This is a genomic window from Mesorhizobium sp. M0088 (assembly GCF_040322895.1).
In the GTDB taxonomy this organism is placed as follows: Bacteria; Pseudomonadota; Alphaproteobacteria; order Rhizobiales; family Rhizobiaceae; genus Mesorhizobium.
The window spans coordinates 1-355,909 of record NZ_JAMYUI010000002.1 but is presented as its reverse complement, the minus strand read 5'-3'; the positions used below and the strand labels follow the sequence as shown (position 1 = coordinate 355,909).

Annotated in this window: 318 protein-coding genes and 4 pseudogenes; 118 read left to right on the top strand and 204 right to left on the bottom strand. The window is 61.0% G+C overall.

Features of this window, described 5'->3' with window-relative positions; translation table 11 throughout:
- The 8 genes from NKJ67_RS04340 to NKJ67_RS04305 form a co-directional block, all read left to right on the top strand.
- Window positions 1-723: sugar ABC transporter substrate-binding protein (locus tag NKJ67_RS04340; RefSeq protein WP_352580629.1), on the top strand; the 723-nt coding region annotated here is incomplete at its 5' end.
- A 102-nt stretch (window positions 724-825) separates the two neighbouring features.
- On the top strand, window positions 826-1,824 hold the full coding sequence (locus NKJ67_RS04335; protein ID WP_352580628.1) for a sugar ABC transporter substrate-binding protein: 999 nt from the start codon (window positions 826-828) through the stop codon (window positions 1,822-1,824).
- A 56-nt stretch (window positions 1,825-1,880) separates the two neighbouring features.
- Window positions 1,881-2,633: an SDR family NAD(P)-dependent oxidoreductase gene (locus NKJ67_RS04330; protein ID WP_352580627.1), complete on the top strand. Its 753-nt coding sequence runs from the start codon at window positions 1,881-1,883 to the stop codon at window positions 2,631-2,633.
- A gap of 72 nt (window positions 2,634-2,705) precedes the next feature.
- Window positions 2,706-3,392, top strand: coding sequence for a GntR family transcriptional regulator (locus NKJ67_RS04325; RefSeq protein WP_352580626.1), 687 nt, complete (start codon window positions 2,706-2,708; stop codon window positions 3,390-3,392).
- A 14-nt stretch (window positions 3,393-3,406) separates the two neighbouring features.
- Window positions 3,407-4,264 carry an amidohydrolase family protein gene (locus tag NKJ67_RS04320; protein WP_352580625.1) on the top strand — a complete coding sequence of 286 codons (858 nt, stop codon included), beginning with the start codon at window positions 3,407-3,409 and terminating at the stop codon, window positions 4,262-4,264.
- A gap of 91 nt (window positions 4,265-4,355) precedes the next feature.
- Entirely contained in the window at window positions 4,356-5,306 is a 951-nt protein-coding gene (locus tag NKJ67_RS04315; RefSeq protein ID WP_352441640.1) for an ABC transporter permease, read from the top strand.
- Window positions 5,303-6,319 carry an ABC transporter permease gene (locus NKJ67_RS04310; RefSeq protein WP_352441639.1) on the top strand — a complete coding sequence of 339 codons (1,017 nt, stop codon included), beginning with the start codon at window positions 5,303-5,305 and terminating at the stop codon, window positions 6,317-6,319. Before NKJ67_RS04315 ends, NKJ67_RS04310 begins: the two co-directional genes overlap by 4 nt.
- An 11-nt stretch (window positions 6,320-6,330) precedes the next feature.
- Complete coding sequence (locus NKJ67_RS04305; RefSeq protein WP_352580624.1) at window positions 6,331-7,896, top strand: sugar ABC transporter ATP-binding protein; 1,566 nt, start codon at window positions 6,331-6,333, stop codon at window positions 7,894-7,896.
- 203 nt (window positions 7,897-8,099) lie between these two features.
- Here the strand turns inward: NKJ67_RS04305 and NKJ67_RS04300 are convergent, their stop codons facing one another.
- From NKJ67_RS04300 to NKJ67_RS04200, 22 genes are all read right to left on the bottom strand, one after another.
- On the bottom strand, window positions 8,100-9,854 hold the full coding sequence (locus NKJ67_RS04300) for a serine hydrolase domain-containing protein (RefSeq protein ID WP_352580623.1): 1,755 nt from the start codon (window positions 9,852-9,854) through the stop codon (window positions 8,100-8,102).
- A gap of 43 nt (window positions 9,855-9,897) precedes the next feature.
- Window positions 9,898-10,773: a beta-keto acid cleavage family enzyme gene (locus NKJ67_RS04295; protein WP_352441627.1), complete on the bottom strand. Its 876-nt coding sequence runs from the start codon at window positions 10,771-10,773 to the stop codon at window positions 9,898-9,900.
- Window positions 10,774-10,784: 11 nt separating this feature from the next.
- Entirely contained in the window at window positions 10,785-11,171 is a 387-nt protein-coding gene (locus tag NKJ67_RS04290; protein ID WP_352441626.1) for a RidA family protein, read from the bottom strand.
- Window positions 11,172-11,212: 41 nt separating this feature from the next.
- The gene (locus NKJ67_RS04285; RefSeq protein WP_352580622.1) at window positions 11,213-12,535 is read right to left on the bottom strand and encodes an aspartate aminotransferase family protein; all 1,323 of its coding nucleotides are present in this window, start codon (window positions 12,533-12,535) and stop codon (window positions 11,213-11,215) included.
- A gap of 9 nt (window positions 12,536-12,544) precedes the next feature.
- Complete coding sequence (locus tag NKJ67_RS04280) at window positions 12,545-14,590, bottom strand: oxidoreductase (RefSeq protein WP_352580621.1); 2,046 nt, start codon at window positions 14,588-14,590, stop codon at window positions 12,545-12,547.
- A 77-nt stretch (window positions 14,591-14,667) separates the two neighbouring features.
- The gene (locus tag NKJ67_RS04275; protein WP_352580620.1) at window positions 14,668-16,158 is read right to left on the bottom strand and encodes an aldehyde dehydrogenase; all 1,491 of its coding nucleotides are present in this window, start codon (window positions 16,156-16,158) and stop codon (window positions 14,668-14,670) included.
- A gap of 258 nt (window positions 16,159-16,416) precedes the next feature.
- Entirely contained in the window at window positions 16,417-17,223 is an 807-nt protein-coding gene (locus NKJ67_RS04270; RefSeq protein ID WP_352441622.1) for an IclR family transcriptional regulator, read from the bottom strand.
- A 12-nt stretch (window positions 17,224-17,235) separates the two neighbouring features.
- Window positions 17,236-18,594 carry an NAD(P)/FAD-dependent oxidoreductase gene (locus tag NKJ67_RS04265; RefSeq protein ID WP_352580619.1) on the bottom strand — a complete coding sequence of 453 codons (1,359 nt, stop codon included), beginning with the start codon at window positions 18,592-18,594 and terminating at the stop codon, window positions 17,236-17,238.
- Window positions 18,595-18,598: 4 nt separating this feature from the next.
- Window positions 18,599-19,399 (bottom strand): ABC transporter permease, encoded by an 801-nt coding sequence (locus tag NKJ67_RS04260; RefSeq protein ID WP_502905174.1) that lies wholly within the window; start codon window positions 19,397-19,399, stop codon window positions 18,599-18,601.
- A gap of 2 nt (window positions 19,400-19,401) precedes the next feature.
- Window positions 19,402-20,574 carry an ABC transporter permease gene (locus NKJ67_RS04255; RefSeq protein ID WP_352580617.1) on the bottom strand — a complete coding sequence of 391 codons (1,173 nt, stop codon included), beginning with the start codon at window positions 20,572-20,574 and terminating at the stop codon, window positions 19,402-19,404.
- 155 nt (window positions 20,575-20,729) lie between these two features.
- Window positions 20,730-21,779: an ABC transporter substrate-binding protein gene (locus tag NKJ67_RS04250; RefSeq protein WP_352441618.1), complete on the bottom strand. Its 1,050-nt coding sequence runs from the start codon at window positions 21,777-21,779 to the stop codon at window positions 20,730-20,732.
- A gap of 29 nt (window positions 21,780-21,808) precedes the next feature.
- Window positions 21,809-22,864 (bottom strand): ABC transporter ATP-binding protein, encoded by a 1,056-nt coding sequence (locus NKJ67_RS04245; RefSeq protein ID WP_352441617.1) that lies wholly within the window; start codon window positions 22,862-22,864, stop codon window positions 21,809-21,811.
- 605 nt (window positions 22,865-23,469) lie between these two features.
- The gene (locus NKJ67_RS35115; RefSeq protein WP_502905171.1) at window positions 23,470-23,589 is read right to left on the bottom strand and encodes a cupin domain-containing protein; all 120 of its coding nucleotides are present in this window, start codon (window positions 23,587-23,589) and stop codon (window positions 23,470-23,472) included.
- Between the two features lie 241 nt (window positions 23,590-23,830).
- The gene (locus NKJ67_RS04240) at window positions 23,831-25,339 is read right to left on the bottom strand and encodes an aldehyde dehydrogenase (RefSeq protein WP_352580615.1); all 1,509 of its coding nucleotides are present in this window, start codon (window positions 25,337-25,339) and stop codon (window positions 23,831-23,833) included.
- Window positions 25,340-25,359: 20 nt separating this feature from the next.
- The gene (locus tag NKJ67_RS04235) at window positions 25,360-26,148 is read right to left on the bottom strand and encodes an ABC transporter permease (RefSeq protein WP_352441614.1); all 789 of its coding nucleotides are present in this window, start codon (window positions 26,146-26,148) and stop codon (window positions 25,360-25,362) included.
- A 10-nt stretch (window positions 26,149-26,158) separates the two neighbouring features.
- Window positions 26,159-27,028 (bottom strand): ABC transporter permease, encoded by an 870-nt coding sequence (locus NKJ67_RS04230; RefSeq protein ID WP_352441613.1) that lies wholly within the window; start codon window positions 27,026-27,028, stop codon window positions 26,159-26,161.
- Entirely contained in the window at window positions 27,025-28,134 is a 1,110-nt protein-coding gene (locus tag NKJ67_RS04225) for an ABC transporter ATP-binding protein (protein WP_352580614.1), read from the bottom strand. Before NKJ67_RS04225 ends, NKJ67_RS04230 begins: the two co-directional genes overlap by 4 nt.
- Before the next feature lie 68 nt (window positions 28,135-28,202).
- Window positions 28,203-29,261 (bottom strand): ABC transporter substrate-binding protein, encoded by a 1,059-nt coding sequence (locus tag NKJ67_RS04220; RefSeq protein ID WP_352441611.1) that lies wholly within the window; start codon window positions 29,259-29,261, stop codon window positions 28,203-28,205.
- A gap of 27 nt (window positions 29,262-29,288) precedes the next feature.
- Window positions 29,289-30,683 (bottom strand): sigma 54-interacting transcriptional regulator, encoded by a 1,395-nt coding sequence (locus tag NKJ67_RS04215; RefSeq protein ID WP_352580612.1) that lies wholly within the window; start codon window positions 30,681-30,683, stop codon window positions 29,289-29,291.
- On the bottom strand, window positions 30,683-31,843 hold the full coding sequence (locus NKJ67_RS04210) for a PAS domain-containing protein (RefSeq protein WP_352580611.1): 1,161 nt from the start codon (window positions 31,841-31,843) through the stop codon (window positions 30,683-30,685). Before NKJ67_RS04210 ends, NKJ67_RS04215 begins: the two co-directional genes overlap by 1 nt.
- A gap of 606 nt (window positions 31,844-32,449) precedes the next feature.
- Window positions 32,450-33,376, bottom strand: a complete 927-nt coding sequence (locus NKJ67_RS04205; RefSeq protein ID WP_352580610.1) for a LysR family transcriptional regulator — start codon at window positions 33,374-33,376, stop codon at window positions 32,450-32,452.
- 602 nt (window positions 33,377-33,978) lie between these two features.
- Window positions 33,979-35,184 (bottom strand): aminotransferase class V-fold PLP-dependent enzyme, encoded by a 1,206-nt coding sequence (locus NKJ67_RS04200; protein ID WP_352441606.1) that lies wholly within the window; start codon window positions 35,182-35,184, stop codon window positions 33,979-33,981.
- A 425-nt stretch (window positions 35,185-35,609) separates the two neighbouring features.
- On the opposite strand from NKJ67_RS04200, the gene NKJ67_RS04195 reads away from it, so the two are divergent.
- The 3 genes from NKJ67_RS04195 to NKJ67_RS04185 are packed head-to-tail and all read left to right on the top strand — an operon-like array spanning window position 35,610 to window position 38,069.
- Window positions 35,610-35,993 carry a RidA family protein gene (locus tag NKJ67_RS04195; RefSeq protein ID WP_352441690.1) on the top strand — a complete coding sequence of 128 codons (384 nt, stop codon included), beginning with the start codon at window positions 35,610-35,612 and terminating at the stop codon, window positions 35,991-35,993.
- Between the two features lie 56 nt (window positions 35,994-36,049).
- Window positions 36,050-37,060, top strand: a complete 1,011-nt coding sequence (locus tag NKJ67_RS04190) for a carbon-nitrogen hydrolase family protein (RefSeq protein WP_352580609.1) — start codon at window positions 36,050-36,052, stop codon at window positions 37,058-37,060.
- 22 nt (window positions 37,061-37,082) lie between these two features.
- Window positions 37,083-38,069, top strand: coding sequence for a molybdopterin-dependent oxidoreductase (locus tag NKJ67_RS04185; RefSeq protein WP_352580608.1), 987 nt, complete (start codon window positions 37,083-37,085; stop codon window positions 38,067-38,069).
- 60 nt (window positions 38,070-38,129) lie between these two features.
- Here NKJ67_RS04185 and NKJ67_RS04180 read toward each other — a convergent pair whose 3' ends face one another.
- The 10 genes and pseudogenes from NKJ67_RS04180 to NKJ67_RS04135 form a co-directional block, all read right to left on the bottom strand.
- Window positions 38,130-39,146 carry a nucleotidyl transferase AbiEii/AbiGii toxin family protein gene (locus NKJ67_RS04180; protein WP_352580607.1) on the bottom strand — a complete coding sequence of 339 codons (1,017 nt, stop codon included), beginning with the start codon at window positions 39,144-39,146 and terminating at the stop codon, window positions 38,130-38,132.
- A complete protein-coding gene (locus NKJ67_RS04175; RefSeq protein ID WP_352441603.1) occupies window positions 39,139-39,729 on the bottom strand; it encodes a DUF6088 family protein in 591 nt (196 codons plus the stop codon). The genes NKJ67_RS04180 and NKJ67_RS04175 overlap by 8 nt, the downstream gene beginning before the upstream one ends.
- 254 nt (window positions 39,730-39,983) lie before the next feature.
- Window positions 39,984-40,292: a hypothetical protein gene (locus NKJ67_RS04170; RefSeq protein WP_352580606.1), complete on the bottom strand. Its 309-nt coding sequence runs from the start codon at window positions 40,290-40,292 to the stop codon at window positions 39,984-39,986.
- Window positions 40,293-40,418: 126 nt separating this feature from the next.
- On the bottom strand, window positions 40,419-40,745 hold the full coding sequence (locus NKJ67_RS04165; protein WP_352580605.1) for a MocE family 2Fe-2S type ferredoxin: 327 nt from the start codon (window positions 40,743-40,745) through the stop codon (window positions 40,419-40,421).
- Window positions 40,746-40,816: 71 nt separating this feature from the next.
- Entirely contained in the window at window positions 40,817-41,758 is a 942-nt protein-coding gene (locus NKJ67_RS04160; RefSeq protein WP_352580604.1) for a substrate-binding domain-containing protein, read from the bottom strand.
- 105 nt (window positions 41,759-41,863) lie between these two features.
- Complete coding sequence (locus NKJ67_RS04155; RefSeq protein ID WP_352580603.1) at window positions 41,864-42,868, bottom strand: sterol desaturase family protein; 1,005 nt, start codon at window positions 42,866-42,868, stop codon at window positions 41,864-41,866.
- Between the two features lie 7 nt (window positions 42,869-42,875).
- Complete coding sequence (locus tag NKJ67_RS04150) at window positions 42,876-43,667, bottom strand: 3-methyl-2-oxobutanoate hydroxymethyltransferase (protein ID WP_352580602.1); 792 nt, start codon at window positions 43,665-43,667, stop codon at window positions 42,876-42,878.
- Between the two features lie 260 nt (window positions 43,668-43,927).
- Entirely contained in the window at window positions 43,928-44,935 is a 1,008-nt protein-coding gene (locus NKJ67_RS04145) for a LacI family DNA-binding transcriptional regulator (RefSeq protein ID WP_352441689.1), read from the bottom strand.
- A 105-nt stretch (window positions 44,936-45,040) separates the two neighbouring features.
- Window positions 45,041-45,285, bottom strand: a pseudogene (locus tag NKJ67_RS04140) (IS110 family transposase); the annotation flags it as partial.
- Between the two features lie 439 nt (window positions 45,286-45,724).
- Window positions 45,725-46,114 carry an HNH endonuclease gene (locus NKJ67_RS04135; RefSeq protein ID WP_352580601.1) on the bottom strand — a complete coding sequence of 130 codons (390 nt, stop codon included), beginning with the start codon at window positions 46,112-46,114 and terminating at the stop codon, window positions 45,725-45,727.
- A 510-nt stretch (window positions 46,115-46,624) separates the two neighbouring features.
- Here NKJ67_RS04135 and NKJ67_RS04130 point away from each other — a divergent pair.
- The 3 genes from NKJ67_RS04130 to NKJ67_RS04120 all read left to right on the top strand — a co-directional run bounded on the left by NKJ67_RS04130 (window position 46,625) and on the right by NKJ67_RS04120 (window position 51,778).
- On the top strand, window positions 46,625-46,912 hold the full coding sequence (locus NKJ67_RS04130) for a hypothetical protein (RefSeq protein ID WP_352580600.1): 288 nt from the start codon (window positions 46,625-46,627) through the stop codon (window positions 46,910-46,912).
- Between the two features lie 82 nt (window positions 46,913-46,994).
- Complete coding sequence (locus tag NKJ67_RS04125) at window positions 46,995-51,458, top strand: RHS repeat-associated core domain-containing protein (RefSeq protein ID WP_352580599.1); 4,464 nt, start codon at window positions 46,995-46,997, stop codon at window positions 51,456-51,458.
- Window positions 51,455-51,778 carry a hypothetical protein gene (locus NKJ67_RS04120; RefSeq protein WP_352580598.1) on the top strand — a complete coding sequence of 108 codons (324 nt, stop codon included), beginning with the start codon at window positions 51,455-51,457 and terminating at the stop codon, window positions 51,776-51,778. Before NKJ67_RS04125 ends, NKJ67_RS04120 begins: the two co-directional genes overlap by 4 nt.
- Window positions 51,779-51,874: 96 nt before the next feature.
- Here NKJ67_RS04120 and NKJ67_RS04115 read toward each other — a convergent pair whose 3' ends face one another.
- Window positions 51,875-52,468, bottom strand: a complete 594-nt coding sequence (locus tag NKJ67_RS04115; RefSeq protein WP_352580597.1) for an RHS repeat-associated core domain-containing protein — start codon at window positions 52,466-52,468, stop codon at window positions 51,875-51,877.
- A gap of 727 nt (window positions 52,469-53,195) precedes the next feature.
- Here NKJ67_RS04115 and NKJ67_RS04105 point away from each other — a divergent pair.
- From NKJ67_RS04105 to gspG, 8 genes are all read left to right on the top strand, one after another.
- Window positions 53,196-55,970, top strand: coding sequence for an FG-GAP-like repeat-containing protein (locus tag NKJ67_RS04105; RefSeq protein ID WP_352580596.1), 2,775 nt, complete (start codon window positions 53,196-53,198; stop codon window positions 55,968-55,970).
- An 83-nt stretch (window positions 55,971-56,053) separates the two neighbouring features.
- Window positions 56,054-59,344, top strand: a complete 3,291-nt coding sequence (locus tag NKJ67_RS04100) for an RHS repeat domain-containing protein (RefSeq protein ID WP_352580595.1) — start codon at window positions 56,054-56,056, stop codon at window positions 59,342-59,344.
- On the top strand, window positions 59,325-59,615 hold the full coding sequence (locus NKJ67_RS04095; protein ID WP_352580594.1) for a hypothetical protein: 291 nt from the start codon (window positions 59,325-59,327) through the stop codon (window positions 59,613-59,615). The genes NKJ67_RS04100 and NKJ67_RS04095 overlap by 20 nt, the downstream gene beginning before the upstream one ends.
- A 123-nt stretch (window positions 59,616-59,738) precedes the next feature.
- Window positions 59,739-60,110: a hypothetical protein gene (locus NKJ67_RS04090; RefSeq protein ID WP_352580593.1), complete on the top strand. Its 372-nt coding sequence runs from the start codon at window positions 59,739-59,741 to the stop codon at window positions 60,108-60,110.
- Window positions 60,111-60,645: 535 nt separating this feature from the next.
- Window positions 60,646-60,993: a hypothetical protein gene (locus NKJ67_RS04085; protein ID WP_352580592.1), complete on the top strand. Its 348-nt coding sequence runs from the start codon at window positions 60,646-60,648 to the stop codon at window positions 60,991-60,993.
- Window positions 60,994-61,265: 272 nt separating this feature from the next.
- Window positions 61,266-63,389, top strand: a complete 2,124-nt coding sequence (gene gspD, locus NKJ67_RS04080) for a type II secretion system secretin GspD (protein ID WP_352580591.1) — start codon at window positions 61,266-61,268, stop codon at window positions 63,387-63,389.
- 2 nt (window positions 63,390-63,391) lie between these two features.
- The gene (locus NKJ67_RS04075; RefSeq protein WP_352580590.1) at window positions 63,392-63,886 is read left to right on the top strand and encodes a prepilin peptidase; all 495 of its coding nucleotides are present in this window, start codon (window positions 63,392-63,394) and stop codon (window positions 63,884-63,886) included.
- Entirely contained in the window at window positions 63,886-64,338 is a 453-nt protein-coding gene (gene gspG, locus NKJ67_RS04070) for a type II secretion system major pseudopilin GspG (protein WP_352580589.1), read from the top strand. Before NKJ67_RS04075 ends, gspG begins: the two co-directional genes overlap by 1 nt.
- Before the next feature lie 10 nt (window positions 64,339-64,348).
- Here gspG and NKJ67_RS04065 read toward each other — a convergent pair whose 3' ends face one another.
- From NKJ67_RS04065 to NKJ67_RS04025, 9 genes are all read right to left on the bottom strand, one after another.
- Complete coding sequence (locus NKJ67_RS04065) at window positions 64,349-65,005, bottom strand: type II secretion system protein GspJ (RefSeq protein WP_352580588.1); 657 nt, start codon at window positions 65,003-65,005, stop codon at window positions 64,349-64,351.
- A gap of 62 nt (window positions 65,006-65,067) precedes the next feature.
- On the bottom strand, window positions 65,068-65,427 hold the full coding sequence (locus NKJ67_RS04060) for a PulJ/GspJ family protein (protein WP_352580587.1): 360 nt from the start codon (window positions 65,425-65,427) through the stop codon (window positions 65,068-65,070).
- Complete coding sequence (locus NKJ67_RS04055) at window positions 65,424-65,897, bottom strand: GspH/FimT family pseudopilin (RefSeq protein WP_352580586.1); 474 nt, start codon at window positions 65,895-65,897, stop codon at window positions 65,424-65,426. Before NKJ67_RS04055 ends, NKJ67_RS04060 begins: the two co-directional genes overlap by 4 nt.
- Window positions 65,894-67,111 (bottom strand): type II secretion system F family protein, encoded by a 1,218-nt coding sequence (locus NKJ67_RS04050; RefSeq protein WP_352580585.1) that lies wholly within the window; start codon window positions 67,109-67,111, stop codon window positions 65,894-65,896. The genes NKJ67_RS04055 and NKJ67_RS04050 overlap by 4 nt, the downstream gene beginning before the upstream one ends.
- Window positions 67,111-68,754 carry a GspE/PulE family protein gene (locus NKJ67_RS04045; RefSeq protein ID WP_352580584.1) on the bottom strand — a complete coding sequence of 548 codons (1,644 nt, stop codon included), beginning with the start codon at window positions 68,752-68,754 and terminating at the stop codon, window positions 67,111-67,113. Before NKJ67_RS04045 ends, NKJ67_RS04050 begins: the two co-directional genes overlap by 1 nt.
- Window positions 68,751-69,662 (bottom strand): hypothetical protein, encoded by a 912-nt coding sequence (locus tag NKJ67_RS04040; RefSeq protein WP_352580583.1) that lies wholly within the window; start codon window positions 69,660-69,662, stop codon window positions 68,751-68,753. The genes NKJ67_RS04045 and NKJ67_RS04040 overlap by 4 nt, the downstream gene beginning before the upstream one ends.
- Window positions 69,659-70,225: a hypothetical protein gene (locus tag NKJ67_RS04035; RefSeq protein WP_352580582.1), complete on the bottom strand. Its 567-nt coding sequence runs from the start codon at window positions 70,223-70,225 to the stop codon at window positions 69,659-69,661. Before NKJ67_RS04035 ends, NKJ67_RS04040 begins: the two co-directional genes overlap by 4 nt.
- The gene (gene gspM / locus NKJ67_RS04030; protein WP_352580581.1) at window positions 70,222-70,809 is read right to left on the bottom strand and encodes a type II secretion system protein GspM; all 588 of its coding nucleotides are present in this window, start codon (window positions 70,807-70,809) and stop codon (window positions 70,222-70,224) included. Before gspM ends, NKJ67_RS04035 begins: the two co-directional genes overlap by 4 nt.
- A 2-nt stretch (window positions 70,810-70,811) precedes the next feature.
- Window positions 70,812-71,861, bottom strand: coding sequence for a PilN domain-containing protein (locus NKJ67_RS04025; protein WP_352580580.1), 1,050 nt, complete (start codon window positions 71,859-71,861; stop codon window positions 70,812-70,814).
- 246 nt (window positions 71,862-72,107) lie between these two features.
- On the opposite strand from NKJ67_RS04025, the pseudogene NKJ67_RS04020 reads away from it, so the two are divergent.
- Window positions 72,108-72,424 (top strand): annotated as a pseudogene (locus tag NKJ67_RS04020) (response regulator transcription factor); the annotation flags it as partial.
- Between the two features lie 102 nt (window positions 72,425-72,526).
- Here NKJ67_RS04020 and NKJ67_RS04015 read toward each other — a convergent pair.
- The 6 genes from NKJ67_RS04015 to NKJ67_RS03990 form a co-directional block, all read right to left on the bottom strand.
- Window positions 72,527-72,952 (bottom strand): hypothetical protein, encoded by a 426-nt coding sequence (locus NKJ67_RS04015; protein WP_352580579.1) that lies wholly within the window; start codon window positions 72,950-72,952, stop codon window positions 72,527-72,529.
- 6 nt (window positions 72,953-72,958) lie between these two features.
- Window positions 72,959-79,195, bottom strand: a complete 6,237-nt coding sequence (locus NKJ67_RS04010) for an RHS repeat-associated core domain-containing protein (protein ID WP_352580578.1) — start codon at window positions 79,193-79,195, stop codon at window positions 72,959-72,961.
- 152 nt (window positions 79,196-79,347) lie between these two features.
- Window positions 79,348-80,103 carry a type II secretion system protein D gene (locus tag NKJ67_RS04005; RefSeq protein ID WP_352580577.1) on the bottom strand — a complete coding sequence of 252 codons (756 nt, stop codon included), beginning with the start codon at window positions 80,101-80,103 and terminating at the stop codon, window positions 79,348-79,350.
- Between the two features lie 532 nt (window positions 80,104-80,635).
- A complete protein-coding gene (locus NKJ67_RS04000; RefSeq protein ID WP_352580576.1) occupies window positions 80,636-81,256 on the bottom strand; it encodes a hypothetical protein in 621 nt (206 codons plus the stop codon).
- Window positions 81,253-82,080: an RHS repeat-associated core domain-containing protein gene (locus NKJ67_RS03995; RefSeq protein WP_352580575.1), complete on the bottom strand. Its 828-nt coding sequence runs from the start codon at window positions 82,078-82,080 to the stop codon at window positions 81,253-81,255. Before NKJ67_RS03995 ends, NKJ67_RS04000 begins: the two co-directional genes overlap by 4 nt.
- Before the next feature lie 35 nt (window positions 82,081-82,115).
- The gene (locus NKJ67_RS03990; RefSeq protein ID WP_352580574.1) at window positions 82,116-82,538 is read right to left on the bottom strand and encodes a hypothetical protein; all 423 of its coding nucleotides are present in this window, start codon (window positions 82,536-82,538) and stop codon (window positions 82,116-82,118) included.
- 204 nt (window positions 82,539-82,742) lie between these two features.
- On the opposite strand from NKJ67_RS03990, the gene NKJ67_RS03985 reads away from it, so the two are divergent.
- The 4 genes from NKJ67_RS03985 to NKJ67_RS03970 all read left to right on the top strand — a co-directional run bounded on the left by NKJ67_RS03985 (window position 82,743) and on the right by NKJ67_RS03970 (window position 89,954).
- Window positions 82,743-86,897 (top strand): hypothetical protein, encoded by a 4,155-nt coding sequence (locus NKJ67_RS03985; RefSeq protein ID WP_352580573.1) that lies wholly within the window; start codon window positions 82,743-82,745, stop codon window positions 86,895-86,897.
- A 737-nt stretch (window positions 86,898-87,634) separates the two neighbouring features.
- Window positions 87,635-88,489 (top strand): hypothetical protein, encoded by an 855-nt coding sequence (locus tag NKJ67_RS03980; protein WP_352580572.1) that lies wholly within the window; start codon window positions 87,635-87,637, stop codon window positions 88,487-88,489.
- A gap of 557 nt (window positions 88,490-89,046) precedes the next feature.
- Entirely contained in the window at window positions 89,047-89,433 is a 387-nt protein-coding gene (locus NKJ67_RS03975; RefSeq protein ID WP_352580571.1) for a hypothetical protein, read from the top strand.
- Window positions 89,430-89,954 carry an RES family NAD+ phosphorylase gene (locus NKJ67_RS03970; protein WP_352580570.1) on the top strand — a complete coding sequence of 175 codons (525 nt, stop codon included), beginning with the start codon at window positions 89,430-89,432 and terminating at the stop codon, window positions 89,952-89,954. Before NKJ67_RS03975 ends, NKJ67_RS03970 begins: the two co-directional genes overlap by 4 nt.
- A gap of 38 nt (window positions 89,955-89,992) precedes the next feature.
- On the opposite strand, the gene scpB is transcribed toward NKJ67_RS03970, so the two are convergent.
- From scpB to NKJ67_RS03950, 4 genes are all read right to left on the bottom strand, one after another.
- The gene (gene scpB / locus NKJ67_RS03965; RefSeq protein ID WP_352580569.1) at window positions 89,993-90,724 is read right to left on the bottom strand and encodes an SMC-Scp complex subunit ScpB; all 732 of its coding nucleotides are present in this window, start codon (window positions 90,722-90,724) and stop codon (window positions 89,993-89,995) included.
- Window positions 90,725-90,726: 2 nt separating this feature from the next.
- Window positions 90,727-91,680 (bottom strand): DUF1403 family protein, encoded by a 954-nt coding sequence (locus tag NKJ67_RS03960; RefSeq protein ID WP_352580568.1) that lies wholly within the window; start codon window positions 91,678-91,680, stop codon window positions 90,727-90,729.
- 245 nt (window positions 91,681-91,925) lie between these two features.
- A complete protein-coding gene (locus NKJ67_RS03955) occupies window positions 91,926-92,519 on the bottom strand; it encodes a type II toxin-antitoxin system VapC family toxin (RefSeq protein WP_352580567.1) in 594 nt (197 codons plus the stop codon).
- Window positions 92,509-92,805 (bottom strand): hypothetical protein, encoded by a 297-nt coding sequence (locus tag NKJ67_RS03950; RefSeq protein WP_111543956.1) that lies wholly within the window; start codon window positions 92,803-92,805, stop codon window positions 92,509-92,511. Before NKJ67_RS03950 ends, NKJ67_RS03955 begins: the two co-directional genes overlap by 11 nt.
- Before the next feature lie 257 nt (window positions 92,806-93,062).
- On the opposite strand from NKJ67_RS03950, the gene NKJ67_RS03945 reads away from it, so the two are divergent.
- From NKJ67_RS03945 to NKJ67_RS03905, 9 genes are all read left to right on the top strand, one after another.
- A complete protein-coding gene (locus tag NKJ67_RS03945; RefSeq protein WP_352580566.1) occupies window positions 93,063-94,169 on the top strand; it encodes a site-specific integrase in 1,107 nt (368 codons plus the stop codon).
- 522 nt (window positions 94,170-94,691) lie between these two features.
- On the top strand, window positions 94,692-95,900 hold the full coding sequence (repA, locus tag NKJ67_RS03940) for a plasmid partitioning protein RepA (RefSeq protein ID WP_111543958.1): 1,209 nt from the start codon (window positions 94,692-94,694) through the stop codon (window positions 95,898-95,900).
- Window positions 95,901-95,968: 68 nt separating this feature from the next.
- The gene (gene repB, locus NKJ67_RS03935; protein WP_352580565.1) at window positions 95,969-96,955 is read left to right on the top strand and encodes a plasmid partitioning protein RepB; all 987 of its coding nucleotides are present in this window, start codon (window positions 95,969-95,971) and stop codon (window positions 96,953-96,955) included.
- A gap of 153 nt (window positions 96,956-97,108) precedes the next feature.
- Window positions 97,109-98,314, top strand: coding sequence for a plasmid replication protein RepC (repC, locus tag NKJ67_RS03930; protein ID WP_352580564.1), 1,206 nt, complete (start codon window positions 97,109-97,111; stop codon window positions 98,312-98,314).
- A gap of 350 nt (window positions 98,315-98,664) precedes the next feature.
- Window positions 98,665-98,877, top strand: coding sequence for a cold-shock protein (locus tag NKJ67_RS03925; RefSeq protein ID WP_352580563.1), 213 nt, complete (start codon window positions 98,665-98,667; stop codon window positions 98,875-98,877).
- Between the two features lie 819 nt (window positions 98,878-99,696).
- On the top strand, window positions 99,697-100,893 hold the full coding sequence (locus NKJ67_RS03920; protein WP_352580562.1) for a DUF932 domain-containing protein: 1,197 nt from the start codon (window positions 99,697-99,699) through the stop codon (window positions 100,891-100,893).
- A 325-nt stretch (window positions 100,894-101,218) separates the two neighbouring features.
- On the top strand, window positions 101,219-103,372 hold the full coding sequence (locus NKJ67_RS03915) for a ParB/RepB/Spo0J family partition protein (protein WP_352580561.1): 2,154 nt from the start codon (window positions 101,219-101,221) through the stop codon (window positions 103,370-103,372).
- A gap of 118 nt (window positions 103,373-103,490) precedes the next feature.
- Window positions 103,491-103,883 (top strand): hypothetical protein, encoded by a 393-nt coding sequence (locus NKJ67_RS03910; protein ID WP_352580560.1) that lies wholly within the window; start codon window positions 103,491-103,493, stop codon window positions 103,881-103,883.
- Window positions 103,884-103,909: 26 nt separating this feature from the next.
- Complete coding sequence (locus tag NKJ67_RS03905) at window positions 103,910-104,617, top strand: DUF1419 domain-containing protein (RefSeq protein ID WP_352580559.1); 708 nt, start codon at window positions 103,910-103,912, stop codon at window positions 104,615-104,617.
- A 186-nt stretch (window positions 104,618-104,803) separates the two neighbouring features.
- On the opposite strand, the gene NKJ67_RS03900 is transcribed toward NKJ67_RS03905, so the two are convergent.
- Window positions 104,804-105,262, bottom strand: a complete 459-nt coding sequence (locus NKJ67_RS03900) for a hypothetical protein (RefSeq protein WP_352580558.1) — start codon at window positions 105,260-105,262, stop codon at window positions 104,804-104,806.
- 231 nt (window positions 105,263-105,493) lie between these two features.
- On the opposite strand from NKJ67_RS03900, the gene NKJ67_RS03895 reads away from it, so the two are divergent.
- Window positions 105,494-106,177, top strand: coding sequence for a transposase (locus NKJ67_RS03895; RefSeq protein WP_352580557.1), 684 nt, complete (start codon window positions 105,494-105,496; stop codon window positions 106,175-106,177).
- Window positions 106,178-106,213: 36 nt separating this feature from the next.
- Here NKJ67_RS03895 and NKJ67_RS03890 read toward each other — a convergent pair whose 3' ends face one another.
- A complete protein-coding gene (locus NKJ67_RS03890; RefSeq protein WP_352580556.1) occupies window positions 106,214-107,407 on the bottom strand; it encodes a DUF1173 domain-containing protein in 1,194 nt (397 codons plus the stop codon).
- Between the two features lie 185 nt (window positions 107,408-107,592).
- On the opposite strand from NKJ67_RS03890, the gene NKJ67_RS03885 reads away from it, so the two are divergent.
- The 8 genes from NKJ67_RS03885 (at window position 107,593) to NKJ67_RS03850 (ending at window position 117,374) form a co-directional block, all read left to right on the top strand.
- Window positions 107,593-112,131, top strand: a complete 4,539-nt coding sequence (locus NKJ67_RS03885) for a strawberry notch-like NTP hydrolase domain-containing protein (RefSeq protein WP_352580555.1) — start codon at window positions 107,593-107,595, stop codon at window positions 112,129-112,131.
- 10 nt (window positions 112,132-112,141) lie between these two features.
- Entirely contained in the window at window positions 112,142-113,206 is a 1,065-nt protein-coding gene (locus NKJ67_RS03880) for a DUF7146 domain-containing protein (RefSeq protein ID WP_352580553.1), read from the top strand.
- A gap of 245 nt (window positions 113,207-113,451) precedes the next feature.
- Window positions 113,452-114,393 carry a DUF2493 domain-containing protein gene (locus tag NKJ67_RS03875; protein ID WP_352580552.1) on the top strand — a complete coding sequence of 314 codons (942 nt, stop codon included), beginning with the start codon at window positions 113,452-113,454 and terminating at the stop codon, window positions 114,391-114,393.
- A gap of 63 nt (window positions 114,394-114,456) precedes the next feature.
- On the top strand, window positions 114,457-114,717 hold the full coding sequence (locus tag NKJ67_RS03870; protein ID WP_352580551.1) for a type II toxin-antitoxin system prevent-host-death family antitoxin: 261 nt from the start codon (window positions 114,457-114,459) through the stop codon (window positions 114,715-114,717).
- The gene (locus tag NKJ67_RS03865) at window positions 114,707-115,126 is read left to right on the top strand and encodes a hypothetical protein (RefSeq protein WP_352580641.1); all 420 of its coding nucleotides are present in this window, start codon (window positions 114,707-114,709) and stop codon (window positions 115,124-115,126) included. The genes NKJ67_RS03870 and NKJ67_RS03865 overlap by 11 nt, the downstream gene beginning before the upstream one ends.
- Before the next feature lie 289 nt (window positions 115,127-115,415).
- Window positions 115,416-115,949 carry a hypothetical protein gene (locus NKJ67_RS03860; protein WP_352580550.1) on the top strand — a complete coding sequence of 178 codons (534 nt, stop codon included), beginning with the start codon at window positions 115,416-115,418 and terminating at the stop codon, window positions 115,947-115,949.
- 702 nt (window positions 115,950-116,651) lie between these two features.
- Complete coding sequence (locus NKJ67_RS03855; protein ID WP_006205585.1) at window positions 116,652-116,975, top strand: DUF736 domain-containing protein; 324 nt, start codon at window positions 116,652-116,654, stop codon at window positions 116,973-116,975.
- A 57-nt stretch (window positions 116,976-117,032) separates the two neighbouring features.
- Complete coding sequence (locus NKJ67_RS03850) at window positions 117,033-117,374, top strand: hypothetical protein (RefSeq protein WP_352580549.1); 342 nt, start codon at window positions 117,033-117,035, stop codon at window positions 117,372-117,374.
- Window positions 117,375-117,492: 118 nt separating this feature from the next.
- On the opposite strand, the gene NKJ67_RS03845 is transcribed toward NKJ67_RS03850, so the two are convergent.
- Both NKJ67_RS03845 and NKJ67_RS03840 read right to left on the bottom strand, forming a co-directional pair.
- Complete coding sequence (locus NKJ67_RS03845) at window positions 117,493-117,900, bottom strand: hypothetical protein (RefSeq protein ID WP_352580548.1); 408 nt, start codon at window positions 117,898-117,900, stop codon at window positions 117,493-117,495.
- On the bottom strand, window positions 117,897-118,577 hold the full coding sequence (locus tag NKJ67_RS03840) for a nucleotide-binding protein (RefSeq protein WP_352580640.1): 681 nt from the start codon (window positions 118,575-118,577) through the stop codon (window positions 117,897-117,899). The genes NKJ67_RS03845 and NKJ67_RS03840 overlap by 4 nt, the downstream gene beginning before the upstream one ends.
- Before the next feature lie 442 nt (window positions 118,578-119,019).
- On the opposite strand from NKJ67_RS03840, the gene NKJ67_RS03835 reads away from it, so the two are divergent.
- Window positions 119,020-119,427 carry a ribbon-helix-helix protein, CopG family gene (locus NKJ67_RS03835; protein WP_352580547.1) on the top strand — a complete coding sequence of 136 codons (408 nt, stop codon included), beginning with the start codon at window positions 119,020-119,022 and terminating at the stop codon, window positions 119,425-119,427.
- The gene (locus tag NKJ67_RS03830) at window positions 119,424-121,664 is read left to right on the top strand and encodes a relaxase/mobilization nuclease domain-containing protein (RefSeq protein ID WP_352580546.1); all 2,241 of its coding nucleotides are present in this window, start codon (window positions 119,424-119,426) and stop codon (window positions 121,662-121,664) included. Before NKJ67_RS03835 ends, NKJ67_RS03830 begins: the two co-directional genes overlap by 4 nt.
- A 240-nt stretch (window positions 121,665-121,904) precedes the next feature.
- On the opposite strand, the gene NKJ67_RS03825 is transcribed toward NKJ67_RS03830, so the two are convergent.
- The gene (locus tag NKJ67_RS03825) at window positions 121,905-122,546 is read right to left on the bottom strand and encodes an FMN-binding negative transcriptional regulator (RefSeq protein WP_023749589.1); all 642 of its coding nucleotides are present in this window, start codon (window positions 122,544-122,546) and stop codon (window positions 121,905-121,907) included.
- A gap of 35 nt (window positions 122,547-122,581) precedes the next feature.
- Window positions 122,582-123,241, bottom strand: a complete 660-nt coding sequence (locus tag NKJ67_RS03820; protein WP_352580545.1) for a helix-turn-helix domain-containing protein — start codon at window positions 123,239-123,241, stop codon at window positions 122,582-122,584.
- Between the two features lie 40 nt (window positions 123,242-123,281).
- On the opposite strand from NKJ67_RS03820, the gene NKJ67_RS03815 reads away from it, so the two are divergent.
- Window positions 123,282-124,460 carry a trans-sulfuration enzyme family protein gene (locus NKJ67_RS03815; RefSeq protein ID WP_352580544.1) on the top strand — a complete coding sequence of 393 codons (1,179 nt, stop codon included), beginning with the start codon at window positions 123,282-123,284 and terminating at the stop codon, window positions 124,458-124,460.
- Window positions 124,461-124,724: 264 nt separating this feature from the next.
- Here NKJ67_RS03815 and NKJ67_RS03810 read toward each other — a convergent pair whose 3' ends face one another.
- The 3 genes from NKJ67_RS03810 to NKJ67_RS03800 form a co-directional block, all read right to left on the bottom strand.
- A complete protein-coding gene (locus tag NKJ67_RS03810; protein WP_352580639.1) occupies window positions 124,725-126,386 on the bottom strand; it encodes a DNA polymerase/3'-5' exonuclease PolX in 1,662 nt (553 codons plus the stop codon).
- A 107-nt stretch (window positions 126,387-126,493) separates the two neighbouring features.
- Window positions 126,494-128,383, bottom strand: a complete 1,890-nt coding sequence (gene ligD, locus NKJ67_RS03805; protein WP_352580543.1) for a DNA ligase D — start codon at window positions 128,381-128,383, stop codon at window positions 126,494-126,496.
- A gap of 16 nt (window positions 128,384-128,399) precedes the next feature.
- Window positions 128,400-128,813 carry a hypothetical protein gene (locus tag NKJ67_RS03800; protein WP_352580542.1) on the bottom strand — a complete coding sequence of 138 codons (414 nt, stop codon included), beginning with the start codon at window positions 128,811-128,813 and terminating at the stop codon, window positions 128,400-128,402.
- Here NKJ67_RS03800 and NKJ67_RS03795 point away from each other — a divergent pair.
- Together NKJ67_RS03795 and NKJ67_RS03790 are read left to right on the top strand one after the other, a co-directional pair.
- Complete coding sequence (locus NKJ67_RS03795) at window positions 128,812-129,513, top strand: Crp/Fnr family transcriptional regulator (RefSeq protein ID WP_023785070.1); 702 nt, start codon at window positions 128,812-128,814, stop codon at window positions 129,511-129,513. The genes NKJ67_RS03800 and NKJ67_RS03795 overlap by 2 nt on opposite strands.
- 81 nt (window positions 129,514-129,594) lie before the next feature.
- Window positions 129,595-129,840 carry a hypothetical protein gene (locus NKJ67_RS03790; protein ID WP_352580541.1) on the top strand — a complete coding sequence of 82 codons (246 nt, stop codon included), beginning with the start codon at window positions 129,595-129,597 and terminating at the stop codon, window positions 129,838-129,840.
- A gap of 396 nt (window positions 129,841-130,236) precedes the next feature.
- Here the strand turns inward: NKJ67_RS03790 and NKJ67_RS03785 are convergent, their stop codons facing one another.
- From NKJ67_RS03785 to NKJ67_RS03730, 12 genes are all read right to left on the bottom strand, one after another.
- Complete coding sequence (locus NKJ67_RS03785) at window positions 130,237-132,387, bottom strand: type IV secretory system conjugative DNA transfer family protein (protein WP_352580540.1); 2,151 nt, start codon at window positions 132,385-132,387, stop codon at window positions 130,237-130,239.
- Between the two features lie 12 nt (window positions 132,388-132,399).
- The gene (gene virB11, locus NKJ67_RS03780) at window positions 132,400-133,425 is read right to left on the bottom strand and encodes a P-type DNA transfer ATPase VirB11 (protein WP_502905170.1); all 1,026 of its coding nucleotides are present in this window, start codon (window positions 133,423-133,425) and stop codon (window positions 132,400-132,402) included.
- The gene (gene virB10 / locus NKJ67_RS03775; protein ID WP_352580537.1) at window positions 133,422-134,885 is read right to left on the bottom strand and encodes a type IV secretion system protein VirB10; all 1,464 of its coding nucleotides are present in this window, start codon (window positions 134,883-134,885) and stop codon (window positions 133,422-133,424) included. Before virB10 ends, virB11 begins: the two co-directional genes overlap by 4 nt.
- The gene (locus tag NKJ67_RS03770) at window positions 134,885-135,682 is read right to left on the bottom strand and encodes a TrbG/VirB9 family P-type conjugative transfer protein (RefSeq protein WP_352580536.1); all 798 of its coding nucleotides are present in this window, start codon (window positions 135,680-135,682) and stop codon (window positions 134,885-134,887) included. The genes virB10 and NKJ67_RS03770 overlap by 1 nt, the downstream gene beginning before the upstream one ends.
- Window positions 135,679-136,386, bottom strand: a complete 708-nt coding sequence (locus NKJ67_RS03765) for a VirB8 family type IV secretion system protein (RefSeq protein WP_352580535.1) — start codon at window positions 136,384-136,386, stop codon at window positions 135,679-135,681. The genes NKJ67_RS03770 and NKJ67_RS03765 overlap by 4 nt, the downstream gene beginning before the upstream one ends.
- Before the next feature lie 77 nt (window positions 136,387-136,463).
- A complete protein-coding gene (locus NKJ67_RS03760) occupies window positions 136,464-137,507 on the bottom strand; it encodes a TrbL/VirB6 family protein (protein WP_352580534.1) in 1,044 nt (347 codons plus the stop codon).
- A gap of 183 nt (window positions 137,508-137,690) precedes the next feature.
- Window positions 137,691-138,425, bottom strand: a complete 735-nt coding sequence (locus NKJ67_RS03755; protein WP_352580533.1) for a type IV secretion system protein — start codon at window positions 138,423-138,425, stop codon at window positions 137,691-137,693.
- A 9-nt stretch (window positions 138,426-138,434) separates the two neighbouring features.
- A complete protein-coding gene (locus tag NKJ67_RS03750; RefSeq protein ID WP_352580532.1) occupies window positions 138,435-139,592 on the bottom strand; it encodes a transglycosylase SLT domain-containing protein in 1,158 nt (385 codons plus the stop codon).
- The gene (locus tag NKJ67_RS03745) at window positions 139,576-141,978 is read right to left on the bottom strand and encodes a VirB4 family type IV secretion/conjugal transfer ATPase (protein WP_352580531.1); all 2,403 of its coding nucleotides are present in this window, start codon (window positions 141,976-141,978) and stop codon (window positions 139,576-139,578) included. Before NKJ67_RS03745 ends, NKJ67_RS03750 begins: the two co-directional genes overlap by 17 nt.
- Window positions 141,975-142,268 (bottom strand): VirB3 family type IV secretion system protein, encoded by a 294-nt coding sequence (locus tag NKJ67_RS03740; RefSeq protein ID WP_352580530.1) that lies wholly within the window; start codon window positions 142,266-142,268, stop codon window positions 141,975-141,977. Before NKJ67_RS03740 ends, NKJ67_RS03745 begins: the two co-directional genes overlap by 4 nt.
- 3 nt (window positions 142,269-142,271) lie before the next feature.
- On the bottom strand, window positions 142,272-142,586 hold the full coding sequence (locus NKJ67_RS03735; protein ID WP_023720448.1) for a TrbC/VirB2 family type IV secretion system protein: 315 nt from the start codon (window positions 142,584-142,586) through the stop codon (window positions 142,272-142,274).
- Between the two features lie 13 nt (window positions 142,587-142,599).
- Window positions 142,600-143,274, bottom strand: a complete 675-nt coding sequence (locus NKJ67_RS03730; protein ID WP_352580529.1) for a lytic transglycosylase domain-containing protein — start codon at window positions 143,272-143,274, stop codon at window positions 142,600-142,602.
- Between the two features lie 66 nt (window positions 143,275-143,340).
- Here NKJ67_RS03730 and NKJ67_RS03725 point away from each other — a divergent pair, with 66 nt between their 5' ends.
- The 3 genes from NKJ67_RS03725 to NKJ67_RS03715 are packed head-to-tail and all read left to right on the top strand — an operon-like array spanning window position 143,341 to window position 144,649.
- Window positions 143,341-143,943 (top strand): hypothetical protein, encoded by a 603-nt coding sequence (locus NKJ67_RS03725; RefSeq protein WP_352580528.1) that lies wholly within the window; start codon window positions 143,341-143,343, stop codon window positions 143,941-143,943.
- Window positions 143,940-144,488 carry a thermonuclease family protein gene (locus NKJ67_RS03720; protein WP_352580527.1) on the top strand — a complete coding sequence of 183 codons (549 nt, stop codon included), beginning with the start codon at window positions 143,940-143,942 and terminating at the stop codon, window positions 144,486-144,488. Before NKJ67_RS03725 ends, NKJ67_RS03720 begins: the two co-directional genes overlap by 4 nt.
- Window positions 144,485-144,649, top strand: a complete 165-nt coding sequence (locus NKJ67_RS03715; protein WP_278055737.1) for a hypothetical protein — start codon at window positions 144,485-144,487, stop codon at window positions 144,647-144,649. The genes NKJ67_RS03720 and NKJ67_RS03715 overlap by 4 nt, the downstream gene beginning before the upstream one ends.
- Here the strand turns inward: NKJ67_RS03715 and NKJ67_RS03710 are convergent.
- The gene (locus NKJ67_RS03710) at window positions 144,646-144,990 is read right to left on the bottom strand and encodes a hypothetical protein (RefSeq protein WP_352580525.1); all 345 of its coding nucleotides are present in this window, start codon (window positions 144,988-144,990) and stop codon (window positions 144,646-144,648) included. The two genes, NKJ67_RS03715 and NKJ67_RS03710, sit on opposite strands and share 4 nt — an antisense overlap.
- 342 nt (window positions 144,991-145,332) lie before the next feature.
- On the opposite strand from NKJ67_RS03710, the gene NKJ67_RS03705 reads away from it, so the two are divergent.
- Window positions 145,333-146,946, top strand: a complete 1,614-nt coding sequence (locus NKJ67_RS03705; RefSeq protein ID WP_352580638.1) for an RcgA family putative transporter — start codon at window positions 145,333-145,335, stop codon at window positions 146,944-146,946.
- Window positions 146,936-147,961 (top strand): alpha/beta fold hydrolase, encoded by a 1,026-nt coding sequence (locus NKJ67_RS03700; protein ID WP_352580524.1) that lies wholly within the window; start codon window positions 146,936-146,938, stop codon window positions 147,959-147,961. Before NKJ67_RS03705 ends, NKJ67_RS03700 begins: the two co-directional genes overlap by 11 nt.
- A gap of 435 nt (window positions 147,962-148,396) precedes the next feature.
- Here NKJ67_RS03700 and NKJ67_RS03695 read toward each other — a convergent pair whose 3' ends face one another.
- Window positions 148,397-148,903 carry a helix-turn-helix domain-containing protein gene (locus NKJ67_RS03695; protein ID WP_352580523.1) on the bottom strand — a complete coding sequence of 169 codons (507 nt, stop codon included), beginning with the start codon at window positions 148,901-148,903 and terminating at the stop codon, window positions 148,397-148,399.
- Window positions 148,904-149,020: 117 nt separating this feature from the next.
- Here NKJ67_RS03695 and NKJ67_RS03690 point away from each other — a divergent pair, with 117 nt between their 5' ends.
- From NKJ67_RS03690 to NKJ67_RS03655, 8 genes are all read left to right on the top strand, one after another.
- On the top strand, window positions 149,021-149,623 hold the full coding sequence (locus tag NKJ67_RS03690) for a hypothetical protein (protein ID WP_352580522.1): 603 nt from the start codon (window positions 149,021-149,023) through the stop codon (window positions 149,621-149,623).
- 55 nt (window positions 149,624-149,678) lie between these two features.
- Entirely contained in the window at window positions 149,679-150,137 is a 459-nt protein-coding gene (locus NKJ67_RS03685; RefSeq protein ID WP_352580521.1) for a hypothetical protein, read from the top strand.
- 737 nt (window positions 150,138-150,874) lie between these two features.
- Window positions 150,875-151,882 carry a taurine ABC transporter substrate-binding protein gene (gene tauA, locus NKJ67_RS03680; RefSeq protein ID WP_352580520.1) on the top strand — a complete coding sequence of 336 codons (1,008 nt, stop codon included), beginning with the start codon at window positions 150,875-150,877 and terminating at the stop codon, window positions 151,880-151,882.
- A gap of 68 nt (window positions 151,883-151,950) precedes the next feature.
- The gene (locus tag NKJ67_RS03675; RefSeq protein ID WP_352580519.1) at window positions 151,951-152,745 is read left to right on the top strand and encodes a taurine ABC transporter ATP-binding protein; all 795 of its coding nucleotides are present in this window, start codon (window positions 151,951-151,953) and stop codon (window positions 152,743-152,745) included.
- Window positions 152,746-152,795: 50 nt separating this feature from the next.
- Window positions 152,796-153,590 carry an ABC transporter permease subunit gene (locus tag NKJ67_RS03670; RefSeq protein ID WP_352580517.1) on the top strand — a complete coding sequence of 265 codons (795 nt, stop codon included), beginning with the start codon at window positions 152,796-152,798 and terminating at the stop codon, window positions 153,588-153,590.
- 41 nt (window positions 153,591-153,631) lie between these two features.
- On the top strand, window positions 153,632-154,789 hold the full coding sequence (gene ssuD / locus NKJ67_RS03665) for an FMNH2-dependent alkanesulfonate monooxygenase (RefSeq protein WP_352580516.1): 1,158 nt from the start codon (window positions 153,632-153,634) through the stop codon (window positions 154,787-154,789).
- A gap of 192 nt (window positions 154,790-154,981) precedes the next feature.
- Window positions 154,982-155,740, top strand: coding sequence for a class I SAM-dependent methyltransferase (locus tag NKJ67_RS03660; protein ID WP_352580515.1), 759 nt, complete (start codon window positions 154,982-154,984; stop codon window positions 155,738-155,740).
- A 467-nt stretch (window positions 155,741-156,207) separates the two neighbouring features.
- Complete coding sequence (locus tag NKJ67_RS03655) at window positions 156,208-156,825, top strand: helix-turn-helix domain-containing protein (RefSeq protein WP_352580637.1); 618 nt, start codon at window positions 156,208-156,210, stop codon at window positions 156,823-156,825.
- A 53-nt stretch (window positions 156,826-156,878) separates the two neighbouring features.
- On the opposite strand, the gene NKJ67_RS03650 is transcribed toward NKJ67_RS03655, so the two are convergent.
- The 29 genes from NKJ67_RS03650 to NKJ67_RS03510 form a co-directional block, all read right to left on the bottom strand.
- Window positions 156,879-157,271: a hypothetical protein gene (locus NKJ67_RS03650; RefSeq protein ID WP_352580514.1), complete on the bottom strand. Its 393-nt coding sequence runs from the start codon at window positions 157,269-157,271 to the stop codon at window positions 156,879-156,881.
- 301 nt (window positions 157,272-157,572) lie between these two features.
- Window positions 157,573-158,592, bottom strand: coding sequence for an NADPH-dependent curcumin/dihydrocurcumin reductase (curA, locus tag NKJ67_RS03645; RefSeq protein ID WP_352580513.1), 1,020 nt, complete (start codon window positions 158,590-158,592; stop codon window positions 157,573-157,575).
- Window positions 158,593-158,641: 49 nt separating this feature from the next.
- On the bottom strand, window positions 158,642-159,724 hold the full coding sequence (locus NKJ67_RS03640; protein ID WP_352580512.1) for an amino acid ABC transporter permease: 1,083 nt from the start codon (window positions 159,722-159,724) through the stop codon (window positions 158,642-158,644).
- Window positions 159,721-160,914, bottom strand: a complete 1,194-nt coding sequence (locus NKJ67_RS03635) for an amino acid ABC transporter permease (RefSeq protein WP_502905169.1) — start codon at window positions 160,912-160,914, stop codon at window positions 159,721-159,723. Before NKJ67_RS03635 ends, NKJ67_RS03640 begins: the two co-directional genes overlap by 4 nt.
- 13 nt (window positions 160,915-160,927) lie before the next feature.
- Complete coding sequence (locus NKJ67_RS03630) at window positions 160,928-161,962, bottom strand: amino acid ABC transporter substrate-binding protein (protein WP_352580510.1); 1,035 nt, start codon at window positions 161,960-161,962, stop codon at window positions 160,928-160,930.
- Between the two features lie 436 nt (window positions 161,963-162,398).
- Window positions 162,399-163,418 (bottom strand): isopenicillin N synthase family dioxygenase, encoded by a 1,020-nt coding sequence (locus NKJ67_RS03625; RefSeq protein ID WP_352580509.1) that lies wholly within the window; start codon window positions 163,416-163,418, stop codon window positions 162,399-162,401.
- Window positions 163,419-163,429: 11 nt separating this feature from the next.
- Entirely contained in the window at window positions 163,430-163,753 is a 324-nt protein-coding gene (locus tag NKJ67_RS03620) for a hypothetical protein (protein WP_352580508.1), read from the bottom strand.
- Window positions 163,750-164,538: an ABC transporter ATP-binding protein gene (locus NKJ67_RS03615; protein WP_352580507.1), complete on the bottom strand. Its 789-nt coding sequence runs from the start codon at window positions 164,536-164,538 to the stop codon at window positions 163,750-163,752. The genes NKJ67_RS03620 and NKJ67_RS03615 overlap by 4 nt, the downstream gene beginning before the upstream one ends.
- On the bottom strand, window positions 164,532-165,533 hold the full coding sequence (locus tag NKJ67_RS03610; RefSeq protein WP_352580506.1) for an ABC transporter permease: 1,002 nt from the start codon (window positions 165,531-165,533) through the stop codon (window positions 164,532-164,534). The genes NKJ67_RS03615 and NKJ67_RS03610 overlap by 7 nt, the downstream gene beginning before the upstream one ends.
- Window positions 165,534-165,547: 14 nt before the next feature.
- Window positions 165,548-166,576 carry an ABC transporter substrate-binding protein gene (locus tag NKJ67_RS03605; RefSeq protein ID WP_352580505.1) on the bottom strand — a complete coding sequence of 343 codons (1,029 nt, stop codon included), beginning with the start codon at window positions 166,574-166,576 and terminating at the stop codon, window positions 165,548-165,550.
- Between the two features lie 57 nt (window positions 166,577-166,633).
- A complete protein-coding gene (locus tag NKJ67_RS03600) occupies window positions 166,634-167,959 on the bottom strand; it encodes an O-acetylhomoserine aminocarboxypropyltransferase/cysteine synthase family protein (RefSeq protein WP_352580504.1) in 1,326 nt (441 codons plus the stop codon).
- 30 nt (window positions 167,960-167,989) lie between these two features.
- Window positions 167,990-169,042 (bottom strand): isopenicillin N synthase family dioxygenase, encoded by a 1,053-nt coding sequence (locus NKJ67_RS03595; RefSeq protein WP_352580503.1) that lies wholly within the window; start codon window positions 169,040-169,042, stop codon window positions 167,990-167,992.
- 359 nt (window positions 169,043-169,401) lie between these two features.
- Complete coding sequence (locus NKJ67_RS03590; RefSeq protein WP_352580502.1) at window positions 169,402-170,691, bottom strand: NtaA/DmoA family FMN-dependent monooxygenase; 1,290 nt, start codon at window positions 170,689-170,691, stop codon at window positions 169,402-169,404.
- A 20-nt stretch (window positions 170,692-170,711) separates the two neighbouring features.
- Entirely contained in the window at window positions 170,712-171,635 is a 924-nt protein-coding gene (locus NKJ67_RS03585) for an LLM class oxidoreductase (protein WP_352580501.1), read from the bottom strand.
- Between the two features lie 10 nt (window positions 171,636-171,645).
- Window positions 171,646-173,025: an acyl-CoA dehydrogenase family protein gene (locus NKJ67_RS03580; RefSeq protein WP_352580500.1), complete on the bottom strand. Its 1,380-nt coding sequence runs from the start codon at window positions 173,023-173,025 to the stop codon at window positions 171,646-171,648.
- Window positions 173,003-173,995: an ABC transporter permease gene (locus NKJ67_RS03575; RefSeq protein WP_352580499.1), complete on the bottom strand. Its 993-nt coding sequence runs from the start codon at window positions 173,993-173,995 to the stop codon at window positions 173,003-173,005. Before NKJ67_RS03575 ends, NKJ67_RS03580 begins: the two co-directional genes overlap by 23 nt.
- A 4-nt stretch (window positions 173,996-173,999) precedes the next feature.
- On the bottom strand, window positions 174,000-174,965 hold the full coding sequence (locus NKJ67_RS03570) for an ABC transporter permease (protein ID WP_352580498.1): 966 nt from the start codon (window positions 174,963-174,965) through the stop codon (window positions 174,000-174,002).
- A complete protein-coding gene (locus NKJ67_RS03565; RefSeq protein WP_352580497.1) occupies window positions 174,958-176,592 on the bottom strand; it encodes a dipeptide ABC transporter ATP-binding protein in 1,635 nt (544 codons plus the stop codon). Before NKJ67_RS03565 ends, NKJ67_RS03570 begins: the two co-directional genes overlap by 8 nt.
- Window positions 176,593-176,621: 29 nt before the next feature.
- The gene (locus tag NKJ67_RS03560) at window positions 176,622-178,379 is read right to left on the bottom strand and encodes an ABC transporter substrate-binding protein (protein WP_352580496.1); all 1,758 of its coding nucleotides are present in this window, start codon (window positions 178,377-178,379) and stop codon (window positions 176,622-176,624) included.
- A 124-nt stretch (window positions 178,380-178,503) separates the two neighbouring features.
- Complete coding sequence (locus NKJ67_RS03555) at window positions 178,504-179,721, bottom strand: GNAT family N-acetyltransferase (protein WP_352580495.1); 1,218 nt, start codon at window positions 179,719-179,721, stop codon at window positions 178,504-178,506.
- A gap of 444 nt (window positions 179,722-180,165) precedes the next feature.
- On the bottom strand, window positions 180,166-180,885 hold the full coding sequence (locus tag NKJ67_RS03550) for an ABC transporter ATP-binding protein (protein WP_352580494.1): 720 nt from the start codon (window positions 180,883-180,885) through the stop codon (window positions 180,166-180,168).
- Entirely contained in the window at window positions 180,882-181,712 is an 831-nt protein-coding gene (locus NKJ67_RS03545) for an ATP-binding cassette domain-containing protein (protein ID WP_352580493.1), read from the bottom strand. Before NKJ67_RS03545 ends, NKJ67_RS03550 begins: the two co-directional genes overlap by 4 nt.
- Window positions 181,705-182,565, bottom strand: coding sequence for an ABC transporter permease (locus NKJ67_RS03540; RefSeq protein WP_352580492.1), 861 nt, complete (start codon window positions 182,563-182,565; stop codon window positions 181,705-181,707). Before NKJ67_RS03540 ends, NKJ67_RS03545 begins: the two co-directional genes overlap by 8 nt.
- On the bottom strand, window positions 182,562-183,572 hold the full coding sequence (locus NKJ67_RS03535) for an ABC transporter permease (protein ID WP_352580491.1): 1,011 nt from the start codon (window positions 183,570-183,572) through the stop codon (window positions 182,562-182,564). Before NKJ67_RS03535 ends, NKJ67_RS03540 begins: the two co-directional genes overlap by 4 nt.
- A gap of 66 nt (window positions 183,573-183,638) precedes the next feature.
- Entirely contained in the window at window positions 183,639-185,231 is a 1,593-nt protein-coding gene (locus NKJ67_RS03530; RefSeq protein WP_352580490.1) for an ABC transporter substrate-binding protein, read from the bottom strand.
- 339 nt (window positions 185,232-185,570) lie between these two features.
- Entirely contained in the window at window positions 185,571-185,996 is a 426-nt protein-coding gene (locus tag NKJ67_RS03525; protein ID WP_352580489.1) for an OsmC family protein, read from the bottom strand.
- A gap of 45 nt (window positions 185,997-186,041) precedes the next feature.
- Window positions 186,042-186,968, bottom strand: coding sequence for a homocysteine S-methyltransferase family protein (locus NKJ67_RS03520; protein ID WP_352580488.1), 927 nt, complete (start codon window positions 186,966-186,968; stop codon window positions 186,042-186,044).
- 34 nt (window positions 186,969-187,002) lie between these two features.
- Window positions 187,003-187,851, bottom strand: coding sequence for an amino acid ABC transporter permease (locus tag NKJ67_RS03515; protein ID WP_352580487.1), 849 nt, complete (start codon window positions 187,849-187,851; stop codon window positions 187,003-187,005).
- Window positions 187,841-188,668: a transporter substrate-binding domain-containing protein gene (locus tag NKJ67_RS03510; RefSeq protein WP_352580486.1), complete on the bottom strand. Its 828-nt coding sequence runs from the start codon at window positions 188,666-188,668 to the stop codon at window positions 187,841-187,843. Before NKJ67_RS03510 ends, NKJ67_RS03515 begins: the two co-directional genes overlap by 11 nt.
- A 339-nt stretch (window positions 188,669-189,007) precedes the next feature.
- On the opposite strand from NKJ67_RS03510, the gene NKJ67_RS03505 reads away from it, so the two are divergent.
- A complete protein-coding gene (locus tag NKJ67_RS03505; protein WP_352580485.1) occupies window positions 189,008-189,955 on the top strand; it encodes a PLP-dependent cysteine synthase family protein in 948 nt (315 codons plus the stop codon).
- Here the strand turns inward: NKJ67_RS03505 and NKJ67_RS03500 are convergent, their stop codons facing one another.
- The 15 genes from NKJ67_RS03500 to NKJ67_RS03430 form a co-directional block, all read right to left on the bottom strand.
- On the bottom strand, window positions 189,956-191,002 hold the full coding sequence (locus NKJ67_RS03500; protein WP_352580484.1) for an LLM class flavin-dependent oxidoreductase: 1,047 nt from the start codon (window positions 191,000-191,002) through the stop codon (window positions 189,956-189,958).
- 123 nt (window positions 191,003-191,125) lie between these two features.
- Window positions 191,126-192,070: an ABC transporter substrate-binding protein gene (locus tag NKJ67_RS03495; RefSeq protein WP_352580483.1), complete on the bottom strand. Its 945-nt coding sequence runs from the start codon at window positions 192,068-192,070 to the stop codon at window positions 191,126-191,128.
- Between the two features lie 97 nt (window positions 192,071-192,167).
- The gene (locus NKJ67_RS03490) at window positions 192,168-193,976 is read right to left on the bottom strand and encodes an amino acid ABC transporter permease/ATP-binding protein (protein WP_352580482.1); all 1,809 of its coding nucleotides are present in this window, start codon (window positions 193,974-193,976) and stop codon (window positions 192,168-192,170) included.
- A 216-nt stretch (window positions 193,977-194,192) separates the two neighbouring features.
- Window positions 194,193-194,723: a GNAT family N-acetyltransferase gene (locus tag NKJ67_RS03485; protein WP_352580481.1), complete on the bottom strand. Its 531-nt coding sequence runs from the start codon at window positions 194,721-194,723 to the stop codon at window positions 194,193-194,195.
- A gap of 31 nt (window positions 194,724-194,754) precedes the next feature.
- Entirely contained in the window at window positions 194,755-195,942 is a 1,188-nt protein-coding gene (locus NKJ67_RS03480; RefSeq protein WP_352580480.1) for a M20 aminoacylase family protein, read from the bottom strand.
- On the bottom strand, window positions 195,942-197,270 hold the full coding sequence (locus tag NKJ67_RS03475; protein WP_502905173.1) for an LLM class flavin-dependent oxidoreductase: 1,329 nt from the start codon (window positions 197,268-197,270) through the stop codon (window positions 195,942-195,944). The genes NKJ67_RS03480 and NKJ67_RS03475 overlap by 1 nt, the downstream gene beginning before the upstream one ends.
- Before the next feature lie 52 nt (window positions 197,271-197,322).
- Window positions 197,323-198,315: an MsnO8 family LLM class oxidoreductase gene (locus tag NKJ67_RS03470; RefSeq protein WP_352580478.1), complete on the bottom strand. Its 993-nt coding sequence runs from the start codon at window positions 198,313-198,315 to the stop codon at window positions 197,323-197,325.
- A gap of 208 nt (window positions 198,316-198,523) precedes the next feature.
- Window positions 198,524-198,880, bottom strand: a complete 357-nt coding sequence (locus tag NKJ67_RS03465; protein WP_352580477.1) for a DUF3088 domain-containing protein — start codon at window positions 198,878-198,880, stop codon at window positions 198,524-198,526.
- Window positions 198,881-199,046: 166 nt separating this feature from the next.
- On the bottom strand, window positions 199,047-199,865 hold the full coding sequence (locus NKJ67_RS03460; protein ID WP_352580476.1) for an alpha/beta fold hydrolase: 819 nt from the start codon (window positions 199,863-199,865) through the stop codon (window positions 199,047-199,049).
- Window positions 199,866-199,957: 92 nt separating this feature from the next.
- Window positions 199,958-201,592, bottom strand: a complete 1,635-nt coding sequence (groL, locus tag NKJ67_RS03455; RefSeq protein ID WP_352580475.1) for a chaperonin GroEL — start codon at window positions 201,590-201,592, stop codon at window positions 199,958-199,960.
- A 119-nt stretch (window positions 201,593-201,711) separates the two neighbouring features.
- On the bottom strand, window positions 201,712-201,999 hold the full coding sequence (gene groES / locus NKJ67_RS03450; RefSeq protein ID WP_352580474.1) for a co-chaperone GroES: 288 nt from the start codon (window positions 201,997-201,999) through the stop codon (window positions 201,712-201,714).
- Window positions 202,000-202,244: 245 nt separating this feature from the next.
- Window positions 202,245-203,249 carry a TRAP transporter substrate-binding protein gene (locus tag NKJ67_RS03445; RefSeq protein WP_352580473.1) on the bottom strand — a complete coding sequence of 335 codons (1,005 nt, stop codon included), beginning with the start codon at window positions 203,247-203,249 and terminating at the stop codon, window positions 202,245-202,247.
- Between the two features lie 17 nt (window positions 203,250-203,266).
- A complete protein-coding gene (locus tag NKJ67_RS03440; protein ID WP_352580472.1) occupies window positions 203,267-205,090 on the bottom strand; it encodes a TRAP transporter large permease in 1,824 nt (607 codons plus the stop codon).
- A 4-nt stretch (window positions 205,091-205,094) separates the two neighbouring features.
- Window positions 205,095-206,225 (bottom strand): LLM class flavin-dependent oxidoreductase, encoded by a 1,131-nt coding sequence (locus NKJ67_RS03435; protein ID WP_352580471.1) that lies wholly within the window; start codon window positions 206,223-206,225, stop codon window positions 205,095-205,097.
- Window positions 206,222-207,082 (bottom strand): ABC transporter substrate-binding protein, encoded by an 861-nt coding sequence (locus NKJ67_RS03430; protein ID WP_352580470.1) that lies wholly within the window; start codon window positions 207,080-207,082, stop codon window positions 206,222-206,224. The genes NKJ67_RS03435 and NKJ67_RS03430 overlap by 4 nt, the downstream gene beginning before the upstream one ends.
- A 218-nt stretch (window positions 207,083-207,300) precedes the next feature.
- On the opposite strand from NKJ67_RS03430, the gene NKJ67_RS03425 reads away from it, so the two are divergent.
- Both NKJ67_RS03425 and NKJ67_RS03420 read left to right on the top strand, forming a co-directional pair.
- The gene (locus NKJ67_RS03425) at window positions 207,301-207,675 is read left to right on the top strand and encodes an ArsR/SmtB family transcription factor (RefSeq protein WP_352580469.1); all 375 of its coding nucleotides are present in this window, start codon (window positions 207,301-207,303) and stop codon (window positions 207,673-207,675) included.
- A 5-nt stretch (window positions 207,676-207,680) separates the two neighbouring features.
- Window positions 207,681-208,313, top strand: a complete 633-nt coding sequence (locus NKJ67_RS03420; protein WP_352580468.1) for a glutathione S-transferase family protein — start codon at window positions 207,681-207,683, stop codon at window positions 208,311-208,313.
- A 51-nt stretch (window positions 208,314-208,364) separates the two neighbouring features.
- Here NKJ67_RS03420 and NKJ67_RS03415 read toward each other — a convergent pair whose 3' ends face one another.
- The 9 genes and pseudogenes from NKJ67_RS03415 to NKJ67_RS03375 all read right to left on the bottom strand — a co-directional run bounded on the left by NKJ67_RS03415 (window position 208,365) and on the right by NKJ67_RS03375 (window position 217,099).
- The gene (locus NKJ67_RS03415; protein ID WP_352580467.1) at window positions 208,365-209,675 is read right to left on the bottom strand and encodes an LLM class flavin-dependent oxidoreductase; all 1,311 of its coding nucleotides are present in this window, start codon (window positions 209,673-209,675) and stop codon (window positions 208,365-208,367) included.
- A 7-nt stretch (window positions 209,676-209,682) separates the two neighbouring features.
- Window positions 209,683-210,645, bottom strand: coding sequence for an ABC transporter substrate-binding protein (locus NKJ67_RS03410; protein ID WP_352580636.1), 963 nt, complete (start codon window positions 210,643-210,645; stop codon window positions 209,683-209,685).
- A gap of 75 nt (window positions 210,646-210,720) precedes the next feature.
- Window positions 210,721-211,488 carry an ABC transporter ATP-binding protein gene (locus NKJ67_RS03405; RefSeq protein WP_352580466.1) on the bottom strand — a complete coding sequence of 256 codons (768 nt, stop codon included), beginning with the start codon at window positions 211,486-211,488 and terminating at the stop codon, window positions 210,721-210,723.
- Window positions 211,485-212,201: an ABC transporter permease gene (locus tag NKJ67_RS03400; RefSeq protein WP_352580635.1), complete on the bottom strand. Its 717-nt coding sequence runs from the start codon at window positions 212,199-212,201 to the stop codon at window positions 211,485-211,487. The genes NKJ67_RS03405 and NKJ67_RS03400 overlap by 4 nt, the downstream gene beginning before the upstream one ends.
- 197 nt (window positions 212,202-212,398) lie before the next feature.
- Entirely contained in the window at window positions 212,399-213,052 is a 654-nt protein-coding gene (locus NKJ67_RS03395; protein ID WP_352580465.1) for a YkoF family thiamine/hydroxymethylpyrimidine-binding protein, read from the bottom strand.
- Window positions 213,049-213,996: an NtaA/DmoA family FMN-dependent monooxygenase gene (locus NKJ67_RS03390; protein WP_352580634.1), complete on the bottom strand. Its 948-nt coding sequence runs from the start codon at window positions 213,994-213,996 to the stop codon at window positions 213,049-213,051. Before NKJ67_RS03390 ends, NKJ67_RS03395 begins: the two co-directional genes overlap by 4 nt.
- A gap of 113 nt (window positions 213,997-214,109) precedes the next feature.
- Window positions 214,110-214,448: pseudogene (locus tag NKJ67_RS03385) on the bottom strand (hypothetical protein); the annotation flags it as partial.
- 5 nt (window positions 214,449-214,453) lie between these two features.
- Entirely contained in the window at window positions 214,454-215,272 is an 819-nt protein-coding gene (locus NKJ67_RS03380) for a sulfurtransferase (protein WP_352580464.1), read from the bottom strand.
- A gap of 441 nt (window positions 215,273-215,713) precedes the next feature.
- Entirely contained in the window at window positions 215,714-217,099 is a 1,386-nt protein-coding gene (locus NKJ67_RS03375) for an amidase (RefSeq protein WP_352580463.1), read from the bottom strand.
- A 290-nt stretch (window positions 217,100-217,389) separates the two neighbouring features.
- On the opposite strand from NKJ67_RS03375, the gene NKJ67_RS03370 reads away from it, so the two are divergent.
- From NKJ67_RS03370 to NKJ67_RS03355, 4 genes are all read left to right on the top strand, one after another.
- On the top strand, window positions 217,390-218,682 hold the full coding sequence (locus NKJ67_RS03370) for an ABC transporter substrate-binding protein (protein ID WP_352580462.1): 1,293 nt from the start codon (window positions 217,390-217,392) through the stop codon (window positions 218,680-218,682).
- Between the two features lie 61 nt (window positions 218,683-218,743).
- On the top strand, window positions 218,744-219,688 hold the full coding sequence (locus NKJ67_RS03365; protein WP_352580461.1) for a carbohydrate ABC transporter permease: 945 nt from the start codon (window positions 218,744-218,746) through the stop codon (window positions 219,686-219,688).
- Entirely contained in the window at window positions 219,689-220,519 is an 831-nt protein-coding gene (locus NKJ67_RS03360) for a carbohydrate ABC transporter permease (RefSeq protein WP_352580460.1), read from the top strand. It begins immediately after the preceding gene.
- Between the two features lie 49 nt (window positions 220,520-220,568).
- Window positions 220,569-221,618 carry an ABC transporter ATP-binding protein gene (locus NKJ67_RS03355; RefSeq protein WP_352580459.1) on the top strand — a complete coding sequence of 350 codons (1,050 nt, stop codon included), beginning with the start codon at window positions 220,569-220,571 and terminating at the stop codon, window positions 221,616-221,618.
- Window positions 221,619-221,653: 35 nt separating this feature from the next.
- Here NKJ67_RS03355 and NKJ67_RS03350 read toward each other — a convergent pair whose 3' ends face one another.
- The 3 genes from NKJ67_RS03350 to NKJ67_RS03340 all read right to left on the bottom strand — a co-directional run bounded on the left by NKJ67_RS03350 (window position 221,654) and on the right by NKJ67_RS03340 (window position 224,630).
- Window positions 221,654-222,472, bottom strand: coding sequence for a hypothetical protein (locus NKJ67_RS03350; protein ID WP_352580458.1), 819 nt, complete (start codon window positions 222,470-222,472; stop codon window positions 221,654-221,656).
- Window positions 222,469-223,371, bottom strand: a complete 903-nt coding sequence (locus NKJ67_RS03345) for a CoA transferase subunit A (RefSeq protein ID WP_352580457.1) — start codon at window positions 223,369-223,371, stop codon at window positions 222,469-222,471. The genes NKJ67_RS03350 and NKJ67_RS03345 overlap by 4 nt, the downstream gene beginning before the upstream one ends.
- Window positions 223,372-223,469: 98 nt before the next feature.
- The gene (locus NKJ67_RS03340; protein WP_352580456.1) at window positions 223,470-224,630 is read right to left on the bottom strand and encodes a CaiB/BaiF CoA transferase family protein; all 1,161 of its coding nucleotides are present in this window, start codon (window positions 224,628-224,630) and stop codon (window positions 223,470-223,472) included.
- Window positions 224,631-224,825: 195 nt separating this feature from the next.
- Between NKJ67_RS03340 and NKJ67_RS03335 the strand changes: the two genes are divergently transcribed.
- Window positions 224,826-226,328: an aldehyde dehydrogenase family protein gene (locus tag NKJ67_RS03335; protein WP_352580455.1), complete on the top strand. Its 1,503-nt coding sequence runs from the start codon at window positions 224,826-224,828 to the stop codon at window positions 226,326-226,328.
- 161 nt (window positions 226,329-226,489) lie between these two features.
- Here the strand turns inward: NKJ67_RS03335 and NKJ67_RS03330 are convergent, their stop codons facing one another.
- The 5 genes from NKJ67_RS03330 to NKJ67_RS03310 form a co-directional block, all read right to left on the bottom strand.
- Window positions 226,490-227,908: an amidase gene (locus NKJ67_RS03330; protein ID WP_352580454.1), complete on the bottom strand. Its 1,419-nt coding sequence runs from the start codon at window positions 227,906-227,908 to the stop codon at window positions 226,490-226,492.
- Between the two features lie 7 nt (window positions 227,909-227,915).
- The gene (locus tag NKJ67_RS03325; RefSeq protein WP_352580453.1) at window positions 227,916-228,119 is read right to left on the bottom strand and encodes a hypothetical protein; all 204 of its coding nucleotides are present in this window, start codon (window positions 228,117-228,119) and stop codon (window positions 227,916-227,918) included.
- Window positions 228,116-229,111 (bottom strand): ABC transporter permease, encoded by a 996-nt coding sequence (locus NKJ67_RS03320; RefSeq protein ID WP_502905172.1) that lies wholly within the window; start codon window positions 229,109-229,111, stop codon window positions 228,116-228,118. Before NKJ67_RS03320 ends, NKJ67_RS03325 begins: the two co-directional genes overlap by 4 nt.
- A gap of 83 nt (window positions 229,112-229,194) precedes the next feature.
- Window positions 229,195-230,694, bottom strand: coding sequence for a sugar ABC transporter ATP-binding protein (locus tag NKJ67_RS03315; protein WP_352580633.1), 1,500 nt, complete (start codon window positions 230,692-230,694; stop codon window positions 229,195-229,197).
- A gap of 246 nt (window positions 230,695-230,940) precedes the next feature.
- The gene (locus NKJ67_RS03310; RefSeq protein WP_352580451.1) at window positions 230,941-232,002 is read right to left on the bottom strand and encodes a LacI family DNA-binding transcriptional regulator; all 1,062 of its coding nucleotides are present in this window, start codon (window positions 232,000-232,002) and stop codon (window positions 230,941-230,943) included.
- A 187-nt stretch (window positions 232,003-232,189) separates the two neighbouring features.
- Between NKJ67_RS03310 and NKJ67_RS03305 the strand changes: the two genes are divergently transcribed.
- Together NKJ67_RS03305 and NKJ67_RS03300 are read left to right on the top strand one after the other, a co-directional pair.
- Complete coding sequence (locus NKJ67_RS03305) at window positions 232,190-233,092, top strand: CoA transferase subunit A (protein ID WP_352580450.1); 903 nt, start codon at window positions 232,190-232,192, stop codon at window positions 233,090-233,092.
- Window positions 233,089-233,892: a CoA-transferase subunit beta gene (locus NKJ67_RS03300; protein WP_352580449.1), complete on the top strand. Its 804-nt coding sequence runs from the start codon at window positions 233,089-233,091 to the stop codon at window positions 233,890-233,892. The genes NKJ67_RS03305 and NKJ67_RS03300 overlap by 4 nt, the downstream gene beginning before the upstream one ends.
- A 125-nt stretch (window positions 233,893-234,017) precedes the next feature.
- Here the strand turns inward: NKJ67_RS03300 and NKJ67_RS03295 are convergent, their stop codons facing one another.
- The 4 genes from NKJ67_RS03295 to NKJ67_RS03280 all read right to left on the bottom strand — a co-directional run bounded on the left by NKJ67_RS03295 (window position 234,018) and on the right by NKJ67_RS03280 (window position 238,213).
- The gene (locus NKJ67_RS03295; protein WP_352580448.1) at window positions 234,018-234,989 is read right to left on the bottom strand and encodes an ABC transporter permease; all 972 of its coding nucleotides are present in this window, start codon (window positions 234,987-234,989) and stop codon (window positions 234,018-234,020) included.
- A gap of 1 nt (window position 234,990) precedes the next feature.
- Entirely contained in the window at window positions 234,991-236,130 is a 1,140-nt protein-coding gene (locus NKJ67_RS03290) for an ABC transporter permease (protein WP_352580447.1), read from the bottom strand.
- Window positions 236,127-237,659: an ABC transporter ATP-binding protein gene (locus NKJ67_RS03285; RefSeq protein WP_352580446.1), complete on the bottom strand. Its 1,533-nt coding sequence runs from the start codon at window positions 237,657-237,659 to the stop codon at window positions 236,127-236,129. The genes NKJ67_RS03290 and NKJ67_RS03285 overlap by 4 nt, the downstream gene beginning before the upstream one ends.
- Before the next feature lie 155 nt (window positions 237,660-237,814).
- Window positions 237,815-238,213: a cupin domain-containing protein gene (locus NKJ67_RS03280; RefSeq protein ID WP_352580445.1), complete on the bottom strand. Its 399-nt coding sequence runs from the start codon at window positions 238,211-238,213 to the stop codon at window positions 237,815-237,817.
- Between the two features lie 254 nt (window positions 238,214-238,467).
- Between NKJ67_RS03280 and NKJ67_RS03275 the strand changes: the two genes are divergently transcribed.
- Entirely contained in the window at window positions 238,468-239,367 is a 900-nt protein-coding gene (locus tag NKJ67_RS03275; protein WP_352580444.1) for a MurR/RpiR family transcriptional regulator, read from the top strand.
- A 4-nt stretch (window positions 239,368-239,371) separates the two neighbouring features.
- Here NKJ67_RS03275 and NKJ67_RS03270 read toward each other — a convergent pair whose 3' ends face one another.
- From NKJ67_RS03270 to NKJ67_RS03250, 5 genes are all read right to left on the bottom strand, one after another.
- On the bottom strand, window positions 239,372-240,787 hold the full coding sequence (locus NKJ67_RS03270) for a xylulokinase (protein ID WP_352580443.1): 1,416 nt from the start codon (window positions 240,785-240,787) through the stop codon (window positions 239,372-239,374).
- On the bottom strand, window positions 240,788-241,987 hold the full coding sequence (locus NKJ67_RS03265; protein WP_352580442.1) for a CaiB/BaiF CoA transferase family protein: 1,200 nt from the start codon (window positions 241,985-241,987) through the stop codon (window positions 240,788-240,790).
- Window positions 241,988-241,998: 11 nt separating this feature from the next.
- Complete coding sequence (locus NKJ67_RS03260) at window positions 241,999-243,693, bottom strand: thiamine pyrophosphate-binding protein (protein ID WP_352580441.1); 1,695 nt, start codon at window positions 243,691-243,693, stop codon at window positions 241,999-242,001.
- Window positions 243,694-243,814: 121 nt separating this feature from the next.
- Window positions 243,815-244,783, bottom strand: a complete 969-nt coding sequence (locus NKJ67_RS03255) for an aldo/keto reductase (RefSeq protein ID WP_352580440.1) — start codon at window positions 244,781-244,783, stop codon at window positions 243,815-243,817.
- Between the two features lie 39 nt (window positions 244,784-244,822).
- Entirely contained in the window at window positions 244,823-245,215 is a 393-nt protein-coding gene (locus NKJ67_RS03250) for a nuclear transport factor 2 family protein (RefSeq protein ID WP_352580439.1), read from the bottom strand.
- A gap of 240 nt (window positions 245,216-245,455) precedes the next feature.
- Here NKJ67_RS03250 and NKJ67_RS03245 point away from each other — a divergent pair, with 240 nt between their 5' ends.
- The 3 genes from NKJ67_RS03245 to NKJ67_RS03235 are packed head-to-tail and all read left to right on the top strand — an operon-like array spanning window position 245,456 to window position 248,505.
- The gene (locus NKJ67_RS03245) at window positions 245,456-246,358 is read left to right on the top strand and encodes an NAD(P)-dependent oxidoreductase (RefSeq protein ID WP_352580437.1); all 903 of its coding nucleotides are present in this window, start codon (window positions 245,456-245,458) and stop codon (window positions 246,356-246,358) included.
- Window positions 246,359-246,409: 51 nt separating this feature from the next.
- A complete protein-coding gene (locus NKJ67_RS03240) occupies window positions 246,410-247,099 on the top strand; it encodes a cyclase family protein (protein WP_352580436.1) in 690 nt (229 codons plus the stop codon).
- A complete protein-coding gene (locus tag NKJ67_RS03235; protein ID WP_352580435.1) occupies window positions 247,096-248,505 on the top strand; it encodes an amidase in 1,410 nt (469 codons plus the stop codon). The genes NKJ67_RS03240 and NKJ67_RS03235 overlap by 4 nt, the downstream gene beginning before the upstream one ends.
- A gap of 103 nt (window positions 248,506-248,608) precedes the next feature.
- Here NKJ67_RS03235 and NKJ67_RS03230 read toward each other — a convergent pair whose 3' ends face one another.
- The 5 genes from NKJ67_RS03230 to NKJ67_RS03210 form a co-directional block, all read right to left on the bottom strand.
- Window positions 248,609-250,012: an amidase gene (locus NKJ67_RS03230; protein ID WP_352580434.1), complete on the bottom strand. Its 1,404-nt coding sequence runs from the start codon at window positions 250,010-250,012 to the stop codon at window positions 248,609-248,611.
- 6 nt (window positions 250,013-250,018) lie between these two features.
- Window positions 250,019-250,357, bottom strand: coding sequence for a carboxymuconolactone decarboxylase family protein (locus tag NKJ67_RS03225; RefSeq protein WP_352580433.1), 339 nt, complete (start codon window positions 250,355-250,357; stop codon window positions 250,019-250,021).
- 24 nt (window positions 250,358-250,381) lie between these two features.
- Window positions 250,382-251,332 (bottom strand): NAD-dependent epimerase/dehydratase family protein, encoded by a 951-nt coding sequence (locus NKJ67_RS03220; RefSeq protein WP_352580432.1) that lies wholly within the window; start codon window positions 251,330-251,332, stop codon window positions 250,382-250,384.
- A gap of 110 nt (window positions 251,333-251,442) precedes the next feature.
- Window positions 251,443-252,495 (bottom strand): ABC transporter permease, encoded by a 1,053-nt coding sequence (locus NKJ67_RS03215; protein ID WP_352580431.1) that lies wholly within the window; start codon window positions 252,493-252,495, stop codon window positions 251,443-251,445.
- 105 nt (window positions 252,496-252,600) lie between these two features.
- Window positions 252,601-253,644 carry a sugar ABC transporter substrate-binding protein gene (locus NKJ67_RS03210; protein WP_352580430.1) on the bottom strand — a complete coding sequence of 348 codons (1,044 nt, stop codon included), beginning with the start codon at window positions 253,642-253,644 and terminating at the stop codon, window positions 252,601-252,603.
- Between the two features lie 394 nt (window positions 253,645-254,038).
- Between NKJ67_RS03210 and NKJ67_RS03205 the strand changes: the two genes are divergently transcribed.
- The 7 genes from NKJ67_RS03205 (at window position 254,039) to NKJ67_RS03175 (ending at window position 261,582) form a co-directional block, all read left to right on the top strand.
- The gene (locus NKJ67_RS03205; protein ID WP_352580429.1) at window positions 254,039-255,007 is read left to right on the top strand and encodes an aliphatic sulfonate ABC transporter substrate-binding protein; all 969 of its coding nucleotides are present in this window, start codon (window positions 254,039-254,041) and stop codon (window positions 255,005-255,007) included.
- A gap of 107 nt (window positions 255,008-255,114) precedes the next feature.
- Window positions 255,115-255,843 (top strand): ABC transporter permease, encoded by a 729-nt coding sequence (locus NKJ67_RS03200; RefSeq protein ID WP_352580428.1) that lies wholly within the window; start codon window positions 255,115-255,117, stop codon window positions 255,841-255,843.
- On the top strand, window positions 255,843-256,574 hold the full coding sequence (locus NKJ67_RS03195) for an ABC transporter ATP-binding protein (RefSeq protein WP_352580427.1): 732 nt from the start codon (window positions 255,843-255,845) through the stop codon (window positions 256,572-256,574). Before NKJ67_RS03200 ends, NKJ67_RS03195 begins: the two co-directional genes overlap by 1 nt.
- 320 nt (window positions 256,575-256,894) lie before the next feature.
- Complete coding sequence (locus NKJ67_RS03190) at window positions 256,895-257,899, top strand: BMP family ABC transporter substrate-binding protein (RefSeq protein WP_352580426.1); 1,005 nt, start codon at window positions 256,895-256,897, stop codon at window positions 257,897-257,899.
- A 31-nt stretch (window positions 257,900-257,930) separates the two neighbouring features.
- A complete protein-coding gene (locus NKJ67_RS03185; protein WP_352580425.1) occupies window positions 257,931-259,472 on the top strand; it encodes an ABC transporter ATP-binding protein in 1,542 nt (513 codons plus the stop codon).
- Window positions 259,469-260,503: an ABC transporter permease gene (locus NKJ67_RS03180; RefSeq protein WP_352580423.1), complete on the top strand. Its 1,035-nt coding sequence runs from the start codon at window positions 259,469-259,471 to the stop codon at window positions 260,501-260,503. Before NKJ67_RS03185 ends, NKJ67_RS03180 begins: the two co-directional genes overlap by 4 nt.
- Window positions 260,504-260,511: 8 nt before the next feature.
- On the top strand, window positions 260,512-261,582 hold the full coding sequence (locus tag NKJ67_RS03175; protein WP_352580422.1) for an ABC transporter permease: 1,071 nt from the start codon (window positions 260,512-260,514) through the stop codon (window positions 261,580-261,582).
- Here the strand turns inward: NKJ67_RS03175 and NKJ67_RS03170 are convergent.
- Entirely contained in the window at window positions 261,492-262,406 is a 915-nt protein-coding gene (locus NKJ67_RS03170) for a LysR family transcriptional regulator (protein WP_352580421.1), read from the bottom strand. The genes NKJ67_RS03175 and NKJ67_RS03170 overlap by 91 nt on opposite strands.
- Here NKJ67_RS03170 and NKJ67_RS03165 point away from each other — a divergent pair.
- The gene (locus tag NKJ67_RS03165; protein WP_352580419.1) at window positions 262,332-263,495 is read left to right on the top strand and encodes an NADPH-dependent oxidoreductase; all 1,164 of its coding nucleotides are present in this window, start codon (window positions 262,332-262,334) and stop codon (window positions 263,493-263,495) included. The two genes, NKJ67_RS03170 and NKJ67_RS03165, sit on opposite strands and share 75 nt — an antisense overlap.
- 15 nt (window positions 263,496-263,510) lie before the next feature.
- The gene (locus NKJ67_RS03160) at window positions 263,511-265,586 is read left to right on the top strand and encodes an FAD/NAD(P)-binding protein (protein ID WP_352580417.1); all 2,076 of its coding nucleotides are present in this window, start codon (window positions 263,511-263,513) and stop codon (window positions 265,584-265,586) included.
- Here the strand turns inward: NKJ67_RS03160 and NKJ67_RS03155 are convergent.
- The 3 genes from NKJ67_RS03155 to NKJ67_RS03145 form a co-directional block, all read right to left on the bottom strand.
- Window positions 265,513-266,025 (bottom strand): cupin domain-containing protein, encoded by a 513-nt coding sequence (locus tag NKJ67_RS03155; RefSeq protein ID WP_352580416.1) that lies wholly within the window; start codon window positions 266,023-266,025, stop codon window positions 265,513-265,515. The genes NKJ67_RS03160 and NKJ67_RS03155 overlap by 74 nt on opposite strands.
- Before the next feature lie 86 nt (window positions 266,026-266,111).
- Window positions 266,112-268,244 (bottom strand): hydantoinase/oxoprolinase family protein, encoded by a 2,133-nt coding sequence (locus NKJ67_RS03150; protein WP_352580415.1) that lies wholly within the window; start codon window positions 268,242-268,244, stop codon window positions 266,112-266,114.
- Between the two features lie 4 nt (window positions 268,245-268,248).
- Entirely contained in the window at window positions 268,249-269,904 is a 1,656-nt protein-coding gene (locus NKJ67_RS03145) for a hydantoinase B/oxoprolinase family protein (RefSeq protein ID WP_352580414.1), read from the bottom strand.
- Between the two features lie 85 nt (window positions 269,905-269,989).
- Here NKJ67_RS03145 and NKJ67_RS03140 point away from each other — a divergent pair, with 85 nt between their 5' ends.
- Window positions 269,990-270,871, top strand: coding sequence for a LysR substrate-binding domain-containing protein (locus NKJ67_RS03140; RefSeq protein ID WP_352580413.1), 882 nt, complete (start codon window positions 269,990-269,992; stop codon window positions 270,869-270,871).
- A 37-nt stretch (window positions 270,872-270,908) separates the two neighbouring features.
- Here the strand turns inward: NKJ67_RS03140 and NKJ67_RS03135 are convergent, their stop codons facing one another.
- Genes NKJ67_RS03135 through ehuB (NKJ67_RS03110) form a run of 6 tightly spaced genes read right to left on the bottom strand, consistent with a single transcriptional unit; the run spans window position 270,909 to window position 275,585 of the window.
- Entirely contained in the window at window positions 270,909-272,309 is a 1,401-nt protein-coding gene (locus tag NKJ67_RS03135; RefSeq protein WP_352580412.1) for an amidase, read from the bottom strand.
- A complete protein-coding gene (locus NKJ67_RS03130) occupies window positions 272,296-272,511 on the bottom strand; it encodes a hypothetical protein (protein ID WP_352580411.1) in 216 nt (71 codons plus the stop codon). The genes NKJ67_RS03135 and NKJ67_RS03130 overlap by 14 nt, the downstream gene beginning before the upstream one ends.
- 29 nt (window positions 272,512-272,540) lie before the next feature.
- Window positions 272,541-273,311, bottom strand: coding sequence for an ectoine/hydroxyectoine ABC transporter ATP-binding protein EhuA (gene ehuA / locus NKJ67_RS03125; protein ID WP_352580410.1), 771 nt, complete (start codon window positions 273,309-273,311; stop codon window positions 272,541-272,543).
- Entirely contained in the window at window positions 273,308-273,958 is a 651-nt protein-coding gene (gene ehuD / locus NKJ67_RS03120) for an ectoine/hydroxyectoine ABC transporter permease subunit EhuD (protein WP_352580632.1), read from the bottom strand. Before ehuD ends, ehuA begins: the two co-directional genes overlap by 4 nt.
- Window positions 273,958-274,680 carry an ectoine/hydroxyectoine ABC transporter permease subunit EhuC gene (gene ehuC, locus NKJ67_RS03115; protein ID WP_352580409.1) on the bottom strand — a complete coding sequence of 241 codons (723 nt, stop codon included), beginning with the start codon at window positions 274,678-274,680 and terminating at the stop codon, window positions 273,958-273,960. The genes ehuD and ehuC overlap by 1 nt, the downstream gene beginning before the upstream one ends.
- A gap of 20 nt (window positions 274,681-274,700) precedes the next feature.
- Window positions 274,701-275,585, bottom strand: coding sequence for an ectoine/hydroxyectoine ABC transporter substrate-binding protein EhuB (gene ehuB / locus NKJ67_RS03110; RefSeq protein WP_352580408.1), 885 nt, complete (start codon window positions 275,583-275,585; stop codon window positions 274,701-274,703).
- Between the two features lie 287 nt (window positions 275,586-275,872).
- Between ehuB (NKJ67_RS03110) and NKJ67_RS03105 the strand changes: the two genes are divergently transcribed.
- The 15 genes from NKJ67_RS03105 (at window position 275,873) to NKJ67_RS03035 (ending at window position 290,409) form a co-directional block, all read left to right on the top strand.
- A complete protein-coding gene (locus NKJ67_RS03105; RefSeq protein ID WP_352580407.1) occupies window positions 275,873-277,024 on the top strand; it encodes a pyridoxal phosphate-dependent aminotransferase in 1,152 nt (383 codons plus the stop codon).
- Between the two features lie 7 nt (window positions 277,025-277,031).
- Entirely contained in the window at window positions 277,032-278,159 is a 1,128-nt protein-coding gene (locus NKJ67_RS03100; protein ID WP_352580406.1) for a 4-oxalomesaconate tautomerase, read from the top strand.
- Window positions 278,156-278,872 carry a PIG-L deacetylase family protein gene (locus tag NKJ67_RS03095; RefSeq protein ID WP_352580405.1) on the top strand — a complete coding sequence of 239 codons (717 nt, stop codon included), beginning with the start codon at window positions 278,156-278,158 and terminating at the stop codon, window positions 278,870-278,872. The genes NKJ67_RS03100 and NKJ67_RS03095 overlap by 4 nt, the downstream gene beginning before the upstream one ends.
- Complete coding sequence (locus tag NKJ67_RS03090; RefSeq protein WP_352580404.1) at window positions 278,869-279,576, top strand: 4-carboxy-4-hydroxy-2-oxoadipate aldolase/oxaloacetate decarboxylase; 708 nt, start codon at window positions 278,869-278,871, stop codon at window positions 279,574-279,576. Before NKJ67_RS03095 ends, NKJ67_RS03090 begins: the two co-directional genes overlap by 4 nt.
- On the top strand, window positions 279,573-281,708 hold the full coding sequence (locus NKJ67_RS03085) for a hydantoinase/oxoprolinase family protein (protein WP_352580403.1): 2,136 nt from the start codon (window positions 279,573-279,575) through the stop codon (window positions 281,706-281,708). Before NKJ67_RS03090 ends, NKJ67_RS03085 begins: the two co-directional genes overlap by 4 nt.
- Window positions 281,705-283,255: a hydantoinase B/oxoprolinase family protein gene (locus tag NKJ67_RS03080; protein WP_352580402.1), complete on the top strand. Its 1,551-nt coding sequence runs from the start codon at window positions 281,705-281,707 to the stop codon at window positions 283,253-283,255. Before NKJ67_RS03085 ends, NKJ67_RS03080 begins: the two co-directional genes overlap by 4 nt.
- A complete protein-coding gene (locus tag NKJ67_RS03075; RefSeq protein ID WP_352580401.1) occupies window positions 283,252-283,773 on the top strand; it encodes a decarboxylase in 522 nt (173 codons plus the stop codon). Before NKJ67_RS03080 ends, NKJ67_RS03075 begins: the two co-directional genes overlap by 4 nt.
- Window positions 283,770-284,381, top strand: coding sequence for a thiamine pyrophosphate-dependent enzyme (locus NKJ67_RS03070; RefSeq protein WP_352580400.1), 612 nt, complete (start codon window positions 283,770-283,772; stop codon window positions 284,379-284,381). Before NKJ67_RS03075 ends, NKJ67_RS03070 begins: the two co-directional genes overlap by 4 nt.
- A gap of 43 nt (window positions 284,382-284,424) precedes the next feature.
- A complete protein-coding gene (locus NKJ67_RS03065; protein WP_352580399.1) occupies window positions 284,425-285,852 on the top strand; it encodes an aldehyde dehydrogenase family protein in 1,428 nt (475 codons plus the stop codon).
- Between the two features lie 121 nt (window positions 285,853-285,973).
- Window positions 285,974-286,849 carry an ectoine/hydroxyectoine ABC transporter substrate-binding protein EhuB gene (gene ehuB / locus NKJ67_RS03060; RefSeq protein WP_352580398.1) on the top strand — a complete coding sequence of 292 codons (876 nt, stop codon included), beginning with the start codon at window positions 285,974-285,976 and terminating at the stop codon, window positions 286,847-286,849.
- Between the two features lie 54 nt (window positions 286,850-286,903).
- Entirely contained in the window at window positions 286,904-287,302 is a 399-nt protein-coding gene (locus NKJ67_RS03055) for a RidA family protein (RefSeq protein ID WP_352580397.1), read from the top strand.
- Between the two features lie 182 nt (window positions 287,303-287,484).
- Window positions 287,485-288,099 carry a DUF1989 domain-containing protein gene (locus NKJ67_RS03050; protein WP_352580396.1) on the top strand — a complete coding sequence of 205 codons (615 nt, stop codon included), beginning with the start codon at window positions 287,485-287,487 and terminating at the stop codon, window positions 288,097-288,099.
- Window positions 288,096-288,878, top strand: a complete 783-nt coding sequence (locus tag NKJ67_RS03045) for an amino acid ABC transporter ATP-binding protein (protein ID WP_352580395.1) — start codon at window positions 288,096-288,098, stop codon at window positions 288,876-288,878. Before NKJ67_RS03050 ends, NKJ67_RS03045 begins: the two co-directional genes overlap by 4 nt.
- Before the next feature lie 57 nt (window positions 288,879-288,935).
- Window positions 288,936-289,580 (top strand): amino acid ABC transporter permease, encoded by a 645-nt coding sequence (locus NKJ67_RS03040; protein ID WP_352580394.1) that lies wholly within the window; start codon window positions 288,936-288,938, stop codon window positions 289,578-289,580.
- Between the two features lie 28 nt (window positions 289,581-289,608).
- Entirely contained in the window at window positions 289,609-290,409 is an 801-nt protein-coding gene (locus tag NKJ67_RS03035; protein ID WP_352580393.1) for a transporter substrate-binding domain-containing protein, read from the top strand.
- A gap of 107 nt (window positions 290,410-290,516) precedes the next feature.
- Here the strand turns inward: NKJ67_RS03035 and NKJ67_RS03030 are convergent, their stop codons facing one another.
- On the bottom strand, window positions 290,517-291,131 hold the full coding sequence (locus NKJ67_RS03030) for a glutathione S-transferase family protein (protein ID WP_352580392.1): 615 nt from the start codon (window positions 291,129-291,131) through the stop codon (window positions 290,517-290,519).
- A gap of 68 nt (window positions 291,132-291,199) precedes the next feature.
- Window positions 291,200-292,375, bottom strand: coding sequence for a M24 family metallopeptidase (locus NKJ67_RS03025; protein ID WP_352580391.1), 1,176 nt, complete (start codon window positions 292,373-292,375; stop codon window positions 291,200-291,202).
- 153 nt (window positions 292,376-292,528) lie between these two features.
- Here NKJ67_RS03025 and NKJ67_RS03020 point away from each other — a divergent pair, with 153 nt between their 5' ends.
- Entirely contained in the window at window positions 292,529-293,434 is a 906-nt protein-coding gene (locus tag NKJ67_RS03020; protein WP_352580390.1) for an NAD(P)-dependent oxidoreductase, read from the top strand.
- A gap of 69 nt (window positions 293,435-293,503) precedes the next feature.
- Window positions 293,504-294,166 carry a GntR family transcriptional regulator gene (locus NKJ67_RS03015; RefSeq protein ID WP_352580389.1) on the top strand — a complete coding sequence of 221 codons (663 nt, stop codon included), beginning with the start codon at window positions 293,504-293,506 and terminating at the stop codon, window positions 294,164-294,166.
- Window positions 294,167-294,242: 76 nt separating this feature from the next.
- On the opposite strand, the gene NKJ67_RS03010 is transcribed toward NKJ67_RS03015, so the two are convergent.
- The 6 genes from NKJ67_RS03010 to tcuA all read right to left on the bottom strand — a co-directional run bounded on the left by NKJ67_RS03010 (window position 294,243) and on the right by tcuA (window position 300,230).
- Window positions 294,243-294,995, bottom strand: coding sequence for an ABC transporter ATP-binding protein (locus tag NKJ67_RS03010; RefSeq protein WP_352580388.1), 753 nt, complete (start codon window positions 294,993-294,995; stop codon window positions 294,243-294,245).
- Complete coding sequence (locus tag NKJ67_RS03005; protein ID WP_352580387.1) at window positions 294,983-295,831, bottom strand: ABC transporter ATP-binding protein; 849 nt, start codon at window positions 295,829-295,831, stop codon at window positions 294,983-294,985. Before NKJ67_RS03005 ends, NKJ67_RS03010 begins: the two co-directional genes overlap by 13 nt.
- 4 nt (window positions 295,832-295,835) lie before the next feature.
- A complete protein-coding gene (locus tag NKJ67_RS03000) occupies window positions 295,836-296,738 on the bottom strand; it encodes an ABC transporter permease (protein WP_352580386.1) in 903 nt (300 codons plus the stop codon).
- Window positions 296,735-297,817: an ABC transporter permease gene (locus NKJ67_RS02995; protein ID WP_352580385.1), complete on the bottom strand. Its 1,083-nt coding sequence runs from the start codon at window positions 297,815-297,817 to the stop codon at window positions 296,735-296,737. The genes NKJ67_RS03000 and NKJ67_RS02995 overlap by 4 nt, the downstream gene beginning before the upstream one ends.
- A 67-nt stretch (window positions 297,818-297,884) precedes the next feature.
- Window positions 297,885-298,445, bottom strand: a complete 561-nt coding sequence (gene msuE / locus NKJ67_RS02990; protein WP_352580384.1) for an FMN reductase — start codon at window positions 298,443-298,445, stop codon at window positions 297,885-297,887.
- 279 nt (window positions 298,446-298,724) lie between these two features.
- A complete protein-coding gene (tcuA, locus tag NKJ67_RS02985; RefSeq protein ID WP_352580383.1) occupies window positions 298,725-300,230 on the bottom strand; it encodes an FAD-dependent tricarballylate dehydrogenase TcuA in 1,506 nt (501 codons plus the stop codon).
- A gap of 138 nt (window positions 300,231-300,368) precedes the next feature.
- Between tcuA and NKJ67_RS02980 the strand changes: the two genes are divergently transcribed.
- Window positions 300,369-301,040 (top strand): GntR family transcriptional regulator, encoded by a 672-nt coding sequence (locus tag NKJ67_RS02980; RefSeq protein ID WP_352580382.1) that lies wholly within the window; start codon window positions 300,369-300,371, stop codon window positions 301,038-301,040.
- Window positions 301,041-301,115: 75 nt separating this feature from the next.
- Here the strand turns inward: NKJ67_RS02980 and NKJ67_RS02975 are convergent, their stop codons facing one another.
- Window positions 301,116-302,021 carry a PhzF family phenazine biosynthesis protein gene (locus NKJ67_RS02975; RefSeq protein ID WP_352580381.1) on the bottom strand — a complete coding sequence of 302 codons (906 nt, stop codon included), beginning with the start codon at window positions 302,019-302,021 and terminating at the stop codon, window positions 301,116-301,118.
- Window positions 302,022-302,611: 590 nt separating this feature from the next.
- Between NKJ67_RS02975 and NKJ67_RS02970 the strand changes: the two genes are divergently transcribed.
- Window positions 302,612-304,207, top strand: coding sequence for an ABC transporter substrate-binding protein (locus tag NKJ67_RS02970; protein ID WP_352580380.1), 1,596 nt, complete (start codon window positions 302,612-302,614; stop codon window positions 304,205-304,207).
- Window positions 304,208-304,283: 76 nt separating this feature from the next.
- Window positions 304,284-305,642 carry an LLM class flavin-dependent oxidoreductase gene (locus NKJ67_RS02965; protein ID WP_352580379.1) on the top strand — a complete coding sequence of 453 codons (1,359 nt, stop codon included), beginning with the start codon at window positions 304,284-304,286 and terminating at the stop codon, window positions 305,640-305,642.
- Window positions 305,643-305,721: 79 nt separating this feature from the next.
- On the opposite strand, the gene NKJ67_RS02960 is transcribed toward NKJ67_RS02965, so the two are convergent.
- The 12 genes from NKJ67_RS02960 to NKJ67_RS02905 all read right to left on the bottom strand — a co-directional run bounded on the left by NKJ67_RS02960 (window position 305,722) and on the right by NKJ67_RS02905 (window position 318,579).
- Window positions 305,722-306,141 (bottom strand): nuclear transport factor 2 family protein, encoded by a 420-nt coding sequence (locus NKJ67_RS02960; RefSeq protein ID WP_352580378.1) that lies wholly within the window; start codon window positions 306,139-306,141, stop codon window positions 305,722-305,724.
- Between the two features lie 291 nt (window positions 306,142-306,432).
- Window positions 306,433-306,585, bottom strand: coding sequence for a hypothetical protein (locus NKJ67_RS02955; RefSeq protein WP_352580377.1), 153 nt, complete (start codon window positions 306,583-306,585; stop codon window positions 306,433-306,435).
- Between the two features lie 129 nt (window positions 306,586-306,714).
- Window positions 306,715-307,905: a serine hydrolase domain-containing protein gene (locus NKJ67_RS02950; protein WP_352580376.1), complete on the bottom strand. Its 1,191-nt coding sequence runs from the start codon at window positions 307,903-307,905 to the stop codon at window positions 306,715-306,717.
- A 28-nt stretch (window positions 307,906-307,933) separates the two neighbouring features.
- Window positions 307,934-308,863, bottom strand: coding sequence for a MurR/RpiR family transcriptional regulator (locus NKJ67_RS02945; RefSeq protein WP_352580375.1), 930 nt, complete (start codon window positions 308,861-308,863; stop codon window positions 307,934-307,936).
- Window positions 308,864-308,875: 12 nt separating this feature from the next.
- Entirely contained in the window at window positions 308,876-310,327 is a 1,452-nt protein-coding gene (locus tag NKJ67_RS02940) for an amidase (protein ID WP_352580374.1), read from the bottom strand.
- Window positions 310,317-311,981 (bottom strand): dipeptide ABC transporter ATP-binding protein, encoded by a 1,665-nt coding sequence (locus NKJ67_RS02935; RefSeq protein ID WP_352580373.1) that lies wholly within the window; start codon window positions 311,979-311,981, stop codon window positions 310,317-310,319. Before NKJ67_RS02935 ends, NKJ67_RS02940 begins: the two co-directional genes overlap by 11 nt.
- Window positions 311,978-312,829: an ABC transporter permease gene (locus tag NKJ67_RS02930; protein ID WP_352580372.1), complete on the bottom strand. Its 852-nt coding sequence runs from the start codon at window positions 312,827-312,829 to the stop codon at window positions 311,978-311,980. Before NKJ67_RS02930 ends, NKJ67_RS02935 begins: the two co-directional genes overlap by 4 nt.
- Before the next feature lie 11 nt (window positions 312,830-312,840).
- The gene (locus NKJ67_RS02925; protein WP_352580371.1) at window positions 312,841-313,779 is read right to left on the bottom strand and encodes an ABC transporter permease; all 939 of its coding nucleotides are present in this window, start codon (window positions 313,777-313,779) and stop codon (window positions 312,841-312,843) included.
- Between the two features lie 59 nt (window positions 313,780-313,838).
- A complete protein-coding gene (locus tag NKJ67_RS02920; protein WP_352580370.1) occupies window positions 313,839-315,386 on the bottom strand; it encodes an ABC transporter substrate-binding protein in 1,548 nt (515 codons plus the stop codon).
- A gap of 169 nt (window positions 315,387-315,555) precedes the next feature.
- A complete protein-coding gene (locus NKJ67_RS02915; protein WP_352580369.1) occupies window positions 315,556-315,726 on the bottom strand; it encodes a hypothetical protein in 171 nt (56 codons plus the stop codon).
- Between the two features lie 85 nt (window positions 315,727-315,811).
- Window positions 315,812-317,296 carry an NAD-dependent succinate-semialdehyde dehydrogenase gene (locus tag NKJ67_RS02910; protein WP_352580368.1) on the bottom strand — a complete coding sequence of 495 codons (1,485 nt, stop codon included), beginning with the start codon at window positions 317,294-317,296 and terminating at the stop codon, window positions 315,812-315,814.
- Between the two features lie 2 nt (window positions 317,297-317,298).
- Window positions 317,299-318,579, bottom strand: coding sequence for a 4-aminobutyrate--2-oxoglutarate transaminase (locus NKJ67_RS02905; RefSeq protein WP_352580367.1), 1,281 nt, complete (start codon window positions 318,577-318,579; stop codon window positions 317,299-317,301).
- A gap of 141 nt (window positions 318,580-318,720) precedes the next feature.
- Between NKJ67_RS02905 and NKJ67_RS02900 the strand changes: the two genes are divergently transcribed.
- Window positions 318,721-319,530 (top strand): cupin domain-containing protein, encoded by an 810-nt coding sequence (locus NKJ67_RS02900; RefSeq protein ID WP_352580366.1) that lies wholly within the window; start codon window positions 318,721-318,723, stop codon window positions 319,528-319,530.
- Window positions 319,531-319,681: 151 nt separating this feature from the next.
- On the opposite strand, the pseudogene NKJ67_RS35110 reads toward NKJ67_RS02900, so the two are convergent.
- From NKJ67_RS35110 to NKJ67_RS02850, 9 genes and pseudogenes are all read right to left on the bottom strand, one after another.
- A pseudogene (locus tag NKJ67_RS35110) lies at window positions 319,682-320,113 on the bottom strand (aldehyde dehydrogenase family protein); the annotation flags it as partial.
- 212 nt (window positions 320,114-320,325) lie between these two features.
- The gene (locus NKJ67_RS02885) at window positions 320,326-321,402 is read right to left on the bottom strand and encodes an ABC transporter ATP-binding protein (RefSeq protein ID WP_352580365.1); all 1,077 of its coding nucleotides are present in this window, start codon (window positions 321,400-321,402) and stop codon (window positions 320,326-320,328) included.
- Window positions 321,399-322,199, bottom strand: a complete 801-nt coding sequence (locus NKJ67_RS02880) for an ABC transporter permease (RefSeq protein ID WP_352580364.1) — start codon at window positions 322,197-322,199, stop codon at window positions 321,399-321,401. The genes NKJ67_RS02885 and NKJ67_RS02880 overlap by 4 nt, the downstream gene beginning before the upstream one ends.
- 1 nt (window position 322,200) lies before the next feature.
- Entirely contained in the window at window positions 322,201-323,061 is an 861-nt protein-coding gene (locus NKJ67_RS02875; RefSeq protein ID WP_352443022.1) for an ABC transporter permease, read from the bottom strand.
- Between the two features lie 67 nt (window positions 323,062-323,128).
- A complete protein-coding gene (locus tag NKJ67_RS02870; RefSeq protein WP_352580363.1) occupies window positions 323,129-324,163 on the bottom strand; it encodes an ABC transporter substrate-binding protein in 1,035 nt (344 codons plus the stop codon).
- 82 nt (window positions 324,164-324,245) lie between these two features.
- Entirely contained in the window at window positions 324,246-325,721 is a 1,476-nt protein-coding gene (locus tag NKJ67_RS02865) for an aldehyde dehydrogenase (protein ID WP_352580631.1), read from the bottom strand.
- Window positions 325,721-326,770, bottom strand: coding sequence for an LLM class flavin-dependent oxidoreductase (locus tag NKJ67_RS02860; protein ID WP_352580362.1), 1,050 nt, complete (start codon window positions 326,768-326,770; stop codon window positions 325,721-325,723). The genes NKJ67_RS02865 and NKJ67_RS02860 overlap by 1 nt, the downstream gene beginning before the upstream one ends.
- Before the next feature lie 5 nt (window positions 326,771-326,775).
- Complete coding sequence (locus NKJ67_RS02855) at window positions 326,776-328,572, bottom strand: alpha/beta fold hydrolase (protein WP_352580361.1); 1,797 nt, start codon at window positions 328,570-328,572, stop codon at window positions 326,776-326,778.
- Complete coding sequence (locus NKJ67_RS02850; protein ID WP_031260025.1) at window positions 328,565-329,152, bottom strand: amino acid synthesis family protein; 588 nt, start codon at window positions 329,150-329,152, stop codon at window positions 328,565-328,567. The genes NKJ67_RS02855 and NKJ67_RS02850 overlap by 8 nt, the downstream gene beginning before the upstream one ends.
- A 130-nt stretch (window positions 329,153-329,282) precedes the next feature.
- On the opposite strand from NKJ67_RS02850, the gene NKJ67_RS02845 reads away from it, so the two are divergent.
- Entirely contained in the window at window positions 329,283-329,951 is a 669-nt protein-coding gene (locus NKJ67_RS02845; protein ID WP_352580360.1) for a GntR family transcriptional regulator, read from the top strand.
- Between the two features lie 76 nt (window positions 329,952-330,027).
- Here NKJ67_RS02845 and NKJ67_RS02840 read toward each other — a convergent pair whose 3' ends face one another.
- The 12 genes from NKJ67_RS02840 to NKJ67_RS02785 form a co-directional block, all read right to left on the bottom strand.
- On the bottom strand, window positions 330,028-331,146 hold the full coding sequence (locus NKJ67_RS02840; protein WP_352580359.1) for a Gfo/Idh/MocA family protein: 1,119 nt from the start codon (window positions 331,144-331,146) through the stop codon (window positions 330,028-330,030).
- A gap of 64 nt (window positions 331,147-331,210) precedes the next feature.
- The gene (locus NKJ67_RS02835) at window positions 331,211-332,401 is read right to left on the bottom strand and encodes a Gfo/Idh/MocA family protein (protein WP_352580358.1); all 1,191 of its coding nucleotides are present in this window, start codon (window positions 332,399-332,401) and stop codon (window positions 331,211-331,213) included.
- Between the two features lie 124 nt (window positions 332,402-332,525).
- On the bottom strand, window positions 332,526-333,617 hold the full coding sequence (locus NKJ67_RS02830; RefSeq protein WP_352580357.1) for a fatty acid desaturase family protein: 1,092 nt from the start codon (window positions 333,615-333,617) through the stop codon (window positions 332,526-332,528).
- A 157-nt stretch (window positions 333,618-333,774) separates the two neighbouring features.
- Entirely contained in the window at window positions 333,775-334,539 is a 765-nt protein-coding gene (locus NKJ67_RS02825; protein WP_352580356.1) for an ATP-binding cassette domain-containing protein, read from the bottom strand.
- 9 nt (window positions 334,540-334,548) lie between these two features.
- On the bottom strand, window positions 334,549-335,496 hold the full coding sequence (locus NKJ67_RS02820) for an ABC transporter permease (protein ID WP_352580355.1): 948 nt from the start codon (window positions 335,494-335,496) through the stop codon (window positions 334,549-334,551).
- Window positions 335,497-335,692: 196 nt separating this feature from the next.
- A complete protein-coding gene (locus NKJ67_RS02815; protein ID WP_352580354.1) occupies window positions 335,693-336,676 on the bottom strand; it encodes a substrate-binding domain-containing protein in 984 nt (327 codons plus the stop codon).
- A gap of 196 nt (window positions 336,677-336,872) precedes the next feature.
- The gene (locus NKJ67_RS02810) at window positions 336,873-337,892 is read right to left on the bottom strand and encodes a Gfo/Idh/MocA family oxidoreductase (RefSeq protein WP_352580353.1); all 1,020 of its coding nucleotides are present in this window, start codon (window positions 337,890-337,892) and stop codon (window positions 336,873-336,875) included.
- 34 nt (window positions 337,893-337,926) lie between these two features.
- Entirely contained in the window at window positions 337,927-338,811 is an 885-nt protein-coding gene (gene purU, locus NKJ67_RS02805) for a formyltetrahydrofolate deformylase (RefSeq protein WP_352580352.1), read from the bottom strand.
- Window positions 338,812-339,077: 266 nt separating this feature from the next.
- Entirely contained in the window at window positions 339,078-339,902 is an 825-nt protein-coding gene (locus tag NKJ67_RS02800; RefSeq protein ID WP_352580351.1) for a 3-methyl-2-oxobutanoate hydroxymethyltransferase, read from the bottom strand.
- Between the two features lie 192 nt (window positions 339,903-340,094).
- On the bottom strand, window positions 340,095-341,060 hold the full coding sequence (locus tag NKJ67_RS02795) for a hydroxyacid dehydrogenase (RefSeq protein WP_352580350.1): 966 nt from the start codon (window positions 341,058-341,060) through the stop codon (window positions 340,095-340,097).
- Window positions 341,060-341,875 carry an HpcH/HpaI aldolase family protein gene (locus NKJ67_RS02790; RefSeq protein ID WP_352580349.1) on the bottom strand — a complete coding sequence of 272 codons (816 nt, stop codon included), beginning with the start codon at window positions 341,873-341,875 and terminating at the stop codon, window positions 341,060-341,062. Before NKJ67_RS02790 ends, NKJ67_RS02795 begins: the two co-directional genes overlap by 1 nt.
- Before the next feature lie 11 nt (window positions 341,876-341,886).
- On the bottom strand, window positions 341,887-343,323 hold the full coding sequence (locus tag NKJ67_RS02785) for an NAD-dependent succinate-semialdehyde dehydrogenase (protein ID WP_352580348.1): 1,437 nt from the start codon (window positions 343,321-343,323) through the stop codon (window positions 341,887-341,889).
- Window positions 343,324-343,535: 212 nt separating this feature from the next.
- Between NKJ67_RS02785 and iolD the strand changes: the two genes are divergently transcribed.
- Both iolD and iolE read left to right on the top strand, forming a co-directional pair.
- Window positions 343,536-345,377, top strand: coding sequence for a 3D-(3,5/4)-trihydroxycyclohexane-1,2-dione acylhydrolase (decyclizing) (iolD, locus tag NKJ67_RS02780; RefSeq protein WP_352580347.1), 1,842 nt, complete (start codon window positions 343,536-343,538; stop codon window positions 345,375-345,377).
- A 100-nt stretch (window positions 345,378-345,477) separates the two neighbouring features.
- Window positions 345,478-346,377, top strand: a complete 900-nt coding sequence (gene iolE / locus NKJ67_RS02775; RefSeq protein ID WP_352580346.1) for a myo-inosose-2 dehydratase — start codon at window positions 345,478-345,480, stop codon at window positions 346,375-346,377.
- Between the two features lie 272 nt (window positions 346,378-346,649).
- Here iolE and NKJ67_RS02770 read toward each other — a convergent pair whose 3' ends face one another.
- Window positions 346,650-347,714 (bottom strand): MurR/RpiR family transcriptional regulator, encoded by a 1,065-nt coding sequence (locus NKJ67_RS02770; RefSeq protein ID WP_352580345.1) that lies wholly within the window; start codon window positions 347,712-347,714, stop codon window positions 346,650-346,652.
- A 561-nt stretch (window positions 347,715-348,275) separates the two neighbouring features.
- Here NKJ67_RS02770 and NKJ67_RS02765 point away from each other — a divergent pair.
- Together NKJ67_RS02765 and NKJ67_RS02760 are read left to right on the top strand one after the other, a co-directional pair.
- Window positions 348,276-349,034, top strand: coding sequence for an IclR family transcriptional regulator (locus tag NKJ67_RS02765; protein ID WP_352580344.1), 759 nt, complete (start codon window positions 348,276-348,278; stop codon window positions 349,032-349,034).
- Between the two features lie 85 nt (window positions 349,035-349,119).
- The gene (locus tag NKJ67_RS02760) at window positions 349,120-349,920 is read left to right on the top strand and encodes a shikimate dehydrogenase family protein (protein WP_352580343.1); all 801 of its coding nucleotides are present in this window, start codon (window positions 349,120-349,122) and stop codon (window positions 349,918-349,920) included.
- A 154-nt stretch (window positions 349,921-350,074) separates the two neighbouring features.
- Here NKJ67_RS02760 and NKJ67_RS02755 read toward each other — a convergent pair whose 3' ends face one another.
- Window positions 350,075-352,087, bottom strand: a complete 2,013-nt coding sequence (locus NKJ67_RS02755; protein ID WP_352580342.1) for an alpha-ketoacid dehydrogenase subunit alpha/beta — start codon at window positions 352,085-352,087, stop codon at window positions 350,075-350,077.
- A gap of 164 nt (window positions 352,088-352,251) precedes the next feature.
- Between NKJ67_RS02755 and NKJ67_RS02750 the strand changes: the two genes are divergently transcribed.
- From NKJ67_RS02750 to NKJ67_RS02730, 5 genes are all read left to right on the top strand, one after another.
- Complete coding sequence (locus tag NKJ67_RS02750; protein ID WP_352580341.1) at window positions 352,252-353,091, top strand: SDR family oxidoreductase; 840 nt, start codon at window positions 352,252-352,254, stop codon at window positions 353,089-353,091.
- Between the two features lie 27 nt (window positions 353,092-353,118).
- Window positions 353,119-354,144 (top strand): hypothetical protein, encoded by a 1,026-nt coding sequence (locus tag NKJ67_RS02745; RefSeq protein ID WP_352580340.1) that lies wholly within the window; start codon window positions 353,119-353,121, stop codon window positions 354,142-354,144.
- 31 nt (window positions 354,145-354,175) lie between these two features.
- Window positions 354,176-354,682, top strand: a complete 507-nt coding sequence (locus tag NKJ67_RS02740; RefSeq protein ID WP_352580339.1) for a VOC family protein — start codon at window positions 354,176-354,178, stop codon at window positions 354,680-354,682.
- A complete protein-coding gene (locus tag NKJ67_RS02735; RefSeq protein WP_352580338.1) occupies window positions 354,679-355,464 on the top strand; it encodes an SDR family NAD(P)-dependent oxidoreductase in 786 nt (261 codons plus the stop codon). The genes NKJ67_RS02740 and NKJ67_RS02735 overlap by 4 nt, the downstream gene beginning before the upstream one ends.
- 33 nt (window positions 355,465-355,497) lie before the next feature.
- A partial coding sequence (locus NKJ67_RS02730) for a substrate-binding domain-containing protein (protein ID WP_352580337.1) occupies window positions 355,498-355,909 on the top strand: 412 nt, incomplete at its 3' end.

Here is a 355,909-nt window from a genome sequence, read left to right as displayed (position 1 = left end):
CTCATCGCTCAGCAGGCGGACGTCATGATCGTCTGGCCGGTAAACGGCAAAGCCATCGTTCCGGCCCTGCGCAAGGCCAAGGAGGCTGGCATTCCCGTCGTCATCACGAACTCGCAGGCCGATGCCTCGGCGGCCGAATACTTCAACACCTTCTCCGGTCCCGATAACATCAAGCAGGCCAACTCCGCCGGCGAGATGATGGTCGAAGCGCTCGCAGGCAAGGGCAATGTCGTCGTCATCAATGGCCTCCCCGGCTACTCCGTCGCCCAAGAGCGCGAGAAAGGCTTCCTGGACGTCATCAAGCAGCATCCCGACATCAAGATCCTGGACATACAGCCCGGTGACTGGTCACGCGAGAAGGCCCAATCGGTGATGGAGGCCTACCTGGTAAAGTATGGCGACAAGATCGACGGGGTCTATTCTGCTGATTCCGACATGGGGGTCGGTGCGCTCGCTGCTGTCAAAGCCGCAATCGCTGAAGGCAAGATCAAGCCTGGAAAGATAAAGTTTACCGACTGCACGCTGTTTGCCACAGCCTATGACGAGATCAAGGCAGGCAACTACTACGGGTCCGTTCTGCAGTCGCCGGTCGTCGATGCGCAGGCGGCGGTCCAGGCCGCGATCCAGCTCGTGGAAGGCAAGGAACTGCCCAAGCAGCTGTTCTTCAAATCCCCCTCGATCACCCAGAAAAATATCTCTGAATATCCGCGACCCACGTTCTAACGGCATGCTCCTCCTCCCCCGGGAGCTCAGAACGCTTCCGGGGGCTTGTGGGGAAGAAGGCTTGAACAGCGTCGTCATGGTGACCGGCGCATGGAGGAAGACATGAACCTATTGAAAAAACTCGCAGCGGGGTTCGCCCTGTCGGCGTTGCTTGCCAGCGTCTCGGCGGCTCAGGAAAAGCAGGATTGGCTCCCCTCGCCCCTTCCAAAACCGCTCGGCGAAATCACCATCGGCTTCGCCAATTTAGGCTCCGGCGTGAACGGCTATGTCGCGACCTATCTCGACACGTTCAACGCCTATACCAAGCAACTCGGCGTCAAGACCATCGTGCTCGACGCGCAGATCGATCCCGTCAAGCAATCCGACCAGGTGCAGGACCTCATCGCTCAGCAGGCGGACGTCATGATCGTCTGGCCGGTAAACGGCAAAGCCATCGTTCCGGCCCTGCGCAAGGCCAAGGAGGCTGGCATTCCAGTCGTCATCACGAACTCGCAGGCCGATGCCTCGGCGGCCGAATATTTCAACACCTTCTCCGGTCCCGACGACATCAAGCAGGCCAACTCCGCAGGCGAGATGATGGTCGAAGCGCTCGCAGGCAAGGGCAACGTCGTCGTCATCAATGGCCTCCCCGGCTACTCCGTCACCCAGGAGCGCGAGAAGGGCTTCCTGGACGTCATCAAGCAGCATCCCGACATCAAGATCCTGGACATACAGCCCGGTGACTGGTCACGCGAGAAAGCCCAATCGGTGATGGAGGCATACCTGGTAAAGTATGGCGACAAGATCGACGGGGTCTATTCGGCGAATTCCGACATGGGGGTCGGTGCGCTCGCTGCTGTCAAAGCCGCGACCGCTGAAGGCAAGATCAAGCCTGGAAAGATAAAGTTCACCGACTGCACGCTGTTTGCCACAGCCTATGACGAGATCAAGGCAGGCAACTACTACGGATCCGTTCTGCAGTCGCCAACCGCCGACGCGCAGGCGGCGGTCCAGGCCGCGATCCAGATCGTGGAAGGCAAGAAATTGCCCAAGCAGGTGTTCTTCAAATCCCCCTCGATCACGCAAAAGAACATCGCCGATTATCCGCGCCCCACATTTTGACGAGGCCTTTCTCTCGGCTTCAAAAGCCTCGGGGGGACAGCGATTTGGAGAAAAACATGAACGACGTTGCGGTCATCACAGGAGCGGCATCGGGAATTGGTGGCGCAACCGTGCGCCGTCTTCTCGGCAAGGGCTACAAGGTGCTTGGTGTCGATACGGCAAGGATGGAAGAAACCGAGGACCTGGGATGGGTGACGGGTGACGTGTCCGCCGCCTCGACCTGGCAGGCCGTGGATGAGGCGTTGACCAGGCGAGACTGGCAACCCTCAGCGCTCGTCGTGGCAGCCGCGTATCTGGAGGTCGGAAACGTGCTGCAACTTTCGGACGACGCATGGGCGAAGACGATTGGGGTCAATCTGATGGGCCTGGTCTTCTCGGTCCGGTGCGTGCTTCCGGGGATGATTAAACGCGGGCGAGGCAGCGTTGTAACCATCGGCAGCATCGATTCCTATATGGCCGAACAAGGACTCGTTTCTTACTGTTCGAGCAAGGGAGCGATATTGCAGTTCACCAGGGCGCTGGCCATGGATCACGCTCGCCAAGGTGTTCGCGCCAATTGCGTGTCGCCGGGCGTTACCGACACCCCCTTCTTCCGCCGTCATCTTGCGACGGCCAAGGATCCCGAAACCTTTCTTCGCGGTCGCGAGCAGCGCAATCCAATTGGACGTCTGCTCGACCCCGACGAAGTCGCTTCCACGGTTGTTTATCTCCTGTCCGACGATGCGTCGGGCATGACCGGAGCCAACCTGGTGGTGGATGGCGGTTTGACGGTCGGCTTCGATTTCCGGACAGGTGCTGGCGGCGATTAAAGGCGTGGCGATGACCTGCGCTCGCGTGTTGTGATAACACCAACAGCGGGAAAGGGCAGCGAGAGGTAATACATGAGCGGACTTTCAGCGATCGTACCGATTGAAACTGAAACCCTTGGCGTGCGCGTCTACCTGCAACTGCGTGAGATGCTCATCGCGGGTCAGTTCGCTCCTGGAGAGAAACTGACCCTTCGCACGCTAGCGGCCGCTATCGGGACCAGTCCCATGCCTGTCAGAGACGCGCTGCGGCAACTGATGGTCGACCAGGCCATCGAGCTTCTGCCCAATCGCGTGTTCCGTGTACCGCTGATGAGTAAAAGCCGCTTCATCGAATTGCGCGAGATCCGCATTCGGATGGAAGGCATGGCGATCGAATACGCAACCGAGCGAATATCGGCGCGAGAACTTGCGGAGGCTGCAGCCTTGTCAGCGGCCTTCAATGCCGAATGTGACTTGCATCAACCAGACCCTGCAAAGCTGATTGTCCTAAACAAGAACCTGCACTTCACCCTCTACCGGGCGTCGCGCCTTCCAGCGCTTCTCCAGATTGTCGAAGGGCTGTGGACGCAGATCGGGCCAGTGCTGAATTTAGACGTTCGTTCCGGATCGGAGCGCATTACCAGCAAGACCCCAACGAAGCATCATGAGGCCATGATCGCCGCACTCAAGATCCGCGATGCCGACGCAGCCAAGGCAGCATTGGCGGACGACCTGCGCAGCGCCAGTGATTACATCCTTCGGCAAAACCGACTTACCTGAAGGCGAGGAACATCATGCCGTCGTTTCCCATTATCGACAGCCACCTGCATATCTGGCGTCCCGACCTGCTCGAAATGTCGTGGCTGGCATCGTCTGGAAAACTCAATCGAAGTTTCACCCTGCAGGATTTCGACAAGGCAAGGGAGACGGTCGAAGTCGAAGCGATGGTATTCGTGGAATGCGATGTGGACGAAAGTGCCACACTGGCCGAAGCCAAATGGGTAGAGGACGTGGCTCGGCAGGACGACCGCATCAAGGCGATTGTCGCCCATGCGCCGATACACAAGGGAGAACCCGTTAGAGAACACCTCGAGAAGCTTCAAGGGATCAAGCTGATGCGAGGCGTGAGAAGGCTCCTTCAACAGGAGACCGACGCGGATTTCGCGCTCAGGCCTGGTTTTCTCGAAGGCCTCGACGCGCTCTCGGGGTTCGGATGGTCATTCGACATCTGCATCACCTATCGGCAGATGGAAAGCACCATCAAACTGGTCCGCCGGTACCCCGAGATGCAATTTATCCTCGACCACATCGGCAAGCCCGGCATTCAGGAACATCGCTTCCAGCCATGGGCGGATCAGATGAAGGAACTCGCCCGATCAGAAAACGTCGTGTGCAAACTGTCTGGCGTTGCCACGGAGGCGGATCATGACAACTGGACTGCAAGCGACCTCGAGCCGTTCATGATGGCGGCGCTCGAGGCATTCGGCACAAAGCGTTTGATGTTCGCCGGCGACTGGCCCGTGGCGACCAACGCCGTGTCCTATGTTGGCTGGGTCAATACCGTCGACGAGGTTTTGTCGAAACTTAGCGACGGGGAACTCAAGGCCCTATATCGCGGCACCGCAATCGACACCTACCGTCTGACCATCTGACAAAGCCTCCGGTTCGCACCTTACCGACTCACATTGTGATAACGTGTAACAGTGAGAACCTCTCAAAGCACAGTCGCCTGGGAGAAAGCGCATGCAAATCATCGGTCGCCCTTCCGCACGTCACCTCTTGGTGGGAGCCGCGCTGGTAATCCTCGCTGCAGCTGGCGCGGGGGTGCCCGGTCTGTTCAGCTTTGACAACATCACCCAGATGCTGAGGCAGATATCCGTGACGGGAATCATTGCCCTTGGCGTGACGTTCGTCGTCATCGCGGGCCGCCTGGACCTTACCGTTGGTTCGCTTCTGTCGCTGTGCGCCGTGGTCGCAATCACGCTGCACGAGCAAATATCGCCTGTCGCCGCGATCACCGTGCCCATCCTTATCGGGTTGCTGGTAGGCTGCGTGAACGGGTTTCTCGTCGCGGTCCTGCGGCTGAACTCATTGATCGCCACGCTCGGCATGTTGTCAGTTCTCCAGGCGGTGGCCCTCGTTTGGACGAGCGGCCAAAACGCACTGATAGATAAACCGGAAGCGACCTGGTTCGCTGTAATCGGCCGCGGATATCTTCTCGACATACCAATCCCCGTGGTTGTCTTTCTCGTGCTCGCGGCATTGGCCGCCGTGCTTCTAGCAATGACCCGGTTCGGTAGGGAAGTTTTCGCCGTGGGCGGCAACGAGATTGCCAGCCGATTCTCTTCCATAGGGGCAAGGCAGGTTCTTTTTACTTGCTACATGATTTCCGGCACCTTGACCGGAATTGCAGCTGTCGTCTTCAGTTCTCGGGTGATGGCGGCACAGAACAACTCCGGTTCGGGCCTTGAATTGCAAGTGCTGTCCGCCGTCATTCTGGGAGGAACGAGCCTGGCGGGCGGCAGCGGCGGAATCGGTCGCACCATCATCGGTGTGGTCCTGCTTGGGTTCATCCAAAATGCACTCTTGCTCGTCGGTCTGCCCTACTACGTGCAGTGGCTGGTCTCGTGGGCGGTGATCATCGGAGTCGTCTGGGCGGATGTCGCCACCCAGCGCCGGAGGGTGTTCGCATGACCGTCGGCAACATCGAAATGGCAGCTAACCCAGAGAAAATCTCCCATGCCGGTGGAGCAGGCGCCCGGTTCATGGAGCCCATCCGATACCTTGCTCGAAATCCGGTCTGGTTGCTGGCCGTGGGACTCTTCATTTTCTTTTCCCTGACCAGTCCGCACTTCCTGACGGCCTATAACCTGTCGAATGTCCTGTTCCAGTGCGCTCTCGTCGGGCTCCTTGCCGTCGGTCTTACCCCGATCATCATCAGCGGAAATATCGATCTGAGCGTCGGGGCGATCGTCGGCCTCTCATCCTGTCTCGTGATTGGCTTACAGGAACAGGTCGGCCTGTTGGGTGCGATTGCCGCGACGCTGGGCAGCGGCCTTCTTCTAGGGTTCGTGAACGGGCTCGCCGTGGAACGTCTGGGTATCAGCTCGTTTATCATCACACTCGCTGGGATGATCGGGATAAGGGGGCTCGCTTTTCTCTATGCCGGCGACACCTCTTTATCGGCGATCGACGAACAGCTCTACGACCTTAGCGCAGTACACTTCGGCCCGATCGGGCTGATCCCCTTTGTCTTTTTGTTCGCCGTCTTGTTATTCCAATGGATGCTTCGGCGCACCGTACATGGGAGAAACGTCTACGCCATCGGTGGAAGCCGGTCCGCGTCGGTGAACGCTGGAATCCCCGTTTCCCGACATGTCGTGATCAACTTTGTGCTCTGCGGGTTGATGGCGGCCATATGCGGGGTCGCCATGGCTGCCAATTTGGGCGCGGCCACACCGAGCTATGGCAAGGACTATGAGTTGTGGGCCGTGATCGCCGTCGTTCTCGGCGGTACCCGCCTGCGCGGCGGCAAGGGCGATCTGATCGGCACCTTCGCGGCTGTGTTGGCCTTGGCGATCCTGCGAAACGGCCTCAACATGCTGCATGTCGCCCCTTTCTACATTCCCGGGATCATGGGCTTTGCGTTGATCGCAGCGTTGGTGTTCGACAGACAGCTCAATCGCGGCAACAAGGCAGCCGAGTGAAGGTGGCATCGATGACGAAAAACTCCGGCATGTCGAGCGCATCGACACCGCCGCACTCTGCATCCGATGCACGAAACGGCCCGATCATTGCACTCGAAGGCGTAGGCAAGACCTTTCCTGGAGTGATCGCGCTTGCGGACGTAACCTTCGATGTACTGCCGGGCGAAGTGCACGCGCTTTGCGGCGAAAACGGCGCTGGCAAAAGCACGCTCATGCGCGTCATGGCGGGAAGTTCTCCACCGAACTGTGGGACAATACGTCACCACGGCGAGATCGTGACCTTCGCCAATCCCATGGACGCCAAACGGCGAGGCATCCTTCTCATTCATCAGGAGATCTCGCTCGTTCCGGAATTGAGCGTGGCGGAAAACATCTTCCTCGGCAACTTACCGACATTGCGCGGTGGCCGCGTCGATACGAAGACGCTCTACAGAGATGCTGGGCGCGTGCTTCAGGATTGCGGCTACGATCTCGCTCCGCGCGCCATCGTGGGAAACCTGTCGCTTGCGCGCCAGCAGATGGTCGAAATCGCCAGGGCTACGGCATTCAATTGCTCCGTCGTCATTTTCGACGAACCAACAGGCGCGCTGACGAACCAAGAGGCCGAGGCGCTCTTCGCCACGATCGACCGCCTGAAGAAACGCGGCGTGGGCGTCGTCTACATTTCACACAAGATGAGAGAAGTGCTGACGGTCGCCGACCGGGTGACAGTGCTGCGCGATGGCAAGGTTACCGGTACTCTGTCGGGGGGGCAAATCACGGAGCGCGAAATCACGCGGCTCATGATCGGCCGTCCAGTCGACAGCTACTTCCATAGGGCGCAGCCCCGGTTTGGCGAGGAAGTCCTGCGCCTTGAGGGGTTCGGCGTCGGCGACGCCGCCAAGAACGTCAACTTCAGCATTCGTGCTGGCGAGGTCGTTGGGCTGTACGGGCTCGTAGGGGCAGGTCGCTCCGAACTCATGGAGGCGGTCTTCGGCTTGCGCAAGGTCACGTCGGGCCAATTGTCATGGTACGGCCGCGCACAACGAATTAGCTCCCCGAAAGATGCCGTCCGGATTGGCATCGGATTCGTACCGGAAGACCGCAAGGAACAGGGCCTTGTCCTGGGATTGGGCGCGCGTGACAATACCAGCATGGCCTTGTTGCGCCGACTGGCGCGTTTCGGCTTTCTGAATACGGGCGCGGAACAGTCGATCTTCCAAAAGTATAAGGAGCGTCTCGGGATCAAGGTGTCCACCCCAAAGACCCTTGTCGGCACATTGAGTGGCGGAAACCAGCAAAAGATCGTCCTCGCGAAATGGATGGCGACGGCGCCCAAGCTCCTGATCCTCGACGAACCCACCAGGGGCATCGACGTCAATGCCAAGGCAGAAGTTCACGCCCTGATTGGCGAACTCGCCGAAAGTGGTCTCGCTGTGATCCTCATTTCTTCCGAAATGCCAGAGATCATAGGCCTGAGCCATAGGATCGTCACCATCTACCGCGGCGAGGTGACCGGTGACTTTGCCGCGGAGGAAATTACCGAGGACATGCTGGTGGAGCGTGTCATGAACCCGCCCGAGCGGTTCGCAGCATAGGAGAGCATCATGGACAATGTGACTGCCAAAGTCGGCCTTGTTACTGGCGGCTCCCGTGGGATCGTCCGGGATTCGCTTTGGGCCTGGCCGCAGAAGGGTGTGATATCGCAGTCAAGGAGACGATCTAGTGGAAGCCAACAACATCACCGCTGCACGGAGCGCTCGTTCAAGGCAGGGCGCTGAGCGCCTGCCCGCCACACTTGTCAGTTGTTGCAGATTTTTTCGATAGCATTCGACGCCTGGACTAAGCCAGAAAAGTCACTCACGGTCTCGTCGTCTGTTGTTGCCGATGAAAGCCGGACAGCAATCAGGTTGTTGGGGAGCATAGCCACGATTTGCCCCCCATAACCCATGAAGCGCGCAAAATTTCCGTCGCATCCATCAAACGAGAAGTCGTCGATCCAAAAAGAACTAAAGTATCTCTCGCCCGAGCCTCTCGGCCGGCCGGTCGGCAATCCCCACTTCTTATGGTTGGTCAAGCCTTCTTGGGTCTTCTGAGGGCTAAGGAGTTGGTCGCCCGCGACCGCGCCACCGTCTTTAAACAGCTTGGCAATTTTAACAAGGTCGTCGATGGTTGCGTACAATCCCTCGAACGCAAGTGGCTGTTTTTTTGCACCGAATGTCGTCGCGACCGGTAAGTCATAGACCTTGATCTTTTGATAAACTTCGTGCCTCAACATCGAAGTGATGTCTTTGTCGGCGCCTTGCTTATCCTTAAGTAGACTGTCTAAAGCCGCGCCGAGGACGAAGTAATCCTCGTCCCTGTAGCGAACAAATTTGTCGACGCCCCACCCGTAGGATCGGGGGCGTGCGAGTGCTTTCTCAAGTTTCGATGCGAAATCGCCGTCGTTGTAAAATGCCATGTATGAATCATCGTAAGGCTCGTCACCGATATTCGCTTCTGGCTTCCCAGCGCCGTTTCCGACACCGGTCGCCATATTGAGGGCACTGCCTAAGGTGATGTGTTTCCACGCCGGAAAGCGTTTTGCTTCGGGTAGCAGATCGTCGATCTTCGTCGTGAAGATCTGATCGCCATATTTGGCGGCCATACGAAGCATGGCCATGCGCGTAACCGCGGATTTTGTCGCCGACCACACGCCGAAGCGTTGCCTGTCGCAGTAAGGCAGCGGACCCTCCGATGTTTGGCAACCTTTCATGTAGATGGTTCCATGCACAAAAACCGCGGTCGCAAGCTTCCAGTCATCTCGCATGCGGCCGCCGAACTCAGCGCTTTGAGCTATGCTAAGGCTGACCGGCAGGCTGTCCCAGGATTTTACCGGCAGGCGGCTGGCCTCTCGCAGGCTGAAGGCCTGTTCAATGGAATGGACGTCCTCTGCCGAGATCGGTTTCATCGTGGAAACAGACGTTGCTGCCGCCTTGAAAACCGAGCCCGCCTGGAAGGGCGTCGTTCCGGTGGTTATTTGAACATGCAAAGGCGTGACATCCGCATCCTTGTACATGAACAAAGCAACGCCATTATGGCTCTCGCCGCCTTCCACCGGATTCATAAGTGCAAGTGGGAACGACGCGCGCGTCCAGCCCGGTGGATCACTCGGCTCCGACCACACTTTTCCAGGCTGCACCAATATCTGCCAATAAGTCCCGCCTCCCATCGGTTTGAAGTCACCCAGGATGTCTTGGGACGAGGGTACCAGAGTGCTTCCGACTGTCGTGAAACTGACTTCGAAAGCAGGAAATGCATGCAGGTCCTTGCCATTCACCGGTGCAAGCTTATCGCCGCTCACCATCCTTGCCTCGGCAAAAGCCAGATGCCCGCTGAACGGCTTGGCTGCGCTCGATGAACTTGAGGAAACAAAGTCGTCGTTGGAGCGAAGCTGCAGCGTTGCAGTAGAAGTCACATCCTGGACCGAAATCGGTGACGCCTTTAGGTCACCAGCAGACATGGTGATGGCCGCCGTGGCGATCCCAAGCGCTACAAAAGCAAATCTCGACCTCATATTAGATCCTCCCTGTTCCCGTTATTGGCATCGTTTCAGAACGCTAAGCCTTCAATGCGAGCTGAGAGCGCGCTGACGCCGGGCTGGCAATGGTGGCGCCGAGCCTTTCCAGGAGCCATTTCGCTTTCTCGACGAGCTCGGCATTGCTCTTCACGAGTTCAGTCCGCGACATCCGGATCGTGTCCTCCATGCCTATCCGCACATGCCCGCCGAGCAGGTAGGATTGCATGAGCATTGGGTAAGCGGCGCGGCCGATGCCAAAGCCTGTCCAGATGGCGTCTCGGGGCAACATGTTGCGGGCGAACATCATGGTCTCCGGCGTCGTCGCGAAACCGTACTTCACACCAAGCACAAGGCTTACGAGCGGCGGGCCGCGAAACACGCCGCTTGCGAGAAAGTCGTTGAGGAGATTGATGTCTCCGCTGTCGAAAAGCTCGAACTCGGGCCGGACTCCACAGTCGTAGATGATCTCAGCCATCTTCTTGACGTTGGGCGGGGTGTTGATGACGACCTCGCTGCCGAACGTCATCGTGTTGAGGTCCAAGGTGCAGATGTCGGGCCGCAGATCGCGAATGTGCTCGACGCGACGTTCGGCCGTCACGAAATTCGTCCGGGGGCCGGCAATCTTTGGGTCCTCCTCACCGGGCTGGAACCGGCCACCAGGTCCGGTGGTGATATTCAGGATGACCTCCGTATTCTTTGTGCGGATCAAACGAACGAGTTCGCGGTAGTGATCAAGTTCCATCGACGGCCGACCGTCGGGATGGCGAACGTGAAGATGCAGAATCGCCGCGCCTGCCTCGGCGGCCTCCAGGGCCGAGATAGCGATTTGTTCCGGCGTCACCGGCAGAGTTGCGTTGTCTTGCGGCCTTGTCAGGCTACCGGTCACAGCGCAGGTGATGATGGTGTCCTTCGACATAGGCTTCTCTCTTAGCTTGCGAGGATGGCAGTGGCGGCGATCTCGACGAGAAGGCCATCGTCGATAAGGGCTCCCGCCTGCACCATCGTCGTTGCCGGCCGAATGTCGCCGAAGACGGAGCCGTGGGCTTTGCCGACCGCTTCCCAATCGCTCATGTTGCGCAAGAAAATGCGCGTCTCGACGACATCCTCGATCGAGGCGTTGAGTTCGCGCAGCGCGGCGCCGATGCGCTCCAGAACCACGATGGTTTGCCGTTCCGCGTCGCCGGGGTGAAGAGCCCCATCGGGTCCAGAGGCGGAAGTGCCCGATACAACAATGATGTTTCCGGCGCGGACGGCCCGGGAATAGCCGATCGCGGCCCCCCACTTGTTGGTCACGGTGACCTTTTGCCTTTTCACGTGCCGCTCCTTAATTGTCCCAGGTTTCCCTGCCGCCGTCATCATGCGACAGACGGCAATGCTCGGTCGAAGGCCCGCACTATTTCGTCGATATCCGCATCGTCCATGGCGGTGGAGAACGCCATCAACCCATTGCCTGCAATGATCACGCCTTCGTTGAACAACGCCTTGGCGAGAGCCGAAACCCGCGCGGCGCCATCTGCTGAGGCGAAAGTGGAACGGTAGTCGCTCAGCGGTGCGTCCGTCAGGTGGACACGGCGCAGTGAGCCCAGGCCGGTAACCTGTCCCTTGATTCCATGACGGGTGAAACACGCATGAATACCCTCGTCGAAGCGATCGCCGAGCGCCTCGAGCTTCTCGAATACAGGAGGCGTCAATTCTTCAAGAGCGGCTATCCCGGCAGACATCGACATGGGATTGGCACTGAAGGTGCCGCCATGCGGCACCGCGGGCTGGCCCTTGCTCGGATCAAACACCGACATCACTTCCGCACGGCCGCCGATGGCGCCGATCGCGAAGCCGCCACCGATAATCTTGCCGAGTGTGGTGAAATCCGGATCGATGTCGAACCGGCCCTGCGCACCATGATAGCCAAGGCGAAAGGTGATGACCTCGTCAAGGATCAGCAGCGCCCCAAGCTCGCGCGTAACCCGCCGCAGCATCGCCAGATATTCGGGCTTTGCCGGCATCAGGCCCGCGCGATTGGGCATGACATCGACGAGGACGGCCGCGAGGCTGTTGCCGCTGGCGCGAAGGATTGCCTCGGCTACAGGCGTGTTGTTGAAGGGAATGACGACGACATCATCAAGCACACCTTGGGGTGTCCCCTTGGCGGTCGGCACGGATCCTGGCCTGTCGATATCACCCCAGGTGGCGGGGCTGGCGTCCTGGCTTGTCTCGGCCGGATCGTAGGTCCCGTGGTAGGCGCCCTCGCATTTTGCGATCTTCGGTCGGCCGGTATAAGCGCGCGCGGCCTTGATTGCGTTCATCACCGCTTCAGTGCCGGAATTGGTGTAGCGAAGCTGCTCGACGGACGGCAGACGTTCGCACAGGATTTCCGACAGTCGGATCTCGCTCTCGGTGGGCATGCCGAAACACGTCCCGGCTTCAAGCTGCCGTGTGGCCGCCTCAAGGATTTGGCGATTGCCATAGCCATGGATCAGAGAGGTGAAGTTCCCCAAGGCGTCGATCCGGACATGGCAATCGACATCGGTGATCCGGCAGCCGTCGCCGCGCCAGGCATAGATCTGATGCGGTTTGCGATAGACGGTCGTGCGCGTGTTTCCGCCAGGCATGACCTCGCGGGCACGGGCATAGAGCTTTTCGGAATTTGGTGTCGCTGGTGCTGACATGAGGTCGCTCATCACTTGGTTCTAGGTGGCAAGGTTGATCCGCTCGCGACGCAACATCGGGTCGCCGTTCTCGAATTCTTGAGCAAAACGGTGGCCTGAGTAGACGGCGGCGTAAATGGCGGCCGGGGCTTCGCAATCCCCGATGCGTGAGACGCGGCGTAAGCGACCTGCCTTGCCCTCGACAAGACGCTCGGTCAGCGCGGCAAAGAGTTCGTTGCGCGGCAGCCTAGCCGTGACGAGAACAAGGGCGTCGGCCTCTCGATTCTCCGTGGCCCCGGTTCTCGCATCGACGAAGAGGGCCTGGCCTTCATGCGTGCCGATGAGAGCCATGTGCATAACCATCCTGACGCCTCGCTCATATAGCCGTTTGGCCGTCCGGATATTTTCCAGCGTGTTGATGGTGAAGGAGGAGACGTCGGCCGCCGGTGTGATCAAAGTGACGTTGCTGCCGGCAAGCGCCAGTTTTTCAGCGATCACGGCGCCCATGTAGTAGTGATCGTCGTCATAGACGATGATGCGGCCTGAAGGGATATTGCCGCCCATGATGTCGTCCGGTGTGAACACGGGCACGCTGGGCGACAATGCAAGCGGCTTGAACGCCGCGCGCCCCACGCCATCGGCGCGCCATTGCGATCCTGTCGCCAGCACAACCTCATCGGCATCAAATTCGAGAATTTCGGCCACTCCGAGGTCGCTTTCGAGGTAGACACCGACATTTGTGAGTTTGTCGAGCTGGGTGACGCGCCAGTCGCGAACCCTCAGCCATTCCCGCAGGCCCGGCAGCTCGCCCTCGAGGGTCACGCGGCCACCGAGACGGCTCCGCCGCTCGGCCAAGGTTACCTGGTAGCCGCGCTGACCCAGTGCCCGGGCGCATTCGAGTCCCGCCGGCCCACCGCCGACCACGAGCACGGTCGCATCGCTTGATCTGGTGGAAATTCGTTCGGGGTGCCAGCCGCGGCGCCATTCCTCGCCCATGGTCGGGTTCTGCGTGCAGCGCAGGTTCGTCATGGCAAAGTGGCTCGACACGCAGATGTTGCAACCGATGCATTCGCGGATATCCTCGTAACGTCCCTCCTCGATCTTCTTCGGCAGGAAGGGGTCCGCGATCGATGGGCGCGCCGCGCCAATCATGTCAAGCACGCCACGACGGATCAGACTTGCCATGGTGTCGGGTGAGGTGAAGCGCCCTACACCGACGACCGGCTTGGTGGTGACACCCTTGATCCCGGTCATGAACGGCTCGTGGTCGTTCTCCGATGCGAAGCGCGAGGTTGGCGAATCGTCTGCCCAGGTTCCCACCACGAGATCCCACAGGTCCGGCAGTTCTGCGAGCAAACTGATCGCCTCGATCCCTTCCTCCGCAGCGCGAAGGCCATCGGGACCAAACATCTCATCAATGATCAGGCGCACGCTGACCGCGCAGGCATCGCCGCCCCCCTCTCGCGTCGCCTCGATCAATTCCTTGAGCAGGCGAACCCGGTTTTTCAGCGAGCCGCCATATTCGTCGGTGCGCTGATTGCGGGGGGAGATGAACTGGAAGGCGATAGTGGAAAAATTGCCGTCGACATTGAGTATGTCGAAGCCGGCCTTGCGCGCACGCTGCGCGGCCGCCTTCCACCAGCCCAGCAGTGCCTTGATGTCGGACTTGTCCATGGCGCGAACCTGGACCGGATGGTGTCCGCTGACGGGTCGGTCCATCGGGCCGAGCGGCACGTCGCGGGTCATGCGATTGGCATTGTAGTAGGCGGGATAGGCGAGTTGCACGCCGGCGAGCGAGCCGTGCTCGTGGACCGCTTCGACCATCAATGCCAGCGGTGGAATGTCGCCGTCATCCCACAGCATCTGCAGAACCTCCGGCATAAGATCGCCAGAGGGATGAACCGAACAATGCTCGGTGTTGACCACCGCCCATCCGCCCTCGGCCTTGATACCGCGCATCGCGGCATGGGCTTGGGGTCGCAAATTGCCCATGCCGTTGCAATGCGGCGCCTGGTAGAATCGATTGCGAGCGACAACAGGTCCGATCCGCACTGGCTGGAACAGGATGTCGAAGCGTGGATCGCGCATGCATGGCTCTTTCTGTGCCCTCGTCTCAAAGGACGAGGAAGGGCGTGCTCGGTCAGGGGATGAAGCCAGGACGATCGCTAGGCGCGGATCTTGATCCAGGTTGCCTTTAGCTCGGTGTATTTGTCGATCGCATGCAGCGATTTGTCCCGTCCGAAGCCCGATTGCTTGTACCCGCCAAAGGGCATCGTAATGTTGCTCTCATCGAAGTTGTTGACCCAGACAGAGCCCGCTCTCAGCCGGCGAGCGGTGGACAGCGCGACGTCGATGTTGTCGGTCCATACTGCGGCGGCGAGGCCATAGATGGTGTCGTTGGCGAGCGCGACCGCCTCCTCCGCCCCGCTAAAGGAGATGGTGGCGAGGACGGGGCCGAAAATCTCCTCCTGTGCAATCCGCATCTTGTTGCTGACATTGTCGAAAACGGTCGGCTCGATGTAGTAGCCGCCGGTCTCGCTGAGGACACGCTTGCCGCCGGATCTGAGCTGCGCGCCTTCCTTGGAGCCGATATCGATGTAATCGAGGACGCGGTCCATCTGGACCTGACTGACCATCGCGCCAAGTTTGGTGGCGGGATCGAGAGGATCGCCAACCGTGAGGGTTTTCCCTACCGCGATCACCTTGTCGAGAAAAACGTCCTTGATCTTGGCGTCGACCAAAAGACGCGAGCCGGCGTTACAGACTTCGCCCTGATTGAAGAAGATGCCATAGGCCGCCGCCGTTGCGGCTTCATCCAGGTTACCACAATCGGCCATGACGATATGTGGGGTCTTGCCGCCGCATTCGAGCGCGACGCGCTTCATGTTCGACTGGGCAGAATAGCTCATGAAAAGCTTGCCGACTTCTGTGGAGCCGGTGAACGTCACCGCATCGACATCCATGTGCACGCCGAGCGCCTTGCCCGCAATCTCTCCAAGGCCGGTGACGACGTTGAACACGCCATCCGGGATGCCGGCCTCCGCCGCGAGTTCCGCAAGCCTGATCGCGGAGAGCGGTGACTGCTCGGCAGGCTTGAGAATGACTGAGTTGCCTGCTGCCAGCGCTGGCCCGAGTTTCCAGCACGCCATCAGCAAAGGAAAATTCCATGGGACGACGGCCGCCACGACGCCGACAGGCTCACGCGTAATCATACCCAGAGCACCGCTGCCGGTCGGAGCAATCTCGTCGTAGATCTTGTCGATCGCCTCGGCGTACCAGGCGATCGTATTGGCCGATGCCGGGACGTCGACAGAGCGTGCGTCAGAGATCGGCTTGCCCATGTTCAAGGTCTCGAGCAGGGCGAGCTCATCGCCGTGTTGATGCATCAGCTCCGCGAACCGCTGCAGCACTTTCTTGCGTTCGCTCGGCGAACGCCGCGACCAGGAACCAGAGTCGAAGGCGTTGCGTGCGGAGCGCACCGCCAGGTCGACATCCGCCGCATCGCATGATGCTATCTGGGCAAGCGTTGTTCCATTGGCGGGATTGATCGCGTCGAACACTCCACCCGATACCGCGTCGACAAATTTTCCGCCGATGAATGCCTGTTTGCGGAGATTGAGATTTGACGCGGCCTGCCGCCAGTCGATCGCACTCATAAGATTGCCTTTCTCGATAATCGATACCAATATTCAATTAACGAGAAAATAGACCTGGCGGACGCTTGCTGTCAACACAAGATCTCAATGCTCCACGTTGATTTCTCTGAAAACGAGCGCCCTTGATTACATTCGTCAGATATCTCTTGCGAAGACTTTCACAGACGTTGCGCGAAGGCGGTTTGTTTACAATAGAACACGCCACAAAAGCGTGTCGGTTACTACCGAACGCTGCCGCGTAAACAAGTATTTCTGGATTCAGGCTGTACTTTTTAACGTATGCCGAAATTGTTTCTCCAGGACCTTGGATAGTTTCTCCGCCAGGCGCTTGACCACTGCGACGTTGATTTCTCGGTTGGTGTCGATAATTCCCTGGATCGTGCCCGTCACGCACAGGCTATGCTGCGTTCGCTGCCCATCGATTCTGATCGGTGCGGCAATCGCTGCAAATCCGTCGACATCTTCTCCGATGCAGTAGGCCACGCCGGTTTTGCGCACGAGTTGCAGCTCTTCCACGAGGACGGCGAAGTCGACTTTGGTCGCAGCCGTGAACCGCTTAAGCGGCTTGTCGAGGACCGAAGCGATGAAGTTCGAATCCTGAAAGGCGAGGATCGCCTTGGCGGAGGCACCGGCGTGCGCTGGGATTTCGTGCCCCGGGACGATGTAGGCCCTGACCAGATTGCCGGGCGCAACCATGTCGAGGCTGCGAACGCTGTCGCCCGACAGTCGCGCGATGAAGCAGGCCTGGCCGGTTTCTTCTGAGAGCTCTTGCAACGTCGGGCGCGCAACGGCCTTGAACCAGTCGTCGCTCGCACCTGAAAAGAGCAGTCTTTCCAACCGCCGCCCGAGCTTGAAATTGGCCGCGCTCGGGCCGCTCTGCTCGATCAATTCAACATCAGCCAAGCTCTTCATCAGCCTATAGGCCGAGGCTTTCGGCAGATCGAGCATCTCGCCCACGGAGGTTCCTGAGATACCGCCGGGAAAGCCGGCGACGATCTCAAGAATACGCACGTAGCGCTCGAGAGGCTTTTCAGTGGCCGGTTTGCCCGTCGGAGTTTTTGCCATGATGTATGCGCTCTAGCCTTTTGCGATTCGATCATCATGCCAGTCGAAATAGCGCATAGCCAAGGGCACGAACCACGGCGAGCCGTTAAAGAATGGCGCCGTCGGAAATTTTTCGATATCGAAGGCCGAAGACATGTCTCCCCGTTGAAGAATGCGGGCAGCGAGCTTCTCCCCGAAATGTGTTCCAAGAGGAATGCCTGCAAAGTTGTACCCGAGGGCGAAGTTTACCCCGTCCTTGACGCCAATATGGGGCATGAAATCGAAAGTTCCCGCGCAGTGCCCAGTCCAGGCACGACTGAGGCGGACGCCCTCAAGGTCGGGCAGAATTCTCACAAGGCGATCGCGCAGCGTGCCTGCGAGCGGCGTCGCCGTCGGGCTCGCCGTGCCAGTCATGCCGCCAAACAGAATGCGGCTTGAATCAGGTGCCGGGCGAGTAAAATCGATATTCATCCTGGTGTCGAGATAGGTGCGGCGGCGCGGCATCACCTTGTCGATCGTTTTCACTGGCAACAGCTCGGTTGCAATAACAAAGCCGCGAAAAGGAATGACCCGCCTTGCAAGCCATTTCAGATTGCGGCTCGTATAACCATTGGTGGCGACAATGACATGACGGGCGGTAATGTCGCCCCTGGACGTTCGAACGGTCTTCCCACTCGTATCATGAGCGACGCCCAAGACATTCGTGAGGGGGTGCAGCCTGACGCCGGCATCGAGCGCCTTGCGGACAAGGCCTGCGTGATAAAGCCCGGGATGAATCGAACCGAGATCTGGAATGACCGCGCCGCCATGGTATCCGTCGGAGGCGATCTCCGTACGGACGTCCTGCTTCTCGACAACGGAATAGTCGAACCCGACGGCTTGCCGCGTCTGTTCGAGTTCGCCAATCAAAGCTTGAAAATGAGCCTTCGAATTGGCGGCAATGAATCGGCCACAGGTCTGGTAGTGGCAATCGATGCGCTCGCGCTCGACGAAGGCCTGGACGCCGCGGAGAGCGGTATCAAGCTCGCGATAGACCCGCACCGCGTGGTCGCGCCCGGATTTTGCCGCCAGCCATTCAACGGACCGCTTGAGCGTGCGGCCAATGAAACCGGCGTTGCGGCGTGCGGCGCCCTCGCCGATCCTCTGCGCATCGACCACGGCGACGTCACAACCCGCACGGGCCAGATGCAGAGCGGCGACCAGACCGGTAATGCCACTGCCAACGATGACGACATCAGCCCTGCCGCCAAGGCTGACTGGTTCCGTGTTCTCGTCGGCTGCCGGCAGCGGCGCCGCCGACCACCAATAAGGCTCTTCAAGATAATCGTCGGCGAACAATCCGGCTTGCCCCGCCCCGATCGTCCCGGTCTCTTGCGACATGATGTGCAGCATCAAGTTACCTGTTCTTGTTGACGTTGTAGACTGCAGCCATCAGGCAACTCGTCAGTATGATCATCACCGCGGCTGCGGCGAGGATCGTGGGATCGAGTTGCTCACGCAGTCCCGTGAACATTTGCTTGGGAAGCGTGCGCTGCTGAGGTCCGGCAATGAAAAGCACCATCACCACTTCGTCGAATGACGAGGCAAAGGCGAAGACCGCCCCCGCAGCCACGCCTGGCGCGATGATTGGAAGCATCACGGTTCGAAATGCCGTCACGCGGCCGGCGCCCAGACCTGCCGCGGCCCGCATCAGGTTAAAGTCGAAGCGCGTCAGTGTCGCCGTGACAGTGATGACAACGAAGGGCGATCCCAGAATGGTGTGGGCAACAACGACGCCAGCGTAGGAATAGTTGAGGCCGAGCGGCGAAAAGAAAATGAACAGGCCGAGACCCAGCACGACGACGGGAACGATCATCGGCGAGATGGCAAGCGCCATCACGGCTGTCCGGAAAGGGAACCGTGAATTGACAAGCCCGATGGCTGCGAGCGTACCCAAGGTCGTCGCCACGACGGTGGTCGAAGTCGCAATCACCAGACTGTTGACCATTGCCCCGGTCCATTGGGGCGAGGAAAAGAGCTGTGCGAACCAGCGAAGAGATAATCCACGGAACGGGTAGGTGAACCAGGGATCGGCATTGAACGAGATCGGAAGAGCGACCGCCAGCGGCAGCATCAGCAGCAGAAGAACGACCCCTACAAACACATAGAGCGGTATGCGAATGTAAGTCGGAAACTCGGAATAGACGCGGTGCCCCATGTTCATATCCGATCCGATGAGTGACGCGCGACGTGCCTCGCACGCGGGAGAGCAACGAGGCCTGCCCCGAAGATGAGGATGGTGCTGAGCGCCGAAGCGAGCCCCCAATTCAGATCCTCATTGGTAAACCTGGCAATGAAGAAGCTCACCATCTGATCGGACGGTCCACCCACCAATGCCGGCGTTAAATAGAAGCCAAGGCATAGCACGAACGTGAGAAGTCCGCCGGCGGCAATGCCCGGAACCGCTTGCGGCAGAAAAATCGTCGCATGTGCCAGCAGCGGGCCGGCGCCGAGGCTGCGGGCGGCCTTTACCTGGTTCGCCGGAATCGCCCGCATCACGCTGATCATGGGCAACACGGTGAACGGGAGTTGGATCTGGATCATGGCGATGATCGTCGCCATGCGCGTGTAAAGAAGGGGCAGTGGCTCGGATATTAGGCCCGTTCCCGCGAGTGCATTGTTGAGAACACCGTTGGTCTGAAGGAAAACGATCCACGACATTGTCCGCACGAGGAGCGAGGTCCAGAACGGCAGGAGAATGAAGAACAAGAGGACTGCCGCTGTCCGCCCGCTGGAATTGGCTATGACATACGCGACCGGGTATCCAATAACGATTGTGAGGCCCGTCACGACAAGGCTGATCAGGATCGTCCTGAGATAGATTGACCGGAAATCATAGCTCGTTTCCTGCGACGGTCGACCATCGGCTTCGATCTTTACGCAAAAGCCCGTCGCCCAGCGCAAATAAAAGGCGCTGTAGCGGCTATCATAGTGCTTGATGATGCTCCATACACCGTTCTGGCCCCACGCCGGGTCTGCCTTGATCAATTGGGCCTTCCAAGCCTGCGGGTCGGCACGATCGAAATCCTCCGAAAGCGTCCGCTGCGCGTTAAGGATGACGTTCATCCCGCGGGACAATTCGTAGCCCACCCGACGACCTAGCGGGCGCACCGACCCAGCATGTCCTGGGGCTTCGAGTTCCTGTCCAAGCATCATGTAGAGAGCAGGGGCCGGAAGGTTATCTTCGTCCCAGGCCTTCAGCGCCTGCGTTGTCAGCGGCAGCGCTCTGGCGATCTCTCCGTCCGATACCGCCGTATGAAGAATTGAGCCTATCGGGATCACCAGGAACAGAAGTAGGAAAATCAGGAGGGGCGCCGCTGGAAGAGCAGCCATGACTACCCTCCGATTGTTGTCCCTCCTGGTCGTCGAGCGAACGACGACATGAGCCGTCGGCGACGCAACCTTTGGCGCAGAGGTATCGGTCTGCGTCATTACCAAGCCAACGTCGCCGTACGGTAGTGTCATCAAACAACTCCCCGCTACTCGGTTTACTGGGAAATCCAGCTGGCGAAGCGGGCGTTCAGCGCGTCACCGTTCTTGGCCCAGAAAGATCCGTCTTGGGCCAAGGCGCCCTCACTGTTTTGCGGGGCAGACGGCAAGTTCGGCAGCACGTCCTTGGCGACCAGAGCGCTGGCTGCCTCTACGGTTGGCCCGTACGCGATGTAATTGCTCAGGGCAGCGTTGATGTCTGGCTTGACGCTGAAAGCGACGAAGTCCTTGGCAGTTGCCAGGTTCTTGGAGCCGGTTGGGATAACCCACATATCAAAGCCACGGATCTGATTGGTCCAGGCGATCCCCAGATCGGCGTTTTCCTTTGTATTGGCGTCGGCGATGCGGCCATTCCAGGCCAGGGTCAACTTGACTTCGCCTGATTTGAGAAGCTGCGGCGGTTGTGCGCCAGCCTCCCACCAGACGATGTCTTTTTTGATCGTGTCGAGCTTCTTGAACGCTTGATCGACACCGGCCGGAGTTGCAAGTGTCTTGTAGACGTCCGATGGCGCGACGCCATCCGCTATGAGCGCGACTTCGAGTGTGTCCACCGGGCTCTTGCGAAAGCCGCGTTTGCCTGGGAAGTGGGTGGTGTCAAAGATGTCCGCCAGTTTGGTGGGCGCCGTCGGGAATGCCTGCTTCTGGAACGCCAGGACCGTGGCGTAGACGCTGGTTCCCACGGCGCACTCAGTCAGAGCACCATCCACAAGGCCAGCGGCCTTGAAGGCCGCATCACCGCCAATTTTTTCAAGCAAGCCCTGGTCGCAAGCGGTCGCCCCTGTTTGCGGATCGACGTCGATGACGTCCCATGCGACATTGCCGCTATCGACCATGGCACGCAGCTTGGCCAGTTCACCGCTCCAGGTGTCCTGGGTGACGGTGAGGTTCTTCGCCTTCGCGTATGGTTCGAGGAAAGCCTTTGTCTGTGCCTCCTGTAGGGCACCACCCCAGGACACGACGGTCAGTCCGTCTGCCAGGGCTGGAAAACTCGCTGCGGTCAGGACAAGCCCAACAAGGCATGAATGCTGGAACGAATTCGCTCGTAACATGTAACTTCCTCTCTGGATGTTCGGTTGTGTTATCTGCCGTCAAGCGCCCAGGCATCGTGCGGCTCCCAGTCGAGAAGGACAGGGCTGCCCATCTCCATCTGGACGCCCAACGATGATGAACTCTTCGCAATCAACCGTTCCCCGCCCGGCAGTTCGACGTGGATCCGGAACTGGTCGCCGCAGTAAATGATGTCGCTGACTTGCCCACTAAGCGTCCCGGCGCGGCTTTGTCCGGTAATGCGGACGCTCTCCGGCCTGATGGCGATCGTCGCTCGTTGATCAACCTTCGTGTGAACGCTGCTGCGCGCCCAAATTTCCTGGCCGCCGGCGAGCCTTGCGCGCGCCAGGTCGCCTTCGATCGAGACGACTTTCGCGTCAAGGCAGTTGTTGTCGCCAACGAACTCCGCCACGAAGCGACTCGCGGGGTGGCCGTAGATATCTTGCGCCGAACCGATTTGCTGGATGCGCCCGTCGTTGAAAATGGCGATCCGGTCGGACATCGTCAGCGCTTCGTGCTGATCGTGCGTCACGTAGACGACTGTCAGGTCAAGCCGATCGGCGATGCGGCGGATTTCGAGCTGCAAGTCCTCGCGCAGCTTCTTGTCCAGGGCGCCGAGCGGCTCATCCATCAGCACCAGGCTGGGTTCGAAGACAAGCGCTCGGGCAAGCGCGACCCTTTGTTGCTGACCGCCCGACAAGGCCGTGGGCTTGCGCTGCGCCAGGTCCGAAAGTTGGACCATCGCCAGCGCTTCGCCGACGCGCGTGGCGATCTGCTGCCTGGAGGAGCCGCGCACCCGCAACGAATAGCCAACATTCTCGGCGACCGTCATATGCGGGAAGAGGGCATAGTTCTGAAACACCATGCCGATGTTCCGTTTTTCCGGCGGCTTGTCCTGAATCGGCCGCCCGTCCAGCGTGATTTCACCGCCTGAGGGATATTCGAAGCCGGCGAGCATCATCAAGGTCGTCGTCTTGCCCGAGCCCGAAGGCCCGAGAAGTGTGAGGAATTCGCCCTTCGCGATGTCAAGGTTGAGATCGCGGACCACGAAGTTATGGCCATCATAGGTTTTGGATATGCCGGTCATGCCGACATGCATCGGGTGGTGAACCATGGCTGAAGGCGCTTGTCCCATTCGCGTGTTCTCGATTATTGAGAATCATTATTGAATATTGAGAATATAAGCACTCGGATTGGCCTGCGTCAATCCCTATGCAAGATGCGGCTTGGACGAGCAGGCTGCCGCTTTGGCGGTGCTCTCCGCGCCAGGCTGGAAGTTGTCATCTCAATGCCGCGCGCCCGGCCCTGATTGAACGCGCGAGTGGCGGGCGACGGGGGCGGCACCGCGAAGGGCCGCCATGCCCTTGTGGGTGCGTTGCAGGCTGAACTTGGAGATCGTGTAACGTTCCAGGTCCCGAGAGGAGGCATGCCTCTCTGGCTGCGCCTGCCGGATCACATCTCGGATCTCTCGCCCGCCGCAGACATGGCCCCACAAGACGTCCGGCCATGTGTGGTTCAGGCCAAACGCCGAAAGGTTCCTTCCAGCGACTGACCATCGCAGGCTCGCCCGCCTCCCTTCGCGAGGGAAGCAGGCGGCTAAAGCAGGTTGTCAAGCAACGCTGCGAGTGGCGCCCAGGTCAAATTCCTCACCCACAGTGAGTTGACGACCCGATCGGTTAAGTTTGGAGGCTGCTAGGTCTCTCTTTCAGGTGTAATCACCACGAAGGCCTTGGCCTCCTTGCCGTCGATGGCGACGCCATTGTGCTCGAACGTCGATTCGAACTGGATACAGTCTCCGGGCCCCAGGATCATCTCGGTTCCGGCATAGTCGAAGCGGATGCCCCTCCAGCATCAGCAGGATCTCCTCGCCGGCATGGCGGAAGCGCGGCAAATGTGCGTCCTCGATGCAGGGCAAGGTCAGGAAGAATATCTCGGATCGCGGATTGGCCTTGTTGAAGGACGCTACCTCTCGCGCGATTGGAAGGACGCCACATCAACGCAAGGCGAGAAGAGAGCCGCCGGGGCCCGCAGGGCTCGACGGCCTTCCAAGGTATCAGCCGCCGAGATTCACCCACACCGACTTGGTCTGCGTGTACTGTGATAGCGCCTCAAGGCACTTGTCGCGCCCGTTGCCTGTCTGCTTGTAACCACCCCAGATCGAGGTCATATCGCCATGGTCGAAGCAGTTGACCCAAACAACGCCGGCCTCGATGTCACGAGCGAAAGTGTGGGCTTTCGAGAGGTCGCGTGTCCAAATGGATGCCGCCAGGCCATAGATGGAATCGTTGGCGATTGCGATTGCATCCTCGGCCCCGTCTACGGGAATGATGGTCGCTACGGGCCCGAATATTTCCTCGCGAGCGATCCGCATGTTGTTGTTGACGCCCGTGAACAGCGTCGGCTCGACATAGGCTCCCGACGGCGCGGACGGCAGCGTACCCCCGCCGAACCTCAGCGAAGCTCCTTCCTGCCGGCCGATGTCGATGTAGCTTAGCACGCGCTTCTGGTGCGAGGCGGTGACGAGCGGCCCAATGGTGGTCGATGGGTCGAGCGGATCACCAAGCAAGAAGCTCTGCCTGGTGCGGGCCGCAAAGCGCTCGACGAAATCGTCATGGATGCTCCTGTCGACCAGGATGCGCGATCCGGCGTTGCAGACCTCGCCCTGGTTGCCATAGATACCGTTGACGGCATAGGTAACGGCGGTGTCCAGATCGTCGAAGTCCCCGAGGATGATTTGCGGGGTCTTGCCGCCGCACTCGGTGGTGACCCGCTTCATGTTCGACTGTCCAGAGTAGATCATCAGCAGTTTGCCGACTTCCGTGGAGCCCGTGAAGCCGATCTTGTCGACGTCGTTGTGAAGTGCGAGCGCCCTTCCCGCTTCCTCGCCAAGACCGTGGACCACATTGAGAACGCCTGCAGGACCACCCGCTTCGATGAAAAGTTCCGCAAGCAGGTTCGCGGACAATGGGGACTGTTCGGCCGGCTTCAGAACGACGGAGTTACCGGTCGCCAGAGCCGGGCCGAGCTTCCAAGCCGCCATCATCAAGGGATAATTCCAGGGCACGATCAAGCCGACCACGCCCAGGGGCTGCCTGAGGATGTAGTGCAACGCGCTGGCCGTCGTCGCGGTCACCGCGCCTTCGATTTTGTCGATCGTTTCGGAGAAGAACTTCAGGGACATGACGGATCCGGGGATGTCGATGTTCATCATGTCCATCACGGGTTTGCCCATGTCGAGACTGTCAAGGATCGCGAACTCCTCGGCATTGGATCCGATGAGGACAGAGAATTTCTCGAGTACCGCCATCCGGCCGCGCGGGTCCATGCGCGACCACACACCGGACTTGAATGCCTTGCGAGCCGCGATCACCGCACGGTCGATCTCGGCCTCGCCGCCGCGGGCGACTTCCGCGATCGTGTCGCCCGTCGCCGGGTTGATAGTCGGGAAGGTTCGTCCATCGACGGAGCCAACATAGGCGCCATCGATGAAGTGCTGCGTGCGGAATTTAAGCGACCCGGCCTTGGTCCGCCAGAAGTCGTGGGTATAGGTCGAGGCATCCATGCTGATCTCCCTTCAATGGATTATGATTCACGGCGGTCGCGCAGCAGCGTGACCGAGAGGATGATGAGGACGAAGGACACAGCGACGATCACTGTTCCGACGGCGTTGATCTCGGGTGTGATGCCGCGCCGAAGCGTCGAATAGATGTAGATTGGCAGCGTAACCTCGCGCCCGGTCAGGAAATAGGTGACGGGTATCTCGTCGAAGGACAGCGTGAAGCACAGCAGCGCGGAGCCGAAGATCGAGCTGCCGATGGCCGGAAGCGTCACGCGTCGGAAGGTCTCGACCGAGGTGGCCCCGAGGTCGGCGGACGCCTCGAGCTGGCGGCGATTGAGCTTTGAGAGGCGCGCCATCACTTGTGAAACGACGACGCCGAGCAGTGCCGTGGCATGACCGATGACCACCGCCGTCAGGCTTTGTGGGATACCGATCTGCTTGTAGAAGTTCAGCATAGCGATGCCGGTAACGATGCCTGGAAGGCTGAGGGGCAGCAGGATCGCGTTCTGAAAAAGCCGCTTGCCGGGGAACTCGTAGCGGTCGAGCGCGAGCGCGGCGGTCACGCCGATGACGACGCTGAGCGCCGTCGCGAACGAGGCGACCACGAGGCTGTTTGACAGCGCGCGCAGCATCTGTTCGTTGGAGAGGAACGCCTCGTACCAGTGAAGCGTGAAGCCAGCCAGGGGAAAGGACGTGACCTTGCTGTCGTTGAAGGAAAAGACGACCAGGATCACGATCGGCAGGTAGAGAAAGGCGAGCACCGCGAGGCTGACGCCCACCATGCCCTTTTGCCACCATCTTAATGCATTCATGTCGGCCTCCTCATGCCAGATCGACGCGACCGGCACGGTCAAGCCGCATCGAAAGCTGCAGAAGGACCAAAACAAGGGCCAGGACCACGGTGGCCAGCGCGGATCCGAGCGGCCAGTTGAGGGCCGTCCCGAACTGCGTCTGCAGCAAGTTGGCAACCATCGTTCCATCGGGACCGCCCACGAGAACAGGGGCAACGAAGTCGCCGAAGGCCAGGCAAAACGTCATCGTGGCGCCAGCGATGACGCCGCCGAGAGAAAGCGGAAAGATCACCTTCCAGAAGGTCATGAAGGGACCGACGCCCAGATCCTCCGACGCCTCGATCAGACGTCTTGGAATGTTGTCCAGGACCGCAAACAGCGGCATCACCATGAAAGGCACGAAGATGTAGACCAGCGTGATCACCATGGCGGTCTGATTGTAGAGAAAGATGTCGAGTGGGGCATCGACGATGCCAGCCGAAACCAGCAGCGAGTTCAGCGCCCCGTCAGTGCCGAGGATAATCTTCCATGTGTAGGCGCGCAGCAGGTACGACACCCAAAGCGGCACGATTACCGACATGTAGAGAAGATTGCGAAGCGCTGCCGATCTCACGGTGAACACCAGGAAATAAGCAAGCGGATACCCCAGGATGACGGCGCCCAAGGTGACGAACGTCGCGATCTTCAGCGTCCTCACAATCACAGTCGTGTATTGCGGGTCGGAGAAGATCTGGACGTAGTTGCCGAACTGAAAATCCGGATGGAAGAGAGGAAATTGCCGGGTCCAGAAGCCGACAGAAACCATGATGGCATAGGGAACGACAAGAAGGAGCAGAACCCATGCCAGCGGCAGCGAGAACAGGGCAAGGAAGCTTGCAAGCGTGCGGCGCGTCAACATCATTCTTGGTCTTCCCCCTTGCTGAAGACCAAAACGTCGTCCGGGTCGACCAGCAGGGTAATGTGGCTGCCAGGTTCAACCCCCGATGGAGATGAAATCGCCGTCCGGGGCAGCTCGGCGAAGAGAGGCATGGCGGTTCCGCCCAGGGCCAGTTCGAGACGCAGGCGGTCCCCATGAAAGAGGCTTTCCCTGATCACGCATTCGAGCGAATTGGGAGCTCCCGACGTCGCGGTGAGAAAGCGCTCCGGTCGAACTCCGAGGGTGATCTTTCCGCCAGGCTCACGCACCGCGGCCGCCCGACGGGACCGCACCACGATGCCATTACCGATGCGAAACGCGGCCGTGTCGCCGTCGCGTCCGATCAGCTCGGCCGGGACGAGGTTGGCTCCGCCGATGAAATCCGCCACGTAGGGATTTGCCGGATTGTCATAGAGTTCGATCGGGGAGCCGATCTGGGAGATGCGCCCCTGGTTCATGACGACGATGCGATCGGAAAGCGCGAGCGCCTCGGTCTGGTCATGGGTTACCATAAGGAAGGTGATGCCAAGCTCGCGGTGAAGACGCTTGAGTTCGACTTGCATGCCCTCGCGCAGCTTGACGTCGAGAGCCGAAAGCGGCTCGTCCAGCAGCAGCACACGTGGCCGGCGCACGATTGCCCTCGCCATCGCGACGCGCTGACGTTGGCCACCCGACAGTTCACCGGGGCGGCGATGCGCCATCCCCTCCAAGCCTACCAAAGTCACGGCTTCGCCGACACGCTTTGCCCGCTCCGCCTTGGGGACATTGTTCGATTTGACGGAGAGCCCATAGCCGATGTTGTCGGACACGCTCATGTTCGGGAACAGCGCATAGTCCTGGAAAACCGTGTTGACGGGACGATGATAGGGCGCGCGCTCAGTGACATCCTGGCCGGCGATCAAGATGCGGCCGGCGCTCGCCTGTTCAAAGCCTCCGATCAGCCTCAGGGTCGTCGTCTTGCCGCAACCGGAAGGGCCGAGCAGCGTGACGAACTCGCCTTCCGCGATGGCGAGGTCGGTCGGATGCAGGGCGGTGAAGGCGCCATAGGTTTTCGCAACGCCTTCAAGCGCCACGATCGATTTGGAAGTCATTGGTTCCCCAGACTTTCTATTGTTTCAAGTGGCGAGCGTGGCCGCGGTGGGCCACGCCGTCGGCTCGATCAGGGGGCTGCCTTCACGGCGTTCCAGACTTCCAGATACTTGTCGAGACGTTTCGGCTGCTGCCACATTACGAGGCTCTTGACGAACTCGATATTGTTGACCTGGCGCTCCTTCTTGAGCTCGTCGCTCATGCAGCTTTCCACAGCCTTCGGATTGACCGGGAAGTAGCCTGTGGACTCGGCGATGCCGCATTGGCCGTCCGCAGACTGCATGAAGGACATGAACTTATAGGCGCAGTCCTGGTTGGGCGTGTCCTTGACCAGCATCATTGAGTCCATCCAGCCCTCGGCCTTTTCCTTCGGCGTGAACTCGACGACCTCGAAGCCCTTCTTGAGGTTGTTGACGTCCTTGCTCGTAAGCCCGGTCCAGGCGTTGGAGACGTACACCTCCTGGTTGGCCATCAACTCGGTCAATTCGCCGGCCGACGCCCAGTATTTGCGGATCAGTGGCTTTTGTTCGATCAGCTTCGCCTTGACGGCGTCCAATTGCTCGTCGGACAGGTCGAAGACGTTGTTGTAGCCGAGATAGCGTGCGGTCCAGTAGATCGCCGACTTGTCGTCCCACAACGAAATCTTGCCCTTGTACGCCGGGTCGAAGAGAACCGAGATCGAGTCCGGTTTGGAAGTGAACTTGTCAGGCCTGTAGATCAGTGACACCGACCCCCAGACGAGGGGCACGGCCCAGGTTGCACCGTCCGCCACGAAGTCACTGTTTTTTGAGAATTCCGGATAGATGCTGTCATGGCCTTGGACCTTGGCCGTGTCGATCCCCTGTACAAAGCCCGCAAGCCGCATCATCGGCACGGTGTCGAGGGATGGTGTGATGATGTCGTAAACACCGCCACCGGCCGCCAGCTTGGCCGCGAAGTCGTCATTCGAGCCGACATAGGAAGCCGTCACCTTGCATCCGGATTCGGTCTGGAACTTGGAGATGAACTTGTCGGCCGCGTAGCCCTCCCAGGTGAGGATATTGAGTTCCGCAGCTGTGGCGGCCAACGTCTGTGCAGTGATGGCAGCGGCAGCGAACGCGGCGATCATTGGTGTCTTGAGTGTTCTCATTCTCATTCCCCTTTCTTTTTTCAAAGCTCATTGTCTCTGTTTGGTTTTCCTAACGAGGGTCGCGATATCGATGCCGAGCGACTTGGCGGCGCTGCGCTTGCTTCGACTTCCGGCGATAGATTTTTCAATGACCCAAGCCTCGAACTCCCGAACCAAGTCCTTGAGGTTGGCAGAAGGTGCCGCGTTGACGGGGTCGGCGGGCACGGGAGTGGAGACGGCCGTCGGGGTCAGCGCAACGAAGTGCTCTGCAAGCGCCACTTGGTCGGCAGCCGCGGCGGCGCGCTCGAGAATGTTGACGAGTTCCCGTATGTTGCCGGGATATCCATGCGCCTTTAGTCTATCCATGAACTCGGGCGAGAGCCTGAGTTGCGGCTTACGCCCCAGATTAAGGCGGCGAAGATGATGATCGACCAACGCCTCCACCAAGCCTGTCTGGTTCCTCAGGGGTGGAAGCTCAAAAGCCATGACGGCGATGCGGTAATAGAGATCGCCCCTGAACTTGCCGCTCGCCACGTGATCCGACAGGTTCTCACTGGTTGCCGCGATGACCCGTACCCTCGCCTGCCGCCGCTGTGCGGAGCCGAGCCGGCTGAAGGTTTGCGTCTCGAGAACGGCGACGAGCTTCGACTGCGAGGACGCCGATAGATCGGTGACCTGGTCGAGGAAGAGAATGCCGCCGTCGGCGGCCTCCAAATAGCCGAGCTTTCCGCGCGTCGAAGTGTCCATCGGCGAGCCTGGCTCGATGCCGAACATTTCCCCGTCGAACTGGTCATCGGAAAGCATGCCGCATCTGACATGGATGAACGGAGGCGCCTCAGGGTCCCTTGCTCTTCCGACCGCCAGGGAGAGTTCGGTCTTTCCGGTTCCCGTCTCTCCCGTGAACAGCACGTTTGCCCCTCGCTCGAGGGCGGTCTTTGCCTGCTTCGCGATGGCCTCGATCGGAGATAGCCGGACGAGACGCGTCCTTGCGCTCCCTGACGCCTCCGCCTCGAAGCGGAAGTTATCCGACACGTCGGCGCTTCGGCCGTGCCGGCCGGCCTCCCTCATCGTCAGCAGCGCGCCATAGGCTCCGCCATCCGCGGTGCGCAGAATACTCAGCGAGGCGACGACGCTTCGCTGCGAGTTGAGGGAGCCGGCCACTTCGATGCGCTTGAGCTGCTGAAGGGCAGCGGAAAGTTTCTGTATGACGGGGCCTGCCGTCTTCGTGTGCTTTGCGAGCTCGGAGCCGACAAGGTCGCCGCCGGCGAGATTGAGCAGGAGCTCGAGCTTGCTGTTGACGAGTTTGATCCTGCCATCGACTTCAAGGAGCGCCGCTCCATCGGGAAGAGCTTCCAGAAAGGAACCAAATTGTGCATCGTCAATGAAAGACGGCCGCAGCCGACGGTTGGCAAGGTTTGTGACGTCGTTGGCGTAAAACTTCATCACAAGGCCTCCTCTGCGAGGAGGCGTGTGCGGCGTTTGGCTCTGCGCCGCGCTGTCAGAACGTAGCGTCGAACCTCGCCCTCCATGCGAGCGGAACGAAAGCGCCATGTGTCACGGCTGTCATCGGCCGAAATGACACCAAGGTCGCATTCGCCATCCTCGCCATCTGAAGCCGCTCGGCGCAGCTTTTCGACGGCATTGCGCGTTTCGATGAAGTGCTGGATCGAGCGTCCGAGAATTTGGTCGGCAGGGCGAGCCCAGGCGGCCTCAGCGGCCGGATTGGCTGCAAGAACCGCACCCTGCTCGGAAATGACCAGGATTGGATCGGGAGTTGCGCTCAATATGTCGAGCATCGTGTCGGCGCGATCGGACAGTTGTTGTTCGCGCCTCTTATGTGGACCAATATCTCGTGTCGTTCCCCAAAGACGGATCAGGCGTCCGTCCTTGATGGCGGCACGGAAGTCGTTCTCAACGAGCATCTCGGTGCCGTCATGCCTGCGATCAATGGCGGCGGCATGATCAAGGCGGTAGTCCGACCGCACAAGATCTCTTACCATCTGGCGGTTGACCTCGGTGTCAGGGAAATATCGCGCCACGGGTTGCAAATTGAAGTCGAGGCCTTCCGGCACCCGGTAAAGCCGTGCCATCGCCTCATTGCAGGCGCGCCAGCGGCTCTCATTGGAAAATACCCGTTCGACGATCTCCTCTTCGGCAAGTGAGGTATCGACTGGGTCAAGGAATTCGATACACCAGCATGCCTCGGTCGCCGCACCGATCATTTGAGAGAGTATTTCGACGCGCTCCACCAACTCGGGGCCAATGCCCAGGACGGCCGGTGAAAGCGCCTGCTTGACGATGGCAAGGCCACGCGGCGCGTCTGGAACGGCGATCGCAACCATTGGCACCTCGCTGTAGGAAGGCGCGTTCACCCAGATCGGAAACGTGGCGTCGGCGACGTGCTCTCCCCTGACCATCGCCCTGAGGAGTTGTGCCGAAGTGCTGCTGTAGACGCGTTCCAGGGCCAGATTGATCGCGTCCCGGCCGTCGATTCCCAGTTCCTGAGCTTCGAAAGCGTTGACCGCTGAAATGCGCCCCTCGTCATCGATCCAGTCGATCATGAGGAAGCCTAGGTCGGCGATTGACGGCGTGGACTTCTTCATCTTGTGATCCTGCTGAGGGAAAACTGCACTTTCCCACAGCGGCTGAGTTCGGAAACGCGATGATCCAGCCGCAGGGGAGAACGAATGCAATGGTAAATCCGCTTATACGACGAGTAATATGTCTTGAGATGGACATTGTGTGCATAACTGCATCGTAATGATGCATATTTGCATCGTTTCGTCAGGCATCGCATGCGGATATCGCTAGGCTACTGAAATTCGCCTCCTCATGACTGCAGCGGGATACGCATTCGATATGCATAAGCCTACCGATTTGTAGAATTAAATGAGCGAGGAGATTTCAAACAGACCCGGCAGGGGGATTGAGTTTGCGCGTTCGAGCCGTTCCTTGGATCAGCAGGTGCGGGTCCCACTGTCTTCAGCGCAGCCCGGGCTCACTTCGCCGCTCGACATCGCAATCGCCCGAGAAGAGCAAGGCGGAACAAGCGCCGCGTTGAGGCGGCTCCCGGAGCCTCGCAACGACCGTCAAGGGACGTGGGCCTGAAAGCTCGCCCGTCTTGCGTCGCCGGTTGTCATCGTCAGCGGCACGAGAAGCGACCAGCATTCACCGCCCGACTGCGCACGAGCGATACTGGCGACAACGACTTATTGGGCCTGCGTCCACATCTGGCGGCCGCCGAGCTTTGCCTCATCGCTAGTCATGAGTTCCTTCAAAAACCTGCTCACCACACGAATTCGGGAAAGATTCGCCATATCCTGATGGACGGAAAGCCAAACGTCCCTGTGGCCCCGCAGATCCGGCAGGACGTTGACCAGACCCGTGTTCACGCGCAGAGCGAATTCTGGAAGCGCGACGATCCCCGCGCCGCCCGAGGCCGCAAACATTTGGGCAATCATGCTGTTGGAGGCGAAGGCAAGATTTGGGCTGGGGATGAAATCTTCGAGCCAGCGGACCGCCTCGAGCTGAACCAGTTCCTCGATGTAGCCGACAAAATGATGTCTTCGGAGATCCTCCTTGCCTTCGGGAATTCCGTATTTATCAAGATAGGACGGAGAGGCGTAAAGCCGTGTGGCGAAGCGGCCGATGCACTCACCCACGAGGGCCTTTCCCTGAGGTTTGAAAAAACTCATGAAGAGGTCCGCTTCGCGGCGGGCAACGCGCACTGTTTGCGGTGACGTGATCAACTCCAGAAGCAGATCGGGGTATTTTGACGTAAGACGTGTCAACTGCGACGCGAGATAAAGCGAGGCAATCCCTTCCATTGTTGCCAGTCTCACGGTTCCGCTGACCTCGCTCTGGCTGCTCATGTCCGAACGCAGACTGTTTACACCGAGCTCGATTTCCTCTGCCCTTCGAAGGACCGTCATGCCCACGGTTGTCAGGACGAGACCGTCCCGTGTTCGTTCGAAAAGCCCTGCCCCGACCGCGTATTCCAACCTGCTGAGACGTCGTGAAACTGTTGAGTGACTGACGCCGAGGAGACGGGACGCGCCTGTGATGCTTTTGCTCCGTACCGCGCGGAGGAACAGCTTCAGGTCATCCCAGTCCAAATGATCAAGCGGTGTAGCCATGTGCCCGTCGTCTATTTTTGCACACCATAGGGCGACAAGTCGCATTAGCCGAGCAAAAATCTTCCGACTAGAGTTGCAGCTTCGCTCTGCCGGCATACGCGAGAGCTCGCGAGGCCCTCTGCCTCTCATGCAGGCCACTGCCGAGGCAGCGTTTCGTGAGGCACAAGACAGGGTCGCGTCTCACGATCCTGTAGTACCGAAGCGCAGGCATAGCCGGGACAACACTCACAGTGGCGAGTGTCGCAAGCACCGGCTGCAACCAGCTTGTCTCGCTGATCGGCTGCCTCACGGGAGCCGGAAATCGCGTGCCGTTCCGTGGCCGACTTCAGGACCACGATGGGCGTCATACGCTGGGCGGCATCGAAGACCGCAAGATAGATTGAGCTGTCAGGACGGATACTGATGGAGTTCAAGGCACGTCGCCAGTCCGATCAACAGCAGGCCGTGGCGCTGTCTGATCCAGTCGCAGTTGGACTACCGTCCTGCAGGGGGTTGCGGTCTCCTTGTTCCGTGCGAAGTCGACGGTTTGAATGTTGAGAGCCATGAGCAGCTTTGCCACACGCTCTGGCTCGGCAGGCATTCTTCAGTAGCGAACCGACCGACTAGGCAGAGATGTCAGCGATTGCCTCCAGGAAACTGTCGATTTCTGCCTCGGTGTTGTAGTAATGCGGAGACGCGCGCACCACGGGCGGGAGGCGTCGCGTAAAAGCATCAATAAGTGTGCTCGAAGGTGGCGATACCGACACGTTGATGCCCTTGTTTGTCAAATGGGTCATGACGTCCTGCGAGGGGCGGTCGGCGACCGTAAACGAGATTATAGAGGCAAATTGCGTCCCGAGATCATGTACGGACACTGCCTTTGTATCGTTCAGCCCTTCGCGCAGTCTCGACGAAAGGCGCCTGCAACGTTGCTCGATCTTGTCCAGTCCGATCTCAAGGGCGTAATCCACTGCTGCCCGCAGGCCAAGGCGAACGGAGTAGTTTTTCTCCCAGGTTTCAAAACGTCTAGCATCGGGTCGAAGCTCGTAGCGATCTGGTGCGATCCAATGAGCGCCATAAAGGTCGATCATTGCCGGCTCGATCGTCTCTAGCAATGACTGGCGGATATAGAGAAAACCGGTTCCACGCGGCGCGCGCAGGAACTTCCTTCCAGTAGCCGTCAACATATCGCAGCCCAGCGCAGCAACGTCGATCGGCATTTGGCCGGCAGCTTGGCATGCATCGAGCAGATAAAGGATGCGGTTCCGGCGCGCTATGCGACCGACCGCTGCTGCAGGATTGATCAGCCCACCATTGGTAGGGATCCAGGTGATCGCAATCAATCGGACGCGGTCGTCCAGCATAGCCTCCAACGCATGGGGGTCGAGAACGCCCGAGGCATCATTGGGAATGACTTCCACCGTGGCGCCAGTGCGTTTGGCAACTTGGAGAAAAGCTACGTAGTTGGCCGCAAACTCGGCACTTGCCGTCAGTATTCTGTCCCCAGGCTTAAACGAGAGCGAATAAAAAGCCCGCTGCCAAGCAATCGTGGCGTTCTCAGCTATCGCTATCTCGTCGCGGCTGCAGTTTACAAGGCTGGCCACGCTATCATATGTTGCCTCCAGCGCGGCGTTGGCCTCGGCGGCAGCCTCGTAGCCGCCAATCTCACCCTCCCGTCTCACGTAACGGGTGACAGCCTCAATGACCGGGCTCGGCATCAAGGATGCGCCTGCATTGTTGAGATGGTTTCTGTTTTGCGTTCCCGGTGTGTCAGCACGCAGGCGGTGAATGTCCAGAGTATCGGTAGCATCACGGCTGATGTGCGACATGGCTATCATGGCCCCTCTGTTGTGCCCTTCGTGATTATTGGCTGAAATCGCACTCGCGTGGAATTCACCGTTTTTGCAGACAGCGGTGCAAATTTCGCCGTCAAAGGATCTACGGCTGCGAGCAGCCTCGCAGAAGCCCGTGCATAGCCGCGCGCGGCCTGTCCGTGTCCTTCCAGATGCCGCAGCCCAACCGGCTCTTAACAGAGAATTGGGAGCAGCCCGTCCCCGACTGCACGACGACGGCTCGCTACAAACCCGTTCATTTTTGCACGGCACAGTGCACTCTGTTGGACTTGGCGCTCAAATTTGTTCTGCTATCGTCCGTCGATCAAATGCGCTGAGGGACCAAAGGCACCTTGGGCAAACCTGCTGCGGTGTTTCGCGTCGGCGCTTCATCGCGCAAAACCCATCAGGAGAAGCGTAGCATGTCTCGTCAGACCGTGAATGCCTCGAACGCTGCCGCAGTCGGACCGTACTCACACGCGACGTGGGCCGGCGACTTACTGTTCTGCTCCGGGCAGACGCCGCTCGACCCCAAATCCGGCAGGCTGGTCGAGGGAAATGTCGCCGACCAGACGCGTCAGTGTTTCGCCAATCTATTCCAGGTTCTCGAAGCGGCAGGGTTAGGCCCTGACGATGTGGTATCGGTCAATGTCTATCTCACCGATATGGGCGACTTTGGCCAAATGAACCAGATCTACGCCGAACAATTTTCGGCACCTTACCCTTCGCGCACCACCATCGGGTGCGCCAGCCTCCCGCTGGGAGCGCGCATTGAAATTGGGCTGACGGCAAAACGGCAATCGTAGGTGTTGCTGGCCAGGGGTTTCGCTGGCTGTCGCAGGTCTGAACATTGGAGGTTTCGATGGGTCACGTGAACTTCAAGGCGGCCGCGGCCCATGTCGCCCCCGTTTACCTCGATTCCTCGGCAAGCGCGGACAAAGCGTGCTCGGTCATTGCCGAGGCGGCCCGCAACGGCGCATCTTTGGTGGTTTTTTCGGAAAGCTTTCTTCCGGGCTTTCCTGTCTGGGCGGCATTATATCCACCCATTCAATCGCACGAGCATTTCAAACGCTTCTCAGCCGGTTCGGTCTTCGCCGATGGCCCCGAGATTGAAAAGGTGCGAAAGGCAGCTGCGGATAATGGCGTCTTTGTCTCGCTTGGTTTTTCCGAGCACAACCCGGCGAGTATCGCGGCGTTATGGAACAGCAACATCCTCATTTCAGACAGCGGCAAAATCCTGGTTCACCATCGGAAACTGGTAGCAACCTTCTTCGAAAAACTGGTCTGGGATCCCGGTGATGGCGCCGGTTTGACGGTGGCGGACACCAGGATCGGTCGTGTCGGGGCCCTCATTTGCGGTGAAAATACAAATCCACTGGCCCGTTACAGTCTGATGGCCCAGGGCGAGCAAGTTCATATCAGCAGCTATCCACCCATCTGGCCTACTCGCCTGCCCAGCGAGAGGGACAACTACGACAACCGTGCAGCCAACCGCATTCGGGCATCGGCCCATTGCTTCGAGGCGAAATGCTTCGGGATCATTGTCGCGGGACACCTTGATAACGACGCGTGCAAGTCGATCGCTGTTGATGATCCGACGATTCAGGCGATCCTGGATGCCAGTCCGCGAGCCAGCAGCTTTTTCCTCAGCCCTATCGGAACGCCGATTGGTGATGAAATGATCGATGAGGGCATCGGCTATGCGCAGATCGATCTTGCTGATTGTGTTGAACCGAAACGGTTCCATGATGTGGTCGCGGGCTACAATCGGTTCGACGTCTTCGATCTCGCCGTGAACCGGACGCGGCGAAAGCCCATTAATTTTACGGAAAGTCGGGCCGAGGGTGTTTTGAGTGCGCGTCTGTTGCATTGACGCTAACGGAGTAGAATCTCCCATGAGACGCCCGGGCATGTACATGGCCAGGAACGGTTTCTCGTTTCAAGGACCCGCCGAGGGCGTTCACGCGCTAGGCTCGTGGATTACGCCCTCAGATGATCTGTTCCTGGTCACCCATATGGGGTTTCTGCAGATCGACCCCGAGCATTGGTATTTGGACATAAACGGTCTTGTCGAGAACCCGATGACGTTGCGTCTGGCGGATCTCCAGGCAATGCCGCAGCGTGAGTACATGTCATTTCACGAATGCGCTGGCAGCCCTCTTGCGCCGACAGTGGCCAAGCGCAGGATTGGGAATGTGGTTTGGAAAGGGGTTCCGCTGTCGCTTGTTCTGGAACAGGCCAGGATGAACCACAAAGCCTCCTTCATCTGGACGTGTGGACTCGAGTGGGGCGAGTACTCCGGCGTTGAAGACGCCTATCAAAAAGATCTGCCGATCGACAAGGCGTTGGCCGACGAAGTTCTCCTGGCACTGGAACTCAACGGCCAGCCACTCACTTGCGAGCGCGGAGGTCCGGTTCGCCTGGTTGTGCCGGGGTGGTACGGCACAAACTCTGTGAAATGGGTTGGTTCGATCACGGCTGCGGAACGGCGCGCGAGCGGGCCCTATACGACGCGCTTCTACAATGATCCCACGCCTTCGGGCACGAAACCGGTTTGGAGTGTCGCCCCGGAGTCGGTCATCGTATCCCCCTCCCCTGTTGACCAGTTGCAAGCCGGCATACCGACAAGGATATGGGGCTGGGCTTGGGGCGATCATCGGATAACGCGTGTCGAGGTCAGTGTGGATGGTGGAGGCAACTGGCAGACTGCAACGGTAGGACCGCGACAGGGTAGAAGCTGGCAGCGGTTCGAATTGCCGTGGACCCCGATATCAGGCAAGCACATCTTGATGTGTCGGTGCGCTAACGAACTTGGGGAAGGACAGCCGCTGTCTGATGCGAGAAACGCTGTGCACTCGGTTGGAGTTGTTACCTCGAAGTGAGCTTTGGGCAAGTACGGTTCCCACCGGCTCCATTCCGACCCTCGAGCCAGCATCTTCCCCCTATGAGCCCACGCGATTGGCCCGCGCGGCTATGTCGGCGCATGGCGCCATAAGCGCTTCGAAGGGCTCGGCCTCCTCCAGCAGCAGCCCGTCCTCGACCATACGAAGATACTCGTCTTCCAGCGCGTTCAGCGCGTCGCCGTCGGGCACAAGACGCAGGCCGCCGTTGACCGCGACCGCGTAATCGATCGGTTCGCGGTCGGCCGCCTTCTCTGCGAAAAACATGCCTTTGTGGCGCGCGACCGCCTGGGCGAGCTCTCTATCTGCAAACGCAGTGGCCGCTAGGCCGGCCTCATCCAGCCTGGCGACGTCGTGCCAATGACGTGCGAACCTGTCACCACGCAGTCGTGCCTGCAGGCAGAAGACATGGATCGCCGTCGCCTTCTCCCAAAACGTCCGCTCGGCGTGCATAACGCGCGGCCGAGCGGCGGGAAATTCCACCGCTTCCACCAAGCCCGTCGCGTCGCAGACGACATCGCGCGGACTCGCCGGCTCACCGGTTGAGCGCGCCCCAAACTCGAGCATCACGCTCGGCGCGACATATCCCGAACCGGTCGCCGTCGCCTCGTAATCGATAAACAGCTTGTCGTCTTCGACGCGGATAGCCGCCGCCAATCCCTGGCAGGCGAGCGCATTCGCGATGGTCGGCTGCGCCGTTCCCGCCACCCACTCGGGCAGGCGCTTGCGGACCTCGCTCGACCAGCGCTTCTCCTCGCTCCGGGTCTTCGGCAAGGCCTCGCCATTGTCGCCCACCAGGTCGGGAGCAAGCGCGCGGATGTCATAGGTGAGATCGACGTCCTCGGAAAATCGACGGATGACCCTGTAGGCTTTCGACAGCGATGTGCCGCCCTTGAAGACCAGGTGTTCGCGCAGGGGCGAGCCATAGAGGGCAGCAAGCGCCCAGACCACCCAGGCATCCTTTTCGAGCAGGTGCACCGGGCGACCGGACCGGTCCGCCGCGACGGCCAAGACTTCGCGGCGATTCGCGGCCGAAAGGCTGAGGAATGCGTCAGCCATGCGCCGCCTTTCCCACGCTGCGCGCGAGCCAGGTCGGAAGCTGCGGCGCCGCCGCCACCAGCTCGTTGAAGGTGGTCTGCGGAAGTTTGCGCTTCAAAGCCAAGAGCGCCGCCTCGGCCTTCTCGGGACCAAGCCAAGCCAGCGCCCGGACTGCCTCACCAGCCGGCCGATTGGCCAAGGCGAGCTGCCAGCGCGGTGCGTGCCGCAGTTCGACCACCTGCCTGCCGAGGTTCATTTTCCGGGTGCGGCCCGAGGTCAAATAGACCGAGCGGACCGGGACCTGTGTCGTGAGGCCAAGCGTGTTGGCGGCCGCCGCACCGCTGGACACGATGACTTCGCCGCGCTGGCTGGCGAGCGCATTGACCGCCTGCTCCACCGAAGGCGACCGCGTGCCAAACCGGCTCGTCACGGGACGCAGATAGACGCCGCGGCCAGCGCGGATCAGTTGGCCACGCTCCGCCAGGCGCGACAACGCCTGATCCACCGCAGCCCGATTGCCAAGGTGAAGCAAGCTCTTCGCGGACACGGGCGTACCCTCGGGCAAGCCCTCCGTATGCCCCAAAATCTGTTCGCTCAACCGCATGCCGATCTCCTGTCCTGTCAGAAATATACGCAGTTTTCTGACAGTTTGCAATCGGCGGCTTGCTGTCGTCCAGCTAGATCACCGCTCCCCGCATCGAGCAGGTCATCCAGAATGTCCTCGCGCGACGGGACTGGCCCCGCCTGCGCGTCAAGATCAGCGCCTCGACCACCTGACGATCCATCGAACGGGCCATTCACTTGCTCCTGGGTCGAGATGTCCGTCATGGCGCGGCCATGCAGCAAGGCGCCCTGATGTCACATGTGGAAGAATGCCCCCTCACCGGGATTGCCATCCAATGCCAGCCTCTTCTCCCAACGGGAAAGGCGGATGCAAAGCGGCCGGATAAAGGGGGCGAACTTCATATGGTTCTTCCGCAGCAGCCGCGTTTGCCGGTCAGGCAGCTTGCGACGTTCTTGAGAAAGGAGTTTCAAAGCACGGTGGTCGAGCCGTTTGCCGATCGAGTCTCGCCTAAGCTGCGAGTGGTGGACGACGCCAGGAAACCAATGTCCCGAACATGACCGCTTTATATTCGTCACGCGGACTGGCGTGTCGATTTCAGCCATTCCGTGTCAAGCAACCACGCATCTGCAAGCTGCCACAACGACCGTCGTCAGAACGCCGACACGCCGCTTGCATAGTAGTTAACTGACCGAAGCGGTCCAGGACCAGGTCGCCTGTCCCAGCAAGCTTCAGACACCTGTTGCCGGCATCGCAACCAGGACGGAGCCCGCCTCCACCTTCGCAGGATAGGTGCGCAGATTTATGCAGGGCGGCAGCCGCTTTGCCGCGCCAGTGCGATAATCGAAGGCACCGGCATGCTTGGGGCATTCAACCTCGTAGTCCATGACAAGCCCGTCGGCGAGATGGACGGCCTCATGTGTGCACAGGCCATCCGTGCAAAAGACCTCGTCGTCGGGTGAGCGGAAGACTGCGTAGGTCCGGCCTTCATGGTCGAAACGGCGGGCACCTTCCTGTTCGATATCGTCGAGGCCGCAGACCGTGGTCCAGCTGGACATTTTTTCCTCTATGAGTTGCGGTCGGGCCTCCGGAACGGCAATGACAGCCGCCTAGAGGCCCCGTCCTGGGACTAGTTCTTGTTGAGGTAGTCGGCCGCGTTGACCGGCGTCACCAGCTCGAACGGCACGTAGACGACACGGTTGACCTTCTCGCCCTTGGCCAGCGCAAGGGCCGCGTCGACACCGCCGCCGCCCTGCCCCTTGGCGTTCTGGAAAACCGTCACAGAAAGATCGCCCGCCTTCATCGACTGCAACCCGTCCTGCGTGGCGTCGATGCCGCCGACGACGACGTTCTTCATGTCGATGCCGTTGGCCTTCAGCGCCAGGATGGCGCCGATAGCGGATTCGTCATTGTTGGCGATGACGGCGTCCGGCGCGCCGCCGGCGGTCAGCCAGTTGGTCATCAGATTCTGCGCATTGTCGCGCGACCATTCGGACGACTGCTTGTCGATGATCTTGATGAAGTTGCACATGTCGGTGCCGAAGATTTGCTCGACATCCTTGGTCCGCTGCAGGGCCGCCTGGTGGACGAGGCTGCCCATGACGATGTAGGCGTTGGCACCTGCCGACTTGCCTTTAGCGCGCAGCATCTTGCACACCTCGAACGCTTCCAGTGTGCCGGACTCCACCTCGTTGGAGCCGACATAGACCTGTTTCTCCGGCAGGTTCGCCATGTCTGACGGTTCGAGGTTGACGAAGACCAGCGGGATGCCGGCCTTGGCAGCTTCCTCGCTGAGCGTCCTTGACGCATTGGTGTCGACCAGCGTGACGATGATGGCGTCGACGCCGGTGGCGATGAAGTTCTTCACCTGGTCAAGCTGCTTGGCGACGTCGTTCTGCGCGTCCTCGATCTGGATGCCGGCGCCCTTCTGTTTGGCGCGGGCCTGCATGCCGTCCCTCAGCAACGTCTGAAAATTGTTGTCGAAGTTGACGATGCTGACGCCAATTTTTGCAGCCATCGCATTGGTCGACATCAAGGCCGCCAACGCGGTCGAAATGAAAAGCTTCTTCACGGTTTTCCTCCCTTGTGGATGGAGTGCCGGTTCACCCCTCCTTTGACTTCCGGCCCTTGCGGGATGGCTTGCGCGGACGCCTCGCGTGGCTGTCTGATCGGGCTGTCATCGCGCGGCGTTGGCGCGCGCCTTCTTCTTCTCGTAGCGGGCCTGCATGCGGGCCTCGCCTTCCTTGCTGCCGTCGTGGAAAGTGCCCAACCATCGGTCGAACGGGATGAGGCCATCGCCGTAGTTCACCTCGAAAAATTTGTGATGAAGGTAATGGATGTAGGCGTGGCTATCGATGCTGGTGTCCTCGCCGAGTTCGACCTTGTCGAAGCCGATATGACCGGGAATGGCGCCGAAGCCGGCATAGTGGAGCTGGTAGAGCGCAAGCAGCGGGTTCGACGGGATGACCAGGTGCCAGAGTGCAACGCCGAGATAGCCGAACTGCTCGACGGGGTGCATCGACAGCGACGACCACGGCGACGGGTTGACGGAGTTGTGGTGCACCGAATGCACCCATTTGTAGAGCGGCGGCCAGTGGATTGCCCGGTGCAGCAAGAAGAAATGCGTCTCGTGGATGATTGGCACCACCAGCGCCATGCAAAACAGGTAGACGGGATGCTCGGCGACTGTCAGCCACGGCACGTAGCCATTGGCATAGGCGTAGAGGATCCCGACCTCGATCGCCGTCCAGATCGGCATGCCGGTGCCGAAGGTACGCAGCATGTTGTCGAGGTTCTGGTTCTCGAAGAAGAATGCCTTGCTCTTCTGCTCGGAGGGCCAATTGCCGTTGTATTTGAAGCGATTGTCCTGGGCTCTCAAAATGTAGAGCCGGAGCTCGAAGACGCCGAAGAAGACAAGCAGCGCCGCGCAGTTGATGAGGAAGAGCCTGAGGATCCATCCGACACTCAGCGTCTTCATGACCTCGACGTCGGGCAGCACGTAGTGCCACCACGCGACCGCCGAGAGCGCAAACAGCAGATTGTAGGGCAGGAAATAGTGCGGCAGCCATTTCAGCAGCGCCAGCGGACGCGGCGGAAAGGCGAACAGCGGCGCGGTGCCTGCCGGCTCGCTCGGAGCCCAGTCGCCTCTTTTGTTGCGTATGCCGTATTTCAGGTCGTCCATGTCGATCTCACAGGGATTGGGAAAGGGTGAGGAAGCGGTCATAGGCGGCATCGTCCATGTCGACCTGGTGCTTCGCTTCGGGATAGGCGCCGGCTGTCACGTCGCGGCCGAAGGCGCGGAAGGCGGCGATGCGCTTTTCCTGCAGTTCGGCCTCCAGTGTAACGAAATCGGCATAGCGTTTGGCGTGGCGCGGATAGTGACCGGTGTGGGTGCCGAGCACGTCACTGGAAAACAGGTACTGCGTGTCGCAGGCGCTGCCGCAGCCCATGCCCATGGTGATCAGTGGGGTCGAGCGCGTGATGTGATCGGCAAGCCGCACCGGCACGACCTCGACCTCGATGCAGGCGGCACCGGCATTCTCAAGGTCCTTGGCCGCGCGCAGCACCTTCAAGGCTTCTTCGGCGGTCTTTCCAACGGCGCGAAAATTCGTCCAGGTGGCGCGGTTCGGCACCAGGCCGACATGGCCGGTAACCGGAATGCCCTCCGCCGCCATCGCCTCGATGAAGCGCGGTGAATGCGAGCAATAGACGGCGTCGGCGCCGCGCTTGATCATGTCAAAGCCGAGCCGTACCGCCTCGTCGGGCGAGGCGACCGCGCCATGCGGCATGCCGACCGACAAGAAGGCGAAAGGCGCCGCCTCACGGATCAATTCCAGATTGTGGTCGGGCTCGCTGGAGAGGACTACGATATCGCAGGCGACAGCCGCGGCGGCCTCAGCCGGCGTGTCGACGTGAAGCTGCAGCCATTTGCGGCTGCCCTTGGCGCTCCTCAGATCGTAGGCCGTCAGCCGTCTCGTCACGCTAGTCGTCCTCCCCTTCGCGGAGCGCCATTGCATGTGGAAGAATGCCCCCTCACCCGGATTGCCATCCGATTTGTGGCAATCCGACCTTTCCTCGAGGGGAAAGGGAGATCGTCTGCACTTGCAGCCTCTTCTCCCAACGGGGAAGGCGGAGCAAAGCGGCTGGATGAGGGGGCGAACTTCATATGCGATCGCCGTCCGTTCGCAGGAAGTTAGCACTGTGACGGAGGCGAAGCTCGCTCTACCTTGATCAAATCAGATCAAAGGTTCTCGGCAGTGAAGGTGACGAAGCGGATCGGCGGGTTTTCGACTTGCAGGTCGTGCAGGTTCAATGTCGCCAGCACGAGGTCCATTGCTCGCCTCGCCTGCGCCTCGGGTGCCTGGTCGAGCACGACATCCATCGTACCCTCGCGAAGTGCGACGGCGCTGCGCTCGGTGAGCTCGTGGCCGACGAAGAAGACCTGGCGTCCGAGCGGATGACGGCGCAAGACATCGTTGAGCGCCGAATTGGCGCCGCCGGCATTGTAGAGACCGGCAAGGTCAGGCCAGCGCTTCAAGGCTTCAAGAAGCTGCTCAGCGTTGCGATCTCCATCGTCATGGCCGAACAGCGCCCCGATCGGTTCGAAATGTTCGGTCGCCGTCTCCATCAGGTAGTCGAAGAAGCCGCGCACGCGGTCGCGGTGCACGCGGTAGATCTGGCTGTGGCAGACCGCCACCACCTTGCCTGGCCGCCTTTGCATGCGCGACAACAACAGCCCTGCCATGCGCCCGGCGGCATAATTGTCGATACCGACATAGGCCCCGCTGGTGCCGGAAATCTCGGTGACAATCTGCACGGTTGGGATGTTTTCGGTTTCGAGTTTCCTCAAGGCGGCGCCAACCAGCGGGTGGTCGGGAACTGCGAGGATGAGGCCGGCGCGGCGCATGTCCGGATCAAGGATGCGCCTGGCGATCGCCGCCGGGTCGCCCTCGTCGAGAAAGGTGCGGTGGACGGCGATGGAACGATCGAGCGTCGCGGCGATGCGCTCGAAAGCGCGAGACAGTCGGGCAAAGAAGGTGGCGTCCGGACGCACCAAGATGACCTCGATCCTGATCACCCCGTGATGAGCTTCCGGCAAGCGGCGAGCATAATTGAGCGAGCGCGCGGCGGCGACGACCTTCTCGACAGTGGCGGGCGTAACGCCACCCCTGCCGTTCAGCACGCGCTCAACCGTCGCCGTGCCAACCCTGGCGCGGCGGGCAATGTCAAGAAAGGTGGGCTTTGGAATCCGGTCACCTCCCAGCCACGAAGCCGCAGCCTAGCCAGCCGAGTCCGTTTTTCCAAGACCGATGAATTGCCGACTTGTCGTCGAATGCACCGGTCAGACTGTCGGATCATTCTTTCCGCGCTTCACATAGGGCCTCACGTAGGACGGCGGCATTAGGCGGACTTCAATGGCCGAGTACCGTGACGCGATGTACCGTACGCCTCCATGCCGATCAGGCAGGGCGGCAACTTGGTGGAGCATGGCAGAACTTGCGATCGACGCACTGCCTTGCGAACAACAACGTTTTCAGACGCGTCGACGGCGTGAACTTGAAAAATGCGATGGCTGCGGCACTCGAGTGCGGGGAGCACAAGAGGATGAAGCGGCTGTCCGCAATAATGAGCTACCGGCCGAACGATATTCACGCTTCCGGCTGGTGCCTAGCCTATGCTTTGATCGGACATTCGGTTTCAGCTGGAGACTATTCGCGGCCCGTCTGCGCGGCTTGTACTAGGAACTCGGACTCGATACGCGTTATTGAACAGCAGCCTGATCGGCCGCATTTTCCTCCAACGGCGGGCTTTGGCCGAGCGTCGAGATATTCGATGACTTGAAGTAAATGCGCGTAACGGCCGAAGTACACGACCTGTAACGCGGGAATGATTGTTTCTGGAACTGGGTCGGCCCGACCGGATTTTGACCAATCATAGAGGGGTTCCTCGCTGCCTTTTATGCGACTTTTTAGGCACAAATGGCGAACATAACAAGGGTCAGCGTTGGCATCGACTGAGTCTCATCGGCGTCCCCGGCTCATCCCAAAAATCTGCTTTCACGGTGCCACTGGAGGGCTGTCGGCGATGGAAGCGCTGCCGGACCTCTGGGATCACGGAGGACATTGCCCTGCAGATCGTAATAGTGCTTGCCGTTGTCGAAATCCGCCTTCAACCGACTGCTAACGACAAATCGGTGCTTCTCGTCGATCGTCACGTAACCGAGGTCAAACAGCTTGTGGATGTCGGTGCGCAGTAGCACACCATTAGAAGCCTCATGCATCCCTCCGTCTGCATAGGAGCGGATGTGCGCCGCGTCGAGAATTGGAAGTGTCCTTTCTCCGCTGACGGCGCAGCGCCGCTCATAGGCATCAGTGACGACGACGCGAAATGCGCTGCCCAGGCGCGGCTTCGGAAGACTCTGGGCCATCGGCTCTCCAAGCTGCGCGGGGCAGATCCAATGCCAACCGCAATCGCTCCATTTCCGGGCGACTGTGTTTCACGGGCCGCAAGAATCTAGGCTCTTGTCTGCTTGATTTGCTCAAGACCGAGAGTCAAGACGCCCTGCAGCCTACACAGCGCACTAGAGTAGAGTTCATGATCCGTTCGCCCTCGAGGAGGGTGCTTATGCTGCTCCATGCCTCTGCCTTTTGAGAGAACATTCAGACATTGTTAACCGGAATTTCACAAGTCGCGCAACGACATTTAGTCAAACACGACAAGGCATTGCATTGGTTGTGAGTTACATGCATTCATAGGAGGTGTATAATATTTTGTTCTATCTTATCTTGGCAACAGAATCCACAGATGTCGTCTTCCTCTAGCTGGGATACCTGCACTGGAATACACGCAACGGATAATATAGAATAAAATCTATTGCACTTACTGATAGAGGTCAGCAAGAGAGGCTTGGCTAAAGATGGTAATGGAGCTGGTGAACATGAATATTCTGCGTCGGGTTTTTGCCGTCATCGGCTTTGCTTCGCTTGTATTTTCTGTGGCGCATGCTGAAACGACCCTACCCAAGGTCACGGATCCCAAGCCGGCGACGGTTCAATACGGACGGGGAGCCAACACTGCGATACTGGCGCTACCAAACAAAGCGACCGGCGGCGAAAAGCGGAAGCCTAAGGCGGTGGGGCCTAACGATGGGTCGGCGGCGTCCGGCGTTGCGGGTCAGCGCCTTCCGATGATTCCGAAACCACAATCTTCTCCGACTCAGCAGTAGTAGAGGCCAGGTATCGAATTGGCGCGATTGCCCCGTCCAACCCGGGGCGATTGCTTGGATTTTTATCTAGGGAGGGGTAGTCATGCGTGCGGCATTGGATTTCATTTCAATCGGCTTCAGCAAATGGGCCAAGCGGCTACAGCGAGCCTTAGTTGGTCTTGTCTGCGCCCTCATGGGTCTGACCATCGCGAGTGCCAGCCTTGCTGCCGGATGGGGCGGTATCCAGCCTGGGGGTGCAATTACTGATTTGCAGTTCTACGCGACCCGGGCCGGAGCCTGTTCTTCTCTGCAAGGCGTCTATGTCCCTTATTTCGGCTATAATGTCTCGGATCTGATCGGCCTCGATCCCAATTGGGAGGTGCTTGATCCAAGCGACGGGCTACTGCACCCGTCGACGAAGTGCAATTTCAATAGCGCCCAGGGACCATCGACAATCTATATCGAGTTTGGGTGCGACGGAAGCGACAAGCCGGCCCAAGCGACCTGCGTCCCTTCCGACTATCCCACTACGGCCGAGCCGATCTGCCAGGGTAACGTCGGCACGGCGGGCTCGTGCCCTACCGTCGGCGATCCGGTCTCACTCTCCTCAGGCGCCAAGGTGGAGGTGGTCACAGACTACACCAGCGGCGGGGCCTATCCGATCAAGGTCAAGCGCTACTACCGCAGCATGATGATGCCTAGCACCAGCTCCAACGACGGCATGGGAGGGGTGTGGCAGATGGACATCCTCGGCCGGCATGTCGAGGTGGTCTACCCTCGCTACATGATGATCATCCGCCGTGAGGATGGCGCTCGGACCCGCTTCGGGAATATAATGTATCAATACGATCCGAATGCCTTGGGTGTGTGGAAAGCGTTCACCATCGAAGGTCGGTACGACAACACCAACACCTATTACTATTACGGACAGCAGGACGCGCGCGACGCGCTCGTTGAAACCACCCTAGGGACCTATAAGTACACGGATGAGAACGACCGGACCGATACTCTAGCGCTCGTCAACGGCGCCTACATGGTGACGCAGACGGCCTGGAAGGGCGGCTACTCCCGTTACTACACCTACGATACCAACAATCATCTTGCGAGCTTGACGGACAGTCTGGGTCGCACCGTCACTTTCACCTGGAGCGGCAACGTCGTCACGGAGGTGAACCTTCCCGACGGCGTCAAGCTGCAATACGCCTACCAGCTGCAGTCTGTTGTTGGCGTCTCGGTTCCGGGCACGGAATTGCTGACCCAAGTCACTCGGCGAAAAGCTGACAACACCCTGATCGATTCCACGACCTACGAGTACGATCGCACCACGACGTCAACGCCGTTGCTGACCGCGGCGAAGGACACCAACGGTGCGGTGATCGAATCGACCACCTATGATGTCCGCGGCCGCGCTCTGACGGCCCAACGCGCCGGTGGCGCTGACTACACCACCATTATCTACGACGACGTCAATGACAAACGCACGGTAACCAACGCGCTCGGCCAGGTAAGCATCTATACCATGGTGCGGCCCGACTTGAGCAGCCAGCCTATCCCGACGGTGTTCGAGACCGCCAGCATCGCTCGCCAGACCAGCGCTAACGTGCCGGCCGCGACCCTGACTCAGACCTACGACTATCACGGCTTCCTGTCGCAACGCGTCGACTTCTATGGCAAGATTTACAACTTCACCAACGACAGCGGCGGCAACGAAACCAACCGCGTGGAGGACGCCGGCACCGGCGGTCTAGCGCGCTCGGTAACCACCACTTGGTCGAGCGCTTTCAAGCTGCCCACCCAGATCGTTGCTCCCAACCTGACCGTCGATCTGACCTACGATGCCGCCGGCCGGCTCACTCAGCGCACAGAAACCGACACGACGGTCACCAGGAACCAACCCACCCGGACGTGGACCTACAGCTGGACAACAGCGGGTCTTCTTCAAAGCGTCACCGGCCCGCGCACCGACGTAACGCAGGCCACGAGCTACACTTACGATACGGCGGGCAACCTCGCGACCGTTACGAACCCGCTGAACCAGGTGACGACCATCCTCTCCACCAATTTGCTCGGGTTGCCAACTTCGATCAAGGACCCGAACAACGTCGTCACCAACCTGACCTATGATCCGTTGGGCAGGCTCCTGACCGCCACAGTGCAGGGTCCGACCCCGGCGACGACCACTCTCACTTACGACGTCAATGGTCTTCTGACGTCGCTGACCACGCCGTCCGGCGTGACTTTGGCCTACGGTTACAATGCGGCCCATCAACTGACCTCGATGACCGACCAGGCTGGTAACAAGATGGTCTTCATGCTTGACGCCCTAGGTAACCACCTGCAGACACAGGTGGTCAATGGTTCGTCGCAGGTGCTGATGACCAACAGCGCGACCTTCGACACTCTGGGTCGTCTACTGACCAACATTGGTGCCGCCAACCAGACAACCGCCTACCAGTATGACGCCAACTCCAACCGGACCAGGATCACCGATCCACGCAACGCCGTTACGCAGAACGCGTTCGATGGCCTCAACCGGGTTAAACAGGTCACCGATGCGCTAAACGCGGTGACCCAGATCGCCTATGACGGACAGGACAACATTACCTCGATCACCGACCCTAGGCTCCACCCGACGACCTATACCGTCAATGGATTTGGTTTCGTGACGCAGGTGGTCAGCCCGGACAACGGGACCACGGTTTATACTTACGACCTGGCCGGCAACATCCTGTCGCGAAAGGACGCGCGCAAGATCACTGTGAACTACACCTACGATGCGCTGAACCGTATCAAGACCCGGACCTCAGTCACGACCGCGCTCAACGTCAGCTACACCTATGACGCAACCGCTGGCGGCAATTATGGCGTCGGCCGGCTGACCACGCTGACCGACGCCCCCGGTTCGGCCAGCTTCATCTACGATGCTTACGGCAATGTGGTCAGCGAAAATCGCACAATTTCCTCGGTGCAGTATGCCACCGGTTATGGCTACGACCTCGATAAGAACCTGACCCAGATCACCTATCCCTCCGGGCTGGTCATCAGCTACCAACGCGATGCGCAAGGCCGCATCGTTGGCATCACGAGCAAGCTGAATGCCACGGCTTCCACGGTGACCCTGGCTTTGGGGGGCCAACACCTGCCGTTCGGCTCCCTGGGCGCCCTGACGTTGGGCAACGGCGTGCAGATGACCTACAGCTTCGATCAGGATTACCGGTTGACCCGGATCCAGGCCGGCGCGGCTCAGGATCTCACCGTCGGCTACGACGCGGCCAGCCATGTCACCAGCCTCACGGATGGGGTGACCCCCACCCTGACGCAAACCGTCCAATATGATCTGGGTGGGCGGGTCACGAACGGGGTGGGTAGCTATGGCAACGACAGCTATACCTATGATGCCGCCGGCAACCGGCTGACGCGTTCGCTGGTCAACGGCGGTGCCACCTCTACCACCTACACCTACACGAGCACCAACACCCAGCTCGCCCAGACGGTGACCGGATCGACGACACTCAAATACGCCTACGATGCTAATGGCGCGCTGCTCTCGCGCAAAAACGGCAACACCACACAGGCGGCATACACCTACAACGATGACGGCCGGCTGGCGACGGTGGCGGGTGTCACGCTGAAGTACAACGCCTTCGGCCAGCGCCAGACCTCGACCGTCACCGGCGGAGGCGGCATCTTCATCTTCGGCCAGGACGGCCTGCTGCTCGCCGAATACACCGCGGCCGGCGTGCTTATGAGGAACTATATCTACCTGGACGGCAGACCGTTCGCCATCGAGAACCTGGCCGGCAGCGTCTTTTACATCCTGAACGACCAGGTGTCCCAGCCGCAGAAGATGCTGTACGGGTCACCCGCGGCCGTTACCTGGCAGCGGGTTGCCGGCATCTTCGGCGACACCGTCTCCCAGCCCGTCGGCGTCACCAGCGCCAATCCGCAACGCTTCCCCGGCCAGCAGGAGGATCCAGCCAGCGGTCTCTACTACAACTATTTCCGCGATTACGACCCAGCCACCGGTCGCTACATCGAGCCAGACCCGATCGGACTCAACGGCGGTATCAATCTGTATGCCTATGTAGGGGGAAATCCACTGAGCCGGATCGATCCTCTCGGCCTAGCTGGTATGGCCGTCTACTACAGCGGCTATTCAGTCGACACCGGTGAGGGTTTCAGCTTGCCGCTCGGACATGCCGGCGTCGTCGCCATCGATAACCTTACAGGTGATGCGCAATATTTTGATTTCGGTCGGTACGGTGGTAAATATGGTGACGTGAGAGGTCCAATTCGTGTTGGTACGATGAGTTTTGACAAAGATGGCTTCCTCACTCAGGAGTCGTCAGATGCTATTAGGCAAACGCTATCGCAACAGTTTGGAAAAGGAAATTCTGTAAATTCGATTTACAATCGGGATGCAGACGCTGGAAAAATTATTGACTTTGCTCTGGATCGGCAGAGGAATCTGGACAAGTATCCATACTCTATCAACCCATTTGGAAAGAATAAATTAAATTTTTGCGATACTTTTGCCTGGGAAGCACTGCAAGCGGGCTCAAGATGAAAAAAATTACTTTTTGGATAATTTTAGTTATTCCTAGTGCGATTGCGCTGTTTTTGTTTGTTCGAAGCCTCGATCCGGCGTTAGAAATTGACAACCTAAAAGAACAAATTGGGTTGCAGCGAAGGGAAATGCGCTTCTTGAGTAAGATGGCAAACATGAGCTTCTCCTCTTGCCATTTAAGAGTCGCAGATTTTGAAAAATTCGCCAAAGAAAATGGTCATGAAGTTTCGTGGAGTGGAGATGTCGCGCTAGCTGGCGCATTTAAAGTGCAGAGAAAGGATTCCTGCATTGTGAGCGTTACAGTTCCTGATTGGCTCTGATCCATAGGACACGCCTAGAAGGCCGGCAGGCTGTTGGAAAGGCATAGGAAGAGCAACAAAGAGGTGGTGCCAAAAGCATGGATCTCGCGGCATAGCTCAACGAAGGGGCGGCGGCGCGGTCAAGGCTTTTGTAACGGCCTGCTGACATGAGCTACACTCACGGTAAGCTTCTGCCAACAAAAGGCCACCGGCGATTGTCCCCAGCACGATGTCGTCAGCGACGACAGCATGCCCATTGGGATCGCTTTTGTTGACGGGATCGTTCTGAGCATAGGCATAGCGATTGGTTCCGACACCTCCCTTCGTCGGATCCCAGTCATCCGGCGAGATAAACCGTCCCAGCACGGGGTCCATGTATCTGGCATTGAGATACATCAGCCCGGTCTCGGGATCGAAGCGTTCGCCGATGTAGCCCTTCTGCGTCTGGAAACCGGTGTTGAGACGTTCGCCATAGGTGGCGTAGTTAGTCTGCTCGGCGATGGCGCCCGAGGCATCGGTGACCACGCGCACCGAGGCCAGGTGATCGCGATGCAGGAAGGTCTTTGTCGTGTCCGTCACCTTGATGTCGGGATGCGGATAGCGCGTGTAGATCTCCGCGCCCGGTGTCGCCGGGTTGATCTCGATCGAGGTGTCGGGATAGAGCGTTGTCGCGAAGCTCGAGGACTTCTTGGCCCGCTCCGTCGGGTCCATAGGTGAGGTTGACGGTGTTGGAGGCAAGCGTGACCGTCGTCAGCCGATTGGCCTCGTCCCAGATCAGCGTACGGCCTCCGTCGGAGGTCAGATTGCCATTTGCATCATAGGCCATCGCATTGGCGCCGACCGAAATTGGCGCATGCGGACGCGCGGAGCTCGCCGGGGGAACGCCACAGCTTCCGCGGTGACCCTGGCTTTGGGTGGCCAATACCTGCCGTTCGGCTCAATGGGCGCTTTGACCCTGGGCAATGGCGTGCAGATGACCTACAGCTTCGACCCGGATTACCGGTTGACCCGGATCCAGGCCGGCGCCGCTCAGGATCTCACCGTACGATGTGTTCGCGGATGGCATACTCTTCCACCTGATTTTCGAAAAAGCTCGTCGCGAGGAGCGTGAAGCAGAGGAGCGCCGATCCGATTATGGGTTTGTGCCCGATGCGATCGATCTTGGTGCGGATCGGACCTGCCCGCAGCCGAGCGGCCGCAACCGAAAGTGGACGCCGGAGGCACGGCTTGCATGCGATGACGCGAGACGATTCAGCGAGGTAGCTCTGAATCCAGCACGGCAAGTGGTTTGAGCCAGGGGACCTCACGCGGCTCCTCGACAAGGTACCTTCTCCTCGTCTGCTCAAAATAACTCTGTGGATAAGGGCTGCATGACAGGTGGGCGTTGTATCCACAAAATGAAAGGTGAGTATCGATAAGCAACTTGGCTCGGGGGATCATGAAACGGTTGCTTGTTGGCGCGGCAGTGCTTGCTGTAAGTATCGTTGGCGCAGATTTTTCTGCCGCCTCTTATATTAGCGGGAGTGTAGGAATAATCGCGTTCGCGCAGGAGGCGCAAGGCTCCTCCGTGGATACAGGAACTTCTGCCGGCGGTTTCGGCAATGGCGGGGCGGCGCTGGGATCAGGCGGGCAGGCTGCAGGCGGCACATCAACGTCAGGCAACCAGCCGCCTGGAGCGGGTGCGGCAGGAGATGCGGCGGCAGGTGCGGCAGCGACACAAAGCCCGGACGCCGCAGCCAAGGTTGGTGTCAAACCGGCCGATGCCAAGTCGACTGACACCAAGACCACCAGCGCAAAGACGACGGATGCCAAGGACGGCACAGAGCCTGAGGCACAAGCTGCTGCCACGGCAACTGCCACGACGACCGAGAGCGGCGATCCCGAGGCGATCGGCACGCCAAAGGTGGATCTGCCGAAGGCGGGCGGCAACGGCAATCTTGGCTATGCTATCGGCATCGATGCGCCTGCGTTCCATGGCATCGAGCCGCAGATCGCGCTGAACTACAACTCTTCGCGCAAGACCAAGATCGGCGGTCTCTACCAGGGCTGGCTCGGCTATGCTTGGGGGCTCGATGGTTTTGATGTCGTCGAGCGGGCAAGCCCCGGCTATGGCATGCCGGCTTACGATGCGACCGACATCTATCTGCTCGACGGCCAGGCGATGGTCACTTGCGTTGCCGGCATGGTGTCGCCCTCCTGCTCGACCGGAGGCACGCATGCGACGGAGAATGAATCCTATCGCCGCATTGCGCTTAACAGCACCACCAATGAATGGAAGCTGACCGATCGCGACGCCACCGTCTCGACATTTCGCTCGGTGGCGGCGGTTGCGAACCTGACACCGACCGCCGGCACGCCGGCGTATTATCTAGCCCAAAACTACCGCTGGCTGCTGACCTCGGTTACCGACACCAACGGCAACACAGTTACCTACAGCTATACCTGTCCGGCGAGCCCGGTCTGCTACCCCGACAGCGTCAGCTACAACGGCACTGTGGTAAAATTCTATCTGGAAACCCGTCCGGACATGATCCTAATGGGCAATGGCCGCGACATCTCGGAGACCAGCCAGCGCATCAAGGCGATCTCGGTCACGGTCAGCGGAGCGCTGCGCAGCGGCTACAGACTGACCTATGACCAGGCGCCGTTCTCCAACACCTCGCGCCTCACCGCCGTTACCCGCTACGGCACCGATGCGACGGTCGCCACTGACGGCACCATCACCGGCGGCACCGCCAAAATCCTCGGCCAGATGACCTATCAGAACACCGATGGGGTCTATGGGACTGTAAGCGTTTCGTTCCCTTCCGGCAGCGGCGCGTTTTCATCGCGATCGGTGGGAGATCTGGATTTTGACGGGCGCGACGAAATCTACGGGGAATCCTCGGCCACGACCACTCAACACAGTGGCGGAAGCAGCGGCGACACAACCACTACAGAAACAACCACTGAAAGGGTTTACAAGTTCGCCTCCAATGGAGGGGTGGCAGGCACTACGTCAGCGACAGTGGAGTCGCACATTGTAGTCCTTCCTGACGATCACCGAACCGTCGTGGACACGGGTCGCTTCCTTGCAAATAAGAACACCACGGATTTTGCCGTCCAGACTACGCATTCAGAGCCATTCGGCCAAAACGGTGGCACCAGGACTGTCACCAATGGCTCGATAATTACGAGCGATCCGCAATTGGCGCTGACTAAGGAGCGTTGCACTTCGACCGGACCGGCGGGCTACGGAGCGGTTTGCAGCAATCTCACCGGCAGACACATCGTTGCCGACGTGGACGGGACCGGAGTCGATACCGTGTCCCCCAACAACTCCACCTACCAGGTGAAGGGCGTTGGCGATTTCCTAGGCAACGGCAAACAGCTGCCGCTTTTTTGGGGGCCTAGCGGCACATCGACGAAGGGTGTGCTCTCGAATGGCAAGTGGCAACCGGGTGCGAATTCGTTTCCTATCTCATGCTCCAATGGAGCCTATTCCGGGTCGGTTGGCAGCTGCGCTTTGGCCGATGTCAATGGCGATGGCGCAACGGACATAATTGTCTATAACGGCACGAACGGAAACACCCAGGTCTGGCTCTCAACTGGAACCGGCTTCAAGAACTACACGGTTTCGTCGATTCCAGGCACGACCGCAGTGCTGCGCGATTTCGACAATGATGGGCGAACAGATGTCGTCACGGTTGGCGGCACAGTAACGAGCCAACTGGACAGAACCGGCACACTGAGGATTTTTTCGCTACGTCCGTCATCGACAGCGATGGCGCCGGTGCAGTTCACGCTGCCTTCAGCGACAACGGCGGGCACTGTGATCGGCGACTTCAACGGCGACGGCCTTCCGGATTTCACAAACTACGCGAGCATGTTCATCTCGAACGCCGGCGCCGGCAACCCGAACCTGCTTCGCCAGATCACCACGGAGCTCGGCGGGACGGTTGCGGTGGAGTACGCGCCATCGTCAACCTGGGTGAACAACTACCTGCCGCAGCTGGTGCATGCGGTGTCGAAGCTTTCAGTTGGTGACGGTCGCGGCCAGACGGCGGTGAGTTCTTACACCTATGCCGGCGGCAAATACGATCCTGCAGCCCGCAGTTCCTGGGCTTCGCCTCGATCGTCGAGACCAGACCGCTGGCCAATGGCGAGACGGCGGCGTCGAAGATCGAGACGACCTATCGCCAGGATCTGGCAAGCTACGGGCTGCCGTCACTGACGGTATGGAAGGATGGCGCCGGCACCGTCCACAAGCAGGTCGCCGAGACCTATGCGGTCAACACGGCAACCAAACCCTACACCGTGCAGAACACGGCGACCGACACAACGCTGACCGAGAACATTTCTCGCGCGCTCAGGGTCGAGCGGGTGTTCGACGCCTACAACAACGTCACCAGCCTCAAGGACTATGGCCGCACCGATATCGGCGGCGACGAAACGTTTACCGAACGCTTCTTCTCGCCCAACACCAGCGCCTACATCGTCTCGGCCAACATCGCCGAGCGCACCCATGCCGGGCTCACCGGCACCGATCCCTATGTCAGCTATTTGCACAACTACTATGACGGCAGCACGGACGTCTGGGCGGTGCCGACAAGGGGCAATCTGACCCGGGTGCTGAACTTCAGCGATGCCGCCTTGACCAAGACGGTCAGCCAGTATTTTGCCTACGACACTTATGGCAACAAGGTGTCCGCCACCAATGGTCTCGGCCACAAGACCGAGTGGGATTATGACGCCACCTATCACCTCTATCCGGTAAGCCAGCGCGCACCGCGCTATTTTGCGACTGGCGGGCAGCCGGCCGACACCCGCTTTGTCTCGACCGCCGCCTACAATGCCGTGTGCGGCCTGCCGGCGACCAGGACGGACTTCAATGGTCTTGTGAAGACCTTCACCTATGACGCCTTCTGCCGGCCCTCCCAGGTGTCCCAGAGTGTGACGGGCGCCTATGTCAGGACGGTTTTTTCCGCCGAAGGGGATCCGAACAATCAGCGGCTGATCAAATACACGCCGCTGCCCAATGGGGCGGGTGAGGATTTTTCCGTCTCGCGCTATGACGGGCTCGGCCGGGTCTATCGGGTGGAAACCCCGGGAGACACCGCGGCTGGTGCAAGACGCATTGCCGAGACCGACTACGATCTGCGTGGCAATGCGCTGCGCACCGCCTTCCCGCGCTTCGTCGGCGAGACGGCGCAGTGGACCACCAACAGTTACGACTGGGCCGACCGGCTGGTGAAGACGGTCAATCCGGATGCAAGCCAGCGCAGCTACCTGCACGATATAGCCACCACCGATGTCGCCAACCCTCGGCTCTATGCGGTAACGATGACGGATGAGCTTGGCCATCAGACCAAGACCACCTCATCGACCCGGGGCGATGTCACGAGCGTCATTCGCGACAATGGCGGCCTCGGCCTTCTCGAAAGGCGTAGCTACGACCTTCTCGGCCGCTTGATCGGGGTCAGCGATCCCGGCGGTTCGACCTGGACCTACAGCTACGACATGCTCGGCAACCGGCTGTCGGCATCCGATCCCGATCTCGGCAGTTGGTCCTATGCCTACGATGCCGCCAATCGCCTGACCAGCCAGACCGATGCCAGGGGTGCGGTGACCACGCTCAGCTACGACCAGATGGACCGGCTGACGCTGAAGACGGCTACGGCGTCCGGCGGCAGTGCGGTGACGCTGACCCAGAATACTTACGACCAAGCGGCGGCTGGCTATTACAACATCGGCCAGCTCACTCGCTCGGAAAACGCGGCTGCCGTCCAGCTCTACAACTATGACGGTCTCGGCAAGGTTGCTCGCCAGGATGCCACGATCGCGGGGATCACCAACTATACGTTCAACGTCCACGACGGCTCCGGCCAGAACGTATACGTCCAGTACTTCCCTGTTCAGCTCGACTTCGGTTCGAACGCCAACCGCCTGCAGTACACCGCCGGCAACAAGCTCGTCTCAGCTCCCGGCTTCATCACCTCGACGATTTACGAGGCCGATGGCCAGACCAAGGAGATCACCTACGCCAATGGGGTCAAAACTTCGTTCACCTACTCGCCGACGCGGCGCTGGGTGACGCGTGTCACCACGGCACGAGGCGCCGCCATCCTGCTCGACGACCAGTATGCGCGTGACAGCGTCGGCCGCATCACCGGCACCACGGGGCTGACGGCCTCGGACAGCTGGACCTATGGCTATGACAATGCCGACCGGCTGACGGCGAGCACCAATCTGGGCAACACCAGCTTGAGCGAAAGCTTTGTCTATGCCGTCAACGACAACATGACCTCACGCACGCGTGTGGCCGGCACCTACACTTACCCGGCAGCGACAGCACCACGTCCGCACGCACCAACAAGTGTCGGCGCCAATGCCATGGCCTATGATGCCAATGGCAACCTAACCTCGGACGGCAGCCGGACGCTGGTCTGGGACGAGGCCAATCGGCTGAAGACGGTCACGCTGGCATCCAACACCGTCAATCTTGCCTATGGTCCAGACGGAGCGCGGGCGAAAAAATCCTCGAGTTTTGCCACGACGCTCTATCCCGATGCCTCGGTCGAGATCGATCCGGCGACGCCGGGTGCGGAAATCTACACGCGCTATCCCCATCCTGACATCAAGGTAACGGGCACGACAAAAGCCTTCCTGCACCGCGATCACCTGGCCTCGGTGCGCATGGTCACCGATGCCTTGGGCGCCATCGCCGAGGCCACCAACTACGCCACCTATGGCGAACGCCTCAACACAGGCTTCCAGACGCAAAAGGGCTATATCGGCGAGCGCTTCGATCCCGAGACCGGACTGCTGTATCTCAATGCACGGTACATGGATCCGGTGCTGGGGCGGTTTATTTCGCCGGATGACTGGGATCCGACGTTGCCGGGGGTTGGAACCAATCGGTACGCATATGCCCAGAATGATCCGGTGAATAAGAGTGATCCGAATGGGCACCTTGTGGGCGTGGACGACGGGATAGCAGCAACAATTGTTGGCGGCCTGATGTTGGCCGAAGCATTTCGTGAGTGCAGTTCATGTCATCAGGCTTTAGCAAAGGCCCTATCTTCGCCTCCTTCCCTAGGTCTCAGAAATTTGGCCAAGATGACTGTATTTGGGCTGCCAATGGCAATGCTGGCTGCCCCGACTGCTCCACCATCGAAAGGCGTTGAAAATAGAAAATTTGGCGATCTAGAAACTATTGATGCGCCTGCCCACAACAAACCGAGGCCGAATATAGAAAAACTAACAGACAAAGAGCTGAAAGATTCTATTTTAAACCCGGCAGACGGCCAGAGTGTCAAAGTAAAAGGAAATACGGTCCTCGATGGCAACGGAAGGCTCAAAGAAGCAGCAAAGCGAGGGCTCTTTAGCCCGGAGGACACGATCCCCGTCGATGACCTGGGACAAAAAGACGATATCGCCTCTTGGGAAAAAGATTTAGACAGAGCTGAAAAGGCTAACGCGGCGACAGCTGAACAAGATAGCGAAAATGATACCGGTAGTGATAACGGCAGTAACGCAGGTGACAGCGACGGAAACGCAAACGGAGGATCGGGGACAGATAATAGCCATGGAAACGGAACACATTAACACCCCAAAATATTACGCTGAGATGTTGTACATCCTTGGCGTTGCACTAGTTGAAATTAGGGCAAGTGATAAAGTGGAGGACGCACATATTATTGCCGATATTTTCCACAACGTCCCTGCCAAGATTTCTGTGGGCGCGACCCCGGAAGACATAGAATTAGAAATAATGTCAAAGGCAAAACGTCATGGATACGAGAATTACGCAAATAAGATGCTGTCCCACGCAAAACACCGGACAAAAAATCTGAAACAGTCGACAGAATTACAGTGACAGTGCACTTTTTGCCATGGCCGCCCGCCCTCATTAATTCTAGACTGACCGCATGGCTCGCCTTGCCAGCACTGTCGTTCTCTGCCGCACCGCGGAACCCAGCGCCGCAACGAGCGCGCCAAAGTGTTTTTCACGCCGCAAGACTATGCGCTCTACAAGGGCCTGCTGGTCGAGGATTGCAGCGCCGCCGATGTTGGCGGCTGGACCCTGATGCCGAACCCCCTGACCCTGGCGCCGGCCGTCCCGGATAGTTTGTGGCGCGCGCTCGCCAAGGTGCATCGCACCTATGCGGGGGACCATTCACGCGCGGCAAAAGAAAACCGGGCATTTCCGGCAAGGTCGCTTCGGCGCCGTCGCGATGGAGGATCATCTCCTGGCGGCGGTACGCTATGTAGGGCTGAATCCCGCACGTGCCGGACTGGCAAGGCAGGCGGCGGATTGGCCCTGGTCAAGCGCTCAGGCGCATCCGACGTGGGAGCCCGACGGCATTACTGACTAGGGACAATGAAGGACAGGCTGCCGTCGTCGGCCGGGCTGTTCAATTTGCTCGATGGATGCCGCGGCTTTCGACGCACTGCGCAAGGCCGAGAGCATCGGCTGGCCGGTGGGCAACGAGGCATTTCTGGGTAGGATTTTCGGGCAAACCGGAAAAGCCGTGAAACCGCGGAAGCGGGGCAGGCGGCCGAAGCGAAATAGTGCACTGTGACCGCAATTTCCCATAATCCCTGAGCTGCCGACGAGTAGGTGCGCGGCTGTCCGTGCTTCGCGTGGATACAAAGTGCTATACGCAATGCAGAGGGTGGCGGTCTAGAATGATGTGGAATTCGGCGGGTCTGCTGCCCACCGACAGCTTGCGGACGAGGTGGAGAATTTGATACGGAACATGATGCTGGGCTTCGCGGCGCTTGCCCTGGCTGCGTGCCAATCTGGTCCCGAAGCGCCGCAATCAGCCGCTCTCGGACCTGCGTCAGGTCCTGTTGCTGTTCCTCCTCAACCTGTCTTGGATGCCGTTCCTCCTGGCTCCGCAATCATGGATCAGTCCCTGACGATCACTCCGCCTGCGAAGGGCGTTCCGGCAAAATACGCCGCATTTTCGGGCATGTGGGTCGGACGATTGGAGGGGACGGATGAAGCCAAAGTCGCTGTGCAGACGATTTCTCAAAACGGCAAAGTGACGGTCACCTTTGCGTGGGGAATGCTGGGCGACAACAATCCGGGAGAGGCCGCCGGAGCAGGAAAAATTGCAGGGACTACGTTGAAGCTTGGGCGCTTCCCGAATGGTGCTGACGTCAGTTTTACGATGCTGCCCGACGGAACCCTGGCCGGAACCGTTGCGCTTGCCGGCCAGACCTACACAGGCGTATTCATCAGGCAATGAGCAAAAGCATCCAACTGGTCACATCGTAGCCAGCCGAGTATCCCACTCGTCTTAGGCGAGTTTTTATGCTGACAGTGCACGTTTTGCCATGTTTCCCACGACTCATTTTGGCACCGTACACGCTGCCCAAATCGCAGGCGCTTCTTCTCCTGCCCCGCCAATCAGCCGCCGCCCTCCGCCACCAACCCTGTGGATAGAGCCTCAGACACCCCCATCATTCCCGACATCGGCTTGCAAGAAGCCCTAGACTTGATGTCAGGGGAATCAAGTGTATGGCAATCGGGTCCGGTCATCGCGTCGTGTTGTGCACGTTGCTGGCGATTGCCGGCTGCACCTCCGCGCCGGGCAAGGACTTCTTCACCGAAACCATCGACAGCCTGCACGCCAAGAACTCGCCCTTGCGGGCGGGCTACACCGGACCCGGTGCCGTGACTTCGGCCGCCGGCCAGGCGCAGCGCTTCAACGGCACGCAGTATCAGGGCTCGGGTCAGTTCGTATCCTCCGGCGCGCCGGTCACCAAGGTGACGACAGATGGTTCGGGCCAATTCGAGCTCAATCTGATCAATGCGCCGATCACCGAGGCGGCCAAGGCGGTGCTCGGCGATGCCCTGCACCTCAACTACATCGTCGACCCGCGCGTGCAGGGTACGGTGACGCTGCAGACCTCGCAGCCGGCGTCGAAGGATGCGCTGGTCGACATCCTGCAATCGGCGCTTGCGGTCAACGGCGCCGGCATCACCAACCGCGCCGGCACCTACCAGGTCGTGCCGCTTGCCGAGATCATGTCCAGCACACCGCCGGTCAGCGTACCTTCGGTTTCGCCGTCCGGCCCCGGCGTCAAGGTGCAGGTGCTGCAGCTGCAGTTCATCGCCGCCGACGAGATGAAGACCATTCTCGAACCGATCACCCGCCAGGGCTCGGTGCTGCGGGTCGATTCCACCCGCAACCTGATCACCGTCGCCGGCAATGACAGCGACCTCAATGCCATCCGCGAAGCGGTTTCGGTGTTCGATGTCGACTGGATGCGCGGCATGTCGGTGGCGCTGCATCCGCTGAAGACCTCCAAGCCGGAGGCGGTCGCCGCCGAGCTCGATTCGATCTTCGGCACCAAGGAAGGGCCGGGCGCCAAGCTCATCCAGTTCATCCCCAACGACAGGCTGAATTCGGTGCTGGTGATCACGTCGCGCCCGGCCTATCTCGCCCGCGCCGCAGCCTGGATCAACAAGCTCGATAAGCTCGCCGAAACCAGCGAGGATCAGCTTTTCGTCTACCAGATCCAGAACCGCCCGGCCAAGGAACTGGCCGCGGTGCTGAGTTCCGTCCTCGGCACCTCGGTCAAAACCGAGGGCGATTCAGGCAGCTCGAACGTGTCGCCCGACCAGACACCGATCGCCATGCAGTCGGACGGCGTCACGCCGGTGCCGCTGACCGGTCCGTCGCCGTCGATGCCGACTTCCGACGGACAGCCGCCGGCGCATGCCACGGTCGTCGCCGATATCGAAAACAATGCGCTGCTGATCCAGACCACGGCGCGCGATTACGAACGCATCGAGCAGATCCTGAGCAAGGTCGACGTGCTGCCGACGCAAGTCATGCTGGAAGCCGTCATCGCCGAAGTCACGCTCAACGACGATTTGAAATACGGCCTGCGCTGGTTCTTCGAGAATGGCGGCACGAAGATCTCGGTGGCCGACGTGGCCAAGGGCGTCGCCGCGGCGGCACTGCCTGGCTTCAACTGGAGCTACGCCACCGACAACATCCAGGTGACGCTGAACGCGCTGTCCAGCATCACCGACGTCAATGTCATCTCGGCGCCGACCATCATGGCGCTGAACAACCAGAAAGCGGTGTTGCAGGTCGGCGACCAAGTGCCGATCGCGACACGGCAAGTGGTGGACCAGACGCTCGGCAGCTCGCCGGTCGTCTCGGTCGAGATGAAGGACACCGGCGTCATCCTGACGGTGACGCCACGCATCAACAATGCCGGCAGGGTCATGCTCGACATCGAGCAGGAGGTCAGCAACGTGACCAAGACGACCAGCTCCGGCATCGATTCGCCGACCATTCAACAACGCAAGATCCAGACCCGCGTTCTGGTCAATGACGGCGAGAGCCTGGCGCTGGGCGGCCTCATCCAGTCGCGCAACAATGTCGACCGCACGCAAGTACCCATCCTCGGCGATATCCCGATCATCGGCAACGCGTTCAAGCAGAAGACAGACAGCATCGGACGCACCGAACTGATCATCTTCATCAGGCCGCATGTCGTGCGCGACATCAACGAAGCCCGCGAAGTGACGGACGAATTCCGCGGCAAGATCAGCCTGCAGACGCCGATCCAGAAGCGGCGCGGCGGCACCAAGCTGCAACAGGATTTGAAGAGGCTGGCTTATTGACGATGGCTGCGCACCCATCCCTCGTGTTGGCAGCCACCGTCGCCCTGGCAGCTATTCTCGGCGCCATCGCGATCGCCGATTTCCGCCGGCAGGTCATCCGGGACGGGCTCAACCTGGCTCTCGCCGGCATCGGCCTTGCCTATCAGGTGGCGACCGACGCGAACGGGCTGCCGGTGCATATCCTGTTCGCAGCCGCGACCTTTGCGGCTGCTTGGGCGATCCGGCGCGGTCATTTCCTGATGACCGGCAGGATTGGTCTCGGCCTCGGCGACGTCAAGATGCTGGCCGCCGCCGCATGCTGGATCAGCCCGCTGCTTTTGCCGGTGCTGTTGTTCATCGCCAGCGCCAGCGCTCTGCTGTTCGTCGGCGGGCAGGTGGTTGCAACAGGCCCGGCGGCGGCGAAGGCGCGTGTCGCCTTCGGCCCGTTCATCGCCATCGGCCTCGGCTGCTGCTGGGCGCTGGAGCAATTTGCAGGTTTGGACATGGGACTGTTCTGATGATCATGCAGCACTTCACCCCTGAAAATTCCCCCCGCCAACGCGATGATCGCGACAGCGGGTTCACGCTGGTCGAGCTTCTGGTCGTGCTCGCCATCATCGCTTTGATCGCGACACTCGCCGCCCCTCAGGTGCTGCGCTATCTCGGCTCGGCCAGGACCAACGCAGCCAAGGCGCAAGTCCGCAACATCGAAAGCGCGCTCGAGCTCTACTATGTCGACAATGCGAAATATCCGACTGCGGAGGAAGGGCTCTCGGCCCTGGCCACGGCGCCCGCCGGCGAAGCGCGCTGGAACGGCCCCTATCTCAAGGGGACGACCGGCCTGAAGGATCCGTGGGGGAGGCCCTATTCCTACGAAGTGAAGGCCGATGCGAGCGGCGTGGTCATCCGCAGCCTTGGAAAAGACGGCAAGCCGGACGGAACCGGCGAAGACCAGGACGTCAGCAACTGACTTTTCTGCTCTATGGGCGCTGTGTTTCGTTGGTGCGCAGCAACTGCCGAGTGTTCGCTAGGTCGAGGCGGGCAAAACCTCTTGCCGAATAGGCAGCACCATCGCGCATGACCGAGACGGTGAACCGCACGGCGGCAGGCAGCCGCCGCGGCGTATTCCAGTTCGGCAACCACGATGACGCTGCCGAACCGTCGAGATATTCGAATCTTATGGCGCTTACGCCGCCGAGCAGCCGCACCGGTTCGCTCTGCGTCGACGCGCCGGCTGCGCTGCCGCGCCGCGTTTTCTGGACAATGGCCAGTGCACTTCCGCCGAGCGAAACGGCAATTTCGCGCAGCGCTGACGATTTGAAGCCAATTGCCTGAACGGCGTTGAATTCGATCCGGGCAGCATCGCCGTTGAGATAGAGCACCTGGTCCGGCGACGATTTCGACAATGGCAATGGTTCGGCGTGGCTGATCGCCGTTTCCAGAAACCGCGATGCGGCATCGACCTCCATCTGGAACTCGGTTGCCTTTTCGATGCGCACCATCGTCCGAGCCTGACCGAGGAAGACCATCATCAGCGAGGTGATCACGCCAATCAGCGCCATTCCGACCAGCACGTCGATGAGCGCAAATCCCTCGACCGACGCCGATAAACGCGATTTGACGACGGGCAGGGGCATGCCTGAGACCCTTTTCGGCCGGCAGATGGCGCCGAGCCTGGAACGAGCACGGACGAACGGGCTCATGGAGCACCCGGCTCGCGGACCGGCACGAAGGTCAGAAACGGACCGCCTGGAAACGCTCCACCGGTCTTCTCGATGAGAACAGCGGTCACCTTGGCCTTCGACATTTCTATCGTGCGGGTCTTCAGGGTCCAGCCGAATGGCGCCGTGGTTTGCACCCGGGCTTCGTAGTCCGTCAGCATCACGCGCACGGTCCTGGCGGCCTCGACCTGGCGCTTGGCGGCAGTGATGCTGCGGGATGCCAGCACGATCGACTGGCTGGCAATGCCAAGCACCAGCGCCAGGATGGTCATGGCGACGATCATCTCCAGGATCGAAAATCCGTCTTCGGCGGAACGCTGCGACGATGGCGCTGTCATGGCAGCGCGCGCCAGGTTGAAAGCCCAGTCAGCCAGTTGACCGCGATGCGCGCGCTCCGCCCTTTCCGCTCGAGGGCGATGTCCATGCCGGAAGCACTGCCATCGGGAAGGAAGGTCAGGACCGTCCTCCGGTCGGCGATGACGGTCTCCTGGCCGGTGGTCACAGTCATTTTGACATCGTCCGGCAAAGTGATCGTGTCCCGCTCGCCAAAACGGAAGGCGCGGGCGCCGAGATCAACGACGACTTGCTTCGGCCTGGCGGTGGCGATCGCCGATGTGCGCGACAGGCGCAGCCGCGTGGTGATCTCGCCGGCCAGCGTCTCCAGGTTCTTGGTGCGATAATTGCTGACCAACCCGGGTGCTGCGATGGCCGCGACGAGGGCCATGATCGCCAGCACGACCAGCATTTCGACCAGGGTAAATCCGGCCGTTGCATGTGCCGGCGCGCCGGCTCTCGACGCGGCTGTCATTGCAGCGCCAGGTCGTTGATGCTGAGGATCGTGGTCATCACCGAAATGACCAGGCTGCCGACGAGAAAACCAAGCGAAATCGTCAGCGCCGGGGTCAGCAGCCTCAGCACCGTGTCGATGCGCCACGTGAGCGTCAGCTGAAGCATTTTCGCCGCGCGATCCAGCACCACAGGAAGGGCGTTCGCCTCTTCGCCAAGCGAGACCAGCGACATCGTCGCGTGATCGAAAATTCCCGCCTTGACGATCGCGCCATGCAGGCGGGCGCCATTGGCAACGGTTTCTTCGATAGCCGCAAAGTTTGCCGCCAGCGAGCTCTGCCTGGACACATTGGCGGCCAGGCCAAGCGCTTCGGTCATCGTCACGCCATTGCCGAGCAGCAGCGCAAGCGTTTCCAGATAGCGCGCGATCACCGCATCCCTCACCAGCGCGCCGATCAGCGGGATCTTCAACAGCCAGTGCGAAAGACGTTTTCTGGCACCGGTGGACCGGGACAGAAAAAGCCAGCCAAGCAGGCCGAGGACCGCCGCCAGCGGGAATACGAACGGATAGTCGCGGAACACCGTGCCGAACGCCGAAAGCATGGTCATGGTGAACGGTTTTGGGGCGGATGAGCCTTCGAAAATCGGTTCCAGCGCCGGCACCAGAACGGTTGCCAGAATGACCAACGCCCCGCTCATGACCAGCAGCAGGAACGCCGGGTAGGCCAGCGCCTCGATAATTGCCGCACGGCGCTTGGCCGTTGCCTCATACGTGTCGGCCAGCCGCTGGCATATATAGGCCATCTTGCCGCTGCGCTCGCCGCTGGCGAGCAGAGCGGCAACGTCGGAGGTGATGCCCGGCAGGCCGGCAAAGGCTTCGGCGATCGGCCGACCGCCAGTGGTGAGATCGAGCACCGATTGCAGCTGCTGGCGCCGCTGATGGTTGGTCTCGCCCGAGATGACCGCGCTCAAGGCACGGTCGACGGTGAAGCCGGCGTTCAGAAGCACCGAAAGCTCGGAAAACAGACGGCTGAGATCGACCTTCCGGGTAAATGTCAGCGCGCTGCGCCCCGGCAGGCGAAGCTGCTGCTTGTCGCCGCTCACCGGCGCAAGATGATAGGAACGGCGGCCCTGCTGCGCCAGTTTGCGCGCCGCGTCCTGCTTGGTCGAGGCATCGAGAACGCCGGCCTCGGTGCTGCCGTCGACGAGATAGGCGCGGTAGGCAAAGGCCGGCATCAGCCGCCTCCCGCGAGATCGATGACACGCCGGACTTCGTCCATCGTGGTGACCTGCGATCGGGCAAGTGCGGTTGCGTGCACCGACATCGGCACGAGGTCGTCTTCGGCCGCAATTCGGCCGATCTCCATTTCGCCGGCGCCTTGGTCGATGAGCTCGGCGATGCGCGGCGACACCTGCAGCATTTCGTAGGTCACCGTGCGCCCGCTGTAGCCGGAGCCATTGCAGGTGCGACACGCCGGGCCGCTCTGTTCCGCGCTGTGGCAGGTCGGGCAGATACTGCGCAGCAGCCTCTGTGCGATGACGCCGCGGATCGTCGCGCCGAGCAGGTAGCCATCGATGCCCATGTCGCGAAGCCGCGTCAGCGCGCCCGCGGCGCTGTTGGTGTGGAGTGTCGAAAACACCAGGTGGCCGGTGAGCGCCGCCTGCACCGCGACCTGCGCCGTTTCGCGATCACGGATTTCGCCGAGCAGGATGATGTCGGGGTCCTGGCGCAGGATCGAACGCAGGGCGGCGGCAAAGTCGAGGTCGATCGCCGGATTGACCTGCAACTGGGTGATGCCCGCCATCCGGTATTCGACCGGGTCCTCGACGGTGAAGATCTTGACGTCCGGCCGCGAGCGCTCGGCGAGGATGGAATAGAGCGTGGTCGTCTTGCCGCTGCCGGTCGGTCCGGTGATCAGCACGATGCCGTTGGCGGCTTGCGACATGGAGCGGATCTTCGCTTGCGCGGTGCCATCGAAACCCAGTTTCTCCAGTTTCAATTCGACACCGGCGCGGTCGAGAATTCGAAGCACGATGGCTTCGCCGTGAATCGACGGAATGACGGAGACGCGCAGGTCGACGTCGCGGCCGCGCACGGCAATGCGCATGCGTCCATCCTGCGGCAGGCGCCGTTCGGCAATGTTGAGCCGCGACAGGATCTTGATGCGGGTGGAGATGCCGGACAGCATCGCAATCGACGCCGTGTCGACGGTGGACAGCATGCCGTCATGCCGGAAGCGGATGCGGACGTGATCCTCGAGCGGCTCGATATGGATGTCGGTGGCTCTTGCATCGACCGCCTTGTGGATGGTCTCGGCGACGAAGCGGACGATCGGCGCCTCGCGGGCAAAATCCTTCAAGCGTTCGAGGTCGTCGGGGCCGAAATCCAGGATTTCGCCACCGCCGCCGCCATTTGAAACGGCCGCCAGGGCCGATTGCTCGATGCGGTCGATGCATTCGGTGATCGTGCGCCTTGGCAAGATGCGCAGCGCCAGTGTCCGCTCATAGTGAAAGGCGAGCGCGTCGATGGTTGCCGAGGAGAAGGGATCGGCCACGGCGACAACCAGCCGCTCGGCATCCATCTGCAGCGGCAGGATGGCGTTTTCGCGGAGATAGACCAGCGGCACGCTGGCCAGCATTTCGGGGCTGATCTGGTCGGGAATCTCCACCGGCGTCGGTGCCTGGAGGTAGCGGCTGAGGCTGTCGGCAAGCTCCTGCTCGCCGATCAGCCCGAGTTCGGTCATCACCGTATCGAACGGGTGTCCGGATGTCCGCGACGCCCCTAAGGCGCGTTGGGCCGCGTGCGCGCTCAGCACCTTCTCGCCCTCGAGAAAGGCAAGAAACGCCTCTATTCCTTTGGCCTGAACGGAGGCGTTCATGAGTTCCACCCCCGCAGAATTTGCGCCGCCTCAGTGCCGAAAAGCACCTCGCAGCCGGTCGCGCCGACGACTGCCGGCAGTGCGGCGGCTGCAGTCACCGGGCTTCGGGAGACACGCGAAAATGCCGTGGGGTTTGTCGGGGATTTCTCGATGATGAACCCGGCTTCGCCGGTGATCCCGGATCCGTCGCGTCGCACGACCACATCAACCGTGTAGGCCGATGCATCGGCCGCCGCTTGGACGACCGAAGCGCTGGTCCCACTGGCAAGAACGGCGCGAAGACGGTTCGGCGCATGATCGGCGCTGATCGTGCCGCGCTTCGAGTTGACCGTGAAAACGGCATGGAGGCTTTGCAAAGGCACTGACGCAAGTGCCGAGAATTCCTGCAGTTCGGACACCGACTCGAACGGCGCCTGCTTGTCTTCGGGCGGCCCGACGGAGCTTCTGGGCCGGGGCTGGCCGGCAAACAGCTTGGCGTTGTCACGAAACCGCATCGCTGCCTCGGCCAGCGCTTGCGACGTCTGCTGCTCGAAGCCGAGCGATGCGAAACCAAGCGCCAGCAAATGGTCGTCCGCGGCATTGAGATCGATCAGACCGCCGTGATCCTGGACACGCACATCGAAGCTGAACGCGCCCGACCGGCACGCCGCCGGTGTGGAATCCAGCGGGAACGTCTTCGTCCCCGAGCCACCGGTCAATTCGCTCGCAACCACATTGCCCAGGCCCTCGGCAAGCAGCGACAGACGCTCCTGTTCGACCTCGTTGTTGGCGATCATCAGCCGGGTTTTCGCAGTGACGGCAAAGGGAACGACGGTCGCCGAGACGATCAGCATGAACACCAGCACCGCGACCAGCGAAAAGCCGGCGCTGGCGCTTTCGTGCCCTGCGATTTCCGGGCGCTTGCTCATAGTTGCGGCTCACTTGGCGGTGGCTGGGGCGGCGAGGCTGGCGGCGGGTTCTTCCATGGCGGATGCAGCGGGATGCGCGCTACCTTGCCGTCCCGCTCCAGAACGGCTTGGCTCTTGTCGATCGCCGACACCGTCCAGCCATCGACGGTCTCGCCACTGGCATACCAGATTGCGGCATCGCTGCCGGCGACGCGCAGCAGCGCTTTCGCCGCACCGCCATGAATGCTGATGCCCAGAAGCGATGGTGCGACGGCCGGCGCGACTTCCTGCGGCGGTGGCGTCGGGGGCTGTTCGACGGGCGCGACGGCAACCTCCACCGGCTGTGGCGCGACCGGCGGGGGCACGAATTTTCGCCGCGTCGGCGTGAACAGCGGACGCTGGAAAGTCTCGCTGAAATCGCCGGCCTCGGGAAATTGCAGCGCTCCCGCCGTCGATGCCGGGCCGCCATCATGCCCTTTGCCGGAGACGACCGGCGTGATGTCGACCGGCGTGTTGTAGAGCGCGACATTGATCAGGACGAGACCTGCTATGCCAGCCGCAACCGCCAGGCCGGCGAATTTCATGGCTTGACCCCGCCGCCTTGCGTCTGCAGCGGGCCGTAAAACAGGACCTCGGCGAACAGCTCGGGGTCGCCCGTCCGTCCGGCGGCCGGCCCGACATCGGTGGTGCGCAACGTCGCCTCGCGAATGAACAGCACCGGCAGCGACGTTTCGATGGCGAGAACGGCGTTGTGAATGCCTTCCAGCGGACCCGAAAAACTCGCCCGCAGGCCGATGAAATCGACGTCGGCTTCGTTGAGCACCGGTGCGTTGCCGGCTGACAGCACGCTGACCCCATTGGCGGCGGCAATCGCGTTCAGCCGGGTCTGCAGGCCACCGCGAATGATCGCTTCGCTCTCGCCGGTGAGAAATTCGGGATTTGCGGCAGCCACGGGAGCGGCGGCGCTGTCGAGGCGCTTGGCCAGTGCCGCCACGCTCTGCAACTGGCCGAGAAGCTCTCGCTTTTCCTCGATCCCGGCTTGCGCCGAGGCAACGCTGTCGAGCGCCGCGAACGCCACCCAGGCCAGGACACAGGCCGTCACCGCCGCAAGCGCCAACGCGATCAGGCGACGGACCAGCGGTCTTGTGTTGAGGATGGCGGAGAGCATCGTCAGAGCGTTCCGATCTTGGCCGAAATGGTGAAGTGTTCGCCGTCCTGGCCGGGAACCTTGACCACGGGCGCGGCGAATTCGGGCGCCGAAAACAGCGGTGAGGCGTCGAGCGGTTTTATCAATTCGGCAGCCGAGGTGGAAAAACCCGATATGGTCAGGTCGTCCCCCTTGGCCGAAAGATCGGTCAGCCAGGCCGTGTCCGGAAGCAGGTGCGTCAGCTCGGCCCAGACGCGCACCAGCGACGCCGTCGTGTTCTTTTCCTGCCGGATCTTTTCGATCTGCTCGATGCCGGCCTGGCGCTTCTGCAGCGAGGTGCGTGCTGCCTTGGCCAGAACCTGCGCATCGGCGATCCGCGCGTCCAGTTCCGCACCGGCCTGCCAACTGCGCCAATGCGCGTGAGCGAAGGTGACCAGCATTGCCCCAGCCAGCACTGAACAGGCCGCGCCCCAGGCGGTCCTGCCGCGCCGGTCGCGCGCGTTCAGTGACCAAATGGCGGCGAGGCTGAGCGGATCGGCCCGCAGCGCGCTTTCAGGCTGTGACAGCGACAGGCAGCGGACCGACCCGCCGACGCGACGAACCGCATCCAGCACGCCGGCAAGAGTTTTGACCTTGACGACGTGGTAGGCACAATCCTCCCTAACATGTGTGGTGAAGACGACATGCACCTGTGCCGGGTCGAGCGGCGTCGAGGCCAGAAGATCAAGCTCGGCCATGTCGCGGGCCTGCCGAAGCGGGAGCCGCCGCGTCGCCAATTGCCGGGTCAGGAACAGCCCGGGCTGGATCCGGATATCGAAGGTCGGCCGCTTGCGCCGAAGCCCGCCCTGGAGAAGCGCCAGAACCTCGTCGGAAGAGGCGGTGAGCGCCAACGGGATCGACTGGAACTCCGGCGCATTGGCCTCGCGGGCGCGAATGCCGTCATCCGCCAGGCTGACGATCCAGTCGCTGGATGAGGCTTGCTTTTGCCAGGGCGTGAGCCACGACCAAGCCCCTCGCAGCTCATCGAGCCACCAGTCGAGGAAATCCAGAACCTGCGCGTTGAGTGTCGCCACAACTAGCCGCCCGCCGCCCCAGCTGATTCTCAGCCGAGGCATTTCGTGGTAAGACTACTACAAATGGTGGCTTGATGAGGATATCTGCGAAGGCGCGGGAGGCAGATTAGACACAGCTTTGTTGCTTGGGTGGGGGTCAGGCATTACGTCCAGATGCCGACATGGCAGCGCGGCAATGCTCGACGAGCAGGCTCTTGTTCGAACGACTATGGTACGACCTTGGTAAAAAGTGCACTGTCACGTAATTCCGCCACACGCTCGGTGATGGAACGCGCGATCTATGTGCCGGAAACCTATGAAGGCCTGACGCCGAAGGCGTCGACCGCGCCGACATGGTGCAACGCCTGTCGACACTGACACCGCAGCAATTGCGCGTGCTGCAGATGCTGCGCCAGCGCATACTCAACGAGCAGATCGCCTACGAGCTGCAGATCGGGGAAACCACGGTCAAGGCGCACGTGTCCGAGATCCTGCGCAAGCTCAATGTCTATAGCCGGACGCAAGCGGTGATCGAGGTGTCGAAGCTGGACAATGGGCTGTTTCGCGATCAGACGGGGTTTTGAGTTGCACCTTCCTCGCATGGCGAGGGTCGACCCGCGAGCGGAGCGAAGGTTTTCACAACGGTGGCCGGGCGAGCTAGAGAAAAAGTGCGCCGTCACCGTAATTCAAACTGGTCTCCCGAGGTCTTGGGTGGGAGAAAAAGCCGGAGGCTGCCTCAAAATCATCTCAAATCCCGATGTTTTTACGGACAACTTCCCTACATCTAGTTCGATGACGCAAAGAAATATGTCGACCGCACCATTCTTACTCTTTCTAAGATATGATATTGTCATATTTTCAATTGTTACACCGACCAATTCCCCCGATTTTACCTCCAGAGTAAAGTCAAAGGCGTCAAACAAATGCAAATTTGCTGGAGCGACAAGAAAGCGATTTTCTTCCCGCTCATCCATTTTATAATCAAATATATAGTCGATATCAAAAGACACAATGTTGCTTTCATTTAGAAAAGAAACACTATAGATCCGACAGTCATGCCATCCCATTGAGGGATAGTCCGACATCGACCACTTGTCTTTAATGGAAGTCATAGCCCATCACTCCATCCCTAGATGCGATTTCACGCGATCTATATCATGTTGCGTCATTCCTCTCACATAAGATCTATCTTTGTTTACATTAACTTCACCAGTTACAGGGTTTGTGTTGCGAATTCCGTATTGAACATGAGGAGTTGGTATTCCTTTGTGGATAGCTCCCTTCAGATCATAGTATGTTACTATATCTCCGTCGTCTATCGTTACTGTATTTTTGTTTATCTTCTTTGATATGTCGCTAGCTTGATCCGTCACTTCCGGTGTACTGGAGTTCTCTTCCGTGGGGCCAGCGTCAGACTTTTCCCCACTTGCTTCTTCAGATTCGTCACTATTGTGCGATATCAATCCTTTAAGCAAACTCTCAATATCTCGACCGTACTTTTCGTTTTGCTTTTGCGCCGGACTGCCTGGAATTGCTTGGGGCGCAAGGGGGATAAATCCGCCGAGAAGCGGTACCCCGACGGCTTGAACCGTTCTAACGCAACCGCTGCTGCAAGTTTTCTTATTGGTAACGAGACTGGGTAGACCATTGGTAGTCTTCTTCGCTGTCTTAGAGCCGTCCGTGCCAGCTTTGCTGGAGGACTTAGTAGAATCGCCGCCGAGTTTCGAGACCGTATCATCTGTGGAGTGCAGAGAATGCCCATTGCTATCCGCTTTGTTGACCGGATCGTTCTGGGCGTAAGCATATCGATTGGTCCCCACACCCGGGAGCGTCGGATCCCAATCATCCGGTGAGATGAACCTCCCCAGTACCGGATCCATGTATCTGTCATTGAGATACATCAGTCCGGTCTCGGGGTCGAAGCGCTCGCCGATATAGCTCTTCTGGGTCTGGAAGCCGGAATTGAGACGCTCGCCATAGGTGGCGTAGTTGGTGGCCTCGGCGATATTGCCCGAGGCATCGGTGACCATGCGCACTGATGCCAGGTGATCGCGATGCAGGAAGGCCTTTGTCGTGCCCGTCACCTTGATGTCGGGATGCGGATACCTGACATAAATCTCCGCACCCGGTGTCGCCGGATCGATCTCGACAGAGGCATCGGGATAGAGTGTCGTGGCAAAACTCGAGGATTTTTTCGCGCGCGCTCCGTCGGGCCCATAAGCGAGGTTGACGGTGTTGGAGGCGAGGCTGACGGTCTTGAGCCGGTTGGCCTCGTCCCAGACGAGCGTGCGGCTGCCGTCCGAGGTGAGATTGCCATTGGCATCATAGGCCATCGCATTGGCGCCGACACTTGTTGGCGCATGCGGGCGTGGTGCTGTCGCCGAGGGATAGACATAGGTGCCGGCCACACGGGTGCGTGAGGTCAGATTGTCGTTGGCGGCATAGACGAATGTTTCGCTGAGCGTGGTGCTGCCCAGATTGGTGCTTGCCGTCAGCCGGTCGGCATTGTCATAGCCATAGGTCCAACTGTCGGAGGCTGTCAGCCCCGTCGTGCCGATGATGCGGCCGAGATTGTCGCGCGCATACTGATCGTCGAGCAGGACAGTCGCGCCCCTCGAGGTGGTGACCCGCGTCACCCAGCGCCGTGTCGGCGAATAGGTGAAGGCGGTTTTTACGCCGTTGGCGTAGTTGATCTCTTTTGTCTGGCCATCGGCCTCGTAGAGGGTCGAGGTGATGAAGCCAGATGCGGAGGCGAGCTTGTTGCCGGCGGTGTATTGCAGCGGTGCGGCTGTCGTGCCGAAGTCGAGCTGCACCGGCAGATATTGCGTCGCCAGCGTCTGCCCCGAGGCATCGCGCAGGCTGGTCGTGGCGTGGGTCAGCGTGCCGATGGTGGCATCCTGACGTGCAACCTTGCCGAAGCCATCATATTTGAAGGCCTGCGTCGCCGCCGGGTTTGTGGAGGTGGTCAACTGGCCGATGTTTTGGAAGCCGGCGGCTGCCTGGTCGTAGGTGTTCTGCGTCAACGTCACCGGGCTGCCGCCGGAGACGGTGGCCGTCTTCAGCGTCAGCCGGTCCATCTGATCATAGCCGAGCGTGGTCACCGTGCCCCTGGCATCGGTCTGGCTGATCAGCCGGTTGGCGGCATCATATACATAGGACCAACTGCCAAGATCGGGATCGGACGCCGACAGCCGGTTGCCGAGCAGGTCGTAGCTGTAGGTCCAGTTGGAACCGCCGGGATCGGTCACCCCGATCAGCCGACCGAGCAGATCGTAGCTGCGGCTCTCCGTGAGGCCGAGCCCACCGAGATCGCGAACGATCTGCACGACATCGCCGCGCGTCGAGGACACGCTCTTCGACTGGCGCGTCGCCGTCGCATTGATCTGGTCGGTCTGCGTCACCGCGAACAGCCGCGGATTGGTGCCGGTGCCGCCATCGAGGCTGTGGGCGAAGATCGTCTGGCTGGCATCGGCGAACACCGTCTTAACCAGCCGGTCGGCCCAGTCATAGGAGTTGGTGGTCCACTGCGCGGTGTCGCCGACAAACCGCGGGAAGGCTGTACGCAGCACATTGCCACGCATGTCGTAGTCGGTGTCGGCAATGCGTCTGGCGCCAGCCGCCGTCTCTCCGGGCGTCTCCACCCGATAGACCCGGCCAAGCCCGTCATAGTAGGAGCGGGTAAAATCTTCGCCGGCGCCCCCACTCGCACCATTGGGCAGGGGCGTGTATTTGACCAGCGCCTGTGTTGCCGGATTGCCCTCGTTCTCGAAGCGCGTCTTGGCATAGGCGCCCGTCACGCTCTGCAAGACCTGGTAGGGCCGGCAGAAGGCGTCATAGGTGAAGGTTTTGACAAGACCATTCAGGTCTGTCCTGGTCGCCGGCAGGCCGCACACGGCATTGTAGGTGGCGGTCGAGACAAAGCGGGTGTCGGCAGTCTGCCCGCCGGTGGCAAAATAGCGCGGCGCCCGCTGGCTTACCGGATAGAGGTGATAGGTGGCATCATAGTCCCACTCGGTCTTGTGACCGAGACCATTGATGGCGGACACCTTGTTGCCATAAGTGTCGTAGGCAAAATACTGGCTGACCGTCTTGGTCAAGGCGGCATCGCTGAAGTTCAGCACCCGGGTCAGATTGCCCTTTGTCGGCACTCCCCAGACGTCGGTGCTGCCGTCATAGTAGTTATGCTGATAGCTGATGTAGGGGTCGCTGCCATTGAGCCCGGCATGCGTGCGCTCGGCGATGTTGGCCGAGACGATGTAGGTGCTGGTGTTGGGCGAGAAGAAACGCTCCGCAAACGTTTCGTCGCCGCTGACATCGGTGCGGCCATAGTCCTTGATGCTGGTGATATTGTTGTAGGCATCGAACACCCGCTCGACCCGCAGTGCGCGAGAAATGTTCTCGGTCAGCGTCGTGTCGGTCGCCGTGTTCTGCACCGTGTAGGGTTTGGTCGCCGTGTTGACCACATAGGTCTCCGCGACCTGTTTGTGCACGACGCCTGCGCCGTCCTTCCACACCGTCAGTGACGGCAGGCCGTAGCTCGCCAGATCCTGCCGATAGGTGGTCTCGATCTTCGAGGCCGCCGTCTCGCCATTGGCCAGTGGTTTTGTCTCGACGATCGAGGCGAAACCCAGGAACCTGCGCGCCGCAGGATCGTATTTGCCACCGGCATAGGTATAGCTCGACACCGCCGTCTGGCCGCGGCCGTCACCAACCGATAGTTTTGTCACCGCATGCACGAGTTGCGGCAGGTAGTTATTGACCCAGGTCGATGACGGCGAATACTCAACCGCAACCGTGCCGCCCAGTTCCGTGGCGATCTGCTTCAGCAGGTTCGGATTCCCCGTGCCGGCGTTCGAGATGAACATGTGGCTGTAGTCGGTGAAGTCAGGCAGACCATCGCCGTTGAAGTCGCCAACGATGGTGCTGGCGCTGATTCCAACCGGCAACGTAAATTGAACAGGCGATATTGTTGTCGATGTCAGGCGTAGAGAAAACAATCTGACTATGCCGACCCTATCGTAAGCGGTATATATGCTTCCCCCGACCGTTATCATATCCATGCGGCCGTCATTATCGAAATCGCGAAGGATCGCCGAGGAACCAGCGATCGATGGCAGTGTGAAACTCTTAAAACCTATGCCGGTCGACAGCCATATAGCGGTGCCACCGCCGTTGGCTCGAAAGCGAACAATATCAGTGGCGCCATCACCATTCACATCCGCAAAAGTGCATAAACCTGAGCCCAGCGTGTCCCGGCTCTCGGAGGAGCAATCGAGTGCGAAAGAAGCGCCACTCCCCTGCCATTTTCCGTTCGAAAGTGCGCCCTTTTTGAAACTGCCTGCGGCAAGCAGTGGGACCTGACGACCGTTCCCGAGGAAATCCCCTATCCCGACCAACCTCCCCTGAGAGTAGTCTACAGTGTCAAGACCATCGCCGTCTGTGTCCGCCAGAAAGGTAGGGATCCCATAAAGATCCGTCAGAGTGGCGGTATTAGGCAGTGTTGCGCAAATACCTTGGTAACCAGGGGGTGCGGAGGGAATGCATGTGCGTTTTGTCAAGGTCAGTTGTGGATCGCTCGTGAGGATTGAGCTGTATGCAGAAGTTCGAGTGTTGCCGTTCTGACCAAATGTTACGGTCTCTTTTTCAACGTAAACAAAGTCAGCTGTATTTTTTCCTGTGGAAAATCGACCCGCATCGAGGAAATCACCGCTGTCAGCCTTGCCAGTACCACTATCATTATAAGAGTCTATCTGAAGGGATGTGGATCCTGTTGAAACACCAGCTGACGAAAACTTAAATATTTTTTCAAAGGTCGTCTTTGTCGTGATTGTTTCACCGCCGCTTCCGCCGCTGTGACTTGTCGTCGTGGTTGTGCCTTCGCCAAAAATTTCGTCACGACCATCTGAGTCTAGATCACCGACTTGCCTCGGTGCGACCTCGCTAATTCCACTGCGCGTTGGCGGACCTTGCGGAGTGCTGACGGTCGCATAGACCCCGTCGGTATTCTGATAGGTCATCTGGCCGAGCACCTTTGCGGTGCCGCCGGTGATGGTGCCGTCAGTTGCGACCGTCGCATCGGTGCCGTAGCGGGTAACGGCGGTGAGGCGCGAGGTGTTTGAAAACGGCGCCTGGTCGTAGGTCAGTTTGTAGGCGCTGCGCAGCGCTCCGCTCACTTTGACCGAGATCGCCTTGATGCGCTGGCTGGTCTCCGAGATGTCGCGGCCATTGCCCATTAGGATCATGTCCGGACGGGTTTCCAGATAGAATTTTACCACAGTGCCGTTGTAGCTGACGCTGTCGGGGTAGCAGACCGGGCTCGCCGGACAGGTATAGCTGTAGGTAACTGTGTTGCCGTTGGTGTCGGTAACCGAGGTCAGCAGCCAGCGGTAGTTTTGGGCTAGATCATACGCCGGCGTGCCGGCGGTCGGTGTCAGGTTCGCAACCGCCGCCACCGAGCGAAATGTCGAGACGGTGGCGTCGCGATCGGTCAGCTTCCATTCATTGGTGGTGCTGTTAAGCGCAATGCGGCGATAGGATTCATTCTCCGTCGCATGCGTGCCTCCGGTCGAGCAGGAGGGCGACACCATGCCGGCAACGCAAGTGACCATCGCCTGGCCGTCGAGCAGATAGATGTCGGTCGCATCGTAAGCCGGCATGCCGTAGCCGGGTGTTGCCCGCTCGATCACATCAAAACCATCGAGCCCCCAGGCATAGCCAAGCCAGCCCTGATAGAGGCCGCCGATCTTGGTCTTGCGCGAGGAGTTGTAGTTCAGCGCGATCTGCGGCTCGATGCCATGGAAGGCGGGCACATCGATGCCGATGGCATAGCCCAGATTGCCGTTGCCAGCTGCCTTCGGCAGATCCACCTTCGGAGTGCCGATCGCTTCGGGATCGCCACTGTCGGTCGTCGTGGCAGCAGCTGCGGCTGCAGCTTGTGCCTCAGGGTCTTCCGGAGCCGCCTCGGTATCGGTCGTCTCTGCCGCCGTGCCGGATTTGGTCGTCTTGGCGTCCTTGCTATCGGCTGCCTTGGCATCAGCCGGCTTGGCGCCAACCTTGGCCGCCGCGTCAGGGCTGCTACCGGCCGCCAGCGCGTCATCAGTGCCGCCGCCAATTGAAGGCGCCTGCTGCGAAGATCCAGAGGGTGCGGCGCCGCCCGCGGCTTGCCCGTCGGATCCCAGCGCCGCCCCACCATTGCCGTAGCCGCCACCAGAGGCTCCAGCACTCGTAGAAGCGCCTTGGCTCTCCTGCGCAAGCGCCGCCATCCCAGCACTTCCACCAAGATTAGCGACAAAAGAAATATCCGCGCCAACGACACTCGCGACAAGCACTGCCGCGCCAACAAGCAAACGTTTCATGATTCCCCCGAGCCAAGTTGCTTATCGATACTCGCCTTTCATTTGGGAGATACGACACGCTCTCGTTGCCAAACAGTTGTCCACAGAAATATTTGGGCAAGAGGGAGAATATGCCCGAATCCCTTCAGATCAACTCTCACTGTTGCCGCGCGTTATGACGGCGAGAATAGGCGGCCGAACTGCAAGCCATCGTCGGCACCACTCACCGATAGATGCCCTTTCGCTGCCAAGGTCGAACTGACCACCGCTCTAAGTAAGGCAGGCACTCGGCGGGGTGGCTCAGCGTAAGGAATTCGGTAAATTCGGCACTGGTCATTAGCCAGACGCAAACGAGAACTCGCGGTGTCGGACAGACCCGAGGTCCCGACAATGCCGTCGATGGCGCCGTTTATGGTGGACCTATGAAGAGCCTCCGGAGAGGGCCAAGCCTCCTCAGCGCGGATGGCACTAAGTTCACTGTCTTTGCGAGCAACGGTGATTAAATTGCGGGTGGAATCGACCCGGAGCACCGAGCCTTGGCGGGTGATCGGTTCGAGAATGGTCTTCATCTCGTCGGCGGCGATGAACTGCAGCTGCAGCACCTGCACCTTGACGCCGGGGCCGGACGGCGAAACCGATGGCACGCTGACCGGCGGTGTGCCGGACATGATCTCGGAAAGCGGCACGACCTGGTAGGTGCCGGCGCGGCTGGTGATGCCGGCGCCGTTGACCGCAAGCGCCGATTGCAGGATGTCGACCAGCGCATCCTTCGACACCGGCTGCGAGGTCTGCAGCGTCACCGTGCCCTGCACGCGCGGGTCGACGATGTAGTTGAGGTGCAGCGCGTCGCCGAGCACCGCCTTGGCCGCCTCGGTGATCGGCGCATTGATCAAATTGAGCTCAAATTGCCCGGAGCCATCGGTCGTCACCTTGGTGACCGGGGCGCCGGAGGAGACGAACTGGCCCGAGCCCTGATACTGCGGTGCCGTTGAAGCGCTGCGCCTGGCCGGCGGCCGAGATAACGGCGCCAGGCCCGGTGTAGCCCGCCCGCAACGGCGAGTTCCTGGCATGCAGGCTGTCGATGGGTCTCGGTGAAGAAGTCCTTGCCCGGCGCGGAGGTGCAGCCGGCAAGCGCCAGCAACGTGCACAACACGACGCGATGACCGGGCTCAATTGCCATACACTTGATTCCCCTGACATCAAGCCTAGGGCTTCTTGCAAGCCGATGTCAGGAATGATGGTGGTGTATCCACAGGGTTGGCGGCGGAGGGCAAGCTGCCGGTTTGCGATCTGAATATTATACGGGACCGAGCTAGCTGGACCAGCGCCATCTCCTGCGAGACCGCGGTGGGGGCTTACCCGTCCACGCGCTGGATCGACATGGCAAAAAGAGCGCTGCACCGTAATTCAGTGGGCAAGTTATGCAGTTGAGAACGTAGCCGAAATGGGCAACGGCGAAAATTAGCTCGTTTCATACTTTTCTAGCAATGGGACGAGATATTTTAGCGCCCATTCTTTATTTTCCGGCCTCGGCATGCTTGTCACATACGTGACAAAGTCGCTCTTTATTTTATCTACACCGCCCCAAGCGTTATCGAATTGTTCTATGAAATACCTGCTTCCTGCAACTATGCAATATCTCATAAAAATATCCCCAACTATTGAAAATTCACCGCCGACTGATGTTATTCCAATATTGTCTTTAAATCTAGCGTTCATCATCCATAATCTATTTTCAGACGAGTACGGAGCCAAAAATATAATATCTTTGTCAATCTTCCCAAAGGCGTTCCAATAGAAACACTCTACACTAGTTTTCTCGAAAAAATCATCAAAAACCCTTTCATCGTCATAACCATCCTCGTCATCTCTAAGCTCCAAATCTCCCGGTATCAACCGATAGTCGAGGGTTTTGGGGACAAGAATTTCACCATTCGGGAAGTCTGCAGTCGGAGCGTTTTCCAACGCATATGTTTCTTCTAAAATATTTACACATATGCTGTCCAATTCTATCGTAGCTATTCTAGCTCCTTTGGGAATTTTCGTTCCGACATATTTTCGGTTTTCTATATCAGTTTTCATTGTGTCTTGCTTTTCTGAGTTTCGTTGTTCGATCCTTGGGCGCTATCAGATTTTGACGTATCTTTTTTATCGGTTATATCAGATTTCTCGGCCTTTGGGTTTACTCCAATCTCGTATGTGGTTTTTCTTTTGCCTTTTTCTGTTGTTTTTTGAACCTCGATTGTTCTAATCCCTCTCGATTTCGATCCTGGTCGATCAACTACAGTGGTGCCGTCCGGGAAGGAGACCGCTGTTCCCGGTCCATATACCGTGTCGATTTTTTTGGGATCAGCTCCAGGTAACGCCTTAACTCCGGCCATATTTTTGTCTGCCTGCTCAGGATCGAGGCCTAAGTTCATTTTTTCTTTACCCGTCGCGCCTTTCGTCGCAGCGTCAACGGCATCTTGATAGCCTGCATCCTCTACGTCTTTATTTTCTGGAGGCGCTTGATCATCATCAGGCATCATTGAGTAGATGCCATAGCCCACGATGCCTACCACCGCAGCTACTGCAAGAGCTTCACACCCGCCGCCAGCACAAGCTACTCCCAATGCAATTCGACCTCCCCAAACGACGGCAGCGTTATGTCCGTTTGGGTCGCTTTTGTTAATGGGATCGTTCTGCGCGTACGCATATCGGTTGGTGCCAACTCCTGGCTTGGTCGGATCCCAGTCGTCCGGCGAGATGAACCGTACCGTATGAACGTCAGACCGCACATCGTGCTTTCGTAGGTGCAGCCCGTACGTCGCTGAAGCATAAGCTCCGACCGTGCCCGTCACCATCATGGAGATGGTCAGCAACACAGCGAGTGTACATCGAACCATCCTATTGCCGATCGATCCCATCAAATCCCCCTGCCCAGCAAGTGTATATCGTGACGTCAATTCAGCTTTGGCTCGCGCCAACCCAGTGCTTCCGCCTTGGCGAAGGCTTCCCGATTGGCTTTGTAAAGCTCGTTCGCATAGGCGATCCGGTCGGCCGGAATGTCGCTTTGCTTTGGGTATTTCTGGATGATGTTTGCATCGAGCAGCCGGTAGTAGGCCGTACCCTTCTTCACCAGCGTATAGGCGTTGGCCGGATAGGCCTCGATCAGCACATCGGCGACGGCGACGGCGTCTTCGTAGCGGCCGCTTGCGATCAGAGTGTCGAGGATTGGCGTTGCGACGATCGACAGCGCCTCGCGCTGCGAAAGCATCTTGAGATAGACGCCATTCCGAATAGCCTCGTCGGTCATCTCGAGCTTTTGCCGATACCATGCGTCGCGCGTGTAGCCGATGGCGATGCTGCCGAAGCATATGGTCATGCCGTGCGGGCGGACGATTGGCACCGATGGCATAACAATAGAGACGAAGAAACGAATGGGACGGGCGGACCGGACTACGACGATCACGCTTCGATCGCCTTCTATCTTTTCGCAAAGGGGCGATCGGCTAACGCTGCTCGGTACATCGCTCAGTGGAAGCCCTACTATGGGTTCCTAATCGCCAGTCGCCTATTTGAACATTGTATGGCCACAGAAGTATTCGGCAATTTGCCGAAGCTTGCAGAGACCGTGAACAAAGCGGTCTCGTTGGCAAAGGCGCCGCCTGCTTTAATTGCAGCAGCGTTCACAGCCCTCCCGGGCTTCGCATCTCCTGCTCGTGCAAAGGTTCTACTGAAGAAGCTCGCTGCAAAAATAAGACCCGGCGAGCACTTTCCCGAAGACTATGCCGGCAACTCGCACCGAGATACCTATCGCAAAGCGACGTTGCGTTGTGCCATCCGCATGGCAAGTCTTGGCATGGTACAGGAGGCAGATCGTACGCTTCAGGTCGTCGCACCACAACGGTATGGCATGTGGTTGCTACGCGAGGCGTGGCACATTGATCTACTCGTCCCTTTTGCATTGAGTGCCGCCGCACGCTGCGCGAACGAGTCTCGCATAGCCGAATTCTTCGATTGCCTACCCAAAGAACTTTGGGTGTTGGTCGACGACGTACCACGGCCTGCGACCGACGAGGCTCAGCAAAAGCTCCTCAGTGAACGTTTGAAGGAGTTGGAGAAGTCAAAAGCGGAGGCACCGATAGAAATCGAAGAGCGGCGCAAGAAAAGCACGCTGTCATCATCCGACAGGTATCATGCTTCCGAAAAGATTTCTGACCGTGTCATGCCGCTCCTCGCGTTGGTCAGGCTGCTCACGTCCATAATTGCGGCGCCTAAGAAAACCGAAGCTCATAATGCAACCCTGGCCTTTCTCGATGCATGGGAGGCGGCTCAAACCAATGCAAGTAGGCGAGGTGCTTATGTGCAGCGAGAAGGACTTCGATTCACAGACGCTCTCTACAAAGGCTGTGCAATCGAGATGTTTGCGGCGCTCGATTTGGCCATTCCTAATTCGGCCAGACGGTTGTTCTCATGCGTAGAGCGTTGCGAGGTAGTAGCACCTGAAAGCGTCATTTGTCTCATAAGGCGGTTCGCGGCAACACGTAGCTGTCATAGCGAAGCTGGGAAATTAGCGGTGCTGGCTGTTCGGCTTATCGAACGTGAGGACGATGTGCAGCGTCGCAGCCAACTGTTCGCCAGCCTGTCGCGTGCGCTGCTGCAAGCAAATCGCGCCGAGTCTGCGCTAATCTTCAAGCGCGGGCTGAGGGATCTCGATGCCATAGGCTCGGGTGACTACGAATTTGCCAATGAGCTTCTGCACTTCGCGGCCACCTTGCGGGACGGAACATTGAAGCCGGAGTTAGCGCTTCGTCTGGCTAAAATATGCGAGATCAACGTGTATGACTCGCACAAATGGCATTGGCCCCTTACCGCGCGGGCACTTACGAGCGCGTCGGGAGCCGCTTACCTGGCGCAGATTGCCCGCTGGCATGACCGTGACAAAGTCGATCTAGGCCTAACCTTGCCATCCGCACTGACATACCTTGTGGAGAACAACGTTCTAAGCTCGGCGATTGGCGTATCGCTGCTCTGGTTGGTTGATCCTCAGGTCCTGATGAATTGGGGATGGCATGACTTAGTGAAGGCTATGATCGGACGGAATGCCACCGAGCCCGTGCTGCAAGACGTCCTCGATCAATACGAGCATTCCTTTCCGGGCAGATCGTCAAGTCACTACCTCAATGAGTTGAGTCAGGCATTGGGCACCAATCCCAAAATGGCCGCGAAATTCGCTGAGCGCATCAAGCTATTTACGCTGCGAGGCAAAGCGCCGCGAAAGGTTGAGAGGGAAAATCGTTCTTCGGCATCGGGGCTCAGTGACCGCAATAACATTCGCAAACAAGACGCAGAGCGCCAGGCCACGTTAACAAAGGCATTGGCAGATTTGGACCCGACGGACGCTGCGTCATTTGAGAGCTTTGTTGAAAAGCTGGAGACATTGGCCGGCTGGCCCTACAACAAATCTGACGCTTATAAGGCGTTGCGAGATCGCGTTCTCTACGGTGACCGGGCTAAGCATATTGAAGTTATAGTCGCAGCGCGGAACCTGGAATTGTTCCAAAAGAACGATCTGCTACAGGCAATTAAGGACGAATGGACTCAGGATTCGCCAAGCCAACTGGTGGTGCTTTCCGGATTTGGTCTGCGGCTGGTGCGAGAACACGCCGAAGAATTGCTGAACCGGAAATGGGGCTTTGGCTCCGATCTCTTCAAGCTCTCAGAATTGACGAGCATCCCGATTGACGAACTCGCTATCGCGTTGGTCGAGGCAGCGACGACCCGAGAATTGAATGCTGCGGCGATGACGTGGCTAAGCATCGCAACCATTCTTTCAAAACGCGCCGATGCTTCCGTGCCCCGTATAGCGCTTGAACGCCTGCTCGATAGCGGCGCAGCAAGGCTAGCCGATCCGATCGGCGACGGGCCGTGGCGAGATGAACTGGACGCTGGAGCAGACCCCGACAACATCGCTGCTGGCCTGCTATGGTTTCGTCTTGGGTCGCCGATCGCCAAGGAGCGATGGCGTGCTGCGCATGCTGTGCGTTCGGTTGCGCGGTACAAGCAGTGGGACGTGATTGAACGCATGTTTGCCCTATTCGATGCGCCAGATGCCGGGGCATTTCAGGATCGCTCCCTGCCTTTCTTTGGCTATCACGCCCAATTATGGTTCCTGCTAGCCGTCGCCCGTATCGCTTTAGATTCGCCTGAGCATATCGCTCGCTTTCGCCCGAGGCTCGAAGCGATCGCTTTCGACGACATGTTTCCACATGCGGGCCTACGTGAGGCCGCGTGCAAGGCATTGCGACACTGCCTTGCAGGAAAACGCGATATGGACGCCAAGAGGCTGACTTCCAGGATCGCCAAGATAAACCTATCCAAGTTTCCAGTCGCCAAAACGCGCAACAGCGGAGCGCGCGATTTCCCTTGGGAACGGCCCAAGGATGTTCCTGAGCCGGAACCCCGCTTTTATTTCGACTACGATTTCGAGAAGCAAAACATCGATAATCTGGCCAGGCTCTTCGGTCTCCCGAAATGGAGGATAAGCGACCTCTGCTACGAATGGGTACGCAAGTGGGCGCCGGGCGTGACCTCGATGAATGATTTCTCCGGTAGGGAACGTCCATCCGGCCAGCGCGGATATTATCGGCCGACCGATGACGCCTATCAATCGCACGGCACCTATCTTGCATGGCACGCGCTAGCGGTGGTTGGAGGTCAGCTGCTTCTGGAGCGGCCAATTACCGACGAAAGCTACTACGATGACCCCTGGCAAAACTGGTTATCCGAGTATCGCATCTCACGCGCGGATGGGTATTGGATCTCGGATGGAACCAGTGATTGTCCTTTGGTGGCGCTCAACGATCTAAGACGCGGTACCGGCTCGGACACTGAACGTGATCTGCCAATTGACGACAAGCCATTCTTAGCGACCCTTGCAGGGCTCAGCGAGACATTGCCAAAAGACTTAATTGTGCAAGCGTCCTGGTCTTCCCCGGACAGCGTGAATTGCAGTGTTATGTCGGCTCTCGTTCCTCCAGTGGATGCGGAGTTGTCTGCCCTTGCCGTGGCAACTTCACCATCATTCCATATGTGGCTGCCGTTCTATGAAACGTACGATGAAGAAGAGGATTCGCGCTTCCGTCGCGACGGTATGGAGCCCTGCGATCCGTGGATCACACATGCCCAGCAATCGGAGAGTCTAGACAGATACGATCCGTTGGGTGCGCCATCTGCGATATCAATTTATCACCCGTCGACGCTCATTGCCGCTAAGCTTCAGCTCTCCGCAACGAAGCCTTGGTCTCATGCATGGGTCGACAAAAGTGGTTCATTCGCACTCCGGTATGAAGGGTGGGGTGGCTGGCAGGGAGAGGGCGAAAGTGAGAATCGGCATGGTGGGCATGCGCTTTATTGTGATCGTTCATTCCTCGCACGGATGTTGAAAGAGCTGGATCGAAATCTGCTTCTATTGGTGAAGCTCCAACGCTACCACGAGCGGAAGGAGCATGGTGATGGAGTGAGCGAAGAAGGCAAGTTTACGCACTCGTTCATGGTGGCGATCATCGATAAGCAGCTTGGCGCGAAAATAATTGAGCCAACGTCAGCGCAAATCAATGCCGTGGCAAAACTCGGTCAGTACGGTTTGCACGAATTTGGCAAACGCCTACGTGTCCTGAGGGAACAACCGGCGGCCAAGCGGTCGCTCCGCCAGCGAAAGCCTCGCCAAGAAACCAGCTAACGCGCATTCGGCTGCACCGACCAGGCTCTACTCGCTACGCTCCCCGAGCCAGGTCCGGCTTCGCCGGAACGTGCGTCTCGGCCATGCGGTGACGATCCCTTGCGCGATCCATACGGCACTTCTTGCCGGGGGTTGTTGGTCCCGCATCCCGCGTTCGGCGGCGCTATGCTGACACTCCTACGGCTGCCTTGTTCTCGCCTGCCGGCAGCTATTGGGTCAGCCAAAGGAGGCCTCGAACTACTTGCGGCGCATTGCTGCTCGGCAGCTTAGGGGCCGGCAGGGGACTGTCTGTTTTCAGCGCTGCATATGAATGAGCAGACGTTCAGGTCGGGGCCGGGCGTCGTCGTGACGTAACCCAAAACGGTCCGTCCGACTGGGCCGGCGGGACAACCGCTGATGAATAGGCTCACCAAACAGCGGGCACAGTTCACCGAGGTGCCCAACTCACTCCTGGCCGATACAACCACAGCCTGACGCCGACAACCCGCGCGGACATTTCACAGTGCCCAACCGGTTCGGCAAGGTAGCTACTGGACAGGCAAGCGGCCGGCGAAAGGCGCGCCAGTGTGCGAGGTGGCAGCAAGTAATGGACAATCTGGCTCCCGATGGTGAAATCAGCGGCGATACTCAGCGCCGAGCCTTCCGACAAGTAGGTCTCTTGTACGCGCCGGCACTTTCCGGCATCACCTTGCGCATCCGGGTCTCCCGAGATGCTAGTGCTGCCGGAGAAACTTCCCATGAATGATACGCCCAAAATCAATTCGATTTTGCATGTAAATGGACTGGTCTGGATCACCTCGCTTAGGGAAAGCGAGGTGGGCGTGACGCGCCGTCTGGTTGAAGATCTGGAGGTCTTTTGCAATTCAATCCGCCTCCCGTTTTTTGTCGAAGAACCCCAAACGGCGGTCGACCTTTTGCGTCTTCTCGATGAACTTGCTTTGGCGGCCAGAGTAAAGGGTTTCAGCCCGATAATTCATTTCGACACCCACGCGGGGAAAGAAACAGGGCTCGCGATCGCGGCCTCAGATGAGAGCATCCCATGGGAGGTTCTCATGGAGAAGCTCCGGGCGATCAATATCGCCACGAGAAACAATCTCTGCGTCATTTCTTTTGCCTGCTACGGCTTCCATCAGGCGGTTCCCATAACGATTCTGAAGGAGGCGCCCTTTTACATGCTGGCGGCCCCGGACAAGATCGTGAGGGCAGGCTATGTTGAAAGGGTAGTCGTACCCTTCTACACGAGCGTGTTCACGGAAATGGATATCATGGGCTCTTTCCAGCGCCATCTGGGCGAAGAGCTCCTGCTCTTGCACAGTGAGGAGCTCTTCCTGACATCCGTGATTGGGTACATCCGCGAAAAGTGTATCGGAAAAGCGGCACAAAGGCGGGTCGAAGACTTGCTGACCCAAGCCAGGAAAGAGGGTATTCTGCTTACTCCCGAGCGGCTCAAACAGTATCGGAAGTTAATCCGAACCGGCATCAAGCCCACTCAAGGGCTGCTTGACAGGTGGGTGACCAGCTTCCTTTTGGGAAAGCCCATCTCCTTCCAGATTGCCGACGTCATGAATCTGGTGCACAAACAACAGAAATAGCGGTTCCTGCGAAAATAAAGCCCCTACGAGGGGCTCTTTTCTCGCTCCAGCATAGTGCTGTGCGATGAGACTGCTTTTGGACTCCAGGAAGTTGCTCGGCGTAGGCGTGCCGGCCGCGGTGTTCGATCATGATGGTTATGGTCAAATTGGCCGCCACCTACCGAAACTCGATCGTACCACCATAGATCTCTTCCGGTCGGAGAACGTTAGGCGCGCTAGACGACAGGCGGCACCTCTTCAGAGCGTGGAATGGCCAGACCTGTGACTTCAACCTCATGGACTGAAGTCGAGCCGCGCTGTTGAAATAGGCCGACCAGTCTGCCGGGCGGGAGAGAGCAACTTGCCAGAAGGGAGATTTAACGTAGCCCGGATGGCCGCTTCCAGGATCTACTGGGGTAGGTTCAACGTCCGATATGAGGCGCATTGCTGCCGCCAGCCGGCAACCGCTGCGAGGATGAGGAAGGACAAACGGGTCGCTGGAACTCGCCAGCCCACTGTTCACTTGCTATGCGTTGGAATGTGCATATATTGTGCATATGAGAGGTCGAAGATTTGCTATGGCCCACGCACAGCTCGCACATTCCACCGCGATCTCAGGCTTTGTCGATAGCCTTCAGGAGCCGCGCACGCCTTATATCTCGCCGAAGCGCCTGTCGCAGGCGCTTGGCGTGAAGGTGGCCAACCTGGCGCAATTGACCGGTGTCCATCGCAACACGCTGCGCAATCCCTCATCGGAGCGCCTGCAGGGCCGGATGCGCGAGATGGTGAAGGTGATCTCGGCCGCGACGGAGCTCACCGGCGACGTCGACAAGGCAATCTACTGGTATCGCAATGAGCCGATCGCCGACTATGGCCATCGCACGGCGGCCGAACTCGTCGCCGAAGGCCAGGTCGAAGCGGTCCTGGCCTTCATCCGGGATCTCGAGAACGGGGCGCGCGGGTGAAGGTCACCCGCGTCGGGCCGGACGAGATCTTCCATCGCTATCTGACACCCAAATGGGCCTTCTTGCCCACCAGCGGTGCAGGCGCGGCGATCGATGGCGGTCGTTTCAACCGGCCAGGCGTCGAAGCACTCTATCTGTCGCGTTCGACCCAGACGGCTCTTGACGAATATAAGCAGGGCGCCAGCATCGTCCCGCCGGCAACGCTTGCCGCCTACAAGATCACGCTCGCTGAGGTGGCCGACCTTTCGCAGGGATTCGACCCGGAGATCTGGGACAGCGCTTGGCAGGAATGGGATTGTGCCTGGCGCCAGATCGCTCGCATCGACAAAAAAATGCCGCCCTCGTGGAAGCTCGCGGACCTGATCATCACGGCCGGGCTCCGCGGCATCCTGTTCCCGTCGCTGCGTCACGCCGGCGGCACCAATCTGGTGATCTTTCCGGCCAATCTTGTCGACGGCGACCATGTCGCGGTTCACGATCCCGACGACCGGCTGCCGCACGACCAGTCATCTTGGCCCTGAGTTGCTAGCTGTCGTAAGCAACCTGGTTTCCGATCAGTTCAGAGCGCCTCATCTTCAACGATGCCTGTCGTGGGCTCGCGCTCTTCGCCGTCGCCCTCCCCCCGGCCAAGGCCGATCGGTATATCCCCGGCCAGCAGCTTCTCCTTCGATAGCAGCCCTGCGTCCTCGAGCGCCTCGAAGTCCGGCAGCTGGCGCAGCGTGTCGAGCCCGAACTGCGACAGAAAATTTTTGGTCGTCACATAGGTATAGGGCGCTCCCGGCTGCGGGCTGCGCGGCCCCGAGGCGATCAGCTCCTGCACGCGCAGCACGCCGATCAAATCGCGCGACACCTCCTTGCCGAAAAAGCTCGACAGCTCGCCACGCGTGATCGGCTGGAAATAGGCAATGCACATCAGAACCAGCGCCTCCGCCTGCGATAGTTCCTTTGCCTCTTTTGCCCCCTCGCCCGCTGCCGTGCCGAAGGCGGCGCGGATGGCGTCGCCAAAAACCTTTCTGGTCCGGTGCTGCCAGCCGCCGGCGACCGCGACCAGCTCATAGGGGCGGCCGGCGAGCTCGGCGCGAATGTCGTCGATGATCAGCTCGAGATTGCAGTTTCTTCCCACTACCCGCGCCAGCACCTCGCGCGGCACCGGGTCGCTGGCGGCAAAGATCACTGCTTCGACGCGGCCCATCCACTCGCGCCAGCGCAGCTCCGGCGGCAGGTGGTCCAATTCCGTGTCGAACAACACAGGCTGTTCGTTCGGCTTGCGGCGGGCAGAGGCTTCGGTCATCGCTACAACCCAAAAAGCCGGAAGGTGGTGCGGCCGGAGAGCTCGCGCACGGCATTCAATTGTTGGAGCCGGTCGAACAGGCGCCGCGCCGCAAAGCGGGACAGGTTCTTGGTCGTCAGCGAGCCCGAAACGGCATCATCGTCGAGCAGTCTTTGTATCACCTCACTGGCGCCCTTGGCGCGCAATTTTGGTGCGATGGCGATGAGTCTTTCGGCACGACGTGACAACTCGGCGGCCAGCCGGCAGGACTCCGTCGCCGCTTGAACCAGCGCAACGCAGACCGCGCGCTCAAAACTTTTTTCGCCGGGTCGGATGCGCTTGCCGCCGGGCTCGCGGCGAAAAGCCGGACCAACGGCCTGGGCAATCAGCAGAGGTAGCGGCCGTGGCCAGCGCAGGCTCTGCGCCAGCACCAGGTCGGCCAGCCACCAGGCCAAAAGCTCGGCATCGGGGCGCATGGTGACGACGCGGGCGGCGATCGCCGCGGCGGCGAATGGCGCCGGCTGCTGCGACCCCGCTACATCCTCGATCTCCGTGCAAAGGTCGCCGAGAACCGCGCTGTCCCAATGGAGCCCTAGCTGGTCAACAATCTTTTCGAGCCGGCCGGCGCTGTTGGCGGTCGGCTGCACGGCCAGTTGCCGCCAGGCGCCAAGGATGGCGCCGGCGGGACCGGGATCGGCGCCGGTCGGGCAGAAGTGCCAGGCATCGCGCAAGGCGGCTTCACCCTCGGCACGACCGGCGAGCCGCATGCTGGCGGCGGCGCATCTCAGCGCCAGCCGCTGGCGCCAAGCGCCGGCCCAGGCGGGCTGCGCACGGGCCAGCGTGTCGAGCGAAGCCAAGGCGGCACCGGCCTGGAAGGCGGCGGCGGCGTCGCTCGGCGTGCTGCCGGCGACGAGCGCCCAGGCCGGAACAATCGGCGACGAGGCGGGGGTGGCAGTCGCGAGATCGAGGCGAATCATGATTTGGAGGGTAAAGCGCCCGTGCGCTTTGCGCCACGATTTTCGCGCCAAAACGCACAGCCTGTCAGATCAGCATAATGAACGATAATGTTGCATTATCGTTCATTCTTGCGCTAAATGGGGAAATGGCCGGTTTCGTCGAGCAGAAGCCCAAAATTCACGCCCAGCGACCTCCGGACCGTCCCGCAGCGCGACGATCTTTCCTGGAACGGCTACGCTAGCGCTGGTGCATCCCACTGACGCTTCTAAGCCTGCGGGCGCAAACCTGGCGCTGCCCGGTAGAAGATCACCCGCACCGACGGAACAAGCTGGCTGAGGTAATCGAAATCGCCAACATTGCCGGTCAGGACCGTCGCCCCGAGCATACCGGCCTGGTGAAAGATCAGCGCATCGTTGAGGAAGCGGCGTTCATGCCCCTTCCCTTTCGGCAGATGGCTCAGCCGGAACAACAGGCCGGCCAGCATGCCGGCGCGTCCCCAAGCGGTGGCGTCGGGTGCATGCAGCCGGTGCGCCGGAATATCCTCGATCGTATCAGCAACGGCTCCCAGGACCGACTTCGTCGTCGGGTGCGCCGGGTCGAGCCGGCCGAACACGTGGCTGAGCTCGGCAAGGCAGACGGCCGAGTGGTAACAGAGCCGATACGTCAGAAGGTTATCGACCGCTTCGGGCGTACGTCCCTGCAGGACATCCAGATAGACGCTGGTGTCGAGGAGCAATACGCCGCCGACAGGCGGCTGGTCACCTGCCCAGGACAGGGTGGAATCTGGTCGCCGTTCCAGCCCTGCCCTACGCCGCTGTGGTTTTAGGGACCGCAGTGCGCCGCCTAGATCAAATGCCAAGATCGATGTCCGCGGAGATGCTGCCCTTGCGGCCGACGAGCCGGGCGCCAAAATCATCCTCAAGGGCCAGCCGCGACAAGGCGAGCTCAAGCAGTTCGGTGTCGGAGGTCACATGGGCACGCTTCTTTGCCGCCTCGATCAATTCCGACGGCACCCTGCCGGAAAGGCGTGTGTTCTTGGCCGCGCCAAGCAGGCCGACCGCCCTGGCCTGCTCAAGCACCAGACGGTTGCGGGTGTGGGCGATCCGCTCCTCGCTTGCGGCTGTCGCTGCGCCACGTATGGTCATCTTGGTATCTCCATCTGTTGAACGGAATATAAAGGATGTTGAACATGAAAGCAAGGAGAGACCACCCCCTGAGAGGCCATCCCTGGATCGGAAAGGCCCGTTGCGCTCCCGCTGATGCGATACGAGGACCGGAGCGGAGGCAATTCCCGCAGCTATTCCGTCACACAGCTCGCGGTGGACAATTCCGGACTTTGGCCGCACCTTCGCTCGTAAGAATCGCATTGCTGCGACAGTAGAATGGACGAGGCTGGAATTTGATGGTGTCCACCGACGCAATCGACACCGATGACCTGCCGGACATTGTCGACGTCGTCATGGAGATGGGGCGGCCGGATGAAGGCCCCTCCCCTCCCCCGCCGGTCCTTGACACGCGACAGACATCGTTGCCTACGCATCTCGAAAGGCTCGCTGACCGGGCGCGCGATTATGTCGAGGCCGCAAGTTCGGCGAACACCCGTCGCGCCTACGCAGCCGACTGGAAGCATTTTTGCGCCTGGTGCCGGCGCCAGTCTTTTGATCCATCGCGGCCCGACCCGCAGACCGTTGGCCTCTATATCACCGCGCAGGCTTCGGGCACCGGAAGGGACAAAAAGGCGGTGGCGACGATCGAGCGTCGCCTGTCATCCCTGACCTGGAACTACACTCAGCGCGGCCAATCGCTTGACCGGAAGGACCGTCATATCGCCACCGTGCTCGCCGGCATCCGCAACACGCACGCTGCCCCGCCCCGTCAGAAGGAGGCCGTGCTGCGCGACGATCTTATTGCCATGCTGGAGACGCTCGACCGCGGCACGCTGCGCGGCCTGCGTGACCGCGCCATGCTCCTTTTGGGCTTTACAGGCGGCTTGCGCCGCTCCGAAATCGTCGGCCTCGATCTTGGCCGCGATCAAACCGAGGATGGCCGCGGCTGGGTCGAGGTGCTCGACAAAGGTGTTCTTGTTACGCTGCGCGGCAAAACCGGCTGGCGCGAGGTCGAGATCGGCCGCGGCTCGTCCGACGCCACCTGCCCGATTGTCGCGCTCGAGACCTGGCTGAGGTTTGCCCGCATCGCGCATGGCCCCCTGTTCCGCCGTGTTACTGGTCAGGGTAAAACGGTCGGCGTCGATCGGCTCAACGATCAGGAGGTGGCCCGGTTGGTCAAGCGCACCGCCTTGGCCGCCGGCGTGCGCGGCGATCTCTCCGAGGGCGAGCGGGGACAGAAGTTTTCCGGACATTCACTACGCGCTGGCCTGGCTTCCTCTGCCGAGGTTGATGAGCGTTATGTGCAGAAGCAGCTTGGCCACGCCAGCGCCGAGATGACCCGCAAGTACCAGCGGCGTCGCGACCGTTTCCGGATCAATCTCACTAAGGCGTCCGGGCTCTGAAAAGCCCTCTCTTTTCCCATTGAGCGAACTCGACACCATTGCTCCGTCCTCCCACCTGGCGCTTATCGTGAGGCAACGGACTGATGAGTGCTGCCCTCTCTCCTCCGACAGCTATCACCTGGAACGCTTTGCTTAGCGTCTTCAAGGGAGGTGAAAGACAACATGGCGCTTTGCGATGTCAGGTCAGAACGCGGTCGGTTTGATCTGCAAATACTCGTCATAGGCTCAGAGTGTCGTGATCACTTGCCAGGCACCGGTACGGAGCGCCTTAGGAAGCCGATAAGAACTGGGCGTGATGCCTGGGTAAGCAGGATATTGTGCTTGGATGGTAGGCTTTGTCCGCAGACAAAATCGCAGAATTGTGCAGCATATTCAGTTGCATGAATCATATTATTGAGCCCAGTTCCGCGACCGTTAAGCTTTTGTTAACTTTAAATTTCTTGCCCGGGCGAACGAATCGGACATAATGACGGTTGCTTGGCGCTTTTACGTCAAAAATCGTTTTTAGAGAGTCTCGATCGAATGAACGTGAACTCGCCCGTTCCTACAAAGATCCCGCTGCTGTTCGAGAAAAGCATCCTCGATCAGGGCGACCAGATATCGAAGAAGTTGCACCTGCTTTCGATGCAGCGCTTCCCTCCCCACGCGAAGAAAGATCTTCGTTCGTTCTCGCTGGCGGAGGTTGCCACGTATCTGGGGGTTTCCCAGAGCCATCTGAAGAAACTGCATCTGGAAGGAAAGGGACCGGTGCCTGAAACCTCGACGTCGGGCAGACGTTCGTACACTGCTGAACAGATGCTTGAGCTGCGCCAGTATCTGGACCAGTACGGTCGATCTGACGCCCGCATGTATGTTCCCCATCGGCGGCCCAGCGAGAAGCTTCAGATTTTAGCTGTGGTTAATTTCAAGGGAGGCAGCGGGAAGACCACTACAGCTGCCCACCTGGCCCAATACCTTGCGCTTACCGGTCACCGTGTCCTAGCGGTCGATCTCGATCCGCAGGCGTCGCTTTCTTCATTGCATGGGTTCCAGCCTGAACTCGACCAGACGAAATCCCTTTACGACGCGATTCGTTATGACGACGAGAGGGTGCCTCTCTCCGAGATCATCAAGCCGACGAATTTCCCGGGCTTGGACATCGTCCCAGCGAACCTAGAGCTCCAGGAATTCGAATACGACACGCCTCTGGCAATGACTGACAAGTCTTCGAATGCGGGCAGGGCGTTTTTCACACGCATCTCGAAGGCATTGATGGAGGTCGACGATCGCTACGATGTCATAGTTATCGATTGTCCGCCGCAGCTTGGCTACCTGACGATCACTGCACTGACCGCGGCGACTTCAGTGTTGATCACGATCCATCCGCAGATGCTCGATGTGATGAGCATGGGCCAGTTTCTGCTGATGCTCGGGAACATCCTGGAGCCGATCAGAGCGGCTGGTGCCGAGGTGAATCTGGAGTGGTATCGCTACCTTGTTACTCGATTCGAACCTACGGACCAGCCGCAAGCGCAGATGGTGGCATTCCTGCATACGCTGTTCGGCGAATTCATCCTAAAGAACCAGATGCTGAAATCAACGGCGATTTCCGATGCGGGGATTACCAAGCAGACCCTCTACGAAGTCGAAAAGAGTGCGATGACCCGGTCCACATACGAGCGGGCAATGGAAGCCTTGGACGTCGTCAATGGCGAAATCGTAGCTTTGATTCATGAAGCATGGGGGCGCTGACTTGTCTGCTGACAAAAGTGCACCTTTTCCAAATGTATTCAACGGCCTACGCTGCCTGGAGGTAAAATATGGCACGTAAAAATCTTCTTTCTGGTCTCGTAGAAGCGGAAGCCGGCGAGCGGGAGGCATCTACCGCGGCTGCAGCATATCCGATCCGCGGAGCGTCAAAATCGATGATCCGTTCGGTCAACGAGTTGGCAAAGCAAGCGGATGCGTATCTTGAGGGCGAGCATGTCGTGGAACTCGACCCAAGCGCAGTCGACGGCTCGTTCGTTTCCGACCGCATGGGCGACGACCAGGAGCAGTACCAAGAACTGCTGGAAGCTATTCGGGAAAGGGGGCAAGATTCTCCCATACTTGTCCGTCCGCATCCAGGCTCCGACGGCCGCTATATGATTGTCTTCGGCCACCGCAGAGTCCGAGTCGCTCGTGAGCTGGGACGGAAGGTAAGGGCAGTCGTCAAGGAGATCGACGACAGGGCCCATGTAATTGCCCAGGGTCAGGAGAATTCCGCTCGTGCAAATCTTAGCTTCATCGAGAAGGCGATGTTCGCAAAGCGTCTTGAGGATTTGGGGTACGACAGAGATGTGATCTCGTCAGCATTGGCCTCGAACGCCGCTGCGGTATCAAAGATGGTGTCAGTCGTCTCAAGAATTCCGGCGTCTGTGATCGGCAAGATTGGATCCGCTACGTCTGTAGGCCGCGAGCGGTGGGTTGAGCTGTCTCTCCTCGCCGGCAAGAAATTCGAAATGGTTAATGCAATCTTGTCCGAACCAGAATTCGGTGAGTTGGAAAGCAACGAACGTTTTGAAAGGCTGCTAGGAGCCCTGAATGCGAAGGGGAAGCCGGTTCGCAAGGTAGGTCTGAAGTCCCAAGCACAATCCTGGGTCCCGGAGGACAAAGCAGTTAGCGTCAGCGTTAAGAAGGCAGGCAAGGCCATCACGATCGCCGTGAAGGAGATGGACGGCAGCCGCTTTGGTACGTGGATTTCCGATAATCTGAGCAACCTCTATGAGGCGTTCAGAAAGTCGGAGCAGACCTCAACAGGAGACTGAAACCGCAAAAGAAAAAGGCCCCCGAACGTCACCGTCGCGGAAGCCCTTCTCGTCTGTCGCAAGCTGAGAATCGCATTTCCCCGAATCACTGTCAAGAGTCGTGGCGCCGTTTTGGCGAGCAGATTTCTTTTGCCTAATCGAAGGTGAAAGAAAATGGAGACGGGTATTGCAACGACGCCCTTTGGGCGGCGGCCGATGTCGCTTGCCATGCTGGCAGCGCAAAACGATTCACGTGAAATCCCCAAGGGCAGGGTCGTCGACAAATGGCAGATCTACCGCAACCTCTGCGAGGGCAAGAGCATCGTCGGTATCGGCGATCGTGCGCTGGCCGTCCTGAATGCGTTGCTATCATTCTATCCTGACAGCGAATTGGGTGAGGAAAACGAGCTCATCGTCTTTCCCTCGAACGCACAGCTGTCGCTCAGGTCGCACGGAATGCCCGAGCCCACAGTCAGACGACACCTGGCGGCTCTTGTTGACTGCGGGCTGATCATCCGTCGGGATAGTCCGAACGGCAAGCGCTACGCGCGCAAGGGCAGAGGAGGGGAGATCGAGGAAGCATTTGGCTTCTCCCTGGCGCCGCTGCTTGCCCGCGCTCACGAGTTCGAGGCGGCGGCCGAGCGTGTTCGCGCCGACAACAGGGCGCTCAGGCTGATGCGCGAGCGGATCACTTTGCACCGCCGAGACATCCAGAAGCTGATCGAGGCGGCTGTTGACGAAGATGTTCCAGGCGACTGGGGAGGCCTGTGGAAGCGCTTCCGCGGCGTTGTGGAGGCAATTCCGCGCCGAGCCTGCATTGCCGAGCTAGAGCCCATCGTTGCCGATCTGGCCGCCTTGCGTGATGATGTGGATAAGCTGCTGGAAATCCATATGAAATCCATGAATCCGAGCGGCGATGACTCTCAAAACGAGCGGCAGCAATCTGATTCAAATACCGACTCTATTTTTGAATTTGAACCTGCTTTAGAGAAAGGCGGGGCGTCGGCCGAGCCCAAGACGAGGACCGCAGAGGCGCCGAAAACATACCCACTAGGGATGGTGCTGAAGGCTTGCCCCGAAATTGCGGATTATGCCGTCGACGGGATCGGCAATTGGCGCGATCTCATGATAACGGCCGCCCAGGTGCGGGGATATCTGGGCGTTTCGCCGTCTGCGTATGAGGAGGCGTGCCATGTGATGGGCCAAGAGATCGCGGCGATCGTGATTGCCTGCATTCTGCAAAGGGCGCAGCACATCAACTCGGCCGGCGGTTATTTGCGGGTACTGACCGAAAAGGCGACGTCAGGGCAGTTCTCTGTCGGGCCGATGCTGATGGCGGCGCTCAAGGCGAACGGCGCTATGGCGAAGATGACGGGATGACGATCGCCGATCCCGCAGCTTGTCGCTTTGCGCCCAGCTCAAAGCCAATGCGGCCTTTTCGGTCTTTGGTTTCGTCGACCGGCAGCAGTCTTGGTGGTTGTTGTCCGCGCGTCGGACCGACATGGCACAAGGGTGGGACAGTATTCCGAGAGTCTTGTTTTCAAGCATACGATGCTGGCGCTGCTCAATTATCGAGGTGGCGTCAGCACCCCCCACCGCTTGGCGCCAAAAGGTCGTCAAACAGGCCAAAGACTTGCTATGAGGGCCATTTGCTGCATGTATCTGAAACAGCTGCGGCCAGTGCGGTCGGCCAGCGGACAGGTAGACACTTACGGCAAGGAAACACCTTTATGGCGACTGGAACGGTAAAGTGGTTCAACGCGACCAAGGGCTTTGGCTTCATTCAACCCGACGGTGGTGGACAGGACGTGTTTGTCCATATTTCTGCTGTCGAGCGCGCTGGCCTATCGACGCTTGCTGACGGCCAGAAGGTCAACTACGAGATGGAACAGGATCGGCGGACCGGTAAATCGTCTGCCGGCAACCTGAGCAAGGCTGGCTGAACCAGGCACTCAAATTGGCAATCGCATCAAGCACGCAAGCTTCAGTGCACCAAGAGGACAGGTCTGGTGGCCTACCGGCATGTTGTTGAAGTGTCACCTTTGCTGACCCATATGCGCGGTGCGTCGGATGTTTCCTCCCATTCGTCCGGCGCGTTCCCCTTGATCACAACGTCAGCATCGATGTCGCTCAGCAAATTTCGCATATGCCATCTCCGATCGAGGTAAATATTGCCGGTCTACCTGCCCGGACCTGAAGACATGCATCCATGGCCAGTTTTCGCTTGTTTGTCTGATGAGGGAAACTCCGCAGCAGGATCGTCGCTGCGTCGTTCACATCGAATATGATGCGCTCACGGTCATGCCGGCCAACTTGCACCACCACGGGCCGGACGAACCTGCTCGACATGCAATTACACTCTCAATTCCGACCGTGACAGGTCTTCGCGTATCATGATGTCGGGTCAATTTATACATTTGTGGTTAGGGCCAGAACAGAACGACGGTTGCCCAATCTCAAGATAAGTTGCCTGCCCAATTTCAGCAGGCCGCTATCTGAATTCGGATGGGCACCAGTGTGGGCGCGCAAGAAAGCACAGCGGAATTCTGTCGCGTCCGGAACGTGAAACGGCGCTTGGTCCCGGCTCGGGCTTTCCTGAAGCCGAGCCTTCCTTCTTGGGTGCCAGCCGTGAGGAGGCCGCCGCCGCAAGGCGAGGCTGATAGGGGCGCGCTGGTGCCGGGAGAGGAAGAGGGCGGGCGGGGTGCGGTGGCGGGTAAAGGTCCGGGAGAGAGTCTCCCGGCGCCCGCCAAGGAGCAACACCCATGATCCAGATGGAAATTCTTGCGCCCAAGCGCAACGAGCGTGCCGGTTACAAGGTCGACCCCAGCCGCGGCCAGCGTAATGGCCGCGTGTCGTCAGAATGGTTCAACCGGCCGGCGGACGAGCGATATCTGTCGCTCAACGACCTTGGAAGTGCGGTGAAGAGCCGGTCGGAGCGCAGCAAGACCCGCATCGTCGAAAGTGAGCTGATCCGCGTCGAGGCCAGCCGCGACGATCCGGAGCGCCTGAGGCTAATGCTGCCCGATGCGCCTGCCCCTGTTGCCCCCACGCATTGGAGTTTTAGCCAACTCGCCAGTTTGGTCGGCGCACCAGCCACCTATCTGCGGCAGCTTCCAGCCCCGCTCGCCGCGATCAACCTTCAGCACGGTCTTCTCAACCACCGCGCCGAGCAGGTGAAGACGCTGGCAATCGAGAACGGACGCCTCGAGCTGCGAGCGGTAACAGGCCCTGATTACGGCAGAATATTTGACTCAGAACTGGTGGACGCCGTGCAGAAGATCGCCGGCAACGGTACCGGCGACACGCGTTGGAAGGTACCCGGCGTGCTCGACTGGTCGACAGGTATCTACAATCCGCACGTCGACATCTCCCGCGACACCACGACGCTCTATGCGTCTGATCGCGATGTCTTTGTGTTCCTCGTCGACGATCTGAACCCGATCGAGGCCGGGCGGCTGCCAAATGGGGAACCGGATCTCTATTTCCGCGGCTTCTACTGCTGGAATTCCGAAGTCGGCGCCCGCACCCTCGGGATCGCCAGCTTCTATCTGCGCGCAGTGTGTCAGAATCGAAATCTGTGGGGCGTGGAAGATTTCGAGGAAATCACCATCCGCCACTCAAAATACGCGGCCTCCCGTTTCGCCCTGGAAGCCGAGCCGGCCTTGATCCAATTTGCCGATTCCTCGCCCATGCCATTCGTCAACGGCATCAAGACGGCGCGGCAACGGATCGTTGCCAGAGACGACGAAGATCGCCAGGGTTTCCTGCGCAAGCGCGGCTTCTCCAAGTCCGAGACCACGAAGATCATCGATACTGTGCTCATGGAGGAAGGCAGACCACCGGAATCGATTTTTGATTTCGTGCAGGGCATCACGCGGGTCGCGCGCGACAAGCCGCACCAGGATGTCCGCCTGGACATGGAGGGCAAAGCCAAGAAGCTTCTCGACTTCGCCGCCTGATCCTGCGCAGGCCGGCAACGACAACTCTCGTCGCCGGCCTCGCCCGCGGGCTGTCTCGTCAATCCCAGGGGCGGTCCTCCAAAGCAAGTGGACGGCGCCTTTTTTCGTGTGGAAATCGGTAACGCCAACATGCTGAAGGCGCCTCGGGCGCGGCTCGGCCGCGTCTAGATCCGCGAGCCGAAACCAGCAGCGCTTCATGTCGAGCCTGCAAGTCGGGAGGCGGCGCTGGCGTGAGGCCTGGAGGCAGAGGGGGGAGGTGAGGGTTGATGACGGGCTTGGAGGTTCGGGGAGAGGCCCCGGGCCGCCCGTCATGGAGAACCTGACCATGGCAAAGAACGCCATTCAGAAGATCGCGATGAACGCCGCGGAGAATATTCCCTATGACAAGCTGATGCTGTCGCAGAAGAATGTTCGGCGTATCAAGGACGGCGTGTCGATCGAGCAACTGGCCGAAGACATCGGACGGCGAAAGCTGATCCAGAGCCTGAACGTCCGACCCGTGCTCGACGGCGAGGGCGAGGAGACCGGCACGTTCGAGGTGCCCGCCGGCGGCCGGCGTTTTCTCGCGCTCGGCATCCTCATCAAGCAGAAGCGACTGGCCAAGAACGAGCCAATCCCCTGCATCGTCAACCGCGGGCAGGAGACCTCGGCCGAAGAGGACTCGCTTGCCGAAAACCTGCGGCGCGCCGACCTGCACCCGCTCGACCAGTTTCGAGCCTTCAAGACGCTCAGCGATCAGGGCCTCGATCCGGAGGAAATTGGCGCCCGCTTCTTCGTATTGCCGGCGACGGTGAGGCAGCGCCTGCGGATGGCATCGGTGTCACCGAGGCTGCTCGATCTCTACGAGAAGGACGAAATCCGGCTCGAACAGATCATGGCGTTTTCGATCTCGGACGATCATGCACGTCAGGAACAGGTCTGGGAACGGATTGCCAGCTCGCACACGCAGGAGCCCTACTACATCAGGCGCCTGCTGACGGAGACGACGGTTCGGGCCGATGATCGCCGGGCCGTCTATGTCGGCGCGGAAGCCTATGAGGCGGCTGGCGGCATCATCCTTCGCGACCTGTTCGAGCAGGATTCCGGCGGCTGGTTCCAGGATGCGGCGCTCCTCGAGCAGCTTGTCTTCGACAGGCTGAAGGTGGATGCCGAGGCAATCCGCGCCGAAGGCTGGAAGTGGGTCGAGGCGGCGATCAGCTTTCCCTATGGCCACACCTCCGGCATGCGGCGCATCTACGCCGAGGCGCAGGAGCTCAGCGCCGAGGAGATCGAACGCTACGACGCGCTGAAGGCCGAATACGACAAGCTGGATGCGGACTATGCCAAGGCAGAGGAGACCGACGAGGCAATCAAGGCGAAGCTTGACCAGCTGGGTGCCGAGCTCGATGCGATCGATGATCGTCCTCAAAGCTACGATCCCGCCCAGAAGGCCATTGCCGGTGTGTTCGTTACGCTTGCCGCGAGCGGCAAGCTCCAGGTCGACGCCGGTTTCGTGCGGTCCGAGGACGAGCCGCCGTACACCGAAACCGGCGATGTCGACGAGGGCGAGGAAGGGTGCGCCGACGGCGAAACCCGATCCAATGGCGACGACGATGGCGATGGTGTTGTCGTCAACGGCAAACCGGTGCACGACGCCTTGGGCGACGACGGCGAGGACGATGGTATTAAGCCACTGCCCGATCGGCTCGTCTTCGACCTGACTGCGCAGCGGACGCTGGCACTGCGCAACGCGCTCGCCGGTGACGTCGACATCGCCATCGTCGCCGCACTCCATGCCTTCGTCCTGCAGGTCTTTTATCGCTTCGCGCCGGACACGTGCCTGGAGATCAGCCTGAAGAGCGGCAGCTTCAGCCAGGTCGACGGTCTTGCCGAGACACCCTGGGCCAAGGAGATCGCCGAGCGGCACGAAGCTTGGGGCCGCGATCTGCCCGATGAGGCGGATTGCCTGTGGAACTTCCTTCTCGGCCTCGACGAAGCAAGCCGCAAGGCGCTGTTCGCGCACTGCGTCTCGCTGACCCTCAATGCGGTGGTCGAACCCTGGAACAGGCGAGCGAAGGCGCTCGAGCATGCAGACGTACTTGGCCGCTCGCTCCAGTTCGACATGATCGACGCGGGCTGGACGCCCACGGTCGAGTTCCTCGGGCGGCTGACCAAGGCGCGGATACTACAGGCTGTCCGTGAAGCGCGTGGCGCAGACTCCGCGCAGCTGATCGACCACATGAAGAAGGACATCATGGCCCGTGAAGCCGCCCGTCTTCTCGAAGGCTCGAACTGGCTGCCAGAGCCGCTGCGCATTGAGGTCGATGAAGTGTCTGCCGATGCTGGCGACGCGGTCGCCGGCGACATGTCGAACGAGGCGGCTCTCGACGGCGATGCCGCCGAGCTTCCGGCCTTCCTCGCCGACGATGCGGATCCGTCCTCCGATGAGCCGGTGACCATCGACGGCAACGAAACGGACCACCTCCAGGCCGCCGAATAGCCGGCCTCACGCTCGCACCGGGCCCGGCACTCCCGCCGGGCCCTTTTCAGTTCCAACTCACTCTCGAGCCCGGGATCGCCATCGCGACCCCGGGCGCTTTCGTTTCATGGAGATCGACATGTTCGACTGGAACAGAAGCTGCTCCTACGACGAGCAGCAGAAGAGACGTTTCCACACGATAGCCCGTTCACGGCTGAAGAAACTCGCCGCCGAACTTGCCCTGCCGCAGGGAAGCTTTGACCTGCGCTCGAACAAGGCGGGCATAGCCGTTTCCGGTGAAATTACCCTGCACCATGACCGCGCCTACATCCAGGTCGGCCAATTCGGTTTGTCCTCAGGTCACGGCATCCTGATCCGCACCTGCAAGGGCCGCAAGGACTATACTGGCGGGGCCAACCACTTCGTTGCGCTCGGCATGCTCGAGGACATCCCGGCGCTCGCCGCGGCCGTCCGTGCCATCACCGGGGTTGGTCGAGACACTTCGCGTTCCTCCGAACGACGCGCCGCCTGAACCCCTTGCAGACCCCATCATCGCCGATGGACGCGTCCGGCCGCAGGCTCGGCCCGTCGCCAGCCACAACACTGCAAGCAGTTGCCATGGCGCGCCGATGCCGCGCGTGGCCGACCTGCCTTCAGGAGAACCCCATGACCGCACATCCACCGTTCAGAAAGGTGCTCGACGGCGTCGCCACCCGCGAGCAGATGTTCCAACTGTTCAGCCGTCACAAAGACACTCCCGGTATCGATCCGCTTTCCGGCACTCCCTATTCAGCCGAGTGTTTCGAGATCACAGCGTCCGAATACCACTTCATGCTCGATTTGTTGCCGCCGCTCTTCATGCGCACGGGCATGTTCGGCATGTCGGAGTATAAGGCCGGCAACGTCACCAGCGTATTCTTCGCGATCCGGATCCGGGGCCGCGAGCGCTGGTTTCATGGCTTTTGCGATCTCACGGATCGGCAGTCGCCAGACAAGATGCGCGCCGCCATCATCGCCCACGAGACCGGCGCGAGCGATAGCATGACCCGCGCGGAAAAGCTCGAGGCAATCTGGAACACAACCCCTGTCGAGCTCAGGGGGACCGCCCGCATCGCAGACCGCGAGACCGGGTCGGCCGAACATCGTGGCAAGCGCACGATTCTCGTTAACGCTGGAAGGCATGATGCTGCCTTCAGGCTGCTCGATGATCTGTCGGATCTCGAGATCGACGAATTCCTGTCCAAAGTGCGATTGCGTCGGAGCTGACGAAGGAAGGCGACGATGGGCATCTATAAGAACCGCGCTTCGGCGGCGATGCGTCTCCATCACGGTGACCAACTTTCGCTCAATGGATGCACCTGCATACGGCCCAACCTCAAGCTGTTGAGACATGCGAGGCCGTATGGCCAACTGCTCCGAGGATAAGCATTCGGCCCTCAGAAAAACTTCGGGTCAGTGCCTGCCACGCGGGAGGTATCCGGCATTGCGTAAAGCGCCGATGAACAGGTTGGCCGAGCCGGCAATACTCGTCCAGGCCTGCGTTGCGAGCGGCAGCGTGTTCCAGTCCTCCAACGGAGCGATAAAGCTGGAGATAGTGCCATTGACCATGCAATGGCTGGTCAACAAGCCCTGCTTATCCAGCACCAGAACCCCTGTCTGATTACTTGGATACCGGATGGCGGCGACGCGCTGAAGTTCCATGTCGCCATCGATGCGCAAATTGAAAAGCAGGACGCCGTGACTTCTGTGGGCGACTTCCGCGACTTTTTCCGCGAAAGGAACAGAAAGCGCACGAACGCTGTCGACCGCCATCCCGAAAACAAGCGCGTCCAGCTCATCTGCCGCCATGAGAAGATTAGTTCCCAAGAAAATAGGGATTGCAATCGCTCCAGCCGGATTGTGCACAGTCATCGCACTCCGCTGGCTAGACGCCTGAGCCATGGCGTGTATGAGGCAGCTCTCTCTCTCGGTAGCCATGTTTGCCCCCGTTGATTGAGCCGATTGCCTAGGCCAATGACACACCGCTTGCTCGTTGCGGGGCTTCTCCCATAAAGCACCGCGAAAGCGATATGATACGTCGGGTACTCGCTAACCCAAACTGCGACTTGGCTAGCAAGTCATGCTCACATCAAGGAACAGACTATGAAGCGCCAGATCCGGCCATTCATCGTGGAAGTGAAACAGAAGCGCGGCCTGCAAAAGCGAAGTCATTCGATCTGGGGCGATCTCGACCTGTCCAAAATTGCCACGGAGATGACGCAGCCGGCTCATGCCGCTCAGCTTGCAAATTCCCATGTCATTGACTTCAGTATAAGACCCCTTGATGCTGAAGAAGGGGAAACACCACAAGCGGAGTATATCATGGCCGATTTTGAGGGCGCTCAGACTGTTCAGACGACAGTAGCACCAGCTAGAGTGGAAGTGCCTGAATCGAAGAAGAAAGTCCCGCGAGCAAAGAAAGCGAAGTCAGAGCTCGCAAAGCCGGCCGGCAAGAACGGGGCGAAGCCAGCGCCCCAGGCAGCTAAAGCTCCGTTGGCAGTCAAGACCACCCGCAAGACATATTCAGAGAAGGAACGCACCCAGAAGCTTGAGCAGATCGAGAAATCGATCGCTGGCGGCGCGACCAGCAAGATTGCGGTCGGCCAGGCCGGCATATCCGAGCAGACCTACTATTATTGGAAGAGGGCTGCCGCGCCTTCTTCAGACAGCGACGATCTCCGTGATCTTGTCGCGCTCGAAGAAGAAAACAAGCGCTTGAAGGGTCTGCTTGCCGACCGTCTGCGCAAGGAAAATACCGAGCTCAAGAAAAAGCTGGGCCTGGCCTAAGGCATACTGAAGCAGCGACGGAAATTCCGCCGACGCTCAAGGCGGTAGCGGCGGCATATCGCCTTCGCCGACCCGCCACACCCAGGAGCCGATCTCCGGTCGTGCGGCGATCATTTCGTCGAGCGACGCCTCATAGTTCTCGTCCGCTCCGGCCGGAACGACAAAGAGCGCAATCGGTTCTTGCCTGTTCTGGAGCAAAGCGTTGGCGATCGGCTGGTCTGGTTGCAGGTCGTAGCGCAATCCCTTCACGCTTTTCTCGCGAAGGCGGGCGAGCCCATCGACGAGCCTTTTCTCCGGGACCGTCTCGTAGGGAATCCAGTTTTCGGACACCACTATCAACGCGACCTCCTCGACAATGGCGAGGCCGGCCGGGTTCATTCCGAACGTCGCGATCGTCATAAGATGCGAGCTGGAATCCGCTGCCCATAGCGACAATTCTTTCTCAAAACGCGCCTGCAAGCGGCGATGCAATGCATCGTCGATCATGAAGGGGAAGCCGGGCAGGTGCCTGATGACGAGTTTCTGACCGGAGCGGGCGGGCACGATCTCCTTCACCTCGCCGACCAGGACGAGCAACTTTCGGGGACCGGATTTCGGCGGGAGCGCCGTGCCGAGAACCGCGTTGCGACGATTTTCGATCGCTTGCCTGTTCTCGGCGCGAAACGGCTCGGGCACGAACATGATATCCGCGAGCGGTCCGCCTCTCACGGTCATTAGCCCGGCGGCCTCGAGCAGATGCCAGCGGACATTCCACCAATGTCGCTTGCCGGCCCATCGCGATGTCCAGACCGTCAATTCGGCCTCGTGCCAGAGATAATGAAGGAGGCCTCGCAGCGACATCCTCCTGGGATCGGCGGTTACGCTGGCGGAACTTTGCCCCGCAGGCACCGATGCCGCGCGGCTCCCCGTCTTCGACAGGCTGAAGTCCAACTTGAGGGCCGCCAAGCCATTTTGCGGATCGAGCTGTATCGCGCTGCCCATCAAGGCGCCCAGGCCGGACAGTTCGTAAGGCGCCTCATACGATTCACAGGATGGATCATGCCCGCCGCCGCTCAGCGGCATGCGCTTGATCAGGTGAAGGTCGCCGATGCGGGCGATGTACATCGGGCAGCCCGGCTCGCGGCACAGGCATAGCGGACGCTCGGTGCGGCCATAGGCGCTCGCCAGCGCCGGCTGCAGGTCAGGCGCCGCCTCCTCGTAGACCGCACTGCCAATTCTGAACCGTCGCATCACCTCCACAGCTCCAGGTCGCCGCCTCATCCCTGTGCGCGCATTCAAGTCATGGGTTTGCACAGAGCGCAACCCCTTTGGTGCATCGGCGCCAGAGGCAGAGGGGAGCCGGGAGGAGTGTGGCCCGGCGGGCGCGGAGAGAGTGCCGGCGCGGGCATCATTCCCCCCTCGCGAAGGACATCTCCATGAACATCGTTTCCGCCACAGCTGCCGTTACCCGGACCGCCGCTCCCCTCGACGCGCCGACGCCGGCCTCCATCAACAACGCCCAGGCGATCTATCGAGCGGCAATGCTGCTTTTGCCTTTCCTGGAACAGGGCAAGCCTATCACCACCGCCGCACTGCGCGCCGCCATGACGACAGGTTGTGGCGGCAGCGATGCGCAAGGGTTCTGGGTCTGGAAGGATGCCTATGAGGCGCTCGAAGTCGCCCAGGTGCTATTTCTGCGTCGGTTCGGCCCGGCGATCCTGTCCCGGTCGACTACGCCGCAGGCAACGCTGGCGATGATGAAGCGCATCGCCGACCTTCTTCCCACCCATACGCGACGGTCCGACGAGAGCCAAGCCATGCAGCAGCTCTCCACGCCCCTGCCGCTGGCCTTCGTCACAGCGCACGCCGCAGCGATCGCATCTTGCGACCTCGTTCTCGAACCCTCGGCCGGAACTGGCCTGCTCGCCGTCCATGCTGAGATGGCGCGCGCCTCGATCGCCCTCAACGAGCTTGCCGCGACGCGGGCCGATCTCCTCGGCCTGCTGTTTCCACAGGCTTCCGTCTCGCGGCGCGACGCCGCCCATATCGACGATCATCTCGGCGCGGCCATGGAGCCGTCCGTCGTGCTGATGAATCCACCCTTCAGCGTCGGCGCCTATGTCGATGGCCACGTCACTGACGCGGCATGGCGGCACCTCTCTTCCGCATTCGCACGCCTGCGATCGGGTGGCCGTCTTGTCGCCGTCACCGGCACCGGCCTGTCTTCCGAAAACCCCAAATGGCGGCCCGCCTTCGAACGCCTGCAGCAGCGGGGCACCATTGTCTTCACCGCGGCGATCGACGGCCGTGTCTACGCCCGCCATGGCACCACCACTGAGACCCGCCTGACCATCATCGACAAGGTACCGGCCGCCGACCCGAACAGCTTCGTCCGGTCGCCCGGCAAGGCCACCGATGTCGAAACGTTGCTCGCCTGGATCACGGCTCTGCCGCCCCGGCTACCGGGCGGCTTTCCGGACTCGATCGGTGCATTGTCCAGCGGCATCCTGCGCAATGCCACCATGCGTACGGGCGCCCGATCGCCGGCGAGAGCCGCACCCCTCGCTGTCTCGACTGCTGCTCCGAAGGCCATCCAATCGGTCCGTCCGATTGTGCGGGCGAAGCCCGCTCGCCGGGTCGCGGCAAACAGCACGCCGGCGGTCCCCCTCGCCTATGAGCTGCGCAACTGGATGTCGGAGGACGGCGGCCGGCTCACCGACACAATCTACGAGCCCTACGCGCTCCAGTCGATCGACATTCCCCGCGCAAAGCCGCATCCGACGCCGCTTGTGCAGTCGGCCGCAATGGCCGCCGTCGCGCCACCAAAACCTTCCTATCGGCCGCTTCTTCCTGATGCGATCGTCGACGAGGGCCTGCTGTCGGACGCCCAGCTCGAAAGCGTGATTTATGCCGGGGAGGCGCATTGCGGCCATCTGACCGGCGCCTGGACGGTTGATGAGACCTGCGATGTCGTCTCGGCCGCGCCAGAAGGTGCTGCGAACGCTGTCCGTTTCCGCCGTGGATGGTTTTTGGGTGACGGAACCGGCTGCGGCAAGGGACGGCAAGTCGCCGGCATCATCCTCGACAATTGGCTGCAGGGCCGCCGCCGTGCGATCTGGATTTCCAAGTCGGACAAATTGCTGGAAGACGCCCAGCGCGATTGGGCATCACTCGGCCAGGAAAAACTTCTCGTGCAGCCACTCTCGCGCTATCGGCAGGGCACGCCGATCCGCCTTGCCGAGGGCATCCTGTTCACGACCTACGCAACCCTGCGCTCGCAAGAACGGGAGGGCAAGAAATCCCGGATCGCCCAGATCCTCGACTGGGTTGGAGAAGACACGGGAAGGGCCGAAAGCCCGACGGGGATTAAAGAAAGCCAGACGGGGATTGGAGAAAACCCGTCGGGGGCAAAAAAATCTTTCGATGGCGTCATCGTCTTCGACGAGGCGCACGCCATGGCCAATGCCGCTGGCGGCAAAAGCGAGCGTGGCGATGTCGCGCCCTCGCAACAAGGCAAGGCAGGCCTGCGGCTGCAGCACGCGCTGCCCGACGCCCGCGTCGTCTACGTCTCGGCCACTGGCGCGACCGCCGTCGAGAACCTCGCCTATGCGCAGCGCCTCGGCATCTGGGGCGGCGAGGATTTTCCATTCGCCAACCGCGCCGAATTCGTCGCCGCGATCGAGGACGGTGGAGTGGCTGCGATGGAAGTGCTCGCCCGCGACCTCAAATCGCTCGGCCTCTATGCAGCGCGTTCGCTCTCTTATGACGGGGTCGAATACGACCTGCTCGAGCACGCGCTGAGCGACGAACAGATCCGCATCTACAACGCCTATGCCGACGCGTTCCAGGTCATTCACAACAACCTGACCGCCGCACTCGAGGCGACCAACATCACCAGCGAGGCCGGCACGCTGAACCGCAACGCAAAATCGGCGGCTCGCTCAGCCTTTGAAAGTACCAAGCAACGTTTTTTCTCGCATTTGATCACCTCGATGATGATGCCGACGCTGATCGGCGCGATCGGAGAGGATCTTGCCGATGGCCATTCGGCGGTCGTGCAGATCGTCTCGACCGGCGAAGCGCTGATGGAACGGCGACTTGCCGAAATCCCGACCGAGGAATGGTCGGACCTGCATGTCGACGTCACGCCGCGCGAGTATGTCGGCGGGTACTTGATGCATGCTTTCCCGACGCAGTTGTTCGAGGAATACTCGGACGCCGATGGCAATGTCTATTCGCGGCCCGTTCACGACGAAGATGGCAACCCGGTCCAGTGCCGGGAGGCTGTTCGCCGGCGCGACGAGATGATCGAAAAACTCGCATCGTTGCCGCCGGTCGGCAGTGCCCTTGACCAGATTATCCACCATTTCGGCACCGACACCGTCGCCGAGGTGACCGGCCGCGCGCGGCGCATCGTGAAGAAGACCGGCCGCGACGGCATCGACCGGCTGGCCGTCGAAAACCGCCCTGGCTCGGCCAATCTCGCCGAGACCCAGAGTTTTATGGATGACGACAAGCGCGTACTGGTGTTTTCGGATGCCGGCGGCACCGGCCGCTCCTATCATGCCGATCTTGGGGCGAAGAACCAGAGGCTGCGCAAACACTATCTGCTCGAGGCCGGCTGGCGCGCCGACAACGCCATCCAGGGTCTCGGACGGACCCACCGCACAAATCAGAAGCAACCGCCGTTGTTCCGGCCCATGGCCGCCAACGTGAAAGCCGGCAAGCGCTTCCTGTCGACGATCGCACGACGGCTCGACACGCTGGGCGCTATCACGCGCGGCCAGCGCCAGACCGGCGGGGCAGGGCTGTTCCGTGCCGAGGACAATCTCGAAAGCCCCTACGCGCGGGCCGCACTTCGCCAATTCTACATGCTGCTGCATCAGGGCAGGATCGAAGGTTGTTCGCTCACGACCTTCGAGACCGTGACCGGCCTGTCGCTGACGACTGACGAGGGCGGGCTGCGCGACGAGCTGCCCCCGATCACGACCTGGCTCAATCGCCTGCTGGCGTTGCGCATCGAAACCCAGAACCTGCTGTTCGAGGTGTTCGAACAACTGATGGCAGCAAAAATAGAAGGCGCCATTGCCGCCGGCAGCTACGACAGGGGACTGGAGACCATCACGGCGGAAAACATCGTCGTCACCGATCGTCGCACCGTCTACGCGCATCCTTTTTCCGGCGCGCAGTCGCATGTGCTGACCGTCGCGCGCAAAGACCGTATCCGGCCCCTCGGCCTGGTCGACGCACTGGCCATTGTCCGGGCGGAGCCGCGATCGGTTCTCCTGGTGAACGACCGCTCCAGTCGCGCGGCGATCCGGCTGCCGACGGCGAGCCTGATGCTCGACGACGGCACGATAGAGCATCGCGTACGCCTGTTGCGGCCGACGGACGAGCTGCGCTTCGGTCTCGACGCCCTTGCCGAAACCCACTGGCAGCTGGCCGACCGAAAATTGTTCTGCGACCTGTGGCAGGCAGAAGTCGCCGCCGTCCCGGAGTTCACCACCAGCACCTTTCACATCGTGACGGGTCTGCTGTTGCCGATCTGGCGGCGCTTGCCAGACCATGATTGCCAGGTCTACCGCATCCAGACCGATGCCGGCGAACGCATCGTAGGGCGTCACATCGCGCCGACCCTTGTCGCAACCATGTTGCGCAATCTGGGGCTCGACAATGTGCCGACTCTCGCGCCGGACGAGGCATGGACCGGGCTCCTGGAAGGCAGGATCGGGCTGCAACTCGCCGATGGCCTGATCCTGCGCCGCAGTCGCGTCATGAACGACTATCGTGTCGAATTGATCGGCTTCACAGACGCTTTTGTTCCCCGGCTGAAGGCGCTGGGGCTGATCTCCGAGATCATCTCCTGGAAGCTCCGGCTGTTCATCCCGACGAGCGAGCAAGGACCGTCCATCCTCGCCGGGCTCCTCGACCGCCACACACTGGTCGGCGTCACCGACCGCGCGGCAGCGGCGTGAGGGGATGATCATGACCGTCTCGCCCTCCGAGCTGGCACGCCGCCTTGGCGAACATGCCGAGGCGGTGTGCCGCGAATATCTCTCCAACGGCCGTCGCTCCGGCAATTACTGGATGGTCGGCGATGTCCGCAACACGCGTGGCCGTTCCATGCATGTGCGGCTCAAGGCGGTTGGCGGCAAGGCAGCCGGAAAATGGGTCGACGAGTCGTCGGGGGAATATGGCGACCTGCTCGACGTCATCGAGCAGAGCTGTGGCCTGGTCGACTTCCGCGAGGTCGCGGATGAAGCACGTCGCTTCCTCTCCATGCCGCTGCCACCGCCCCAGCCCCCGCCCCAGCCCCTTGGCGCGCAGCGCCAACTTGCCGCGGCACGCGGCTCTCCCGACGCCGCGCGTCGCCTGTTCGCCATGTCGCAGCCGATCGCTGGCACGCTGGCCGAACGATACCTCGCCGGCCGCGGCATTCTGCTTTCGACGCATGAGCGCGCGCTGCGCTTCCATCCTGGCTGCTACTACAGGGATCTCGTCACGGGCGAGACGCGGACCCTGCCTGCGCTGATCGCCGCTGTCACCAGCCTCGACGGGCGTATCACCGGCCTGCAGCGCACTTACCTGTCCTCTGGGCTGGACCCGAGTGGCAAGGTCGGCAAGGCACCGGTCGCCGATCCACGCCGCTCGCTTGGTCACCTGCTGGGCAACGGCATCTGGCTAGGCCAACAGTCCGGTGCGCCCGTCATGGCCGCCGGCGAGGGCTTCGAGACGATGGCGTCGCTCCGGACGGTGATGCCGGCGCTGCCGTTGGCTGCCGCCACCTCAGCCAATCACCTCGCCGGCCTGATCTTCCCGCCTGGCTGCCGTCGCCTCTACATCGCAGCCGATGCCGACGCCGCCGGCCGGCACGGCATAGAGCGTCTCAGCCAGCGCGCAGGCGAGGCAGGGATTCTCGCCCTGGTGCTGCGGCCGCAGCTCGGCGACTTCAACGACGATCTCCGTCATCTCGGCCAGGCCCACCTCGCGGCATGGCTCCGCGGTCAGTTCGTCCCAGAGGATGCCCGTCTCTTCCTGCCGCCCGGATGAATGGGTCGGGCCGGCACGCGGCTCGGCGCGGCGTCGGACAGCCTGCAGATATGGCGGGGGTCCACCGGAGAGGCCGCGCCCGCGGCCTGCCTGAGAGGCGACCCCTGCCACCCCCCAGTCACGGCCGCAACGGCTTCGCCGTCCTCCGCTCGCGCTTCGGCCTTCGGTGCGGCCGCGCCCGGCGCGCGGCCGGGATGCGCTGTCAGGCCGCGATAGGCGCGGCCACAACCGACGGAGACACCGCCATGACCCACGACATTCCTCTCGACGACGCCCACGAGCCCTACCAAGCCTCCTCGCCGACCGACCGCGTCATCCTCGAACTGCAGATGTACGGCCATCGCCCGCATCAGGACGAACCTGACCCTCGGCCGCTTCCCGACGACGAGGTGATCCGGGCCGGCCTCGCCGGGATCGTAGAAACCTTCGCCGGCATGCTCGGGGACACCAGGCTCGAACCCGATCTCGACGACCTGCTCTGGTCGTTCGCAAACGTCTTCCACCGTGCCGCCGAGCGTGTCGCCCGCAGCCTCGACCGCAACGAGGAGGCGCAGCGCTCGAGTCAGCAGGAGCAGGACGGCTCGGAGGTGAAGTCGGTCGAGCTGGAGCGGCTGACCGCGGAAGGCATCAGCTATATCGAGCGCCGCAACGTGCTCGAAATCATGCGCGATGAGGCCGCCGATCTCTACGAGGCACAAACCGGATCGGCATGGCGACCACGCACCGGCTCCAAGGTCAGCCACCAGGCGATGACCGCTTCGGTGATCGACAGCCGCGACTTCCTCGCCGCCCGCCGACACGCCGAAACCGAGGTGCTCGTTCCAGCAGGGACCAAGATCGCCTTCGCCGGCGGCCTCGACTGCAACGATCACGACAGGATCTGGGACGCGCTCGACAAGGCTCGCGAGAAGCATCCCGACATGGTCCTGCTGCACGGCGGCAGCCCGCGCGGCGCCGAACGCATCGCCGCCTGCTGGGCCGAGAACCGCAAGGTCACCCAGATCGCCTTCAAGCCGGACTGGACCCGGCACGCCAAGGCAGCCCCGTTCCGCCGCAACGACCAGCTTCTCTCCGTGGTGCCCTACGGCCTGATCGTCTTTCCCGGCTCCGGCATTACCGACAACCTTGCCGACAAGGCCCGTCGGCTCGGCATCCCCGTCTGGCGGTTCGCGGAGGGCGGCGCGTGAGCGCCGTTTTCTTGCAAATCTGGCGAATCCAGATAATATGGAGATCGATCAAGGAGTCTAGCCATGCGCCAGTTCACGACGGGGGATCTCAACAAGCAGGTTGGCGACGTCACCGACGTTGCCAGCCGCGAACCCGTTATTCTTACCAAGCACCGGAAACCCCGGTTCGTGCTGATGAGTTACGAGCACTACGAACTGATGCGCATCGGCGGCGATCCCCGCCGCGCATACCATGTCGCCGAGATGCCGGAGGAACACACGGAACTCTTCGCCGCCGAGATCGACCGATTGGCGCGCGGGGAAGGATACGATGATGAGCGGTAGATTTCTGCCCGGTCAGGTGATCTCCTATCCTTATCTTTGGGCATGGCAATACGAGCGCGGCGAAACGGAAGGCCGCAAGAGCCGGCCGACCTGCGTGGTCATCGCTGTCCGCGGCGCAAGAGATGGCCTGACCCATCTCGCGCTCCTGCCTATAACCACCCAGCCACCGACCAGCGATCGGGTCGGTTTGGAAGTCTCCGCTATCGAGTGCCGCCGCGCCGGTCTGACCGATCTCAAACGCTGCTGGATAGTGGTTGACGAATACAACTACGATATTGCCGAACGCTCCTGGTACATCGAAGCCGACGGTAAGCCCCTCGGTCGTTTCAGCAAGGCATTCATGATGAAGATCGCAGGCGCCTTTATCGAAGCGCGCAGCGAGGGCCGCCGCGTCAGCCGTCTGGATTGACGTTCTCTTTTCGCGGCCATGCGCTCGATCCAGGACGGGAGCCTCTGCCTGGCCGACAAGACCACTAGCTCCAGCGCGAAGCGCCACTAGCCAGATGCGCGTAGCGCCTCCGGCAGCTTCAGGATCCGGGCGCGCCGGCCTGCGGCCGGCCGGGCTCTCGTCGCGGCGTCCCGCCGCTTCCCGAGCCGGCTTTGCCGTCTCGGCCTTCGGGTGACGATCCCTCGCGCAGGGCCGGGGGAGAGGGCGGCCGGCGCGGGGCCGGGGACGCGGGAGAGAAGGGAAAGTCACCATGTCGATGATATTCATAGGTGGATCGCGCGAGATATTCGAGCTGCCGGAACCTGTCATCGCTCGCATCGGCGCAATCGTCGCTGCCGAGCACGGCGTGCTGATTGGCGACGCGTCGGGAGCCGATGCCGAGGCGCAGGGCCTGCTCGCGGGCTACAAGTACGAGCATGTCGGGGTCTTCCATGCCGGCAAGGAACCCCGCAACAATCTGGGCGACTGGGCCGCCTACCATGTCCCGTCACCTGGAGGCACTCATGGATCTTGGTACGACGCCGCCAAGGACCGGGAGATGGCGCGGCGCGCCGACTTTGGCATGATGGTCTGGGACGGCGCATCACCCGGTACGGCCGTCAACGTGCTTCGGCTCGCCATCGCAAACAAGCCGTGCGTCATTTACGATCTGGCCAGGGGCCGGATGGCAACGACGTACAATGTGGAGGACTGGTGCGCCATGCTCCGCCATGCCGGTTCGGACATTCGCCGCCAAGCCGAAGCCCGCATGATGCCGGAGGAGCGTCTAACGTTGCCAGGATGATGGCTGCCGACAGCCCGGCGGGTTCAATCCGATATGTTGATCCGGCTCCGCGCCGCCTAATCCACTGTATGTGCGGACGGAGCTGGCCCCTTTCGAAACCGGTCCACGCGCAGAGCCGCGGGGCGTTGTGCGGATGATCATCTTGACGCTTCTCGCCTCTGAAGCGGGTGCAAGCGTGCCGAACAACATCCTGGCTTGCCGGGTCATCCAACCTGACTGCGCGGTATCGTCACCGAGGGGCGTGAAGGCCGCTGCCAGCCGGCTCCGATCTCGAAACCACTCTGCCGCGAGACCGAACATGCAAGGCGGCCACGCGCCGGGCTGCTGTTCGATGTGTTGGCGATGCCGACGACATGACCCGAGAGGCTGCAGCATGTTCCTGCGATCCGGCAGCGTTGCGTCGGCGGTCTAGCGATGGCGGCCTGAGTTCTTTTCCTTCGGTCGCATCCGGGGCCATTCCCGTTTCATGTCGCCTTTGTAGACGACCGCCTGCTTTGTGCGGTCAACCCCCGTTGGGGGTACACTCGGCGAATATTCAGGAAAATTCGATTTCTGTTTTTGTCTGCGGGCAGGCGAAGGGCCTGCCCGCAATTTTTCGGCAAATAGAATTTTCCAGAATTTTCGCCGAGATGACCGCAGCAGGACGGCCCTCTCCTTTGGCGCCATCGGGAATGGTCCCGATGCAACCGAAGGAGAACTACCATGGCCACCACGATCGCAAACCTCACCACCAAGGCCGACGGCTCGATGGAAGGCGTCTTCGCCACGCTCCGGGTCAACGCCCCGATCACCCTGATCCCGAACACCAACAAGTCGCGCGAGGACGCCCCCGACTACCGGATCGTCAACAAGCGCACGGGCTTCGAGATCGGAGCCGGCTGGCACCGGATCTCCCAGCGCTCGGGCGAGGAGTACCTCTCGGTCAAGCTGGAAGCCCCCGAGATCGGCGTGATCTTCGGCAATCTCGCTCCCGCCCCGGGTGGCGAGGAAAACAAGAAGGTCATCCTCTGGAACAACCCCCAGTGAGGCATCGGTGGCCGGCCCCGCAAGGGGCCGGCTCCCCACCGGCAAAAGGAGGTTGCAATGAGCCGCTACACCATCACTGTCACTGGCACCGTCACCGGACAGGGCCGCTCGGACCCAGACGCTGTCATCGGCTACGATCCACCACTTAGGACCTACTTCCTGCAGGCGTTCCCGCACGAAGAAACCGACGAGCCCGGTCTTTGGCTCGGCACCCACGATCGCGCGTTCGAAACGCTTGAGGATCTTCACCGCGCAGCCATCTCCCACGGCTACGACTTCACCCCGCGGTCGCCCAAACTGGCCGCAAAGCTGGTCGACGATAAAGCGGCAGCCAGCGGGCGTCCGGTGCGAGACACAATCCTCGGCCAGGTGCTGAAACACCTTAACCATCCCAAGTAGGCAACACATCTCAGGGCCCGCGACGGAGTGTTCCGTCGCGGGCCCTTTTTTTGCACGTTGCAAAGGAGCCACTAACATCACCCGTCACGGCATGCGAGAGCGACTCCAAAACCGCCGATTATTCCTTCGGCAGTTTGTGCTTATGTATGCGGATATAATCCTGCACGGCCTTACGCAGCAGTTCGGTCATGCTGTGCCCGTTGCTGATCGCCAGCAACTTGAACTGGCGCTGCTCCACGGCCGTCAGATAGTACCCGCAGCGGATCATCTCCTCCTCGCGAATCTTCTTTCCGGCGATGGGGTCCTTTTTCTGCCCCTGCCGCAGCAGCTTTCGGAAATCAGGCCCGACTGCCGGGGATGGCTTTGTCGGTTCCTGCATCTGGGGCGTAGCTTGCTCCTTGATCTCTGATGGCTCGGCCTTCTGTGGGATGAACATGCTGGGCAGCGCCGGCGGCTGCGTGGAGATCGCCTTCATCATGCGGGCTTTCTTGTCGTCAGCGGCTTTAGGTGCGGTTTCTTCACTCATGCCGCGTTCCTTGTGGCTTCGATGAAGGTTTGCAGAAGGTCGTCGAAGACCCCTTCGCTCTCGGCAATCGCCTTCGCGTCGGGCACCTCGGGGCTGTAAAGGGTCTGCCCGGTCTGAAGGTCGCGGTAGGCAACGCGATTGTGCAGGACGTGTTCCGCAATCGGTGTCCCGTTGGCCTGGATGATGGCGCGCAGTTCTGTCAGGGCTCGCGCCCTGCCATCGATGATGGTCTGCTTGGTCAGCACGAATATCGCAGGCAGCGGTCTACCCCGGCTCTCGACCGCCAGCGGGATGTAGTGGTCGGTGATCTGGATGGCGGCGGTCACATCGTCTAGGGCAAAATAGACCGGCACGACGACAATGTCGGCCGCGAAGAGCCCGGCCATGAGGTTGTCATTTGTGGTGCCTTCCGTATCGATCAAGACGACCGAGCGTTCTCCGTTGTGAGTGGTTGCTGCGCGAAGGATTTCCTGCGGCGTCATCGCGCTCACCATCGTAAGTTTGTCAGGACGATTGCCAGCTTCGCCCAGCATCTGGAACCAGCGGTTCATGTTCTGCCGCCGGTCGCCATCGATAAGAGTGACCGAATAGCCCCGATGCAGCGCGACGGATGCGAGGGTGCGCAGCATCGTCGATTTGCCAGTGCCGCCCTTTGGGATCGCAGCGGAGATGATCATGGGGCCTCCTTCCGGCAAAATCACGGTTGAAACATGGTGACATTGTCGACGGGGAAGGCTGGTTTGGCAACCCAGGCGCGCATGATAAGGGCGCGCTAAAGGTGCAGTTTTTGCGCAGCTGCTATCTTCAGCAAAGAAGGGGTCCGGTGGCCCATCGAATGCGCATTTCCGACTAAGCTTTTCCGGCCGCGCATAGTGCCGGTGTATCCATGTTAACATGGATACAAGTCGTCAACGCATCATAGACACATCGTATCAAATCACGATGGGCACATTTCGCCCGCGCCGCTGCCGCTGACAACTGCACCTGTGAGGAGAGGCGGGCGCCCAAAATTTTTCATTCCTCTCCCTCTTTTATTGGCAGGATAGCCTATTTTGTGATACACACAAAATAGGCGGCGCGGCCCTGGTGGGCCTTAGCGCCCGCAAGCGGGCTTCAGAGATGGATGCAGACGCCCAGAAAGCAGCGGTCAAGAGCGCGTCACGACGCTATGGCGATGTGACGCACATCCGGTTTTCGGCTGACGAGTTGGCCGGCCTCAAAGCCATTGCGGAGCGGGATGGCGTAACCGTCAGCGAGGTCATCCGGCGTCTGGTGCGGGCAGAGGCGGGGCATCTGCCTGTCGCTTCAGAGGCGTTACGGCCGGCGATCGTCGACATGACCGACCAGCTGCGGCGCGTCGGTGTCAATTTCAATCAAGCCGTGCGCGCCATGAACGACGGCCGTGTTGCCCATGACGAGGATCTTGAGCAGGCGCTGATCGCCGTGGGCGACCTCGTGCGGCAGTTTCGCGATGAACTGAAAACGATGACCGGCGGATCCCGCAAGGCGAGAGAAGCCAGGCCATGAGCGGTCGTCTTGCTGGCTACGCGGCCGAAATCGAACGCTATCTGCGGGGCGAGTCCGGCGTGAAGCGTGAGGATCTGGACGACGACAAGTCAGTGACGGGCGCCGGACGCGAGGCCGGTGAATTCCAGGCGATGAAGAGTTATGAGCGGACAGGCGGCGGCGGACGCCTCGGGCAAGGACAGGCTGGCTTGACGCTAGGTGGCGGCAGGAACCCTCCTCGTTCTTCGCCGGGGGGATTGGGCGCTTCGGGGAGTTCCATGTCCAGCAGGGCACCGAAGTCTACTGCTGCTGCGAGTTCGCCCAGCGCCCCTAGCACGCCGATCATGGTCTATGGCGCCACGCTCGCCGGTTTCCGGCCGGAAGAGGAGGAGGAAGACTGGAAGCGGCGCGGCGGCGGTGGTGGCCGTGGCGCGGGTCGCGCGAGCGGTATAGGGCGAGCGGCGCGGGCGGGTTATCAGGCGCGGGCTGTGGCGGCGAGGGCAGGCTATGCGGCGGGCGCGCAGCCTGCCGTGTTCAAGGTCATGCCCAATCCTCCGTCGACCAGGGAAGCCGCCGCGCGGCTGCTCAATTACATCGGGAAGCGCGAGGACGAAAAAGGCGAGAAACACGACATCGAGATTTTTGATGAGGACGGGCAGGTCCTTGCGACAGGCGGCGCACGAAAGGCGTTCCTGGAAACGTTTTGCGAGACGTTCGAACCGCCCCTGGAAAATACCAATTTTCTGGAGGTTCGTTTCGAACTCGCCAGCGAGGTCACCGATGCCGCCGTGAGCGAGGCGCTGAACAAGGCATTCGGTGCAAAACCGTTCATCTATGCGCAGGACGGACAGACGGTGGAGGTTTACGCGCACACCGATGAGCGGGCTGGACCGCTCGCCAAGGTCCTGGCCGGTGGTCGGGAGAATTCGCGCAGCAAGGCGCTCGACAAGATCGAGGCGCGGTTGTCTGAAACCATGGGCGCGGCGGGGGTGGTCGCCAAAGCAGAGGTAACGGCGGCCGTCAGCCGTGAACCCAAAGCGAAATACTTTTTGCAAAAGTTCATCCGTACAAACAAAGACGTCCGCAATTCGGACGGCGAGCCAGTTCGCGGCGCGAAGAATTCCGGAAAGGCGGCGGCTTCGGTCTATGAGCAATGGCGCCCGCAATTTTCGGGGCGTGAGCGCCGCAATGCCTATCACCTGCTTTTTTCGGCAAGAGCCGGCACTGATGCCAACGCTGTCATGGCCGCGGCGCGCGCCGTGCTCGAGGAACGCGCGCCGGGATACAAGTTCGTCCTGGCGCATCACAAGGACACCAAGCACGTCCATATCCACGCGATGGTGCAGGCACGGTCAGCCGACGGCGAACGCCTGAAATTCTACAAGCCGGATCTCGCAGCCTGGCGCGAGACCTTTGCGGAAAAAGCACGTGAGAACGGCATTGCGATGGTGGCGACGCGGCGCATGGATCATGCGATGACGCGGCCGTTCACGAAGGAGCATGCCGGGGCCTACAGCCGCGCCCAGAGCGATCCGCGCTATCAGGTCAGCGCCAGGACGATCGAGCGAGTGGAGGCCAAGCGGCAACGGCGTTTGGATGGACAGTTCCTTGTCGTGAACGGCGATGCAATCGCTGCCGTATGGCAAAAGACTGTGACGACGATGCGGACCGCGGGCATAGTCGGACAGGCTCTCACGGCAGCGGAATCGATCGGCAACAATTTTCTGCGGTTCCGTGGCGATCGGACAGGGGAGGGGCAGCCAGCTCCTGCGAATCGTGGAGCTGATCAATCGGGGCAGAAGTCTTTCCTGTCCCATCCCGGTATGAGAGAATTGAATGCACTGATAGGAGATTTGAACATGGCGCAAACCCCCTTGGAAATGCGGCGTCAGATGGCCCGCGTCAATCAGGCTCTCGACAACATGCGCGAGACGCTGCCGCCGGCACATCAAGGACAGTTCGAACAGTATCGTGAAGAGGTGAACGACAAGATGCACGACCGTCTGGCGCGGCTGCAATTCGAGCGGCAGCAGCAGCGTCGTGGTGGTGGCGGTGAGGAGCCAATCCCCGAGCGCGAAGCGCGAGGGCGAGACCTCCCAACTCGGGACGATCCCCGCCAGCCGGAGGAGCCGCGCACCGGCACCGAGCAGGAGAAGGTGAGAGCCAAGCAGAAGGACGCCAACAAACAGAAGGCACGGCAGTCGGAAGAGCAGGACCGTAAGACCCAGCGCTCGAATGAAAACGATTACGAGCGCTGAGCAAATTTACGTGCCGGCCCTCTGAAGCGCGGAAGAGTGCAGGGAACCAAAATGTCGCCGAGGCTGGTTCGTGCGTCGGAGGTTCAGGATCAAGAGCCACGCATGTCATTGCGGGGCATAATGTGCTACCTGCCGCATCGCGGGTGGTCAGATGCTGGTCCCCTTTCCGGCAAGCCGAAGCATTTGTCTCTCAAGGTCACCCGTTGGGAAATCCAGCACCTGTGCTTTGTCGGACAGTTGCTATTGGGATTTGGCCGCCGCAGCCGCTGCGAGCATCGCCTGTCCCACTTCAACAGCGCCTTGAGCAGTTAGCGTCTCCCCGGCGTTCTGAATGTCGCGCAGCTCTTTATTCTGACTGAGTTTGAATTTTCCAACCAGGCTGGTGATCTCGATCTCCAAGGCCACGATCGCTTTGGCCATCGTGTCAATGAAATCCTTCGGCGCGTCGCCCATCTTCCACGGGTCCGGCTGGTTGGCCTCGTGCATGTGAGTGAGCTTCGCGACGTTGCGGCGCACATAGCGCTCATCATCCCGGACAGTGATGCGACCATGGGCGTGGGCGACGAGATAGTTCCAGGTCGGCACCTGCTTATGGAATTCGTGTTTGCTTGGATACCAGTTCGGCGAGATGTAGGCGTCGGCCGCTCGGAAGACGACGAGGACCTCATCGCCATTGGCAACTTCCTCCCAGACAGGGTTTTTACGGGCGACATGGCAATTGAGGATGCCCTTGTCGCCCTTTGAGCGGTCGAGCTCGAAAGGGATATGGTTGGCGTCGAGGGAGCCATTGCTGTGGGTGATCAGGATACCAAACGGGTGTTTTTCGATAAGATCGAAGAGGGCGTTCTGATCGGGTACGGCGAAATGTGGAGGAACGTACAAAGGTGGATCTCCTATCGTGAAGCAGTTGTCAGTGGTCAGCGAGGTCTTGGCGAAACAGCCAGGGGCGACGTCGCTGCTTGTGAAGAGGGCGCCGTAACCCGCTGCCCACCGCGCTCAAGCACCGCCATCGAGAAGTGGGCGGGCACGTCAGATGCCGCGGCATACGAGTGGGGTTGATCTGTAACGAGGCGCGCACTCTCGCCTGCATTTAGAAGGATCTCTTGGCTGCCCACAGTGACCTTGAGCGAGCCTTGGGTAACCGAGACGAGTTCGCGCGTATCGGGACTGTGCGCATCGGCGGCAAACGCATCACGCGGCATAAGGACCCAGCTCCAGAGTTCGAACATCGTGCGTCCCGAGGTCGATGTGTGAAGCTGTGCCCGGCTGCCTTTGGCGCTCGTCCAAAGCGTCCTGGAAGTACTCCGTTCGATCGGGTGGTCGGGTGCTGTGGAAGGTTCGTCGTTCAGCAGATCGGCAACCGATAGCGAGAACGCCGCCGCCAGGCGGCAAAGGATGCCGATACTCGGGTTTGCCTTACCCTGCTCAAGCGCGACAACCGTCCCTTTCGACAGGCCAGTCAGTTTGGCCAGTCGATCAAGGGTCAGGTTTTGGTCGCGTCTCAGATCCTGGATCCGGATCGCAATCGCTTGGCCCAGCTCCTGCTCGGTCTCTAAAGGTGTGGGGGTGTCGGTCATTATATTGACTTGGCCTCGCGCTTCGCTTACGGTCAATATAATGACCGGCGTGAAATTGCAACCGCGCTTTAAATTGAGGAATTGGCCAGTGCGCTTTGAAACGAAGGCAATCCATAGCGGTCGAGCTGTCGATCCGTCCACGGGCGCGGTTTCATTACCGCTTCATACCAGCACGACGTTCGAGCGAGGCGCCGACGGCTCGTTTCCGTTTGGGTTCGAGTACACGCGTGATGCGAATCCAACACGCAATGCATTCGAGTCGGCGATGGCCGCGCTCGAGGGCGGACACGAAGGAATAGCCTTTGCGTCGGGTATGGCTGCAATCGCTTCGGTCTTTGAGAGCCATCCCTCGACGGGACGGATCGTCCTTCCTGATGATATGTATTTTGGCATCCGCTCGCTGATGGACGAAACGGATATCGGCTCTCGCTTCGACTTCGCCGCGGTCGATATGCGGAATCTGGATGAGGTGCGCGATGCGGTCACCTCAAAGCGGACTGGCCTCGTGTGGGTCGAGACGCCGTCTAACCCGATGATACGCGTTGTCGACATTTCGGCCATCTGCAAAATCGCGCACGATGCCGGCGCCATCGCGGCGGTGGATAATACGTGGGCAACGCCCGTGCTTCAGCACCCGCTTGAACTTGGGGCGGACGCGGTCATGCACTCGGCAACAAAGTACATTGGCGGCCACTCGGATCTGATGGCGGGCGTCGTTGTTGTGCCGCATTCATCGCCTCTCGGACGGTCGCTACGGATGGTCCAAAAACACAAGGGCAGCGTCGCAGCGCCATTCGACTGTTGGCTGGCATTGCGGGGCCTGCAGACATTGCCGATCCGCATGCGCGCTCATTGTGAAGGCGCCCAGAAGGTTGCCGAGGCCTTGGCGTCTCACCCACGCGTCGAGAAAGTGCTCTTTCCAGGCCTGCAAGATGATCCGGGACACGATCTGGCTACGCGGCAGATGAGCGGTTACGGAGCGATGCTTTCCTTTATCGTCGAAGGTGGAACCGATGCCGCGATGGCGGTGGCTGCCCGCCTCAGCCTTGTTGTCCGTGCGACAAGCCTTGGAGGGACGCACTCTCTGATCGAGCATCGCGCATCCGTCGAGGGTGCGAAGTCCAAAGCGCCAGGCGGATTGCTGCGAATGTCCGTGGGGCTCGAGCACCCTCAGGACATCATTGACGACCTGATGCAGGCCCTGGGCGCAACTGTGTAAGCGAGGCCAGATAGCCCTCGTCTGGCGAAGGATCTGTGATGGGCCATAACCTAGGCCATCTTTGGCGAACACGGGCAGCGACAGCAGAGAATAGGCGGCGAGCCGCGGGGAAGGCCGCTATGAAACGCGCGCAAAGAAGCGGTCGCGGAACTGCAGCTTCAGCTGGCTATGGCCCGGATGAGAACTCACATTCCCTTTCGCGCGGCTGGGAAGTTTTTTGAGAAGGACGGACTCCTGCGCTGATAGGCCGGGCGCACAAGCAGTTTATGGCGTTTGCCTGCGGCGTGCGAGATGCGCAAGGAGGGCAGCCAAACGCATCGCGTTCAGGACCCGCTTCGCAGGGATACCGCCCTTGCGCGCCATCTCGACACCCCAATGCATGTGGTCGAGCTCGCGGATCGAATGAGCGTCCGGATTAATGCTGAAGATGCAACCTTGATCGAGTGCCTGTTGATGCCAGCGCCAGTCGAGGTCGAGTCGCCACGGATGTGCGTTGATTTCGACAGCGACGCCGTGTTTCGCACACGCTTTGAGGACTTTGTCGACGTCGAGATCATAACCGGGCCGGCGCAACAGCTGGCGACCGGTCATGTGCCCGATGATTGTCGTCCGAGGATTTCCGATCGCCTCAATGATACGCTCCGTCTGTTCCTTCTTTGGCAACTTGAAGCGGCTGTGCACGCTCGCGACGACGAAATCGAACGTCTCCAAGATATCGTCCGGGTAATCGAGCGAACCATCCGCCAGGATGTCCGCCTCGATGCCCTTCAATATGCGAAATTTTCCATTGTATGCCTTGTTCAGCCGGTCAGCTTCGCGGTGCTGTTCAGCAATCTCCTGCACCGAAAGGCCGCCGGCGTAATGAGCGGACTGCGAATGATCGGCGACACCATAGTATTCGAATCCGCGCTTGTGCGTGGCTTCAGCCATTGCCTCAAGCGTTTCGGTGCCATCGGATGCGGTCGTGTGAGAATGCAGGATGCCATGAAGATCTTCATCCCGGATAAGGGCGGGTAGCTTCTGCTTCGCCGCTCGCTCGATCTCGCCCCTGCCTTCGCGCAATTCCGGCTCGATAAACTGCAATTCTAGCGCTTGGTAGATTTCTTCTTCTGTCGCTGACGCGATCAGCTTTCTCCCGCGATGAAGCCCGTCGGCGTTTAGAGTGAAACCCTTGTCGGCCGCGAACGTCTTTAGTTGCTCAAGGTGATCTGCCGACCCGGTTGCTTGGAGCAGGCTCGCGCCAAAGTGCTTCCTGTCCGTGACAACGAGCCTGAGGGTCGTATCCTCGATTCCAGTCGACTTTCTGCCCTGCGCTACCAGGGCGAAGTCGGAAACGAGCTCGCAACCGCGCCGAAAGTCACCTGCAATCTCGACGCGCGAAAACTCTGGATGCTCTTGCTTCACCGATATGACCGCATGTTCGAGAAGAGCGGCGGCCTTGTGCAGGTGAAGTTGTGTTTCGCCGCTTCGCACGATGGCCAAGTTCTGCAGGAGTTTTGCCTGAAGGGCTGCGCCGAGGCCTTTGACTGGGCGTATACGATCTTCTCTCGCCGCGGCCTCGAGCTCCGCCAGCGAGTTCACGCCGAGCGCCTGATGAAGTTTAAATATCTTATCGGGACGAAGCCCGGGTACGGCAAACAGCTCCAACACGCCCGCTGGAACATCCTCGCGCAGTTTCTCAAGGCTCGGGTGCGTGCCGGTTTGGTAAAGCTTGCTCACGATGTCTGCGATCGCGTCGCCGATCCCCGGGATCTTGGTGAGGGCGCCGGCGGCGATGATCCGATCAAGCGGCTGCGACAGCGCCGTCAGACTGTCTGCCGCGCGCAAGTATGCCTTTGTGCGATAGGGATTGTCGCCGCGCATAGACGCCCGTTGCGCGTATTCCCTCAAAAGATTGGCGACGGTCCTCGGATCGATTTTTGCCATGGCTTCAGCCAAACGAGGTTGATCTCCGCAGGTTCCAATCAGGCAAGGCCATGAGTGCCGCGTTGCCCTTTGAATGCTGGCTTTGCTGCCTCTTCCCGCGCCAGACGCTACAGATGGGGCAAGGATTGGTCAGCGCGACCCCATCCCGCCAGAGCTTTGGAGGCTGCGCGTTTCTTTAATTCAGGAGCATCGCCCACGTGGAAATGAGAGGGCGCATCTATTGTCTTCATCTCCGCCCACGTGATCGGTGCCGCGACAGGAGCGCCCGGACGTGATCTTGCGCTGTAGGGCATGATCGCGGTCGCCCCGCGCTGATTGCGTAGATAGTCCACAAAGATGCGACCCTTGCGGCGCGCCTTTGACAACACGGCCGCGAAATGGGCCGGATCGGTCTGGGCGACCGCCTGCGCCACGCGAGACGCGAAGTCCTTCACCTCTGGCCACTCGGCGTCAGGAGTGAGGGGCGCGATGACGTGCACTCCTTTGCCTCCCGTCAGTATCGGGAAAGTCGTGAGCCCGAGCGATTTAAGGATGGCGCGGAACTGAAAGGCAGCGGCGCGGACGGCCTCGAAATCGAGGCCTTCATCGGGGTCGAGGTCGAACACGAGGCGGTCGGCCTTTTCGACATCCTCGATCCGAGACCCCCATCCATGCAGCTCAATCGTTCCCATCTGGACGCACGTCATCAGTCCGTCGGCATCGTCGACATAGAGATATGGTTCCTCGTGCCCGTCCTTCTCCGTGATGCCGACGTGGTGGACTTTGTCGCCAAAGCTGCCGGCGTCGTGTTTTTGGAAGAAGCACTTCTTCGCGCGGCCCTGTGGGCATCGAACCAGACTGATCGGCCGGCTGCCAACCCAAGGGAGCATGATCGCCGCGACCGCTGCATAATGGTCGGCGAGCTGTCCCTTGGTGATGTTGGACTCCGGATAGATGACGCGGTCACCGTTGCTTATCGCGATGGTGGTTGTCCCAGACGCGGCGAGATCGGCTGCATGACGTTCCGTCTCGAGCACGACCGCCTCCGGCTTCTTGTCTTCGCGGAGACCAAGATAGCTCGGATGTCGTAACGTCCCTTCATTTGTCATTTCGGTGAAGGCAATCTCAGCGACCAGTTTCGGACGGAGCCAGTGCGCGCCGCGCACCTCGGGGCGCGGTGCGTCGACGGTCGCGGCCTTCTGCTCAAGCGGCGCCATGATCTTCAAGAGACGAAGAAGTTCAGCGGTATCGAAGCCGGTGCCGACTTTCCCGGCGTAACGCAGCTTGCCGCCGTCATGAACGCCAAGGATCAAGGACCGAAAAGCTCGGACCTTGTCGGACGGCGTCCAGCCGACAATCACAAACTCCTGCCGCCTGATGCATTTGATCTTCAGCCAGCTTGCGCCGCGGGCTCCCACATAGCTCGAGTCCGCGAGCTTTGAAATGACGCCCTCAAGGCCGGCTGCGCAGAAGCGATCGAGCAACTCTTCTCCGCGACCGAGGATATGGTCGGAGTAGCGAAGGACGGGATTTTTCGCGGGCAAGATCGCCTCCAGTTTCGCCTTGCGCTCAAGGAGAGGAAGCCTAGTCAGATCTTCGCCGTCGAGCTGCAGCAGATCGAACGCATAAAAGTCGATGGTCGCCGGGGCACCCTTCAATGCATTCTGAAGCGCCTGGAAGTTAGATTTTCCATCCGCATCGACAACCACGGCCTCGCCGTCAATCAGGGCGGAGCGCACCTTGAGCTTGCAAGCCTCGGAGAGGATCGAGGGAAAACGGCTAGACCAGTCCAGACCAGATCGTGTGTAGGCCCGCGCCTTGCCACCGCCGACGGCAACGAGAACACGATAGCCGTCGTATTTCATCTCGTGGATCCAACGATCGCCGGCAGGGACTGTGTCCACGAGCGTTGCGAGCTGGACCGGCCGGAAAGCGGGCGGCGCTACGTCACGAGCGTCCGACTTCGCTTCACTAGCGCTCGATCCACTGAATGCCTTACGCAACGTTGGCTTGACCACTCTGCCTAAACCATACTCAGAGACGAATAGCGTTCCGCGTCCAACGCGCGACTACTTCTTTAGTTTCCTTGCAGGGCGTATTGAGCTTTTCGCGATCTTTGTCGGCTCGCTTGATTAGCGCCTCGGCCTGAGGCCCTGCTTCCTGGGTCCGGCCCTTCCACTTCGCAATCTGCGCACATAGCTCACTGGCAATAATTAAGAGCAGGAACGTGCCCTCAAATGCCGCCGCAGCGTATCCGCTTTCTGCCATCGGCCTTAAAAGCCCGGTTGGGCCTCCACCGAGGGAGCCGACTTTCTCCAACTTTTCGCCAGAGGCGGATTCTTTGCTAGTCGCGCATTTGAAGCCTATGCTGTCGCATCGGCCGCCAGATCCTTCCGACGCAGCCGACAGTAAGAGGTACGTGCTCTTGCCCGTATGGGAGAGAGCCATGCCCCAATCCCTTCTTCGCAACCATGTATTGAAAGCTCTCTCCTCAGAGGATTTCACGCGATTGCAGCCGTCACTGCATCACGTCGAACTAGGCATCAAAGCCCAGCTTGAAGTCTCATATCAGCCGATCGAGCGTGTATATTTTCCAGAGATGGGCATCGCGTCGGTGGTCGCTACGATGACTGGGGGGCGGCAAAGCGAGGTCGGCATCGTCGGCCACGACGGCATGACAGGAGTTGCCGTTATCCTCGGCCAAGACAGGTCTCCCAACGAAACCTATATCCAGGTCGCAGGTAATGGCTGGATTCTCTCGGTTGAAAACCTTCGCTCTGCGATTGCGGCAAGCCAATCCCTTCGCGAGTCACTGCTTCGCTATGCCCATGCGTTCCTTGTCCAGTCCTCCCGGACGGCACTGGTCAACGGCCATTCGAAAATCGAGGAGCGGTTGGCCCGCTGGCTGCTGATGGTCCAAGACCGCGTCGAAGGAAATAGGATCTACCTGACGCATGAATTTCTGGCGACCATGCTTGGCGCTCGGCGTCCCGGAGTTACCATCGCACTCCAAATGCTTGAATATCGGGGCTTGGTTCACGCCAAGCGCGGCGAGATCACGATTGTCGACCGCGTTGGAATGATACAACTCACACATGGTGCTTACGGTGAGGAGGAACAAAGTCACTTCGGCCTTGCCTCCGCCTGATTGTTCGGAATCAGACAGACCCTTGCAGCCTACGGAATTCCTGCCGTAAATCGCGTTGAGGGTTTTAGGGAGGTTTTCTCGATGACCAGGAGTTTTCACACCGTCACAGTTGAAAGCGCCGCTGAAGCCTACGTCCTCTCCCGAGGCAAGGCCCGTTTTCTCTCCATCGCGCAGGAAATCCGCGCCATCCGAACACTCATGCCGGCATGCCAGGTTACCGACCGCGACCTGGAGGAGTTGGTGGCGGCAGCATCCATTATTCACGGCGTGCCCGTCGCGTTCGACTTAAAAACAGCCGTGGCCGCAGAACCACGGCTCCATTCATAGGGCCGGTGATGCCTGCGCTCGCGCAGACGCCTACCTTGTCGGATGTTCGCCAAGCGATTGTCCGCCACCTGATCGACAACATCGGCAGTCCGAGCATTTCGATATCCGAGGTTAGCCGGACCGTGAGGAGAATGCTTCCGCTCTGCGAACTCACGGATTGGGAACTTGGCGATGTCATTGCGCGAAGCGCGGTCGATGCGGGATTTGCGATTGAACTTGACGGGGTGGACCCCTGAAACGCCTGTCGAGGTCCAGTATCGTCGACGGTTCGCGCCGTGTGATCTTCTCGATTGAGACATGGTACTGCCGAAGCGCGCGGCAATGTCCTCCGCGGCCATGACGTGTGCGACAAGGTCACGGTAGACAGTGACCTCTCCGCCGCATGGGAGTGCTAGCCTACCCATCGACTACATCTGGCAACGTATCTTCGACGATGCTCAGATTTCGATCGAAAGTCTCGGCGTCGGACGCGTTGGCGCGCAGAGAACGCACCTTGTTTAGAATGGCGGCAACCGCCGCTTCTTTGTCGGGCGCTATGCGCGTTGTCACCGCTTTGGCCGCCAAGGCGGAAAAATCTATGGCGGCATAGACCGGTACCGCTGCAGCGTCTGTTGCTTTCAACCGGTCTTTTACGATTGCGCGCCGGCCCGGCGGCGGAGCTCTACGGCCTGCTTTTGCGGCAAATGTCGCGCCGCGCCGCAGGCGGGCCTGCAAGAGGCCTGAGCGATACGCGGGTGCTGTCGGCACAATCGTCGGGAGCACAGGAGATGGGAGCGCCGCAGAGGAGTCCGCGGCAGGGCTTTTCGTGCGCGAAGCGTCGGTAGAGGCGGGCAGGGGCATGAACGCGCGTTTGGCGAGCTGGCCGTCGGCGAAATAGAAATTGCGGGTGCCGAGGATTGGCAGTTCACCACGCGACAATATGATGACCTTGTTCTTGTCGAGGGTGCGGATTTCGTCCGGCCGCATCAGGGGCCGCCGCACTTCCTTGCGGTGTTCGGAGCGCGTGTAATAAGTGTCGAACAACGTTGCCTTGGTGCGCGTCACGTCCTTTTGCACGTCCGACGTTTCGCCAAGCTGCTCGGAAACGTAGCGCAGATCGTCAGCGTCCTGCGCACCGAAAAAGATCTGTACGCGAGCGGCGTTGATAAGGGTTTTGCGCCCTTCCTGGCGATAGATCTCGTCTACAGCCTTTAGCGACTGCACGAAAAACCACATCGAAACGCCGTTGCCGCCGAGCACGCTCGCCATTTCGGTGACATTCTCGAGCTTGCCGAGGTTCTGGAACTCGTCGAGCAGCACAAGCACCGGATGCTCGCCCGGCTGCGGAAGGCTTTCCGACATGAAATTCATCATCTGCGTAATCAGGACGTTGAACAACGGTCCAAGCGACGTAATCTGCTCGCGCCGCACGTCGAGATAAAGAGAAATTCGATCACGCTTGAGCCTGCGAATATCGAACGTGCTGCGGGACGTAGCTCGCATTAGGCGCTCGTTGAGAAAGGGAGCCATGCCGGTGCGTACGCCAGCGTAGATTCCGGAAAACTGCCGCTCGGACATCTCAAAATATGGCAGCAGGGTTTGCAGGGTAAAATACGAACATTCGCGGCGGCGTTCCTCGCGCAGTGAGCCAATGAATTCCAGGAGCGGCTGCTCGGCGCCGTTCATGATCTCGAGGATTGTGGCAAAGGTTTTTTTCTCGTTTGGGATCGCGGGCGATTCCATGACGAAGGACGCGATGCCGGTAAAAAGGAGGCGGGCATCGTTGACCCAGTACGGGTCTGAGTTGGACGGGGGCCGCGGAAACAATGCCGCAGCGATGTTGCGAAGGTCGATGTCGCGCTGTGCCGAATCCAGCGAGATGAAGTCCATCGGATTGTAGCATGCGGTATTGCTGTCCGGATCTGCCGGCGCGAAACGCACCACGCGGCTCATGGTGGAACGGTAGCCGGCGGTCGCCGCATAGGTCTCGCCGCGCAGGTCGAGAACTACGAGCGAATGCGGCCAGGTCAAGGCGTTCGGGATGATGAGAGACGTGCCTTTACCCGAGCGCGGCGGCCCTATGACGAAGCCGCCGACATCATCGCCATCAATCCACAATTTCTTGCCGCCAATCAGCCTGCGCTGCGTCAAGCGGATCTTGCCTGAGCGCTGATCGCGGCGCGGCGACAAAATTTCGGCCAGCCTGCCGCCGGCTCGACCGACGAAGACGCCGCCCACTTTCGTCAGGCCGGTTTTTGATACGTCGCTCATGGTCATGAAGCGAGAGTCATTGCGCTTTCTCGGACGCATGAGAAACAAGCTGACCAGTGGCAAGAGAAACCCCAATGCTCCTGCCGCAACGGCGTATTGTATCCGGCCAAAATTCCTCGCCATCGTGTCCGCCCAAGCCTGACGAACGACCGGCAAGGGATTGGCGTTCAGCTGGTCGAACAGAACGTGGGAGCCGGTCCGGTACCAATCAGTCGCGGCATAGGCGACCGTGAAGAGCAGGACGCCCAGGGCCATCGCCATGAGCACCATGAAAATTGCTGTTGCGACTTTCTGCATGGATGGGTCTCGCTAGATCGTCTCCGCCTTGGTGAACTTGATCTCGCTGATGCCGCGCCGTCCGCCTTCGGTGCGGACCATCTGCACGACCACCGGAATGACCTCGCGCAGGTAGTCGAGGATTTCGCTTCGTGCGAGGCCCGAGCTGCCCTGCATGACCATGAGCGCCAGGCGCTCGTAGGCGGACCGGGCGGAATTGGCATGAACGGTGGTGAGCGAACCCGGGTGGCCGGTGTTGATCGCCTGGAGGAACGCGAAGGTTTCAGCGCCGCGCAACTCCCCCAACAGCAGACGGTCGGGCCGCATGCGAAGCGAGGCCTCGAGCAGCTGTTGCGCGGAGACCTTGGCAAGCCCCTGGTCGCCCTTCGAGGCTATCAGGGTAACGTTGTTGGGGGCCGGCAGCCTCAGTTCGCGGGTGTCTTCGATTGTGATGATCCGTTCATGGCCTGGAATCTCCTTCAGGAGGGCATTCAAAAACGTCGTCTTGCCGGTGGACGTACCGCCTGAAACAATGATCGAGACGCGGTTGCGTACCGCATACTGCAGGAACTCCATCGGCGAAGTGTCGTGCAGCATTTCGACAAGTCGCTTTTCTTCGGCTGACAGCGCTAGTCCGCTGCCCATCGCCGTGTTCTCGAATGCGCCGAGATCGTTGTAGGCATCAAGGCTCATATCCATGATGACCTGCTTGCGGATCGAAATCGCCCCGCCTTCGGGAGCCGCCGGCGGCAAGATGCATTGGATACGCTCACCCGAGGGTAGCGCGGCCGACAGCACCGGCTTTTCCTCGTTGATGACCTGATTGGTCGCCGAGGCGACGCCCGTCGAGATGTTGCGTATCCAGCCCGGCGTGACCTCGCGCCTGAGGACGTGCTCCATTTCCCTTGCACCGAGGCGTTCGATGAACAATTCACCCGGCCTGTTGATCGCAATCTCGGAAACCGAGTCTTCGTTCAAATAGGACCATATCGGTTCCAGATGAGCGCGCAGGACCGGGGCTCTCGCCCATGGGTCGGGGAGGGGATGCACGGCATTCATTTCACCGCGCTCCGATAGCCGGGATAGAAATGATCTTTCGGCGTGCCGTAGAGAGGCGTCGGATCGATCGCCGTCTTCGGCCGCCCGCCTGCCTTCAGGCGTGCAACTTCTTCCTGGACAGGATCGGCGTACAAATCCGAGAAATCGAGATCTCGGCGCACCAGCACGACAACCGATGTGCCCTGGTCGACGTAGACCGTCGGGCCAATGTTCTGCGTATCACGAAACGCCTCCTGCGCGAGTTGCTGCAAGGCGGTCGATGACTTGTCGAAGGCGATGCTACGCGCGCCGCGCTGCGAGCCATTGCCACCATAAGTTATTGTCGTGGTCTCACCGGTTACGGGATCGATCGTCGACACCTGGCGCTGTTGGCCATCCTGCCCACTATCGCCAAGCGAGGACAGATATTCAGAGACGCCGCCAACCACCGAAAGCATGATGGCGTTACCGTACCGTTCAACCCAGTGCGTATCGACACGGCCGCCCATGCCACCGCGGCCGAGCGCGTCTGCGCCGGGCGATTTAATATCAACGGAAATGCCGTCCGAGCGAATGACCCTGCTCCAGACGATGAAAACACGCTTTTGACCGCGCGCAAGCCCCGAGCGGTATTCCCCGGTCAGGCGCGAGCCCTTCGGAATGAGGATCCGCCTGCCGTCGAGCGAGAAGACATCCTCACGCACGACTGCGCGCACGGCGCCGGGAAGGTCGGTGTTAACAGCGGTTTCCAAATAGCCGCGAATGATCGTTCCTTCGGGGATCAACGCGTCGGTACGTCGGAACGCCCTGGCTTTGACGATGCCGGAAGAACTTGCCTCAGACTGCGCCAAGAATGCCTTGTTGGAATCACTGTCGGCGCCGGGGACCGGGATGATCTGACCGTCGGGCGCGATTTCGACCTGTGCCGCCTGGGCGCCGCTATCCGTCGAGCCGGTTTGATCATTCGTCACCATCTGGTTCGACCGCAGGCGTTCCCACACCGCGTTTTCGCGCTCGGCGGCCTCCGCCTTACGACGAGCCTCTTCCTCAGCCGCGGCCTTGCGGCGGGCTTCGTCCTCCTCGGCCTTGCGGCGAGCCTCCTCGGCCGCCATTTGCGCCTCCAGCGCGCGTCGCTGCGCATCGAGATCCGCGCCCTCCTGCACGGTCTGATCGACATTATCGGCTTGTTGCGTGCCCTTTTGGTCGTCAGCCGGTGGCGGCACCACGATCTGGTCGATCGTGCCGTCGGCAGGTTGCGGCGGTTCGTTCAACGCCGGCGGGCGAAACTCGGGCGGGTTGAAGTTTTCCTCGCCATCGCTGCGAACATCGCGCGATACCGGCTCCCGAGGCCAGTTCAGCCACATCAGCGCGCTTACGAGCACCACGCCGAGGCCGACCAGCGCGATCCTGGTACCGACGCCCGCACCACGGCGCGCGACCGTCGGGCTGCCGTCCAGTTGGTTATAATCGATCTGCGTCATCACCGCCCTCCGCTGGATCCGAACAGGGTGGAGCCACCGGTCAGTTTCGTTGGACCGTAGACCTGCTCGACGGGATCGATAGCGTTGGGTCGCGCCCGGTTGTAGAGACAGAGCGTCTTGCCATCGGCCCGCAAGGTGAATTGCCGCGCGACCTTGTCGATGACTGTGTATTTGCCCTGCGTGCGAACATTGACCAGCGACTCATGGCGCTTGTCGTCGAGAACGAAAATAGCCGGCATGTCGCCCTTGAACTCCAAAAACACCTTGGTGCCGTCGTCGAATACGGTGCGCGGCTTCAGACTGTCGTCGCCCTTGTAGGCGTAGTCGTAGTTGAGGCCGGCATAGTTCAGGTCCTTCAAATCCGGATCGGCGGCGCTCTCCTTGGCCTGTGAGAGCAGCCGCGCGTTGATATCCTCGTCCGGGTATTTGAACCGGACCTGGAAGGATGCCCGGTCACGGCTATTGTCAGTGGCCTGCAGCAGCAGGGAATAGACGCGCCGGTTGGTGACCACGTTGACGTTGGTCCAGGCATCTCGCTCCAGCGGCTTGACGAACAGAAACCGCGATCCGCGTTTGGGGATGATCGACCAGCCTTTCGTGTCGCCAGCCGACACGGCTTCGATAACTTCGGTCGGACTGAGTTCGACCATCGTGGAAATCCCAAGAGCGGCGCGCACCGACGTCACGTCGTCATTGTTGAAGGTGACATATCGGATGCGGCCGTCGCGTGCGGCCGCGCCGTGAATCGTGCCGAGCAGAAAGGCGGCCGATAGGACGAGGCCCGCGCGCCGTCTCATTGCAGGCTCCCCGCGGCCGGCGCCGATTCCTGGTCGCGGCGGTAATCCGTAACCTGAAATCCCAGCGGATTGTCGAAACGCCATTCGTTCTTGAGCGGCGTTGACGTGTAGCGGAATTTTATCACCGCCACCCAATTGTCGGCCGTGGACGAATTGTCCCGCCGCGTCGTCGTGGCAAAGCGCACCGAGGCTGTGTTGCGATTGAGCAGGGAAACCGATTTGATCTCGACCGAGACAGTGACATTGCGACCAAAAATCTTGTCCAGCGATTGCGGGTTTGCAGGCGTATAAAGCCACGTCAAATCCTTGGACGCGGCATCGGTGGAATAGAGCTGTGCCAGGTCGTAATTCTGTTTCAGTTCACGGGAGTCGTAGGTTTCGCGGGCCCTGATGTAGCGCACCAGATTGGCCGCCGTGACGGCCTCGTTCTGGGATAAATCTCCAGGCTTCAGCGCGCGCATGATCTCGAGGTAGCCCGTCGATTTGTCGACCTCGACAACATACGGTTCGAACTGCCGGAGCGGCAGGATCAGCACGAGCGCCAGCAGCGACAGCACCGCCACCAGTCCGGAAACGCCGCTGATGATCCAGGCCAATGTACACGATCGACGCATTGACCGGTGCGTGTCGTCTTCCCAGGTCGCGCCCGCCCTGTAATAGCGCTTGTCGACGAGTTCGCTGCTGCGGTCATCAGCTGTCTCCATTGGAATTGCCACTTTACTATTGCCTCGTTTTCGCGACGCATCTGATCCAGCACCGCGATCGGTGATCATTGTGTGGTCTAGGCCAGAGGCCTGGAGTTATCGCGCGCACCTTGCTGGATAGCGGTCCGGGTTGCGGCATCCGCCCTGGCTGCTCGCGAAGATCGAAAACTCTTTGTCGCGAGCTGCCGGGCGCCCCGAGCGGCGCGGCCTGCGGCCCATCGCACGCCGGAGTAGCGCACGGCATTCCTGCCGAACGTCCCATATGAGTAGCGAGCGCCCATGGTGCTGAGATACCCGCCGCCATTCAGGATCGAAGCAATCGAGGGTATCTGCATGAGAACGTAGATGCCGATGATCGTCACCAGCACCAACGGCAGCACCAGCGACATTTTGCTGTCCATGGTCGCTCCGCCGGACGTGGCGGTGTTCAGCGCCGCATTGACGAGCGAGAAGTAGAAACCGAGAAAGCCGTAGATCAGGATTTGCTGGATCATCAGAAAGGTGGTCAGCGAAAGAAAGCCTTCGCTCATGCGCGAGGACCATCGGTAAAGCCAAAGGATGATCCATATCGGCGCCAAGGCCAGCGTGATGAACAACATCACCTTGGCGGCGATGATCGCGGCAATGGCAAGCGCTGCGAAGATGATGGCTGATAGCAGAACGAGCAGCGACAAGAGCGCGCCAAAAATGTCATAGAAGGATCCGCTGTAGACCTGATTGGCGACGTCCTGCGCCCCTTGGTAGAGATTGTCGATCAGCGCTGGAATTGCCGTCTGGTCGCTGAGCTGATTGCCGGTGGCCCGCGACACGGCGCCGACGATCACCTTACCGACCTCGTCTGGAATGCTTTGCACGAGCTGATAGATCGTCGCCGAAAATGTGCCCCATCCGGTCAGCAGCAGATAGATGATGACGGCGCGGCCGAGGCGATAGGCCGCTTCGATTGGCGAAATCGACTCTCGCCCGCTCAAGATCGAATAGCCCCACCACGCGATATAGACGGTCAGCATCAGGGTGAAGACGTTGCCCATCGCATTGCCCAACTGCATATAGACGGTGCGGACGAAGTCCTCGCCGATGTTGTCAATGCCACCGAGGATGCTTGCGGCGAGACCGTTCATGGATCCTCATCAATGATGCTGGCGAACGGCGTTGAATTGACCGGCTTCAGCGCGCCGCATTCGTCGGCGTGCGCATACGACAAAGGCCCGCACGGCGCTTTCAGTTCGCGATTTGCGCAACCGAAAAGCCCCGCGCTGAGCCCAATCACAAGGCATGTGCGCAACACCCGCCTCAACAAAGGGCTAACCCCCGCTCTTGCCAAAGTCCGCGAACGGATTGACGGTGCGCGGTGTCATCATCTTCTGCACCTGGCTCTGGCGAAGAAGATCTCCCTTCAGCTTCTCATTCAGGGCCGCGACCGCACCGTTCTGGACGCCGATCAATTCGTTGACCGCGCGCGCGTTTTCCAGCTGCATTCGTGTGTTCTGGTCCACCGAACCCTTGACGTCCTGCGACTGCCCGATCTGCCCACTTGCGGACTGCAAAGACTGTTGGCGCTGGGTAACGCCCTGCGAAGCCTGCGAGGTCAATGCGCTTAGCAGCGAAGCCACGTTGACGCTGCCGCCATAGGCGGTGTTGACGGCGCTGGTCTCCTTGCCGGCAATCTGCTGGAGCTGCTTCACCAGCTGCAGCCCGTTGATGACGGCGCCGGCGATTTTCTGTATCTCGGGCGACAGGCCACCAAACGAAAGCGCACCGCCGTTCAGGATCGACCCGAACGACGGCGCCTGGGCAATCGACATGTTGCCGCCGAGGCCCATTTGCCCGATGCCGAGCGAACCGTCACGACTGCCGCTGAGAGCCTGCAGGATCTCCTCGCTCTTTTTCAGGATATCCTTGTTCGAATCCATGATGGAGTTGGTGTTGTCCGCATTCTTGCGGGCGACATCAAGATTGGCGTCATCAATGACGGCAATCTGTGCGTGGGCCGTGCTTGCCCAAAGCGCCAGACTGGCAGCAATCGCGAATTTGTTCATGTCAGCCTCCTATTGCTGTAGAGAATTAATGACGCTGGCAGCGCCGGCAGGATCACTGGTGATGATCATCGAGCGACTGTCGGCCGAGCTTGCCCCCGCGTTCTCAAGTGCGCATGGTAGCCACCGGCCGCGATCGATCCTCAACCGCTCCAATTCCGCGGGATCACAAGAGAACGGGTTTGGAGAACCGCTCTTCGGCTGTTGCACCAGCTTGGACGACTGCGATGCCTGAACATTCTGCAACGATAGAAGTTGGGCCAGCAATGCCGTGAAGTCCCCCGCCTGGGCGAGGTACTGGTTGGTGACATCGGCGTTGATCCCACGAGCCGACGAGTTTAGCTCCCAAGCGTCCTTGTATTCGGTCACCTGGCCAACGTTGCCCGCCAGCGCGTCGATTGCAGCATTGTTGGCGCCCATCTGCGATGAGCTTGCATCGAGGCCGCCAGCCGCCTTCCTGACCGCGCCCATGGCCGCGTCCTGGGCCGTGCCGCCTGCGCCGTCGGCCGTTACGATCGAGAATGGTGGCGGCGCGGCGGCCGGAGCCTTGCCGCTCGACGCATAGTCGTTGAAGTAGCCGTTCCAACGGCCGACACCGCCGGCCCATTGGTTTTGCTCGCCTGCGTTCGATCCATTGTAGAAGGAAGCGAGACAGCTGTAATTCGTCGCCCCGCATTGCTTCACGCCCATTCCGAGATATTTGACGCCGCCTTCGACATTCTGCTCGTTGACGTCGCGGTCAAGTCCCATGGACTTGCCGGTGCCCTTGGTCAGCTGCATGACGCCTTTGACGCCGGTGTGGCTCCCGGCGCATGTGTCGAAGCGCGATTCCTGATAGGCAACGGACAGCGCCAGGCCTTCGGGCACGCCGTATTTTTGCGCATAGTAGCGGATCATCTTCACGTTGCCCGCGTCGCGCTGCAGCGCTTCGGCTGGCGACCGGCGAAACATCTGTGAGCGGTATTTGTTCGAATAGGTGCAGACGACGCTTTTCTTCTTGTCGGTTTCGTCCTTCTTGGCCTCATCCGACTTCGTGCTGTGCTGCTCGTCCTCTTGCCGCTTGTCGAGGTTCGGCCCGTCGATTACCGCGATCTGAGCGATAGCCACGCTCATGCTTTCCGCCGTCGCGAGAGCCAGGGCCAGACAAGCGCTGCTAAGCCGCTTCGTCATGCTCGTTCTCCCATCCGCAGAAGTATGGCAGCCACATCTCTGGCTCGTCGCCGAAGGTCTCCCGGAGCCTTGCGCATTCCTTGCTGTTGGCTTCGCTCGAGGACAAGACCTTGATGAGATCGGGCATAGCCGACAAATCGAGCTTGGCTACGATCGAGTCGCTGTCGTGCTTGACGAGGAAGGTGCGTGTTTCCTTGGCGGTCCGGCGCACAAACTCGAATTCCTTCGCTGTCAGCGAGAAGCGCTCCATGTAGGAGTCCTTGCTCGCCTTTGGGTTGGGGAAGAAAATGTTGGTCTTCGTTTGCTCGATTAGCGACGACGAGATGGAGGAATTGACGACGTCTTCCGCCGTCTGCGTGCCAAAGCCGACCACGCCGTTGCGGCGACGAATGGTCTTCAGCGTCTCATTGATGAAAGCAGCGAAAACCTCGTCGTCCAACAGCTTCCAGCCTTCATCGAGGAAGAGCATGATCGGCGAGCCGTCGATGACGTCCTCAAGCCGATGGAAAATGTAGAGCAACGCCGCCGAACGCAGCTTTCGATCGCCCAGGATCTTGGTCATATCGAACCCGACAACCGGCTTCGAAAAATCGACCAGATCGACGGGATTGTTGAAAAGCCAGCCCTTGTCCTTCGGGTCGAGCCAGGGCTGTATCCGCGCGGCCAGATCGTTCATGCCAGGCATGAGCGACCCCCGCAGCACTTCCGGCAGCAGGTCGAAGGTACGCTGTTCGCGCGGGATCTTGTAGATCATGTCGACGGCGGCGTTGATGACGCGCATCTCCGCTACATCCAGCGCGCCGCCTTCCGGCGTCAGAATGTAGATGAGCAAATCTTCCAGGAAGGACCGGTTTTCTGCCGTGTCCTCAAGCTGCAATGGCGCGAACCCGGTCGGCTGGGAAGGCTCCATCACCTCATAGCGACCGCCGAGCGCCCGAACGAAAATTTCAGCGCCGCGCATATAATCGAAATAAACACATCGTGGCCGCGGCATGATGCGCATGGCCTGCGCCATCAGGAATGACAGCACCACGGTCTTGCCCGAGCCAGTCGGACCGAACACCGTGAAGTGCCCGACATCATGAACGTGGAAATTGAAATAATAGGCTGTCTGGCTGGTCGTTTCGAGCAAAGCGATGGGCCGTTTCCAATGCAGCCGCTCACGTTGGCCCGACGGGAAATTGTGTCCTGAAAAAAGGCCGGCGAAGTTAAGCGACGAGATCAACGCACGTCGCGCGATGTAGCTGAAATTTCCCGGCAGCTGCGCCCAAAAGGCTAGTTCCGTGTTCAGTGTCTCGCGGACCGGCACGATCGACATGCGCGAAAGTTCGGCCGTAATGTCGGATAGCGCACGGTTGAGCCCAGTCATGTCCGATGCCAAGGCCATGACACTCATATGATGTTGTCCGAAGACCACTTCGCCACCGGCCAGCTTGTCGGCGCCGTCGTGGACGGACTCCTCGACCGTCGTGCCCGCCTCGTCCGATCCCTCAACCTGGTTCGCGATGGTGTTGATCCTGCGCATCGCCGTTACACGGTCTTCGATCGCGAAACTCTGCGTCAGGACAAACTCATGCGGCAGGCGCAAGAGACCGTCCAAAGAGCCCGGCGCGGTGAACGGGGGGTATTCCTTGATCGACACCATGGCGCCAAGCTTGCCTGCGTCCGGTCCGCGGAATTCCAGCGCGGACTTGCCGAAAAACAGCTGCCGCGTCGCCAGCACGTCACCAAGGCTCATGCGCGGCAAAGGCATTTCCACGCCGATGCCGCCGGCGAGGATCTTCGCCAAAAATTCCGCCGGCTCGGAAAAGAAGCCGTTGCGGCGCTTCACGACCCCGAGAAGACGTGCACCATAAGCCGTAAAATCCTTGACGACTCCGTCGAGAACGTCATGCAGTTCGGCCATCGCCTCTTCGCGGGTTTCTTCGCCCGCGGTACTGATGCGGAACGCATTGAGCGCCTTGTCCACCCAGCCGACGCGACCGACCATCGGTCGGCGTATGACCGCCAGATACGCCTCGTTGACGAAAAGGTTTTTCGCCCCAAGCTCATCCATGTAGCGGGCGTCGAGCTCGGCCACGAAAGGAATGTCAAAGTCGCCTTCGATCTCCGGCGTTACGTGGCGGCGGATGATCGTTGTGTAGACCGCAAATCGAGAGGTCGAGAGATTGCGGAACGTCGTGTTGCGGTTGAACATGCGGCTGTTCAACTCGGCTTGGTCCATCGTCTGGAAGGGCAGGCCACTGAGCTGGATGACGCCGATCAGAAAGCCGCTCTTCGTCACGATCAGATTGTCATCGACATGGCGAAGGTAAGGGATGTGCATCGCCGCGGGTTTTTCACGCCGGCGCTCGCGGCCAAATTTCAGGTCGGCATCGAGGCTCATGGCGAATAGCTCCTCGCCCCCCAAAAAGTAAGGTTCGCCACCGCTCCGCGTTTGGAGACGCGCCGCTCGAAAATATGAAACATGTACGGGTCGCGCTGGCACAGATATGCGCTGATCAGATGCACCACGCCGAAAACGCCAAGGCCGAGCATGAAGCTGCTCGTGGCAATGAAGCCGATAACCGCCAGGATGCCGTTCAGAGCGAAGACCTCATAGCGCACTCCCCATTTCATCGGGGGGCGTGTCAGTGGCAGGCTGACCGGCTCGACATAGACCTCGTCGTCGTCCATGTCTCAGCTGCCTCCGGCTGTCGCGCGAACCGCATCCACAAGCTGGGCGGCGCCGAAAATCAGAGCGATGCCAATGATGATGGAGAAAGCCATCATCCACGCCAGCCGGCCCGTCATGGCGAGGAAGCCGAGAAAACAGACGGCGATGATGGCAAATGAACGCGCTATGTTGCCCTGCAGAACTCCGACGAACCACTCCAGCACATTTTCGACTGGTGCCGCCGACTGGGCATACGCAGTGGCTGGCGCGAGAGCTATTCCGACCGCCGAGGCCAAGGCCAGTTTCAGGGCAAATTTGCCCGCTTTCCTGTATTCCACCCTTTGGCTCCTTTCAGTTGCCGAAATCCATGACATGACCATCCTGCCAAGAGTCCTCACTTGCCGGCGGAGCGGCCGCGAGCGTTTCGGATTTGGTCAGGGCGGACTTCTTCACGACACCGCCGAACTTCCAGCGGTTCAGTATTTTCACAATGTATTCTGCCGTCTCCGGATTCACCGGAATGCCCTGCGTCTTGTAGACGTTGTTGGGCCCGGCGTTGTAAGCCGCCAGCATCAGCAGAGGATCCTGGAACTCATCATAGAGTGACTTCAAATAGCGGAGGCCAGCCCGTACATTTGCCGCTGTATCGCAACGGTCGCTCACGCCGAGATCGGCCGCCGTGCCCGGCATCAGCTGCATGATCCCCATGGCGCCGGCCTTCGACGGACCCTGTTTGGCGCCGAGATCGCTTTCGGTCCATGCAATCGCCTCGGCCAGATCGGCGTCGAACCCTTCGTCCTGCGCGATTGAACGCACAAGTCGGGAGACATCGGCACGATTTCCGGTCTCACACACCCCCGGCCTTTGCGCCCCGACTGAGGCAAGGGCTTGCGCCGGCGTTGCAAAGGCAACTGCGACGCGGTCTGATGCCAGGTCCCGGCCGAACGCTTGCAACGGCATCGTGGCGCCAAAGAGGGTGAGCAGAAGAGCGAATCGAGTGTTCATACTGTCGCCAAAATTTAACACTTTACTATGGCTACACGCAGCCCTAGTAAAGTGTCAACACGATATGCACGGCGAGGACGGATTTCGATGAAACAGACGGCCCTTTGCACGGTTTTGCTGCTCCAGGGCAGCGTTGCTTATGCTGCCGGCGCCGACGCCCCGAGCGCCTTCGCGCCACCCTCGGAGCAATACCTGCTCCAGTTTGCGAAGCCGGGCGAGAAGGTGTTCGTCTATGAACGCTACGATGCGAAAGGCGCGCTCTTTCAGCGCGATGCGGCCGCTCTCATCGGGCCAGTTAAAGTGCCGTCGGCAACCGAGCGCGTCGTCAACGGGGTGACATACCGGCTGCGCGGCCTTGCCGCCTGCCCAAAACCGAAGATTGCGTACAAGACGCGGCAGTGGGACTGCACGAAAGCCGCGCAGGACTATGAAGAGGCAATCTACAACGATCGTGCATCTGTAGTGCTTTGCAAAACACTTGTGCTGCAAAGCAGGAAGGGTGAACCCGACGCTGTGTCGTGTTTCTCTCTCGTGGGTGCGGGCAATGCAAACGACCCGTACAACGTCGCCTACGACGATGACGAAATGGTTTTTTTCGACATGGCGGCGATCGGACGCAACAAGGACGGCAAGTCGCTGCGCCCCGATCTTGAGCATTCCGCCGACCTCGGTGGACAGTTCCAGGAATGAAGCGGGCGAGCTTCGCAGTGCTGGCCGCATTTGGTTTGTGCGCATCGGCACAGGCCCAGGATGCATCCGAGTCTGCCGTGCCAACGCCCTTCGCGGTATCGAAATCGGCTCAACTGCTGACCGGAGATACCTGGCGCGACGGAGCTCACCTTTTCCGCCTCTATGGCGTCCAGTCATGTCTTCGAGGCACATCAGCTGAAGAGCCAAATGGGAACAAAATGGATTGCGGGAACACTTCGCTGGCGCACCTTGCTGCGCTATTCGATAGCGCGGCGGTTACATGCCAGCCAATCGGCTACGCCCTGGACAAGGCGGTTTTCGTCGTGTGCGCTGCGCAGCTGAATGGCGAAACAATTGACGTCGGCACCGCGCTCATAGCGACCGGGTACGCGTTTGCCGCAACGACAGCGAAGGGCAAAGCCGTCAATGAGAACTACCTCGTCGCGGAAATCAACGCTAAGATGAAACGTGCGGGTTTGTGGGGCACGCCGTTTCAGCATCCTGTGCAGCTGCTGCTAAACAAGCGGTCGGAGAGAAAACAATGAAGCACGACGATGAGGCGCACAAATATTACTATCCCGTGGAAGGACGCACTGACGGCGCCATCGGCGATGCTATCGCTCTCATCGCGATCATCTTGGTGCCGGCAGGAATCTATGCGGCCTGGAATACCGTGGCCTCATGGATTTCAGCGCTCTTCTCCTAGGACTGCAGTTTCGCGAAAGAACCGAGCAACGCGCGAAAATCGTCGACATCAAGCTCGCACCAGTCGTTCCCCAACAACCGCCGGAAATAAGCTGCCTTCATTTTCATCTCAACGACATCGGCCACCGGCGCAGCGGCCGCGCGCCGACGCGCGATAGCCTCTTCCGCCATCACCGAATCCAATCGCCGGCCGATCAGGGTCGCGTCCGGCCCTTCGGCCCTCATCCATCGCCTGCCGAGACGTTCAACCATGGCGACTGCATGACGATGCGCCGCGAGCAGATTCGCGACCCCATCGGCCTCTTCCATCACTCCGTTATTACAGACCACTTGAATGGGCATCGACCGGCTCCATGCGCATGACAATTCGTAAATGATACCTGGGGAGGCGAGAAAAATAGGAATGGGTTCATCCCTCCGCTTCTCAGGCTCCCGAAGCCTTGGCTTCCCCTACTGTTCGCTCATGAGGTCACACTACCCTGCCACCAGACAAACGTTTCCGTTGGCCGGCGGTTTGCGAAACATCTCCCACGCAACAAACGTGTTCAGCCTCTCCAGCGGGTCACCTTCATTCGATCTCTCCCGTGCCGGCCAAAATCGAGTTGATAAAAACGTGATTGAGGACGAAGGCACGATAGGATACGAAGCCTAGCGAAACGGAACGAAACTAGAGCCTGTAAGTTGTTGTTTAAGAACGGAAAGTTATTCCTCCCTCCGCCGAGAGACGGGAGTGATTTCAAAGAATTATTCAAACGACTGGCGGCGGCGGGTGCGGGTCGACTGTTGGACAAAGACGGGTTTCCTGCTGGCCCATGGACGCCCGAACTCCTTGCAGAGGCGATTTCACTGATTGATTCCAACCGGGTTGGGGTCGATCTGCGAACGGTGCAGCTTTGGTTTCAAGAGAACGAGAAGGGAATTAGCACTGCCAACATTCGTTGGCTGGCGAGGATTTTTGGATGCGATGATCCGGTCGCAACTAGCGAATGGCAGATGGAGCTTAGTGAGGCGCAATCGCGGTTATCGGCCAAGAGACGAGAATGGAAGAGAGCCGGAAGCAGCGTTGCACAGGAGATTCCAGATACGGCAGTGACTGCGACCATCGATGACGAGACAGACTCCCCGGTAGAGCTGATACTGGATACTGACCCCAAGGCGCCGAGCCGGCGCTTTAGTTTGGCGAGGAAATCGGAGGCGTTTTTTAGTCGCGGATCTCCCCTGAATTTACCGGCGTCGGTGTTTGCGGGTGTCGCCGCTCTTGGGTTTTTGTCGTATCTTACGGGGATTCACAGCGTGACGTATGGCCGGGCGGATGGCGTCGTCAAGCAGGTTGGGTTTCTTTGGACAGCGAATTGGACATTCGTCTTCATGGTATTTTTGCCACTGTTTTTTGCCTTCGTGACCGAGCTAGTGACCTTTTGGAAAGATGAAGGCCGCCCAAAGCTTGTGGCGCAGGGCGACAAGATGGAAAGCGACGATGCCTGGGCGCGCACCGTACAAGCTTCTTCGTATTCATATTGGGCGGTTTTTTTGATTTGTGTGGTGTTCGCCGGTCTTTTTCAGTGGATCGGCGTGTCTTTAATCCCGTTGCTCAAAGGGGGTGGCAACTATGCGACGGATTGGGGCTCGGTAGCGATTGTGCGCCCGGAGGTTATATCGGTGCCGGAAGCGGTTGTGTTCACGGGGCTCGCTTACCTGTACATGTGCCTCTGTTTTTATCTGTTCTTCGTAGGCCTCATTTTGCTTTATACGGTGATCCATGATCTTTGGAGTATTGGAGAAGCAGCGAGTAATCGGCCGGAGGTGAACTATCAACACGAGCTCCATGAAGCGAGCCTCAGGGTTATGCGTGCGATTTTTCGGTGTACTGTTTTGGGGCTTCTGATCGCCATGGTCATGAAGCTCCAGAGTGCTTACCTGACATCGCGTGGAGAGAATATTGTGTCTTGGTTGGTCGGCGATATGTCTTCCGCCTTTTATGGGCGCAATGATGTGAGCACCGGAATCATCTACCGTAGGCCGACACATTACAGTAGCCTTCTTATCGCTATTTCGACCTGTGTGGTATTTGTGTTCGGCTCCATGCGTTTAGGTGTCGAACGTCGGTTTTGTATGTCTTTGTGGAGGATGTCAGCGATCGTAGCGTTACTGGTGGCTAGCTACTTGCTGATCGATGCATTTGCTGGCTTTTCGATCCTTCTGGGCGTTGGAGTGCTGTTCGCAATATACGGCCTGTTTGATCCAGGGTTGGGGCGAGGGCAAGCGAGTAAGTTAGGAAACAATCAGAGTGTATCATAGTTGGCTTGATCGTTGGGATGAGCGGCGGGCGCGACGCGGTGAGGAAGGGAAGAAACCATCGGATTTCGCCCTTGACGCGGAACTCGCCTTTCCAGGTGCGAAGAAGATAACAGGTATCGAGGAATTCTGTGCCCTTGCCGACCAGGCCGTGGCTGATCCAGCCTTTTTCGATGACCCGAATGTGAGTGATCAGGGGTTTGAAAGGCTAGATGGGTGGCTCAAATTTCCATCGGACATTTCTACTGATATCGAACAGAACAATGTCGTCTCGGCGAAAATCACAGAAAGCGGGTCGGTCGATCAGGCGATGGTGATTTTTCACCATTGGAATGCAAGCTCCCGGAATCGTCAGATTGCCAACTTTTTCTCGCAGCGTGGCACCACGGTTGTCGAGATTGCTATGCCTTATCACTTCGAACGCAGCCGTCCCGGCTCCGTGCACGCCGACTATATGCTTAGCCCTAGTCTCGGTCGAACGATCCAAGCTGTAAGGCAGGCAGTGTTGGATGGGCGAAAACTCATACGTTGGTTGAAGATCGAAGGCTATCGAGAGATCTCGGTTCTCGGTATGAGCTTAGGCTCCTGGGTTGCGGGGGTGGTCGCGGCGCACGACTCGGCTGTGTCAAAAGCCTCGTTGTTTCTGACGGCCGGGAGTCTAGCGGATATGGTTTGGACGGGTCGCGCGACACGATTGATACGTGATAGCCTTGAGCCAGAGATTGAGCTGACCGATCTCAGAAGGGCCTGGGGTCCACTTAACTTGGAGAATTACGCACATAGTTTGGCGCGGCCTGATCTCGATCTTCATGTTGTGTTGGCTAAGAGAGATAAAGTGGTGTTGCCAGAGCTATCGGAGAGGTTCATGCATAGGCTGAAGGACGCCGGAGCTAGGCCAAATATTTTGAAATTAAACTGTGGTCACTATTCGCTCGCCATGCCGCCTTACATTTTGTTGGCCGGTTTGAGCTTGAAGCGGTTTCTGTCGCGTGCTGACAAGTCGGCCCGGCGAGCATGATTTTGGCGTTGGCCGGTCAGTTCACCAGCAAATTCTCTGGCAGGGATCACGACACAAAAGTGATGATGTGGGGTCGCCACCTACCGGAACCGATCCCTGGAAGTGGCCGACAAAGGCGCAGGCATGACACAGGCAATTGTCGAAAAGGCCACGACACTCTTCTTCTCTACACGCGCCGGCAGGTTTGACGGCTTGTTCTCATATGGTTTCGACCCTCAAGGGAAAGCTCTTCATCAGCAAGCAGTCCCGGCGCCGGCACAGTCGTCCATGTCAAAGTCCCGTTATCATTCCTGCCGCTAACAGCCGACGATGACGCCAGCGGCCCGACAGCCGCGGCGTGGGACGCTAGTCGGCCGCCGGGCCTGACCGGCAGGGGCATAGGAGCGACGCCGGCTGGGCCGAATTATAGGCCCTTTAGGAACACTCGTGGGGCGGCTAGGTGTCGGCTCTGCCAGGCGGGATCTTTTCGGAAAAGAGGAAGGTCGCTGGATCGAGTTTCAACGCCTTGGCAATCGCGGCAATCGTGTCCACGCTGATGTTGCCGCTCGCCCGTTCCAGTTTCGTGAAGGTCGCCTCCGCCACGCCGATGAGTTCGGCCATCTCATAGCGGTGCAAAGTACGTCTTTGCCGCTCAAAATCGATGATCTGCGCCAGCCGCTTGCGGACCGCATTGTCGTCCAACCGATGCGCCCATTCCGGAACTTTCTTACCGCCGGCGAGCAGTCCTGCAAAAGACAATTGCAAGCCGTTTGCCATGACCTGCAGCGTCGTCAATGTGACATTATTTTTTTGACGCACAGTCTGAATGTAGGTTCGATAGGCCAGTTTTTCGCCCTCGGCGGTCCGAAACAGCTCGGCCATGTGCGTATGGGATAGGCCACGTTTGGCTCTCTCCCGCTCAAGCGTCAGGGCAATGTTGGCGCGCAACGGGTTATTGACCACGCCTCCGTCGTCTCGCTTCATAAATCGATGTAGTCGCACAAATCTGCCTTTTCGAACTGTCCTTTTTCGCGCGGATCATCCATAGTAAACTGTCAAATCTGCAGCGAGGAAAAGGCTATGACCATACTCAAATTCCTACTGGGGGGTGCCGTCGCCATCGCGGGCGCCGCAGCTCTTCCATCCCAATCAAAAGCGTCGGAATGGGGCTGTCAGGTCCTCCTATGTCTTTCCGGTGACTGGCAAGGCACCCCCTCGTGCCACCCGCCAATTTACAAATTGATTGCGGCGATGGAAGCCCCGGGTTTTAATTGGCCGACCTGTCCCCAAGCCAACTCCAGCGCGGCAAGATTTGAGAAGTATGAGGATTGTCCGTCTGGCTGGCAAGCAGATGGCAGCTCCGAATCCGATCGACCGGGCTTAGGTCAAGAACGAAACATCTGCCGCATCGCGGCCGATAGGCTCTCCTTACCGGTCGTGTTCAAAAACAACGCCCTCGGCGGGCATCATGGAGACGGATCACGTCAGGTCCAAATTGAGATCGACGGTAAGGTGGCTGCGGCAACAATCCAGACCGCAGGGAACGATGGAGGGCATTCCCTTGGTACTGGTCCGACCTACTACACCATCCCTCGACCGATGCGCGGAAAGCCCTGGTTCATCGAGTATGATGACGCGAACGGCGTGCGCCAGAAAAGTTGGTTCAATCTCAACATGCCGTGAGCCAGGCGATCACGCAGGACGAGGTAATATGGGGTCGCAATTCAGGGAGTTTGTAGTGTTCAAGGCGCTTCTCCTGTCTGCTGTGATTATGAACACAGGCGCAGTGTTGGCGGCGGCTGGTCAGAGCGACAGGCCGCGATCAAGTGTGGACAATCCTATGTGGCCCGCTTCACTGAAATGGGACTGCAAGACCGCTGCCAAAATCGTGTGTGAGCGTGATGGCAGTTGCTTGGTGGCTGAGGACCACACTGGATTTGTGCTGAACTACGGGAGCAACGAAGCTGAGTTCCCGGCCAGCAATGTCAGGATCAAACGCCACTATCAACAGACCGTACAGGCAAGCCCTTTGCAGCAGGAAGTTAAGGTCGAACTGGCCGACAATCGCGTTCTTTGGCTGACGGCCGTGGATGCCAGCCGCACTTATTCGGAAGCGTGGGTCGGCGCACTGAGCGAGTTGAAGGGTGGCGCGGTACTGATGGAATCCGAGGGAGTCTATTGCATGCCGCACAAGTGAGTGCGCCGAGTGGTTAGTCGAGCGAAGGCCGATATGGTCTGACCCTGGGGCGCCGACCCCGAGGTTCCAGAAAAGCTCAAGGGCTTTGCCATCCAATTTCATCGGACGATGAGGTGGCCTCAAGTAGCATCGAACTGTCGAGCCGGGATGTCGAGAAAGACTTACGGTACAACACTGACGGGTTGCCTCGCAACGACTGTCCATAAGACTTTTGTAAAGCGAGATATATAGATTGCAGGGAGCAAGAACTATTTATTTTTACTGGTGAAAGTCGCATAAGACATCTTATGGAACTATAAAACATCGCCGCAAAATAGAAATGTCTTAATTCCGCAAAGTTGGAATGTCGCCCTGCTCGTCGATGAGCGAGGGAGACGGCGGGTTGGGACTGATTTTGATGAGCGAGCGCGAGCTGCAACGCATCGAGGTGCTGTCGCTGGCGGCTTCGGATGTTGGCGCCAATGAGACCAGTTCGCTGCGCGTTCTACCTGATTGATCGCAAAGACCGATACGATGCGAAAACCGATCTTTAAAGATTCACCGCGGAAGGTCGGCTTCCGATCAGAGCCAACAGGAATGGCGCCTAGACCGCCCGGCCGAATTCTTTTTCAAGCACGAGTGTGTTTTCGGAATTTCATTCCTATCTAAGTCTATAAGTTAAGTGGACTCTAATCCAACGCTCTTGGCCAGGGCGGGCAATCGAGGGGTTTGCCCTCTGTTCAAAAGGATTAGACGTGATGAGAAAACTGATTTCTGCCGCTCTTTTCGGACTTACCGCGGTGGTCGCCTCGGTCTCAGCGGATGCCGCCGACAAGAAAGTCGTCATCGCCTACCAGACCGGCGCCAATCCCTACAATCTCGGCATCGCCACTGGCGACCTTGCCAAGAGGACCGGCTGGGACATCGAATTCCGCCGCTTCAATTCGGGCGCCGACATTTTCGCCGCCATCGCCTCCGGCGATGTCCAGATCGGCGATGTCGGTTCGAGCCCATTCGCGGCAGCCGTCAGCAGGGGCATCAATGTAAAGGCGTTCTACATCTCCTCGGTCTCGCGTGACGGCGAAGCCTTGGTGGTGCGGCCCGAGATCAAGACGCCGGCGGACCTGCGCGGCAAAAAGCTCGCCGCTGCACCCGTATCGACCGACCATTACCAGCTACTTGCCGTTCTCAAGCAGGAAGGCATCTCCGAGAAGGAAACCCAGGTCATCGCCATTCCGCAGCCGGAGATCGTTGCTGCCTGGAAGCGCGGCGACATTGATGGGGCTTTCGTATGGGATCCCGCACTCTCCGAACTCAAGAGGAACGGCAAGGTCCTGCTCACGGCGGGCCAGGTTGCCGATCGTGGCGCGCCGACCTTCAGCGCACTGGTGGTGACCGGCGAGTTCGCCAAGGCCAATCCAGAGTTTCTCGGCCAATATGTCCGGCTGATCGACGGCTACACCACCTCCTATTTGAGCAATCCTGCCGCTTGGGGACCGGATTCCGACAGCGCCAAGGCGATCGCCAAATTGCAGGGTGGCACGGCGGCGGAGAATTCGGAGCAGTTGAAGACGACGGTAGTTCCGCCGCTCGATGAACAGGCGACCGACAAATGGCTGGGCGGTGGCGACAAGAGCGCCGTAGCCAAAATCCTCAAGGACACCGCGGGCTTCCTAAAGGATCAGAAAAAGATCACCGCCATCAAGGACAGCTACGCTGCAGCGGCCGATCCGCAATATGTGGAGGCCGCCAAGGCCTCCAACTAGGAATTCCTTGAACGACATTCGGCTCTGGCTGGCGAGATCTCGCCAGCCAGATTGTTTGGAGAGCCAGTATGCTTCGAATTCGCGATGCCAGCGTCACCTTTCCTGCCTCGGATGGCCAGGAGGTGCACGCCCTCGATCATGTCTCGCTCGACATTGCTCCCGACTCCATCGTCGTCGCTGTCGGCGCTTCGGGATGCGGCAAGTCGACCTTGCTCAACGCGATCGCCGGTTTCTTGCCACTGAGCGAAGGCTCGATCACGCTGGACGGTAAGGAGATCGTCGCGCCGGGCGGCGATCGTGGCGTCGTGTTCCAGAAGGATACGTTGCTGCCTTGGGCCAATGTGCTGGACAACGTCGCGCTCGGCCTGAAATACCGGGGCGTGGCGCGCGGCGAACGCCATGAGCGATCAAGGCGTCTGCTGGAACTGGTCGGGCTCGCCGATTTCGCCGAAAAGCCGCCTTACGAACTGTCCGGCGGTATGCGCCAGCGCGTTGGTATCGCGCGGGCGCTAGCCACCGATCCGAAGATACTGCTGATGGACGAGCCGTTCGGCGCCCTCGACAGCCTGACGCGCGAGACGATGCAGCAGCTTTTGGCCTCGGTCTGGGCCAAGACTGGCAAGCAGATCCTGTTCATCACGCATTCCATCGAGGAAGCCCTCACGCTCGGCACGACCATCGTTGTGATGTCGCCTCGTCCAGGCCGCATCGTCGCCCGCTTCGACGCCGATTTCGTTCGCGAGTTCGCGCAGAGCGGTGACATCGGGCCGATCCAGTCCCACCCGCGTTTCATCGAACTGCGGCAAGAAATCCGCTCGCTCATCCACCAGCCGGAAGGCGCCCGCACAGGAACCTTGCAATGACGCTTGCCGCCAATTCCGGAACTTCATTTACACTTTCGACAACTCAGCGAATGCCGTCCCCTCGGCCGCGCCGGTCGACATCGACAAGCACGCTCGGCATCAGCCTCGTCACGCTGGCTGCGCTGATCGGGTTGTGGTTCCTCGCCGCGCATTTCGAATGGGCGTCGCCGCTGTTCCTGCCGTCGCCGGCCGAGGTGCTGACCCAGTTCAGTGCCGTCTGGGTCGACGGCTATGCCAACGGCACGCTGCTCGAGCACACGCTGGCCAGCCTTGGCCGCATCGCCGCGGCGCTCGGCGTCGGTATTTTCCTGGGCATTCCCCTCGGCCTGCTGATGGGGCTCAATCGCTGGGTCAAGGGCATCTTCAGCGTGCCGATCGATCTCTACTGGGGCTTGCCGCCGCTGGCCTACCTGCCGCTGCTGATCATCTGGTTGGGCATCGGCGAGACCTCCAAGATCGTGCTCCTGTCGCTGTCGACCTTTGCCCCGATCTGCTTTGCCGCACAGGCCGGTGTCCGGTCGGTGCCCGCCGAACGGATCAATGCTGCGCTGTCGCTTGGCGCCAGCCGGCTGCAACTGTTCACCAGCATCATCCTGCCGTCCGCATTGCCGGAAATCATGACCGGCCTGAAGATTGCCATTGGTGCCGGATTGTCGACGCTGGTCGCGGCCGAGCTGATCGCGGCCCAGTCGGGCCTTGGCTACATGATCATGTCGGCGGCCAATTTCCTCGCCACCGACGTCGTCTTCGTCGGCCTCATCGTCATCGCCATTCTTGCCTTCGCCTTCACCAGCGGCATGCGCTGGCTGGAGCATCGCCTCATTCCCTGGAAGGGCAAGATCTGACCTTGCCCTACACATTCCGCAGTCGCTGAAGGAACAACCCGATGTCCAGCAACACCCGTCCGCTCGACCTCTACTGGTATCTGCCGACTCACGGCGATGGACCGTATCTCGGCACGGATGAGCGGCACCGCCCGGCAACCTTCGGTTATCTCAAGGAGATCGCCCAAGCCGCCGACCGGCTTGGCTTCAAGGGCGTGCTCTTACCCACCGGAACGCGGTGCGAGGACGCCTGGATCGTGGCGGCCGGGCTGATCCCGCTCACCGAACGGCTGAAGTTCCTCGTGGCACTTCGGCCGGGCAGCGGAACACCGGCCCTGTTTGCCCGTCATGCAGCCACGCTGGATCGTATTTCCGGTGGCCGTGTCCTGCTCAATGTCGTCACCGGTGCGGATCCGGCCGACCTCGCCGGCGACGGCAACAAGCTCAGCCATGACGAGCGCTATGCGCAGACCGACGAGTTCCTGACCATCTGGCGGCGGATCCTCTCGGGCGAGCCGGCCGATTTCGAGGGCAAGTACCTCTCTGCCCACGGCGCCGACATTTCCTTCCCGCCGGTTCAGCAGCCGCATCCGCCACTCTGGTTCGGCGGCTCTTCCGACGCCGGCATTGCGATCGCCGCCAAGCATGTGGACGCCTATCTGAGCTGGGGCGAGCCGGTGGACCAGCTTGCCGAGAAGATCGGCCGCGTCAGGGTGGCCGCGGCGGCACAGGGCCGGACGTTGCGTTTCGGTCTTCGCATTCATTTGATCGTGCGCGAGACGGAGGATGAGGCCTGGACCGCGGCCGACCGGCTGATCAGCCATGTCACCGACGACCTGATCGCGGAGGCCCAGAAGGGATTTGTCCACATCTCGGAATCCGTTGGGCAGAAGCGCATGTCAGCGCTCCATCAGGGCCGGCGCGACCGGCTGCTTGTCGGTCCGAACCTGTGGGCGGGACCCGGGCTGGTGCGTGGCGGCGCCGGAACGGCCCTGGTCGGCAATCCCGACAATGTCGCCGCGCGCATTCGCGAGTATCAGGAAATCGGCATCGAAACGATCATTGCGTCCGGCTACCCGCATCTCGAAGAGGCATTCAACGTCGCCGAGCTGCTTTTCCCCAAACTGGGCCTGAGTGGCGAAACCGCCCCAGCGGAGCGCGGTTGGGACGTCGAGTTCGGACGCGGTGTGCTGCCCAAGGCCACTGCATCCGCATCGTGACGACTTGGCGTGACGTAAGAAGTGAATGGCAGCCCTATTGGTGTCGTCGGCACGTCACCCCAGTCCAACCAGGGGAGCGTCATGATACGCTCCGCCTACGCATAAGAGAATAATTTCATGTTTCCAAGTCGTCGCGTCGCCTTGAAATTTGTCGCTCTTCTCGGCGTTTCGATCGGCGCCTTTTGCACTTCAATGGCATTTGCGCAAAGCGTCGATCCAGCGCTCGAGAAGCTGATTGGCGGGCCTCAGCGCTCACAGCCCAACAGTGTGCGGGACAAATATCGGCATCCCGGCGAAGTGCTGACGTTCTTTGGCGTGAAGCCTGACAGCACCGTCGTCGAAATCCTTCCTGGCTCGGGTGGATATTGGACCGAGATCCTGGCCCCTTATTTGAAACAAAACGGCCACTATATCGCGGCAAATAGCGAGAAGGCCTCGCCTTCCGCTGAAGTCCAGAAGGACAATGCCGCCCTGGCAGCCAAGCTTGCCGCCGACCCAGCCGACTATGACAAGGTCACCGTCACTGAATTTGCAGCCGACAAATATGCCATCGCGCCGCCGGGAAGCGCGGATTTCGTGCTTACCTTTCGAAACATCCACAATTGGATGAGTGCGGGCACCACCGCGGACGCTTTCGCCGCCTTCTATAAAGCGCTGAAACCTGGCGGCATCCTCGGGATCGAGGAGCACCGGGGCAAGCCGGACGAGCCGCAAGATCCGCTGGCCAAGTCCGGCTATGTACGCCAGGACGTTGCGATCGGTTTTGCGCAGGCGGCTGGCTTCAAATTCGTTGGGAGCTCCGAGGTCAACGCCAATCCGAAAGACACCAAGGATTATCAGAGCGGCGTGTGGACCCTGCCGCCAACCTTCAAGCTCGGCGCGCAAGATCACGCAAAGTATGCGGCCATAGGGGAGAGCGATCGCTTCATCCTGAAATTCCAAAAGCCATAAGGGGTCCAGAGCTTCAGCTGGCATTGTCTGGCTCGTGTTTGAAATGGTCATAGCCTATGGCGGCGGTGGTTGGCTGCCGCGACGGAGTATCTAGATCGGGTTTCCAGTACTCGTCGATGTCGCAACCTGGGGACTGCTCGAGTCGCAATGCCATGCTCCTCTGCAGGTACGCGGTAGCAGCATATTTCTTGGACAGCTCTAAAATGGAATGAAGCACCAGGCTATCCGCCAGTACCACAGCTAGTGTTGGGTATTAGTTGGAGCATGTAGGAACGCAATGTCTGCGCAAGCCATGAATGTCATTAGTCTGGATGCCTTCCGCAATGCGCGGAACGCTCATCATTCAGTACGCTCGACGGCTGCTCCTCGCATCGCCCCGGACGTAGCGCCAATGGCTTGGATTCCGGTATGGTTCGTGCCGGTCTTCTGGGTCGGTACACCGTCAACGCTGAATTGATATTTCCTTGGTGGACGGCGTCTCAAACGTCATTGATCTCGCCGACAGCGCGGACCCCGCCAATGAACTACCGCAGGTCCTCGGACACAATCTGCGCAGGCTGAGAACGCGGCAAGGCCACTCCCTTGAGCGGCTCGCAAAATTGTCTGGGGTCAGCCGCGCCATGCTGAGCCAGATCGAAACCGGCAGAAGCGCTCCCACCATAAATCTGCTATGGAAAATCGCGACGGCGCTGGGCGTGCCATTTGCAACATTGCTGGACAGCCAAAAGGTGCAAGGGACCGTCGTCTTGCGCAGCCGAAACGCAAAAATCCTGACATCGGTCGACGGCAAATTTACGTCGCGCGCACTGTTCCCTTTCGACGGGGAACGGAAAGTCGAGTTCTACGAGCTGCGCTTCTCGGCCGGACACACCGAAAACGCCGAGGCGCATGCTCCAGGCACCATCGAGAACATCATCCTGATCAGAGGTCAGTTGGAAATCAAGGCAGGACATGAGCCGCCACATCTGCTCTCAGAAGGAGACGCCATCCTGTTCGAGGCCGACGTGCCGCACAGCTACAAAAATCCCGGCGACAGCGAGGCCGTCGCCTATCTCGTCATGACTTATGTCGAGGCTGTGGGCTGAGCAAAAAAAGGGGCCGGCTAGCCGACCCCTTCTAAAAGACAAAGCAGTGGCGATCAGGCCATCGAGCCCATCATCATCATGCCGCCGCACATCATCATCATCGGCATGCCGGCGCCGTTCATGGCCATCATGCGCTTGCAGCATTCCATGAACATGTCCTTCGAAGCGTCGTTCATCGGGTTCATTTCGCAGACCATGCCGGTGGCGGTCATCTTGCAGGTCATCATGCACATCATAGCGGGCATCATGCCCTGCATCGGCATGCCGCCCATCATCATCGGGTTCATCTGCATGCCGCCCATCATCGGCATCATGCCACCCATCATCGGGTTCATTCCACCCATCATCGGGTTCATGCCGTTCATCATCGGCATCATGCCATTCATCATCATCGGCATCATGTTGTTCATCATTGGCATTGGCTGCATCTGCATTGCGGGATTCATGGTCTGCTCCGTCTGGTTGAGAGACGTCCCGCAGCGGCAGGCCGTCGATGTCGGAGCTCTACGCCGCGAAATCGCGCTTCGACAACATCAATTCCAGGGCGCCCGTCGCTTTCCTCCGCTACAACGGAGGAAATGTCCGTGGCATTGGAAAAACGCCCGTCAGCCGATCTTCTCCATGCTCAATGCGCCTTCCAGTTGAGCATGGATTGCCCGGATTCACTTCTGGATTGGTACGGGATTTTGTCAAACGAGGCTGCTGTAGAAACCGCCTCAAGACGCCGACTCACGTTGCGAGACGCAATTATTGCGCGACCTGCACGATGAGCTTGCCGAAATTCTTGCCGTCGAGAAGGCCGAGGAAGGCCTGTGGCGCGTTCTCCAGGCCCTCCACGACATCTTCCCGGTAGCGGACCTGCCCGGACGCGATCCACCCGGCCATCTCGCGATAGAAGGCTGGACGCTGGTCGACGAATTCGCGCTGGATGAAGCCCCTTATCGTCAGGCTGCGGTGGAGCACCTGCTGCATCAGCGTCGGCAGCCGGTCGGTGCCGGAAGCGACGATGGTGCTATATTGCGCTATCAAGCCGCAGACCGGCACACGCGCAAACTCGTTCAGCAGGGGAAACACCGCATCCCAGACGGGACCGCCGACATTCTCGAAATAGACGTCGATGCCATCAGGGCAGGCCGCCTTCAACTGCTCGGCGAAATTGTTGGCCCGGTGATCGACGACCGCGTCGAAGCCGAGTTCCTGCCGCACGAAGGCACATTTGTCGGCGCCGCCGGCGATGCCAACGGCGCGTGCGCCCTTGATGCGCGCGATCTGGCCAACGGCCGAGCCGACCGCGCCGCTGGCCGCCGCAACGACCACAGTCTCGCCGGCCTTTGGCTGTCCGATCGTGAGCAGGCCGGCATAGGCAGTGAAGCCCGGCATGCCCAGCACACCGAGCGCGGTCGTGATCGGTGCCGCGGCAGGGTCGAGCTTGCGCAGACCGACACCATCGGACAGTGCAAAACTCTGCCATCCCGAGTGGGACAGCACGATATCGCCTTCAGAAAAGCCGGCATGGCGGGATCTGATGACCCGCGCGACGGTGCCGCCTTCCATCACGCCGTCGATCTCGACCGGCTTGGCATAGGATCTGGCAGCGTTCATGCGCCCGCGCATATAGGGATCGAGCGACAGGTAGAGGATCTGTAGTAGCAGTTCGCCCTTCCCCGGGTCGAGAGGTTCAACCGTCTCGATGCGGAAATCGTCGAGCTTCGGGCAGCCTTGGGGCCGCGACGCAAGCACGACCCGGCTGTTGCTTTGGGTTGGCATTCGGAACCTCGCTACAAACGGATGTTGTACTCGAAAAATCGTGGCGAGTTCAGCGGCGATCCGACCGGCGCAGATATTTCTCCAGCCACAGGCTGTAGCGCGAGCCGCCGAAGCACAGCACGAAGTAGATCAGCGCAGCGAACAGATACGCCTCGTCGTAATAGCCGAGCCATTGCGGATCGGTTGCCGAGGCGCGCGCCGCATTGAGCAGATCGAAAATGCCGATGACGGCGAGCAGTGACGTCGCCAGCAGGAAGCCGATCGCCAGATTGACCATGCCGGGAATGACCAGGCGCAGCGCCTGCGGCAGCACGACAAGCTGCATTGTGCGCCAGTAGCCGAGGCCAAGCGCGGTCGCCGCTTCGTACTGGCCGGACGGGATTGCCTGGAGCCCGGCGCGCACGACTTCGGCGACATAGGCCGACCAGAACAGCGTGATCATGATCATGGCGCGGACGTTCTTGTCGACCAACTGGCCACCGGGAAGGGCCATCGGCAGGATCAGCATCGCCACATAGAGGATCGCCACCATCGGAGTGCCACGCATCAGTTCGATGAAGATGACCGAGAGCGTACGCAGGCCGCCCATGCTGGAACGTCGCGCCAGGGCCAGCAGGATCGCCAGCGGCGTCGCCAGACCGAAGCAGACCGACCATACAAACAGCGTCACCGCCAATCCGCCCCATTGGTTCGATGGGACGCTGGGAGGCGTCACTGTGCCGGACATCAGGATCCAGCTCGCGGCGACGACGACAGGCCAGGCAATCAGCAATTCCTTGCGCCAGAAGCGCGGCTGCGCGGTGACGACCAGCAGCCCCAGCAGCAGCACCATGACGACCAGCGGCCGCCATTGCAGCGCCGGCGGGTAGAAGGCGAACAGGATGAAGCGGAATTTTGCCCCAACGAACGCCCAGCAGGCGCCGGATGCGGCCGCGCAGTCGGTTGAGGTGCCCGTCCACGTTGCGTCGAACACGCCCCAGCGCAGGAGCGGCGGTATGATCCAGGCCAGCAGCGCCACCGTCACCACGGTGATCAGGGAATTGAGCGGCGTGCCGAAGAGTCCGATCTTCAGGGTCTGCAGCGTTGCCGACGATCGCCACGTTCTCAGATCAAGAGCCTCGGAGATGCTCATGTTCGTGCAAATCCTCTGAGAGCGACGCGCCGGTTGTAGATATTCATCCCCGCCGAGACCGACAGGTTGATCGTCAGATAGATGGCGATCAGCAGCGTCAGCGCTTCCAGCGACTGTCCGGTCGTGTTGGCCGTGGTGTTGATGATGCTGACGAGATCGGGGTAGCCGATGGCGACCGCAAGGCTGGAATCCTTGGTCAGGTCGAGATAGCTGGACGTGGTCAACGGGGTGATGACGCGCAATGCCTGCGGCAAGACGACAAGCCGCATGATCTGGCCGTTGTGCAGGCCGAGCGCCCGCGATGCTTCCCATTGGCCACGGTCGACCGACTGGATGCCGGCCCGCACGATCTCGGCGATGGCGGCCGAGAACTTCACCACCAGGCCGGTCAGCAGAGCGGCGAATTCAGGCGTCAGATTGTAGCCGCCACGAATGTTGAAGCCGGCCAGCGCCGGTATCTCCCAGGTGGCGCCGGACCCGGTCAGTGGAAAGGCCAGCACAACGCCGGCCAGCAGCAGCGCGGTTGCCAGGCCGAGGTGCCTGATTGACAGGCCGCCACCGCGCCATGCCCAGACAACGAAGACCAGATACGCCAGGCCAAGGCCGCCAAGCAGCCAGAGCGTCGACGACGAAACATCATGAAAGCCAAGCCCCGGCACGAACACGCCGCGGTTGGTGAGGAAGAAGCTGTTGAAGGCCGATAGCGCCTGCTTCGGTGAGGGAAATGATTTCGCCAGCGAAATCCAGAAGAACAGTTGCAGCAGAAGCGGTGTGTTGCGCACGATCTCGACATACCAGCGCACCAGTCCCGCCAGCAGCAGATTGCCGGAGAGGCTGGCAACGCCGAGGGCGACGCCGAGAATGGTCGCCAGCACGCAGCCAAGAATCGCCGCCCGCAGCGTGTTCAACAGGCCGGCCAAGATGGCACGTATGTAAGGATCGCCGGCCTTGAACGCGATCGGTGCCTCGCCGATCTCGAAATTGGCCGGCCGGCTGAGAAAGTCGAAGCCCGGCGTGATGCCGATGCGGGCCATGGTCGCGGCGGTGTTGTGGCCAAGCAGCCAGAACAGCGCGATGACCGCCGTGATGACGGCGACCTGCGTCAGCGGATAGCTGCCCCACCACAATGAGATCTTGCGCAAAATGCCGGGTCCTTTTGGACCCGGCACAACTCCGTCAATCAATGACATGGGTTGGAGTGTCTCAGCGGAATGGCGGCGAATAGAGCAGGCCGCCATTGGTCCACAAACCGTTATAGCCGCGCTCCCAACCGAGCGGCTTCAGGTTCCGCTCGTAGATCTCACCGTAATTGCCGACGGTCTTGATGATGTTGTAGGCCCATTTCGGATCGAGGCCGATCGCCTGCGCGAGCGACGGATCGACGCCGAGGAAGCGCTGGATGGCCGGGTCAGGCGACTTGAGGAAGTCGTCGATGTTCTTGCTGGTGATGCCCCATTCCTCGGCCTGGATGGTGGCGTTGACCGTCCAGTTGACGATCTCGAGCCAGCGGTCATCGCCGCCGGCAATCGCCGGTGCGAGCGGTTCCTTGGACAGGCGCTCGGGCAGGATGATGTAGTCATCCGGCTTCTTCAACTGGGTGCGCTTGCCCACCAGATCGGAGGAGTCCTGCGTGATGGCGTCGACGCGACCCGACTCCAGCGCGTTGGTGAACTCGTTGGTATCCTCGATCGTGACCGGCGTGAATTTCTTGCCGGTCTTGCGGAAGAAGTCGGCGATGTTCAACTCACCCGTCGTGCCGCTCTGGACGCCGATCGTGGCGCCGTCGAGATCGGCCGCCTTGGTCACGCCGAGGTCCTTGCGCACCAGGATGCCTTGCCCGTCATAGAATATCGTCGGGCCGAAATGGAAGCCAAGCTGGAAGGCGCGCGTGATGGTCACCGTCACGCCGGACAGCAGCACGTCGAATTCGCCAGACTGAAGCGCCGGCAGACGCTGCTGCGGCGAGGAATTGGTGAACTCCACCTTTTCGGGATCGTTAAAGACGGTGATCGCCAGGGCGCGGCCGTAGTCGACGAAGAAGCCCTGCCATCGGCCATTGCTGTCCGGCGAAAAGAAACCGGGCGTCGTGCCGACGCCGACCTTGATCGTGCCGCGAGCCTTGATCTTGTCAAGTGTGGGACCGGCATAGGTCGCGGTTGTAAAAAAGCCTGCCACCACCACCAGCGTCGCCGCCAGTGCTGCCCTCCAGCCGGCGCAAGGCCGCATTGCAATCGTCATGTCAGTCAACTCCTGAGGTTCATAATTGTCAGCCGACGGCGGACGTCCCCCGCCCTGTTCGACCGCCTCGAACTTAACTCTATAATTTTTATAGACTAAGGAATGACGATCCAATTTCCTGCCTGCCGGGAAAGCAGTTTGCCTTAAAAACACCCACGGACGGCGACTGCCAACCACTGTCCACCAAAGTCCCCGAAACGATGTTCTCGACGCAACCAATGGCATTGTGATCCCTGAAGACAAAAATGGCCGGGCCCGAAACCGGCCCGGCCAAAAAGAAGGTGATAACCTTCAGAGGGGAACACCGTTCAGTGGAATGGGAGGAAACCGCCGAACGATCATTCTGTTGTGAGCCGATTTTTGGCCAGATGCGACGATTAATTTTCCAAAATCGGCCGGCATTGCAAAAATCCTGTTCTTTCTTGCTACGCGGACCTCAGCGCACCGGGGCTTCCGGCTCGAGCAGATCCGCATAGTGGCGCTTTGCCACGTCGGGATGCGAGCGCAACCGGCTTTTCAGCACGTTGGTTCCGACATCGCGAAACAGCGGATTGTCCGGATCGCTGGCCGGGCCGCGCGCCCGCGCCGCCAATTCCTCGGACAGGCCAAGCAGCGGGATCGTCGCATCGAGCCTGGCGCTGAAGAAGAACGGCACCGAAATGCGCTCGACGCCGGCGGGCGGCGTCACGACGCGATGCACGGTCGCGCGCAGATAACCGTTGGAGGCCAGTTCAAGCAATTCGCCGATGTTGACGACGAGCGTGCCGGGAATGGGGTCCACATCCACCCAGCTTCCATCATAGTCGACCTGCAACCCCTTGTTGTCATCCTGCAGCAGCAGCGTCAGGAACCCGCCATCCTTGTGCGCGCCGACACCCTGGTTGCCGCCCGTTGCGTCAAGGCCGGGGTAGCGCACGATCTTCATGCGATGGTTGGGCTCTGCGCTGTAGATCGGGTCGAACGCGTCCTCGGGCTGGTCGAGCGACAGCGCGAAAGCCTTCAGCAGCCGGATCGCCACGGCCGTCACCTTGCCCTGCCAGGCAAGCAGCGACGGTTTGAGATCCGGCAGCGCCGTTGGCCACTGGTTCGGGCCCTGCAACCGCGTCCAGGCGGGAACTCCCGGCCCCTGCGCTATGGGTTGGCGCTCGACGCCGATGTCGAGCTGCTCGCGCCAGTCTTCCTTGCCCTTGGTGAGTTCGCCGCCGGCGCGCGTGTAGCCGCGGAACTGCGAGGACTTGACCATCTCGATCGAGAGCTTGTCAGCCTCCGCCAAGGCAAAGAAGCGGCGCGACGCGGTGAGCACCTCACTGATCTCGGCCCACGGGATGCCATGTCCGGCCAGATAGAAAAAGCCGATGTCGCGTGAAGCGGAACGCAAATCGGCCAGAAATGTCCGGCGTTCCGACGCGCCTTGTCCAAGACGGCTCAGATCGAGCACAGGCACTATTCTGGGCATGATGAGCGTCCTTATTTCCTCTGTCTCGGATTTTGCATGATGTTTCCCAGCAAAAGTGCGAGGCAGGAAACGATGGCTCCCGCCCACAGCAATTCCGGTGAGTAGCGCTGGATGCCGAGGAAGTGCCAGCTTTTGCAAAGCGACATGGCGAGAGAGCAGCGGTCCGATGTGTGCAGCAGGCATGGCAGTGTGCGTTCGATGGGAAAGCCGGTGTTCGACATGACCTGCGCGTAGACGACCGCCCACCAGACGAGGGCGGCAAGCGTCAATGCAATGCCGACCGCTTCGAGCCAACGCAGCGAAAACAGTTTCGTGACCGAGGCATTCTCGTTCATGCGGAGAACCCGAGTATCTCGAGGATGTGCTGGCGTTGGGCGACGATGCGCGGATCGTCGCGTCGCCGCGGATAGGGCAAGTCGACCACAACCTCCGCCTTGATGCGCGCCGGGCGCTCGGTCAGCACGATGACGCGCTGGGAGAGCAGCAGCGCCTCCTCGACATCGTGCGTGACGAGAATGACGGTATAGCCGGCCTGCCGCCAGAGCGACAAAAGGTCCTCCTGCATGGTCAATCGGGTGAGTGAATCCAGCCGGCCCAGAGGCTCATCGAGCAGCAGCAGGCGCGGGTCGTTGACGAGGGCACGCGCAAGGGCGGCGCGTTGTGCCATGCCTCCTGACAGCTGGTGCGGAAAGGCGGATGCGAATGCGTCCAGCTTGACGAGTCGAAGCGCATCGTCGATCCGCTTCTGACTGCCGGCCAGGACGCCACGCGCCTCCGGCCCGATCGCGACGTTGTCGCGCACGGTACGCCACGGAAACAGGGTCGCATCCTGGAAGACCAGCACGCGTGATGGATCCGGCTTGGTGACCACCGCTTCATCCGCCAGTACGTCACCGTTGGTCGGCCTCTCCAACCCTGCCGCCAGCCGCAGCAAGGTCGACTTGCCGCAGCCGGAGGGCCCAAGCAGCGCCACGAATTCGCCGGGCGCCACGGTCAGGTCGATCTGCCGCAAGACAGGCAAGGGCTGTCCGTCCAGATCGTATTGATGCGAGACGCCCCTGAAGTCGACGGCGAGACCGGCGGCGTTCTGGGAAACGGCGCGAACGGCAGCGGCTACCATTGCACTACCCCTTTCTGCCAGCCGAGCAGGCGGTCGCGCACGACGAATAGCAGCTTGACCAGGCCCGAGCAGAGCAGCGCCATGACGATCAGCATGGCGTAGACATTGGCGTAGGCCGAATAGGCGGTCTGGAACTGCAGGTACCAGCCCATGCCGTATTTGGCGCCGAGCATTTCGGCCACCACCAGAACCGCGAACGAATAATAAAGCCCCATGAACAGGCCGACGAAGACGTGCGGCAGAGCGGCGGGTATCGCCACGCGAAGAACCAGATAGCGGTTGCTGGCGCCCAGCGTGCGCGCCACGTCATAGAAAGACCGATTGACCGAATTGACGCCCGAGGCCGTCAGGATCGCGACCGGTATGCCCGACGCGAGCGCGACCAGAAACAGGCTGGCCTGGAACGTCGTCGGGAACAGGAAGAATGTCGCCGGTATCCAGGCGCTCGCTGGCACCGGGCCGATCAGCTTCAGGATAGGCATGCCCCAATAGGCGAAGGTCTTCGACCAGCCGAGTGCAACGCCGCCTATGAAGCCGACAACGATGCCGCTGAAAAAACCGATCGACCACAGCCGCGCTGTGTAGACGATGCAGATGAGAATGCGCTGCCAGTCGACGATGTAGACATGCAGCAGGCCGTGGGGTGGCGAGAAGAACGGTTTTGGCATCCAGCCGAGCTTGGCCGTGATCAATTCCCACACCGCGAACCAGAGGCCAAGCGCGATCAGCCAGGGACCGTAATGGATCAGGCCGCGACCGAAGGCGCCAAGCCTTTCGACGCTGAAGGTAAGGCCCGCAAGCAACAGGGCGCCGGCGACCAGCAGTGCAACAAAGACGTCGCGACTACCCCAAGGCACGACATCGGGAAATGCCACTGTAACCACGGCCGCGAGCAACCAGGCAGCGGCCGCATAAAGCCCGTGCTTCCACACCGGACCGGCAAAAGCGGATGAAACGCTTTTGCCTTCCGTGTCCTTGTCAACCGCTGCACTCATCCGCCCAAGTCCCGTCAGGCGAGAATGTCGACCGTCACCCGCTGCGCGAGTTCCGCCGGATCGGTGGTCGGGTCGAGCACCTTGATCAGCGCCAGATCGGCGGCGGCATGCTTGACCTGATCCTGCAGGTCCTTGCCGACCGGGTGGTTGTGCAGCACCCATGAGGAAATCTCGTCGCGGATATCCTCGAAGGGGAAGCCTGGGTTGAGGTTGTCGACGAACCATTTGGCAACCTCGTCGGGATGCGCCGAGGCATATTCGTGGATCTCGATATCGGCCTCGGCCAGTCGCCGGATGGCGTCCTTGTTGGCGTCGAGGAAGGCCGAATTGACGCCGAGCACACAGCACACCGCGCCCTCGAAGGAGCCGGTTTGCGTGTTGGCGACTTCCACCAGGTCGAACTTCTTCTTGTGGGCATAGGCCCAGGGATCGAGATGCGCCAGAGCGTCGGCCTGGCCCTTGCCGACCGTCTCGCCGACGAGATCGAAAGGCACATTGGTCCAGTTGACGTCGTTGTTGGGGTCGAGGCCGGCCTTGGCCAAGGCAACCTGGAAGGAATGCTTGGGCGGGCTGGCAACATCATAGGAGACGATGGTCTTGCCCTTCAGGCCTTCGAGCGTGGTGACACCGGAGGCCTTCGATGCCAGCAGCCGCGTGCAGCCGCCATGCGAGCCGACGAAGAGCTTGACGTCCAGCCCCTGCTCGAGCGGCTTGACCCAATCATAGAGCAGGCCGGCGCCGGCGTCCGTTTTGTTGGTGGCGATCGACTGTATCAGGGTCTGGCCGCTGGCGCCCTGATAGTAGAGATCGATGTCGAGATCGTGCTTGGCGTAGATGCCCTTCGACAGCGCAAACGCGATCGGCGAATGGCAGGCCGCGAATTCGGTCCATGACAGCCGAACCTTGGTTGCGTTGCCGGCGATGGCATAGCTGGTCGGCCTGGCGAGCAAACCTACGGCCGCTGCGCCAACTCCGAGCGCGCCAGCGGCGCGCAGCACACCGCGCCGCGAAATCCTCGATGTGGTTTTTCTGCTTGTGGTCATAATCCCCTCCTGTGATCGGGTGAATGTGAAGCCGGCAAACTGTCTCCGGCAAAATCCCTAGGCAGCCTTCAACTCGCGATCGCCGACAGCCTGGTCAAGCGCCTGTTCGAGATCCCTGATGATGTCGTCGGGATGCTCGATGCCGACGGACAGCCTGACGTAGCCGGGCGTCACGCCGGTCGCGAGTTGCTCCTCGGGCGAAAGCTGCGAATGGGTCGTGGTCGACGGATGGATCGCCAGCGAGCGCGCGTCGCCGATGTTGGCGACGTGGTAGAGGAGTTTCAGCCCGTTGATGAAGGAACGTCCCGCCTCGCGGCCATCCCTGAGTTCGAACCCGACCAATGCACCGTAGCTGCCTTGCCGGAAATAGGCATCGGCGCGGCGCTTGCTCTCGCCTGTCTGGTAGCGCGGGAAGATGACATTGCTGACCTTCGGATGCCCGCGCAGATACTCCGCCACCTTGATGGCGTTCTCATTGTGTTGGCGAATTCGCAGCGGCAACGTCTCCAGGCCCTGCAACAGCTGGAAGGCATTGAACGGGCTGATCGCAGCACCGACGTCACGCAGCAGAACAGTGCGGATGCGCAGCACATAGGCCACCGGGCCGAGCGGCTTGGCGGCCTCGACCCAGACCTTGCCGTGATAGCTCGGATCGGGCTGGTTCAGCGTCGGGAAGCGTTCGGCATGCTCTTCCCATGGAAAATTGCCGCCATCGATGACGATGCCGCCGATCGAAGTGCCGTGGCCGCCAATGTATTTCGTCGCCGAATAGACGACGACCGCCGCACCATGTTCGAATGGCCGGATGCTGAGGGGTGCCGCGGTGTTGTCGACGATCAGCGGCACGCCGAGCGAGCGGCCGATGTCGGCGACCTCCTTGATCGGGAAGACCTGCAGCTTCGGGTTGGGCAGCGATTCCGCATAGTAGGCGCGGGTGCGTGCATCGGTGGCGCGGCGGAAGTTTTCAGGATCGGACGGATCGACGAAGCGGACCTCGACGCCCAGATGCTTCAGCGTGGCGGCAAACAGCGCCCAGGTGCCGCCATAGAGATCGGTGGCGGAGACGATGTTGTCGCCCGCACCAGCAAGGTTCAGCACCGAATAGGCCGAGGCCGCCTGGCCCGACGAGAGCAGCAGGGCGGCGGCACCGCCTTCCAGCGCCGCGATGCGGGTTTCCAGCGCATCCTGCGTCGGGTTCGAGACACGCGTGTAGATGTGGCCGATCTCATCGAGCGCGAACAGCCGGTCGGCATGGGCGGTGTCCTGGAACTGATAGGACGTGGTCTGATAGATTGGCACGGCAACCGCGCCGTTGGTGGGATCGGCGCGCCAAGAGCCACCGTGGAGGGCGAGAGTCTCGGGAGAGAGATTTTCGAGCGTCATGGGGTCGTTCCTCCTGTGTTGTTGGTGCCGTCAAGCAAACGGCGCGACTTCGGCGCGGGCCTGGGTCGCTAAGAGATCGGCGTGATGACGCCGCGCGACATCGGGATGCGAGCGCAGCCGGCTTTTCAACGCGTTCTGCCCGGAGTTGCGGTAGAGCGGGTTTTGGGGATCGCGGGTGACACCGTTTGCCTGCGCCTTCAGGTGCGGCGCCAGATCAAGCAGCGGAATTTCCGCGTCGAAAGGAGCACCGAGGAAGAAGGCGACAGACAGCCGGTCGGTGCCCGCGGGTGGCGTCACAACCCGGTGCACGGTGGCTTTGAGATAGCCATCGGTCGCCATTTCCAGGAGCTCGCCGATGTTGACGACAAAGGTGCCGGCACGCGGCTCGGCGTCGATCCAGTCGCCATCGGCGGCTTCGACCTGCAAGCCCTTCTGCTTTTCCTGCAGCAGAAGTGTCAGGAAGCCGCTGTCCTTGTGTGCGCCGACGCCCTGCTCGCTCTCGGTCGAATCACGGCCGGGATAGCGAATGATCTTGATCAGGTGGTTCGGCGTGCCGGCATAGATGGTCTCGAACGCGTTCTCGTCCTGCTCCAGGACAACAGCGAATGCCTTGAGCAACCGCGTCGACAGATCGGTTAGGCGATCCTGCCACTCGATCAACAGCGGCTTCAATTCCGGCAAGGCGCTTGGCCATTGGTTCGGCCCCTGCAGGCGCGTCCAAGCCGGCAATTTGCCATTGCGCGGTAGCGCGGGGGCCTCCGAGCCGATGTCGACCTGTTCGCGCCAATCCCTCTGGCCTTTGGTCAGTTCCTGGCCGACACGATTGTAGCCGCGGAAATGCGGCGAGTTGACCATTTCGATCTGGAGCTTGTCCTGGTCTGGCAGAGCAAAGAAACGCCGTGACGCGTGAAGCACATCGTCGATCAACGATTGCGGAATGCTGTGTCCGGTGAGGTAGAAGAAGCCGACGTCGCGTGCCGCGCGCCGCAACCCCTCAATGAATTCCTTGCGGGAAGCCGGATCGGCTTCGTAACGAGAAAAATCCAGCACCGGGATTGTTCTCTTGTCGACAGTACTGCTCATTTCGATCCTCTCATATCGTGATCGAAGCGTCGCACCGCCGACGGCGGAAACAAAGAAAACGCCATCCCTTTCCGCGACAGGTGAAGAAATTCACGTATCGCTTATGCATGTCCGGCAGCGTATTTTTGTTAAATCTATAAAATTAGTAGATTTTGATTGCGGACAACGTCGGCCCAATCCTGAGCGGCACGAATGGCGGAGGCTCCGACGTGCGAGCTGCGATCGCTTTGCGGCCTTGATCGCGTTCCAACGATAATGATGATCGCGGTGAGGTACGCAAGGTCACAGCGCACGCGTGTCCGCATTGTGAGGCGCTCCCGCCAGCATGGTTCAAGGCACCGCAATCAAAGTGACGCTTTCTAAAGTGGCGGCGTCGGTGAGGCTGCCTGAAAGTGCTCGCGTAGAGTAGCCGTCTCATACTCATGGCGGTACAGGCCGCGCTTGCGCAGGATAGGCACGAGTTCGTCGACGATCACCGCGAGCCCGTCGATCAAGCGATCGGGCTGCAGATTGAAGCCGTCGATGGCGCCAGCATGGAACCAATCCTCGATGTGATCGGCGAGTTGCTCTGGGGTACCGACAAATCCGGCATGGCCCGATCCTGTGTACCGTGTCTGCTTAAGGTACTCGCGAACGGTGGGATTGGTTTTGCGGATTTGCGCAACGATCGATTCCCGAAAGCCTATGCTGCCTAGGAAGGTCTGGGTGTCCTTGATCGGGCCCAGGACAGCCTCGGGAAATGGCTCGTCGAGCTTGAGTGTCGAAGCGTCGTAGCCGATAGCCTGTGATAGCCAGCCGATCGAATAAGATGGCGGGCCTGCGTCATGAATTTCATCGCTGCGGCGACGCGCTTCCTCCTCGGTACTCCCCAGGCTCAGCAACAAGCCCGGGAGTATCTTGATGTCGTCAGGCGAGCGCCCATTGTCGAGAGCGAAACCTTTGACCAAGCGGTAGTGCTCGATGGCTTGATTTTTGGTTAGCTCGGCCGCGAACACGCCTTCAGCCACGCGCCCTGCGAGTGCGCGACCCTGCGGCGAACCACCCGCCTGAAAGATGACCGGACGACCTTGCTTCGACGTTGGCACGCGCAACCGGCCATCTATATCGAAGAACTCGCCATGGTGGTGCACATCGCGACCTGTTTCTGCTGAATCCCAAAGCGCCCGCACGACGTCGACGAACTCGCTCGCGCGTTCATAGCGGTCGTCGCGAAAAGGGATTTCGGGCATGCCGAAGTTGCGTGCTGCGGCTGCGCCGCGCGTGGTGACGAGATTCCACGCCGCCCGCCCGCCCGTCTGATGGTCCCAAGAGAGCAAGCGCTCGGCAAGTTCGAACGGGTCGTTGAATGTCGACGAAGCCGTGGCAACCAGGCCCACGCGCGAGGTTGCCGCTGCCACCTGCCCCCAGTTCACCGTGGGTTCAAGGCGGATTGGGTTGGCGTCATACGCCGGGTCGCCCAGCAACGGGCCATCAGCCAAGAAGAGAGCGTCGAGGGTGCCCCGCTCAGCGGTCTTGCCAAGGTTGGCCCAGTAATCCGGGTCGATGAAGGAATCCTTGTTCAACAGCGGCGTTTTCCATGCCGCCGGGAGGTAACCTAGCACCAACACGTTGATGCCGAGGAGCACATGGCCGGTTCGCCTGTTCGTCATCAGTGATGCTCCGTGGTCGACTAGAGATGGACGTGCGGCTTCGGCGACGGGAAGGCAGCGCGCGCTGTCAGCGGCAGTGGCGCCGGTCGGGAAAGGTCCAGTGCGGCGCGCAGAGACCCACCGACCGCGACAGGAGCGAAGCCGTCAGCAAGCCACCGCTCTGCGGTGTCAAGCAGTTCACCCACCGACTGCCCAAGGCCCGCGCGCAAGACGACGCCCGCGATTTCGCCTGCCGGAGGCTCCTTGCCGAGCGCCACCACCGGCACCGATCCCGCGGCACCGAGGACAAGCTCTATCGGGTCGTTACCGCGCTCCGGCGGGGCGTCCGCCACCGTTGCGGCGTACCAAGCGATAACCGACGCGCCGGTCGCCGCTTCGGGTGCGTTCAATGGCCCTGCGATGGAGAAGCTGTTGTCGATGTCGACATGCACGATGCGATTCGACTCCACCAGGATACCGGTCACCCGGTTGCCGACGATTGAATCGTGCGGCCAGCTCTGCTCAAGCGCGCGCACCGCTTGGGCCGCGTCGAAGGCCGTCTGGGGGTTGAGCGGCGCACCGGCACCAAGCCCCGCTCCGCCCCAGGCCGGCGCTTCCTTCGGACCTTCTGGCGCATAGGCGTCCCCTACCCCGAACAGCACGCCGCTGCGACCGCCGGACAGGTGCGCAAGAGAGGCGACACGGCGTGCGATGTTGTAGGGATGATCGCGCTGCGGCGTCACAGCAATCAGGAAACGACCGTATTTCGTAATGCCCGCCAAGGTCGCACCGACAGCACTGCTCGCAAGCGTGACCGGTGCTGGTGCGCTGCCGTCGACGCGGTCGATACCCAGCACGCTGAAGGCAATAGGCAATGCGTCCCAGCGGGACAGCAGTGCGCGGCTTGCGGTGAGTTCCACCAGATGCGGGCCGGCCAGCCCAAGTGCAAGGTAGGGAGCTGTCATTGCACCCTCCTCAGTTGCCTTGGCCACCACGGCCGAGCCGGGCGATGTTCGATACGGGTGGAGTGTCGTTGACCAGATAGTCGCCCAGGATGCGTGCCTTGTAGGCGACCGGGTTATGCGACGCGAGCGTACGCGCATTGCGCCAATGACGATCGAGCGCGATCTGCTGGGACGTCGCGGACGCACCGAGAGCATCAAAGACATGGGTAGCCGCGTGCAAGACCCCGTCGATGATCGTGAGCTGGGCTTGCGCTACGGCCACTTCTCCGGCCACGGCGCGCTTGTCGCGCAGCGTGACGTCCCCGGCCGCGTGGGCGGTGGCAATAAGGTCGAGCGCGTTTGCGGCACGGCGCAACGCTGCCTCCGTCGAGAAGACCCGCACCGATATCTCGCCGATCACCTGCAGCAACTGCGGGTCAAGCGCAGGCACCGGGTTGAGACCTTGCGGATAGTTGCGACCGCGCGACTTGAGCGCTGTGATACCGTCGCGCAGGATTGCCCGCGTAATGCCTGTGAGCACCGCCAGTATTGCCGTTTGGTAGAAGTGGCCTTGGTAAACGACACGTTCGCTCGCCGGGAAGACGTCGCCCTCATGCGCGAGGGCGTCCTGGTAGGTGGCGCTGCCGCTTGCGGTGGTGGATTGGCCAAAGCCTGGCCAGTCGTCGGTCAGCACGACGCCTGGCTGGTGGCGGCTCACCAAGGTGGTGATAAGCGAGCCGTCTTCGCCCTTGCCGATCACATCGAGCCAGTCGGCATAGAGACTGCCGGTGGCATAGAACTTTGCGCCGGTGACCTTGTAGTGGTCGTCTTCTCGGATCACGGTCGTTTTGATGGTAGCGTAGGTACCGTTGTTGGCTTCCGTCCAGCCGCCGCCGACGAACTCGCGGTCTCGGAAGCGCTGGAGCCAGCGGTCGTTGGCCGGTGACGGCGACGCGTTCAAACGGTCTTCGATGAAGGCCAGATGATTGCGCCATACGTGAGCGACATTCGGATCGGCTTCGGCGAGCAAAGCAAGGAGGTAGAAGGTCTGCTCGAGCGAGGCGCCCCACCCTTGGAATTCCTGGGGTAGGCGCACCAGTGCGAAATCGGCATCCTTGAGCCATTGCACCTGCTCGAAAGGAAAGGTTCGATTGCGCTCGCGCTCGACATTGCCCTGCGCGATGCGGTCGAAGATCGGCTGGAAGCGCTCCACGAGCTCGTCTTCCCTCGCCGTTGGCGCGCGCAAGTAGCTTAGCGAAATTGGTGCATCCACTGTCGTGATCCTCTTACTCGTCATGTTGGCGGCGTCGCGGCAAAACATTGCGGCGACGGGCTTTGATTGCAGGATTGTCTGGTCACGGATGCGCAAATCTTCATCGATGCAAACCTCAATACAGGCTCGATGGATCACGCCATCTCGTCACGATATCGACGACGAAAGTGCAAAGGACGAACGAGCTCGCAGCGAAGATCGTCGTACCGATGACGACAGGAAAATCGCCTTCAAGCGCCGAGTTGATCGCCAGCCGGCCGACCCCATCCAGTCCGAAGATTGTCTCGGTGACGATCGCCCCGCCCATGATGACGGCAAGCTCCAGGCCGCCCAGCGTGATTACCGGATTGAGGGCAGCCTTCAAGGCATGATCGTAATAGACCCGCCATTCCGGAACACCCTTGGCTCGCGCTGTCCTGATATAATCCTCGCCCAGCACTTCGAGCATGCTGGCGCGCACCACCCTTTGGAACAGGCCGATTTCGGCAAGCGCCAGCGTCAGCCATGGCAGGGCCAGGTGGCGGGCCCATTCGAACGGATTTTGCGTCAGCGCAACGTAGCCGCTGCTCGGGAACCAGAAAATGCCGATGTTCGACAGCTGGAAGAACAGGAAGTAGGAGATCAGGATGCCGGAGAGGAACGTCGGCACCGACAGGCTGGCATAGGCCAAGCCCGATATAAGCCTGTCCAGCCATGAGTCCTGCCGGCGCGCGGCAATAACACCGAGCAGGATCGACAGCGTCATCCAGATGACGACCGCGCCGAGGGCCAAAAAAAGCGTCACCGGCACCTTGGACAGGATGAGGTCGGTCACCGGCGTCTGCTTGCGGAAGGAGTAGCCCAGCCCCGGCGGCCAGTGTGCGAGTCCCATCGGCGCGCCCTGAATGTCGGGGCCGCGGAAGAGGTAATACCAGAGCTGCAGATACCACGGTTCGTTGAGGCGCAGCGCATGCGCGATGGCGTCGATCGCCTGCTGGCTGGCGTTGCGGGGCGCCAGCATCGCGGCCGGATTACGATAGGCGATGCGGGTGATGAAGAAGGCGATCACCAGCACGATGAGGAGCGTCGACAGCGCCCGGAAGATCAGCCCGCCTGTATGCCGGATCATCGCTTCACCCGCTGCGGCGATGGGGGTCGAGGACGTTGCGAAGGCCGGCGCTCAGCATGTTGAATCCGGCCACGGTCAGAAAAAGGGCTATGCCCGGCCCGAGCAGAAACCAGGGCTGCAACTGGTAGAGCGAGGACCGCTGCGACTCGGCGATCATGTTGCCCCAGCTTGGCTGCGGCGCCTGCACGCCGACGCCGAGGAAGGAGAGCGTTGCCTCGGCGATGATGTTGGTCGGCAGTTGCACCGCCCAGTAGACGAGGATCACCGATGCGATGTTAGGCAGGATTTCGCGCACAATGATCCGGGTCTTCGAAGCGCCTATCGTCTGCGCGGCCTCAACCAGCGGGCTGCGGCGCAAGACAAGCACGAGGCCGCGCGTCAGCCGGGCGAAATAGGTCCAGGAAAACAGCGTTATGATCAGCACCACCACCAGCGAAGGCTCGACAAGCGGCTTGCCGTCAACGCCCCGGTTCAAGGACAGAAGGCTGAGCGCGGTGACGATGAACGGGAAGGACAAGGCAACGTCTACAGCCTGCGAGATGACGCGATCGACGCGGCCGGCAAAGAAGCCGCTGACAAGGCCGACCGCAGTGCCGATGATCATGGCCAGCGTGGTCGCGGGAATGGCGATGGCCAGCGACACGCGAGCGCCATAGAGCGTGCGCACCAGAACGTCGCGGCCATTGCCGTCAGCGCCAAGCGGAAATTCGAGTGTTGGACCGGTCGGCAGCCCCATCTCGGTCAGCGCCGTATCGCGGAACTGCTCCGTCACCCCGTGACCGAGCAGCCATGCGACCACCGGCGCCAGCAGCGCACCAGCAACAACGAAGCCAATGATCAGCGCGCCGATGCAAAACGACCTCTCGCTCAACAGCGCACGCAGGAGCAACAGCCTATAAGAGCGAACGATCTCACCGTGCCCCGACAGGATGCCATCCTGAACGGACGCAAGCGCATGGACGTCAGGCATGCGCGGCGATCCGCTCTTGAACCGGATCGTACCTCAGGACCTTGCCGGGAATTGCGTCTATCAACCTGACCGTATAGGGATGACGGGGAGCGCCGAACACGCGCGCCGTGTCGCCCGCTTCCACGATAATCCCTTTCTCCAGCACGATGACGCGGTCGCAAAGTTCCGACACGACACCCAGATCGTGCGAAATGAACAGCAGCGACAGGTTCCGTTGCCGACGAATGGCTTGGAGCAGCTTGATGATCTTGGCCTGCGTCGTGATGTCCAATGCAGACACCGGTTCGTCGGCGACGATCAGCGAGGGTTCGAGAGCAATGGCGCGCGCAATGGCGACGCGCTGCCGCTGGCCTCCCGAAAGCTGAGCCGGAAACCGGTCGAGCACGTCGCCTGGAAGCTCGACATCGCGCACCAGTTCTTCCACGCGCCGACGGATCGCTACTGCATCCATTTTGGCCGCGATGATGAAGGGTTCGGCCAAGATGGAGCGAATGCGACGCCGGGGGTTCAGGCTGGCATAGGGATCCTGGAAAATGACCTGTATGTCCGACCGCAATTTGCGGTCGATGCTGATGCCGCTTGGGCCTGGACGGGAATAGGCACGTTCACGCAGCGAGATGCTGCCTTCGTCCGGCTGGTCGAGACCGGCTATCAGCCGGCCAATGGTCGACTTGCCGGAGCCGGATTCGCCGACGAGGCCGACAATCTCGTTCTCGCGGACTGTGAAGGAAATGTCCCTAAGCACTGGCCTCACCAGCGCGCCCGCGGCGGAACGACCCGCAAAAGAGCGTGCGACAGCCGAGACAGAAAGCAGGTCGGGCGACAGAGGCAGCAGTGGGCTTGTCGCGCAGGTTGCCAGGCCACCAAGGCGCGCCGCGCCGAGCAATTCCCTGGTGTAGGCCCGCCGCGGGGCCTTGTAGATCAACTCGGCTGGAGCCTGCTCCACCACCTGCCCCGCGCGCATGACCAGCACATCGTCGGCGATATCTGAAACGACGGCCAGATCGTGGCTGACGAAGATCATGGCCGTGCCGTGCTCCTGCTGAATTCGCTTCAGCAGATCGAGGATCGACGCCTGCACGGTGACGTCCAGCGCGGTCGTTGGTTCGTCGGCAATGATGAGGCCGGGATTGAGCGCGATTGCCGCCGCGATCATGACACGCTGGCGCATGCCGCCCGAGAACTGTCTGGGATAGTCGTTCACGCGAGCCGAGGGATCAGGAATGCCGACATCGGCCAGCAGATCGAGAACGCGCTCCCGCAGCTCCCGTCGCCCCACCTTTCGGTGCGCGGTGATTGCCTCAGCGATCTGCTGGCCTACCGTCTTCAGCGGATGCAGGTTGCTGAGCGGATCCTGGAAGATGAAACCGATGTCGGCGCCTCGCCGACGGCGCAAATCGCCGGCGGCGAGGCCCAGTATCTCAGTGCCATTGTGCAGCACGCTGCCGCGCACGCTGGCCCCCACCGGCAAAAGGCCGGTGGCGCCAAGCAGAGACACGCTTTTGCCCGAGCCGGATTCGCCGACGATGGCGAGCGTGCTGCCTGGTTCGATGGCGAACGAAACGCCTTGTACCACTTCCGAGGCGCCGAATGCGACGCGCAGATCGGCGACGGAGAAGATGGGCACGTGCGCCTCCTTTTGCTCGGTCAGGCCGGTTACTGCTTGAGGGCGATGTTGGTGATGTCGGCATTCACCGCAAGCGACGACCACACCCAGTTGATGAGGCGATCGGAGGTGACGACGACCTTGCGCTTCTCGAACAGCGGGATCCAGGGCAGGTCCGTGGAGACGAGCCGGTCGGCTTTCGTCCAGATAAGTCCCGGATCGTCGGATGGGTAGGCCTGCGCCGCGAGCTTGTTGAGCTCCGGGTTGCTGTAGCAAATGGCGTGGACGTTGCCGGTGCCGCACGGTGCTGCGTCCGAGTTCAGCCAGCCGCCGAGCAGCATACGTGTGCTCGGTCCCTGCCAATCCGGCGAAAAGCTGCCGCCAAGCGACAGGTCCCAGCGGCTCTTCGGATCCTGGATGAAGGCGTACCACTGCGTCGGCGGGATCGGGGTCAGGTTGAGCGTGATACCCGCCGCCTGCAGATCTTCCTTCACAGTGACCGCGATCGCCTCATATTGCGCATTTCCGCGATAGATGGCGTCGAACGCGATGCCGTCGGGATAGCCTGCTTCGGCAAGCAACTGCTTGGCCTTGGCCGGGTCACCCTTGTAACCTTCGGTTGGATACGGATCGAACTTCTCGAAACCAAGGATAGTCGAGGTGATGATCTGGGTGAGCGGCACGGCGCCGATCGAACCGGCCTGGGTCTGCGCCAGATGCTCGCGGTTCACGGCATAGGTCAGTGCCTGCCGGACCTTCAGCTTGCGCAGAGCCTCGGCGCCCTCGCTCTTCACCTCGGGCCGTTGGTTGAAGGTGATGAAGTTCGCCGACCCGCTGTTGGTAACATGAATGTTAGGGCTCTTCTGCGAGACGAAGCGCTGGATGGTCGGAATTGGCGGGATGTCGAGATAGAGCGACAGATCGGCCTCGCCGGCGATGATTTTCTGGACGACGCTGTCCTCGCTGTTGGCGGTGAAATCGATGTCGATCTCATCGGCATAGGCCTTGCGCGCTTGGTCGGACTCCGATTTGAAGTTCTTTGCCCGCTTCAGGACGAGCTTCTGTCCCTGCTCGTAGGTATCGACATAGTAGGGGCCGCTGGATGGCAGGTTTTTGCGCGACTCCAGCGAGTCCGGGAAATATTTGGACGCGATCTCGGGCGCCACCGGCGACACGAAGTTCATCGAAAGGATGTTGAGGAAGTCGTAGTTCTTGGTGTCCGATTTGATGACCAGCGTATGATCATCCGGAGCCGAGATGCCGGCAATCTCATGTGTGTCGGTGAAAGCTTTCGTCGCGGCAAGATCGCCCGTCGGCACTTTCGCGAAATCCTTGCAGTAGTCGACGAAGCCGGAGATCACCAGGTTGAAATAGTTGATGGCCGCGACCTGCTTGTTCGGATCGCAGAAGCGCTTGACGCCATAGACGAAGTCGCCGGCGACGATCTTGCGTTCGATCGAGCCCGAAAAAAACACATCGTCCTTCAGATGAAATGTGTAGACCTTGCCGTCATCGCTGATGTCCCAGGATTTTGCGAGGTCAGGCACCAGCGTGGTGTCTTCCTTGAGACCGTCCGGCGAGCCTGGATAGGTCACCAACTGACGCGTCGTTGCGCGCAGGATTTCCCAGGAATCGATGCTGTAGCCAGTGAGTGGATCGAAGGCGTCGAGATCCGACTGGATCGAAGCGATGCGCAGGGTCCCGCCCGGCTTCAAATCCTCAGCCTTCGCGGATACGCCAAGAGCAGAAAGCGATATGGCGCCAAACACAGCACTATATAATAGCTTACGCGCAACATTTGTTGCCATTATTTCTCTCCGGTTACGTAGAACTTCTGAAGGATACCATCACATCAAACCATTATAAATTTGAGACAAAATTGCCCATTTTTTAGATCGGCTTACAAATGGCTTTTTATATTAGCGCTTCCTGTCAAAACATTGTTCCGGAATGCGGCAGCGTGGGCGCCGCGAACAGCCTGTCGAGTGTTTCGATGGCAGCGCCGTCAAAGGCGCCGAGACGCCCCGTCTGCGCGAGCTGCCACCATTTTACCCCGCCGAGATAGGCCGCCGAGACCGTGGCTACATCCGTCACCACGTCAGCCGAGAGATTGGTACGCTCCGCTCCTTGCGCAGAGAGGCGCAATCGGGTTGCGTTTTCAGGCAAGATGGCATCGGAGACTTCCAGCACGACGCTATCCCGTCCGACATAGGTTCGGGCTGTCAGGGCCTTTTCCACGTCCAGGAGCCTTAGCCAGGTTTCGTCGCGGACAGCTGATACGCGAACGCTGCGAAAATCTTCGAACAGCCATGGCAGCAGATCGTCCGCGGGGCGACTCCAGAAGACGATGCGATGCGGAAGGTCTACCGCCAGCAGATGCGCGACCAGCGCGACATATGCCTCCGGACTGTGGGCTACGAGATCGTCGACCACGATCGTGCGTTCCGAACTGGTGAACCAGCTTTCCAGGCCGATGGGGTGATAGCGTACGAAACCGGTCTCGGAACCTTCCTCGCCGTGGACTGCGACATAGGCCGGCGCGCCGCTGTTCGTCTGGCGCAACGCCTGGAAGTCCCACCAGTAGGACGACCGCGTAATGACGCCGGCGCGAGGTGAAGGTTGAGCCGCGTAGATCCGAGCCTGTATCGCCCAGGCATCGTCTATGTCGATCAGGCGGGCCTGGTTTCTTGGCGTCGGCGCCGCCCTCAGCCGGGCGCGTTGCTTGTCCACTTCGAAACTGACGGAGGTGTTGGCGATCGCATAGCCGAAATTGCCGTAGATGCGAGCATCGGATGCCCGCAATGTGGCAGCTGTCTCGCCCTGCTGGCGCGCGGCGCTGAGCTGCGTCTTGAACAATGCCGTCGCCACGCCGCGCCGCGTATGTGTGGGCAGCACGCCAACATGGGTGACGGCGGCCTGCGGCAGCCATGCGCCTCCGGGAATCGCAATTCGTCCGGAATAGGATTCGGTGGTGCCGACCAGCGTATCGCCGTCAAAGGCGCCCCAGGTCCGATCTGGCTCGAACAGTTTGCCGAACTGCGCGTCATCGATCGGGCCGAGGGGCGGCAGGCCGACCATTGCCGTGCGGAATGTCCGCGCTGCCTCTCGCAGCTCGGCCTTCTCGATCAGCGGGCGCACATTCAGTGTCATTACGCCTCCCGCACAGGCACGGCTTTAGCGCCCTGCCCTTCTGGTGTCAGCTGTTTCGACGCCTGTTGTTCTGGCTTGGGCGACAGTTCGTAGCTGCACGGCCTCGGCACGGTTGCGGCTGGCAAATATATGCCGACGACGCGCGCCCTATCGGAGACCGGATCATAAACGCGGTGGGTGCGCGCTGGAACCCGACGCAGCCCAGAGGCGACATGTGAAACGGCATTCATCGTAAGACCTCTGAGAACGATGGGAGATTTGTCATCCCACTGACCAGTCACGCTTTGATATATGTCTATCGATTTAGTATACTTATGGTCCTTAAGCGTGGGGGTTTTTCCTAAAATTCCCAACGTTTGTGAAATCGATTGTCGGTCCGACCGCCTCGGCTGCAATGGCTCGACGATTAGATCAGTGGGCAGATGGCTGGCGACCTGCGGAGGGTCAGGCCAATCGCGAAAGCGCCCCACGGTCCAGGATCGTTTCCAGCCTGCCCTTGGCCATCCGTCCCGCCCGGTCGCAGAGATGGCCGACGACGCCAGGATCATGGCTGACCAGGACCAAGGTGGCGCCGTGTTCGCGCTTCAGCTCGGCCAGCAGGTTGAGTATCCCGGCCTGCGCCGACACATCCAGCGCCGAGGTCGGCTCGTCCAGCAGCAGCAGCTTCGGCTTGAGCAGCAGGGCGCGCGCAATAGCGACGCGCTGGCGCTGGCCGCCGGAAAGCTGATGCGGGAAACGATCGGCGATGTGGTGGGCAAGCCCCACCTGCTCGAGAAGCCCGGCCACCTTGGCACCGACACTTAAGGCGCCGCGAATGGCCAGCGGCTCGCCAAGGATGCGCGCCACGCGGTGACGCGGGTGCAACGACGAGTAAGGATCTTGGAACACCATCTGCACGTCGTCGCGCAGCCTGCCCTCGATCTTGCGCCCCGGAACAAACGCAGCGTCGCCAACGCGGATCGCGCCTTGCCATTGCGTATTCAGCCCGGCAATCGTGCGAAGAACGGTGGACTTGCCGCAGCCGGATGGGCCGATCAGCCCGAATGTCTCACCGGCGGCCACCGTGAAACCGACATCGTGCACGACGGCGCGCCTGCCTGCGTCTCCGCGAGAAGGGTCTCCGAACGAGACTGAGAGGCCATCGATGGCAAGCGCAGTGGTCATGCCTCTTCCCCGTCGGCAACCACCGGTAGTCTCGTCCCATAGGTCGCGCCGGAGGGACGCGCATTCCAAAGCGCCCGCGTATGGGGATGCTCCGCATTGGCGAGCTCGCCGGCGGCCAGCCTGTCGACGATGATGCCCCGGCGCATCACCAGAACCCGGTCGGCAAAACGCGCGATCTGCTGAAGGTCATGGCTGATCAACAGCAAGCCCATGCCCAGCTCCCGCGTCAGGCTGCCAAGCAGTTCGAGGATCTGCAGCTGGAGATCGTGGTCGAGGGCCGAGGTCGCTTCGTCGGCGATCAGCAAGGATGGCCTGTTGATAAGCATCGCCGCGATCATGGCGCGCTGGCCCATGCCGCCTGACAGTTGGCGCGGATAGCTGGCGTGAACGCGCTGCGGGTCATCGAAGCCGACACGCGACAGCATGGCGAGCGCTTTCTCGCGCCGCTGACGCGCTGAAAGCCTTGTGTGCAGAAGCAGCGTCTCCTCCACCTGCCGGCCGACCCGCATCGAAGGATTGAGTGAATATTTTGGATCCTGAAGGATCAGAGCGATGGCGCTACCGCGCAACGCGCGCCATTGGGCGGCGTCGAGGCGCGTGAGGTCGTTGCCTGCGAACGACAAGCTTGTAGCGGCTGTTTTGGCACGAGGTGGCAGAAGTCCCATAATGGCCCGGCCGGTCAGCGATTTGCCGGAGCCGGATTCGCCGACCAGGGCAACGATCTCCGCCCCCACGTCGAAAGATATGGAACGGACCACGTCGCCCTGCCCCTGCCGGGACGGAAACGAGACCGTCAGATCCTCGACGCGCAGCAGCGGCTCAGCCATGGCGCGGATCCAGTATGTCGCGCAGGCCGTCGGCAAGCAGGTTAAAGGCCATGCTGGTCAGGAAGATCGCAAAACCCGGAGCGGCCGCGATCCACCACTGGTCGAAGATGACCTGGGTGCCGTCGGCCACCATCGATCCCCACTCCGCCGTCGGTGGGCGAACCCCGAGGCCAAGAAAGCCGAGGCCTGCAGCGGCAAGGATGACGCCGCTCATATCGAGGGCGATGCGGATGATGGCGGAAGGCAGCAGCATCGGCAGCACATGGCCCCAGAGCAGCCTGATGCCGCGGATACCGACCATTTCGGCGGCGAAGAGATAGTCGTTGCGGCGCAAGGCAGCCGTCTCCACACGCGCCTGGCGCGCATAGGCGGGCCAGCTCGTCAGCGCCAGCGCCAACGCGCCGTTGACCAGCCCGGGACCGATCAGGGCGACGAAAGCAAAGGCCAGAACAAGACGCGGAAAGGCCATCACGATGTCGGTGATGCGCATCAGGGCGCGCTCGACAATGCCGCCGAAAAATCCGGCCAGCATGCCGACCAGGATGCCGAGCGGCGCCATCAGCAGGACCACGAACATCAGAAGCAGAAGCGTCGGCCGCGTGCCGTAGATCAGGCGCGACAGCAGGTCCCGGCCAAAGGCGTCGGTCCCCAACCAATGTGCCACCTGGGGCGCGGCCAGCCTGTTTGCCGTCTCCTGCAGGTTGGGATCGTAGGGCGCGATCAACGGCGCAAGCAGCGCGACAAGCACGACAAGCACAACGCCGATAGCGCCCGCTGCCGCGGAGGGCGAACGCGCAAGACGCGAGAGGAAGGAACTGTCCGCGAAACCGCGATCGTGGCCGGCAACCGTCATTGGGCGCCCCGGGCTGCCCGGCCGACGGCAAGGTCCGTCAGAGTGTTGAGAAGGACGAATGAGGCGCCGATGACGATGGTGCCGCCGAGAATGGCCGGCATATCGCCGGCAAACATCGCCGTCGTCAAATAGCGGCCAATCCCCGGCCAGGCAAAGACGGTCTCGGTCAGCACCGCGCCTTCGAGAAGGTTCGCATATGCGAGTGCGCAGATGGTGATCAATTGCCCGGCAATGTTGGGCAGGACATGTACGAAGACGACGCGATGGACTGCGGCACCCTTGGCGTAGGCGGTCAGCGCGTATTCCTGACCGAGTTCGGTCAGGACCAGCGCCCGCGTCAGCCTTGCGATCCCGGCCAGCGCATAGAGCATCAGCACGGAAGCAGGCAGGGCAAGGTGTGCCAGCGCATCGCGAAATGCACCCGGCTTACCCGAAAGCCAGGTGTCCAGAAGGACGAAGCCGCTGCGCGACGGCACCGTGTATTGGTAGAGAACGTCGAGACGGCCTGGCCCCGGCGCCCAATGCAGGCGCGCGTAAAACAGCAGAAGCATCAGCAGCCCCAGCCAGAAGATCGGCACGGAATAGCCGATCAGCGAAACCAGTCTTGCCAGGACATCGACAACACCGCCGGGCCGCATGGCTGCAACGAAGCCGAGGCAAAGCCCGAGCGTAGCGCCCATGATGATGGCCACTGTGGCCAGTTCGAGCGTTGCCGGGAATGTCCGGGCAATGTCGCTGGCGACGGGCTGACCGGTCGAAATCGACTGGCCAAAATCGCCGGAAGCCGCCATTTGCACGTAGCGCAGGAACTGCACCGGCAATGGGCTGTCGAGCCCAAGCGCCTCCCTCGCGGCCTGATAGCTCGATGCGCTGGCGTGACTGCCGACCATCTGCATGGCCGGATCGACGGGAGACAGCCTCGTCATGGCGAAGGTGACGATGACGAGGCCAAGAAGTGTCAACGCCAGCGAGATCAGCCAGCGCGCGATAACCCAGATAAAACGCAATTCCCGCCAGCCTGTTGTGGTCTGGCGGGAATCGTCAATGCTCGAAGCCGGAATACCGGAAGCCAATTATTTTTCGACCCTGTCGTAGTAAACCTGATCCGCGTTGAGGCCCTGCTTATAGCCTTTCAGATTGTCGCGCAAAACCACCTGGTCGCTGCCCTGCAGGATGAAGACGTAGGGCGAGCTTTGTTGAATCTCACGCTGCAGGTCCTGGTAGAGCGCGGCGCGCTTGGCGGGATCCTGCTCCTTGACCGCAGCAAGCGTTTCATCGGTCAGTTTGGGGATCACCCAGCCCGCCTGCTTGGCCACGGTGTTGGCCGAATTGTCCTTGTTGATGGCGAAGGCGCTGGCATTGGAGTGCGGATCGAAATAGTCAGGAATCCAGTAGCGCAGCGTCACCTGATAGTTACCCGAACGACCCTTGGCGTAGATGTCGCTCGCCACGCCGGGCTGGATGTCGAGATCGATGCCCGCCTTGGCGAAGGTGGATTGCAAGGACTGCGCGATCGACAGGAAAGGCTGGTCGTTGAAGACCGGGAACTCGACCTTGACCGGAACAGTGATCTTGGCGTCGGCCAGGATCTTCTTGGCCTTTTCGACATCGAGCTTGAAAGGCGTGTCGGTCAGCGCCCCGGGAAAGCCGACCGGCAGGAAAGCCTGATGGACTTGCGACTGACCGCGCAAAAGATCCTTCGCGATCCCTTCATAGTCAACTAGGTAGCGTGCCGCCTCCCAGAAGGCCGGATTGCCGAGTGTGGCGTTCGCCTTGGAGTTGATGAGGAGATAGTCGGTGCGGGCGGAGGGAACCGCGAGCACCTTGACATCCTTGACCTTGGAAAGGGCATCGACCTGATCGGCGGACAGGCCACGAGCGATATCGGCATCGCCCTGTTCGATCAGCAGGCGCCGTGCGCCGACATCGGGCACGTTGCGGACGATCACGGTCTCCAGCTTGGGGACGCCACCTGGCGCGCTCTTGTTGGCCTGCAGCACCAGCGCCTCATGCGGCGTATAGGTGGCGATGACGAACGCACCGCTGCCCGCCGAATGGGTCTTTAACCAGCCATTGCCGAAATCGCCGTCCTTGACCTCGGCGGAAACCGTTTTTTCATCGACGACCGAAGCGATGGGCGCGGTCAGAAGGGCCAAGGCGAAGGCCGGGCCGACATCTGCGCTCCAGGTGAGCTTGACGTGGCTGTCATCGATCTTCTCGATCGCCTTGTCGACGGTATCGGCGGTCCAGCCCAGCTCGTTGAGGATGAAGGCTGGCGCCTTGTTGAGCTTGACGGCACGCGACAGCGAGAAGATCACATCTTCCGGGCGCACCGGATTGCCCGAGGCAAAGACGGCCTTGCCGTCGAGTGTGAGCGTGAGGCTCTTGCCGTCCGCGCCAGCCTCCCACGAGGCTGCAAGGGCCGGCTCGATCTTCGTCGCATCGTCGCGGTTCGTCTGGACAAGCCGCTGATAAAGGTTGTTGAACGATTGCACGGTGGTGAGTTCGAAGCCCTCCGCGGGATCGAAGCTCACCGCGTCATCGATCGACTGGGCAACGACCAGAACGTTGGGCGGCGTGTCCGCGCGGGCGGCGACGGCCGCAAGCGCCAGCGAAGCACCGAATATCGCGCCGAACAATCTGGATCGCGTTTGCGGAAGGCTCATCGAGAAATCTCCTGTCGACGGTGATGAAGTTGGTTTGAATTGATTGCGCCTCGGTGCGCTCTCACGCCGGAAGCCTTTTTTCCGCAGGGCTCCAGGTCCGGATCGAGATAGACTGCCACGGCATTTCGGTTCTGGTTGATACCGCGCCATTCTTACAGGGCGGCCAGCACCGTGACTGGCTCCAAACATCCGCGATTTGCGGTCAAATCGGAAATCTGTGCCTATTTTGATCGAATGACCGGATTGGCTTTCCGAGATCGCTTTGAGAAGGATTGTCGGGCGGGTAAATGCTCCTGGGCATTGTCTGGAGTATTCGCGCCCGGGCTCTGAAATTGAAGCCTAGTCGGCGAACACCGTGACGAATTCGGGCTCACCGCGCAGCGTGTTGCTCACCGTGCAGATCGTCTCCGCGTTCTCGGCGATTTGCCGCTTGGTGGCCGGGTCGATATCGCCTTCGATTGCAAGGACGATCCTGAACTGGCCGATACGGGAAACATCACCGTCCGCCTTGCTGCCCGAGACGTCGGCGCGCACGTCGCGCAGCCTGTCACCGACGCCGAGCCTGCCGGCCGCGATGCGGGCGCTCAACACCATGCAGGCCGCCACGGAAGCATAGAGCAGGTCGAGCGGATTGAAGCCCGGCTGGTCGACGCCGGTCACGACGTCGATATGGCCTTTCGTCGGTGTTGTTATCGTCGGCTGTTCGCCTGGGCGCAGTGTTGGGGTGGCGCCGGTCTGCCGCGTTCTGACCTTCAGGCCGCGCATTCGAATAGTCCTTTTTGGTCCACATGCCGGCGTCTCGCCAACGCCTCAGGCAGCCGGCACGGTGTCGCGGCTTGCCTTGATCGCCGCGATATGTTCGGGGCCTATGCCGCAGCAACCGCCAACGATCGTCGCGCCCTGTTCCACCCAAAGCCTCACCCATTTGAGATAGTTTTCGGGGTCGAGGTCATTCCTGATTTCGGAAATTCCCGCATAGGGCGTATCGGAAGGTGGCTCGGGCAAAAAGGCATTGGCGTAGACGCCAAGCTCCACCTTGCGATTGCCCGATGCGGCGATCGCCTTGCGGGCCGCAACGACCGCCTCGCCCATGACTTCGGGCTGACTGCAATTGAACAAGATGCCCGATGCCCCGGCCTCGACCGTAGCCGCCACCGCGTCGGCGACGGGCTCGCCGGATCGCAGCTCCGGCGGGCCGGCGCGCCCATCCTCGTCCTTCAGCGTGTAGGAGACAAAGATGGGCAAGCGCGACGTCCTGACCGCCGCAAGCGCCGTCAACGCCTCGGCCGTGGAGCTCTGGGTCTCGATAAGCCAGAGATCGACATGGGGAGCAAGTCCCGCAACCAGGCTTTCGAGGATATGCGGCGCCTCGTCGGGCTTGAAGTTGCCGGGCCGGTAGCTTTCGAAAAGCGGCGGCAGCGACCCCGCGACCCTGACGTCGCCAGGTGCCTGGTCGGCAACTTCGCGGGCGATACGGCCGGCGCGATCGGCGAGTGCACGCCCCTCTTTTTCGAAACGCTCCCTGCCGATCATATGCGGCACCAAGCCATAGGAATTGGTGGTGATGATATCCGCACCGCTGCCAGCAAATGCCGTGTGCGCCTTCGTCACGAAATCCGGCGCCTCGATCAGTGACAGCGCCGACCATTCAGGCAGCCGGAACGGCGCGCCAAGACGTTCCAGAAGACGCCCCATGCCGCCGTCCAGAATTGTGAAGTCGTTGAGGTGTTCAGCCATGACCAAAGTCCGTTGGATATCAGCGATTGAGGAGCTAGACGGCCCGATAGCCGCGGCCGAATTTCACTTCAAGCCAATGCTGGATAAGCTCGAGCCCGATGGAGAGCACCCAATAAAGCACGGCCGCGGTCAGCAACATCTCCATATAATGGAAGGTCGCACGACCATAGGACTGGGCGAGGAAATTCAGTTCCCACAGGCCCATGATCGATACCAGCGAGGAATCTTTCAGCATCGAGATGAAATGCGCCCCGCCAGGCGGAATAATGACGCGCATGGCCTGCGGAGCGATGATCTTCCAGGCAATCACCTGCCGGGACAGCCCCAGCGCCAAGGCTGCCTCGCGTTGCCCACGATCCACCGAGGAAATACCTGCCCGGATCGTCTCGGCAAGATAGGCCGCATAGTTCAGCGACAGTGCCAGGATGCCGGAGGTGAATGCCGAGAGAATGATGCCGAACTGCGGCAGCGCCAGGTAGATCAGCAAGACCTGCACCAGCAGCGGTGTACCGCGAAAGAACGACGCGTAAAATGTCGCGACGCCAAAGGCGACCGGATTGGCCGACAGGCGCCCGAGCGCGGTGAGTATCCCCGCGGTCACGGCAAAAATCATGGATAAGGCCGTCACCAGCAGCGTGAGCGCGACGCCCTGGACGAAGCCGTCGGGAGACAGGCGCAAGCCAAGCATGAACGGCAGCTTCTGGCGGATGAGGCCGAAGTCGAGACCGAGGCTGCCGAGCCCACCGCACAGCACCAGCAGCAGCGTCGCCCAGGTCAGCCAGACCTTGAACCGGAAGCTCCATTTCTGCGTGATCGGTTGAACACCTCGCGTGACCGCGACGAGGTCTGCAGCGAGACCCGCCGAGCCGGGTTCAATCGACATTTTTTGTGATGTCCACGCCGAACCATTTGTTCGAGATCGTGGCCAGCTTTCCTTCGGCCTTGAGTTCGCCGACGACGCGTTTCACCTCGGCGTCCCACTCCGGATCGCCCTTGTCGGTAACGATAGCATTCGGTTCGGCAAACAATGGGTCGCCCAACACCTTCAGCTTGCCCGTTGCATCTATCTGGCCCTTGGCTGTGCCGAGAGAAGCCACAATGGCATCAAGACGCACGCCCGCTCCGAGCGCCAAATTCTGGAAATTCACCGTCTCGTCCCCAGGTACGACCTGCACGTCATGGAAAGGAAACTCGATCGCCGGTTGGCCGGGAATGGTGAAGTTGCGGTTGACATAAGCCTCATACGACGAGCCCGACCCGACACCAACGCGCTTGCCGGAAATGTCCGCCACGGACTTGATGCTCTGCTCCTGCGAATTGACCACAAGCACGGCCGGAACGCTGTAATAGATCACCGGAAAGTTCAGTACCTTGGCCCGGTCTTCGGTCGGTGTCGTCGATGTGATGCCGACATCCCAGCGGCCGGCCCACTTGCCGCCGACAATGGTCTCCCAACCCGGCGATTCCAGCTTCAGCTTGACGCCGAGCTTTTCGGCAAAGGCCTTCGCCACATCGATATCGAAACCGTCCAGTTCGTTCTTGTCGTTGATGAAGGCAAAGGGCGGATAGTCATTGACCAGGGCATCGACGACGACGCCGGTCTTGTGTACCCGATCGAGGGTCTCTCCGGCCTGGGCTGCCGAAGCAGCCATGGTCAGCGTCAGCGCGAAAGCCGCAATTGTCGAAACCGATATGTGCATGACTGGTCAAATCTCCTTGTTGGAGCCGAGATTTGCAGCAGTTTACGCGCGTCCTAAAGGTCGGATTTTTCAATTAATTTCGGCAACGACGAAAAACCATCCGCGTTGTTTCAGCGGCACGCCGGGACGCAGCAATCCATCTTCGATACGTGCCATGGATGTGGTTTCGCGGCACCCTCATTACACAGAAATATTTTGTAGCAGCACGGCTCGCTTCGAAACGAAATTGCGAGCCAGTGTCGGCAAAGATGTCCATCCTCCGCCACGGTGTCGAGTGGTTCGCGCACCGTCCAGCCCGGCATCATTTCCCTCCCCGCCGCGGATACAGGAGACTGCCTGGTGCCCAGAATTCACAACAGCATTACCGACCTGATCGGCAACACGCCGCTGCTGGAACTGCACAACTATCGCCGCAAGCGCGATCTCGGCGGCAGGATCATTGCCAAGCTCGAATATTTCAACCCGGCGGGCAGCGTGAAGGACCGGATCGCGTGGGCGATTGTCAAGGACGCTGAGGATGCCGGCAAGCTTCGCCCGGGCGACCTCATCGTCGACGTCACCAGCGGAAACACCGGTATCGGCCTTGCCGCCGTTGCCGCGTCACGCGGCTATCGGGCGAAGTTCTACCTGAGCGACAACATCAGCCCCGACAAAGTCAAGATTTTGCGTCTTTACTGTGCCGAGATCGTGACCGTCGAAAACCAGTTCTTCCTCGATCCGCAGGCCTTGGAAAAAATCACGCAGCGCGTCAAAGACGAGAACCCAGGGGCCTTCTTCACCGATCAGTTGGCAAATCCGGCAAATCCGCGTGTTCATTTCGAGACCACCGGACCCGAAATATGGCGCGACACGGACGGAGCCGTGGATATCCTGGTCGGCGGCGTTGGGACCGGCGGTACGCTTTCGGGCGGAGGCCGGTTTCTCAAGTCCAAGAAGCCCGGCCTGAAAGTGGTGATCGCCGAACCGGCGGAGGGGTCGCTGCCGACCGAAGAAAATCCCTATCCCGATGAGATCGACGGCGTGCACAAGGTCACCGAGGTTCCCGCAGAACAGCTGCCGGGGAATTTCGATACCACCATCGCCGACGAGGTCATTGCCTTGAACACCGCCGATGCCCGGCGGGCGGCTCTCGATCTGGTCGCCGACGAAGGTATCTTCGCCGGCACATCGTCAGGAGCCGCCCTCTGGGCCGCGACGCAATTGGCGGGCCGGCCCGAGAATGCCGGCAAGGTCATCGTGGCTGTTCTACCCGATATCGGCGAGCGGTACCTGGCATCCTTCAAATGATTACGAGACGACGCGGAGCGCGGTTGGACCATGCGAGGGTGAGCCCTCACGCTGCCAGCCGATTTCGGATGCTATGTTGGTGACGAAATCGCCGATGATCTGTTCGTATTCGTGCTGCTCGAACTCGTACGGCAGTTCCAGCCGCAGCTCATCGACCTCGGCCAGGACCCGATCCCCCAGCAAGGTATCGAGAATTTGCTGCGAGGTCCCGACAATGTCCCCGGCAAACAGCGTGCGTCGTTCGCCATTCGGTCGCAACGTCCTGTCATGGCGTCCGGCGGCGTATCGCTCGTACTTCGCCCGTGTCCGCGCATCGGCGCTATCGAAGGGCACGATCACGCGCCCAACCGCGATGCGCGGCTGATCGGAGGCCTCGCGATAGGCGGCGATCTGGCGCAATTGCGCCGTTGAGAAATCGTCCGTGTCTTCGCCCGACGTCACATTGCTGAGCAGAAGATTGAAGCCGCTGCGGCCGGCCCAGCCGGCCGATCGCAGGGAACCACCGCCGTACCAAAGGCGGTCGATCAGTCCTTTGGCGTGCGGCTGGAGACGCGGACGCACCCGCCCGCCCGGGACGTCGATGTAGCTGTCGGTGGCGCCAAGGAACTCCGATCGCAGATTGTTGGCAAAACGGATCACGCGCTCATGCGACATGTCATGGTCGCGCCAGTTGCCGTCGAAGACGAGCGGCCCCAGCAGGTCCGCGTGCAGGGGTACTCCGGCGCTCAAGCCGATGTTCAAACGCCCGCGCGACAGCACGTCCACGGTCGACAGATCTTCCGCCAGCCGCCACGGGCTTTCGTAGCCGATCTGGATCACCGCCGATCCCAGTTCGATGCGGCTGGTACGCTGCGTGGCCGCCGCTAGGAAGATGCCCGCCGACGACACGCCGTGCTCGAGATGACGCTGCCGGACCCAGGCGCTGTCATAGCCAAGGCGTTCACCCAGTTCGAACAGCTGGAGTGTCCTTTCCAGCCCGTCGAACGGGTCGTCGTCGCGAAAGTTTCCTGGCGTCAGGAAGCCAAGACGTCGGATGGCATTCGACATGTTTTGAAGCCTCTCGGATTTACGTTTCGCTTCGACCTTCGGGTCGAGACGCGCTCCTGCAAGGAACGTCGCGACCGGAGATGAATGTTCCGGTCGCGACGCGGATTCGCCTGAGAGAAAAACTCAGCTGGCCGGCTTCGGCAGGCCCTGCGGATTGGTCGCCGACTTGTCGATGCCTTCGGCGACGAGGCTCCATTTCTTGAGCACTTCGCCATACTTGCCGTTGGCGATCACCTCGTTGATGGCCAGCGTCAGGGCGGTGGCGAGACCGCTGTCCTTGCGGGTCGCAATGGCGATCTCGGCCGTCAACGGCCAGCCGCCGCTGACGATGCCGACCAGCCTGGTCTTGCCGCTGACAGCCGCACCATAGGAAAGCGTCGCATTCGGGTTGAATTCAACATCGGCCCGGCCCGATTGCAGCGCCAGTTGGCTGGCGCCCGAGTCATCGTAATATTGCACCTCCGCCGGCTTCAGCCCGGCAGCGACGTTCTCACGATCCCATTCGAGGATGATCTTCTCCTGGTTTGTGCCGGCACCAGTGATCACCTTGAGGCCTGCAATGTCCTTTGGCTCCTTGATCGAGGTGATCGGGCTGTCGGTCTTGACATAGAAACCGAGCACGTCCTTGCGGTAGGTGGAGAAGTCGAACTTCTCCTTGCGCTCCTCGGTCACCGTCACATTGCTGATGACGGCGTCATATTTGCCGGAGGACAGACCGAGCGGCCAGTCGGCCCATGCGACCGAGACAAGGTCGAGCTTGAGCCCGAGGGTTTCGGCGACCAGAACGGCCAGATCGGGGTCGGTGCCGACAACGGTCTTGGCGTCGGTGGCGTAAGTGCCAACGGGCGGGTCCCACGGATTGGTCGCAACCGTCAGGTAGCCTTCTCTGGCGAATTTGAAATCATGCGGGATCGCCGCGGCTGCCTTGTCGCTCTTGATCGTATGGATGCGGCCGGGCTGCTCCGGGCTGAGATCGAACTCCGCCGACCGCGCGACTGTTCCGTAGGTGGTCATGGCCGATACGATCGCGCCGGCGAGAAGGGATAGGTGTCTCCTGTGGAAAGTCATTGGGTTGTTCCTTGGCTGACGGGCGTGCGGTTGGAACCCCCGGTTGGGAGTATCCGAAGAGCCGGCGGTTCGCACATGCCGCCGTGCCTGGTGGTGGCTAAAGAACCTTCGCGAGGAAGGCGGCGGTTCGCGGATGATCCGGCGCGTTGAACACCTTGCCTGGTGGTCCAACTTCGACAACCTGGCCGTTTTCCATGAACACGACCGTGTCGGCGATCTCGCGCGCGAAGCCGACTTCGTGGGTCACAATGATCATTGTCGTGCCGGACGTGGCGAGTTCCTTGATAACATCCAGGACCTCTCCGACCAGTTCCGGATCAAGCGCCGATGTCGGTTCGTCGAACAGCAGGACCTTCGGCTTGAGCGCCAAGGCCCGGGCGATGGCGACGCGCTGCTGCTGGCCGCCTGACAGATGACGCGGATAGGCATCGATCTTCTCGCTCAGGCCGATGCGGGCAAGCAGGTCCGTGGCGATTTCGACGGCCTCGGAGCGGGCGACATTCTGCACCGAAACAGGCGCCTCGATGATGTTTTCAAGCACGGTCAAGTGGGGAAACAGATTGAAGTTCTGGAACACCATGCCCACCGACGAACGGCGCCGCCTGATGGCCTTCTCCTTGAGTTCATGAAGAACATGCCCCTTGCGCTCGTAACCGATCAGCTCTCCGTCGACCGCGACATAGCCGGTGTCGGCGCGTTCAAGATGATTGATCATGCGCAGCAGGGTCGACTTTCCAGCGCCCGACGGACCGAGTATGGCGGTCACTGTGCCGGGCGCGATATCGAGATTGACGTCATCGAGCACGGTGAACACGCCGAACGCCTTCGACACGCCATGAATGCGCACCCGGCCAACGCCCTTGCGCGCCAGCCTCTCACCCGCGGTGACCAGCGGTTTCCTGTCCGGCTGCGCGGACCTGGCAACCGGCGCCGGCTGCGGCTCGCGATTTGCCTGGACGGTGCCGCGGCGGGCGATGAAAGCGAGCGCGGCCAGGCCAAGCGATTTGGGCGCCGACCGAAGTGCGCCCTTGGAGAAGTGGCGCTCGATGCCAATCTGGATGACCGACAGCACGCTCATGATGATCAGGTACCAGACGGTCGCCACCATCAGCAGCGGAATGACCTCAAGGTTGCGCCGGTAGATGACCTGGACGGTGTAGAACAGTTCGGGCAGCGCCAGCACGTAGACCATCGACGTCGACTTGGCCAAGCCGATGATCTCGTTGAAGCCGCTTGGCAGGATCGCGCGCATCGCCTGCGGCAGCACGATGTTGAGCGCCTGGCGCCTTCGCGACAAGCCAAGTGCGGCGGCTGCCTCGTGCTGCCCCTGGTCCACGGAAAGAATGCCACCCCGGATGATCTCGGCCGAGAAGGCCGCCTGGTTGAGGCTGAGCCCGATCAGCGCGACCGTGAAGGGGCTGAGGATCTCGACGGTGTTGTATTGCGCGAACAGAATGTCAGTGAAGGGAACGCCGATGTTGGCCGTGGGATAGAGATAGCCAAGATTGTTGAGAACTAGCAGCAGCACGATCAGCGGGATGGAGCGCAGAAACCAGATATAGGCCCAGGAAATACCTGACAGCAGCGGCGATTTCGACACGCGGGCGAACGCCAGGATGCCGCCGAGCAGGAAGCCCAGCGCCGAGGCAAGGACAGTGAGCAGCAAGGTGCGGCCAAGGCCAACCAGGACAGGTTCGGAGAAGAAGAACCGCGCAAACACGTCCCAGCCCCAGCGCGGATTTGTCAGGATCGAGTGGAAGGTGGCCGCAAGAACCAGGACAGCAAGGGCGCTGCCAACGATGCGCCATGGATGCCTGGCCGGTACGACGCGATAGCCTGAATAATCTTCCGGCGAGGACGCCGCTTCAAAGTCCAATGCGCGAGAGGCTTCAGATGCATATGCCATCGGCACGCTCCCCAAAAACAACTGAGATACACCCGATATTTCAATCAATAGTATCAGTGTAACTTACAAATTATGTCAGTATTATCTTCAGTTCATATGCAACTTGTTTTTATATATTGATCCTCATTTAGATATTTTGACTACACCAATATGATATGTAAGTCAGCTATTCTTGTTTCGGCGAAGCGGGTTCGACGAAACCCGCCTGCTGTCCGTTCACCCGACCTTGCGGTTGACGGCATCCTCGGCCTGAAGCCGAAGCGCCAGGGCGCTGATATCCTTCTCGAAGGGCAGCGTGCGGTAGGTTTCCGGGTCGACGGTAGTGTCGAAAAGCGCGGTGTAGCCGCTGTTCAGGTAGAGGTTGGCAGCCTCGGGCTGGCGAAAGCCGGTGGTCAGATAGAGCTTGGTGTAGCCCTGTCTGGCTGCCTGCGGCTCGAGTTCGTCGAGAACCTTTCGCGCCAACCCCTGCCGGCGCAAGTCGACATGGGTCCAGACGCGTTTCAGCTCCGCGGTCTGCTCGTCATAGCGCTTGAAGGCGCCACCGGCGATCGCCACGCCGTCGCGCAGGAGGAGTAAAAAGGCGCCGTGGGGAGGCGCGAAAAGTTCGGCCGGATAACGGGTCATCTCGGTCGAAGCGGGTTCGCCCCAATAGGTGCCGTAGCGCGTCTCGTATTCATAGGTCAGCGCCTCGACCAATGGCTGGGCACGAGGATCGACTGGGGTGGTGTAGAGAAAGATATCAGTCATGTTGCGAAACCTCTGCTCATGATCCGGATGGTTACGATGCATCGTTGGACGACAGGAAATCCCGCACCAGCGTCACCCAGTAGCGCGCGGCGTCGGGCAGGATGGCGTCGTTGAAATTGTAGAGCGGGCTGTGCAGGTCGGCGCTGTCGCCATTGCCGACGAAGAGGTAGCTGCCAGGCTTTTCCTGCAGCATGAAGGCAAAATCCTCGCTGGCCGTGATCTGCCGGAAATCGGTCTCGACCCGCTCGGCGCCGAAGTGCCGCAATGCCACCTGACGGGCGAACTCGGTCTCGTCGGGATGATTGACCAGCACCGGATAGCCGCGCGGATATGTGACTTCGGCGGTCGCGCCATAGCCTTGGGCGTGATGCTCTGCCAAGGCGATGATGCGGGCCTTGATCTGCTCGCGCACCACATCGTTGAAGGTGCGCACCGTCACTTTCAACTCGACGCTGTCGGGGATGACATTGGGGGCAATGCCGCCATTGATCGTGCCGACGGTGACGACGGCCTTTTCAAGCGGATCGACGTTGCGCGAGACGACGGTTTGCAGCGCCATGACCAGTGAGGCGCTGGCGACGATCGGGTCGACGGTCTGGTGCGGCTTGGCGCCATGACCGCCCTTGCCGATGATCTTGATGATCGCCAGATCGACCGACGCCATGGCCGGGCCGCTCAGAAAGCCGAACTGGCCGGCCGGCACGCCCGGCCAGTTGTGCAGGCCGAAGACTGCGTCGACCGGGAAGCGCTCGAACAGGCCATCCCGGATCATCGAACGGGCGCCGCCGCCACCCTCCTCCGCCGGCTGGAAGATGGCGTGGAACGTGCCGGAGAAATCGCGCGTCTCGGACAGATGGCGTGCCGCCGCAAGCAGGATGGCGGTATGCCCGTCATGCCCGCAAGCGTGCATGACGCCGGGCGTCGTGCTGGCGTAGGGAAGACCGGTGGCCTCGACAATCGGCAGCGCGTCCATATCGGCGCGAATGCCGATACGCCTGTCGCCGAGGCCGTTGCGGAGCGTGCCGACGACCCCGGTGCCGCCGATATTGCGCGTCACCTCGTAGCCCCAGGATTCGAGATAGCCGGCTACCAGCGCGCTGGTCTTTTCCTCCTTGTAGGCGAGCTCTGGCTGGCTGTGCAGCTTGCGGCGCAGCGCCACGAACTCATCCGAGACATCAGCGATGGAAGCCGCCACCTTGCCGGCAGGGTGGATTGTCATCAGGCTGCCTTCCCCGTGCTTGCCGGCTCGACCTGTTTCTGGCTCGCCTTCGCATAGCGGCTTTCGCGGAACGGCAATTGGAGATGGTCGCGCAGCGTCGCGCCACGCTGGGCACGGTCGTGATAACCGCGCTTCTCGAGGATCGGCAGCACCTCGCGCTCGAAGTCGTCGAGCCCCGCGGTGATGACGTGGAAGCCGAGGACGAAGCCGTCCGCCGCCCCTGTCTCGACCCACTCGATCAGCTCGTCGGCAATCTTGTCCGGCGTGCCGATGAAGCTGGTGCGCGGCGTGGCGGCATCGAGCGCAACTTCGCGCAAGGTGAGATTCTTCTCCTTGGCGACGCGCTTGATACGGTCGGTGGTCGAGCGGAAATTGTTCTTGCCGATATCGCCCAGCTCCGGGAACGGTGCGTCGACGGGATAGGCGGTGAAATCATGATGGTCGAAGAAGCGGCCGAGATAGAGCAGCGCTTCATGGACGGTCACAAGGTCGCGAATCTCGCGATACTTGCGTTCAGCTTCCTCCCCTGTCGAGCCCAAGATCGGGGCGATGCCGGGGAAGGTCTTGAGCTCGTTGGCACTGCGCCCGTGGTCGACGGCGCTCTGCTTGAGCTTCTTCGAAAGCTCACGGTTCTCGGCAATCGATGCGCCGTTGGCAAAGACCGCGTCGGCGTGGCGCCCGGCAAGCGCGATGCCGTCATCGGAAGCGCCGGCCTGGAACAGCACCGGCTGGCCTTGCGGCGAACGGCCGAGATTGAGCGGGCCTTCGGCGGAGTGAAACCGTCCCTTGTAGTTGACCCGGTGCATTTTCGAGAAGTCGGCGAACTGTCCGGTCTCGCGGTTGCGCACGAAGGCATCGTCGTCCCAGGAATCCCACAGGCCCTTGACGATATCTATATGCTCGCCGGCGATCTCGTAGCGAAGCGCATGTTCGGGATGCTTGTCGCGGCCGTAGTTTTTGGCGGAGCCTTCAAGCGGCGATGTCACGGCATTCCAGCCGGCACGACCCTTGCTGATGGCGTCGATCGAACCGAACTGGCGGGCGACGGTGAAGGGATCGCTGTAGGAGGTGGAGAGCGTGCCGACGAGGCCTATCTGCGAGGTGGCAGCGGCAAGCGCCGACAGGATCGCGATCGGCTCGAACCGGTTGAGGAAATGCGGGATCGAAATCTCATTGATGTAGAGCCCGTCGGCGATGAAGGCGAAGGCGATGCCCGCTGCTTCGGCCTGGCGAGCCGTGCGGACGTAGTAGTCGAAATTGATGCTCGCGTCGGCCGGCACGCTCGGATGCTTCCAGGAATTCATATGCCCGCCTGGACCTTGCAGCATGATGCCGAGGGGAATGCGTCGCTTGCTCACGGGATCTGCTCCTTGCGATTGTTCAGGCAGGAACGGCCAGGCGTGCCTCGGCAAGACGTTCGACAACAGCTAGCCGCTGCGCGCCGCCGGCGGCCGGTTCGACGATGAATTCCTCGATGCCGTAGCGCTGATGGAGACGGTCAAGCTCGCCAAGAACCTGCGTCACGGTGCCGGCAACGACGCTCGGCGCCTTGGGCTCGATGCGGTATTCCTTTGCGCCGGCCTGGAGGGCATATTCCTCGGCCTGCTCCTCGCTGCCCACCGTCACGCTCTGCGCGCCCGGAATATGCACCTTGAACAGGCGGATCTTGCTGGCCTGCGACTGCGCTTCTTCGGCATTGTCGGCGACGATAATCCCGACCGCGACAAGCGGAGACTGGCCGGTGCCGGTCCGGTAGGCGGCAACGGCCTGGTCAAGCAGCGCATCATCGCCGTTCAGATGCCGCGCGAAGACGAATTTCCAGCCATGGTCGGCGGCGAGCCGCGCGCTTTCGACACTGGCGCCCAACAGAAACCGCTCCGCGGTCACCGTCGGGCGCGGCGTCGCGATCAAGCCTGAATCGGCCCGGGTAATCGGACCGTCGAGATAGACGTTGAGTTCGCTCAGTTGCGCCGCGAAACCCGGTTTGCGGGCCGGGTCATAAGCACCCTGGAGTGCCCGCGTCGAAAGCGGCAGCCCGCCGGGCGCCTTACCGACACCGAGATCGACGCGGCCCGGCGCCAACGAGGCCAGCAGGTTGAAGTTCTCGGCTACCTTGTAGGCACTATAGTGCTGCAACATCACGCCGCCCGAACCGATGCGAATGCGAGCCGTGTTCGCCAGCAGGAAAGCGATCAACACTTCGGGGGAAGAACTGGCAAGCTCCGGCGCATTGTGGTGTTCAGCAACCCAGAAGCGACGGTAGCCGAGGCGCTCGGCCAGTTTGGCAAGAGCCACCGTGCGCTTGAGCGCGTCGACGGCAGTCTCTCCGCCTGAAAGAGGGCTCTTGTCGAGAAGGCTGATTGCGTAGGTCAAGTGGTCTCACCTGGTCATTGACGTGAAGGCGGAGTCGTCAACGATACTAGATGATAAAGTCTATAGGTTTTATAGAAATATTGGCCGATTCATCCCCCTTAGGGAAACTCATTGCCAACTTCTGAGCCGATGGTGGAATTGCCGTTCCCTCCGGCGTGCTTCGACAATCACGGAAGTTGCCCTGCCGAAAATGGTGCCGGTGCGCGAGTCACGGATGCGGGACAGGGATGCCGTAGAGTTCGGCCAAGGTGGCGATGATGGCATCGGCACCCGACACGAATTTCCGCCCGTTGGCCACTTTAGAGGCCTGCTCGATCTGCTGGCCGCCGGCAAGGACGAGAACGGGCAGCGCCTGGTTTTCCGCACCGATCAGATCGATCACGGCCTGGCGCGGCCGGGGGAAACCCACCCTGTTGACCTCGATCCTGTCCAGCAGCTTCGGAAATGACGCCAGGACGCCTTCGACAAGCGCGCAATGCCGGCAGAAGAATCGTTGTTCTGGGTAGGCTGCATCCTCGAAGTCGGGCTTCAACAGAAACAGCTTGGCTTTTTCGGATGCGGTCAAGCGGATAATCCTCGGGCTGGCGACGTGGATGAAGCGAGGCCGGATTCTAGCCGGCACAAGAAACCAGGCCGAAGGCTAAAATCCTCCGATCGGAAAGACACGAGAAACCGTCTTCCATTTCCGCCACGGCTATCCGCATTTCATTCCGGAGCGGAGGCCGGCGAGCCTATTGCCTGAAAGATTGAAACTCATCGATGCGGTCCAGCCACTCATTCACCAGCGCCGCAAAAACGTCTTGCTGGTCGATGGGAAGGCCGTGCTCGGCGCGGTCAAGGACAACAAAGGTCGATCGGGTGAATTTGTCGACGAGGCGCCAGGCGTCCCGGTAGCCGACGCTGGAATCGTGACGCCCGGTGACGATCAGGCTCGGACAGGGGACCGCAGGCACGGCGTCAACGTCGAACGAGAAAGCATACCGTTCGGGGGCGTCCCTGATTTTCGACAGGAAGGGTTCGTCCGCCATCGCGTTGGCGGGGGAAACGACACTGCCCACCTTTGCCCGCAGCGCCGCGACATAGGGCGCTGTCTGCATCAGTATATCGCCGAGACGTTCCCGTTCCTGAGACGGGATCGGCTCGAGCACGCTCGCATCCGCCAGAAGCGGCTCGACGGGATCGACATCCCGAAGATCGTCTCGGGCGACGATGAGAGGCGCCCTCAGAAGGACACCGTCGATCCGGCCGCCAAGTCGCGCCAGCACGCCGCGTGCCAGATAGCCTCCCGCCGAAGTGCCTGCGATGACAAAGCGTCGGTCCTTGACCTCAAGCTGGATGATGTCGACCACGGCCGCCAACATGTCATCCATACTGGCGATATCGGATCGTGCCGGGCTCCGCCCCATCCCGGGCAGATCGATGTAGTGTCGGCGCCAGCCCGATCTCAGCGCAAATATCGGCTCGTAGGTCCGCATTTCATCGCGATGGTCCATGGTCCAGCCATGAATGAAAACGATGTCGCGACCTTCCCCTTCGCTTGTATGCCACATCGTTCCCTCACATCACCCAGCCAGCTCGCCCGCACAAGGTGCGCGGGCGAGCGATTGCCAGAGCCGGACACGCTCCCGATGCCGTGCGTGGATCAGTAATCCAAACCACCACCGGGGCCACCGGCAGGCAGCGCCGGCCTGTTCTTGGCCGGAGCGTCGGCGATCAGGGCCTCGGTCGTCACCAACAGGCCGGCGATCGATGCCGCGTCCTGCAGCGCGGTCAGCACCACCTTGGCCGGATCCAGAATGCCGGTCTGCAGCAGGTCGACATAGGTCTCGTTCTGCGCGTCGAAGCCAAATGTCAGCGACTTGTTCTCGAGTATCTTGCCGACGACGATCGATCCTTCGACACCGGCATTCTCGGCGATCTGACGCACGGGAGCCTCAAGCGCCTTCAGCACGATGCTGATGCCTGCCTGAATGTCCTCATTGTCGCTCTTCAACGCAAGAACGGCGGTCTTCGCGCGCAACAGCGCAACGCCGCCGCCCGGCACGATGCCTTCCTCGATGGCCGCACGGGTCGCGTTCAGCGCATCATCGACGCGGTCCTTCCTTTCCTTCACTTCCACTTCGGTCGCGCCGCCGACACGGATGACGGCGACGCCGCCCGCGAGCTTGGCCAGACGCTCCTGTAGCTTCTCCTTGTCGTAGTCCGATGTCGTTTCTTCGATCTGGGTCTTTATCTGAGCGATACGGGCCTTGATCTCGGACTTCTTGCCGGCGCCGTCGACCACAATCGTGTTTTCCTTGTCGATGCGGATCCGCTTCGTACGGCCGAGCTGCGCCAGGGTGACGTTTTCCAGCTTGATGCCGAGGTCTTCCGAGATGACCTGCCCGCCGGTGACGATGGCAATGTCCTCGACAAGGGCCTTGCGGCGATCACCGAAGCCCGGAGCCTTGACGGCGGCGATCTTCAGACCGCCGCGCAGCTTGTTGACGACGAGGGTGGCCAGCGCCTCGCCCTCGACGTCCTCGGCGATGATAAGAAGCGGCTTGGAGCTTTGCACCACGGCCTCCAGGATCGGCAGCAGCGGTTGCAGCGACGATAGCTTCTTTTCGAAGATCAGCACGTAGGGATCGTCGAACTCGACGATCAGTTTGTCGGCATTGGTGACGAAATAGGGGCTGAGATAACCGCGGTCGAACTGCAATCCCTCGACCACATCGAGTTCGGTCTCGAAGCTCTTGGCTTCCTCGACCGTGATGACGCCTTCCTTGCCGACCTTTTCGACAGCCGTCGCGATGAGCCGGCCGATTTCAGTCTCGCCATTGGCGGAAATCGTTCCGACCTGTGCGACTTCCTCAGACGAAGCCACCTTGCGGGCGCGCTTTCGGATGTCCTTGATCGCGGCGGCTACCGCGAGATCAATGCCGCGCTTGAGATCTTGTGGGTTGAGCCCGGCAGCGACGAACTTCGCCCCTTCCTTGACGATCGCCTGAGCGAGAACGGTTGCGGTGGTGGTGCCGTCACCGGCCAGGTCGTTGGTCTTGGACGCGACCTCCCGCAGAAGCTGCGCGCCGATATTCTCGAACTTGTCCTCAAGCTCGATTTCCTTGGCGACGGTGACGCCGTCCTTGGTGATCCGGGGCGCGCCGAACGACTTGTCGATGACGACGTTGCGACCCTTGGGGCCAAGCGTCACCTTGACGGCGTTGGCGAGGATGTCGACGCCGCGCAAAAGGCGGTCGCGGGCATCGGTTGAAAATTTTACGTCCTTGGCAGCCATGTTGAATGTCCTTTCTGGCGAAGCGGCGCGCATCGTCTACGCAGGCGCGGCACGCTCTGGATTTAATGAAATTGGCGCACGGCCTTTCGGCAACCTCCTCGGGATGCCGAGGCGAGGCCTCAGGCGATGATTCCGAGAATGTCGGATTCCTTGACGATCAGCAGATCCTCGCCGGCAATCTTGACTTCCGTGCCCGACCATTTGCCGAACAGCACCTTGTCACCCGCCTTGACGTCGAGTGGCACCAGCTTGCCCGCTTCATCGCGCGCGCCGGAGCCGACGGACACGACCTTGCCTTCCTGCGGCTTTTCCTTGGCCGTATCGGGAATGATGATCCCACCCTTGGTCTTCTCGTCGCTCTCGAGCCGGCGGATGACGACCCGATCGTGCAATGGTTTGAAACTCATAAAAGCCTATCTCCTGTGACATGCAGAGCCTGTTGGCTCGCGCTCAGCAGGACTGGCACTCGACCTCTTGGAGTGCCAGTGGACTTTAACGGATGGATCGGCGGGCCCTCAAAGCCGGCGATTTCTTTGATCCGGCCGGGAGTAGGAAGTATTTCTGAAAGGCAGGTCGGTCGGAGATTTTACATACCGGATCTAGACTTCGATATTCATCTTTGCTCGCCGACCAACGTGCCGAATGGCAGGCGCTACACGATCTTGCGGATTGCCTCGATCTTGTCGGTTCCACCAACGATGCTGGCGAAATCCGTCCAGACGCCACGTGCGCCCTCTTCCCATTTCGCCCGCTCCTCGGGCTGTACGACATGGCCGCCATGTTCGGCTGCCAGCGCAATCGAACTCGCCTCATCGGCAACGATCAGCTCGTTGAAATGCGCCGCCCCCTCGCTGGCGGCCGCCTGCAGCACTGTCTTCTGCTCGTCGTCGAGGCCGCTCCAGAAGCCGGTCGAGAAATAGACCACGCCGGATGCCCAGATGTGTCCGGTCTCCGTCAGGTAGGGCACGACTTCATAGAGCTTGAAGCCGGCATAGGCTGATTTGGTCAGGTCCATCGCGTCGGCCACGCCGGTCGACAGCGCGTTGTATGTCTCGGTGATCGGGATGCCGATCGGCGTCGTGCCGAAGGCGCTCCAGAGCTTGGTGTGCAGCGGGCTCTGGATGACGCGGATGCGCTTGCCTTTGAGCTGTTCGGGCTTGGTGACCGGCTCCTTGGTCAGGAGATGGCGCGCGCCGTAATTGATGTAATCGGCGACGACGAAGTTCTGCGCCAGGAGCTTCGCCTTCAGTTCCTTTCCGGTATCTCCCTGAACGACGTTGCGCACGTGGGCGCCATCGCGAAACAGGAACGGCAGATCGAGAATCTGCACCTCGGGCACCCAGCCGGAGAGCGCCGATACGGTCGCCAGGCTGGCCTGCACGGAGCCGAGGCGGATGCCTTCGGCGACTTCCTTTTCGCCACCCAGCGCGCCGCTCTTGACGATGTTGAAATTGAACTGGCCAGGTAGTTTGGCCTCGACAAGATCGCGGATCTTGAACCAGATCTTGGTCTCCGGCTTGTCGTCGCCGAACAGCGAGGCGACCGTGATCGACTTCGTCAGGGCGGCTGCCCGGCCGGTCAGGGCCGGCGCCGCCAGCGCCACGACGCCAGTGACAGTGGCGGATTTCAGGAAGGCGCGGCGATGCAAAATGTCCATGTTGGTTTTCCTGTGGGTTAAAAGATGATGGCCCATGCGCAGATGATCGCGAGCGAGACCAGAAGCGCGAAGAGGTAGGGAAGCACGGCGCGGAAAAGTGCCGAGGCCGGCACGCGCGTCACGCCGCTGACCACGAAGATCAGCATGCCGAGCGGCGGCGTCAGACCATGGATCATCAGGTTGACGACGATGATGGCGCCGAAATGGATCGGATCGATCCCCGCCGCCACCGCCGCCGGCAGCAGGATCGGTCCAAACAGCAGGATGGCCGCACCGATGTCCAGCACCAGCCCGACCACCAGCAGGATGATGTTGGACAGGAGCAGCACGGCGATCGGGCTGTTGCCGAGTGCATGGGTCAAATGCGAGATCAGACCGGAAACATCGTCGACCGCCAGGAGAAAGGCGAACGGTCCCGCCGTGCCGATCAACAGCCCGATGGCCGAGGCCTCCGTCGCGGCCTGGCGGAACGCGCCGAACAGGGCGCTGAAGCGCAGCCTTGCGCCCAGGCCGAGGAAGACGGTGTAAAAGGCCGCAAGTGCCGCGGCTTCCGTCGTCGTCACCACCCCCATGCGGATGCCGACCACGACGATGACGCCAAGGCCGAAGGCCGGGATGGCGGCGATCGTCGATTTCCATCGCTCGGTATTGTCGGCGCGCGGCTGCGGCTCCTGCTCGCGCACCGTCAGGTGAATGGCGACGGCCAGGCAAACGGCCATGACGCCGCCGGCGAAAAAGCCACCGACCAGCAAGGAGCCGACGGAGAGGTTTGTCGCCGCGGCGAGGATGAGGAAGGCGATCGATGGCGGAATGACATTGTCGAGCACCGAGGTCGCCGCGATGATTGCGCCTGCCTGAGCCGGAGGATAGCCGCGCTTGACGAGTTCCGGCTGGAACGTCGACGCGCCAAAGGCCGCGTTGGCCACCGACGAGCCCGAAGCGCCGGAAAACAGCACGCTGGTCAGCAGCGTGGTCTGCGCCAGTCCGGCGCGACGATGGCCGACGAGGGCGGCTGCGAAGCGCACGAGCTGATTGGCTACGCCCGATGCCGTCAGCAACCCGCCGGCCAGCAGGAAAAAAGGGATCGCCGCCAGCAGGAACTTCGACATGCCGGTCACCGTGGAGGACACGATGGCGGGTTCCGGCAGCGAGCTGCCGAAGGCGATCGACAGAAACGCCGCGCCAAGGAAGGCATGTGGCAGCGGAGCCGCAACCACAAGGCCAAGTGCAGCGATCAGGCCGAGGATGATGCTCGGCGGCAAGGACGTCTGCAGGCTGATGCGCGTAGCGGCGACGTAGAGGAGAATACCGATCAGTCCCGAAGCCAGCACCGCGATCCCGCGCCGTTCAGCGATGCGCTGAAGCACGAGCATAAGCAGGATCAGGGCGCCGCCAGCACCGAGAAAGCCGAAGCGTATCCATTCGGGCAGGCCGAGCGTCGGCGAAATGCCGCCAAGCATGGTCGCGATTTCCGCGCCGCCGAAGCTCAGGATCAGGCCGGTCAGAACGGAAAACACGTCCGCGACGACAGCCGCGAAGGGCTGGCCCGCCGCGGGCAGACGCTGCACGAAGACATCGAGCCGCATCGCCAGCGTGCTGTTGATGGCAAGCGGGGCGCCGAGCGCAATCAGCGCCACCTGAAGCCAGATGCCCAGATCCTCGGAGCCCAGCAATCCGGTGTCGAAGACATAGCGCAGCAGGACATTGCAGAGAACGACGACCAGGAGAATGGCGAGGATGGAGGCACAGATGACGCCGAGCGCGGCCTCCAATGGGCGCAGGATACGCGCCGCGATGCCGGCCGCACCGGTCGCAGGCAAGGCAGTCTCGAGCGTGCTCATGCGATCACGCCGACTTCGTGTTGGCAAGATCACGGTCGAACAGCGTCGACCAGGTGAAGTGCTTCGCCTGCGACACTTCGCGGCTCACGTCGAGCCGCGGCAGCACGCTTTCGCCAAAGCGATAGGCCTCCTCCAGAAGCGGCATGCCGGACAGGATGAATGTGTCGACGCCGGCAGCCTGGTAGGCTTCGAGCGTGCGGATGACCGTATCGGGCGAACCGACGATCGCTGTCCCCGGCCCCGGCCTGACCAATCCTATGCCGGCCCACAGGTTCGGCGCCACTTCGAGTTCGCGCAGGTTTTCCGGCTTGAGGCCGCCATGCATTGCGCTCATGCGCTGCTGACCGACGGAATCGGAGTTCGAGACGAAGCGCTGGTTGGCCGCGATCGCGCGCGCGTCCATGCGATCGTAAAGGTCGGAGGCCGCTTCCCAGGCTTTCGCATCGGTCTCGCGCACGATGACGTAGAGCCGTATTCCATAGTTCAGCGTGCGCCCGAGCTTTGCCGCCCGCGCCTTCACATCGTCGACCTTGGCCTTGATCTGCTCGGGCGTCTCGCCCCAGGAGAGATAGGTGTCGACATGCCTGGCCGAGACGTCGAGCGCCTTGTCGGACGAGCCGCCAAACCAGAGCGGCGGCGGCTTGATCGCCTCGCCGACCGGGAGCGCCAGCCGGGCGCCTTCGGTGGAAAAGTATTTGCCCGCATAAGTGACGCTTTCGCCGGCGAACAGCCGGTGCCAGATCGTCAGATATTCGTCCGCCATGTCGTAGCGCTCGTCGTGCGGCAGCGTCATGCCATAGGCGCCGAGCATCTTGGCGTCGCCGGACACGATGTTGATCAGCAGGCGGCCCTTGGAGAAATCCTGGAAGGTCGCCGCCATCTTGGCCAGCAGCGTCGGGGCGACCAGGCCCGGGTGAATGGCGATGAGGAATTTGAGCCGCTCGGTGTAGGGCAAAAGCGCCCCTGCCAGCACCCAGACGTCATGCGCGCCGGTCGCGAACAGCGCGCCGGTGTAGCCAAGGTGGTCATAGGCCTGCGCCAGTTGCTTGTAGTAGCCGTAATCGACCTGGCGCGAGCCCTCGGGCTGCCAGGGATAGGCGCCGTCCGGGGCGCACATGTACCAGAGCACGTTCATCGGGCTGCTCCTTCGGCCACGCCGGGCAAGAGGCCGCCAAGGCGCACCGCCCGGTCCAGATAGAAATGCCGGTGCAACGTGTCGGCCTCGGTCTGCTGCTCGGCGACGATGGCCTCGTCGGCCGCAACGATCGTAAAGTCGCGGGAGCGCACGACCCGCTCCCACGCATCGACGTCGGCATCCCCTGCGCCACCGGCTGCCAACAGTCCGGCCGCGCGACGCGGATCAGCCGCGACCTCGCGTCCTATTCGCGCCAGTTCTCTGGCGATGTGCAGGCGAACTTGGCCGTCCAGATTCCGCTCCGCCAACGTCCAGAACACGGAGCGGTTGGGAATTGTGTCTCCGCATCGCGCGATGAGCCGAATATCCCCGCGTTCGAGCGCTCGCTCCAGTCGGGGCGCCATGGCGATCCAGGCCTCGACCCTGCCGTCCAGCAAGGCGGGGAGCGAATCGGCGGCACCGGTCTCGACGGTCTGCACGTCCGGCAGGCGCAGACCCGCGTCCTCGAGGCTGCGCGCCAGCAGATAGGTGTGGAACGAACCGTCGACCAAGGTGATGCGCTTGCCCCTCAGGTCCGCCACGGACCGGATGGCACTGTCCAGTCTGACGAAAATGCCGCCATTGGCCGGACGGGGCGCGGAAGCCGCGATGTAGACCACCCTGTGTCCTGCGGCTTCGGCCAGGATCGGTGGCGTCGACCCGGTGCCACCGAAGTCGATCGCGCCGCTGGACAGCAGCCTGGCAGTGTCCCGGCCTTCCGGATAGCCAACGAAACGCGGCTTGAGCCCGGCAAACGCATCTGGCCACGCCTGCGCCAGCCGCAGATGCAAATTGCTCGGGTGAACGCCAATCTTCATGCTTCGCCAGTAACCTCGTTTCCGTCGAACAATTTATCTTTTTGTAAATTGATATGCCACTGCCCTCATGCCAATTGGCTTGCAGGGAGCGGATGAAAATCCCCACAATCGACGTTTCAGGAGATCGCTTTTGCGTCCGCGCCGTTCGATCGCCTGTCCCTGTTGAATCGGAAACGTTCTCACTATACGTTTTTATAAAATGTCGTCGGAGGTGGGTCGTGACCAAACCGGTTTCGCCAAGGCTTTGCAAAAGCATCGTCGAGGCCAGCGAGCTGTTGAAGCTTGTCGCCAATCCGAACCGGCTGTCGATCGTGTGCTTCCTGCTTGAAGAGGAAAGCGCCGTGGCCAAGCTGGAGCAGGAACTCGGCATTCGCCAGCCGACGCTGTCCCAGCAACTCACCGAGCTCAGGGATTCCGGAGTGATCGAGGGTCATCGCGACGGCAAATCGATCGTCTATCGTGTCGTCGATCCACGCATGGCGCGGCTGGTCGGCACATTGCGCGATCTGTTCGCCGGCCTCGACGACGTGACCGGACGACGAACCGACCATGGGATGGCGGGCCTGCCCGTCGACGAGATGATGTTCGACTGACAGGGATGATCGATCTCTACACCTGGATCACGCCGAACGGACTGAAGATCTCGATCCTGCTGGAAGAACTCGGCCTGCCCTACACCGTGCATTCCGTCGACATAACGACGGGCGAACAATTCGCACCCGATTTCGCTGCCATCAGTCCTTCGGCCAAGATTCCGCTTATCGTCGACCGCGACACCGGGCTGACGCTGATGGAATCAGGCGCGATCATGATCTATCTGGCCGACAGGGCCGGCCGGCTGCTGCCACCGCAGGGTGCTTCCCGCCTCAACGTCATCGAATGGCTGATGTGGCAGATCGGCAATCTGGGTCCGACGCTTGGCCATGCGCACAACTTCCTCACCTACAATCCCGGCAAGGCAGCCTATGCGGAAGACATCTTTCGGACCGAAACGCGGCGCCTCTATGCGACCTTGGACGCGCGGCTCGCCGGCCGCCGTTACGTTGCAGGCGACTATTCGATCGCCGACATCGCGATCTGGCCATGGATATCGCGTTTCGAGCGACACAAGACCAACCTCAACGATTTTGCCAATGTACGGCGCTGGTATCTCGAACTGGCCGATCGTCCGGCCGTGCAGCGCGGCTACAGCGTACCGCATTTCACGGGTGACGTACCACGGCCGGCGTAGGGTTTTGCGGTCAAGGCCGCACCGATGTCAGCGACGCCGCCCGCAGGGATCTCATATCGGCGGCAGGCCAAGCCTTTGACGCAATGTAGCACCTGGCTCATGCAATCCCAGGAGACCACGACGCCCGAGTTCGGGAACGACCTGGGCGCTGAACGTTTCAAGATCCGCAGGCAGCACCGGGCACATGACGCTGAAGCCGTCGGCTGCTTCGTTCTCGAACCATTCCTGTATCGTGTCGGCAATCTCGGCCGCCGTTCCCGCCTGCAGGAAATGCCCGCGCCCACCGCCAACGCGCTGCAGGAGCTGGCGCACCGTCAGCCCCTCCCTGCGGGCCAACGTGACTATGAGGGCGAAGCGGCTCTTGTTGGCCTGCGAGCGGCCTTCATCGCCGACACTTGCCGGCAGCGGCGCGTCGAGGTCGAAGGCGCGGGCGTCGGTCTGCAGATATTCCGAAAGCTGCTCCAGCGCGTGTTCGCGCACGATGACGCCGTCGATCGCGTCGAGCCGCGCCTGCGCTGCGGCGCGCGTCACGGCAACGACCGGCATGATACCCGGCATGACCAGCACCGTATCCGGATCGCGGCCGGCTCGTGCGGCGCGCGCCTTGATGTCCCTGTAGAAATCCCGGGCATCGTCGAGGGAGAGCTGCGCGGTGAAGACCAGATCGGCACGCGAGGCCGCCAGCGCCCGGCCGTCCTCGGACGAGCCCGCCTGCACCAGAAGCGGCCGCCCCTGCGGGCTGCGCGGTGTGTTAAGCGGCCCGGCCGTGCGTACGAACGGACCCATGTGGTTGACGGCATGCACCTTGGCCGGATCGAAATAGAGGCCAGCTTGCTTATCGCCGATGCGGGCGTCAGTGTCCCAGCTTTCCCACAAGGCAATGGCGGCGTCGACGACATCGCTCGCCTTTGCATAGCGTTCGGCATGGTCGGGCAATCTGTCGATGCCGAAATTGCCCGCCTCAAGACGATTGGACGAGGTGACGATGTTCCATCCGGCGCGCCCACCGGTGATGTGATCGAGTGAGGCGAAGCGGCGCGCAACGTGGAACGCCGGCTCGAACGAGGTCGAAAGCGTGCCGATAAGGCCAATGCGGCTGGTCACCGCGGCGAGCGCCGAGAGGATGACAAGCGGATCCATCGTGTCGGACAAATGGTTCTCGGCGCCCTGGAGCAGCGCCAGCACGTCGCCGAGAAACAGGGATTCGAAGCCTGCCGCCTCCGCCAGTTGCGCCAACCTGACCCAGTGCGCCAGGGATGTCGTGGCGAACGGGTCGCTCTCCGGCATGCGCCAGGCGGCCTCGTGGTTGCCGAGACCGTAGACGACTGCGTTCAGCCTGAGAAAGCGTTGCCTTGCCGCCACGAACCGTTCAGTCCTTCGGCAGATAGTCGTTGGAAATGTAGCTCGCGAAATCCGGCTTGGCGGTCAGTGCCGCACCATTGCCATCCCTAAGAATGCCGTTGGTGAAGAGGTAGTCACCAATGCCGGCGTTCTTGGCAGGATCGATCGTGCCGATCGCGCCATCCTCGCCGCGAAGATAATGCCCGTCGACAAGCGCCTTGATCGAGGCATGGACAAGGTCCTTGTCCGTCAGCGCGTCCGGATTGGCGGCGATCAGAAGATCGGCAGCCTCGTCGGGATGATCCACGGCATAGGCATAGCCCTTCTGCGTCGCGGCGAGGAACGCCTTGGCGGCGACAGGCGATTGCTTGAGGTAGGCATCGCTGGAAACCAGAAGCGTTGTGTGCTGTTCCGGCACGCCATAGTCGCTGTATTTGAACGCCTTCTGCTTCTCGCCGATCAGCTCAGCCTTGACGCCTTCCCATGTCACGACTTCGAGCGTGAAATCCACCGAACCATTGGCCAGCGCTTCATAGGCGGAGGTGCCCAGCGTGACGGTCTTGATGTCGCCCTTGCCGCCATCATGCTTGATGATGCTGCCGATCAGTGCGGTCTCCCAGGCGCTGCCGAACCCGCCATAGGTCTTGCTGTCGAGATCCCTCGGCGATTTGATGTCGGCACGGTCGGCGTTGAAGACGAGACGCCCGGTCTCATGCTGGACGACCGCGTAGACCGCCTTGAGGTCGGCACCGGCCGCATGCTGGGTATAGAAGCCGACGCCGGCGACACCGAAATCGGCGAGGCCATTGCTGACCAGCGTGCCGGCGGCGGTGTCGGAATAGGGCAGGATCTCCACGTCGAGGCCGGCCTCCTTGTAGAAGCCCTTCTCGCGCGCGACGTAGAGACCGATATGGTTGGTGTTCGGTGTCCAATCGAGGGCGACGGTGACCTTCTTCGCCTCCTGCGCATGGATGGGGGCTGCAAAGATCATCGCCCCGGTCAATGCGGTGGCGACGAGTTTGATTGCGTTGCGGCGGTCGATCAATTCAGTCTCCTGTTGTTGGGTTCAGGCAAATTCGGGCGAAGCGCTGCCCAGCAGCGCATCGAGAAGTTCGGCTTCGATCCTTGTCGCCTCGGGAGCGGAAAGGTCGCGCACGGTGCGCGGACGGCCAAGTGGAACGGCGATCTCGCGGATCACACGGGCCGGCCGTGCCGAGAGCACGTAGATCCTGTCGGAAAGAAAGACGGCTTCCCGCACATCATGAGTGATCAGCAGCGCGGTCCAGCGGTGGCGCTCCCACATGCGCTCGAGCCACTGCTGCATCGAAGTGCGCGTCAGGGCGTCGAGCGCGCCGAACGGCTCGTCGAGCAGCAGCATCTGCCGGTCCTGGACGACGGTACGCAACAGCGCGACGCGCTGGCGCATACCGCCCGACAATTGGCTTGGATAGTGCTGCTCGAAGCCGGCAAGGCCGAACTGCTCGAACAGCGGGGTGACGCGCCGGTGTGCTTCACGCCGCGACATCCCCTGCACCTCGAGGCCGAGCACGGCATTGTCAACGACCCGCCGCCACGGCATCAGCGCGTCGCGCTGCGGCATGAAGGCGAACTTGCCGGCGGGATCAGTCAGATCAGCCCCATCGAACGCGATAGTCCCCGCCCCCGGCGCGGTGGCGCCGGTCAGTATCTGGAAGAGGGTCGACTTGCCCGCCCCCGACGGACCGAGGATGGAAACGAATTCGCCGGGCGCGACGTCGAGATTGATGTCGCCCAGCACGTCGAGCGCGCCGAAGCGTTTGGCGACATGGCGCAATGAAAGCCTGGACACGGTCATTTGCCATCGTCCCTGCGCGCCTGCTCCCAGGGCATCGACAGGCGCTCGATCAGGACGGTGCAGCCGAACAGCACGAGCGTGATGAGCGCGCTGCAGAACACGGCCGCCAGCACGAGGTCGGGTCGAAAATTGTTCTTGGCGCTAAGCATGTAGATGCCGAGCCCCTTCGCCGCCCCCGAATATTCGGCGAAGATCGCGCCCACCACCGCGTAGGTGATCGAAATGCGCAGGCCGGTGAAGAAGAAGGGGACGGCCGAAGGCAGACGCGCCTTGAGGAACACCTGCGCGCGCGTGGCGCCCATGGAGCGCAGAAGCCACTCCATGTCCTTGTCGGTCGAATCATAGCCCTGGACCAGGGCGACCATCATCGGAAAGAAGGTGACGAGGGCGACCAACAATATCTTCGGCAGAAGGCCGAAACCGAACCAGAGGACGACGAGAGGGGCGATGGCCACCAGCGGCAAGGTCTGGCTGATGATGAACACCGGGAACAGCGCGCGACGCAGCGGCCGCACGAAGTCGATCAGGACAGACGACAGGAAGGCCGACGCCACCGAAAGCGCAAACCCGCTCAAGGTCGCGGCGATCGTGGGAAGCGCGTTGTCGATCAGCGCCTGACGGTTGACGACGATCTGCTCCACCACGCGCGACGGCGCCGGCAGCGTCGTGGCCTTGATGCCGGAATAGCGGGCATATAGCTCCCAGACGAGGATGATCGCCGCGATGAGAAGCGTCGCTGGCCAAGCCGCGTCGAATGCAGAGCGAAGACGTTTTCCGAGGCTGGCCTGTCGCTCGACTATGATGGAAGCAGGCTGGTGGCCAACGGGCCTGACAATCTCATGCCCCCGGACCGATCGTTCCACCGGTGGTTCGTATGCGTCGTCAACGCGTCGCGCCAGTTTTGCCGCCATCACTTGAAGGCTTCCTCGGACGGGCTGTTGGCGACCAACGTCGCTTGCAGCACGACGTGACCGGTCGGGCTGCCAAAATGCGTCAGTATGGTCGAAAACGCTGCCAAAACATGCGCGGCGTCGCCGTCGACACGCGTACCGAAATCCTTGGACGTGGTCCGCAGACCGACGGCCTTGAGAAAGACGAGCGTCTGGGCAATCGTCTCGATGTAATCGGATGCGGCAAGCGGCAGGAATGCGAACTGCGCGGCAATCTGGACCCCCGACGCGGCAGGATTTCCGAACCGGGCCACGGCGGCGGATACCGGGTCGGCGCCTGCCTCGACACTGGAAACCGGCACGAATGTCCCTTCCCAACCGGGACAGCCGCGCGAGGCCAGCACAGTCTGGACGATATGCGCACCACTCGAGGCAGGGCGCACGAACGTCGTCGTCAGTGCACCGAACACAATCTCCGCCCGACCGCCGAGATGGCTTGATATGCTGTCGGTGGAGACCGTCAGCCCTTCGATTTCGTTCAATCCAGCGACGGCATCCAGTATGATCGGGACGAAGCGATCGGATGCGGGAACCAGGGAGAAATTGGCGCCGACCTCGCCTTCGAAAAAAGTGGAGGCACCGGACAGACGGTTAGGTTGCACGATATTGGTCATGCCGTTCTCCAGATGTGATCGGGTAATTCGGCAAGCCGCCGGTAGGCGCTTGCCGGATGGTCGTCGGGCGCCCGTTTCTGTTCGGCGCCGTAGAAGCTCTCGCGATAGGTCGTGCCGTCATAGCGATCGCGCACACGCCCTCGCCGGCGCAGTTCCGGCAAGACAAAGGCGTTGAAATCGCGATAGCTGCGCAGCGGCATCGGATCGGTGATGTTGAAGCCGTCGATGCCGGCCTCGTCGAACCAGCTTTCAAGTTGGTCGGCTGCCCGAACCGGGCCGCCGACAATTTCGGCGCCGCCGCCGGCTATGCCCAGGAACTCGCCGATGGCGCGCGGCGTCCAACGGCGCGTCGGATCAAGCCTGGTGTAGATTTCCAACACGCTGCGGATGCCTTGCGTCTCGACATATTCCAGCGGCTCTTCGGGATCGAGACGGGACAGGTCGATCTGCAGGATGGCGCTCAGCCGCGCCAGATGCCCTTCCGTGCTGATGACGTTCCTGTAGGCATTGAATGTCGCCTGCGCTTCGGCGTCGTCGGCGCCGGTCACGACCGTCGCCATGGCGAAGAACTTCAGGCTCTGCGGATCGCGGCCGAGGCGTTCCGCGCGGGCGCGGACATCGTCAACGATCTTGCGCGCAAGGTCGGGGCGATGGACCGCGATGAAGACACCTTCCGCGTGACGGGCGGCAAATTCCCGGCCCACTCCGGAAACACCGGCCTGGAAAAGCACCGGGGTGCGTTGCGGTGACGGCTCGGCGAGGAAGGCGTCGGGCACGCTGAAGTAGTGCCCCTTGTGCCGAATCGCGTGCACCTTGGCCGGATCGGCGAAGACGCCGGCCTCGCGGTCGATGATGACGGCATCGTCCTCCCAGCTGCCTTCCCAGAGCTTGTAGACGACCTCGAGAAACTCCTCGGCGATCGCATAGCGCTCGTCATGCGGGATCTGGGTGTCATGACCAAATTGCGGGCCGCACTTTCCAGCGCCGACGTCACAATGTTCCAGCCGATGCGGCCGCCCGTCAGATGATCAAGCGTCGTGATCTTGCGGGCAAAGGCATAGGGCTGCTCGTATGTCGTCGAGACGGTGACGGCGAAGCCGAGATGCTTCGTCACCGCGGCCATCGCGGATACGACCAGCAGCGGATCGGTCGAGGGCGTCTGCACGCCCTGCTTGAGCGTGCCTTCTATGCTGCCGCCATGCGTGTCGAGCACGCCGAGCACGTCGGCAATGAAGAGGCCATCGAACAGGCCCGCCTCCAAGGTCTTGGCCGTATCGATCCAGTAATCGAGCTCGCGATAGCGATGCGACTGATTGTCGGGATGCCGCCATGCGCCCACGGCCGCATGGCTGACGGTCGACTGCTTGAAGCCGTTGAGGCGGATCAGCTTTTGCATGGCTGTCAGCCTGTGGTCGCCAGCGGCCGGGATGGATCGGCATTCCATTCCTCCAACGAGCCGTCGTAGACCTTGACGTCCTCGCGATCGATCAATCCGAGCGCGAACGCAACGACGGTCGCGGAAATGCCGCCGCCGCAATAGAGCGTGACGGAGGAAGCCCCGTCGAGACGCGCAAGACGCGTGCGCAGTTGATTCGGCGACAGGAACCTGCCCTCGGCATCCAGCAGCGACGCGGCGGGAATGTTAATGCTGCCAGGGATGTGGCCGCCACGGCCGCCGATCTTGTCGGTACCGGCGAAGTAGCTCTCGGGCAGCGCGCAAACGAGCGCCTCGCCCGGGCGCTGGCCGGCGACATACGCCTGCACCGCATCAAGATCGACAAAGGATGAAGCTGGACGCGGCGTCAGCGATTTTTCCGTCTCGGCTGGCGAAGCTGGTCCGGATTCGATCGGCTTGTCCGCCGCAACCCAGGCCTTCCAGCCGCCGTCGAGCACCGCGGCATTGGTGAAGCCGATCGCGCGCAGCATCCACCATACGCGCGTCGCCCACATGTTGAGGAAGTCGTCGTAAATCACGACAGTTGCGCCATCGTGGATACCAAGTGAACGCAGGGCAGGCGCCAGCTTTTCGGGAGACGGAAAGGCGAAGGAGAAAACCGCGCCGCGGTCCGAAAGCAATTCCTGGAGGTCGGCATAGCGGGCGTTCGGAATATGCGCCTCCAACCATCTCGCCCTGCCCAGCGCGCCATCCGGACCGCTCGACCCATACGGCACGGTGGCGTCGAGCACCACCAGCTCCCGTTCATGGAGATGGAGCGTCAACCACTGGACGTCGACCAGGCGGGCAGGAACACGAAAAGAACTGGACTGGGACACGACCGACCTACAAGGCTTTCTGCAAGGGGATTCCCGAGCGCATCGCGGATGCTTATGTGCTGGGACAGGCTGATACGAAGTAAGTCGATAGTTTTTATCAATTTCATCATTAGGCGAAAGGAATGGATGGTCGCCCGCAGGCTGAATCAGGGATTTGTTTTCTGTTTACAGCCGTCCAGGAAACCGGCTCGCTGTTGGCACAAGGGCAATAGCTTGCCAGTCCGGACATTCGCCATCCCATTTGGACGGGACGCTGGCGACAGTGGTTGCGTCAGCCACCGCGCAATGGACGGTTAAGCGCCCAGCAGCCGATGCACTCGGCTACCGGGCCCACGCTCTTGGGAGGAGCGAACCTGGGGCGGTGGAATTCGGCAATTGCGGTTCTTTTCACCGTTCGAGCGTTGTATCGACGCTGCTCAGGGCCAAATGCCAGTGCGTGACAGTTTGATAGCTGTGGACAAGACCGAGCAGTTGGGCTTCGGACAGATGAGGCCCTATCAATTGAATGCCGATCGGACGCCTTGGCTCGCTAAAGCCAGCGGGAAAAGTGATCGTCGGGCTTCCGCTGGCGTTAAAGGGAATGGTGAAGCGGAAGAGACGCGAAATATCGGTTTCGACGATGTGCTCGAACTCCGCCCAAGTCGGCGCTGGAAAACTGAAGACCGGTGCAATCAACACGTCGACGTCGTTGAAGATCTGGCGAAGCCGGCCGGAGAACCGATCCTTTTCGATTGATGTGCTTGCATATTCCTGAGGGCTCAGCCGATGTCCGGATTCCAGGCCTCTGCGGATCCATTTTCCATAGTGGTCGGCCATCGTTGGATAGGTCTCGGCATGCACCGCGGCAAGCTCGGCCATGTGCACGTCCGACATGTGTTTCATCATCCTTGCCGGGTCAGGAAAAACGACCGGCTCGATCCGAGCGCCAAGTGACGAGAAGATCCGCGCGGCGTCTTCAACTGCTGCGATGACGCGCTCATCAGCCCCCTCGTCGTTGTAGGAGCGGTCGATACCGATGCGCACGCCACGAACCGAAGCGATCGTTCCGAGGCTCGCCAGGTAATCAGGCACCTCGTCTTGCAGTGCGGTCGGGTCAAGCGGATCCGGGCCGGCAATCGCGCCCATCACCGCAGCCGCATCGGCGGCAGATCGCGCCATCGGGCCAAGCGTGTCGTATGAGGGCGCGAGGTCGAAGATGCCGTTGCGGCTCACCCTGCCCCATGTTGGCTTCAGACCCGTCAGCCCCTGTTGGACGCTTGGAAAGCGTATAGATCCACCCGTGTCCGATCCTATTGCAGCGAAACACAAGCCTGCTGCCACCGCGACGCCCGATCCCGACGACGAGGCGCCCGTCCATAGATCAGCCCGCCATGGGTTGACGGGGTTGCCGAACGCCGGGTGATGCTCGATGCATGCCCCCTCGGTAAGATGCAGTTTTCCCAGCAGGATAGCACCGGCATCGCGCAGCCTTTCGACAACCGTCGCATCCGTCGCCGGTCTGAAATCCTTGCGAAACGACATCCCCCCGGTAGTTGGAATGCCCCGCGTGAAGCAAAGATCCTTTACGGCCACAGGCACGCCGTGCAGCGGTCCGCGCACGCGCCCCTGGCCGATTTCCCGTTGCGCCTGGGCTGCCTGCTCAAGCGCGAGTTCGCGCGTCACATGCAAAAAGCAATTCAAGCGCGGGTTCAGCCGATCGATACGTTCCAGCATCTGTTCGGTCAGTTCGACAGGCGATACGCGGCCGTCCTGAAGCTTGGCAGCAATGGTCATCAGAGAGTCGTAGCTATGCTCGCACGATTGCATTCCAAATCCCGCATTGGTCCCCTGCACACGACAGCCGGCAAAGGTCTTGGTCGATGCAGAGAGAGTTGAAAAACCGCTTGCGTCTCGCAACAAAAACGTTTTTATATTTATTGCAATCGAAGCGCAAGCCCGGCGATTAACTGGCCAAGTCGCGGAGGCAAGGTTAAGATTTTGAGCTGATTATCGGCATAAAAACGTTACGATAATAACGTCGTGCATCAGCTCTTCAGTCAAGATAAGTGACAATGGGAGCACAAATGAAAACGTTGAAGCTTGCAATGGCGGCAGCCGCCGCCATCCTTTCGATTGCGACGCCCGGCTGGGCGCAGCAAAAAACCGAACTCGTCTTCTGGCATCAGGAATCGCCACCCAATCGCGTCGAGGCCTACCAAAAGCTCATCGACAAGTTCAACGCCGCGAATCCCTCGATCGAGGTCCGCCAGGAAGTGCAGGATTGGGGTACGATCTTCCAGGTCGCGCCGGCTGCAATCAGCAGCGGCACCGGCCCGGACATTCTTATGGCCATGCCCGAACTGGGCACTTATCTGCGCGCTACTAGTGCCGTTCAGCCGGTCACTGACTTCGTCAAGGAACTGGACGGGCAATATCACTTCCTTGCCGCCGCCACCGATCCCTATCACGATGGCGGCCAATATTGGGGCGTACCGCTCTGGGGCATGGTGCAGCTTCTGTGGTACCGCAAGAGCGCCTTCGAGGAAGCGAAGATCGCCAAGCCGCCCGCAACCTGGGAAGAGGTTGCCGAGGACGCCGCCAAACTGACCAAAGACGGCCGTTACGGCATCACCCTGCCCGCCTCAAAGACCACGGCGACCGACCAGACGTTCTTCTCGTTCCTGAAGACCTACAAGGGCGAAAATCTGTTCGACGCCGACGGCAAGATCGTCTTCGACAATCCAGACGTTGTGCGCGCCGTCACCGCGTATACGGACCTGTTGAAATACGCCGCGCCCGACAGCACGAACTATGCCTGGGGCGAGCCGGAAGCCGCGTTCAACAGCGGCGCGGCGGCGATGCTTGTCGACAAGGGCATCATGCTCAGCATCTTCCTGAAGGATTCTGGAGCACCCGCCGAAGACCTGGGCTGCGCGCCGATCCCCCAGCCCGCCGAAGGCGGACAGCCGGGCAGCCATTATGCCTCGAACGCCGCGATGATCCTGACAAAGGATCCCGCCAAGCAGGAAGCAGCCAAGACCTTTATCCGCTTCCTCCTGCAACCCGACAATTACGGCCCGCTTCTCAACGCCGAACCGGGCTTGTTCCTCCCCGTCACCAGCGACGGCTTCAAGCTGGCATCCTGGCTTGCCGATCCCGCGCTCACCAAGTGGCCGGAATGCACCGCGCTGCTTGCCGAGCAATCCCAATCCGGCGGTCTTTATGGCTTCACCGGCGGCATGTACCAGATCAACATCGGCCCCATTGCCGGCCAGAACCTCATCGCCCAAGTCATCCAGAAGGTAGTGATCGATCACGCCTCACCAAAGGATGCGGTTTCATGGGGCGCCGATCAGATGAAGGCGGCCCTCAAGTAACCATGCGCCGGGCCGCGTCAAGCCGCGGCCCTCCTCCAAGGCAGACATTGCTGGTGGTACGATGCTGGAGCACTCAGGGCTGTTTTTATACTCGGGTTCAATGGCCGGCGCCGGCCGGCACTCGCTTTGGAGCCGCAAACGGGTCGAGCAGGCCATAGGCTACATGCTGGTGGCGCCGCTTCTGTGCTGGATGCTGGTCGTGCTGATCTATCCCATATTCAGTCTGCTTGCCCTGAGTTTCACCAACACTCGCATCATCGGCGCGCCGTCAAGCTTCATCGCTGCTGAAAACTACGTGTCCACGCTGCAGTCGGCGCCGTTCTGGGCGTCCGTCGGCCGCTCGCTGACGTGGCTGCTCGGCAACATTTTCCTCGGCACCATCGTCGCATTCGCCGCCGCACTGCTGCTGCGCCAGTCCTGGCGGCTCGCCACCCAGGCACGCGTCTGGATCCTGTTGCCCTGGGTCATTCCGACGGTCGCCGTGTCAGTGATCTGGCAATGGATGCTCAACACCAACTATGGCGTGATCAACATCGCGCTCCAGCATCTCGCGATCATAGACGCGCCGCTTAACGTCTTCGGCAGCCGCCAACTGGCCATGGTCGGCGTCATTGTTGCCAACACCTGGCACTGGTTCCCACTATCAGCCGTGGTGATGTTCGGTGCCATGCACAACATTCCGGCCGAACTTTACGAGGCTGCGCAGATCGATGGCGCCAATTCCTGGCAGCAATTCCGCCACATCACCTTGCCGTCGATCGAGAAAGTACTCTTTGCCCTCGGGCTGGTGGGAGGGCTTTGGACGCTCAACGTCTTCGACACCATCTACCTGATCACGCGAGGCGGCCCGTCCGACGCCACCCAGACGCTCCCCGTTCTTATCTACGACACCGCCTTCAAGGCCCAGCGCATCGGCCAAGCAGCAGCCATGAGCGTCATCGCCATATGCCTGCTGGCGATCCTTGCCACGCTCTATGCCCGCATCGCCGCTCCGAAAGAGAGATAGATGACGATTTCTCCACTCAATGCCCTGCTGCGCTGGGCAGTCTGGGCAGTCCTGGTCGTTTTGGTGGTCGGGCCGATCTACTGGGTTGTCTCGGCCTCATTCAAGGAAACCGCCGAGATCATCCGGCCAGTGCCGACCTTGTGGCCGCAACGGATAGTGCTCGACCACTATGCCTATCTTTTCACCAATACCAAATACCCCCGCTATCTGCTGAACAGCCTGATCGTGGCGGCGTCGACGATGGTGGTCACGACAGCGATCACGACGATCGCCGGCTATGCGATCTACCGTTTGCGCGTGTGGGGCGCTGATTGGATGAGCCGTGCGATCCTGCTCATCTATCTCGCGCCAACAACGCTGCTGCTGGTGCCGATCTACTCACTCCTGGCGGCGCTCAACCTCATCAACACGCTTGCCGGCCTGGTGATCGTCAACGTCGCCTTCGCCTCACCCTTCTGCGTCTGGCTGTTGCGCGGCTTCTACGAGGCGATCCCCGTCAGCCTGCATGAAGCCGCTGAAGTCGACGGAGCCGGGCCGATGACGATCTTCTGGCGCATCTACCTTCCTCTGCTCGCGCCCGGCATCGGCACGATCGTGCTTTACGCCTTCATATATTCCTGGACCGAGTTCGCCTTCGCATCGCAGCTTATCGTGACCGATGGTCTCAAGACGCTGCCGATGGGCCTCGGGGCGCTGGTCGGATCCTATTACATCAACTGGGGTCTGCTTATGGCGGGTGCCTCATTGGCGACACTTCCAGCCGTGCTGCTTTTTGCGGTCGTCGGGCGCTACTTCGTTCGTGGCCTGACATCGGGCGCGGTCATCGGATGAGCAGACTTCATCTGTCACCGACATTTTCAGATCAGATAGGCATACAGCAATGAGCGAGCTTCAAATTCGCGACGTCCATAAGAAATATGGCAGCCTCGAAGTCATTCACGGCATCTCCCTTGACGTTGCCGACGGCGAATTCATCGCTTTGGTTGGGCCCTCAGGCTGCGGGAAGTCGACCCTTCTGAGAATGATTGCCGGCCTGGAAGATATTACATCGGGCGAGATCAGCATCGGCGGGCGCACCGTCAACCGGCTGGCGCCCAAACACCGCGATATCGCGATGGTCTTCCAGACCTACGCGCTTTACCCGCACATGAACGTCGAGGACAATATGAGCTTCTCGCTCCGTTTGGCAAAAATTGACCAAAAGGAGCGCGAGGAACGAGTCGGCCGGGCCGCCGACATCCTGGGACTGCGTCCCTACCTAAAGCGTTTTCCACGCCAGCTGTCCGGTGGCCAGAGGCAGCGCGTCGCCATGGGCCGCGCAATCGTGCGCGACCCGGCCATCTATCTCTTCGATGAGCCGCTTTCCAACCTGGATTCCAAGCTTCGCGTTGCGATGCGCAGCGAAATCAAGGAGAACCATCAGAGGCTGAGAACAACCACCGTCTACGTCACACATGACCAGATAGAGGCCATGACGATGGCCGACAGGATCGTCGTTCTCCATGGCGGCAAGATCGAACAGGTTGGAGCCCCCCTCGATCTCTACGACAAGCCTGACAACCTGTTCGTGGCGAGCTTCATCGGCTCGCCAGCGATGAACTTTATCGACGGTACGATCACGAGCGGAAAGTTCCTCGCCGCGGATGGCACAACGATTTCGTTGAAGTCCGACCTGATCGAAGATGGTCGCCGCGTGCAGCTTGGGATTCGCCCCGAGCACATCTACCTTTGCGAAGAAGGCATCCCACTCTATGTCCGCACCATCGAGCCGACCGGTGCGGAGACGCAGATCCACGGCCTTCTGGCCGGTGTGCCGGTGGTGGCCATTTTCAGGGAGCGCATCAACGCTCATCCTGGTCAACCGATAATGGTCGGCCTGGATACAAGCAGGACGCACCTCTTCGATGCCGCAACCGCAAGGCGGATCTGATCCGGCCAGCGGGGTGGTGCGCCTGCAACATGCGCTCAATGCGGCAACAGAATGCCTTGCGGATCGATGACCTGGCGGATGAGGTGCAGCTCTTCCTCCACCGGATCACGGGTCACAGGCGCTTCGCCGATGTCGCCAAGATCAAATGCCGTGGCCGCCCGGAGTTCTGACGCGGTGATACCCGGATGAATGGACCGCAGCCGCGCTCGCCCCAAAACCTTGTCGAATTCGAATATGCATTTCGATGTGACGATCAATTCAGGCCCGCCACGGCGCAGCCCAAGCTTGCGGCGCCCCTCAAGGCCTCCGGGGTAACCGACCCCCGAAACAAAATCGACCTGTCCGACGATGTTACGTTGCTCATGGGTCGGCATCATGATGAACTCGCGGCCAAACATCGACATGTGTTCCGGCTGCAGGATGGGACCGACCAGCCTGACCTTCGGCCGCTCATACGGTCCAACGCAAACACTGTTGATGTTGCCGGTCTGGTCGACCTGGACGCCGCTGCTGAAGCCGAAGCTGACATCGCCGCGCTTGAGTGCCCAAGGCCCGGGGTAACCGAGCATCTGTGCTTCGCAAGGCAAGTCACGCAACTGAGCGCTGTGCTCGGAGTCCGGCAGGCAATCGAGTTCCCGAAAGTCCGGATTGTGATAGCACCCTGCCAGCAGAATGGTGAGATTGGGCGCATGCCGCAGCTTCGCCAATTGCATGGCCACAAGCGGTATGGCCGTGCCGAACAGCGCCGCCGCCGATCCGGTCAACAGACCTGTAAAGCCAACCTCGCCGTTTTTGAATTCGTCGGAAAGCACAGCGGCGAGCCGCTCATAAAGCGATGCGGAACACATTGTCATTGCAGCGAATCCAAATCCTGAAGACTGGTCAGGCGCCTGCTGCCAAGCAGGTCCAGATAATCGAAATGGGTTTTCGGAGAATGCACGTAGCGCTCCAGATATCCGGCGAAACGCATGTCGTCGCTGCTCGCCTCGACATACTCACCCATGTGATGCTCGTCTGCGAGATAGCGGCCAAGCGCTGGCGTGGGATGGGCGCCAAACGGCACCTCGATGACCGCGCTGACGCGATATGACGGTATCTCCACCAGGCGAGCATGGCGCTTGATGAATGAGCGCGAAACAATCTTCTCGGCTGTCACGATGACGCGGTCGCAGGCCCTTGAAAACGTTATGTCGGCGCTCTGGGGAAAAAGCCGTCGCGCCGGGATGACGACATTGCCCTGCTCGTCGGCGGCAATGGCATGGATAACGACGACGTCCGGCTTGGCGGCTGGAACTGCGTGCAGAAGCCTGCCGCTGACGGGACAGTTCATCTCCCTTATCTCTGCGTTGAACGTGACGACATCGTTGCCACCAAGGCCCTCGACCGGCCAAAAATCGAGGCCCTCCTGGTCGGCCCTGAAGCGGTCGAGGCTGATCAGTTCGGGGTAATCGACAATCTGGAGTGCACCGCTTTCGGCCAGGCGACGGAAATTGCGGGCGAGCCCGAATTTCTCAAGTCCGACATAGGACGTCTCGATGCGCCGCAGGCAGCCGGCAGCACAAAGCATATCCACGTCGAAGGAATGCGCGGCCCCCACGATCACGAGATCCTTGCGCGCCTGCCGGACCAGCTCGCGCACGAACGCCATGGGCTTTTGATAGACCGCGAAACCACCAAGCGTCAGGCGGCACCCGTCTGTGATCGTCGAGGCAGCCTCACTGAGGCTCACGACCTTAGAGGATTGAGCGCTCATTCGTTTTCAAACATCCGTCAAACTTGAAATCGAAACAAAAAAAGGTTTCTATTTTTTGCAGATTTTCATGCGAGGCGAGCCGTCATTCTCTAACGCCATCATCCGATCCAATCGGCCACTATGTCGCTGCTGTGCTCGCCGAGCAGCGGCGCCGCCATGCGCATTTGCAGGCGCTGTCCATCCAGCTTTATCGGGTTGGCCTGCACTGGCACGCGGCCCATGACTTTGTGCTCCATCGTCACGATGTGTCCGGCCTCTTGGACATATGGGTCATCAAGAAGCGCATCGAGATCCGCCACTTTCGCGCAGGGCACTTCGGCGGCCCGCATGTCTCGCAGCAGATCCTCGCTCTTTGCTTCAGCGACATAGGCCCCGACGATGAGCTCGATGGCGTCGACATTTGCCATCCTTGCCTGCAACGTCGAAAATCGCGGATCCCCGAGCAGGTCTTGCCTGCCCATCGCCCGCACCAGGCGCGGAAAATGCACATCGTTGCCGGCGATCAGATAGAGCCATTCGCCGTCTTTGGTCTTGAAGACTTGAGCAGGCGCGGAATAGCGGTCCCGATTGCCGACGCGCGACATGATCCGGCCCAGCACCCCTCGCTCGGCGATTGCGGTGACGAGGAGAGAAATGCCGGTACCAACAAGGCTTACATCGACCAATTTCCCTAGCTTCGTGCGGTGTCGCTCTTCGATTGCGGCCAGAATCCCTATTGCCGAATAGAGAGCCGTGGCGTAGTCGACGACAAATGTCCCGGCAATGGTTGGCGGCCCGTCGGCCTCGCCGGTGAGCGACATCAGACCGCTCAATGCCTGGGCGATGGCGTCGAAACATGGCTCGCCGGCGCGGACGCCGGTCTGCCCGAAGCCCGAAATGCGCGCCATTACGATGCGCGGATTGATCTCGCGGACGGCATCCCAGCCCAACCCCATCTTCTCCATAGTTCCGGGACGGAAATTCTCGATCAGGACATCCGCCTGACCGATCAGCTGCCGCAGCAGGCGCTGGCTTTCGGGGTCGCGAAAATCGAGTGTCAGGCTGCGCTTGTTGCGATTGAAGACAAAGAAATAGACACTTTCGCCTTTGATCTTGGGACTCAACGCCCTGACATCGTCGCCGCCTTGCACACGCTCGATCTTGGCCACGTCCGCGCCGAGATCGCCAAGCACCATGGCGCAGTAAGGCCCCGCGATGAACCGGGACAGGTCAAGAACCTTCAGCCCGCCGAGAGGACCATCCGAAGTTTTCGCCGCCATGAAATTCCCCGTACTCGGCAGCGAGGCGTCCCCGCTGCATAAATCGCTTGTGCTTCGTTATAGAAACGTTTTTATTATTATCCGTTGCGGCTGACATTGCAAGCGTGTGCTTGCCCCCATCCGCCGTCTTACGGCCAACGGATCTGTAACGGCGCAATCCCTCAACGAAGTCGCGCATGAAGCAAGGATGATGAGATGAAGATCGATGTGATACGGCCGGCTCTGCTTCCGGCCACCTCCGCCTTTTTGGCCAAGCAACACAAACTGCTCATCGACGGCAATTGGGTCGCGGCCAGTAGCGGCGGCACGATTGCCGTGGAGGACCCGGCAACCGAGGAAGTCATTGCGACTGTGCAGGCCGGCGACAGACAGGACATCGAGGAGGCGGTCAAGGCGGCGAGACGGGCCTTCGAGACCGGTCCCTGGCCGAAGATGAAGCCCACGGATCGAGCCAAGATACTGTGGCGTCTGGCCGACCTGCTTGAGCAGCATTCCGACCAGCTGGCCGAGCTCGAGGCGATCGATGTCGGCAAGCCGCTGAAGAAGGCCAGGACCGACGATATCCCGGACGCGATCGCTGTCTTTCGCTACTTCGCCGGAGCGCCGACCCGTCTGACAGGCGACACGATTCCGGTGTCGTCGCCCGGCGACTATCATGCCTACACGGTCAAGGAGCCGATCGGCGTCGTCGGCCAGATCATCCCATGGAACTATCCGATCACCATGGCCTCCTGGAAAGTAGCGCCGGCGCTCGCAGCCGGCTGTACCATCATCCTCAAGCCTTCGGAATTGACGCCGCTCACAGCCCTTCGCCTGGCCGAACTCGCGCTTGAGGCCGGCGTCCCCGCCGGTGTCTTCAACCTCGTGACAGGTTATGGCGATACGGCCGGTGCCGCACTCGCCGAACACCGCGACGTCGATAAGATCGCCTTCACCGGATCGACGACGGTCGGCAAGCGGATCGTACAGGCTTCGGTCGGCAACTTGAAACGCGTGTCGCTGGAACTGGGTGGCAAGTCGCCTGCCATCATTTTCCCGGATGCCGACCTTGATCTCGCTATTGCAGGAACGGCGGACGCCATATTCTACAACCAGGGTCAGACCTGTACCGCCGGCTCTAGGCTGTTCGCCCACAGCTCCATTTACGACAGGGTTGTCGAGGGCGTCGCGGACGCCGCCTCGAATCTCAAGCTCGGCCACGGACTCGATCTCAAGACCACGCTTGGCCCCCTCGTCTCACGCAAGCAACGCGAACGGGTGCAAGGCTACTTCGCGTCCGGCCGCGAGCAAGGCGCCGAGGTCGTGACCGGCGGAGACGTCGCGGGCGAGCGTGGCTATTTCGTCCAGCCGACGGTTCTCGCGCAGACCAACCGCAATATGCGGGTGGTCCAAGAGGAAATTTTCGGGCCGGTGGTGTGCGTCCAGTCTTACGAGGACGACGAACTCGATGCCATCGCCAAGTTCGCCAACGACACCATCTACGGCCTGCGTGCCAGCATCTGGACCAGGGACCTGAGGACCGCGCATATAATGGCCAGCAAGATCAAGGCTGGCGGCATCGGCATCAACACGCATAACTACGCCGAACCTGCGTGGCCCTTTGGTGGCTACAAACAATCCGGCTGGGGACGCGAACTGGGCAAGGATGCGCTGGATCTCTACACCGAGGTCAAGGCCGTGGCGGCAAAACTGTCCTGATGCGAACGAGCAGTCGGGGTCGCAGGATTGCCCTGACTGCTCAGCCTACCGGATATTGAAAAGGCGCGACGTCAAGCGCTTGCAAACGGCATTTGACCGGATGCTCCGCCCTGGCGAGGGAGGGCGTCGAGAATGCGTATCGGAATGCGCCAACCGCCCTTTTAGAAACCTGGCGGGGCCTTGCGATGGCAATCAAGGCCTGCCTGCAATCCGGCGCCGATGCGAAGCACCTGGTCTTCGGCAAGAGCCGGACCAATGATCTGCATTCCGATCGGCAACCCTCCGCGGTCGAAGCCGACAGGCACGCTGATCGCCGGCAGGCCGGTCAGGCTGGCAAGCGAGGTGAACTGCATGTTGTTGGCCAAAATGTTCTTCATCACGCCGTCAATCTCGACATCGAGCTGACCTATCCTGGGAGCCGTGTAAGCGATCGTCGGCGTCAGTATCGCCTCGACGAGACCGAACGCGGCCGTGAATTGCTGACAGATATGGGCTCGATAGCGCTGCGCCTGGATATAGTCGACGGCCGAAAAGACAAAGCCGGCCTCAAGTTGTGCCCGCACATCGGCGCCGTACTCCGCGGCCCGCTGGCGCAGCCAGGGCGCATGGATCGCGCTCGGTTCTGCGGCGTCTATGATGATCATGGCGTCCATCAGCGCCTCCAGATTGGCCAGCCTGATTGGCACGATGATCGCGCCCAGCCGATCGAATGCGGCCGTTCCGGCATCGAAAGCTTCGCGTACATCAGGCTGAATTGCCTTGCGGGAGTAGTCCTCAATGAGGCCGAGCCTCATTCCTCGCAACGGCAGATCGATCCGCCCGGACAGGTCGGGAACAAGCGTTGGACTGCTCTGCTGATCGTTCGGATCGTGGCCGGCTATGGCCTGCAGCACGATCGCGCAGTCCTGTGCGCTTTTTGCCAGCGGTCCCGCCGTGTCCAGGCTCCAGGCCAGCGGAAACACGCCGGAATTGCTGACGCGCCCGATCGATGGCCTGATCCCGGTCACGCCGTTGAACGAGGATGGAATGCGGATCGACCCTCCCGTATCGGTTCCTATCGACGCAAAAACGGCGCGCGTGGCGACGGCCGCACCCGAACCGCCGCTTGAACCCGCCGGGCTGTGCTCCGGATTCCACGGATTGCGCGCGTTGCCATAGGTCGCATTCATGGTCGTGCCGCCCCACGCGAATTCGTGCAGATTGTTCTTGCCCACTATGATGGCGCCAGCCCGTTTGAGGGCAGCCGCGAGTGCCGCGTCCCGTTGCGCGATGTTGTCGACAAGCAGTGCGCTGCCGGCTGTCGTGCGCTTGCCGGCGACGTCGATATTGTCCTTCAGGGCGATTGGAATGCCATGAAGCGGACCGAGCGCATATCCAGCATCGAGCAGACCCTGGTGGTGTGTCGCCACCTTCATCGCTTCATCGCCGTAGACGTCGATGAAGCTGTTGAGGTGACCGATGGAAGCGATGCGCTCAAGCGAGGCGGCAACAAGCTCTTGAACGGAGAACTGACGAGCGCGCAACCCTGCGCCGGTTTCCAGGATGCTGCCCGAAAGCAGTTCTTGCAAAGGTTTTGGCATGTCGGTCTTAAAGTCCAAGGCCGCGCGATACGAAAATGGTTGCAGGGCCTTGCGCCGGAGCGATCCGGGCCTCCACGAGTTCGCGCACCTTGCGCGCGCGGCCGTCCCAATCCAGCGCCAGTTCAACTGTGGCCGGCGCGAGGTCGTCCACCTTGAGGTCGGCCCTGCTCATATGGCCGGCAAACGCTTCCATCGTGTTTTTATGCGTCATGCACGTTCCCCGGCTCGAGCCTTGTCTGAAATGTTCTTAGGCTTCCACAGCGTGCCGAGGAAGGCACCCCCGGAACTCGCCGCAGCGCTCAGCATGAGCGACAGCAGAATAACCGCCCCATAGATGGCCATAACCCAGAAAGAAGGTACCTGTGACAGGACAAGCAGGTTCTGGATGATACCAAGCAGCAGCACGCCGGTTGCCGCCCCAAGAATCTGCCCGCGGCCGCCATTGAGGTCGATCCCGCCGATGACAGAGGCCGCGAACACTGTGAAGATGATGCCGTTGCCCTGGTTGGCGGTGACTGATGCGATGCGAGCCGTCATGAGCCAGCCTGCGAGCGAAGCCAGCAGACTGGCGACGATGAACAGGCCGAATATCACCCGCTCCACCTTTACGCCGGCTGCGCGGGCGGAGTCGACATTGCCGCCAATCGCGTAGATCTGCCGGCCGACCACGCTGTAGCGCAAGAACCACGCCGCAGTTGCTATCACGACCAAGGCAATCCACACCTCAAGCGGAATCCCGAGCGGCGCAACGCGGCCGATAAAGGTGTAGGCGTCCGGCAGGTTGTAGAGCGTCTTGCCGCTCGATACGCCAAGCGTGACGCCTTGCAGGAGGATAAGCATGGCGAGTGTGACGATGAAGGCATTGAGGTTCAGTCGCGCGACCAGAAGGCCGTTGATGGCACCAACGGCTGCGCCGACGGCAAACAGGATGAGAATACCTAGGACTGGATTGAGGCCGAGGCCGTTTCCGAAAGACTCGACCGGAACGACCGTGATGGCGGAGATCATTGGTGCCAGCGCCACCAGCGACTGCAGCGAGAGGTCGAACTTGCCGGCAATGATCAGCATCGATTCCGCTACCACCAGCACCGCCAGCACCGCGGATGCCGCCAGGATGTTGGTCATCACATTGTTCCATGTCAGGAATGCTGGATGGATCAAATTGCCGAAAACAATCAGCAGCACGATGACCGGCAGCAACACGATTTGACGCAAGCCTCCGAAAAGCTGGAACGCTGCGGTGACCGACGAAGCCGAAGGCGTCACAGAGGGTGATTGCACAGACATTACTCAATCCCCTGCATGGCAGCGACCAGTTCGCCTTCGGTCCACTCAGCTCCGAGTTGCCGGCCAGCCTTTCCCCTGTTGATGACGACAACCCTGGAGCAAAGCGCGAAGTCGTCCGCGTCTTCGGAGATCACGACGACGCTTGCCCCTTTGGCCAGGATGTCCCGCAGCGAGCGCATGATGGAGGCCTTGGCGGCCACATCGATGCCGGCGGTCGGATTCTGCAGCACCAAAACCTTCGGATCGGTGGCCAGACCACGTGCCATGACGCATTTTTGCTGGTTGCCACCACTCAGTTCGCCGATCAGCTGTTGGGGCGAAGCGGCAACGATCTGCCATTGCCTGGCCAGACGCTCATAGACCTTGTCGCGGTCCGACTGGAAAAGCACGTTGAGAAGTCCCGGGATGAGTGGCCGGGCGAGCATGCGGGTTGCCGTCATGGTCGCGTTCTCGCTGACCGGCAAAAGGGTGACCATTCCCTGCGCATGACGGTTTTGCGGGACGTAGCCGATCCCCGCGCGGATCGCTGCTCGTACATCGCCGAGTCTGAAGCTTCGTCCGTCGATCCGTAGTGCTCCCCTGTCGGGCTTGAGCAACCCCGCCAGGGCAGCCCCGAGCTCCGCCTTGCCCGAGCCCTCAAGCCCGGCGATGCCGACACATTCTCCGCGCTTGACCGTAAGATCGAAATCAATCACCCGATCGGTGACGGACAGGCCCTTCACTTCCAGTCTGGTCTCGCCCTCAACCTTTGGCAGATCCACGGCGCCATGCGACTTGCTGTCGTGCCCCAGAAATGGAGAGTGGCCCTGTTGACCGACCATCGCATTGATCAGCGCCTGTTTCGGCAAGTCGCTGAGTGGAGCTGTAACGATATGACGGGCGTCTCGCAGCACCGTGGCGGAATCGCACAGGCGATAGACCTCATCGAGATGGTGAGACACATAGATCAGCGTGACCGCGCGCTCCTTGAGCTGGCGAATGAACTCGAACAGGCGCTCGGCATCGCGCCTGTCCAGTCCTGCCGTCGGCTCGTCAAGCAAAACCACTCTTGGAGACCGTGCAAGCGCCCTGCAGATTTCAACCACCTTTGCCTGGACTGGATCGATATCCTCGACCAGACGCGAGGCGATGTCGGCCAGACCCCATGGTTCGAGCTCCCGGCGGGCGGCATCGCGCAAGCGTGGCCAGCTTATCTGACCCCAGGCGCCACGCGGATAGCCTCCCATCATGATGTTTTCGGATACGGAAAGCGCAGGCACAAGGCGCGAGTGCTGGTAGACGCAGGCCACAGACTCGGCAGAGGCCGGCGGCAAGCCGCCGATCAAGAGCTCGCCATGGTCGGGTGTGAGCAAACCCGTCAGCAGCGAGACCATGGTCGATTTGCCAGCCCCGTTGCGGCCAAGAAGCGCCCTCATCTCACCCGCGGCAACCGACATGGTGACATCGCTCAGCGCCCGCGTCGGGCCAAAGCTTTTCGAGACGGCGCGAGCCTCGATCATCGGTGGCCGCGCTTGCGCTTCCCCTGAGGCGTGCGCGCGTAAAACATCAACACTCATCCAGCCTATCCTCACGCCGTCCAAGTGATCTGGCCTTTAAATTGGCGCAGTCCCAACGGACTCGACGCCGGCACCGATCAGGCTTTCCTGCCTACCTTCCAGCATGGTATGCGATAAAAAAAGAATTTCAATAGGTAACGATCTCGTAAAATAAGTTTTCTTCGACGGCACCAACACGACTAGGCCTCCCTAACGCCCTCGCGTTGAGCCCTTCAGTGGTCCGGTCGATTTACGGACGATGAGATTGGTCGGAAACAGCGTGCGTCGAGGCAGTCGCGCGTCAGCGTCCTTCGAGATCAGGTCCATAAGCGCTTCGGCCGCCGCCACGCCCATCTCGCGCTTGGGCAGGCGGATGGTTGTGAGATTGATGCGTTCGAGCTTGGCAAGAGCAATGTCGTCATACCCGATGACCGAAAGATCCTGCGGCACGGACAGTCCGCGTTCAGCGGCTATGTCGAGGATTCCCAAAGCGTTCATGTCGTTGCTGGCGATGATCGCCGATGGCGGGTTGGCCATGCCGAGGAAATGCGCGCCGGCAATATGGCCGGCTTCGATGCCATAATCGTTTGGCAGAACCAGATCATCGGCTTCATCAAGCTTCAGACGCTTGATCGCACTCCGGTAGGCAGCCAACCGCTCGGCGACCGCGGAGGACATGGCCGGGCCGCAAACGAAAGCAATTCTGCGATGCCCAAGTCCAGCCAGATGCTCGACAGCTGCGCGGATGCCGGCCTCATTGTCGCCGCCGACATAATTGTCTTCGTAGCGATCGCTCCTGCGCTGGACGAGCACATAGGGCACACCCTTGTTCAGCAAGTTGCGGACCCGGTCGCTGTCGCAATGCGGCGAAAGCAAAACCATCCCGTCGACCTGCCGGTCGATAAGGCTCTGCATTTGTTCCAGTTGGCGCTCCTCATCGCCGTCCGTATTGCAAAGCAGCAACGTGCAGCCCTCGCGCAGCGCAACATCCTCGATGCCCCTGACGAAGTCCGGATAGCTGGGGTTGGCGACGTCGGCCACCAACACGCCGATAGCCATGGTGCGGCGGCTTCTGAGCGCCTGCGCCATAGGGGAAGCACGATAGCCAAGTCTCTCGGCTATCCTGATGACCTTGTTGCGCGTCTTCAGACGCACGATGTCCTTGCCGGCCAGCGCGTTTGACACGGTCGAGATACCAACCCCGGCCTCGCGGGCAACATCGACGATGGTAACCCTGCGTCCAGGCTGGGACTTCAGCTCATCTTTGGTCATCTGCGGCTCCGGAAGTTTGCGTTGCGGATGGCAGCCTCGGCTCTGCCGCGGCCGTGGCGTCGGCGCCGGACGAAGAGCTGATTATCGGTTGACACTTCATAGAAACGTTTTTATTTCCTTTGTCACCGTCGTGGCAAGCGCGCTGTCACTGTCCTTGAGTCGCATGCCACCGATTGCAGGAAGTAACATGAAATCGAAATTAATTTCACTAGATGATGCGCTGGCCCCGATAACCACCGGTAGCACCCTGATGTTGGGTGGCTCGCTGCTTCGACGTCCGCCGAATGCCGCGGTGCGCTGGCTGATCAAGAACGATATACGTGACCTTACCGTTCTGACCTGGGCTGCCACCACCGCGATCGACCTGTTGGCAGCGGCAGGCGCGGTGAAGCGCTATGAGGGCATCTACGCCGGCCTCTTCAACTTCGGCCTCGCGGCCAATTTTCGCCGACGCGTTCAGGAAGGGGCAATCGAGGTTCGTGATTTCTCGGAGACCGCAATGGTGGCCCGCCTGCGCGCGGCCGCTCAAGGCCTGCCATCGTTGCCTATCAAGACCTTGTTCGGCTCGGACATTGCGCTCAAAAATCCAGAGCAGATCAAGGAGTATGCCTGCCCCATTTCGGGTGAGCGGCTGCAGGCTGTTGCGGCCGCACGCTCCGACTTCACAATCCTTCATGGCTATGTCGGTGACGCGTTCGGCAATGTGCAATGGCCCCTGGTTCGCGACAGTGATGACGTCGATCAGATGATGGCGGCAGCCTCGAGCCGGCTGATAGTCACTGTCGAGAAAATCGTGCCGCATGAAGTGATCTCGCGCCGGCCAGCCTTGACCTACATACCGGGGCAGATGGTGGAGGCGATTGTCGAGATACCCTTTGGTGCCCATCCAGCCGCGGTCGACGGATTCTACGACGAGGATCAAGCCCATCTTGAGGCCTATGTCGAAGCCAGCCGAACTGATCAGGGGGCCAGCGCCTACCTGGATCGCTATGCCCGACAGCCTGGAGATCACAGTGACTATCTTCGGCTGCTGGGTGGCCTCGCCGCCGTCGAGCGTCTGGCAGTCGAACGGGAGGACACCTGGCAATGAATGCGCATTACACACCAAACGAACTTCTGACGTCCCAGGTCGCTCGTACCATCCTGGATGATGATCTTGCGTTTGTCGGCGTTGGAACCAATGGCCGGGCGTTCACGCTGGCGGTTGGCATCCCGCTGGCCGGACTACGGCTCGCCCAGAAGCAGCATGCGCCCGACGCCTCGGTATATTGGGGCAATTTGCTGGAGCCCGACCTGTCGGCTTTTCCCGAACATCTGAGACAGGACAGCCTGACCCGCTGGAGAGCTGCCGCCAGCCCCGTCGATGTCGGCTATAAATGCGATATGCTGGCGCGGCGTGGCTTCGATGTCTCCTTCGATTCCGGTGCCCAGATCGATCGGTTTGGCAACCTCAACATCACCGCGATCGGCGATTATACGAAACCAAAGGTCCGGCTGGTTGGATGCCTGGCGCAGCCGGAGCATTTCGCGTTCGTGCGCAGGCCAATCGTCATGATGGATCTCGACCGGCGCAGCTTCGTCGAAAAGGTCGATTTCGTCACCAGCGTTGGCCATGCCCGCGACGGCAAGACCAGACAGGAATGGGGCCTTGGCGAGGGTGGACCTCACATTGTGATTACCGACAAGGCGACCTTCGACTTCGACACACCCGGTAAGGGCATGCGGTTGCGCACAATTCATGCTGGCGTCAGCGTCGAAGAAGTCCTCGACAATCTCGGATTCAAGCCGGCGGTGGCCGATAGAATAGCGACCACACCCGCCCCCACTGACCAGGAGCTGCAGCTCATCCGCGAGGAAATCGATCCCGATCGGATTTTGCTAAAAGTCTGACAAGAACCAGCCAAGCCCCAACAAGGGGTAAGGGGCTCGACATGCTCGCGCTCGAGCGGTTCACCGCATGACGGAATCGCGAACCACTTTAACTCTTCATTCTAACGCAATTCCGAGCCGTGACCTCAGCGTTCCTTGACGTATGGGACGCCGCCGGCGCGCGGCGGGATTGCCTTGCCGATGAAGCCGGCGAGCAGGATGACGGTGAGGATGTAGGGCAGCGCCTGCATGAACTGGGCCGGCACCTTGCCGATGATGGGCAGCGGCGAGCCTTGCAGGCGGATCGACGCGGCGTCGAGGAAGCCGAACAGCAGGCAGGCGAACATGGCATTGACCGGTTTCCACTTGGCAAAGATCAGCGCTGCCAGCGCGATGTAGCCCTTGCCCGCGGTCATGTCCTTCACGAAGCCGCCATTCTGCACCATCGACAGATAGGCGCCGGCGACGCCGGTCAGGATGCCGGTGCAGATCAGCGCCCGGTAGCGTAGCCAGGCGACCGAGATGCCGGCGGTGTCGACGGCGGCCGGGTTTTCGCCGACGGCGCGCAGGCGCAGCCCAAAGCGGGTGCGAAACAGCACCCACCAGGTGAACGGCACCATCAGGAAAGCGATGTAGACCAGCAGCGAATGGCCGGAGATCAGCTCCGCGTAGATCGGACCGATGATCGGCACGTCGCGCATCGCGTCCGCACCTGGCCAGACAATCGCCTCGAAGCGCTCGCCCGGCTGCAGCGCCGGCGTGCGCCCGCCTTGCTGGAACCAGGCCTGGCCGAGGATGATGGTCGAGCCGGCGGCGATGAAATTGATCGCCACGCCGGAAACGATCTGGTTGCCGCGGTGGGTGATCGAGGCGAAGCCGTGGATCATGGCAAAGGCGACCGAGATCAGGATGGCCATGCCGAGGCCGAGAAAGGCCGAATGGAACACGGAAGCGGCCGCAGCACCGGCGAAGGCGCCGACCAGCATCTTGCCTTCGAGCCCGATGTCGAAGATGCCGGCGCGTTCCGAATAGAGGCCGGCAAGGCAGGCCAGAAGCAACGGCACCGAGAGACGGATGGTGGAGTCCAGTGTCTGGATGATTGCGTTGAACACGTCCATCTCAGGCACCTTTCCCCTTGACCGCTTCCATGCCGACCGACCTTGGACTGAACGAGGCGAACAGCGACTGGATGTAGGGCCTGAACATGTGTTCGAGCGCGCCGGCGAACAGGATGACCAGGCCTTGAATGATGACGATCATGTCGCGGCTGATCGCCGGCATCTCGAAGGCGAGTTCGGCGCCGCCCTGGTAGAGCATGCCGAACAGGATGGCGGCCAGCACGATGCCGATCGGATGCAGTCGTCCCATCAGCGCCACGGCGATGCCGACGAAACCGGCGCCGGAGACGAAGTCGATCGCGACATTGTGCTGGTCGCCCATCACCGGATTGAGCGCCATCATGCCGGCGAGCGCGCCTGAGATCATCATGGCGGTGATGATGATGCGGGTTTCCGAAATGCCGGCATAGCGCGCCGCCTTCGGGCTGTGGCCATAGGTGCGCATCTCATAGCCGAGCTTGGTGCGCCAGATCAGCAGCCAGACCAGGAAGGCCATCACCAGCGCCAGCAGGAAGGTGACGTTGAGCGGCGCGGAGCGGATCTTGGCGCCGAACAGCTCGATGATCCAGTTGAGCTTGGGCAGTTCCGCGCCGGCGAGGAAGTTGCGCGTCTGCGGTGCTTGCGAGGCCGCCGGCTTCAACGGGCCGACCAGCAGGTAGACCATGATCGAGGCGGCGATGAAGTTGAACATGATGGTGGTGATGACGATGTGCGAACCACGCCTGGCCTGGAGATAGGCGGGGATGAGCGCCCACAAGGCGCCGACGAGCGCGGAAGCGACGATCGCCATCGGAAAGGTCAGCCACCATGGCAGCGTACTGTCGAAGGAAAGACAGACGATGGCGATGCCGAGGCCCGCAATGTAGGCTTGGCCCTCGGTGCCGATGTTGAACAGGCCGCAATGCGCCGCCACCGCCACCGACAGCCCGGTGAAGATGAAGGTGGTGGCATAGAACAGGGTGAAGGCGATGCCCGTGCCCTTGCCGAAGGCGCCCTCGACCAGGATGACGGCGGCGCGGAACGGGTTTTCGCCGACCAGAAGCACGACGAAGCCGGCGACGACGAAGGCAACGAACAGGTTGATCACCGGGATCAGGCCGTAGTCGGCCCAGGCCGGCAGTTTGGCGTAGGGCGTGCTCATGCCGCGGCTTCCTGATGCTCGACGCCGGCCATCAGCAGGCCGAGTTCGCCTTCGGTCGCTTCGGGGCCGCGCTCGCCGACGATGCGGCCGGCAAACATGACCAGGATACGGTCGGACAGCGAACGGATCTCGTCGAGCTCGACCGAGACCACCAGCACCGCCTTGCCCTGGTCGCGCATGGCGATCAGCCGCTTGTGGATGAATTCGATGGCGCCGACATCGACGCCGCGCGTCGGCTGGCCGACGATCAGCACGCCGGGGTCCTGCTCCATTTCCCGCGCCAGCACGATCTTCTGCTGGTTGCCGCCGGAGAAATTGGCCGTCTTCAGGCGCGGATTGCCGGGGCGGATGTCGTATTTCTCGATCTTGTCCCTGGCATCGGCCATGATGGCATCGACGTTGAGGAACGGCCCCTTCAAATAACGAGGGTCGTCGTGATAGCCGAGGATCGAATTCTCGTACTCCTCGAAGGCCAGCACCAGCCCGACATGGTGGCGGTCCTCCGGCACGTGCGCCAGGCCACGGTCGCGCAGCTCGCCGGGATCGGCGGCCCCGGTCAGGTCGATCGGCTTGCCGTCGAGCATGACCGAGCCGGAAACCGCGCGCCTGATGCCGGAAATGGCTTCGAGCAGTTCGGATTGGCCGTTGCCGGCGACGCCGGCGATGCCGACGATCTCGCCGGCCCTGATATCGAAGGAGACGTCGTCGACCATGGTGACGCCGCGCGAATCCCTGACCGTCAGCTTCTCGACCGCGAGCTTGACGGCACCGGCCGCCGCTTCGCCCTTCTCGACCCTCAAGAGCACGCGCCGCCCAACCATCAGTTCGGCGAGTTCCTCGACCGTGGTCCTGGCTGTCTCGCGCGTCGCCACCATCGTGCCTTGGCGCATCACCGACACCGTGTCGGTGATGGCCATGATCTCGCGCAGCTTGTGGGTGATCAGCACCACCGTCTTGCCCTGCTCCTTCAACTGCTTGAGGATGCGGAACAGGTGGTCGGCCTCGGCCGGCGTCAACACGCCCGTCGGCTCGTCGAGGATGAGGATCTCGGCGCCGCGATAGAGCGCCTTGAGGATCTCGACACGCTGTTGCAGGCCGACCGGCAGTTCCTCGATGATGGCGTCGGGATCGACCTCCAGCCCGTATTCGCGTTCTAGCCGGTCCAGTTCGGAGCGCGCCTTGGCGATGCTCTTCTTCAACAACGCATCGCTCTCGGCGCCGAGGATGATGTTTTCCAGCACCGAGAAATTGTCGACCAGCATGAAATGCTGGTGCACCATGCCGATGCCGAGCGCGATGGCGTCATTGGGGGTCTTGATCGACGCCGGCTGGCCGCCGACGCGGATCTCGCCGCTGTCGGCCTGGTAGAAACCGTAGAGGATCGACATCAGCGTCGACTTGCCAGCCCCGTTCTCGCCGACGATGCCGTGGATGGTGCCGCGCGAAATCTCCAGATTGATGTCGCGGTTGGCGCGCACCGCGCTAAAGCTCTTGCATATCCCAATGAGTTCTATCGCGGCTTGCGCCATGCAGCCTCCCAAATCGCTTGGAGTCGCTATTAAAAAAAGTGTGCATGCTCGTGCGATCGCCAGCTTTCGCGGCCAACCACCGGCAAACTATAGCTTGACCCTTGAAATGGCGGCGGCGTCGACGCCGCTCGCCATGCCTGGGAACATAGAGCAACCTAAGAGCGGTCCACCTTTTCAAACCACTGCGGCGCTTTATCGCCATTGATGGCCAGATGGGCAAAAAGCTGCCCTTTCGCCGCACCATGCCAGTGCCGGACATTGGGCTCGATGGTGACGGTGTCCCCTGGGAGCAGCGTTACGATCTCATCTCCTTCGCGTTGGAATTGTCCGACGCCGGTTGTGACGTGCAGGATCTGGCCGGCGGGATGGACGTGCCAGTTGGTGCATGCGCCGTCGAAGAACGTGACCAAGTGCAGGGTCAACCCTTCAGGATGCTCGGCATAGCCGAGCCGATTGGCCAGGACCTGGCCTGTGTAGATGTTGGGATCCCCCTTGAACGTTGTCACATCGGTTGCCTTCAAGACACCCGAAACTTTCGTCGATCCTTCCGACATTGCCTTTCCTTTCATCTCCCGATTCGGATCTGGCGTGGCAAGCGTTTGCCGCACCATCAGGCCTGCAATATCATTTCAATGATTGGACACAAGATAAAAATTTCTTTACAAGCCAGATTGATGTGATCGGCCGCGCCGATCGGCGACCGGAGCTTTCAGGATTGCGCGAACTTGTGAAATAATATTTTGTGGACGAGAGAGCTCGGTTTGATTGAAGCGTGCCGGCGAGCAATTGGGAAAGTGGGAACAAGATCATGAGGCCGAGCAGCAAGAGCACAAAAGGCAGCCAAGCTACGGACGGGGTTCTCGACAGCGCAAGCTGCATTGCGCGAATGCAGAGCCTGTATGAAGGCCTCACTCCGGTTCAGAAACGACTTGCCGACACCGTGCTCAAGGATCCCCATTCGGTCATCCTTGCGAGTGTGGGTGAACTCGCTTCCCGCAGCGGCAGCAGCGAAGGCGCGGTCAGCCGATTCTCACGCGTCTTGGGCTATGGCAGCTATGCCGAGTTCAAGCTGGCACTGTCACGTGATCTTGTTGGATCCGCGCAGGCGATTCACGAGGACGTCGTCAAGTCGGATGGCATAGAGGCAATTGCCGACAAGGTCGCACGCTCCAACATCCTGGCCATCGAGGACACGCTGCGTTCCCTGGACAAGACGACTTTGCAACGCGCGGTCAACGCCTTGCAGAAGGCCAACAGGCTGGCTTTCTTCGGCTTCGGCGTATCGGCTGCTTTGGCGCGCGACGCCCGCCATCACTTCCTGCGCACCCTCAAGGAGACCGTGTTCGTCGAAGACACGCATGAGCAGGTCATGTGGGCGGCAACGGCGCGGCCAACCGATGCAGTCGTTTTGTTCTCTCACTCGGGCACGTCGCGTGACCTGTGCGAGATCGCGGACCTTGCAACGGCGCGCAAGGCTGTGACAATCTCGATCACAAATTATGGCAAAAGCCCGCTGACGGACCGAACGAAGATCAATCTCTTCACATCCTCGCGCGAGACGCGCTATCGTGAGGAATCGATCAGCTCACGGATCGCAGCCCTGACGATCATCGACATTCTCTACGTGGCGGTATCGATCAACTTTGCCGATGAACAGGCTAAGCTCAGAGAAACGATCCGCCACGCGCTTCAGTCAAAGCGCATTTAGCGCATCAGGTTGCTTGCCAGTTTCTGTACAAGTCCTCGTAGATCCTGACCGCATCGGGGTCGGGATCCACCAGCCTGGCATCTGGACGTGGCAATGGCTTCGACGCCACGCCTTCGACGGCCATCGTGGCCAGGCGCGCGGCACCCGACAGGCTGACGTCGGGCTCGTCCACCACAAGCACAGGCCGTCCAAGGATGTCGGCGCGCATCTTCGCCAACAGAGGCGACTTCGCGATGCCGCCGGCAAGGATGATTGGCATAGTCCGCTCGGGCGCCAGCACGTCTATTCCTTCCCTGGCCACGAATGTGATCGATTCCGCCGCGGCCCGTAGAAAATGCGCCCGCTTGTGCTGTTCGCCGACGCCCAGCACCATCGCCCGGTCTTCACGGCGCCAACGCGGGAAACGGCTGCCACTGAGAAACGGCTTCATGGTCAGCCCGAGCGCACCCATCGGAACCGACGCGATCTCCGCCTCGAAGGCCGGCCCATGTGCTGCATCGAGGCCGAGCATTGTTGACCAGTAGGCCAGCGCACCACCGGTGCTGCCCGTGGAGCCACCAACGGTCCAACGCTTGCTATCGACATAGGGATTGATCAAGACGCTGCTGGACCATCGCGGCGGCTCCGTGACCACACGGACGAGCACATCAGTTGTTCCCGATATGTCGGCGATATGGTCGCTTCGTCCACCAAGCACAAAAGATGCGCCTACCGTGCCGTCCGGTCCTCCGGCGGCGACCGGAACGCCACTGCGCAAGCCAAGATAGCGCGCCGCGCTTTCCTGCAACGGCCCAGCGACTGTGATCGATGGCTGGACCGGAGGAAGCACTGCCGACGCAAGATCAAGTGCGCCCAGGATCTCATCGCTCCAAACCAGACCAAATGCATCGAATGCACCGAAATACGCCGCCGACGTTGAGTCCGTTGTAACGCGGCCGGTGAGCCTGGCGTTGATGAAGTCCTTTGGCGATGCCAGATGGGCAACCGTTTGGAAGCCGCTCGCGCTGTGTTCGCGCAACGCCAACGCCGCCGCCACCGGGCCACCGGTCAACACTGGCCGACCTGTCACCCTCAGCAAGCGGTCAATATTGCCGTTGAATTTTGACTCCAGAATAGCGATTCCGGCTGTGTCGGCCCAACCACTTCCATGGGACAATACGTTGAGAGCCTTATCGAGGAATACCGAACCGATATGCGCCGTCACGCCAATCGCGTCGACCCGCCCACGCAGCTCTGCCGGCAGCAGATTTACGCAGGCGCCGATTTGTCCCCAAAGTCGTTCAGCGTCGAAGTTCAGCCCCGACAAGGCGTCATTGCGTGGCAACCGAGCATGCGCGACCCGTTCGCTGGTTGGCAGGAAAATGCCCACTCTCAGTGAGGACGAGCCAACATCAATAGCCAGAACATGCGCGGGCGCCAACTAGATCGCTCCACTGCTGCGCAATTGCGCTATTGCCTCGCGGCTCAGCCCCAGGATGCGAGAATAGACATCGTCATTGTCTTCCCCGACTGTCGGGGGTGCCTTGTAGACATCCTGCCGCGACTTCTCCATCTTGATCGGCGAAGCGGGAAAGCGCAGGCTGCCAAGGCTGGCATGTTCGACTTCGGCGATCATTCCGCGCGCCGCAATCTGCGGCGATGCCGCAACATCTGCAACAGTCGCCACCTTGGCGTTGGGGATGCCTGCCTCATCGAGCTGTTGGCCGAGATCAACGGCCGTCTGTTTGATGGACCATTCAGCCACGATCATCTCAAGTTCCGCCTGATGCTGCATGCGAGCATCGACACTTGCATATCTTTCGTCGTCGATGAGATCTGGCCGGTTCATCACCTTGCAGAGCTTTGGAAACAGCGACTGCGTTCCAGCCTGTATGTATATCGAACCGTCGAGGCAGGCGTACACATTTACCGGGGCGGTCAAAAGGTCGCGCGAGCCGCTGCGTGGCATGGCCCGGCCCAGCATCAGATGAGCGATAAGGCGCGTGCCAAGCAAAGCAAACGAGGAGTCGAGCGAGGCAACATCCACCAGTTGGCCTTCGCCGGTGCGCCATTTATGCATGATGGCGCCCAAGGCGCCCATGGCGCCCTGATAGCCGGTGACATAATCGGACACATAGGTGCCCGTCAGAGTTGGCGCTCCATCGGGGTCGCCGGTAATGCTCATCAGTCCAGATGACGCCTGGGCGATCGCGTCGAAGAGCGCCCGTCTGGAGTCCGGACCCGTCTGGCCGAAGCCGGATATCGAGACGAGGATGATATCGGGCTTGAGCGCGCGCATTCGCTCATAGCCGATCCCCATCTGCTCGATCGTTCCGGGACGATAGTTTTCGATCACCACATCGGCCCATTCAATCAGCTTCTCCAGGATGCCGATGGCCTCCGGGTGACGCGTATCGAGCGTTATGCCATATTTGTTGCGGTTGTAGAGCATGGTGAAAAGGCTCTCGCCCTTGAAATAGGGATCGTGATGCCGGGAGTCCTCGCCTCCCGGTCGTTCGACCTTCACCACCTCTGCTCCGAAATCACCAAGAATCTGACCGCAGATCGGCCCAGCGATAAAGCGAGAGAGATCCAGGACCCGGATCCCCTGGAGTGGACGGGCACCTCCCCCCTCAGTCATGCGAGTTTCTCCTACTGAACCTGGTGCGGCAGGAAAGCCGGATATGTCCAGGCATTGACGCTGCGATCGAGGGGCACATCGATAAGCGCTGGCCGCTCACCTTGGAAGACGGCTTTTACGCGCGCCACCAAGGCATCGAGATCCGAGATCACCTCGCCGTCAACGCCCATGCCCCGCGCGACCTGGCCAAAATCGACTGTGTTGAAGTCAACGCCGATGGTACGGCCATTGAAGTGCAGTTCCTGCTCCTGTCGAATGTTGCCGTAGCTGGAGTCGTTCAGCACGACAATACAGACGCGGCCGCCGACACGCGCAAGTGTTTCGAGTTCACCCAGGCTCATGCCGAGCGAACCGTCACCGATCAGTGCCAGCACCGGTCGCCTGGGGTCGATAAGGGCTGCCGCAATGGCTGACGGCAAGGCAAAGCCCATATTGCCGAAACCAACCGGCTTTATGTAGCTGTTCGGCTCGGTGATCTCCCACAGGAACGACCACACACCGGGATTGCCCGCATCGGGAATAAGCAATGTGTCGTCAGGGCTGGCGCCGCGGAGCGCCAGCACGATATCTGCCGGCGAAAGCACGCCTTGGGCTGAACTCTTGGTCGGCTCGGTGCTCGCCCACCAAGCCTTGCGAGCAGCCTGCAGCTTCACAATCCAATCAGCGCGCCCGGATTTCGCCTTGGCTGCCTTTGGCGCGAGCGCCTTGAGGATATCATCGGAGAAGGACCGCAGGTCCGAGACAATACCAGTCGTCGTCTCCGCATAGTAGCGGCCTATCATTTTCGGATCGACGTCGACCTGCAGGACGGCGGGAAGCTTGCGCTTCCAGCGTGTGGTCGAGACCGCGTTGAGGCTGTTGCCCAACGCTATCACCAGGTCTGCCTCGTTCAGGACCTGCGTGGATAGGTTTGTCCCCATCCGGCTCACGGCTCCAAAAACGAGCGGATGGGTCGTTCGCACGGCACCGATCCCGTTGAAGGTTGTCACCACAGGAATATTGAGCGCTTCGGCCAGCGCCAGTACGGCATCGCCGCCGGCGCTGCGGTTGCCGCCATTGCCCAGCCAGATGACCGGCTGCTTTGCCGCCAGGATCATTTCGGCTGCACGCGCGAGGCTGGACTGGTTGGCGGATGGCCGTTCCAGAACCCATTTGCGCGCAGGATGAACCTTCGGGATGGCCGGCGGATTGGTCACGATGCCCTCGATCATGTCCCGTGCGAAATCCAGATGGACCGGCCCGGGATTGCCCGTCATGGCATTGATGTAGGCCTCTTCCATCGTCTGCTTGAGCGACGAAGCATATGCCACCAGCCGGCTGTACTTCGTCAGAGGCTTGAGAAGCTCGACGTGATCGGCGTTTTGCGCATCGTCCTTGTGGATGTTTTCGCCGTTGTTGTTGCAGGTCAGGATAAAGGCCGGACTGGAGTCGCGGAACGCGCCGCCGACACCGGTGATGAGGTTTGTCGCACCAGGACCGGTCGTGGAGATACAGGCGGCCGGCGTGCCGGTCAGACGCCCGTAGGCATCGGCCATCACCGCTGCCGCGCCTTCGTGGCGGGTGTGAACGAGCTCTATATCGGGGTTGTCGATGATGGCATCGGTAATGGCCAGCGTCTGACCGCCGACCACGCCAAAGACATATTTCACACCAAAGGAGCACAACATATCGACGACTAGTTCGCCGCCGGTCTTGGGAGCTGTCATTTCATCCTCGCACAGTGCCTGCGCGAAAGCGCGGCGGTTGGAACGTTTACCGGCTTACCGGCACGTGATGGGACTGCGGGCATCTGCCGGCAGTGGGAATGGGAGCGCCGGCATAACGGCGCTACCAGGCAAAAGCCTCCGGCGCCTCCTTGCGCGGGGGGAATATCCAGTCGAGCTCATTGAGCGTTTCAGGCTCAAGCGTCAGATCGACGGCCTTCAGTGCCGATGTGAGCTGCTCGACGGTGCGCGGCCCCACGATCGGCGCCGTCACGATTGGGCGAGACAACAGCCACGCCAGCGCGATCTCTGCCGGGTGATGGCCAATCTTGTCCGCCAGCGCCTCGTATTGCTCGATTTGCCCTCTGTGCGTGGCGAGAGCCGCCGCTGCCCGTCCTTCCAGCCGGCGATGGCCCTGCTCCTTGCGCAGTATGCCGCCAAGCAGCCCCTGATTGAGCGGCGACCATGGGATCAATCCCATCCCATAATGCTTGAGAACCGGAATGATCTCCTGTTCGATGTCGCGGGTGAACAGATTGTAGAACGACTGGTCGCAGACCAGGCCAGGAGATTGACGTCGATGCGCGGCTTCTTGAGCAACCGCTATATGCCAGGCGGCGAAATTACTGCTGCCGGAATAGATGACCTTGCCCTGCCTGACCGCAACATCCATCGCCTGCCAGATCTCGTCCCAAGGCGTATTGCGGTCTATGTGGTGGAATTGAATAAGGTCGACATGGTCGGTCTTAAGCCGCCGCAGGCTGGCATCTAGCGAATTGCGAATGTTGAGAGCCGAAAGTTTTCCGTCATTGGGCCAGTCTCCGATCGGCGCGTAGAGCTTGGTGGCAAGAACGGTCTTCTCTCGCCGCCCGCCACCTTTCTGGAACCAGTCGCCGATAATCTCCTCGGTCTTGCCCTTACCGGTATGACGCCCGTAGTCATTGGCCGTGTCGAAGAAATTGATGCCGTTTTCGAGCGCGACGTCCATGATGTGGTGGGCATCCGCCTCCGGTGTCACCGGCCCAAAATTCATCGTTCCAAGACAAATCCGGCTGACCGAAAGGCCCGAGCGTCCAAGCTGTGTATATTTCATGGTGAACTATCTCCAGACTTCGGCGAACGCCGGGTGCGGTCAGTTGCTGGTGGGGATGGGCGTGGACTGCAGCGCCAGGATTTTCCACCGGCCATCCAAGCGCGCATAGGCCGCAAGGTAGGAATTGTTCAGTGTCTTGGTGAGACCCGAGCTCGGCACGTGAACCTTCGCCAGCATGCGGCCGAACACCAGCGCTGAATCACCGGTTATCCGAATGTCCTCTTCAGGCTGTTCCATGGACGAGAAGTAAAAGACCCGTTCGGCCAGCTTGCCGAGATAGTCCTGCTTGCTGTCGCGATGGCCATCCGAGTGGGTGTAGACAAATTCTCGTCCCATCAGATCATCCAGCGCGGAGATGTCTGCATTGAGCATTGCGACGTGTCGCAGTTGCTCGAGCTCGTGAATCTCATTTCCCCGATCGTCATGGCTCATTTGGGCGCTCCTCGCTTCTCGCCGCACCGCAGCGGCACCTCCGTCAAAGCATGAAAAGAAATTTCAATCAAGACGTAATTTTCAAAAGTTTCCTCATTTCATGCGGAATTCCGGCAAGCGCAATGCGTTCGATGTGAATTGAAATTTCGAAGCGATAATTCATATTGAAATTTTCCTTCACAGTGTTAGGGATTGTCCAGGGCGGCAAAAACCCGCGAAGGAATTTTGGAGGTTGAACACGTGACGACGCAGCTGCCAGCGAAGATTGGATTCATCGGACTGGGCAATATGGGGCGACCGATGGCCGCCAATCTGGCCCGCAAAGGTGGCAAGCTCGTCGTTCGTGACGCCGATGCCAGCCGCCAGGCGGGATTTGTCCAGGAGTTCGGCAGCGAAGACGGCGGCAGCGCAAAGGCCTTCGCCGAGGCGGAAGTCGTCGTGACGATGCTGCCAAACGGGCGGATCGTCAGGCAGGCGCTGATCGAGAGCGGCATTGCTGATGCGCTGCCGCGCGGCAGCTTGATCATAGACACAAGTTCGGCCGAACCGCTGCTGACGCGGGAACTGGCACAGGATCTGGCCGATCGGGGCATTGGTGTGGTCGATGCCCCGGTTTCAGGCGGAATGCCCAAGGCAATCGATGGTACCTTGTCGATCATGCTGGGCGCGGATGATGACGCGCTCGCTGAGCGGGCAATCACCGTTCTTTCACAGATGAGTGCCCGTATCTTCCGAACTGGCGCCCTTGGGACCGGCCACGCGATGAAGGCCCTCAACAACTATGTTCTAGGGGCGGGCTTCGTCGCGGCAGCCGAAGCCTATGTCGTGGGCGAGAAGTTCGGCCTCGATCCCAAATTGATGGTCGATGTGCTGAATGCATCTTCGGGCCGCAATGTGAGCACTGAAGCTGTCTTCCCAAGCGAGGTCGTCACCCGACGCTTCCGCGCCAACTTCACTTTCGGCCTGATTTCCAAGGATGTGGGCATTGCTGCCGAACTCGCCGATCGGCTCTCGATCGAAACGCCCCTGCTTGACGAGGTTTTCCGTGCGCTCAGCGAGGGAGGGAAAGAATTGGGCATGGGCGCCGACTATTCGGAGCTTGTGCGCATCTTCGAACGGCGCGCCGACATAACACACGGCTGACCCGATCCGACTGACAACCTTCCTTCAGGACACAACCAGGTGGATTCAAGCATGGAGCTTATCGACCTTAGCAGCGAAATCTTCGCCGGCATGCAGGTCCATTCCAGCCAGCCACCGGTGGTCGTTGAGCAATGGAATGATCACGGCCAAAAGGTCACGATCGGCAAGACGGTCCACAGTTCGGCGTCAGTGCGCTTGTCGATGGGCGATCACAGCGGCACCCATGTCGACGCGCCGAGGCACTTCGATCCTGCCCCGGGAGCTGCCTCGATCGAGCAATTGCCGCTGGAACGCTTCTTTGGCCCGGGGCTGTGCCTCGATCTGTCACATGTACCACTTCGCCACGCCGTTTCGCCACATGAACTTCAAGAGGCTGTGGAGAGGAGTGGCGAACTGCTTTCGCCCGGTGATACGGTCTTGCTCCACATGGCGACAAACATCCGGTTGCGCGGCACACCCGCCTATGAGACGGATTTTCCCGGACTTTCACCCGATGCGGTGCACTGGCTTGCCGACAGCGGCATAAGCCTCTTCGGCGTGGAAGCAATGAGTCCCGCTCCGGCCGGTGAGCTCAATCTACAGGCCCACATGATCTGCGCCGAAAGGGGCATCACGCATATCGAGTGCCTGGATAATCTTGAGCGTCTTGTTGGCCGCGGCCGCTTCACATTCATCGGTTTCCCGCTCAAGATCCGCGGTGGGACGGCAGGGCCAATGCGCGCTGTCGCGGTATTCCCGTGAGCGTGTACTCCCAGGCCTTGTGGCAGAATGACGCCGCCAGCCTCGCGAGGCTGATGGCCAGGGCCGAAGTGACGCCACGCGAGATCGTCGAGGTCTATCTCGATCGTATTTCGCGGCTGAATCCAACCATCAACGCTTTCGTCGGCATCGATACCGAGACTGTCAGACGGCAGGCCGACGCGGCAACCATAAGGCAAGGCGATGGCCGCAGGCTCAGCCTGATGGATGGCGTACCCATCGCCGTCAAGGACAACATCTTCGTCGCGGGCGTACCGGCACGCTGGGGAAGCCTTCTTTACCGGGATTTCATCCCCGATTACGATGACATCTGCATCGAGCGCCTTCGCGCCGGCGGCGCGATCCTGCTTGGCAAGACAACAACGCCGGAGTTCGCGGCATCCGGCAGAACGGAAAGCCGCCTTACGGGGTCGACCCGCCTGCCATGGGATACGCGTCTGACGTCTGGCGGATCGAGCGGAGGCTCGGCCGCGGCTGTTTGCGCCGGTCTCTCGCCACTCGCGCTTGGCACCGACGCCGGCGGCTCGACGCGCATGCCTGCCGCTTACAATGGATTGGTTGGCCTGCGTCCCTCCAATGGACGCATTCCGAGACTTCCGGGCTTTCCGCCGATGTCGCACGACTTTCAGACCGTGGGCGTGCTTGCCCGCACCGTAGGCGATACGCGCCTGCTCTATGACGCCCTGGCTGGCGCGGATCGCAGAGACCCCTCGTCATTGCGCTTTGGCCCACACCAGCATAGTCGGCCACGGCTCGGATGGTTCTGCCAGGTGGGCGACCACAGGGCTGACGACGCGGTGCTGAACAGCTTCGAGGAGGCGCTGGGAGCGCTGACCGGCGCCGGATACGATCTGGCCCAGGTCCAGCCACCGATTGCTCCCTCGGAGCTTACCAAGGTCTGGGACGTATTCACCGCGGCCGCGGCCGCGCGGATCGCCGGGCGCTTTGCCGACCGCTGGACAGATGAGATGATGCCGGCGACAGCAGACTTGGCCCGGCGTGGCATCACCATGTCGGCAGCTGATTATGCCGACGCTTACGATCTGTTGACCGATTTCCGATCCCGGGCCATGGCCGCATGGCCAGATGTCGACGTCATCGTTACGCCAACGGTGCCGGCGCCCGCCTGGGATGCCAACCATGTCCATCCGGCAACGATCGGCCGCAACGCAGGCAGCGTGGAAACGCAGGGCATGTACTGCGGCTGGGTCAACGCGCTTGGTCTGCCTGCAATGAGCCTGCCGACCATGCCGCACCCCGATGGCCGCCCTATCGGCTTGCAGCTGATTGGGCTGCATGGTTCGGAAGAACTCCTGTTTGATGTCGCGCAGCAATTCGAACTCGCGGCGCCCTGGGCGAACCGATGGCCCGATATCGCCATGTGCTGACCAAAGCGCGTCGCGTCGAAACGGATTCATGCGACGCGCTTTAGGTCTTTGTTTTCATGCATGTCGTCTTCCCAAAACCGAGATCACTTTTGGGCAACATGCATTAGCAAAGAACGGGTCGCGCCAGGTGCCAGTCCGTCAGGCATTGAAGCGCGTGGCCTACCCGCAAGAGAAGTTGTTCCTCGCCACGACGGCCCAACAGCTGGAATCCGGCCGGCCGGCCGTCTTCGTTGGGGCGTGCGGGCAGCGTCAAGCTTGGTATTCCGGCGGCACCGGAAGGAATCGTGAAACGAAAGATCGTCCCTGGATCGTCCTGAGCCAATCGCTCGGCCTCCGTACGGGTCGGCGTGCCCCCGGCAAACACCGGCAAAAGCAAAACATCGACGCGGGCGAAGATCTGGTCCAGCTGACCGGTAAAGCGTGCTCTCGCAAAGCCGGCCGCCGCCAGTTGCATCGGCGGAAGCAGCCTGCCCCTGTCCACCGCACGGGCAAGCCAGGGTCCGTACAGATCCGCGCGAGCGGGATAAGTTGCTTCGTGCGCAAGCGCGAGTTCGGCCGCGTGCAGTGCCGCCACTTCCATGCACAGTTCGTCGGTCTCCGGCATATCGAAATGTGTCAGCCGGGCACCCAACTCCGTAAAATGGGCCTGAACCTCCTCGATCATGCCCAGTGTTTCGCAAGAAGCGCCCCTTGCAATGTAGCTAGTATCAACGCCGATACGGACGCTCCGAGCGCCGTCGATCCCACCCAGACCCGCCGCGTAAGCAGGCACTTCCTGCGCGAGGCTGGTTGGATCGTAGGCATCGATCCCCGCTATGGCCGACAGAACAATCGCCGCGTCCTCCGCGCAACGAGCGATTGGACCGATCGTGTCGTAGGATTGCGCAAGATCGAAAATGCCGAAACGGCTAACCCGCCCCCAGGTGGGGCGCAGGCCGGTGAGGCCGTTGCAGGCACTTGGTGAACGGATCGAACCACCAGTGTCGGATCCAAGACTGGCCGCGCACAGGCCGGCCGCGGTCGCGACGGCCGAGCCCGATGATGAGGCTCCGGCCCAGATGTGGTGACCGAATGGATTGAGAGGCGGGGTCACATCCGGATGATGCAGCATGCCGCCAGCCTCGGTCATTTGGGCCTTGCCGACGATCACGGCGCCATGATGTTTGAGACGTTGCACCACCGTGGCGTCGTGCGTTGGCCTGAAGCCGCGGTGGATGGCGGTCCCTGCTTGCGTGTCGCAGTCCTGGGTAAAGATGAGGTCCTTCAGAGCGATCGGCATGCCATGCAGCGGCCCACGATATTGGCCGCGCGCAATTTCGGCATCGGCCACGCGGGCTTCGGCAACGGCGCGCTCTTCCCTGAGCGCCGCGTAGCTGTGCAGACATGGATCCAGCGCATCGATACGCTCGAATGTCGAACGACATAAGTCCTCGCACGACAGGTCGCGAGCGCGGATCAATGCAGCCAGTCGGGCCACTGGCTGGTAGTGCAGATCCTGGTTTTCCATCGACGCCTAGCCCTGCGATTGGTCGAGGCGCTTGAATGTCTTTTCTGCAACCTCGACCGCTGAGAAAGCGGCGGGCCAACCGGCATAGAATGCCAGGTGGGTCATCAATTCGATGATCTGTTCCCTACTGACGCCGTTATCGATCGCGCGCTCGATGTGGCCGTCGAGCTGGATCGGGCGATAGGTAGAGACCAGCGCAGCCAAGGTTATCAGGCTTCGCTCCCGCTTGGACAAGGTCGGCCGTTCCCATATGTCGCCAAACAAGACGCCCTCGGTAAGTTCCAAAAGCTTGGGCGACAGGTGATGAAGAGGGTGTCGTGGCGTTTTACTCAAATCCTGGGTCATGATCGTTTCTCCACTTTCCAGCCGTCACAAAGACTTCGACCGGATAGGCTCCAGGCCTTCCTGTTGGCGAACATCGTTGATGATCTGCAGCACCCGTTGTTCGAACGGCGGGATCTGGATGCCGAATTCCTCAACGAGGCGCGAATTGTCGATAAGGTAGTTGATGGGATTGGAGTAAAGACCGCCGGTTTCGTGCCTGAACGAGATCTTGGCGTCAGGCAGGTAGGAGCGCACGATATCGGCTATCGCACCCATTCTGATGGGTGTTCCGCCGGTGTTGTAGATGCGGTGCTTCGGCTTCTCCGCCAGCACGATGCGTAGAAGCGCTTCCGAGGCGTCCTCCATATGGATGGGACACCATATCGCTTCCTTGTGTTCGAACTCCACGGCCTGTCCACGTGCCGGCAGGACCACGCAACGGACGTGATCCATCGAGCCATGAACCTTGTCGAAGCCAGTCACATTGGCCGGGCGAATGCCCGTTATGGTCATGCCATACTTGTCGCCATAGTCACGGGCCTGCCATTCGTTGAAGCCTTTGTGGACCGAATATTGGTCGAAGCCATAAAGATGGTCGTCTTCGGTGATGGGACGCTCGCCGAAATGCCGCTGGTCGCCGTTGACGATGAAGGAGCTGGCAAAGATCGTATGAGGCACGGCGGCCTGGCGCGCCGCTTCGAAGAAATTGTCCATGCCCAGCACGTTGAGTCGCAACGCGCGATGGGGAGGAACGTCGCTGCCCAGATAATATGAAAGATTGACGGCGCGGTCGGGTTTCGCGCTCTGCATGGCGTCCGCGATTTCATCGAAACGGGTGATGTCGCCGCGCACATAGGTAACGGCCTCGCCATACCGATCGAAGGTGTTGCCGGCGGGAGCGATGTCCACGATGACGACATCATGGCCCTGCGCCACCAGCTTGCCGGTCAGTGTCCGCCCCAGAAATCCGGTTCCACCGACTATGAGTGTTTTCATCTTGATCTCCAATGCTGCGCGCCTGTGGCGCCTGGTTTGCCAGAAATCACGACAAGACTGCCCCTCGCCTCCGCGGAGAGGCCAGCCGATACAGTCGTGCGTGCGGTCGATTAGGGGAGTTGCTTTGCGCCGTCGGGTTTCCCCAAACCCACGGCCCGCAATATCTGGCGGACCGATCCTGCGGATGCCGCCAGCATCATCGAAGCCATGATAATGGCTCCATAGATGGCCGTGACCCAGAACGGCGGCACTTCCGAAAGCACCAGCAGGTTCTGGATAACAGCAATCAGGCAAACGCCAGTGATGGCACCAACGAGCCGTCCCTTGCCGCCATTGAGATCGATGCCGCCGATCACCGAAGCGGCAAACACGGTAAAGATCATATCGGTGCCTTGATTGGCGGAAACGGACGCGATCCTGGAGGTCAGGATAAGGCCGGCCAACGACGCGAGAAGACCGGCCAGGATGAACAGGCCGAGTGTCACCCGGTTGACCTTCACACCGGCAGCACGTGCGGCCTCGGCATTGCCGCCAATGGCATAGATCTCGCGGCCGACGGCATGGAAGCGCACGAACAGCATGGCTCCGACAACCACGATGCCCGCGATCCACACTTCCATCGGAATGCCCAACGGCATGGTGTTGCCGATATATTGGAAGGCGGGCGGCAGTTTGGTGATCGTCCTGCCGCTGCTGGCGCCCATCGTCAGTCCTTGCAGGAAGATCAACATCGCAAGTGTCACGATGAAGGCATTGAGGCGCAATCTGGTGACGAGGAAGCCATTGAACGCACCCACAAGCAAACCCACGCCAAACAAAGCGAGCAGACCGAGGTACTGATTGATTTCAGTCCCCCAACCGCCGGCGTGGACAGGTACGACCAGCACCGCACCAATCATCGGCGCCAACGCAACGGTCGACTGGAGGGAAAGATCGAACTTGCCCGCGATAATCAGCAGCGATTCCGCAACGACCAGGATCATCAGGACCGATGACGCCCCGAGAACGTTGAACAAGAGGTTGTACGACGTCAGAAATGCCGGATGAACCTGACTTCCAATGGCGACGATGACGGCAATTACAGGCAAAAGCACCAGTTCCCTGATCCCTGCCCAGGCCCGCAACCCGCGCCTGCCGGGAGCTGCCTGTTCATTGCCGGCCAAGATTTCCTCCGCACTCACCTGGTTACCCATCCGTATTTTCATTCATAGCACGCCAAGCGTGAAAGCCTGAAGGATGACGCGATGTCGTCCTTCAGGCGCACGAGCTCAGTTGTTTTGTCCCTGGTTGCCCCAGAGGCTGGAATCGCCGGCATTCTCGGCGGTGATCGTGGTTGGCGGCAGAACGTCTGCAAGATTGCCGCTCTTGTCGACGACGATCTCCGAGCCGTGATCGGTCGGGCCGGGCGAGAAGGTCTTGCCCTGCATGGCGGCATCCAGATATTTGAAACCCCACTCCGTGTAGGCCGTCATCGGCTGACCGATCGTGGCGTCGAGAAAGCCATCGCGGATCTGCTCTAGCGCGAACGGCGACCCATCAATGCCGACGATCGGAACGTGGCCGCTTTCGCCGACCTTGGAAAGGCGCCCTAGCCGCTTCATGACATTGAGCACGCCGGGCAGATAGGCCGAGTCGCTCGCCAGATAGATGCCGTTGACCGCCGGATCCGTGCTCAACACGGTTTGCGCGGCCGTCGTTGCCTTGTCCTCGATCCACTCGCCGGGCTTGGAGACCACCGTGATTGCGGGGAAATTCTTCTTGATGCAGTCGTTGAAGCCCGCCGACCGGTCGACCCCTACCTGATTGTTCAAGCGCCCCTGGATTTCGAGCACCTTGCCCTTACCGTCCATGATCTTGCCAAGCTGCTCACAGGAGCGCTGCCCCAGCACGTAGGACGAGACAGTGACGGTGATCGCTACCTTTCCGCCGCCTTGGTCCGGTCCTGTATCGACTGCGACAACCTTAACACCGGCGGCCTCGGCGCGATCGAGGGCGACCTTGACTGCCTTGCCGTCCACGGTCTCCAGAAGAATGCCCTTGACCCCCGCGCTGATCATGGTCGTCATGTCATCGATCTGCTTGGCGGCGTCGCTGTTGCTGTCGACTGTCGGGAGCACGTTGTAACCGTGCGCCTTGCCATAGCCCTGGATCAGTTCGTGGAACGTGATCGTGTAGGGGTTGGTCAAGGCCGTAGACGTGAAGCCGATCAACGGTTTGTCGGCAGACTGGGCATAGGCGCTTGCACCGACCATCGTCGCCAGCGCGACGCCGGCGAAAGCTGAAACGAACCCCTCTTGCTTTATTTTTCGCATTGGTTCCTCCGTAGCGAAACGTTTTCATACCAAGTCACCATAGCTGGTGTGAAACAATTTTCAAGAAAAATCATCAAACGTGAATTTGATTTCAATCCGATGCCAACGCCGCTCTCGTTTGCGGCGCTCGGCGCGCCGCGCTATGATACGGTTTGTGGCCGATTCACTGCCTACGCGACACTCCCGTCACCAAGCACAAAGCCTACTGAACATAGATTTTGTTGAAGACGGCAGCGCGCGCCGGCGAAGAATTGCAGCCAGATGTATCGATAAAAACGTTTTTATGAATCGTCCCTATTTTAGTAGAACTTTGCTTCTAGCGATCCGGTTGCACGGTTAGCTTGCCCTCCAGTTTTTCGCGTCGCTCAAACACATGCGCTGAGAAGGGATTCCCATGAGGTCAGTTTTGATAGCGGGCGCTTTCGCGTCTGCGCTTGCTTTCGTTTCAAGCTTTACATGGGCCTCGGAACTCAAAGAAGTCAGGGTCGGTTTTTCGTCCATCGTGCCAGAGACGCTGATCGCCAAGGAGAAGGGCTTCGTCGAGGAACAACTCCGCGCCAAAGGTGTCACCGTAAGATGGGTGGAATCTCTCGGCAGCAACAAGACGTTGGAATTTCTGAGGGGCAAAAGTCTCGATATTGGCCCGACCAGCGTGGCATCCGCCTTCCTGGCGCGAGCAAACGGCACGCCGATCAAATATGTTTACTGGACCGCGAGACAGGCAACCGGAGCGCCCATCATCGTGCGCGGGGATTCACCCTATCGATCGGTCACGGACCTGAGGGGCAAGAAGATCGCCGCGACCCCCGGCACGGGGCCATACATCTCCCTGATTGCCGCCCTCAGGAAATACGGGCTGAAAGCCGATGATGTCGAGATTGTTGGCCTTCAACATCCGCAGGGGCGCGCGGCGCTCATCTCGGGCAGCGTCGAGGCATGGGCGGGACTGGAGCCCGACTGGTCGATAGCCGAGTTGAAAAGCCACGCCCGCGTTCTCTTCGCTGATCCCGATCTGGCCGATGGCGGCGGGGTCGATGTCCGCCAAGAGTTCCTTGAGCAGCATCCCGACGTCGTGAAGGCAGTGCTTCAGGGATTCGAGCAGGCGCGCCTTTACGCACGCGACAACACAAAGGAAGCGATTTCCCTGGTTGCCGAAACATCGAAGGTCGACGACACCATCGCGGCCAACGTGCTCAAGCGGTATGACAAGTCGGCGCCCGCGATCCGCGAGAGTGACTTCCCTGCGCTGGCCAAATGGGGCGAACTCTACAAATCCCTTGGGTCAGTGCCTGCATCCACTGACGTCAAGGCCATCGTGCGCGATGTCCTCGATCCATCCCTCTTCGCGGAAGCATCGAATTGAGCTCGATGACCCCGATAATCCGTACGTCCGCTGCCAAACCGGCAGTCGTGCACAGCCGGCGAGATATACCCGACTGGCGGCGGCTCGCGCGCCCTTGGGCGGCTCCCTTGCTGCTGCTTTCGGGCTGGCAGTTCACCAGTACGCAGCAGTTCATCGATCCCGTGCTTCTGCCTTCACCGTCGGAAGTCGCCGAGGTTCTCTACAGGCTCTCGTCCAGTGGCGAAATGTTCCGGCACCTTGCAATCTCTTTCCAGCGTGTTTCGCTTGGATTTGCCTTCGGCTCCGCCGCTGCCATCGTCTTCGCCTCGATCACCGGCTACTCGACGGTCTGGCGCTCGATCATCGATCCGACCGTGCATGCCTTGCGCACCGTGCCAGGCCTGGCATGGATACCGATGTTCATCTTATGGTTCGGTATCGACGAGTTTTCGAAGGTCAGCCTGATCGCGCTGGCAGCCTTCTTTCCAACCTATCTCAATCTCATGTCCGGCATAGCGAGAGTGGACCGGCGTCTGATCGAGGTCGGCTTGATCAACCGACTCACGGGCTTCCGTTTGATCAAGACAATTCTTTTTCCCAGTAGCCTGCCATTCCTTTTCATCGGCCTGCGCCAGTCCATGGGGGTCTGCTGGCTTGTGGTCGTCGGTGCCGAACTGATGGGAGCGAGCAGCGGTGTGGGGTATCTGCTGATGGATGGCGAGATGACCGGACGCCCCGAAATCATCGTGGCATGCATGATCGTCTTTGCGCTGAGCGGTAAGACAACCGACTGGATACTCGCATGTCTCGCCGCCAAGGCGCTGCATTGGCAGGAGGTCAGAGAGCACATGTCCTGATGATCGAAATCCGCAACGTCTCGAAGAGTTTTAACGGCTTTCGCGCACTCGGGCCAATTTCGCTTGATCTCGGCCGCGAGCGTGTAACCAGCTTTGTCGGGCCCAGCGGGTGTGGCAAGAGCACCCTCCTGCAACTGCTGGCTGGACTGACACGGCCGGATGACGGAGCGATCGCAATTGATGGCCAGCCGATGCAGGGACCGCGTGGCGATATTGGCGTCGCATTCCAGGATGCCAGGCTGATGCCCTGGCTCACGGTCTCGGAAAATGTCGGGATGGGCGTCTGGGACAGATCGCGCGCCGAGCGCCATAAGGCCGTGATCGACGCCCTCGCCAAGGTCTCGCTGACAGGTTTTGCCGGCTTGCTGCCCAAACAGCTCTCTGGAGGCATGGCGCAGCGCGCCGGTTTGGCCAGAGCATTGGTCGCGAAGCCTCGCCTGCTGCTTCTCGACGAGCCATTCAGCGCACTTGACCCTTTGACGCGGTTGGCCATGCAGCAGCAACTGGCCGACATCGTCGGCGCGGAAGTCTCCAGCGCCATACTGATCACCCACGATATCGAGGAAGCGCTAATGCTGTCAGACAGGATCTTGGTGTTGGACGGTCCGCCGGCCATTGTCCGTCGGGATTTGCACGTCGACCTGAAAACGCCCCGCATTCGAACGTCGCGGCCATTTCAAAAGCTTCGGGAATCTCTCCTTGGTGATCTTGTCCGGCTTCCAAATGATTGATCCTCGCATAGACGGAGTTTGCATAGATATGCCGAAGGCCTGCGACGCTGCACGGATGAGCGGCATCTTGCTCTCGCTCGCTGTACCGAATGAAAAGGGACGCCCTCACATGCGATACCGGATTGAATGTCCGATATCTTCGGACGCCAGCAAGGCTTTTTGGTAGGATTCATCCGGCCTAGCGTACCGCGATCCACGCTTATTATCTACTAAATCCATAGAATAATTCAACGATACCGAACAACTGCAGAGAACCCCGAGCGCCGAGCAGGGGCCGACACGTAGCTACGGCCGATCTGAAGCCAGCAGAGGAAATGGAAATGTTCAAAAAACTCCCCGCCGCGTTCACGGCGATTGCGATCCTAGCAAACCTGTCCATGGCCAAGGCCGCCGATCAATTCAGCGCTATCTATGTCATGAGCGACAATCTCGGTGACAAAGGCTTCAAGGATTCGGCCGCGGCCGGTTTCCACCGCATCGAAAAGGATGGCGTCCACATCCGCCTCTTGCAGGCTTCACCGAGCGATCCCCAACTTTGGCGCCAGAATCTCTCAGCGACATCAGACAGCGCCAAGTGGGATGTGATTTTCGCCGATTCGGCGAACCACGATAATCTCGCGGCGATCGCGCCGAAGCATCCCGATCAGAAATACGTCTATTTCGACGATCAGCTGGCGCTGCCGAACGTGCTTTCCATCAAATACGCACAGAATGAAGGCTCGTTCCTCGCCGGAGCCCTGGCTGCGGTGGTGGCGACCGACAAGGCCGACTTCCCGCTTTCATCCGGCGCCAAGAAGGTCGGCCTCGTGGCCGGCCGCGACGTGCCGGTGATCCGCGACTTTATCGCCGGTTTCAAGCAGGGCGTCGCGACCATCGATCCTTCAATCGAAGTCCGCGTCTCCTTCATCGGCAATTTCACCGACGCGCAAAAGGCTTATGAGCTGACGCGCAACATTCTGAATGACGGCGCCGATATCGTCTACAACGTCGCCGGCGGCGCCGGTCTTGGCATCCTGAAGGCCGCAGCGGACGGCAACAAATATGCGATCGGCGTTGATTCCGACCAAAACGGCATCCAGCCGGATCATGTTGTCGCCTCGATGCTCAAGCAGGTCGGCAATTCGATCTACGACTCGGTCAAGACGATCCAGGCGGGCAAGGCCAAGTTCGGCACGCTCAAGATCTACGGCCTCAACAATGATGGCGTCGGCCTCGTCTACAATGACAAGCTGGTGCCGGCGTCGGTGAAGGCAAGAGTCGAAGCGGCCAAGGCCAAGGTCCTGACTGGCGCGATCAAGGTCGATACGGCCTTTCAGACAAACTGACCGTCATCCGCGTTCTCGACGAGGTCCGTCCATGTCCGTGCCGCACCCCACCCCGCCTTTGCTGGAGCTCAAGGGGATCGTCAGGAGTTTTGGCGACAAGATCGCGCTCGCGCACGTCGATCTGGCTGTCGAGGCCGGTGAGGTCCACGTGATCTGTGGCGAGAACGGAGCCGGCAAGAGCACGCTTATGAACATCCTCGCCGGCATACTGCGTCCGGATGCCGGCGAGATGAGGCTCAACGGCACCCTGATAGGTTTCCAGGATCCACGCGACGCGGACCGGGCGGGGATTGGCATGGTGCATCAGCATTTCAAGCTGGTGCCATCCATGAGCGTGGCCGAAAACCTATTCCTTAATCGTCAGCCTCGCCATCTGGGGCTCGTCACGAACCGGCGGGCGATGCGCGAGCGAGCCCAAGGGCTCATCACACGCTATCGGTTCGATCTTGATCCTGATGCGCAGGTCGCCCGACTGTCGGTCGGCCAGCGCCAACGCGTCGAAATCCTGAAGGCACTCGTTTTCGATGCCCGCATCCTCATCCTGGACGAACCCACCGCAGTGCTGACGCCTCGCGAGGTCGAGGAATTGCTCGCGATCATCAAGGGTCTTCGGGCGCGCGGGCGCACGATCCTGTTCATCACCCACAAGCTCAACGAGGTGAAGGCGGTTTCCGACCGTGTCACCGTATTGCGGCATGGCCGCAGCATTTCGACGAGACCGACGGCCGGCCTTTCCGAAGCCGATATAGCGCGCGACATGGTGGGCCGCGATCTATCGCCGCCGCGCCGCGACGTCACTGGCACGGTGCGCGGTGCGCCCGTCCTGGTTCTTTCAAACTTGATCATGACAACGGCCCTGGGGCGGCGACTGCTCGACCGGGTGAGCCTGAAAGTCCATGCCGGCGAAATTCTCGGTGTCGCGGGTGTCGACGGCAACGGCCAGACCGAGCTTGGCGAAGCGGTCGCCGGCCTGCGCCCGACGCAGGCCGGCACGATCATGATCGGGGCCAACGATGTAAGCCATGCTGCCGCGCATCTGCGGCGTTCGCTGGGGCTCGGCTTCATTCCCGAGGATCGGCTCGATCGCGGGCTCAGCGCCACCATGACGATCGCCGAGAATGTCGCTGCCGGCAATTATCGCAGGCGGCGCCTCGCCAGCAATGGCCTTTTGCAGATCGCCGCCCGCGACGATTTCGCGGAACAGAAAATCCGCCAGTACGACATCAGGGGCGCCAAGCCGGCGCTCGCTGTCGGACGGCTTTCGGGTGGCAACATGCAGAAGGTCGTCATCGCCCGGGAAATGGAAAAGACACCGTCTGTTTTGGTGGTGGCGCAGCCGACACGCGGGCTCGATATCGGCGCCACCGAGTTCGTTCACCGCCAGATTCTGGCTGCGGCCGATCGTGGTTGCGCCATCCTTCTCATTTCGTCCGAATTGTCCGAAATCTTCGCGCTCTCGAACAGAATCGCCGTCATCTATCGCGGCCGGATCCAGCGTATCCTGGGTCGTGCGGGCGCTACGGAAGAAGAGGTTGGGCTACTCATGAACGGCACCGACAGCGAGGCCGCATGATGTTCTCGCGGTTGAAGGCGCTGTTTCCCAGCATCACCGGACCGCTCGGTGCTATCGCGCTTGTGCTCGCCGGGGGATTTCTGCTCATTCTGGGAATCGGTGGCGACGCCGTGCTCGCGTACCGCGACCTCTTGTTCGCGAATTTCGATTCCGCGTCCAATTTCGCCCTCTTCCTCAATCGCATGATGCCCTTGCTGCTGATCGGGCTCGGCATCGTTTTCGCCTTCAGGGCCGGCATCTTCAATGCCGGTGCCGAGGGACAGCTCTATCTCGGCGCGATGGCGGTAACCGTTACGGCGTTGGAGTTTCCCAACGCCCCAGGTCCACTGTTGATCGTGCTTTCGCTCGCCGCGGGCATCGCGGCTGGCGGCCTCTGGGCCTTCATCCCCGGCCTCTTGAAGCTCCGTCTCGGAGTCAACGAGGTGGTCACGACGTTGATGTTCAATTTCGTAGCCCTCCTCTTCACCGAATATCTGGTGACCAACCCATTGCGCGATCCAGCCGCGCTCGGTGGTGCCATGAGCTACACGGTTTCGAAAGGCGCCTGGATCCCGGAGATTCCCGGCCTGCCGGGAGCAACGATCGGCGCGGCCATCTCGGTGCTTCTGGCGCCGCTCGCCTGGGTCGCACTGTTTCGCACCGAATGGGGCGTCAATCTGCGCGCCACTGGCCTCAACCTCCGTTTCGCCGAAGCGGTGGGCATCAAGGCCGAGCGGCAGATCCTGACCGCCATGTTGGTCTCGGGCGGCTTGTCGGGGCTGGCCGGCGCCTTCTGCGTGCTCGGCCTCGGCCATCGTTTCGAGCAGAATTTTTCGCCTGGCTTCGGCCTGATGGGGATGACGGTGGCTCTCCTCGGCGGAATCCATCCGATCGGTGTGCTGGCGACGGCTGCGTTCTACGCGCTTATCCTCAATGGCGCCGGCTACATGCAGATCGACACCGACGTGCCGCGATCGCTTGTCGGCCTGCTCACCGGATTCCTGGTGCTTCTCATGACTGTGCGCCTTCGTCGCGGCCGCGAGCCGGGCTGAGACATTCGATGGATATCACGCTCTTTCTCGCTTCGATCCTCGAGCAAGCCACGCCGATCCTGCTTGCCGCGTTGGCCGCGATGATCACCATGCGGGCGAACATCCTCAACATCGCCATCGAAGGCATGATGCTGGTCGCGGCGTTCGCTGCGATTGTCGTCGGTCAGGCGACCGATAGCGCCGGCCTCGCGATTGTCGCGGCAATCGGCGCCGGGGTCGGCATGTCCCTGGTTTTCGCCTTCGTCGCGATCGTCTTGCGCGCCGACTTCATCGTCGCCGGCATCGGGCTGAACATACTCGCAGCTGGCGGCACGCTGTTTCTGCTCGAGCAGGTTTATCAGGATCCCGGCGGCCTCAGGCCGGATGCCTTCCCGGATCTCTGGCGGCTGCCTTACAATCCTCTCTTCGCCATCCCCTATATCGGCCCGGCGCTGGAGCAGCAGAGCATAGTGGTCTTTGCCGCGCTCGCGGCGATTCCGCTCAGCGCATTCGTGCTCTATCGTACACCCTTTGGCTATGCCCTGCGCGCAGTCGGTGAGAGTGAGCATGCGGCCGTCGCGGCTGGCGTCAGCGTGCCACGGATCAAGATTTCCGCGATCCTGGCTAGCGGCTTGCTGGCAGGTCTTGCCGGCGCGCAGCTCTCGATGGACAAATTGCACTTCTTCATTCCGGACATGACATCCGGCCGGGGCTTTCTTGGTCTTGCGGCAACGCTGTTCGGTGGCTCTCTTCCCTGGGGTACGGCCGGCGCCGCCTTCCTGTTCGGGACGTTCGGCGCTCTCGGCGATCGGCTTCAGTCTTTTCAGATCCCGCCGCAATTCGTGCTGATGGCGCCCTACATCGCGGCGATCGCGGGTATCGTAATCACGCGTCTGCGCGGCGTGATGCGCGAACGTCCGGCTCCGATAAAAGGTAACGTTGACCACGACAGCGATGCCGCGCGCAGGACACTCCATCAACTGGCGGCATACGATCCCGAGACTGGACCTCATGCCGCCACGGCGTCAGGCCGGGCCGAGCCTGAGAGCATGTTGTCGGCAAGGAAATTCACGAACACTCGGACCTTGGGCGTCACGTAGCCGCCCGACGGCCACAAGGCACGAAACGTGCCGAGATGACGCACGTGATCCCTGAGGACCGCTACCAGCCTGCCTTCGCCGAGCTGCCGCCTGATGGCGTATTCCGGCAAGTAGGCTATGCCAAGCCCTTGCTCGGCCATATAGATCAGCGGCTCGATCGTGCTCACCACGGTCGTCTTTGGCAGGTCAAGTTCGAAGTCGACATTGCCGCGCCGCAGCCGCCACGGCGAAAGCTTGCCGGTCGTCGGATATTTGTGATGCAGACAGGCATGCCGCACGAGCTCCTCCGGTGTCTCGGGAATGCCGAACTCCTGGAAGTAGGCGGGTGCGCCGACGAGATTATGCTGGAAGGTACCAAGCACACGCGTGATCAACCGTGAATCACTGGCGTCGCCGGTCCTAACCACGACATCAAAACCTTCCTCGATCACATCGACAAGACGATCTGAAAAATCGATGTCCAGTTCCACTTCCGGATAGGCGCGCATGAAGCGGGTCAGCATCGGCATCATCAGCATGCCCACGAGCGGCAGGCTCACGCGAAGCCGGCCGGTTGGCGCGCCCTTGGATTGCGACAGCTCCTGCTCTGCCGCTTCGATTTCGACCAGGATACGCTGGCAGCGTTCGAGAAAACGGGCGCCTTCCACCGTCAGCGTGATGCTGCGGGTGCTCCGGTGGAACAGGCGGACGCCCAGGCGCTCCTCGAGCCGCGCCACAGCTTTGCCTACACCGGACGACGACACGCCCAGATGGCGACCCGCGACAGTGAAGCTGCGTGTTTCAGCAGCCCGAACAAACAGGCTGAGCGAACTCAGGCCCTCCATGAGTGCTTCTCCATTCCGCGTCCATTTCGGATGAATTGTCCGATATATCCCGACACTCTAGTCGATTTCTTGCACGAGCCAGAAGGACTAACCTTCTCCTCAAGACAGTCCGTTCTGAACGCTTCATCTCGACATCCAGGATTATTTGAAAGGCAATTCCCTTTGACGAGTGCACACCCCGAGGTCGGCGATTTCACCGCCGGCGCCAAATCGCTTTTGCCCGAGGATCCAGACATTGCGAGTCTTTTCCCCGATCCTTGCCAGGATTCGCCGCCACCGACCGCGGACAGGCTGTTGCAGCGCCGCTATGGTGATCCTGCACTCGACCGCAGGCTCCCACCCAACGCCACGATCGAGCTGATCCTTCGCCACCATTCGGTTCGCAGCTTCCTTCCCGACCAGCCGGTCAGCGACGAGGACATTCGATTCATCGTCGCCGCGGCCCAGTCAGCATCGACGGGCCTCAATTTCCAGAACTGGAGCGTGGTCCTTGTCCGCGACAAGAACCGCAAGAATCGGATCGCGACATTGGCGGCGGATCAGCAGTTCGTGCGCGATGCGCCGATCTTCCTCGTCTGGGTGGCGGATTGGGCACGTGCCCGGGCGATCGCGGATTGGAACGAGGCACCGTCCGCGGGCACCGAATTCTTCGACAGCACGATCTCGACCGTTGTCGATGCGGCGCTCGCCGCTCAGAACGCCATGATCGCGGCCGAGTCTCTGGGATATGGCGCCTGTTATGTCGGCGCGATCCGCAACAATCTGGAACCGATTGCCGAGGAACTCGGCCTGCCGCCTCATACGTTTCCGCTCGTCGGGCTTTCGATCGGCCGCCGCAACCCGAGCGACCGGGCCGGCATCAAGCCACGCCTGCCGCAAGGGGCGGTGCTGCATCATGAACAATATGAAGCCCCGGCCCCGGAGGCGATCCAGGCCTTCGAAACCCGGATCGGCGCCTATTACCTAAGCCAGGGCAATCCTCACAGCTGGGTCGCGTCCGTGCTGCGCCGAGTGCGTGGCGTGGAGGGTATGGAAGGCCGAGAGAGCGCACGGGATGTCCTGGCCCGGCGCGGACTTCCGTCGCGTTGACCCAAGGAGGCGGTGGTGGAGGCTTTCAATCGAGACCGCGATCGCGATTTCAACGTCGAATCCGAATGGAAGGAGGCCGATCATGTGCCCGCTCCCGCAGGACGCAGGACGATCGCGATCATCGGTGCTGGCCCCGCCGGGCTCGGTTATCTCGAGCGCCTGACACGCAACATCGCGGCCATCGCTCCGGGGTTCAGCTTCGATATCCACGTGATCGATCCCTATCCCGCCGGTCCGGGGCGGATCTGGCGCTACGACCAGGCGGCCGTGCTGGAGCTCAATTCGCAGGCCTATGACATCACCATCTTTCCCGATGGCGGTTTCACGGGCGAAGGCCCACTGCCCGCCGGCGATCCGATGAAGCTTACATTCCTCGGATGGCTCGATAGCGTCCGCTCAGGTGAAATCGCCCTGCCGGGCTGGACGGACGACGCCATCCTCGCCGAGATCGAGGCGACCAGCCCGCAATCCTTCCCGACACGTCGGTTGATGGCGATCTATCTCGATTGGGCATACCGACATGTCGTCGAAACCGCCCCGGCGTCGGTTCGCGTCATCACGCATCGGGCGCGGGTGACGCGCGTCAATGGCGACCCTGCTTCTCGCCAGGACGTGGTGCTCGACACGGGTGAGACGATCGGGTCGGTCGACGCGGTCATCTATACGGTCGGTCATTGCGAGGCCGAACTCAGTTCCGACGAGCGCCGGCTGGCCGATTTCGCCGCATCGCATGGCCTCGTCTATGTGCCGCCGCAGCCGGCTTCGGCTGAACTCGTCTCCGGCATCGCTCCCGGTACCGATGTCATCATCAGGGGCCTCGGTCTTACGGCAGGCGATGCCGTTTCGCTTCTGACGGAGCATCGCGGCGGTGTGCATGTGCCGACCGCCGAAGGCGAGTTCGTCTATCATCCAAGCGGCCGCGAGCCGCGAATCTTCCTCGGCTCGCGCAAGGGTGTTCCTCTGCATACGGTTCCAAGCCTTGCGCTCAAGGGACCCGAGACGAAGCCCACGGATTTCACGCTCGCCGCAGCGAAACGGATAGCCGAAAGTGGGCCCTCGCTGTCATTCCGGCGCGATTTCTGGCCGCTGATCGTGCGCGACCTGACACGCCGGACCTATGCCGAGCTCTTCGCCGCTTTCCCGGAGCGGGTAACGCGGGACTGGGCGGATTTCGCAAGGGAATTCGATGCGACGGTTCTTGGATCCGAGGCGTACGAGACGCTCCTGCGCGAGGCGATCCCGGATCCCTCGCACCGGTTTGACATCGAGAGGCTGCGCCATCCCTTTGGCCGCCACTTCGCCGGCTCATGGTGCGCCTATCAGGCTACGGTGGATGACTACATCACCGACAATCTGCGACGCCACCGGCACGACAGCACCACCACGGCGCTCCGCATGGCAATGCGCGGCGTCCAAAGCGTCATCGCGACAGCACGAACGTTTGACACTTGGAACGGTGATTCCCTGCTCGACGAGGTTTATCAGGATTGGTATCCGTTCTTCTGTTCCATCGCCATTGGCCCTTCTCCAGCGGCTCAGCAGAAGCTGCTTGCCCTGCGTCGGGCTGGCATAGTCACCTTTCTGGGGCCTGGAACCCGCGTCGAGCTTGACGGCGGGCGCGGTGTTTTTGTTGGCAGGAGCGCACTGCCGGACGTGCACGTGAAAGCGACCGCGCTTATCGAAGCGCGCATCGCCCACCCAACGGTGGACAACAGCAGCAATCCGGCGCTGCGCTCGCTTGCGATATCCGGCGACGGCGCAGAACGGCGATATCAGAACGAAACCGGCATGCGCTCGACGGGACGACTACGCGTCGCCCAACCCGGCAATTTCCTGGTCAATGCCAATGGTCGAACAAATTTGCATCGGCAGGCCATCGGTGCCTTTGCCAGCAGTGACTGGGTGAGTGCCTTCGCACTTCCCGGCAGCGATTTCCCATTCTTCAGGCAGACGGACGAGACAGCGCGAGCGACTTTGCGCTCGTTGCTGGGCGACACCGCGCTTGGATCATCTGCAATCATCCCCCAGTTCGATGGATCGGATCTATCCAGTAGACCTCTTCAGGCTTCTCGACAGGTTCGACATCAGTGATGTTGACCACGACAGCCTCATTGTCGGAGCGCACGAGAACGCATTCGAGCACATTGTCCGGATCTGCGTTGATCTCCTGATGCGGTACATAAGGCGGTACGAAGATGAAATCACCGGGACCTGCCTCGGCCATGTATTCGAGCTTGTCACCCCAGCGCATACGGGCCTTGCCACGAAGCACGAAGATCACGCTTTCCAGTGCTCCGTGGTGATGGACTCCTGTCTTGGCGTTGGGCTCGATAGCCACAGTGCCCGCCCATAGTTTCTGGGCCCCGACACGGGCGTGATTGATTGCCGCCTGCCGGAACATGCCGGGAGTCTGCGCGGTGTTCGGGTCGAGCCGGTCACCTTTGATGACCCTGATGCCATCATGTTTCCAACGCTCGGTGGCAGTCGCAGCGTGCTCGAGAGAGCCGTGATTATGGTCATGGTCGGACATTGCGCCTCGGCTCTCTCTCGATGTTGCTCTGTTGGCAGATGTAGGTCGTTCCTAAGCCCCCAACCACCGGATCATGGAGAGTTTTCTCAGGCAACGCGAGTTTGTGCGGCCTGTCGGCGTGACAGATCAATGATCAGATTGCTGGCGCTGTCGACGAGAACCAGCGAATCCGGCCCGATGACACAGGTCGATTCTCGCTCCTCGACCAAAGCAGGCCCGGGAAATTTACAGCCGGCCGGCAGTAGATACCGGTTGTAGATAGCACAATCCAACCAACCATGGCCTTCGAACTTGACCTTTCGGGTTCCCCGTCGCGCGTCCTCGAGCGTTGCGCCCGCCACCCCATGCCCCAGGCCAATGCTGATGTCGGTGCCCGCCGCCGAGCACGCCAGCCGCCAGTTCAACACCTCGATCGGACTGTCTTCCAGGATCCGCCCGAATTGCGCGCGATAGCTGGCGAAGAAAATGTCCCGTATCGCGCCGAGATGCTCGTCGGAAAGAACCAGCGGCGGCAAGGTCACCGGGATTTCAAACCCTTGCCCCCGGTGCCGCATTTCCGCGGTTGCCTTGAAGGTAATCTGTTCCTCGATGGCGCCGGCCTCTCGAAGCAGATTCACGCCCTCGGCTTTCATGTCGGCGTACAGCGCGTTGATCGCAGCCCAATCGACCGCGTCCAGGCGAGAGACCTTGGTGCGGACCATATCGGTCGCTGGCGGCGCGACCAGGAAGCCGAGCGCCGATGCGACACCGGCGCCCAGCGGCACCACCATCTTCTCGACCTTGAGCAGTCTTGCCAGGTTGAAGGCGTGGACCGGGCCAGCGCCGCCGAAGGCAACCAGGGTGTATTTGCGGGGATCCTTGCCTTTTTCAGCGAGGTGCATCCGCGTTGCGGCGGCCATCGTCTCGTCGACGATGCGCTGCACGCCAAGCGCTGCCTCATCCACGTCGAGACTGATGGCGGTCGAGATCTTGTCGTCGAAGGCCCTACGGACGCGGGCCACGTCAAGCTCCAGTTCACCACCGAGGAAGTATGCCGGATCGAGGCGTCCGAGCACCAGATCGGCATCGGTGACGGTCGGCTGGTCACCGCCGCGGCCATAGCAGACAGGTCCCGGCACAGATCCGGCGCTGCGCGGGCCGACTTTGAGCAATCCGGACGCTGTGTCGACGCGCGCCAGGCTGCCGCCGCCCGCGCCGATCTCGATCATGTCGACGACCGATACTTTCAACGGCAATCCCGACCCCTTCTGGAAGCGGCGGACGCGACCCGCCTCGAAGTCGAACTTATGGTCCGGCTGGCCATCCTCGATCAGGCAGATCTTGGCTGTGGTGCCGCCCATGTCAAAGGAGATGACGCGATCGAGGCCGGCGATCCTGGAGATAAATGACGCCGCCATCGCGCCGGCGGCCGGGCCGGATTCGATCAGGCGGATCGGAAAAGCCTTTGCCTCGCGCACTGTGGTGATGCCACCGCTCGACAACATGATGTGGAGGCGTCCGGCAAAACCTACTTCCACCAGTTCAGCTTCCAGTTTGTCGAGATAGCGGTGCATGAGCGGCTGCACATAGGCATTCGCGCATGTCGTGGTGGTGCGTTCGAATTCGCGGATCTCGGGCGCCACTTGCGACGACAGCGACAGCGGCAGCGACGGGTACAGCGCACGCACGATCTTGGCGGCGCGCTGTTCATGCCGGTCCGAGCGATAGGAATGCAGGAAGGAGATCGCCAGCGCTTCTGCCTTGCTGTCTTCTACCAACTGGCGCGCGGCCGTGGCAACGGCGTCTTCGTCGAGATCGACGAGGACCTCGCCTTCGGAGGTGACGCGCTCCGCAACCTCGAGCCGTCGCGCGCGCGGCACGATCACGGGCGGCATCTCAAGGAAGAGGTCGTAGAGATCGTAGCGGGTCTCACGACCGATCTCGATCGTGTCCCTGAAGCCGGACGTGGTGATGAGCCCGACTACCGCGCCGGTCCGCTCGATGATGGTGTTGGTCACCAGTGTCGTGCCATGGACGACGCTTTGAAGATCGGAGGGTTGCAGACCGGCCTCGGAGAGGATGCGCTTGATGCCGTTTATGATGGCGATCGAGGGATCCTCCGGCGTAGTCAGGAGCTTGCCCGTAAGTGCCAGTTGGCGGGATGGGTCGTAGAGAACGAGGTCTGTGAACGTTCCGCCGACATCGACGCCGATGCGCGCCAATCGCTGTGTCGAAGCCATGATCTCACTCCACCCCATAGTGCAGCTTGGCTGCTTCGCTGGATACATAGCCATCTGCGACGTCGGCCAGCACGGCGGCGCGGTCGCGGGATCGTGGATCGCCATAGCCGCCGCCGCCGGCATAAAGCAGCGTGATCCGGCGGCCCGGCTGGACGACGCTGCGCGACTTCGGATGCGGCTTGGTGCCGTCTTCAAAAGCGATCACGGACGGTGCGCCTGGTAGTCCGCCGAGAATTCCCACGGCGGGATGATTGTGCCGATCGGACAGCAACGAGAGGCGGGCGGGAGCCTCGGTGCACAGTTCGATCACGACCTCCTGGCCGAGACCGCCACGCTGTCTGCCCGCGCCACCGCTGTCGGTCCGCAACCCCTTCTTCCAGACCAGGAGTGGCGCTACGCTTTCATAGGCCTCGATGCTGCCGGCGCCGACATTGGTCGGAAACGCGGTGGTGGAAAGACCATCCTGATGCGGCCCCGCGCCCATGCCGCCGCTGGCGAACAGCACCTGCGAAAACGACGAGCCGTCCCGGTTGGCGCCGCTGAACAGCGCGCGCATGCTGGGCGCTCCGCCGCAGTCGGCGATGATCTTGTCGGGCAGCGCCGTGCTGAGCGCCTGATAAATGACGCCGGCCAGCAAATGCCCGGTCAACTGCCTGGCGCCTACGGGGGCGGGAAAGACCGGATTGAGGATCGACCTTTCCGGCGCGGACACGGTGATCGCGCGATAGGATCCCTCGTTCCTCGGCGAAAGCGGGTCGAGCGCGCATTTGATCGGATAGACCGAATAGGCGTGCGTGTAGTTGAGGACGCAGTTGATGCCGCGATTGATCTGCGACGACGTGCCGGCATAGTCGATATGCATGGTGTCGCCCGACACCGTCACGGTGCAGACGATGCGCGTCAGTTGCTCGTCAAACCCGTCGGCGTCCAGCGTGGCGCTATAGACGCCGTCGGGAACACTTTCGATCGCCTTGCGCATGGCTGCTTCCGACCGGCGCTGCAAAGTCGCGGAGAGCGCCTGGAGATCGGACAAACCCGTATCATCGAGGAACTCGACGATGCGGCGTACAGCAACGTCATTGGCCACGACCTGGGCTTCGAGATCGCCGAGGACCTGGCGCGGCACGCGTACATTGCCGAGCAGGATGTCGAGCAGCGTGCCGTTCCATTCACCGGCGCGTAGCAGATGGGCCGGCAGAATGCGGATACCCTCCTCGAACAGCTCATGGCAGTCCGCAGCCCACAGCGATCCGCCGACATCGGGCGAGTGCGAGATGCAGCCGGCAAAGCCGATCAGAGAGCCCTGGTGGAAGATCGGCGTGACAACGGTGAAGTCGGGCAGATGGCCGGTCGCCAGCCATGGGTCGTTGGTGATCACCGCGTCACCGGGCCGCCAGCTTTCCAGCGGGAACTTGTCGAGGAAGATCTTGGTTGTTTTCGGCAGGATGCAGGAGAATGAGGCGATGCCGCCAGTGTTCTCGCAGATGCTGTCGCCGTTGCGGTCCATGATCACTGTGGCATAGTCGTTGGACTCGCGCACGATCGTCGAGAACGCGGTCCTCACCAGGCTGGTCGCGGCTTCGTCGGCGATCGATATCAGCCGGCCCCAGTATATCTCGAGCGAAATCGGGTCGAAGGTTTCGGTCAGTCGATCGGCCATGGGGCTCTCCTTGAACCCGCCGAATTTGACGCTCTTTCCTGATACTGTATAATACATGATACGTTCGAATTGATATGTTTTGCATATGGAACTCCGGCACCTTCGCTACTTCATCGTTGTCGCGGAGGAACTCCATTTCCGCCGGGCCGCGGAGCGCCTCAACATCTCGCAGCCACCGCTCAGCCAGCAGATCAAACTGCTGGAGCTTGAACTGGGAGCCGCACTTTTCGAACGAACCAACAAAAAGGTCGAACTCACGCAGGCAGGACGGCTTTTCCTGCCGGAGGCGCGCGCAACGATCGAGCGCGCCAACCGCGCCGCTGATGTCGTCAGGAAATCACAGCAGGGCGAACTGGGAGAGCTGCGCATCGGGCTTTTTCCCTCGGCACCGCTGGTTCCCGAAATCTCGCAAGCGATACGTGCCTATCGCGAACAGTATACTGATGTCAGCCTCGTCTTGAACGAGTTGGAAAGCCAGCAGCAGACTTTGGTGCTGGTCAATGAAGGCGAGGACATCGCCATCGTGCGCAGCGTTGCCGCGCCGGTTCTGCCCAGGACAATCCTGTCGCGGCGCGTCGTCGAGGAGCCGCTGGTCGTCGTCATGCGGTCCGATCATCCGTTGAACCGACAAACCGGTTCTGTTTCGATGGCGGATCTGGCCGACGAGCCGTTTGTCTTCTACGGCGAGAAGATGGGCGCGGTGCTGCCGCGCATCGTCTATGATCTCTGCCACGATGCCGGTTTCGAGCCCCGCATTGGCCAGCTCGCGAATGCGAACACAACGATGATCGGCCTTGTCGCGGCAGGGCTCGGGATCGCCATCGTGCCCAATGCGCTGGCACGGCTCACACATGCCGATATCTCGGTTCATCCACTCAAACAGAAGAACGCGACGGTTTCCGTCTGGGTGCTTTGGAACGCGCGCCGGCGTTCACTGCTGATCGACGCGTTTCTCAAGCTGATCTGACTGACCTGAGCTGGCCGCGGACGAGCGTGGATTGGCCTCAACCAATCGGCGGGCGCAGCCGGTGCCAGTCGGTCACCTGCTGATAGAGATGGGCGGCCGAGAGGATGCCGGCTTCGTCGAAATGGCGGCCGACAAGCTGGAAGCTGACGGGCAGACCGTTGGTGGTGAAGCCGGCAGGAACGCTTGCCGCCGGAACGCCGAGATAGTTCAGGGCCCGGGTGAAATCCATGATGTCGGCTGCTCCCGTGCCTGACGTTCCGTCGGCGTCGGACGCGCTCAGCGGCACCGGTGACGGCATGCAAGGCAGGAGCAGGAGATCGGCTGATATGAATGCCTGTTGCGCGAAGCGCCGCGCCAGCTTGCCCCGCATCGTTAGCGCTTCGACATAGCGCGTTGCCGGCAGGTACAGTCCGGTTTCCAGGCGACTGCGGACATGGGCGGAGAAATCCAGTGGCCGCTCGATCAGGCTACGCCGATGGAACGCGGCGGCCTCGACGATGAGCACGACGCGATTGAGCTGGTTGACCGGGTCGAAATCGTCGATGTCGACGGTGGCGATCGTTGCACCCGCATCCTCGAATGCCTGAAGACTTCGCCGCAGGATCGCTAGGATCTCCGGGTCCACCTTGCTCAACCGGTGGTCCGGCAGCATCCCGATCACAGGTGCTCTGCATCTCTTTTGGAGGGCGGCTGAGTAGCCGATCCTGGGCGCCAGCGCGGTCGACGGATCGGCTGTGCCGGGGCCGGCAATGATGTCCAGCAGCAATGCACAATCCGCAGCCGTCCGCGCGACCGGACCAATGCAGTCCAGGGACGGTGCCAGCGGCGTCACGCCATCCTTCGGAACCAGCGCATAGGTCGGCTTGAGCGCGGTCACGCCGCAAGCGCCAGCCGGGACGCGGATCGATCCGCCTGTGTCGGAACCAAGCGAAGCCGGCACCAGACGCGCGGCAACGGCGGCCGCCGAGCCGCTTGATGAACCGCCGGTGACGTAGTCCCTATTCCAGGGATTCCTGCAGGCGCCGAGATGGGCGTTGTAGCCTGTCGGGCTGAGAGCAAATTCCGACATGTGGAGCGCGCCGAGGTTGATAGCGCCGCCATCGGTCACACGTTGCATCGCGGTGGCAGTGCCCGCCGCACGGTAAGTGCCTTGAATCTTCGAGCCGGCGGCAATGATGCGCCCCGCGACGTCAAAGAGATCCTTGTGCGCCATCGGCACGCCGTGCAGCCTGCCATGTACATTGCCGCGTGCAAGGTCATCATCGGCTTTGGCAGCAGCCGCCATCGCCTCATCGCGATAGATCGCGACGGTGCAATTGAGGTCGCGGCCGACTGTATCGAGTGCATCGAGACTGCGAGCCGTCGCCTCGCGCGAACTGATCTCGCCGCTTGCGATGCGTGCTGCAAGCTGCGTCAGGTCCAGGTCAGGAATTTGCATTGTCTTGCGCTATCCGTGCTGACTCGGCCAGAAGCCCGGCAAAGTCGGTGGATGACAGGCCCGGCTCCATCTCGGCATCGGCAACCGCGCGGGCCTTTTCGTTGATCAGGCGGGCAAGGGCTGCATTCTCAGGCATCGCCCAATCGGTGTCGACCAGGCCCTGCATCGCCAGGGAGGCAGCGTCGGCGGGCTCGATAGCCATGGCGTTTCTCCCGATTGTTGACTGGGCCATCATCCCTGCAGCACCGCATTGAGGAACGCGCGCGTGCGATCGCTGTCCGGGTTGGTGAAGACCTTATCGGGCTTTCCGGCCTCGACGATCCGCCCCTTCTCGAAGAACAGGACACGGTCGGCGATCTCGCGAGCAAATCCCATCTGGTGCGTCACCATGATCATGGTGAGATCATGCTCATGCGCGAGCAGCCGCAAGACATTCAGCACTTCGCCCACCAGTTCCGGATCGAGCGCGGACGTCACTTCGTCGAACAGCATGATGCGCGGACGCATGGCGAGAGCCCGGGCGATCGCTACCCGCTGCTGCTGGCCGCCCGAAAGATTGCCCGGATAGGCGTTCAGCTTGTCCTTGAGGCCGACCAGTGCAAGCAGCTCCTCGGCGCGGGCCCGGGCTTCCTGCGCTGAAAGACCGAGAACCGTGCGTAGCGGATTGACGACGTTCTTCAAAACCGACCAATGCGGGAACAGGTTGAACTGCTGGAAGACCATGCCGACCTTCGAGCGCATCTTGCGCAGGTGCGCTTCGTCGGCCGCAACGAGCTTGCCATTCCTGCGCATATGCCAAAGCGCTTCGCCGTCGATCTCGATTTCGCCGCCGCTGATGGTTTCAAGCGTCATGATGGTGCGCAGGACGGTAGACTTCCCCGATCCGCTCGGCCCGATCAGCGCAACCTTTTCGCCTTGCGCGACCTCCATGTCGAGGCCGTCGAGCACGACGAGCGAACCGAAGCTCTTGCAGACATTGGTGAGCTTGATGATAGGGCTCATCGCGCGAGCCTCCCCTGAAGTAAGCGGACACATGCGGATGCCACAAGGCTCATGGCCAGAAAGATCAGGCCGACGAGCGTCATGGGTTCGACGTAGAGAAATTTCTCAGAGGCGATGATGTTTGCCGTCTGCATCAATTCGATCACCGTGATGGAAGCGAGAATGGGCGTGTCCTTGAACATCGCGATCATGTAGTTGGCCAGTACCGGGATGATCGGCGGGATTGCCTGCGGAAGAATGATCTGCACCATCGCCGCGGACTTCCGATAGTTGAGGGCGGTCGCGGCCTCCCATTGTCCCTTGTGCACGGACTCGAGACCGGCGCGGTAGACCTCGGCGATGTAGCAGCTGTAGTGGATGCCCATGCCCGCCACGCCGGTGACGAAAGGCGACAGGGAGATGCCGAACCCAGGCAGCACGAAGAACAGGAAATAGAGCTGCACCAGAAGCGGCGTCGAGCGGATGAACTGCACGATCGCCCAGACGGGCCACCGCACCCCTGCGAACGGCGCGCGCATGCCGAGCACAAGGACGAGACCACCAACAAGCGCGGCAGCGAAAGAGACCACGGTAGCCGCGATCGTCACCAACGATGCCTCGAGCAGCAGCGGCAGGATCGAACGCGCATAGTCAAAATCGAAAGGGATCATCTCGCCCCCCGGCCCAGACGCGCATTGGTCTGGCGTTCAGCGAGGCGGAACAAGCCGGTGATGACGATGGCAATCAGGAAATACCCTGCCAGCACCACCGTGAACGGTTCGATGGTGCGCATGGTCGTCTGTTGCAGGGTGAGTGCCTGAAACGACAGATCATGGACCGTGATGAGGGAGACGAGTGCTGTTGCCTTGAGCAGTTCGATCGCCAGATTGCCGAAGGGCGGCAGCATCATCGGTATCGCCTGCGGGATGAGAATTTTCCAAAGCGCCTGCTGGCGCGAATAGTTGAGGGCGCAAGCCGCCTCGCTTTGGCCGTGAGGCACGGACTTGATCGCGCCGCGAACGATTTCCGCTCCGTAGGCGCCATTGCACAGGCCCAGAGCCAGGACTGCGGTCACGATCGGATCAAGCACGATACCGAAGAAGGGGAGCACGAAAAACATCCAGAACAGTTGCACCAGAAGTGCAACACCGCGAAAGACCTCGATATAGACGAGGGCCAGCCAGCGCAGCGGCGCGAACGGCGAAATCCGGCCGAGCCCCGCCAGGAACGCCATAGCAAAAGCCAGCAGGCTGGCGGCGATGGTTATCTTGATGGTCGTCAGTATGCCTTCGAGGAAGACCCAGCGCGCTTCGTAGATAAGGGACATCATCCAAATCCGTTCGACGTGTTGAAAGGCGAATGCGCGGGCCGTGACCCGCGCATTCGCCACCGCGGCGTTGGGAGGACGCGTTACTGAGCGCAGGCTTTCGCCGTCGTCATCCCCGGCTGGACAGCGTCGTCCTTGGTCAAAGCATACTTGTCCATCAGGGCGGCATATTCGGGGGTATCACGGAAAGCGACAAGCCGCTTGTTGAGCTCGTCCAAAAGCGCCTTGTCAGCCGGGCGGACCGCGAAGCTGGCGACGCCGTAGCGCGGCTTGCCGTCCACGACCGGCTGCTGGAAAGGGCTGGCGCGCTCGAGGCTGCTGTCGCCCAGGTTGCGCAGCTGCGTTTCCAGGACGGTCGAGACGTTGGTGTAGGCATCGGCTCGGCCGGCCTTCACCGCCGCGTACCCGCTGGCGTCGTCGGGAACGATGACGATCTGCGCGTCCTTCACACCCAGCGCCTTGGCATTGTCGCGCAAACCGGTTCCGCCGGCCGTGTTGGCGAGCTTCAGCGTCGGATCGGCAGCGATATCGCCATAGCTGTGGATTTTCTTGGGATTTCCCGCCTTGACCGCCAGCGCATCGCCAAGAACATAGAACGGCTCGCCGAAGGCCACCTGCTTGCAGCGGTCTGGCCGGATATAGATGGCCGATGTCACCAGATCGAAACGGCCTGCGATCAGCCCGGGGATCATGCCGCCGAAATTGGTAACGCCACCGTCGAAATCCTTGATCCCGAGGTCGGCGCTGATGTGTTTCAACACCTCGATGTCGAAACCGGTGAGTTCGCCATCGGGCGTGGCGTAGGCGAATGGCGTCTCATTGGCAAAGCCGATGCGAAGGCTGCCGCTTTCCTTGGCTTTCGCCAGCGTATCCTGGGCGTGGGCTCCAGCGCCCATCAAGGCCATGGCCGAGGTCAGCGACAGCGCTGCCACAAAGACACGCCCGTTGCGTGAGATATGATTCAACATTGAGATTCCCCTTTCTTGTTTGTTGTTCCCGACCAAGGCCACTGTCAACCCTCTGTTCAGCGGCTCAGCATGCAAACCAAATTGACGACAATCTTGTTGGCTTTGTCAAGCCGAGATTAGACAATTTCAATTTACCGCCATCAATATCATTGTTTTTGTTGATATTTATAGCCGATCTCCAAAACCATCCGTCAGTCGCAACCAAGAAAAATATTGGTTCAGGATTGTTGACAAGAATGACGACAGTTCTTTAGATGGGACTATCGAGGCATTACGAGGCCAATCAGATGAAACAGCAACGAGCCATCTCCCAGCGTATCGCACGCCTGCGCCCCTCGGCGACGGTGGAGATGACGGAAAAGGTGCGGGCGGCGAAGGCCTCGGGGCGGCGCATCCTCAGCTTGGCGAGCGGAGACCCGCAAATCACGACAGATCCGCGCATTATCGAGGCCGCGCACAAGGCTTTGCAGGCCGGCGACACCCATTACGGCCCCGTCCTTGGCGATCCGCGGTTGCGCAATGCGCTCGCGGCCCACGAGAAACGACGCTCCGGCGCCCAGTATGACGACGCGGATATCATCGTTACGCCCGGCGGAAAATTCGCCCTGTTGACCGCCCTGATGGGAACGGTGGAAGCGGATGATGAGGTACTGGTCCCTGAACCGGGATGGGTCAGCTACGGCCCCTGCGTCGAGATGTGCGGCGGCAAACCGATCATCTTGCCTATGCTCGATCGGATCGATCTCGCGGTGATGGAAGCGGCGATCACACCACGCACTGCGGCGGTGATTGTGAATTCGCCTGTCAATCCCACCGGCCGCGTTCTCAGCCAGGAGGAAATCGACGGCCTCGTCGACCTGGCGGATCGCCACAATCTCTGGATCATCTTCGACCAGGTCTATTCCGACCTCGTCCATACGGCGTCGTTCCCCTCGCCCCAGGCAACGGCCAAGGGACGCGCCTTCACCTTCGTTGTCGACAGCTTCTCCAAGACATTCGGAATGACGGGGTGGCGGCTTGGCCATCTGGCGGTGCCGCCCGGGCTGTCGAAGCCGGTAAGCCGCTTCATCCAGCATTCGATCTACTGCGTTCCCGGCGCGATCCAGGCAGCCGGTCTCAAGGCACTGGAAATCTACGACGAGGTCGTGCCGGGATATCGCGAGATGTTTCGCCGGCGCCAGTCCGACGCCGCCGCGCGGCTCGACGCGATCCCGGGCATAAGCTGCGTTGCACCCGATGCGTCCTTCTACCTGTTTCCCGCTGTCGACACGGATGACCGCGCGCTTGCCGCCCGCTGGCTCGACCTGCACGACGTGGCCAGCGTTCCGGGATCCGCCTTTGGTGGCGCCGGCGCGGGTCATTTGCGGCTGACGGTGACGGCGCCGGATCGCGAGATAGACGAGGCCCTCACCCGGATTGCTTCGGCCGGGATTCTGTGAGGACGTCATGAGTGCCGGTCTCGTAGAAATCCCCTCGACGCTGATGCGAGGGGGGACCTCCAAAGGTCCGTTCTTCCTCGCTTCGGATCTGCCCGCCGATATGGCGGCCCGCGATCAGGTGCTGCTCGCGGCCCTTGGCTCGCCCGACGTGCGGCAGATAGACGGCGTCGGCGGTGCCGACCCGCTGACCAGCAAGGTCGGCATCGTTTCCCGTTCGACACAGGACGGTATCGATCTGGAGTTCCTGTTCGCGCAGGTCAGCGTAGCAAAGGCTCTCGTCGACACGACACCGAATTGCGGCAACATGCTGGCCGCCGTCGTGCCCTTCGCCATCGAACAAGGGTTGATAACCGCGACGGACGAGACAACCACCGCCCGCGTTCTCACCGTCAACACCGGAACCGTGGCCGACATCACCGTGCGCACGCCGGGCCGAAGCCTGACCTATATAGGCGACGCCCGCATCGACGGCGTGCCCGGAACGCATTCGCCGATCACGATTGCCTTTCGCGACACCGCCGGGTCCGTCTGTGGCTCCTTGCTGCCAACCGGCAATGTCCTGGATGTGATTGACGGCATCGGTTGCACGCTGATCGACAACGGCATGCCGGTCGTCGTCTTGCCGGCCGACCGTTTCGGCATCACCGGCTATGAGACGCGCGACGAGTTGAACGCCAACGGGCCGCTGGTGGCGAAGCTGGAGCATGTCCGGCTGCAGGCCGGTCGCATGATGGGCTTGGGCGACGTCGCCGCCAAACCTTTTCCCAAGATGACGCTGATCTCCCCGCCACGGGCCGGCGGCGTGATCAACACCCGGACGTTCATCCCCCATGTCTGCCACGCCAGCATCGGCGTGCTGGGTGCGGTGACGGTGGCGACCGCCTGCGCGCTCAAAGGCTCGGTCGCACATGACATAGCGGTGCAACCGTCAGGTTCCCTGATGTCGATCGAGCATCCAAGCGGCGAATTCACCGTCGAACTCGATATCCGCGATACGCCGCAAGGGCCTGAGGTGATGAAGGCAGCACTGCTTAGAACCGCGCGGCGCCTGTTCGCAGGCGCCATCGCCGTCCCCTCTTCCGTATGGCCGGAAAGGGAAGAACCCATAAGAAAATCGAAGGGAGAAGCCGCATGACGGCAAAAACTGGAATCGTGGTCAGCGCTCATTCGGCGGACTTCGTCTGGCGCGCCGGCGGCGCGATCGCATTGCATGCCGAGCGCGGCTATCAGGTGCGAGTGATCTGCCTTTCGTTCGGGGAGCGCGGCGAGTCCGCCAAGCTCTGGCGCGAGAAGGGGATGACCGAAGAGGTCGTCAAGCGCGAGCGCAAGCGCGAAGCCGAAACCGCCGCCAATATCCTCGGATGCGAAGTGGTGTTCCTGGATCGCGGCGACTATCCGCTGGTTTCGGACAAGGATCTGCTTTTCACCCTGGTCGACCATTTCCGGGAATTGCAGCCGAGCTTCGTTCTCTCGCATTCGCTGGCCGATCCCTATAATTTCGACCATCCACTGGCCACCCATCTCGCCCAGGAAGCGCGCATCATCGCGCAGGCGCATGGCCACAATCCCGGCCAGCCAGTGCTCGGCGCGCCCCCCGTCTATTTGTTCGAACCGCACCAGCCCGAACAATGCGAATGGAGGCCGGAGGTCTTTCTCGACATCGGTCCGGTATGGGACAAGAAGCGCAAGGCTTTCGAATGCATGGCCGCGCAGGAACATCTCTGGGAATACTACACAAGGGCCGCGCTTCAGCGCGGCAATCAGGCGGCCCGGAACACCGGTCGCAAGGTGGTCTACGGCGAAGCTTATCAGCGCGTGTTTCCCGATCTCATGGAGCAGTTCGGATGAAGCCCGTCGCCATCAGGAACATCCTGCGCGCCGATCCGGACGTGATCGCGCGCCTGGGCGCCGCCGGCGTCTCGACCGCGCACGAGGCTCAAGGCCGTGACGGCCTGGCCAAGCCTTACCTGCGGCCCGTCTGGCAAGGCGGGCTAGCCTATGGCAGCGCTGTGACGGTGCTTGGGCGGCCGGGCGACAACTGGATGATCCATGTCGCGGTCGAGCTTTGCCAGCCCGGCGACGTGTTGGTTGTCGCGATGAGTTCCGACAATTCGGACGGGATGTTTGGCGAGTTGCTGGCGACGTCGCTGCAGGCACGCGGCGTGCGCGGCCTGATCATCGATGCCGGTTGCCGGGACGTCGCCGCGCTCAAGGAATTGAACTTCCCGGTCTGGAGCAAGGCAATCAGCGCGCAGGGAACGGTCAAGGCTTCGCTGGGCGCCGTCAACGTGCCGATCGTCGTCGCCGGCGTGGCCGTCAATCCAGGTGACGTGATCGTCGCCGATGATGACGGTGTGGTCGTGGTGCCGCGCCAGGATGCCGGCTTGGTCGCACAGAAATGCGATGAGCGCCTCGCCAAGGAAGCGGCTGTGCGCAAACGCCTCGGCGCGGGTGAACTCGGCCTCGACATCTATGGGATGCGCGATGCCCTGGCGAAGCAGGGCCTGGTCTATATCGATCATACCGAAGAACTGAAGGCAGACGGGCCGTGACGGACATCATCTTGAAACGCCCGTCTCCGTACCGGATGGCCGTCGATATTGGCGGTACCTTCACCGACGGCATCACCGAGGACGTCGCGCGCGGCAGGATCTGGGTCGGCAAATGCCTGACGACGCCGGAAGATCCCGGCATCGGCGTGTCTGACGTCATCGATCAGATGCTGCTGCAGATGAAGAGCGCCGACAGCGCCATCTCACCGGCAAGCGTCCGCGACATCGTGCATGCCACGACGCTGGTCACCAACACGCTGATCGAGCGGCGGGGCGCCCGTGTCGCGCTGATCCTGACGGCCGGCACACGCGACTTGCTCGAGATCGCCCGCGAGGTCCGCTATGATCTCTATGATCTCGATCTCGAATTGCCGGCCCCTCTCGTTGCGCTCGATGATTGTTTCGAACTGCAAGGTCGCATAGACGCTGACGGCAGCGAATTCAGGGCTATCGACCCCGATGAACTGAATGAGCTGCTTGGCCTCATTTCGGCTGGCGGCTACGAGGCCGTGGCGGTCTGCCTGCTTCATGCCTATGCCAATGACCGCCACGAAAAAATGGTCGAGGCCGCGCTGACGCAGCACCTGCCACGGATGCGGGTGAGCCTTTCCAGCCGGGTCGCTCCGCTGCCCCGCGAATATGAGCGTGCTTCGACGGTGGCCGCCAACGCATACGTGCAACCGCTTGTCGCTGATTATTTGAACATGCTGCGCGGCGAGGTCGGCAGGAAGGGCATAGACTGCAGTCTCAGCGTCATGCTGTCCAGCGGTGGCTTCACCAGCGCGGAAGCCGCGGCACGGTCACCGATCCAGTTGCTGGAGTCCGGGCCGGCTGCCGGTGTGCTGAGCGCCAACAATGCCGGCGGCAGCATTGGCGAGACGCAGTTGCTGGCTTTCGACATGGGCGGCACCACCGCCAAGGCCTGCGTCATCGCCGATGGCGAACCGGGCATCATCCACAGCTTCGAGACGGCACGCGTCAAACGCTTCAAGAAGGGCAGCGGCCTGCCGATCCTGGTGCCCAGCATCGACCTTATAGAAATTGGCGCCGGCGGCGGCAGCATCGCAGCCACAAGCGCGCTCGGCACGCTCGCCATCGGCCCTCGCAGCGCTGGCTCGGTGCCCGGACCTGTCTGCTACGGCCGCGGCGGCATCGAGCCGACCGTGACCGATGCCGACCTGATCCTTGGCTATCTCGATCCGCTGCGCTTCCTGGGCGGCGAGATGAAACTGGACCTCGCGGCCACGCAAGAAGCCCTGGCCGGACTGGGCAAAGGTCTCGGCATGTCGGCGATGGAAACAGCCTGGGGCATTTGCAGTATCGTCAACGAGAACATGGCCAATGCCGCGCGCGTCCATATCGCCGAACGCGGTTTCGATCCGCGGCGCTTCGCGCTGGTCGCAACCGGCGGCGCCGGCCCGGTCCACGCTGTCGACGTCGCGCGACGCTTGCGCATTTCGCGCATTCTGTGCCCGATGGCGGCTGGTGCTGGATCCTGCATCGGATTGCTGGCGGCGGCGCCGCGCGCGGAGCGCAACCTGCCGCGAAGGGTTCATCTGTCGAATGTCGGTTGGAACGATGTTGGCCAGCAGCTCGACTTGCTGCACCGGGACGCGGCCACCGAGCTTTCCTCGGCCGGGGCCGACACGGCCAATGTCGAATGGTCGCTTGTCCTCGACATGCGCTATGAAGGACAGGGGCACAATGTCGACGTCACCCTCCCCTACGAGACGATCGACGCCGGCCTTGCCGACACCGTCCGCGCCCTGTTCGACAAGCGCTATCGTCATCTCTTCGGCGGCCTGGTGCCGGATGGACGGCTCGAAATCGTCAACTGGCGGCTGATTGGAAGCTCACCGTCAACGCTCAAGCAGTTCACCTGGGCCGACGGGCGTTCCGAGCAGATGACCGACCGGCCGAGGGGACGCCGGGAAGTATTCCTGCCGCTCGAAAACAATGTCGGGGTCGTCGATATCTATGACCGCTATAGCCTGCCGGTCGGCACCAGGATTCGCGGCCCCTTGATCCTCGAGGAGCGCGAATCGACGTTTGTTGTGCCCTTTCCCTCCGACGTGCTTGTCCATCCCGACCTGACCATCGACGTGCGGCTCGACGACGAGGTGGTGCGATGACCGGCCGTATCAATCCCGTCACGCTCGAAATCGCATGGGCTCGCCTGGTCAGCATCGTCGACGAGGCCGCCGCCACCTTCATCCGCACATCATTCTCGACGCTGGCACGAGAAGCCAATGATTTCGCCGTGGTGCTGACCGATGTCGCCGGCCGTTCCATCGCCCAGTCGTCGATGAGCGTTCCCTCTTTCATCGGCACGCTGCCGGCCAGCGTCAGGCACTTCATCGAGCGGTTTTCCATCGCGGGTATTTCGGATGGCGATGTCTTCATCACCAACGACCCCTGGAAGGGTACCGGCCACGTCCATGATGTGACGGTCGCCACGCCGATCTTCATGGCCGGAAGATTGATCGCGTTTGCCGCCATCACCAGCCATATGCCCGACATAGGGGGCCGCCTGCGCAGTGCGGGTGTGCGGGAAATCTATGAAGAGGGCCTGCAGATCCCCTTGCTCAAGCTGGTCGAGGCGGGACGCACCAACGAGGCCGTCGTTGCCTTCATCAAGACCAATGTCCGGGTACCGGATGCGACGATGGGCGATATCTGGAGCGAAGTCGCGGCCTGCCGCAAGGTCGCGGAACGGTTGGTGGAAGTGCTCCGCGAAGTCGGGCTCGATCTGGACGATATCAGCGCCGAGGTGCGCACGCGATCGGAGCAGGCAATGCGCGGCGCAATCGCGGCCTTGCCGGACGGGCACCATGCCTACAGCCTGCTTCATGACGGGTTCGAGGACCGGGTGCGCATCGAGGCCATGGTGGCCATCGAGGGCGACCGCATCCATGTCGACTATACCGGCACCTCGGAGCAACTGCCGCGCGCGGTGAACGTGGTGCCGATCTACACATTCGCTTACACCGCCTATGCGGTGAAAGCCTTGCTTTCTCCCGACATCCCCAACAATGAAGGCAGTTTCCAGCCGGTCACCACCTGGGCTCCGGAAGGCACGATCCTCAATCCGCGCTTCCCTGCCCCGGGCGGCGCGCGCAATATGATCGGGCATCTGCTGCCGGCTGCCGTGATGGGGGCGCTGGCTCCGGTGCTACCGGACCGCGTCTGGGCGCCAGGCGCTTCGAACTCGTCCGTCACCATCGCCGGCGAACACAACCGGCATCGCTATGCCGGCATGTTCTTCTTCAATGGCGGCCAGGGCGCCTCCTCGCGGCGTGCCGGCATGCCGACGTTGAGCTTCCCATCCAACCTCGCCAACACACCGATCGAGGTCATCGAACAGACGGTGCCGGTGCGCATCCTTCACCGTCGCCGCAGGTCCGACAGCGGCGGCGCCGGCTTTCGGCGCGGCGGCAATGGTCTCGACGTGGCGTTCGAGTTCATCGGCGACGCGCCGGCGACATGCTCCGTCATCCTGACGCGCTGGCGTGTCCCGCCGCCTGGATTGAACGGTGGCGAGGCCGGCGCCATCGCGCGGCTGAGCGTGAACGGAGAGATGCGCGATCCGTCGGACCATCTGCTGCTGCACAAGGGCGACAGGATCACGATCGAGACAGCCGGCGGTGGCGGTCTCGGGGTTCAGGAGAATGTGCAATGAGCCGCTGGTATGACATCATTGTCGAGGTGCTGAAGCGAAACGAAATCCGCCTCGTCACCTATGTTCCAGACAAGGTGCTGACGCCGCTCATCAAAGCCGTCGAAGTCGACGATTATTTCACGGTACTGGCGCCTACCCGCGAAGAAGAGGCCGTAGGCATCGTCTGTGGCAGCTGGATGGGTGGCTTGCGCGGTATCGTGCTCATGCAGACCAGCGGCTTTGCCACGCTCGGCAATGTGCTGGCCTCGCTGGCCGTTCCCTACCAGATCCCGCTGCTGATGATCGTTTCCGAACGGGGCACGCTGGGCGAGTTCAATCAGGGGCAAGCGCTGGTCTGCAGGACGATGCGGCCGCTGCTGACCTCGCTCGGCATCGAGACGCACACGCTGAGCCGGTCCGATGAACTCGATTTCACCGCCGACCGCACCATCAGCCAGGCCATCGCGACACAGGCGCCGGCGGCGCTGATCCTTTCGCCCCTGCTGACACACGCCCAACGACAGGAACTGCAGCAATGAGCGCCAGACAGACCCCAGGCGAGACGGTGCAAGGCGCGTTGCTCAACCGCTTCGATCTGACCTCCAGGTTGCTGTCGAGGTTGACGCATGATGAAGCTGTCATCGGCGGCATCGGCAACACCAACTTCGACCTGTGGGCAGCCGGGCGGCGGCCGCAGAATTTCTACATGCTGGGCAGTATGGGGCTTGCCTTCCCGATCGCGCTTGGCGTCGCGCTGGCGCAGCCACGGCGGCGCGTGGTCGCGATCGAAGGCGACGGGTCGCTGCTGATGCAGCTTGGCTGCCTTGCCACCATTGCGGAGCGGCGCCCACCGAACCTCACTCTGTTGGTGATGGACAACGCTTCCTACCAGATCACCGGGTCGCAACCGACCGCGACGCATTACGGCGCCGACCTTGTGGCCATCGCGCGGGGTTGTGGGCTGGCCGACAGCGCCTGGGCAGCGGACACGGACGCCTATGAAGACCTGCTGGAAACGGCGCTCGGCAGCGATCGCCCGCATATGATCGCGGCACGGATCGACAAGTCTCCGGGACAGGGATCGACCGATCGCGACCCATCCTGGATCCGCGACAGTTTCATGCGCGGCCTCGGTACGCGGCAGTAGCCATTTCAGCGCCCAGGCGCTCTTCCAGACCAAGCAGGCTCTCATGTTCGAAGCAAGAGAATTACTTCCCTTCATCGGCGGCGATTTCCACGGGGGTGGAAGCACCTTCGAGGTTCACGACAAATATCTCGGCACCGTGCTGGCGCAAGTCCAGACGTCGAATACCTCGAATGTCGATCTGGCTTTGTCGCTCGCGCAGCGCACGCTGCGCGCCGGTGTGCCGTTGCCATCGCGGCGTTTCGAGATTCTCGCAAATGCTGCTCGGCTGCTTCGCGAACGAAAGGTTCATTTTGCCGAAACACTGACTGCCGAGGCTGGCTTCACCCAGGCTGACGCAACGGGCGAAGTGGATCGCGCGGTGACAACGCTCAGCCTCTGCGCCGAGGAAGCCCGCAACATCATTGGTGAGACGGTTTCGTTTGGTGCCACTGCCGGACAGGAAAGCCGTGTCGGCTTCACCATCCGCACGGCAATCGGCATTGTCTGCGCCATCACGCCATTCAATTCGCCGTTGAACGTCGTGCTGCACAAGATCGGCCCGGCGCTGGCTGCCGGCAATGCGGTGGTGCTGAAGCCGTCGGGCCACACGCCGATCACCGCGGTGATGATCGCGCAGCTCCTGGTCGAGGCGGGATTGCCACCCGGCCTCGTCTCGGTGCTGCATGACCTGCAAGGCGAAGCGGCACGCCTGTTGCTCGCCGACCAACGCATCGGCTTCTACACCTTCACGGGGAGCACGCAGGTTGGACGGCTGATACAGAGTGCCGCCGGTCTGCGGCGCACACAGCTCGAGCTCGGCAGCATCGCCAGCACGATCCTGTGCGCCGATGCGGAGATCGGCACGGCGATCCCCAAAATCGCCAATGCCGCGTATCGCAAGGCGGGCCAGGTCTGCACTTCGGTGCAGCGCCTGTATGTCCAGAGATCCCGCCATGACGAGGTGCTCGACGCGATGGTCCAAACCGCGGCGTCGATGCAGGCAGGCGATCCACGCGACCCGGCAACGCGTGTCGGTCCGCTGATTTCGCGGCCTGCCGCCGAGCGTGTCGACGCTATTGTCAAGGAAGCGGTCCTGGCCGGCGCCGCCGTCGGCTGTGGCGCCACACGCAATGGTTCTGTCTATGCGCCGACAATCCTGACAGGCGTTGTCAAAGGCACCCGCGTCCTCGATGAGGAGATTTTCGGACCGGTCCTGTCGATCATTCCGTTCGATGATCTCGACGAAGCGGTCGATGCCGCCAACGCAACGCCGTTCGGCCTCTCCGTCGGCATCTTCAGCAGGGATGTGATGTCCGCTTTGTCAGCCGCAGCCAAGCTGAGGTTTGGCTCGGTTCACATCAACGAGACGTCCAGCGCACGGGCGGACGGCATGCCGTTTGGTGGCGTCAAGGACAGCGGCTTCGGGCGCGAGGGGCCGAAATATGCCACTCGCGAATATACCGAAGAGCGGCTTGTCACCCTCAATCCCTAAGCTCTGACGCCAATGGTCGACATCGATCCTCTTGACATAGCCAACATAATTGTTGACAATAATATTGGCTGGATTGTCACCTAAGAACAATTGGCCAGGGCTTAACAATGGGAGATTGAGGATGTTGAGAATACGGTTTTGCCGAAAGGCGGTTCTCGCGGGCGTTACGGCAGCCTTCATGATCGGCGGCGCTTCGGCTCAGGCTGAAACGACACTCGATAAAATCAGATCGCAAGGCGTTATCCGCATCGCTTTCACCAATGAGGCGCCCTTTGCCTACGCGCAACCCAATGGCGAATTGACCGGAGTCGTCATCGAGGTGCTTCACCATGTTTTCGATGATATGGGCGTGAAGGATTTCGACGGCGGCCTCACCACTTTCGGCGGCCTCATTCCCGGCTTGAAGGCCGGACGTTTCGATCTCGTCACATCGTCTATCTACATCAAGCCGGACCGGTGCAAGCAGGTGGCTTTTGTCGAGCCGCTTTATGTTCTGGGCGACGGGATCGCGGTGAAGACAGGCAACCCGCGCAAGATCCACAGCTATGCCGATGTGGCCGCCGATTCAGCGATCAAGCTCGCCTATACCGTGGGCGGCACAGGCATTACCGACAACGCCAAGGCGATGGGCGTGAAGGCCGAACAGCTTGTCGCCGTGCCTGATGACCACAGCGGCTATGCCGCAGTGCAGGCAGGACGGGTCGACGGCTTCGCCAATCCGGCGGTCATCCTCGAAACCGAACTTCGCGCATTGAAGGATCCGAACGTCGAACGCGCATCGCCCTTCGAGCAACCCGTTGAAAACGGCAAGCCACGCTATGGTTTTGCAAGCTTTGCGGTGCGGCTGGAAGACCAGGATCTGCTCTCGGAACTCAACAAGAGGCTGACGACATTTCGCACCACGCCGGAGTTCACCGCGATCATGAACAAGTATGGCTTCACCAAGGACGACATGGTTCCGCCTGGGGTGACCACAGCGAAGATTTGCGCCGGCTGACCAGATCAGGCCGACGAACGTCTTTCACGCAATGGATTCTCAGCGAGCAACACGATGTCCGGCCTGAAAGCCATTTCCCCAACCAGCCTTGCCGCGCCCCTTCGGCGCTACAGCACCGCCATCGAAGTGCCGGCGGGCGCACGCTATCTTTTCGTCTCTGGACAGGTCGGCCTCGATCAGGACGGCAATGTACCGGAGAGCGCTGAAGCGCAAGCGGAAATCTGCTTTGAGAAAATCCGTGTCATCCTGGCCGAAGCCGGCATGAACTTCGCCGACATCGTGCGCCTTAGCGCCTTTGTAACCGACCGCGAATATCGCGAGGACTATATGCGGGTTCGCGACAAATATGTCAGCGACCCGCCGCCGACATCGACCTTGTTCGTCATAACCGGCTTCTCGCGGCCGCTGCTCAAGATGGAGATCGAGTGTGTCGCCGCGAAAGTCGATGCCTGAGTTCCGGCGCGCGATCGAAGTGGCAGAGCAGGGATAGTCACGACAGTTTGGAGACAATATTGTCAACAATATTGTTGAAAAAATAGCAACACTTGTTATGATTACAACGGCCGTCAGCGGGCACATTCCAAAGGCCTGCAAAGGTAACCGTCTGAAGATTTCGCTCATCGGGAGAATGCGTTTTGACAACCCTCGGACTTGTTCCCGCAAAGCAGGGAAAGGCGGTTTTCCTCCGCAAGGGCGAAACCATCGAGATCATCAACACCCATGGCAACCAGGTTCTGGATACCTGGGCGTACAACGCACATGACGTCACCGAACATATGTCGATGGAGCACACGCGTTCCGTCAACAGCACCATCTATGCCAATGCCGGCGACCTGTTCTCCAGCAACCGCCGGCGGCCGATGCTGCGGTTCAGGAAAGACACATCTCCGGGCAAGCACGACACGCTTCTGTGTGCCTGTAACAAGGAACTGTACACGGAACTTGGCTGCAAGGAGTACCATCGCAACTGCGAGGACAATCTGCGCGAGGCGCTGAAGGAATTCTACCTCACGCCACCGTCGACACCGTCGCCGTTCAACCTGTTCATGAACGTCATCACAGGGGTCGATGGCGAGATCCTGAGAAGTCCACCCGCGGCCAAGGCCGGCGACAGCGTCGAGCTGGTTGCCGAAATGGATGTGCTGATGGTGTTTTCGAGCTGTCCACAAGACATCAAGCCGGTGAACGGCCCGGCCTGTACGCCAAGCGACATGCATTACCGCGTGCTGCCGCCAGGCACGCCGACATGACCCCGCTGCTGCAGATACGCGACCTTCGAAAGGCCTATGGTCCGCTGGAAGTCCTGCACGGCATATCGCTGGATGTCGCGGCCGGCGAGGTCGTGGCGATCATTGGCGCCAGCGGCTCGGGCAAGAGCACCTTTCTGCGCTGCCTGAACCTGCTTGAAATTCCAACCAGCGGCGAATTCATCTTTGACGGGACGAGCATCGACTACAGGCAGGACGGCATTGACTGGGGTCGCGAGAAGCGCCTGCGGTGGCTTCGCTCCCAGATCGGCATCGTCTTCCAGAGCTTCAATCTGTGGCCGCACAAGACAGTGCTCGAAAACATCATCGAGGCGCCGATCACCGTCAAGAAGACGCCGCGCAAGCAGGCCATCGAAGAGGCCGAAGACCTTCTGCAGCGGATCGGGCTCGCGCAAAAGCGGAACGAATATCCGTCCCGGCTGTCCGGGGGCCAGCAGCAAAGGGTTGCCATTGTCCGTTCGCTGGCGATGAAGCCGAAACTCATGCTGTTCGATGAGGTGACCTCGTCTCTCGATCCGCAACTGGTCGGCGAGGTTCTCGGTCTGATGGCGAGCCTTGCCAGGGAAGGCATGACGATGCTTGCCGTCACCCACGAAATCGCCTTCGCGCGATCGGTGAGCACGCGCACCATCTTCGTCGATGGCGGCCTGATCGCGGAACAAGGGCCATCGGAGACGGTGCTGAACAATCCGCAACTGCCACGCACAAGACAGTTTCTCAACCGTGCGCTCAGCGAACCACATGCCGCGACCGTGATCTGATCGAGAGGCCTAAGCCTCACACACAGCGGCGTCCAATGCCTCCGGAGATCGAAGCCGATGACCTCCCTGCTCGAATACCTGCCCGGTTTTGTCTACGCTTCCTGGCTGACCATAGAGATCACCGTCCTGGTGATATTGGTGAGCTGGATCTCCGGCCTCGTGGCCGCGTTCGGCAAACGGTCGCGCTGGTTACTGCTGCGCGTGCCAAGCCAATTCTACGTCTGGTCGGTGCGTGGCACGCCGGCGCTGGTCCAGGTTTTTGTCATCTATTTCGGCCTGCCTCAGCTGGGCATCAGGATGTCGCCGCTCGTTGCCGGCGTGATCACGCTTGGCCTGAACAGCGGCGCCTATGTCGCCGAGATCATCCGCGGCGGCCTGATGGCGATCCCGAAAGGCCAATATGAGTCGCCTATCGCGCTCGGGCTCAGTCATTTCCAGTCCATGCGGCGCATTATTCTTCCGCAGGTTTCGCGCATTATTTTGCCCTCACTCACAAACGAAGCGATCGCAACCCTGAAGAACACGTCTCTCCTTTCATCAATTACCGTCGTTGAACTTACGTTTCATGCACAGATAGTTATCGCTCGTACATTTCAGCCATTTCATTTCTACATCATGGCGGCCGTATTCTACTTGGCCATGACCACAGTTCTAACGCAGCTCTCCGCATTTCTGGAGAAACGAAACGCCACCAACAGCTAGACATCACACAAGAAAAGGCAGGGAACTCATGAGCATTTTCAACCGACTGAAGACGTGTATCGTCGTATTGCCACTTCTGTTTGCCGGTCATGTCGACATGACATTCGCCGGCGGTCAATTGGAGCTGGTCAAGCCCGGCGAGCTCTCCGTGGCCACCGAGGGCACCTACCCGCCCTACAGCATGCAAAACGACAAGGGCGAACTCGACGGGATCGACGTGCGGCTGATGCGTGAGGTCGCACACCGCCTCGGGCTCGAATACAAGCCGGTGTTGCTGAAATTCGATTCCCTTCTGATTGGGCTCGAGGCCGATCAGTTCGACGTCATCGGATCGCCGCTCGACATGACGGACCAGAGACGGGAGAAGGTCACATTCTCCGACGCCTGGATCGAGTCGGGCTCGAGCCTCGTAGTCCAGCAGGACTCGCCGGTAAAATCCTCGGCCGAAATTGCAGGGAAGACCATCGGCGTGCTGGCCGCCTCGACCTGGGCCGACCAGGGCGCGCAGCTCAAGGGTGAGGTCAAGACCTACAAATCCGTCACCGACGCCTTGCAGGATCTGGTCAACGGCAACATCGACGCGGTGGTCAATGACCGCATTTCGACCGGCTACAGCATCAAGAAGTCAGGCCTGCCGCTTCGCATCATCGAGCCGCCGCTCACCCAGGCGCAAAAGGCCTGGTCGATCAAGAAGGGCAAGCCGGAGCTGGTGAAGGCCATCAACAAGGCGATCGCCGAGATCATCACCGACGGCACCTACGAAAAGCTGACATCCGACTACATCAACTTCAACGCGGCGCCCAAAGATCCGATCCGAAGCAATCTCTGAGCAGGCATTGGTCATGTCTTTGAGAGATCGGGGCGGCGAGCAATCGCCCTTCTTCGATCGTCAAGGCGCATTTCGTGTCAATGCCAGCACTCCCTCGCGGCCTTCGACTACGGCGTCGGAAGCGCGGTCTTTTCCATTGACGGCCGCATCGCGAAACGAGCGTGAAATGCGGACAGGGCTGGCCTCTGATCACGCCATGCCCAATGGCCAAAGCGATAGTCAAGATAGCTGAGGACCACGGCCACGGTGATCGAACCGACGGTTGTCTCGGCCAGTTCATCCGCCCAGTTGCGCTCCAGCGCGTCCAAAGCCGTCTCGACCCGCAGTTGGAGACGGTCCAGCCAGGCCGGCCAATGCAGCGCCTTCGGGCGCTGCGCGATCTCGTTGCGATAGGACACCGACGCGTCGGCAATGCCCTGGCCGATGGCCTGCAAGGTAAGTACGCGAAAACGTGCCTGCCCCTCTCCCGGCATCAGCGCGCGGTTGCCGGAGGCCTGGCAGATGTAGTCAACGATGACACGGGAATCGTGAAGCACCTGACCGTCATCCGTCACCAGAACCGGAATCTGTGCGATCGGCGACAACTTGCCCAGATCCTCGTTGGCTGTCGCTATTCTGACATCGGTTTCGACCAGATCGAGCCTGTCGCCGAGGCCGACTTCGTATCCCGTGACCAGGCATACGCGGACATAGGGAGACACGATGTCGCCAAGGATTTTCATGTGATCTCCTGTGCGCAACGGCCGGAGGATGCATTCGGGCATCCGTTCGCCATTGGCAGAATGTTGTCCTAGTTTTCCGCAGCAGAAATGATCGGTGACTTGCCCAATCTCTCGCTGCCTGTTTCCGTTACCAGGAATGTTTCTCCTGGCACGGCGCTGACGCCCCTGTCGGTTATGGGCAGGAACATGAAGAAAACCATGCCAGGCTCGGCGATCACCGGATTGTCACGATAGAGCATGGGCCAATCCATCCAGTTGGGAGAAAAGGTGGTGCCCAGACTGTAGCCGCAGGCGTTCAGATTGTTCTCTGTGAACCCAGCCTTTTCGATCGTCGAAATGTAGGCGTTGAAAACGTTTCCCACGGGCTCGCCGGGCCGCAGCGCGTTGGAACTGGCCTCCAACGCGTGCATGGCGTGTTGATGCACCTCAGCTTGGCGCGCTGTCGCCTTGCCAATCGTAACCACGCGCATCAGGCAGGAGTGATAGTGGCGGTAGACACCGGCGAATTCGAGCGTCAGCTGTTCGCCTTCGGCGATATGGCGGCGGCCGGATGTGTAGCGGCCGAGATGCGCCGCCGGCCCCGATCCGATGATGAATTCGTTGCCCGAATAGTCCCCGTCGCCCTTGAACACCTCGCCTTGAATGGCCGCCAGTATGTCGCCCTCGAAGGCGCCCGGCCGCGCCAGCTTCAAACCCTCGGCCAGGGCGCGATCGGCAAGTTCGGCGGCCTTGCGGACATAGGCAATTTCCGCAGGCCGCTTGACCACGCGCTGGCGTGTGATCAGCAGCGACGCGTCTTCCAGACGGCAGAACCCTTCCAGGGCAGTTGAAAGCCTGCGCCCATTCTGGGCCGTCAGTCCATAAGCTTCCCACTCGACGCCGAGGCGACGACCGGCGCAGCCATGCTCGCGCAATATCTCCTTGAGGTCGTTTGCCGGATCAGCGTCCGGGCCGTCCGCCCAGATTCTGATATCCTCTATGTTCGATGTATAGCGGGCGGCGCGGGCATCGGGCGCGCGCGTCAGCAGCGTCAGGCGGCCGTCCGACTTCAGGAAGAGGCACTGGAAAAACACGAATCCGAACGTATCGTAGCCCGTCAGGTAGTACATGCTTTCCTGGCGAAACATGAGCAGACCGTCGAGTCCCTCATTGTCCATGCGCGCAAGCGTCTCGGCCTTTCGATGGGCAAACTCCTGGTCTGTAAAATGCAGCGGCACTCTTTCCTCCAGCGCAAAACAGCTCATGTCATAAGACTTCTGTCGGCAATTTTGTCAACAATTTATCTTGACCGAACCACACAACTGGCTATGCCCAGAGCAATGATAGAATTGACATTTCGACCATATTGACGACAATAATGTCATCTCGATTGTAGCCACCAACATGCCGGAAGAATCATGAGCACCGCGATCTGCATCATCGGCTTCGGCGAGGCGGGTACGGTTTTCGCCTCCCAACTGGCGGCACGTGCGCCTGTTCGCGCCTATGATATCCTGAGGTCGGCTGCTGAGTTCAAGTCACGCCTTGCCGATTTTCAACAGTACCAGATTGAATTCCCGATGTCGGCGGCGCAAGCGGCCGAGGACGCAAAGCTGATCGTTTCGCTGGTCACAGCCGCTTCATCGCTGGATGTTGCGCGCGAGGCCGAGGGATATCTGCGGCCGGGGCAGGTCTTCCTCGACCTGAATTCGGTATCGCCTGGAACCAAGAAGGCAAGCGCTGCAATCGTTGAGCGGACAGGAGCACTCTATATCGACGGCGCGGTGATGGCGCCGGTGCATCCGCGTGGGCTTGCCGTTCCGATTCTGCTTGCGGGAAAGGGCTCCGGTTTGGTGGCCGACCTGCTTGGCGGTTTCGGCATGAATCTTGAGATCGTGGCGGATGAGATCGGCGTCGCCTCGGCCACCAAGATGTGCCGAAGCGTGATCATCAAGGGTATTGAGGCCTTATGCTCGGAGGCATTTCTGGCCGCGCGCGCCTATGGCGTCGAGGGCCGTGTGCTGTCTTCTCTGCATGACACGTTTCCCGGCACGGACTGGCCGCGATTCGCGGGTTACCAGGTGGGAAGGTCGCTCGTCCATGGAAGACGGCGGGCCGCCGAGATGCGTGAGGTTTCTGCCACCGTAAGCGAGGCCGGTATCGCACCGCACATGTCCTCGGCAACCGCATTACGGCAGGATTGGGCGGCGGATCTGTCGGACGCCAATCCGGATCTGAAGGCCAGGAGGGATGCCGAGTGGCTGGATACGCTGGACTTGATTCTGGCGGCCGGCTCTCGCAATGACAGCGCGGTCGATATTTAGTAAAAGGCAACGGTCATTGATCAAAACAGTCTTCTCATTTGAAGAATTGCGGCGGGAAACGAGGATAACGTGACAAGAACAACCAAGGAAAAGGCCGATCCTACGGCCATGCTGCGCAGGGCTATCGAAAGCGGTCACTTCATGCCGAGCCAGCGCCTTGTCGAATCCGAGCTCGCAACGTGGCTGGACACCAACCGCTCCAATGTGAAGCTGGCGCTGGGCAAGCTGGAACAGGAAGGCTTGGTCGTGTCCGAACCAAACCGCGGCGCGCGTGTTCGGGTGATTGCCGAACAGGAGGCGCTTGAAATCCTCCAGGTGCGCGCTTCACTTGAATCGTTGATCGCCAGACAGGCAGCGCTCCGGTCGACGCCCGCGGATCACAAGCGCCTTCGCGAGATACTGCAGAATTTGCGAAGCGCGATCGACAAGGAAGACTTCACGACCTACTCCAGCCAGAATGGCCAGCTTCATGCCGAGATCAGAAAGATCTCGGCGCATGCCACCGCAAGCCGGCTGCTTTCGACGCTGAATTCGCAGATCGTCCGCTATCAGTTCCGAACGGTTCTGTTCCCGGGCAGAATTCATCAATCCATACGCGAGCACACTGAAATCGTGGAAGCGATCTGCGCACGCGATGCCGATCGCGCCGAGAAGGCAATGGGCGACCATCTGGCGAATGTAACGGATACGCTCAGCAAGAGCTTGGCCGCGCTGGCGCAGCACTCCATCTGAGGGGCTCGACCGACGGTTTGGGCAAAATGACTATTTCGGCGTTCGATGCGATCGCTGAAAAATCCGATCCGTGACATCACCCAGTTGTATCCGCCGGGGCGCCTAGCAATGCCTGATAGGCGGCGTTCGGCGATTGACCGGTCAGTTCGTCGCGCGTTGTCGTGCGCACCAGGCTGCCATTGGCCATGACGACGATCCGCTTGCACATGTGGGCAACGACCGCGAGATCGTGGCTGACCATCAGCAGGCTGATGCCGCGTTCGGCGTGAAGTCTCGTCAGCAGATTGAGGATTTCGGCCTGGACCGAAACGTCAAGCGCCGATGTCGGTTCATCGAGCAGCAGGATGCGCGGCTCGACCAGCAGGGCCCGGGCGATGCAAACCCGCTGCCGCTGGCCACCCGACAATTGCCCGGGAAAGCGGAAGCGAACGTTTCGTGCCAAACCAACCGCGTCAAGGCCCTCGGCGATCCTGCGCTCCCTGTCGTCGAAGCCATGGATCACCAGCGGCTCGCGCAGGATGTCGTCGATCGTGTGCGCAGGGTTCAGGGCGGCCAGCGGATCCTGAAAGACAATCTGCAGCAGACGGCGATCGGCGATCGACCTGGCGTTTGACAGTGGCCTACCCAATGCCTCGATGGTTCCGCTCCAGTTGCGATGAATGCCGGCAACGCATTTCAGCAGCGTGCTCTTGCCGCAGCCGGATTCGCCGACGATGCCAACGTTTTCGCCGACCTCGAGGCGAAGCGACACGTCGTCGACGATCGCGGCTCCACCCAGCCGAACCGACAAATTGCGGATCTCCAGCGGCGGAAAACTCACAGCAGCCATGCCGGGTCGCGCTCCAGCGTCGGAAGGATACCGCCGGGATGCGCCAGCGATGGAGTACAAGCCATCAGTCCTCGCGTATAGGGATGCTGGGCATTCTTGTAGCCCTGCTCAGCGGTAAGCGTCTCGACGACGCGGCCGCCATACATGACCAGCATGCGGTCGGCGTAGCCGGCGACCAGATCGAGATCGTGGCTAATGAGAATGAGACCCATGCCGCGACGCTTCACCTGTTCGTCTATAAGTTCAAGTATGTGGTGCTGAACCACGGCATCAAGCGCCGAGGTCGCCTCGTCGGCGATCAGGATTTCAGGCCCGGCTGCGAGCATCATGGCGATCATCACACGCTGCGCCATGCCGCCGGAAATCTCATGGGCGTGGAGGCGGCTGACGCGTGCCGGATCGCGGATGTGGACCTCGTCGAGCAGTTCGACCGCGCGGCGGGCGATCGATCGACGCGGCATGTCCTGATGAATGCGCAGCATTTCGCCGACCTGGTTTCCGATGGTTCGGATCGGATTGAGGCCTTGTCGGGGATCCTGCACGACCATGGCAATGCGACGCCCCCTGATGGCCCGCAATTGCGCACCCGAGAGCGACAGCAAGTCGATATCGCCGAAGCGTGCTCTGCTTGCGGTGACGGTTGCTGCCGGCCCGGCAATGCCAAGCAGCGAACGAACCGTCATCGATTTGCCCGATCCGGATTCGCCGACGATGGCCAGACGTTCGCGGCCAAGAGTGAAGCTTACGCCACGGACCGCTTCCAACGGGCCGGACGGCGACGCAAACCGGACAGCGAGATCCGTCACCTCAAGCAAAGGCCGTCGTGCTGACGTCATCGGGTCACCTCGACCTCGGATCGGCCACGTCACGCAGCGCGTCGCCCAGCAGGTTGAATCCGAAGCTGAACAGAAGGATGGCGATTCCCGGTATCGTCGATATCCACCAGGCGTCGAACAAGACATCGCGGCCGTCGGCAACCATCCCGCCCCATTCCGCCTGTGGCGGTGGCACGCTGGCTCCGAGGAAACCAAGGCCGGACGTGATCAGGATGATGCTGGCGGCATCCAGCGCCGCACGGACGATGGCCGATGGCAGGCAGAGCGGCAGGATGTGACGGAACAGCAGGCGAAGCCTGGAGGCACCCAATGCTTCCGCAGCCAGGAGGAACTCGGCACGCCGATAGACGATCGCCTCGGCTCGGGCAACGCGGGCATAGAGCGGCCAGCCAGTGGCGGCGATTGCAATGACGGCTGTCGACAGGCCCGGGCCAAGCGCCGCGGCAACGGCAATTGCCAGGATAAGGCGAGGGAAAGCCATGAACACGTCGCAGACGCGCATGACCAGCCGGTCGACTGCCGGATAGAGGCCGGCGGCGGCACCAACCAGAATGCCGAAAGGCACAACGAGAGCAAGAACCAGCGCCGCGATCGCCAGGGTCGGCCGGGCGCCAAAGACAACACGCGCAAAGATATCGCGGCCGAGCGTATCGGTCCCAAACCAATGAGCCGACGATGGCGGCTGAATGCGATCCGCGAGAACCTGCCTGGCCGGATCGGCCAGGGGCAGCAGCGGCGCGGCCAGTGCGACCAGGATCATGGCAGAGACGATCAGCAGGCCGATGGTGCCTGTCCTGTTGCGCAGGAGCCTGACGGCCGCTCTCGAGACCAGGCCGATGCGCGCCTGCGATCTCGACCGGGGATCGTCGTCGACCAGCCATGCGGCCATGGCGGAGAGTGATCTCATCTCACCCTCGCGCGCGGATCGAGGCGTGACTGGGCAAACTCGGCCAGCATGTTCAGCAGCAGGAACAACGCGCCGATGATCAGGGTGCTGGCCAGCACCGCACGCATGTCTGCCGCAAACAGCGACTGGGTGATGTAGAGGCCAAGCCCTGGCCAGGCGAACACGGTTTCGGTCAACACCGCCCCCTCGAGCAGCGAGGCGTAGGTGAAGGCAATGACCGCCAGGATGGGCGCAAGAGCGTTCGGCACGGCGTGCCGCCAGAGGATTGCGGCTTCCGACAGGCCCTTGAGCCGCGCGACGTTGATATAATCCTGCCGGAGCTGCCACAGCAGGAAACCGCGGGTCGTGCGGGCTATGTCGCCCACGGCGACAAGGCCAAGCAACAGACCGGGCAGCGCGATGTGCGAGACGGCATTGGCAAAGGCGTGCCAATCGCCTGCAAGGGCCGTGTCGACAAGAACCATGCCGGTCCTGTCCGCGATCGTGTATTGATAGGCGATATCGAGACGGCCCGGGCCGCCAACCCAATTGAGGCGCGCGTAAAAGACGAGAAGCCCGACCAGCCCCAGCCAGAAGATCGGCACGGAGTGACCAAACAACGAGACGGCCCGCGTCAACTGATCGGGCCACTTGCCTGCATAACGGGCGGACACCATGCCGAGCGGCAGGCCGCAACCCACTCCGATGATGATCGCCACCGTAGCCAGTTCGAGCGTTGCGGGAAAGAAGCGGGCGATATCGTCGGCGACCAAATTGCCGGTCGTCGTAGAGACCCCGAAATCGCCTCGAAGCATATCGCGGCAGAACAGGATGAATTGTTCCAGCAGCGGCCGGTCGAGATGCAGGTCGCGGAAAGTCTGATCGTACAGCGCCTGCGGAGCATGGTCGCCAATGACCCTCAACACAGGGTCGATCGGCAGCAACCGACCTACGGCGAAGGCGACGAAGAGCAGGCCGGACAACACCACAATGACGGTGGAAGCTGTTGAAACCGACGCGCCGACCCAGGACCGGACAAGGTTTTGGCGGCCGCCGGGAGCAGAGCGCTCCTGGCTCGAAGCTTCCAGATCAAGGGTCATGATACGGTCCCGTATGATTTCGGTTGCAGGCCGTGGGGCTGGCTCACTTCTGGTAACGGCGACTCGATCAGGCGGCGGCAATCGCCGCCTTGGCCTTTGCGGCCAAGGTGATGCCGACATCCTCGACAGCCCGCGCCGCGCGCTTATTGATGGCTTCGGAGACAAGGACGCCGTCGACGAAATCCCGATCGGTCGCATAGATTGCGGTTGGCAGCGCGAAGGCCTCGAAGAAGGCGAACAGCGGGCGCATCTGATGTTCGACGATCAAGGCATGCCTCTCGCCGCCGCCGGTGGCGACCAGAAGCACGGGCTTTCCGCGTAGCGCGCCGGGATCCATCAGATCGAAGAAATGCTTGAAGAGGCCGGTATAGCTGCCCTTGTAGGTCGGTGAACCGACCACCAGCACATCGGCAGCGACAACGCTTTGCAGGACATGCCGGGCTTCCGGGCCAAGCTCTCCCGGCGATTTCGCGCCGCCAAAAGTCGGGCCGAGATCCTCGACGTCATACGTTTCTGCCGAAAGCCCGTACCGATGCGAGATATCCCTCACCACCCGGTCAACGAACGCACGCGTTTTGGACGGGCGCGTGAAATTACCGGAGAAGCCGACGACTGCCGGTTCGGACATGATCACCGTCTCCTTGCATGATCTCGCGGACATGAGCCTTGGTCGCCGATCAGCCCACACGGCGGGCCGCTGCGCCGAGCGTTCAACCACCCACCGCAGAATAGCGCAGTGTCAGCAATATTGATAACAATTTTGATTTCAAAAGCGACGATTGAAACGCAAGCCCGTACCAATCCATCGCGGTCACGTGGATTTTGCTGCTACCATCGGCCAAACCCGCGCAAAAGCACCCTGAATGCCAGACAAGACGAGCATTCGCCGTCAAACGCCATAATCGCTTCAGGCTGCCGTTTCGACCTCGACGCCTGCAACGAGCGAGGCGGCCGAAGTCCCCGCGATGCGCCCGAAGACGGCGCCGGAGGTGAGGCCGCTGCCGCCAGGATAGTTGAAATAGAAGATTCCGCCGACCAGCTCGCCTGCGGCGAACAGACCCGGAATGGGCTTGCGAGCCACATCGAGGACGCGCGACTGGCCGTCGATCGACAGGCCGCCAAAGGTGAAGGTGATGCCGCATGTGACGGCGTAGGCTTCGTAGGGCGGCTGATCGAGGCGGTTCGCCCAGTTGGACTTCGGCACCGCCAAACCTCGCGCAGCGCGCCCGTCCTTCACATTCGGGTTGAACGCGACATCGACATCGACAGCATCGTTGTAGGCATTGATTTCCGCCAGCGCCCGTCCGGCATCGACATCGTCCAGCTTGCCGACAAGTTCTTCCAGACTCGACGCGGTGACCTTGGTCACCTGCTTGATGCGGTACTCGTCGCGCAGCAGATGCGAGACCTTGCTGTCGAATATCTGCCAGGCGAACTGGCCAGGCTGCTCGAGGATGACGCGGCCGTATTTGGCATAGGTGTAGTTGCGGAAATCGGCGCCTTCGTCGACGAAGCGGCGCCCTTGCCCATTGATCATGATGCCGAAGGGATAGCTGTGTTTCTGGAAATTGTCGCCGACGGCAAGATCGCCGTAATCGGGGGCGTTGCGCTCCCAGCCAACGGCATGGCAGCCTGACCAGTTGCCGCAAGCGGCGGCGCCGATTTCGAGCGCCATCCGCAAGCCATCCCCCTGGTTGAACCGTGTGCCACGGACCTTGGCAAGATCCCAACCCGCGCCGAGGTAGCGCGTACGCCATTCCGGATTTGCCTGGAAGCCGCCGGCGGCAAGCACCACGGCCCGCGCATCGATGGTGAAGGTCCGTCCGCCATGTCGAACGGCAACTCCGGTGACCGCATCGTCGACACGCACCAGCCGTTCCGCGCGGCACTCATGGATTATCTCGATCCCCGAACGCCGGCAGGCGGCGGTAAGCGCTTCGACCAGGCCCGGCCCACCGCCCCAGGCCTCGACGGTAAGTCCGCCCCAGAATTTGAACCGGCCGTCGATCTTGAATGCCTGGCGGCCATAGATGGGGGCGAAACGAACACCCTTTTCTCGCATCCACAGCAGCGTCGGAAAGCTGCGGTTGACGAGCAGTTCGGACAATTCCGGACTGGTGCGATACTGAGTGACGCGGCCGATATCGTCGAAGAAATTGTCGGCCGTGTACTGACCGAAATCGGTGCGGTCCTTCTCCTCCTGCGACAGGTCGGGCATCAGGCGCGAAAGATCATCGACACCATTGTAGACCACCCGCATCGCGCCGGCGGTGAAGCGGGTGTTTCCGCCGCTCTCTTCTTCCGGAGCGACTTCGAGCACCGCGACGCTGGCACCACCCTCGCGTGCCGCCAGCGCCGCGCAAAGTGCCGCGTTGCCGGCCCCGACCACAACGACATCGAATTTCCTGTTCATTGCATCCTCTTCGAATTCATCTCAAGCAGCGGAAAGCCCAAATGCCGACAATTGTATACCGTTGTGTTCAATTCGCAAGCGCAGTCGACAATGGGACTCAAATCGGCGATGCATGGACACCTGTCATGGAATACCGAAATGCTCACTCCCCTCACCGAAGACGATTTGCGAAAGCACGGACGAGGCGAAGCCATAGCCCTGCGCCTGCGCGATGCCATCTGCGACGGGACGCTGCGGCCAGGCGATCGTCTGGTGGAAGCTGGCGTCGCCAAGATGCTGGGCGTGAGCCGAACTCCCTTACGCGAGGCGATCGAGAAGTTGCTCGTCGAAGGCCTGCTGTCGAACAGTCCGAGCCGTGGCGTCGTCGTGACGGAACTCAGCCGATCGCAAGTCATCCAGATCTACGCGCTTCGCGGCGTACTTGAGGGTGCCGCGGCAGGCTTTGCCGCACAGCATGCGTCACAGGCCGAGATCGATGAACTGGTGAGCATCCATGAAACCCTGGGCACTCTCCTCGACGCTCCCGACCGCCTGTTGAAGGCGAACCGGCGCTTCCACAACGCCATCCATTCCGCTGCCCACAACCAGTACCTGATCGAGGCGACGAGCCGTTTGGCCGATGCGCTGAGCCTGCTGCCGGGCACGACCTATTCCGCGGCCGGCCGGCCCCAGGCGGCACAGGCCGAGCATGGGGCAATCATCGATGCGATCGTGCGTCGCGATGCAAAGGACGCCGAGATCAAGGCGCGCGAACACATCGAGAGTGCCCGGCGTGTGAGATTGCGCCAGCTTTTCGGCGGCGACGAATAGTCAGGCCTGCGCGGCCCTCCCCCTTGGCGAAGCTTGCACATCTGGCGGCATGGTCGCCGCCAATCAGGTGTTGGGCTAAAGGGTCAGCTTGCCGCTGGCAACCACCACGCCGCGTCCATGAACCTTTACCGAATCGCCGTGGACCTCGACCTGGATGACGCTGGTTCTACCCATTGCCGTACCTTGTTCGATCCGGATCTTGCCCGGCAGGGCGAGGCCGTTCGTCACCAGGTGCGAGGCAAGCGGGCCGGCCGCCGTACCGGTGGCGGGATCTTCCGAAATACCCACCGTCGGATTGAAGAACCGGGCGTAGGCATGGGCACCGGCCTGGCGAGGGTCAAGGCTGAAGACGTAGCAACCCTCCCCGTCGACGCTCTTTAGCGCCGAGAACAGCGCCTTGCTGTCGGGCTGGATGCGGTCGATGGTGTCGCGATCCCGAACCGGCACCAGCAGATGTCCAGCACCGGTGGAGATGACCTGGCAGGGTGCCCGATCGACAGCCAGATCGGCAACCTTTAGCCCGAGCGACGCCGCTAGCTTTTCGAAATCATGAAGTATTCTTCCGGCGACGGGCGCCTCCTGGTCCATGATGACGTTTTCGAGTTGCCCGCCGACCTTCGAGATCGACAGCGGCAGCACGCGATCGCCAATCTCCTGATGGAAAGTCGTCTCGTCCGTCTCCAGCGCCAGCCTGCCCGACTGCCCGAGCCACCACCATGCGCCGAGCGTGTTGTGACCACCCGCGCCGAAGACCTCGACGCCCGAGGTCGTGAAGGACCGCAGCCTCCAATCGGCGTCTGGACGTGTGGGCGGCAGAATGAACGTCGTTTCCGACTGGTTGAATTCGCGCGCGATGCGCTGGAACAGATCGAGGGGCAGCTCCTCAGCGCAGTCCACCACAGCGAGAGGATTGCCGGTCAACGGCTCCACGGCAAAGACGTCGACAAGATGGAATGGAAGGATCCTGCGTTTGGCGGCCATCGGTGTTTCCTTCCAGAAAAATTTCGTAAGCGTTGAAGCCAGAGCGGACCACCGCCTCGAGCCGTCCTATGCGGCAGCGGCCGATTGGAACGCGATCCGGCTATGGGTCCAGGCCTCTCATGCATATTGCGTACGACGGTATACTGTGGAACACAATAGGCAGTCGATCAGGCGTGGCCCGATCGAAGATGAGATTGCCAGTGCGACGGGCCGCAAAGTCTGCGGTCGCCGGCGCGATTCATGACGTCTCGCTCGCCGAATAATCTCGCCCAACCGCGTGATGCATTTTTTGCCCTCGCGGCTTCGATTTCTCGCATCGTTCGTTCTTCGACTTTTCGGCAGCGACGCCTAGTCCACGGGTCAAAATTGGAACGTGATTTCATAATGACAGCGATTCTGAAATCAAAATTGTTATCAATATTGACAACATTATTTCATTGTCCGATAGCCTGTAACGACGGGCATGCACATGAGGATCAGGGCGGCCATGCCGCCTGCAACATCTTTGGAGAGTGGACATGCAGAATCTTCGATCATTACGATCGCCAACCGCATCGGGTACCGGAATTCGTGCCGGCCGGCGCTCCCTGTTGAAGTCGGCCATTGTGGCACTTCTCCTGGCGGGTTCGTCGGCAATGGTTGTCGGGATGAACCCCGCCCATGCCGGAACTCCGCCCGACACGCTCGTCATCGCCAAGTACATCAGCGATCTCATCACGCTCGATCCGGCGGAGGTCTACGAGGCCACGGGCGGCGAGCTGGTCAACAACATCTACGAACGCCTGCTCACCTTCGACCCCAGCGACTTCTCGAAGCCGGTGGGTGGCGCCGTCGAATCATGGAAGATTTCCGACGATGGCCTGACCTATACGTTCAAGATCAGGAACGGCCTGGCTTTCGCTTCGGGCCGCCCGTTGACCGCTGGCGACGCCGCCTTCTCGCTGCAGCGTGTGATCGATCTGGCTAAGACGCCGGTTTTCTACCTCACGCAGTTCGGCTGGTCCAAGGACAACATCAAGGACCGGGTCAGCGCACCGGACGACAACACGCTCGTCCTCAAGGTCGACAAGCCCTACGCGCCGGACCTGTTCCTGAAGGTCCTGTCTTCGACAGTCGCGTCGGTGGTCGACAAGCAGGAAGTGCTTTCGCACCAATCGGGAGACGACCTTGGCTACGCCTGGCTGAAAACCCATACCGCAGGCTCAGGCCCCTACCAGCTTGTGGTGTGGAAGCCGAATGAGGCGGTGGTGCTGGCTGCCAATCCTCACTACAAGCGCGAGACCGTGGCGCTCAAGAACGTCATTCTGCGCCATGTCCCGGAAGCGGCGACGCAGCGCCTGCTACTTGAGAAAGGCGACGTCGACGTCGCCCGCAATCTGACCGCCGATCAGATCCGGTCGCTCTCGACCAATGCCGAGATCAAGATCATCTCGTCGCCGAAGACGGATGTCGCCTATATCTCGCTCAACCAGGCGGTTGAACCGCTGAGCAATCCGAAGGTCCAGCAGGCATTGCGCTGGGCCATCGATTATGAGGGCATCACCGGCGATATCCTGAAGGGTCAGTCCATCGTCCACCAGAGTTTCTGGGGAACGGGTTCGGGCGGCTCGCTCGACGAAAACCCTTACAAACTGGATATCGACAAGGCGCGCTCGCTCCTGACGGAAGCCGGCTACAAGGACGGCTTCACGCTCAAACTCGACGTGTCCAGCCGCTCGCCGGACAAGGAGGTGTCGCAGGCGCTTCAGGAGACATTGGGCAAGGCCGGCGTGAAGGTCGAGCTGAACACGCTTGATCGGGCCCAGCTTCAGACGCGGTTCCGCAGCCGCCAATTCGACGCCGTCTTCTTCGGCTGGTCGCCCGACTATCTCGACATCCATGCGAGCGCGGCCTTCTTCACCATCAATTCCGACGATTCCGACAAGTCGGATAACAAGAATGCGGCCTGGCGCACCCACTGGCTGATCCCTCAACTCAGCGAAAAGACGCGCTCGGGATTGCTTGAGCGGGATCCGCAAAAGCGCGCGGCCATTTACAACGACCTGCAGGCCGAAGTCCGCGACAACTCTCCCTTCATCGTCATCTATCAGCAGTTGGGACAGGTTCCGGTGCGCGCCGACGTCAAGAACTTCATTCCTGGTCCGAGCTGGGACACCCCGGTCTACTGGCGCACATCCAAGAATTGAAGGCTGATCGGGCCGGATCGATCGAGATCCGGCCCGGCGCTGGTCAGTCAGCCGGCAAGACAGGAAGCGGGAAACCATGTCGAAAAAACCCATCCTTTTCAATCTGTTCGAAATGAACAACCGGACGGGGGATTCCCATGGGCTTTGGCGGCACGCGGACAGCAAGCACCATCACTACAATGACATTGGCTTCTGGGTGGAAATCGCCCAGAAGATCGAGCAAGGCGGTTTCACATCGCTGTTCCTGGGTGATTTCTTCGGAGCCGCCGATGTCTATCGGGGAACGCCGGAAGCGGCGATCCGCCACGCGACCCAGTTTCCGTCCAACGACCCGTCCCTAATCATTCCGTCAATGGCCGCGGCCACGACCTCGCTTGGATTCGTCACCACGATATCGACCACCTATGAACATCCGTTTCTCGTCGCGCGGCGGCTCTCGACCCTCGATCATCTGACGCGCGGACGCATCGCGTTGAACGTGGTCACATCATATATCGCCAGTGCCGCACGTTATTTCGGGCTCGACCAGCCCATCGAACATGACAAGCGCTACGCCATGGCTGATGAATTCCTGTCGGTCTGCTACAAGCTCTGGGAGGCGAGTTGGGACGATGATGCGATCCGTTTCGATGTCGAAAACAACATTCACATCGATCCCTTGGGCGTTCATGCGATCCACCATCAAGGCGAATTCTTCAAAGTGAACGGACCGCATGTTTGCGAGCCTTCGCCGCAGCGAACGCCGGTGATCTTCCAGGCCGGCAGCTCGAAGGCAGGCCGCGATTTCGCCGCCCGGCATGCCGAATGCGTCTTCGTGCAAGGCCGCACGGTCACCGCGGTCAAGGAGAACATCGCCGCCATCCGCCAGCGGGCCACCGATTTCGGCCGCAACCCTGCCGACATCCTGATGTTTTCGCAGCAGACGGCGATCGTAGCACCGACGCGGGCCGAGGCGCAGGACCGGTTTGAGGACTATGCGCGCTACCGTACTGCCGATTCCGCACTGGCACAGTATTGCGGATCATCGGGATATGACCTTGCTGCTCTCGATCCCGATTCCGTGCTGACCTTCATGCGTACCGAAGCCAACCAGTCACGCGCGGCGCAATACACGACACAGTCGGACCGCGCGTACACGGTGCGCGAGGTCATCGCCGATGTCGGCCGTTTCGGATCCGGCATTCTTGTCGGCACGCCGATCGATATCGCCGACCGGCTGGAAGCCATCATGGACGAAACCGGACTGGACGGCTTCAACTTCAATTCCATCGTCACGCCGGCCACGATTTTCGATTTCGTCGACCAGGTGATCCCCGAACTGCGCAATCGGGGGCGTATCGCCGCCCCTGCAACCGGCACGCTCCGTGAAAGCCTGTTCGGAGCTGGACACGCCCGGATCGACCCCACCCACCCGGCACGGCAAACGGCCTCGTAGGCGATCGCTGCCAGCCGGCTCATATCATGTCGGGCGGACCGAAGGTCTTCTTGTCCGGATGCGGATCACAAGGCAGCGGTCACTGCGTCGTTCCTCCCTGCGCGGCACGTGCCGTTGCTTCTCGCATAATGGATGCAATCATCTCTGCCACCTGGCGGGTGTCCCAGTAGACGCGCGCCTCGTACATTCGTTCGCCTCGCACGCCGAACCGGTCAACGCCTGTCCAGCTAACCGGTTGGCCGGCGACAGTGGCGTTGGCGCGCCACTCGACAAGCACGCTGTCGCCGGTCGGAGCCCAGCGTATCACTGAGACAGTCAGGTCAGGAAGCCGCGCCAGAACCTCGGCAAAGTGGGCGACCACGCCTTCACGACCCGCCGGTTCGGTCATAGGCGGGATCGGATTGCGCGTGTCCTCGTGCATCAGGCTTCTTATGCCTTCCAGGTCAGGCTTGGCCCAGACGGCGGAGAACCGGTCGACAGCCGCGTAGGCATCCTTCATTGGATCTCCGTCGGTGGGGTGAATGTCTCATGTGAATTTTTGAGAATAGCTGTGCCTAATCGACAAGCCTGACCTCCTCATCGGGGCGACGCCCAGGATGTCTGCGCGATGCAGCGCTGCATCCGCATCAGCTTCGGATCGGGCACGCAGGTGGTCGCGGCCCCGCCTTGACTGTGATAACTCGCCGAACAGTGACCCCAGGCACCGGAGCGCTCAAGCCACTGATCCAGATGCTCTTTTGGGGGTTCCCGAGGGGGGCGAACTCGTTTTGCGGCTGGCGCGAGGGCACCATCACCTTTGGTGGCGGCCGTCGAAGCAGTCTATGTAGCTGATGAACTTGAAGTTTCGCACCCACTGGTCAATGCCGAGCAGGTTGAAGTTGGTGGCCGAGATAAAACAGATCGGCCGTTCGTTGCGGTGCATGACGACGCGCAGGTCGGACACGTTGCGAATTGTTTTAATTGTCTCTCCCCCTCAATTCTATGCCCTCAAGCGGGCCCGGCACGTCCACCCGGCTACGCGACCAGGGCGCGCCGGCGCGGCTGCGGACCCGAACGGGGAATAGCCCGCTCGTTACGATGACAGCGCCCCTCGGATAGCCCTGACCGCCGCCAGCGCTGTCCGCATCCGCGCCGTGCTGACGAATTCCGGCCAGCTCGACAGAACAACCGCCGCGAAATCCGCCACCGGGTCGATGTAGATCAGTTGTCCGAAGACGCCGCGGGCCATATAGGCGCCGCGTGCGGTATCCTCGATCCAGAACTGATTGTGATATGCGCCGGCGGGCAGAACCTCTTGATAGATGCCGCCGAAGAGTGTTGGATCAGCACCGAACCGTGTCCCGGCAATCCACTCGGTCGACACGATACGCCGGCCGTCGATCTCGCCGCCGCGAAGATGCAGCAGGGCGAAACGAGCATAGTCGCGAAGAGTCGCATTGAACCCGCCGTCACCCAAAGCATAGCCGGCAGCGTCCACGGTGAAATAGGCGTCTTCCTCCGCCCCCATCGGCGCCCACAATTCACGGCTGACGAGTTCTGCAAGCGGGGTAGCGGCGGCGCGCTGTAGAACGAAGGACAGGACATCCGTCTCGATCGAGCGATAGCGAAAGGAGGTACCGTGCGGGCACTCCAGATCCTTCAAAGACAGGATCAGGTCCCAGACATGCGTGGGCCAGTTCGGGTTCCAACGGTCCTTCCAGCCACTGGCGGCATCCAACTGCGCCATGTGGGAATCGAGCGCGGTATAGGTCTCGTCAAAGGCCACGCCGCTGGTCATGTCGAGCACGTGCTGGACGGTCGCGTCGCGGTAGGCCGTCGCCTCCAGCTCCGGCAGATAGTGCGTCAGGGACGCGGCCGGGTCGACCACTCCGTGGCCGATCAGGATGCCCGCCACGGTGCCGACGACCGACTTGGCGACCGATTGCGACAGGTGCTGGGTATGCGGTGTCATGCCGTTCAGGTAGCGCTCGGCGACGATCTTGCCGCCGTGGAGCACCAGGAGGCCATCGGCATAGCTCGTCTCGAGGAAGCTGCCAATGGTATAGGCCTGCCCCTCCGCCGCGAAGGGAATGGCGTCGATATCCCGCAGATCGACCGGCAGCAGGCTTGCCGGCCCCGCTCCGCGCCAGACCTGCGTGGTCGGCAGCAGGTCCCGGACGTGCTGGAAGGTCCAGCGGTTCCAGGGCGCGCGGTCCCAGTCTTGCCTTCGAATGAGAGAATTGCCGGGTGCAGTCGGATCACGGAATGGCGGAATAATGGTCATGCATGGTCCGTTCGCGGTTGGGAATGGATCAATCGTTACGGCGCAGATAGCTGCCGCCGACGAATTCTCCGAAGAGGGTGCCCATGTCGCTCATCATGGCGAAGTTACGCTTGGCCTTCGGCCCGAGTTTGGTGGCAATGGCGTCGATGAGCAGATTGAGCACGACACTGAGGCTTGCCGTAGAATCCCAGAAGGTTTTCACATGCGTATGCGCCTCGAAGACGAAGCGCGTATAGGCAAAGCCCCAGTGACTGAACTTGTCGGTGACGATGACCAGCGGCATGTCGATCGACTTCAGCTTCTCGACCAGCTTGATGCCGCGCGTCGCGTAGGAGGCCGTGTCAATGAGGACGACGGCGCTCTGTTTGGAATCTGCATTGATGATCTCGCCGAATGTGCCCGAGGCGTTGTCGATGAAAATGACGTTGGAACGCGCCCAAAGCAGGCGGCTGGCGAAATCCAGCGCCAGGCCCTTCGACGCCTGGAAACCGACGACATAGATGGTGCGCGCCTTCACCAGCAAGCTCGCCGCCTCGTCCCACACTTCGGACGTGGTCAAGGCATAGGCCTTCACGATGGCATCCAACTCCAGCCGCAGGCTTTCCTGCAGCATCTGCTGCCGGCCTTCGCGCATCTGAAAGCGGGCCATGTAGTCGTCGATTTCGCTGTCCTTCTCCGTGACCGCCACGCGCAATCGATTCTTGAGGTCGCGCAGGTTTTCGAAGCCGAGGCCGCGAACGAACCGCGTGACGGTCATCTCGCTGACGCCGACCGCCTGCGCTATGCTGCTGCCCGTCTCGAAGGGCAAGATCTGGATATTGTCCAGGATATAGGCCGCAAGGCTTTGCTCCGAGGGCGAAAACCCGGACATGCGGTCGCGCAGGATCGCTTCGATGTCGATCTTCTCGTCAACGCCGTTTGATCCCTTGGCATCCTTGCCGCTTCGTGCTTTCGCCACAGTGACAGACTCCTAGAAATTGCCGGCGTGAATGGCCGGACGCCCCTGTCCCCAGATGCCGGGAGCGCTTTCTACCTCTTCCTCGATTTGCCGCGCAGCCGCAAGCAGCAGGTCTTCCCGGCCAAAGCGGGCCACGAGCTGGATACCGATGGGCAGGCCATCCCGGCTGCGCCCGAGCGGCAGGGATATGGCGGGCTGTCCCGTCGCATTGAACAGCGCCGTGAACGTTTCCTTGGGCGCCAGATCGTTGAACACGCCAACCACGTCGATGCCGGCGCGATTGGGATCGAAGGAGCCGATCGGTTCCGGCAGCATGGCGTTGGTCGGTGTCAGCAGGAGATCATATCCGGCAAGGAAGCGCCCGACCAGCCGCGTCACCCGATCACAGACGGCCAGCGCGTCGATAAGCTGTGCGCCGCTGATGCCGAGTCCCCAGCGACAAAGAGCATATACGCTTGCGCCAAGCGTTGCCTCCAGCGAGCGGTTCATATGCCGCGCCATGGCCGGCATATGCGCGGCGGCATCCGCTGCCCAGATGACCTTCTGCGCATGCAGGAAGGCGCGATAGTCGAAGTCCGGCGATGCTTCCTCGACATGGTGACCGAGGAATGCCAACCGTTCCGCGGCAGACCTTGTCGCTGCCGCAACCTCCGGGTGGAGCTGGACGCCCGACCACGACTTTGTGCACAAAGCGATCCGCAGCCCCTGCGGCGTGCGCTGCATGGCATCGCGATAGATGCCCGCGGGCGCTGCGATTTCATAGCCGTCGCCGGCATCGGGACCGTGGCACAAGTCAAGCAGCATAGCCGTATCGCGGACAGAGCGGGTGAGCATGAAGGCCGTTGCGAGGCCCAGGAGCGGGGCGTTCGCATTCGGAGAGCCCGTGACCCGGCCGCGTGAAGGTTTCAGACCGATCAAGCCGCAGAACGCGGCCGGGTTGCGGATCGATCCGCCGCCGTCGCTGCCTTGCGCGAAAGGCACGATGCCCGCGGCAACGGCGGCCGCCGCCCCGCCGCTGGAGCCGGCAACGCCACGTTCCGGGTTCCACGGATTGCGGGTGGCGCCATAGAGTGGCGATTCCGTCGCCGCCGGCACGCCGAATTCGGAACTGGCCGTGCGTCCGGCATTGACCAGGCCGCCCTTGCGCAAACGCACCCAGTAGACGGCATCGTGGCCGGCGCTGAACCCCTGTGCAAGGCGGCTGCCGAACTCGGCGGGCCGGCCCGCCTCGATGGGAAAGTCCTTGGTCAGGATGGGAATGCCGCCGAAGGGGGTGGCGGACGCCGCCTCCGGCAGACTTTCCAGCGCGTCCGGATAGAGTTCGATGACGGCGTTCAGCGCAGGGTTCACCGCCGCGACGGCCTGTTCGACGCATCGGCCAAGTTCCCTCGGCGTAACCTTGCCCTTCGCCAGCAGGCGGGCGAGGCTGGTTCCGTCTTGGGCTGCATATTCATCAAGTCGCACGGGTCGCCACCGGTTGTGAATGGGGGATTGTCTGGGTCATCGGCAGCCGGGGCAGCGAACCGACCAGCGCTTGCGTATAGGGGTGTTGCGGTGTGGACAGAACCTGCTGCGCCACGCCTTGCTCGACGACGCGCCCGGCCTTGAAGACATAGACGCGCTGGCAAAGGCTGCTCACCACGGCGAGATCGTGCGAAATGTAGAGCAGCGTCAGCGAGCGCTCGCGCTGGAGCCGCACGAGCAGTTCCAGGATCTGCGCCTGCGTCGTGACATCGAGCGCCGAGGTGATTTCGTCCGCGATGAGAAGCTGCGGCTTCAGCGCCAGCGCCCGTGCAAGGCCAACGCGCTGGCATTGCCCGCCGGAAAGCTGCTGCGGCCTGCGATCGCGCAGGCTGCTCGGCAATTCCACCATCTCCAGCAACGCATCGGCTTCTTTCCGCGCCGCTTTTCGGTCCGCGATGCCATGCCGCCAGATCGGCTCCGCGACGGCCTCGGCAATCGTCAGGCGCGGATTGAGCGAATCGTACGGGTTCTGGAACACCATCTGCACGCGGCGGCGGAACGCCGTCAGCGCCTCGCCAGCGAGCGCCCCGACATCATGTCCGTCCAGACGGATCGCGCCGCCGCTCGGCGTGTTCAGGCGAATGATCGACCTGGCGAGCGTGCTTTTGCCGGAACCGCTTTCGCCGACGATGCCGACCCTTTCGCCCGTATTGATCTCAAGATCGACGCCGTCGAGGGCGCGGAAGGAATTGTTGCTTCCGAAGCTGCCGAGCAGACCCTGCCCGACGGGAAACACCACCGAAAGGTTTTCGACGCGAAGCAGCGATGTTCCCCGATCCGGGCTGCCGGCCGTGCCATAGCTCTTGCGGCCGGGCTGGGATTCGATCAGCAGTCTTGTATAGGCGTGGCGCGGCCGGTTGATGACGTCGTCGATCGGCCCCCGCTCCACCACCTCGCCATTGCGCATGACCACGACCTGCGAGCAGATATCCGCGATGACGCCGAGATCGTGCGAAATGAGGATCATCGCCAGCCCGGTCTTGCGGTTGAGCTCCTTGAGCAACTCAAGAATGCGGGCCTGCACGGTGACGTCGAGGGCGGTCGTCGGCTCGTCGGCGATCAGCAGCTTCGGTTGGCAGCCGATGGCGGCGGCGATCATCGCCCGCTGTTTCATACCGCCCGAAAATTCATGCGGATAGGAGCGCGCACGCTTTTCCGGTTCGTGGATACCGACGTTTTCCAGCAGCTTGACCGCCCGCTGCAGGCCTTCGCGTTTGCCGATGCCGAGATGCCGGATCATCGGCGCCGCGACCTGCTGGCCAATGCGGCGCAGCGGATCGAGATGCGATGCCGGGTTCTGGAAAATCATGCCGATGTCGCGGCCGCGAATGGCGCACAGTTCTTCCTCCCCAAGCGCCAGAAGATCCTGCCCATCGAGCGCCACCGAACCTTCGGCGCGCGCCGCGCCGGTCAGCAGCCGCATGATGGCACGGCAGGTCACTGACTTGCCCGAGCCGCTTTCGCCGACGATGCCGAGGATCTCTCCCGGCTGGAGTGTGAAGGAAACGCTCTTGACGGCCGCAAAGCCGCCGAAGCTGACGGAGAGGCCCTTGACGTCAAGCAGCGCCGGCTTGCCGGTTTTCAGCCCGCTCATGCCGTAATTCCATTACGATGTATCTGTCCCAGCCGATCACCGAGCAAAGCAAAGCCGAGGCCGAGCGAAATCGCGGCGAGACCGGGGAACAGGCATATCCACCAGGCTTGCTGCACGAATGCCTGTCCGTCGGCGATCATGACGCCCCATTCGGCCAGTGGCGGCTGCGCACCAAGGCCGAGGAAGCCGAAGCTCGCGCCGGCCAGCATGACGAGCACCGCATCGCTGACCGCGTAGGCGATAACGGGGCCTATGGCGTTCGGCAACACATGGTGGCCGAGTATGGCGGCCGGCGAATAGCCAAGGCACTTGGCGGCCTGGATATACTCGCTTTCCCGGATCGTCAGCACCTGCGCCCGCACCAGGCGCGCGTAGCTGACCCAGCCGACAAGCGTCAGCGCCAGGATGAAGTTGAGGAGGCCCGGCCCGAGCACGCCGACGATGGCCAGCACCAGTACGAAGAAGGGGAACGCAACCGTGAGGTCGTAGATGCGCATGAACACATTGTCGACCACACCACCGAAATAGCCGCTCAGCAGCCCGATGGTCGTGCCGATCAGCAGCGGCGGAAGCACGCCGGCCACGCACAGCAGCAGATCGACGCGGCTTGCGAAGAGAACCCGCGAGAAGACGTCGCGGCCGACCTGGTCCGTGCCGAACCAATGGTCCGCGCTCGGCGGCGAGAGCATGTTCATGATGTCGATGGCATCGGGGTCATAGGGCGCGATCATCGGAGCCGCCAGCCCCAGCACCAGCCATCCGAGCAGGACGACGAGCGCGACCAGCATGATGGGCGTGATGCGGCGGAAGGAGGGCGCGGTCCGCGCCAGAACGGGGCTTTCAGCCATGTGCGATCTCCTCAGAGCCGGACGCGCGGATCGATGAAGGCGGTGAGCAAATCCACGACCAGCGTGATCAGGACAGTCGAGACCGCGAAGACCAGAGTAAGCCCCTGCACGACGTAGTAGTCGCGGCCAAGCAGCGCATTGACCATCAGAGTGCCGAGGCCCGGCACCGCATAGACGGTTTCGACGATGATCGCGCCACCGATCATGAAGGCCACCATGACGCCGAGCAGGTTAAGTGTCGGCAGCACGGCGTTCGGCAGCATGGTCTGCCAGAAGATCTGCCGTTCCGTGGCGCCCTGCGCCCGCGCTGCCGTGACGAAATCGGCCGTCGTCTTCTCGATGAGGGCGGCGCGCAGGCTCTGCGTCAGGACCGGCACCAGCCAGATGGCCGTCGACACCGCAGGCAGGAAGAGGTGATGGAGATGCCCGGCGAAACCCGTGCCGTAGCCCGACACAGGGAACCAGCCGAGGCTGACGCCGAAGAAGCGCGACATCATGATGCCCAGCCAGAACACCGGAATCGTAAGGCCGGCAATGCCCACTAGCCGAATGATCTGGTCGGCGACGCCGCCGGGCCGGCGCGCACCAAGGATGGCGAGCGCGACCGTCGGCGGGATGGCGAGGCAAATGACGTAGACGGTCAGGAACAACGTCGGCCACATGAACTGTTCGATAAGCTGGCTGACCGGCCGCTGAAAGCGCAGCGACAGGCCGATATCACCCGAAAGCAAGTTTGCGAGATAGGTCAGGAACTGCCGCCAGAGCGGCAGGTCGAGCCCATATTGCGTGCGGATCGCCGCGATGGTTTCAGCACTCGCCCTGTCCCCGGCAAGAAGCCGGGCGGGATCGCCGGGGGCCATGTGCACCAAAAGGAACGTCACGAGGCTGATACCGGCAAGCACACCGATCAATTGCAGCAGTCGCCGCGCGATGAGTTGCAGAAGGGGCAATCCGGTTCTCCGGTTCGAGCGTCAAGGGCGCGCCGCTGTCGGGACGCTCTTGAGGCGGCTCACTGGCCGATAGAGGTTTCTTCCAGCGTCCATTGCAGCGCAGGCGTCAGCTTGAGACCATGGAGACGCTTGGAATAGGCAACCGCGTTCGGCGCATAATAGAGCGGGACCTGCGCGACCTCTTCGGTGGTGATCTTCTGAATCTCCTTGTAGATTTCCGCGCGCTTGGCTTGATCGGCCTCCTTGGTGCCCTGCTCCACGAGCGCGTCCACCTTCGGGTTGGCATAGAAGGTGTTGTAGGAGTTCGAGCCGCAGGATCCGCACACGGCCCAGCGCACTGCAAGGTCGGGATCGGTGGTCTCGTTGTACCACCAGTTGGCAGCAGCGTCGTAGTCGCCCTTGCCGGTCGCATCCCACCAGGCGCCGCTATCGACATTGACGATCACCGGCTTCAACCCAATCGCCTGCCATTGAGCCTGGATCAGCAGTGCCGTCTGCTGCGAGGACGCATCGCCGGTCGCCAGGATCTTTACCTCGCGCCCCGCCATGCCGGATTCGGCCAGTAATTCCTTTGCCTTGGCGGGCTCGTGTGGAATGCCCGGATAATCCTTGTCATGGAAATCGATGCTGCCTGGCAGCGTGGTGTTTGCCGGTTCGGCATAGCCACGCGTGATGGCCGCGGCCATGGCCTTGTTGTCGATCGCCATGCCGGCCGCCTGCCGCGCCTTCAGATTGGAGAAGGGCTCGCGCTTGTGGTTGAGCAGGATCATGTAGATGGTGGTCGAAGGCTCGAGCCGCATATCCACCGCCTCGCTCGCCTTCAGCTCGTCGATCTGCGTCCACGGCACCGCGCGCACCACGTCGATCTCGCCGGCCTTCAGCATGGCGATGCGGGTTTCGGGCGATGCGATCTCGATCAGTTCGACCGCAGCGTGCGACTTCGGATAGCCCTTGCGCCAGTAGTGCGGATTGGGTTCGAGAACGAGCTTCTCGTTCGGCTTCCACTGCTTGACCTCATAGGGGCCGGACGTAACCGGGACCGTGGCGAAAGCCACCTCCTCGCCGCGCTTCTCCACATCGGCCTTCGAGACGATGCCCATGTTCCAGATTTCCGCATTGCCGAGGAATGGCGCGAAGGCCGACTTGAGCGTGATCACCACGGTTTTCGCATCCGCTGCGGTCACCGATTCGACGGGCCCTAGCGGCGCAGGATAAGCCGATTTCTTGTCGCTCCGGATACGGTCGAGGCTGAAGGCGACGTCGGCAGCGGTGATCGGCGAACCGTCCGAGAACTGGGCACCGCGCAGGTGGAAGGTGTAGGTCTTGCCGTCCGGCGAAATCTCCCATTTCTCGGCGAGCCCGGGCTCCAGCGCGCCGGTTTCGGAGTTCCGGCGCAGCAGGCGCGAATAAAGCTGGCCGTAGGTTTCGATGTTGCCGGCCGCAGCGGAGCGCATCGGATCGAGCGTTGTAGTCTGGTAAGGCGAAACGACGCGCATGACATCGTCGGCGAAGGCCGGAACGGCCCAACACAAACCCACCGCGACGAGGGCGGCCCCGTGCAACACCGCGCCCGCAGCCCGGGTGCGGGATACGCTCAAGAAACTCATCTAGTTCTCCTCCCGATAATTCTCTCGTGCCATTCGGCATGAGGCAGAGGATATGTGATATTACTAACTTATGTCAATAAATAAGTTGAAAAGATAACACACCCCGGCTCATGGCGCGCCGGCACGACTTGCGGAGCCGGCTTGATTCCGGGCAGCGACAGACAATCCTTCAACGGCACACCGCCTCTTCGATAAAGCCGTTGGGCTCGAATTCGCCCTGCGAATGCAGGCGGCTGCAGGTGGTCTGATAACCCCCCGTCACGGCGGTTTCGTATTGGTCGAGATAGGCGGTCCACAGCCGCCGACATTCCTGTTCATCGCTGGCCGCGCTCGGCCGCAAGAGGAGGTTTCCAGATGCCCTTTAAGATCCATCTCGGTGTCGGCCGTTGCCGTGTTCAGGAGGTGAGCAACGAGGCCGTCAGCCCTCATCCTTCGATCGAGAGGCAAAGATATTTGATCTCCAGATAGTCCTCGAGACCATATTTCGAGCCTTCGCGGCCCTGGCCGGATTGCTTGATGCCGCCGAATGGCGCCGTCTCGTTGGAGATCAGGCCGGTATTGATGCCGACCATTCCGTATTCGAGCGCCTCGGCGACGCGGAATACCTTCGACAGGTCCTTGGCATAAAAATAGGAGGCAAGCCCGAATTCAGTGTTGTTCGCCATCTCGATCACCTCTTCCTCGGTCTCGAACTTGAACAGCGGCGCAACCGGTCCGAATGTTTCCTCGCGGGCAACCTTCATGTCTGACGTCACGCCGGTCAGGATGGTCGGCTGGAAGAACAACCCGGCTCGGTCGGCGGGCTTGCCGCCGAGCGTGATGCTGGCGCCCTTGGAAAGGGCATCGGCGATATGCTCTTCCACCTTCTCCAGAGCCTTCCGTGTGATGAGGGGGCCGGCATTGACGCCGTCCTCAAAACCGTCTCCGATCTTGAGCGCGGCAACCTTGGCCGCCAGCTTTTCAGCAAAGACGTCGTAGACTCCTGCCTGCACGTAGAGTCGGTTGGCGCAGACGCAGGTCTGGCCGTTGTTGCGGTATTTCGACACCATTGCACCTTCGACAGCCGCGTCGAGATCGGCATCGTCGAACACGATGAACGGCGCATTACCGCCGAGCTCTAGACCAAGTTTCATGATCTGCTCTGCACCCTGACGCATCAGGATCTTGCCGACGCTGGTCGAGCCGGTGAAGGTCAGTTTGCGCACCTTGTCGTTCTCGGTGAATTCCTTGCCGATGGACGAGGAATCGGTCGAGGTGACGACGCTGAGGACGCCGGACGGCAGTCCGGCGCGTTCGGCCAGCAGCGCCAGCGACAGCGCCGAAAGCGGCGTCTCGGCCGCAGGCTTCGACACCATGGCGCAGCCGGCAGCGACAGCCGGCGCGAACTTGCGCGCCAGCATCGCATTCGGGAAATTCCACGGCGTGATCGCTGCGACGACGCCAACCGGCTGCTTCAGGACGATGATCCGCTTGTCCTGCTGGTGGCCCGGGATCGTATCGCCGTAGACGCGCTTGGCCTCTTCGCCGAACCATTCGACATAAGAGGCGCCATAGAGGATTTCTCCCCGGGCTTCGGCCAGCGGCTTGCCCATTTCCATGGTCAGGATGGCGGCAAGATCGTCGGCGTTGGCGCGCATCAGATCGTAGAGCCTGCGAAGGATCGCGGCTCTATCCTTGGCCGTCTTTTTTGCCCAGTCCTTCTGCGCCTTGTAGGCGGCATCGACAGCGCGGGCCGCCTCCGCGCGACCCATGTCCGGCAGGGTCGCGATAACTTCACCGGTCGACGGGTTGGTGATTTCGAAGGTCTTGCCGACATCGTCCGCCGACAGCCATTCACCGGCGATCAAGGCCTTGTCGGTAACAAGCGACGGATCCTTCAAACGCGCAAGCAAAACGTTGGAAATGCTCACAGTCATGCCTCCTTGGCGCATTCGCGGAGGGTTTCCTCCAGGATGTCGAGCGCTTCGCAAAACACCTCGTCCTGGATGGTCAGTGGCGCGAGAAAACGGATGACGTTGCCGTAAACGCCGCAGGTCAGCAGGATCAGACCCTTGGCCAGCGCCTTCTCACGGACCTTGTTGGTGAACTCGGCATTTGGCGTTTTGCTCCCTCGCACGTTGAATTCGACGGCGTTCATGAAACCCGGCCCGCGAATGTCGGCGATCTGCGGCACGGCGTCGGCAAGCGACTGCAGGCGCTGCTTCAGCCGGTTGCCAAGCAACGTCGCCCGGTGGTTGAGGCCCTCTTCCTCGATCACGTCGAGAACGGCGTTGCCGGCGGCGACGCCGATCGGATTGCCGCCATAGGTGCCGCCGAGCCCGCCCGGCCCCGGAGAGTCCATCAGATCGGCGCGGCCCGTCACGGCTGCGATGGGGAAGCCGCCGCCAAGGCTCTTGGCCATGGTGGTGATGTCCGCCACCACGCCATGATGTTCCATGGCAAACAGCTTGCCGGTGCGCGAGAAGCCGGTCTGCACCTCATCGGCGATCAGCAGGATGCCGTGTTTGTCGGCGATCTCGCGCAGCTTCTGCATGAACGCCTTCGGCACTTCGTAAAAGCCGCCTTCGCCCTGAACGGGTTCGATGACAAACGCTGCCACACGGTTCGGATCGACATCCGCCTTGAACAGCTTGTCGATCGCGGTGAGCGAATCGTCGACCGTGCAGCCGTGCAGTTCGACTGGGAAAGGCACATGATGGACCTCCGGCAGCATAGCGCCGAAACCGACCTTGTAAGGAACCACTTTGCCGGTGAGCGCCATGCCCATGAACGTGCGGCCGTGGAAGGCTCCGGTGAAGGCGATGATCGCCGAGCGGTTGGTCGCGGCGCGGGCGATCTTGACCGCATTTTCCACAGCTTCCGCACCCGTCGTAACGAAGATGGTCTTCTTTTTGAAGTCGCCCGGAACGGCCTTGTTCAGCCGCTCTGCCAAGCGGACATAATTCTCGTAGGGAACCACCTGATGGCAGGTATGGGTGAAATGGTCGAGCTGGTCCTTGACCGCAGCGATGATCTTCGGGTGCCGATGTCCCGTGTTGACCACCGCGATGCCGGCGGCGAAATCGATATAGCGGCGGCCTTCGACATCCCAGATCTCCGCATTTTCGGCGCGCTCCGCATAGACCTGCGTGGTGACGCCGACGCCGCGCGAAATGGCGTCGGAGCGGCGGTCTGCGAGTTCGACATTCTGCATGGAAGCAATCCCTGAAAAGCGGAAGACTGGTTGTGGAGAGACGAAACGTCTCAAAAATCTCTATATTTTTTCTGTAGAGTTGCAAGATGCATCTTGTAGCCGCTAGAAAAATCTCAACCTGCGAGAACCTGCCAACGGGATATGCAAAAGAAGCCTCTGAAAATTGCCGAAGCGGCACGCAGCGCCGGCGTTTCCCCGTCGACACTCAGGCTGTGGGAACAGCAGGGGCTGGTCGAACCGATCCGCACACCCTCGGGGCAGCGACTCTATGATTGCGAACTCATCGAACGGCTGCAGACGATTGCCTGGATGCGGAGCGAAAAAGGTCTCAATCCGGCAGCCATCAAGGAAGGGCTCAAGGACGAGCAGGAACCGCGCCCCGCCGTGCACGGCAATGTCACTGGCGACATGCCGATCGGGATGAAGGTCAGGAGCCTTCGACGACAGGCACGGCAGACGCTGGAAACCGTGGCGCTTGCGACCGGGACCTCCCTGTCGCAGCTATCGACTTTCGAGCGGACGTCGCAGGGCATCTCGATCACCGCGCTGCACGACGTGGCAAAACACCTCGGGACGACGGTCGCCGATCTCAGCGGGCAGCAGGGGCAGGAAGAAAGCGCATCGCTCGTGCGGAGCGGAGAATGGGCGACGTGGCCGACGACCTCGTCCGGCGTCACCATCCATGCGCTCGTCCCGGGTCGGCGGCAGATGGAATGTCATCGTTTCGACCTTGCGCCCGGCGCCTCCAGCGAAGGCTCCTACCGTCACGAGGGAGAGGAATTCATCTTCGTCCTGGCGGGAGCTCTGCAGGTCGTGCTCGACGGCGATCAGTTCTTCGAACTGCGCACCGGAGACAGCTTCTATTTCGAGAGCAAGAGGCCGCATTCCTGGCGCAATCTCTCGGACAGTCAGACAATGCTGATCTGGATCAATACGCCGGCGACGTTCTGACGCCGCGCCCGCAGATTCGCGCCGGAATCGGGACCTTCGGAAATTCATCCGCGCGGCCGACATCGCCAGCGGCGCATGCTTGCGGCAGAAGGAGTCGGCATCCCGGTCCGACTGAGCTACTCCCCGATCTTCAGACAGATTTCTGGGTGGTTTAAGCTACTCTCCGCGCCTGCTGATCGGTTTCGATGCTGTTGAAGTAGACCACGGCGGGCGGCTGTCCGCCATGGGCTGCGTGAGGCCACTGACAGTTGTAGAAGGTGATCCAGCGACCGACGCCTGCCTTGGCCTGCGACCCAGTCTCCCAGGCGTGCAGGTAGACGCATTCATACTTCAGCGACCGCCACAGGCGCTCGATGAAGAGCGAGCCCTGATTGGTATTCATGATCTCGGGCGTGCCGAGGATTTCGCCGGCAATCCGCTTGGCTTCCTCGGAATAGGCGGCGGCATAGACGATCTCACCCAGCGCCTCCGCGTGCGGCTTGCCCTGCTCGGCTGTCAAGATGGTGGCAAGATCGTTGCGGTGCTCGATCATGAGATCGAACCAGCGCCGCCGAACCCGGCTCCGATCCTTAGCCGTGCGGCCAGCCCAGGCCGCGCTTTGCGGCCTCCACGGCCTAGGTCGCTTCCTTGATCCCTAAGCGGGGGACATGCGCGATCAGCGTGCCGTCAGCCGGATTTTCGACTGAGGTCGCGGCGTGCCGACAAATTCGCCGTCGACAAGGCACCGGTGTTGAAAGAGGCGCGCGTCGGCGAGCGGCGGGAGGATCATTGGCAGGAGCTTTCTCGATCGGGCAGTTATGCGGAAAACAGGAATGCCGCCGCCGGATCGAAAAAGACTTGACGGCTGCAGGGCGTCAGATCCTGCGACCGCATGGCGGCGGAAGTCGGCCTGATGTCGATCTCCTGTCCAGTGGCCGTGCGCGCGACGATGCGCCGTCGTTCGCCATAGAAGGCGACATCGACGATCTCGACAACGAGTTCCGCGCTCGCCGGCTTTCGTTCCATGCCAAACGCTTCCGGCCGGATCATCAGCCTGGTTTTTTGCCCCTTGTCGAAGGTGCAGTTGACGCTCACGCCGGAGACGACTGAACCGTCCGCCAGCCGGATCGTTGCCGCGCCATTGGCGGTTTCGAGATGTTCGGCGGTGAGGAAATTCGAATTGCCGATGAAGCCGGCGACGAAGTCGGTGGCCGGTCTGAGATACAGGTCCTCGCCGGTGCCGGTCTGCTCGATGCGACCGTCCCTGAAGAGTGCGATGCGGTCGGAGAGATGCAGTGCCTCTTCCTGGTCGTGGGTAACATAGAGGATGGTGACGCCGGTCTCGCGGTGGATGCGGCGGATCTCGGCCTGGATCTCCTCGCGCAGCTTCTTGTCGAGCGCCGACAGCGGCTCGTCCATCAAAAGGATCGGCGGATCGTAGGCCAGGGCCCGGGCGAGCGCGACGCGCTGCTGCTGGCCGCCTGACAGGGCGCCAGGCAGTCTCGCCGCAAAGCTTTCCAGTCGCACCAGCGCCAGCATATCGGCGACCTTGCGCTTGACCTCGGCGTCGGGCCGGCGGCGGACGCGCAGCGGAAAGGCAATGTTCTCGGCCACCGTCAGATGCGGAAACAGCGTGTAGCGCTGGAACACCATGCCGATGTTGCGCTTGTGCGAGGGTATCGCCAGCAAGGACTTGCCTTCCAACTGCACGTCGCCGGAACTCGGATCCTGGAAGCCGGCGATGGCATAGAGCGTCGTCGATTTCCCCGAGCCTGACGGTCCGAGAAAGGTCAGGAATTCGCCCCTGGGAATCTCAAGGGTGACGTCGTGCACGGCGGTGAACGCGCCGAACGCCTTGTGCAATTTGCGGATGGAGAGGAAGGGCTGGGTCATGTCTTGACCTTTCGCTGCAGCAGCGCCGTCACCACCATCAGGGCAAGCGTCAGCCCGACCAGCAGGCTGGAGGCGGCGGCGATGACCGGGCTCAGATCCGAGCGCAGACTGCCCCAGATCTTGACGGGCAGGGTTTGCAAGGAGGGGCTCGCCATGAAGATCGCCACCACGACTTCATCCCACGAGGCGAGGAAGGAAAAGATCGCGGCGGAAAAGATGCCAATGCGAATGGACGGCAAGGTGATCCGAAGCTTGGCCTCGAGCGGGTTGGCGCCGCAGACGATGGCCGCGTCCTCGATCGACTTGTCGAAGCCTTCCAGTGCCGTGGCGATCGGAATGATGGAGAAGGGCAGCGCCAGCACGGTATGGGCGATGACGAAGCCGATCGTCGTGCCGCCGAGGCCAAGGCGCAGGAAGAAGGCGTAGATGGCGACGGCGAAGACGACGACGGGCAGCACCATTGGCGTCAGCAGCAGGCCGCGCAGGATCTCGCGCCCCCGGAAACTGCCCCGGACCAAGGCAAAGGAGGCGAGTAGGCCGATCACCACGGCAAGGATCGCTGTCATTGTGGCGATGCGGGCGCTGGTCAAAGCCGCCTCCAGCCAGGCCGGGTCGGCAAAAAGCTCCTGGTACCATTTAAGTGTCCAGCCAGGCGGCGGGAAGGCGAGCCAGCGCGACGAGCCGAAGGAGAGCAGGACGATGAAGACCACCGGCAGCAGAAGAAAGCCGGCGACCAGCGCGGTGAAGCCGAGCAGGGCAATTTTCAGCCATCCCATGCGGTCATAGTCGAGCAGCATGTCAGGCGCCTCCACTCATGCGCCTGGCGCCGACGAGGCGCAGCTGCAGCGCGTAGAGCGCCATGGTGACGACCAGGAGGATGAAGGCGGCGGCGCTGCCGAGCCCCCAGTTGAGCAGCGACTGGATCATCTGCGCGATCATTTCGGCCAGCATCATGTTCGAGGTGCCGCCGAGCAGTGCCGGCGTGACGAAATAGCCGAGTGACATGACGAAGACCATCAGGCCGCCGGCGGCGACACCGGGCAGCGACAGCGGCAAAAGGATGCGGCGGAACGCCTGGAGGGGGCTGGCGCCGCACAATGCGGCGGCGCGCAGCGTCATCGGATCGATCGCCCGCAGCGTGCCGACCAGCGGCAGGATCATGAAGGGCAGCATGATGTAGACCATGCCGATGGTGACGCCGGTCAGATTGTTGATGAGCGGCAGCGGCTGGTCGATGATTCCTGCGGCCATCAGCGTCCGGTTGATGACGCCGGTGCGCTGCAGCAGCACCATCCAGGCATAGGTGCGGGTCAGGAGATTGGTCCACATCGACAGGATAATGACGCCGAGGACGATCGAGGCCAGCGCCGAGGGCATGATCGCCAGCATCCAGGCGACCGGAAAGGCGACGAGGACGGTGACGATGGTGACCACCGAGGCGACGAGGAAGGTGTTGAAGAACACCCGCGCATAGGTGCCGTCACCCAGCAGCGTTGCGTAGTTCTGCAGGCCGGGTTCGGGCTCGATGACACTGCGCAAGAGCAGGGCCAAGACCGGCACGACGAAGAACAGCACGATCAGGACCAGCGCCGGCAGCAGGCTGTCGAAGCCTGCCGGCATGCGGAATCCTGGTAGGCTCTGGCGTGTTTCGACCGACATGGCAGTGATCCGGCTATGGGACGAGACGGTGCTGGCCGTCTCGTCCCTTGCTGTTCAAGAGGCAGGCTTATTTCGCCTGCCAGGCGTACCAGCGCGTGGCGATCTCGTCGCGGTGCTCGGCCCAGTAGTTCATGTCGAGGTTGATCTGCCCGTCGACATGGGCGTCCGGCAGCGACTTCACGACGTCCGCCGCCATTTCGGCCTTGGCCTTGGTGTTGACAGGCGCATAGCCGCTGGCTGCGGCAAATTTCGCCTGGCCGGTCGGGCTGCTCGCCGCGGCGAGGAACTTCATCGCGGCGTCCTTGTTCTTGGCGCCCTTCGGCACCACGAGGACGTCGGCCGCGGTCAGGTTCTGGTTCCAGGAGACGCCGACATCGGCGCCGTCCTTCTCCAACGCAAAGACGCGGCCGTTCCACAGCTGGCCGAAGGCCGCTTCGCCCGACGCTATCAATTGCTGCGACTCCGCCCCGCCGCCCCACCAGACGATGTCCGGCTTGATGGTGTCTAGCTTCTTGAAGGCGCGGTCGAGATCGAGCGGATAGAGCTTGTCGGCGGGAACGCCGTCAGCCAGCAGCGCGATTTCGATGACGCCGGGCGCCGACCATTTGTAGAAGGTCCGTTTGCCCGGGAATTTCTTGGTGTCGAACATGTCGGCCCAGCCGGCCGGGTCGCCCGAAACGGCGCCCTTGTTCCAGGCAAGCACGAAGGAATAATAGAAACTGCCGACGGCGTGGCCGGTGGTGAAGCGCGGATCGAGATCGGCCTTCGGCACGGCGGCGAAGTCGATCGGCTCGAGCAGGCCGTCCTTTGCCGCCTTGATGGCGAAATCCATCTCGACGTCGACGACATCCCAGTTGACGCTGCCGGCGTCGACCATCGCCTTCAGCTTGCCGTAGTCGGTGGGGCCGTCCTGCATGACCTTGATGCCGGATGCGGCGGTGAACGGTTCGGCCCAGGATTTGGTCTGCGCTTCTTGGGTCGTCCCGCCCCAGGAGGTGAACACCATGTCCTCGGCCTTTGCGGCCGCCGTTGCCAAAAGTGTTGTTGCCAGAAGTGTCGTTGCAAGAAGGCGGGCAAGGGCGCCGGTCGTGATCAGTTTCATGTCGTTCTCCTCTATTTGTCTTCGTTGTTTGCTGATGCGACCGGCGTTTTCGCCTTGATCGCGTTTTTCCGGCCAGCGGCGGCTACCGCATGACAAATGGATCGGGAATTGGTTCGTCCGAAGTGCGTATCCAAACCGATTTCGAACGCGTGTAGTCGCGGATGGCGTCCATGCCGCCTTCGCGGCCGAGGCCCGACTGGCCATAGCCGCCAAACGGAACCAGCGGCGAGACGGCCCGGTAGGTGTTGATCCAGACCACGCCGGCATGGATGCCGCGCGCCATGCGGTGCGCTTTGGCAAGATTGGTGGTGAAGACGCCGGACGCCAAGCCGAACTTGGTGTCGTTGGCAAGCGCCAGCGCTTCGGCTTCCGTGTCGAAGGCGATCACGCTGAGCACCGGACCGAAGAGTTCTTCGCGCACGCAGGCGAGGCTCTGATCGAGCGCTTCGATGATCGTCGGCGCATAGTAGAAGCCGTCCGGCTTGCTCTCGGGGTGCGCGCCGCCGGTGACCAGCCGGCCGCCCGTGGCCAGGCTTTCGGTGATGATCTTCTCGATCCAGTCGCGCTGGCGCGCGGTGGCGAGCGGTCCCATTTCGGTTTCGGCATCTTGGGGGTCGCCGATCCTGATGGCCTCCGCCTTGCGCTTGAGCCGCGCGAGAAACTCGTCCTTCACCGAGCGCTCGACCAGCAGCCGCGAGCCGGCGACGCAGCTCTGGCCGGTGGCGGCAAAGATGCCGGCGACGACGGCGTTGGCGGCACTGTCCAGATCGGCATCGGCAAAGACCACGACCGGGCTTTTGCCGCCGAGCTCAAGCGTCGTGTAGGCGAGATTTTCCGCCGTGTTCCTGACGATCTGGCGGGCCGTCGCCGGGCCGCCGGTGAAGGCGACGCGGGCGACCAGGGGATGGCTGGTCAGGCGGTGTCCGCAATCATGGCCGAAGCCGGTCAGGATGTTGACGGTGCCGGCGGGAAAGCCCGCCTCATGAACCAGTTCGGCGAAGGCCAGCAGCGGGGCGGGGCCATCCTCCGACGCCTTGAGGACGACGGTGCAGCCGGCGGCCAGCGCCGGCCCGAGCTTGACGGCGGACAGGAAGAGCTGCGAGTTCCACGGCACAATGGCGGCTACGACGCCGATCGGTTCGGGCCGGATCGTCACCTCCATATCCGCCTTGTCGATGGGAACAAACGAGCCTTCGTGCTTGTCGGCGAGACCGCCATAGTAGCGGCAGTAGTCGCCGACATAGGCGATCTGGGCGCGGGTCTCGCGGATGATCTTGCCGGTATCGCGCGTCTCCAATTGCGCCAGCCGATCGGCATTGGCGACGACGAGATCGCCGAGCCGCACCAAAAGCTTGCCACGGGCGCTCGCCGTCATCGCTGCCCACGGACCGGATCGCAGTGCCCGGTGGGCGGCTTCGACAGCGCGGTCGACGTCGGCGGCTGATGCAGCTGGCATTTTTGCCCATGTTGCGCCGGTCGACGGGTCGATGCTGTCGAAGGTCGCTGCCCCTTCGACGAAGTTGCCGTCTATGTAGTTCCTGAATTCGCCGGTGCCCATCACGTGCGCGGTCCCCGGAAGGCCGGCATCACTTTGTCGATGAACAGCTGCAGCGATTTCTTCTTGCGCGCGTGCGAAAGGCCGCTGTCGATCCAGATCGAATACTGGTCGTAGCCGAGCGCCTCATAAGCCTTGAGCCTGGCGATCACCTCCTCGGCTTCGCCGATCACCAGATTTTGCCGGATCTTGTCTGGCGCGTATTGCGGCATGGCCGCGATCTCGGCCTCGGTCAGCGCCTCCAGCACGCCCTGGCGCACTGGCTTCTTGTTCTGGAACCAGGCGCCGAACTGGCAGTAGAATTGCGACAGGTCCCGTGTCAGGCGATGGGCGTCGGCTGCGTCCTCGGCCACGAATGTGTGCATCAAGAGCATTATTTCCGGCCGTGCTATCTCCGGGTGGGAAGCACAGGCGGTGTTGAAGCGCTCCATGAGGCTAGTCACTTCGCCATCGCCGGAGGCGAGCGGCGTCACCTGCACGTTGCATTTGTTGGCAACCGCGAAATCGTGCGAGTTGGGATCGCGCGCCGCCACCCAGATCGGCGGATAAGGTTCTTGCAGCGGCTTGGGCGACGCGGTGGTCGAGGGAAACGACCAGAACTCGCCAGAGAGCTCGAAATCGCCATCCCACAGGCCACGGATCGCCGGTACCATTTCGCGCATGCGCTGACCCGCGCCCCAGGCTTCGAGCCCGGGGAAAAGCCGCTGGTATTCGTATGCATAGGCGCCGCGTGCAATGCCGATGTCGAGCCGGCCGCCGGTGATGACGTCGGCCATCGCCGCTTCGCCTGCAAGCTTGATCGGGTGCCAAAACGGCGCGACGATGGTTCCGGTGCCGAGCCGGATCGTGCTCGTCTTGGCGCCCAAATAGGCGATGTTGATGAAAGGGTTGGGCGAGATGGTGAATTCCATCCCGTGATGCTCACCGATCCAGGCGGTCTCGAAGCCGGCCTGCTCGGCCAGCACGACAAGTTCCTCCAGTTCGGCAACAAGCTCGGAATGCGGCTTCGCCAGATCCGAGCGCTCCATGTGGACGAACAGCGAAAATTTCATTGGCATCACCTGCGACCAGTAAGAGCTTGGGGCGACGCGGCCCTGGCGAGCGGCCGGACTTCGCCTTCGACCTCGTTGCCGACATAGACACCGAAAGCATCTTCCGTGCGTTCACTGATATAGCGGGTCAGCATGGAACGAACCGCCGGATCGGCGATCTTCAGATCGGCGATATCGTCGATCTCGACAAGCCGCGTCTGGCGATCGCTGGGATTGGGTGCGGTAACCGTTCCCCGGTAGTAGACGTGTGAGCGCGACGGATCGGCCGCGTCGTCCCACACCGCAAACAGGAAGCCGAGCTGTGCGTCGACAGCCTTGGCGGCGAGGCATCCCTTGAGGCTGCGAGCGTCCTTCGGCGAGCCCAGCCCGCGACCCGCCGGCAATTCGTGGAAACCGCCCGATGTTTCGAAGAACAGCACGCGGCCTTCATTCTCGAGAATGGCACCAACTTCGGTCCCATGAGGTGCTGCCGCCAGCGCCTCCTGGCTGAGGCCGGGTGTGACATAGGTGCCGCGGCAATAGCCAAGCGGCTGCGCGCCATTGTGGGTGAAGTCGCGAACGCGGCCGATCAGGATCGAATGGTCACCTGCGTCGACCAGTTGCTCCATGCCGCAATCGAATACGGCGACGGAACCGTCGATCAGCGGATTGCCGGTTTGCCCGGACTGCCAGGCAACAGAAGCGAATTTATCGGCGGCCTTGGAGGCGAAGATGCCGGATTCTACCTTCTGGCTCTCCGACAGGATGTTGATGGCGAAACCTCTCGAGGTCGAAAAGGCGCTGTGCCCCAACGCCTTCTTGGCGATGCACACAAGCACCAGCGGCGGATCGAGCGATACCGAGGTGAAGGAGTTGGCGGTGAAGCCGCGTGGCTCGCCCTCCGCACTGACCGTGGTGACGATGGTGACACCGGTCAGGAACGAGCCGAGCGCCCGCCTGAATTCGCCGGCGTCAAATGCAGCAGCCATCTCCGGCCTAATGGCAGCGTCTTTCTCCGCATCGAGAAACGCCATCATGTGTTGAGTCACTTTTTCCGGCGAAGCGATTGTCATCATGTGTCTTTCGCCGCTGAGAACGAGACATTGCCCGTGCGGTGCCAGTCGGGCCATCGCCGCCGACATGGCCGGCGTGGAATTCCTGTCTTCCGATCCGGTCATGAACAGTGCCGGCGCTGCGAGCTCGGCCAGGCGGTCGACATGCTCGGTATCGGCGCGGGCAAACAGGCGATAGGTGCGCGCGTAGCCCTGAGCGCTGACGCCTTCAAGCGCCGTGCGTGCCGTTGCGGCTGCACTGGCAAGGGTGGCCGGCAGCGGGTCGCCGAACCAGCGGGCAAGCGTTGCGGCGATGGCCGAAGGATCGGCATGAGAGCCGAGTGCTGCCGCGCGTTCGAGCACCGCCTGCGCCAATGCCTCAGGACGACGGAACACGCCGTTGAGGCAGATGACGGAGTCGACACGCGACGGTGCGCGAAGGGCGATTTCGAGAGCGACCAGCGCCCCCATGGAGTGGCCGACGATCGAAACAGAGGCGAGACCGAGGTGATCGAGCAAGCGGATCGCCTGGTCGGCAAAGTCGGACAGGTTGGAGTTTTCCGGCGGCAGCGGCGAATTTCCATGGCCGAGCATATCGATGGCGATCAGCTCGCGGCGATCCTGCATCAGCTCGATCTGCGCCTGCCAGATCCCGGCATTCATACCGACGCCGTGGATGAGCAGAACCGGCGCGCCGGAGCCGGCACGGATGAAGCCGGTTCCGTCCGGAGCCGTGTCCCGGACCCATGCAAGGGCGGCGGCGTCAGCCATGCAGATCACCGACCTCCTTCAGATCCTGATAGCGGTCGCCGATGCGGTGGTGCGGACGTCCGCCAATGGAAGCGCCGAGCGCCACCACCAGTTCGTCCGGCGCCGGCGCGTCGCCGATCTGGAAATGCACGGTCAAATAGTGGGAGCGGCGGCCTTCGTCGTTCTTGTCCATCAGCGGGATCATGATTGGCGTGTTCGGCCCGCCACGCAGATTGGTGAAGGCGAGATAGGTCTTGGCGCCAACGGCACGGCGATAGTGGTTGCCGAAATGCAGGGTGTGGATCAGCGCCGAGGCGTGTTCGATCTCGCCTGAGGTGCCGCAGATGGCAGCCTTGCCGTAGCCCTCGATCGCCTCGCCGGAACCGGCGACGGCAAGAATCTCACGGGTAAGCAACTCGCCAAGCACCGGCGCATAGGCCCGTATCGCGGGCGAAAGGTCATCGGTAAACCCCTTGCCCGCCCACGGGTTGTCCAAGACAGCAGCGACGCCTATTAGGCGCAGGGGCCTGGGTGCCGCCTTGCCACCCTCGATCAGAGTGGTCTCGACATGGGTCACTATCTTCCGAATAGCAGGGCTCATAGAGGTCCTCTGGAAATTGACCAAGGTTGAACTCACATTCCATAATATGGTATACCATACTATTATCGGCCAAAGCGCCTTGTCAACAGCCATTCGAATCTGGTTTCGTCATTCGTGAAAGGACCAATCCATGGACGATACACTTCGCATCGAGCGCTCGACAAAAACGCTTCGGACCCTGGCGCTGGAACGCATGCGCGAAGCGATCATGGATTTTCGGTTCCAGCCAGGTGAAAGGCTTGTCGAACGGCCGCTTTGCGACCAACTCGGCGTCAGTCGTTCCGTGGTTCGAGAAGTGCTGCGTCAGTTGGAGACCGAGGGCCTTGTCCAGATGATTCCAGGGCACGGGCCGGCGGTAGCGCGACCCGACCTCAACCGTACGGAGGAGATCTATGAGTTGCGTGCCTTGCTTGAGGGGATCGCGGCGCGTGCCTGCGCGCTCACCGCAACCAGCGAACAGATTGAAGGTCTTGAACGCGCGTATGAGGACCTGCTCAAGGCATGGGCCTCAAGCATTCCCGTCGAGGTGATGCGGGCAACATCGCGCTTTTACGAGAATTTGTTTGTTGCCGCAGGCAAGCTGATCGCCTGGGAAATCGTGCAAGGATTGAACGTGCGCATCAATCAATTACGATCGATGACGATCGCCTCGGCCAATCGGCGCGGTCCTGCGATCGCCGAGATGGAAGATATCATGAACGCGATAAGGGCACGTGAGGCCGACAAGGCGCAAGCCGCCGCCCGGCACCATGTCGAGCAGGCCTGGAACATCGCGCGGTTGTCCTTGCGTTCCATCTGATTTGCTGTTGCTGCCACCGTGGAATCGGCAAAGGCTGTCGCTGCGCCTTTCGCTAAAGGTCTTTTGTTAGACCCGCTCATTCGACGTTGCGCCACGTGCCAGCCTTTGCTGAGCTGTAGATCGCTTCGACGGTGCGCTGCACCTCCAGCCCCTCCCGGAAGCCCGCGTGACCAGCCTTTTCGCCAGCAACGGCTCGCAGGAAGTCGCACACTTCAATGGTCTTGAGATCATTGAAGCCGATCTGATGACCGGGCGCGACGCAGAACGCACCATATGGATCGTGCGCGGGTCCGGCGAATATCTTCCGGAAACCGCTGCGGCCTTGCGCGTCTGACGTGAGATAAAGGTCGAGCTCATTAAAGCGCTCCTGACTAAAGGCAATTCCACCCCTCGATCCGGAGATAGCGAAGTCGTGTTGCATCTTGCGTCCGGTCTCGATCCAATTGGCCTGGATGCAGCCGGTAGCTCCGTTCTCGAAACGAACAAAAGCGCGGCCAATGTCTTCCACGTCGACCTTGCGGCGTGTCATTGATCCCAATGCTTCGGGGCGTTCGGTTATGACGGTTCGAAGATCGCCCAGCACCTCGGCGATCGGGCCGACCAGATAGCGCGCTGTCGCCACGACGTGACTGCCGAGATCTGCCAGCGCGCCGCCGCCGCCGGCTGGGTCGAGCCGCCACGTCCACGGCGCCTGCGCATCCGCCATGTAGTCTTCCGCATGGATGCCGTTGAAAGATCGCACCTCGCCGATTTCGCCGCTCTCGATGATCTCCTTGGCGAGCTTCAGCATCGGATTCTTCAAGTAGTTGAAGCCGACGGCCGTGACGACGCCAGCCGCCTCCGCGGCAAGCGTCATTTCCAACGCCTCGGAAGTGCTCGGAGCAAGCGGCTTCTCGCAATAGACGTGCTTGCCCGCCGCGATGGCGGCCAATGCCATTTCCCTGTGAAGAATGTTGGGCGCGGTGATGTCCACGATATGGACATCGTCCCGCGCTATAAGTTCCCCCCAGTTGTCGGTGGAGTCGTCAAATCCGAGTGCGGCCGCCGCGTCTCTGGCGCGGTTGCCGTCGACGTCGGCCAGCACCACCCGATCGACCTTGATGGGAAGGTCGAAGACGTGATTGACAGCAGTGAAACCAAACGCATGGGTCCTGCCCATGAAGCCTGAACCGATCAGGCCCAATCCCAGTCGCATCGCAGTGTCCTTTGTCAAAGCTTTGTCGCAGCGGTGGGCTGCTGGGCTATCCGAGCCCGCGCGGTCAAATCACGATCTTGCAGTCCCGCCAGACACTGCCCGCCTCATGGCTGTCGGCACAGGCATCGACGAACTTGACCCCCCGCGCGCCGTCGGCGACGCTGGGGTAGTTCAGCAGGCCCGCAGGTACGGACTTTCCGTTGCGGCGGGCTTCGATGGCAATGGCAAACTCGGTGTACAGATTGGCCCAGGCATCCGAAAGCGCCTCGGGATGACCACGTGGCATGGTTATGAGGCGCTCGGCTTGCGTTACCATGCCAGCGCCATGTCCGCGTACGAACACAGTCTCTGGCTGGTTCAATCTATTGAAACGGAGGAATTCCGGCTTTTCTTGATCCCATTCAAGCCCTGCTTTGTCGCCATAGACCCTGATCCTGAGCCCGCAATAGTTGCCTGGGGCGGCCTGCGTGACCCAGAGCGTTCCGGGCACGCCTCCCTCATAGCGAGTTTGCACGAAGGCGGTATCCTCCATCGCTTTCGGCGCGCCGCACACATGAAACTCAGCCCGGCACTGGACCATCTCCAAGCCTGTAACGAAGTGGGCGAGATGGAAAGCATGTGTGCCTATGTCATTGGTCGCCGAGGCACGGCCCATGCGCTGGGGGTCTCGGCGCCATCGAGCTCCCTTGAAGTTCGGATCATCCGGTTCGGTTGCCCAGTCCTGCATGTACTCGACATGAATTTGCCGCACACGGCCGAGTTCACCCGCCAACACAAGCTCGCGCGCCTGTCTGACCATGGCGTGCGAGGTGTAGGGATAGGTAACGCCGACAACAAGGCCTGTGTCCTTCTGCAGTCTTACGAGTTCCAGCGCGTCCTCAACCCTAGTGGTGAGCGGCTTGTCGCAGATCACGTCAATGCCCTTCTTGAGAAAGGCCTCGGCGATGTTCTTGTGGGTCCAGTTCGGCGTCGAGATGACCACCGCCTCGATGCCGTCCGGGAGCGTTGCCTCGTGCCGGGCCATCTCCTGATAGTCAGTGTAGACGCGGTCAAGCAGCCAATCGCGACCGGAGGCCAATGCGACCTCTGGGTCGGATGAAAGGGCGCCGGCCACCGCTTGCCATCGATTGGAGAGCCGCGCGCCCATGGCGTGAACCTGCCCGATCAGGGCGCCGCGCCCGCCGCCGACGAAGCCCAGCCTGAGCCGGCGTGTGATCGGTGGAAATCGCGTTTCATCGGATGCAACAAGACTCATTTGGTTCCCTCCCGGGTGGTGCGAGCCACATCGCAAAGGAGGTGGCTGCGTTGTTGGTCACTTGTCCGCCCCGGCGACTTACATCCCGGGATGTAATCTCAGATGTGGCGAATGCGGACCGGAGTCACGACGCGGCACCAGCCGGCGACGCGTTTAGCGACGCGAATTCGGCGACAGGACGAGCGCTCGACGGCAGGGTGCGAAGGACAAAGTATGTCGGGTCTCGTCGCTGTCGCCACAACGCGGGAGCAATCTCCTTCCATGCCGCCCATAGGCTCGGATAAGGAGCGGCAGAGTCGTCCTTCATGATTTCGTGCAGCTTCGGAAGAGCGTGGTAGGGCACCATTGGGAACATGTGATGCTCCAGGTGAAAGTTCATATTCCAATAAATAAAGCGGAAGAGCGGATTGAGACGAACCGTGCGTGTATTCAGCCGATGGTCAATCACGTCTTCCGCCAGCCCGGCATGCTGGGTGTATCCGAAAACAACAACGTCGAGCCAAGCACCGAAGAAAGTTGGCAGGCCGACCAACATCAGCGGGAGCCAGCTTTTGATCGCAACCGCCCACACGACCATGGCCGTTAGCAGGAGCGCCTGCAGCCTGGCCTCGAGAAATATCTTCCAGCGCTCCGTCTCAGGCACGAAGTCCTGTTCGTCTGCGGTCATTACCCCGAAGATATGCCGCGCCATCTTGCGGAGCTCGGAAAATCCGGTCTTGATATAAAGCAGATCGAGGAATGCGCCTGTAAGATTTGGCGGCCTTGTCAGGGCGATCTCCGGGTCGCGTCCGACCACGATGGTGTCTGTATGGTGACGGCTATGGCTCCAGCGCCACAGTGTGCCGTTACGCAGGATCATGAACGAAGCCAGATGGTAAACCGCAATGTTTAACCAACGCGATTTGAATGCGGTCCCGTGACCGCATTCGTGCCAGCGGGAGTCGCCGCACGATCCATAGAATATGCTGTAAATTAGAAACACAGGTATCGCCCACAGCAAGCCCCATGTCATGTAAAGAGCTGTTCCGCTCGCACCCAGGATTGCAAACCAGATCAGCGTGTCGCGAACCGCAGGGCCGTCACTGCGTTTCATCAGCTCCTTCATTTCCTTGCGAGGAATTGGCGAGGCGTACCATTGCGCACCAGCCAACCCCCCGGCTACAGCGGCCGCGGAGTTGCTGCCCTTCAGTCCATAGTCCTTCAGTGTCTTGCCCATGTCGCATACTCCCAAGGCGTTTTTCCAAGACGCTCCGCGCATTTGTGCCGGCTGCTGCCACGGTCATCCGAGCCGTTTACCCCTTGCCAAATCCATCTTGGCGAAACCATGAATTGCGGCACGCTGGTTGCGCCCGTATGACGCCGCGACGGCGTGCTCATGTGCGGATCACATGATCCGTGAGTTCTTCGATTGTTGTGTCCTTCTTGGCGGCTTCGAAGACCTTGGTCCCGTGGCTCATCACGACGAAACGATCGCAGACCATGTAGGCGTGGTAGAGGTTATGAGTGACCAGGACGCTGGAGGTACCCTCGCGCTTCAGATCGCGTACATAGGCTAGAAGGTGCTCGGTCTCGCGGACCGATAGCGCAGAGGTCGGCTCGTCGAGCAAAAGGATGTTGCGCTTGAAGTGGACCGCGCGTGCGATCGCAACCGCCTGCTTCTGGCCGCCCGACAGGAAGCCAACCTCTTTGTCAGGGTCATCGATGCCGGAGATCTGCACCGCACTGCCAAGGATATCGATCGCTTTGTCGCGCATTGCCCTGTGGTCCATGAAGCCTAAGCGCCTGGTCAATTCACGCCCCATGAAGATATTGCGACTAATGGACATGGAATCGACCAGGGCAATGTCCTGGTAGATGGTTTCGATACCGGCTGCCTCGGAGGCAGCGCGGTTTCGAATTTCCGTCTTCCTGCCGCCGACGTAGATCTCACCCGATGTTGGAGGATTGATGCCGGAAATCATCTTGACCAAGGTCGATTTGCCAGCGCCATTGTCCCCCAGAAGTCCCACAACCTCGTTGCTGCCGATGTGGAAATTCATGTTGTCGAGGGCGAGGAACGAACCGTATTTCTTGACGATATTGCGCGCTTCATAGAGCGGTGTGCCGGTGTCGGCTGCTGCCTTGCTCAGCATACTCATCTTCCTTCCTCAGCCTCGCACTCGACGGACCGCGGTGTTCATGACCACCGCCAGCACAATCAGGGCCCCCACGAACATGTCGAAATAGAAGGCCGGCGCCCGCAGCAGCAGCAGAACATCCTGAATGGTGAAAACCAACGCAGTTCCCAGTACAATGCCCAGGATGGAACCGCGGCCGCCGGTCAGGGCGAAGCCGCCGATCACGCATGCCGCGATTGTTTGCAATTCCATGCCCAAACCGCCGCCTGGCTGAATGGAGCCCACGCGAGACGCCGCCACGATGCCAGAGAAGGCGGCCATGAACCCGGCCAACGCGAACGCGACGGTCTTGGTGCGAACCGGATTGATGCCGATGGCGACGGCGGCGTTGCGGTTGCCGCCGACAGCGAAGAAGTGGTTGCCCATCCGATGATGGTGCAGGAGAAAATAAAAGATCACGGCAAAAACGAGAAACCAGATCATCGAGGCATGGACGACGCCGACTTCTCCACCGAACAGGGTGGCGAAGGGTTCGGTCGGCTTGAAGCGCAGCGCCGATGAGCCATGAACAAACAGCGTCGTGCCCTTCCAGAACAGCATGCCTCCCAGCGTGGTGATAAACGACGGTATGTTGAACCGAAGGGTGATGAAGGCGTGCGCGATACCGATCAGCACGCCCAGAGCCAACGCGAACGCCATGCCCATGAAGGGCGCTAGCGCGCTGCTGGGATCGGCGGCGATGTCGCCCATGAAATGGTTCGAGACCTCGGCGCAAATGATCGACAGCAGCGAATATTGCGCGCCCACCGAAAGGTCGTACTCACCCGCGATCATCAGGATGCCGACGCCCAGCGCCATGATGCCGGGCACGGCGATCGACTTCAGCGTGACAGAGATGTTGGCCGGCACCAGGTAGCGAAACGAGTCCGGGAATATCAGAGCGGCGATGACGCACACGATCTGCACCAGGATGAACATGACCGCAATGCCGCCTTCGGGGCGATCGCGGATCCAGTCGCCGAGCTTGACGGTCAGCGGGCGCTTGGCCCGCGCCGCGATGGCCTTTCGAATATGGTCGGACTGGCTCAGTGTCATCTTGCCCTCACGTTGGACGGATTTTGGCGCCGGCGGCCGCAAGGGCCGCGGGACGTCGTCGTGTAGCGTCAACCTTGGTCTAGCGGACGGGACCGGCCCATTTCTCGGCAAGCTTGTAGTTGGTCTTGTCGATGAGGCCCTTGCCGCCCGTATCCATCTCGGATGGGTAGAGGCCGTATTTGAGATAAAGGGCGAGCTGGGTCACGGCATAGTAGCCCTGGCTGTAGGGCTGCTGGTCGACCGCGGCGGTAAGTTCCCCGTTGGCGATGTTGTCGAGAATTTCCTTGGAGACGTCGAAACCCGCGGACGGGATCTTGAGGCCGGCGTCCTTTATTGACTGAACGGCTTGACTGGTAGGCGTTTGACCAAGGCCGATCACGGCGGCGGTATTGGGGTGCCCGAGCAAGTACTGGGTCATGAGGTTGAGCGCTTGGGCGTGGTCGTTGCCAGTACCGAGGATCTCCGAGGTCGCACCGATCTCTTCCAGGGCCTTCTGCACGCCGGCATGGCGCTGCACGGCGTAGGTCGCCTGAGGTGCCTCGACGGGCGTGAACACGACGTCGCCCTTCTTCAGATGGTGCTCCTCGATCATGCGCTTGCCAAGCACATAGCCGGCGTCGGTGAAGTTCTGGCCCATGAAGGCCAGCCGGCAGGTGGAGCCCGCCGCGCCGTGACGGGAGTCATCGATGTTGAAGGTGACGACTGGGATGTTCTGCTTCATGGCGTTGCACAGGACGTCGATATAGGCGTTGTCATCGGAGATGTTGACGGCGATGGCCGTGACCTTGTTGGCAATGCCGGTCTCAAGGATACCAAGCTGGTGCTGCTGGTCTTCTTCGCCGAACTGGACGTCGATGTTGACGCCCTGCTGGGCGGCGGCATCCTTGGCGCCGCTGATCACCGCCTCGAAAAATGGGTTCGAGGACTGCGACCAAGGCACGAAAAGGATGTTGATCTTGGACCACTCGTCCTTGTGGTCGGCATCGGCCGCCCGCGCTGCCGGGGTCAGGCCAAGCATCATCGACAGCGCGATGGTCGCGCCGATTGCTTTCGTGATACGCATTCAAGTTCCTCCCAGAGACGCCCCGAATCCCGCTCGTTGTGGCGGACCTCCGTCGGGGCATTTGTCGGCCTAGGGCCAGCTGGAGAAAATCACAAACGACGCCTTCTTGCAACAGAAATTTCTAATCTAAAAGGCTTGCAACATACATTGAAACAGGGGGAGGCAACGCCGGCCCCGTCGCGTCTATTTCCGTGGATCAAGAACCCTCACGGCCATGGTATGTCCGCGCGATGAATGCGTCGGGCGAAATCTCCTCGCGCGCGCCGCTGACAAGCGAACGAAGGGCTGCTTGCGCGATCAGGGTCGCGACATAGCCATCGAGCGCGCCTGCGCCACCATGCTCCTTGCCGCGAAGGTTCCCTATCCAAGCCTGGAGTTGGAGCCGATAGGCATCGCCGAAGCGGCCACGCCAGTCACCGGGGAAAGTGCGCGCCTCCTCACCTTCGTTGCGCACGAGGTTCGACGCGGGCCGGCCAAGCTCTACCGTGCCGTTCTCGCAGACCAGTTCAGCGCGGATATCGTAGCCATAGGCTGCGTTCATGAAGATCTCGATGTCGACCAGAACGCCATTCTGCATCTCGAGAAGCAGCAGGATAGGATCGCGCAGCGCTCCGTTGGCCTTGCTGGTCGATCGGAGGGCAGTGACCGCGACAGCTTCTAGACCCAACAGCCACCGCGCGACGTCGAATTCGTGCACTGCCGCATTTGCAATCGACATCTCCGGTGTAAAGAAGCCTGGTGCCGCGGCGTTGCGGTGGGCGCAATGCATGAGCAGCGGCCGTCCGAGCCGGCCTGAGGACAGCGTTGCGTACATGGCGGCATAGCCTGGGTCGAACCGGCGCATGAACCCGACCTGGATCATGCGGCGGCCTGTACGGTGCTCGGCTTCTATCAGTTCGCGGCATTCGGCCATCGTGGGCGCGAGCGGCTTCTCGCACAGCACCGGTTTGCCGGCTCGAAGGCAAGCCAGCACCATCCCGGCATGCGTATGATCCGGGGAAGCGACGATCACCGCCTCGACCGCCGGATCTTCGATAAGGGCAAAGCCGTCAGTGTGATGCCGGCGCGCTTCGTGGGCACGCGCGACCTCGCAAGCTCGCGCCTCGTCGGGATCTGAAACGGCAACGAGTTTGGCGCCGCCGACCTGAGTGGCGAGAGTGCGGGCATGGTCGGCGCCCATGACACCCGCACCGATGATGCCGATTGCGAGACTCATTCAGCCCCCTTAAAACCACCGGCCTTGCGTGCGATCATCCCATTCGCTCCGAAGCATACGAACCCGGCGAAGGCGGAAAGACGACTGTCTTGTTGCCATTGAGAAACACTCGTCCGTGGATGTGGGCATGGATCGCGCGGGCGAGGACTTGAGCCTCGACGTCGCGGCCGAGGCTGACATAGTCCTCGTTGGATTGAGCATGGGTCACGCGCACCGTATCTTGCTCGATGATCGGCCCTTCGTCCAAGTCGGCGGTCACGTAGTGCGATGTGGCACCGATCAGTTTCACGCCCCGCTCGTAGGCCTGTTTGTAAGGGTTGGCGCCCTTGAACGAAGGCAGGAACGAGTGGTGGATGTTGATGATCCGGCCCGACATGGTCCGGCACATGTCGTCTGACAGGACCTGCATATATCGGGCCAGCACGACCAGTTCGGCGCCCGTTTCCTCCACAATGCGCATCTGCTGCGCTTCGGCCTGGAGCTTGCTTTCTCTCCTTATTGCGATGCAATGGAAGGGAATATCGTGATTCACCACGACCTTTTGGTACTCCATATGGTTGGAAATCACCGCCACGATGTCGATCGGAAGAGCACCGATACGCCAGCGATAAAGAAGGTCGTTAAGACAATGACCGAAGCGCGAGACCATGATGATAACCTTGCGCTTAACGGCTTCGTCGAAGAATTGTGCCTCCATGCCAAAAGGTGAAGCAATCGCTTCGAGCCCTGTCCTGAGTTCTTCGAGGCCGTGACCGCCTTCGGAGCGAAAGCTGACCCGCATGAAGAAATTTCCGGTATCGACATCGTCGAACTGGGCACTGTCGGTAATGTTGCAGGTCTGGTCTGCCAGGAAAGTCGAAATGGCGGCAACAATCCCCCTGGTTGAGCGGCATTTCACACGAAGGGCAAAGTTGGACATGTTTTTCTTCCTTGGCAGCTCAATATCGGGAGGCCGTGCCGAAGGCGGCGACGTGGTTGGGGTGGACATCGATCACACCGCGCTGACCTGCTTCGGCAGCTGGCACCCGCCTTGCCGGCGGCCGCACTTAGGCGAGGTCGCGATGTAGATCGCATTGAGAAGCGCGGTCATCGAGGATCACGCGATGTGCACAGGTTTGCGCACCACATTGGGCAGCAAGCGAGAGACCTGGATGGCGGTCGTGTGAAACCTGCAGACCCCGCGGCTCAGAGTTTGACCTGCTCCACGAACTGGACATATTCGCTCTCCTGCATCGCGACATTGTGGTGCGGGGCCGGGTAAGCACCGGCGTCGACGTCTGTGACGAACTCCTTGAAAGCCGCGATCCGCTCTTGCTGAAGCCGAGCATATTCCGCCGCAAAGTTGCGGTAGGTTTTCGCATGGCGCGGCTTGTGGCCGTCGGTATGGCCCAAAACATCTTCAGCGAAAAGATACTGGGCGTCAGCGCCCGGTCCGGCTCCCATGCCGAGCATGATCATCGACGTATTTCTTGAAATGAATTCGCCAAGCCGATCTGGCACGACTTCAAGCTCAGCCCCGAAGCAGCCAACCGTTTCAAGTTGCTTTACCTGCCGCCAAATCATCAAGGCTTCCGACGCCGTCTTGCCGACGGCACGAAAGCCCGTCCAGGTGATGTGGGTCGGGACAAGGCCGACATGGGCAACGATGGGCACCCGGTTGTCGCAAAGCACCTTTTGAATGTCATAGGAAGCCGCACAATAAAAGCAGTCCCCTCCCATCGCGGCAAAGTGAAAGGCTGCGCGAAGATAATCCTCCGCAGTGGCGAGCCTGCTGCCCTCGACTGTTCCGGACGAACCAAATGGCAGGCCGACCTGCACGAAGCAAGCCCCAGCGGCCTCGCGCATGGCGGGAGAAAAGAAGCGGCCTTCGATCGACAACATATGGATCCCGGCAGCGTCTGCAGCCGCAGCCTCTTCCAGCGTTGTGACATAAAGCATTGAGATCTTCTGCCCTCGCGCCTTCATGACGCGAATGTCAGCGACAGTTGGGCGGGTATTCTTATGAACCATGGATGCACCCCGGATGGCTGGAGAGATTTTCCTTGAAAGGGATTTCGTGTAGTCCCTGATCGTGCTGCCTGGATGTTAGTGCCTCAGGCATTTGCCGAAATGAGCTTGGTTGCAGCGTCTTTGACTGAGGACCAGCCCGCACTGCCTGGCACGAGGCGCTAACCGCCTGGCGAGCCAGCCTTGTCGAACCGCTCACCTGCCATTCAGCCGGTCATCGTTGACCACAAGCGCCCGATCGATCTTGCCGGCGAAGAAATCGAGCACATTTCGGACGGAGGCGATGGCCATCCGCTCCCCACATTCGGCAGTCAGGCCAGCGATGTGAGGGGTCAGTATCACCTGGTCCAGTCCAAAGAGCGCGTGATCGATCCCCGGCGGTTCGTCATCGAACACATCCAGACCGGCCGCGCCGATGCGGCCGTCGCGCAAGGCCGCCGCCAGCGCCACTTCATCCACCACTCCGCCACGCGCCGTGTTTACCAGGATCGCATTGCGTTTCATCACTGCGATCTCGCCAGCGCCGATGACTGGCTCGTCGGCTTTGGGCACGTTGACCGAAACGGCGTCGGCCCATGCCAGCCCCTGAGCAAGGTCGCTCTGCGAAATGACAGACCCGGCTGGCCAGCCCTGTTTGTACAGCAACGGGTCGTGCGCCCGCACCTCCATGCCAAATGCGACGGCCATGCGCGCCAGATGCCGGCCAATACGACCATAGCCGATGATCAGCAGCCGCTTGCCGAAGAGTTCTTGTGCTTCAAGGCTGTTGCGCCAGCCCCAGTTCCCGTCGCGCACGGCCCTGTCGGCACGGACCAGCCGCTTGCTGGCGGCCAGCAAAAGCATCATCGCGTGCTCGGCCACCGACACCGAATTGACGTCACCGACGATCGCCAGCGCGATACCGCGGCTGGTGAGCGATGGCAGGTCGACGGCGTCGTAGCCAACGCCATGGCGTGAGACGATCCTGAGTCTCTTGGCACGGGCGACTGTCGCACCAGACAACGGCTGTGTGCGAAGGACAAGTCCCTCGGCCCGGTCGACCAGGGGCGCGTAGCTCGGCTCCGACACGTCCTCAACATAGTCGTAGGTGACGTCTGGGGCGGCATCGAGAAGGGCTATGCCACTCGGATGAAGCCGGCCTGCGACCAGGACGTGTGGCATCAGTAGGTCCCTTTGCCGGACAGGGTCGCGGCCACGTTCTGGCCGGTCAGATCGCGGAAGCGTGACACACTGTGCAAGGCCGCAGCGGCAAGCAGACGGGAATCCCCGGACACGGTTGTCATGTCGTAGCCCCAACCGACCGCCCGAGCCGCATAATCGGGTGTACCGCAATGGAGTGCTGAACGTTTGCCGAACTTCTTGCAGGCCGCCACAATGGTCTGGAAAGCCTCGATCATCTCCGGCTCCTCGCGGTCGAAGGCCGGTGCGAGCCGACCCTGGTGCAAGCTGAATGTCAGGTCCGCGGGGCCGACATAGACCCCGTCGAGCCCGGGCGTTGCAACGATCGCCTCGAGATTGCGCATCGCCTCGGCGGTCTCGACCATGGCGAGTGCCAGGATTTCGTCATTGGCTTCCGCGGCATAGTTCGCGCCGGCCGAAAAATTGGCGCGGGTCGGCCCGAAACTGCGCTGACCGGCCGGCGGATAGCGCAGGTAGCTGACGAATTGCGCCGCCTGTTCGGGTGTATTGACCATCGGGCAGATCACGCCATAGGCGCCGGCATCCAGCACCTTCATGACGATGCCCGGCTCCAGCCAGGGTACGCGTGCCATCGGCACGACGCCAGAGGCGCGCATGGCCTGGAACATCGGCAGGAGCATCGAATAGTCGAGCGCGCCGTGCTGGAGGTCGATGCTGAGGCTGTCATAGCCCTGCGCGGCCATGATCTCGGCAGTGAAGGGGTTGCCGACGGACAGCCAGCCGTTGATGGTCGGCTGGCCACCAGCCCAGACCTGCTTGAGCTTGTTCTTGATCAATCCAGCCTCCGTTAGAATACGATTTGGGCGAGCTTGGTATCGAGGTAGTCGCCGATACCTTCGAGGCCGCCTTCGCGGCCCATGCCCGAATATTTCGTGCCGCCAAAGGGCGCTTCGGATGCCGCCAGCGCAAAGCTGTTGATACCGACCATGCCCGCTTTGAGTTCGGCGACCGCGCGACGGGCACGCTTGGGGCTGCGCGTGAAAGCGTAAGCGGACAATCCCATGTCGGAAGCGTTGGCGCGCTCAAGCACCTCGTCATCCGAGGAGAACCGGGTGACCGCAGCGATAGGCCCGAAATTCTCTTCTGAGAACACCCGCATATCGTCGCTGACATCGACCAGCACCGTGGGCTCATGGAAATAACCGTCGTTGAAGGCAGTCGCGCGCCGCCCGCCAGCAACGATCTTGGCGCCCGCATTCTTCGCCTCGGCGATGATGTTCTCGATACCGGCCAGCCGGCTGGCATTTATGAGCGGCCCCATCTGGACGGAAGGGTCCAGCCCGTTGCCCAGTTTCAACGCCTTGGCGCGCTGCACGAAGCCATCGACGAAGGCGTCGTGGATGCTTTCGTGCAGGAAAAAGCGGTCGGGCGTGACGCAGACCTGGCCCGCATTCGCGTATTTGGTCGGCACCGAAATGTTGAGTGCGGCCTCCAAGTCCGCATCGTCGAACACGATCAGCGGTGCGTTGCCGCCAAGCTCCATCGACACTTTCTTTACCGTGTCGGCGGCATCGCGGATCATTTGCTGGCCGACACGAGTTGACCCGGTAAGGGACACCTTGCGCACCTGCGGCGAGGCCATGATCGGCACATAGGTCGTGCCGGTTGGGCCAACCACGAGACTGACCGTACCGGCGGGCAGGTTGCCAGCGCGAATGCAGTCGACAATAACCATGGCGGTGCCTGGCGTCTGGCTTGATGGGCGTACGATGATCGAGCAGCCGGCAGCGAGCGCAGGCGCCACCTTGCGGGCAACGAGGGCGGCGGGAAAATTCCAGGCCGTGAAGGCCGCGGCGATCCCTATAGGCTCGTGCAGGACCTCGAAACGACCACCGGGAACGCGGCTTTCGACAACGCGCCCATAAATGCGCCGAGCCTCTTCCGCGTACCAGCGGAACTGGTCGGCAGCGAGGCCCCATTCGCGCTCCGACTGCGCGATCGGCTTGCCGGTCTCGGTCGAGATCATGCGTGCGCCTTCCGCCTTGCGGCGGCTCATTTCGTCCGCGACGGCATGCAGGACCTCGGCCCGCTCGAACCCAGTGCGGCCTCTCCAGGCCAACAGACCGCGAGCGGCACTTTCAAGCGCCTCCTCGGTATCGGCGCGCGTCGCGACCGGAGCGTCGCCAACTGTCTCTTCGGTCACTGGGCTCACGACCGACGTGGTTGCCCTGCCCTCGGCGGCGCGCCACTGGCCGTTGATGAACAATCCAAAGCTTCGGTACATGGGTCTACCCGATCTCGCTTGCATTGGCGGAGAGCACCCCTCCGTCTACCCCCATCGCCTCCACCAGGATCAGCAGCGGCGCTCGTCATCGGCACAACCAGGACGGCAAAACTGCCATCTCCCGTAGTCCCGCAATAACCATTGCAGAACGATTGATTTGTCAATAATCATTCTGTAGAAATGAAAAGATCGTACGAGGGAGGAGTGAGATGATGGCAACAGTCCGTCTGACCGTGGCACAGGCGCTGGTGCGGTACCTGTCCAACCAGTTCATCGTCATCTGCGGCGAGCAGGTGCCGCTCTTTCCGGGCGTATTCGCCATTTTCGGTCATGGCAATGTCACCTGCCTTTCCGAAGCACTCGAAGCGATAAAGGATGTGCTTCCGACGTGGCGGGGGCAAAACGAGCAGTCGATGGCGCTCGCCGCGATTGGCTTTGCCAAAGCAAGGCGCCGCCGGCAAATCATGGTAGCGGCAACCTCGATCGGCCCAGGGGCGCTGAACATGGTGACGGCTGCCGGCGTGGCCCATTCGAACAGGTTGCCTGTGCTTCTCCTGTCCGGCGACACCTTCGTCAACCGTCGACCCGACCCGGTCATGCAGCAGGTCGAGCATTTCGGGGATCCCACCATCAACGTCAACGACGCCTTCAGGGCTGTAACCCGCTACTGGGATCGTATTGTCCATCCCGAGCAGATCCTGTCATCCCTGCCACAGGCCGTCGCCGTGCTGCTCGATCCGGCCGATTGCGGCCCGGCCTTCATTGCCTTGCCTCAGGACGTTCAGGAAATCGCCTGGGACTATCCCGCGGCCTTTTTCGAGCGGACCGTCCATTCAATTCCCCGCGTACGCCCAGACAGGGACCGGCTGGCCGAGGCCATTAGCATTCTGAAGAATGCGAAGCGGCCACTCATTATTTCGGGTGGCGGCGCGCGCTATTCCGACGCCGGCAAGGTGCTCGCGCATATGGCCGAAAAACGCGGCATCCCGCTGGCCGAGACCATCGCCGGGAAGGGCACTGTCTCGCACGACCATCCCGCACATGTCGGCCCGATCGGGATTGTGGGCTCGACCTCGGCAAATGCATTGGCCGCTCAGGCAGATGTCGTGCTCGCGGTTGGTACAAGGCTGATGGACTTCACCACCGGCTCATGGAGCGCATTCGCACCCGATGCCAAGTTCGTGTCGATCAATACCGCGCGCTGGGACGCGACCAAGCATCGCGCCCTGCCGGTGGTTGGCGATGCGCTGGAAACGCTGCGCGAACTCGATGACACGCTTGGCCCCTGGCAGGCAGACCCGGACTGGACCAGCAAGGGGCGCGCCGAATTCGCCAAGTGGAACACAATGCTCGATACCTTCCAGAAGCCAACCAACGACCCTGTCCCGACCTACGCACAAGTCGTCGGGGTGGTGAACGCCAAGGCTGGCGAGCGCGACCTGCTCATTACGGCCGCCGGCGGGCTGCCTGGCGAGGTGATGAAGAACTGGCGCGTCAAGGAGCCCAACACCTTCGATTGCGAATTTGGCTTCTCCTGCATGGGCTACGAGATCGCAGCCGGGTGGGGTGCAGCGATGGCCGATCCGACCCGAACCCCGATCGTCATGATCGGCGATGGCACATATATGATGATGAACTCCGACATCTACTCTTCGGTTCTCGCCGGGCACAAGATGATCATCATCGTCTGCGACAATGGCGGCTATGCCGTCATCAACCGCCTGCAGAACGGCAAGGGCGGCGCCTCGTTCAACAATCTGATCAGGGATTGCCGGGTGAAGGAGCCCTTCACCGTCGACTTTGCCAAGCACGCTGAAGCGATGGGCGCCTTGACACGCCATGTCGACAGCCTCGCCGATCTCGGCCAGGCGCTGGATTGGGCCAAGACCACCGACCGCACTACCGTCATCACCATTGTCACGGACGCCTTCACCTGGACGCCCGGCGACGCATGGTGGGATGTCGGTGTGCCTGAAATCAGCGATCGGCCGGACGTCCAAGAGGCCCGTGCGTCCCAAATGGAAGGCCGCAAAAGGCAACGCATTGGCATCTGATCACTTCGGCGCCCTCTTTGCGCCCCCAGCCGGAACGATTCGAACCTCCCTTCGAATTGTTCCGGCTTTTTCTAGGCGAAGCTTCCATTGGAGATGAAGAATGAAAGCCAAACTCGGCATCGCGCCGATCGCATGGTGGAACGACGATCTTCCGGAACTGAGCGATGACGTGTCGTTGGAGGAGTGCCTGCGGCAAGCCCGCGAAGCCGGATTCACCGGCATGGAGACAGGCCGCCGCTTCCCTATGGAGGCAAAGGTACTGGAGCCGATCCTGAAGCAGCAAGGCATGAGCGTTTGCGGAGGCTGGTTTTCGGGACTGCTGCTCGATGGTGACATCGAGGCGGAGAAGGATCGTATCGGCAGGCAGATGGCGCTTTTCAAGGCGGTGAATGCTCCCTGCATCGTGTATGGCGAAACCGCGGGCTCCATACAGGGCGACCGTACCGCGCCACTCGCCACCAAGCGCCAGCTGTCACAGGAGGAGACAAAGGCCTATGGCCGGAAGCTGACGGCATTCGCCGAGTGGTGCGCCGGCGAAGGCATGCCGATTGCCTATCACCATCACATGGGGGCGCCGATCGAGACCGAGGCCGAGGTGGATCAGTTGATGAACCATTCCGGAGAGGCTCTGCCGCTGCTTTACGATGCCGGGCATATGGCATTCGCCGGCGGCGATGTGCTGCGCCTCATCGACAAGCACCACCCTCGGATTTCGCACGTCCACACCAAGGACATGCGTCGGCATGTCATCGAAGGCCTCGATCGCACGCGCGAAAGCTTTCTCGACGCGGTGGTCAAGGGCGCCTTCACTGTGCCGGGTGACGGATCTCTGGATTTTGAGGCAATCGTGAAGCGCCTGGCTTTCCACGGCTATGAAGGCTGGTTCGTGGTTGAGGCCGAACAGGATCCCGTGACGAACCCGCCCTCGAAGATGGCCAGAATCGGCCATCGAGAATTGCGGCGTGTCATAGCAGCGTCCGGCTACTCAGTAGAGGACTGAACTCCTGAACTCTGCGGGAGGGTCGGCGTAGCGGCCGCCTCGTTGCAAGGTCTTCATTGCTCAGCCGGCAGCAGATGGATTAACGCAAAACTGCAAGGAGGAAGGCCTAAACGGCCGCGTCGCCGATGCTGAACTCGGAAAACCCTCCTATCCCAGAGCCGAATTCAGGATTGGTCCGCAGCAGCGACATAGCGGAACAGGCCGACCGCGGCGGACGATTTCCATCACGAAGCAAAACATCGACTCCAAAGGCGGCAGCGGGTCTCACCACCCTACTCCGCAGTAACGGTTGGGATACGGGGACTGACTGCATTGTTCTGAAGCCTGGCGGCCAATGCCACGGTGAGGGCCTGAGCAAGGCACATTGGAGCCGCCAGCGACCTGGAGAAGGTGTATTCGTGCTCAGGCACGGCAAAGAGAACACTTGCACTTTTGGCCAGCGGCGACAAAGTGCTGTCAGAGATAGCTACGATGGATATGCCGCGCCCTGCCGCGTGTTCCACTATATTCACCACCTCATTTGCATAGAAGCGGAACGACACGGCGAACAGGACGTCGCTTTTCCGTATTGCATGCGCCATATGCGTCGCAAGCCCGCCACCGGGATCGAGCAGAACGCAGCGCTTCCCCAGCATGGTCAATATATAGCGAAGAAGTTCAACGACTGGCGCCGAGCGCAACTGCCCCAGCAGATAGATGACGTCGGCTTTCTCGAGCAGCTTCACCGCTTCGGCCAATTTCTCGGCCGGAATATCCGTGAGCATCTCTTTTAGAGAGGCGATGTCCCGGACGACAAGGTCATGCAAAAATCCGACTTCGCTGCGATCCCTGCGCCCTCCCAGTTCCATCTCGAGCGCCTTGATGCGTGCTTCGAAGCCGGGGGCAGCGGTCGACAAGCGCTTCTGGAACAAGGTTTGAAGGTCCTTGAACCCCTCATAGCCAAGCGCTTGGGCAAAGCGCACAAAACTTGAAGCGTGTACGCCTGAGGTTTCACCGATCGAGTTTACGGATCGGACCGCAACATCATTGGGGTTTTGCGTAAGATAGACCGCTATCTTCTGATATGACTTGCTCATTTCGTCGTAGCGGTCGTGGATCACACGAATGAGTTCCTCGTAATCCCTGGGAGCTCCGATTATCTCTTTCACAATTCGCATCCTCGCAATTTTTGTTGCATGATGGCGCTTTTGCGGTCCTTTTGCCAGCAGAGAATTGCCCGTCCGCGGCGAGCCGCACTGCCGCTCCCTGTAACCTTTGGCTGTCCAATTCTCGCCTGCCAGCTGACTGTCTGGATCATCCGCCGACCTGCGCCGCGGGTAGCGGTCAAACTGACTCACGACTTATCCGAGACGGGCTTCCTAGATGGAAAGGTCAAGGACGATATCTGTGTACGAGTGCCGGCTTAGCAGTTCGCGCGGAATTCCAACGACCGTCTCACGACGCGCAAGCACGGCCCGAGATGCGGATGAGAAATTCGTCCCACAGGCAAAGCCGCAAAGGTCGCTCTCACCGCAACCCTGAGAAGGATCATCCTCGTCGCAAATGCCGTTCTCAGGGACAGCCGAAAATGGACCCCAACTTGCCTCATTCGGGCACGGCCTGGCGCTTGCTGCCTGCGGTGCACTGGGTACGGGATATGTTTGGCGGCGATTTCCTTCAACCTGACCAGCGTCGTTGGCCGTGAAGGAGAGCTTGCCGACATCGCTGGCGAGAGACCGAGACGGTCCGCCGCGGCCATGAAGCTTTTGAGTTCCGCCACAAGCACCCTTTGTGGCTCGTTATGGACTCGTTCCGGCTTAGTTTTGTTTGCTATTGTCTCTTTCTCCAGACGCGCAACTTTAGAACAGTTAGGGAGGTCTGTGCTAGACCCCGTTGTCGACGCCACAAAAGGATCAGAGATGGCTATGGATGCAGTTTACAACCGCACAGAAAAGCCGCGGGTGCAGACGGCGGCGCGGACCGTCGAGATCCTGAGGTATGTTGGCCTGCAGAGCAGCGCGGGCGTGTCGGCAAAACAAATCAGTGACGATCTGTCGATACCCCGGCAGGTGGTCTACCATCTGATTCACACTCTGGTGGAAACCGACATGCTGAGAAAGGTCGGCGGTAGCTCGTATGCACTTGGCTTTGGCGTTGCCGCTATTGCCGATGGCTTTAAGCGTCAGTTGACTGCGTCCGGCATGATGGCGGATTTGGCAGATCAGGCGGCGAAGATCACTGGTGAAACCGCCTATATCGTCGGATGGGTCGGCGGCGAGATTGTAGTCGTGGCAAGTGCCGCAGGTACGGCATCGGTCCGAGCCGGAGAGATCGCCCCGGGGACAGCGGGCGATGCCCATGCCAGAGCAAGTGGCAAAATGCTGCTGTCGATGGTCCATCCCTCTGACTTGGATCGATATCTATCCGCACACGAACTCAGGAAGCGAACGGAAAACACCATCATCGACATGGAAATTCTCAAACGCCAACTTGCCGAGGCGCGTGATCGTGGTTTTGCGGTCGAGAACCAGGAATATGCTCAAGGGCTGTCCTGCCTCGCTGTTCCGATCGGGAAAATGCCCTCGCAAATTGTGCTGGGCCTGTCGGCACCGTCCGAACGCTTCAACGAAAATGTTGACCGCTACGTCGAAAGGCTCAAGGCCATAGCGAAGCGGTAAATTCCTTCAGCTAATGATGTCAGTATGACAATTTGACATCGCTTTTCCCTTTCCTTTAGCTACGCGCGTTAAAGGGGAGGGATCATTGGCGATATCGGGCACGACGAAGCTTTACCCCATTTTTGCTGATCCGGTCCTGCACGTCAGGACGCCGACATTGCTCAACGCTAGATTCGCCGAGCTTGGCCATGACGGTATCGTGGTTCCCTATCAGGTATCTCCAGACCGCTTGGCTTCCGTGTTCTGCGCTAGCAAGGATGTCGCTTCCATTGCGGGCTTCGTGGCAACGATCCCTCACAAGTCCAGCCTCGCGACGTTATGCGATGTCGTGACTGAACGAGCCCACATGATCGGGGCAGTCAACGTCGTTCGACGACTAGACGACGGTCGACTGCAGGGCGACATGCTCGACGGCCCGGGTTTCGTCAAGGGCCTCGAAACGGCAGGAATACCCTTCAAGGGAAAGTCCGTTGCAATGGCTGGGGCGGGTGGCGCGGCACGAGCGATTGCATTTGAGTTGATCTCGAAGGGTGCCGGATCCCTTTCCATTCGCAATCGCAACAGGCACGCGGCAGAGGAACTGCGCAGCCGGCTGCTGCTCGCCTTTCCGCATGCCGACGTATCGGTCGACGACGGGCAAGGTCGACGCTGCGCGTTTGACCTGCTCGTCAACGGTACGTCTCTCGGGATGAGGGAATGCGATCCCTTGCCATTCAGCGAAAACGTGCTCCGGGGGTCAGGTGCCGTTTGCGAGGTGGTCATGGTTCCCGAAATAACGCCATTGCTGAAAGCAGCGCAAAAGGCCGGCGTCCAAATCCACCGGGGAGAGCAGATGCTGACCGGTCAGATCGAGGCGATGTCCGCCTTTTTCACTGACACGCTCTAGCGTGAACCGACCTGACGGTCCTGGAACTTAACTGGGGCCCTGGCGACAGCACCTCGCGCAATCGGCGGCGACAGCATGGGGACACTTCGTCACCGGTTCTCTGGCGAGACAGAGAACGACCTCGCATTCGTCGAAACTGCCCCGTTGCCGACCGTCAGGACGCTATCGTTTTCACGGCCGCCGCAATCGACTTGGCGTTCGGCAGTAGCGCCGCCTGCAGCACCGGGCTCGAAGGCATCCGGACATCTGGGGTCGTCAATCGCGAAATCCTGAGGTCCATTTCCGGAACGAGTTCGCGAATGCGCATGGCGATTTCCCCGGCAAAGCCCCCCGTCCTCACCGCTTCGTGAACGATGAGCACCTTGCCTTTCGCCGCTGTCACGGCGTCAACGATGGCCTTCTCATCCAAAGGGTTCAGCCAACGAAGGTCCAGCACGCCGACATCGCAGTTCTCCGCTGACAGAGCCTCGGCTGCCGCCAGAGCAGGTCCAACCATCGTTCCCCAGGTCACGATCACGGCGTCCTTGCCGTCGCGGCGCTTCCTCGCCTTGCCGACGACTTCCGCACCGTCGGTCAAGTCCACGGTCGATTTCGTCTGGTAGAGAGAGCGGGATTCAATAATAACGCACGGGTCCGGGTCGGCTGCCGCGGAGCGGATCAGTGAATAGGCATCCGATGCGGTGGCGGCCAAGGCGACCTTGAGGCCGGGGACGTGGGCGAGCATGGCTTCGATGGACTGAGAGTGTTGCGCGCAGGAGCCCGGGGTGGCTCCCTGTTGTGTGCGCACCACCATCGGCACCGATGTCTTGCCCCCGGTGATGTAGCGGATGTTCGCGGCCTGGTTGACCAGTTGGTCGAGGGCCACGAAAATGAAGTCCGCCCACATGATCTCTACTATCGGCTTCATTCCGGCAATGGCGGCGCCGACAGCCGAGCCGAGGATGGCGTTTTCGGCGATCGGCGTGTCGAAGACCCTTTCGGCGCCAAAGTCCCTTTGCAGATATCGGCTGCCGCCGAAAATGCCACCACCCTTGCCGATATCTTCGCCGTAAAGCAGCGTCCGCGGCTCATTTTCGAGTTCCGCCCTCAGCGCCGCATTCACCGCTTCGATGTAGGTCATCTCCTTGCTCTCGACTATCTTGGGACCTTTCGGCGCTGTCGTCGGCCGGGATGCGACGACGTTGTTTCGAGCCATGTTGGGATCTGGGTCTTCCGATGCCATCACGGTCTCGGTCATGTGCTCGACCTGCTTGCTCTGGAACGCCTTTATCCGGTCGAGATCCTCGGCCGAGACCCCGCTGGCAAAAAGGCGTTCTCCCAATTCCACAAGCGGATCGCGGGCTTCCGCGGCAGCCTTGTCCGCCTTTGACCGGTAGTGTTCGATGTCCCTATTGTAGTGACCCCAAAGTCTCGGAACGCGGCATTCGAGCAGGCTCGGTCCATCGCCGGCGCGCGCGCGCGCGGCCGCCAGCGCGACGCTGTCGCGTACGATCATCGGATCTGCCCCGTTGATCGTCGCCGATGCGATGCCATAGCCACTGGCGCGTTGGGCAAGACGTTCCACCAGGAACATGTCGGAGGTCGCGGTCAGCTCCGACCAGCCGTTGTTCTCGACCACGAAAATGACTGGAAGTTTTTTGGCGGCCGCGAAGGCTAAGGCCTCGTGCACGGCGCCCTGGTTCATCGCGCCGTCACCGATGGACACCACCACGACCCTCCCGTTGCCCCGCGCCACGTTGGCAAGCGCAATCCCGCACGCCATCGTGGTCCCTGCACCAACGATCGAATTCTCCCCAATGAAGCGGGTATCGGGGGCCATGAAGTATGGTGAACCCGCGCGACCACCGTTCAGCCCCTCCGCCTTCTGGCATATCTCGGCCATGACGGAATGCGAATCCAATCCAGCGGCAAGCGCCCAGCCATGACCACGATAGGTCGCAATGATCTGATCGTCGTCTTTGAGACCAGCCAAGGCCCCTAATGGGACGGCCTCCTGTCCGGCACAGAAATGCATCGAGCCCATGACGCGGGGGGGATTGGTCTGGGTTAACGCCCATGCCTTGGCCTCGAATGCCCTGATAAAGGCAATCCGCGCGAACATCTCGCGCGCAAAGTTCATGTCTGAATCCTTCACGGGCTGCCGGTCCACGCTAACGCTCGCATTCATCTTGTGCTCCTCCAAACGGTCTCTAAAGGAATGGCTTGCTCTCGCAAAAATGTCAAATATTAATGTAAGCATCATATATCGATGAAAATGCCAGGGATTACGCCTTGACTGTGATATCAGATAACGTGTACCAACCTGCAGATGAAGGTTCCTGGGAGGGTTCAATGTCATTCACGGCTCGACCATTGGAGCAAAGCGTCGCGGTCGTTACGGGCGGCACGCAAGGTGTGGGCGAACAAATCGCGCGCCTTCTGGCCGAGCGTCAGATTGCAGGGTGCCTGATCACGGGCCGTCAGCCTGAAAGGGGAGCGGCTGTGGCGGCCGCGCTCGCCGCAAAGGGTTGCCGGGCTTCTTTCGTGCAAGCCGATCTCGCCGAAGTCGAAGCAGCTTCACGCATCATGGAGGCCGCCGACAAGGCGTTCGGCCGGGTCGACATCCTTGTGAACGCGGCAGGCGACACGAGCCGTGGTACCATTCTTGACACCTCGCCCGAGACATTTGACCGCCTGTTCGCGGTCAACGTGCGCGCGCCGTTCTTTCTGATCCAGAAGGCGGTCGAAATCATGCGCAGGGAAAAGGCGAACGGCTCCATTTTGAACTTGGTCAGCATGTCCGGCCATGGTGGCCAGAGCTTCATTGCACCCTACTGCGCCTCAAAAGGCGCTCTCGCCACGCTGACCAGGAACGTGGCTTTCTCGCTGCTCCCTGACCGGATCCGGGTGAACGGGCTCAACATCGGCTGGACGGATTCGCCCGGCGAGCGGGCAATGATGGCTTCGGTCATCGGCCCGGGGTCGGAAAAATTTCTGGCGGAAGCTGGCACAAAACTGCCGTTTGGGCGCCTGCTTGACCCGGTCGAGGTCGCGCGCGCCGCTGTTTTCCTGGTTTCCCCGGAGTCGGGGATCATGACCGGGTCACTGGTCGACTACGACCAGTCGATTCTCGGCTGCTCGGATAGCGGTCCCCAACCGGCCGCCCGCGTTCCTGACCACACCGCGGCATGACTTTCGGCGCACTCGGGAGGCTTTGAAATGACGACGGTTTGGACAGTGGTTTGGCCCTACGGGAAATTCGATCTACACGCAAACGGCGGGATGCTCGCTGGAGTCGAGTTGCAAATCGGCGCACAGCTTGTGGCACCATTTTATGAAGCCCCCTGGATCGCCTCGGGTGTCAAGGCCGACCCGCCCATTCTTGAGAACCTCAGGAGCGAGTTCCCGTGCGTTCCCTTCGGCGCCGACTACCCGCAGGAGAGCGTAACGGACGAATGGAAGCCGAGCCTGCAGCGCTCGGGCGCCGACGCTGCACTCGATGAGACCGACTTCCTTCTGCACGGCTACGGCACCGTCGCGGATTGGCGGCTTGTTCGCAGGGATGAAACAAGCATCGAGATCGAGATTGAATATCCCAACACCTCCGCAATCCGAAGGCTGGTACGCAAAGTCGCAGCAGACAGGAACGGCCCCAACTTGACCTTCGCGCTGACGATCGAGACACGCAGGGCCGTGTCCCGTCCGATTGGCCTGCATCCGAATTTTGCCTTGCCGGAATTTTCCGGCGCCTTTCAGATAAAACCGGGGGCATTCAAGTTCGGTGTCGTGCATGCGGCGGGTCCCGAGCCGGGGGTGTCACGAGCTCTGCCGGGCGCCATGTTCGAGGACATCGCCAAGGTTCCACAGGCGGCCGGAGGAACGGCGCCCTTCGACAGGCTTCCGTTTGCGCATGACACCGAGGAGATATTGCAGCTTTGCGGGATCGACGGGCGGGTCGAATTCGTCGACGACGCCAAGGGCGTCTCGTATGGACTGTCCTGGAATCCGGCCGATTTCAATTCGCTTCTTCTTTGGATGAGCAATCGCGGTCGCAGCTACGCGCCCTGGGATAGCCGAAATCTCTGCCTTGGGGTCGAGCCAGTCACAGGCACGTTCGACCTGGGCACGAGGGCGAGCCGGGCCTCCAATCCAATCAACAGGCGGGGTGTCGCGACCGTGGTGGAACTCGATCCCGCCACGCCCAGGACCATCGAATACCGGTTCACTGCATCGACAGCCGCTTAGTGCCGAAACACCAAGCAATGCGAGGTTATCAATGACTGTCTGTTCAATGTGGCACGCCTCCTGGACGGTGGAGAGTATGGAAAGGACGTTGCCTTTCTACACCGACCTGCTCGGGCTCGAGGTCATCCACACGCAGATACAGGACAACGAATACACGAGGAAGTTGGTCGGAATCCCCGGCGCAATCCTCAAGGCGGTCCTTCTCAAAGTGCCAAGCCTGGATGCCGGACTGTCCGGGCACATAATCGAGCTTATGGAGTACATCCAGCCGAAGGGCGTCAAGATCGATACCAAGCCCTGCAATGTCGGCGCCGCTCATTTCGCATTCGGAACGCGTGACGTTCGCGCAATGTACGAGAAGATGTCGGCCGCTGGCGTGGAATTCGTTTCCGAGCCGGTGGCGATCACCGCCGGCATCAATCAGGGCGGCTTCACCTGCTACCTTCATGATCCGGACGGCTACACGCTGGAGCTGATGCAGCCCCCATCCTGGCGCTTCGAAAAGGCGGGCATGTTGCCGGAAAAGGCAGTCCGATGATCGACGATTTCGATCTCGCCGGTCGGGTCGCGCTCATTACCGGAGCCTCCAGGGGTCTCGGTCTTGCTACTGCCCGTGCACTCTCCGGTGCCGGAGCGCATGTCGTGGTAACCGACATCGACCTGCCAGCCAGTGAAGCCGCTGCCGCGAAACTCCTCGATGACGGGCTGAGAGCCGAGGCCGCATTTCTGGATGTCACTGACGAACCCGGCATCAAATCGCTGGTGGCGGACATCGCGGCACGTCATGGCCGGATCGACATCCTGGTCAACAACGCCGGGATGATCCTGCGCAAGCCGCTCGTCGATACGACCGGGGATGAGTTCCGCAAGCTGTTGAACGTCGACCTCGTGTCGATGCTGCTTATCGCCGGGGCTGTAGCGCCCGTGATGTCCAAGAACCGTTACGGCCGCATCATCAACCTATCGTCCATTATGGGCAATATCGGCAGAGCCGGCCAGGCCACTTACGTAGCGGCAAAACATGGCGTTGTCGGCTTGACGAAGTCCCTCGCCGCGGAATTCGGCCCTCAGGGCATCACGAGCAACGCCGTCGCTCCGGGATACTTCTTCACAGAGATGAACAGGCAAATCCTGGAAGACCAGGATTTCTACCAATCCGTCATTTCCAGGACCCCCCTCCGACGGTGGGCGGAAGCCGAGGAGCTCGGTGGCACCATGGTGTTTCTTGCGTCCAAGGCATCCGCCTACCTGACGGGACAGACGCTCGTTCTCGACGGCGGAATGACGGTGACGGTACCAGGACCCGCGGGTACGTCCTGAGACGCGATAGGCTGGGGAGGAGCCAGCGAGTTCGTGAATTCGACCCGAACACGTGCAGCCAACTATCAAAAAAGGAGGAAAGATATGAATCTGTTTAAAAAAATCGCCGCAGGGTTCGCCCTGTCGGCGTTGCTTGCCAGCGTCTCGGCGGCTCAGGAAAAGCAGGACTGGCTCCCCTCGCCCCTTCCAAAACCGCTCGGTGAAATCACCATCGGCTTTGCCAATTTGGGTTCCGGCGTGAACAGCTATGTCGCGACCTATCTCGACACGTTCAACGCCTATACCAAGCAACTCGGCGTCAAGACCATCGTGCTCGACGCGCAAGTCGACCCCGCCAAGCAATCCGACCAGGTGCAGGATCTCATCGCTCAGCAGGCGGACGTCATGATCGTCTGGCCGGTAAACGGCAAAGCCATCGTTCCGGCCCTGCGCAAGGCCAAGGAGG

Coding starts and splice junctions, on each gene's coding strand:
- NKJ67_RS04335 (WP_352580628.1), top strand. CDS start 826: ATGAACCTATTGAAAAAACTCGCAGCGGGGTTCGCCCTGTCGGCGTTG.
- NKJ67_RS04330 (WP_352580627.1), top strand. CDS start 1,881: ATGAACGACGTTGCGGTCATCACAGGAGCGGCATCGGGAATTGGTGGC.
- NKJ67_RS04325 (WP_352580626.1), top strand. CDS start 2,706: ATGAGCGGACTTTCAGCGATCGTACCGATTGAAACTGAAACCCTTGGC.
- NKJ67_RS04320 (WP_352580625.1), top strand. CDS start 3,407: ATGCCGTCGTTTCCCATTATCGACAGCCACCTGCATATCTGGCGTCCC.
- NKJ67_RS04315 (WP_352441640.1), top strand. CDS start 4,356: ATGCAAATCATCGGTCGCCCTTCCGCACGTCACCTCTTGGTGGGAGCC.
- NKJ67_RS04310 (WP_352441639.1), top strand. CDS start 5,303: ATGACCGTCGGCAACATCGAAATGGCAGCTAACCCAGAGAAAATCTCC.
- NKJ67_RS04305 (WP_352580624.1), top strand. CDS start 6,331: ATGACGAAAAACTCCGGCATGTCGAGCGCATCGACACCGCCGCACTCT.
- NKJ67_RS04300 (WP_352580623.1), bottom strand. CDS start 9,854: ATGAGGTCGAGATTTGCTTTTGTAGCGCTTGGGATCGCCACGGCGGCC.
- NKJ67_RS04295 (WP_352441627.1), bottom strand. CDS start 10,773: ATGTCGAAGGACACCATCATCACCTGCGCTGTGACCGGTAGCCTGACA.
- NKJ67_RS04285 (WP_352580622.1), bottom strand. CDS start 12,535: ATGAGCGACCTCATGTCAGCACCAGCGACACCAAATTCCGAAAAGCTC.
- NKJ67_RS04280 (WP_352580621.1), bottom strand. CDS start 14,590: ATGCGCGATCCACGCTTCGACATCCTGTTCCAGCCAGTGCGGATCGGA.
- NKJ67_RS04275 (WP_352580620.1), bottom strand. CDS start 16,158: ATGAGTGCGATCGACTGGCGGCAGGCCGCGTCAAATCTCAATCTCCGC.
- NKJ67_RS04270 (WP_352441622.1), bottom strand. CDS start 17,223: ATGGCAAAAACTCCGACGGGCAAACCGGCCACTGAAAAGCCTCTCGAG.
- NKJ67_RS04265 (WP_352580619.1), bottom strand. CDS start 18,594: ATGCTGCACATCATGTCGCAAGAGACCGGGACGATCGGGGCGGGGCAA.
- NKJ67_RS04260 (WP_502905174.1), bottom strand. CDS start 19,399: ATGGGGCACCGCGTCTATTCCGAGTTTCCGACTTACATTCGCATACCG.
- NKJ67_RS04255 (WP_352580617.1), bottom strand. CDS start 20,574: ATGGCTGCTCTTCCAGCGGCGCCCCTCCTGATTTTCCTACTTCTGTTC.
- NKJ67_RS04250 (WP_352441618.1), bottom strand. CDS start 21,779: ATGTTACGAGCGAATTCGTTCCAGCATTCATGCCTTGTTGGGCTTGTC.
- NKJ67_RS04245 (WP_352441617.1), bottom strand. CDS start 22,864: ATGACCGGCATATCCAAAACCTATGATGGCCATAACTTCGTGGTCCGC.
- NKJ67_RS35115 (WP_502905171.1), bottom strand. CDS start 23,589: ATGATCCTGGGGCCCGGAGACTGTATCCAGTTCGAATCGACGTTCGAG.
- NKJ67_RS04240 (WP_352580615.1), bottom strand. CDS start 25,339: ATGGATGCCTCGACCTATACCCACGACTTCTGGCGGACCAAGGCCGGG.
- NKJ67_RS04235 (WP_352441614.1), bottom strand. CDS start 26,148: ATGAATGCATTAAGATGGTGGCAAAAGGGCATGGTGGGCGTCAGCCTC.
- NKJ67_RS04230 (WP_352441613.1), bottom strand. CDS start 27,028: ATGATGTTGACGCGCCGCACGCTTGCAAGCTTCCTTGCCCTGTTCTCG.
- NKJ67_RS04225 (WP_352580614.1), bottom strand. CDS start 28,134: ATGACTTCCAAATCGATCGTGGCGCTTGAAGGCGTTGCGAAAACCTAT.
- NKJ67_RS04220 (WP_352441611.1), bottom strand. CDS start 29,261: ATGAGAACACTCAAGACACCAATGATCGCCGCGTTCGCTGCCGCTGCC.
- NKJ67_RS04215 (WP_352580612.1), bottom strand. CDS start 30,683: ATGAAGTTTTACGCCAACGACGTCACAAACCTTGCCAACCGTCGGCTG.
- NKJ67_RS04210 (WP_352580611.1), bottom strand. CDS start 31,843: ATGAAGAAGTCCACGCCGTCAATCGCCGACCTAGGCTTCCTCATGATC.
- NKJ67_RS04205 (WP_352580610.1), bottom strand. CDS start 33,376: ATGGCTACACCGCTTGATCATTTGGACTGGGATGACCTGAAGCTGTTC.
- NKJ67_RS04200 (WP_352441606.1), bottom strand. CDS start 35,184: ATGTCGCACATCAGCCGTGATGCTACCGATACTCTGGACATTCACCGC.
- NKJ67_RS04195 (WP_352441690.1), top strand. CDS start 35,610: ATGTCTCGTCAGACCGTGAATGCCTCGAACGCTGCCGCAGTCGGACCG.
- NKJ67_RS04190 (WP_352580609.1), top strand. CDS start 36,050: ATGGGTCACGTGAACTTCAAGGCGGCCGCGGCCCATGTCGCCCCCGTT.
- NKJ67_RS04185 (WP_352580608.1), top strand. CDS start 37,083: ATGAGACGCCCGGGCATGTACATGGCCAGGAACGGTTTCTCGTTTCAA.
- NKJ67_RS04180 (WP_352580607.1), bottom strand. CDS start 39,146: ATGGCTGACGCATTCCTCAGCCTTTCGGCCGCGAATCGCCGCGAAGTC.
- NKJ67_RS04175 (WP_352441603.1), bottom strand. CDS start 39,729: ATGCGGTTGAGCGAACAGATTTTGGGGCATACGGAGGGCTTGCCCGAG.
- NKJ67_RS04170 (WP_352580606.1), bottom strand. CDS start 40,292: ATGGCTGAAATCGACACGCCAGTCCGCGTGACGAATATAAAGCGGTCA.
- NKJ67_RS04165 (WP_352580605.1), bottom strand. CDS start 40,745: ATGTCCAGCTGGACCACGGTCTGCGGCCTCGACGATATCGAACAGGAA.
- NKJ67_RS04155 (WP_352580603.1), bottom strand. CDS start 42,868: ATGGACGACCTGAAATACGGCATACGCAACAAAAGAGGCGACTGGGCT.
- NKJ67_RS04135 (WP_352580601.1), bottom strand. CDS start 46,114: ATGGCCCAGAGTCTTCCGAAGCCGCGCCTGGGCAGCGCATTTCGCGTC.
- NKJ67_RS04130 (WP_352580600.1), top strand. CDS start 46,625: ATGAATATTCTGCGTCGGGTTTTTGCCGTCATCGGCTTTGCTTCGCTT.
- NKJ67_RS04125 (WP_352580599.1), top strand. CDS start 46,995: ATGCGTGCGGCATTGGATTTCATTTCAATCGGCTTCAGCAAATGGGCC.
- NKJ67_RS04120 (WP_352580598.1), top strand. CDS start 51,455: ATGAAAAAAATTACTTTTTGGATAATTTTAGTTATTCCTAGTGCGATT.
- NKJ67_RS04115 (WP_352580597.1), bottom strand. CDS start 52,468: ATGGACCCGACGGAGCGGGCCAAGAAGTCCTCGAGCTTCGCGACAACG.
- NKJ67_RS04105 (WP_352580596.1), top strand. CDS start 53,196: ATGAAACGGTTGCTTGTTGGCGCGGCAGTGCTTGCTGTAAGTATCGTT.
- NKJ67_RS04095 (WP_352580594.1), top strand. CDS start 59,325: ATGGAAACGGAACACATTAACACCCCAAAATATTACGCTGAGATGTTG.
- NKJ67_RS04085 (WP_352580592.1), top strand. CDS start 60,646: ATGGATCAGTCCCTGACGATCACTCCGCCTGCGAAGGGCGTTCCGGCA.
- gspD (WP_352580591.1), top strand. CDS start 61,266: ATGGCAATCGGGTCCGGTCATCGCGTCGTGTTGTGCACGTTGCTGGCG.
- NKJ67_RS04075 (WP_352580590.1), top strand. CDS start 63,392: ATGGCTGCGCACCCATCCCTCGTGTTGGCAGCCACCGTCGCCCTGGCA.
- gspG (WP_352580589.1), top strand. CDS start 63,886: ATGATCATGCAGCACTTCACCCCTGAAAATTCCCCCCGCCAACGCGAT.
- NKJ67_RS04065 (WP_352580588.1), bottom strand. CDS start 65,005: ATGCCCCTGCCCGTCGTCAAATCGCGTTTATCGGCGTCGGTCGAGGGA.
- NKJ67_RS04060 (WP_352580587.1), bottom strand. CDS start 65,427: ATGACAGCGCCATCGTCGCAGCGTTCCGCCGAAGACGGATTTTCGATC.
- NKJ67_RS04055 (WP_352580586.1), bottom strand. CDS start 65,897: ATGACAGCCGCGTCGAGAGCCGGCGCGCCGGCACATGCAACGGCCGGA.
- NKJ67_RS04050 (WP_352580585.1), bottom strand. CDS start 67,111: ATGCCGGCCTTTGCCTACCGCGCCTATCTCGTCGACGGCAGCACCGAG.
- NKJ67_RS04045 (WP_352580584.1), bottom strand. CDS start 68,754: ATGAACGCCTCCGTTCAGGCCAAAGGAATAGAGGCGTTTCTTGCCTTT.
- NKJ67_RS04040 (WP_352580583.1), bottom strand. CDS start 69,662: ATGAGCAAGCGCCCGGAAATCGCAGGGCACGAAAGCGCCAGCGCCGGC.
- NKJ67_RS04035 (WP_352580582.1), bottom strand. CDS start 70,225: ATGAAATTCGCCGGCCTGGCGGTTGCGGCTGGCATAGCAGGTCTCGTC.
- gspM (WP_352580581.1), bottom strand. CDS start 70,809: ATGCTCTCCGCCATCCTCAACACAAGACCGCTGGTCCGTCGCCTGATC.
- NKJ67_RS04015 (WP_352580579.1), bottom strand. CDS start 72,952: ATGACTTCCATTAAAGACAAGTGGTCGATGTCGGACTATCCCTCAATG.
- NKJ67_RS04010 (WP_352580578.1), bottom strand. CDS start 79,195: ATGAAACGTTTGCTTGTTGGCGCGGCAGTGCTTGTCGCGAGTGTCGTT.
- NKJ67_RS04000 (WP_352580576.1), bottom strand. CDS start 81,256: ATGAAAACTGATATAGAAAACCGAAAATATGTCGGAACGAAAATTCCC.
- NKJ67_RS03995 (WP_352580575.1), bottom strand. CDS start 82,080: ATGGGATCGATCGGCAATAGGATGGTTCGATGTACACTCGCTGTGTTG.
- NKJ67_RS03990 (WP_352580574.1), bottom strand. CDS start 82,538: ATGACCATATGCTTCGGCAGCATCGCCATCGGCTACACGCGCGACGCA.
- NKJ67_RS03985 (WP_352580573.1), top strand. CDS start 82,743: ATGGCCACAGAAGTATTCGGCAATTTGCCGAAGCTTGCAGAGACCGTG.
- NKJ67_RS03980 (WP_352580572.1), top strand. CDS start 87,635: ATGAATGATACGCCCAAAATCAATTCGATTTTGCATGTAAATGGACTG.
- NKJ67_RS03975 (WP_352580571.1), top strand. CDS start 89,047: ATGGCCCACGCACAGCTCGCACATTCCACCGCGATCTCAGGCTTTGTC.
- scpB (WP_352580569.1), bottom strand. CDS start 90,724: ATGACCGAAGCCTCTGCCCGCCGCAAGCCGAACGAACAGCCTGTGTTG.
- NKJ67_RS03960 (WP_352580568.1), bottom strand. CDS start 91,680: ATGATTCGCCTCGATCTCGCGACTGCCACCCCCGCCTCGTCGCCGATT.
- NKJ67_RS03950 (WP_111543956.1), bottom strand. CDS start 92,805: ATGACCATACGTGGCGCAGCGACAGCCGCAAGCGAGGAGCGGATCGCC.
- NKJ67_RS03945 (WP_352580566.1), top strand. CDS start 93,063: ATGGTGTCCACCGACGCAATCGACACCGATGACCTGCCGGACATTGTC.
- repA (WP_111543958.1), top strand. CDS start 94,692: ATGAACGTGAACTCGCCCGTTCCTACAAAGATCCCGCTGCTGTTCGAG.
- repB (WP_352580565.1), top strand. CDS start 95,969: ATGGCACGTAAAAATCTTCTTTCTGGTCTCGTAGAAGCGGAAGCCGGC.
- repC (WP_352580564.1), top strand. CDS start 97,109: ATGGAGACGGGTATTGCAACGACGCCCTTTGGGCGGCGGCCGATGTCG.
- NKJ67_RS03925 (WP_352580563.1), top strand. CDS start 98,665: ATGGCGACTGGAACGGTAAAGTGGTTCAACGCGACCAAGGGCTTTGGC.
- NKJ67_RS03920 (WP_352580562.1), top strand. CDS start 99,697: ATGATCCAGATGGAAATTCTTGCGCCCAAGCGCAACGAGCGTGCCGGT.
- NKJ67_RS03915 (WP_352580561.1), top strand. CDS start 101,219: ATGGCAAAGAACGCCATTCAGAAGATCGCGATGAACGCCGCGGAGAAT.
- NKJ67_RS03910 (WP_352580560.1), top strand. CDS start 103,491: ATGTTCGACTGGAACAGAAGCTGCTCCTACGACGAGCAGCAGAAGAGA.
- NKJ67_RS03905 (WP_352580559.1), top strand. CDS start 103,910: ATGGACGCGTCCGGCCGCAGGCTCGGCCCGTCGCCAGCCACAACACTG.
- NKJ67_RS03900 (WP_352580558.1), bottom strand. CDS start 105,262: ATGACTGTGCACAATCCGGCTGGAGCGATTGCAATCCCTATTTTCTTG.
- NKJ67_RS03895 (WP_352580557.1), top strand. CDS start 105,494: ATGAAGCGCCAGATCCGGCCATTCATCGTGGAAGTGAAACAGAAGCGC.
- NKJ67_RS03890 (WP_352580556.1), bottom strand. CDS start 107,407: ATGCGACGGTTCAGAATTGGCAGTGCGGTCTACGAGGAGGCGGCGCCT.
- NKJ67_RS03885 (WP_352580555.1), top strand. CDS start 107,593: ATGAACATCGTTTCCGCCACAGCTGCCGTTACCCGGACCGCCGCTCCC.
- NKJ67_RS03880 (WP_352580553.1), top strand. CDS start 112,142: ATGACCGTCTCGCCCTCCGAGCTGGCACGCCGCCTTGGCGAACATGCC.
- NKJ67_RS03875 (WP_352580552.1), top strand. CDS start 113,452: ATGACCCACGACATTCCTCTCGACGACGCCCACGAGCCCTACCAAGCC.
- NKJ67_RS03870 (WP_352580551.1), top strand. CDS start 114,457: ATGCGCCAGTTCACGACGGGGGATCTCAACAAGCAGGTTGGCGACGTC.
- NKJ67_RS03865 (WP_352580641.1), top strand. CDS start 114,707: ATGAGCGGTAGATTTCTGCCCGGTCAGGTGATCTCCTATCCTTATCTT.
- NKJ67_RS03860 (WP_352580550.1), top strand. CDS start 115,416: ATGTCGATGATATTCATAGGTGGATCGCGCGAGATATTCGAGCTGCCG.
- NKJ67_RS03855 (WP_006205585.1), top strand. CDS start 116,652: ATGGCCACCACGATCGCAAACCTCACCACCAAGGCCGACGGCTCGATG.
- NKJ67_RS03850 (WP_352580549.1), top strand. CDS start 117,033: ATGAGCCGCTACACCATCACTGTCACTGGCACCGTCACCGGACAGGGC.
- NKJ67_RS03845 (WP_352580548.1), bottom strand. CDS start 117,900: ATGAGTGAAGAAACCGCACCTAAAGCCGCTGACGACAAGAAAGCCCGC.
- NKJ67_RS03840 (WP_352580640.1), bottom strand. CDS start 118,577: ATGATCATCTCCGCTGCGATCCCAAAGGGCGGCACTGGCAAATCGACG.
- NKJ67_RS03835 (WP_352580547.1), top strand. CDS start 119,020: ATGGATGCAGACGCCCAGAAAGCAGCGGTCAAGAGCGCGTCACGACGC.
- NKJ67_RS03830 (WP_352580546.1), top strand. CDS start 119,424: ATGAGCGGTCGTCTTGCTGGCTACGCGGCCGAAATCGAACGCTATCTG.
- NKJ67_RS03820 (WP_352580545.1), bottom strand. CDS start 123,241: ATGACCGACACCCCCACACCTTTAGAGACCGAGCAGGAGCTGGGCCAA.
- NKJ67_RS03815 (WP_352580544.1), top strand. CDS start 123,282: ATGACCGGCGTGAAATTGCAACCGCGCTTTAAATTGAGGAATTGGCCA.
- NKJ67_RS03810 (WP_352580639.1), bottom strand. CDS start 126,386: ATGGCAAAAATCGATCCGAGGACCGTCGCCAATCTTTTGAGGGAATAC.
- NKJ67_RS03795 (WP_023785070.1), top strand. CDS start 128,812: ATGCCCCAATCCCTTCTTCGCAACCATGTATTGAAAGCTCTCTCCTCA.
- NKJ67_RS03800 (WP_352580542.1), bottom strand. CDS start 128,813: ATGGCTCTCTCCCATACGGGCAAGAGCACGTACCTCTTACTGTCGGCT.
- NKJ67_RS03790 (WP_352580541.1), top strand. CDS start 129,595: ATGACCAGGAGTTTTCACACCGTCACAGTTGAAAGCGCCGCTGAAGCC.
- NKJ67_RS03785 (WP_352580540.1), bottom strand. CDS start 132,387: ATGCAGAAAGTCGCAACAGCAATTTTCATGGTGCTCATGGCGATGGCC.
- virB11 (WP_502905170.1), bottom strand. CDS start 133,425: ATGAATGCCGTGCATCCCCTCCCCGACCCATGGGCGAGAGCCCCGGTC.
- virB10 (WP_352580537.1), bottom strand. CDS start 134,885: ATGACGCAGATCGATTATAACCAACTGGACGGCAGCCCGACGGTCGCG.
- NKJ67_RS03770 (WP_352580536.1), bottom strand. CDS start 135,682: ATGAGACGGCGCGCGGGCCTCGTCCTATCGGCCGCCTTTCTGCTCGGC.
- NKJ67_RS03765 (WP_352580535.1), bottom strand. CDS start 136,386: ATGGAGACAGCTGATGACCGCAGCAGCGAACTCGTCGACAAGCGCTAT.
- NKJ67_RS03760 (WP_352580534.1), bottom strand. CDS start 137,507: ATGAACGGTCTCGCCGCAAGCATCCTCGGTGGCATTGACAACATCGGC.
- NKJ67_RS03755 (WP_352580533.1), bottom strand. CDS start 138,425: ATGAACAAATTCGCGATTGCTGCCAGTCTGGCGCTTTGGGCAAGCACG.
- NKJ67_RS03750 (WP_352580532.1), bottom strand. CDS start 139,592: ATGACGAAGCGGCTTAGCAGCGCTTGTCTGGCCCTGGCTCTCGCGACG.
- NKJ67_RS03745 (WP_352580531.1), bottom strand. CDS start 141,978: ATGAGCCTCGATGCCGACCTGAAATTTGGCCGCGAGCGCCGGCGTGAA.
- NKJ67_RS03740 (WP_352580530.1), bottom strand. CDS start 142,268: ATGGACGACGACGAGGTCTATGTCGAGCCGGTCAGCCTGCCACTGACA.
- NKJ67_RS03725 (WP_352580528.1), top strand. CDS start 143,341: ATGAAACAGACGGCCCTTTGCACGGTTTTGCTGCTCCAGGGCAGCGTT.
- NKJ67_RS03720 (WP_352580527.1), top strand. CDS start 143,940: ATGAAGCGGGCGAGCTTCGCAGTGCTGGCCGCATTTGGTTTGTGCGCA.
- NKJ67_RS03715 (WP_278055737.1), top strand. CDS start 144,485: ATGAAGCACGACGATGAGGCGCACAAATATTACTATCCCGTGGAAGGA.
- NKJ67_RS03710 (WP_352580525.1), bottom strand. CDS start 144,990: ATGCCCATTCAAGTGGTCTGTAATAACGGAGTGATGGAAGAGGCCGAT.
- NKJ67_RS03690 (WP_352580522.1), top strand. CDS start 149,021: ATGACCATACTCAAATTCCTACTGGGGGGTGCCGTCGCCATCGCGGGC.
- tauA (WP_352580520.1), top strand. CDS start 150,875: ATGAGAAAACTGATTTCTGCCGCTCTTTTCGGACTTACCGCGGTGGTC.
- NKJ67_RS03675 (WP_352580519.1), top strand. CDS start 151,951: ATGCTTCGAATTCGCGATGCCAGCGTCACCTTTCCTGCCTCGGATGGC.
- NKJ67_RS03670 (WP_352580517.1), top strand. CDS start 152,796: ATGCCGTCCCCTCGGCCGCGCCGGTCGACATCGACAAGCACGCTCGGC.
- ssuD (WP_352580516.1), top strand. CDS start 153,632: ATGTCCAGCAACACCCGTCCGCTCGACCTCTACTGGTATCTGCCGACT.
- NKJ67_RS03660 (WP_352580515.1), top strand. CDS start 154,982: ATGGCATTTGCGCAAAGCGTCGATCCAGCGCTCGAGAAGCTGATTGGC.
- NKJ67_RS03650 (WP_352580514.1), bottom strand. CDS start 157,271: ATGAATCCCGCAATGCAGATGCAGCCAATGCCAATGATGAACAACATG.
- curA (WP_352580513.1), bottom strand. CDS start 158,592: ATGCCAACCCAAAGCAACAGCCGGGTCGTGCTTGCGTCGCGGCCCCAA.
- NKJ67_RS03640 (WP_352580512.1), bottom strand. CDS start 159,724: ATGAGCATCTCCGAGGCTCTTGATCTGAGAACGTGGCGATCGTCGGCA.
- NKJ67_RS03635 (WP_502905169.1), bottom strand. CDS start 160,914: ATGTCATTGATTGACGGAGTTGTGCCGGGTCCAAAAGGACCCGGCATT.
- NKJ67_RS03630 (WP_352580510.1), bottom strand. CDS start 161,962: ATGACGATTGCAATGCGGCCTTGCGCCGGCTGGAGGGCAGCACTGGCG.
- NKJ67_RS03625 (WP_352580509.1), bottom strand. CDS start 163,418: ATGCCCAGAATAGTGCCTGTGCTCGATCTGAGCCGTCTTGGACAAGGC.
- NKJ67_RS03620 (WP_352580508.1), bottom strand. CDS start 163,753: ATGAACGAGAATGCCTCGGTCACGAAACTGTTTTCGCTGCGTTGGCTC.
- NKJ67_RS03615 (WP_352580507.1), bottom strand. CDS start 164,538: ATGGTAGCCGCTGCCGTTCGCGCCGTTTCCCAGAACGCCGCCGGTCTC.
- NKJ67_RS03610 (WP_352580506.1), bottom strand. CDS start 165,533: ATGAGTGCAGCGGTTGACAAGGACACGGAAGGCAAAAGCGTTTCATCC.
- NKJ67_RS03605 (WP_352580505.1), bottom strand. CDS start 166,576: ATGACCACAAGCAGAAAAACCACATCGAGGATTTCGCGGCGCGGTGTG.
- NKJ67_RS03600 (WP_352580504.1), bottom strand. CDS start 167,959: ATGACGCTCGAAAATCTCTCTCCCGAGACTCTCGCCCTCCACGGTGGC.
- NKJ67_RS03595 (WP_352580503.1), bottom strand. CDS start 169,042: ATGAGCAGTACTGTCGACAAGAGAACAATCCCGGTGCTGGATTTTTCT.
- NKJ67_RS03590 (WP_352580502.1), bottom strand. CDS start 170,691: ATGACGAACAGGCGAACCGGCCATGTGCTCCTCGGCATCAACGTGTTG.
- NKJ67_RS03585 (WP_352580501.1), bottom strand. CDS start 171,635: ATGACAGCTCCCTACCTTGCACTTGGGCTGGCCGGCCCGCATCTGGTG.
- NKJ67_RS03575 (WP_352580499.1), bottom strand. CDS start 173,995: ATGATCCGGCATACAGGCGGGCTGATCTTCCGGGCGCTGTCGACGCTC.
- NKJ67_RS03570 (WP_352580498.1), bottom strand. CDS start 174,965: ATGCCTGACGTCCATGCGCTTGCGTCCGTTCAGGATGGCATCCTGTCG.
- NKJ67_RS03560 (WP_352580496.1), bottom strand. CDS start 178,379: ATGGCAACAAATGTTGCGCGTAAGCTATTATATAGTGCTGTGTTTGGC.
- NKJ67_RS03555 (WP_352580495.1), bottom strand. CDS start 179,721: ATGACACTGAATGTGCGCCCGCTGATCGAGAAGGCCGAGCTGCGAGAG.
- NKJ67_RS03550 (WP_352580494.1), bottom strand. CDS start 180,885: ATGACCACTGCGCTTGCCATCGATGGCCTCTCAGTCTCGTTCGGAGAC.
- NKJ67_RS03545 (WP_352580493.1), bottom strand. CDS start 181,712: ATGGCTGAGCCGCTGCTGCGCGTCGAGGATCTGACGGTCTCGTTTCCG.
- NKJ67_RS03540 (WP_352580492.1), bottom strand. CDS start 182,565: ATGACGGTTGCCGGCCACGATCGCGGTTTCGCGGACAGTTCCTTCCTC.
- NKJ67_RS03530 (WP_352580490.1), bottom strand. CDS start 185,231: ATGAGCCTTCCGCAAACGCGATCCAGATTGTTCGGCGCGATATTCGGT.
- NKJ67_RS03525 (WP_352580489.1), bottom strand. CDS start 185,996: ATGCGCGGCCTGAAGGTCAGAACGCGGCAGACCGGCGCCACCCCAACA.
- NKJ67_RS03520 (WP_352580488.1), bottom strand. CDS start 186,968: ATGGCTGAACACCTCAACGACTTCACAATTCTGGACGGCGGCATGGGG.
- NKJ67_RS03515 (WP_352580487.1), bottom strand. CDS start 187,851: ATGTCGATTGAACCCGGCTCGGCGGGTCTCGCTGCAGACCTCGTCGCG.
- NKJ67_RS03510 (WP_352580486.1), bottom strand. CDS start 188,668: ATGCACATATCGGTTTCGACAATTGCGGCTTTCGCGCTGACGCTGACC.
- NKJ67_RS03500 (WP_352580484.1), bottom strand. CDS start 191,002: ATGTCGAATGCCATCCGACGTCTTGGCTTCCTGACGCCAGGAAACTTT.
- NKJ67_RS03495 (WP_352580483.1), bottom strand. CDS start 192,070: ATGACTTTCCACAGGAGACACCTATCCCTTCTCGCCGGCGCGATCGTA.
- NKJ67_RS03490 (WP_352580482.1), bottom strand. CDS start 193,976: ATGGCATATGCATCTGAAGCCTCTCGCGCATTGGACTTTGAAGCGGCG.
- NKJ67_RS03485 (WP_352580481.1), bottom strand. CDS start 194,723: ATGACTGATATCTTTCTCTACACCACCCCAGTCGATCCTCGTGCCCAG.
- NKJ67_RS03480 (WP_352580480.1), bottom strand. CDS start 195,942: ATGACAATCCACCCTGCCGGCAAGGTGGCGGCTTCCATCGCTGATGTC.
- NKJ67_RS03475 (WP_502905173.1), bottom strand. CDS start 197,270: ATGCTGCAAGGTCCAGGCGGGCATATGAATTCCTGGAAGCATCCGAGC.
- NKJ67_RS03460 (WP_352580476.1), bottom strand. CDS start 199,865: ATGTGGCATACAAGCGAAGGGGAAGGTCGCGACATCGTTTTCATTCAT.
- groL (WP_352580475.1), bottom strand. CDS start 201,592: ATGGCTGCCAAGGACGTAAAATTTTCAACCGATGCCCGCGACCGCCTT.
- groES (WP_352580474.1), bottom strand. CDS start 201,999: ATGAGTTTCAAACCATTGCACGATCGGGTCGTCATCCGCCGGCTCGAG.
- NKJ67_RS03445 (WP_352580473.1), bottom strand. CDS start 203,249: ATGGACATTTTGCATCGCCGCGCCTTCCTGAAATCCGCCACTGTCACT.
- NKJ67_RS03440 (WP_352580472.1), bottom strand. CDS start 205,090: ATGAGCACGCTCGAGACTGCCTTGCCTGCGACCGGTGCGGCCGGCATC.
- NKJ67_RS03435 (WP_352580471.1), bottom strand. CDS start 206,225: ATGAACGTGCTCTGGTACATGTGCGCCCCGGACGGCGCCTATCCCTGG.
- NKJ67_RS03430 (WP_352580470.1), bottom strand. CDS start 207,082: ATGAAGATTGGCGTTCACCCGAGCAATTTGCATCTGCGGCTGGCGCAG.
- NKJ67_RS03420 (WP_352580468.1), top strand. CDS start 207,681: ATGATCGATCTCTACACCTGGATCACGCCGAACGGACTGAAGATCTCG.
- NKJ67_RS03410 (WP_352580636.1), bottom strand. CDS start 210,645: ATGATCTTTGCAGCCCCCATCCATGCGCAGGAGGCGAAGAAGGTCACC.
- NKJ67_RS03405 (WP_352580466.1), bottom strand. CDS start 211,488: ATGACCGTGTCCAGGCTTTCATTGCGCCATGTCGCCAAACGCTTCGGC.
- NKJ67_RS03395 (WP_352580465.1), bottom strand. CDS start 213,052: ATGACCAATATCGTGCAACCTAACCGTCTGTCCGGTGCCTCCACTTTT.
- NKJ67_RS03375 (WP_352580463.1), bottom strand. CDS start 217,099: ATGACCATTGCTGCCAAGCTTCAGGACGGCCGCGTATCGCCTGTCGAA.
- NKJ67_RS03370 (WP_352580462.1), top strand. CDS start 217,390: ATGAAAACGTTGAAGCTTGCAATGGCGGCAGCCGCCGCCATCCTTTCG.
- NKJ67_RS03365 (WP_352580461.1), top strand. CDS start 218,744: ATGCTGGAGCACTCAGGGCTGTTTTTATACTCGGGTTCAATGGCCGGC.
- NKJ67_RS03360 (WP_352580460.1), top strand. CDS start 219,689: ATGACGATTTCTCCACTCAATGCCCTGCTGCGCTGGGCAGTCTGGGCA.
- NKJ67_RS03355 (WP_352580459.1), top strand. CDS start 220,569: ATGAGCGAGCTTCAAATTCGCGACGTCCATAAGAAATATGGCAGCCTC.
- NKJ67_RS03350 (WP_352580458.1), bottom strand. CDS start 222,472: ATGACAATGTGTTCCGCATCGCTTTATGAGCGGCTCGCCGCTGTGCTT.
- NKJ67_RS03345 (WP_352580457.1), bottom strand. CDS start 223,371: ATGAGCGCTCAATCCTCTAAGGTCGTGAGCCTCAGTGAGGCTGCCTCG.
- NKJ67_RS03340 (WP_352580456.1), bottom strand. CDS start 224,630: ATGGCGGCGAAAACTTCGGATGGTCCTCTCGGCGGGCTGAAGGTTCTT.
- NKJ67_RS03335 (WP_352580455.1), top strand. CDS start 224,826: ATGAAGATCGATGTGATACGGCCGGCTCTGCTTCCGGCCACCTCCGCC.
- NKJ67_RS03330 (WP_352580454.1), bottom strand. CDS start 227,908: ATGCCAAAACCTTTGCAAGAACTGCTTTCGGGCAGCATCCTGGAAACC.
- NKJ67_RS03325 (WP_352580453.1), bottom strand. CDS start 228,119: ATGACGCATAAAAACACGATGGAAGCGTTTGCCGGCCATATGAGCAGG.
- NKJ67_RS03315 (WP_352580633.1), bottom strand. CDS start 230,694: ATGATCGAGGCTCGCGCCGTCTCGAAAAGCTTTGGCCCGACGCGGGCG.
- NKJ67_RS03310 (WP_352580451.1), bottom strand. CDS start 232,002: ATGACCAAAGATGAGCTGAAGTCCCAGCCTGGACGCAGGGTTACCATC.
- NKJ67_RS03305 (WP_352580450.1), top strand. CDS start 232,190: ATGAAATCGAAATTAATTTCACTAGATGATGCGCTGGCCCCGATAACC.
- NKJ67_RS03300 (WP_352580449.1), top strand. CDS start 233,089: ATGAATGCGCATTACACACCAAACGAACTTCTGACGTCCCAGGTCGCT.
- NKJ67_RS03295 (WP_352580448.1), bottom strand. CDS start 234,989: ATGGACGTGTTCAACGCAATCATCCAGACACTGGACTCCACCATCCGT.
- NKJ67_RS03290 (WP_352580447.1), bottom strand. CDS start 236,130: ATGAGCACGCCCTACGCCAAACTGCCGGCCTGGGCCGACTACGGCCTG.
- NKJ67_RS03285 (WP_352580446.1), bottom strand. CDS start 237,659: ATGGCGCAAGCCGCGATAGAACTCATTGGGATATGCAAGAGCTTTAGC.
- NKJ67_RS03280 (WP_352580445.1), bottom strand. CDS start 238,213: ATGTCGGAAGGATCGACGAAAGTTTCGGGTGTCTTGAAGGCAACCGAT.
- NKJ67_RS03275 (WP_352580444.1), top strand. CDS start 238,468: ATGAGGCCGAGCAGCAAGAGCACAAAAGGCAGCCAAGCTACGGACGGG.
- NKJ67_RS03265 (WP_352580442.1), bottom strand. CDS start 241,987: ATGACTGAGGGGGGAGGTGCCCGTCCACTCCAGGGGATCCGGGTCCTG.
- NKJ67_RS03260 (WP_352580441.1), bottom strand. CDS start 243,693: ATGACAGCTCCCAAGACCGGCGGCGAACTAGTCGTCGATATGTTGTGC.
- NKJ67_RS03255 (WP_352580440.1), bottom strand. CDS start 244,783: ATGAAATATACACAGCTTGGACGCTCGGGCCTTTCGGTCAGCCGGATT.
- NKJ67_RS03250 (WP_352580439.1), bottom strand. CDS start 245,215: ATGAGCCATGACGATCGGGGAAATGAGATTCACGAGCTCGAGCAACTG.
- NKJ67_RS03240 (WP_352580436.1), top strand. CDS start 246,410: ATGGAGCTTATCGACCTTAGCAGCGAAATCTTCGCCGGCATGCAGGTC.
- NKJ67_RS03230 (WP_352580434.1), bottom strand. CDS start 250,012: ATGGAAAACCAGGATCTGCACTACCAGCCAGTGGCCCGACTGGCTGCA.
- NKJ67_RS03225 (WP_352580433.1), bottom strand. CDS start 250,357: ATGACCCAGGATTTGAGTAAAACGCCACGACACCCTCTTCATCACCTG.
- NKJ67_RS03220 (WP_352580432.1), bottom strand. CDS start 251,332: ATGAAAACACTCATAGTCGGTGGAACCGGATTTCTGGGGCGGACACTG.
- NKJ67_RS03210 (WP_352580430.1), bottom strand. CDS start 253,644: ATGCGAAAAATAAAGCAAGAGGGGTTCGTTTCAGCTTTCGCCGGCGTC.
- NKJ67_RS03205 (WP_352580429.1), top strand. CDS start 254,039: ATGAGGTCAGTTTTGATAGCGGGCGCTTTCGCGTCTGCGCTTGCTTTC.
- NKJ67_RS03195 (WP_352580427.1), top strand. CDS start 255,843: ATGATCGAAATCCGCAACGTCTCGAAGAGTTTTAACGGCTTTCGCGCA.
- NKJ67_RS03190 (WP_352580426.1), top strand. CDS start 256,895: ATGTTCAAAAAACTCCCCGCCGCGTTCACGGCGATTGCGATCCTAGCA.
- NKJ67_RS03185 (WP_352580425.1), top strand. CDS start 257,931: ATGTCCGTGCCGCACCCCACCCCGCCTTTGCTGGAGCTCAAGGGGATC.
- NKJ67_RS03180 (WP_352580423.1), top strand. CDS start 259,469: ATGATGTTCTCGCGGTTGAAGGCGCTGTTTCCCAGCATCACCGGACCG.
- NKJ67_RS03175 (WP_352580422.1), top strand. CDS start 260,512: ATGGATATCACGCTCTTTCTCGCTTCGATCCTCGAGCAAGCCACGCCG.
- NKJ67_RS03165 (WP_352580419.1), top strand. CDS start 262,332: ATGGCGACCCGCGACAGTGAAGCTGCGTGTTTCAGCAGCCCGAACAAA.
- NKJ67_RS03170 (WP_352580421.1), bottom strand. CDS start 262,406: ATGGAGGGCCTGAGTTCGCTCAGCCTGTTTGTTCGGGCTGCTGAAACA.
- NKJ67_RS03155 (WP_352580416.1), bottom strand. CDS start 266,025: ATGTCCGACCATGACCATAATCACGGCTCTCTCGAGCACGCTGCGACT.
- NKJ67_RS03150 (WP_352580415.1), bottom strand. CDS start 268,244: ATGGCTTCGACACAGCGATTGGCGCGCATCGGCGTCGATGTCGGCGGA.
- NKJ67_RS03145 (WP_352580414.1), bottom strand. CDS start 269,904: ATGGCCGATCGACTGACCGAAACCTTCGACCCGATTTCGCTCGAGATA.
- NKJ67_RS03140 (WP_352580413.1), top strand. CDS start 269,990: ATGGAACTCCGGCACCTTCGCTACTTCATCGTTGTCGCGGAGGAACTC.
- NKJ67_RS03135 (WP_352580412.1), bottom strand. CDS start 272,309: ATGCAAATTCCTGACCTGGACCTGACGCAGCTTGCAGCACGCATCGCA.
- NKJ67_RS03130 (WP_352580411.1), bottom strand. CDS start 272,511: ATGGCTATCGAGCCCGCCGACGCTGCCTCCCTGGCGATGCAGGGCCTG.
- ehuA (WP_352580410.1), bottom strand. CDS start 273,311: ATGAGCCCTATCATCAAGCTCACCAATGTCTGCAAGAGCTTCGGTTCG.
- ehuB (WP_352580408.1), bottom strand. CDS start 275,585: ATGTTGAATCATATCTCACGCAACGGGCGTGTCTTTGTGGCAGCGCTG.
- NKJ67_RS03105 (WP_352580407.1), top strand. CDS start 275,873: ATGAAACAGCAACGAGCCATCTCCCAGCGTATCGCACGCCTGCGCCCC.
- NKJ67_RS03100 (WP_352580406.1), top strand. CDS start 277,032: ATGAGTGCCGGTCTCGTAGAAATCCCCTCGACGCTGATGCGAGGGGGG.
- NKJ67_RS03095 (WP_352580405.1), top strand. CDS start 278,156: ATGACGGCAAAAACTGGAATCGTGGTCAGCGCTCATTCGGCGGACTTC.
- NKJ67_RS03090 (WP_352580404.1), top strand. CDS start 278,869: ATGAAGCCCGTCGCCATCAGGAACATCCTGCGCGCCGATCCGGACGTG.
- NKJ67_RS03080 (WP_352580402.1), top strand. CDS start 281,705: ATGACCGGCCGTATCAATCCCGTCACGCTCGAAATCGCATGGGCTCGC.
- NKJ67_RS03075 (WP_352580401.1), top strand. CDS start 283,252: ATGAGCCGCTGGTATGACATCATTGTCGAGGTGCTGAAGCGAAACGAA.
- NKJ67_RS03070 (WP_352580400.1), top strand. CDS start 283,770: ATGAGCGCCAGACAGACCCCAGGCGAGACGGTGCAAGGCGCGTTGCTC.
- NKJ67_RS03065 (WP_352580399.1), top strand. CDS start 284,425: ATGTTCGAAGCAAGAGAATTACTTCCCTTCATCGGCGGCGATTTCCAC.
- ehuB (WP_352580398.1), top strand. CDS start 285,974: ATGTTGAGAATACGGTTTTGCCGAAAGGCGGTTCTCGCGGGCGTTACG.
- NKJ67_RS03055 (WP_352580397.1), top strand. CDS start 286,904: ATGTCCGGCCTGAAAGCCATTTCCCCAACCAGCCTTGCCGCGCCCCTT.
- NKJ67_RS03045 (WP_352580395.1), top strand. CDS start 288,096: ATGACCCCGCTGCTGCAGATACGCGACCTTCGAAAGGCCTATGGTCCG.
- NKJ67_RS03040 (WP_352580394.1), top strand. CDS start 288,936: ATGACCTCCCTGCTCGAATACCTGCCCGGTTTTGTCTACGCTTCCTGG.
- NKJ67_RS03035 (WP_352580393.1), top strand. CDS start 289,609: ATGAGCATTTTCAACCGACTGAAGACGTGTATCGTCGTATTGCCACTT.
- NKJ67_RS03030 (WP_352580392.1), bottom strand. CDS start 291,131: ATGAAAATCCTTGGCGACATCGTGTCTCCCTATGTCCGCGTATGCCTG.
- NKJ67_RS03025 (WP_352580391.1), bottom strand. CDS start 292,375: ATGAGCTGTTTTGCGCTGGAGGAAAGAGTGCCGCTGCATTTTACAGAC.
- NKJ67_RS03020 (WP_352580390.1), top strand. CDS start 292,529: ATGAGCACCGCGATCTGCATCATCGGCTTCGGCGAGGCGGGTACGGTT.
- NKJ67_RS03010 (WP_352580388.1), bottom strand. CDS start 294,995: ATGGCTGCTGTGAGTTTTCCGCCGCTGGAGATCCGCAATTTGTCGGTT.
- NKJ67_RS03005 (WP_352580387.1), bottom strand. CDS start 295,831: ATGACGTCAGCACGACGGCCTTTGCTTGAGGTGACGGATCTCGCTGTC.
- NKJ67_RS03000 (WP_352580386.1), bottom strand. CDS start 296,738: ATGAGATCACTCTCCGCCATGGCCGCATGGCTGGTCGACGACGATCCC.
- NKJ67_RS02995 (WP_352580385.1), bottom strand. CDS start 297,817: ATGACCCTTGATCTGGAAGCTTCGAGCCAGGAGCGCTCTGCTCCCGGC.
- msuE (WP_352580384.1), bottom strand. CDS start 298,445: ATGTCCGAACCGGCAGTCGTCGGCTTCTCCGGTAATTTCACGCGCCCG.
- tcuA (WP_352580383.1), bottom strand. CDS start 300,230: ATGAACAGGAAATTCGATGTCGTTGTGGTCGGGGCCGGCAACGCGGCA.
- NKJ67_RS02980 (WP_352580382.1), top strand. CDS start 300,369: ATGCTCACTCCCCTCACCGAAGACGATTTGCGAAAGCACGGACGAGGC.
- NKJ67_RS02975 (WP_352580381.1), bottom strand. CDS start 302,021: ATGGCCGCCAAACGCAGGATCCTTCCATTCCATCTTGTCGACGTCTTT.
- NKJ67_RS02965 (WP_352580379.1), top strand. CDS start 304,284: ATGTCGAAAAAACCCATCCTTTTCAATCTGTTCGAAATGAACAACCGG.
- NKJ67_RS02960 (WP_352580378.1), bottom strand. CDS start 306,141: ATGAAGGATGCCTACGCGGCTGTCGACCGGTTCTCCGCCGTCTGGGCC.
- NKJ67_RS02950 (WP_352580376.1), bottom strand. CDS start 307,905: ATGACCATTATTCCGCCATTCCGTGATCCGACTGCACCCGGCAATTCT.
- NKJ67_RS02935 (WP_352580373.1), bottom strand. CDS start 311,981: ATGAGCGGGCTGAAAACCGGCAAGCCGGCGCTGCTTGACGTCAAGGGC.
- NKJ67_RS02930 (WP_352580372.1), bottom strand. CDS start 312,829: ATGGCTGAAAGCCCCGTTCTGGCGCGGACCGCGCCCTCCTTCCGCCGC.
- NKJ67_RS02920 (WP_352580370.1), bottom strand. CDS start 315,386: ATGAGTTTCTTGAGCGTATCCCGCACCCGGGCTGCGGGCGCGGTGTTG.
- NKJ67_RS02905 (WP_352580367.1), bottom strand. CDS start 318,579: ATGCAGAATGTCGAACTCGCAGACCGCCGCTCCGACGCCATTTCGCGC.
- NKJ67_RS02900 (WP_352580366.1), top strand. CDS start 318,721: ATGCAAAAGAAGCCTCTGAAAATTGCCGAAGCGGCACGCAGCGCCGGC.
- NKJ67_RS02885 (WP_352580365.1), bottom strand. CDS start 321,402: ATGACCCAGCCCTTCCTCTCCATCCGCAAATTGCACAAGGCGTTCGGC.
- NKJ67_RS02880 (WP_352580364.1), bottom strand. CDS start 322,199: ATGCTGCTCGACTATGACCGCATGGGATGGCTGAAAATTGCCCTGCTC.
- NKJ67_RS02875 (WP_352443022.1), bottom strand. CDS start 323,061: ATGTCGGTCGAAACACGCCAGAGCCTACCAGGATTCCGCATGCCGGCA.
- NKJ67_RS02870 (WP_352580363.1), bottom strand. CDS start 324,163: ATGAAACTGATCACGACCGGCGCCCTTGCCCGCCTTCTTGCAACGACA.
- NKJ67_RS02865 (WP_352580631.1), bottom strand. CDS start 325,721: ATGGGCACCGGCGAATTCAGGAACTACATAGACGGCAACTTCGTCGAA.
- NKJ67_RS02860 (WP_352580362.1), bottom strand. CDS start 326,770: ATGAAATTTTCGCTGTTCGTCCACATGGAGCGCTCGGATCTGGCGAAG.
- NKJ67_RS02855 (WP_352580361.1), bottom strand. CDS start 328,572: ATGGCTGACGCCGCCGCCCTTGCATGGGTCCGGGACACGGCTCCGGAC.
- NKJ67_RS02850 (WP_031260025.1), bottom strand. CDS start 329,152: ATGAGCCCTGCTATTCGGAAGATAGTGACCCATGTCGAGACCACTCTG.
- NKJ67_RS02845 (WP_352580360.1), top strand. CDS start 329,283: ATGGACGATACACTTCGCATCGAGCGCTCGACAAAAACGCTTCGGACC.
- NKJ67_RS02840 (WP_352580359.1), bottom strand. CDS start 331,146: ATGCGACTGGGATTGGGCCTGATCGGTTCAGGCTTCATGGGCAGGACC.
- NKJ67_RS02835 (WP_352580358.1), bottom strand. CDS start 332,401: ATGAGTCTTGTTGCATCCGATGAAACGCGATTTCCACCGATCACACGC.
- NKJ67_RS02830 (WP_352580357.1), bottom strand. CDS start 333,617: ATGGGCAAGACACTGAAGGACTATGGACTGAAGGGCAGCAACTCCGCG.
- NKJ67_RS02825 (WP_352580356.1), bottom strand. CDS start 334,539: ATGAGTATGCTGAGCAAGGCAGCAGCCGACACCGGCACACCGCTCTAT.
- NKJ67_RS02820 (WP_352580355.1), bottom strand. CDS start 335,496: ATGTTCATCCTGGTGCAGATCGTGTGCGTCATCGCCGCTCTGATATTC.
- NKJ67_RS02815 (WP_352580354.1), bottom strand. CDS start 336,676: ATGCGTATCACGAAAGCAATCGGCGCGACCATCGCGCTGTCGATGATG.
- NKJ67_RS02810 (WP_352580353.1), bottom strand. CDS start 337,892: ATGAGTCTCGCAATCGGCATCATCGGTGCGGGTGTCATGGGCGCCGAC.
- purU (WP_352580352.1), bottom strand. CDS start 338,811: ATGTCCAACTTTGCCCTTCGTGTGAAATGCCGCTCAACCAGGGGGATT.
- NKJ67_RS02800 (WP_352580351.1), bottom strand. CDS start 339,902: ATGGTTCATAAGAATACCCGCCCAACTGTCGCTGACATTCGCGTCATG.
- NKJ67_RS02795 (WP_352580350.1), bottom strand. CDS start 341,060: ATGCCACACGTCCTGGTCGCAGGCCGGCTTCATCCGAGTGGCATAGCC.
- NKJ67_RS02785 (WP_352580348.1), bottom strand. CDS start 343,323: ATGTACCGAAGCTTTGGATTGTTCATCAACGGCCAGTGGCGCGCCGCC.
- iolD (WP_352580347.1), top strand. CDS start 343,536: ATGGCAACAGTCCGTCTGACCGTGGCACAGGCGCTGGTGCGGTACCTG.
- iolE (WP_352580346.1), top strand. CDS start 345,478: ATGAAAGCCAAACTCGGCATCGCGCCGATCGCATGGTGGAACGACGAT.
- NKJ67_RS02765 (WP_352580344.1), top strand. CDS start 348,276: ATGGCTATGGATGCAGTTTACAACCGCACAGAAAAGCCGCGGGTGCAG.
- NKJ67_RS02755 (WP_352580342.1), bottom strand. CDS start 352,087: ATGAATGCGAGCGTTAGCGTGGACCGGCAGCCCGTGAAGGATTCAGAC.
- NKJ67_RS02750 (WP_352580341.1), top strand. CDS start 352,252: ATGTCATTCACGGCTCGACCATTGGAGCAAAGCGTCGCGGTCGTTACG.
- NKJ67_RS02745 (WP_352580340.1), top strand. CDS start 353,119: ATGACGACGGTTTGGACAGTGGTTTGGCCCTACGGGAAATTCGATCTA.
- NKJ67_RS02740 (WP_352580339.1), top strand. CDS start 354,176: ATGACTGTCTGTTCAATGTGGCACGCCTCCTGGACGGTGGAGAGTATG.
- NKJ67_RS02735 (WP_352580338.1), top strand. CDS start 354,679: ATGATCGACGATTTCGATCTCGCCGGTCGGGTCGCGCTCATTACCGGA.